440 protein-coding genes, 4 tRNA genes, 3 pseudogenes and 6 riboswitches (2 of these 453 running past the window's edge) are annotated in these 461373 nt (G+C 52.6%); of the genes and pseudogenes, 204 read left to right on the forward strand and 243 right to left on the reverse strand.

From position 1 onward, the window contains the following. Both ACOCF6_RS05200 and ACOCF6_RS05205 read right to left on the reverse strand, forming a co-directional pair. A protein-coding gene (locus tag ACOCF6_RS05200; RefSeq protein ID WP_482459330.1) for a lipopolysaccharide biosynthesis protein crosses the window boundary here: on the reverse strand, positions 1-249 show its 5' end (the start). It extends 1086 nt beyond the left edge of the window; 249 of the gene's 1335 nt are visible here — the first part of the coding sequence; its start codon is at positions 247-249; its stop codon lies off the left edge, out of view. Positions 250-311: 62 nt separating this feature from the next. Further along, positions 312-962, reverse strand: coding sequence for a winged helix-turn-helix transcriptional regulator (locus ACOCF6_RS05205; RefSeq protein ID WP_482459331.1), 651 nt, complete (start codon positions 960-962; stop codon positions 312-314). Positions 963-1178: 216 nt separating this feature from the next. On the opposite strand from ACOCF6_RS05205, the gene ACOCF6_RS05210 reads away from it, so the two are divergent. The 7 genes from ACOCF6_RS05210 to ACOCF6_RS05240 all read left to right on the forward strand — a co-directional run bounded on the left by ACOCF6_RS05210 (position 1179) and on the right by ACOCF6_RS05240 (position 9000). Continuing rightward, positions 1179-2651 (forward strand): GspE/PulE family protein, encoded by a 1473-nt coding sequence (locus tag ACOCF6_RS05210; protein WP_482459332.1) that lies wholly within the window; start codon positions 1179-1181, stop codon positions 2649-2651. Further along, the gene (locus ACOCF6_RS05215; protein WP_482459333.1) at positions 2651-3859 is read left to right on the forward strand and encodes a type II secretion system F family protein; all 1209 of its coding nucleotides are present in this window, start codon (positions 2651-2653) and stop codon (positions 3857-3859) included. The genes ACOCF6_RS05210 and ACOCF6_RS05215 overlap by 1 nt, the downstream gene beginning before the upstream one ends. A 2-nt stretch (positions 3860-3861) precedes the next feature. Then, positions 3862-4728, forward strand: coding sequence for a prepilin-type N-terminal cleavage/methylation domain-containing protein (locus ACOCF6_RS05220; RefSeq protein ID WP_482459334.1), 867 nt, complete (start codon positions 3862-3864; stop codon positions 4726-4728). Between the two features lie 11 nt (positions 4729-4739). Continuing rightward, the gene (locus ACOCF6_RS05225; protein WP_482459335.1) at positions 4740-6218 is read left to right on the forward strand and encodes a hypothetical protein; all 1479 of its coding nucleotides are present in this window, start codon (positions 4740-4742) and stop codon (positions 6216-6218) included. Beyond that, positions 6202-6717: a type 4a pilus biogenesis protein PilO gene (pilO, locus tag ACOCF6_RS05230; RefSeq protein WP_482459336.1), complete on the forward strand. Its 516-nt coding sequence runs from the start codon at positions 6202-6204 to the stop codon at positions 6715-6717. The genes ACOCF6_RS05225 and pilO overlap by 17 nt, the downstream gene beginning before the upstream one ends. 247 nt (positions 6718-6964) lie before the next feature. Then, entirely contained in the window at positions 6965-7141 is a 177-nt protein-coding gene (locus ACOCF6_RS05235; protein WP_482459337.1) for a hypothetical protein, read from the forward strand. Next, positions 7138-9000, forward strand: a complete 1863-nt coding sequence (locus ACOCF6_RS05240; RefSeq protein ID WP_482459338.1) for a type II secretion system protein GspD — start codon at positions 7138-7140, stop codon at positions 8998-9000. The genes ACOCF6_RS05235 and ACOCF6_RS05240 overlap by 4 nt, the downstream gene beginning before the upstream one ends. A gap of 71 nt (positions 9001-9071) precedes the next feature. On the opposite strand, the gene nikR is transcribed toward ACOCF6_RS05240, so the two are convergent. Continuing rightward, complete coding sequence (gene nikR, locus ACOCF6_RS05245; protein WP_482459339.1) at positions 9072-9488, reverse strand: nickel-responsive transcriptional regulator NikR; 417 nt, start codon at positions 9486-9488, stop codon at positions 9072-9074. A gap of 132 nt (positions 9489-9620) precedes the next feature. On the opposite strand from nikR, the gene ACOCF6_RS05250 reads away from it, so the two are divergent. The 5 genes from ACOCF6_RS05250 (at position 9621) to ACOCF6_RS05270 (ending at position 13529) form a co-directional block, all read left to right on the forward strand. After that, positions 9621-10001: an HsmA family protein gene (locus tag ACOCF6_RS05250; protein WP_482459340.1), complete on the forward strand. Its 381-nt coding sequence runs from the start codon at positions 9621-9623 to the stop codon at positions 9999-10001. A gap of 157 nt (positions 10002-10158) precedes the next feature. Then, positions 10159-11214, forward strand: coding sequence for an energy-coupling factor ABC transporter permease (locus ACOCF6_RS05255; protein ID WP_482459341.1), 1056 nt, complete (start codon positions 10159-10161; stop codon positions 11212-11214). 20 nt (positions 11215-11234) lie between these two features. Then, positions 11235-12047 (forward strand): cobalt ECF transporter T component CbiQ, encoded by an 813-nt coding sequence (gene cbiQ / locus ACOCF6_RS05260; RefSeq protein WP_482459342.1) that lies wholly within the window; start codon positions 11235-11237, stop codon positions 12045-12047. Then, complete coding sequence (locus ACOCF6_RS05265; protein WP_482459343.1) at positions 12044-12802, forward strand: energy-coupling factor ABC transporter ATP-binding protein; 759 nt, start codon at positions 12044-12046, stop codon at positions 12800-12802. Before cbiQ ends, ACOCF6_RS05265 begins: the two co-directional genes overlap by 4 nt. A gap of 25 nt (positions 12803-12827) precedes the next feature. Then, positions 12828-13529, forward strand: coding sequence for a cysteine hydrolase family protein (locus tag ACOCF6_RS05270; protein ID WP_482459344.1), 702 nt, complete (start codon positions 12828-12830; stop codon positions 13527-13529). Here ACOCF6_RS05270 and ACOCF6_RS05275 read toward each other — a convergent pair. The 4 genes from ACOCF6_RS05275 to ccsA (ACOCF6_RS05290) form a co-directional block, all read right to left on the reverse strand. Continuing rightward, positions 13520-14524, reverse strand: a complete 1005-nt coding sequence (locus ACOCF6_RS05275) for a serine hydrolase (RefSeq protein WP_482459345.1) — start codon at positions 14522-14524, stop codon at positions 13520-13522. The genes ACOCF6_RS05270 and ACOCF6_RS05275 overlap by 10 nt on opposite strands. A gap of 99 nt (positions 14525-14623) precedes the next feature. Continuing rightward, a complete protein-coding gene (locus ACOCF6_RS05280; RefSeq protein WP_482459346.1) occupies positions 14624-16141 on the reverse strand; it encodes a cobalamin-dependent protein in 1518 nt (505 codons plus the stop codon). A 95-nt stretch (positions 16142-16236) separates the two neighbouring features. Next, entirely contained in the window at positions 16237-16581 is a 345-nt protein-coding gene (locus ACOCF6_RS05285; RefSeq protein ID WP_482459347.1) for a hypothetical protein, read from the reverse strand. A gap of 107 nt (positions 16582-16688) precedes the next feature. Continuing rightward, positions 16689-17516 (reverse strand): cytochrome c biogenesis protein CcsA, encoded by an 828-nt coding sequence (ccsA, locus tag ACOCF6_RS05290; protein WP_482459348.1) that lies wholly within the window; start codon positions 17514-17516, stop codon positions 16689-16691. A gap of 396 nt (positions 17517-17912) precedes the next feature. Between ccsA (ACOCF6_RS05290) and ACOCF6_RS05295 the strand changes: the two genes are divergently transcribed. From ACOCF6_RS05295 to ACOCF6_RS05395, 21 genes are all read left to right on the forward strand, one after another. Then, the gene (locus ACOCF6_RS05295) at positions 17913-19394 is read left to right on the forward strand and encodes a LuxE/PaaK family acyltransferase (RefSeq protein ID WP_482459349.1); all 1482 of its coding nucleotides are present in this window, start codon (positions 17913-17915) and stop codon (positions 19392-19394) included. Between the two features lie 128 nt (positions 19395-19522). Then, on the forward strand, positions 19523-20098 hold the full coding sequence (locus tag ACOCF6_RS05300) for a type II secretion system protein GspG (RefSeq protein WP_482459350.1): 576 nt from the start codon (positions 19523-19525) through the stop codon (positions 20096-20098). A 235-nt stretch (positions 20099-20333) separates the two neighbouring features. Then, positions 20334-21059: a nucleotidyltransferase family protein gene (locus tag ACOCF6_RS05305; RefSeq protein ID WP_482459351.1), complete on the forward strand. Its 726-nt coding sequence runs from the start codon at positions 20334-20336 to the stop codon at positions 21057-21059. A gap of 182 nt (positions 21060-21241) precedes the next feature. Continuing rightward, entirely contained in the window at positions 21242-22060 is an 819-nt protein-coding gene (locus tag ACOCF6_RS05310; protein WP_482459352.1) for a GHMP family kinase ATP-binding protein, read from the forward strand. A gap of 69 nt (positions 22061-22129) precedes the next feature. Continuing rightward, the gene (locus ACOCF6_RS05315; protein WP_482459353.1) at positions 22130-23110 is read left to right on the forward strand and encodes a glycosyltransferase family 2 protein; all 981 of its coding nucleotides are present in this window, start codon (positions 22130-22132) and stop codon (positions 23108-23110) included. Next, positions 23107-24042, forward strand: coding sequence for an NAD-dependent epimerase/dehydratase family protein (locus ACOCF6_RS05320; protein ID WP_482459354.1), 936 nt, complete (start codon positions 23107-23109; stop codon positions 24040-24042). Before ACOCF6_RS05315 ends, ACOCF6_RS05320 begins: the two co-directional genes overlap by 4 nt. Positions 24043-24081: 39 nt before the next feature. Continuing rightward, positions 24082-24903, forward strand: a complete 822-nt coding sequence (locus ACOCF6_RS05325) for a transketolase (protein ID WP_482459355.1) — start codon at positions 24082-24084, stop codon at positions 24901-24903. Next, on the forward strand, positions 24900-25850 hold the full coding sequence (locus tag ACOCF6_RS05330) for a transketolase family protein (RefSeq protein WP_482459356.1): 951 nt from the start codon (positions 24900-24902) through the stop codon (positions 25848-25850). Before ACOCF6_RS05325 ends, ACOCF6_RS05330 begins: the two co-directional genes overlap by 4 nt. Then, the gene (locus tag ACOCF6_RS05335) at positions 25851-27320 is read left to right on the forward strand and encodes a B12-binding domain-containing radical SAM protein (RefSeq protein WP_482459357.1); all 1470 of its coding nucleotides are present in this window, start codon (positions 25851-25853) and stop codon (positions 27318-27320) included. A gap of 4 nt (positions 27321-27324) precedes the next feature. Further along, positions 27325-28533: a DegT/DnrJ/EryC1/StrS family aminotransferase gene (locus ACOCF6_RS05340; RefSeq protein WP_482459358.1), complete on the forward strand. Its 1209-nt coding sequence runs from the start codon at positions 27325-27327 to the stop codon at positions 28531-28533. Positions 28534-28604: 71 nt separating this feature from the next. Further along, a complete protein-coding gene (locus tag ACOCF6_RS05345) occupies positions 28605-30581 on the forward strand; it encodes a hypothetical protein (protein ID WP_482459359.1) in 1977 nt (658 codons plus the stop codon). Between the two features lie 96 nt (positions 30582-30677). Continuing rightward, positions 30678-32162 (forward strand): B12-binding domain-containing radical SAM protein, encoded by a 1485-nt coding sequence (locus ACOCF6_RS05350; RefSeq protein WP_482459360.1) that lies wholly within the window; start codon positions 30678-30680, stop codon positions 32160-32162. Positions 32163-32318: 156 nt separating this feature from the next. Further along, positions 32319-33653 (forward strand): flippase, encoded by a 1335-nt coding sequence (locus ACOCF6_RS05355; RefSeq protein WP_482459361.1) that lies wholly within the window; start codon positions 32319-32321, stop codon positions 33651-33653. A 40-nt stretch (positions 33654-33693) separates the two neighbouring features. Then, complete coding sequence (locus ACOCF6_RS05360; RefSeq protein ID WP_482459362.1) at positions 33694-34581, forward strand: methyltransferase, TIGR04325 family; 888 nt, start codon at positions 33694-33696, stop codon at positions 34579-34581. 58 nt (positions 34582-34639) lie between these two features. Next, complete coding sequence (locus ACOCF6_RS05365) at positions 34640-35482, forward strand: hypothetical protein (RefSeq protein WP_482459363.1); 843 nt, start codon at positions 34640-34642, stop codon at positions 35480-35482. Between the two features lie 175 nt (positions 35483-35657). Next, a complete protein-coding gene (locus tag ACOCF6_RS05370; RefSeq protein WP_482459364.1) occupies positions 35658-37067 on the forward strand; it encodes a B12-binding domain-containing radical SAM protein in 1410 nt (469 codons plus the stop codon). A gap of 44 nt (positions 37068-37111) precedes the next feature. After that, positions 37112-38257 (forward strand): DegT/DnrJ/EryC1/StrS family aminotransferase, encoded by a 1146-nt coding sequence (locus tag ACOCF6_RS05375; RefSeq protein ID WP_482459365.1) that lies wholly within the window; start codon positions 37112-37114, stop codon positions 38255-38257. Between the two features lie 40 nt (positions 38258-38297). Then, positions 38298-39323: a glycosyltransferase family 2 protein gene (locus ACOCF6_RS05380; RefSeq protein ID WP_482459366.1), complete on the forward strand. Its 1026-nt coding sequence runs from the start codon at positions 38298-38300 to the stop codon at positions 39321-39323. Between the two features lie 3 nt (positions 39324-39326). After that, positions 39327-40289: a glycosyltransferase family 2 protein gene (locus ACOCF6_RS05385; RefSeq protein ID WP_482459367.1), complete on the forward strand. Its 963-nt coding sequence runs from the start codon at positions 39327-39329 to the stop codon at positions 40287-40289. Continuing rightward, positions 40283-41215, forward strand: coding sequence for a glycosyltransferase family 2 protein (locus ACOCF6_RS05390; protein WP_482459368.1), 933 nt, complete (start codon positions 40283-40285; stop codon positions 41213-41215). The genes ACOCF6_RS05385 and ACOCF6_RS05390 overlap by 7 nt, the downstream gene beginning before the upstream one ends. A 26-nt stretch (positions 41216-41241) precedes the next feature. After that, positions 41242-42405: a glycosyltransferase family 9 protein gene (locus ACOCF6_RS05395; protein WP_482459369.1), complete on the forward strand. Its 1164-nt coding sequence runs from the start codon at positions 41242-41244 to the stop codon at positions 42403-42405. Positions 42406-42563: 158 nt separating this feature from the next. On the opposite strand, the gene ACOCF6_RS05400 is transcribed toward ACOCF6_RS05395, so the two are convergent. Beyond that, positions 42564-42872, reverse strand: coding sequence for a hypothetical protein (locus ACOCF6_RS05400; RefSeq protein ID WP_482459370.1), 309 nt, complete (start codon positions 42870-42872; stop codon positions 42564-42566). Between the two features lie 22 nt (positions 42873-42894). Here ACOCF6_RS05400 and ACOCF6_RS05405 point away from each other — a divergent pair, with 22 nt between their 5' ends. The 6 genes from ACOCF6_RS05405 to ACOCF6_RS05430 are packed head-to-tail and all read left to right on the forward strand — an operon-like array spanning position 42895 to position 49689. Further along, positions 42895-44361, forward strand: a complete 1467-nt coding sequence (locus tag ACOCF6_RS05405) for an ArnT family glycosyltransferase (protein WP_482459371.1) — start codon at positions 42895-42897, stop codon at positions 44359-44361. Beyond that, positions 44358-45152, forward strand: a complete 795-nt coding sequence (locus tag ACOCF6_RS05410; protein WP_482459372.1) for a glycosyltransferase — start codon at positions 44358-44360, stop codon at positions 45150-45152. The genes ACOCF6_RS05405 and ACOCF6_RS05410 overlap by 4 nt, the downstream gene beginning before the upstream one ends. Before the next feature lie 29 nt (positions 45153-45181). Next, entirely contained in the window at positions 45182-46597 is a 1416-nt protein-coding gene (locus tag ACOCF6_RS05415; protein WP_482459373.1) for a B12-binding domain-containing radical SAM protein, read from the forward strand. Between the two features lie 46 nt (positions 46598-46643). Continuing rightward, positions 46644-47357 (forward strand): glycosyltransferase family 2 protein, encoded by a 714-nt coding sequence (locus ACOCF6_RS05420; protein WP_482459374.1) that lies wholly within the window; start codon positions 46644-46646, stop codon positions 47355-47357. Next, positions 47358-47750, forward strand: a complete 393-nt coding sequence (locus ACOCF6_RS05425; RefSeq protein WP_482459375.1) for a DUF2304 domain-containing protein — start codon at positions 47358-47360, stop codon at positions 47748-47750. 13 nt (positions 47751-47763) lie between these two features. After that, positions 47764-49689, forward strand: a complete 1926-nt coding sequence (locus ACOCF6_RS05430) for a tetratricopeptide repeat protein (RefSeq protein WP_482459376.1) — start codon at positions 47764-47766, stop codon at positions 49687-49689. Between the two features lie 11 nt (positions 49690-49700). On the opposite strand, the gene ACOCF6_RS05435 is transcribed toward ACOCF6_RS05430, so the two are convergent. From ACOCF6_RS05435 to murI, 22 genes are all read right to left on the reverse strand, one after another. Beyond that, positions 49701-51038 carry a B12-binding domain-containing radical SAM protein gene (locus ACOCF6_RS05435; protein WP_482459377.1) on the reverse strand — a complete coding sequence of 446 codons (1338 nt, stop codon included), beginning with the start codon at positions 51036-51038 and terminating at the stop codon, positions 49701-49703. A gap of 29 nt (positions 51039-51067) precedes the next feature. After that, a complete protein-coding gene (locus ACOCF6_RS05440) occupies positions 51068-51565 on the reverse strand; it encodes a hypothetical protein (RefSeq protein WP_482459378.1) in 498 nt (165 codons plus the stop codon). A 134-nt stretch (positions 51566-51699) separates the two neighbouring features. Next, positions 51700-53427, reverse strand: a complete 1728-nt coding sequence (locus ACOCF6_RS05445; RefSeq protein WP_482459379.1) for a B12-binding domain-containing radical SAM protein — start codon at positions 53425-53427, stop codon at positions 51700-51702. A gap of 21 nt (positions 53428-53448) precedes the next feature. Then, the gene (gene ccsA, locus ACOCF6_RS05450; protein ID WP_482459380.1) at positions 53449-54273 is read right to left on the reverse strand and encodes a cytochrome c biogenesis protein CcsA; all 825 of its coding nucleotides are present in this window, start codon (positions 54271-54273) and stop codon (positions 53449-53451) included. A 275-nt stretch (positions 54274-54548) separates the two neighbouring features. Next, complete coding sequence (locus tag ACOCF6_RS05455; RefSeq protein ID WP_482459381.1) at positions 54549-54902, reverse strand: hypothetical protein; 354 nt, start codon at positions 54900-54902, stop codon at positions 54549-54551. Positions 54903-55033: 131 nt separating this feature from the next. After that, positions 55034-56413: a hypothetical protein gene (locus tag ACOCF6_RS05460; protein WP_482459382.1), complete on the reverse strand. Its 1380-nt coding sequence runs from the start codon at positions 56411-56413 to the stop codon at positions 55034-55036. A gap of 192 nt (positions 56414-56605) precedes the next feature. Further along, a complete protein-coding gene (asnB, locus tag ACOCF6_RS05465; protein ID WP_482459383.1) occupies positions 56606-58489 on the reverse strand; it encodes an asparagine synthase (glutamine-hydrolyzing) in 1884 nt (627 codons plus the stop codon). Then, the gene (locus ACOCF6_RS05470) at positions 58490-59455 is read right to left on the reverse strand and encodes a glycosyltransferase family 2 protein (RefSeq protein ID WP_482459384.1); all 966 of its coding nucleotides are present in this window, start codon (positions 59453-59455) and stop codon (positions 58490-58492) included. It lies immediately after the preceding gene. A 90-nt stretch (positions 59456-59545) separates the two neighbouring features. Then, complete coding sequence (locus ACOCF6_RS05475; RefSeq protein ID WP_482459385.1) at positions 59546-60844, reverse strand: hypothetical protein; 1299 nt, start codon at positions 60842-60844, stop codon at positions 59546-59548. Between the two features lie 67 nt (positions 60845-60911). Continuing rightward, complete coding sequence (locus ACOCF6_RS05480; RefSeq protein WP_482459386.1) at positions 60912-62546, reverse strand: NAD(P)/FAD-dependent oxidoreductase; 1635 nt, start codon at positions 62544-62546, stop codon at positions 60912-60914. A 201-nt stretch (positions 62547-62747) separates the two neighbouring features. Next, complete coding sequence (locus tag ACOCF6_RS05485) at positions 62748-63347, reverse strand: hypothetical protein (RefSeq protein WP_482459387.1); 600 nt, start codon at positions 63345-63347, stop codon at positions 62748-62750. After that, entirely contained in the window at positions 63347-64579 is a 1233-nt protein-coding gene (locus ACOCF6_RS05490) for an ArnT family glycosyltransferase (protein WP_482459388.1), read from the reverse strand. Before ACOCF6_RS05490 ends, ACOCF6_RS05485 begins: the two co-directional genes overlap by 1 nt. Before the next feature lie 55 nt (positions 64580-64634). After that, positions 64635-65930, reverse strand: a complete 1296-nt coding sequence (locus tag ACOCF6_RS05495; protein ID WP_482459389.1) for a cytochrome c biogenesis ResB family protein — start codon at positions 65928-65930, stop codon at positions 64635-64637. After that, the gene (locus ACOCF6_RS05500) at positions 65930-67354 is read right to left on the reverse strand and encodes a TolB family protein (protein WP_482459390.1); all 1425 of its coding nucleotides are present in this window, start codon (positions 67352-67354) and stop codon (positions 65930-65932) included. Before ACOCF6_RS05500 ends, ACOCF6_RS05495 begins: the two co-directional genes overlap by 1 nt. 88 nt (positions 67355-67442) lie before the next feature. Beyond that, the gene (locus ACOCF6_RS05505) at positions 67443-70847 is read right to left on the reverse strand and encodes a CxxxxCH/CxxCH domain c-type cytochrome (RefSeq protein ID WP_482459391.1); all 3405 of its coding nucleotides are present in this window, start codon (positions 70845-70847) and stop codon (positions 67443-67445) included. A gap of 334 nt (positions 70848-71181) precedes the next feature. Beyond that, positions 71182-73203: a CxxxxCH/CxxCH domain c-type cytochrome gene (locus ACOCF6_RS05510; RefSeq protein WP_482459392.1), complete on the reverse strand. Its 2022-nt coding sequence runs from the start codon at positions 73201-73203 to the stop codon at positions 71182-71184. A 395-nt stretch (positions 73204-73598) separates the two neighbouring features. Further along, a complete protein-coding gene (locus tag ACOCF6_RS05515; RefSeq protein ID WP_482459393.1) occupies positions 73599-74969 on the reverse strand; it encodes a sigma-54-dependent transcriptional regulator in 1371 nt (456 codons plus the stop codon). Next, positions 74941-76458 (reverse strand): sensor histidine kinase, encoded by a 1518-nt coding sequence (locus ACOCF6_RS05520; protein ID WP_482459394.1) that lies wholly within the window; start codon positions 76456-76458, stop codon positions 74941-74943. The genes ACOCF6_RS05515 and ACOCF6_RS05520 overlap by 29 nt, the downstream gene beginning before the upstream one ends. 59 nt (positions 76459-76517) lie before the next feature. Further along, complete coding sequence (locus ACOCF6_RS05525; protein WP_482459395.1) at positions 76518-77069, reverse strand: hypothetical protein; 552 nt, start codon at positions 77067-77069, stop codon at positions 76518-76520. Between the two features lie 110 nt (positions 77070-77179). Further along, positions 77180-79600, reverse strand: a complete 2421-nt coding sequence (locus ACOCF6_RS05530; protein WP_482459396.1) for a homocysteine S-methyltransferase family protein — start codon at positions 79598-79600, stop codon at positions 77180-77182. Continuing rightward, positions 79597-80223, reverse strand: a complete 627-nt coding sequence (locus ACOCF6_RS05535; protein WP_482459397.1) for a GerMN domain-containing protein — start codon at positions 80221-80223, stop codon at positions 79597-79599. The genes ACOCF6_RS05530 and ACOCF6_RS05535 overlap by 4 nt, the downstream gene beginning before the upstream one ends. Before the next feature lie 4 nt (positions 80224-80227). Then, positions 80228-81046 (reverse strand): glutamate racemase, encoded by an 819-nt coding sequence (gene murI, locus ACOCF6_RS05540; RefSeq protein WP_482459398.1) that lies wholly within the window; start codon positions 81044-81046, stop codon positions 80228-80230. A gap of 249 nt (positions 81047-81295) precedes the next feature. On the opposite strand from murI, the gene hrcA reads away from it, so the two are divergent. From hrcA to ACOCF6_RS05570, 6 genes are all read left to right on the forward strand, one after another. Further along, entirely contained in the window at positions 81296-82327 is a 1032-nt protein-coding gene (hrcA, locus tag ACOCF6_RS05545) for a heat-inducible transcriptional repressor HrcA (RefSeq protein ID WP_482459399.1), read from the forward strand. Positions 82328-82376: 49 nt separating this feature from the next. Next, positions 82377-82943 (forward strand): nucleotide exchange factor GrpE, encoded by a 567-nt coding sequence (gene grpE, locus ACOCF6_RS05550; protein ID WP_482459400.1) that lies wholly within the window; start codon positions 82377-82379, stop codon positions 82941-82943. A 78-nt stretch (positions 82944-83021) separates the two neighbouring features. After that, complete coding sequence (dnaK, locus tag ACOCF6_RS05555; protein ID WP_482459401.1) at positions 83022-84938, forward strand: molecular chaperone DnaK; 1917 nt, start codon at positions 83022-83024, stop codon at positions 84936-84938. 81 nt (positions 84939-85019) lie between these two features. Further along, positions 85020-86144 (forward strand): molecular chaperone DnaJ, encoded by a 1125-nt coding sequence (gene dnaJ / locus ACOCF6_RS05560; protein ID WP_482459402.1) that lies wholly within the window; start codon positions 85020-85022, stop codon positions 86142-86144. Positions 86145-86256: 112 nt separating this feature from the next. Continuing rightward, positions 86257-86592, forward strand: a complete 336-nt coding sequence (locus tag ACOCF6_RS05565; protein WP_482459403.1) for a hypothetical protein — start codon at positions 86257-86259, stop codon at positions 86590-86592. A 57-nt stretch (positions 86593-86649) separates the two neighbouring features. Further along, a complete protein-coding gene (locus tag ACOCF6_RS05570) occupies positions 86650-86931 on the forward strand; it encodes a cytochrome C (protein ID WP_482459404.1) in 282 nt (93 codons plus the stop codon). Between the two features lie 7 nt (positions 86932-86938). Here ACOCF6_RS05570 and ACOCF6_RS05575 read toward each other — a convergent pair whose 3' ends face one another. Next, positions 86939-88105 carry a THUMP domain-containing class I SAM-dependent RNA methyltransferase gene (locus ACOCF6_RS05575; protein ID WP_482459405.1) on the reverse strand — a complete coding sequence of 389 codons (1167 nt, stop codon included), beginning with the start codon at positions 88103-88105 and terminating at the stop codon, positions 86939-86941. Beyond that, positions 88098-88703 (reverse strand): dephospho-CoA kinase, encoded by a 606-nt coding sequence (gene coaE, locus ACOCF6_RS05580; RefSeq protein WP_482463268.1) that lies wholly within the window; start codon positions 88701-88703, stop codon positions 88098-88100. Before coaE ends, ACOCF6_RS05575 begins: the two co-directional genes overlap by 8 nt. A 186-nt stretch (positions 88704-88889) precedes the next feature. Here coaE and ACOCF6_RS05585 point away from each other — a divergent pair. The 5 genes from ACOCF6_RS05585 to ACOCF6_RS05605 all read left to right on the forward strand — a co-directional run bounded on the left by ACOCF6_RS05585 (position 88890) and on the right by ACOCF6_RS05605 (position 92229). Continuing rightward, positions 88890-88966: transfer RNA gene (locus ACOCF6_RS05585), tRNA-Arg, on the forward strand. Positions 88967-89018: 52 nt separating this feature from the next. After that, positions 89019-89894 (forward strand): GGDEF domain-containing protein, encoded by an 876-nt coding sequence (locus ACOCF6_RS05590; protein WP_482459406.1) that lies wholly within the window; start codon positions 89019-89021, stop codon positions 89892-89894. Then, on the forward strand, positions 89887-90333 hold the full coding sequence (locus ACOCF6_RS05595; RefSeq protein WP_482459407.1) for a DoxX family protein: 447 nt from the start codon (positions 89887-89889) through the stop codon (positions 90331-90333). Before ACOCF6_RS05590 ends, ACOCF6_RS05595 begins: the two co-directional genes overlap by 8 nt. A gap of 82 nt (positions 90334-90415) precedes the next feature. Continuing rightward, positions 90416-91999, forward strand: coding sequence for a peptide chain release factor 3 (locus ACOCF6_RS05600; RefSeq protein WP_482459408.1), 1584 nt, complete (start codon positions 90416-90418; stop codon positions 91997-91999). Then, entirely contained in the window at positions 91999-92229 is a 231-nt protein-coding gene (locus ACOCF6_RS05605) for a hypothetical protein (RefSeq protein ID WP_482459409.1), read from the forward strand. Before ACOCF6_RS05600 ends, ACOCF6_RS05605 begins: the two co-directional genes overlap by 1 nt. 60 nt (positions 92230-92289) lie before the next feature. Here ACOCF6_RS05605 and ACOCF6_RS05610 read toward each other — a convergent pair whose 3' ends face one another. The 5 genes from ACOCF6_RS05610 to ACOCF6_RS05630 form a co-directional block, all read right to left on the reverse strand. Then, positions 92290-93390, reverse strand: a complete 1101-nt coding sequence (locus tag ACOCF6_RS05610; RefSeq protein ID WP_482459410.1) for a protein-glutamate methylesterase/protein-glutamine glutaminase — start codon at positions 93388-93390, stop codon at positions 92290-92292. After that, positions 93390-94298 (reverse strand): HDOD domain-containing protein, encoded by a 909-nt coding sequence (locus ACOCF6_RS05615; protein WP_482459411.1) that lies wholly within the window; start codon positions 94296-94298, stop codon positions 93390-93392. The genes ACOCF6_RS05610 and ACOCF6_RS05615 overlap by 1 nt, the downstream gene beginning before the upstream one ends. A 17-nt stretch (positions 94299-94315) precedes the next feature. Further along, positions 94316-95143, reverse strand: a complete 828-nt coding sequence (locus ACOCF6_RS05620; protein WP_482459412.1) for a CheR family methyltransferase — start codon at positions 95141-95143, stop codon at positions 94316-94318. Between the two features lie 64 nt (positions 95144-95207). Next, the gene (locus ACOCF6_RS05625) at positions 95208-97040 is read right to left on the reverse strand and encodes a chemotaxis protein CheA (RefSeq protein ID WP_482459413.1); all 1833 of its coding nucleotides are present in this window, start codon (positions 97038-97040) and stop codon (positions 95208-95210) included. A gap of 144 nt (positions 97041-97184) precedes the next feature. Further along, a complete protein-coding gene (locus ACOCF6_RS05630) occupies positions 97185-97679 on the reverse strand; it encodes a chemotaxis protein CheW (protein WP_482459414.1) in 495 nt (164 codons plus the stop codon). 308 nt (positions 97680-97987) lie between these two features. Between ACOCF6_RS05630 and ACOCF6_RS05635 the strand changes: the two genes are divergently transcribed. From ACOCF6_RS05635 to cobD, 5 genes are all read left to right on the forward strand, one after another. After that, complete coding sequence (locus ACOCF6_RS05635) at positions 97988-99394, forward strand: sigma 54-interacting transcriptional regulator (RefSeq protein WP_482459415.1); 1407 nt, start codon at positions 97988-97990, stop codon at positions 99392-99394. Positions 99395-99401: 7 nt separating this feature from the next. After that, a complete protein-coding gene (locus tag ACOCF6_RS05640) occupies positions 99402-100223 on the forward strand; it encodes a lytic transglycosylase domain-containing protein (RefSeq protein WP_482459416.1) in 822 nt (273 codons plus the stop codon). 146 nt (positions 100224-100369) lie between these two features. Continuing rightward, a complete protein-coding gene (locus ACOCF6_RS05645; RefSeq protein ID WP_482459417.1) occupies positions 100370-102709 on the forward strand; it encodes a cobyric acid synthase in 2340 nt (779 codons plus the stop codon). Further along, on the forward strand, positions 102709-103677 hold the full coding sequence (gene cbiB, locus ACOCF6_RS05650) for an adenosylcobinamide-phosphate synthase CbiB (protein ID WP_482463270.1): 969 nt from the start codon (positions 102709-102711) through the stop codon (positions 103675-103677). The genes ACOCF6_RS05645 and cbiB overlap by 1 nt, the downstream gene beginning before the upstream one ends. Next, on the forward strand, positions 103661-104737 hold the full coding sequence (gene cobD / locus ACOCF6_RS05655; protein WP_482459418.1) for a threonine-phosphate decarboxylase CobD: 1077 nt from the start codon (positions 103661-103663) through the stop codon (positions 104735-104737). Before cbiB ends, cobD begins: the two co-directional genes overlap by 17 nt. 581 nt (positions 104738-105318) lie before the next feature. Here cobD and aroF read toward each other — a convergent pair. The 6 genes from aroF to ACOCF6_RS05685 all read right to left on the reverse strand — a co-directional run bounded on the left by aroF (position 105319) and on the right by ACOCF6_RS05685 (position 113343). Continuing rightward, positions 105319-106332, reverse strand: a complete 1014-nt coding sequence (gene aroF, locus ACOCF6_RS05660; RefSeq protein WP_482459419.1) for a 3-deoxy-7-phosphoheptulonate synthase — start codon at positions 106330-106332, stop codon at positions 105319-105321. 11 nt (positions 106333-106343) lie between these two features. After that, positions 106344-107033 (reverse strand): Crp/Fnr family transcriptional regulator, encoded by a 690-nt coding sequence (locus ACOCF6_RS05665; protein ID WP_482459420.1) that lies wholly within the window; start codon positions 107031-107033, stop codon positions 106344-106346. A 123-nt stretch (positions 107034-107156) separates the two neighbouring features. Then, positions 107157-109160, reverse strand: a complete 2004-nt coding sequence (gene tkt / locus ACOCF6_RS05670; protein ID WP_482459421.1) for a transketolase — start codon at positions 109158-109160, stop codon at positions 107157-107159. A gap of 20 nt (positions 109161-109180) precedes the next feature. Beyond that, positions 109181-110218: a thiamine-phosphate kinase gene (gene thiL / locus ACOCF6_RS05675; RefSeq protein WP_482459422.1), complete on the reverse strand. Its 1038-nt coding sequence runs from the start codon at positions 110216-110218 to the stop codon at positions 109181-109183. 180 nt (positions 110219-110398) lie between these two features. Further along, on the reverse strand, positions 110399-112801 hold the full coding sequence (gene lon, locus ACOCF6_RS05680; RefSeq protein WP_482463272.1) for an endopeptidase La: 2403 nt from the start codon (positions 112799-112801) through the stop codon (positions 110399-110401). Between the two features lie 101 nt (positions 112802-112902). Further along, a complete protein-coding gene (locus tag ACOCF6_RS05685) occupies positions 112903-113343 on the reverse strand; it encodes an Hsp20/alpha crystallin family protein (protein WP_482459423.1) in 441 nt (146 codons plus the stop codon). Positions 113344-113737: 394 nt separating this feature from the next. On the opposite strand from ACOCF6_RS05685, the gene speA reads away from it, so the two are divergent. The 5 genes from speA to ACOCF6_RS05710 all read left to right on the forward strand — a co-directional run bounded on the left by speA (position 113738) and on the right by ACOCF6_RS05710 (position 118829). After that, on the forward strand, positions 113738-115645 hold the full coding sequence (gene speA / locus ACOCF6_RS05690; protein WP_482459424.1) for an arginine decarboxylase: 1908 nt from the start codon (positions 113738-113740) through the stop codon (positions 115643-115645). 105 nt (positions 115646-115750) lie between these two features. After that, a complete protein-coding gene (locus ACOCF6_RS05695) occupies positions 115751-116947 on the forward strand; it encodes a saccharopine dehydrogenase family protein (RefSeq protein WP_482459425.1) in 1197 nt (398 codons plus the stop codon). Positions 116948-116988: 41 nt separating this feature from the next. Then, positions 116989-117441 carry a hypothetical protein gene (locus ACOCF6_RS05700; RefSeq protein ID WP_482459426.1) on the forward strand — a complete coding sequence of 151 codons (453 nt, stop codon included), beginning with the start codon at positions 116989-116991 and terminating at the stop codon, positions 117439-117441. A gap of 10 nt (positions 117442-117451) precedes the next feature. Next, positions 117452-118600 (forward strand): carboxynorspermidine decarboxylase, encoded by a 1149-nt coding sequence (gene nspC, locus ACOCF6_RS05705; RefSeq protein ID WP_482459427.1) that lies wholly within the window; start codon positions 117452-117454, stop codon positions 118598-118600. Positions 118601-118619: 19 nt separating this feature from the next. Continuing rightward, a complete protein-coding gene (locus ACOCF6_RS05710; RefSeq protein ID WP_482459428.1) occupies positions 118620-118829 on the forward strand; it encodes a hypothetical protein in 210 nt (69 codons plus the stop codon). 18 nt (positions 118830-118847) lie between these two features. Here ACOCF6_RS05710 and ACOCF6_RS05715 read toward each other — a convergent pair whose 3' ends face one another. Continuing rightward, positions 118848-120110, reverse strand: coding sequence for a GGDEF domain-containing protein (locus tag ACOCF6_RS05715; RefSeq protein ID WP_482459429.1), 1263 nt, complete (start codon positions 120108-120110; stop codon positions 118848-118850). A 194-nt stretch (positions 120111-120304) separates the two neighbouring features. On the opposite strand from ACOCF6_RS05715, the gene priA reads away from it, so the two are divergent. Beyond that, positions 120305-122539, forward strand: coding sequence for a replication restart helicase PriA (gene priA, locus ACOCF6_RS05720; protein WP_482459430.1), 2235 nt, complete (start codon positions 120305-120307; stop codon positions 122537-122539). Between the two features lie 118 nt (positions 122540-122657). Here the strand turns inward: priA and ACOCF6_RS05725 are convergent, their stop codons facing one another. Then, the gene (locus ACOCF6_RS05725; protein WP_482459431.1) at positions 122658-123806 is read right to left on the reverse strand and encodes a c-type cytochrome; all 1149 of its coding nucleotides are present in this window, start codon (positions 123804-123806) and stop codon (positions 122658-122660) included. Positions 123807-123881: 75 nt separating this feature from the next. Beyond that, positions 123882-123957: riboswitch (cyclic di-GMP riboswitch) on the reverse strand. 124 nt (positions 123958-124081) lie between these two features. Further along, positions 124082-124157: riboswitch (cyclic di-GMP riboswitch) on the reverse strand. A 177-nt stretch (positions 124158-124334) separates the two neighbouring features. Between ACOCF6_RS05725 and ACOCF6_RS05730 the strand changes: the two genes are divergently transcribed. The 8 genes from ACOCF6_RS05730 to ACOCF6_RS05765 all read left to right on the forward strand — a co-directional run bounded on the left by ACOCF6_RS05730 (position 124335) and on the right by ACOCF6_RS05765 (position 133531). After that, positions 124335-126152 (forward strand): ABC transporter ATP-binding protein, encoded by a 1818-nt coding sequence (locus tag ACOCF6_RS05730; RefSeq protein WP_482459432.1) that lies wholly within the window; start codon positions 124335-124337, stop codon positions 126150-126152. 121 nt (positions 126153-126273) lie between these two features. Beyond that, on the forward strand, positions 126274-127059 hold the full coding sequence (gene hypB, locus ACOCF6_RS05735) for a hydrogenase nickel incorporation protein HypB (protein WP_482459433.1): 786 nt from the start codon (positions 126274-126276) through the stop codon (positions 127057-127059). Further along, on the forward strand, positions 127020-129374 hold the full coding sequence (gene hypF / locus ACOCF6_RS05740; RefSeq protein WP_482459434.1) for a carbamoyltransferase HypF: 2355 nt from the start codon (positions 127020-127022) through the stop codon (positions 129372-129374). The genes hypB and hypF overlap by 40 nt, the downstream gene beginning before the upstream one ends. A 1-nt stretch (position 129375) precedes the next feature. After that, positions 129376-129606, forward strand: coding sequence for a HypC/HybG/HupF family hydrogenase formation chaperone (locus ACOCF6_RS05745; RefSeq protein ID WP_482459435.1), 231 nt, complete (start codon positions 129376-129378; stop codon positions 129604-129606). Continuing rightward, entirely contained in the window at positions 129603-130694 is a 1092-nt protein-coding gene (gene hypD, locus ACOCF6_RS05750; RefSeq protein ID WP_482459436.1) for a hydrogenase formation protein HypD, read from the forward strand. The genes ACOCF6_RS05745 and hypD overlap by 4 nt, the downstream gene beginning before the upstream one ends. A gap of 4 nt (positions 130695-130698) precedes the next feature. Beyond that, entirely contained in the window at positions 130699-131598 is a 900-nt protein-coding gene (locus ACOCF6_RS05755; RefSeq protein ID WP_482459437.1) for a protoglobin domain-containing protein, read from the forward strand. A 3-nt stretch (positions 131599-131601) separates the two neighbouring features. Further along, positions 131602-132189 (forward strand): YqeG family HAD IIIA-type phosphatase, encoded by a 588-nt coding sequence (locus tag ACOCF6_RS05760; RefSeq protein WP_482459438.1) that lies wholly within the window; start codon positions 131602-131604, stop codon positions 132187-132189. Between the two features lie 67 nt (positions 132190-132256). After that, complete coding sequence (locus tag ACOCF6_RS05765) at positions 132257-133531, forward strand: hypothetical protein (RefSeq protein WP_482459439.1); 1275 nt, start codon at positions 132257-132259, stop codon at positions 133529-133531. Between the two features lie 66 nt (positions 133532-133597). Here ACOCF6_RS05765 and pap read toward each other — a convergent pair whose 3' ends face one another. Further along, positions 133598-135082, reverse strand: a complete 1485-nt coding sequence (pap, locus tag ACOCF6_RS05770) for a polyphosphate:AMP phosphotransferase (protein ID WP_482459440.1) — start codon at positions 135080-135082, stop codon at positions 133598-133600. A gap of 228 nt (positions 135083-135310) precedes the next feature. Between pap and ACOCF6_RS05775 the strand changes: the two genes are divergently transcribed. Beyond that, positions 135311-135742, forward strand: coding sequence for a hypothetical protein (locus ACOCF6_RS05775; protein WP_482459441.1), 432 nt, complete (start codon positions 135311-135313; stop codon positions 135740-135742). 15 nt (positions 135743-135757) lie between these two features. On the opposite strand, the gene ACOCF6_RS05780 is transcribed toward ACOCF6_RS05775, so the two are convergent. The 3 genes from ACOCF6_RS05780 to cdaA form a co-directional block, all read right to left on the reverse strand. Then, complete coding sequence (locus ACOCF6_RS05780; protein ID WP_482459442.1) at positions 135758-137332, reverse strand: B12-binding domain-containing radical SAM protein; 1575 nt, start codon at positions 137330-137332, stop codon at positions 135758-135760. Between the two features lie 67 nt (positions 137333-137399). Next, complete coding sequence (locus ACOCF6_RS05785; RefSeq protein WP_482459443.1) at positions 137400-138446, reverse strand: C40 family peptidase; 1047 nt, start codon at positions 138444-138446, stop codon at positions 137400-137402. Positions 138447-138574: 128 nt separating this feature from the next. Then, a complete protein-coding gene (cdaA, locus tag ACOCF6_RS05790; protein WP_482459444.1) occupies positions 138575-139993 on the reverse strand; it encodes a diadenylate cyclase CdaA in 1419 nt (472 codons plus the stop codon). Positions 139994-140170: 177 nt separating this feature from the next. Here cdaA and ubiE point away from each other — a divergent pair, with 177 nt between their 5' ends. Continuing rightward, a complete protein-coding gene (gene ubiE / locus ACOCF6_RS05795) occupies positions 140171-140881 on the forward strand; it encodes a bifunctional demethylmenaquinone methyltransferase/2-methoxy-6-polyprenyl-1,4-benzoquinol methylase UbiE (protein ID WP_482459445.1) in 711 nt (236 codons plus the stop codon). Between the two features lie 2 nt (positions 140882-140883). Here the strand turns inward: ubiE and plsY are convergent, their stop codons facing one another. Genes plsY through ACOCF6_RS05810 form a run of 3 tightly spaced genes read right to left on the reverse strand, consistent with a single transcriptional unit; the run spans position 140884 to position 143611 of the window. Beyond that, a complete protein-coding gene (gene plsY, locus ACOCF6_RS05800) occupies positions 140884-141480 on the reverse strand; it encodes a glycerol-3-phosphate 1-O-acyltransferase PlsY (protein ID WP_482459446.1) in 597 nt (198 codons plus the stop codon). Between the two features lie 22 nt (positions 141481-141502). After that, on the reverse strand, positions 141503-142240 hold the full coding sequence (locus tag ACOCF6_RS05805; RefSeq protein WP_482459447.1) for an outer membrane protein assembly factor BamD: 738 nt from the start codon (positions 142238-142240) through the stop codon (positions 141503-141505). Positions 142241-142276: 36 nt separating this feature from the next. Then, positions 142277-143611 (reverse strand): enoyl ACP reductase FabMG family protein, encoded by a 1335-nt coding sequence (locus tag ACOCF6_RS05810; RefSeq protein WP_482459448.1) that lies wholly within the window; start codon positions 143609-143611, stop codon positions 142277-142279. A gap of 241 nt (positions 143612-143852) precedes the next feature. Between ACOCF6_RS05810 and hypE the strand changes: the two genes are divergently transcribed. From hypE to ACOCF6_RS05825, 3 genes are read left to right on the forward strand one after another with little or no spacing between them, the layout of a single operon-like run. After that, positions 143853-144866, forward strand: coding sequence for a hydrogenase expression/formation protein HypE (gene hypE, locus ACOCF6_RS05815; protein WP_482459449.1), 1014 nt, complete (start codon positions 143853-143855; stop codon positions 144864-144866). Continuing rightward, entirely contained in the window at positions 144867-145352 is a 486-nt protein-coding gene (locus ACOCF6_RS05820; RefSeq protein ID WP_482459450.1) for an aminoacyl-tRNA deacylase, read from the forward strand. Positions 145353-145402: 50 nt separating this feature from the next. Beyond that, positions 145403-145852: an N-acetyltransferase gene (locus ACOCF6_RS05825; protein WP_482459451.1), complete on the forward strand. Its 450-nt coding sequence runs from the start codon at positions 145403-145405 to the stop codon at positions 145850-145852. A 50-nt stretch (positions 145853-145902) separates the two neighbouring features. Here ACOCF6_RS05825 and ACOCF6_RS05830 read toward each other — a convergent pair whose 3' ends face one another. Beyond that, positions 145903-146820 (reverse strand): GGDEF domain-containing protein, encoded by a 918-nt coding sequence (locus tag ACOCF6_RS05830; RefSeq protein WP_482459452.1) that lies wholly within the window; start codon positions 146818-146820, stop codon positions 145903-145905. A 139-nt stretch (positions 146821-146959) separates the two neighbouring features. On the opposite strand from ACOCF6_RS05830, the gene ACOCF6_RS05835 reads away from it, so the two are divergent. Genes ACOCF6_RS05835 through ACOCF6_RS05845 form a run of 3 tightly spaced genes read left to right on the forward strand, consistent with a single transcriptional unit; the run spans position 146960 to position 150002 of the window. Beyond that, a complete protein-coding gene (locus ACOCF6_RS05835; protein WP_482459453.1) occupies positions 146960-148825 on the forward strand; it encodes an NAD(P)H-dependent oxidoreductase subunit E in 1866 nt (621 codons plus the stop codon). Beyond that, the gene (gene hoxU / locus ACOCF6_RS05840; protein ID WP_482459454.1) at positions 148822-149526 is read left to right on the forward strand and encodes a bidirectional hydrogenase complex protein HoxU; all 705 of its coding nucleotides are present in this window, start codon (positions 148822-148824) and stop codon (positions 149524-149526) included. Before ACOCF6_RS05835 ends, hoxU begins: the two co-directional genes overlap by 4 nt. After that, positions 149523-150002 carry an NADH-quinone oxidoreductase subunit B family protein gene (locus ACOCF6_RS05845; RefSeq protein WP_482459455.1) on the forward strand — a complete coding sequence of 160 codons (480 nt, stop codon included), beginning with the start codon at positions 149523-149525 and terminating at the stop codon, positions 150000-150002. The genes hoxU and ACOCF6_RS05845 overlap by 4 nt, the downstream gene beginning before the upstream one ends. A 56-nt stretch (positions 150003-150058) precedes the next feature. On the opposite strand, the gene ACOCF6_RS05850 is transcribed toward ACOCF6_RS05845, so the two are convergent. The 8 genes from ACOCF6_RS05850 to groES all read right to left on the reverse strand — a co-directional run bounded on the left by ACOCF6_RS05850 (position 150059) and on the right by groES (position 156417). After that, on the reverse strand, positions 150059-150535 hold the full coding sequence (locus tag ACOCF6_RS05850; RefSeq protein ID WP_482459456.1) for an RrF2 family transcriptional regulator: 477 nt from the start codon (positions 150533-150535) through the stop codon (positions 150059-150061). 131 nt (positions 150536-150666) lie between these two features. Then, entirely contained in the window at positions 150667-151395 is a 729-nt protein-coding gene (locus ACOCF6_RS05855) for a ComF family protein (RefSeq protein ID WP_482459457.1), read from the reverse strand. A gap of 88 nt (positions 151396-151483) precedes the next feature. Then, on the reverse strand, positions 151484-152137 hold the full coding sequence (locus ACOCF6_RS05860; protein ID WP_482459458.1) for a lactate utilization protein: 654 nt from the start codon (positions 152135-152137) through the stop codon (positions 151484-151486). A gap of 8 nt (positions 152138-152145) precedes the next feature. After that, on the reverse strand, positions 152146-152718 hold the full coding sequence (locus tag ACOCF6_RS05865; RefSeq protein ID WP_482459459.1) for a peptidylprolyl isomerase: 573 nt from the start codon (positions 152716-152718) through the stop codon (positions 152146-152148). Positions 152719-152876: 158 nt separating this feature from the next. Then, positions 152877-153830: a ferrochelatase gene (gene hemH, locus ACOCF6_RS05870; protein WP_482459460.1), complete on the reverse strand. Its 954-nt coding sequence runs from the start codon at positions 153828-153830 to the stop codon at positions 152877-152879. A 2-nt stretch (positions 153831-153832) separates the two neighbouring features. Next, complete coding sequence (locus ACOCF6_RS05875; RefSeq protein ID WP_482459461.1) at positions 153833-154150, reverse strand: cupin domain-containing protein; 318 nt, start codon at positions 154148-154150, stop codon at positions 153833-153835. A gap of 256 nt (positions 154151-154406) precedes the next feature. Then, the gene (gene groL / locus ACOCF6_RS05880) at positions 154407-156056 is read right to left on the reverse strand and encodes a chaperonin GroEL (protein WP_482459462.1); all 1650 of its coding nucleotides are present in this window, start codon (positions 156054-156056) and stop codon (positions 154407-154409) included. Between the two features lie 73 nt (positions 156057-156129). Next, the gene (groES, locus tag ACOCF6_RS05885) at positions 156130-156417 is read right to left on the reverse strand and encodes a co-chaperone GroES (protein WP_482459463.1); all 288 of its coding nucleotides are present in this window, start codon (positions 156415-156417) and stop codon (positions 156130-156132) included. A 187-nt stretch (positions 156418-156604) separates the two neighbouring features. After that, positions 156605-156795: riboswitch (cobalamin riboswitch) on the forward strand. Positions 156796-156992: 197 nt separating this feature from the next. Here groES and cobU point away from each other — a divergent pair. The 6 genes from cobU (at position 156993) to ACOCF6_RS05915 (ending at position 164509) form a co-directional block, all read left to right on the forward strand. After that, positions 156993-157526 (forward strand): bifunctional adenosylcobinamide kinase/adenosylcobinamide-phosphate guanylyltransferase, encoded by a 534-nt coding sequence (cobU, locus tag ACOCF6_RS05890; RefSeq protein WP_482459464.1) that lies wholly within the window; start codon positions 156993-156995, stop codon positions 157524-157526. A gap of 11 nt (positions 157527-157537) precedes the next feature. Next, positions 157538-158587: a nicotinate-nucleotide--dimethylbenzimidazole phosphoribosyltransferase gene (gene cobT / locus ACOCF6_RS05895; RefSeq protein WP_482459465.1), complete on the forward strand. Its 1050-nt coding sequence runs from the start codon at positions 157538-157540 to the stop codon at positions 158585-158587. A 150-nt stretch (positions 158588-158737) separates the two neighbouring features. Further along, the gene (gene cobS, locus ACOCF6_RS05900) at positions 158738-159478 is read left to right on the forward strand and encodes an adenosylcobinamide-GDP ribazoletransferase (RefSeq protein ID WP_482459466.1); all 741 of its coding nucleotides are present in this window, start codon (positions 158738-158740) and stop codon (positions 159476-159478) included. Further along, positions 159475-161250: an aminodeoxychorismate synthase component I gene (pabB, locus tag ACOCF6_RS05905; RefSeq protein WP_482459467.1), complete on the forward strand. Its 1776-nt coding sequence runs from the start codon at positions 159475-159477 to the stop codon at positions 161248-161250. Before cobS ends, pabB begins: the two co-directional genes overlap by 4 nt. A gap of 225 nt (positions 161251-161475) precedes the next feature. Then, positions 161476-162786 carry a phosphomethylpyrimidine synthase ThiC gene (gene thiC, locus ACOCF6_RS05910; RefSeq protein ID WP_482459468.1) on the forward strand — a complete coding sequence of 437 codons (1311 nt, stop codon included), beginning with the start codon at positions 161476-161478 and terminating at the stop codon, positions 162784-162786. Positions 162787-162985: 199 nt separating this feature from the next. After that, positions 162986-164509, forward strand: a complete 1524-nt coding sequence (locus ACOCF6_RS05915) for a DUF2284 domain-containing protein (protein WP_482459469.1) — start codon at positions 162986-162988, stop codon at positions 164507-164509. 200 nt (positions 164510-164709) lie between these two features. Here the strand turns inward: ACOCF6_RS05915 and ACOCF6_RS05920 are convergent, their stop codons facing one another. Beyond that, complete coding sequence (locus ACOCF6_RS05920) at positions 164710-165135, reverse strand: hypothetical protein (protein WP_482459470.1); 426 nt, start codon at positions 165133-165135, stop codon at positions 164710-164712. Positions 165136-165907: 772 nt separating this feature from the next. Further along, on the reverse strand, positions 165908-166138 hold the full coding sequence (locus ACOCF6_RS05925) for a hypothetical protein (RefSeq protein WP_482459471.1): 231 nt from the start codon (positions 166136-166138) through the stop codon (positions 165908-165910). Positions 166139-166271: 133 nt separating this feature from the next. On the opposite strand from ACOCF6_RS05925, the gene ACOCF6_RS05930 reads away from it, so the two are divergent. Next, entirely contained in the window at positions 166272-166781 is a 510-nt protein-coding gene (locus ACOCF6_RS05930; protein WP_482459472.1) for a hypothetical protein, read from the forward strand. Positions 166782-166817: 36 nt separating this feature from the next. Here the strand turns inward: ACOCF6_RS05930 and ACOCF6_RS05935 are convergent, their stop codons facing one another. From ACOCF6_RS05935 to ACOCF6_RS05950, 4 genes are all read right to left on the reverse strand, one after another. Beyond that, the gene (locus tag ACOCF6_RS05935; RefSeq protein ID WP_482459473.1) at positions 166818-167078 is read right to left on the reverse strand and encodes a hypothetical protein; all 261 of its coding nucleotides are present in this window, start codon (positions 167076-167078) and stop codon (positions 166818-166820) included. Positions 167079-167145: 67 nt separating this feature from the next. After that, positions 167146-167628 carry a DUF4234 domain-containing protein gene (locus ACOCF6_RS05940; protein WP_482459474.1) on the reverse strand — a complete coding sequence of 161 codons (483 nt, stop codon included), beginning with the start codon at positions 167626-167628 and terminating at the stop codon, positions 167146-167148. Between the two features lie 208 nt (positions 167629-167836). After that, positions 167837-168925 carry an IS5 family transposase gene (locus tag ACOCF6_RS05945; RefSeq protein ID WP_482459040.1) on the reverse strand — a complete coding sequence of 363 codons (1089 nt, stop codon included), beginning with the start codon at positions 168923-168925 and terminating at the stop codon, positions 167837-167839. A 129-nt stretch (positions 168926-169054) separates the two neighbouring features. After that, positions 169055-169408, reverse strand: a complete 354-nt coding sequence (locus tag ACOCF6_RS05950) for a hypothetical protein (RefSeq protein ID WP_482459475.1) — start codon at positions 169406-169408, stop codon at positions 169055-169057. A gap of 362 nt (positions 169409-169770) precedes the next feature. Between ACOCF6_RS05950 and ACOCF6_RS05955 the strand changes: the two genes are divergently transcribed. From ACOCF6_RS05955 to ACOCF6_RS05975, 5 genes and pseudogenes are all read left to right on the forward strand, one after another. Beyond that, positions 169771-171273, forward strand: coding sequence for a B12-binding domain-containing radical SAM protein (locus ACOCF6_RS05955; RefSeq protein WP_482459476.1), 1503 nt, complete (start codon positions 169771-169773; stop codon positions 171271-171273). A gap of 118 nt (positions 171274-171391) precedes the next feature. After that, complete coding sequence (gene cobC, locus ACOCF6_RS05960; RefSeq protein WP_482459477.1) at positions 171392-171994, forward strand: alpha-ribazole phosphatase; 603 nt, start codon at positions 171392-171394, stop codon at positions 171992-171994. A 131-nt stretch (positions 171995-172125) separates the two neighbouring features. Next, complete coding sequence (locus ACOCF6_RS05965) at positions 172126-172914, forward strand: PilZ domain-containing protein (protein ID WP_482459478.1); 789 nt, start codon at positions 172126-172128, stop codon at positions 172912-172914. A 178-nt stretch (positions 172915-173092) separates the two neighbouring features. Then, positions 173093-174019, forward strand: a pseudogene (locus ACOCF6_RS05970) (lysophospholipid acyltransferase family protein); the annotation flags it as partial. A gap of 176 nt (positions 174020-174195) precedes the next feature. Further along, positions 174196-174507, forward strand: a complete 312-nt coding sequence (locus ACOCF6_RS05975; protein WP_482459479.1) for a YajD family HNH nuclease — start codon at positions 174196-174198, stop codon at positions 174505-174507. Between the two features lie 265 nt (positions 174508-174772). Here the strand turns inward: ACOCF6_RS05975 and ACOCF6_RS05980 are convergent, their stop codons facing one another. The 6 genes from ACOCF6_RS05980 to ACOCF6_RS06005 form a co-directional block, all read right to left on the reverse strand. Continuing rightward, complete coding sequence (locus ACOCF6_RS05980; RefSeq protein ID WP_482459480.1) at positions 174773-175471, reverse strand: amino acid ABC transporter permease; 699 nt, start codon at positions 175469-175471, stop codon at positions 174773-174775. Position 175472: 1 nt separating this feature from the next. Next, positions 175473-176180, reverse strand: coding sequence for an amino acid ABC transporter permease (locus ACOCF6_RS05985; RefSeq protein WP_482459481.1), 708 nt, complete (start codon positions 176178-176180; stop codon positions 175473-175475). Between the two features lie 50 nt (positions 176181-176230). After that, positions 176231-177046 (reverse strand): ABC transporter substrate-binding protein, encoded by an 816-nt coding sequence (locus ACOCF6_RS05990; protein ID WP_482459482.1) that lies wholly within the window; start codon positions 177044-177046, stop codon positions 176231-176233. Positions 177047-177166: 120 nt separating this feature from the next. Next, positions 177167-177913 carry an amino acid ABC transporter ATP-binding protein gene (locus ACOCF6_RS05995; protein ID WP_482459483.1) on the reverse strand — a complete coding sequence of 249 codons (747 nt, stop codon included), beginning with the start codon at positions 177911-177913 and terminating at the stop codon, positions 177167-177169. A 94-nt stretch (positions 177914-178007) separates the two neighbouring features. Further along, positions 178008-178802 carry a DUF3108 domain-containing protein gene (locus tag ACOCF6_RS06000; RefSeq protein WP_482459484.1) on the reverse strand — a complete coding sequence of 265 codons (795 nt, stop codon included), beginning with the start codon at positions 178800-178802 and terminating at the stop codon, positions 178008-178010. Positions 178803-178810: 8 nt separating this feature from the next. Further along, a complete protein-coding gene (locus ACOCF6_RS06005; protein WP_482459485.1) occupies positions 178811-179185 on the reverse strand; it encodes a hypothetical protein in 375 nt (124 codons plus the stop codon). 156 nt (positions 179186-179341) lie between these two features. On the opposite strand from ACOCF6_RS06005, the gene ACOCF6_RS06010 reads away from it, so the two are divergent. The 5 genes from ACOCF6_RS06010 to proC all read left to right on the forward strand — a co-directional run bounded on the left by ACOCF6_RS06010 (position 179342) and on the right by proC (position 183432). After that, positions 179342-179770, forward strand: a complete 429-nt coding sequence (locus ACOCF6_RS06010) for a ComEA family DNA-binding protein (RefSeq protein WP_482459486.1) — start codon at positions 179342-179344, stop codon at positions 179768-179770. A 145-nt stretch (positions 179771-179915) separates the two neighbouring features. Next, on the forward strand, positions 179916-181346 hold the full coding sequence (gene hpnJ, locus ACOCF6_RS06015) for a hopanoid biosynthesis associated radical SAM protein HpnJ (protein ID WP_482459487.1): 1431 nt from the start codon (positions 179916-179918) through the stop codon (positions 181344-181346). A gap of 3 nt (positions 181347-181349) precedes the next feature. Continuing rightward, positions 181350-182222 (forward strand): hopanoid biosynthesis-associated protein HpnK, encoded by an 873-nt coding sequence (gene hpnK, locus ACOCF6_RS06020; RefSeq protein ID WP_482459488.1) that lies wholly within the window; start codon positions 181350-181352, stop codon positions 182220-182222. Beyond that, the gene (locus ACOCF6_RS06025; RefSeq protein ID WP_482459489.1) at positions 182216-182596 is read left to right on the forward strand and encodes an EamA family transporter; all 381 of its coding nucleotides are present in this window, start codon (positions 182216-182218) and stop codon (positions 182594-182596) included. The genes hpnK and ACOCF6_RS06025 overlap by 7 nt, the downstream gene beginning before the upstream one ends. 23 nt (positions 182597-182619) lie before the next feature. After that, positions 182620-183432, forward strand: coding sequence for a pyrroline-5-carboxylate reductase (proC, locus tag ACOCF6_RS06030; protein WP_482459490.1), 813 nt, complete (start codon positions 182620-182622; stop codon positions 183430-183432). Positions 183433-183551: 119 nt separating this feature from the next. On the opposite strand, the gene ACOCF6_RS06035 is transcribed toward proC, so the two are convergent. The 3 genes from ACOCF6_RS06035 to ACOCF6_RS06045 form a co-directional block, all read right to left on the reverse strand. Next, complete coding sequence (locus ACOCF6_RS06035; RefSeq protein ID WP_482459491.1) at positions 183552-183878, reverse strand: hypothetical protein; 327 nt, start codon at positions 183876-183878, stop codon at positions 183552-183554. A 404-nt stretch (positions 183879-184282) separates the two neighbouring features. Continuing rightward, positions 184283-185077, reverse strand: coding sequence for a polysaccharide deacetylase family protein (locus tag ACOCF6_RS06040; protein ID WP_482459492.1), 795 nt, complete (start codon positions 185075-185077; stop codon positions 184283-184285). Between the two features lie 57 nt (positions 185078-185134). Continuing rightward, on the reverse strand, positions 185135-185590 hold the full coding sequence (locus ACOCF6_RS06045; RefSeq protein ID WP_482459493.1) for a universal stress protein: 456 nt from the start codon (positions 185588-185590) through the stop codon (positions 185135-185137). Positions 185591-185821: 231 nt separating this feature from the next. On the opposite strand from ACOCF6_RS06045, the gene ACOCF6_RS06050 reads away from it, so the two are divergent. The 9 genes from ACOCF6_RS06050 (at position 185822) to ACOCF6_RS06090 (ending at position 197956) form a co-directional block, all read left to right on the forward strand. Then, positions 185822-186604: an IclR family transcriptional regulator gene (locus tag ACOCF6_RS06050; RefSeq protein WP_482459494.1), complete on the forward strand. Its 783-nt coding sequence runs from the start codon at positions 185822-185824 to the stop codon at positions 186602-186604. Between the two features lie 122 nt (positions 186605-186726). Then, on the forward strand, positions 186727-186915 hold the full coding sequence (locus tag ACOCF6_RS06055) for a DUF4177 domain-containing protein (protein WP_482463274.1): 189 nt from the start codon (positions 186727-186729) through the stop codon (positions 186913-186915). After that, the gene (gene polA, locus ACOCF6_RS06060) at positions 186908-189664 is read left to right on the forward strand and encodes a DNA polymerase I (protein ID WP_482459495.1); all 2757 of its coding nucleotides are present in this window, start codon (positions 186908-186910) and stop codon (positions 189662-189664) included. Before ACOCF6_RS06055 ends, polA begins: the two co-directional genes overlap by 8 nt. A 4-nt stretch (positions 189665-189668) precedes the next feature. Next, on the forward strand, positions 189669-190400 hold the full coding sequence (gene recO / locus ACOCF6_RS06065) for a DNA repair protein RecO (RefSeq protein ID WP_482459496.1): 732 nt from the start codon (positions 189669-189671) through the stop codon (positions 190398-190400). 217 nt (positions 190401-190617) lie between these two features. Beyond that, on the forward strand, positions 190618-190989 hold the full coding sequence (locus ACOCF6_RS06070) for a response regulator transcription factor (protein ID WP_482459497.1): 372 nt from the start codon (positions 190618-190620) through the stop codon (positions 190987-190989). Positions 190990-191042: 53 nt separating this feature from the next. Then, positions 191043-193154 carry a 3'-5' exonuclease gene (locus ACOCF6_RS06075; protein WP_482459498.1) on the forward strand — a complete coding sequence of 704 codons (2112 nt, stop codon included), beginning with the start codon at positions 191043-191045 and terminating at the stop codon, positions 193152-193154. A gap of 76 nt (positions 193155-193230) precedes the next feature. Beyond that, positions 193231-193422 carry a hypothetical protein gene (locus tag ACOCF6_RS06080; protein ID WP_482459499.1) on the forward strand — a complete coding sequence of 64 codons (192 nt, stop codon included), beginning with the start codon at positions 193231-193233 and terminating at the stop codon, positions 193420-193422. Then, a complete protein-coding gene (locus tag ACOCF6_RS06085; RefSeq protein ID WP_482459500.1) occupies positions 193419-196679 on the forward strand; it encodes an ATP-binding protein in 3261 nt (1086 codons plus the stop codon). The genes ACOCF6_RS06080 and ACOCF6_RS06085 overlap by 4 nt, the downstream gene beginning before the upstream one ends. A gap of 203 nt (positions 196680-196882) precedes the next feature. Continuing rightward, on the forward strand, positions 196883-197956 hold the full coding sequence (locus ACOCF6_RS06090) for a DUF294 nucleotidyltransferase-like domain-containing protein (protein WP_482459501.1): 1074 nt from the start codon (positions 196883-196885) through the stop codon (positions 197954-197956). 52 nt (positions 197957-198008) lie between these two features. Here the strand turns inward: ACOCF6_RS06090 and ACOCF6_RS06095 are convergent, their stop codons facing one another. The 9 genes from ACOCF6_RS06095 to trmB form a co-directional block, all read right to left on the reverse strand. Continuing rightward, positions 198009-198296 (reverse strand): cobalt transporter, encoded by a 288-nt coding sequence (locus tag ACOCF6_RS06095; protein ID WP_482459502.1) that lies wholly within the window; start codon positions 198294-198296, stop codon positions 198009-198011. Then, a complete protein-coding gene (locus ACOCF6_RS06100) occupies positions 198293-199042 on the reverse strand; it encodes an energy-coupling factor ABC transporter permease (protein ID WP_482459503.1) in 750 nt (249 codons plus the stop codon). Before ACOCF6_RS06100 ends, ACOCF6_RS06095 begins: the two co-directional genes overlap by 4 nt. 74 nt (positions 199043-199116) lie before the next feature. Then, positions 199117-199282: riboswitch (cobalamin riboswitch) on the reverse strand. After that, positions 199282-200670, reverse strand: a complete 1389-nt coding sequence (locus ACOCF6_RS06105; RefSeq protein WP_482459504.1) for a cobyrinic acid a,c-diamide synthase CobB — start codon at positions 200668-200670, stop codon at positions 199282-199284. Its footprint overlaps the riboswitch before it by 1 nt. Continuing rightward, complete coding sequence (locus ACOCF6_RS06110) at positions 200667-201506, reverse strand: energy transducer TonB (RefSeq protein WP_482459505.1); 840 nt, start codon at positions 201504-201506, stop codon at positions 200667-200669. The genes ACOCF6_RS06105 and ACOCF6_RS06110 overlap by 4 nt, the downstream gene beginning before the upstream one ends. 27 nt (positions 201507-201533) lie before the next feature. Next, positions 201534-202382, reverse strand: a complete 849-nt coding sequence (locus tag ACOCF6_RS06115) for a sugar phosphate isomerase/epimerase family protein (protein WP_482459506.1) — start codon at positions 202380-202382, stop codon at positions 201534-201536. A 6-nt stretch (positions 202383-202388) separates the two neighbouring features. Further along, on the reverse strand, positions 202389-203624 hold the full coding sequence (locus ACOCF6_RS06120; protein WP_482459507.1) for a putative nucleotidyltransferase substrate binding domain-containing protein: 1236 nt from the start codon (positions 203622-203624) through the stop codon (positions 202389-202391). After that, positions 203624-205150, reverse strand: a complete 1527-nt coding sequence (locus ACOCF6_RS06125) for a sodium:solute symporter family transporter (protein ID WP_482459508.1) — start codon at positions 205148-205150, stop codon at positions 203624-203626. The genes ACOCF6_RS06120 and ACOCF6_RS06125 overlap by 1 nt, the downstream gene beginning before the upstream one ends. After that, complete coding sequence (locus ACOCF6_RS06130) at positions 205151-205501, reverse strand: DUF4212 domain-containing protein (RefSeq protein WP_482459509.1); 351 nt, start codon at positions 205499-205501, stop codon at positions 205151-205153. Then, complete coding sequence (gene trmB / locus ACOCF6_RS06135; RefSeq protein WP_482463276.1) at positions 205488-206090, reverse strand: tRNA (guanosine(46)-N7)-methyltransferase TrmB; 603 nt, start codon at positions 206088-206090, stop codon at positions 205488-205490. Before trmB ends, ACOCF6_RS06130 begins: the two co-directional genes overlap by 14 nt. Positions 206091-206474: 384 nt before the next feature. Between trmB and ACOCF6_RS06140 the strand changes: the two genes are divergently transcribed. From ACOCF6_RS06140 to hflX, 3 genes are all read left to right on the forward strand, one after another. Then, positions 206475-206759: a hypothetical protein gene (locus ACOCF6_RS06140; protein ID WP_482459510.1), complete on the forward strand. Its 285-nt coding sequence runs from the start codon at positions 206475-206477 to the stop codon at positions 206757-206759. A 54-nt stretch (positions 206760-206813) separates the two neighbouring features. Beyond that, entirely contained in the window at positions 206814-207581 is a 768-nt protein-coding gene (locus ACOCF6_RS06145; RefSeq protein WP_482459511.1) for an enoyl-ACP reductase FabI, read from the forward strand. A gap of 217 nt (positions 207582-207798) precedes the next feature. Next, on the forward strand, positions 207799-209313 hold the full coding sequence (gene hflX, locus ACOCF6_RS06150; RefSeq protein ID WP_482459512.1) for a GTPase HflX: 1515 nt from the start codon (positions 207799-207801) through the stop codon (positions 209311-209313). On the opposite strand, the gene ACOCF6_RS06155 is transcribed toward hflX, so the two are convergent. The 4 genes from ACOCF6_RS06155 to ovoA are packed head-to-tail and all read right to left on the reverse strand — an operon-like array spanning position 209294 to position 213179. Beyond that, on the reverse strand, positions 209294-209953 hold the full coding sequence (locus ACOCF6_RS06155) for a YceH family protein (protein WP_482459513.1): 660 nt from the start codon (positions 209951-209953) through the stop codon (positions 209294-209296). The two genes, hflX and ACOCF6_RS06155, sit on opposite strands and share 20 nt — an antisense overlap. A 41-nt stretch (positions 209954-209994) precedes the next feature. After that, positions 209995-210198: a SlyX family protein gene (locus ACOCF6_RS06160; RefSeq protein ID WP_482459514.1), complete on the reverse strand. Its 204-nt coding sequence runs from the start codon at positions 210196-210198 to the stop codon at positions 209995-209997. A 48-nt stretch (positions 210199-210246) separates the two neighbouring features. Beyond that, the gene (gene ygiD / locus ACOCF6_RS06165) at positions 210247-211035 is read right to left on the reverse strand and encodes a 4,5-DOPA-extradiol-dioxygenase (protein WP_482459515.1); all 789 of its coding nucleotides are present in this window, start codon (positions 211033-211035) and stop codon (positions 210247-210249) included. Further along, positions 211032-213179 carry a 5-histidylcysteine sulfoxide synthase gene (gene ovoA / locus ACOCF6_RS06170; RefSeq protein ID WP_482459516.1) on the reverse strand — a complete coding sequence of 716 codons (2148 nt, stop codon included), beginning with the start codon at positions 213177-213179 and terminating at the stop codon, positions 211032-211034. The genes ygiD and ovoA overlap by 4 nt, the downstream gene beginning before the upstream one ends. A 138-nt stretch (positions 213180-213317) precedes the next feature. Here ovoA and ACOCF6_RS06175 point away from each other — a divergent pair, with 138 nt between their 5' ends. Both ACOCF6_RS06175 and ACOCF6_RS06180 read left to right on the forward strand, forming a co-directional pair. Beyond that, entirely contained in the window at positions 213318-213830 is a 513-nt protein-coding gene (locus ACOCF6_RS06175; protein WP_482459517.1) for an FKBP-type peptidyl-prolyl cis-trans isomerase, read from the forward strand. A gap of 55 nt (positions 213831-213885) precedes the next feature. Then, the gene (locus ACOCF6_RS06180) at positions 213886-214137 is read left to right on the forward strand and encodes a DUF3820 family protein (RefSeq protein ID WP_482459518.1); all 252 of its coding nucleotides are present in this window, start codon (positions 213886-213888) and stop codon (positions 214135-214137) included. Between the two features lie 313 nt (positions 214138-214450). Here the strand turns inward: ACOCF6_RS06180 and ACOCF6_RS06185 are convergent, their stop codons facing one another. From ACOCF6_RS06185 to ACOCF6_RS06195, 3 genes are all read right to left on the reverse strand, one after another. Beyond that, positions 214451-214828: a c-type cytochrome gene (locus ACOCF6_RS06185; protein ID WP_482459519.1), complete on the reverse strand. Its 378-nt coding sequence runs from the start codon at positions 214826-214828 to the stop codon at positions 214451-214453. A gap of 36 nt (positions 214829-214864) precedes the next feature. Continuing rightward, positions 214865-215737, reverse strand: coding sequence for a bifunctional 5,10-methylenetetrahydrofolate dehydrogenase/5,10-methenyltetrahydrofolate cyclohydrolase (locus ACOCF6_RS06190; protein ID WP_482463278.1), 873 nt, complete (start codon positions 215735-215737; stop codon positions 214865-214867). A gap of 115 nt (positions 215738-215852) precedes the next feature. Continuing rightward, positions 215853-216839, reverse strand: coding sequence for a serine/threonine protein kinase (locus ACOCF6_RS06195; RefSeq protein WP_482459520.1), 987 nt, complete (start codon positions 216837-216839; stop codon positions 215853-215855). A gap of 289 nt (positions 216840-217128) precedes the next feature. Between ACOCF6_RS06195 and ACOCF6_RS06200 the strand changes: the two genes are divergently transcribed. Both ACOCF6_RS06200 and ACOCF6_RS06205 read left to right on the forward strand, forming a co-directional pair. Beyond that, the gene (locus ACOCF6_RS06200; RefSeq protein WP_482459521.1) at positions 217129-217869 is read left to right on the forward strand and encodes a DUF4197 domain-containing protein; all 741 of its coding nucleotides are present in this window, start codon (positions 217129-217131) and stop codon (positions 217867-217869) included. Between the two features lie 70 nt (positions 217870-217939). Next, positions 217940-218422: a YchJ family protein gene (locus tag ACOCF6_RS06205; RefSeq protein ID WP_482459522.1), complete on the forward strand. Its 483-nt coding sequence runs from the start codon at positions 217940-217942 to the stop codon at positions 218420-218422. 93 nt (positions 218423-218515) lie between these two features. Here ACOCF6_RS06205 and ACOCF6_RS06210 read toward each other — a convergent pair whose 3' ends face one another. Beyond that, positions 218516-218980: an FKBP-type peptidyl-prolyl cis-trans isomerase gene (locus tag ACOCF6_RS06210; RefSeq protein ID WP_482459523.1), complete on the reverse strand. Its 465-nt coding sequence runs from the start codon at positions 218978-218980 to the stop codon at positions 218516-218518. A 43-nt stretch (positions 218981-219023) separates the two neighbouring features. Further along, positions 219024-219518, reverse strand: coding sequence for a YehS family protein (locus ACOCF6_RS06215; protein ID WP_482459524.1), 495 nt, complete (start codon positions 219516-219518; stop codon positions 219024-219026). A gap of 186 nt (positions 219519-219704) precedes the next feature. Here ACOCF6_RS06215 and ACOCF6_RS06220 point away from each other — a divergent pair, with 186 nt between their 5' ends. Continuing rightward, positions 219705-219845, forward strand: coding sequence for a hypothetical protein (locus ACOCF6_RS06220; RefSeq protein WP_482459525.1), 141 nt, complete (start codon positions 219705-219707; stop codon positions 219843-219845). Here the strand turns inward: ACOCF6_RS06220 and ACOCF6_RS06225 are convergent, their stop codons facing one another. The 4 genes from ACOCF6_RS06225 to ACOCF6_RS06240 all read right to left on the reverse strand — a co-directional run bounded on the left by ACOCF6_RS06225 (position 219846) and on the right by ACOCF6_RS06240 (position 223227). Further along, positions 219846-220106 (reverse strand): DUF3862 domain-containing protein, encoded by a 261-nt coding sequence (locus tag ACOCF6_RS06225; protein WP_482459526.1) that lies wholly within the window; start codon positions 220104-220106, stop codon positions 219846-219848. A 32-nt stretch (positions 220107-220138) separates the two neighbouring features. Then, positions 220139-220654, reverse strand: a complete 516-nt coding sequence (locus ACOCF6_RS06230; RefSeq protein WP_482459527.1) for a DTW domain-containing protein — start codon at positions 220652-220654, stop codon at positions 220139-220141. Further along, complete coding sequence (gene dbpA / locus ACOCF6_RS06235) at positions 220651-222030, reverse strand: ATP-dependent RNA helicase DbpA (protein ID WP_482459528.1); 1380 nt, start codon at positions 222028-222030, stop codon at positions 220651-220653. The genes ACOCF6_RS06230 and dbpA overlap by 4 nt, the downstream gene beginning before the upstream one ends. A 183-nt stretch (positions 222031-222213) precedes the next feature. Beyond that, entirely contained in the window at positions 222214-223227 is a 1014-nt protein-coding gene (locus tag ACOCF6_RS06240) for a transglutaminase-like domain-containing protein (protein ID WP_482459529.1), read from the reverse strand. A 246-nt stretch (positions 223228-223473) separates the two neighbouring features. Between ACOCF6_RS06240 and ACOCF6_RS06245 the strand changes: the two genes are divergently transcribed. Then, positions 223474-223959, forward strand: a complete 486-nt coding sequence (locus ACOCF6_RS06245) for a PaaI family thioesterase (RefSeq protein WP_482459530.1) — start codon at positions 223474-223476, stop codon at positions 223957-223959. Between the two features lie 115 nt (positions 223960-224074). Here ACOCF6_RS06245 and ACOCF6_RS06250 read toward each other — a convergent pair whose 3' ends face one another. From ACOCF6_RS06250 to ACOCF6_RS06275, 6 genes are all read right to left on the reverse strand, one after another. Then, the gene (locus tag ACOCF6_RS06250) at positions 224075-224707 is read right to left on the reverse strand and encodes a hypothetical protein (RefSeq protein WP_482459531.1); all 633 of its coding nucleotides are present in this window, start codon (positions 224705-224707) and stop codon (positions 224075-224077) included. A gap of 103 nt (positions 224708-224810) precedes the next feature. After that, positions 224811-225419, reverse strand: coding sequence for a carbonic anhydrase (locus ACOCF6_RS06255; protein WP_482459532.1), 609 nt, complete (start codon positions 225417-225419; stop codon positions 224811-224813). 210 nt (positions 225420-225629) lie between these two features. Continuing rightward, a complete protein-coding gene (locus tag ACOCF6_RS06260) occupies positions 225630-227240 on the reverse strand; it encodes a HAMP domain-containing methyl-accepting chemotaxis protein (RefSeq protein WP_482459533.1) in 1611 nt (536 codons plus the stop codon). Between the two features lie 128 nt (positions 227241-227368). Next, positions 227369-229381 (reverse strand): transglycosylase domain-containing protein, encoded by a 2013-nt coding sequence (locus tag ACOCF6_RS06265; protein ID WP_482459534.1) that lies wholly within the window; start codon positions 229379-229381, stop codon positions 227369-227371. 245 nt (positions 229382-229626) lie between these two features. Then, positions 229627-230454 (reverse strand): phosphate ABC transporter substrate-binding protein, encoded by an 828-nt coding sequence (locus tag ACOCF6_RS06270; RefSeq protein ID WP_482459535.1) that lies wholly within the window; start codon positions 230452-230454, stop codon positions 229627-229629. Between the two features lie 303 nt (positions 230455-230757). Continuing rightward, complete coding sequence (locus ACOCF6_RS06275; RefSeq protein ID WP_482459536.1) at positions 230758-231072, reverse strand: cytochrome c3 family protein; 315 nt, start codon at positions 231070-231072, stop codon at positions 230758-230760. 294 nt (positions 231073-231366) lie between these two features. Here ACOCF6_RS06275 and ACOCF6_RS06280 point away from each other — a divergent pair, with 294 nt between their 5' ends. Continuing rightward, entirely contained in the window at positions 231367-231549 is a 183-nt protein-coding gene (locus ACOCF6_RS06280; RefSeq protein ID WP_482459537.1) for a hypothetical protein, read from the forward strand. Between the two features lie 36 nt (positions 231550-231585). Here ACOCF6_RS06280 and ACOCF6_RS06285 read toward each other — a convergent pair whose 3' ends face one another. Both ACOCF6_RS06285 and ACOCF6_RS06290 read right to left on the reverse strand, forming a co-directional pair. Further along, a complete protein-coding gene (locus tag ACOCF6_RS06285; RefSeq protein WP_482459538.1) occupies positions 231586-231801 on the reverse strand; it encodes a hypothetical protein in 216 nt (71 codons plus the stop codon). 212 nt (positions 231802-232013) lie between these two features. After that, positions 232014-232394 (reverse strand): DUF2784 domain-containing protein, encoded by a 381-nt coding sequence (locus ACOCF6_RS06290; protein WP_482459539.1) that lies wholly within the window; start codon positions 232392-232394, stop codon positions 232014-232016. 224 nt (positions 232395-232618) lie between these two features. Between ACOCF6_RS06290 and ACOCF6_RS06295 the strand changes: the two genes are divergently transcribed. After that, complete coding sequence (locus tag ACOCF6_RS06295; RefSeq protein WP_482459540.1) at positions 232619-232780, forward strand: hypothetical protein; 162 nt, start codon at positions 232619-232621, stop codon at positions 232778-232780. 259 nt (positions 232781-233039) lie between these two features. On the opposite strand, the gene ACOCF6_RS06300 is transcribed toward ACOCF6_RS06295, so the two are convergent. Next, the gene (locus ACOCF6_RS06300) at positions 233040-234395 is read right to left on the reverse strand and encodes a DEAD/DEAH box helicase (RefSeq protein WP_482459541.1); all 1356 of its coding nucleotides are present in this window, start codon (positions 234393-234395) and stop codon (positions 233040-233042) included. Between the two features lie 332 nt (positions 234396-234727). On the opposite strand from ACOCF6_RS06300, the gene ACOCF6_RS06305 reads away from it, so the two are divergent. Continuing rightward, positions 234728-234928, forward strand: coding sequence for a cold-shock protein (locus ACOCF6_RS06305; RefSeq protein ID WP_482459542.1), 201 nt, complete (start codon positions 234728-234730; stop codon positions 234926-234928). A 169-nt stretch (positions 234929-235097) separates the two neighbouring features. Here the strand turns inward: ACOCF6_RS06305 and ACOCF6_RS06310 are convergent, their stop codons facing one another. Continuing rightward, positions 235098-235448 (reverse strand): hypothetical protein, encoded by a 351-nt coding sequence (locus ACOCF6_RS06310; protein ID WP_482459543.1) that lies wholly within the window; start codon positions 235446-235448, stop codon positions 235098-235100. A gap of 258 nt (positions 235449-235706) precedes the next feature. On the opposite strand from ACOCF6_RS06310, the gene ACOCF6_RS06315 reads away from it, so the two are divergent. The 3 genes from ACOCF6_RS06315 (at position 235707) to ACOCF6_RS06325 (ending at position 238282) form a co-directional block, all read left to right on the forward strand. Beyond that, complete coding sequence (locus ACOCF6_RS06315) at positions 235707-236666, forward strand: tRNA dihydrouridine synthase (protein ID WP_482459544.1); 960 nt, start codon at positions 235707-235709, stop codon at positions 236664-236666. 266 nt (positions 236667-236932) lie between these two features. After that, positions 236933-237484, forward strand: a complete 552-nt coding sequence (locus ACOCF6_RS06320) for a YcbK family protein (RefSeq protein WP_482459545.1) — start codon at positions 236933-236935, stop codon at positions 237482-237484. A gap of 6 nt (positions 237485-237490) precedes the next feature. Continuing rightward, the gene (locus tag ACOCF6_RS06325) at positions 237491-238282 is read left to right on the forward strand and encodes a L,D-transpeptidase (RefSeq protein WP_482459546.1); all 792 of its coding nucleotides are present in this window, start codon (positions 237491-237493) and stop codon (positions 238280-238282) included. A gap of 44 nt (positions 238283-238326) precedes the next feature. Here ACOCF6_RS06325 and ACOCF6_RS06330 read toward each other — a convergent pair whose 3' ends face one another. Next, positions 238327-239196 carry a D-alanyl-D-alanine carboxypeptidase family protein gene (locus ACOCF6_RS06330; protein WP_482459547.1) on the reverse strand — a complete coding sequence of 290 codons (870 nt, stop codon included), beginning with the start codon at positions 239194-239196 and terminating at the stop codon, positions 238327-238329. Positions 239197-239400: 204 nt separating this feature from the next. Then, positions 239401-239922 carry a GNAT family N-acetyltransferase gene (locus tag ACOCF6_RS06335; protein WP_482459548.1) on the reverse strand — a complete coding sequence of 174 codons (522 nt, stop codon included), beginning with the start codon at positions 239920-239922 and terminating at the stop codon, positions 239401-239403. A gap of 178 nt (positions 239923-240100) precedes the next feature. Here ACOCF6_RS06335 and ACOCF6_RS06340 point away from each other — a divergent pair, with 178 nt between their 5' ends. Continuing rightward, entirely contained in the window at positions 240101-240376 is a 276-nt protein-coding gene (locus ACOCF6_RS06340; protein ID WP_482459549.1) for a peptidylprolyl isomerase, read from the forward strand. Next, positions 240370-240831 (forward strand): SseB family protein, encoded by a 462-nt coding sequence (locus ACOCF6_RS06345; protein ID WP_482459550.1) that lies wholly within the window; start codon positions 240370-240372, stop codon positions 240829-240831. Before ACOCF6_RS06340 ends, ACOCF6_RS06345 begins: the two co-directional genes overlap by 7 nt. Before the next feature lie 201 nt (positions 240832-241032). Here ACOCF6_RS06345 and ACOCF6_RS06350 read toward each other — a convergent pair whose 3' ends face one another. Next, on the reverse strand, positions 241033-242307 hold the full coding sequence (locus tag ACOCF6_RS06350; protein ID WP_482459551.1) for a GGDEF domain-containing protein: 1275 nt from the start codon (positions 242305-242307) through the stop codon (positions 241033-241035). Between the two features lie 517 nt (positions 242308-242824). Between ACOCF6_RS06350 and ACOCF6_RS06355 the strand changes: the two genes are divergently transcribed. Then, complete coding sequence (locus tag ACOCF6_RS06355; protein WP_482459040.1) at positions 242825-243913, forward strand: IS5 family transposase; 1089 nt, start codon at positions 242825-242827, stop codon at positions 243911-243913. Between the two features lie 125 nt (positions 243914-244038). Here ACOCF6_RS06355 and ACOCF6_RS06360 read toward each other — a convergent pair whose 3' ends face one another. The 4 genes and pseudogenes from ACOCF6_RS06360 to ACOCF6_RS06375 all read right to left on the reverse strand — a co-directional run bounded on the left by ACOCF6_RS06360 (position 244039) and on the right by ACOCF6_RS06375 (position 247761). Further along, complete coding sequence (locus tag ACOCF6_RS06360) at positions 244039-244503, reverse strand: YgjP-like metallopeptidase domain-containing protein (protein ID WP_482459552.1); 465 nt, start codon at positions 244501-244503, stop codon at positions 244039-244041. A gap of 616 nt (positions 244504-245119) precedes the next feature. Then, positions 245120-246370, reverse strand: coding sequence for an AAA family ATPase (locus ACOCF6_RS06365; RefSeq protein ID WP_482459553.1), 1251 nt, complete (start codon positions 246368-246370; stop codon positions 245120-245122). A 305-nt stretch (positions 246371-246675) separates the two neighbouring features. Beyond that, positions 246676-246801, reverse strand: a pseudogene (locus ACOCF6_RS06370) (LL-diaminopimelate aminotransferase); the annotation flags it as partial. A gap of 111 nt (positions 246802-246912) precedes the next feature. After that, entirely contained in the window at positions 246913-247761 is an 849-nt protein-coding gene (locus ACOCF6_RS06375) for an SDR family oxidoreductase (RefSeq protein WP_482459554.1), read from the reverse strand. Positions 247762-247915: 154 nt separating this feature from the next. On the opposite strand from ACOCF6_RS06375, the gene ACOCF6_RS06380 reads away from it, so the two are divergent. Further along, the gene (locus tag ACOCF6_RS06380; protein ID WP_482459555.1) at positions 247916-248245 is read left to right on the forward strand and encodes a winged helix-turn-helix transcriptional regulator; all 330 of its coding nucleotides are present in this window, start codon (positions 247916-247918) and stop codon (positions 248243-248245) included. 96 nt (positions 248246-248341) lie between these two features. On the opposite strand, the gene ACOCF6_RS06385 is transcribed toward ACOCF6_RS06380, so the two are convergent. The 4 genes and pseudogenes from ACOCF6_RS06385 to ACOCF6_RS06400 all read right to left on the reverse strand — a co-directional run bounded on the left by ACOCF6_RS06385 (position 248342) and on the right by ACOCF6_RS06400 (position 250583). Then, positions 248342-248761, reverse strand: coding sequence for a PIN domain-containing protein (locus ACOCF6_RS06385; RefSeq protein WP_482459556.1), 420 nt, complete (start codon positions 248759-248761; stop codon positions 248342-248344). Beyond that, entirely contained in the window at positions 248758-249039 is a 282-nt protein-coding gene (locus ACOCF6_RS06390) for a type II toxin-antitoxin system Phd/YefM family antitoxin (RefSeq protein ID WP_482459557.1), read from the reverse strand. The genes ACOCF6_RS06385 and ACOCF6_RS06390 overlap by 4 nt, the downstream gene beginning before the upstream one ends. A gap of 118 nt (positions 249040-249157) precedes the next feature. Next, a pseudogene (locus ACOCF6_RS06395) lies at positions 249158-249313 on the reverse strand (LL-diaminopimelate aminotransferase); the annotation flags it as partial. A 379-nt stretch (positions 249314-249692) separates the two neighbouring features. Then, entirely contained in the window at positions 249693-250583 is an 891-nt protein-coding gene (locus tag ACOCF6_RS06400) for a LysR substrate-binding domain-containing protein (RefSeq protein ID WP_482459558.1), read from the reverse strand. A gap of 118 nt (positions 250584-250701) precedes the next feature. Between ACOCF6_RS06400 and ACOCF6_RS06405 the strand changes: the two genes are divergently transcribed. The 3 genes from ACOCF6_RS06405 to ACOCF6_RS06415 are packed head-to-tail and all read left to right on the forward strand — an operon-like array spanning position 250702 to position 253750. After that, positions 250702-251355 (forward strand): hydrolase, encoded by a 654-nt coding sequence (locus tag ACOCF6_RS06405; protein WP_482459559.1) that lies wholly within the window; start codon positions 250702-250704, stop codon positions 251353-251355. A gap of 2 nt (positions 251356-251357) precedes the next feature. Next, positions 251358-251918: an antibiotic biosynthesis monooxygenase gene (locus ACOCF6_RS06410; RefSeq protein WP_482459560.1), complete on the forward strand. Its 561-nt coding sequence runs from the start codon at positions 251358-251360 to the stop codon at positions 251916-251918. Positions 251919-251923: 5 nt separating this feature from the next. Further along, positions 251924-253750, forward strand: coding sequence for an amidohydrolase (locus ACOCF6_RS06415; protein WP_482459561.1), 1827 nt, complete (start codon positions 251924-251926; stop codon positions 253748-253750). Between the two features lie 122 nt (positions 253751-253872). Here ACOCF6_RS06415 and ACOCF6_RS06420 read toward each other — a convergent pair whose 3' ends face one another. From ACOCF6_RS06420 to ACOCF6_RS06465, 10 genes are all read right to left on the reverse strand, one after another. After that, entirely contained in the window at positions 253873-254265 is a 393-nt protein-coding gene (locus ACOCF6_RS06420) for a PaaI family thioesterase (protein ID WP_482459562.1), read from the reverse strand. Between the two features lie 17 nt (positions 254266-254282). Beyond that, complete coding sequence (locus tag ACOCF6_RS06425) at positions 254283-255665, reverse strand: heterodisulfide reductase-related iron-sulfur binding cluster (protein WP_482459563.1); 1383 nt, start codon at positions 255663-255665, stop codon at positions 254283-254285. Between the two features lie 603 nt (positions 255666-256268). Beyond that, on the reverse strand, positions 256269-257726 hold the full coding sequence (locus ACOCF6_RS06430; protein ID WP_482459564.1) for an aldehyde dehydrogenase family protein: 1458 nt from the start codon (positions 257724-257726) through the stop codon (positions 256269-256271). 66 nt (positions 257727-257792) lie between these two features. Then, on the reverse strand, positions 257793-258056 hold the full coding sequence (locus tag ACOCF6_RS06435; protein ID WP_482459565.1) for a hypothetical protein: 264 nt from the start codon (positions 258054-258056) through the stop codon (positions 257793-257795). A gap of 65 nt (positions 258057-258121) precedes the next feature. Beyond that, entirely contained in the window at positions 258122-259537 is a 1416-nt protein-coding gene (gene adeC / locus ACOCF6_RS06440; RefSeq protein ID WP_482459566.1) for an AdeC/AdeK/OprM family multidrug efflux complex outer membrane factor, read from the reverse strand. Beyond that, complete coding sequence (locus tag ACOCF6_RS06445; protein WP_482459567.1) at positions 259534-262614, reverse strand: efflux RND transporter permease subunit; 3081 nt, start codon at positions 262612-262614, stop codon at positions 259534-259536. Before ACOCF6_RS06445 ends, adeC begins: the two co-directional genes overlap by 4 nt. A gap of 2 nt (positions 262615-262616) precedes the next feature. Then, on the reverse strand, positions 262617-263759 hold the full coding sequence (locus ACOCF6_RS06450; protein ID WP_482459568.1) for an efflux RND transporter periplasmic adaptor subunit: 1143 nt from the start codon (positions 263757-263759) through the stop codon (positions 262617-262619). Between the two features lie 34 nt (positions 263760-263793). Then, on the reverse strand, positions 263794-264579 hold the full coding sequence (locus tag ACOCF6_RS06455; RefSeq protein ID WP_482459569.1) for an SDR family NAD(P)-dependent oxidoreductase: 786 nt from the start codon (positions 264577-264579) through the stop codon (positions 263794-263796). 74 nt (positions 264580-264653) lie between these two features. Then, positions 264654-265250 carry a TetR/AcrR family transcriptional regulator gene (locus ACOCF6_RS06460; RefSeq protein ID WP_482459570.1) on the reverse strand — a complete coding sequence of 199 codons (597 nt, stop codon included), beginning with the start codon at positions 265248-265250 and terminating at the stop codon, positions 264654-264656. A gap of 225 nt (positions 265251-265475) precedes the next feature. After that, positions 265476-266111 carry a flavodoxin family protein gene (locus tag ACOCF6_RS06465; RefSeq protein ID WP_482459571.1) on the reverse strand — a complete coding sequence of 212 codons (636 nt, stop codon included), beginning with the start codon at positions 266109-266111 and terminating at the stop codon, positions 265476-265478. Positions 266112-266252: 141 nt separating this feature from the next. Between ACOCF6_RS06465 and ACOCF6_RS06470 the strand changes: the two genes are divergently transcribed. Then, complete coding sequence (locus ACOCF6_RS06470; protein WP_482459572.1) at positions 266253-266600, forward strand: winged helix-turn-helix transcriptional regulator; 348 nt, start codon at positions 266253-266255, stop codon at positions 266598-266600. Between the two features lie 384 nt (positions 266601-266984). Next, positions 266985-268088: a hypothetical protein gene (locus tag ACOCF6_RS06475; protein ID WP_482459573.1), complete on the forward strand. Its 1104-nt coding sequence runs from the start codon at positions 266985-266987 to the stop codon at positions 268086-268088. A 159-nt stretch (positions 268089-268247) separates the two neighbouring features. On the opposite strand, the gene ACOCF6_RS06480 is transcribed toward ACOCF6_RS06475, so the two are convergent. Both ACOCF6_RS06480 and ACOCF6_RS06485 read right to left on the reverse strand, forming a co-directional pair. Further along, positions 268248-269780 carry a protein kinase domain-containing protein gene (locus ACOCF6_RS06480; protein ID WP_482459574.1) on the reverse strand — a complete coding sequence of 511 codons (1533 nt, stop codon included), beginning with the start codon at positions 269778-269780 and terminating at the stop codon, positions 268248-268250. 20 nt (positions 269781-269800) lie between these two features. Continuing rightward, the gene (locus ACOCF6_RS06485) at positions 269801-271288 is read right to left on the reverse strand and encodes a tetratricopeptide repeat protein (protein ID WP_482459575.1); all 1488 of its coding nucleotides are present in this window, start codon (positions 271286-271288) and stop codon (positions 269801-269803) included. A 390-nt stretch (positions 271289-271678) separates the two neighbouring features. On the opposite strand from ACOCF6_RS06485, the gene ACOCF6_RS06490 reads away from it, so the two are divergent. Both ACOCF6_RS06490 and ACOCF6_RS06495 read left to right on the forward strand, forming a co-directional pair. Next, positions 271679-272485 carry a Stp1/IreP family PP2C-type Ser/Thr phosphatase gene (locus ACOCF6_RS06490; RefSeq protein ID WP_482459576.1) on the forward strand — a complete coding sequence of 269 codons (807 nt, stop codon included), beginning with the start codon at positions 271679-271681 and terminating at the stop codon, positions 272483-272485. After that, positions 272485-273237: an FHA domain-containing protein gene (locus ACOCF6_RS06495; RefSeq protein WP_482459577.1), complete on the forward strand. Its 753-nt coding sequence runs from the start codon at positions 272485-272487 to the stop codon at positions 273235-273237. Before ACOCF6_RS06490 ends, ACOCF6_RS06495 begins: the two co-directional genes overlap by 1 nt. A gap of 11 nt (positions 273238-273248) precedes the next feature. Here the strand turns inward: ACOCF6_RS06495 and ACOCF6_RS06500 are convergent, their stop codons facing one another. The 3 genes from ACOCF6_RS06500 to ACOCF6_RS06510 form a co-directional block, all read right to left on the reverse strand. Next, positions 273249-274274 (reverse strand): FHA domain-containing protein, encoded by a 1026-nt coding sequence (locus ACOCF6_RS06500; protein WP_482459578.1) that lies wholly within the window; start codon positions 274272-274274, stop codon positions 273249-273251. 166 nt (positions 274275-274440) lie between these two features. After that, the gene (locus ACOCF6_RS06505) at positions 274441-276033 is read right to left on the reverse strand and encodes an oleate hydratase (protein ID WP_482459579.1); all 1593 of its coding nucleotides are present in this window, start codon (positions 276031-276033) and stop codon (positions 274441-274443) included. 298 nt (positions 276034-276331) lie between these two features. Then, on the reverse strand, positions 276332-276658 hold the full coding sequence (locus tag ACOCF6_RS06510) for a hypothetical protein (RefSeq protein ID WP_482459580.1): 327 nt from the start codon (positions 276656-276658) through the stop codon (positions 276332-276334). Here ACOCF6_RS06510 and ACOCF6_RS06515 point away from each other — a divergent pair. The 4 genes from ACOCF6_RS06515 to ACOCF6_RS06530 all read left to right on the forward strand — a co-directional run bounded on the left by ACOCF6_RS06515 (position 276622) and on the right by ACOCF6_RS06530 (position 279655). Further along, the gene (locus tag ACOCF6_RS06515) at positions 276622-277452 is read left to right on the forward strand and encodes an acyl-CoA dehydratase activase (RefSeq protein ID WP_482459581.1); all 831 of its coding nucleotides are present in this window, start codon (positions 276622-276624) and stop codon (positions 277450-277452) included. The two genes, ACOCF6_RS06510 and ACOCF6_RS06515, sit on opposite strands and share 37 nt — an antisense overlap. A gap of 11 nt (positions 277453-277463) precedes the next feature. Next, positions 277464-278609, forward strand: a complete 1146-nt coding sequence (locus ACOCF6_RS06520) for a double-cubane-cluster-containing anaerobic reductase (RefSeq protein ID WP_482459582.1) — start codon at positions 277464-277466, stop codon at positions 278607-278609. A gap of 180 nt (positions 278610-278789) precedes the next feature. Then, positions 278790-279119, forward strand: coding sequence for a winged helix-turn-helix domain-containing protein (locus ACOCF6_RS06525; protein WP_482459583.1), 330 nt, complete (start codon positions 278790-278792; stop codon positions 279117-279119). After that, positions 279116-279655 carry a hypothetical protein gene (locus tag ACOCF6_RS06530; protein WP_482459584.1) on the forward strand — a complete coding sequence of 180 codons (540 nt, stop codon included), beginning with the start codon at positions 279116-279118 and terminating at the stop codon, positions 279653-279655. The genes ACOCF6_RS06525 and ACOCF6_RS06530 overlap by 4 nt, the downstream gene beginning before the upstream one ends. 77 nt (positions 279656-279732) lie before the next feature. Here ACOCF6_RS06530 and ACOCF6_RS06535 read toward each other — a convergent pair whose 3' ends face one another. The 17 genes from ACOCF6_RS06535 to ACOCF6_RS06615 form a co-directional block, all read right to left on the reverse strand. Continuing rightward, positions 279733-280065, reverse strand: a complete 333-nt coding sequence (locus tag ACOCF6_RS06535; RefSeq protein ID WP_482459585.1) for a type II toxin-antitoxin system HicB family antitoxin — start codon at positions 280063-280065, stop codon at positions 279733-279735. Beyond that, positions 280062-280259: a type II toxin-antitoxin system HicA family toxin gene (locus tag ACOCF6_RS06540; RefSeq protein ID WP_482459586.1), complete on the reverse strand. Its 198-nt coding sequence runs from the start codon at positions 280257-280259 to the stop codon at positions 280062-280064. Before ACOCF6_RS06540 ends, ACOCF6_RS06535 begins: the two co-directional genes overlap by 4 nt. A gap of 180 nt (positions 280260-280439) precedes the next feature. Continuing rightward, positions 280440-281549, reverse strand: coding sequence for a hypothetical protein (locus ACOCF6_RS06545; protein WP_482459587.1), 1110 nt, complete (start codon positions 281547-281549; stop codon positions 280440-280442). 491 nt (positions 281550-282040) lie between these two features. Beyond that, entirely contained in the window at positions 282041-282778 is a 738-nt protein-coding gene (locus tag ACOCF6_RS06550; protein ID WP_482459588.1) for a hypothetical protein, read from the reverse strand. Between the two features lie 80 nt (positions 282779-282858). Continuing rightward, positions 282859-283278: a PIN domain-containing protein gene (locus tag ACOCF6_RS06555; RefSeq protein ID WP_482459589.1), complete on the reverse strand. Its 420-nt coding sequence runs from the start codon at positions 283276-283278 to the stop codon at positions 282859-282861. Continuing rightward, a complete protein-coding gene (locus tag ACOCF6_RS06560) occupies positions 283275-283556 on the reverse strand; it encodes a type II toxin-antitoxin system Phd/YefM family antitoxin (RefSeq protein WP_482459590.1) in 282 nt (93 codons plus the stop codon). Before ACOCF6_RS06560 ends, ACOCF6_RS06555 begins: the two co-directional genes overlap by 4 nt. Before the next feature lie 117 nt (positions 283557-283673). Continuing rightward, positions 283674-284906 (reverse strand): LL-diaminopimelate aminotransferase, encoded by a 1233-nt coding sequence (locus ACOCF6_RS06565; RefSeq protein ID WP_482459591.1) that lies wholly within the window; start codon positions 284904-284906, stop codon positions 283674-283676. A gap of 29 nt (positions 284907-284935) precedes the next feature. Beyond that, positions 284936-285331, reverse strand: a complete 396-nt coding sequence (locus ACOCF6_RS06570) for a HEPN domain-containing protein (protein ID WP_482459592.1) — start codon at positions 285329-285331, stop codon at positions 284936-284938. Continuing rightward, the gene (locus ACOCF6_RS06575) at positions 285324-285635 is read right to left on the reverse strand and encodes a nucleotidyltransferase domain-containing protein (protein WP_482459593.1); all 312 of its coding nucleotides are present in this window, start codon (positions 285633-285635) and stop codon (positions 285324-285326) included. Before ACOCF6_RS06575 ends, ACOCF6_RS06570 begins: the two co-directional genes overlap by 8 nt. A gap of 20 nt (positions 285636-285655) precedes the next feature. Beyond that, positions 285656-286459, reverse strand: a complete 804-nt coding sequence (dapB, locus tag ACOCF6_RS06580) for a 4-hydroxy-tetrahydrodipicolinate reductase (RefSeq protein ID WP_482459594.1) — start codon at positions 286457-286459, stop codon at positions 285656-285658. Positions 286460-286571: 112 nt separating this feature from the next. Further along, positions 286572-287444: a 4-hydroxy-tetrahydrodipicolinate synthase gene (gene dapA / locus ACOCF6_RS06585; protein WP_482459595.1), complete on the reverse strand. Its 873-nt coding sequence runs from the start codon at positions 287442-287444 to the stop codon at positions 286572-286574. Between the two features lie 68 nt (positions 287445-287512). Then, a complete protein-coding gene (locus ACOCF6_RS06590) occupies positions 287513-288205 on the reverse strand; it encodes a WG repeat-containing protein (protein ID WP_482459596.1) in 693 nt (230 codons plus the stop codon). Between the two features lie 143 nt (positions 288206-288348). Continuing rightward, complete coding sequence (locus ACOCF6_RS06595) at positions 288349-288978, reverse strand: HAD family hydrolase (protein ID WP_482459597.1); 630 nt, start codon at positions 288976-288978, stop codon at positions 288349-288351. A 9-nt stretch (positions 288979-288987) separates the two neighbouring features. Further along, positions 288988-289287, reverse strand: coding sequence for an HNH endonuclease (locus ACOCF6_RS06600; RefSeq protein ID WP_482459598.1), 300 nt, complete (start codon positions 289285-289287; stop codon positions 288988-288990). 212 nt (positions 289288-289499) lie between these two features. Beyond that, entirely contained in the window at positions 289500-291854 is a 2355-nt protein-coding gene (locus ACOCF6_RS06605) for an endonuclease MutS2 (RefSeq protein ID WP_482459599.1), read from the reverse strand. Beyond that, entirely contained in the window at positions 291851-292204 is a 354-nt protein-coding gene (locus ACOCF6_RS06610) for a peptide chain release factor family protein (RefSeq protein WP_482459600.1), read from the reverse strand. Before ACOCF6_RS06610 ends, ACOCF6_RS06605 begins: the two co-directional genes overlap by 4 nt. Beyond that, positions 292197-292739, reverse strand: a complete 543-nt coding sequence (locus ACOCF6_RS06615; protein ID WP_482459601.1) for an NUDIX hydrolase — start codon at positions 292737-292739, stop codon at positions 292197-292199. The genes ACOCF6_RS06610 and ACOCF6_RS06615 overlap by 8 nt, the downstream gene beginning before the upstream one ends. 191 nt (positions 292740-292930) lie before the next feature. Here ACOCF6_RS06615 and ACOCF6_RS06620 point away from each other — a divergent pair, with 191 nt between their 5' ends. Together ACOCF6_RS06620 and rnhA are read left to right on the forward strand one after the other, a co-directional pair. Continuing rightward, positions 292931-293584, forward strand: a complete 654-nt coding sequence (locus ACOCF6_RS06620) for a lysophospholipid acyltransferase family protein (RefSeq protein ID WP_482459602.1) — start codon at positions 292931-292933, stop codon at positions 293582-293584. Next, positions 293568-294020: a ribonuclease HI gene (gene rnhA / locus ACOCF6_RS06625; protein ID WP_482459603.1), complete on the forward strand. Its 453-nt coding sequence runs from the start codon at positions 293568-293570 to the stop codon at positions 294018-294020. Before ACOCF6_RS06620 ends, rnhA begins: the two co-directional genes overlap by 17 nt. A gap of 18 nt (positions 294021-294038) precedes the next feature. Here rnhA and ACOCF6_RS06630 read toward each other — a convergent pair whose 3' ends face one another. The 4 genes from ACOCF6_RS06630 to ACOCF6_RS06645 form a co-directional block, all read right to left on the reverse strand. Continuing rightward, entirely contained in the window at positions 294039-294536 is a 498-nt protein-coding gene (locus tag ACOCF6_RS06630) for a DUF2155 domain-containing protein (protein ID WP_482459604.1), read from the reverse strand. 24 nt (positions 294537-294560) lie between these two features. Beyond that, positions 294561-294652, reverse strand: a tRNA-Ser gene (locus ACOCF6_RS06635). A 169-nt stretch (positions 294653-294821) separates the two neighbouring features. Continuing rightward, entirely contained in the window at positions 294822-295409 is a 588-nt protein-coding gene (locus tag ACOCF6_RS06640) for a GTP-binding protein (RefSeq protein ID WP_482459605.1), read from the reverse strand. Positions 295410-295430: 21 nt separating this feature from the next. Then, positions 295431-295922: a roadblock/LC7 domain-containing protein gene (locus ACOCF6_RS06645; protein WP_482459606.1), complete on the reverse strand. Its 492-nt coding sequence runs from the start codon at positions 295920-295922 to the stop codon at positions 295431-295433. 240 nt (positions 295923-296162) lie between these two features. Between ACOCF6_RS06645 and ACOCF6_RS06650 the strand changes: the two genes are divergently transcribed. After that, positions 296163-297236: a radical SAM protein gene (locus ACOCF6_RS06650; protein WP_482459607.1), complete on the forward strand. Its 1074-nt coding sequence runs from the start codon at positions 296163-296165 to the stop codon at positions 297234-297236. 55 nt (positions 297237-297291) lie between these two features. Continuing rightward, a tRNA-Phe gene (locus ACOCF6_RS06655) sits at positions 297292-297367 on the forward strand. Between the two features lie 112 nt (positions 297368-297479). Here ACOCF6_RS06655 and ACOCF6_RS06660 read toward each other — a convergent pair. Then, positions 297480-297722 (reverse strand): tyrosine-type recombinase/integrase, encoded by a 243-nt coding sequence (locus ACOCF6_RS06660; RefSeq protein WP_482463280.1) that lies wholly within the window; start codon positions 297720-297722, stop codon positions 297480-297482. 141 nt (positions 297723-297863) lie between these two features. Here ACOCF6_RS06660 and ACOCF6_RS06665 point away from each other — a divergent pair, with 141 nt between their 5' ends. Together ACOCF6_RS06665 and ACOCF6_RS06670 are read left to right on the forward strand one after the other, a co-directional pair. Next, on the forward strand, positions 297864-298127 hold the full coding sequence (locus ACOCF6_RS06665) for a helix-turn-helix domain-containing protein (RefSeq protein ID WP_482459608.1): 264 nt from the start codon (positions 297864-297866) through the stop codon (positions 298125-298127). Between the two features lie 4 nt (positions 298128-298131). Beyond that, on the forward strand, positions 298132-299376 hold the full coding sequence (locus ACOCF6_RS06670; RefSeq protein ID WP_482459609.1) for a HipA domain-containing protein: 1245 nt from the start codon (positions 298132-298134) through the stop codon (positions 299374-299376). Positions 299377-299646: 270 nt separating this feature from the next. Here the strand turns inward: ACOCF6_RS06670 and proB are convergent, their stop codons facing one another. The 7 genes from proB to ACOCF6_RS06705 all read right to left on the reverse strand — a co-directional run bounded on the left by proB (position 299647) and on the right by ACOCF6_RS06705 (position 307141). Then, positions 299647-300768 (reverse strand): glutamate 5-kinase, encoded by a 1122-nt coding sequence (gene proB / locus ACOCF6_RS06675; protein WP_482459610.1) that lies wholly within the window; start codon positions 300766-300768, stop codon positions 299647-299649. After that, a complete protein-coding gene (gene obgE, locus ACOCF6_RS06680) occupies positions 300768-301784 on the reverse strand; it encodes a GTPase ObgE (RefSeq protein ID WP_482459611.1) in 1017 nt (338 codons plus the stop codon). Before obgE ends, proB begins: the two co-directional genes overlap by 1 nt. A gap of 22 nt (positions 301785-301806) precedes the next feature. Then, the gene (gene rdgC, locus ACOCF6_RS06685; protein ID WP_482459612.1) at positions 301807-302979 is read right to left on the reverse strand and encodes a recombination-associated protein RdgC; all 1173 of its coding nucleotides are present in this window, start codon (positions 302977-302979) and stop codon (positions 301807-301809) included. 22 nt (positions 302980-303001) lie between these two features. Further along, the gene (locus ACOCF6_RS06690) at positions 303002-303976 is read right to left on the reverse strand and encodes a 4Fe-4S binding protein (protein ID WP_482459613.1); all 975 of its coding nucleotides are present in this window, start codon (positions 303974-303976) and stop codon (positions 303002-303004) included. 56 nt (positions 303977-304032) lie between these two features. Next, positions 304033-305448 (reverse strand): DegQ family serine endoprotease, encoded by a 1416-nt coding sequence (locus ACOCF6_RS06695; RefSeq protein WP_482459614.1) that lies wholly within the window; start codon positions 305446-305448, stop codon positions 304033-304035. Between the two features lie 137 nt (positions 305449-305585). Continuing rightward, positions 305586-306257 carry a response regulator gene (locus tag ACOCF6_RS06700; RefSeq protein WP_482459615.1) on the reverse strand — a complete coding sequence of 224 codons (672 nt, stop codon included), beginning with the start codon at positions 306255-306257 and terminating at the stop codon, positions 305586-305588. A 74-nt stretch (positions 306258-306331) separates the two neighbouring features. Further along, entirely contained in the window at positions 306332-307141 is an 810-nt protein-coding gene (locus tag ACOCF6_RS06705; protein ID WP_482459616.1) for a pyruvate, water dikinase regulatory protein, read from the reverse strand. Positions 307142-307304: 163 nt separating this feature from the next. On the opposite strand from ACOCF6_RS06705, the gene prmA reads away from it, so the two are divergent. From prmA to ACOCF6_RS06745, 8 genes are all read left to right on the forward strand, one after another. Beyond that, the gene (gene prmA, locus ACOCF6_RS06710; RefSeq protein WP_482459617.1) at positions 307305-308234 is read left to right on the forward strand and encodes a 50S ribosomal protein L11 methyltransferase; all 930 of its coding nucleotides are present in this window, start codon (positions 307305-307307) and stop codon (positions 308232-308234) included. Next, positions 308231-308977, forward strand: a complete 747-nt coding sequence (locus ACOCF6_RS06715; protein WP_482459618.1) for a 16S rRNA (uracil(1498)-N(3))-methyltransferase — start codon at positions 308231-308233, stop codon at positions 308975-308977. Before prmA ends, ACOCF6_RS06715 begins: the two co-directional genes overlap by 4 nt. A gap of 15 nt (positions 308978-308992) precedes the next feature. Beyond that, the gene (locus tag ACOCF6_RS06720) at positions 308993-309565 is read left to right on the forward strand and encodes a hypothetical protein (RefSeq protein ID WP_482459619.1); all 573 of its coding nucleotides are present in this window, start codon (positions 308993-308995) and stop codon (positions 309563-309565) included. Positions 309566-309747: 182 nt separating this feature from the next. After that, on the forward strand, positions 309748-311571 hold the full coding sequence (gene mutL, locus ACOCF6_RS06725; RefSeq protein WP_482459620.1) for a DNA mismatch repair endonuclease MutL: 1824 nt from the start codon (positions 309748-309750) through the stop codon (positions 311569-311571). Continuing rightward, complete coding sequence (gene miaA / locus ACOCF6_RS06730; RefSeq protein ID WP_482459621.1) at positions 311568-312497, forward strand: tRNA (adenosine(37)-N6)-dimethylallyltransferase MiaA; 930 nt, start codon at positions 311568-311570, stop codon at positions 312495-312497. Before mutL ends, miaA begins: the two co-directional genes overlap by 4 nt. A 1-nt stretch (position 312498) precedes the next feature. Continuing rightward, positions 312499-312723, forward strand: coding sequence for an RNA chaperone Hfq (gene hfq, locus ACOCF6_RS06735; protein WP_482459622.1), 225 nt, complete (start codon positions 312499-312501; stop codon positions 312721-312723). 63 nt (positions 312724-312786) lie between these two features. Beyond that, positions 312787-313863: an AI-2E family transporter gene (locus tag ACOCF6_RS06740; protein WP_482459623.1), complete on the forward strand. Its 1077-nt coding sequence runs from the start codon at positions 312787-312789 to the stop codon at positions 313861-313863. Next, the gene (locus tag ACOCF6_RS06745) at positions 313860-315176 is read left to right on the forward strand and encodes a DUF512 domain-containing protein (protein WP_482459624.1); all 1317 of its coding nucleotides are present in this window, start codon (positions 313860-313862) and stop codon (positions 315174-315176) included. The genes ACOCF6_RS06740 and ACOCF6_RS06745 overlap by 4 nt, the downstream gene beginning before the upstream one ends. Before the next feature lie 35 nt (positions 315177-315211). Here ACOCF6_RS06745 and ACOCF6_RS06750 read toward each other — a convergent pair whose 3' ends face one another. The 10 genes from ACOCF6_RS06750 to ACOCF6_RS06795 all read right to left on the reverse strand — a co-directional run bounded on the left by ACOCF6_RS06750 (position 315212) and on the right by ACOCF6_RS06795 (position 326580). Continuing rightward, the gene (locus ACOCF6_RS06750) at positions 315212-316648 is read right to left on the reverse strand and encodes a B12-binding domain-containing radical SAM protein (protein WP_482459625.1); all 1437 of its coding nucleotides are present in this window, start codon (positions 316646-316648) and stop codon (positions 315212-315214) included. Further along, entirely contained in the window at positions 316638-318347 is a 1710-nt protein-coding gene (locus ACOCF6_RS06755; protein WP_482459626.1) for a tetratricopeptide repeat protein, read from the reverse strand. Before ACOCF6_RS06755 ends, ACOCF6_RS06750 begins: the two co-directional genes overlap by 11 nt. A 59-nt stretch (positions 318348-318406) precedes the next feature. Continuing rightward, positions 318407-319165 (reverse strand): class I SAM-dependent methyltransferase, encoded by a 759-nt coding sequence (locus ACOCF6_RS06760; RefSeq protein WP_482459627.1) that lies wholly within the window; start codon positions 319163-319165, stop codon positions 318407-318409. 12 nt (positions 319166-319177) lie between these two features. Then, positions 319178-320296, reverse strand: a complete 1119-nt coding sequence (locus ACOCF6_RS06765) for a DegT/DnrJ/EryC1/StrS family aminotransferase (RefSeq protein WP_482459628.1) — start codon at positions 320294-320296, stop codon at positions 319178-319180. Further along, positions 320293-321300, reverse strand: a complete 1008-nt coding sequence (locus ACOCF6_RS06770) for a Gfo/Idh/MocA family protein (RefSeq protein WP_482459629.1) — start codon at positions 321298-321300, stop codon at positions 320293-320295. Before ACOCF6_RS06770 ends, ACOCF6_RS06765 begins: the two co-directional genes overlap by 4 nt. Continuing rightward, positions 321288-322745: an NDP-hexose 2,3-dehydratase family protein gene (locus ACOCF6_RS06775; RefSeq protein ID WP_482459630.1), complete on the reverse strand. Its 1458-nt coding sequence runs from the start codon at positions 322743-322745 to the stop codon at positions 321288-321290. Before ACOCF6_RS06775 ends, ACOCF6_RS06770 begins: the two co-directional genes overlap by 13 nt. Next, on the reverse strand, positions 322711-323679 hold the full coding sequence (locus ACOCF6_RS06780) for a glycosyltransferase family 2 protein (protein ID WP_482459631.1): 969 nt from the start codon (positions 323677-323679) through the stop codon (positions 322711-322713). Before ACOCF6_RS06780 ends, ACOCF6_RS06775 begins: the two co-directional genes overlap by 35 nt. 552 nt (positions 323680-324231) lie before the next feature. Then, entirely contained in the window at positions 324232-325023 is a 792-nt protein-coding gene (locus ACOCF6_RS06785; RefSeq protein ID WP_482459632.1) for a cytochrome c3 family protein, read from the reverse strand. A gap of 17 nt (positions 325024-325040) precedes the next feature. Beyond that, on the reverse strand, positions 325041-326144 hold the full coding sequence (locus tag ACOCF6_RS06790; RefSeq protein WP_482459633.1) for a cytochrome b: 1104 nt from the start codon (positions 326142-326144) through the stop codon (positions 325041-325043). A gap of 16 nt (positions 326145-326160) precedes the next feature. Then, a complete protein-coding gene (locus ACOCF6_RS06795) occupies positions 326161-326580 on the reverse strand; it encodes a QcrA and Rieske domain-containing protein (protein ID WP_482459634.1) in 420 nt (139 codons plus the stop codon). A gap of 366 nt (positions 326581-326946) precedes the next feature. Here ACOCF6_RS06795 and gltB point away from each other — a divergent pair, with 366 nt between their 5' ends. Together gltB and ACOCF6_RS06805 are read left to right on the forward strand one after the other, a co-directional pair. Next, positions 326947-331527 (forward strand): glutamate synthase large subunit, encoded by a 4581-nt coding sequence (gltB, locus tag ACOCF6_RS06800; protein ID WP_482459635.1) that lies wholly within the window; start codon positions 326947-326949, stop codon positions 331525-331527. A gap of 199 nt (positions 331528-331726) precedes the next feature. Next, entirely contained in the window at positions 331727-333208 is a 1482-nt protein-coding gene (locus tag ACOCF6_RS06805) for a glutamate synthase subunit beta (protein ID WP_482459636.1), read from the forward strand. An 89-nt stretch (positions 333209-333297) separates the two neighbouring features. Here the strand turns inward: ACOCF6_RS06805 and ACOCF6_RS06810 are convergent, their stop codons facing one another. The 3 genes from ACOCF6_RS06810 to ACOCF6_RS06820 all read right to left on the reverse strand — a co-directional run bounded on the left by ACOCF6_RS06810 (position 333298) and on the right by ACOCF6_RS06820 (position 335662). After that, a complete protein-coding gene (locus tag ACOCF6_RS06810; protein ID WP_482459637.1) occupies positions 333298-333618 on the reverse strand; it encodes an HU family DNA-binding protein in 321 nt (106 codons plus the stop codon). Between the two features lie 147 nt (positions 333619-333765). Beyond that, entirely contained in the window at positions 333766-334632 is an 867-nt protein-coding gene (locus ACOCF6_RS06815) for a hypothetical protein (RefSeq protein ID WP_482459638.1), read from the reverse strand. Further along, on the reverse strand, positions 334625-335662 hold the full coding sequence (locus ACOCF6_RS06820; RefSeq protein ID WP_482459639.1) for a GPMC system family 4 glycosyltransferase: 1038 nt from the start codon (positions 335660-335662) through the stop codon (positions 334625-334627). The genes ACOCF6_RS06815 and ACOCF6_RS06820 overlap by 8 nt, the downstream gene beginning before the upstream one ends. A gap of 276 nt (positions 335663-335938) precedes the next feature. Between ACOCF6_RS06820 and ACOCF6_RS06825 the strand changes: the two genes are divergently transcribed. Continuing rightward, positions 335939-336014: transfer RNA gene (locus ACOCF6_RS06825), tRNA-Asn, on the forward strand. Here ACOCF6_RS06825 and ACOCF6_RS06830 read toward each other — a convergent pair. Next, on the reverse strand, positions 335973-337586 hold the full coding sequence (locus ACOCF6_RS06830) for a recombinase family protein (protein ID WP_482463282.1): 1614 nt from the start codon (positions 337584-337586) through the stop codon (positions 335973-335975). The two genes, ACOCF6_RS06825 and ACOCF6_RS06830, sit on opposite strands and share 42 nt — an antisense overlap. 321 nt (positions 337587-337907) lie before the next feature. Then, positions 337908-338147: a hypothetical protein gene (locus ACOCF6_RS06835; protein WP_482459640.1), complete on the reverse strand. Its 240-nt coding sequence runs from the start codon at positions 338145-338147 to the stop codon at positions 337908-337910. Between the two features lie 1006 nt (positions 338148-339153). Between ACOCF6_RS06835 and ACOCF6_RS06840 the strand changes: the two genes are divergently transcribed. Then, a complete protein-coding gene (locus ACOCF6_RS06840) occupies positions 339154-340053 on the forward strand; it encodes a hypothetical protein (protein WP_482459641.1) in 900 nt (299 codons plus the stop codon). Between the two features lie 33 nt (positions 340054-340086). Here ACOCF6_RS06840 and istB read toward each other — a convergent pair whose 3' ends face one another. The 3 genes from istB to mobF all read right to left on the reverse strand — a co-directional run bounded on the left by istB (position 340087) and on the right by mobF (position 343178). Next, positions 340087-340824, reverse strand: coding sequence for an IS21-like element helper ATPase IstB (gene istB, locus ACOCF6_RS06845; RefSeq protein ID WP_482458893.1), 738 nt, complete (start codon positions 340822-340824; stop codon positions 340087-340089). Next, positions 340811-342328, reverse strand: a complete 1518-nt coding sequence (istA, locus tag ACOCF6_RS06850) for an IS21 family transposase (protein WP_482458892.1) — start codon at positions 342326-342328, stop codon at positions 340811-340813. Before istA ends, istB begins: the two co-directional genes overlap by 14 nt. Positions 342329-342443: 115 nt before the next feature. Then, on the reverse strand, positions 342444-343178 hold the full coding sequence (gene mobF / locus ACOCF6_RS06855; protein ID WP_482459642.1) for a MobF family relaxase: 735 nt from the start codon (positions 343176-343178) through the stop codon (positions 342444-342446). A gap of 502 nt (positions 343179-343680) precedes the next feature. Between mobF and ACOCF6_RS06860 the strand changes: the two genes are divergently transcribed. The 6 genes from ACOCF6_RS06860 (at position 343681) to ACOCF6_RS06885 (ending at position 347180) form a co-directional block, all read left to right on the forward strand. Next, complete coding sequence (locus tag ACOCF6_RS06860; protein ID WP_482459643.1) at positions 343681-344031, forward strand: hypothetical protein; 351 nt, start codon at positions 343681-343683, stop codon at positions 344029-344031. Between the two features lie 394 nt (positions 344032-344425). Further along, entirely contained in the window at positions 344426-344710 is a 285-nt protein-coding gene (locus ACOCF6_RS06865) for a hypothetical protein (RefSeq protein WP_482459644.1), read from the forward strand. A 30-nt stretch (positions 344711-344740) separates the two neighbouring features. Then, the gene (locus ACOCF6_RS06870) at positions 344741-344932 is read left to right on the forward strand and encodes a Thivi_2564 family membrane protein (RefSeq protein ID WP_482459645.1); all 192 of its coding nucleotides are present in this window, start codon (positions 344741-344743) and stop codon (positions 344930-344932) included. A 237-nt stretch (positions 344933-345169) separates the two neighbouring features. Further along, positions 345170-345988 carry a mechanosensitive ion channel family protein gene (locus tag ACOCF6_RS06875; protein ID WP_482459646.1) on the forward strand — a complete coding sequence of 273 codons (819 nt, stop codon included), beginning with the start codon at positions 345170-345172 and terminating at the stop codon, positions 345986-345988. A gap of 105 nt (positions 345989-346093) precedes the next feature. After that, positions 346094-346456, forward strand: a complete 363-nt coding sequence (locus ACOCF6_RS06880) for a hypothetical protein (RefSeq protein ID WP_482459647.1) — start codon at positions 346094-346096, stop codon at positions 346454-346456. A gap of 409 nt (positions 346457-346865) precedes the next feature. Next, positions 346866-347180: a cytochrome c3 family protein gene (locus ACOCF6_RS06885; RefSeq protein ID WP_482459648.1), complete on the forward strand. Its 315-nt coding sequence runs from the start codon at positions 346866-346868 to the stop codon at positions 347178-347180. Between the two features lie 215 nt (positions 347181-347395). Here ACOCF6_RS06885 and ACOCF6_RS06890 read toward each other — a convergent pair whose 3' ends face one another. From ACOCF6_RS06890 to ACOCF6_RS06900, 3 genes are read right to left on the reverse strand one after another with little or no spacing between them, the layout of a single operon-like run. Beyond that, positions 347396-349378, reverse strand: a complete 1983-nt coding sequence (locus ACOCF6_RS06890) for a solute symporter family protein (RefSeq protein WP_482459649.1) — start codon at positions 349376-349378, stop codon at positions 347396-347398. 16 nt (positions 349379-349394) lie between these two features. Further along, on the reverse strand, positions 349395-349706 hold the full coding sequence (locus tag ACOCF6_RS06895; RefSeq protein ID WP_482459650.1) for a DUF485 domain-containing protein: 312 nt from the start codon (positions 349704-349706) through the stop codon (positions 349395-349397). Positions 349707-349753: 47 nt separating this feature from the next. Further along, complete coding sequence (locus tag ACOCF6_RS06900; RefSeq protein WP_482459651.1) at positions 349754-350545, reverse strand: IclR family transcriptional regulator; 792 nt, start codon at positions 350543-350545, stop codon at positions 349754-349756. Positions 350546-350795: 250 nt separating this feature from the next. On the opposite strand from ACOCF6_RS06900, the gene ACOCF6_RS06905 reads away from it, so the two are divergent. Further along, complete coding sequence (locus tag ACOCF6_RS06905; protein ID WP_482459652.1) at positions 350796-351305, forward strand: MarR family winged helix-turn-helix transcriptional regulator; 510 nt, start codon at positions 350796-350798, stop codon at positions 351303-351305. 310 nt (positions 351306-351615) lie between these two features. Here ACOCF6_RS06905 and ACOCF6_RS06910 read toward each other — a convergent pair whose 3' ends face one another. After that, positions 351616-352434 (reverse strand): transglycosylase domain-containing protein, encoded by an 819-nt coding sequence (locus ACOCF6_RS06910; protein WP_482463284.1) that lies wholly within the window; start codon positions 352432-352434, stop codon positions 351616-351618. Positions 352435-352650: 216 nt separating this feature from the next. On the opposite strand from ACOCF6_RS06910, the gene ACOCF6_RS06915 reads away from it, so the two are divergent. Both ACOCF6_RS06915 and ACOCF6_RS06920 read left to right on the forward strand, forming a co-directional pair. After that, complete coding sequence (locus ACOCF6_RS06915) at positions 352651-352818, forward strand: hypothetical protein (RefSeq protein ID WP_482459653.1); 168 nt, start codon at positions 352651-352653, stop codon at positions 352816-352818. Between the two features lie 168 nt (positions 352819-352986). Then, complete coding sequence (locus ACOCF6_RS06920; RefSeq protein ID WP_482459654.1) at positions 352987-353706, forward strand: hypothetical protein; 720 nt, start codon at positions 352987-352989, stop codon at positions 353704-353706. Positions 353707-353800: 94 nt separating this feature from the next. Here the strand turns inward: ACOCF6_RS06920 and ACOCF6_RS06925 are convergent, their stop codons facing one another. From ACOCF6_RS06925 to ACOCF6_RS06960, 8 genes are all read right to left on the reverse strand, one after another. Continuing rightward, positions 353801-354103 (reverse strand): hypothetical protein, encoded by a 303-nt coding sequence (locus ACOCF6_RS06925; protein ID WP_482459655.1) that lies wholly within the window; start codon positions 354101-354103, stop codon positions 353801-353803. A 74-nt stretch (positions 354104-354177) separates the two neighbouring features. After that, positions 354178-354336 carry a hypothetical protein gene (locus ACOCF6_RS06930; protein WP_482459656.1) on the reverse strand — a complete coding sequence of 53 codons (159 nt, stop codon included), beginning with the start codon at positions 354334-354336 and terminating at the stop codon, positions 354178-354180. 243 nt (positions 354337-354579) lie between these two features. Next, a complete protein-coding gene (locus tag ACOCF6_RS06935) occupies positions 354580-355800 on the reverse strand; it encodes a hypothetical protein (protein WP_482459657.1) in 1221 nt (406 codons plus the stop codon). 154 nt (positions 355801-355954) lie between these two features. After that, positions 355955-356632: a PIN domain-containing protein gene (locus ACOCF6_RS06940; protein WP_482459658.1), complete on the reverse strand. Its 678-nt coding sequence runs from the start codon at positions 356630-356632 to the stop codon at positions 355955-355957. Further along, complete coding sequence (locus ACOCF6_RS06945; RefSeq protein WP_482459659.1) at positions 356629-356871, reverse strand: DUF6364 family protein; 243 nt, start codon at positions 356869-356871, stop codon at positions 356629-356631. Before ACOCF6_RS06945 ends, ACOCF6_RS06940 begins: the two co-directional genes overlap by 4 nt. A 97-nt stretch (positions 356872-356968) precedes the next feature. Then, positions 356969-357460: an SRPBCC family protein gene (locus tag ACOCF6_RS06950; RefSeq protein ID WP_482459660.1), complete on the reverse strand. Its 492-nt coding sequence runs from the start codon at positions 357458-357460 to the stop codon at positions 356969-356971. A gap of 99 nt (positions 357461-357559) precedes the next feature. Continuing rightward, positions 357560-357841, reverse strand: coding sequence for a helix-turn-helix domain-containing protein (locus tag ACOCF6_RS06955; protein WP_482459661.1), 282 nt, complete (start codon positions 357839-357841; stop codon positions 357560-357562). Beyond that, complete coding sequence (locus ACOCF6_RS06960; RefSeq protein ID WP_482459662.1) at positions 357838-358194, reverse strand: type II toxin-antitoxin system RelE/ParE family toxin; 357 nt, start codon at positions 358192-358194, stop codon at positions 357838-357840. Before ACOCF6_RS06960 ends, ACOCF6_RS06955 begins: the two co-directional genes overlap by 4 nt. A gap of 554 nt (positions 358195-358748) precedes the next feature. Here ACOCF6_RS06960 and ACOCF6_RS06965 point away from each other — a divergent pair. The 8 genes from ACOCF6_RS06965 to ACOCF6_RS07000 all read left to right on the forward strand — a co-directional run bounded on the left by ACOCF6_RS06965 (position 358749) and on the right by ACOCF6_RS07000 (position 365229). Further along, positions 358749-359468, forward strand: coding sequence for a hypothetical protein (locus tag ACOCF6_RS06965; protein ID WP_482459663.1), 720 nt, complete (start codon positions 358749-358751; stop codon positions 359466-359468). 51 nt (positions 359469-359519) lie between these two features. Beyond that, positions 359520-359792 carry an integration host factor subunit alpha gene (locus ACOCF6_RS06970; protein ID WP_482459664.1) on the forward strand — a complete coding sequence of 91 codons (273 nt, stop codon included), beginning with the start codon at positions 359520-359522 and terminating at the stop codon, positions 359790-359792. Between the two features lie 23 nt (positions 359793-359815). After that, a complete protein-coding gene (locus tag ACOCF6_RS06975; RefSeq protein WP_482459665.1) occupies positions 359816-359998 on the forward strand; it encodes a hypothetical protein in 183 nt (60 codons plus the stop codon). Positions 359999-360007: 9 nt separating this feature from the next. Further along, the gene (locus ACOCF6_RS06980) at positions 360008-360670 is read left to right on the forward strand and encodes an SOS response-associated peptidase (RefSeq protein ID WP_482459666.1); all 663 of its coding nucleotides are present in this window, start codon (positions 360008-360010) and stop codon (positions 360668-360670) included. A gap of 82 nt (positions 360671-360752) precedes the next feature. After that, positions 360753-361361 carry a transcriptional repressor LexA gene (gene lexA, locus ACOCF6_RS06985; RefSeq protein WP_482459667.1) on the forward strand — a complete coding sequence of 203 codons (609 nt, stop codon included), beginning with the start codon at positions 360753-360755 and terminating at the stop codon, positions 361359-361361. A 3-nt stretch (positions 361362-361364) separates the two neighbouring features. Next, positions 361365-361616 (forward strand): hypothetical protein, encoded by a 252-nt coding sequence (locus ACOCF6_RS06990; protein ID WP_482459668.1) that lies wholly within the window; start codon positions 361365-361367, stop codon positions 361614-361616. After that, positions 361613-362848 carry a DNA polymerase IV gene (dinB, locus tag ACOCF6_RS06995; protein ID WP_482459669.1) on the forward strand — a complete coding sequence of 412 codons (1236 nt, stop codon included), beginning with the start codon at positions 361613-361615 and terminating at the stop codon, positions 362846-362848. Before ACOCF6_RS06990 ends, dinB begins: the two co-directional genes overlap by 4 nt. Then, on the forward strand, positions 362845-365229 hold the full coding sequence (locus tag ACOCF6_RS07000) for an ATP-dependent DNA helicase (protein ID WP_482459670.1): 2385 nt from the start codon (positions 362845-362847) through the stop codon (positions 365227-365229). The genes dinB and ACOCF6_RS07000 overlap by 4 nt, the downstream gene beginning before the upstream one ends. Before the next feature lie 79 nt (positions 365230-365308). On the opposite strand, the gene ACOCF6_RS07005 is transcribed toward ACOCF6_RS07000, so the two are convergent. The 10 genes from ACOCF6_RS07005 to ACOCF6_RS07050 all read right to left on the reverse strand — a co-directional run bounded on the left by ACOCF6_RS07005 (position 365309) and on the right by ACOCF6_RS07050 (position 374783). After that, on the reverse strand, positions 365309-365647 hold the full coding sequence (locus tag ACOCF6_RS07005) for a helix-turn-helix transcriptional regulator (protein WP_482459671.1): 339 nt from the start codon (positions 365645-365647) through the stop codon (positions 365309-365311). A 130-nt stretch (positions 365648-365777) separates the two neighbouring features. Continuing rightward, on the reverse strand, positions 365778-365933 hold the full coding sequence (locus ACOCF6_RS07010; RefSeq protein WP_482459672.1) for a hypothetical protein: 156 nt from the start codon (positions 365931-365933) through the stop codon (positions 365778-365780). Positions 365934-365976: 43 nt separating this feature from the next. Further along, a complete protein-coding gene (locus ACOCF6_RS07015) occupies positions 365977-366861 on the reverse strand; it encodes a metallophosphoesterase (protein ID WP_482459673.1) in 885 nt (294 codons plus the stop codon). After that, entirely contained in the window at positions 366858-368357 is a 1500-nt protein-coding gene (locus tag ACOCF6_RS07020; RefSeq protein ID WP_482459674.1) for a metallophosphoesterase, read from the reverse strand. The genes ACOCF6_RS07015 and ACOCF6_RS07020 overlap by 4 nt, the downstream gene beginning before the upstream one ends. A gap of 533 nt (positions 368358-368890) precedes the next feature. Further along, entirely contained in the window at positions 368891-369463 is a 573-nt protein-coding gene (locus ACOCF6_RS07025) for an HAD family hydrolase (RefSeq protein ID WP_482459675.1), read from the reverse strand. A gap of 869 nt (positions 369464-370332) precedes the next feature. Next, positions 370333-370527, reverse strand: a complete 195-nt coding sequence (locus tag ACOCF6_RS07030; RefSeq protein WP_482459676.1) for a hypothetical protein — start codon at positions 370525-370527, stop codon at positions 370333-370335. Between the two features lie 109 nt (positions 370528-370636). Further along, positions 370637-371047, reverse strand: a complete 411-nt coding sequence (locus ACOCF6_RS07035) for an endonuclease domain-containing protein (RefSeq protein WP_482459677.1) — start codon at positions 371045-371047, stop codon at positions 370637-370639. A gap of 141 nt (positions 371048-371188) precedes the next feature. Then, on the reverse strand, positions 371189-372877 hold the full coding sequence (locus ACOCF6_RS07040) for a hypothetical protein (protein WP_482459678.1): 1689 nt from the start codon (positions 372875-372877) through the stop codon (positions 371189-371191). A 9-nt stretch (positions 372878-372886) separates the two neighbouring features. Beyond that, a complete protein-coding gene (locus tag ACOCF6_RS07045) occupies positions 372887-373012 on the reverse strand; it encodes a hypothetical protein (RefSeq protein ID WP_482459679.1) in 126 nt (41 codons plus the stop codon). 175 nt (positions 373013-373187) lie between these two features. Then, positions 373188-374783 (reverse strand): outer membrane protein assembly factor BamB family protein, encoded by a 1596-nt coding sequence (locus ACOCF6_RS07050; RefSeq protein ID WP_482459680.1) that lies wholly within the window; start codon positions 374781-374783, stop codon positions 373188-373190. Between the two features lie 309 nt (positions 374784-375092). Here ACOCF6_RS07050 and ACOCF6_RS07055 point away from each other — a divergent pair, with 309 nt between their 5' ends. The 4 genes from ACOCF6_RS07055 to ACOCF6_RS07070 all read left to right on the forward strand — a co-directional run bounded on the left by ACOCF6_RS07055 (position 375093) and on the right by ACOCF6_RS07070 (position 381797). Then, positions 375093-376205 (forward strand): efflux RND transporter periplasmic adaptor subunit, encoded by a 1113-nt coding sequence (locus ACOCF6_RS07055; protein WP_482459681.1) that lies wholly within the window; start codon positions 375093-375095, stop codon positions 376203-376205. Positions 376206-376218: 13 nt separating this feature from the next. Further along, a complete protein-coding gene (locus tag ACOCF6_RS07060) occupies positions 376219-379320 on the forward strand; it encodes an efflux RND transporter permease subunit (protein ID WP_482459682.1) in 3102 nt (1033 codons plus the stop codon). A 244-nt stretch (positions 379321-379564) separates the two neighbouring features. After that, entirely contained in the window at positions 379565-380842 is a 1278-nt protein-coding gene (locus ACOCF6_RS07065; RefSeq protein WP_482459683.1) for a nitrite/sulfite reductase, read from the forward strand. A 211-nt stretch (positions 380843-381053) separates the two neighbouring features. Then, positions 381054-381797, forward strand: a complete 744-nt coding sequence (locus tag ACOCF6_RS07070) for a rhodanese-like domain-containing protein (RefSeq protein ID WP_482463286.1) — start codon at positions 381054-381056, stop codon at positions 381795-381797. A gap of 182 nt (positions 381798-381979) precedes the next feature. On the opposite strand, the gene ACOCF6_RS07075 is transcribed toward ACOCF6_RS07070, so the two are convergent. The 5 genes from ACOCF6_RS07075 to dusB are packed head-to-tail and all read right to left on the reverse strand — an operon-like array spanning position 381980 to position 387400. Further along, positions 381980-383227, reverse strand: a complete 1248-nt coding sequence (locus ACOCF6_RS07075) for a glycosyltransferase family 2 protein (RefSeq protein WP_482459684.1) — start codon at positions 383225-383227, stop codon at positions 381980-381982. A 29-nt stretch (positions 383228-383256) separates the two neighbouring features. Next, complete coding sequence (locus ACOCF6_RS07080) at positions 383257-383823, reverse strand: hydrolase (RefSeq protein ID WP_482459685.1); 567 nt, start codon at positions 383821-383823, stop codon at positions 383257-383259. Positions 383824-383851: 28 nt separating this feature from the next. Beyond that, positions 383852-385294, reverse strand: coding sequence for a sigma-54-dependent transcriptional regulator (locus ACOCF6_RS07085; protein WP_482459686.1), 1443 nt, complete (start codon positions 385292-385294; stop codon positions 383852-383854). A gap of 17 nt (positions 385295-385311) precedes the next feature. Continuing rightward, on the reverse strand, positions 385312-386421 hold the full coding sequence (locus tag ACOCF6_RS07090; RefSeq protein WP_482459687.1) for a two-component system sensor histidine kinase NtrB: 1110 nt from the start codon (positions 386419-386421) through the stop codon (positions 385312-385314). Then, positions 386408-387400, reverse strand: coding sequence for a tRNA dihydrouridine synthase DusB (gene dusB / locus ACOCF6_RS07095; RefSeq protein WP_482459688.1), 993 nt, complete (start codon positions 387398-387400; stop codon positions 386408-386410). The genes ACOCF6_RS07090 and dusB overlap by 14 nt, the downstream gene beginning before the upstream one ends. A 186-nt stretch (positions 387401-387586) precedes the next feature. Here dusB and ACOCF6_RS07100 point away from each other — a divergent pair, with 186 nt between their 5' ends. Then, positions 387587-387880: a TatA/E family twin arginine-targeting protein translocase gene (locus tag ACOCF6_RS07100; RefSeq protein WP_482459689.1), complete on the forward strand. Its 294-nt coding sequence runs from the start codon at positions 387587-387589 to the stop codon at positions 387878-387880. Between the two features lie 67 nt (positions 387881-387947). On the opposite strand, the gene ACOCF6_RS07105 is transcribed toward ACOCF6_RS07100, so the two are convergent. From ACOCF6_RS07105 to ligA, 4 genes are all read right to left on the reverse strand, one after another. Then, positions 387948-388400: an Hsp20/alpha crystallin family protein gene (locus ACOCF6_RS07105; RefSeq protein ID WP_482459690.1), complete on the reverse strand. Its 453-nt coding sequence runs from the start codon at positions 388398-388400 to the stop codon at positions 387948-387950. Between the two features lie 94 nt (positions 388401-388494). Continuing rightward, complete coding sequence (locus tag ACOCF6_RS07110) at positions 388495-389220, reverse strand: DUF1847 domain-containing protein (RefSeq protein WP_482459691.1); 726 nt, start codon at positions 389218-389220, stop codon at positions 388495-388497. Positions 389221-389246: 26 nt separating this feature from the next. Then, the gene (locus ACOCF6_RS07115; protein WP_482459692.1) at positions 389247-390149 is read right to left on the reverse strand and encodes an HDOD domain-containing protein; all 903 of its coding nucleotides are present in this window, start codon (positions 390147-390149) and stop codon (positions 389247-389249) included. A gap of 83 nt (positions 390150-390232) precedes the next feature. Then, on the reverse strand, positions 390233-392275 hold the full coding sequence (gene ligA, locus ACOCF6_RS07120; RefSeq protein WP_482459693.1) for an NAD-dependent DNA ligase LigA: 2043 nt from the start codon (positions 392273-392275) through the stop codon (positions 390233-390235). 88 nt (positions 392276-392363) lie between these two features. Here ligA and ACOCF6_RS07125 point away from each other — a divergent pair, with 88 nt between their 5' ends. The 3 genes from ACOCF6_RS07125 (at position 392364) to ACOCF6_RS07135 (ending at position 396119) form a co-directional block, all read left to right on the forward strand. Beyond that, positions 392364-393149, forward strand: a complete 786-nt coding sequence (locus ACOCF6_RS07125) for an HD domain-containing protein (RefSeq protein WP_482459694.1) — start codon at positions 392364-392366, stop codon at positions 393147-393149. 99 nt (positions 393150-393248) lie between these two features. Beyond that, positions 393249-395690: a Lon protease family protein gene (locus ACOCF6_RS07130; RefSeq protein ID WP_482459695.1), complete on the forward strand. Its 2442-nt coding sequence runs from the start codon at positions 393249-393251 to the stop codon at positions 395688-395690. Between the two features lie 21 nt (positions 395691-395711). Next, entirely contained in the window at positions 395712-396119 is a 408-nt protein-coding gene (locus ACOCF6_RS07135) for a bacteriohemerythrin (protein WP_482459696.1), read from the forward strand. Between the two features lie 69 nt (positions 396120-396188). Here the strand turns inward: ACOCF6_RS07135 and ACOCF6_RS07140 are convergent, their stop codons facing one another. From ACOCF6_RS07140 to ACOCF6_RS07150, 3 genes are all read right to left on the reverse strand, one after another. Further along, positions 396189-396368, reverse strand: coding sequence for a Rho termination factor N-terminal domain-containing protein (locus ACOCF6_RS07140; protein WP_482459697.1), 180 nt, complete (start codon positions 396366-396368; stop codon positions 396189-396191). A 150-nt stretch (positions 396369-396518) separates the two neighbouring features. Beyond that, on the reverse strand, positions 396519-397409 hold the full coding sequence (locus tag ACOCF6_RS07145; RefSeq protein ID WP_482459698.1) for a phosphoribosylaminoimidazolesuccinocarboxamide synthase: 891 nt from the start codon (positions 397407-397409) through the stop codon (positions 396519-396521). 10 nt (positions 397410-397419) lie between these two features. Further along, positions 397420-399006, reverse strand: coding sequence for a SurA N-terminal domain-containing protein (locus ACOCF6_RS07150; protein WP_482459699.1), 1587 nt, complete (start codon positions 399004-399006; stop codon positions 397420-397422). A 303-nt stretch (positions 399007-399309) separates the two neighbouring features. On the opposite strand from ACOCF6_RS07150, the gene ACOCF6_RS07155 reads away from it, so the two are divergent. Continuing rightward, positions 399310-400338 (forward strand): LOG family protein, encoded by a 1029-nt coding sequence (locus tag ACOCF6_RS07155; protein WP_482459700.1) that lies wholly within the window; start codon positions 399310-399312, stop codon positions 400336-400338. Between the two features lie 94 nt (positions 400339-400432). Further along, positions 400433-401818 (forward strand): penicillin-binding transpeptidase domain-containing protein, encoded by a 1386-nt coding sequence (locus ACOCF6_RS07160; RefSeq protein ID WP_482459701.1) that lies wholly within the window; start codon positions 400433-400435, stop codon positions 401816-401818. Here the strand turns inward: ACOCF6_RS07160 and ACOCF6_RS07165 are convergent, their stop codons facing one another. After that, a complete protein-coding gene (locus ACOCF6_RS07165) occupies positions 401819-402586 on the reverse strand; it encodes a UDP-2,3-diacylglucosamine diphosphatase (RefSeq protein ID WP_482459702.1) in 768 nt (255 codons plus the stop codon). 58 nt (positions 402587-402644) lie between these two features. On the opposite strand from ACOCF6_RS07165, the gene ACOCF6_RS07170 reads away from it, so the two are divergent. The 4 genes from ACOCF6_RS07170 (at position 402645) to ACOCF6_RS07185 (ending at position 406991) form a co-directional block, all read left to right on the forward strand. Beyond that, the gene (locus ACOCF6_RS07170) at positions 402645-403100 is read left to right on the forward strand and encodes a UPF0158 family protein (protein ID WP_482459703.1); all 456 of its coding nucleotides are present in this window, start codon (positions 402645-402647) and stop codon (positions 403098-403100) included. 7 nt (positions 403101-403107) lie between these two features. Beyond that, positions 403108-404160 (forward strand): AI-2E family transporter, encoded by a 1053-nt coding sequence (locus tag ACOCF6_RS07175; RefSeq protein WP_482459704.1) that lies wholly within the window; start codon positions 403108-403110, stop codon positions 404158-404160. A gap of 75 nt (positions 404161-404235) precedes the next feature. Continuing rightward, positions 404236-406401, forward strand: coding sequence for a heavy metal translocating P-type ATPase (locus ACOCF6_RS07180; RefSeq protein WP_482459705.1), 2166 nt, complete (start codon positions 404236-404238; stop codon positions 406399-406401). Between the two features lie 14 nt (positions 406402-406415). Then, on the forward strand, positions 406416-406991 hold the full coding sequence (locus tag ACOCF6_RS07185) for a flavodoxin family protein (RefSeq protein WP_482459706.1): 576 nt from the start codon (positions 406416-406418) through the stop codon (positions 406989-406991). Between the two features lie 40 nt (positions 406992-407031). Here ACOCF6_RS07185 and tpx read toward each other — a convergent pair whose 3' ends face one another. Together tpx and ACOCF6_RS07195 are read right to left on the reverse strand one after the other, a co-directional pair. Beyond that, positions 407032-407547 (reverse strand): thiol peroxidase, encoded by a 516-nt coding sequence (gene tpx, locus ACOCF6_RS07190; RefSeq protein WP_482459707.1) that lies wholly within the window; start codon positions 407545-407547, stop codon positions 407032-407034. 73 nt (positions 407548-407620) lie between these two features. Beyond that, positions 407621-408298 (reverse strand): NUDIX hydrolase, encoded by a 678-nt coding sequence (locus ACOCF6_RS07195; RefSeq protein WP_482459708.1) that lies wholly within the window; start codon positions 408296-408298, stop codon positions 407621-407623. A 78-nt stretch (positions 408299-408376) separates the two neighbouring features. Here ACOCF6_RS07195 and ACOCF6_RS07200 point away from each other — a divergent pair, with 78 nt between their 5' ends. From ACOCF6_RS07200 to prsR, 10 genes are all read left to right on the forward strand, one after another. Further along, complete coding sequence (locus tag ACOCF6_RS07200) at positions 408377-408655, forward strand: PilZ domain-containing protein (protein ID WP_482459709.1); 279 nt, start codon at positions 408377-408379, stop codon at positions 408653-408655. A 6-nt stretch (positions 408656-408661) separates the two neighbouring features. Further along, positions 408662-409417, forward strand: coding sequence for a TSUP family transporter (locus ACOCF6_RS07205; RefSeq protein WP_482459710.1), 756 nt, complete (start codon positions 408662-408664; stop codon positions 409415-409417). Positions 409418-409529: 112 nt separating this feature from the next. Then, entirely contained in the window at positions 409530-409760 is a 231-nt protein-coding gene (locus ACOCF6_RS07210; protein WP_482459711.1) for a lipoprotein, read from the forward strand. Next, complete coding sequence (locus tag ACOCF6_RS07215) at positions 409760-410770, forward strand: glycosyltransferase (RefSeq protein ID WP_482459712.1); 1011 nt, start codon at positions 409760-409762, stop codon at positions 410768-410770. The genes ACOCF6_RS07210 and ACOCF6_RS07215 overlap by 1 nt, the downstream gene beginning before the upstream one ends. Positions 410771-410803: 33 nt before the next feature. Beyond that, positions 410804-411175 carry a hypothetical protein gene (locus ACOCF6_RS07220; RefSeq protein ID WP_482459713.1) on the forward strand — a complete coding sequence of 124 codons (372 nt, stop codon included), beginning with the start codon at positions 410804-410806 and terminating at the stop codon, positions 411173-411175. Beyond that, on the forward strand, positions 411172-411474 hold the full coding sequence (locus tag ACOCF6_RS07225) for a DUF2288 domain-containing protein (RefSeq protein WP_482459714.1): 303 nt from the start codon (positions 411172-411174) through the stop codon (positions 411472-411474). Before ACOCF6_RS07220 ends, ACOCF6_RS07225 begins: the two co-directional genes overlap by 4 nt. Positions 411475-411676: 202 nt before the next feature. Next, positions 411677-412963, forward strand: a complete 1287-nt coding sequence (locus ACOCF6_RS07230) for a nucleotide sugar dehydrogenase (RefSeq protein WP_482459715.1) — start codon at positions 411677-411679, stop codon at positions 412961-412963. Between the two features lie 28 nt (positions 412964-412991). Continuing rightward, entirely contained in the window at positions 412992-414017 is a 1026-nt protein-coding gene (locus tag ACOCF6_RS07235; RefSeq protein WP_482459716.1) for an NAD-dependent epimerase/dehydratase family protein, read from the forward strand. Between the two features lie 24 nt (positions 414018-414041). Then, the gene (gene prsK / locus ACOCF6_RS07240; protein ID WP_482459717.1) at positions 414042-416096 is read left to right on the forward strand and encodes an XrtA/PEP-CTERM system histidine kinase PrsK; all 2055 of its coding nucleotides are present in this window, start codon (positions 414042-414044) and stop codon (positions 416094-416096) included. Between the two features lie 48 nt (positions 416097-416144). After that, positions 416145-417548: a PEP-CTERM-box response regulator transcription factor gene (gene prsR, locus ACOCF6_RS07245; RefSeq protein WP_482459718.1), complete on the forward strand. Its 1404-nt coding sequence runs from the start codon at positions 416145-416147 to the stop codon at positions 417546-417548. 114 nt (positions 417549-417662) lie between these two features. Here the strand turns inward: prsR and ACOCF6_RS07250 are convergent, their stop codons facing one another. Beyond that, a complete protein-coding gene (locus ACOCF6_RS07250; protein WP_482459719.1) occupies positions 417663-418205 on the reverse strand; it encodes a PEP-CTERM sorting domain-containing protein in 543 nt (180 codons plus the stop codon). A gap of 518 nt (positions 418206-418723) precedes the next feature. On the opposite strand from ACOCF6_RS07250, the gene ACOCF6_RS07255 reads away from it, so the two are divergent. Next, complete coding sequence (locus ACOCF6_RS07255) at positions 418724-419077, forward strand: PilZ domain-containing protein (protein WP_482459720.1); 354 nt, start codon at positions 418724-418726, stop codon at positions 419075-419077. 170 nt (positions 419078-419247) lie between these two features. Here ACOCF6_RS07255 and ACOCF6_RS07260 read toward each other — a convergent pair whose 3' ends face one another. After that, on the reverse strand, positions 419248-419949 hold the full coding sequence (locus ACOCF6_RS07260; protein ID WP_482459721.1) for a CAAX prenyl protease-related protein: 702 nt from the start codon (positions 419947-419949) through the stop codon (positions 419248-419250). A gap of 297 nt (positions 419950-420246) precedes the next feature. Here ACOCF6_RS07260 and ACOCF6_RS07265 point away from each other — a divergent pair, with 297 nt between their 5' ends. Next, positions 420247-420957 carry a Crp/Fnr family transcriptional regulator gene (locus tag ACOCF6_RS07265; RefSeq protein WP_482459722.1) on the forward strand — a complete coding sequence of 237 codons (711 nt, stop codon included), beginning with the start codon at positions 420247-420249 and terminating at the stop codon, positions 420955-420957. 150 nt (positions 420958-421107) lie between these two features. Here the strand turns inward: ACOCF6_RS07265 and ACOCF6_RS07270 are convergent, their stop codons facing one another. Then, on the reverse strand, positions 421108-422673 hold the full coding sequence (locus ACOCF6_RS07270) for an Ig-like domain-containing protein (RefSeq protein WP_482459723.1): 1566 nt from the start codon (positions 422671-422673) through the stop codon (positions 421108-421110). A gap of 109 nt (positions 422674-422782) precedes the next feature. Further along, positions 422783-422858, reverse strand: a riboswitch (cyclic di-GMP riboswitch). 435 nt (positions 422859-423293) lie between these two features. On the opposite strand from ACOCF6_RS07270, the gene asnB (ACOCF6_RS07275) reads away from it, so the two are divergent. The 7 genes from asnB (ACOCF6_RS07275) to ACOCF6_RS07305 all read left to right on the forward strand — a co-directional run bounded on the left by asnB (ACOCF6_RS07275) (position 423294) and on the right by ACOCF6_RS07305 (position 430487). Beyond that, on the forward strand, positions 423294-425264 hold the full coding sequence (gene asnB, locus ACOCF6_RS07275; RefSeq protein ID WP_482459724.1) for an asparagine synthase (glutamine-hydrolyzing): 1971 nt from the start codon (positions 423294-423296) through the stop codon (positions 425262-425264). Between the two features lie 71 nt (positions 425265-425335). Beyond that, a complete protein-coding gene (nadE, locus tag ACOCF6_RS07280; protein WP_482459725.1) occupies positions 425336-426331 on the forward strand; it encodes an NAD(+) synthase in 996 nt (331 codons plus the stop codon). A 123-nt stretch (positions 426332-426454) separates the two neighbouring features. Next, complete coding sequence (locus ACOCF6_RS07285; RefSeq protein ID WP_482459726.1) at positions 426455-426697, forward strand: acyl carrier protein; 243 nt, start codon at positions 426455-426457, stop codon at positions 426695-426697. A gap of 65 nt (positions 426698-426762) precedes the next feature. Next, positions 426763-428331: a class I adenylate-forming enzyme family protein gene (locus ACOCF6_RS07290; protein ID WP_482459727.1), complete on the forward strand. Its 1569-nt coding sequence runs from the start codon at positions 426763-426765 to the stop codon at positions 428329-428331. A 123-nt stretch (positions 428332-428454) separates the two neighbouring features. Then, the gene (locus tag ACOCF6_RS07295; RefSeq protein ID WP_482459728.1) at positions 428455-429303 is read left to right on the forward strand and encodes a hypothetical protein; all 849 of its coding nucleotides are present in this window, start codon (positions 428455-428457) and stop codon (positions 429301-429303) included. Positions 429304-429347: 44 nt separating this feature from the next. Then, positions 429348-429764: a VOC family protein gene (locus ACOCF6_RS07300; RefSeq protein ID WP_482459729.1), complete on the forward strand. Its 417-nt coding sequence runs from the start codon at positions 429348-429350 to the stop codon at positions 429762-429764. Between the two features lie 45 nt (positions 429765-429809). Next, a complete protein-coding gene (locus tag ACOCF6_RS07305; protein ID WP_482459730.1) occupies positions 429810-430487 on the forward strand; it encodes an acyltransferase in 678 nt (225 codons plus the stop codon). Positions 430488-430623: 136 nt separating this feature from the next. Here ACOCF6_RS07305 and ACOCF6_RS07310 read toward each other — a convergent pair whose 3' ends face one another. Next, positions 430624-432513, reverse strand: a complete 1890-nt coding sequence (locus ACOCF6_RS07310; RefSeq protein ID WP_482459731.1) for a DUF4091 domain-containing protein — start codon at positions 432511-432513, stop codon at positions 430624-430626. 93 nt (positions 432514-432606) lie between these two features. Here ACOCF6_RS07310 and ACOCF6_RS07315 point away from each other — a divergent pair, with 93 nt between their 5' ends. The 3 genes from ACOCF6_RS07315 to ACOCF6_RS07325 all read left to right on the forward strand — a co-directional run bounded on the left by ACOCF6_RS07315 (position 432607) and on the right by ACOCF6_RS07325 (position 436762). After that, positions 432607-433725: a glycosyltransferase gene (locus tag ACOCF6_RS07315; protein WP_482459732.1), complete on the forward strand. Its 1119-nt coding sequence runs from the start codon at positions 432607-432609 to the stop codon at positions 433723-433725. A 16-nt stretch (positions 433726-433741) separates the two neighbouring features. Next, positions 433742-434872, forward strand: a complete 1131-nt coding sequence (locus ACOCF6_RS07320; protein WP_482459733.1) for a glycosyltransferase family 2 protein — start codon at positions 433742-433744, stop codon at positions 434870-434872. Positions 434873-435026: 154 nt separating this feature from the next. Then, positions 435027-435103, forward strand: a riboswitch (cyclic di-GMP riboswitch). An 81-nt stretch (positions 435104-435184) separates the two neighbouring features. After that, the gene (locus ACOCF6_RS07325) at positions 435185-436762 is read left to right on the forward strand and encodes an Ig domain-containing protein (protein ID WP_482459734.1); all 1578 of its coding nucleotides are present in this window, start codon (positions 435185-435187) and stop codon (positions 436760-436762) included. Between the two features lie 169 nt (positions 436763-436931). On the opposite strand, the gene ACOCF6_RS07330 is transcribed toward ACOCF6_RS07325, so the two are convergent. The 21 genes from ACOCF6_RS07330 to ACOCF6_RS07430 form a co-directional block, all read right to left on the reverse strand. After that, positions 436932-438020, reverse strand: a complete 1089-nt coding sequence (locus tag ACOCF6_RS07330; RefSeq protein WP_482459040.1) for an IS5 family transposase — start codon at positions 438018-438020, stop codon at positions 436932-436934. Positions 438021-438170: 150 nt separating this feature from the next. Further along, positions 438171-439115, reverse strand: a complete 945-nt coding sequence (locus tag ACOCF6_RS07335; protein WP_482459735.1) for a glycosyltransferase — start codon at positions 439113-439115, stop codon at positions 438171-438173. Positions 439116-439129: 14 nt separating this feature from the next. Then, the gene (asnB, locus tag ACOCF6_RS07340; RefSeq protein ID WP_482459736.1) at positions 439130-440962 is read right to left on the reverse strand and encodes an asparagine synthase (glutamine-hydrolyzing); all 1833 of its coding nucleotides are present in this window, start codon (positions 440960-440962) and stop codon (positions 439130-439132) included. A gap of 75 nt (positions 440963-441037) precedes the next feature. Continuing rightward, positions 441038-442435: an acyl-CoA synthetase family protein gene (locus ACOCF6_RS07345; RefSeq protein ID WP_482459737.1), complete on the reverse strand. Its 1398-nt coding sequence runs from the start codon at positions 442433-442435 to the stop codon at positions 441038-441040. Between the two features lie 113 nt (positions 442436-442548). After that, positions 442549-443574: a polysaccharide deacetylase family protein gene (locus tag ACOCF6_RS07350; RefSeq protein ID WP_482459738.1), complete on the reverse strand. Its 1026-nt coding sequence runs from the start codon at positions 443572-443574 to the stop codon at positions 442549-442551. A gap of 122 nt (positions 443575-443696) precedes the next feature. Next, positions 443697-445055 (reverse strand): glycosyltransferase, encoded by a 1359-nt coding sequence (locus ACOCF6_RS07355; protein ID WP_482459739.1) that lies wholly within the window; start codon positions 445053-445055, stop codon positions 443697-443699. A gap of 16 nt (positions 445056-445071) precedes the next feature. After that, complete coding sequence (locus ACOCF6_RS07360; RefSeq protein ID WP_482459740.1) at positions 445072-446175, reverse strand: glycosyltransferase; 1104 nt, start codon at positions 446173-446175, stop codon at positions 445072-445074. Beyond that, positions 446172-447377, reverse strand: coding sequence for a carboxylate--amine ligase (locus tag ACOCF6_RS07365; protein ID WP_482459741.1), 1206 nt, complete (start codon positions 447375-447377; stop codon positions 446172-446174). Before ACOCF6_RS07365 ends, ACOCF6_RS07360 begins: the two co-directional genes overlap by 4 nt. A gap of 7 nt (positions 447378-447384) precedes the next feature. Then, the gene (locus ACOCF6_RS07370) at positions 447385-447966 is read right to left on the reverse strand and encodes an arsenate reductase/protein-tyrosine-phosphatase family protein (protein ID WP_482459742.1); all 582 of its coding nucleotides are present in this window, start codon (positions 447964-447966) and stop codon (positions 447385-447387) included. A 112-nt stretch (positions 447967-448078) separates the two neighbouring features. Then, positions 448079-448810, reverse strand: a complete 732-nt coding sequence (locus tag ACOCF6_RS07375; RefSeq protein ID WP_482459743.1) for a class I SAM-dependent methyltransferase — start codon at positions 448808-448810, stop codon at positions 448079-448081. Between the two features lie 92 nt (positions 448811-448902). Then, a complete protein-coding gene (locus tag ACOCF6_RS07380) occupies positions 448903-450117 on the reverse strand; it encodes an O-antigen ligase family protein (protein ID WP_482459744.1) in 1215 nt (404 codons plus the stop codon). Between the two features lie 15 nt (positions 450118-450132). Further along, the gene (locus ACOCF6_RS07385) at positions 450133-450780 is read right to left on the reverse strand and encodes an exosortase C-terminal domain/associated protein EpsI (protein WP_482459745.1); all 648 of its coding nucleotides are present in this window, start codon (positions 450778-450780) and stop codon (positions 450133-450135) included. Further along, positions 450770-451726, reverse strand: coding sequence for an exosortase A (gene xrtA / locus ACOCF6_RS07390; RefSeq protein WP_482459746.1), 957 nt, complete (start codon positions 451724-451726; stop codon positions 450770-450772). Before xrtA ends, ACOCF6_RS07385 begins: the two co-directional genes overlap by 11 nt. A gap of 6 nt (positions 451727-451732) precedes the next feature. Then, positions 451733-452938, reverse strand: a complete 1206-nt coding sequence (locus tag ACOCF6_RS07395; RefSeq protein WP_482459747.1) for a DegT/DnrJ/EryC1/StrS family aminotransferase — start codon at positions 452936-452938, stop codon at positions 451733-451735. Between the two features lie 47 nt (positions 452939-452985). Further along, positions 452986-454020, reverse strand: a complete 1035-nt coding sequence (locus ACOCF6_RS07400; protein ID WP_482459748.1) for a FemAB family XrtA/PEP-CTERM system-associated protein — start codon at positions 454018-454020, stop codon at positions 452986-452988. A 72-nt stretch (positions 454021-454092) separates the two neighbouring features. Next, positions 454093-455625 carry a lipopolysaccharide biosynthesis protein gene (locus ACOCF6_RS07405; protein ID WP_482459749.1) on the reverse strand — a complete coding sequence of 511 codons (1533 nt, stop codon included), beginning with the start codon at positions 455623-455625 and terminating at the stop codon, positions 454093-454095. A gap of 285 nt (positions 455626-455910) precedes the next feature. Then, positions 455911-456822 carry an XrtA system polysaccharide deacetylase gene (locus ACOCF6_RS07410; RefSeq protein ID WP_482463288.1) on the reverse strand — a complete coding sequence of 304 codons (912 nt, stop codon included), beginning with the start codon at positions 456820-456822 and terminating at the stop codon, positions 455911-455913. 2 nt (positions 456823-456824) lie between these two features. Then, positions 456825-458012, reverse strand: a complete 1188-nt coding sequence (locus ACOCF6_RS07415; protein ID WP_482459750.1) for a TIGR03016 family PEP-CTERM system-associated outer membrane protein — start codon at positions 458010-458012, stop codon at positions 456825-456827. Between the two features lie 68 nt (positions 458013-458080). Beyond that, positions 458081-459244 carry an XrtA/PEP-CTERM system-associated ATPase gene (locus ACOCF6_RS07420; RefSeq protein WP_482459751.1) on the reverse strand — a complete coding sequence of 388 codons (1164 nt, stop codon included), beginning with the start codon at positions 459242-459244 and terminating at the stop codon, positions 458081-458083. Positions 459245-459270: 26 nt separating this feature from the next. Continuing rightward, entirely contained in the window at positions 459271-460137 is an 867-nt protein-coding gene (locus ACOCF6_RS07425; RefSeq protein WP_482459752.1) for an XrtA-associated tyrosine autokinase, read from the reverse strand. A gap of 86 nt (positions 460138-460223) precedes the next feature. Beyond that, positions 460224-461373, reverse strand: partial view of an XrtA system polysaccharide chain length determinant gene (locus tag ACOCF6_RS07430; protein ID WP_482459753.1) — the 3' portion only. It continues 317 nt past the right edge of the window; the window shows 1150 of its 1467 coding nt (coding positions 318-1467); its start codon lies beyond the right edge, outside the window — the gene reads right to left on this strand; its stop codon occupies positions 460224-460226.

Here is a 461373-nt window from a genome sequence, read left to right on the forward strand (position 1 = left end):
TACGGTGAAAAATCTGGCAACCACATTGGCCAGCGGGCCATACAGGTACATGTTGAACAGACCGGCAACCGTCAATCCCAGGGCCAGTTCACCATATCCGTTTGGACCAAGAACTGTTGTCAGCACCTTGATGCCGATAAAACTCCCGACAAAGGCGATCCCCTGCCCTGCCAGTACCCAGCCCGTTTCGCCGCGAAGATTCCAGATCTTTTGCAGAAGAGGACGATATGCCGAGGCGATAAGGCGCACGGCCTATTTAACTCCACTCTCAGGGTGCCGATAGCAAACCTTACACATCACATATGGAACATTCATGCGGTACAGCCGCCTTCGACGTTCGTTCCGGCATCCGCTTCTGCAGACAGATCCGCACAGCGAATCGTGTCACTTTGGACCCCCAGGCCAAGTAAACGCGATCTGATCTGGCCGGCCCGCTTGAGAGATGTGATCACAATCCACGGCTGGCCAGCCACAGAGGCCTGCGACACCGGCAGGACCTCTCTGCCCATGAATCGGCTGCCGGGACAGGCATCATCCATAACCGCTGCCAGCTCAAGACCGGATTCCTGCAGCGACAACCAGGCTATTTCAGCGACCTCATCCACCCCGCAGAAGGCAACCTGCGTAACTCCTCGTTCGGCAAGCGTACGGAAAAGAGTCAGATAATCCTGACGGGTGACCGTATATAGACTGGTGAAATAGTTCACATGCTGGTAGGCGAGGCGTGCTTTTTCGGCCATGCCGGTGGGTGTTAGAAGATAGGCATAACGGTTCTGAGGATAGTTTTTGATGCGGATGTAACCCTTGGTGACAAAATTTTTCAGATAGGAATTTACAAGCCCCAAGGCCAGCCCCAAGCGTTTTGCCAGTTCACGTTGTGATACAGGCTGCTCGTCGGACACTTCGGAAAGCAGCTGAAAAGCCTTGAGTTCATCAGGTGCACCATTACTAATGTTGTTCATTATTTGAACATAACGCAAGTCCCAATGCAAATCAAGGTAAAAACTGACTCCATTACCCTGATGGGAGCGTGTACAGATACATGCCTCGGCATCGCAATATTCTTGACATGCAGTGACCAACGGGTTAAGAGATATCAATCAGTAAATCAATGTGTTGCATCTTCCATTGTACGTTGCGGTGATGGGATGTAGCATTCCTCGACGGGTCAAGTATTTATGCCTCCAAAAAAACGTGTCGGCGATGTGATGCTTGATCAAGGGCTCATCACGGATGAGCAACTCCAGATCGCCCTGGTAGAACAAAAAAAATCCGGCGAACTCCTTGGATCCGTGCTCTTCAGTCTGGGGTTCGTCAGCCAGAAAGACCTTTTCAAGGTACTGTCACTATCCGAAACGACTTCGGACGAATCAACGCATGGTGAAACCCGCCCAACTACCAGCATGCCTCAGGAAATGGAGTACCTGGTAAAACAGAGCAGTTCCCTCTTTCAACGGGAAGGTACTCTGGGCAAAAAAGAACTGGATTCCGCCTATTCCCCTCTCGTTAATCTCGTAGAAAAGATCCTTATTGACGGAATCCGTCGCAACGCCACGGACATTCACATCAATCCGGATATGAAGGGCATCCGCGTCCGCTACCGGATTGACGGGATACTTCAACACAGCATGTTCCTCCCCTTTGAACTGCTTAACCCGATTGTTTCGCGCTTCAAGATCATGGGGCAGATGAATATAGCAGAGTCCCGCCTGCCTCAGGATGGCTCCGCCGAGTTTTTCTACAAGAAACGCAAACTGGATCTGCGCATCTCAACCTTTCCGGTTGTCGGCGGTGAAAACGTCGTCGTGCGCGTCCTGGATAAAGCCCAGATCAAGGTTGGACTGGAAAACCTGGGATTTTTCGATGATGATATCGAGAAGCTGAACAATTCACTTCAGCTCCCCTTCGGCATGATCCTCGTTACCGGGCCGACCGGTTCCGGCAAAACAACCACACTCTATTCGTGTCTCAGCATGATCAACACCGTCAGCAGGAACATCATCACGCTCGAGGACCCGGTCGAATACCAGCTCCCGCTGGCGCGACAATGTCAGATCAATGTCAAGGCCGGCCTGACCTTTGCCAGTGGTTTACGCTCGATTTTGCGACAGGACCCTGATGTTATTCTGGTCGGTGAGATGCGTGATGCCGAAACCGCCGAACTGGCCATCAGGGCCGCACTTACCGGGCACTTGGTGTTCAGCACGATTCACACCAACGATGCCATATCCAGTATTGCCCGCCTGATGGACATCGGCATCGATCCGTTCCTGATCTCCTCGACCCTCGACTCCATCATTGCGCAACGGCTGATACGGACGCTCTGCGAGGAATGTAAGGAAGAGGTGCCGCCGTTCAGTCCCCAATACAAAAAACTGGGGATTTCACCGGGCGAGCAAAAACTGTACAAGTCAAAAGGCTGTCCGGTCTGCGATGAATCCGGTTTCAAGGGTCGTTCAGTTATCTACGAAATCCTCAAGGTTACACCGACCATCCGTGAAATGATAAACGAAAAGGCCAACCTTGAAGATATCCGCAGACGGGCAACCGAAGAAGGATTCACCCCGATGCGAGAAGTGGCCATCGAAAAGATCCGCTCCGGAATTACAACGTATGATGAAGTCAGCCATGCCACCCGGCTGGAGATTTAATGGGCGCTTACAGTTACCGTGCCATAGATGAGCAATCAAACATTCGCCAGGGTAGGATTTCTGCCGGGAGTGTTGATGATGTTGAACGCATCCTCTCGAGCCGGGGCATGACCCTGATCGAAGCGGAAAACACGTCATTTATCAATTTCGGCAATCTGTTCGGCGTAAAATTGAGTCAAAAGGATCTGCTGGATTTCACCTATATGCTCAAACTGGTCGTCAATTCCGGAATTCCGATCCTGACAGGGATTCATGACCTGATGAAGGGGCATTCCAACAAAAAGATAACCTATACAGCCAATGCAATCTACCAGGGTCTTGACTCAGGTCTTTCACTGTCTCAGGTCATGGATTCACAGCCGCAGATTTTCCCCCCCTACTATGTCCAGATGGTCATGGCAGGAGAGGCCTCCGGCACCCTGGATAACAGCCTCGATTTCCTGATGAAGTATTTGAACTGGCAGATCGAATTCGGAAAAACCGTCCGCAACGCACTGTCCTATCCGATCACCATCCTGACCATCATGGGCGGTTTGATGGTCATTATCTTCACCGTGGTTTTTCCCAAAATGCTTAAACTCCTAACCGGCCTGGGCGCGGACATGCCTCTGCCCACCAAAATCATGGTGGCAACGTCCGGTTTTCTAAGAAGCTACATCCTGGTGATTGCTGTTGGCGTTGCCATACTCATTGCAGCCTACCAGTTTTTCAAACGCACCCCCCACGGGCTCAGGTTTATAGACCACATGACATTGCGCCTTCCGGTAGTCGGAAACCTTGTGCGCAAGATAAACCTTTCACGCTATTTTAAAATCATCGCCACGCTGCATGCCGCTGGTCTGAATGTTGAGCGGACCTTCACCATCGGAGCCGAAGTCGTCGGAAATACGGTGCTGTCTGAAAAACTGCACACCATCCCTGTAGCTCTGGTCACCGGCGACAGTATCTCTGATGCCATGCGACGCACCGGCTATATCCAGGACCTGGTGGTAGACATGGTCGGCATTGCCGAAAAGACCGGCAAACTGGACGATGCGTTAAACCGCGCCAGCGACATCCTTGACAAAGAGGTTCCAGAAACCATCAAAAAGCTGGTCGCTCTGATCGAACCGCTGACCATGGTTCTTCTGGGCGGGCTAGTGCTTTTGCTCCTGCTTTCGGTCTTTCTCCCGATCTACAAAGTGGTCGGCAACCTAAAGGTGCGATAACGATGAAACGCGGCTTTACACTGATTGAGGTTCTTGTTACCATGGCCATCATTTCGATCCTGGCCGGTATGCTGGTGCCTACAGTCTGGAAATTCTGGGAGAACCAGGACGTACAGACGACAAAAGAGCGGCTGAATGCTCTCAAACTGGCTATGGTTGGGGATAAGAATCTGATCCAGAACGGTATCAGGACCAGTTACGGTTTTGTCGGTGATAATGGAGAACTGCCCTTTGCCAACAGCTCTTCATCCTCCAGCCTGGCTTTTCTTGTGAATCGTCCGACAAGCGACTACCCTCACTGGAACGGCCCTTACATGGGCGGAATTGACCAGGCTGTTTACAGAAAGGATGCTTGGGGTAACTCAATAGATTACAGGGCATGCATGAGTGCTGATAATCGTTACTTATCCGGAGCACTGAGAAGCGGCGGTTTGGATGGAATTCTTAACGCAGCATACAATCCTTGCGAACCAAGCAGTTCTGCAAATTTCTGCCTTGGCGATGACATCTGCGTGCCACTTGATCTCAAGGAAGTTGCACCGACCGATAAGGTCAAAGGAAATGTTACAATTACATTCGTTACACCACCGGTGGTAATAACTTCATACAATTTTTTTGTTGAAGATATTGATGGGTTAATAACATTAACTTCGAATTGTATAAATTTAAGTACATCACCCCCTTCCTCGGTTTTCAGTTTATATAGCGCCAAAGGATTTAGGTTGCCAATCGGTAATGCCCGTATTTACGGCAAACGCCATCAAGTTGCTGACTGTGCCGATCCAACTCCAACAGAATCTCCAAAGTATAATTTGTTCATCAGTGATAGCCTTTCTACAATGCCGTACAACTTGAATCTCACTTATTAATTCAGGACACCATGGCTGATCTCTTCCTCGACATACGTGACCGACACATCCGCGCCATCGCAACCGAAAACGAGGTCATACGTTTTCAAAAGGCCTATCTGCTGAAACATGCGGAATCCAGCAGGCACGACAGGCAGGACGATCAATCTGCGGACACGGCAGTTCTGCTTGAAGACGAACTGACAGAAATACTCTCCCTGATTCGCACCGATGCGGGTATCAGCCTGGATCAGGCCCACCTGATCCTGCCTTTTGCTGATATTCAGTTTACCACACATGTTCTTCCGCGGATGCCGCAGCAGGAAGCGCTCAAACTTCTGACCCGCAAGACCGCCACAGGGCCTGACAATGAATCTCCCCAGATTAACCTGGTCCCTATGTCCGTTGATCAGAACAACCAGACATGGCTGGCCGAATACGTAACAATTGACACCCTCAGGGCATACAAAAAAATATTCAGCACTTCACATCTTAAACTGAAAACGGTCACCACCGCGATCGATGCCACACTGCATGCGGCTGCATCCATCCGAGAGTCGATTTTCAATGCCCACGCCATCTTTGAAGTCAACACGCATTCGATAGAAGTATATTACATCTCGGCCTCCAGTCTGCTGTTCCACGAGACCCAGGAAATAAATGAAACCGATTATAATACCGGGCCCGACGCAGAACGGAACCTGAAGCGCCGCATGTTTACCATCCTTGATCTGCTGTACCGCATCAATTCCCAATACCTTAGCGCCAACCCCATGACCCCCCTTCAAAAGGTATGGCTATGCGGAACGGATACGTCTATCCCGGAACTGGCTGCAACCCTGCAGGACGCCATGGATGTCGAAACAGCCCTGTTGTTACCCGCCGGACTGACAGATAGCCAGACTGAAGAATGCCCGTTCACTGCACTTAAAGGGCTGCAGCAGGCCTACTATGGCGATGTGCTCGTCAACTTCATGCATCCCGACCTGTTGCGCCGCTTCCCGCTGCGAAAAAAATCAGGGATGCTGATCTATATTGCCATGTCCCTGCTGGCAGTCGGCATAGTTATCACAACCGAGTTTCGGCATAGCCGGCTTCATAAGCAGGCTGTCACGGCAAAAAAGGCACTTGCCGCTCAGAAGGCATCTCAGGCAACATCATCGATCTTTGCCAAAAATCTTGACCTGCTCAGGAAGCTTTCGGGCAGTCAGATCATGTTCTACCCGATTTTCAGAGAACTGGCCATGAGCCTGCCTGATGGCGTTTACCTTGACTCATTCAACTATGTGAGCAAGAGCAACAAAGATTCGATTGACATAAGTGCCTCGTTCCTCCAATCCAGTGACCTTGGCACACAGAAAACCCTGACAAGGCTTATGGATGTAATGAATCGATCACCATACCTGAACCACTATCGTGAGCCTTCAATTATATCAACCACCAGTGAAAAGAAAAAAGTAATGACCGTCAAATTCACCTGCGAGGTAACACCGCTTGACTCGGCAAAATAAGCTCATCATCCTTGCGACCTATCTTCTGATACTTGCCGTAGCCCTGCCGCTGTACCGGCTCAAGAGAAACGCTGCAGACAAGCGTCTGCGGGCCGAAATCAGCACCAGTCAAGCTGAGATCTCAAGAATTAGGGCGGCGGCCCAGGAGATGGATAAACTTCGCAGATTATTCCCCACAGATGCACACACTGCTTCATTCATCGAGGATCTTTATACAGCGGCCAAGCAATCAAAACTGACATCGCATGAGGCAAGTTCAGCAAATCCGACTTCACGAACGACAACTCGAGGGACAACTCAACCCGAAGAACTGAGCAGTTTTCGATTCTTGATCACAGTCAAAGGAAGTTATCGCTCCATTGCAGAGTATATTCGCAGAGTCCAGAACATTGAGCGATTCAAGAGAGTTACCGATATAAAACTAGTTCCTGACAAACAGGGTGTTTCGGGGAGTCTCTCCCTGGAACTTTTTTCTTTGAAAGGTCAGAATGCGCGCTAATCCTTGCATAGTCGGGTGCATACAACTGCTGGTTCTCAGCGTAGCTGGTACGAATCAGTCTGCTTCAGCTGCCGCACAGTCACCTGCGACAGTTGGTCATGGAAGCTCGATCCAATGGAAATCCATTGCGGAAGATTCAGCTTCCTGGCAACGAGAACCATTCAAGAGTCCTGAGGGCACGAGACAACAGGCATCAGGCCCGTCAGCCGCCAAGCAAGACTCACCAGACCTTGCACTGCAGGGAATAATGAAGGTCAACAAGCACTATTACGCCATCATCAATGGCAGGACAGTTAAACCAGGTGACCACATTGACGGCTGGACCATCGCTGGGATCAGCCGCTATCGAGTGACCATCCGCCGTGAAAAAGAGAAGCAGATCTTCGATATCCACCAGGGCAGAATTGATCGAGGTAACAGATGAATATACGCACATGGACCATACTTGTTCTTTCACTTTCCACGGCTGGCTGCGTCAATCCCGCCGTAAGCACTATCCGTGACACTAAGGTTGCCCCTTCTTATTTTGCAGCTAATCTGCCAGAAAAGGTCGAACCCCAGAGAAAAGAACCGGATGCGTATAAGAAGACTGATCCAGGGCGGACTTATTCGCTCACCCTGAAAAATGCTGATATTAAGGACGTGCTGATGCTGCTCTCCAAAGAGAGCGGGGTACCGATCGTTGCTGAACGCGGGATCAGCGGCCTTGTCAAGATAGAGGTTCAGAACAGGAAACTGGGTGAACTGCTCTATGCGGTTCTCAAGCCGCTCGGTTACACCGCCACGGTAGAGAACGGCATCATCCTGGTTGGCAGACCGCAACTTTCCACACGGATCTTCCGGGTCAACTACATCAAGGATAAACGCAACTCCACCAGCAACACGAACGTCTCCGGTTTTTCTGCCAGCGGCAGTTCAGGTAGCGTTACGGTGTCAACTGAAGGTAAATCCGATTTCTGGGGAGCTTTGGAAGGCTCTCTGGAAATGCTGGTGTTCGGCACAAGTGGCTTGGGCAAACGTGAGGGCGGGGGGTATATCCGCGGTGAAGCCGAGAAAAAGCTCGTAGGTGAACATACGATGAGTAGTTCAGCCCAAACAGCTGGAAGCTCAAGCTCCCAAGGCGGGTATGACCGGCAGTCGTCTGCTGGGTTGACCGCCCGATCCACCACCCAGACAACAGAAGTTGATGACCCAATGCTGCAGAACGCACAAATCAGCCAGAATCAACTCAAACAGCTGGTTGTCAACGAAACAGCCGGCATCATTATGGTCACTGATTTCACAGAAAACCTGGACAAAATAGCAACGTTCCTGACCGATGTCGAAGAAGGCAGCAAGCGGCAGGTATTGATTCAGGCACATATAATGGAGGTCAGCCTTAAAGACTCATTCTCGCTCGGAATTGACTGGAAAAGTGTCATAGACAAGGCGACAAATTCCACACTAACTCAAGTCCTTATACCTGGCAGTTCGACTGTTGCGGCGGCGGCCAGCAGCAGTACATTCAAGTTTTCTGCAACGGGCAGCGACTTTTCTGCGTTTATCGAAGCAATGAAAGAACAGGGCAATATAAACATGCTCTCAAGCCCGAAAATCAGTGCCCTCAACAACCAAAAAGCGGTCATCAAGCTCACCACAAAAGAGGTCTCGTGGGTTTCAACAAAAACAACCCAGAACAACGCCATCGGTGGTCAGGACACGTTCACCACAATTCCACAAGTTGATGAAGTCGGTATTTTCCTTGATGTGACTCCGCAGATCGGCCAGGACGGGTCTATTACCATGCAAATCCATCCCAGTGTTTCGGAGATCAAGGAGGTGTCAACCTCGCCCGACAAGACAAGCACCAAGCCGGTAATCAGCGTTCGAGAAATTGACACCATGGTGGATGCGCGCGCGGGGGAAACCATCGTCATAGCCGGGTTGATATCTGACCGCTTGGCTGAAACCAAGCGCAGCGTTCCACTTCTGGGAGACATTCCCTATCTCGGCATGCTCTTTTCCTACAGCAAGCAGGAACGGGCAAAAAGTGAGTTGGTCATTATGATGACCCCTTATATATTGAATATTAAAACCGTTGATGAAATCAGGACTGAACATGAGAAACGGATGCGTGACATGGGTGGGTCATTTCATCTGATCAATAATCTGGGCAGTCTGGTAACGGAAAAGTCCTCACGCGACTGGATCATGAAAACAAACAAGGCACTTATTCCGATTGGTGCTCAACCCTTTGAGCAACCAGCAGATGAAAACAGTTCGCCGGCACCAACCAAACCGTAAAGAAACAAACAGTTAGATTAAACAGAACTATCGACGTACCCTCAATCGAAAAAGAGGCCTCACAACCCTCTTTATAAATTCTCACCCGTGGTCGTCAAAACCAGTTTGCCATGCTTGACACCTTTGACTCCGATCAACTCATTGGCGATTTTTTTGATGGTTCGAACATTGCCACGAATAATCAGCACCTCCAGACAGTTGTGGGCATCAAGATGAACATGCACAGTAGATATAATCTGTTCATGATGTGAATGCTGGTGCTCAGTCAGCTTGTCGGCCAGATCCCGGACATGATGGTTGTAGACCAACGTTACAGTACCAATCGCCTGCTGCCCCTCGGATCCCAGCCGTTCTTCCACCAATGATGCACGGATAAGATCGCGGATTGCCTCCGATCGGTTCATGTAGCTTTTTTGTTCTATCAGTGTATCAAAATTTTCCAGCAGCTTTTCGTCAAGCGATATGCCGAATCTCACGGTATTTCCCATTGCCTTTGCCCCCAGCATATAAATGTGGTAACACCAATACAGCACTGCTTATAGACGATTCTGCCCTGAATTGAAACTGCTTTGTAATGTTGACTGCACCTCATAAAAATTATATCAACCGGAGTATCTCTGATGCTTGTACGAGCCATCATCTGGATGAATCTTGCACTGCTGTTTTATACCTGGGCCGTTTTCAGCGGAAGGAAGCAGGGACTGCATACCCGTCACCTTGTTATCTTCGGCATCGGATTATTGTGCGATTATCTCGGCACGACTGAGATGAACCACTTTGCTAACACATTCGGCAAAGCGCCCCAGTGGCACAATATCACCGGAATCGCATCCCTGGCAGGAATGGCCTTCCATTTTATATTGGCCCTGGTAGCCTCTCTCTCGGGGAAGGCTGAGGTGGCAAACAGGGTCTTTCACCGTGTAAGCCTGACTATCTATACCTGCTGGTTAATTGCTTTTGCCAGTGGGGCCATCTCCGGCATGCTGCGCTTTCAGCGATAGCTTTACAACCTTCCCGATACCTGCTTATCCAATTGCTATTTACTAATTTAGCTTCAGTGCGAGTAGCATAAATCACGCTTGACACCTAATTACAATTATTAGATAACAATGGTGTTACGATATTTTTTTTCGTGCCTCACACTGAGGAGAATTCCCGATGCATATGGCAGACGCGCTCTTATCTCCTACTGTTGGCGGGACCATGTGGGCAGCCTCAGCAGGTACAATTGCCTACTGCTCCAGCAAGGTACGCAAAGAACTGGATAGCAGCAAGGTCCCGCTGATGGGTGTTCTGGGCGCCTTCATCTTTGCGGCCCAGATGTTCAACTTCTCCATTCCGCTAACCGGTTCAAGCGGGCATTTTGGCGGAAGTCTACTGTTATCGATCCTGCTCGGTCCCTATGCGGCCTTTCTCTGTATTTCCTCAGTATTACTTGTGCAGGCACTGTTTTTTGCCGATGGAGGTTTACTGGCACTGGGATGCAACATCTTCAACCTCGGTTTTTTTCCGGCATTCATCGCTTACCCCTTTATTTACAAATCAATAATCGGCAAGCATGCAAATGCTACAAAGATATCCACTGCCTCTGTGGTCGCCGCCATTGTTGGACTGCAGATGGGTGCCTTTGCTGTTGTGCTGGAAACAGTCTCTTCGGAAATATCATCGCTTCCTTTTTCAACCTTTGTACTCATGATGCAGCCGATCCACTTGGCGATTGGAGTTGTCGAAGGCCTGATTACAGCCACGGTAATTTCATTTGTCTACAAAGCCCGACCGGATATTTTGCAACGTGCCTTGGATGCACGTCCGATAAGTTGCCAACCCGTTCGCAATCTCATACCGGCATTCTTGATGGTGGCCCTGATAGTGTGTGGATTTGCTCCCCGGCTCGCTTCCAATAACCCGGATGGCCTGGAATGGTCGATAGCGAAAGTAACCGGACAAGAGAAACTGAAGGGACCAGAACGGGGACTGCATGGCACGCTCAAAACCCTGCAGGAAAAGACCGCCTTCCTGCCGGATTATTCGATCAAGAAACCGTCTGAAGCAAAGACGGTAGAATCAAAAGCAGCAGCAACTCATGAAAAATATCCTGTTAATCAGAACAATCCTGTAGGAAGCAGCATGGCAGGGCTTTTCGGTGGAATTTTAACATTTGGATTTGCATTTTTGACAGGATTTTTCCTGAAACGCAGGTTCCATTCTGCATAAATAATTGCCAAGGACCTCTCATGGCTTCAATTCACAGTGCGGTACTGGATCTCAAACGTCTGGACCGGCTGGCATGCGGAAATTCGAAAATCCACCATTTGGATGCCCGCGCCAAGGTTCTTGTAACAGTGGTATTCATCTTCTGTGTTGTATCCTACAACCGATACGAGCTTTCCGCCTTGTTCCCCTTCTTCATTTTTCCCGTTGTAATGATCACCCTGGCCGGCATTCCTCCGTTATTCATCCTGAAAAAGGTCACCCTGCTCTGCCCGTTCGTTTTGGCTGTTGGGATATTTAACCCGGTTTTCGACCGGGAGATACTCCTGCAACTCGGGCCATTGAGTATCTCTGGCGGCTGGATATCATGTGCCTCCATCCTGATCAGATCCATGTTGACCATTGGCGCAGCCTTTATCCTGGTGGGTGTAACCGGCTTCACCTCAGCCTGTCACGCCATGGAACGACTCGGCATGCCGCAGGTTTTTGCCGTACAACTTTTGTTTCTCTATCGTTATATCTTTGTACTGGCCGAAGAAGGTAACAGAACATCACGGGCGCGGGAACTGCGCTCCTGCGGCAAAAAAGGACTGGGCATCCGCAGCTTCGGTTCCCTGATCGGTCACCTGCTGCTCCGAACCTGGCAACGGGCAGAGCGGATCCACATGTCAATGCTGAGCCGCGGATTTACAGGGATATTCCATAGTCAGCGTCAGTCTCGCCTCGGAATGGCCGAACTCCGCTTTGTTCTCGGCTGGTCCACTCTCTTGATCTTCCTGCGCCTGCAAAACACCTCTCAGATTTTCGGTCAGCTGATCACAGGCATGATTCCATGAGTCATCACATCGTGGAAGCCAGAAATCTGTGTCATAGCTATCCCGATGGCACCTCGGCACTCGCTGGCATATCGTTCCGCATCACCCATGGTGAGTCAGTGGCTGTCATCGGTGCCAACGGTGCCGGGAAATCAACCCTGCTGCTGCACCTCAACGGCTGCTTGTGCGCAACAAGTGGCGAGGTTCGGATCGGAGACACCCTACTCACCCCCGGGACGTTGCCCGACATTCGCCGCACAGTCGGCATGGTATTTCAGGATCCGGACGACCAGCTCTTCATGCCGACTGTCTTCGAAGATGTCGCCTTTGGCCCCTGTAATCTTGGTCTGTCAGGTTTGGATGTTGAACAGCGTGTCTCGGACGCCCTGGCACAGGTCGGCGCCTGCCATCTGCGGGACAAACCTCCATACAATCTTTCCGGGGGCGAAAAGAAGCGGGTTGCCATCGCAACCGTGCTCTCCATGGCCCCCGACATACTGGTGATGGACGAGCCGACCAGCGGCCTGGATCCTTTTGCCCGCAGACAGCTAATCGGCCTGATCAAAGATTTTCGTCATACCCGTATCATCACCAGCCATGATCTAGATATGGTCTATGAAGTATGTGAACGCACCATCATCCTGAACCGGGGGAAAGTAGCTGCTGACGGGCCAACCAGAGATGTGTTCATGAATGGAGAGTTATTGAAAGAGTGCCGACTGGAAAAACCACTTTCACTGCAGGGTTGTCCTGAATGTTCCAAAATAGGATTCTAGTTCGGCTTTGACAGGACAGATTATCATGAATCTATTATCCATTTTCACAACTGCCTTGTCCGTTTTTTTCGCCCTTATTCTGTTGGGTGGACTGTACGTCCTCAGGAACATGTTCATCCCGACGAGAGGCAAACGGATCAAGAGCTATCCCAAGCCGACCCGAGCCCTGCTCGTGTTGGATATTCAGGAGAGCAGCGGCAACATGCAGAGTGCATCCTGTCCGCTTCCGGTAAACACGCCCTTCGGGAAGATGGTTCAAGCAGTCAACCGTCTGATCGACTCCTTCGACCATTCGGGCCAGGAAGTGGCCTATGTCCGTCAGGTCTTTACCAACTCCCTCGTCACGCGACTTCACGGGGGTCGCATACTCGCCGGCAGGCTGGAGCCGCGCATCTGCCGTTGGGTTAACGTAGTCAACAAAAACGACTTTGCCAAGAACCGGACGGATGCCTTTTCGAACAAAAAGCTGGAGCAGTTTCTGATTGATCGTCAGGTGGACGAGATCTTTCTGGTCGGTCTGGATGCAGCCTTTTGTGTCTACTACACAGCCTTGGGAGCACTGAACCGGGGCTACCAGGTTACCGTTGTTTCAGATGCTGTTATGACGGGGAGGGATATGGGCCGGGTGCTGAAACGTTATCATGACAAGGGGATCTGCATTTTGAACAGTCAGGAGGCAGTTCTGGCGATTAACGGTTCAACATGCAATTCACTGGATCATTTGTGATTCGAGTGCTGACGGTCAATCTCCGCGAACGAAATCCGCGATATTTCAGCAATAATATCATCAAGAAATTCGAAATTGGGACCTTGGGACATGACGCACAGTAAATATGGGTGTTGAGGATAGTAGATTATGCCGCAGTCATGCAATTGAACGGTGCCGTCATTCACATCTGACTTCTCACCAAATTTGTGAGAAACGGAAATATTTGGGGGAACACCGGCTACAAGTCCTGTTCTGAACTCCGATTTAGACAGAATGTCTAATGCCCACTCTGACGATTCCCTGCTCAGATATGAAGAATTGTAGAGTATCCTGAAGAAAGACTCATAGGTCTGGACAGAGAGAAAGTTATCATCTTTGATCACCCGCGGATTTTGTATTCTCAGGTTGGAATATACCTTGTCAAACTGGGCAGGATCAACCACCCTGGTAAGAAAGGTGAAGGCGTTGTTGTCTGAATACACAATCATTCTGTAGATCAAGTCTCTGATGGTGTACTCATTTCCCGGCACCAACGTCTTGGAGGGTTTGATATTCTGATTGATGTTGTAGTCATTTGCCAGATCGAATTTCACGCTTCGGTCAAGCAGGCCTGCCTCTTTTTCCGCCTGTTTCAGAAGTGCAATCATAAGAGGAACTTTACGAAGACTTGCCGGAGTAAACTTTTCCGTATCCCCGATACTGAACCACAGACCGTCATTCAGTTCCCGAAAATAGACACTCACTTTTTTTGACCATCGTTTATCTATTCCGGAATTCAAATACGTTTCGATTTTATTTTTAAATGGGACAAGTTCCGGGGCACGTATCATATCATCTGCAATATCACAAGCCAGCAACGGGTTGATATGGCGTATCTGGCCCTCATGCTTTTCGACATAACCGGCAACGTTACTGTTCCTATTAAACTTGAGCATTACGTCATGTGTCGTAAAACCTATAACTCCCCCCAAGATAAGGATTAAAATGTACGTAGCCAGCTTATTCAATTTCATATAGTCTCTTTCCAGGCGATGTTCCAAATCAAATATTTTGAACAAAAAGCCCCGACCGCGTAAGCAGTCAGGGCTCTTGTGCTTCTGAGGTGCCTAAATCTAAGGTATCGGCGCAATCGTAGGATGACGATCCAGTTCCTGCCCCTTGGCATGCCCCTTTACTGTACGCATCAGTTCTTTTACCTCTTCAGGCATATCCTTGCCTTCCTTCATGGCAGCCTTCATCTGACCTGCCAGATAGGAGTGATTGATAAAGATATCCAGAACCGACAGCATGAACTCCTGTTTCCAGGGAGTCAGTTCATGCAGATGCTGAAATTTATGCATGTAAAATTTCTGCGACGCCTTGCCCAGTTCCTGCCCCAACTGTTCCAAGGTCATGTTTTTCGGCTTTATGACCGGCTCTACCAGATTGTATTTGCTGTAGTCCTTGGTAGCTACATACTCTTCCAGTTGCGGATACAGTTCCGCATAAGGCCAGGGTGCAATAGCAAGAAAGAATGCCATGTCCGGGTTGTAATGCTTTGCCAGCTCAACGGTCTGAGCAATCGATTCCGGGGTATCATCCGGGAGGCCGAGAACAAGAGACGTTTCCGAGACAATATCAGCCGCATTGATCAGATCAATGGCCTGCTTGGACTGGGCTACCTGGGTATCCTTCTTGAACAGGTCCAGCGTTTCCTGGGATCCTGCTTCAACACCGACATAAATATGTTCGATACCGGCCTTTTTATATTTCCACATGATATCTGCATCGCGCAGGATATCGTCAACGCGGGTCTCCATCAGCAATTTTACCGGGACCTGTCGTTCAATCATCAAATCAAGAATCTTGTCCCAGCGCTCACGATCAAACGTTGGCAATTCATCGGAAAGCATGGCGACTTGGACACCGTAGGTTTTTCCCAGCATTTCAATTTCATCCACAACATTTTCCGCAGAACGGGCTCGCCACGACTGGGCCCAGAACAACTGTTGCGAACAGAATGAGCACTGCGATTTGCATCCGCGGGATGTAGATATGATTGCCAGCCGCGCATTCTTCTTGGCCCGGTAGGTATAGATGGGCCATTCAACCAAATCCCAAGCGGTTGGCAAACCGTCCAGATCATGAATATAGGCGGCTTTTGGCGTAACAACGACACCACCATCCCGCCAAAAAGCGAGTCCATTGACTGAAGAGGGGTCACCTCCGGCATTCAGGCAGTTTAAAAGTTCAACCAGCGTCACCTCCCCTTCCCCTCTGACGATATAATCCATTACATCGTGCTCTTCCTTGAGGATCTCATCATAACAGAAGGCAGCGTGAACATTGCCCAGAACAGTAACGACAGAAGGATTTATCTCTTTGGCAAAATTGCAGAGCTTGAGAGCTTCCACTATGGAAGCGGTATAGGCGGTCGTGGCGACAACATCAGGCTTGAACTCTTCGATGCGTTTCTTGATGTCCGGCCACTTGTGCCAGAGCGACATGGCATCATAATAGTCCACCTCATACCCGGCAGCGCGCAATGAACCAGCCATATAGACAAATCCAACATTAAGCCACGTACCAGCGGATTCAACAACACCAGAATGATAGGGCGGGGTAATTAAGGCAACACGTTTTATGGTCATAGAAATCCTCTATATGCTTTGGTGCAGACACGTTCAAACAAGAGTGATTTTATCTTATTATTTCTTTTTTGTCTGCAATTTTCTTACCCATAGTGTTAGTGAAAGACCTTGCCCCACACCCAAAGATAACCAAGCGCATAGGCGGAAAAGAGAACAACATGTTTGACAACCAACGCCTTGCGGCGTTGACGCTCCGCATCCTCGCCATACCAGTTATCTACATATGTAAAGGTGCGCCCGGCACCGGTTGCCATTATGACCACTGCCGCAACAACACTGCCCCAGAAGAAGAGGTGTTCCAGATGATTCAACACGTTAACGACAGTAGGGGTATTCAGGTGGGCATTGTGAAGCACAGCAATAGTGACAATCGTCGCCAGCCAGATTCCGGCGGCAAAGTCGTGAATAAAACCATTTAGTACTATCAGCGTTTTCTTCAACAGCGATCTCCGGAAAAGTCAAATTGCAGCGCCTGGCAGGGACGGCATCTTGCTGAATGCTAGAAAAAAATTATTTGGCCTCGCTATTCGCAGCAGAACAGAACTAATTAATGCTCGACCCTGAAACCGGAATGAAAATTCGATGAAACGAACGGAATCCCCCAATAGCTGAGGATCATCAGTCCCACAGCGACAAGCGAATAGATTGCCAAGCGCCGGTTCCTCCACCCCATGGTAATGCGAAGGTGCAGATAGATGCCATACACCAGCCAGGAGACCAGTGACCAAACCTCGACCGGGTCCCAATTCCAGTAACTCCCCTTGACCTGGTTTGACCAGAGTGCGCCGGAGACCATCATCAGGCTCAGAAACACGAACCCTCCGCTGATAAAACGGTAACTGAGTTCATCAAGTCGCTGAAGACTTGGGAATCTCTCATACACACCACCGGCCTTTTTTTCTTTGAGCAGAAAAAGAAATCCGAGGGCCGCTGCAAACAGAACGCAGCTAAAGCCGGTCGTTGCAGCAAAGATATGCGTCCAGAGCCAGGTACTCTGCAGTGCTGGTGGCAAGGTGCTGCCAATATCCTTCATCAGGGTGCCGGACCAACCAAGTAGAACAAAACAGACCGGCATTACCAGCACACCGGCTGGCTCAAGCTTTCGAGCCGCGCATTGTGACATCAAAAAAACAAAAACAGCGATCAGCACTCCCGATGCAAGGGATTCAGATACCGCAATAAACGGCGGCACGCCACCGGCAAGCCAGCGTACAGCAACAGCGCCGATATTTCCGCAGAAGCCGACCACAACAAAGGAAAGGGCACAATTGAACAAGGCTTCCTTGCGAGCCAACAGGCCGAAAATATAACAGAATGCAGCAATGCCGTAACAGGCAACCGCGGTCCAGAATAACGTCATTTCATACTGTAGCATTGCTTTTCCCTCTTGATTCTTAGTACACAAAGAGCCTATAAAGTAGACTGTATTTCACATACTAACCTGGGAATGTTCTTCGTCCCGCTCTAAAACAGGCTAGTGACTATAAACAGAAAAGTCGCTTTTGTCTATTAGAAGAGCGGTACCAATCCCGTCGTTCAGCTATTTGTAACACGACCATTCAACCGAGCCAAGCCAATGCCCAACAACTAGGCACTCCGCACAATGTTTGTGCACAACCTTTTAAACTATGCATTTGTTCACAACAAACAACCTGTTAATTGTTAGCTTCTTACGTCTTTTGTTGCGACTTCAAATGGTGTGAAAATTGCAATTGCCTGATCATTCACTCCCGATACCAATACCACCAGGACCTCGAACAGGAGCAACCTTATGACCGACTGCGCAGCTACAAGCCACCGTCTGACTGAAGAAATCCTTTCCATAATAGATGCAGGAGTTGACGGAGACCTTAGCGACGATAAATTTAACGACTACTGTATGCAGTTATTTGCCCTTCACTATGAGACCAACAAGATCTTCCGTGAGTTCTGCGACATAAAAAAGGTAAAACCGGGCACTATCAGCCGTTGGCAGGACGTTCCAATGGTCTACAATGATGTCTTCAAGACCCACCTGGTTGCATCGTTTCCTCTGGAACAATCCGTCATGGCCTGCCTGACTGGCGGTACGACCAGCTTGACCCAGCGCGGACGTATCTTCCGTGATGAAGACGGCAAACGCTTGGTCTTTGCGGCCAACAAAAAAATGACGGCTTCATACCTCTTTCCCGATTTTGAAGAGGGCAAGCGCTGCCGGATCCTGATTCTGGCGCCAAGTCCGCAACTGGCCCCCTCCATGGGCATGGCTATAGGCATGGACCAGACCCGCACCCACTTCGGCACCGAAGACAGCATCTTCCTGCTTGGTAAAACAGGCATAGACGTAAAAAATCTGCTCAAGGCCTTGCGCGAGTCTGAACAAAGCGGAGTTCCGGTAGCATTAATCGGCGCAACGGCTGCATACGTTTACTTCTTCCAATCCTGTCGCAAAAAGAAGATGATGTTTAAACTCCCTCCTGGAAGCCGTATCTGTGACGGGGGCGGTTACCGTGGCCGCTTCGGTGTTGTAACCCGGGATGACTATTACGCCATGGTAAAAGAGATTCTGGATATCCCCGAGTCCCACTGTGTAAACGTGCTGGGCGAAGCAGAAACCGCCACCAACCTGTTCGATAACACCTTGCGGCGCTATGTCAAGGGGTTACCGCCCCGGGAGCGCACCCGCCCGGTCCCCCCCTGGTCACGGGTACTGGCTATGAACATCGACGATCTGAGTCCGTTGCCGGACGGCGAAGTCGGCCTGATGGCTCACTGGGATCTGGCCAACGTTCCGACTGTTCTTGCAGTCATCACCGATAACCTGGGTTACACGACCGACAATGGCACCGGATGTGAAATAGTTGGCAGAGCCAAGATTGAGAATGGCAAGGTTTCACCACTACCGGATGAAGACCGCACCATGGGTCCGATGGGAGACTCAACCATTTTCCGGATGCTTGAGGCATATTCTAATTTTTCCATCGACCTCAAGATGCGCTTTGCCAAGGACCCCAAGACGCAAGACCCGAGCATCCGGGAAGAGATCGAGGCACGGCCCGGATCTGTTGCCTCCTGCCCGCAGGTAGTCGACGAAATCCTCGTATCCCAGGCCAGTCAGGAGGCTGCAGACGAACGTGATAAGTCATTGAACACATTCAAGGATCAAACCGACCGTCCACTGGAGTGGTATGTAAAGGAGGCAGAGAAACAGACGCTGGTTGATCATCCTGCGGGATTGAAATCGGAGAAATCCAGTGAAAAAAAGGGGCATTGAACAGCTTTTGTTTTGCACCCTGAATCAGTAACATACTATGGTTTCCCACTTTACAATGAAACCGTTCTATAGTATACACTTTCTATATATGTGATTTCCTAATTAAAATATCAGGAGGGGCTGAGCAGATGATGCGAAGTAATCGTGGTTTTACTCTTATTGAGGTGGTGGTTGTTGCTGGTATTATTGCCATACTGGCTGGTGTTTTAGTACCGATGATTTTCAATCAAATTGACGAGTCGAAAATTACTCGGGCAACGGCTGATGTGAAAACGTTGTCTACTTCGGTGCAGCGTTTTCGTCAGGATATAGGCTTCTGGCCATCATACGATGTGCATAATGCTGTTGCTAGCACTTGGTATGATGTATTGCATACTGATGGCACTATAGTTGACTTAGATTCAAGCTTTTCATCTGCAACGCCTGGTTATTTTTCTGACCATCTTTCATCTGCCGCTCAGCAGACTGCTATATATGGACCTGGAGGTGCTTTTGAAAAAAGGTGGAAAGGCCCTTATTTAACGACATTTACTGCTGATCCTTGGGGTAATGCCTATGTTATGAGCGTCTTTCTTGATGATAAAGCGAAAAATGTTTTTATTCTCTCTGCAGGACCGAATGGCGTTTTTGAAACAAAGGCCACAGATAACAAGCCTCAAGGAGATGACATCGGTATAACACTCGGCGCTGATGCAAATAAATAGAGTCGGCAACTAAATAGTTTATCGAAAGACAACCCAAACACCAATGGGTTGTCTTTTTGTTTTAGAGGCATAATTACTCGTTTTTGATCGACGACGACATACATTAACTCATCCGCCAGGTTGCACCTTTTTCAAAATCACCATCAAACTCTTACTGATCCGCTTTAATCTACGAATTCAATTTTCGAAGAGAATTGTTTCAATAGAACACCACTTAATGCCAGAGGCAGGGCCTATGGAAAGTATAGAAGGGCCAAAAGAAGCAATAATTCTTGCCGGAGGCATGGGTGTTCGACTAAAAAGCTTAAGCGGCGACCGTCCTAAACCGATGATGCCGGTGTGCGGCAGACCATTTCTTGCCTACCTTCTCCAGAAAATGCAGACTGCCGGGATTCAACGAGTCATTCTGGCGGTAGGGTACCAGCATGAGATCATCAGTTCATATTTCGGAAACGATTTTGATGGAATGTCACTCCATTACTGTGTTGAAACGACTCCATTGGGTACCGGCGGAGCCCTGGCAAAAGCCTCCCGCCTCACCAGAGATGAAAACCTGTTGGTTATGAACGGTGATAGCTACTATGACGTTGATATCGGCGACATTTTTAAGTACCATGTCACGATGAGCGGCGATATAACTATTGCATTAAAACACCTAGAAGACTGTAGCAGGTTCGGGACTGTCACAGTGCATAATGAACGGATTGTGGCCTTCAGGGAAAAAGGGCTCTCCGGCAGCGGCTATATCAACAGCGGAGTTTATATCGTCAACCGTCAAATTGCCGAGGATTTGCCGACTGGCAGGCAGTTTTCTTTCGAAACTGATGTGCTGGAAAAAATAGTCGCGACACGCATGGCCCTGCCATACTTCAATGACGGCTATTTCATTGATATCGGCACTCCGGATGACTACCTGAGAGCCCAAAGGGAGTTACCAGGTTTGATTGGAACTGCACGGTGATTATATCGAGAACGCCGCACAGAATATCCTTTTTCGGAGGAGGAACCGATTACCCATCCTATTTCCGTGAGCATGGCGGGACTGTATTAGGAGTTTGTGTCGATAAATACAGCTATATAACCTGTCGGCACCTCCCCCCCTTTTTCGAACACACCCACCGCATTGTCTACTCAAAAATTGAAATGGTGAAAGCTATTGACGAGATCCAACACCCGTCGGTACGTGAAACGTTGCGCTTTCTGAATGTGGCTCGCGGAGTCGAAATTCACCACGATGGCGATATCCCGGCCCGGTCCGGCATGGGTTCGAGTTCCGCATTCACCGTCGGGTTGCTCAACAGCATGATGGCTCTCCAGGGGCAGATGCTCACCAGGAAAGACCTTGCACGGCAGGCCATCCATATAGAACAGAACCTGATAAAAGAAAATGTCGGCTCCCAGGATCAGACTTTTGCCGCCCATGGCGGGTTCAACCGGATAGATTTCCTGCCCAATGGTGAGACCGCCGTAACGCCGGTCATCATGAAACCGGAACGCTTGGCATGCCTTGAAAGTTCCCTGATGCTGGTCTTCGCCGGACTCTCACGTAACGCTTCGGATATAGCAGAAGAACAGATCCGAAACACACCAAAGAACCTGGACAAACTGGCAACAATGAAATCCGTGGTAGACAGAGCCTACAAAGTTCTAACCACTGAGACCTGTGATATCCGTGAATTTGCAGAACTGCTTAATGAAAACTGGCAGCTGAAACGGACTTTATCGACAGCCGTCTCGAACGAGATTATTGATGATATTTACGACCGGGCAATGCACAACGGGGCTTTGGGCGGAAAACTTCTCGGAGCCGGAGGGGGTGGATTTATGCTGTTCTTCGTCCCCGAATCAAAACGGGCCGTTCTGTCCAAGGCACTCGCTGGATACCTGCAGATCCCTTTCAAGTTTGAGTTTGAAGGGTCGAAAATAATTGTGTATGAACCTGATCACCAGTACCACCCGTAGTATTCATCTGCCCCCATGTCGCACTGTCGACCCGGCAATCAATCCAATCAAGTTTCGAAGAGAGCTGTTGTGAAAATATCGGTGGTTTTTTCATTCTTCAATGAAGAGGATGTGCTCGAAGAGCTGGTTTCACGGGTACGACACGTATTTTTGGATGATCTCAAGGAGCGCATCCATGATTTTGAGTTGATCTTCGTGAACGATCGCTCCACCGATGGCTCTCTGGCTCTTTTGCTCCGCCTGGCTCAAGACAGCGACGATATCCGGATCATCAACATGTCCCGCAACTTTGGCATCTCACCTTGTGTTTTTGCCGGGTTTGGATATACCTCAGGTGATGCAGTGATCTACATGGATGCCGACCTGCAGGACCCGCCGGAACTTATTCCGCAGATGGTTAACCTCTGGCTCGACAATCAGGATATCGATGTAATTCACACCAAACGGACGTCCCGTGCGGGTGAATCAAGAATCAAACTTCTGATCACCGCTATAGGCTATTCTATTCTTCATAAAGTCTCGAGTGTCAAGCTACAACCTGAAGTTGGTGACTTCAAGCTGCTTTCCCGCAGGGTGGTGAAGCAGCTGGTGCGCTTTCGGGAGAATAAACCGTTTACCAGGGGTCTGGTCAACTGGGTCGGGTTCAACCAGACAACGATAACGTACCACCGGGAGAAACGTTTCGCAGGGGAGACAAAGTTCCCTGTCTTCAGTTGGGGAGTAATCAGCAATTTTCTTGACTCCGCCCTGATTTCCTTCTCGGATGCCCCTCTGAAGCTATCGCTGCTGCTCGGTTTTCTAGTCTCCTTCGGTGCCTTTGGCTATCTCGTGATCATCTTTTTCATGAAATTCATGCACTGGTCAATACCCGGCTGGTCTGCGATCATGGCGACCATGCTTCTTCTGGGTGGTATCCAGCTGTTCACCCTTGGCATGCTCGGGCTGTACATCAACGCCATCTTCATCGAGGCGAAGAACCGACCTAACCATATCATCGAATCGACCTTCGGTTTTGACACCCACTCACCAACCAAGGAAACTGATCAATGACCCGCATACTGATAACCGGCGGAGCCGGATACCTGGGTTCCATCCTGGCGGAACTCCTGTTGGACCGTTCCTATGCTGTAGTGGTGCTCGACAACCTGATGTATGGGGAACAGAACCTTTTTCACCTGTGTGCCAACCCCAGCTTCGACTTCGTTTATGGTGACGCCCGTGATGAATCTCTGGTCAGAAAGTTGGCGTCGCGGTGCGACATTATTATTCCACTTGCTGCGATCGTCGGTGCTGCGGCCTGCGACCGTGATCCACTTCTGACAACATCGGTCAATCTTGATGCAATCAGAATGATTAACCGCCTGCGCAGCCCCGAACAGTTGCTTATTTATCCCACAACCAATAGCGGCTACGGCACAAAAACGGGCGATACATTCTGTACCGAAGAAACCCCGCTGGAGCCGATCTCCCTTTACGGTCGTACCAAAACCGAAGCTGAAGCGGATGTCCTTTCCTCGACCAATACCATTACCCTCCGGCTGGCAACCGTTTTCGGCATGTCGCCTCGGATGCGCATGGACCTGCTGGTAAACCACTTTGTATATGCGGCGCTGACTGACGGCTACCTTGTTATTTTCGAGAAAGATTTTAAGCGAAATTACGTCCACATACGCGATGTAGCAGACTGCTTCATTCACTGCATTGAAAATTCAGCGAAGATGACCGGGCGTACCTACAATGTGGGACTGGATGGCGCTAACCTCTCCAAGGAAGAACTTGCCCTGAAAATTAAAGAGCGGCTGCCCGGATTTTACATCCATTTTGCCGAAGTCGGGAGCGACCCGGACAAAAGAAACTATATCGTTTCGAACCAACGCCTGCGAGAGGCAGGTTTCGTTGCCCGACGTTCGCTGGATGACGGCATCCGGGAATTGCTCAAGGGATTTGCTCTGTTTGGGCGTAACCAGCGCAAGAATATTTAATTCGAATCACAATCTAATGCAGCACAGGTAAACGTGGCTATGTCTGTTGAAATATCGGAGCTGGTTGCAAAAGCTCACTGGGTTTGGCGTGAGACTCTGCGTATGCACCGGTTAGCGCCCGAGACCCGGGTCGCATCCTCTCTGTCAGCAGTGGATATTTTTACCGCGCTTTATTACGGCAGCTTGCTTGAGCATAAGGGCACTGATCCGCGTTGGGAGGGACGTGACCGGTTGATCGTCAGCAAGGGACATGGCTCGATCTGTCTTTTTCCGATCCTGGCTGATCGCGGATATTTCGACCCGTTAGAGCTGGAGCGGATTTGCCAGACAGGCTCTTTTCTCGGCGGTATCCCGGACACGTTCATTCCCGGTTACGAGACCATTAACGGCTCGTTGGGCCATGGCATCTCTGTAGCCTGCGGCATGGCGCTGGGGCTGAAGATCAAGGGATCGGCCAGCCATATTTTCGTAGTAGCCGGCGATGGTGAACTCTGTGAAGGTTCCATGTGGGAGGGGATCATGTTCGCCGCCCATCACCGCCTGGACAACTTGACCCTGATTATCGACAACAACCAACTCTGCATGCTGGACCGCTGCGAGAACGTCATGACTGTCGAGCCTTTCGAACAGCGTTTTCAGGCCTTCGGCTGGCTGACAGAGCGAACCGACGGACACAACATGGCAGCGCTGCATTCCGCTTTGTCTGTACTGAAACACCGCGGTTCCAATGGGCACCCGGCTGTGTTGATTGCCGATACGGTCAAGGGAAAGGGCATCCCTGAACTGGAAAGCGACCCCTTGTGCCACATCAGAACCCTTTCCCCTGCAGAGATCGATCAAGCCACCGGAAGAATCCCATGAGCACTCATAAAACCATGACCATGCGCGACGCCTTCATCGGTACGCTCTGTGATCGAATGGCAACAGACAGCTCAATCTTTTTCCTTACAGCTGATCTGGGCGCCCCGGCTCTGGACCGGATTCGAGCCGAGTTTCCCGACCGCTTCATTAACGTCGGCATTGCTGAGCAGAATCTGATCAACGTAGCCGCCGGACTGGCACTGGAAGGATTTACTGTCTACACCTATGCAATCGCCTCTTTCATCGCCATGCGGGCCTATGAGCAGGTCAGAGTCAACTTGGCGATTTCTTCGCAGATTCGTCCGGTCAATGTCACAATGCTCGGACTGGGGGGCGGCGTCAGCTATCAGGTATCAGGGCCGACCCATCACTGCCTGGAGGATCTTGCCATAATGAGGCTTCTGCCCAACATAGCGGTCTACTGTCCGGCAGACTGGGTGACAGCGGCGGCTTTGGTCGATCAAACTCTTGCCAGCAACGGTCCCAAATATATTCGCTTCGACGGCAAGGCGCTTCCGGCTCTTTATGCCGATCAGACAGCTGTGGATCTGAAGAAAGGCTTTTCCCCTCTAGTCGCTGGTACAGATATCTGCCTGCTCAGTACCGGTTATATGACCCACTGTGCCCTTAAGGTTGCCAGTAAACGGAGCGGCGTAGCAGTGGTCGACATTTTCACACTCAAACCGTGTGATGAACCGGCCCTGGCGACAGTTCTGGCCTCTTACAAACAGGTCATCAGCATGGAGGAGGCTTTTATCAACAACGGTGGTCTGGACAGCCTGGCTGCCAAGGTGATCCGTGAGCATAACCTGCCGTGCAGATTGCAGCCGGTCGGTGTCAATGATCGTTACGTCTTTGATTTGGGGAACCGCGATCATCTTCACGCTATCAGCAATATGGACGAATCCGCTGTGATCGCTCTGATCGACCGTGTGAGGAGCACATAAATGGCTTCTGTTGATATTGTTCTGATAAACCCCGGTGACCGTAAACAGGTTTACCAGGGGTTGGGGGGGGAACTGGCAGCCATCGAACCACCTTACTGGGTGGCAGTTCTGGCTGCCTATCTGCTTCAGGAGGGGTCGAGTGTGGCGATCATCGACGCTTGCGCCGAAAACATCTCCCCCGACGAGACGGCACTCAGGGCAGCCGCGCTACAGCCGCTGCTTTCCTGCGTTGTAGTCTACGGTTCACACCCCTCGGCCTCAACCCAGAACATGACAGTGGCCGGTGCCATCTGCCGCGCACTGAAAACACAGTGGTCTGGACGAGTAGCCCTGGGAGGCCTGCACCCATCAGCACTCCCCGAGCGGACGATGAGAGAGGAGGCAGTCGATTTTGTCATCGAAGGTGAAGGACCGGATACGCTCAAGGAACTACTCGGAGAGCTGAAGTCCACAACCCCGGTTTTTTCCAGAGTTCGAGGCCTCTGGTACTACGAAGGGGATACGCTGCATTCGACACCACGACCGCCCCTGATCAGCGACCTGAACAGTTACCTTCCGGTGGCAGCCTGGGATCTGCTGCCAATGGAACTCTACCGCGCTCACAACTGGCACTGTTTCGATGACATCGGGCAGCGCTCCCCCTATGGTGCTGTTTATACCAGCCTCGGATGCCCCTTCGACTGTGTCTTTTGCTGCATCAACGCCCCCTTCGGCAAACCGGGAATCCGCTACCGCTCCCCCGAACGGGTGGTGGAAGAGATTGTCCTGCTGGCCTCTACCTATGGAGTCAGAAATTTGAAAATTGTCGATGAGCTGTTCGTTCTCAATGAACAACACTACATGGCAATCGTGGAAGGTATTATTGAGCGCGCCTTAGACCTGAACATCTGGGCTTATGCCAGGGTAGACACCATCAAAACGGCCAATCTGGCACGCATGAAGCAGGCTGGTATCAACTGGCTGGCCCTTGGAATCGAGTCGGCCAATCCTGATGTGCGTCAAGGCGCCGATAAACGAATGCAAACCAGTGACATTAAAGAAGTGGTGCGTTCCATCCAGGAGCACGGTATCAAGATCATCGGAAACTTCATATTCGGACTGCCGGACGACACTCTGGAGACCATGGAGGAGACTCTGCAGCTAGCCATGGAGATCAACTGCGAATTCATTAATTTTTACTGCGCCATGGCCTACCCCGGTTCACGACTTTATGAAATGTCAATTCAAAACGGTTGGAAACTTCCGACAGAGTGGCGCGACTTTTCCCAGCACGGCTACTCCATGCAGCCCCTCCCGACCCGCACCCTTTCCGCCCGGGATGTGGTCCGTTTCAGGGATGATGCCTTCCACCGCTATTTTGCCAATCCGGCCTATCTGGATATGATCGAGCGGACCTTTGGCCGTTCTGTGCGAGAACACCTGTTGAAAATGAGTTCTACACGCTTGCAACGAAAACTCCTAGGAAACTGAGGCCATGACGCAATACAGGATACCATTCGGTACCATAACTATAACCGATACAGCTTGCCGTCTGATCAACGAGTCTCTGGAAAGCAGACGCATCTCTTGCGGAAAACTGGTGCGGGAATTCGAAGATCGATTTGCCGCATTACTCGGCGTCAAGGAGGCGGTTGCTGTCAGTAGCGGCACCGATGCAGATATTCTGGCTCTGGCACTGCTCCACGACTTTGGAGCAGAACGGGGTGACGAAGTGATCGTTCCCGCTCTCTCTTTCGTGGCCACCGGGAATGCCGTCGTCCATGCCGGATTTACGCCAGTCTTCGTTGATATAGAACGGACAACGCTCAATATTGATCCTGCACAGATCGAAGCAGCCGTCACCTCACGAACCAGAGCCATCATGCCGGTACACCTGATGGGAAAACCCGCCGAAATGGACACTATCAATGCCATTGCCAAAAAGCACGGCCTGGTGGTGGTGGAGGATGCTGCCGAGGCACACGGGGCACTCTATAAGGGGAGACCGGCCGGCACTCTGGCCGACCTGGCCGCCTTCAGCACCTATGTGGCCCACATTATCACCACCGGCGAAGGAGGCGTCATTACGACTAACAGCGAAGAGTTCGGTGATATCCTCCGCTCGCTTCGCTCTCACGGGCGGAACTGCACCTGCAAACACTGCACCCTCAATGCCGGTGAAACTTTCTGCGCCAAACGTTTCCGCGGCGACGGCGGCGAGGATATCCGCTTCACCTTTGATCGCATCGGCTACTCCTGCAAGATGAACGAAATGGAAGCTGCCATCGGCATCGGTGCCATGGAAATCTATGGCGAGATTCTCCGGAAACGACACGAGAACCTGACCTATGTACTAGATCGCTTCGGACGTTTTGCGCCATGGCTTTCCACTATCAGGGAGGAAAGTCACGAAAAGATCGGCCCACACGCCATCCCGATTATTATCAGCGAGGGGGCACCATTTACCCGGGCAGCACTGACCAAGCATCTGGAAACCAACGGGATCGAGACCCGCACCCTGTTCGCCTCAATGCCTACCCAATGTCCCGGTTTCGCCCATCTCGGCTATAAATCTGGCCAGTTTCCCAATGCCGAATATATCGGTCTTTACGGCATCCATGTTGGGGTGCATCAGGATGTAGGGATTAGTGAAATGGAGTATCTTCTTGAAACGCTGCACACATTTATCGAGCCATTTCAGTAACAGATTTTTTTATCGAGTAGTATCATACGATTATCATCATAGCAGCTTCCTACACATGAGTGTTCAAGCACATGTCCTACCCTAAACTGAATGGTATTTTTACCAAGAAGGTTCTCTTCACACTTGCCTTAGGGTTGCTGTTCCTGCATCTGATGGCATTTCCGCGCGCTCCGTTCGACACGACACATGACTCATCGAGCGCTGCAACATTTGAATATTATGCAGCAAAAAAAGTTCAATTCGGAACCGAGGTTTTTCAAAACATCGGACCACTCGGGTATGTGCTGTATTCTGATGACTTCATCGGGCTGCTGCATTGGGAAAAAATACTACTTAAAAACCTCAGCCGAATGGGACTCGTAATTCTGGCAGGCTGGCTGATGACCCGCCTAACATCACCGGTGACTAAAATCTGCTGGTTCGCAGGGTTTTTCATTTTTTATTCTTTCGGCGATGCATCAAATAGAGACTATCTGGATTTGCACGATAATCTGGCATACCTGACGATCTATCTTCAGGGGATATGGCTGCTACAAAATCGCGATGACCGGCTGTTCCGGGCTTTGAGCATGGCAGGCTGGTTTTTCCTTGCATTTCTCAGTTTGAATAAAAATACGTTTTTCATATTCGCATGCGGAATTGTCGTGGTAATAACCGCCCAGAATCTGTATCGCCGCAAGCCGTTTCGCGCCATCCAGGGACTAGTTGTTTTCAGTGCATCACTTGCTGTTGTCTGGATCCTTGCAAGTCAGCTTATTAAGAATTTACCGAGCTTTATCTATGGTGTTTTTGCCTTTTCCAGTGGGTATAATGAAGCGCTGGCCCTGAATACGCCACTTCCCCCTCTGGTACTCGGATTGGGCATCTTGTTGCTGTTCAGTGTCAGAATCATCGGCGGTTGGTGGTACACAAAAGCGGAATTCGGCAAAGCGGCAATTGAATCATTATTTCTTTTCATCGTATGGAAACATGGCTTTGTGCGTTCAGATGAACACATGCTTATTTTTTTCTATGCCGCGTTGCTGCTCGTTGTTCCGGTATTTTATTTCAATACTGACCGGATTATTGTTTCGCCAACGAATGATTCTTCGCCGAGAATACGGTTAAAGATCGGCAGTTGTCTGGCTGTCTATGCACTCTGTCTGATTTCGTTTCCTGCCATCATCCACAATTGCCATTACAAGCCAATCCGCCTCTGGAACCATCTGAGCCACAATGTCTCGTGGCTTGTTTCGCCATTGGCGAAAACAAAAGAAATGGAACGTCAGCTAGCTGAAGCACAATCAGCAAACATGCTTCCAGCAACAAGAGACTTAGTTGGACAGTCAACAATTGACTTCTTCGGCTTCGAGCCAGGATACCTGTTGCTTAATAAGCTTAACTACCTGCAGCGCCCCATGCCAATCACCTTTGCTGCTGTAAATACCTATTTACAGGAAGCTAACGAACATTTTTATCTCGACCCAGCTAAAGCGCCCGAGTTTGTTCTTTTGCAGTCAGGCGGTATTGATAACCGTCTTTTCATCCAGGATGACGCGTTGGCAAAGCGTGCTCTGTTAGAGAATTACCGACCAATTCTGCTTGAGAACGGACTCCTGCTTTTCCGGCAGCGGCAAAAGCCCACCAACATGCCAGCGCATTTTAATATCATCGCAGGCAAACAGACACTCAATTTCGGTCAGTCGATACCGCTGGGAGACTTGAACAAACAAGCGCTATGGCTTGAAGTCTCGATAGAGCATACGCTTGTGGGCAAGCTATTGGCATTTTTCTACAAACCTCCGCCTTGTTATATCAACCTGCAATTCGAAGGAGAACAACAGATACATTCCTACAAATTTGTCACAACAATGGGCGACTGCGGATTCATGCTGAACCCGTATCTTGAGAACAATTCTGACATACTGAATTTTTTAGATCTGCGAAAAAGCATTGAGGATATGGTGAGAGTGTCTAGTCTTTCTTTCGAATGCGATAAGCGGGACAGGGTGTTTTTCAAAGACAGAATTCAGGTGACCTTGCGATTGCTAGAGAGACAAACTCAATGACATCAGTTCATTGCGAAGCTTAACTTTTCGACCGGTTCACTTGAATGTATCGAACGACAAAAACTGACATGACAACTTGGTAAGGTCGGAGGCGAGATGAAAAACACTTGCGTATGCTTCATAATACCCCCATCACCATTTTTAAGTGACGAACGAGTCTTTATGAGTTTAGGGGTACTCAAAGTTGCGGCCGCAATTGAAGCAATATATCCGGTTGATGTTCTAGACCTTTCAGGGGTTGCAAATTTTGAAGAGGTTGTTGATGAGTACCTCTGTCTTAAACAAACTTCCGTTATTGGAATTACCGTCACGACCCCACAGCTTCCGGCAACGGTTTCAATTATCAAGAGAATTCGACAACACAGCCAGCCAGTCAGAATAATTCTAGGCGGACCTCACATAACACTCGTACATGCAGCGTTTGCCAAAGAGCAAAAGAAAGGGGTACATGGTCGAGCCACAAGAACCTTGCGGGAATTGGAAGAGTTATCCGATGTTCTTGTTGCTGGAGACGGAGAAAAATCTATTTTTCTGGCTCTTGAGTCAAATCCCCCAAAGCTGATCAATGCGGACAATCCGGACAGTCCCCTTTTTTTACGGAGCAATGAATTGAATGAGATGCCCTGGCCTGCCAGACACCTCATTGATGTTGACAGTTATCACTACTCCATAGATGGAGAACGTGCGTTGAGCATCGTCTCTCAACTGGGCTGCCCGTTCGGATGTGGTTTTTGCGGGGGGCGTTACTCTCCATCTCTTCGCCGCATGCGAAGTCGTACAAAGGAGAGTGTATTGGCTGAAATGGAACATCTTTATGTCACCTATGGGATCAAAGGCTTCATGTTTTATGATGATGAACTCAACGTCAATCACAACCTCTTTACAGGTCTTCTGACAGGAATTTGCGAGCTTCAAACTCGCCTGGGTGTAGAATTCCGCTTGCGTGGATTTGTGAAGTCCCAGCTGTTTAACGATGAACAGGCAAAATTAATGTACCAGGCGGGTTTTCGCTGGCTACTGACTGGATTTGAATCAGCATCGCCAGAGATTCTGGCAAATATGAACAAGAGGACAACAGTGGAAAAAAACACCACGTGTGTCGAAATTGCAAGATCAAACGGACTTAAGGTTAAAGCCCTTATGTCGTTAGGGCATCCGGGCGAAACTCATGCAACAGCACAAATGTCCCGGGATTGGTTGCTTGAAGTTAAACCCGATGATTTTGACATCACGTTGATTACGATCTATCCAGGCACTCCATACTATGATGACGCAGTTCCACATCCACTTTTGGATGATGTGTGGGTGTATTCCTATAATGGGGCCAATTTGTATAGCAAGGACATTGATTATCGACTGGTTTCTGACTACTATAAGGGAAATCCAGATATCGGCTATGAGTCGTTTGTATATACTGATGGCTTGCTGCCGGACGAAATTGTCAAGTTGAGAAATGATATTGACCACGAAATCAGAGAAAAACTGAAAATCCCTTACCCAACCAGCATGCCAGCCACACGCTATGAACATAGCATGGGACAAATCAATCTCCCCGGATCAATTTTAAGATTTACTCATTGATAAAGTTGCCCGACATAACACATTGTCATAGAAAAGGAATGCTACATCTATAAAACAAAATTCAATTACACGATATTATTAAAGATCGAAAAAGAGATTATCAATATTCCTATGAATGGGATTGACAGTGTTCCTTTACTGCAACCATAATACGCTATGAATCAAACGTGGATCAGATTCCTGCCGACTATTATCAGAGAAAGAATTGCAGGTCGTCACTCCTTACAGAACGTCATATGCAACACCGCGTGGCTCTTTGCCGACAACATCCTCAAGATGGTTGTCGGACTGCTGGTCGGCATTTGGGTCACCCGCTACCTCGGACCGGAACGATTCGGACTGCTCAGTTACGCGATCGCGTTAGTTACCCTTTTTTCATCAATCGCCCTGCTTGGGCTGGATGGAATTGTCGTGAGGAATCTGCTACAAAATCCCTCCCGACGGGATGAAATTCTCGGCAGCGCTTTTGTACTGAAGCTTCTTGGTGGTCTGACTTCAGCTGTTCTGGCTTTGGCGGCAATCACTGTTCTTAGGCCAGCTGACAGCCAGACACTGCTGTTGGTGGGCATCACCTCACTTGGTCTGATATTCCAAGCATTCGGAACCATTGATCTCTGGTTCCAATCACAGGTAAAATCAAAGTTTTGCGTGTACGCAAGAATAACATCTTGCCTTCTCATTTCTGCAGTAAAGATACCGCTTGTCATCTTTCATGCGCCATTGACGGCATTTGCCTGGGCCGGAACAGCAGATGTTTTACTAGGGTCGATAGGTCTGATACTAGCTTATCGTTACAGCTCTCTCCACATCAAGGAGTGGCGAACAACTGTTCCAATGGCAACTGAACTGTTTCGGGAAAGCTGGCCTCTCATGCTCACCGATATCGTCATTTTTGCCTATATGCGCATAGACAAAATAATTATCGGTGAAATAGCCGGCGACAGAGAACTCGGTATATATGCCATTGCAGCCATGCTTGCCGAAGCTTTTTATTTTATCCCCATGGCGGTCGCCACATCCATTTTCCCGGCAGTTGTGGAGGCCAGAGAGCTGGGTGATGTTTTTTTTCATGACCGCCTGCAAAAATATTATAATCTTATGGCGCTCCTCGCGTATGCCGTGGCTATACCGGTGACTTTACTTGCAGGGTGGTTGGTCCCGTTCATATATGGCGAACCATTCGCCAAAGCCGGACCAATGTTGATCGGCTTGGTCTGGGCCGGGCTGTTCTATAACCTGACTATTGTCAGAGGGCAATATTTGACCGCGATGAACTGGACCCGACTTCACTTCGTCATGGATTTTCTGGGATGTGCTGCCAACATCTCCCTGAATCTTGTTCTGATTCCACGTTTTGGCGGTATGGGTGCGGTAATTGCATCTGTCGTTTCCTATTGGCTTGCCGCACATGGCCTCTGTTTTCTGTACAGACCTCTTTTCCGGACAGGTATTATGATGACCAGAGCTATTTTCTACCCGAAGATATGGTAATCGAGACAACTGCAATTCAAATCACCGCAAGATTTATTAGATGAATTCTATCGAGCGGGTTCCGGAGCGGACCAAGAAAATCATGCATCTGATCCAAAAATCGATTCTCATGTTATTGGCTTTTGCCAGAAAACATCTACTGCCGGTGTTTTTCCCTCCCCCCACCCCACTTCTGGAATATGCACCCGATGGTTGGGACACTTTTCTTGGCGAGGATGCAGCCCAAGGATGGAACAACTCAGCCGCGGCAACCGAGGAGAGTGATAAATGGGCAGCGTTTTGTGCCGCCGTCCATGGCACCGGGCCCCTTGGTTTTTGCCATGAATATACCGATCTGACGGTCACCCACAATCTTTCATTTCACAATGTCCATATTACCTTTGGATACGTTCTTGCTCTAGCGGCCAATCAGAAGACAACCACATCTGTTCTGGATTATGGCGGCGGACTTGGCCATTACTACCATATAGGCAAAGCACTGCTTCCTGATCTGGATCTCAGCTACCATTGCTGGGAAGTCCCAAGGATGGCAGAAGCAGGTAAACAGCTGACCCCCGAAGTTCATTGGCATACCGACAACACATGTCTGAAAAATGCCTACGACCTTGTCATAATCAGTGGCTCACTCCAGTATGTGGAGCATTGGCAGGAATTCTTGCGTGAGATATCGAGAGCGGTCGCCATTGGCACGTATCTTTATCTGACCAGAGTGCCGGTCATCGAAGAGTCGGAATCGTTTGTCGCTGTGCAAAAGGCTTTCAACACCCGATTGTTGCACATACAATTCAACAAAAACGAATTGCTACAGGTTGTTGAGCAGGCAGGGTTTCAAACTATCCGGGAGTTTGTCATTGGAGACCGTCCTTTCATAAAAAATGCCCCGGAACAGTGTGAATTACGTGGCTGGCTCTTTCGAAAAACAACCTGATTTTTCACGGAATCAAGCTTGCAGAGTATTCAAATCCGGCTTTGGAGCCCCTGTCCACATGAAGAATTGCAAAGTAATAGCCACCTGTTTCATTGGGAGAAAAAGAGTCATAAATAACACCATGATTGTCGGTTATCCACCTCTGATGGCTATCCACTCGCAGAATTTTCCTACAGAGGAAGCAGTTCTTGATTTACTCAAACTTAACATAGAACAGGAACGAAATGTCGATCCGGGGGTCCCATGCGACACAATCATCGTCAATAGCGATACCGGATGGCAAAAAGGTAACGACTACCTCGATTCGATCAACAACACCGCAACACTCACGGGTATCTTCAGGGTACTGCACCGGCCGAACATCGGAGTATCTTTAGGGGCATACAATGATGCATATCAGAAATATAAGGACGAATATGAGTTCTGGATTTTCACAGAGGACGATATTCTGATTAACACCTTCAACTATTTCAGATTGGCAATCGATTATTTTACTTTGAAAAACGATACCGGATTTGTTGCGTTCATTGGATTGTCAATGGAAGGATGCAGCGGAGAAACAGGAGAGCACCTGAGACATGCCCATAATGCAGCCGGAATTACGCATGTCCGAATATTAAACGAGTTGAACATCAAGCACGGAAAGCTGCCATATCCTAGTAAAACTGAGGAACAAACTTATCAGGACGTTATTCTTCAGGGAGAAGTCGCATTTACAAATGAAATCCAAGAACTTGGCTATGCGTTAAGAACAATGGAATCCGATGTTCCTCTTTACTGGTTTGCTTACGATTATATGAGAGGCATCAGAGTCGCGGCGAAACCCTCTTTCCTCAACTTGACAACATGGAGAATAAGGAGACTTTATTCCGCGTTGCGCTCAAAACTGCTCCTCACTTAGACTTATTGCCTTAATTATGTTTAAGTCCAGTCGCAAAATGTAGAGAAGCGAATGGCATTACAGACTTTGGATGCTGCCCCTGTGTAGTTTGTATGACTAACAGCAGGTTATCGTTGCATAACCAGCACTGCGATTTAAATATAATAAAATGGTGCTTTATTGAAAGGTCCTATCTATGCTTGCTGACAAACTTCATACGAGAAATTTTTCTCTCGTTTGTTTTGGAAACGAGGAAAACTACGGCCTCCTTTTTGTTGGTGGCGAGCTTTTACTCTTCGGGCAGGAAATCCGCTTCTTCGATGCTCAGATGGCGGATATCGCTGATGCAATTGTCGCCTGGCAGCCGGACTTCCTGTTTTTTTCCCCTTTGACCAGCTATTTTCCCCTGGCCATAAATCTAACCAGAGAGATAAAAGCACGACTGCCGGATGTTATTGCCGTTTTTGGCGGACACCATGCCAGTTCAGCACCTGATATTGTTGACCTGCCAGAAATTGACGTTGTTGTTGTCGGGCCGGTACGAGGCTCTATTGATAAAATACTGGCCGGTGAAAAAGGGCTGATCAGGACAAAACTTACCACCCCTGATGATTTACCCATGCCGGCACGAAAAGAGTATTACCGCGACATCCCCAGACTGGCATCCCGTTACCGAAAATTCATGCTTTCCATGCTTGGCTGCCCATGGAACTGCTCCTACTGCAGCTCGTCCACCGGGCATCTGCATGACATCTATGGGCGAGAAGCTCATAAGCACTACTATCTTTCCAGGCGCCCGATTCCAGTTCTTATTGAAGAAGCAAAGGAAATTTTAAGGCTTGGCAAGACTGAAGAAATTGAATGGGTGGATGATGATATTTTCTGCGGGACTGACATTGAAACGTGGCTGCCGGAGTTTGTAGATGCGTGGCAAAAGGAAATTGGCGTACCGATGTATGTTTCATCTACGTCCGCCCTGACATTGAAAGCTTCTGATCAGGCCCTGAAAACCCTGAAAAAAGTCGTTAACTGCATCGGCATCGGTGTCCAGGCAATCCGGCCGGAGTCATTGAAAATTCTGAACAGACCCTGGGACAGCGAAGAAAACATGAAGAGGGCTTATGACCGCCTGGTTTCTTTTGGCTATGCGGTAAACCTTCAGGCTATTGTCGGCCTGCCTGTACCCGATCCGGTCGAAGACGCCCTGGAAACGGTTAAGGGGTTGCAACGGATTGGTCCGGGAAGTATCTGTTCCGTCTACCCGCTACAGGTTTATCCGGGAACAAAAATGGAAAAATACTGCACTGACAACAACTGGCATTTGAATGATACTGCGTTAGGTGACACCAACACCGGTATTCCGGCCATAGCATTTCCTCCTGCTGTGACACAAAGACTTAGAAATATCTGTAAGCTTGCAACTTTTTTTGTTAAATATAATATTGACGAACGATGGATGCGGGCATTACTCGATATCGATTTATCTGATAGCACCTCTCAAGCGATCTCCATGGAACGTTATTATGAATGTGTGGTTGACAGACTGGGCGAAACAGGGAAAGAGATATTTAGTGATATTCAACGCGGCATGAAGTTGGTACATTAACCGGCCATACAGCACTCAATATACATTCAAGAAATGAGATCAACGTGAAAAATGATGCCAGAGATATGTCATTAATGGACATGGGTACCGATAATATAGTTCTGTTTCATCCGCACATTTCCGAATCTGCTATCGAGATGGTTCTTCAGACTATGCACACACGCTGGATTGGTCAAGGGCCGAAGGTAGACGAGTTCGAAAACCACTTCGGCGCGCGGTTCGGAAACGGCAGAGCAGCTGTTGCTGTCGGTTCCGGGACTGATGCCTTGCACTTATCCTATATCCTTGCGGGAATCCAGCCCGGTGATGAAGTAATCACACCAGTTTTTACCTGTGCGGCGACCAATATTCCGCTTTTGTATGAAAGAGCCGAGATAAAATTTGCCGATGTCCAGCCGGGGACATTAAACATGGATCCCGGACACGTCAAACAATTAATCACCGACAAAACCAAGGCAATAATCTGTGTGCATTACGGCGGTCTGCCGTGCGATCTGGACGAACTGGCCGGAATTGCTGCTGAAAGAGGTATACCGATTATTGAGGACGCGGCCCACGCCTTAGGTGGGACATATCGCGGCAAAACAATAGGAACAATTTCAGAATTCACCATGTTCTCTTTTCAGGCCATCAAACAGATGACCACTGGAGACGGAGGGATGCTGCTTCTGAGTGATGCCGGCCTGCTGGAGAAGGCGCGCCGTGTTCGATGGTTCGGCATTGACCGTACCGCCAAGCAGATGGGGAACTGGGACAACGACATCACTGAAATCGGCTATAAATACCAGATGACTGATATTGCCGCCGCCATGGGACTTGCAGCATTGGCTGAGTTCGACCAGGTATTGGCGTTACGTCAAAGTCTATTCAAAAGGTATTGTGAAAACCTGCGCGGGGTTTCGGGAATACAGATTGTCGGAGATGGATTCACTGATCGAGAGCATGCTGCCTGGATATTTACCATCCTTGTTGAAAATAGGCGAGAGTTGCAGACAAAACTTCGCTCGAAGGGTATTGAATCAAATCAGGTCCATTACCGCAACGACCGTTACACCGTCTTTGGGGGCAGACGCAATAACCTTCCGAATATGGACTTTGTCGAGGACAAATATCTTGTTTTGCCGCTGCATACAAAAATCAATTTTGATCATGTCGATAAAATATGCGACGTTATCCGATCCGGCTGGTAGGGTCACAGAATTCACTCCAATATAATCCGAAGGATTCCGATTGAGTTCACAGCCATTTTTTACCATCGGTGTACCCACCTACAACCGTCATGGACTGTTGCGGAAAACCCTCGAATCTATCCTCGCCCAGAGTTTCACTGATTTTGAAGTGATTGTCGGCAATGACTATACTTCTGAGGTCCTGACCGGCGAAACGCTCGGAATAACGGACCCGCGCATTTCTTTTATTAACCATCCGGTCAACCTGAGGGAAGTTGGCAACATGAACTCCTTACTGGCGGCCGCACGTGGACGCTATTTCACCTGGCTGTTCGACGATGACCTCCATGAGCCCGACTTTCTGCTTGCAGCTCACACAACGCTTCATGAGACAGACTTTCCTCCTGCCCTCTATACTTCTTACCGGGTTATTGATGATGCCGACGTAACTCTCGATCCAAAGCCGGCCACCGGCAAAGTAACAATCCTGAATGGCGCCGAATTTCTTGATGCCTATTTCACGGGACAACTTAAATTGATCTCCACCTGCGGGATGTTCGATACGGCTGTTCTTACCAGTAGCGTAGGGGGAGTCGAAGAGTTGTGTGACTCTGCCATCGGGCTTTATTGCGAATACCTCTTTCTGGTGAGGTGCGGGGCATTTGATAGAATTGTATATCGGGACATTCCTTTAGTAGTATTCCGGGCACATTCCGATTCCTGGGGAGAAACCAACACGGATCTGGAAAAATACCTTGAGGCCGGGGTAAATCTTCTTCACCGGTGCGGGGATACGTTGCGGCGCATTGCACAATGCAACAACATTGCTGCAATCCTCATCGGACTCTGCAAAATACATCTGGTCTCTTTCGCGGCTAAATTAGTATTGCATGAGATCGGTGCAGGGAATAAGGGGATCAGCGCCAGATATCGCGCCATACAACGAATTAGCAGAGAAGCTGCATCCAGCCGCAAAATTTGTATCATTGAATCAGGGGCCTGGAATTTTCAATGTACCATGGCATTTCTGAAAATCCAGATACACTGCTACCGGTTTATTTTAGGTAAATTCAGAGTACAACCATAAACTATGTCAGACACTATCAACATCCTGCTGGCTACCTACAATGGCGGAAAATACCTGCGTGAGCAGCTGGACTCTATTATCGGGCAGAACTATTGCGACTGGCGTTTGCTCATCAGGGATGATTGTTCCCGTGATGAGACTCCCGCCATCATCAACGAATACCGCTCAAAATTCCCGGACAAAATCACCCTGCTGGACAATAGTGAGCAGAACGTCGGGGTAGTCAGAAACTTTTCACTGTTGCTCGACCATGCCACTGCTGACTACATCATGTTTTGCGACCAGGACGATATCTGGCTGCCGCACAAGATTGCCGTAACTTTTGCTAAAATGCGTGAACGGGAAAAGAGCGGCAGCTGTGAGGTGCCTCTTCTGGTCTTCACGGATCTGGCTGTTGTCGATGAGGACGGCAGCACCATGCGCGCCGACTCGGTCTGGGAATATCAGCAGCTGGACCCCGCTAATGTCAGCAATCTGAACAGACTTCTGCTCCAGAATATCCCTACCGGCTGTACTGTCATGATAAATAGAGCGCTTCGCGAGAAGGCCTCTCCAATTCCGGCAGACGCTGCCATGCACGATTGGTGGCTTAGCCTTGTCGCCGCCGTATTCGGCAAAAACGTGTATCTGCCGGAGACGACGGTACTCTATCGCCAACACGGCTTGAATGTCTGCGGCGTAGAGCGGTGGAGTCTGTATAAGGATTTCATAAACTTCCTCTCGCCGGCATTCAGGAAAGAACTTTTACTCAGTCGTGAAAAAAAATTGACCACCTACAGAAAACAGGCGTGGGTATTTTTGCAGAGGTACTCGGCAGAACTGCCGACGGAGGTGCGTACGATGATTCATACCTTCGCTATGCTGGATAGTTACAGCAAGATACGACAGAAATATTATATCCTGAAATATCGCTTTTTTTACAGTAACGGATTCGTCACTGCCGCAATGGTACTGTTCAGATGGTAATCTCCATCGTCACACCTTCATACAATCAGGGTTCATTTTTGGCGCAGACCATTGAGAGCGTCATCAGTCAAGAAGGTTTGTTCTCCATCGATTATATCATCATGGATGGAAACTCAACAGATGATTCCGTTGCCGTAATTCAGCGTTATCAGAAACTTCTTGAGTCAGACGAGTGGCCGGTAAAATGCCATGGGATCACGCTTCGCTGGTGCAGCCAACAGGACAACGGGCAGGCAGATGCCATCAAGAAAGGTTTTCTGCAGGCGCGGGGATCAGTAATGGCCTGGCTCAACTCGGATGACTGCTATCTTCCGGGAGTGTTGCAGGCCGTAAGCGACTTCTTTCACACTAATCGGCACGTTTCACTGGTCTACGGAGACGCCAGCTACTGTGATGCCAATGGAGAGCATTTAGGTCGATATCCAGCTGATGCCTTCGATTTCAAACGACTGGCCTACTTCAATTTCATTCCCCAGCCATCGACATTTTTTCGCAAAGATGTCTATGATTTTGTCGGCGGACTGGATGATTCACTGCATTTCGCAATGGACTATGACCTGAGCATCAGGATCTGCAAACAGTTTGGCTGCCTATATCTGCCACGTTTACTCTCCTGTTACCGTTTGCATGATGCCACCAAAACCGAGCGGAATGATGGTCTCCAGGACAATCACGAAGAGGGGCTTCGGGTTGCCATGAAGCATTTTTCCTGGGCGCCGTTCAATATGGTGTACGGCTGCTGTCGGCAACAGCTCTCTGCCACTCTGTCACATTCACGCATTCTGCTTATTGCCACTTCATTGTTCTATGCTCTCCTGCGTTCGATCTGGCTGAATCGAGGTATTGACAGCCGGGACTTCCAGCTTTTGAACCGGGATAATTTTCGTAAACTCTTCAAAGAGCGGCGAGAGATTCTGCTTGGTTGAACTGTACTCATCCCAAGGAACGTACGATGAAACTTTTTCATACCTACGATAGCCCATCATTACTGTCACGTCTGGTCATGGCTGCCGGTGATCTACTGTCAAAGATGCTGATTCCACTGCAACCGACACCTCAATTACCACTCCATGCTGAGCTGACTAAAAAAATCATCCTGCTGCGTCTGGATGGAATCGGAGATAATGTATGCTCATGGCCCGCTCTCCAACTGCTGCGGGAGCATTTTCCCGGCTGCTGGATTGCTCTTGCAGCAGGTCCATGGACAACGCCTCTTTACCGTGAATGCCCTTGGATTAACGAAATCATACCATGGGATTCCGGTCTGTTTGGCCTGTTTCGCGGCAAAGGACTTCGGGGATTGAAAACGGATCTTCACTTGACGGGCAACCTACGACAACAAGGCTTTGACATCGGAATAGATTTGCGTGGCGACCTGCTCTCCATTTTTCTGCTCTGGCTCATTGCTCCACCCACCCGCATTGCTCAAGCTTCGCGCGGAGGCTTACGGTTGCTGACTGATCCAATCAATATCTCCCTTGTTCATGAGACGGAACGAACCCTTTCTGTCGCCCAGGCGACTGCGGGTGTGCCTGAAATCAAGTTTTCCAGAGTTAAGGACTGGCCTCGCCCGCTAGCGAGCGTACAAGTCATGAGTCACTTGCGGACCGCCGGCATTGACATGGATCGTCCGATAGCGGCACTTTGCCCGGGAGCGCTCTGGCAATGGAAACAGTGGCCACGCGAGCGTTTTCGGGAACTTGCTCAAAGGGTCCGGCAGGAACTTGGGTTTCAGGTACTCTGGATCATTGAAGATGCAATGCAGGAAGAAAGCAGTGAGGGAATTTTTTCATTTGCAGGCGAACTGGATAACGTAGCTGCTGCTTTAAGTTTCTGCCACCTGGCTGTCTGCAGCGACAGCGGGCTGCTCCATCTGGCAGTTGCCGCCGGCTGCAATACCGTGCAGCTGTTCGGACCAGGTGACGCTAAACGCTTCGCTCACACCGGCGAAGGGCTGATCCTGCACCATGACAGCTCTTGCAGCGACTACCCCTGCGTACAGCGTGGAACCTGCCATAACCGAGTCGCCGGCTGGTGTATGGAGAAAATCACTGTCGATGAGGTTTTTACTTCGTGCCAGAGGCTTTCAAAACAACAGAAGCTTCCAATAGATTGACTGCCGGATGTAGCATAAGCGCTTAACAATGGGAAAAAGAGGACATAATGAAAAATGTTTCTGCTGTAATTGCTGAACGCCGGCTTTCAGCGAAAAATGGACAAAAGTAATTCAATGGCATTCCTATCTCTCATACCCCTTTTAGCGTGGGGGCTTTTCTACGGGTTTCTACGAAAAAAAGGTTCTGACAGACGAGTCAGCTTTCTTATGTCTTCAGTAGCATGGGGTATCTCGGTGACATTTCTCACCGAGTTATTGAGCATTTTCAATGCATTCAACGTTTCCAACTTGGCGTATGGCTGGGCAATACTCACCTGTGTTGCCGGTTTTATGTTTTTCAGTTCATGTTCCATTTCCACAGCAAAACCACTTGCAATCCATACCACTGTCGAAAAATTCATCATAGTCGTCATCTGCATGATATTGGCATGCACCTTTGCCATAGCAGTAGTATCACCGCCCAACAACTACGACTCCCTGACGTATCATATGACACGTATCATGTTCTGGATTCAGCAGGGTTCTGTCGCGCACTTCCAAACGAGCAACCTTGCTCAGATCGAACTGTGTCCTTGGGCAGAGTTTGCAATTGCAAATTTTCAGTTGTTATGTGGAGGAGATCTCCTGGCAAATCTGGTTCAGTGGTTCAGCATGACAGGATGCATAATCGGTATAATGTACCTTGCCGAACTGCTTGGTTCGCCTTTGCGTGGTCAACTGCTTTCCGGAGTCATCACTGCTACCATTCCCATGGCAATCCTTCAATCCACCAGTACCCAGAATGATCTTGTTGTGTCGTTCTGGCTGGTCTGCTTCGTTATTTTCGGGCTTAAATCAACACAGGACAAATCATTTTACTGGTGCACACTCATGTCCTGTAGTCTGGGGTTGGCAATTTTAACCAAACCCTCTGCCAATCTCTATGCATTCCCTTTTGCAATTTGGTTCCTGTACCTGCACATCAGACTTTCATGGCGCGCTGCAGTGCTGAAATCCGTCATGCTGGCAGTAATTGTACTCTCTATAAACATGGGACATTACCAGCGTAATTACGCATTGTTTCATAATCCCATGCAATCAGGTACGGCGCCGTATCACTTGAGTAATTTAAGGCCATCCACAATTGTATCCAACATTTCAAGAAACCTGTTCCTCCATATTTTGACCCCTTCATTCGCTGTTAATGATTTCCTGAAGAGTTCCCTGAAGTCATTCCATACCTTACTTGGAATTGACATGAATGACGCCGGTACCACGTGGCCGGATACAGATATTGAGACACTTAGCCGTCTTGCCCCCTCTGATGACACTTCAGGAAACCCGGTGCACTTATTCATATTCATAGCAACTGCGTTATTACTTTACAAAAGCAAGGGACCGCTCACCCTTTATACGGTACAAATTATAGCCGGTTTTATCCTTTTCTGTATTGTGTTGCGGTGGTCCCCATGGGCTACTCGCCTCCATTTGCCGCTATTCATACTCTTCTCACCAGTTGCCGGCATAATCATCACAAGTCTTACACAAAAGTGGATCTGTAGCACCGTAGTCCTGGTTTTTGCAATTTCATCCCTCCCTCAGGTTTTATTCAATCTATCCCGACCAATGCTCTCTCTCACGTGTATCCCCCAATATCCCCCATCTATTTTTTATCAACCACGTCAGACCCTTTATTTAAACAGAGATCCGCATTTCAGCCGGGAGATGTTTTCGGCAGCAGCCCTGATATCTTTGGCAAAATACAAAAACATAGCTTTGATTTCGAATGGAAATTCGCGGGTCTACCCTTTATGGATGCTGACTCGCGAGGGCGGGCTTAGTGGACCTCGCATCGAGCACATTGATGTACAAAATATTTCAAGGACTATCACGCGCCCAACATTTAATGCAGACATTGTCGTCGTATTTACGGATGACGGGAATGTTACCCTAAAAAAAACCGAGAATAATTTATGATTTTCACACCCACTATATCCATCATCATGCCCTGTTACCAGCAGGCGAGATACCTGGAGGAAGCAGTTCGTTCCGTTCTCGAACAGATCGAAGTCGAGGTTGAATTGATCGTCATGGACCCGGGCTCTACTGATGGCTCACGCGAACTGCTTCTCAGGCTGAAAGATGAATTTGCAGATACACTTGTACTATGTTTCGCTCCTGACAACGGGCAATCTGACGCCATTAACCGTGGCATGTCGATGGCACGTGGAACCGTCCTCGCTTGGCTCAATTCCGATGACCGCTTGCGACCCGGTACACTGAAAGAAGCGGCTGCATATCTCAACTCCTCCAAACCACGATGGATGTATGGGCGCTGTGGCATCATCAATGAACTGGGGATACAAATTTTCAGGCCGATCGTGGCATATAAAAACTGGCGCGGCCGGACCTTCTCCATCTACAAGCTTCTCACCGAGCCATTTATCCCACAGATGGCGGTTTTGTGGAATCGCGCTCTGTGGGACATGGTTGGCGGAGTCGATGTTGATCGGGATATGGATATGGACTACGATCTGTTTCTGCATTTTGCCCGGATAACCGCACCGGAAATTACTAAGACTTATTTTGCAGATTCCCGGGTACACCCTGAAGCAAAAAGCAGTACCCGAACTTTTGATGGCATCAAGGCCGTTGCCGTTACGGCGCAACATCATGCGGCAGATCTGGGGATACGCGGAAAGCTTGCGGTTTTACTGCATAAGGTTTACGGTTTCCGCACGAAACTAATCTACGGTTTATTAAAGTAAGCGGACAAAGATGCGCTTGAGAACCGACCATGCTTAAAGTACTCTTCACTACCCCTCCCCTCACCCGTGAAAGGCGCTATGGCTCACTCGCCGGAGGCGGCAGTTCTTCTCCGTCACTTGGCATCCTCACACTTGCTGCTGTGGCACGTCACCATGGTTTTGACTGCGCTGTCATCGATGCATCGGCACTTGAATTAACTGAGCAGGAACTTCTGCAGCGCATCGCGCTACTCAAACCTGATGTCATCGGTATTTCCTCGACAACATTGGCAATCGGCAACGCCAGCGATATTGCTACTGCGGTTAAACGCCTCTTTCCTGACACACGTATAATTGCCGGCGGGCCGCACATAACCGCCGCCCCCCTGGAAACAATGACCCGCTTTCCGTCACTGGATATCGCTGTCGTCGGGGAGGGTGAAGCAACTATTGCAGAGCTGCTGGCAGTGCTACAGGACGGTGCTGACCTTGCAACGGTTCAAGGCATTATCTATCGTAACAGCAACAACCTCTGTGATACCGGCCGGCGCCCCATGATCGCCAATCTCGACGCCCTCCCCTTTCCAGCCTGGGATCTTCTTGAAGAATTTCCGCAGCGTTATCTGCCAGCGCCATTCAAGGTACGCAACCTACCGGCTGCGACGCTTGTTACATCCCGTGGCTGTCCCAATACCTGCATATTCTGTGACAGATCGGTCTTCGGTTCAAGCTGTCACGCCTACAGTGCCGAATATATCGTAAGAGAAATGACTGAACTGTACCAGCGCTATGGAATTAAGGAGTTCAGCTTCGAAGACGATACATTTATAACATTCAAAAAACGCTTGGTGGAGTTGTGCAGGCGCCTTATTTCATTGAAGCTTGATATTTCCTGGACATGTCTGGGACGGGTTAGCCATGTAACGGCAGATAATTTGAAATTAATGCGCGCTGCCGGCTGCTGGCAGATCAGTTACGGCATTGAAAGCGGATCTCAGGGAATTCTCGATCTGGTCAACAAGGGGATTACACTGAATCAAGTGCGCAACGCCGTTGCCCTCTGCCAGGATGCCGGAATCAAGACAAAAGGTTTTTTCATCATCGGTCATCCGGGAGAAACGAGGGAAACCCTGCGTAGCACGCTGGATTTCGCTCTCAAGCTTCCTTTGAACGACATCAGCGTATCACTTATGACGCCATTTCCCGGTTCAGAGATCTATGATCGGGCCAGTGAATTTGGTACATTCGACGCCAACTGGGAAAATATGAATCTGCTTAACGCCGTCTTTGTGCCGAAGGGACTAACCAGAGAAGATTTGGAACTCGCCCAGAAAGTGCTGTTAAAGCGCTTTTACCTGAGGTTTCGCATAATTGTTGATTACGCCCTGAGACTCATACAAAGACCATCTCTGGCACACGGGTTCTGGAACGGGTTCAAATCTTTATACCGAAACATGACGGCTTAAGCGTGCTCTGGCATTACTTTTTTAGCTGTGCTACTATCGCGCCGCCATGAAGATACTTGTCCTGATACCTGCTTTTAACGAAGCGTCCGGAATTTCAGCAGTTATAGCTGACATCCGCCGTGTCGTTCCTGACTATGATATTCTTGTGGTGGATGATGGCTCGACCGACTCGACTGCGGCGCTGGCAAAAGCTGCCAGTGCAGTGGTAACATCTCATGCCTTTAATATGGGCTATGGGGTTGCCATTCAGACCGGCTACAAATTTGCCTACGCCAACAGCTACGATGCCATTGTCCAAATTGATGGCGATGGTCAGCACGATCCGGCCTGCATTCCAACTCTGCTCCAGCCGGTACTAGCCGGAGAAGCTGATTTCGCGATCGGTTCGCGCTTTCAAGGAGGAGGAAGCTACGAACCGAACTGGGTTCGTAGCCTCGGCATGATTCTATTTAAAAATCTCGTTTCCTGGCGAACCGGGCAACGGATTACCGATTCAACTTCCGGCTACCAGGCGTTCAATCGTGATGTCATCCGCTTCTTTACCAGTGAGGCGTTTCCGAACGACTATCCTGACGCCGACGTGTTGATCACATTGCATCGAGCCGGTTTCACAATTACGGAGGTACCGGTGCGCATGTTCAATAATGCCGCCGGGACATCCATGCATAGCGGTATCAGACCGCTCTATTACGTATTCAAAATGATCCTTTCCATTTCGGTTACCTTGCTGCGGCGCAAACAATCCTACCGGAGGATGTAAATGCCTTTACGCCAACAGATATTTGCCCTTATCATCTGCGTAGTTGTGTTTGCCACCACTATCGACATGGTGCGAAGACGCCTACTCCGGGAAGAGTATTCCGTCCTCTGGCTTGCCACCAGCGTTATCATGTTCGCCCTTGTTATCAAATACGACTGGCTCGAAGCGGTGACCCATTTTATAGGTGCCGGTTTGCCCACAACAACGCTGTTTATGGGCTCCATTATTTTTCTTATGCTACTATCCGTGCAGTTTTCCATAAAAATTTCAAAACTGACTGACCAGATTAAAAATCTTGTACAGGAAAATGCCCTGCTCAAAACCGAAGTTGAAAGATCTCTGAAGGAGCATACAGGCAGCAATACGTCCCTTGATAACATACCGCACATTTAGAGTAATAATACCCATGCCTGAAATCGCCATGAAAAATTCAAGACTGCTGGGAAATCCACTTTTGCATATTATGGTCATTGCAGTCATCGCTCTGGGAATATACTCCAACACCTTTCAAACGCCGTTTCTTTTTGATGATGAAAGTTCTATTCAGCTCAACAACTCTGTTCATGGACTAAGCAATTTTATTAACGGCGGGTACTCCTTTCTGCCTAATCGAGTCATAGGCTACCTAACTTTTGCTATTAACTATCATTTTAGCGGGTTAAATGTTGTCGGTTACCACATTGTTAACATCGTAATACACACCCTCTGCTCTCTTCTTGTCTACAGTCTGGTACGCGTTACGCTCAGGACTCCACAGTTAAAAAACACATCAATTGAACCACATATCAACAAGTTTGCATTCGTAATTGCTTTGCTTTTCGTCAGTCACCCCATTCAGACTCAGGCTGTCACATACATTGTTCAGCGCTTGACTTCACTGGCTGCAATGTTCTACCTAGCAGCCCTTGTTTGCTATGTCCAATGGCGATTGGTCAGAGTAGAAACCGATTCCTTTCTGAAAGGATTCACCTCGCCGTGGTATGCATTGTCATTTATGGTTGCTGTTTTAGCTATGAAAACCAAAGAAATAGCCTTTACTCTGCCGGTAATTATTCTGCTGTATGAATGCTCATTCTTTGGCCGGCCGGGACGCAAACTGCTTGCTCAAATGACCCCGCTGTTTCTAACCATGGCAATCATCCCGTATACCGTATTTGTCACGATCCGCTCAACGGTCACAACCGGCGGTTCAATGCTGTCGGATGTAAATTCCCCGGCGTATGGTGTAGTAGAGATTACTCGCTGGGAATATCTCTTCACCCAGTTCAGTGTAATACTAACGTACCTTCGTCTCCTTATACTCCCCGTCAACCAGAACCTGGATTATGATTATCCAATCAATCATACATTGTTTGAGCCAAGGACATTCCTTTCTCTGCTGGCACTTCTTTCACTCTTCATGCTGGCAATTTATTTATTCGTAAAGGCAAACCATAAAAGTAAGCAACACGAAATTAAGGAAGATGCACCTCGTCATATGGCTTTGCAAACACGCCCTTTATATCTCTTGGCAGCTTTCGGCATTTTTTGGTTCTTTATCACCTTATCGATTGAATCCACCATAATCTCCCTTCGTGACGTGATCTTTGAACATCGCCTCTATCTCCCGTCGTTCGGTTTCTTTATTTCTGCGGTTTCATTCGGCACTTTGGGTGTATTAAAGCTTGAGCAATATTATAATAACATTCGAAAAGTCACCATGCTGCTTGTAGCAGGAATCATTATCACCCTATCCGGTGCGACCTACGCAAGGAATAACGTCTGGCGGAATTGGGTATCAATCTGGAGCGATACTGTTTCCAAAAGTCCCAACAAGGTGCGCGCTCATAATGTGCTTGGAATTGGATATTATTATAGCTTTAAATTTGACGAAGCACTGCGGGAGTATCAGGAGGCTGTAAGGCTGGAACCTGATTTTATTGAGGCGTACTACAACATGGGACTGGTCCTTAGGGAAAAGAAACAATACGCCGAATCACTGAACATGTTTCTCAAAGCTCTCAGCTTAAGCGCATTCAATGCTATTCAGTTTGCATCTATATATAATGAAGTTGGGATAAACTACGCTGAATTGGGGGAACTTGATCAGGCCGTCAATGCGTTTGCATTCTCTGTGGAATATAACCCGGACTCTTCCGAATTCAGGAACAATTATGCATTTGCTCTCATGACAAACGGAAAACTTGAGGACGCCTTAAAGGAATTTCAGAAGGTACTGAGTATGAACCCCGGAAACAATTATGCTGCACAAGCAATAAAAGATATCGAATCACAAAAACAGGCGGGGTGGACAAAGAAGACTACACGCCACCATCCATCCGACAGAAAATAGCCGTTTTTTAATTATCCGATGAGTTGACTTCTTCGTACGCCACTTCTCTCTATTTTCCACTTTTCATAGGCGATCTTCATTCCCTTGCGCACCGGCAACTGGTTCATCAGTGACAGGATATGTGCGTAAGGAAATCCGGAAAGAGGCACTTTGAACATATGGCGTAACACTCTCGGTAGACTCAATATTTCCAGTGAACTTTCATAAAAAGCTTCTTCGCGTGCTTCCGGCGTCATGGCAGGATCAGGATGTTCAAACAGCGCGTAGGCTCCGGAATAATATTCCCAACCAAGATCCTTGTAGAGGTATGGCTCATATTGACGTCGCAGTTCCGTATTGGGATAGGGAACAATCAGGGAAGGGTGCATACTGACCCCCAGGCGATCGGCAAGTTCAACGGAACGTTTAAAGTCGTCCATTGAATCTTCGCGACTGCCGAGCATATAAAAAAGCGACACATCAATTCCATGATCACGCAATGTGCGTACCGCACGCTCGCGGTCAACCCCCACCTTTCCGTTAGCTTTGTACGATGTAAGCGCTTCGTCAGAAATAGCATCCCAACCGACCCAGACCGTCAACATACCACTCTCGCGCGCGGCGTTCAGCATCCGTGATCCGGCGGGAGTCAACACCGGACGGAGGCTACCGAAACCCATCCATTTTTTACCACTCCCTTTGAGAGCCGTGAACATGTCAATAGCGCGCTGTTCAAAGCCCTGCCACCAGATATTTTCATCACCATTGATATACATCTTCTCCGGTATAGCAGCAACATCACGCACCACATGGTCAATTGGTCGAAAACGTATGTCCGCCCCCATAAACGGCTTAACCGAGCAGAAGGTACAATTGTACGGGCAACCCCGCGAGGTATTGACAATACGGAACTGATGGCCATGCTTGAGCATCCCGTAGAGTGGAGTCGGCAGATCATTCAACTGGAGTTGTTCACCATGGTAAAACTGCTTCAGGGCTCCAGCCTTAAAGTCTTTGAGCACATGAGGCCAGGCCGTTTCTGCCTCGCCAATGACAACGGCATCACCATGTTGAATTGATTCTTCTGGTAGTGACGACGCATGAATGCCGCCATACACCACTTTCGTGCCACGCGCCCGCAATTTTTCCGCAATACGATATCCTGGCACAGAGGTCGGCGTCAGCAGGCTGATTGCCGCCAGATCACACTCAAGAGTATCAAACACATCCGGCGTGGCGCTGGCGCTGTACAATTCAATTTCAATTGTGGGGTCTTCCCGACGGGTAAGAGCTGCAAGATATTCGAGGATTGGGGGTGCAACCGGAGTCCAGCCAAACGGCAGTGGCGGGAAGATTATGGCAAGTTTCAAATGCAAATCCTTAATATTATTTAGTCAGTCTAGAATTTTATTTCTACGTTCTTGTATAATTTATTTAAAATGCCTGATATGTCAGGCTGAGGATCGCTGTAAGTTTTGCCATCTGTTTTTGATTCAACCTTTGATACCATCACAACCGCATAACTGCCATCCGGATTTACCAGAAATTTGATCCCGACTCCCCGCAATGAAACATCACTGAAATCTGGAGATTTATTTTTGAGCCAACCGGTAAAATCAACATACACTTTCCCGTTCGTTGAACGGGTCTCTTTCCACTCTCTTTTTGAAAAATAACGGTAACTGTCAGCAGCCTCTCCAAAGGTTTTCGATGGATAATGGGGTAACTTTACACCTTTTATTGCCTTTGCAAGTCCAATATCCCCGGTTGACGGATCAACCGCTTTTCCAGGAATCACGCTGCCATGAAACTGCAAACCTCCCGTCGGCTCTTTTGATAACGCGCACAGGGGGAAACAGACCAGCATAATTACAACTATCAAAACACTATTTTTCACGTATTCCCTCCAACATTAACATCAATTAATACGGTAAGACTGTGTTGAGTCCCGCTCTCCCACTAAATCAAGATAACAAATATACATGATTTGCGTAACCAACAAAATCAATCAAACAAGAAAATCTATTTGTATCAGTCATGGAATAAACAGAGGTGGCCCCAATGCTGGCCGCCAAGGTATAACAGTGCAAAAGTCACCTGTCTTACCAAAAGTGCCCGTCGCGATGCGCCATCCATCGACCAGTTGATAAGAGTATCAACATGGTGGTAATAACGCTTCCGGTTAATCACTAAAAAAGTCAGCACCAGTAGAAATGAACTCGAAAAAAACAGATATTCCAAAGCATCAAATAACCATATTAAAGAGATAAAATAGTATTCTAATACATCCACCATTGTTATACCGGCGATGCACACCACCCAGCAAAAAACCTCTTCCCGTTGAAAAAAAGCCTTGGCAGTGTTTAAGACACTATCGTTCTCAGGACTCTCTGCCTCAGACTGTAAATATATATCATCTTTGTTTATAACAGTAGGGGTATTTGAAGAAGCATGTATGTCAACCTGCCATTCATGGTATGCCTTGCTCAGGGCGTGCTTCATCGGAAGCTGCATCATCATCGAGTAGATATGAGTTGCGGGGAAGCCCTTGGCAGATATTTTGCTGATCCGGTTGGTGATCCGTTCGAATTTGAACAACTCATCAGCAAGGCGATGATATTCTTCTTCCCTGCGTAACGTGGTCATTTCGGGTGAAGGGTGATCAAAAACGGCATTTACTCCGGTGAATGATTCCCACCCCAAGCCGGGAATCAGGTATTCCCGGTATTCATCATACAGCTCAGTACCCGGCAGCGGAGTGAGCAATACCGGATGAATACCGACCTGCAGGCGTTCCGACAGCTCCAATGTCCTCTTGAAACTGTCGATTGAATCCTGCCGGCCACCAAGAACAACAAACAGGGTAACATCGATCCCTGCATCCTGCATCTGCTTTACTGCCGCAACTCTGTCGCCTCCCTGCTTGCCTGAGGCCTTGAAAACACCAAGTTGATTTTCGTCGTTCTCCCATCCGACCCATACCGAGAACAGGCCACTCCTGCTGGCAGCCGCAAGCATTTTTGCCCCTTGCTCACTTTGAATAGACTTGAGATCGCCAAATCCGTACCACTTGCGATTGCTCCCCTGCCCCAAGGCATTAAACAGATCAATGCTGCGCTGCAGGTCGCCGCCCCAGATATTGTCATCGCCATTGAACCAGAGTTTACCGGCACATGCCCCGACTTCCGCCACTACTTCATCAATCGGTCGGTAACGGATAGTGTCACCAAAAAAAGTGCGAACCGAACAGAAGGTGCAGCGGTAAGGGCACCCTCGCATAGTGAAAAACGCCCGGAATTGATAGTTGCCTTTCAACTTGCCATCGATAGGTCTTGGAAGATTAATCAGCGGCAAACGCTCACCATGATACAGCCTTGCCAAAGTGCCTCTCTGAGCATCGCCCAGGACCTGACCCCACACAGATTCAGCTTCGCCGACAATAACCGCATCGGCATGCAGCGCAGCTTCTTCAGGCAAGGCAGACGGGTGAATACCCCCCAGAATGACCTTCTTGCCGATACGTCGGCACTCGTCAGCAAAGCGATAGGCCCACGGGGCTGTTGCCGTCATGACACTGATTGCGACTGTATCGGCGGAAATATCAGGTGGAGAAATTTCAACCTGATTGGCATCAAAAAGCTGGACATCCACCCCTGGCACTTCCCGCAGCGTCAGAGCGGCAAGATACTCCAGAATCGGCGGAACAAGCGGAACGCGGCCGGAAAAAGGGAACTGCGGCGAGAGTATGGCAAGTTTCATTCGAACTCCCCCTGAGTCCTCTTAATGCTCAATCCTGAAACCACTGTGGAATGTCTCCACCGAAAACGGAATGCCCCAGTAGCTGACGATCATAGCAAACAAAGCCAGAAGTGCGTACCAAGCCAACTTCCTTCCGCGCCAACCGAAAGTAATTCTCAGGTGGAGATAAATGCCGTAGGTCAGCCAGGAGACCAATGACCAAACCTCAACCGGATCCCAGTTCCAGTATGTCCCTTTAACCTGATTTGCCCAAAAACAGCCGGAAACCATCATAAAACTGTAAAGTATAAAGCCGCCGGCTACAAAACGATACGACATCATATCCATCGACTGCAGATCGGGCAGTTTGTCATAAAAACCGCCTGATTTTTTCTCCTTAAGCAGATAAAGCAGCCCTAGACCGGCTGCGATTAAAACCGCGGCAAATCCAGTTGAGGCACCGACAATATGCACCCATATCCAACCGCTTTGCAATGCAGGAGGAAGAGTGGCAGCGACCACTTTCATAAGTGTGCCGGCCCACCCCATCAGAACAAATGCAACCGGCATCACCAGCACACCCAATGGACGCACCTTTTTCGTACTGAACTGAAATATCAGAAATATCAGTACCGTCATGAAAACACCAAGAATCAACGATTCCGAGATGGAAATAAAAGGACTAATGCCGGTTGACGACCAGCGCAGCACAATCACTGCCACATGGGGAAGGAAGCCGGCCAGAGCGCTGAATAAACCAATGCTGAACAGCTTGTCCTGCTTGGCAATCATACCAAAGATGTAGCTGAAAGCGCTGATGCCGTATAGGCTGACAGAAACCCAAAATATTGTAAGCTCAGAATTCATGTTTACTCCTTATTCGAATATTGTTCACAATAGTACATCGACCTAATGAAATCAAGCTGATCGTAATTTCAACAAGGCACGTATATTCAAGCTATACCACGATGCGCTTTGACACATATAAAAGCCAGAATATCTCCTGTCGTTCAAGTCAAGCTCGGCATTCCCAAAATATGAAATGGAGCGGTGTAACGTCAATACTGAGGAAAAACCTCTGGTTCGCCGACTCGCCCCAATAAAGTGGCAGAGTGTCGTACGTTACTCTGTCATCAGGGAGCCTACTTTGCCCTTCTTATGAATCCGCCATCCACAGCCTGCAGAAGTATGTTCGATCTGGTATTCAGTGCTCCATATTTGTCAGTTACCATAGTCTGCTCATCAACAAGGCAGTCACCAAAATTATATTCTGAAACATTCACAGACACCGGTTTTCCCTGTTTGTCCCGAACAATACCCTCAACAAAGGCATAGTGGGAACGAGATGCAAAAACAGCAATATCCCCCGCTTTCACATTTTCCGGCGACACGGGCACCCAGGAAACGTCTCCCCCGGACCGATCAACTTGGGATTTTTTCAGTACGTAATCGGTGCAGAATCCCCCTTTTTTCAGCCAACATTTTACATCACCCACCGTACAACCTGCCCGGTACGTCACCTCATTAATCGTTCTGTTGCTGCAAAACGGCAGTTCTTCAGCGCTGGTGGAGCACACTGCACTACAGAAAAAAAATGTCAGGATGTACCAAAACTTTGCTACTCGCCTCATAATGACTCCACCTGCCAGATCAGTCGTGCTCCATCCTTGACCCCATAGGCCACCGTCTTTCCATCCGTGGCAAATTCCACATCAAACACCTGCTCATAAGCGGGATGCTGACGAATAACTTTACCGGTTTTTGTAGCAACCACAACAAAGCGCCTGCCGTCTTTCCGCGCCCGATACACGAGAAATTTGCCGTTCGGACTAAACTTAGGAGAGACTACCCGGTCAAATTCCGGTCCCTCAACTCCATTTACCACGACAAACCAGCCATTGCCCCGGCGCGCCGCATAGGCATAGACATCACCGTTTCTGTCATAGACAAGGTTACTGGCCTCATCATAGACTTTCGTCTCTTTACCGACATCAAAAAAGAACTGCCGGAAAAACACCTGGTTATTAACCGCGATGAGAGAACCTGCCCCCTTCTGATCTGGTCGTACGACAGGCGTTTCAACAGGAATACCAGCCTTGGGAAGTACTTCCTCCCGATTGTTAAAAACCATGACGCGAGTGCCATTCCGTTCTGCGACATAGGTCAGAGTTATTCCATCTTGACCGAAAGCGAGGTTATTTATAACAGAATACTCCGGCCCGCACTGCACATCATTCGGCCGGTCAAACCGGAACGAGACAACATACTGTTTGTCGCCACGTGAACAGATTGCAGCAACTCGAGATCCGTCCGGGTTCAATGTCATCCGGAATGCACTAGTACTGATAACTGTCTGCTGCGCAAAGGACAAATCGCTGAGCACAAGCCGCCCTCTCCTGTTATATGCATCCGCGTTATCAAGATAGGCAATTGTGCGGGAATCTGAACTGAATTGGTGATCCATGAGGCGGGTATGCGTGCCGCCATTCGCTGTGGTGTCCACTACCAGGTACCATTTTTCGCCAGAGAGCGCCTGATAGGCAAGATGGCTGCCGTCGGGGCTGAAGAGGGGTGATTTTACCGCGCTGTACGACATGCCTTCCTTGCCGTCAATGACCATATGCCATGCGCCGTCTGCGAGCGCACCATAGGCGATGCGACGACCATTGGGACTGAGTACTATGTTGCCTACAGCGTCATACAGTTTCCCGGGACGGCCGTTATAAACAACGTATTCCTTACCGTTTTTTTCGGCACTGTATGCCACTCCGCCGCCATTCTTACTGAAAAGTGGTTTAAACGACGGCGCCTGTGGTTCATGAAGCCCCATGCCAAGCGAGGGAAGTACCTGTTGTTGCACCGCATCATCAACGATTGTAGCGAGAAGGGTCGTCTTGACTGCTGCCTGATCAGAGGAATCCGACTGACGAGTCCCGGTTGAATTGCACCCCGTTATCACCAGCATAATGGCCGAAATCGCCCAAACCATAGCAATGCAATATTTCACAAATTTCCCCGTTCCCCTGTGTCCAGCTCAAAACTTAAGCCACATATTATCACAGATTTGAGTATCCCATTGTGCGAGGAGTCATGTCAACAGAGACACCTCCAACTCAAACATCTTGCTGTTGAATATTTTAAATCGAGAATAGCGCCTTTAAAAAAGCAGTGGATTTCTGGCTATAAGCCACTTCTCTTATCAATAAACTGTTCGGCTGTTACGGATAAATAGTGCCAGTACAAGTATTTGCCAGAGCTGCGCTGAGTAATTACAGCGGCCTGCACGATGGTCCTGGAGCATTCCCGAAATTCTATGCCGATCAATACCGAGACTATCACAGGCATCCATCATTATTCTGGTTAGTTCCGCAACCCTCTCGCCCAGAAATAATGTGCCGAGCGGTGGATGAAATCCCTTTTTCGGAGCAAAGGCAACATCCCTGTATGTTTCATTTGAGAGCGACTTGCGCATGATGTATTTAGTCACACCATGACGGATCTTAAACTGAGACGGGAGAGAAAAAGCAAATTCCAGCATCCGTCGTTGCAGGAATGGGGCTCGAATCTCCAGAGAGTAATTCATGGAGGCGCGGTCCATTTTTTCAACTACCCCCGGTAAGAACAGACGAAAATAAGAGTGGCACATCATGGTAACCGGGTCAGGTTGGTCACCGCCGAGTTGAGATGAGACAAATGTCGAAAAAACATCCGATTCTCGCTGACCGAGAAGTGCCGCTACTTCTGTTGGTGAAAATATGCAAAGCCAACGGGCAAAAGCCGTTGAGTCCCTTTGGCCAAATCCGTTTGAGAGGCGCTGCAACTTCATGGCAAGAGAATAAGGTTGTTCCGATCCTGTAAGGAGATGCTGTCCGAGTTCACAAAGCGGTTTAAGGAAAAATGAAAACCTGTTCAAGATTGGCCAGAACTTGAGAATACTGAACGTTGGGTAACCGCCGAAAAGTTCGTCTGCCCCGTCACCTGTAATAGCCACTCTGGTTTTATCGGCAACCGCTCTGCATAACCGCAGGCTTGGGAGGAGACTAGGGTCGCCAAATGGTTCATCCAAAATATCACTGAGTGTTTCAAGTTCTTCCTCAAGTGATTTGCCATCAAAATTCAGTATCTCGTGCTTAAGCCCTGCTGATCGTGCCACAAACGCGGCAGATTTCGACTCATCATAGCCCACTGACTTAAAACCCATGGTGTAAGCGGTCACACCATCTCGTTCTGGAAGACAACCAAGTTCCCGCGCAAGCGTTGTGGAGTCAATACCGGACGATAGGAGAAGAGATACGGGACTATCGGCAATCAGCGTTTCCTGTAGTGTTGATCGCAGTACAGAGCGGTATTCATCAAGCAGTTCACTCTCTGTATGATTGTCTTGGCGTATGGGGACGGCAGATGGGGACCAGAACTCTTTAATAATTAAAGTGCGCCCATCATAGATCATATAACTGCCAGGAGGTAGCTTGAAGGTGTTGCGGTAGATGCAGTGTGGTGCAGGAATAACGCGGAAATTGAGAAAAAGCTCCAATGCTATACGATCAATGTGTCGGTCAAACCATGGCAATGATGCAAGCGCTTTCAATGTAGATGCGAAGGCAAAATAAGTGTTGTCTTTCGTTATATTGTAATAAAGCGGTTTTTGCCCGGCCGGGTCTCTGGCTAGGACAACGAGGCCATTACGTCGGTCAACGATGGCAAAGGCAAACATGCCGTCTATACGCTTGAGTAAACCTTCGATACCCCAGACACGGTATCCTTGAAGCACCACCTCTGTGTCGCTGTGGGTTCGAAAAATAACACCTTTAACTTTCAGCTCATTCCGAAGATTCAGATGGTTGTAAATTTCGCCATTAAAGACCAGTACCGCTTCGTTCTCGACAGACATTGGTTGCGCACCACCTTCACGATCTATGATGGCAAGTCGCGTATGACCAAGAGTACAGCGAAAACCGGGGGTTATTACGTCGAATATACCCAGATCGTCCGGCCCCCTCTTGCGCTGCAAATCATTCATGGACGAGACTAGCGAATGCAGCGCCTCATCACCATGATAGACTATACCGCAGATACCGCACATTTATTTTTTCCGTTTGCCAGATAAGGAGGGTTTGTGAAAAGTACTTGTGATTGTCGTTGCAACAAATCCCAACGCAATGATGATAAGTGCCGTCATCAAAAACAGAAGAGCAATTACCCCAGAGAGCAGGGAAACATCATAGCGATGAAGATGTACAGCTGGGAGGATAATGGCCCCGAACAAACCCGAGCAAACGAGCGGAAAAAGACTTAGCAGAAGAAATATTTTGATCGGATTGAATCTGAGGATGGCATGGGTGATGATCTGAAGTGAGCGCAAAGTATCGCGGTAATAATTGACATTACTTTTGCCGATTCGCGCCTCATATCTGATCGGGGCAAACTTTATGGTGGCGTCAGTAAGCAGCATTGCGAGGGTGATGCTTGTTGTAAAAGAAAATCCTCCACAAAGGTTATCAAAAAAAGTCAATGAAAGTTCCCGGGGGAATACCCTTAAACCAGAATTCACATCAGGTACTTTTGTCCCAGTGGCGAACTCTACAAGAAAAAGCTGCAGACGGCGCCCCACGTACTTGAAGGGGCCGCCATGAAAATGAGTGCCGCTGCGTTGACCGACTACCATGTCAAACTCCGATGCAAACGGCAGGAGCAGTTGTAAATCTTCGGGAAAATAACTTCCATCGGCATCAATTATAGCAATGGTGCCGTATTTGGCACGAGTTATCCCCGTCTTCAACGAATTGCCATATCCTCTGTTGATCGGATGCGTAATAACACTAGCTCCGGCAGCAGCAGCAACGGCAGCGGTATCGTCTGTGGAACAATCAGAGACAACAATCACTTCCCACTGCGTAGAACTATGCTCCAACATTGTGGTCGCCCGTCTGACGATGTCTCCTATTGAAGCTTCTTCATTGTAAGCCGGAATAATCAGGCTTAATTCTGATAGAAGTTCATAGTCTGTCTGAGAGGACGAAGCAGCTTTATTGATAGGAGAGATGAGCACGTATTCTTCCAATATCTGAAGTTTTGAGTATAAGACATTCAAATCCGCAGCATATTATTTTGGATATTTTTAAACAAAGTTTATGTGGTGCTAACAATAACCACGTTCGACAGCGCCACATTTCAAGCCAGAAACCATAATCAGTGCACCTATCCATATCGGTATCCAACTGCACGTTACTAGATAAACATTGTAATGATAATATTTATCAAGATCCAGCCACGATATGATGTCGGATGAAAGCAAGATGGAAGTTAACCCTAGGATTTTGTAAGTCCAGTATGCTGACTTGATTTTCATCATCCATAACGCAGGAAATATTAATATAACATAATAATGCCACCAAACGATGGGAGATAAAGCAAGCGTCGCTGATGCAGCTAGTGTAATACATAAATTTATGTTTTGAAGTAGTTCCATAACAGTATTTTTGATATTCACTCTTATTGCCAATAAAAGACTGACCATTAAGAGTAAACATATTATAGTTTCTGAAGAATTTATACCAATATCCAGTTTGGTAGCAACAAAAGAAGAAATAGAAAAGTTTCCGAGGAACAAGCTCGTACAAAGTTTATTGCTTCCAAGTGCAAGATATTCCAACCAATCGTTCCAAACACTTGAAGACTTAAAATAGAAACATGGAATTAAAAACAAAATCAACATGAAACTCATTGTTACAATTGCAGACATCACAACTGTACGTTTATTGCAATTAACAATTACGCATGCTGCAATAGCTAATGCAACCAGTAAAAAATTAGGTTTCAATAAAACGAATAGCCCCATACCACAAAAAAAAGCCGTACAATTATAAATGTCCAATGGCTTGCTGGATGCTTTTTTTCCAGCAACGAATGAACAAATAACTATCACAAGCAATTGGAAAATATTTACATTTCCAAGCCTAGTATCAGATATAAGCGGTTTAAAAAATGATACTATAAGTATGAAAATAACAAGCGATGGGATATCTAGTCTTTCATACTTGTATAAGGCATAGATTACAGCAATAAATAAAATCAATTTGATCGCCAAAAAACAATTAAAGGCAACCAAATAATCGTCTGGCATTAAAGCATACACAGTATAAATAAGCGGAGTCATGGTCATATCTAACCCATAATTGAATAGACCATGACATATTGAATTAGTTTTTTGCAGTTGCTTTACATTAGATACAATAGCATATTGGTCTAATAAATTGCCGTAAGCATCTATATCTGGGTAAGGACTTGACAAAGTACCATTACTCAATTTCATGGCCTTGCCTATCCCCCAGTAGTTATAAAAATCTATAGCCACCGAAGACTTGTATGCTTCAAAGGCCAAATTTATTCCACACCCCACCAACATAATTGTAAGAACTAAAATTACCAACTTTCTCATATATATTTCCACGGAACCTGTTATTACCAATCTTACATAACCCCTTAATCTTGAATTTCGAAGGTAACTACGCTTGTCCTTGTGTATAATAATTGTTCGCCGCATCATATTCACTTTCAGTATTGACACTCCAAATATTGGATTTATCAATGCATCCAGCAATAATATTTTCCACTGCAATCATGGCTGTTAACATTGAATGGTCTGTGTTGTTGTAGCGATGCATCCCGTTACGGCCAACCAGAAAAAGATTGGTAAACTGGTCAGTATATTTTTGAATGTCTTCAAACCTTTCATAACTGCCAAAATACGCAGGATAGGCTTTTGGCATTCTCAATACCGTTGAATCGAGAACATATTCCTGATCGATAAAGCCAATGCTGACTAGCTCATTTATGGCAAAATCCGTAAAATGAGCATCCTCCATTGACCAGAGGCCGTCCCCTTCGCTACAAAAGTATTCCAGACCAATCCAGACAGTATCTGGATCTTTCACCATATAAGGGCTCCAATTATTGAAAATCTGTATTCTGCCAAGCTTTACTTTACGTTCTTGTATGTAAATCCAGTTATCCGGAATCAGATCGTTGATAGTCTTCAGATTCGTATCGTTAATTATATTAAGTTTTTTTATCAACAAACCGACAGTTATGAAATCTCTGTAAATGAGCCCTTTAGCAACTGCTTTGACAGGCTCAGGAACACTATCACCCATGGCAGAAATAAGAGTTTTCACAGGCATCGAAGAGAACACGTAGTCGGCTTCATACCTGGTCACCTGCCTGCTGATTTCATCATGAACCAATATAGCGGATATCTTGTCAGCGATAGATTCTATTCCGATAACTCTGGAATTAAGGACAATCTTACCGCCGTTATCCTGAATAACATCTGCAACAGCTTCCCACAGTTGCCCCGGCCCCAACTTAGGATAATAAAACAACTCAATCAGACTTGTTTCAATGTTTTTCTGATTTATATCTTTCTGAGACGTGAAAAGTTTTCTAAACGCATTCAGGAGAGTTTTTGCTACCGAGAGACCTCGTATTCTTTGAATCCCCCATTCTGGTTTAATTTTTTCGCAGGGAACTCCCCAAACTTTTTCAGTGTAGTCCTTGAAAAAAGTAAGGTAAAGCTGTCTGCCAAAACGATTTATGAAGAAATCTTCCAAAGATCTTTCCAAACGAGAAGGTAGTAGCAAAACTTTCAGATAACTCAAGCCGATCTGCAACGCCCGAACTAGACCAAGATTTATTAGAGTTTCAATTGAAAGGCTTATAGGATAGTCAAAAAACTTCCGTAAAAAATAGATTCGTGATAATCGGCTTCGCACCAGCATTACACGATCAGTCTCTTCAGGATTCGGGGCGGGAATTGACTTTGTTCGCTTTGATCTAAGAGAACGGTGCCTGCATGAAGTAGCAAGAGGGATGGTTCGGTCAAGCAGCTTGTAATCTTTTGCTGGCTCACCTTGAAGCGGGAAGATGTTGAGCCACCATTCCATTACTCGAATGGATTTAGAAAAGAACCGATGGCCTCCGATATCAATACGATTTCCTTTATAGACAACGGTCTTTGATATCCCGCCAATATCACCGGTCATTTCAAAAACTATCGGGGAAATGTCCGTATTATCTAACAGCTCATATGCAGCGGTTAGACCCGCAGGACCAGCTCCAATTATTATGGCAGTTTTAGACACACATTAGCCCCAGTACATCGATAACAACACCTCATGCTCCAACCCTTCGATGCAGAACAGTACATTGTAACAATTTGTCATGACACGTGGGAGCACTTGTAGAACTCTTTGAATCGGTAAATCAGCATGTACGTTATAAATCTAAGGCTTTTATAAGGCTACAGTAACGTGATCTACATTACAATGCCTGCAATTGAAAAACTATCTTAACTGAAGTGCAGTGCGAAAATTAATAGCATCTTGAGCAGTTCCTCTGATGACTGTGACCAGATCAGCCGAGAGTTTCCCTGACTTCAAACTATCTAATATTTTGACAATTTCTGTTTCAGCTAAAATCTTGGGTTCAACTACGAGTATTGATTTTTCTGATGGTGGGCTGAAGCGCGAAAAGGGCATGATATATACTCTGCCGTATTCAAAAATTCCTAAATAACCTTCAGGAATGGGTCGCATCCCTTTACGGCCGGTCAGATTTTTGCTAACTTCATTCCAGGCGTTGTCCGGCACAATATGGAATACGCGCCGAATAATACCCATTTCCATTGCACGCTCAGTCGCTTTGATTTCCTTCGTTTCCTTGGATTCCGTCGCATTCAGGTAGCGCGAGAAGGTAACAAGCGTCCGCCCCTTAACGCCCGACTTCTGCCATATCTGTTCAAGCTCTGCGGTCGAAACAGCAAATTCAACCCGTGAGGGAGAAACAAAGACCCTGCGACTGGGGCCATAGTACTGGGTAAAGGCAATAACAGCCAAAAATATAAAAGACGTGCAGCTGTAAAGTATTATCTGGCGAGACGGCATCAGAACACTCTTGTGATGGCAGAAGAATCAATGACTGTGCGGTACAGCTCAATGGGAACCTGAAAACCGGCAGAAACCGGAAAAAGATAGCATCCCCAGACCACAATTACGAATAAGAATGCAGCCGATACTTCTAATTCACGATGGTAACGGCTCGCCAAGACGGTGACTGCCTGAGCCACCATCATATAAGCAAACGGCAGAAGCACAAGTGCAGAATAACTGTTAAAGGAACGTTTGCTAACAAAGAATAAACCATAACAGGCAACAAATAAAAGTGGCACCAAGGCGTGGCGCAGGTTGCGCTTTGCAATGGCATACCAGGAGGCAAAGATTGCGGCGGGAAGGACCAGAATCCTGACGAGCGGACTATTAATCTGCAGTGCGAACCTGCCATATTGACCATCCTGTGAAAGCTGGTGGCCAAAGGAGGATGGCTTAATGAACCACTCCCATGGCTTACCGCCTTGCTGCAGGATATCCGCATTTATAAAAGTATAAATATTGTGAATGCGTATTGAATCGGCTTTGAGCAGCAGAAACTCAGCTAACGTGTGACCGCGGGCGAACCAGAGAAAATGTACGATTAAATATAGTGCCAATGGCAGTAGAACTAATGAAACAAAAAATTCAATACAAAGAGACACCGTATTTGACTTAGATTGTCTCACCGCATAATAAAAACCGTAGCCTGCAACCAGCGGAATAGCGAACATAAAGTACGCTTTGGACGCAATTGTTAAACCCAAAGCTACTCCAGGCAATAGTAGTGTACGATGATTATTTTCGCTGTAATCAAGCATTAGATACAGATACAACAGAAAAAAGAATATTACCGGAATCTCCATAGTACCTGCACGACTGAAATGTATATGAAAGGGGTCAAAGGCGAGCATTGATGCAGCCAGCAGAGAAATGGTGTGCCTGCCATATATTTGCTGTGCAATCAGATACACCAGTATGATGGACAATAAACTAAAAACGATGTTATCAATGCGCCACCCGACGGGATTATCACCAAACAATCTTATATCGAGAACATAGATAATACTTTTAAGATAGGGATATCTCCAGTTGCCAACACCGTTTTCAAAGTAGGCCTTAGCTGAAGGAATGTCGATGACTTCGTCACCAATCATTGCATGTTGATCAAACACCCCCCAGAGACGCAACACCGCCGCAAAAACAAATACAACAATAAAGATCTTGGTGCTGACATGCATATCTTTCATCAGATTATGGCCCTGTTAATTTTGTATGAGGCTCTATACACCCTGGCAGAATCTGCTATTTTCTGGAACGCTGAACCCTGCCGTACATTGTAATTATCAATCCAGCCAGACCGATACAGAGGCTGGTCAGCACCACCGGTTTCCCCGGATTGTAGCGAACATTCATGGCAACCCAGTAGCGCACTTCGCGCGCACTCAGCGCATACTCGCCAAAAGGGAGCTTGCTGCCGATAGTGACAGTCCCTTCCGCCAGTCTGGGTAGTTTCTTCTGCATAGCGATAGAGGAAGAGATGTTCTGGAATCCGGATGCCGGAGCGTGTCCGCCACCAGCCGGCATCTCCATTCCCTGCATTCCTGAAAGATGAGCCGCCGCTGCAGATTGTTTGTCTAAACCACCGGACATTCCGTTGTGAGAAGCGGCACCTCCCGCAACCAAAACCGACGCAGGCCAAACCTGGAACCTGACCTTACCCGACCGGTCATTCTTATCGTCAGAGAAGAATTCCGCCTGCAAGCCAAAAAGTGCCTTACCTTGTTCTGACGGAAACTCAATGCGGTCCGGACCGGCATTGGTGCCGGTAGAATAAATATACGAGTTATTTTGCTGTTTAAAACTCTGTAACGGATAATGGGCACCGTAGATTTCCTTACCCTGTGCACTATCCAGAATCAACAGCAGTGAATACCCTTCCCGGTCGCGAAAATACTCGACACCATTGTTGTCAACCTTGTGGTTGATATAGATTTTATCCCTTTTACTCGGCTTCCCGGGTCTATCAAAAGAAAGATCATACGCGATATTTTTTTCTTCTCCATCGACCTTGAATCCCCGATACACCTTCAGCAGGGTAGTAGTACCTTTCAATCGCGGAAAAGAGAAATAAAGTCCATGACGAACACTGTCATATGACTGTTTGACATTATTTGAAATTGTTTCGCCTTCTGTTATTCGTAAAAGTCCGTCAAAATAAAAAAGGCTGTCAAAGACTATCGCCAGGAACATAACTACAAAGCTGAGATGGAACAGAATCATTCCAAAAGTAATAACAGTGATTCGCCTCCGCCAGATTCTGCCAAAAAAACAACAAGCCGTATTGCATGCCAGCAGCACGAGCAAACCATTAAACCAGAGTGAATCATAAATAAAGCGATGAGCCTGTTCAGTGCTGAATAGAATACCACCGCACAGACAACTTATCAGAATCGAAATCAGCAATCCCATCGCCAAACGGGATGAAGCCATAAAGTCATAGACTAGAAGTGCGAGCCTGTTAGCCGGATGATAATAGGGCTCAACCGGAAAGTGCTCACTTTCGCCACTTTTCCCCTGAGTATCGTCATCACATGCCATTATAACCTCTCAATCTTCCAGATCAGACTATTGCCATCCTTTACACCGTAGCCGATGGAATTGCCTTCTGTTTTGATCGTAACAGGAAAAACCATTTCATATCCTTGATGTCGACGATGTTTTTTACCATTCATATCGTAGGTAACAACCATGCGCTTATTACCTTCACGAGCCCGATAGACCAGTTTAGAACCATCTGGAGTAAAGACAGGCTCAAGAGCGGCATCAAAAGCCGGACCATTAACACCATCGACAACAACACAGAACTTTTCATCAATATTGGCTACGAACGCCACACTTCCAGATCGACTGAATGCGGGGTCTTTTACGAAACCGTATTTTTTTTCCTGAGATAGTTTCTGGCCGGTCTGGTGAAAAACATAAAAGCGACTGTACCTGTCGTGTGACTCAAGTAATATTCCGGCACCGCGTCCATCCGGACGGATAATAGGTGGTGCGGATATTCCCAGATCAGCGGGGAGAATCTCTTCTCTACCGTTCACGACAAGAAACTTGCTGGTGCCTTTATCTGCAACAAAAGCTAATGACTCGCCATCTGCCCCAAAAGACAAATCTTGTATCTTTTCATAATTGGATGATTTTACGATTTTATCAGGTGAACCGACAGGAAAGGTCACAGCCCTTTGTGCGGCGCCATCATTCACCACAGCAGCGATACGATCTTTTTTATTATTCATGAGAATGACAGCATCAAGGCACGTTTTCGCAGTCTTTTTCCCGGTCATGATATCATACAGGACTAGATAGCCATCGTTAGCGCCATTGGCTCTTACATGATACACAAGTTGCCCGGAATCGCTGCTGAACAAAAATTCTGACGATACGATTTCCTGAACACCGTCGATCGGCTTTCCGTCGAGGACAACATAGGTCAATCCGTTTTGTTCAACGGCCAGATAGGCAATATGTCGACTATCAGGGCTATATACCGGCGTAAAAACAGTTTTATAGAGTTGATGTGCAACACCGTCAACAACCATCATTCTATATTCGCCCAGTTGTCTTCTGAACGCTACGTGCTGTCCATCCGGAGAAATTACCAGATTTATAATCCCGGTAACCGGATTTCCCCGTTTGCCATTATGTACCACATACTCTTTACCATCGTTTTCGGCAATGTAGGCAACACCTCGGCCGGAAGAGCTGAATGTAATGATATTTTGCTGGATATGATTTTGCCCTTCATCGGTCTGGTTCTTGATATCACTAGCACTTGACAGTGAAACTGCTCCCGCGGCGACTGGAGCATGCTTCTGTAGGCTGTCGCTACGCTGCGATGTGGATACATTATTGTGAGTAACCTGGCGGGAATCTGTATGTTCACGGGAACAACCCGGCAAAACAGTCAGCACATACGCAGTGCATATAAGCAGATAAAAGAAACGTATCCCTGGGTGGCACATCCGGTCATCCTCCATACATGATATGAAAATTAAAAGCCCCACCCTTAAAAGAGTGGGGCTTCAAATGTCAAGAACTGAAAATTACAATTTAATAGGTGCCACCTGGTGTGTAAGGACCTGATGATGTACAACCCGATGTACTTGCACAGGTTCCTGGCCTCCAGTTACCCATGGGACCTCTGGCTCGAATAAATGCATAGGGCCGAGTTCCGAAGGTATTTGTAGCAGCGCCTGTATCACCCATGCCATTAAAACCATGAGCATCAGAAGCACGCGAAGCTAAAAGCGGATTGTTTGCTGAACCATTGGTATTAGAGTGGCAGGCAAAACACGTAGTATAGTAAGTGTCATTTTTGCTGCTACCATTAGCAGCAAACGCACCGCCACCATGGTTTGTCGTTCCGGCATAAGCTGCCGCGTGACAGAGGGTACACAGGTTGTTTGTTGCAGCGTAGTTTGCTGCCCTGAGGGCAAGTGCATTCGTACCTGTAACACCATTTCCATGGGCAACTTCAGTTCCTGTTTGATTACCTGAAGCGCCACTTGCCGAGTGGCAGTCGAAGCAGCTGATCAGGTAGCCGTAGGAGGATGTTGATGCAGCAGAAGTACCACCATTCCACGGTGCGTTCATCCTGGCAGCACGAACAAAGCCGTTGTTCTGGCGGGCGCGGACCGGATGATACGACGCATTTCCGGAAGAAAGCTGCGAGAAGACGTTCATAACGTTACCAGTGGCATTACCGGCAGCAGTTTTTAGTGTTGTCGATATCCATACGAGAGAAGATGAGTTCCCGACAGGATTACCAAATGGCTGCACAGCAGTTCCCGGGAACGACGGGTTTTTCGTCTGGGCATTAGTGCTTGTGGCACCATTGTTATCGTGGCATTTCAGACAAAGATTCATCTGAATTGATGCAATCTTGAGCCATGCCGGATCAGCTTCCAAAGTAACTGAAAGATTTCGCGAGAAACGAGCCGTAGTAAAGTTTGTTAACGTATCGACGTAACGTCCGGCGGCATCGTTGGATCCAAATGCACCGCCACTCCAACGAACCTTACGAACCTGCGTACCGGTATCCGGATCACGGAATTCAATCTCACCGTTACCATGATAAGCAGAATCAGTGGAACCTGTTGAGACGTTTCCTTCCATATGGCAAACGATACAATCCCACTTGCTGGCATCGGATCCAACAGCTGTTGATTTATGGTTACGGGTACCGGAATTTTTTAGATTCAAGGCTACCGCATCACGCGACCCGCCAGTAAGTGGTCCTTTTGTAATTGCAACAGTTGCTGAATGGCAAGAGATACAATCGAGTTTATCAACACCCCACTCAGCCGGACCATGGCATGTGTTAGTGCCGCAAGACCCTTTTCCTGCGGTGACATGATCTTTTTTGGTAAACGTAAAATCACCGAACTGCCGGGTTGCTGATGTCACGTGGACGAATGCAAGCGTTTGGGCAGATGCATTGCGACTATTACTACCATGGCTTGCTGAACCGGTACCATACGTGCTGTGACATACAGTACATGCATAGCCAAGTGCAACAACGTGTTTTCCATGGCTTCCGCTGACATTCGGGAAGACATTGCCTGCAACATTATTGGATGGCCGTCCCGTAGCATCACCATGGCAGGAACTGCAGCCAGAGCCCGGAGTCGCCGCTTTATGGCAGCCACGACAGTCTGGCGGGTTACCTAACACTGTTGCGGGATAGGTGGTATTCGTGCCGTTTGTATGGCAGCCGGATGTTACACAATTAGTAAACGGTGCAGCACCTGCAGCACTGTTATGTGTCGGATAGGGATATGCTGGTGAGTGTCCACCAGCCTGAACGATACCATCGATGTGCAGGCTCGGGTCTTTGAATATTGCAGCAGGAGTCGCCGTTGCCGGTGACAGGTTGAGATTGGAATGACAACCTGTGCAGAGTGTAAAAGCGTTGGTGCCGGTAATTGTTGTCAATCTCGCCGTACTGGCGTGACCGTACAGATGTCGTGGCGGGAGACCATGACATTTATTGCAATCAGCGACCGTCGGTGTTGCCGCAATATAGGTCGTGCTGTTCCAGGTAGGAACCATGTTGGTACCGGAATTCTCCTTACCGGTATGGCAGTGCGTGTTGGAGCAACTGATGACACCACCGGTACGAGTTGCTGCTGGCACAGCGGAATAAGCGATTGAAGGACCTTTAAAATCCAGCCGTGCGGTAGAATACTTGAGATGCGGGATGGCAACATTCGCAAGTGTCGTTTCGGAGACGTTAGCAGGAGGAATATGGCACTCGCTGCAGTGAACTGCACGTGTCGTTACCGTAGAAGGCTTGAGGTGTTCCTGATGCGCTCCGCCTCGTACTGTAATACCAGCTGTACGACTGGTATCGATATTGCCGGTACCGGGGGCGATTGAAGCCCCTGTAACGGTGGTAAATGCCAGAGTTTGCGATCCATGACATTTTTGGCACTGATTGCCACTGGTAGGAGCGAAAGTAGCGCTCCAAGCCGGAGCTGTATTACCGTGACAGGTAACCTTGCTGCAGGTACCGCCTGTCGCAGCAAACGTGTAGTTAAATGCCGGTATCAGCGTGGTATTGGCCGATATGTTATAGAAACCGTTTACGTGTTTGCTGTAGTTGGAAATGGTCGTTCCGTTGTTGGTAACATTGTAGTGACATACATCACAGGTATATACGACACCGGCTTGTGTGTGAGACGGGTGCAGATTTGCCTTAACAGTAGTGGCATATGTCGGTCCTGTGGTTGTCCCACCGGTATGACATGAAGAACAATCAACTGTACTGCCAGCTACCCAGTTTGGTAAAACATTCGGAGCAGAAATCGTTGTACGTCCGTCGGCTTGCTTCGTACCAGCTGTACCAGGACTGTGGCAGTAGAAGGTTGTACAGGTACCGTTACGGTTGGCGGGAGTTGTAGACAGGTACGCCGGGTATACCAGGTTGGTGGCAGCTTTTGAATAACTGGTCGAAGCAAAATCAGTGCCATTCAAAATCAATGAGCGATTACCGGCACTGGTTGCATGTGCAAATCTGTTGGCTTCTACTGTATGGTTGGCATGGCACTTTGCACAGGACAAGGCATCGTAGCCGTAATACAGGCCATGCTTATTTGTCGTATTTGGATGACTGCCGTCCTGAGGTGCGGAGAGCGTCCCGTTACCGTGGCACTGATCGCAGTCATTTACCGAAGAACTGGTATAAGAATATGCTGCAGAACCCCACGTTAACGTTGTTTTTTGGAAATGGCAGTTAACATTGCTACACGTTGCATTTACAGTGTTAAATACTGATGTTTGATTAATGAATGTTCCTTTTCCGTAGGTTCCTCTGATTGTGGCAGTTGAATTAATATGCAGCCGCATATTGATCTTGCCGTCCCGATGGTCCATTTTTGATTGAGCAGTACCATGGCAGGGGGTGCAGGCATTTGGCGATGTGGTTGCGCCCATGTGCCGCTGGTGGTTTCCCACGAACGCACCTGTCGAAATATTTCTATACGACCCATCCAAGGGCCTGTTATCTGCAGGTCCTGGATATGCAACCAAGTTCTGCGGATTTATCGGCGTACCATGACAGTCAGAGCACTGATCGATTAGATTCCCGTTCAACGCGAATGCTGAACCAGAAAAGAATAGCGAGGAAACTAAGCATAGCAACAAGATAACTCGAACTTGTTGATAATATCCCGTGCTTTGACATGTCTTCATACGTAACTCCTCATTCTATGACTAAAGTACGTTATAACTGAAATTACTCTTTAATAGGGGGGGGGCGGTTTCCCGCTCCCCCCTTTTCAACTAAGTATTAATGGCCCTTCGTGTAAGTCTCCGTACTCCAGATTGGTGACTTCTGGAAGTGACAGGCTACGTTTGCACAGGTACCGGACTTCTTACTTGTACCAGATTGAACGGCATTGTAAACAATCGGACGGTTTTTGTCAAACCTGTAATTCGGGTCAACAACAACTTGTACGCTTGCCGTCAAGAAGGTTCCGCCATTCTGGTTATGCGATGTTGAAGGATGGCATGTTATACAACCAGGAGTTGCCGAACCAATTGTGCCCCACTTATCAGAAGGCTTAATGGTAAGCGCCAGGTGACCAGGCACAGAGTGAACACCGCCACCGCCGGAGTAGTTCTGCAACCTGGCGCCAGTGTAGTTATTCAGGTGACCGAAGGTACCCAAGGTCTGAACCGGTGGGTAACCGTGGCAGGAATTACACTTTCCGCCTTCGACGGCACCATTCATATGCTTAGAAAGATCAACGAATGCCGTTGCGCTTGGAGTGGTGGAAACTGTAGTATTTTTGACGTTGTCATGGCAGCTGTAACAAACATCGCCTGTTACACCGACGTGATTGGTTGTAGGAGACGGAGGATAACCGTGACAACCGTTACAGTTTACATTTCCACCCCATGTAATTGCAGGAGCAGTAAATGTAGGTGTGTAACCGGCGGGTGAATTGTGGCAACTAACACTGGAGCAGCCGTTTGCTACGTATGTACCCGCAGCATGCTTGGCAACTGTGGCAGGATAGCCAACATTAGCTACGGTGATGTTGGCATCATTGTGACCTGTGGTCGGTGCAGTTGTAGCGGTAGTTCCAGCAGCATGGCAATCTGTACAGGCGATGGCTGCTCGCGACATATGAAGAACGTGGCCACCGGTTGCGGGACCAGTTGCGGCGATAGCGCCTGTACCGTTGTGACAACCTACGCAGCCTGATGCTGTGTTGGTGCCCCAGTTAGGTGTTGCAACCGAACCTGTTGGTGCATATGGGTTGGCATGACAAGAAGCGGTGGTACAGCTGGCACCAGCTGTGCCTTTGACTTTGCTGAGTGGGTAGCCATCAATAATGTCGATAACACCATTTCTGTGCGATGCTCCGGCAGTTGTCGCCGTTGTTCCAGTGGTGTGACAATCGGTACAGGTGGTATCGTTGTGTTTAGCATGGGAACCGGTAGCAGGACCGGTAGCCAGAATAGCGTTTACGCCGCTATGGCAGCCGACACAGCCTGATGCAGTGTTGGTACCCCAGGCAGGGGTTGTTACAAATGCAGTACTAACGGGGCTTACGTGACAGGAAGCAGTGTTACAGGTAGCACCTGTTGTGCCTTTGGCCTTGTCAATTGTGTAGCCGAGGTCGCCAGGGGTGGTTTTGAAGATGTCGATATTGCCATCGTTGTGCTGCAGACCGGTTGTAGTCGCGGTTGTTCCTGTGCTGTGACAATCGGTACAGGTGGTATCATTGTGCGAAGCATGGGTACCGGTAGCGGGACCGGTTGCTGTAATGGCATTGGCACCCTGATGGCAACCTGTACAGCCGGCTGCAGTGTTGACACCCCAGGTTGGGGTTGTCACAAACCCGGTACCGACCGGATTGGCATGACAGGAAGCGGTGCCGCAGGTACCCAGAACCGGCACAGAGGTCTGGTTGGTGAAGCTAATGGCGCCGGCACCCTTATTATAGGCAACACCAGGAACAAAGGTAATGGTGCCATTACGGTGACTGGTGGTGTACGTTCCGTTGTTGTGGCACGCTGCACAGGCAGCTCCAGCTGCTGACGGAGCAACTGCGGTCTTCATATGCGACTGGTGACTACCCACGAATCCACCGGTGGATATATTCCGGTAGGCAGCATCGACTGGACGCATGTCAGTGCCAGTACGAAGCAGGCCAGTGGCGGGATTGATACCGTCACCGTGACACGAGGCGCAGTCCATTACTGCGAGCGCCGGGCTTGCCATTACCAGCACCGCAACAACCGATAGCAGTGACAGCAGGACTGATTGAAACGTCTTCTTTTGCGGCTTTGCTTCTTTCATACCTTTCTCCTTTTCACTCTTGATTAAGTGCACTCCACTTAGAGTTACAACCTTTGAAACGTGCTGCTAAACCCACCTAAATTACCGCCACCGGTGAAGTGGCGTTACTAAATTTGATCGGACCGTGAAATAGCCGTAAGGAACACTGGGCTCGCTTATATACAAGGGATTTTAACGTACAGCTTTTCATACACATGTCTTTGATATCCTTCAACATACTGTTCACAAGACACTCTTTTTCCCGTTGTTGCCACGTTTCACGATTCAATAAATGCAACACTAATGCCAAAATGGGCGCATAACCTTTACATTGGTCAAGCGCCCATCAATCCTACAGTAAGTTACCGTTGAAATTTAGCATTGTTCGGAAAAGCTGTTCCCCTGATACACGTTTTTTATTTTAAATAACCGAATTTTTTCATCCGATAGCGGAACGCATCTATACCCAGATTAAGTTTTTTGGCGGCCTTCGACTGATTCCAATCGGTATTTTCAAGCGCCTGACGAATCAATTCCTTCTCGACCTCTTCTATATCAATACCTTCCGGCGGGAGCCGGAAGGCCGCCATGGGCGCCCCGCCCTGGGCAGACGCCTTGGCCACGATTTCTAGCGGCAGGTGCTCCATCAGAAGAGACTCATCGTTACCCAGGATAATGGCCCGCTCGATGACATTTTTGAGCTCCCGCACATTGCCCGGCCAGCTGTAATCAAGCATCATACGCTCGGCCATGCCGGCAATGCCCTGCACCTTTTTATTGAAATCCTTGTTGTACATTTCAACAAAGTGTGACGCCAGAGCGATAATATCTTCTTTGCGTTCACGCAGCGGGGTCAGGAAGATCGGGATAACCTGCAACCGGTAATAAAGGTCGTTGCGAAAGCTCTTTTCCTCGATGGATTTCTGCAGGTCCTTGTTGGTGGCCGAGATGATGCGCACATCAACCGTGTACACCCGGCCGCCACCGATGCGCCTGAAGGAACGGTCTTCGAGAAAACGGAGCAGCTTGGCCTGCATGCCCATTTCCATGTCGCCGATCTCATCCAGAAAGACCGTGCCGCCATCGGCCAGCTCAAACAGCCCTTTTTTGGTGGCCTTTGCATCGGTGAACGCACCCTTTTCATGTCCGAACAGCTCGCTTTCCAGAAGCGTTGCCGGAACGGCAGCACAGTTAATGGCAATAAACGGCTTCTCGGCCCGGTTGGAACTATAATGAATCCACTTGGCAACCAACTCCTTGCCGGTGCCTGACTCACCCTGCACCAGGACCGTGGAGGCCTCGCTCCTGGCAACCTTGTCCAGCACTTCCATCAGATACTGTGTCTGTCGGCTTTGTCCGATGATATTGGGGGCCGTTTTTTTGGTCTCGGTGCGCAGCCTGACGACTTCGCGCTTGAGATCGCAGTTTTCCAGTGCTTTTTTGATGATAATGGAAAGCTCATCAAGGTTAAAGGGCTTGCTGACGTAATCGTAGGCCCCCAGACGCATGGCATTGACAGCCGTTTCAAGCCCGCCATGGGCCGTGAGCATGACGACAATTATATCCTCGTCAAATTCCTTGATCTTTTCCAGAACCTCGATGCCGCTGATATCGGGCAACTGGATATCCAGGAGCACCAGATCGGGCTGCTGTTCACGGGCACATCGCAATGCATCTTCACCGGTACCCGCCATAATAACATCATAGCCCTGTTTTTTCAGATTCTGTTCCAGCGACCAGCGAATCAGGTGCTCATCGTCAACAACCAGTATCTTGTTGAGTTTCATCCTCTCTCCTCAGTGCATCGATCTCGTTCGTGTTGCAGGCCGGAAGCTCTATAGTAAAGACGGTTCCATGGCTATCGTCACTGGTGACCCGGATATCACCATGATGCAGATTGATAAGTTTGCAGCAGATCGGCAGTCCCAGTCCGGTCCCCTGGGCCTTGGTGGTAAAGAACGGCGTAAAGATCTTTTCCAGAATCTGCGGCGGGATGCCGGGGCCGGTGTCAGCCACATCGATCCTGACATACTCCTTATCCTGCCGGAAGGCCCTGCTGGTGGTAATGCTGAGCTTCCCGCCACCCACCATGGCCTGAAAGGCATTCAGAATTATATTGAGAAAGACCTGCTGCATCTGCTTTCCGTCAGCGTACACCGGGGGCAGCCCCTGAGCCAGATTGATCTGCTTTTCTATATTCACGACGCTGCGGTGCTGGGAAGCGAACTTGCAGGTCATACTGAGAACCTGATTGATATCGATGCAGGTAAGTTCCGGCAGTGACGGCTTGCCAAAAAACAGCAGGTCATTGACCGTTTTGTCAAGTCGCTGCACCTGCTGGAGCACCTCACCCAGAATCGAGTTGCGCGGGTCGTCAGGGGAAATGTCGTCCTTGATGATCGTGACCGCGGCTGAAATCCCGGCCAGGGGGTTTTTGATCTCATGGGCAATGCCGGCGGCCATCTCACCAATGGAGGCCAACCGGTCCGCCCGTTCCAACTGCTGGAAATGAAACTGTTCCAGTTCAACCTTGGCAACATTAAGCTTATCCACCATCGAGTTGAAGCTGCTGATAAGGCGGCCGATCTCATCTTTGCCGCTGTACTGGATGCGAACACTCAGATCACCTTTTTCAACCCTCGACATATTATCAATGATCCTGTCCAGCGGCTTCTTTACAAATTTGAGCAGGATGATTGATATGGTGATTGCCAGAAAGGCGGTGATTGCGATCGATGAAGCAATGAAAATCCGGGAGGCCGCCAGCATCTGCATCTTGGTGCGATTGAGCGAATAATTGATATTGAGGATACCGATAACCCTGGCTTTCGTGCCGTGGCAGGTGTGACAGATCGGTTCATTATAGATCGGCTTGACCATGCCCAGCACTTCGCCATAGGGGGGCAGATCAAATATGCCGTAATTTTTGGGGCTTTGATAGAGCTTGTAGTCGTTCATACTGACCGCCCGGCCGACCTCGGCGTGGTTGGATGAGCGCAGTACAATCCCGTGGGGATGGAAGATGCGTACGCCGACCAGCTGGTTATGCTGGCCGACCATAGAGAGTATCGAACTGACATCCTGAACATTGCCCAGGTGCATGGTATTATAAATACTGCTCTCAACCGTATGCAGCAGCAGTTCGGTACTCTCGCGGGCGGTATCGATCAACTGAGCCTGCTGGTACCGAACGTTGAAGGTCGCGTATATAAATATACCGCACACCAGCAGGGTGATGGTCGTTGCGATGATGCGGGTTGTCAGGCTATTGAACAAGGAGGTCTCCTGGTGGGTGCAGGAACCGTTCAGGGCGAAAACACCTTGATTTCATGCAGCTATTTTTCATTGGCGCCGAAGAAGTTGAGAATGGCCTCATCGAGACTCACAACGTCTTTCGGAGCAGTTTCGGCGGGTGCCTGTGCAGCAGGAACCGCAGCTGACTTGCTGGCAGGCAGTGCAAAGAGCAAAGAGATATCTGACTTGGAAGAACTGGGCTGGGCCGCAGGAACGGGGGAGAAAAGATCGTTAATCCCTTTGGGCTGCGGCACGGGTTTGGGAATGAGCGTTGCCTGTGATTCCGGCTTGGGAGAGGGTATCTCGTAGTTTTCCAGCAGCGGGGCCTGGATCGAGAAGGCCCGTTCGTCGAACTCGCCCGACTTGAGTCGCCGCATAAGTTCCTTGTGCTGGGCCTTCATGAGCTCTTCCACCACAGACTCAAGATTATCCATCTTGACGATGTCGGCGTAGCTGGTTTTCTTGGAACAGAGAATCACGCCGCCTCGATAGAGCAGAGTAATGATGTGAGGGTTATTGACACCACTGTCCTCAGTCTGGACGTGGAAGACCTCTCCCTTGTAGGTAACATTATGATTAAAGCCGAGAACCATGGGAAATCACCTGTACGCGAAATGACGTAATTACTATTTAACACACATGAACACGTGATTGCAACGTGTTAAGCGAACCTGACATCAAGCGCCCCATGTCACCGTTCAGCCTACTCTTCGACAGCAAGCAGACGCTTTATCTTGGCCACCGCTTCCATGGCGTCCCGGGCATACAGATCGGCACCGATACGGTCGGCATACTCCTGTGTTACGACGGCACCGCCGACCATGGTAAAGGTTTTGACCCCGGCAGCCCGGAGTTTTTTGATGACAATATCCATCTCCGACATGGTGGTAGTCATCAGGGCCGACAGGCCGACGGCCTGAACGGAGAATTCTTTCGCCTTGGCGATAATGGTGGCGGCCGACACGTTCTTGCCAATATCAAAGACCTCGAAACCATGATTTTCGAGCAGGGTGCAGACGATATTCTTGCCGATATCGTGGATGTCTCCTTCCACGGTAGCCATCAGGATCCGTCCGCGGCTTTCGAAACTCTGACCCTTCATCTCCTCCTTCAAGCGGGCGAAGCCGGCCTGCATGGTGTCGGCTGACTGCATTACCTGGGGCAGGAAGTATATATTGTTCTCAAAACGACGCCCGACCTCTTCCAGGCCCGGCAGAAAACCCTCATTGCTGACCTGCATGGGGGTCAACCCCTCGGCGAAGGCCTGCTCCACCAGTGCAACGATGCCGTCGCGGTCGCCATTGATCACAGCTCGGGTCAGTTGTTCGCGGATGGAGAGCGGCGCATCGGAGACGAGTGTCGGTACACTGCCCGCAGCCGGTTCCCCGCGATATGCATTAATATAGACAGACGCCTGATGGTCGAGATTGAGCAGCACCATGGCAGAACGCCAGGCATCCATCATGGCCTTGTCTTTGGGATTGATGATGGCAGCATCCAGACCGGCCGCCATGGCCATGGCAAAAAAGGCCGAAGAGATCAGCGGCCGCTGCGGCAGTCCGAAGGAGATATTGCTGACCCCCAGCACCGTTGCCAGGCCCAGCTTGTCCTTGACCAGCCGGATCGTGCGCAGGGTCTCTGCTGCCCGTTTCTGCTCGGCACTGACCGTCAGGGTCAGGCAATCGATGATGATATCCCTGTCAGGTATGCCCTGCCGCCGGGCAGCATTGCGGATACGCCGGGCAATAACCAGCCGGCCTTCGGCACTGTCGGGGATACCCTTGTTATCAAGCGTCAGGCCGATCACCGCTGCCCCGTATTTCTTTGCCAGCGGCAATACCCGGCGCAGACTCTTGGCCTCACCGGATACGGAATTGATCAGCACCTTCCCGTCAGCCGCCTTCAAGCCCCGCTCCAGAGCGGCCGGATTTGATGAATCCAGCACGATCGGCACACCGGCGGCGGCACTGACACAGAACACGGCCCGTTCCATGGCAACCGCTTCATCAATGCCCGGGGCACCGACATTTATATCCAGCAGGGTCGCGCCCATTTCCACCTGCTCCATGGCCTCGCGGCGAATGTAGGCCACCTTGCCGTCGTACAGTTCCTGGGAATACAGTTTTTTACCGGTGGGATTGATCCGTTCGCCGATGATGGCGGTTTTGTTGCTCCCGCCGACCGCACACCAGCCGGCGCGGCTGGACAAAAACGTGTCACCGGTCGTTTCGGCCTGCGGAGCCCAGGTCGACTGATGATCTGCCAGGGCTGCCTTCATGGCGCGGATATGGGCAGGGGTTGTACCGCAACAGCCGCCGATCACCCGGACACCAAGAGCGATCATGCGCTCGTGGTAGGCGGTCATTTCGGCCGGGGTGCCGGGGAAAATCGTTTTGCCGTCCAATAGCTGCGGCAGACCGGCGTTGGCCTGGGAAATCAGCGGCAGATCCGTCACCGTGCGCATGCGGCAGAGGATATCGAAGATGCCGTCCACGCCCAGGCCGCAGTTGGAACCGACCAGATCGGCGCCGGCTGCGGTCAGGGTAATGGCGGCCGCTTCCGGCGAGGTGCCCAGTACCGAACGGCCGTTGTCGTCAAAGGTCAGCATGGCAATCACCGGTATGCTTGCGGATACTTCACGGATGCCGATCAGTGCCGCTCGACATTCCTTGATATCGAGAAAGGTCTCAAGCGTGATCAGGTCGGCACCGGCATCGACCAAAGCCTGGGCCTGCTCCCGAAAGGCATTTTTCATGTCATCGAAGGTCACCTCTCCCAGCGGCTCCACAAACTGACCGGTCGGACCGATTGATGCCCCCACATAGGCCCTGCCCCCGGCTTCCGTGCGGGCAATCTCTACGGCCCGGGCATTGATCTCGACCAATCGGCCTTCCAGTCCGTAATGGGCCAGCTTGAAGCGGGTACCGCCAAAGGTATTGGTAACGATGATATCGGCACCGGCCTCCAGGTAGTCGCGATGGACCGAGGCCACCACCTGCGGCATGGTCAGATTGAGCTCCTCCGGCGACTGGCCCGGCTTCAGGCCCCGCTCCTGCAGCATGGTACCCATAGCTCCGTCAAGAATAAGCACCTGCTCTCGAATGGCTTTTAGAAACGGCTTCATGGTTTTCCTTTCTGTGTTGCCGGCGCTGGTGCTGGTGGTGTCCGGTTTCCGTCAGCTGGCGTCAGACGCTGCTCCAGCGAAAAATCAGGCTGCAGCGGATCACTCAGGTCCAGGTGCCGCAGCTGCGTCTTTTCATTACCTTCAACGGTAATCTTCACCCTGGCGATCTGCGGGAAATTGACACAGATCGTATCGACAATCGAGTATACCGCCAGCATCTCGGCAGAACTCCCGGCCGCCAGGTCAACAGCAAACGACTGATTCAGATCGACGATGGCCAGATCGCCTTCAATACGCACGCTCTGCACACTTGAACTTTCCGGCAGCGCCTCATCAAAATCCCCGACCGGACCGCTGAAAAGCTCAGCAAGCAGGTCTTCCAAGCATGCCTGTGCTTCTCCACAGGCTTCCAGCTCCCGCGCTTCACGCACCAGGCTGGTGCCGTCGGCCACAAAGAACAGGACCCCTTTGCGGGCCGCTTCCGGTTCCACCACCTGTGGAACAGGTCGCACCTCCCGGCTGTCATGGGTCTTCTTCCAGATCAAAGCGCCAAACACCAGTGCAATAATCGCAAAGGGAATCAGCAGACTGATACTTATTTTTCTGCGCTGTACAGGCGGCATGTATTCAACTCTCCTCCCCGTCTTCTTCCAGGTTCACCTGGTAGACATCCCCCAGACGCTCGCCAAGGAAACGGTTGCCGACACGGATAAAACCGGCAGGAATATCACTGACATAATAATGGTGATTGCCGGTTTCGGTATCCGGACGCATGCAATTTTTTCCGGCAAGAATCTCGGCCACAGTCCGGGCGGTCTCGGCGGCCGAATCCACCAGCGTAACACCTGCACCCATAACATCGGCTATGAGCGGCTTGAGCAGGGGGTAATGGGTGCAGCCCAGTACCAGCGTATCAACCCCCGCATCTTTAAGCTCCTGCAGATAGGTCAGTGCCGTGAGGCGCGCCACCTGATTCTCGGTCCAGCCTTCTTCGGCCAGCGGAACAAACAGCGGGCAGGCCTTGGTCAGTACCTCGGCAGCCGGATTGAGGCGTTTGATGGCACGTGTATAGGCACTGCTCCGGATGGTGCCGGCCGTACCGATGACGCCGATGCGGCCGCTGCGGGACACCTCCACCGCCCGCCTGGCTCCCGGCTCTATCACCCCGACCACCGGAATCGAAAACAGACGTTTAAGGGTGGGAAGCGCGACCGCCGATGCGGTATTGCAGGCCACCACCAGCAGCTTTATATCCCTTCGGATCAGAAACGAGGTAATTTCCCGAGCATAGCGCGTGACAGTCTCGGGTGACTTGGTACCGTAGGGCACACGGGCCGTATCACCAAAATAGATGGTATCTTCCTGGGGCAGGGTTCTGATAATTTCTCGCAGGACGGTAAGCCCGCCAACTCCGGAATCAAATATGCCAACAGCCTGCCATGACACAGCAGATGCTCCTTCCCATGATCAAACGCAGAATAGTACGCTTCCGATCGACTATGAATGCAACTTTGAGTAAATTGGAACTATATACTTTTTTTCACCATGGAAGCAAGCCCTTTGGACGGACATTCACCCCGCTGCCGAAGCCATGAAATGTGCTGAATTATCCTTGACAAACTCTGGAGCGCTGATTACCTTGTTACAAGAATTAGCACTCTTCGGCAATGAGTGCTATTTTTTTGAGGTCTGGCCATGGATGTTGAACTTTCAGCACGAAGCAGACAGATACTCGAGGCCATCGTCGAGGACTACATTGCAACCGCCGAACCGGTCGGCAGCAGTGCAGTGGCGCGCCGTCACGCCCTGACCCTTTCATCGGCAACGGTCAGGAACGTCATGGCCAACCTGGAAGATCTGGGGCTGCTGACCTCTCCCCACACCTCGGCCGGCAGGATTCCTACGGAGAAGGCCTATCGTTTGTATGTCGACTCGCTGGTAGGTCTGCGCCAGGTAACCCGTGAAGAGAAAAAGCAGATCATCCGGCACTGCCGCCAATCCGGAGCCGGGTTGCCGGAGATACTCAAAGAGACCAGCCGTGCCCTGTCATCGCTCTCCAATTATATGGGGATCGTCGTGGCGCCCAGCTTTACCTCCGACATTTTCCGGCACATCGAGTTCATCCGCATTGGCGCCCACAGGGTGCTGGCGATCCTGGTCTCCACCAATGGCCTCGTCCAGAATCGGCTGGTTGAAACGGTTGACGACATACCGGAAAATGACCTTGTCAGGATGGGTAACTACCTGAATGAACTCATGCAGGGGCTGACGATATTCCAGACCCGTGAACGCATCCTGGCAGAGATGAAGAACGAAAAGACCCAGTACGACAGTATGATGTCGCAGGCATTGCGGATCAGCGAACAGGCGGTAACTGTCGGCGGGGACGAGATTTTCGTCGAGGGGCAGGCCCGGATCCTCGACCAGCCTGAATTCAGTGACGTATCCCGCATGAAGGAGATTTTCCAGGCCTTCGAGCAGAAAAGCCAGATGCTCCAGCTGCTGGGTCGCTGCATGACCGCCGACGGGGTTCAGATCTATATCGGATCCGAAACACCCGTCAGCCACTCAGCCGGGATGAGCCTGATCACCTCCCGCTTCACCACCGGCAACAACACCATCGGACTTTTGGGCGTTATCGGGCCAACACGGATGGGCTATTCCAACGTCATCCCCATCGTTGACTACACCGCCCGCCTGGTAAGCAGGCTGCTGAACAACACCTGACAAAGACATACTTAACTGTATAGTCTCTACCGCAAAGGACACACGTTATATGAAAAAACATGACACCCACGAAACCAAACCAGCCCAAACCGGGCCTGACACCGCTGAAGCAGCTGCACCTGTTGAGCCGGCCACCCCTGAAGAGCATATCATCCAGCTGCGTGAGCAGCTTGCAGCCAAAGAGATCGAAGTCCGCGACAACTGGGACCGCTTTGTCCGCGAACGGGCCGACCTGGAGAATTACCGCAAACGGGCCAATCGTGAGAAAGAGGAGTTGCTCAACTATGGCAACAAATCGCTGATAGAGGAAATCCTGCCGATCGTGGACAACCTGGAGCGGGCACTGGCCCATGCCACCGAGGATGGTCAATCGGCAGTTGTGGAGGGCATCCGCATGACCCACGTCATGCTGGTTACGGCCCTGAAAAAGTTCGGCGTTACCCCGCTCGAATCCGTCGGCACCACGTTCGATCCCGCCTTTCACCAGGCCATGGCCCAGGTGCCAACCGATGAACAACCGCCCAACACGGTCGTAGAGGAATTCCAGAAAGGCTACCTCCTGAAAGAGCGGCTGTTGCGCCCGGCCATGGTAACCGTGGCAACTCCGGCAAAATAATTTTCTGTGACACCTTGTTTTTTAAAATAATGATGACTAGTTTGAAGTTAAGAAGATTTGAAAGGGAGGATACGCATCATGAGTAAAGTAATCGGAATCGACCTTGGCACCACCAACTCCTGCGTCTCAATCATGGAAGGCGGTGAACCGGTCGTTATCGCCAACTCCGAAGGCAGCCGCACGACCCCTTCGATGGTGGCCATCTCTGACAGCGGCGAACGTCTGGTAGGACAGCAGGCCAAGCGCCAGGCTGTCACCAACCCTGAGAACACACTGTATGCCATCAAGCGGCTGATCGGCCGCAAGTTCGATACAGAGGCGGTCAAGAAGGACATCGCCATTTCACCCTTCAAGATCGTTAAGGCCGACAACGGCGACGCCTGGGTAGAGGTGCGCGACAAGCGCTATTCAGCCCCTGAAATCTCGGCCATGATTCTGCAGAAAATGAAGAAGACCGCCGAGGACTATCTGGGCGAAACCGTCACCGATGCGGTCATCACGGTGCCGGCCTACTTCGATGACTCCCAGCGCCAGGCAACCAAGGATGCCGGCAAGATCGCCGGGCTGAACGTGCTGCGCATCATCAACGAGCCGACGGCTGCCGCTCTGGCCTACGGCCTGGACAAGAAAAAGGATGAAAAGATCGCCGTATTCGACCTGGGTGGCGGGACATTCGACGTCTCCATTCTGGAACTGGGCGACGGCGTCTTCGAGGTCAAATCCACCAATGGCGATACATTCCTGGGTGGCGAGGACTTCGACCAGCTGGTGATCGACTGGATCGCCGACGAGTTCAAAAAGGACCAGGGCATTGATCTGCGCGGCGACAAGATGGCGCTGCAGCGCCTCAAAGAGGCCGCTGAGAAGGCCAAGTGCGAGCTGTCGACCTCCATGGAGACCGACATCAACCTGCCCTTCATCACTGCAGATTCAACCGGTCCCAAGCACCTGACCATGAAGCTTTCCCGCGCCAAACTGGAATCAATCTGCGCCCCCCTGCTGGCAAAACTGGAAGGGCCATGCCGTACAGCCCTCAAGGACGCCGGTCTGTCGGCCAGTGAGATCGACGAAGTCATCCTGGTCGGCGGCATGACCCGTATGCCGTCAGTACAGAAAAAGGTCGAAGACATCTTCGGCAAGGCAGCCAATAAAGGGGTCAACCCGGATGAGGTCGTCGCGATCGGCGCCGGCATCCAGGGCGGCGTACTCAGGGGCGACGTCAAAGATGTGCTGCTGCTGGATGTCACGCCGCTTTCACTGGGCATCGAAACACTGGGCAGCGTCATGACCAAGCTGATCGAAAAGAACACCACCATCCCCTGCCGCAAGAGCCAGACCTTCTCCACTGCCGCTGACAATCAGCCGGCCGTATCGATCCACGTCCTGCAGGGTGAGCGTGAGATGGCTAACAGCAACAAGACGCTCGGCAATTTCGAACTGGCCGGCATTCCACCGGCACCGCGCGGCGTGCCCCAGATCGAGGTAACCTTCGACATCGATGCCAACGGCATCGTGCATGTTTCCGCCAAGGATCTCGGTACCGGCAAGGAGCAATCCATCCGCATCACCGCTTCATCGGGTCTTTCCAAGGAAGAGATCGACAAGATGGTGCGTGACGCCGAGGCACATGCCGACGAAGACAAGAAAAAGCGTGAGACCATCGAGGCCCGCAACCACGCCGATAGCATGGTCTACAGCACGGAGAAGTCCCTCAAGGAGTTCGGCGACAAGATCGATGCCGTTGAAAAGGGAAACATCGAGAACAAGATCACCGAACTGAAAAAGGTCATGGAAGGTGAGGACGCCGAGGCCATCAAAAAGGCTACCGACGAACTGGCCCAGTCGGCCCACAAACTGGCCGAAGCCATGTACGCCAAGGAGCAGCCGGCTGAGCACGCCGAAGGCGCTGCCGGTGAACAACCCAAGAAGGATGCCCACAAGGATGAAAACGTTGTGGATGCCGACTTTGAAGAGGTCAAGGACGAGAAGAAATAGGCATACCAACCTGACGTAAAAACTCACGGCTGAAGGCGAAGGGTTCCCCCTTTGCCTTTTGCCGTATTCAGAGGAATCACTGTGGCTAACGGCGAAAAACGAGATTATTACGAAATACTGGAAGTTCATCGCAATGCATCCGAGGCGGAGATAAAAAAGGCCTTCCGAAAGCAGGCAGTCCAGCATCACCCGGACAAGAATCCGGGCAACAAGGCCGCTGAGGATACGTTTAAAGAGGTCACCGAGGCCTATGAAGTCCTTTCCGACCCACAGAAACGTGCCCAGTATGACCAGTTCGGCCATGCCGGCCTCTCTGGCGGGGGCGGGTTCTCCAGCGGCGGTTTCGGGGCGGGTACCCCATTTGGCGACATTTTCGGAGATATCTTCGGAGACATCTTCGGTGGCGGCGGGGGGGCACGCGGCCGCAGCCAGGGGCGGCGTGGCGACGACCTGCTCTATAATCTCGAGATAAGCTTCGAAGAGGCCGCCTTTGGTGCAGAAAAGAAAATCGACGTGCCCTTTGCCAAGCGTTGCGGCACCTGTAACGGCTCCGGCTCAAAACCGGGAACAGACCCCAAAGTCTGCCCTACCTGTCGCGGTGCCGGACAGGTACGCTATCAGCAGGGATTTTTCAGTGTCAGCAAAACCTGCGGCCAATGCAACGGCGAAGGGAAGGTGGTGGATGATCCCTGTCCTGATTGCCGCGGAAAAGGGAGCACCAAAGACACCAAAACCCTCTCGGTCAAGGTGCCGGGCGGGGTTGAAACCGGATCGCGCCTGAAGATGACCGGTGAGGGCGGCCAGGGCAAGGGCGGCCCCAACGGCGACCTCTACATCGCCATCAGCGTCCGGGAGCACCCGATATTTCAGCGTGAAGATACCAATGTCATCTGCGAGATTCCGATCAGCTTCATTCAGGCCTCTCTGGGCTGCGAGATGGAGGTGCCGACCCTGGATGGCAAGGTTGCCATGAAGATTCCCGAAGGCACCCAGTCCGGAAAGGTCTACCGACTCAAGGGCAAGGGGATTCCTTCTCTGCAGGGTTATGGCCGCGGAGACCAGATGGTTGTTATCCGCGTGGAAACCCCTTCCAATCTCAACAAAAAGCAGAAAGACCTACTGGAAGAATTCGCCCGGATCAGTGGTGAGAACATCCACCCCATGAAAAAGGGTTTTCTGGATAAGGTTATGGATTTTTTAAGTTAAAGAGCAGACAGGGGCCGACAGAAATGCGCGGCCCCTTCATTTTCCTTGATGATACCACTGATATGATTTATTATTTCCCGCGTTGATTTCGTATCAGGAGTGGAGTCCGTCAATGGATAAACAGCAGCTGATTGAAAAGACTACCGAGACCCTGCGGCCGTTTGAAACATCCAACCTGATGGCAACCATGCAGTCCCTGACGCTTGCCCAGATCTTTACCAACCCGGTCGTGCTGATCATTATTGTCGGGGTCCTGTTTTTCGGTATTCTGAAAAGATCCACCCCGGTCTTGCTGACACTGTTTTTCCTGATCGCCATGATTGTGTTCATGCGCTACGCCATGCCCCCGGCCGGCCAGGAACTGACGCTTTCCTCTATTGGCCCTTTCATCGGCTTCGGAGTTGCCATCGGCGGCGTCATCATCTATTTCTCCATGATAAAATCCTAGCCCTGATAAGCAGAGATAGTGCGTTTACGAAATATAAACGAAAAGAGATGATGAACTATGAAATTTCAAAAGCGTGACTGGTACTTTGTTGCCATTATAGCCGTAGTATTGGGGATTTTTCTTGCCATTTCTGGCAAAGAGAAGACCAAACTGGTGCCGCTGAATGCCGACCACCAGAAATTCCACGACATGATCAAAGAGGGCAAGACCAAAAAGGAGGTCGATCCGCTCTGTGAAACCTGCCACGATGGCGTGAAAATCACCTTCCCCAAAGACCATCCCGCCAAACCGGGGGGGCAGCCCATGCGCTGCCTGTTCTGCCATAAAATCAAGCGCTGACGGCCGATTAATACAATTCATATTTCAGCAAACGGCACTCGATCGCCCCGTTAAAGAGCACAATACGCCGTGAAGCCTTCAGCCCGATATACTTGGCCAGTTCCAGATTACCGGTCAACACGTATCCGGTCCATCCCCGACAGCGTTTTTTCATGACATCGCCGATCTGGCAATACAGTTCCCGCAACTGCTCTTCATCCCCCAAACGCTTGCCATAGGGGGGGTTAATGATCACCACCCCCGTATCACCCTCCGGCTGAAAGGCATCCAGGGCAGCGTGGAAAAAATGAAGCTGCCCTTCGAAACCGGCCTTGGCAGCATTACGGGAGGCACACGCCAGAGCCCGGCTGTCCAGATCGTAGCCGGTTATCAGCCCGACCGGAAGCTTGCGGATGCCTGTGTCTGCATCAGAAAGCAGCTGCTGCCAGAGTTGCCCATCAAAATCCAGCCAGCGCTGAAATCCGAATGAACGCTGCAGCCCCGGCGCCACCCGTCCCGCAACCAGGGCGGCTTCAATCGGTATGGTACCTGAGCCGCACATGGGGTCGGCCAGGGGAATGGATCCATTCCAGCCGGTCAGGGCTACGACTGCTGCAGCCAGGGTTTCACGCAGTGGCGCCTCGTTGCGCTCCAGCCGGTAACCGCGACGATCCAGCGGATCTCCGGAACTGTCCAGACTGACGGTACAGACATTCTTGTGCAGATGAACATTGATACGGACATCGGGTGAGGCGGTATCTACATTCGGGCGACTGCCGCACGCCTCACGGATGCGATCAACGATGGCATCCTTGGTTTTCAGCGCCACAAAACCGGAATGGGTCAGGGCAGAATCCCTCAGACTGCAATCCACCGCCAGGGTCATGGCAGGGGTAATCAACATTGTCCAGTCAATGGCATGCACCCCATTGTACAGATCAGCCGGGCTCGCGCAGGGAAATACCGTCAGCTGGACCAGCACCCGACTGGCGGTTCTCAGCCACAGGTTGGACCGGTACAATCCGGCCCGGTCGGCAACAAACGACACCCCTCCCTTGCCGACCCGTATACGCTGAAGTCCCAATGCCTCAAGTTCAGCGGCGGCAATCTCTTCAGCGCCCCGTGGAACTGCCGCAAAACAGTCCCGGGGAATATCGGACTGGGGAACCTGCCTGCTATCGATACGCTCACTCATGATTTTCCTCAATTTCTCGTGCCCATATTTTGGCCAGCTGGCTGGCGGTTTCTTGCGGCGTTCCACTATTGTCAATCACGATTCTGCCATACTGTTCCTTCTCAGCCAGTGGCATCTGGCTGGCAATCACCCGCATGGCCTCGCTGCGATCAATGCCGTCACGGCGCATCAGACGCTCCAGCTGCACTTCGGGTCGCACCGTCACAACCCAGACCTCGTCCACCCGGTCAGTGACACCGGCTTCGATCAGAAGCGGAGCCATATAAAACACGATCCTCTGGCCACTCTCTGTTGCCTGCGCAATCCGGGTCTCTGCCAGCTGCTTGATTTCCGGGTGTAGAATCCCTTCCAACAGGATGCGTTTGCCCGGGTCTGAAAATACCAGTGTCGCCAGATGCTTACGATCAAGCTGCCCATCGGGAGTCAGGACATCATTGCCGAACAGCTCAACCACACGCTCCAGTCCACGGCTGCCCGGTTCAACGGCACAGCGGGCAAGTTGATCGGCATCGATCACGATTGCTCCCCGATCCTGAAAAAACCGGGCAACACTGCTTTTACCGGTTGCAATGCCTCCCGTCAGGCCAATAATACGGATACCGGCAGGTCTCATGTCAATTTCAACGCCATTTCGCGTTCAAGCAGAAAATCCATGTTCAGCCCTCCTCAGGCAAGCCATCTTAGCAGAGGAACCGGCAAAACAACAGATTTTTGACTTGAGTTGACGGGCCAAGTAGTGTAATCATATTCATTCGCCGCATAGCCATGCGCGGCCGTTCTGTGCGGGCGGTTAGCTCAGTTGGATAGAGTACAGGCCTCCGAAGCCTGGGGTCGCGGGTTCGAATCCCGCATCGCCCGCCATTTTTTACCTGGAATGACCGTTCCTTTTACCGGCCCGCCTCAGGAAACCCCCATGCTTTTACGCATCCACAAGGCGATCATAGATACATTCTCCTCACGGAGCCCGGCTGCGGTCTTCAGCATAAGCCTGATACTGCTTATTCTGCTTGGATGGCTCGACCGTGTGACCGGCGACTATTCGCTGATCATATTTTACGTTATCCCGGTTTCCTTGATGGCCTGGTTCGTCACTCGAACCAGCGGCGTGTTATTCTGCCTTCTGGCATTTATAACACGATTCATTGCCGATAATTCGCCCGGCTCTTTCTCCTACAACAACTCGGAACTCCACTATTGGAATATATTCATCGAGTTCCTGTTTCTGCTGCTCATGAGCCTGCTCTTTTCTGCCCTGCGTAAAAATCTGGATGCCGAAAAAGCCAGGGCAAGTACCGACCCGCTGACCGGGGCGCTCAATCGCCGTTCGTTCTTTGAACTGACCGAGTATGAGATCAACTGGTGGCGGCGTTACAGTCAGCCGTTTACCGTTGCCTATATCGACCTGGATAATTTCAAGGATATCAATGATAACTTGGGTCATCACGTGGGCGATGATTTGTTGATTGAGGTCGTCACAACCGTTGCAGACAACATCAGAAGTACCGACATACTGGCCCGCTTCGGTGGCGATGAATTTGTGCTGCTGCTGCCCGATACAGGCAGTGAGGCAGCCGTGTCATTTCTGACCAAGATCCACCATCATCTTCAACAAGCAATGACGTCCCGAAACTGGCCGGTCACCTTCAGCATCGGTGCCGTTACCTACCTGAAAGCGCCGGCGACCGTGGACGAAGTCATTTGCAGGGCAGACATACTCATGTACGACGTCAAACGCAGCGGCAAAAACAGACTGCTGCATATCGAGGCACCGGAGGAGATCAATGGCTAAAGGGAGTTTTGATGCGACCGACCTGTTTGCCCCGCTGATGCTGCGGATACCGCTGGGGCTTATCTTTATGGCCCATGGCTCGCAAAAACTACTAGGTCTGTTTGGCGGCAGGGGACTGACAGCAACATTCGCCACCTTTGAACGGGATCTTGGCATTCCCGCCATCTTCACCCTGCTGGCGATCATTGCTGAATTCGGTGGTGGATTCGGCGTCCTGACCGGCTTTTTGACACGCCTGTCTGCAGCCGGCATCTCGACGGTCATGCTGGTCGCCATCTATAAGATCCACTGGGCCAACGGTTTTTTTCTGAATATGGGCTGTACCCCGGGGCGGGGCCATGGCTTCGAGTACGATCTTGCACTCCTGGGGATAGCACTCTACCTGATGATCGCCGGTGGCGGCCGCTGGTGCCTGGACCGACTGGTGTTCAGAACATAACCGCCCATCGTCTTCACGTATTTAATATAAATCCAAGGCGGGCTTCAGCCCGCCTTTCGATTGCATAAAAGGAGTTATCATTGTGGACAAGCACAACCAGCAGGAAGTCGAGAAGCGGCGCACCTTTGCCATTATCAGCCACCCTGACGCCGGCAAGACGACCATCACCGAGAAACTACTGCTGTTCGGTGGCGCCATCCAGCAGGCCGGAGAGGTCCGCGCCCGCAAATCGGCACGTCATGCCACCTCTGACTGGATGGAACTGGAGAAGCAGCGCGGCATCTCGGTGACCTCCTCGGTCATGAAATTCAGCTATGAAGAGTGCGAGATAAACCTGCTGGACACACCCGGGCACAATGATTTCTCCGAGGACACCTACCGGGTTCTGACCGCCGTTGACTCGGTTCTGATGGTGATCGATTCCGTTAAAGGGGTTGAGAGCCAGACCCGCAAGCTGCTGGAAGTTTGCCGACTGCGTCATACACCGATCATGACCTTTATGAACAAACTGGACCGCGAAGGCCAGGATCCGTTCGACCTGCTGGATGACATCGAGAAGAACCTCAAGATGCAGACCGCGCCCATGACCTGGCCGGTAGGGATGGGGAAGCGCTTTCGCGGCACCTATCACCTCTACACTAAAGAGCTGATTTTTTTTGACGCCGAGGCGGCTAACGGCACGGGCGACATCATCACCATCACCGGACTGGACGACCCCCGCCTGGATGGCCTGCTGGGCAGTCAGGTCGATGAACTGCGCCATGACGTCGAACTGTTGGAGGGTGCCGCTCATCCTTTCGACAAAGAGGCCTATCTGGCCGGAAAACAGACGCCGGTCTTCTTCGGCAGCGCCATCAACACCTTCGGTGTCCAGCAGCTTCTGGATGCCTTCGTGGAGCATGCTCCGCCGCCACTGCCGCGCGAAACAACGACCAGGGCGGTTTCACCCTATGAGGAGCCGTTCAGCGGTTTCACCTTCAAGATTCAGGCAAACATGGATCCCTCCCACCGCGACCGGATTGCCTTCTTCCGCATCTGTTCCGGCAAATTCACACGCGGCATGAAGGTTCGCCACGTGCGTCTGGGGCGGGAGGTTCAGATCGCCAACGCCACCATCTTCATGGCCCAGGACCGCACTAATGTCGAAGAGGCCTGGCCCGGAGACATCATCGGCATCCACAACCACGGCACCATCAAGATCGGTGATACCTTCACCCAGGGTGAGGAATTGAAATTTACCGGCATCCCCAGCTTTGCGCCTGAGCATTTTCGCAAGGTGCGCCTGCTCAATCCCATGAAATCCAAGGCCCTCGAAAAGGGGCTGGTTCAGCTGGCCGAAGAGGGTGCCACGCAGGTCTTCAAGCCATTGATGGGTGCTGATTGGGTTATCGGCGCCGTGGGCCTGCTGCAGTTCGAAGTGGTCATGCATCGACTTGAGCACGAATACAGCGTCAAGGTGGCCTTCGAACCGGTCAGCTATGTCACCGCCCGCTGGGTTACCGGCGAAAAGAAACAGATCGAGGAGTTTGAGAAGAAGGAGGCCATGCATGTCTATATAGACGGCGAAGGCAAGCTCACCTATATGGCCGGAAGCCAGTGGCGGCTCGACAACACCATGGAACAATGGAAGAGTCTGGAATTCCACGAGACCAGCGAACACAGCTGATGGCAACCACTGCTCACAACAGGAGTGCCGGGAGAAAACCGGAAAAATACTCCCTCACTGCGACCTGGCGGGCGGTCTGCTTCCTGCCGACCAGCCACTTCCCGCTGATCCTGCCCGGTGTCTATCCGTTCGCTTCATTTTTCATCCTGCGAAGGCTTAAGCGCCTGGGGTATTCGAACTGCACGGTAACAACCTCCGACAAGGGTCTGGTTGTACATGCCCACAGATAAAAACAGGGGGTGACCACGTTGGCCACCCCCTGTTTTTTCCCGATGAAATTCAGAACAACCCTACCCCATGAATTTCGATATTTCAAAACCGATCTGCCCCAGCGGCAGAACCTCATCGGCCACCCCGCCTTCCACGCAGGCCTTGGGCATGCCGTAAATAGTCGAGGTTGCTTCATCCTGAACAATCGTTACCCCACCCTTCTGCTTTAACAGCTGCATCCCTTTGAAACCGTCGTTGCCCATGCCGGTCAGTATGACCCCCAGCATTGATCCATTGGTGGCTTCAGCCATACTGGTCAGCATCAAATCAACCGAAGGTATGTAGACATACTGGGGATGGCTGCTGGTCGGCACTGTTTTGACCACCAGCTGCCCGCCCTGACGCACCAGGGTGGTGTGCATGCCGCCCGGGGCTATCAAGGCCAACCCCGGTTTGAGAACATCTCCATCCACAGCCTCACGGATGGCCATGGAACATTTTGCATTGAGACGGTCGGCATACGGACCGGTAAACGCTTTGGGCATATGGATACCGACAATTATGCCATAAGGGAAATTGACCGGGATGCGGGAAAGGACCTCTTGCAGCGCCACCGGACCACCCGTGGAGGCACCGATTCCGACGTAGTTGATCTTTTTGCCGCTAAGCTTGGTCGAGAGCCGCGTCGTTACAACAGCAGGCGCAGCAGGCCGGCTTGGAGCTGCACCTGTTGCAAGGGGGGAAAGGGGAGACACACGACCGAAACGGGATCTGAGCGCATCTTTGACCTTGCGCAGCAACTCTTCCCTGAAGATGTTCTGGGCATCGGAAGAATCGGTGACGTTCTTGGGTATATAATCGATAGCCCCGGCATCAAGGGCTTCAAAGGTCGACTTGGCCCCCTCGTTGGTCAGCGTCGAAACCATGATGACCCTGGTGGGAGCCTTGGCCATTATCTGGCGCAAGGCAGTAATGCCATCCATGCGGGGCATCTCAATGTCCATGGTAATAATATCAGGTTTTAACGCAATGGCCTTTTCGACACCTTCCATGCCGTCAACAGCTGTTCCAACGATATCAATGCCCGGCTCTTTGGAAAGAATACTGCGGATTGCCATGCGCATGAATGATGAATCGTCAACAATCAGCACACGGGTTTTGCCGGTCTGAGACATTAGCATCAGGACTCCGTTGATTCCTTGGAATTGAAGATAGATTCCACCAACGCCTTGACATCCGGAATGGCATCATCCAGTTCATAACAGAAACGTTCTACATCCATTTCCGCAAACTGAGGGGATTGTTTTTTGAGGATCTGCCAGGCTTCTTCCTCGAAGAGATTGAAACTGACCCATTCCCGTCCGCCATAATTGAGTTCCCTGACGCTGCAGAACAGATCCGACAGATTCACGATGGCACACAGTACAGGATCGATGATCGCCTCAGACGGGGTATGATGAAGGGCAATCACTTCACAGTATGCCTCGGGGAAGTTCCACTTTTTGGCCATGCAGAAACCGATCTCACAATGGCTGGTGCCCAGCTGCTCGATTTCGGCATCCACCAGCTTGATCGGCTTATCCTTGATGTGGTCCAGAACGGCCTGAAACTCATCCCGCATGAAATTACTCAGCAGTACCTCTCCCAGGTTGTGGATGATGCCGGCTATATAGGCCTTCTCCAGATCAGGATATCCGACTTTTTTGGCGATGATTTTCGATACCATGCCGACACCGAAGGAATGCTCCCAGAACACCCCGATCTCCATGGCACCCTTGTTCTCATCGAAGGCGCTGATAAAGGATGTTGTCAGGGCAACCTCGCGGATATGCCGCAAGCCAAGGTAGACCAGTGCCCGCTTGAGCGAGGTAATTTCATGTTCTGGTTTGTAGACCGGCGAATTGATCATCTTCATTACCCGCGCGGTCATGACCTGGTCGGAAAGCATCAGATCAGCAACCTCTTCGATCTGAACGTCCGGCTGGTCAAGGAGCTGCAATACCTGCGTCGCAACGACCGGGATGGTAGGCAGGTCATCGATATTCTCAACTATCAGCCGCGCTTTTTCCAACATTGCATTCTTGTCCATGTGGTAAACCTTTCAGATTATTTTTTGTAGGTGAAGCCGCCCGGAAAATGGACGGTTTTAAACTTGTCATTGACCCCGTGCAGGGACTCTGACTGGCCGACAAAAAAATAACCATACGGCTGCAGGTTGTTGTAGAAATGCTGAACAACTTTGGATTTTGAAGCGGTATCAAAATAGATCAGTACGTTTGCGCAAAAAATGATATCAAAGGTCTTCATAAAGATCATTTTGTTGTCATCGTACAGATTGAGCTTGTTAAAGGTAACGAATTTCTTTACATCCGGGGAAAGAATGAATTTCCCGTTATCCTCCTTGATGTACTTCCTCTTGTAAGCCTCAGGGATGTTCCGGACCGAATAGGCATTGTAGACCCCCTCCTTGGCCTGGGCTACAACGGTCTCGTTGATGTCGGTACCGACGATTTCAATGATCCAGTCCTTGAGGATGGTAGCCCGCTTTTCCAGCAGGATCATGGCCATGGTGTAGGCCTCCTCACCCGAGGATGAGGCGGCGCTCCAGATGCGCAGTTTGCGGAAGCCCATCTTGTTCTTGATCTCGACAATTTCAGGCAGGAGCTTGTTTTCCAGCGCATTCAGCTGTGGCACATTCCTGAAGAAATAGGTTTCATTGGTAGTGATCTCATCCATCAGGAATTTCAGTTCCTCGGTACCACGCGGGGATTTGAGAAGCTGGTAGTATTCCTGATGTGTCTTGACACCGGTAGTTTCCATTCTGCGTGCCAAACGGCTCTCGAGGAAATATTTTTTGGTCGTATGGAAATACATCCCACAGATATTGTAGATAAAATCCCTGAGCAGTTCGAAATCTTTATCTGATATGGCCACGATTGGTTCCCTTCGATGTAACTGTGTAGAATTTAATTCTCGATCCTAGCCCTGCATCAGTGCATTAACGACCGCTGCCATCACCACCATCAACCAGTCCGACCGGATCGATGATCAGGGCGACCCGACCATCACCAAGGATGGTGGAACCGGCGATTCCGGGGATATTGGCAAGGTACTTACCCAGTGATTTTATGGCAACCTCCTGCTGTCCAACCAGACGGGATACGACCAGACCCATCCGTTTTTCGGCAGTCCCGACAACGACCACATAGCAGAAATCATTATGTTCGCTTCGCCTTTCAACCCCGAAGATGCTCTCCAGCCGGATAAGCGGCAGAACCATGTCACGCAGCTTGAGAATTTCCCTGTTCCCGATCAGATGAAACTGACGCTGATCGACCCGTAATGACTCAAGCACTGAAGAGAGCGGAATGGAGTAGACCTCGCCCTCAACATCAACCAGCAGCGACTGGATAATGGCAAGTGTCAGCGGCAGGCGCAGAATGAATTCGGAGCCTTTTCCCTTTTCGCTCTTGATCTCGATCAGGCCGTTCAGCTTCTTGATGTTGGTTTTAACCACATCCATGCCGACACCGCGGCCGGACAAGTCGGAAGCCTTGTCCTTGGTGGAAAATCCGGGCAGAAAGATCAGGTCGAACAGTTCGCGCTGACTCATGGCAGCCAATTGTTCTTCCGTGACCAGCCCTTTTTCAACGGCCTTGCGCCCGACCCTGTCGGTATCAATACCATTGCCGTCATCTTTGATACTGATGATAATCTGGTTGCCTTCGTGCACCGCAGCCAGCACGAGTGTTCCAACACGCGACTTCCCGGCAGCGCTGCGCTCATCGGGCGTCTCCAGGCCATGATCCATGGCGTTGCGGATCAGGTGGATCAGCGGGTCGCCGATCTCATCGACGACTGAACGGTCCAGCTCCGTTTCTTCACCAAAAATCTGCAGATCAACTTCTTTGCCCAGGTCACGGGCCATGCTGCGTACAATACGGGGGAATTTTTTGAAGACCTTGTCCACCGGAAGCATCCGCATCTTCAGAACCTGCATCTGCAGTTCCGATGTAACAAAGCTCATCCGCTTGGTAAGCTTGCCGAATTCCTCGTTGAAATCAAGGCGATCCGGTTCACCCTGCTGAAGATCCTGGTTGATCTGGATCATACGGTTACGCTCCAGCACCAACTCACCCACCTGATTCATCAGGTCATCCAGGCGCTTGACATCGACCCGCACGGTCGTGTTGTCGGAAAGATCCTCTCCCTTGCCCTCGACCGGCTTGGGCGGCGTCGGGACCTTCTTGGCCACCATGTCTCCAGCTGTTTTCTGGGGCGTCGCAGGAGCGACCTCCTGTTTCGGAGGTACGGGAGGTGCTGTTTCTTCGACTGGGGGGACAAGCGGAGTAACAACCGGGTCTGTTGGCGGCGTCACGGCAGCGGCCGTTTCAGCAGCTGGGCCTGGTGTTGCCGGCACAGCCTGTGCCGGTGGCGTTTCGGAGAGCAGCGGCAACAACTTGGCAATCGTACCCTCAATCTCACGCTCCTGGATTTCGCCCGCCTTGATGTCGCTCACCAGCAATTTGACGAGATCGGTCGCCTCAAGGATTATATCCATGAACTCGGGCGTAACCTGCAGTTCACCCTTGCGGAGACGATTGAGGACATCCTCGGTTTTGTGGGTCACCTTGACCAGCAGATCAAACCCCAGGAAACTTGATGCACCCTTGACGGTATGGATGGACCTGAATATCCGGTTAAGCAGGTCGGCATCATCCGACGACTTTTCCAGCGCTACAAGGTCATCATCCAGCTTTTCAAGCAGCTCGGTCGTCTCGGCTAGAAAACCTTCCAGCAGTTCCTGGTCTTCGCAATCAATGGGCGGCATGCAACTCTCCTTGTACGTACGTGGATACTACCAATACAGCTCCTGTCTACCCTTGATAAACCGGATTGTTCGTTATTGAAATCATTTCTGCCCGCCCCGATACAACAGGGTAACAATACGTATCACAAAATGATTTCCAACTCATTACAGCGAACCGAATGCGCTTTTCTCATCACGGGAGAACATTTTTTCCAGGTCGAGGAGCACCAGTAAGCGTTCGGCCTGATTGATCACCCCGGCGATACATTCCTGGTCTATGCCGCTGGCCACAACGGCAGGAGACGGCTGTATTTCACTGCTAGAGATCCGAATAACCTCGGATACGGCATCAACTATGAATCCCTTCAACTCGCCATCGACCTCCATGACAATGATGCGGGTCTGTTTATCACTCTCCGTATCCATGAGACCAAATTTTTTGCGCATGGAGATGATCGGTATAACCTTGCCGCGCAGATTGATTACACCCTCTACGTAGTGAGGAGTATTGGGAACGCGGGTCACAACCGGCATGCGGATAATTTCACGAACCTTCAGCACTTCGACGCCATATTCCTCCTTGTCGAGATTGAAACTGACCAACTGAATCAACTCTCCGTGCGATTCATCCGACTTGACAGGAACCAGTGCATTACTCATGAATTATGTCTCCTCTGACAAATACATTAATTAGTCGTACGTTCGCCTGCTTTTGCTGCAGCGTCACAAATCTAATAACGCCATTGAAAATGTTGATAAATTTACCATGCAATACCGCTTTTATCAAGCGGATCATATTTATTTGTTGTAATTAATTTAGCTTTTAATACCATAGCGCGTCAGAAAAACATATCAACACAATACAACATCCCCCAAAAGTCATTTTCTTGACATTAACCAGATCTAGCGCTACTATAGCTGGACAGTATGAACAGAATTCCTATTTCCGTTTGAATTCACGGGCGATCATGTCACCAACCAGCTCAATATGCATAATCGATAACGACCGAAAAACCTGCGATCTCGTATCTGCCTTTTTGACTTACCAGGGCTACGACATCGTCACAGCTGAACACAATGTCTCCTTTTTTGACACTATCCGGGACAATCACGTCGGTATCGTCATCGCAGACCTGCATCTGCTGCAGACAATTTTCCCCGATTTTGTCGTGCATGCCAGAAAAATAAACCCGTTACTGGTACTGATCGGTTATGGCCGGCAAAATGACAAATTATTGCCCATGGCCAGCGAGGAGAGTATTTTTTTCCTGCCGAAACCGCTCAACCTGGATGAACTTGAAAGCCTGGTCATGAGGGCCATGGAATACCAGTCACTGAAGATGCACGACAGCGATGAAGACGCAGCCCGACACCCCCACGGACTCTGCTCCACCATCATCGGCAGGAGCAGGCCGATGCAGTCGCTGTTTGAAATGATTGAGAAGGTGGCAGAATCCACCGCGACCATTCTGGTGCAGGGAGAATCCGGAACCGGCAAGGAACTTGCAGCACGAGCCATACATCAGTTGAGCGGCAGAAACAGCAGAAACTTTGTCCCGGTCAACTGCGCAGCCATACCGGATGATCTCCTGGAAAGCGAGCTTTTCGGCCACGTCAAGGGTTCATTCACCGGCGCCTATGCCAACCGGGCCGGACGCTTCGAAATGGCGGACAAAGGCACTCTGTTTCTGGACGAAATCGGCGACATGAAAGCCAACCTGCAGGTCAAACTGCTGCGGGTACTTCAAAACAGGGAGTTTGAACCGGTCGGTTCGACACGCTCACAGAAGGTGGATGTCCGTATTATTGCAGCCACCAACAAAAACCTGGAGGAACTGGTTGCCAACAAGGATTTCCGTGAAGACCTGTATTACCGGCTTTCCGTTATTCCGATCACGATTCCGCCCCTCAGGGAACGCCGTGATGACATACCGCTTCTGATTCATAATTTTCTGACACGCTTCAACAGTGACAAGCGCCATGCCGTCAAAGGATTTTCGCGGGAGACACTAGGCATCCTCTGCAACTATGAGTGGCCCGGTAACGTTCGGGAGCTTGAAAACCTGGTGGAGCGGCTTGTAATTCTCAAGGACACCGGCTTCATCACCCCGGATGACCTGCCGGAAAAATACCTTTCCGGACATACCCAGGTGCAGGTTCCGGAGTTGCCCATGCCGGAAAGTCTGCCCGAGGAATTGCCCGAAGGCGGTGTCTGCCTCAACTCCATGGTGGATGCGTTTGAAAACCGCCTGATCCTGCAGGCGCTGGCCCGCACCGGCGGAAACAAGAAAGAGGCCGCTATGCTGCTCAACCTGAAACGAACGACGCTCATAGAGAAACTTAAAAAGAAGAACCTGGCCTACGGCGAGGAGTAACCCTGGCATGACCATGAACATCAGAGACAACCTGTCTTTACTCTCGTCACTGCTGGCAAAAGGCGCCAATCCCGCAGCTGCGAAACCTGAGGTAAAACCGCCGGATGGCATTTTTTCAGAACGCCTGGATCGCGCCCTGGGAACAGCAGACCAGACTCCCGTCCCTGCCGTTCTCAAGGCCCAGGCCCTGGCTGAAACCCTCAGCCTCCAGATGCTCCATGCCACCCTGTCGCTGGGCGACAGCTCCGTTGAGCAGACACCACAGCTGTTTGATCGTCAATCGCCCCAATTCCAGACACTTGCCAGGGCGTATGCCTCGAATCAGCCAGCGTCCGATGTACACCCCGCTATCCCGCCGGCAGGGCAAACGCAACTGCACGAACTGGCCGAAGCAGCACCTGTCAGTTCCGGCAAACCGTACACAACAGGCATTCAGACTGGGGGTCCTCAGTGGCTCGAAGACATTATCGCACGGGCATCGAACCGCTACGGGGTTGATGCGGGACTTATCAAGGCGGTCGTCAAGGCCGAAAGCGGATTCAATCCCAACGCAGTCTCCCATGCCGGCGCACAGGGATTGATGCAGCTGATGCCGGGTACCGCACGTTCACTGGGAGTTACTGATTCATTTGATCCGGAACAGAACGTCATGGCCGGCACCAGATTCCTGCGCGACCTCCTCAAGCGCTACAACGGCAACCTGGATTCAGCTCTGGCGGCCTACAACTGGGGCCCTGGCAATGTAGACAAAAAACCTGATCAGCTGCCTCGCGAAACACGGGAGTATCTGGTACGCGTCAAACAGCTCTACAATTCCTACATCGCCTGACACCCGTCCGCCCCCCCTCACACCCCAACCATCCCCGCACAGCAAATATTTACGCCTTGCAACTCCCCGGATGAGCGTGTATTATTTTGCCCCGTCCGGGCACCACCGGGACGGATGTTCCTGAAATCGCACGCACTAGGTGGCACATGGCAAAACTGTACATAGTCGGCACCGGTCCCGGCGGCATCCAGCACCTGACAGAAGCAGCCCGGGAAGCGATCGCCGCTTCATCGACCATCATCGGCTACAACAATTATATCGACCTGATCCAGCCTCTGGTTGCAGGGAAACAGATCGTCTCCACCGGCATGATGCAGGAGATTGATCGCTGTCGGGTCGCCATCCAGCTGGCCACCAGCGGTGAAACCGTGGCCCTGGTATCAGGCGGTGATGCCGGTATCTACGGCATGGCCGGCCTGGTGTTCGAACTGATCGAAATCGATAGTCAGCAGTCCGGAGCAAACGAGACCGCTTCAACCCCGGAGATCTGCGTCATCCCCGGCATCTCTGCCATTCAGGCGGCGGCCTCGACACTGGGCGCACCCCTGATGCACGACTTCTCCGTCATCTCGCTCTCCGATCTGCTGACCCCCTGGAATCTGATCACCTCCCGACTTGAGGCTGCCGCCCGGGCCGACTTCGTCATCGTCATCTTCAACCCCCGCAGCAAAACCCGCGTGACCCAGATTGCAGATGCCCGGACGATCATCCTTTCGTCCCGATCATCGGAGACCCCGGTCGGTATCGTACGTAACGCCTGCCGGGAGGGGGAACAGGTTACCGTTACAACCCTCGGCTCGATGTTGGAACACGAGATCGACATGTCCACCATTGTCATCATCGGCAATGCCAGCACATTTGTGGACCGCCAGGGACGCATGGTCACCCCTCGCGGCTATGCCGGCAAGATCAACAAGAACGGTATCAAGCCGGTCGAAATGCTGGCGCCGTCAGAACCGCTCCCGCAGGCCGGAGCGATCATGTTCTGTGGCACCGCCTCGGATGTCGGCAAATCAGTTATAACGTCGGGCATATGCCGGTTGCTGCACAACAAGGGGATCACGGTGGCCCCCTTCAAATCCCAGAACATGTCGCTCAACTCCTTCGTCACCCCCGAGGGGGGCGAGATCGGCCGGGCACAGGCGGTCCAGGCGCAGGCCTGCGACATCAACCCGCATACCGATATGAACCCGGTCCTGCTCAAGCCGAATTCCGATATCGGCAGCCAGGTAATCGTCCAGGGGCGTCCGGTCGGCAACATGAACGTCTCTGAATACGACGCCTATAAGCCGATAGCACTGGAAAAAGCCTGGGAATGTTTTGAGCGGTTGCGTCAGGCCTATGAGTTTATCGTCATCGAGGGTGCCGGCAGTATCTCCGAGATCAACCTCCGCCACAATGACATTGCCAACCTGAAAATTGCCATCATGGCCCGCTGTCCCGTCATTTTAGTGGCCGATATCGACCGCGGCGGCGTATTCGCCCAGATCGTTGGCACCATTGAGCTGCTGGAGCCACTGGAGCGCAGCTATATCAAGGGGATCATCATCAACAAGTTCCGAGGGGATGCCAGCATCCTTTCGTCAGGGCTCGAATTCATCCAGAAAAAAACCGGCATCCCGCTGCTGGGAGTGCTGCCCTGGCTGCCCGATCTTTCGCTGCCGGCTGAAGACAGCGTGGCGCTTGGCTGCCGTTCCAAGGTCATCAGCCTCCTTTCCGGCCAGAAGCGCATACACATCGGCATCCTCAAGCTGCCGCGCATTTCCAATTTTACCGACTTTGACGCGCTCCAGTCCGAGCCCGACGTGACCCTCAGCTACGTTGAGATGCCTGAACAGCTGGAGGCCCTGGACATTCTGATACTGCCCGGCAGCAAATCCACCATCGCCGATATGTATTTCCTGATGGAACGGGGCATCTACGACGGGATCAAGGGCTTCAAGGGGCATATCATCGGTATCTGCGGCGGTTATCAGATGCTTGGGCAACGCATTTTCGACCCCAGTGGTATTGAATCTGCCATCAAAGAAGCAACCGGCCTGGAATTGCTCCCGGTGGAAACGGAAATACTGCTGGAAAAGGAAACACACCAGGCGCTGGCATACCTGGAGGAGGCCGGCCAGGCAATTGCCCCGGAGTGCAACGGCGTCATGTCAGGCTATGAAATCCACATGGGTAAAACGACGCTTCTGGGTTTAGCGCGGCCGTTCGCCCGCATCTTCCGGCGCGGCGAGACCTCGGTCACCATTGAGGACGGCACCGTGTCGAACGACGGCAGAGTCTTCGGAACCTACCTGCATGGCATCTTCGACAATCCGCGGTTCAAGGAAATCTATCTCAATCGTATCCGCCATGAAAAAGGGATGCCGCAACGTCACGGCAGCCGCAAAATGCCGGAACAGGATCCTTTTGACCAGTTGGCAGAACATCTCGAACAACACCTCGACATCCCCCGACTCCTCCAAATCTGCGGATTGGGACAGTGATCCCTGCCGATCCGGCCGTTCTTGCCCTGGCGATAACACTTGATCTGGCGCTGGGTGACCCGCGCTGGCTGCCTCATCCGGTGGTACTCATCGGTCGTCTGATATCCAAGCTTGAGGTGCTGCTTCGAGAATGGTTCCGCAATGAACGGGGTGCCGGGGTGTTATTACTGCTGCTGACCGCTGGCTGCTCTGCTCTGGCCGCCTGGCTGCTGATCCGGATCAGTTCCTCACTGCATCCCCTGGCAGGTTTCCTGGCCGCTGCTGTTATCTCCTACACCTGCCTGGCTGCCCGTTCGCTGCACAGCGAGTCCGCCCTGGTGGCAGATGCGCTGGCTGCCGGCAATCTGGAAGAGGCGCGGCGCACGCTCTCATATATTGTCGGGCGGGATACCGCTAATCTTGAAGAAGGCGAAATCTGGCGGGCACTGGTGGAAACCGTGGCAGAGAACACCTCCGACGGCATTATCGCACCGCTTTTCTGGCTGGCGCTGGGCGGTCCCGTGGCCGGCATGGCCTACAAGGCCGTCAGCACCCTGGACTCCATGGTCGGCTACAAAAATGAGCGTTACCTGCAGCTTGGCTGGGCATCGGCACGCATGGACGACCTGCTCAACTTCATCCCGGCCCGACTGACCGCCCTGTTGATGATTCTGGCTGCAGCCCCATTCGGTCTTTCCACCCAAGGGGCTCTCAGGATAACCCTTCGTGACCGGTTGAATCATCCCTCCCCCAACAGCGGCCACCCCGAGGCGGCTGCCGCCGGAGCACTGGGCGTGCAACTGGGCGGCAGGGCATTTTACGGTGGCAGGGAGTCGTGGAAGCAAACTATCGGCGACCCGCAGGCCCCCCTTGACGAACGTGCTTACCGCAGTATGCTGAAACTCATGTACATCTCAACCCTGCTCATGGCAGCCGTCTGTATCGCCGGCGCCATTGCCCTGAAAGGTTTCCATGTCCCACACCTATGATCATGGCGGCAATGTTTTCGATGTAGCGCGACGACTTGGTGTCCCGCCAGGTGATATCGCCGATTTTTCAGCCAGTATCAATCCATTGGGGCTGTCGGCGATGGTCAGAAAAGCCATCATCTGCTCCATGGACAGCCTGGTTCACTATCCGGACAGCAGCCATAAGGAATTGAAGCAGGCCCTGGCCGATTACCATGGCGTATCACCCGCAAATATTGTCGTGGCCAACGGCTCAACCGAACTCATCTACCACCTGCCGGCCATGCTTCCAGGCAGGCGGGCCCTGATTGTATCGCCATCCTTCAGTGAGTATGTCCGCGCCCTCGGGCAGCAGCACTGGGAAGCGAAGCATTTTATCCTCAAGCATGAATACAACTTTGCGCTTGACCTGGAGGCGCTTGAGCAGACACTGGCCGAGGGATATGATGCCCTCTACCTCTGCAATCCGGCAAATCCGGGCGGCACGCTCTATCCGCTCAGGGTCATTGAACAGGTCTACAGCCTGTGCATCGCATCCGGCACCTTTCTGGTGCTGGACGAAGCCTTTATGGACTTTTGTGAGGAGAGTTCCGCCAAGCGCTTCATGGTCAAAGGCGATAACGGTATCGTACTGCGCTCCATGACCAAGTTTTTCGGCATACCCGGTTTGCGGCTGGGTTACGCCATTGCCAGCAGCACCCTGGCAGAACGGCTTGATGACATGGGCGGCCCCTGGAGTGTCAACACGCTGGCACTGGCAGCTGGTGTAGCGGCCCTGCAGGATACCGATCACAATCACCAGACGCTGGAATACATCCGCCGGGAACGCCGCAGCCTCTTTGAACGGTTGTCGGAATTCAAGCAACTCAAGGTATTCCCTTCCAGCGTTAACTATCTGTTGCTGCAGATGGTTGACGGAACGCCATCGTGGGAAATCAGGGACAAACTGATGCTGCAGCGGATCCTGGTTCGGGACTGCGCGTCCTTTATGGGGCTTTCCAGTCAGTTTATCCGCATCGCCGTGCGCACGACTGAAGAAAATGAACGACTGGTGAGGGGTTTGAAGGGTGTGTTGAGATAGATGGATGGTTCGACCCGGATCAATTTCCAATTCCAGATCAAGGATGATATCAAGGCGGCGAGGATTGAGGCTGCGAGGCGTACATGGCAGTACGTTGAGCAGCCGAAGACGAGCCAACGAAGATAGGGCCTTGCTATGGAATTGGTATAACGACAAAAAAGAGGAGGCCCGATAACGAGCCTCCTCTTTTTTCATTCTCTCCACCCTGCCGTAGGCATAAAGGGCCTCCGGCGAGTTCCTTAACTGTGGAAGTCAGTTTGCTGCTTCAGGCAATTCCCGCGTAATGGGGCAGCACACCGCAACAGGGAGCGACTTCCGTTTTGTATAGCATTCCGCCCGGGCGTTGCAGCCAGCGAGCAGGGTAGAGAGAACAGCGTGTTGGATAATTATTACGCTTCGCTCGGAAGAAGATCAAGTGTTTTGTATACACTTTTCTGGTGGGCCCCAAATGAGGTATGTCACCCTGTTTTTTGAAATGGCGCCACAGAGACACCTGCGCCGGGCTGTCATTGGAACAGTCCGGCGCAGGTGATGTACGGGAATAATTGTTGGCAGGTCAGGTGACGGGTGTATAGCGGATATCAGTTGAACCCGAGATAGGTATTCAAGCGCTTGACCTCACCCATCAGCTGCTCAAAACCCGGGAAGGTCAGCGACTGGGGACCATCGGAAAGTGCCTTCTCCGGATTCGGGTGTACCTCCACCAGTACGCCGTGGGTGCCGGCCACCATGGCGGCCAGGGTCATGGGGGGGACCAGGCTGCGCTTGCCGGTGGCGTGGGACGGATCGACCATGATCGGCAGGTGCGACAGCTCCTTGATCAGCGGCACAACCGCCAGATCCAGGGTGTTGCGGGTAGCGGTCTCATAGGTGCGGATACCCCGTTCGCAGAGGATCACGTTCTCATTGCCTTCGGCCAGGATATATTCTGCCGCAGCCAGAAACTCTTCAATCGTGGCGCTCATGCCCCGCTTGAGCAGCACCGGTTTGCGGATCCGGCCGACCTCGCGCAGCAGGTCAAAGTTCTGCATGTTGCGCGCCCCGATCTGCAGCAGATCGGCATATTCGGCCACCAGCCCGACATTATCCGGACTCATGACCTCGGTCACAACCGGCAGTCCGCTCTCCCTGCCGGCCTTTGCCAGCAACTTCAGACCCTCTTCCCGCATGCCCTGAAAGGTATGCGGGCCGGTGCGCGGCTTGAAGGCCCCGCCCCGCAGCATGTCGGCACCACACTTCTTGACAAAGAGCGCGGTCTGGATAATCTGCTCCTCGCTCTCTACAGCACAGGGACCACCCACAACCACCGGGCGACACCCCTGGCCGACCTTGACTCCGGCCACATCCACGATCGTTGCGTCGGGATGGAAATCGCGAGAAACCAGCTTGTAGGGTTTGGAGACATGGATTACCCTCTGGACACCGGACATCTCCAGGATCTTGCTGTCGTCCACGTAGCCATGATTGCCCAGCACGCCGATGGCGGTGCGCTCACTCCCCGGGATCGGTTCGGCTCGAAAGCCCATCTCCTTCACAACTTCTGAAATTGCATCCACATCGGCCTGGGTGGCATTGTGGTTCATTACGATCAGCAAGGTACAACCTCCTATTCGTGCCGTTCACACAGCTTCTGAAGTTTTTCCATCTGGTGTATCACCACCCGGCTCCCCTGCACCTCGATAATGCCCTCATCCTTGAGCTTCTTGAAGGTGCGGGAAACGGTTTCACTGGCCGTGCCGAGGCGGGATGCCAGTTCACCCTTCTTGATACCCAGATCCACATAGGTAATACCGCCATAGCTGGTCGATTTTTCATCGGCACGCCTGAGCAGAAACGAGGCCATCCGCGAGGTCACATCGGCAAAGGAGAGCTCTTCGATCTGACGGGCAAAGCGCCGCAGCATGAGCGACAGGGATACCACCAGGTTAAGTGCGAAACCGGGGTTCCTCCCCATCAACTCCAGAAATCCCTGCTTGGGCAGATACAGCACCTCTCCCGATTCCATGCCCCGGGCTTCGGCCGGATACTTGCCGTCACCAAAGAAGGCCGCCTCGGCAAAGGTTTCGCGCGGCTGGACAAAATGCAGCACCTTTTCGCGGCCGTCGTGGGCAATCCGGCACAGCTTGATTGAACCGGACACCAGCAGGTAAAAACCGGTCGCCTCATCACCTTCACCGAACAGGGATTCGCCTTTTTTGAACGTGCGACGCACGGTGATCTGGGCAAGTTCGGCCAGGTCGGCATCGTTCATGCCGGAAAACAGCAGGGATTTTTTAAGCAGTTCGATCAGTTCCATTGGGACAAACCTTTATTGGCCACAGAGGGCACAGAGAACACAGAGTAACGCATTAATATCGGTAGCCTTCTGTTTTCGAACTGTTTACTTATCGAACCCCTCTGTGACCTCTGTGGAAAAGTCTTATTTTTTCAAAAACGCCTTGATCGTTTCAGCCACCTGTGGAGCAGTGAAGCCGAATTTCTCCGCCAGCACCTTGTCCGGGGCCGAGGCGCCGAAGTGCTCGATACCGATGAATAGTCCGTCACAGCCGATCAGACGCCCCCAGGATTCACCGCGGCCGGCCTCAAAGGCTACGCGCGGCACGCCGGCAGGGAGACAATGGCTGCGATACTCCTGCGACTGGGCCATGAAGTTTTCCAGGCAGGGCACCGATACGATCCGGCAGGCAACACCTTCTGAACCAAGCTTTTCTGCGGCTTCAACCGCCACATGTACCTCGGAGCCGCTGGCCATTATGACAACATCCGCTTTCCCGGCGGGCGTGGAAACGACATAGCCGCCTTTGCGGATATCGTCATTGCTGGCAGCGCCACGGGCAATAATCGGCAGTTTCTGGCGGGTCAGGATCAGCGCGGTCGGGCCATCCTTTTTCTCCAGAGCGGACTGCCAGGCCAAAGCGGTCTCCAGGCCATCGGCCGGGCGGATGACCTGCAGATCCGGAATCATGCGCAGGGAGGCCACATGTTCGATCGGCTGATGGGTGGGACCGTCTTCACCGACAAAAAACGAATCATGGGTGAAGATATAGATGGACTGCAGTTTCATCAGGGCCGACAGACGAATCGCCGGACGGCAGTAGTCGGAAAAGACCAGGAAGGTGGCGCCGTAGGGGATAAAGCAGCCGTACAAGGCCATGCCGTTGACAAGCGCTCCCATGGCATGTTCGCGGATACCGTAATGGAGATTGCGGCCGCCAAAGGCATCCGCCTGAACTGCAGGCGATCCCTTGATGTCGCTGTTGTTGGACGGCGCCAGGTCGGCGGAACCGCCGATCAGTGAAGGCACCAGGGCCGCAACCTTCTGCAATACTGCGCCGGAAAGCGCACGGGTGGCGCCATCTTTGCCTTCCACTGAAGCTATCAACTGGGCTGCAAGATCCGACGGCAGACGCTTATGCCACATCGCGTCCCACAGTTGGGCTTTCTCAGGGTTAGCAGCATGCCAGGCTGCAAATTTGCGCTGCCAGGCAGCATATTGAAGTTTTTTTGCCTCGACCTGGGTCTTGCAGATCTCGCGAACCGCCTGCGGAATTTCGAACGCTTCGTATTTCCATCCCAGGTTGGCTCGGGTGGCGGCAAGCTCCTCAGCCCCAAGCGGCGAACCGTGAGCACCGGATGATCCCTGGCATTTGGGACTGCCGAACGCAATGTGGGTCGTGGCAATAATCAGGGACGGCTTGCTGGTTTCGGCCTTGGCTGCGGCAATGGCAGCCGAAATCTGGGTATGGTCGTGGCCGTCCACCTTCTGAACATGCCAGCCGGCGGCCACAAAGCGCCCTTCCACATCCTCCGACCAGGCCAGGTCTGTTTTTCCTTCGATGGTGATACTGTTGCTGTCGTAGATATAGACCAGATTTCCCAGCTGGAGGTGCCCAGCCAGCGCGGCAGCCTCGTAGCTGATCCCCTCCTGCAGACAGCCATCCCCCATCAGGGCATAGATCGTGTGGTCAATCGGCTTGAAATCAGCGGTATTGAAACGCTCGGCCGCCATCTTGGCAGCGATCCCCATCCCGACACCATTGGCAAACCCTTGTCCCAGCGGCCCGGTGGTCACCTCAACGCCGACGGTATGACCAAACTCGGGATGACCGGGCGTTTTGCTGCCCCATTGACGGAAATTCTTCAATTCGTCCATTGGCAGATCATAGCCGAACAGATGCAGCAGCGAGTACAGCAGCATGGAGCCATGTCCGGCCGAGAGAACAAAGCGGTCGCGATTCGCCCAGGCCGGGTCTTCGGGGTTGAAGGAAAGGTAATTGGCCCACAGAGCAACGGCACAGTCGGCGGCCCCCATGGGTAGGCCGGGGTGGCCGGAATTTGCCCGGTCAACGGCATCGGCGGAAAGGAAACGGATAGCATCGGCACATTGACGCGCCTTATCTGCTGGGATCAGGGTCTGGTTCATGGGGATGGTCCTTTCAGGCTTTATGAGAAATGATTGAATCCACAGTTGGCTGCATCATAACGACTGCCATCGGCAGTGACGACGATGACCTCTTTCGAACTTGTCACTATACCAACAGGGACGACATGAACGCCACAATTTTTCATGAGACAGGTGATTTTTTCACGATGGGCAACTGGGGCGGTAAAGCAGAGTTCATAATCCTCGCCGCCAGACAAAGCCAGATGGTAGGGCAGCGGTGTAGAGGATCGGGCGGCAGCCACGAAGGCATCGGAAAGCGGGAGACGGTCAAGCTGGATTGTTCCGCCGACCCCGGACTGCTCGGCGATGTGACCGAAATCGGACAGCAGACCGTCGCTGACATCGATCATGGCAGTCACCAGTCCTGATGTGGCCAGAGCCAGGCCGGCGGAGGTACGGGGTGTGGGGTCGAGCAGGCGGGCGAGGAGGAAATCGTTCCCTTCGACTCCGCTCAGGGAACATTCCGGTGGCTGAGCGGAGTCGAAGCCAGCTTCCAGCAGCTTCAACCCCAGTGCTGCATCACCCAGGGTACCGGTCACCCAGATATCATCTCCGGGCAGTGCCCCGGTGCGGCGCAGGATGTGCTCAGGGTACTGTTCACCCAGGATCGTCACGGAGATGACCAGTCCGGAGCGGGACGAGCAGGTATCGCCGCCGATCAGGCTGACACCCTGTTCCGCAGCCAGGGCAAGGAACCCGGCGCTGAACTGGTCGAGGAATTCAAGCGGCAGATCAACGGGAATGGCAAGGGAAAGGAGCGCCCAGCAGGGAATGCCGCCCATCGAGGCGATATCGGAGACATTGACCGCAAGCGATTTGCGCCCCAGGCGGAAAGGGTCGTGCCAGGCCCGGCGGAAGTGTACATCCTCCAGCAGCATGTCGGTGGAGCTAAGCAGCCGCATGCCGGGTGTCAGTGCAGTTACGGCGGCGTCATCACCGATGCCGGTGATCACCCCGGCGCCCTGTTTCGCGCCAGCGGTGATGCGGGAGATCAGGCCGAATTCACCCACATCCTTTAATTTCACGTGTTCCGACATGGCAATCCCGGTTTTCCAGAAATCAGTGCAGCGCTATTTACTATTTACTGATCAGTCAAGCGGCTGCGGGCGTGGAACAGAAAAAGGGGACATGTTGCCTGCGCAAGCAGCAACATGTCCCCGAAATCGTTTATGCTGACAAGGTGATATTCAGACCGTTCCCGGCAACACGCCCGGTTCTCACGCGCGGGCACCAGCCGAAGGTTTCCTGGCGGGGCCGGCTTTCTTTACCCCGGCCTGCGTTTTCTGCGACGGCTCCTTGCTTTCCTTGGGCGCAGGTGGCGGGTACTTCTCCAGCGCCAGCCTGAGTGCCTCACCGATCTCGGAAACCGGAACGATCCGGACCTTCTTGAGAATATCAGCCGGAATATCCTCCAGATCCTTTTTGTTCTGCAACGGTATGATGACCGTCTTCATCTCGGAACGGACCGCTGCCAGGATCTTCTCCTTGAGCCCGCCGATCGGGAGCACCTTGCCCCGCAGGGTGATCTCACCGGTCATGGCAACATCCTTGCGAACCGGGATGCGGGTGATGATCGAAACCAGGGCAACAGTCATGGCTACCCCGGCCGAGGGGCCGTCCTTGGGGATCGCGCCGGCCGGGACATGGACGTGAATCTCATGTTCCTGGAAAAACTCCGGCTTGACATACAGTTCATCGGCATGGGCCCGGATATAGGAGTGGGCCGCCTGGACCGACTCCTTCATGACGTCGCCCAGTTGGCCGGTCAGGGTCAGGCCGGGCTTGCCCTGCATAACAGTGGCTTCGATGTGCAGGATCTCGCCCCCCACCGGTGTCCAGGCCAGGCCGTTCACCACGCCGATCTCGTTATGATCCAGGTCATCCTCACGCAGGTATTTCGGCGCTCCCAGGAAGGGATGCAGTCCCTTGACCGTGACCTTGACGACCTTCTTAGAGCCCTCGGCCACCTTGCGGGCCACCTTGCGGCAAACCGTTCCGATCTGGCGTTCCAGGTTACGCAGGCCGGCCTCACGGGTGTACTTGGCAATAATCTCGCGGATGACATCATCATCGAAACTGATCTGCTTCGCCTTCAGGCCGTTTTCCTTGATCTGGCGCGGCACCAGGTAGCGCTTGGCAATCTCCAGCTTCTCCTCTTCGGTGTAGCCGGCCAGGTTGATAACCTCCATGCGGTCGCGCAGGGCCGACGGCACCGGGTCGATCTGGTTGGCCGTGGCAATGAACATGACGTTGGAGAGGTTGTAGGGCTGGTTGATGTAATGGTCGGAGAAGGAATGGTTCTGCTCCGGGTCCAGCACCTCCAGCAGGGCCGAGGAGGGGTCGCCCTTGTAGTCGTAACCGAGCTTGTCGATCTCGTCCAGCATGATCACCGGGTTGGTGGTGCCGGCCTGCTTCATCCCCTGAATGATGCGCCCCGGCATGGCGCCGATATAGGTGCGGCGGTGACCGCGAATCTCGGCCTCGTCGCGCACCCCGCCCAGGGACATGCGCACGAACTTGCGCCCCATGGCGCGGGCAATGGATTTGCCCAGGGAGGTTTTGCCCACGCCGGGAGGTCCGACGAAACAGAGTATCGGCCCCTTCATCTTCTTCTTCAGCTTGCGCACCGCCAGGAATTCCAGGATGCGCTCCTTGATCTTGTCCAGATAGAAGTGATCGTCATTGAGGATCTTTTCCGCCCGGCCTATATCCAGGCTGTCGCGGGAGGCCTTGTTCCAGGGGATTTCCACCAGCCAGTCCAGGTAGGTACGAATGATGCCGGCCTCACCCGCATCCGGATGCATGTTCTCCAGTCGGCTCAGCTGTTTGAGGGCCTCCTTCATGACTGTCTCCGGCATCTTGGCTGATTCAATGGCCTTGCGGACCTCGACCAGCTCCTCTTTTTCCCCGCCGTCGCCCAGTTCCTGCTGAATGGCACGCATCTGCTCCCGCAGGTAATATTCGCGCTGGTTCTTACCCATCTCCTCGCGGGCGGCGCTCTGGATCTTGGCCTGTACACTCAGGAGTTCGACTTCACGGTTAAGGAACTCGTTGACCTTGGTCAGCCGCACAATCGGATCATTGATCTCCAGCAGCGATTGGGCATCCGCGACCTTCAGACCCAGGTTGCTGGCGATCAGGTCGCCCATGCTGCCGGGGTCCTGGATATTCTCCAGGATAACCAGGACCTCGGGTGAAACCTGTTTACCCAGCTCCACCACCTTGGCCAGTTGCTCACGAACCGTACGGATCAGCGCCTCGGTTTCCAGGGTGACATCCAGCATAAGATTGTCGATCTGGCGCTCGGTGCGGACCGTGTAGAAGGGTTTGTCGCTGACATACTCGGTAATGCGGGCCTTGGCCAGCCCCTGCACAAGAATCTTGACCCGCCCGTCCGGCAGTTTGAGCATGCGCATGATCATGGCAACGGTGCCGACTTCATAGATCTTGTCGGGGGTTGGATCCTCGTCCCCGATATCGTGCTGGGTAGCCAGCAGGATCATACGATCACCAGCCAGGGCGTTATCCACGGCCTTGACCGACATTTCACGCCCGACAAAGAGCGGAATGATCATGAAGGGATAGACCACCACATCCCGCACCGGCAGCAGGGGGAGCATCTCGGGAATCTTCAGCTCCTCAGAATCCTGCTTTACCTCTTCCGGTTCCTGATTTACCTCTTTCGGAGGATTCTGCTTCTTAGTATCCTTATCGACTTTGCTCAATCGAGTATCTCCTTTATAGGTACATTTCGGTCATTGGTCTTTGGACAGGTCACCCGCAATACACCGCGGTGATATTCGGCCGAAATCGCGTCCGGATTGAAGCTGCACGGCAAATGCACGGCATGGTGAAAATGGCCGCAACTCCGCTCAAGACAGACAAAACGGGCTTCTTCCTCGGCCTGCTCCCGGGGACGCTCTGCATCCAGCACAAGAGTCATGCCGCGCACGACCAGCCTGATATCTGCCAGCAGGAAACCGGGCAGGTCAAATTCCAGAACAATCTCGGAGCTGTTTTCATACATGTCCATGAGCGGACGATTTTCACTTTCATCCTCGGCGTCGCGCAATTCGAGTGCATGCAGCAGATTACGTATTTCACCGACGTGACGACTGAAAATTTCCTGATGAAACGGCTTTTTTCCTGAAAATCGCGACATATGGCCACCTGCCTGCTATACGTGGATGGGAGCAGATTCCGTTCTGAAAGATGTAACCATTCCTGACACCGTTGTCAAGGTTGACCTCCAGATATGATCTGTTGTTCCCAACCCGAATATAGCAGGATATGTGCGTTAACGAACTTATTTTCTGCATAAAAACCGCAGAAAACAATTTCTAACTTACTAGCCCTGCTGCGCAGGATAAGTGCGTTAACGAAACTGTTTTCTGCATAAAAACCGCAGAAAACAATTTCTAACTTACTAAAAATGAATTGACTTTAGACCCTGTTTGCAGGATATTTTTTCATTTTTTGACTACTCGCTTGTATGTTGAGCTGGTTTGGTAGCATGGGCACTCCGCTCACGCATAGAGAAAGTCGAGGGACAAACAATGGAACGCTGGTCAATTAATGATTCCGCTAAGATATACAACTTGGACAACTGGGGCGCTGACCTGTTTTCAATCAACAAAAAGGGGAATATGTGCGTCCACCCCTCGTCCAACTCCAAGCAGTCCATTGACCTGCGAGCCCTGACAGACGACCTGATCAAACGCAAGATCAAGCCTCCGATCCTTTTGCGCTTCATGGATGTACTTCAGGGTCGTATCGCCAGCATCAACCGGGTCTTCAGGAGTGCTATCCAGGAAAACGACTACCCGGCAAAATACCAGACCTTTTACCCGATCAAGGTCAACCAGCAGCGCCAGGTGGTGGAAGCCATTGCCGGCTATGGGAAGCGTTACAATATCGGACTGGAGGTTGGTTCAAAACCGGAACTGGTGGCAGGCATATCGATCTCCACCGGCAACGGCCTGCCGATCATCTGCAACGGCTACAAGGATAGCGAGTACATCGAGACGGTACTGTACGCCACCAAGATCGGCTACGACATTACTCTGGTAGTAGAGAAACTCTTTGAACTTGAAAAGATCATTCAACTGTCCAAAAAGACCGGGATCATGCCCAAACTGGGGATTCGCGTAAAGCTGTCCTCCAAAGGCACCGGTAAATGGGCCACCTCCGGCGGCGAAGACGCCAAGTTCGGCTTGCGCATGTCCGAGATCATCGCCGCTATCCGCATGCTGGATGAGCAGGGCATGCTGGAGTGTGTCAAACTGCTGCACTCACATATCGGCAGCCAGATCACCAAGATCGACAAAATCAAGACCGCCCTGATTGAGGCAGCCCGCGTCTATGCCGAGATGCGGAAACTGGGTGTCGGCATCGAATATCTGGATATCGGCGGCGGCCTGGGTGTGGATTACGACGGCTCAAAGTCCAGCTACTTCTCCAGCGTCAATTACACCATCGAGGAATACGCCAACGACGTCATCTACCAGATAAAAAACATTTGCGATGAAGCCGGAGTGGAATGCCCCAACATCATCTCCGAATCCGGTCGGGCGACCGTTGCCCACTACTCGGTGCTGGTGACCAATGTTCTCGACACCAACACCCAGAACCTGATGCCCGATTTCGAAGAGATGCTGGCCCAGTCGGAAAAAATCGCCCCAACTGTCAGGAAGCTGCAGGACATATACAAGAGCATCGACCGCTACTCCCTGCGCGAGGACTACCACGACACGCTGCAGCTGATCAGTGAAGCGGTCAGCCTGTTCAACCTGGGCTACCTGACCCTCAACGACCGGGCCATCGCCGAATGGCTCTACTCCAAGATCATCAGGAAGATCAATGGCATCGTTGAGAAAACCAAGCCGATTCCGGAGGAGCTGCAGAACTTCCAGCTGCATCTGCGCCAGACCTATTTCGCCAATTTCTCGCTGTTCCAGTCGATTCCCGACTCCTGGGCCATCGACCAGCTCTTCCCGATCATGCCGATCCAGCGCCTCAACCACAAACCGGATGTGATGGCTTCCATCGCAGATATCACCTGCGACTCGGACGGCGAAATCACCAGTTTTGTGGGCGAGCACGGCCGCGCCAAATCCCTGCCGCTGCACAAGATCAAAAAGGACGAGGATTATTACATCGGCTTCTTCCTGATCGGCGCCTATCAGGAGATCCTGGGGGACCTGCACAACCTGTTCGGCGACACCAACGCCGTGCATATCACCTTCAACAAGAAGACCGGCTACATGATCGACACCGTCATCAATGGTGACGCCACCTGGGAAACCCTGAAATATGTCCAGTACAAGGGGCCGGAGATTTTGAAGCACGTCCGCGACAACCTTGAAAAGAGTGTGGCCTCCCGCAAGATCTCCATCGAGGAAAGCAGCCACTTTATCGAACTGCTGGACCGGACCCTGCTGGGATATACCTATCTGGGCGAATAGTAACAGATAGTTTGTAAATGTTATGTTACGGGCATTGCGCTATCCGGCGAATGCCCGTATTATCTTTCCCGTCAATCTTTCAATGAATCAAGGAAGGAACGAACTATGAGCAAAGTCCTTATCATCGGTGCCGGCGGCGTCGGCCAGGTTGTCACCCACAAGTGCGCCCAGCGCCGCGACATCTTCACGGAAATAACCCTGGCCTCCCGCACCAAGTCAAAGTGTGATGCCATCGCCGCCCAGCTGGGCAACGCGATCAACACCGCCCAGGTGGACGCGGACAACGTTCCCGAACTGGTGGCCCTGATCAGGCAGCTGCAGCCCAAGCTGGTGATCAACGTGGCCCTGCCCTACCAGGATCTGCACATCATGGATGCCTGCCTGGAGACCGGCGTGGACTACCTGGACACCGCCAACTATGAGCCTTTGGACACCGCCCATTTCGAGTACTCCTGGCAGTGGGCCTATCAGGAACGCTTCAAGGAAAAAGGTCTGATGGCGCTGCTCGGCTCGGGCTTCGATCCGGGTGTGACCAACGTCTACACCGCCCTGGCCGCCAAGAAGTATCTGGATGTGGTGGAGGAGATCGACATCATCGATGCCAACGCCGGCTCCCACGGCCAGCCCTTTGCCACCAACTTCAACCCGGAGATAAATATCCGCGAAGTAACTGCCGTCTGCCGCCACTGGGAGAACGGACAGTTTGTCGAATCACCGCCACTCTCTACCAAACGGGTCTTCGACTTCCCCGAGGGGATCGGACCGATGAACTGCTACCGCCTTTACCATGAAGAGATGGAATCCATCGTCAAACATATCCCGACCATCAAGAAGGCCCAGTTCTGGATGACCTTCTCCGACAACTACCTCAAGCACCTGGAGGTGCTGCAGAATGTCGGCATGACCCGTATCGACGAGGTCGAGTACAACGGCCAGAAGATCGTGCCGATCCAGTTCCTGAAAGCGCTCCTCCCCGACCCGGGCTCACTGGGACCACTGACCAAGGGCAAAACCTGCATCGGCGTCATCGCCCGCGGCACCAAGGGTGGAAAACCGAAACAGGTTTACATCTACAACATCTGTGACCATGAGGCCTGCTACAAGGAAGTCCAGTCCCAGGCCATCAGCTACACTACCGGCGTACCGGCCGTAGTCGGGGCGATCATGATGCTGACGAGCAAATGGCATGCGCCGGGTGTCTGGAACATGGAGCAGTTCGATCCGGAGCTGTTCCTGGATGTGCTGGGTCCGATGGGATTGCCGACAGTGGTCGTGGATGGCGGCGAATGGCCGAGACTGTAACGGAGGGCAGCCTGGCTGCCTATACAAATGGAGGTGCCATCATGAAACGTTTTATTCTTTTCAGCCTGCTCCTTTCCCTGCTGTTGCCACTGGCAGCCTTTGCCGGAGGCCTTGAGGATTTTCTGGCCAACATCAATGTCCAGGCCCGGGTGGACCTGCCGGGGTTTTCGGCAAAAATCAGCACGCAGTTCGGGGTGCCGCTGCCCCAGGTTCAGACGGTTATCCAGACGGTTCGCGAACCGTCCGATGCGTTCATGGTCTTCCAGTTGGGCCAGTTCGCCAGGGTTTCCCCTGAGCGGGTGATTGAGGTTTACAAGCCGATCCAGAAAAAGGGCTGGGGTGCCATTGCCAAAGAGCTGGGCATCAAACCGGGTTCAGCCGAGTTCCACGCCCTGAAGAGCGGCAACCTTTCATTTACCGGCAACCCTTCCGGTTCTGACGATTCTCCCGGCAAAGGTAAGGGCAAGGGTCGCGGCAAGGGACACAACAAGTAAGTTACCACTTATGACCGGTATCGATATCGACAAAATCCTCCATCTCTCACCTTCCCCCGCTTACGTGGTGGACCTGGGCAGGCTGCGCCACAACCTGGCCATCCTGGACCACGTCCAGCAGAAAAGCGGCGCCAAGATCCTGCTGGCGATGAAGGCCTTCTCCATGTGGAGCGTCTTTCCGCTCATCAGCCAGACCCTGCAGGGGGTCTGCGCCAGTTCACCCTGGGAGGCACGTCTGGGGCGTGAGGAGTTCGGTCGTGAGGTACACAGCTTTGCCGCCGCCTTCAAGGAAAGCGACATTGTTGAGCTGCTGAGCATCTCCAACCACTTGGTGTTCAATTCCTTCGGCCAGCTGGAGCGATTTCGCCCGCTGTGGGAGCAGAGCGGTGTTTCCATCGGCCTGCGGGTCAACCCGGAACATTCCGAGGGGCACACCGAGATCTACGACCCCTGCGCACCCAATTCTCGCCTCGGTATCACCCGCGCCGAATTCGAAGGGCGGTCCCTGAGCGGAGTCGAAGGGCTGCATTTTCATACCCTCTGCGAACAGCTCTTCGAACCGCTGGAGCGCACTGCCCGGGCCTTCGAGGAAAAGTTCGGCGAGTTCCTGCCGGGAATGAAATGGCTCAATCTGGGGGGCGGCCACCACATCACCCGCGATGGCTACGACATTGACGGGCTGGTGGAACTGGTGAAGTATTTCAGGGAGAAGTACGACCTGGAAGTCTACCTTGAGCCGGGCGAGGCGGTCGCCATCGGCACCGGCATCCTGGTAGGCGAGGTGCTTGACATCGTCAACAACGGTATGGACATCGCCATCCTGGACGTTTCGGCCACCTGCCATATGCCGGACATCCTGGAGATGCCTTATCGCCCCGGAATCAAGGGTGGATTCGATCCCGGCGAAAAACCATATACCTATCGCCTGGGCGGGCCCTCCTGCCTGGCGGGGGACATCATCGGCGACTGGTCCTTCGAACTGCCTCTCTCGATTGGCGACCGGCTGGCTTTCCTGGACATGTCCCACTACACCATGGTCAAGACCACCACCTTCAATGGTATCCAGCACCCTCACATCTGCACCTTCGAGCCGAACACGGACGAACTGAGGGTGATCCGCAGTTTCAGGTATGAAGATTTTAAGGGACGACTTTCGTAATTATTTCAGAGGAGCGTGCATGGCAATTAATACAAGAATCTGGATGACCGGTTCTCTGGACTGGTTCGGCTACATTGGTGACGAGGAGATGTTTCTGGGACACCGTTCCTTTCCCAATCCTCCGGAAGAAGGTGATGCTTGGACCACCGAGGCCGGGGATATGTTCAAGATTATCGACGGAGAGATCAGGCATTTGGGCAAGACGGAACCGCCCAAGAAATACTGGTAGGTTGCAGCGATATGGGTATCAGCTATGCAGCTCTGAATCAAACGGGTGGTAGACCCAGGAGACCCGATCCCTGCCAGCAGCCTTTGCCATGTAAAGCCCCTCATCGGCCCGTTTCAGCAGGTCGTTAAGCCCCTGATCATTCTCATTGGAACAGGATACCCCCAGGCTGGCCGTCACCTGAATCTGAGATCCTTCAAATTCAAACTCCCCTTTGCTCACGGCACTCCTGATGCGTTCCGCCACCACCAGACTCTGTTCCAGATTGGTGTCGGGCAGCAGCACAGCAAACTCCTCTCCTCCAAATCTGCCGATTATATCATAGGGGCGCACACTCTCCTTCAAACGCTGTGCAACACCTTTCAGTACATAATCCCCCGCCAGGTGCCCCTTGGAATCATTGATCCGTTTGAAATGATCCAGATCCAGCATAATACAGCCAAGCGATATGACCGGCTGGTTTTTCATGCCATAACGCCTGAGGCGTTCGAATTCCTCCTGACCCCGGACCATCAGGTGGCCTCGATTGGCGATATCGGTCAGGGCATCGGTTTTGGCCATTGACTCCAACTTTTCATGAGCCAGATTGAGCTGGCCGGCCCCGCGCCGGATAAGCAGATACGAGAAACCGAACACACCTGACAGGACCAGTACCAACAGCACGGTCATCACAATAACGCCGTAGCGGACCTGTTCACGGTAATGGGTTACATTGACATACACCTCGAAGCACCCCAGTACCGCACCTGTCTCACTGGTGATCGGCACATAGGTTTCCACCACGTTAACGTTAAGCAGCTGTTCTTCCGCCAGATCCTGGATTTTATCCTTGGTAACCAACTGGGCATCGATCTTTCCGGCCAGGGCCTTCTTGAGACGCTGGTTGTTTCCATCCACCTTGCCGATCAGCGTGTGATCGGTGCTGTAAATTATCCGTTTGGACCGGTCATAGATCTTGATTTTGATAATGCCGAACGGTCGCAAAAAGTGACGCAGATTGCGGTCAAGCGGAAGTATATCCTCTTTGTGGATAAGAAGATCGATTGAATGACTTGATGAGGCGTCAAACAGGAGGGGTTTCTGCTGGTCAATCATGACACGGCTGAGTCGCACAGAATCATTTTCAGCGCTGGTGATAACAAATCCGGAAAATATCCGGTAAAATCCGTAGGCACTCAGAAGAACAATGACGACTATCGACACCATAGCTGTCATGACAAGCAGACGGAGCAGGCGGTCGGAATTATTGGCTGGTTGCGAAGAAGGGTTGTCTATTCGAACCATTTTTTGTTTTCTTATGTTGCTGCCGGCTCGACCCATATTGCTGCCTTTTGAGTGATGCGAAGGAATGATGCCATTATATTCAGAGAGTTATAGCGTATTTACCGTTTACTAGTATACAAAAAAAACATGTCTATGGTATCCAGAAGTAAGTTTTTTTAGCGCCTTATCCACATCTGATACATCGAGAACCATCTATGTCCGAAACTGCTGTTATTGAAGTTGCCATACCTGTACCACTGGACAGGACTTTCCACTACCGGGTTCCGCCCGGACTGGTTGATCAAGCCGTGGCAGGCCACCGGGTATTTGTCCCTTTTGGTCATCGCAGATTAACCGGCTATATCCTGGGAGATGTATCAGATGCCCCCGAAAAAGGACTCAAGGATATCATCGAAGTCCTCGACGCGGACCCGCTCTGGACAGCCAATGAACTGGATTTCTTTCGCTGGATCGCTTCCTACTATCTGTACCCGTTGGGTGAGGTATTGAAAACTGCACTGCCGGCCGGCATCAACCTGCAATCTCGTATCAATGGAGACGACGGGGTGAATAAGGTTGTCGGAGGCAGGAAAGTCAAGAGCGAGAGGTTCTACAGTCCCGGCACTCTTCCTGAACCTCAGCGGCAGCCGGGCAGCAAGGCGGTCGAGATACTGGATGTGATCAGAGAAGCGGGCGATATCCCCGCAGCGGACCTGCGTCGCCGCTTCGGGCAGTGCCAGGCACAGCTTAAACGCCTGCTGGAACTCGGCCTGATACAGATGGAAGAACGCGAGGTTTACCGCGACCCGTTTGGTGAGGAGATCGTGGAACGTGATTGCCCCAAGGCACTTAATAACCACCAGGCCAACGCCCTGGACAACATAACCGCCACCCTCGACTCACGCTCGTTTGCTCCCTTTCTGCTGCATGGCGTAACCGGCAGCGGCAAGACCGAAGTCTACCTGCAGGCCATCGCCCATGCCTTGGAACAAGGGACAAACGCCCTGGTGCTCGTGCCGGAAATTTCGTTGACGCCGCAACTGGTGCGTCGTTTCCGGGCCCGCTTCGGAAGCGGTATCGCCATTCTGCACAGCGCCCTGTCGGATGGCGAACGCTACGACGAATGGCGTCGCATCCGCCGCGGCCTGGCCCGCATCGTAATCGGTGCCCGCTCGGCGGTCTTTGCCCCGCTGGAGAAAATCGGCATTATTGTTGTGGATGAGGAGCACGAAGCGTCATTCAAGCAGGCCGAAGGGCTGCGTTACAATGCCCGTGACCTGTCGCTGGTGCGGGGAAGGATGGAGAATGCGGTTGTTGTGCTCGGTTCCGCCACTCCGCTGGTGACCAGCCTGCATGCTGTAGAACAGGGCAAACTTACTCTGCTGCCATTGCCGGAACGGGTGGAGGGGCGGCCCATGCCTACGGTGACAGTTGTCCAGATGCAGGGCATCAAGGAAACCATCTCGCTGCCCCTGACTCAGGCGCTGGAGTCTACCCTGGCAGCCGGTGAGCAGTCACTGGTCTTTCTCAACCGTCGCGGTTTTGCTACCTTTCTGGTCTGCGGCGACTGTGCAGCTCCCCTGACCTGCCCCAACTGCTCGGTGACGCTTACCTTTCACCGCCAACGCCGTCAAAGCGTCTGCCACTACTGCGACTACGCCGTCCCCGCCCCCGGAATCTGCCCGGCCTGCGGGTCAATGGAGATGAAGGAACTGGGTGCCGGCACCGAGCGGGTCGAAAGCGACTTGCGCGAGCTGCTGCCGACAGCGGGAATCGTGCGCATGGACAGCGACACCACCTCCGGCAAGGGGAGCCACAACCGGCTGCTTGGACGTATGGCCGACGGCTCCGCTGACATCCTGATCGGCACCCAGATGATCGCCAAAGGGCACGATTTCCCGGGTGTGACCCTGGTGGGCGTGGTCAATGCCGAGGCCAGCCTGAATATGCCCGACTTCCGCAGTGCCGAGCGCACCTTCCAGCTGCTGTCCCAGGTCATCGGACGTGCCGGCCGCGGCGAACTGCCCGGTCGGGTGATCGTCCAAGCACTGACCCCTTCGCACTATGCCATCCATTGTGCCATACAACACGACGGCGAGAGTTTCTACCGTCAGGAGCTGGAATTCCGCCGCGAAGCCGGTTACCCCCCTTTCGCCTTCCTGGCAGCACTTTCAATCTCCGGCACGGCCGAAGGATCTGTTGAAGACCAGGCAGAATCGTCTGCGCGGCTGTTTGGTCACATAAAGCGCGATCTCAAGCTGCGTATTGAAATTCTCGGACCGGCCCAGGCCCCGCTCTACCGTCTGCGCGGCCGTTTCCGCCGCCAGATCCTGCTCAAGGCCCCCACCCGCAACGACCTGCGGAGAGTGATCGCCGCCTGGCTTACCAGCCGCATACCAACTCCGAACGTGCGGGAAATTATCGATATCGATCCGGTGGATATGATGTAGCTTCAAGGTCGAATCTCTGGTGTTCTCGGCAACGCATCCCCCAAAAAAACAGGCCGCCTCCATAAAGGGGCGGCCTGTGTCCATGCAGCGAAGTTACTTCACCATACGTGTTTCAAAGCTACCACGACTGTTTGCCGTGACAGGAGTTCGCACATGAGCGGCTCGTCGCATTCCAGCCAATGGTGGTGGTCAGGTTCTTGACGCCGTTGGCGTGTGTGGCTGCGTTCACCGATGTGCTGCTGTAGCCGGAACCGTGGCAGGTGGCGCAGACAATCCTCTGGCTGGTGTGGAAAGCGTGCTGCCCGGTTGCGGGAGGAATGGCATGACAGCTGCCACATACAGGCGGTGGCGGTGGGGTCGTAACGAAAAGCACATCCGCTATGGCCTGGACTTCAGCCGGGGTCAGGGTGCGTGAGGCGAAGGGCGAAGCTGCCATTCTGGTCTGAATCTGGGCGGCAGTGGCCCCTTTTTTGGCGGAAGATGCCAGGGCACCATGACAGCTGGCACAGTTGGCGGCGTAGAGCGCGGCGCCATCAACCGTCGCTGGCGGAGTTGCGACAGCCAGGGCAGCCGCTATGGCCTGGACCTCAGCCGGGGTCAGGGTCCTTGAGGCGAACGGAGAAGCGGCCATTCGGGTCTGAATCTGGGCAGCGGTGGCGCCTTTCTTGGCAGAGGTTGCCAGGGCACCATGACAGCTGGCACAGTTGGCGGCGTAGAGCGCTGGACCGTCAACCGTCGAAGGCGGAGTTGCGACAGCCAGGGCAGTTGCTATGGCCTGTACTTCAGCCGGGGTCAGGGTGCGTGAGGCGAACGGTGAAGCGGCCATCCGGGTCTGAATCTGGGCAGCGGTGGCGCCTTTCTTGGCAGAGGATGCCAGGGCACCGTGACAGCTGGCACAGTTGGCGGCGTAAAGCGCTGCGCCATCAACGGTCGCTGGCGGAGTCGCAACAGCCAGGGCATCCGCTATGGCCTGGACTTCTGCGGGGGTCAAGGTGCTTGAGGCATACGGTGAAGCGGCCATCCTGATCTGAATCTGGGCAGCTGTGGCTCCCAGCTTTTCCGAAGTTGCCAGGGCACCATGGCAGCTGGCACAATTGGCTTCATACAGTATTGCACCGGCACTGTCAGCGGGAACACCTGTCGGAGGGGCGACCGAGGTTGATGCTGCTGGCGCAGAAGATCCGCCACCTCCGCCGCCGCATCCTGATACGAGCCCGACTGCAACTACTACAACCACAACCATCACTGCCTTCATTCTCAGCTTCATAATCTCTCCTTTGTCCGTTGTCGTCCCGGTTTCGGACAATAGAAAACCGGGGACGTAGTATCGAGTGATCGATATTTCGGCGACCCGGCTGTCTCGGTGAGACCCGTAGGCTTTCCGTCCCATCCTCGCGGATGGTTTAGTATTGTCGTGTATCCAGTGATGCAGACATCAGTCTGCTCCTTAGAACAGCATACGCATTTCAACGCTCCTTTCGTCAGTCGTATCAGCCAGCGGGCACAAAAAAACCGGGCCACCTTATATCGAAGTATCGACATTTCGGCGACCCGGCTGTCTTCGTGAGACCCTTAGGCTTTCCGTCCTACCCTTGCGGATAGTTTAGTATTATCGTGTATCTGCCACTTTTATTTATTAACTGAATGACTCAACATTACAGGTATCACAATTATAAATCAAGTAAATTCTATAGATAGTTGTTCAGCAGGCACGTTTCCGGCCGACAGGAGACAGCATTTCACAAATCCGTTAATTTCTGGTATCGTCAGGAAACCTGTTCAAATTGGAGTTGCAATGCACCACGGTGGCATATACGAAGAAGAGATCGTCGGCAAGGCTTACGACACGCGCATCCTGATGCGTTTTGCCCGGTATGTGCGCCCCTACCGCACGTCAATCATATTCGTCCTGTTGATTCTGCCGCTGGTGGCCGCCTGCCGCCTGGCACAGCCCTGGATCATCAAACTGGCTATCGACGGCCACATCATCACCGGCAGATTGAATGGCCTAGAAACCATCGCTCTGGCCTTTATGGGAATTCTGCTGATCGAGTCACTGCTCTCCTTCCTGGAGGTTTTTCTGCTGCAGTCCGTCGGGCAGCAGGTCATGGCCGATATGCGTGCGGAACTGTTTCGGCATGTCATGAACCTGCCGGTGTCCTGGTTCGACCACGTACCGACCGGCAGTGCGGTAACCCGCCTGACCAGCGATGTGGAGGTCCTGGGTGAGATGTTCGCCTCGGGCATTATCACCATTATCGGTGACATCCTGCTGCTGGCCGGGATCGTCTCCGTCATGCTCTGGATGAATCCGAAACTGTCGCTGGTAACCTTCTCCGTGCTGCCGCTCTTGAGCTATGTTGCCTACACCTTCCGGCGGCGCATGCGCCAGTCATTCCGGGAGGTCAGGGCCCGTCTGGCCCGGCTCAACTCCTTCCTGGCCGAGAGTATCGGCGGCATGTCCATCATCCAGGTATTTAACCGTCAAAGGGACGAAGAAAAGCGTTTCAACGAGCTGAACAGCTCATACCGGGACGCCAACATGCCGGTCATCTTCTGGGACGCCTCACTCTACGCCATCGTTGAGGCGCTCTCGTCGATCGCAATAGCACTGATCATCTGGTACGGCGGAGGCGAAATCGCCAAAGGTGCTCTGAGCTTCGGTGTTCTGGTGGCCTTCATTCAATATATCGAGAAATTCTTCACACCTATCCGCGATCTTTCGGCCAAATATTCGGTCATGCAGGGCGCAATGGCATCTCTGGAGAGAATCTTTGCGCTGCTGGACACGGGAGCAGACCCCGCTGGGCAAGTGCCCAGGGAGCAGGAACAAAAAGAGGCCACAGAGAAACCCCGTGCATCTGGACCGTTGAACCCGGACCCGGCTTCTCCACCCCTGATCGAGTTCCGCAATGTATCCTTCGCCTACAGCAACAGTGACAACGCCCTGGAGAAACTCAATCTTACCATCCGGCGCGGTGAACGGATCGCCCTGGTCGGAGAAAGCGGCGGCGGCAAGACAACCATTACTCGGCTTCTAACCCGGCTGTATGAGATCGATGACGGCAACATCCTGATCGATGGTGCGGATGTCCGCACAATCCCGTTGCCTGACCTGCGCCGTCGCATCGGCATTGTACTGCAGGATCCCTGCCTGTTTGCCGGCAGCATTGAATTCAACATCTGCCTGGGCGACGCTGCGGCGCGCGAAAGAGTCCGACTGGCTGCGGCCACCGTCGGTGCCGACCGTTTTATCGAGCAGCTGCCTCACGGCTACGCTGAAGAGGTCAGGGAACGCGGCAACAACTTTTCCACCGGTGAAAAACAGCTGATTTCCTTTGCCCGTGCCGTGGCGTTCAACCCCGAGATTCTCGTCCTGGACGAAGCCACAGCCAGCGTTGATTCAGCCTCGGAACAGATGATCCAGCAGGGCATCATGGCGCTCATGGAGGGGCGCACCTCACTGGTAGTCGCCCACCGGCTGTCCACAATCCAGGACGCCGACCGCATCGTGGTCATTCACCGCTCCCGAAAAATGGAGGAAGGCACCCATCAGGAACTCATGCAGCTGCAGGGATTCTATTTCCGCCTCCATCAACTCCAGTTTTCATGACGGTGCCATTGACATATCCGGACAGAAACTGTTAGTACGTTACAATACGTTTCGTGAATGTACACAGCACTGCTCACCAGAACTGATTTCTGCCCGTTATCCCAATCCCGGAGAAACCATTATGTGCACAACCTGCGGCTGCGGCCCCAATGATCCGCTCAATCACAACCATGACCATGACCATGACAGCAGACACAAACACGGACACAGTCATGATCATGGCCACCACACGCACAAACATCACGAAGGTAAACGCACCGTCATTGCAATTGAAGAGGATATCCTGGCCAAGAACAACAAACTGGCCTCCTTTAATCGCGCACTATTCAAGGACAAAGGCATCTTTGTGCTCAATCTGGTCAGCTCGCCCGGTTCCGGCAAGACGACTATTCTGGAACGCACCCTGACCGCTATGACCGGCAATCTTAGATTTGCGGTGATCGAAGGGGATCAGCAGACCGATAACGACGCGCAACGCATTGCCGCCACCGGTGTACCGGTCCGCCAGATCAATACCGGTGCAGGCTGTCATCTGGATGCCCACCAGGTTATGCACGGAACCGAAGGCTTTGACCTGGACAGCCTGGACGTACTGATGATTGAAAATGTCGGCAACCTGGTTTGCCCGGCCTCCTTTGACCTGGGCGAGCATCACAAGGTAGCGGTTCTCTCGGTCACCGAAGGAGAGGACAAACCGCTCAAATACCCCCAGATGTTTCGCAACTCGACCGTGATGCTGCTCAACAAGTCCGATCTGCTGCCGCATCTGGATTTTGATGTGGAGAGATGTAAAGCCTATGCCCGCAGGGTAAGCCCTGCCATTACCATCTTCGAGGTTTCCGCCCGCAGCGGAGAAGGCATGGAGGCATGGTACCAGTGGCTGCTGTCCAGTGCAGGAAAACCATAATTCGCCGCCGCTTCCAGGTCAGCGGCATCGTTCAGGGGGTCGGCTTCCGCCCGTTTGTGTACCGTCTGGCACATGAACTGGGCCTGTTCGGATGGGTGCGCAATACCCCTGGCGGGGTAGAGATCGAGATACAGGGCCAGACCAGGGCATTGGCTGCCTTCGAGCAGGCCCTGTCCAACGACGCCCCCCCTCTGGCGGTAATCAATTCCATCTCCCTGAAGGAGGCCCCCGTCTGTGACGAACGGGGTTTCAGCATACTCCCCAGTACGGGCGGTGAGCCGGATATCCGCATAGCACCCGACTCCGCCCTCTGCGACGACTGCCTGCGTGAGCTGTTCGATCCCGCCAACCGACGCTACCTCTACCCCTTTATCACCTGCACCAACTGCGGCCCCCGCTACAGCATCATCACCGGCACTCCCTACGACCGGCCCAAAACCACCATGGCAGGTTTCCCGCTCTGTCCCGAGTGTCGGCAGGAATACCACGACCCCACCGACCGGCGCTTTCACGCCCAGCCGCTGGCATGCTCTACCTGCGGACCCCGACTGCGTCTGCTGGATGATGTCTGGCGAGAATATACATCGGCACAAGCCTGTCCTCCCGGCGATACCGGCGATACCGGCGCTGTCATAGGCAGCGCCATAGACCTTCTCAAGTCAGGTGCCATACTGGCCGTCAAGGGAATCGGCGGCTATCACCTGGCGGTGGACGCCTGCAACAATGACGCGGTGAAGCGTCTGCGGGAACGCAAAAAACGCGATGAAAAACCGTTTGCCGTTATGGTGGCAGACCTGGCCGCTGCCCGCACCATCACCCAGCTAAATCAGATCGAAGAACGACTGCTCGCGGCAATAGAGAGTCCGATCGTTATTGTCCGCAAATCCGGAAATTGCCCGGTCTCACCGCTGATAGCCCCCGATAACGGCTGGCTTGGCCTGATGCTGCCCTACACACCAATCCACCACCTGCTCTTGCGGGGGGGTACCTTCACGGCACTGGTCATGACGAGTGCCAACCGCTCCGATGAACCGATTGTCTTTGAAGACAGCAATGCCCAGCAGCGACTGTCAGGAATAGCCGATTATTTCCTGGCACATGACCGCCCGATACATATCCGCTGCGATGACTCGGTCATACGCGTCTTTCAGGACAGACCGCTCTTTTACCGCCGTGCCCGCGGTTATGTGCCTCGATCCATTCCGCTGCCTTTTGAAGTCCGGCCGATCCTGGCCGTCGGAGCGGAGATGAAGAGCGCCATCTGCCTTGCGAAGGACGGACAGGCATTCCTCAGCCAGCATATCGGCGACCTGCACAATGACAAAGCTTGCGACTCATTCCGTCACTGCATACATCACCTGACCGGGATACTGCAGGTCTCACCCGAGATCATTGCCTGCGACCTTCACCCTGACTACCATTCTTCGATCTATGCCGCCGAATCCGGTCTGCAGCTGATCCCGGTACAGCACCACCATGCCCACCTGGCGGCATGCATGGCAGAAAACGGCCTGACTGGAGAGGCGATCGGCCTCGTTTTCGACGGCACCGGCTATGGCACAGATGGCACCATCTGGGGTGGTGAGCTGCTGATTGGAGGATACGGTGCTTTCCACCGAGCCGGCCATTTCCGCACGGTGCGGCTGCCAGGCGGAGATACGGCGGTACGCGAACCGTGGCGCATGGCACTGGCCTACCTGTATCAGGCCTACGGCTCTGCGGCAAACAGCATCGATCACCCGGTAGTACGATATCTGACAGAATCTGAGCATGCTGTTTTTGCGGCCATGCTTGCAAAGGGCATCAACGCTCCCTTTACTTCCAGTTGCGGCCGACTGTTTGATGCAGTGGCTGCACTGTTGAATATACGACATCATGTGTCATATGATGGACAGGCCGCCATCGAGCTGGAGGCGCTGGCGGAGACTTCCGACGCTGATGAAGGTAGTTTGCCGTTCGAAATCACGCTCACCGCAAACGGTCCTCTGCAGATCGATTTCACACCCCTGTTTCCTGCCATTCTTTCCGCCCTGCAGACAGGCAATTCTCCTGCCGCAATAGCCCGCCGCTTCCACACCACGGTCGCCCAGGCGGCCCTTGAGGCCTGCGCACACATCGCCGGAGAATCCGGACTTGACCGGGTTGTTCTGTCCGGAGGCGTTTTCCAGAATCGCCTTCTGACGGAGATGGTGTATACTGGCTTGACAAAATCGGGGCTGCAGGTGTTCACTCACAGGCTGGCACCACCCAATGACGGCTGCATCGCCCTCGGTCAAGCGGCCATTGCAGGCTGGCAGACAAGGAGAAACAACTGATATGTGTCTCGGCGTTCCAATGAAGATTATAAGCAGGGATGGCGACAGCATCATTGCCGAGGTGGACGGGGTCCAGAAGGAGGCCAACATCATGCTGCTGGGCGAGGAGGTTAAGGTCGGCGACTATGTCATTGTACATGCCGGCTTTGCCATATCGCGACTGGACGAAGAGTATGCCCAGGAGACAATCCGCATGATGAAAGAGATCTACTCACCTGAGGACATGGCATGAAATTCCAGGATGAATTCCGCGACCGCAAGCTGGTTTCGATCATGGCCGATAATATCCGCCGCATGTCCCGGCAACTGAAGCATCCGGTCAATTTCATGGAGGTGTGCGGTACGCACACCATGTCCATCTATCAGTACGGTATCCGCTCACTGCTGCCGGATACCGTTCGCCTGGTATCCGGCCCGGGCTGCCCGGTCTGCGTGACACCGGTAGGATACGTGGATGCTGCCCTGGCCTGCGCCGCTGATCGCAGTAACATTGTCGCCACCTTTGGCGACATGCTGCGCGTTCCGGGCAGTACCTCCTCCTTGATGGAACAACGCGCCCTCGGAGCGGATGTGCGCATTGTATATTCACCGCTGGATGCGGTGGCCCTGGCCAGGAGCCATCCCGAACGGCGGGTAATCTTCCTGGGGGTGGGCTTCGAGACCACCGCTCCGGCGGTTGCCGCCAGCATCCTGGAATCCGCTCGACTGGGCCTGTCCAATTACTGCGTCCTGACATCCCACAAAACAATGCCGGTGCCGATGGAGATACTGTCTGGCGATCCGGAACTGGCTCTTTCCGGCTATCTCTGCCCGGCCCATGTCAGCACGATCATTGGCGGCAAGGCCTACAGGCCTCTGGCAGATAAGTTTCACATTCCCTGTGTCGTTACCGGCTTCGAACCGGCCGATGTCATGCAGGGCATCGAGATGCTGCTGGCACAGGTTTTGTCCGGGGAAAGCCGGGTTGAAATCCAGTATCAGCGGGCGGTCACCTGGGAAGGAAATCCCAAGGCGCAGGCCATTCTGGAGCGTGTTTTCACCCCTTGTGATGCCGCCTGGCGGGGTCTTGGAATTCTGCCGGGCAGCGGACTGCGTATCCGGCCTGAGCTTTCCGTCTTCGATGCCGAGAAGGTCCTCAATCTTTCCGTTGTCGATGGATTGGAAAATCCGGCCTGCCGCTGTGGTGATGTGCTGAAAGGGAAGCTGTCACCCTTCGACTGTCCGCTTTTCGCCGGAATCTGCACGCCGGAAGCACCGGTTGGGGCCTGCATGGTATCCAGTGAAGGCACCTGCGCCGCTGCCTACAAATACGGGAGATAGCCCAATGTTCACAATGCAGGACTTACGCGACCATTATCGCTTCACCGATCAGGATGCCGAATTGCTTCAGTCGCTGCAGCCTCTGGCGGAGCAGAATCAGGAACGCTTTTCGACCGAATTCTACGACTATCTTTACAGTCTTCCGGAAACTGCTGCGATATTAAATAGCAGCAACCGGTTGCGACTGCGGGAAATGCACAGCAACTGGTTCATATCGCTCTTCTCCGGCAGCTATGACAATCACTACATGAACCACCTGTCGCGCATCGGTCACGCCCACGTCAAGGCCGGCCTTAGCGTCCATTTTGTCAATGCGGCCATGAACCAGATCCGGCACTTTCTGCTCGACCTGATAGATATCAACTACTCTGATCGGGAACTGCGTCGCGGTTTGCGGGAAGCGGTAGAAAAAATCCTGGATATGAATCTCGATGTGATGAGCACTTCATACCGTGAAGAAGAGATGAAAAAGGTCTTTGTATCGCGCAAAGTCGAGTCGCTGCTGATCAAGGCCACCGAGCGTTTCACCTACGGTCTTAATCTGGCGCTGGTACTGGCTTTGGCCGGGGTATCCGTCTCGGTCGTATTCCTCTTCGGCTGGGATATTATGCATATCTTCAAGGGGGATGTGGAGAAGGGCATCCTCTCTGCACTGGGTGAACTGCTGATCCTCTGGATGATGATCGAACTGATGGACAACGAGATCAAGAACCTCAAAGGCGGCAAGTTCAACATCCTGGTCTTCATCGGCGTCATCATAGTCGCCATGATCCGCGAGATACTGATCTCGACCCTCCGCAAAGACGACCTCACCACCCAGGCCTTTCTGGCCGGCACCCTCCTGATCTTGGGGATCGTCTACTACCTGGTTTCACGCGCCCAGCAAGATCTGCAGAAAAGCTGACCTATGGGCGCCTGCTCCCACATTCTGGCCGGTTTTCCGCTCGGATTACAGTATCGACGTCAACTGCGGTGCATCCTGAATGAGACTCCGGCCGACTCCCGTATCCTGACCATCAATCCCGATACATTGAAGTCTTCGGGAATCACGGCCCTGGCACTGGACTTTGACGGCGTCCTGGCCCACCACGGCGCCCCGGCACCGCGCCCCGAAGCAATCGAATGGATGAAACGCTGCGAGTCCATCTTTGGCGGCAAACAGATCTTCATCCTCTCCAACAAACCGACCGAAGGTCGCAGACAATGGTTTGCCGAGCACTTCCCTGCCATGCGTTTCATTTCAGGTGTCCGGAAAAAACCGTTTCCCGATGGTCTCAACAAAACTGGTGAACTCGCCGGAGTCCCCCTGTCCCAAATCCTGATGGTGGATGACCGCCTGCTGACCGGCTGTCTGGCAGCGTTGGTCTCCGGTGCCCGTCCCTGCTACATCCGACGCCCGTACGTCTCGTTCGATCATCGCCCGCTGGCCGAGTTGTTTTTCTGCCTGCTGCGTGCCGCTGAGCGCCTGTTCGTCAGATGTATCTCCCCAAATTGACCTTCATCTATAGAATGGTCTTCAAATCTAATGAAGTAGAACGATATGACTGAAGCGGAGCCCGACCATGCCGATTGCCGTATTTGATGCCATCAGGGGAAATATCAGCTCTTTTTTGGGCGGTGCGACCGTAGACCTGCTCCCAGGCGATTGCGAAATTCAGGGTAACGAGCATACCATCCGCGAGATCGTCTCCATTGAAGAACGCACTTACTGCTTCAAGGCCCGGCGGGAGACACTCCCCTTCACCCGCAGCGAGACGGCCTTCTGCCGGGAGTTGCTAACAGCCTTCTCAGGCCTGTACAGCGGGTTCCGGCAGGAAGGGTACGCGGCCCAGTTCCGCACGGCACTCCTGGCCTCAATCATGGACATCACTGTTGCCCGCTCGCTGCGGGGCGACCACCGCAAGGGGTTCTGGCCGATCCAGCAGCTGATCCAGTTGCTGAAGAATCTTTCCTACCAGCGCTATGAGGGGAAACCGGCCACAACCGGCTTCATCGTGCACCGCACAACGCTCCCTCTGCTGAGCAAAATGGTGCGGGAGCGACGCCACACCCTGATCCCCCTGCAGCCCCACGAGGACATTTCCCCCACCTTTTTCCATAACCCCCTGCCCTACCGCTTCGTCGACGGCACCAACCTCTTCTTTGTCGCCAACATCCAGATGCAGGTAACCGGGGTTCTGCGCACCTCGCCGACCGTTTTGCACACCGACATTGAGCGGCTGACCCAGCGGGAGATCTTTTCCGTGGTCCGGCGCGCCGGCCGTGGCGCTTTTGCAGTGACAGTCAATGATGCCTCCGAGATCGAGGTCCTGATCAGCCCAGCCAAGCTGCTGGTGCGGCGCAAGGGTGCCTGGGCCATCTTTGACCCGGACATCTTCCGGGCGTTTCTGACCGGCAGCATTGACGCCGAAGCCATCGACGAACTGATCTGGACGGTTTATGCCCTCTCCAAGGAGCGGCACGGCACGGTAATCCTGATTTACAACCAGGGGGCACGTAAACTGGCTCTATTGAAGAAGGGGTCGGTGGGAGGTGACGATCCGGTCAGCCGTCTTCTGATCGGTCGAGTCAGAAGACGAACCATCAGCGAACTGAAGAAAGCCGGGATTCTGCTGCGCATCCTCTCGGCCGACGGTATGACGGTCTTCAACAAGGGGGGCAGGCTGATGGAGACAGGCTTCATCTTCGATACCTCTCACGCCCGGGAGGTGGTCACCGGCGGGGGACGGACAACGGCTGCCAGTGCCGCATCGTTCTTCGGCAAGGTGATCAAGGTTTCCCAGGACGGCCCCATCGAACTGTATCAGGACGGCAGTCTGGTCTACCGCTTCGGGTAGTGCGGACACAGAAAACGCCCCCCGGTTTCCCGGAGGGCGTCAGTATCTTCAATATCCAGCGGCACACTACTTCCCCAGCGCCTTCTCGATCCGCTCGCACAATGTTTTCATGATCTTGATGCGGGCATAATACTTGTCATTGGCCTCCACCAGGGTCCAGGGGGCTATCTCTGTACTGGTGCGATCGATCATGTCACACACCGCCAGCTCGTACTCATTCCATTTTTCTCGATTGCGCCAATCATCATCGGTGATCTTGAAGCGCTTGAAACTGATTTTCTCACGCTCCTTGAAACGCCGCAGCTGTTCATCCTGGCTGATGGAAAGCCAGAACTTGATTACCAGGGTCTTTTTGCGATGCAGCTGCTCTTCGAAGTCATTGATCTCGCCATAAGCACGCATCCAGTCGGCATGGGCACAGTAACCCTCCACCCGCTCGACCAGTACCCGTCCATACCAGGAGCGATCAAAGATGGCAAAACGCCCCTTGCGGGGTATCTGACGCCAGAATCGCCACAGATAGGGCTGCGCCCGCTCCTCATCCGTGGGGGCCGCTACCGGGATGACCCGGTACTGACGGGCATCCAGGGCCTGGGTGATGCGCCGGATGCTGCCGCCCTTACCGGCGGCATCATTTCCTTCAAAGACCACTACTACCGATAGTTTTTTAAAGTCATCATGCCGCGTCAGCAGGTTGAGCTTACCCTGATACTTTTCCAGCTCATCTGCGTAGTCAGCCTTTGTAATGGTTTTCGACAGATCCAGGGTTCTCAATATCAGCAGATCGTCAATTGTCGGCATGATCGGTGGTATCGGCTCCTCGTGTTTCGGAGGCTCCGGAGCATCAAGGCGCTGGCGCAGTGCGGTGAGGACCGCCTTGCCGATAGTAAGATAGCGATAGCGCGGATCAGTACCCTCGACGATTGTCCAGGGAGATTCGGGTGTGCTGGTCTGACGCAGCATGCGCTCGGAAACCTGGCGGAACTTGTCGTACATTTTGTAGTGCTGCCAATCGGTCGGGGTAACGCGCCAGCGGGTTTTGGAGTCCTTTTCAAGGCTCTTGAGTCGTTTTTTCTGTTCTGCCTGGGAGAGGTGCAACCAGAATTTGAGAATCAAGGCCCCTTCATTGCAGAGCATTTTTTCAAAACGAACAATCCGCTCAAGCTGCTGATCGAGCTCAGCATTCTTGATCTCGCCGTACACGTTATCAATCAGAGGGGTGGAGTACCACGTGCCGATAAAGATACCGATCTTGCCCTTAGGCGGAAGGACCCGCCAATAACGGTACATACGGGGCCGCTCAAGCTCCTCGTCGGTCAGGTCACGCAGGGCATGGGTCTCGATATGTCGCGGATCCATCCATTCATTGAGTATGTTGACCGTCTCCCCCTTTCCGGCACAGTCCACGCCTGCCACCAGTATAATCACCGGTATTTTTTTTGACTGCAGCAGATCGAGCTGGGCGTCCAGCAGCCCTTCACGAAGCCCGGGGATTTCCTTTTTCCAGTCTGCCTTGCTGATCCTGTGTCCGATCTCTGCAGATTCAAACATATTGCCCCCTATTCAGCTTGTTGAAACACTTATATAGCAACTAATTCCGCACGACTGTCTTTTAAACGTCTGTTGCGTGTAACGAAGTACGCTATTTACACTTTACCCCCGGATTATTCAAATACAAATTTAAGGATAGCTACCAGCTTTTCTCTAATCTTTTTTCTTGGAACATATCATGCAAATATGCTAAAAGTAGAAAGCTAATAAAAAATCAGGAGGTCGCAGGTGAAAAAAACAGCATTAGTACTTCTTTCCATCGCCGCACTCGCCGTTGCCGGGTGTAAAGACAAGCCAAAAACCGAAGCTCCACAACAGGCTGCTCCAGCTGGAATGCCGGCCGCTGCACCCGGTGCCGCACCTGGTGGCGCTGCTCCCGGAGGAGATCCACACGCAGGCATGAAAGCTCAGGATATCCCTGCAGGCGTCGGCAAAAAAGCAAAAGTAACACAGACCATGAATTCCGGTGGTTACACCTATGTGGAAGCTGCTGACGAGAAAGGCGTAAAAACCTGGCTGGCACTGCCCGAGATCAAGGTAAAAGTCGGAGATAGCATTGAATACCCCGAGACTCCGCCTCTCGCCAATTTCCAGAGCAAGACCCTCAACAAGACTTTTGAAAAAATCTGTTTCATTCCTGGCATCAGGATCGTTAAGTAGAGATTCCCATCTGCATCAGCCTGGAGCGGGGCCATTATGGTCCCGCTTTTTTTTTGCCTTCAAAGCCCGCAGAGACGGTTCATGCCCCGGTACGATTCGACAGACAGCCTGATAACACTCTTTCGCTAAAGCCGCTTTACCAATTTCAGCATACAATTCCCCCAACAGGTACCAACCCCAGGGATTGTCCGGCTCCTGATCAACAATCTTCCTAAATTCCCGTTGTGCAGCACCACGATCTCCGTTCTGCCGGTAAAACTCACCTGCCAGCACATTTGTTGCGAAACAGTACCCCAGCAAGCGTTTTTGCTCCTGGAAACGCAACTCATCTTCCGGTGTACCACTGCCGAGGCATTTCAACAGACGGCGGGCGTTCTTCCCGCGTTTATCCAGCGCAAAGACGGCCGCCTCATGGCTGTCCACAAAAACGGATCTCTCAATCCCCCCGCTCGCAACCGCCTCCTCAAACAATCGTGTTCCAGGGAAATACGCCAGGGGTGATACATACCCGTCGTCCGGTCGAACGCGCTTGATCAGCTCTATGGTCTGCCTGATGTCATCCTCCGTCTCACCAGGTACATCAGTTATCAGGTAGATTGAAAGATTGATACCAACCTTCCTGATCAATCCGGCAGCCTGTACAACCTGGGCCGGAGTTATTGACTTGCCGAGCTGGGTCAGAATCCGTGGAGAGCCCGATTCAACGCCGAGCTGGATACACTCGCAACCGGCCCGTTTCATCCAGACCAGCAGCTCCTCATCAAGCGTAGTGACCCGGGATTGGCAGTTCCACAGCACGTGGAGACGGCGATCAATCAGCAGTCTGCAAAATTCAATCGTCCTGGCCCGATCAACCGTAAAGGTATCATCTCGTATCGAGAAATATATCAGGCCGTATCTGGCCCGGATGTACGCAATTTCATCGACTATATTTTCGGGTGAGCGGAATCGAACCTTACGTTCCCAGAATTTCGGGGAGCTGCAGAAATGACAGGCAGAAGGACATCCCCGGGTCGTAATGATAAATTCCGATTGCAGCTGAATGTCAACCCCAACGGAATGTTCCAGAAAGCTGGAGGCGGCGGGAAGCCGGTTAAGGTCATGCAGGGGAGAATGCCGGGGGGTGACCATAACATTTCCATCGCGGAGGCAAGCCATACCGCGTATATCCCGCCATTCCGCACCATCCTGAACATGGCGAACGAGCTCAAGAAGCGTTTTCTCTCCTTCTCCCAGCACGACACAATCAACGGGTGATCCCGCATGTAGAGAGTCCGAGTAGCTGAATGTGGCGTGGGCCCCTCCCAGGATGATGATACAGGCAGGGGCATGTCTTCTGACGAGCCGCGCCAGCTCCAGAGAGGCATGTCGATTGTGTGTCCATTGGGATATGCCAACGACGTCAGGCTTGAGCTTTGAAAGCTGCAGGACGATATCAGCAGTTGACCAGCCGGAGAAATTTGCCAGGAGCGAGTTGAAACCTGCTTCCCGTAGACAGGCATGAAGAGAGCAGACGCCCGTTGGCAGCAAACTGATGTATGGGTCATGCCGGTCCGGCACCCCGGATATGTAGGCAAGCAGAATATTCATGGATTCAATACTAAAAAATCCGGGCTTGAACGGCCCGGATTTTTTTAGTGCAACATATGTGACAGTCTCAATTGTTCTGGCTTAAGGAAATTCCCAAGGTATCATTACCAAGAACATCACCCTCACGCTCTTCCTCAACTCCCTGGAGCAGATCCTCAAAATTGATGGATTCAGGCAAATCCTTGCCAACCCGCCGGGCGCCCAGAAAACGGGAGGTGTAGTAGGGGGTGTCCATGGATGATATTACCACGCGACGGTCGCGGGATGAAGCGTGGATCATTTTTCGGTTTCCAAGGTAAATGCCGACGTGTGATGGAAAGCGGGCATAGGTCTGAAAAAAGACCAGATCACCCTTCTGCAAATCGCCACGCATCACCTCGTTACCGACATAAAACTGTTCGCGGGCGGTACGTGGAAGAGTGACCTTCTGCTCACGGAATACCTGCTGAGTAAAGCTTGAGCAGTCAAGTGCGGTGCGGCTGTTGCCGCCGAAACGGTAGCGTGCGCCCAAAAAGCTATAGGCGGATTTCTTGATTTTATTGACTCCGCTGCTGCTTGCTTCCAGCGATTTCGCCAAATCAACCGGACGGTCGCTGTCAATATCCGTCAATTCAGCCAGGGTGTCGGAAAACTCCTGTTCATTAAGCAGATCACGATTAACCAGCTGCAAACGGTTATCAGCCGGTGCCGTGCGAGGAGTTTCAACATTGACAGTTGCAGCATCAGTCAGTGCCAGTAACTGCCCCGACTTGATCCTGTTCCCCTTAAGTCCGTTAAACCGGCGTATATCTGACATCTTGATGCCGGTTTTCTTAGCAATACCGGGTAGCGTATCACCCTTGGAAACTTTGTAATTTTTTGGTTTTTCAGCACTCTTCTGTTTATTGGTCTGCGCATCCGGATGGGACGGGATAATCACTTTGGCACCCTTTTGAATATGGGTTCCGCTCAGATTATTTACAGACTTCAATTCTTCTACAGAGACATGATATTTGCGGGCTATGGAATGGAGCGACTCGCTTTTGCGCACAACATGGGTCTTGGATGCCAATACCAGTTGCGGGACAGCGAGAAGAGTGAGGCAGAGCAGGAGTATTGATCTTTTTTTCGCCATCTTCCCTCCTTTGTTTTAGTTGTTAACCAAGTCACGGTGATTTATATAACGTCTTCATGGAAAAGTCAACCTTTACCTGCCAAAACCAAGCATACACCCAAGCAACAATCGGGCCAAGCAGTCATAATTTAACGTTTTTTACCATAAGGAATAACCTTTATAATCACCGGCTCTTCATACAGCAACGTCACCTTCTTTGACGGCAGAAAGAGATTTTTCCGGTACTCCTTACCCTTTTCCAGTCGCCGGGCATCGATCTCCTCAGTTGCAACCGACTCAATCTTTACAACCTGACTGGCGGGACCTTCCACCTCAACGCTATCCGGGTCAGAGAGCACACTGTAACCACGCATACCTGACGGCAGAACCCCTTTCAACAGGACCTTAACCGGTACGTTTTTGCGCGCCTTCTTTTCTGTCACGACTTTAATCGTGGACGGGGTGACGGATGAGACCACCATCCCTGATGGCAGTGAAAAATCTGAATTTTTCACCCTGATTGAAGTTTGCCCCTCACGTATCCCGGTCAAGTCGATATTTGCAGAAATATCAAGCTTGGCGGGGGCAGGAGTCAGACTGGAGAACGATTTCAGCTGGACCTCGACCTCCTCGGGATAACTTCGCACCAGAGCCAGCTCATCCGAGACACCTTGCAGCCTGACAGGGGCCGTAACCGTAGTGATCTGGCCCTGACGGGTGGTGATCAATGCCCAGAATGCAATAACAATGAGCAGCAGTGCCGTTTTTGGCAACAGGTTGGCGAATAGTTTCTGACGCAATGTCAACCTGGTTTTTTCACGGACCGGAGTGACACGCTGTTCCAGTGCAGTGATCAACTCACCGGGACTGCCCAGCTTCAGGAACTCTCCGGCATCTGCCAGCAAAACCTCTCCGCGTTCCTCTGACACAACAACAACTATGGCATCGGACCGCTCGGACAATCCCAGGGCAGCACGATGACGCGTTCCATAATGCTGCGGGATATCGGAATTCAACGACAGTGGCAGGTGGCACGACGCCAATGCGATACGTCCATCCTTGACAAGGGCGGCGCCGTCGTGAAGCGGGGTATTGACGGCAAAGATCGTCTCAAGAATCTGTGGGGTGATTTCACAGTCCAGCCGCACACCATTCAGCATCAGATCCGTCAGGGATTCGCTGCGTTTGAAAACCAGGAGTGCTCCGATCCGTTTTTCCGCAAACCGGAAGAGTGTTTCTGCGATTTGCTGGAAGTGGCTGTGCTGAGACTTCTCCTGGGGGTCAAAGAAATTGCGCAGCAGACTGAAGCGATAGAGCGCCTGCCGGATTTCCGCCTGAAACACGACTATGATCAGAATAATCAGTACGGTACCCAGTTCCTGCAGAATCCAGCTGGTCATGTACAGGTCAAGGAAGCGGGTGGCAAAATAGATCAGAGTCACCACTCCCAGACCGACCAGCACCTGCATGGCACGCGTTTTACGGAACCAGGAGTAGAGCTGGTACAGCAGGAATGTCATGATCAGGATGTCAGCCAGATCCTGAATACGGATAAATGACGGCAGCACAGTGGCTCCTTGTTATTTCTTGACCGGCACGCTGATTGACGGACTGGGCTGCCTGAATCTAACCCAGATGATTATCAGGGCTCGATTTTTGCTGGTCTAAGCCCCGTATTTATGCTACACAGAGCATCGAAAAGTTTTGTTATATAACACTAAATTGGCATAAAGGGTAGCATAATCATGTTCAGACTTTCTGAAAAGGGTGAGAAGATCCAGCAGATGTTCGGCACCATCGCACCGCGTTACGACTTCCTCAACCGGATGCTCAGCTTTGGAATCGACAAGCGCTGGCGCAAAAAAGCGGTCAGGCTATTGAAATACCGTGAGGGGGCCAGAATACTCGATGTTGCCACCGGCACCGGAGATGTTGCACTGGAAATCGCCCGTTCAACCCCCGCGTCAGTCAAGATTATCGGAGCAGACTTCTGCAAGGAAATGGTCGAGCTTGGTCAGATAAAAGTCGCCCAATCGCCTTATGCCGGCAGGATCGAGTTTCGGGTGGCCCCATGCGAAGACCTGCCCTTTCCGGAAAACACCTTTGATTCGATCACTATCGCCTTCGGCATCAGAAACGTCGTTGACAGAAAACTGGGGTTGGCAGAAATGTGGCGGGTACTGCGACCGGGCGGCAGGATGATTATCCTGGAGTTCTCCACCCCCCGATCACAGCTGTTCAGACAGATCTACTACTTTTATTTTCGCCGTCTGCTGCCGATGATCGGCGGGCTCTTTTCAACATACAATGCCTACAAGTACCTGCCCGACTCGGTGCTGGAATTCCCCTCCCACGAGGAATTCGCCGCCATGATCGAGGACGCCGGTTTTCGCAGCGTACATATCAAGGAACTCACCTTCGGCATTGCCAGCATATACGTGGGAGACAAGGAATAGGATCAGGCCTTGAACCGGCTTTCCGTTCCGGCCAGCAGGCGCCCGATGTTCTCGTGGTGCTTGGCGATCACGACGACAGCAATAATCACTGTCACAGACTTCAGCACAGCATCACCGGGGAGCAGCATCACAACCAGCGGCATGGTCGCCGCCGCCGCGATGGAGCCGAGAGATACATAGCGCCATATCAGCATCAGCGCCACAAATACCGCCAGGGCGATACCAACTGCCAGCGGGGCAAGCGCCAGGAACACCCCCAGGGCGGTTGCAACACCTTTCCCCCCCTTGAAGCGCAGGAACACCGAGAACACATGGCCGCAGAATGCGGCCAGCCCCACCCAGGCAGCGGAATCGGCCGGCAGGGAAGAAAACTGAACCACCAGAACCGGTATCAACCCCTTCAGGCAATCCCCGATCAGAGTCAGCACACCCACCTTGCGGCCCACGGTACGATAGAGGTTGGTGGCGCCGATATTGCCGCTGCCCTCTTTGCGCACGTCTATGCCGTAGGCTTTTCCCAACAGCAGTCCGGTTGGCACCGAACCGATCAGATACGCCGTCACAATCAGGATAGTCAATTGTGTGTACTCAGATGCCATTGCCACTCGCAGATCAAACGAATTATTTACCAATCGCTTTAGCAGCATCACCTGCAAATTGACTGGCAGGGAATTCCTTTACCAACTGCCCGAAGGCCTCGGTCGCTTTGGGTTGCTGGCCAACCTTCTGATAAGCACGCCCCAGATAGTACAGGACCTCGTCGCGTCGCGCCAGCCCCGGAAAGGACTTGAGCGCCTCTTCGAAGCGTCCGATAGCGGCCGGGTATTTACCCGTTTTCAGGTAAAACCTTCCCACGTAGATTTCATACTGCAGCTGTTTGTCGCGGCACGTTCCGATCTTTTCGGTCGTTTCGGACAGATATTCACCGGCGGGATATAATTTCAGGTACGACTCGAACGTGATCAGGGCGTTTTTTACCGGTGTCTGATCGGTATCGATACCGCGAATCTGGTTGAAATGGCTCATCGCCTGACGGTACAGGGCATAGCCGGCACGCCCGTGGCCTGGATGGAGTTTGCGAAAATCCTCATAAGCAGCGGCGGCTTCGATGAAATCCTTGTTCAGGAAATAGGCATCGGCAATATTGATCTCGGCTTGCGTCGAGAGTTCCGGAGACAGATAGCTATCCTTAACCTTCTTCCACTGGGCAATAGCATCCTCATAGTTTCCCTTTTGAAAGGAGCGTTCGCCCTCCTTGAACAGTACATCCGGTGGTCCATCGAGTTTCGTCGTAGCGCACCCATCCAGGAGGAGTGCACTTGCGAAAAGAAGTAATGCGGCTTTGACGAGAATTTTCATGGGGTTCCTCAAAACTGTCCGGCTTGGTTAAGTTGATCAGGCATCCAGTATGTCGCTGCCGCGCTCTCCGGCTACCAGGCTGGAAATTATATCGTGATTCAGCCACAGGGCCGGAGCAGGCGGATTCCATGAGGCATGCAGCATCAGGCGACCGGTGGAAAGGAACACAATCCTCGACAACTCGGCGCAGATGAGCTGTTTCTGGTCTGTGTGCATACCCATCAGTTCAGCCGAGGCGGCCAGCATCAGCTCGGCCTGTTCAAGCGTATTGTGCTGCGGCCAACTGGCGTAGTCAACAATCGCGGACAGGATCGGCGATGACAGGTACGTATTGGCCCGCTCCAGCAGTTTTTCGACACTCTCACCCTCCCGGAGCATCGCCTGACATCGCTCAAAAAGCGGTGCAGATGCCGCAGCGCCCACCTCGCGCCGGATTGCCGTCAACAGGGGGTACAAGGAGATCTCCACCCCGAGAAACAGGGCGCTGGAATTGGTCTGAATCTCGGGACAGTTGAAGACTGTCGCCACGACACCCTGAGCAGTTGCTTCGGCAGCGATATCTTCAAGCCGCATCTTGGCCAAACCTTGGACATAGGGTGTATAGGACTGCCAGCGAAATTCGCCGTTCACCAGGACTTCAGTGCCGTGATAGCCGTAGGCAGTATAGCGTACCCGGCCACCTGCGGCAGAAATACGCTCCCGCAGGACCGCCGTTTCTTCCAGCAGATAGCGGAGCGTGTCAGCCGTAACCTCATTGAAGCTGACATCACACAACTGGCCAAGATCGCTGTTCCAGAATGCGCCTGAAGACAGGTATTTATCCCCGGTGCCCTTGAACACACGGTTGAGGAGCGGCATAAACACCCGCACCCGGGGTATCCCGCCAGCCATGGTATGGGCGAAGAGGACATTGGCACCGGCAGGGATCAGCCCTTCCAGCTCGCTTGCCACCCGTGACAGGGCTGCACGAAAACGAGTTGTTCCAGCGGCACAGGCCTGTTCGATGAAGCCTTCGGCAAACGTGATGGTATTCCAGTCATCCGGACGGGCCTTCTTGAGCTGTTCTGTAACAGAGGCATGTCCGGCAACCGCCTCCATATCAAATCCCGCTTCCAGCGGCACGTTAATGATTTTTCCTCCGAGCAGGGCCTCACTTTCGGCCAGCTCATCACCGGTCAAGGGGCGCAGAGTGCCATCCGGGTCGCGCCGTCCGACGGTGGTGCCTATCACCGTCATGCCGAGTCGCTTGGCCTCATCCACCAAACCATTCGCATAACCACGTCCAAACAACTCTCCTGCCAGCACCAGCACATCACCGGCCTTATATCCTGCTGTCTCCGGCAACTGCCGCATCGGCCTGTATTCCGTCATATGTTCCTCCACGCATGTTCTATCAGTCTTCTATGCAAACAAGTTGTGAGTAATACCATGAAGCGCTCCGCAAAGTGAACAAAAAAAGCAGCCGCGCAGGGCGTGACATGGATAGCGATTCGTGCTATTGTGGCGGCCAGATCAAGCTCGAAAAACGGGATAAGTGCGCTAACGAAATCATTGTCTGCCAAAGAACGCAGAAAATGATTTCTACCTTACTAAACAGGAGACACTGCGCAACATGGATAACGACCTCATTCTTCTCGGTCACGGCAGCGGCGGGCGACTTTCCCATCAACTGCTGGATGACCTGATCATACCCACGTTGAGCGGAACCGCTCCGGCCGCCCAGAACGACGCCGCCCTGCTTGACCCGGTTGCCGGCCGCCTGGCCTACACCACCGATTCCTTTGTGGTCGACCCGATCTTCTTTCCCGGCGGAACCATCGGCAGCCTGGCGGTACACGGCACCGTCAACGACCTGGCCATGATGGGGGCACGACCGCTCTGGCTCAGCGTAGGGCTCATCTTGGAAGAAGGATTTAGCAAGGTCGATCTGAAGAACATCCTGGAAGATATGCGTCAGGCCGCCGACAAGGCCGGAGTCCGGATTGTCACCGGTGACACCAAGGTCGTTCCCCGCGGCAAGGCCGATAAAATATTCATCACCACCTCAGGGATCGGCACAATCGATCACAACATCTCCATCCACGGCGCCAATGCACAGGCGGGGGATGCGATCATCATTAACGGCACTATCGGCGACCACGGCGTCGCCGTCATGGCAGGTCGTGAAGGGCTCAACGTCAGCACCGATATCCGCAGCGATTCTGCAGCCCTCAACGGACTCGTCGCCGAGATTATGTCCGTGGCCGGAGACAGCCTGCATGTGCTGCGCGACCCGACCCGGGGTGGCGTCGCCACGACCATCAAGGAGATCGCCCAGCAATCATCCGTATCCATCACCCTGATCGAGGAGGCACTGCCGATCGCCCCGGCCGTACGTGGCGTCTGTTCGATCCTGGGACTGGACCCGCTCTTTGTGGCCAACGAAGGCAAACTGCTGGCCTTTGTGGCAGCGGAGGCAGCCGAACGTGTGCTGGCACGCATCAGGTTGCAGCCGCTGGGTGAAAAAGCTGCTATAATCGGGTATGTATCTGCAGGCGAAGCCGGCCGGGTACGCATGGAAACCGCCGTCGGCGGCACACGGGCGGTGGAGATGCTGGCTGGAGAACAGCTGCCGAGGATCTGTTAAATGGCAAAGGAAAAAACTCCCGTTACCCCGGCGGTTCGTCAACTGCGCGCAGAGAGGGTCGACTTCAGGGATCACCCCTACAGTTACGAAGAGAAGGGGGGCACCGCCGTATCCGCCCGCGAACTGGGAGTAGACGAGCACTGCGTGATCAAAACCCTGATTATGGAGGATGAGCACAAAGAGCCGCTGATTGTCCTGATGCATGGAGACCTGCAGGTTTCCACCAAGGAGCTGGCGCGGTTCATCGGAGTCAAGCAGGTCACCCCCTGTTCTCCGGATTCGGCACAAAAACATAGCGGTTATATGGTAGGAGGGACTTCACCGTTCGGCACCCGACGCCGCATGACAGTTTATATGGAAGCAGGCATCTCCGCATTGGAGCGGATCTACATAAATGGCGGCAAGCGTGGTTTCCTGGTGAGCATGTCGCCCGCAGAGCTTATCAGGGTGCTGCAGCCGGTTCCGGTTACAGTCGGGATACGATAAGGCCCAAAGCCTTTTTTTTCACTAATTGATGGAAAGGAACTGAACTGAACATGATCCGCAAGGCACAGATCAATGATGTCAAGGAAATCCAGAAACTTCTGATTACCTTTGCCAGCCGGGGCGACATGCTTTCGCGCTCGTTATCGGAAATATATGAATCCCTGCGTGATTTCTACGTATTCGAAGAAGGTGGAACCATCTTGGGAACAGCGGCGCTGCATATCGTCTGGGATGATCTGGCCGAGGTCCGCTCCGTAGCAGTGACCGAGGAGTCCGGACGCAAAGGCATCGGCAGCCAGCTCGTCCAGGCCTGTATTGCCGAAGCACGCGAAATCGGCCTGAAACGTATCTTCTGCCTGACCTACAAACCGGATTTCTTCGGCAAACACGGCTTCCATCTGGTAGACAAATCTGAATTGCCCCACAAAGTCTGGGGTGACTGCATCAAGTGCGTCAAGTTTCCCGACTGCGACGAGAACGCCATGATTCTGGACCTGTAACGGATAAGGCCGGCTATGCCGGCCTTATCCGTTCGTATACTGCCGCTCTCCTAGCCTTCCTGCAGCTCAATCGAAACCTGATTCCGGCCCCGCCGCTTGCTCTCAAACATCAGCTTGTCGGCCCGCTCGACCAGCGCCTCTATCGTATCCCCGACCCTGGCTACGGTGGCACCGATCGAGACAGTAACCCCGAGCACCTTTCCATTCTCGATAGTCAACTGCGATTTCTCCACCAGCCGGCGCAATCGGTCAGACAGGGCAAACAGATCCTCCGGCCGGATATTTACCAGCAGTGTAACAAACTCTTCTCCTCCCCAGCGGCCGATCACGTCAAAAGAACGCAGACTGTGGGCCAGGGTGGCGCTGATCATCTTGAGGATGCGATCACCGACCGTGTGGCCGTAGGTGTCGTTGATCGGCTTGAAATTATCAACATCCGTAAACAGCAGTGCAAACGGGAATCCGTAGCGCCGGAGCTCTTCAAGCCGGGCCGCCAGACTTATCTCGACAAAGCGGCGGTTGGCAATACCGGTCAAGGGATCATGCATGGCCATTTCCTGCAGCTCTTCCAGGCGTTGACGCATGGCATAGCGGGGGGAATTGCTGCTGTGAATCTCTACCGCTACCACAAAATGCTGATCAACCTCCCGAACCGGCGCGACTCTGATGGAAATCGGCAGCAGGTGTCCTTCCTTATGGCACACATACGCTTCAACCTCGCTCACCGCACATGATTCAAGCACCATGCGGATCGGGCCGGTGCTGCTTTCGCAGAGGTTTTTTCCATGTTTGTCCAGCGGTTTGAAGATGTCGCAGTAATTTCTGCCGACAACATCTGCCGCACTGTAGCCGGTCAGATTGGCCGAGCCCCTGTTCCAGAAGGTAATACGACCATCCGTATCTACAAAGAAAATCCCATCGTACAGGTTGTCAAGAATTTCACGATAAAAATCGACTGTTTCCAGCATTTACAACCCTCCACGGTGAGTATTATATCCAGTATGTGTGCCGAATGAACGATTGCAACGAGGAAGTCAGCGGTACGTTATGCACAGTATGAGTCCGAAGGCTCCTTGTCACTATCCCGTCCGGTGGTATGCTTATGGCATGAACAGCAAGATAACACGGCATAGTGCGTCCTTTGACGCAGACAATGGCCTGGAAATTCCTGCTCCGGACCCAGACAGGGAAGCGTTGCAGATGAAGTGGGGGCACGAACCGGATGCGCTGATCGAGATCCTTCATACTGCACAACAGCGCTACGGCTGGCTGGACCGGCCTCTGCTGGGCCGGATAGCCGAAGATCTGAAGCTGCCCCCCAGTCTTGTGTACGGCGTGGCCAGCTTTTATCACAGTTTTCGGCTGAAACCCACCGGACATAAAATATGCACGATCTGTACCGGTACATCCTGTCACCTGCAGGGTGGTTCCCGGCTGCTGCATGAACTGGAAAAGCACTTCAGTGTTGGGTGCGGCGCCACAACTGCCGATGGAGAACTGACTCTGGAGCAGGTCCGCTGTCTGGGGGCCTGCGGCATGGCCCCCCTGGTCAGGATCGAGCAAAAAGGCGACTCATCCAGCTCTCATGCCCATATGAACCGTGATCGGACCATCAGGCTGCTTCAGAATGATGTGACCGCAGAACCTGACCCGGGAAAAGCGCCCTCCCCGGTAGATATCTACGGCGACCCTCTCGTTCGCATCGTTCTCAAAAACAGTTCCGACAGAGAACCTGAAGACATCAGCACGGCACGGGCAGCAGGGGCATACGCCGCACTGGCCCGGGCCCTGCAGACACTGACACCGGAGGAGGTCTGCAGGCAGATCACAGCCAGCGGCCTGCGGGGACGCGGTGGAGCGGGCTATCCGACCGGCAGGAAATGGGACATGGTCAGGACCGCCCGCGGGAAACGAAAGTTTGTTGTGGCCAACGGTGATGAGGGAGATCCGGGGGCCTTCATGGACCGGACTCTCATGGAATGCGATCCCCATCGTGTGCTGGAAGGCATGGCAATCGCCGGTTATGCCGTCGGTGCCGCGGCCGGATTTGTGTATGTCCGCGGCGAATACCCGCTGGCCGCCCGCCGCCTGCGCGAGGCCATCGAACAGGCCGAAAGAGCCGGCGTGCTGGGACGCCATCTGTTCGGAACAGGTTTTACCTTCAGCGTCAGGGTGAGAATCGGGGCCGGCGCCTTCGTCTGCGGAGAGGAGACCGCCCTGATGGCCTCCATCATGGGCCGGCGCGGCCAACCGGTCATCCGCCCCCCCTACCCCGCCCAAAAAGGGCTGTGGGGGCACGCCACCCTGATCAACAACGTGGAGACCTTCGGCAGCATCGCCGCGATCATCGGGGATGGCGTCGAGCCGTTCCGGGCACACGGTACTCCCGGCAACCGCGGCACCAAGGTATTCTCCATCTCCGGGGACGTCGCCAGGGTCGGAGTGGTCGAGGTGCCGCTGGGAACAACAGTGCGTGATCTGCTGACACTGGCGGGCGGTGTCACGGGGGGGGGATTCAAGGCCGCCCAAACCGGTGGCGCCAGCGGCGGCTGTATCCCTGCCAGTCATATCGATCTACCGATAGACTACGAGTCGCTCAGGGATATCGGGACCATCATGGGTTCCGGAGGAGTTGTCATACTCAACGATACACGCTGCATGGTGGATGTGGCCCGTTTTTTCATGCAGTTCTGTTGTGATGAAAGCTGCGGAAAATGCACCCCCTGCCGGGCCGGAACACTTCAGGCGCTTCGCATTCTGGACAGGATCGGTAGCGGGCATGGAGATGAGGGCGATCTTCAGCAACTGGAAGAACTGTGCTATCTGATGCAGGACACCAGCCTCTGCGGGCTCGGCATGGCGGCGCCCACGCCGGTCCTGAGCACCTTGCACTGGTACCGCGACGAATACCTGGACCACATCCGGGAAGGCCGCTGTCCGGCAGGCGTCTGCAGCCAGGGGGCTGAATCATGAAACGGATCAGCCTGACCATCAACAACAGTCCCGTCTCGGGACACAGCGGGCAGACCCTGCTGCAGGTGGCGCAGCAGCATGCGATCGCCATACCGACCCTCTGCAATTTTCCGGCGCTTGCGCCGATCGGGGCCTGTAGGGTCTGCATTGTCGAGGTCCAGGGATATCCCCGTCCGCTGCCGGCCTGTGCCACCCTCGCAGAGCAGGGGATGGTGGTCACAACTGAATCGGAGCATATCCTGAAAACACGCCGGAAGATTGTCGAACTGCTCCTGGCGGAACGCAACCATACCTGCCCGGTCTGTGTGATGGACGGTAATTGCGAACTCCAATCCCTGGCAAAACTCCTGGGGATAGATCATGTGCGCTATGATTTTATCGCGCCGCAGACGACAGTTGACATCACGCAGACGCGCTTCGGCATCGATCACAACCGCTGTATCCTCTGCCGCCGCTGTATACGGGTGTGCGACGAGATTGAGGGGGCCCACACCTGGGATGTGAGCGGTCGGGGGGCAGACAGCAGAATCATCAGCGACCTGGCGGAACCCTGGGGAAACAGCGCAACCTGCACTGATTGCGGCAAATGTGTCCAGGCCTGCCCGACCGGCGCCCTGTTCGAAAAGGGTGCTGAAAAAACCCGCAAAGGCACACACTGCCTGGAAAGGCTTGTGGCATGGCGCGGCAGGAGGACCGGATGAACGCTACCAGACTGGCTACCGTCTGGCTCTCGGGCTGTTCCGGCTGCCACATGAGCCTGCTCAACATGCATCAGGGACTGCTGGAGGTTCTGGCCCTGTGTGAGCTGGTGTACTCGCCGCTGATGGACATCAAGGAATATCCCGACGGGGTTGATATTGTTCTGGTCGAGGGGGCTGTGGCCAATGAGGACAATCGGGAGATGGCCCAGATCATTCGACAGCGGTCGGGGGTTGTGATCAGTCTGGGGGATTGCGCCGTCAACGGAAATGTGAGCGCCCTGCGCAATCCGTCCGGACTCGCAGCGACCCTGGAGAGATCATATGAAACAGATGATCGGAAACCGGGATTGCCCCGGCTTGAAGAACGCGCCCTGCCGTTGCACCAGGTCATCCGGGTGGACGCCTTTGTACCCGGATGCCCGCCGGACCCGGCACTGATCAGACAAGCGATCGTTTTGCGCCTGAAACCCGCCTGACGAAAAAACGCCCCGAAGGGCGCTCTATTCTGTACTAGATACGTAAAATGGTGGTCTCAGATATAGTACATGATCCGGGGGTCCATCTCTTTCTTGATCCCCATATCCTGACCGCGCTGACAGAGGGTCTGCAGGGTCATGTTCCCAAACAGTTCATTCAGCATCGTACTGGCCTCTTCCCAGACGGTCTGGGTGACACAATTCCCTTCAAACGGACACTCGATCTTGCGTTTGCGTTTCTTGGTGGTTGCACCGGCACATTCAACCAGCAGTACATCCTGTTCGGTGGCGTTAAGGATCTCCAGAACAGTGATCTCGTCAGGCTTCTTTGCCAGGCAGTAGCCCCCCTGCGGACCACGCTTGCTCTTGAGAATGCCGGCACGCTTGAGATTCTGGAATATCTGCTCAAGGTAACGTGGTGAAATCTGCTGACGACGTGAAATATCCTGAATCTGGGACGGCTTGTCCCCGCAATTATAGGCAATATCAAACAAGGCACGAAGTCCGTACCGGCTTTTTGTTGAAAGGCGCATGGTTCCTCCCGATACATCTATTAGGTATGCAAATGATTACTGTAACACACCGGCGCTGTCAACAAAAAACACGCCAAAATCAACCATTTCTACACACATATTGTAACGTTATTACGTATTTTCTGACCGCATTACACAAGTGCCCTGGCAACAGTGATAACCGCCACCTCGGCGGCACCGCTGTTCTTTAGCATTCGTGCACATTCCTCGACCGTGCTGCCGGTTGTCAGCACATCATCCACCAGCAGCACCCGACGACCCTGTACCCGGTCCGAATTCTGAATGAAAAAAGCGCCTTTCACATTGGCCCGTCGGTCACATGCCGAAAGGTTAACCTGAGGTTCGGTCCAGCGGATTCGGCGCAGATTGTGGCGATCAAGCGGTATCTGCCAGTGGGATGAAAAAAGCTCGGCGAGCAGAAGCGCCTGATTAAAACCGCGGCTGCGCACCCTTCTGCGATGCAGCGGAACCGGCAAAATCAGTTCAGGTGCCCGCAAACGGACAAACCCTGAAAGCACCTCGATTGTCAGAAGCGCCAGCGGCCTGCGCAGATGGGTCTTGTTGCGGTATTTGAAGGAATGGATCAGATCACGGCCAACGCCGTCGTAGACAAGGGCTGCCCGAGCCGCGTCCACATAGTGGCGCGACGTGATACAACTGCCGCAGGCATGATCTTCGCCGGCACCGGTGAACGGGATCCCGCACATTACGCACAGAGGTGAGACAATCGACGGCATCCGTTCGCGACAGGCTGAGCAGATATGCAGTGGACCTGCATCGGGAATAAACGTACGGCAGACGTGGCAAAGCGGCGGGAAGAGGAAATCAAGGGCGGCATGCAGGAACGGCTTAAATTCCATGCTCTCTCACGGAAACGCAGTTGTTAAAAGAAAAGAGCATACAACCTGAGTCATATACTCTTTTTTGAACAGATATTTCTGGCAGCTCTCAGAATCCAAGATCGGCATTAACCACTATTACCTTCACATCTGTGAATCTCGGCTTCCGGTCTATGATAGTCGTAACACGACAAAGCCGGTCAGGTGAATTGCAGTCGCTGCAGAACCCTGTGCTGGCGCAGGGGGTTTTGAAGTTGAGGCGCCTGGCATTGGGCGGTGTGGCCCAGTTTTTGACTCGATTGATGGCATCCTGGGCCGTTCCGTCCACCAGTTTGTTGCGACCGGCCACCACAATTACCTTGCGCGGGCCGAAGAACATGGCTGCCACCCGGTTGCCGGTAGCATCGATATTGACCAGTTCACCGGAAAGCGTCAGTGCATTCGTACCAGTTAGAAACAGATCGCAGGTCAACTGACGACGCATGATAGCCATCTTTTCATCGCGGGAAAGGGCCGGGTTCCCATGATTCAGAATCTCCTTGCCCATTTCACGCAAGCGGTCCTCTACCTGTAACCCGCTGACAGACATGGAACCGCCAAACCCCACACTGCCGGCATCATCGGCCTCAGTGATGATCCTGTCGAAGCCCTCCTGCGGCGTAGCACAATACATGGCGTCAAAACCGTTTTTGACCAGAGAAGCCACCGCCTTAAGACACTTCTGCTCATGTGCCCAGAAGACCAGATCATTTGCCTGAGTCATGACTCCCCCTATTTCAAGAGCTTGACGGACTTTATAAACACCGGCTGAACCGGCATATTTTGAAAGACCATATTCACATTCTGGGTCTTTACATTGACAATCTTGTCAACGACATCCATTCCCTCGGTGACCTTGCCAAAGACAGCATATCCGGCGCCGTCGGGATTCGGTCGATTCAGCATCGCGTTATCCACGACATTGATGAAAAACTGGGCGGTTGCGCTGTCCGGGGCCGATGTACGGGCCATGGAGAGCGTTCCGCGATCATTCTTCAGTCCGTTGGCAGCTTCGTTCTTAATAGCTGCTTTGGTGGGTTTCTGCTTGCGGTCAGCGGTAAAACCGCCGCCCTGAATCATGAAGCCCGGAATAACGCGATGAAATATGGTGTCAGAGAAAAAGCCGCTATTGGCATAATCAAGAAAGTTTTTGACACTGATGGGGGCCTCTTTTTCGAACAGCTCAATCTTGATCTTTCCCAGAGTTGTCTCCATCTCCACGACAGGATTCTTTTTGCCTTCAGCGCAGGCGATTCCGGCGGACAGACATACTGCAGCGATAACAACCATGATTCTTTTGAACATACAGTCTCCTTCGATCTGGATGAGTGAATTCTCCTGGTACTCTGCGAGCACCGGGAGATCAGAAATATATACGCCATCACGGCAGCGAAATCAACCTTTGCGGAACAGCAGCCTATCGACTGGGCGCGCTGAATTTGAGATAACTTGCGAACCTGGCATCATTTTTCTACGGATCGAACCAGGTCAGCCAAACAGGTGATAAAAGTCGGTGAGCTGTTAAGGGATTCCATCCGCCTGAAATCCGTTATACCCAGCTTGTGCGCTTCTTCGCGATACTCAATATCGATTTCATGCAGCGTTTCGATATGGTCGGAAACAAACGAAAGCGGCACCATCAAAATCTCCCTGTGCCCCTGGGCGGCAAGCTCCTTCAACTTGTCCTGAGTAGAAGGTTCCAACCATTTTACCGGGCCGGCCCGTGACTGGAAGGCCAGGTGGTGGGCAACCCCCTCGAAGTGCTCCATGACCAGCCTGACTGTGGCCTGAATGTGATCTAGATAGGGATCACCATCCTTGATAAACGATTGGGGCAGGGAATGGGCCGAAAAAAAGAGCTGCACCCTGGAACGGTCCGGAAATCCTGACAGTCCCTGTTCGATCTTTTCTGTTAGAGCCTGAATATAGAGTGGGTGGTCATAGAACTGGCGGATGCAGGAGACCTCTGGGCGGATCTTTAACGTGGCCAGGCATTTTTCCAGCGCATTGAAACTGGAACCTGATGTGGCCCGGGAGAAGTGGGGATACAACGAAAGTGCTATAACACGACTGATCCCCGACTGACGGATAGCAGACAGGGCCTCTTCGGTGAAGGGATGCCAGTAGCGCATGGCCACAAAACAGCGGTACTCATCTCCCAGCATTTTCTCAAGCTCAACCGCCTGCTGCTCGGTCAACGCACGCAAGGGTGATTTCCCGCCGATATCCCGGTAATTGGCGGCGCTCTTTGGGGCGCGGCGCTTAACGATCATCCGGGCGATGAAGGGCTGCAGAAATGCCGGTCCGATTTTGATGATGTCCCGGTCCGAAAACAGGTTATACAGGAACGGCTCCACGGCTTCCAGGGAATCCGGACCACCCATCTGAAACAGCAGCACAGCGGTTTTATCTGACATAATCAGGCCCGGATCATGACAAGCAGCATCTTAAAGGGCTTCACTGCCTTCAGTTCATGGGGGATATTGGCCGGCATGATAATCATCTGCCCGGCGGCAACAGTATGCGGTTCGCCATTGATCGTAACTTCTGCTTCGCCGTCCACAATCTGCACAAAGGCGTCATAGGGCACCGTGTGTTCGCTCAGACCCTGCCCGGCGCCAAAGGAAAATATCGTCACGGTACCGATCTTCTTGTCGATCAAGGTCTTGCTGACCACCGAGCCTTCATTGTAGGCCACCAGGTCACTCAAGGTAAGTGCATTTCCGATCAATTCCATACCATCCTCCTCTGTAGCATCTTTCGTACATCTCCATAGTAGGGGTACAACGCATGACTGGCAACTGTTTTTGCACAAAAAGGCCGGAAGCATATCGCCTCCGGCCTTTTGTCATGAAAATGAGCTGCTGCTGAAAACGATCTATTTTTCTTCCTGGGCAGGAAGTCGAGAAGTTGCGCGGAGGCGTACCCTTCGGTACGCCGCACAAGCAAATTCGAAGAATTCCGCAGCCAGGGAGGAAAAGAGACGTTTTCGACTACATCATGCCGCCCATTCCGCCCATGCCGCCCATACCACCAGGCATTCCGCCGCCCATACCGCCGCCGTCTTCCTTCGGCTTCTCGGCGATCAGTGCTTCAGTGGTCAGCATCAGGCCTGCGATGGAGGATGCATTCTGCAGCGCATAACGTGAAACCTTGGTCGGATCGATGATGCCGGCCTTCAGCATGTCGACGTAGGTGTCGTCGGCGGCATTGTAGCCGAAGGCATCCTTGCCGTTCTTGACCTTGTCCACAACGATGGAGGCGTCGATGCCGGCGTTCTCGGCGATCTGACGGATAGGTGCCTCTAGGGAGGCCCTGACCACGTTGACGCCGAACTGCTGCTCAGCTACCAGTTTCAGACCGTCCAGAGCTGTCAGAGCGCGGATGTAAGCTACACCGCCGCCAGGGACGATGCCCTCGTCAACAGCTGCACGGGTTGCATGCAGAGCATCTTCCACGCGGGCCTTTTTCTCTTTCATCTCAACTTCGGTAGCTGCACCGACCTTGATAACGGCCACGCCGCCAACCAGCTTGGCAAGACGTTCCTGGAGTTTTTCCTTGTCGTAATCGCTGGAGGTTTCTTCAACCTGGGCGCGGATCATCTTGACGCGACCGGAGATTGCATCTTCCTTGCCGCCGCCATCGATGATGGTGGTGTTGTCCTTGTCAATGGTGATGCGCTTGGCTGTGCCGAGCATGTCCGTAGTAGTCTGGTCGAGTTTGAAGCCGACCTCCTCGGAGATCACCTGTCCACCGGTCAGTACTGCGATATCTTCCAGCATGGCCTTGCGGCGATCGCCGAAGCCAGGAGCCTTGACAGCAGCAACGTTCAGCACGCCGCGCAGCTTGTTGACTACCAGGGTAGCCAGGGCTTCGCCGTCGATGTCTTCAGCGATGATCAACAGCGGGCGGCCGGACTTGGCGCTCTGCTCCAGAACCGGGAGCAGGTCCTTCATATTGGAGATCTTCTTGTCGTGGATCAGGATCAGTGCATTTTCAAGGGTAGCTTCCATGCGCTCAGGATCAGTCACGAAGTAAGGGGAGAGGTAGCCGCGGTCAAACTGCATACCTTCTACGGTTTCGAGGCTGGTTTCCATGGACTTGGCTTCTTCCACGGTGATGACGCCTTCCTTGCCGACCTTCTCCATGGCCTCAGCGATGATGTCGCCGATGGTCTTGTCGTTGTTGGCAGAGATGGTGCCGACCTGGGCGATTTCTTTGTGGTCCTTGATCGGTTTGGAGATTTTCTTGAGTTCAGCAACGATGGCTTCTACAGCCTGGTCGATACCGCGCTTGATCTCCATCGGGTTGTGGCCTGCAGCCACCAGTTTGGAACCCTGCTTGTAAATGGCCTGGGCCAGAACAGTAGCAGTCGTGGTGCCGTCACCGGCAACGTCGGAGGTCTTGGAAGCAACTTCCTTGACCAGTTGTGCGCCCATGTTTTCGAACTTGTCTTCCAGTTCGATCTCTTTGGCAACGGTTACGCCGTCTTTTGTGATCAGCGGTGCGCCGTAGGATTTGTCGATAACAACATTGCGGCCTTTGGGACCGAGGGTAACTTTAACGGTATCGGCGAGGATATTTACGCCCTTCAGGATGGCATTGCGCCCTTCCTGGTCAAACTTGATGATCTTTGCACCCATTCTGGTATTCCTCCATTATATAATTGGTTTGATATGTATATGGTTCAACTTAAGAAATGAGAAAAACCGTTTCCTATTCAACGACCGCTAAAATGTCGTCTTCGCGCATCATCAGGTAATCGTCGCCGTCTACCTTGATCTCTGTACCGGCATATTTGCCGAACAGCACAGTATCGCCAACTTTAACATCCAGGGGGAGGACCTTGCCGTCTTCGGTCTTTTTACCATTGCCAACGGCCACGATCTCGCCGCGTTGCGGTTTCTCTTTTGCGGTTTCGGGGATAAAAAGTCCCCCGGCGGTTTTGCTCTCTTCTTCGACTCTCTTGACGATGATACGATCCTGCAGTGGTCTCAAATTCATGTTGTCCTACTCCTTTCGTATGGTGACTTCTTTTGTAAAGTCGAGATGAATTTAGCACTCGAATCCACTGAGTGCTAACGTGATGGGAATATAAACAGCGGTCATTCAAAAATCAAGGGGTATCTGAAAAAAAACCGCGATGGTTTTCATTTTGACTTTTGGATGGATGGCTGTTACAAGACAACAAATCTGTTATTACCGGTCTGGTGCCGCGCTCATATCCGGAGCGCGGTTAAAAGGGAAGAGGGTGTAACTCCCTCGCTGTCCCGCAACTGTAAGGGAGTACCGACTTCGCTCAATGCCACTGGGGATACCTGGGAAGGCGCGAAGAAGGGCTGATCCCCGAGCCAGGAAACCTGCCATACCGATGCTGTTTTGGGACCTCCGTGGAACGAGGGGCCGGAACCGGAGTGCATCTACCACCCACGATTTCGAGCCCCTTCCGACCAGGACAGGGGCTTTTTTAGTGAGTTAGAAATCATTTTCTGCTGTCTTTAAGCAGATAATGATTTCGTTAGCGCACTTATCCTGCGCAGCAGGGTTAGTGCAATAGATTCAGAAGAAGGAGACACTCTATGTCCCGGACAATTTTCATTACCGGCGGTACCCGCAGCGGCAAAAGCAAGGTTGCAGAAGAAATGGCGATCAGTTACGGTGCGCCGCTCTGCTATCTGGCTACGGCCCAGTCACTGGATGACGAGATGGGCCAGCGCATCCGAAAGCACCAGCAGCGCCGTGGCGATACCTGGCATACAATTGAAGAACCGTTGCACCTGGCTCAGGCCCTGGCTGCAAATGATGGCATGTTCAACGCTATCCTGGTGGATTGCCTGACGCTCTGGCTCTCCAACCTGCTGTTGCTCTACGAAGACCTGGGCGAAGAAACGGAATCACGGATCATGGATGATGTGCAACGACTCGCTACAACCCTGCGCGGCATGACCACCCCGACCATCATTGTCTCCAACGAGGTCGGCATGGGCATCGTACCGGATCATCGCCTGGGTCGCATCTTCCGTGATATCGCCGGGCAGGCCAACCAGATCGTGGCGACTGCCGCCAACGAGGCCTGGCTGGTGGCCAGCGGAATTCCGCTGAAATTGAAATAAAGGAATCTGACATGGATATCGTACAAACCACCCTTGCCCGCATCAAACCGGTCAACCCGGAACTGCTGACCCAGGCCCAGGCCCGGCTGGACAACAAAACCAAACCGCCCGGATCCCTGGGCCGGCTGGAAGAATTCGCCCGCCGCGTCGTTGCCATCAGTGGATCGTGCGAACCGGACACATCCAGGAAGGTCGTTTTCACCTTTGCCGGCGACCATGGCATCGTTGAGGAAGGTGTTTCGCTCTATCCCAGGGAAGTCACAACCCAGATGGTCTTCAACTTCCTGGCCGGAGGTGCCGGGGTCAATGTACTGGCCCTACATGTCGGGGCTGAGGTGCGCGTCGTGGATGTGGGTGTTGACCATGATTTTGAAAATGCTCCCGGCATGATCCACCGCAAGGTTGCCCGCGGCACCCGCAACTTCGCCAAGGGGCCGGCCATGACCAAAACAGAGTGCCTGGCCGCCCTGCAGGTCGGCATCGATCTGGCCGACGGCTGCAAAGCCGAAGGCGTGGGCCTGGTCGGCACCGGCGAAATGGGCATTGGTAACACATCCCCCTCCTCGGCCATCATCGCCGCCATCTCGGGTTTGACCGTACGGGAACTGACCCACCGCGGCACCGGCATCAACGACGCGGCCCTGGAGCACAAAATCGGCGTCATCGAGCAGGGACTGGCACTGAACAAACCGGACGGGAAGGACCCGCTGGACGTATTGACAAAAGTGGGAGGATTGGAGATTGCCGCTATTGCCGGACTGGTGTTGGGCTGTGCCGCCAACTCGATCCCGGTGGTCATCGACGGCTTCATCTCCACCGCCGGTGCCCTGATCGCCTCCGAACTGCATCCCCATGTGCGCGACTACATCTTTGCCGCCCACCAGTCGGTGGAGATCGGCCACCGCTTCATGCTGGAGCGCATGAGTGCCCGTCCGATCCTGGACCTTGACTTCCGCTTGGGAGAAGGCACCGGCGCGGCCCTGGCCATGGGGCTGATCGATGCGGGCGTGAAGGTATTGAAGGAGATGGCAACCTTTGACGAGGCCGGGGTAACGCACTGATGGTCATTATTTTGTCCACGAACTACACGAAAAAACACGAAATCAGTCAAAGACAAAAATTTATTCAATGGGTGTCGATCGACAACCTGATCAAAATGTTGCCTTTTGTTCGTGAACGTTCGTGTCTTTCGTGGACCGGGTTCTGACTCTATGCGCCTCTATCTCATCGCCCTACAGTTCCTGACCATCATCCCGCTCCCCTTTGACACCCGCTGCCAGAAGGAGGACCTGGGCCGGGCCACGGCCTGTTTTCCGCTGCTCGGCCTGACGATAGGCGGCCTGCTGGTCGGCCTAAACTGGCTGCTTGCCCCCTGGCTGAACCGCTCGCTGACGGCAGCCCTGCTGGTCACGGCCCTGGCAGCGATCACCGGCGCGCTGCATCTGGACGGACTGGCCGATGTCTGCGACGGCCTGGCGGCCCGGGGGAATCGGGAGCGCTTTCTGGCGATCATGAAGGACTCCCATGTGGGAGCGGTCGGAGCAGTTGCATTGGTGCTGGGCCTGTTGCTGAAATGGCAGGCGTTGCTGGCGGTCCCGGCCGGGATCACCTGGCAGGCGCTGCTGCTCTTTCCAATCCTGGGACGCTGCGCCCAGGTGCTGGCGTTAGGCGGGGCGAAACACGCCCGTCAGGAGGGTCTCGGCGCGGTCATCATCCAGGGCATGGCGACCCGGCACCTATTCATGGGGCTGGGCATCACCATTGCGGCCTGCCTGTTACTGCTGCCGCTCAAGGGGATGATCGCACTGACCGCCGTCTTTGCCGTCACACTGATTATCAAGGGCTACTTCCAGTGTCGCCTGGGCGGCCTGACCGGCGACATCATCGGCTGTATCAGCGAAATCGCTGAAATAGTCGCCCTGATCGTATTTTCTGCCGGGTATCAGCAGTGAGCAGGTCGTATCACACATGTCCGGATCAGGCGGACGTGCTGCTGGAGTCCTTCGCCGTCGGTGCACACTCCCGGTCGTACCGTTTCAGCAGCCGGGAGACCGTCATCCGGGCAGACCATCCTGATCAGGTTGCCGATGCACTGGCCGAGGTTGAACGGGCTGTGGCCCGTGGCAGACATGCCGCCGGCTTCGTTTCCTACGAAGCCGCTTCCGGGCTGAACCCTGATCTGCCGGTCAGCGGGAAGTCCGAACTGCCGCTGGTCTGGTTCGGAATCTTTGGCGAGCGCAGCGACTGCAGCGCTGACACGAACGAGCCTGCGGCCAGCGCATGCACTGTTTCGCCAGCCGAACTTACCATCAGCGAAACCGACTACCTGAACGCGGTGGGCAGCATCCGCGCTGCCATCGCCCGCGGCGAAACCTATCAGGTGAACTTTACGACCCGGCAGCACTTCTGCATCAGCGGCGATCCCTTTGCACTCTACCGCCGGATGTGCCGGAACCAGCAGGCGCCATACTGTGCCTGGCTCGACATCGGTTCACACCGGATCCTCTCGGCCTCACCGGAGCTGTTTTTCTCTCTGAAGAATAAGCAGGTAACGATGAAGCCGATGAAAGGCACCGCCCCGCGCAGACCGCGAACAGACGCGGATCTGCGGCAACGCGGGTGGCTGGCGGCCAGCGCCAAGGACCGGGCCGAAAACCTGATGATCGTAGACCTGGTGCGCAATGATCTGGGCCGGATCGCCGAAATCGGCAGCGTCCTGACAGAATCACTTTTTGATGTGGAGACCTACCCGACCGTGCACCAGATGACCTCCACCGTCACCGCCAGGGTCAGAGCGGAGATCGGACTGACCGATATCTTCCGGGCGCTGTTCCCCTGCGGTTCGGTCACCGGTGCCCCCAAGCGCCGCAGCATGGAGATCATCAGGGAACTGGAAGGGCAGCCGCGCGGTGTGTACTGCGGTGCCATCGGCTATGTCTCGCCCGGACGGGAAGCGGTCTTCAGCGTGGCCATCCGGACAGCGGTGATCGAAACCACTACCGGCTGCGGGGAACTGGGCATCGGCAGCGGCATTACCTGGGATTCGGACGGAGCCGACGAACTCAAGGAGTGTCTCGATAAAGCCGCATTTCTGACCAGAGACAGCGACACATTCAGCCTGATCGAGTCGCTGCGTTTCGACTCGCAGGGCTACCTGCTGCTGGAGCGACACCTGCAGCGCCTGGCCGGATCAGCCGCCTATTTCGGCTGCAGCCTTGACATCGATACCCTGCGCAGACAGCTTCAGGACCTGGGGCAAGAACTGAGCGGCTGCCACAAGGTACGTGTCCTGCTCGACTCCAACGGAAGCGCGTCCGTGGAATCCCAGCCGTTGACTGCAGCTGGGCAGGCCCAGCCACCGGCAGTGATCGCGGTATCGGAAAGACGGGTGGCATCGGCCGATCCGTTCCTGTACCACAAGACGACCCGCCGTGAGTTATATGACAACCAGCTCCGGGCACACCCTGGGTGTTACGATGTCATTTTTCTCAACGAGCGCGACGAGATCACCGAAGGGAGCTACAACACCATCGTCTGCGCCCTGGGCGGAGAGCTGCTGACACCGGCACTGGAGTGCGGACTACTACCGGGGGTGCTGCGTGCGGAACTGCTGGAGGTCGGCGCGGTCCGCGAGGCGGTGCTGACCCTGGATGATCTGCAGGCAGCCGCTACGATCTGGCTGGTCAACTCGGTGCGCGGCTGGCGGAAATGCGTTATTGCATAGTTTGCAACCTGACTTAACAAGCTGGAACAACAAAAACATGTTTCACGCAACGACGCAACGACGCAACGACGCGACGACGCGACGAAAACCGTGAACTGAGAATCAGGAACCAAGAATCAAAGAATAAAAGAATTAATATTTTTGATTAAAAGCCTCTCGTTGCGTCGTCGCGTGAGCAATGCCTGGATTTCCGTTTTTACAAAATAATCACTCAAGGAGAATTACATGCTGACCCAGATCGAATCCGCCCGCCAGGGCATCATCACCCCCCAGATGCAGACCGTTGCCGCTAACGAGCAACTGGAGGTTGAGTACATCCGTCGCATGGTCGCCGAAGGGAAGATCGTCATCCCCTGGAACCACGTTCGCAAACCGTCCCGCATCGCCGGCATCGGCAAGGGACTCTCCACCAAGGTCAACGCCTCCATCGGCACCTCATCCGACATCGTTGACTACGGGGCCGAGGTCCGCAAGGCGCTGGCAGCCCAGGAAGCGGGGGCCGACACCCTGATGGAGCTTTCCGTGGGGGGCGACCTGGACCGGGTACGGCGCGAAGTCATCGCCGCCGTGGATCTGCCGGTAGGCAACGTGCCGCTCTACCAGGCCTTCTGCGAGGCGGCCCGCAAGTACGGCGACCCCAACAAGCTGGACGAGGAGCTGCTCTTCGACCTGATCGAGCAGCAGTGCGCCGACGGCATGGCCTTCATGGCGGTGCACTGCGGCATCAACCTCTGTACCGTCGAACGCCTGCGCAAGCAGGGCTACCGCTATGGCGGCCTGGTGAGCAAAGGCGGCGTCTCCATGGTGGCCTGGATGATCGCCAACAACAAGGAAAACCCGCTGTACGAGAAGTTCGACCGGGTGGTCTCGATCCTCAAGAAATACGACACCGTGCTCTCCCTGGGCAACGGCCTCAGGGCCGGGGCAATCCACGACTCCTCGGACCGGGCCCAGATCCAGGAGCTGCTCTTCAACTGCGAGCTGGCCGAGATCGGCCGCGACATGGGCTGTCAGATGCTGGTGGAAGGTCCGGGACATGTGCCCCTGGACGAGATCGAGGGCAATATCCAGCTGCAGAAGCGCATGAGCGGCGGGGCGCCTTACTACATGCTGGGACCGATCACCACCGACGTGGCCCCCGGCTTCGACCACATCACCGCCGCCATCGGTGCAGCACAGTCCAGCCGCTTCGGGGCTGACCTGATCTGCTACATCACCCCGGCCGAGCACCTGGCCCTGCCCAACGAGGAGGATGTGCGCATGGGGGTCAAGGCAGCCAAGATCGCCGCCTACATCGGCGACATGAACAAGTACCCGGAAAAGGGACGTGAGCGCGACAAGGAGATGTCCAAAGCCCGCCGCGACCTGAACTGGGAGAAGCAGTTCCAGTTGGCACTCTACCCGGAGGACGCCCGCGCCATCCGCGCCAGCCGTACCCCGGAGGACGAGGACACCTGCACCATGTGCGGCGATTTCTGCGCCTCGCGCGGGGCAGGCAAACTGTTCAGCTGTGATCTGAAGGGCGACAAGATTTAACGTCAACAAAACAGTTATTTACCACGAAGACACGAAGAGCACAAAGGATTCATGAAGATATTCAGCAGACTGTATTCATCAATATGGTGAGATCTGAAAACTGGGAATTAAACTCACCCATCTGTAAATATTCTTTGTTTTACTTCTTGAACTTTGTGTCTTCGTGGTAAGACGCTTTTAAAGAACTGACAGGACAACCATGAAGATCCTCCCCTCTGACAACTCCTACCGTACCTTCTGCGACTTGACGGGTGGCTACCGCATGTTCTTTGTCCTGAGCGAGGCGCTCCGATCAGGCGTCATCGACCTGCTGGAGGATGGGGAGCGAACTGTCGAGGAATTGCTGGCTGCCGCAGCGCTGCAACCCGCGGAGGGACGACGCTTCATCGACCTGCTGGTGAGTGTCGGGCTGTTGGAGCACTATGACGGACGGCTCTACCTGTCACGCTTCAGCAGGAGCTATCTGAGCCGCTCAAGTGCCACGTGTCAGCGTCATGTGTTGGAGTTCGAGCCGATCCTGATGGAGAACTGGCGCCAACTGGGCACCGTACTGGGAGAGGGACAGGGAGCGTTGATCCGCGAGCAGGCCCCCGATGAATACCGGGAGCGGCTGCAGCTTTATCAGCAGGCCATGAGCGAGGCGGCGATCGTCCGCTCCCGCGAGTTGTGGGAAGCCGTCACCGGGTTGCCGGAGCACGGCACGATCATCGACATCGGCGCCGGTGACGGCACCTATCTGCGCGAGTTTATGGCACGTCATCCCCAGTGGCACGGGGTGGCCTGCGACCTGCCGGACGTCTGCAACAGGCTGGCGGCCGGGCCTGTTCCGGATAACCTGCGCCTGTATCCCTGCAACATCCTGGACGAACAAGAGCTGTCCGGGCTGGTGTCCGCTTATCAGGCTCATGCCGATCTGGTGCTGCTGTCCAACATCTGCCACTGCTACGGCCCGGACGAAAACCGGGCCCTCTTGCTCCAGGCCGGGGAACTGCTGACGGCGGACGGCCTGCTGATTGTTCACGATTTTTTCCGCGACGCCAACAGTGTCGGTGACCTGTACGACCTCCACATGCTGGTCAACACCTGGAACGGGCGCAGCTATACCACCGCCGAAACCACCACCCTGCTGCAGGATTCCGGTTTCGCCCATACCACGCTCATTGAACTCCCCTCCTCCTCCCTGGCCCTGGTCGCCAGCCGCAGCAGCCCCTATCCGGGCGCCTCATCACTCGTTGGCCTGAAAAGCCACGCCCGCTCCCACGGTTTCTTTGCCGCTGTCGAGCTTGACCCGGCCATCATTCGCTCCGAGGCCTGGGTCAGGGCCAAATGCGCCTACGGCTGCTCCCGCTTCGGCAAACGCTGGAGCTGTCCGCCCCACTCTCTGGACCAGGCCGGTTTCGAGGAGCTGCTGGGGTGCTATTCACGGGCCCTGCTGGTGGCAGGACAACCGCCGCTCAGGGATTTTCAGGAGCATCTGCTGGCATTGGAGAAGGAGGCTTTTCTGGGAGGATTCAAAAAGGCGCTGGTTTTCAGTGGAGGTCCCTGCTGCTGGTGTGAGGAGTGCCCACCGGATCAATGCAGCCATCCGGAGAAACGCCGGCCGTCGCTGGAGTCCTGCGGCTGCGACGTCTTTGCCCTAGCGGAACGCTGCGGCATCCCGGTCGCCCCGTTGCGCAGCAGTGATGATTTTGTTCAGTATATCGGGCTGCTGTTGGTGGATTGATCCCATCAATACGAAACGTTTGCCGGGATTGCTACAACAGATGAAGATGAGTCCTCGAACAGCTCAATTTCAATCGGGCATTCTTCTGCCAGAAGCGTATCTAAGGGAGGCAGGTTTCGCACAACCAGGATTTTTAATATAGCAACTTTGAGAAATATCTTTGATGCTCACCGCAATTCCTAGGCTTAATACTAGGAAAACTATGGACTCTCACCAGTTTTTTCCCGCTCAATAAGTGCCCCCAGGTTTTTGTCCATCTTACTGGATGCATATAACCTACAAAGACCGCTTACTTGCTTTTTCAGTTTTAGTATGCAGTATAGTTCATAAGTAGATAACGCAATTAACATGAGTAAAATCACTGTACTTATCGGGTCAGAACCTTGACGAAACATGTTTATAAGTAATAAAGCTATATACATGAGTGTCTGCGCGAATACACCCGTGTTACATATTTGTAGCGGGTTATCAATGGACTTGATCATGGCCGAGTCATGAAACTTAGCAAACAATTCATTAAATGCCGTTCCACCTGTATTGGTAGTCGTCTTATACCCTCTGGTATTCATTAGTATTTCTGCTATCGATCCTTTAATTGTAAAATAGCGGCCATCGGTCGTTATCACAACAATCTTTTCCAGAAAATTTACGAGGAAGGTCGTTTTATAGCAAGCCAGCACCTCGTTCCAAGTATATTTTGAATTATCGAATTCAAATTATAGATCTGTAGCTGTCAATCTGATCTGTATCAGCGAGTAATACACGCGCCAACCGAAGTATTTTACAGTAGTGTCCGGACTCTCTTCAGGAAGAGCAGCAGTTCTGTATCTATTCGAATTTGATGTCATGTCATTGTCCTATCGTTATAAAGCACAAAGCTTGACCAACCAGGTTCTGGGCAGATCGTGGTGTTAGTCATGAATTTGCTTTTTACTCAATATGTGACATTTTGTTCCTGATGAGCACGAGACGACGTTCCTTCACACATTCCTTGCCAGTTTTCCCAACGGTTCGGAAAATCACCTGACGGTCTTTAGGTCAGGTGCATTTTTCTTGTTGGAATCTCTCCATTTTCCTTGTTATCACCGTTTTGATATTCCATTAACATCTGCATTTATTCCAAAAGATAGTGACCTTCCTGTTATTAAGTCTCGCCCATTCTTGTAACCGTTCAAAAATGAGTTTCCTTCGGTCAACCGGAACATGAAAATCATTTTCCCACACCAATAATCCTTCATTGGCGTTAGGTGAATCCTCAACAATTGCTGAAACAGCACCCTCAGCATCGGAGTACATTAATTCTTGGTTATACATATGAAGTCGAGTGAGTTTGAAGTCGTAGTCCATTTATGCCTCTAATTCCAACGTGGTTGGACGTCGCTTTTTGTTGTTTGTAATTCACGCCCAATTGAAAACGATATCCTTGATAAGCCTCGAATGTTCTTCCCTGTACATTGCTATGTCGGAAATCTGCTTGAGTTCATGCAGTAATCCTTTTGCTGGGGGATCTTTAGGCCGTTCAGTGCGGTACTTTGAAATCTCTGATAAAAAAATAGATTGGTCTTGGCCTATTGGAACGACTTCTTGTGCCAGTTTTTCTAATGCATCATAGACATCTGCTGCGTCCATTTGAGTTCTCACTTAATTTCGTAATATTGTGCTGCTTCTGTGACGGAAAGCAGTCTTATGGATCTTTCCATTTCTGGCAGCTCGATAAGGTTCCCGCACTTTCTACACTTGTACAAAGCTGCCTGCCTTTTGATTGAAATTCCGATTTCTTCAAATCTTGTGGTCGGCGCTGGAAATCTATTGCAGCATTCATTTAGTTTCATTTTGTCGTCCAACGGTGTGGTGGCGCACCAGCGGCGCAGGTTTATCGCGCCGACTGTGTGCCGCCGCCTTGTTGGCTGTTCAATTTACTCTGCTTTTTCCACGAAAGATGATCTCCGATTCAGAGCAGAAAGAGACAATCGCAAAGCTTGCGCCGATTAACACTGAAACCAGAACTGAAACCTCAGGTTTCGCAATAGCCCACCACGTTCCTCCTCCGGCGCATCCTCCGATTATTGTGGCAATAACAAAGTGTGACTTTTTAAGTATATTTGTAAATCTGCTTATAATACCCACTGTTACAGCGAATGCCACTCCAGCTCCTATGCTAGCGACAAATGAATCAATTGACGGAATAAACAGCCAAATGCAGCAAACTCCAATTATGATTCCCACCAATATTGAAAAACCGAATAACCTCAAAAATGATGGTTTGTCATGATGAATTATCATCAGTTTCCTCTGTATTCTCAGCCAACTAGCTGTCAGACTTTCGTTTATACATTTTGTAGACTTCATATGCGATAAACGGGATACCTGCGAACATTGCTACCACTCCAGTGACAATTGATTCATTCCCTGTCATTGGCCCAGATTTACCTGTCGAGGGAATTATAGCTCCGGTTTTTTGCGCAGAGATTCCTTGAACAATCATCACAATTCCCATGACCACAAAACCAACTCCGAGGACAAAGAATTCCCACGATAGTTTATATTTTGATTTTTCCTGTTTGATCATCTTCTTCCTGGCCAACGTCGTGGGCGGTGAGCGGGCTTCACCGCTCCACCGGCCTTGTTGGGCATTTTCAGTCAGCCTTTTGAGCTAAATCGATATTTTTGCCTGGCTCAATACTCAGGCCTTCTTCCTTCTTGATGCTGTTCAGCTTGTATTGGAGGTAAATAGCACCAAATATGAGAGTCCAACAAGCGCTGTACCATGATGATGTCTTCCATTGGCCTCCAAGAATTAAGTTCATTCTGCTTCTGATTTTAAAGTTCCAAATGATTTCCAAGACCCAACTGACGTTTCCTAAATGTTGAAGGACCATTTTTACAGCAGGATGTGGAACAAATATTTTAGTTACGGCAACTGCAACAATAGCGATTTTTAGCCAAAGGCATGTGGTATACCACTTTTCACTTATCTGGTTTTCAGGCAGAAGTTGATTGATTACTCTTCCGTGGTTACGTCGCCAAAAAAGCAAGTAGATGCCCAACGTAATAATTGCTCCGCTGGCGACCTCAAAAGTGGCTTCTGATGGGAATTTTTGTAGTTTTTCTTTTCTCATTTTATTGGTGCCCAACTCGTACATCATGGGTTTCCGTATATCAGGTCTTTGAAAAACTCACCGATTCAAGTGATATATCCTGAACTTGAGTTTTCTCGGAGAGAATCAGCTTCATTTTTTCATTTATTCAACTATGTTATTGCTCTTTGAAGCCATTTTGGCCACTTAATCGGCCCGGATTTCGCCTTTTGGGCGGTTTCCTCCCGCTTTATGTGGCACAGATCCCCAAGTTTCGCATTCGGACCAGGTTGTAAGCCGTTACTGCCAGGGTAAAGTGCCAATCGATCTTCTTGATACCTCGATAGCGAGTCTTGCGGAACAGGCCAACAGTCTTCAGCCAGCCGAAGACCTCCTCAATGCGTTTGCGAAACTTCTGGCTCGCTGCATAGCTGATGTGGCGGGTGGTGCGGCCATCAATTGATGAACGACGTCCCTTCTTAGTGGTGTTTTGCGTAACATGAGGCGTTACGTTCAACTCTCGCATGGCTGCGACGAATCCACGAGTGTCGTAGTTCCTGTCGGCCGCTATGCTGATTCGTCGCTTTCGTGGAGCTACCTTGGCAACCATGGCCTTGGCGGTTTCACGCTCGGCAAAGCCATCAGCGATGGTAACAGCACTCGTCATGACCAGCCCATTCTGGTTCTCAGTCAAAAGATGGGCGGCAAACGACAACCTGGGTTCATGGTTGACACCTTTGCGGTAGAGCCTTGCTTCCGGGTCTGTGCTGGATGCGTGAGTATCGTTGGTCAGTTTCTCACCCTGGTAATCACGAGTCGGGTTCTTGCCGCTTGGGGGCTCATGCTCGTCGTTCTTTGGCTTGAAACTTTTGAGAGAAGCCCATGACTGGATCAGGGTGCCATCAACACTGAAATGATCCTTGGATAGCAGCTTGCCGCGCCTGGCCTGCTCAAGCACTTCCGCAAGGAACTTGGCGGCAATATCGGTCTGAATAAGACGATCCTGGTTCGTAGTGAAGCTGGAATTATCCCAGACCGGCTCATCGAGCCCCATCCCGAGGAACCAGCGGAACAGAAGACTGAAGTGGATCTGCTCAACAAGTTTGACGTTGCTGGGAATTGAGTACAAAACCTGAAGCAGCATGGCTTTAAGCAACCGCTCCGGCGGAATCGAAGGCCGACCGGTATGGGAATACATCTGGCAGAACACCGGTGAAAGATTCTCAAGTGCAGCATCTACCATCTGTCGGATAGGACGAAGTGGATGATCCTTGGGGACAAAGGACTCCGGTGAGAGATAAACGAACAATGCATCAGATGGTAGATCGAAACCGCGCATACTTATTCTCCTGAAATATCAGCAAGATATGCGCGAAATCTTAGCATAAATTGGTGCCAAAATCACCGTAAATACAACGAGTTTTTCAAAGACCTGATATAAGCAACACAAGACCTAAATCGTCGTCATTTACTCTTTCATGATTCTCTCAACCAGTTCGGTGTCATCCCGGATGGCGCCAAACCGCACCCGCCAGATCTTTTCATCCGGGTCCCATCGTCCCCCAGCTGCTTTCAACCTGTCACGTAGGGTTACCATTGCGAACGGAACCATTACCGCAACCATATCCTTGTCACGATGCTGCAGGTTTGGATTTAGCGGCCTTTCATCAACAATGATCTCGACCGTCTTCATCCTGACCTGCCGTATCTCATCGTAGCGATACCGGACACAAAGAAGCTTGTCCCCGAACTGCTCTACCAGCCGTCTGGTTCCCTTCTGCCCAGGCTTTAGATGGGTATGTGCTTTCATATCTTTCAGCATGGAATAACCCCTCGGAAAAATTTCAGCGCCGGCAACAGTCGAAAAAGACACTAATATTCTCTAACCCATAGAACATCATCTATCAAGCGTAATTTCAGCAAGTTAGCATTGTGCGATGTGAACGATTCTTTACACCTTCCTGATTTAATCAGAGTTATCAGTATGTTAGACAAGTGCAAAAGTATTTTACACTCACCTAACTATCTAATTTCATTGTTTGTTTTTATTCAGGCGCTTTGTTAATAATTTACGATGGAGGGAAGACAAAGCCCCCGGTTGGGTCACAGGTAGAGACATTATTGCAGCTTTCAGCACTGAGACGGTTATTGACAATCTGCCCCGCATTTCGGATAACCATTCCCATGAAGATCGTTATCGTCGAAAATCCCCGCCCCCTGACCATGGAGCATTACAACGACGTGGCCAATGCACCCTTATCGGCCAGCCTGCATAGCGGCTATGCCCTGGCAGTCGCACGCCGGGCCGGATGGGACAGCGCCTACCTGGACCTCAGCGCTGACCACGGGGACGCGGCAGGCAGGGCAGCCCGTATCCTGGCGGAAGATGCCGACCTGATCCTGTTCCACTGGGTCTATTCCTGGGGACATGAAGAGAGCGTCCGCGAGATCATGAAGCTGCTGCGCCGGGATACCCCAGCTCCCCTGGGGGCCTTCGGACTGTTCCCCACCCTTGCCCTCCAGCGCCTGCTGCAGTACGCAGCGCAACTGGACTTCATCCTGGCCGGCGAGTTTGAAGACACACTGGCCGATCTGCTGGGGGACTTCGGTGAAAAAGGCACGCTGAGCGCGCTACCCGGCATCGCCCTGCAGAACGAAGCGTTCGCGCCGCGCGAGCTGATCTCCGATCTCAGCCGCTTGCCGATCCCGGATGATGTCGGCGCCAACTGCGGCTACAGCAGCCTGAACATCGCCGCCAGCCGCGGCTGTTATGGTGAATGCAGCTTCTGCTTTATCCACCGCTTCTACGGCTGCAGCCGGCGGCGGACACGCCCGCTCGCCTCACTGGAACGGGAGCTGGAGACCCGCCTGGCCCGGCGCTCCATTGACAGCCTGTATTTCATCGACCCGTCCTTCATCGGACAGGGGCAGAGCGAACAACAGCAGGCTGTGGAGATCAGCCGCCTGGCACAGGGGCTGGGTCTCCCCTTCGGCTTCGAGACCCGGGTGGACAGCATCAGCGAAGGGCTGTTGACGACCTTGGCCAATTACGGCGCCAGTTCGGTCTTTCTCGGCATCGAATCCGGTTGCGATGCGGTCCTCCGGCGCATCAACAAGCGCATCACCAAACAGCAGGTTATACGGGCGGTACAGACTGTTCAGGGCAGCGGGATTCAGCTCACGATCGGCTTTATCATGTTCGAGCCCGATTCGACCCTGGCTGAACTGCAAGAAAACTACAGCTTTCTTGATGAGCTGGGGCTGCTGACTGACCACGACCTGACCGCCAACCTGCTCTATCACAACCAGATCGTCCTCTACGGCGCGAAGGCCTGGGAACGCTTCGCACGGGAGGAACGTCTGCTGGTTGACGCGCATCTGCCTTTCGAGGCCCGCTATAGTTTTCGAGACGAACGGGTCGGCTTGGTCTGTTCGGCCATGGGGCGTCTGGCAGCGGAATACTTTGCAGGCATGGACGCCATCCGGCGGGTCGGGCCTGCTGCAGGTACGGCCTGCCGCGACGTCGTGACTCCGGATGCCCCGGCGCGTTGCAACCGTGATGATCTCAACCTCCTCCTGAAAGATTCCTTCCGGGCCTTCTGTTCTGCCGCCGACACCATGCCCCCCCGACAGTTCAGCAGCATGGAGGAGCGATTTACTCTCCAGCTGCGCAGCATCCTCAGGTAACAACCTGCTGCGACCCGGGAAAACACTATAAAAGAGCCAGCCGGCTATTTTAATTTTCGGAAAAATCTGCTAGGTTATGATCCCATTTCAATTCAGCTTATCGGGAGAACCTGAAGACATGACCCCCCATACCCGCATCCATCTCATCCGCCACGGCCAGGTGGTCGGACACGATCAGAAACGCTACAACGGCCAGATCGACGTGGCCCTGACCGATCTGGGCGTTGAACAGTATCACCACCTGAAAGAGAGGCTGGCCGACACCCCCATCTCGGCCTGCTACACGAGCGACCTGACCCGCTGCGTAACCGGTGCCAACATAATCTGCGAACAGTTCGGCATCGAACCGGTCAGACGCAGAGAGCTGCGCGAACTGAACATCGGCGCCTGGGAAGGCATGGTGTGGCAAGAGATCAAGAAAAACTGGCCGGATGAATGGCAGGCACGCCTGGCTGACCTGGTGCACTACCGGGTACCGCAGGGGGAAAACCTGCTGGAGGTTGAGGCCCGCGTCATGCCGGTTATCCGTGAGATCATCGAGCGGCATAACGGCCAGGAGCTGCTGGTTGTGGGACATGGCGGGGTCAACCGGATCGTGCTGCTGAATGCCATCGGAGCACCGCTGGAACGAATGTTCAACATCGAGCAGAACTATGGCTGTTACAACATCATCGATTATTACGCCGATGACAAGGTGACCGTGAAGCTGCTGAACGGGTGACGGCAGGTCCGAAAGCTTTAATGATAAACTGGTTTATTCTCAGATGTACGCTACACTATCCTGTATCGCAATCCTGATAGACTTCAGCTATCGTCACTTCCACAGCACTGCCGGTGACACGGACCGCCAAAATGCCCCAAAATAGCTCCACCAACGATTACAGCCGCTACTTCAGCCCGAGACAAAGGGTCTATCTGGTCAACATGTCGGCTGAGCGTAACAGCGAGATCTATGAGTCGCTGAGCGGCATCGTTACCACCTGTGGCCTGGAGACACTTGAACTCATGATTTCCCACGACGGACACGCGCCGCATGACGAGGAGGCCGGGAAAACAACCTACAAGCTGACCAGCGAGGCCCTGGGAAGCGGCATCCAGATCCTGGCCGATCTGACCGGCATCGTCAGCGGCAATATTTTTCAGCTCCGCATGCACGGCGCACTGGAGATGTTCCAGCGCCGCATGGCTCCGCGTGTTGATATCACCGCACGCATCTTCCATCTGCATGGAAACTTCCCGCTTGGAATTTTCAAAAAAAAGTGGAAGCAGGTCAGGGATCAACTCTCCAAGGATCACGTGCTGCCGGGGCTTGTTCTGCGGGAGACGGCGATAAACCTGAGCGTCGGCGGAGTCGGGTACACGGCTGATGCGACCATCCGACCAACGCCGTTTTCCATGTTTTTTATTGCACTTGATGATTCCAGGCCGGTCTGTGCCCTTACAGAAACTGTCTGGGATCGGCATGAAGGCAAAGGGTTGCGCTGCGGATTTCGTTTTATACATATCCTCAAGTCCGACCAGGAACGCATCAGCAGCCATCTCAGCCAGTTGATCCGGGAAAGCGGCGGCACCTACCAGGACTACAAACGCAACTGGGTACTGGTGGACAAAATGGGAACGGATGTCCTGAAACCGGTGTAACTGCGAAGCTGTTGATCATGAAGCTGTCCCGCCATGTTGTCTACTCTCTGCTGTCCTGTTTCTGATACCACCCTTTTTCACTTTGCAAGAACGCCCTCCGTGGCCCGGATGACGTTCTTGACATTCGATTCGATTTTTGAAAATATGACAGTCTAATCAATCTCAGGAGTTCAAACTTCAGGTTATGAAGACGATCATCTGGCCCATTCAAGCAGCTGTCTTTTACCTCTTTACCCTTGCATTTGCACTCCTGCCCGAGCGCCTTGCCGGACCGGCCGGCCGTCTGATCGGCAGGATGAGCGCCTTCCTGATCCGCAAGCGGCGTACCACAGCCATTGAAAACATCCATCTGGCACTCCCGGCCATGACAAAAAAACCGGATTGGAATTTCCCGTGCCAGACGCCGGAGGAAATCGCTTCGGAGATGTTCAGTCATCTGGGCATGTCACTGGTTGAAACCTGTCGTTTGTACCATGGTCGCGGTATCGAGGTCCTCGAACGGATCGAGGTCCGCGGGCGGGAGCATCTGGAAGCGGCCAAAGCCCGCGGTAAAGGGGTGGTGATTCTGACCGGCCACTGCGGCAACTGGGAACTGGCGGCTCTGGCATTGGCCCGGCACTTCAACACACCCATGTCAGTCGTTGCCAGACGGCAGAACAACCCCTGGCTCAACCGCATGGTCGAAAAGATGCGCCTGCGCTACGACAACCTGATCATTTACAAGGACAACGCTTTCAGGAACATGCTGTCCGTGATCCGCAAGAATGGTTTCATCGGGCTTCTGGTGGATCAGGCGGTATTCCCCGAGGAAGGTGCTTTGATCGATTTTCTCGGTCGCAAGGCCTGGGCATCCAAGGCTCCGGTCCTGCTGGCCCGCAAATCGGGAACCGCAATTGTGCCAGCCTTTATCCATCGCGAAGCTGACCGGCACATCATCGACATCTATCCGGAGCTCACCTTCTCCGGTGATAAATCCGAAGAAGCGGTTGCCGCCGATGTTCAGAAATATTCGAGCGTCATTGAAGATTTCATCACCCGCCACCCGGTCGACTGGTACTGGGTTCACCGGCGCTGGAAACGGGCTGGCGAGGCGCTGGCAGAGTAATCTGCGGACAGGGAGAACGACTATCGATACACAGCACAGGCGGCCATCCGGTCGCCTGTGCTGTTATGGGAAGACGGATCAGTGGCATGCATCCGGGCAAATGGCTTTACACCTTGCGGACAGGCGTCATACCCGTGTAACATGAAGATAAACGAGCAAGAAAAGGGGAATACTGCATGAGATCACGAGGCCCCCGTACCGTCACCCTCCCCAGCGCCGATGAGGCGGCAGCCATCCTCAAACGGATGCGCGGCGAAACGGACAGCAACTCCAACTACCGTTCGAAGTCATTGAAGATTCACGGTCCGGTCTGCGCCAAATGCGGACGCGAATTTGATGCCGCCAACATCCAGCTACTGACCGTCCACCACCGGGACGGCAATCATCACAACAATCCGCCCGATGGTTCAAACTGGGAGAACCTGTGCAACCATTGTCACGATGACGAACACAGCCGGGGGGTGCTGGGTGAATATCTGAGTTCGTAACATGAGAAGCACCAATTAAATTGCCATTGCATGCAAAACGGCCCTATTTCAGGGCCGTTTTGCATGCAGGGACTACATTCTGTATCCGTGCCCCCGGAACGACGTAGTGCGCGGAATGCCGGAGTTGACCGTCGCCGGCACAGGAACATGCCTGGTGAGCCGGGTGCCCTCCGCCGGACTGTCAATCTTACCTGAAAAGCACAAACGTTAGGCGTTCCGGGCAAGCGAAGGCGTGGAGGCGTCACGGATTCAGGTACATATCAGGTCAGATCGCCTTGCTCCAGGACAGGCGCTGTTCCAGCCAGCGGGACAGAGAGGTGAAAGCATAGCAGAGAACAAAGTAGACCAGGGCGATGAACATGAAGATCTCGGTCGGGAAGGCCATGGTGCGGTTGTTGATCTGGGTGGCGACGTGGGTCAGTTCGGACACGCCGACGATGAAGGCCAGCGAGGTGTCCTTGATCAGCGATACGAACTGGTTGACAAACGAGGGGATCATGTTGCGCAAACCCTGGGGCAGCACGATGTAGAGCATGACCTGCCAGGATGTCAGGCCGGTGGAGAGGGCCGCCTCGGTCTGCCCCCTGGGTATACCTTCGATGCCGGCCACGACGATGCGGGACATATAGGCCGAGGTAAAGAGGGTCAGGGCCATGATGACCGTATTGTTTTCAGCGATCTTGCCGAAGAGGGCCGGCATGAGAAAATACATCCAGAAGATCACCATCAGCAGCGGCATGCCGCGCACCAGGTTGATGAAGGCCAGGGCCGGGTAACGGACGAGAGGGAAACGGGAGATGCTGAGAAGCCCCAGAATCAGGCCGCCGAAAAAGGAAAGAATGCAGGAAACAACTGCCAGATACAGTGTCAGTCCGACCCCTCCCAGCGGGCCGTGGGGAAAGCGGCCGATCATGAAGTAGGTGAAATTGTCACCGATGACTGAAAAATCGAGGAACGGTTCCATATCAGGCTGCCTTATGGATGTTGAGAACTTTTTCGTTGTACAGGTTGACCAGGGAGGTGATGACAATCGAGAGGACCAGATACACCACCGTTGCCGCCGTAAAGGCTTCAAATCCCTTGAAGGTGTAGCTTTCCACCTGCCGGGCCTGATAGGTCATCTCCATGACGCCGATCGTCATGGCCAGGGAGGAGTTCTTGGCCAGATTGAGAAACTGGTTGACCAGCGGTGGAATCGTGATGCGTATCGCCTGCGGCAGGATGATGTACTGCATCGAGCGCAGGTAGGAAAAACCTGCGCTGCGGGCGGCTTCCATCTGCTCCTTCGGGATCGAGAGCACCCCGGAGCGGATGTCTTCGGCAATAAAGGCCGAGGTATAGATGGTCAGGGCAATGGCGGCAGCGGCGAATTCAAAGCCGGTCTTGTTCAGCCAGTCATTGATGACCGTCGGCAGGATTTTATAGGATCCGAAATACCAGAAGAAGATCTGCACCAGCAGCGGGGTGTTACGAAAAAACTCCAGATAGGCGTGGGCAATCCAGCGCACCGGGCGGCTGTGAGACATGCGCATGACCGCGATCAGCAGTCCCAGCAGAAAGGCCAGCACAATGGAGATGGCCGACAGCTTGAGAGTTGTCAGCAGGCCGGCTAATAGCCAGTCAAAATATTTGCCGGAGGTTATGATCGACCAGTCGAATGTATAGTTTAGCATGGGAACGGTGTCCAAACGGGGCACCCGGAGCGGGTGCCCCAGCGGATTGTTTACTTGCCCGCGGTAATCGTGAAATTGCGATTCAGGTGAAACTGTGTGTTCGGTCCGAACCATTTTTCAAAGATTTTTTTCGCTTCGCCGCTCTTTTCCATTTCAAGAATGGTCTTGTTGACAAAGTTGACGAAATTCGTGTCCCCTTTGCGCATGCCGAGTCCGTAAGGCTCATCGGAAATCTGGATATTCGGGATTTCAAACTGTGCCTTGTTGGGGGCCTTGGCCAGGATGCCGGCCAGGATGGCCTCATCGGTTGTCACAGCCGCCACCTTGCCCTGCTGCAGGGCCAGGAACGCCTGGGGATAGTCGTCAAATGACAGTACGGTTGCGGAAGGGATAGCCTTCTTGACGTTCTGCTCGGATGTGGAGCCCTTGGCGGTTCCGATGCGCTTCCCTTCCAGATCCTTCAGGCTCTTGACGCTTCCTTTTTTGGTGATGAACTTCTGGCCGGTGAAGAAATAGGTATGGCTGAAGTCGATGACCTTGGCCCGTTCCGGGTTCTTGGTCATGGTGGCGGCAATGATGTCGATATGCCCTTCCTGCAGCTGCGGCATGCGACTGGCGGAGGTGACCGGTTTCAGTTCGACTTTGACACCCATCCGCTTGGCGATGGCGTTGACGAAATCGATGTCATAGCCGACGATCTGGCGGGTTTTTTCATCAATGTAACCGAAGGGAGGCAGGGAGTCCTTGCAGCCAACCACCAGCACACCCTTTTTCTTCACATCGGCCAGGGTATCTGCGGCGAGAGCAGCTTTGACGGTAATGGTCGCCAGGGCCATGATCATGAACAGCATTGCCAGTTTTTTCATTGTGCATCCTCCTTGTGTGGTGGTGTGGTAGTCCTGATAAACAGGATAAGTGCGTTAACGAAGTTATTTTCTGCAAAAACAAGTGCAGAAAACAACTTACTATCTTACTAAACAACGGAATCAGGGGAGTTCTGCCTGCATCGGCGTCAACAACTGGCGCAGGAACTGCTGGGCGCGTTCATGCTGCGGACGGTAGAAAAAATCTTCGGGCGTCGCCACTTCCAGGACAACCCCGTCAGCCATGAAGGCCACCCGGTGAGCCACCTCACGGGCAAAACCCATCTCGTGCGTGACGACCACCATGGTCATGCCGGAGAGCGCCAGATCCTTCATAACCGCCAGGACCTCGCCGATCATCTCCGGGTCGAGGGCCGACGTTGGTTCGTCGAACAGCATGATGCGGGGCTTCATCGCCAGGGCACGCGCAATTGCTACCCGCTGCTGCTGGCCACCGGAAAGCTGGGAAGGATAAGCATTGCGCTTTTCCGCAAGCCCGACGCGGGTCAGCAGAACCATCGCCTGCTCTTCAGCCTCTTTTTTCGGGACATTACGGATTTTTGTCGGTGCCAGGGTGATATTGCCGATAACGGAGAGGTGCGGATACAGATTGAACTGCTGAAAGACGAAACCGACCTCGGCCCGCAGTTTATTGATATCGGTCGTTTTGTCCGAGAGGTCCATGCCGTCAACAATCAGGGAGCCTTCGTTGATCGGCTCCAGCTGATTGATGGTGCGAATCAGGGTGGACTTGCCGGAACCGGAAGGACCGCAGACAACCAGCACCTCGCCCGGGGTGACATGCAGGTTGATGTCGTTGAGGACGTGCAGGTTCTTGAACCATTTGTGCACGCCTTTGAAGGTGATCATCACGCGCTCCTGCCGGAAAAGTTTCCAGTAATGGGGTATCGTTATACTATTATTCTCAGCTCGGAAATCTTGATACGGGCAAGAGACGGCCCGGTCACTTTCCCTGTGTCCCATTCCCGCCCGGCCAGTAACTGCCACCCACCAGCGTGACGACAATACTGCCGATCCTGACCTTGGACTTCATCAGCACCGGCATCCGCCGCTCGTCATCGGTCAGCCAGATGTGCATATCGCCCGTACGGGCAAAAATCCCGGCCGATTTCAGCAGCGGCTTGATCACGATGGTATTAAAGGTTCCCAGCGGGGTCTTGATCCGCTCCCGCCGCAACACCTGCACCTCGGTATTCCAGAGCTTCTTGCAGTCAAAGATATCGATGAACGACGAGGTACCGACCTGCAGCGCTACCGTGCGGAAGTAGTAAAAACTGGACAGGGTGTCGAAGGTCCGCCTGGTAATGCTATGGCTGGTCTCGGTCTTATTGAGAAAGTCCTTGGTATTGACATTCAGCAGTTCACAGTCAAAGACCGCATCCTTTTCAAACCGCGTCCACCCTTCGCGGATTCTCTCCCGATACAGCCTCGGTACCCCGATGTAGTTCGGCGGGGCCCCCTTGATCAGCACCGATTCGATGCGATCGTCAACGGGAAAGAACAGTTTCAGCCAATCAGCCGATTTGGCAGTGGAAACGATATGTATCTCGTTTCCCTCCAGGGTGACTTCCTGGACCGCCCTTCCGGCTGTGATTCCGCCATAGGATATCTCGAATTCCAGACGCTCCGGTATCGGGAAGGCACACGCCGATTGTGACGTAAACAGCACCCCTGTCAGGGCCAGAACAACCACGATACAGGCATAACGACTGTACGCTGCCGTACCGTTTCTCACCATGGGTCCTCCTAGGCCTGCCCGGCCGCGGGGGCACTTTCAAAAGCGGAACGGGCCTTGCTCAACTCCTCAACCTCGCGCAGCTTGTCTCCCATCCAGGCGTGAAACACGCGGGCGTTCTCGTAGCTCATGACAACACCGGTATCGATGTAACGCACCATGCTCTGTGCCAGGTCCTTGGGTTCAACAGAGGTTTCATTGCCGATCGCGCCTTCCGGGGTAATTTCGTGGCTGATTGATTCGGGCAGCGGCTGACGTTCGAGATAAAAATTGATCACCATTTCACCGCGTGGCGAGAAACCGCCCTGAGCCCCGTTGACGTAGCTGGGATTATAGCCGTAGTTAAACACGTACTTGAACGTAATTTCAGGTTTCTTCTGGTTCATTGTTGCTCTCCTGTCATGTGTAATATTTCCCCTTTCATTTATCACATTCCGCCGCAATGATGGAACAAAAATGCGCTGGGCATGACACTGCTGTTATTGACAAGCGTGCCGGCAGCTGTTAAAAATCCCGAGAAATCCATCTCAGGAGGTAATCCCATGAAAAACAGCCTGTCCAGAATTGCCCTGACCGCCGCAACACTTCTGCTTGCAGCAACCATGTCCTTTGCCATCGAGGTCAAGGTGCCGGATGTCAAGGGTGCCGCCAAGGCCAACGTTGACAGTGCCAAGGCAACCGCCGACAAAGGCAAGAGCGACGCCAAAGCTGGCGCCGACAAGTCCAAGGCCGATGCCAAAGGTGCTGCAGACAAAACCAAGGCACAGGCAAAAGCCAAGGTTATTGACATTAACAGCGCCAGTGAAGCTGAGTTGAAAGCCATCCCCGGAATCGGTGACGCCTATGCGGCCAAGATCGTAGCCGGCCGCCCCTATGCCAACAAGGCCCAGCTGAAATCACGAAACATCCTGCCAACCCCGGTTTACGAAAAAACCAAGGACCTGATCATCGCGACCCAGCCGAAAAAATAGTTATTCAACACGAGCCACCTCCACGGAGGCTTCCACAGCCGGAAGCCTCCGCATCTATCCCACCACAGCCTCCGCGCGCAAACCTTGACTTTACAGCCATATATCTATAAATTAACTCTTTTGCGTACAGCACTAAGGAGTTACAATGAAACCGCTTTTTCTGAATCCCCCCACCTTTGAAGACTTCGACGGCGGCGCCGGCGCCCGTTACCAGGCATCACGCGAAGTCACCTCTTTCTGGTATCCGACCTGGCTCTGCTTTCCTGCCGCCATGATCGAAGGCAGCCGCGTGGTGGATGCCACGGTGCAGAAATTCGATCTTGAGAAATGCCTGGAAATTGCCAAGGACTTCGATATGGTGGTGATGTACACCTCCACCCCGACCCTGATGATCGATATCGAAACGGCCCGCCGGATAAAGGAGGTCAAACCGGCCATTGTAACCGTGCTGACCGGACCGCACGTTACAATCCTGCCGGAGGAATCACTGCGCGCCGGCAAAGGTGCCATCGACATCATCTGCCGCGGCGAATTCGACTATTCCACCAAGGAACTCTGCGAAGGTCGCGCCTGGGGTACGGTTGACGGCCTCACCTTCATGCAGGACAACAAGGTTGTCCACACCCCCGATCGCCCCATGATCGAGGACCTGGACGCCCTGCCCTTCGTGGCGCCGATCTACAAGCGCGACCTGCCGATCAGCGAATATATCATCCCCCATTTCAAGAACCCTTACGTCTCGATCTATTCCAGTCGCGGCTGCCCGTCAAAATGCATCTACTGCCTGTGGCCCCAGACCTTTTCCGGCCAGCGCATGCGTACCCGCAGTCCCCAGAATGTCTTTGAGGAGATCAAGTGGATCACCGAGAATATCCCCGAGATGCGCGAACTCTCCTTTGACGATGACACCTTCAGCGCCAACCGCCAGCATGCCCAGGAAATTGCCCGTTTGATCAAGCCGCTGGGCATCTCCTGGACGATCAACGCCCGGGCCAATACAGACTACGAGACCCTCAGGGTCATGCGCGAAGCGGGGCTGCGCCACGTAGTGGTCGGCTTTGAGAGCGGCAATGCCCAGATCCTCAAGAACATCAAGAAGGGTGTCACCAAGGAGCAGGCCCTCAAGTTTACCAAGGACTGCAAAAAGCTGGGACTTTCCATCCACGGCGCCTTTATCATGGGGCTGCCGGGTGAAACCAAGGAAACCATCCAGGAAACGATCCAGTTTGCCAAGGATATGGATCTCAACTCGATCCAGGCCTCGCTGGCCTCCCCCTACCCCGGCACCGAATTCTACACCATGTGCAAGGAGCAGGGCTGGATCAGCTCGGACAGTTTCCTGGATGAGGGCGGTCACCAGAAATGCGTGATCAACTACCCGCACCTCTCAAATGCCGAGATCTTCAATTCGGTAGAGGAATTCTACGACAAGTTCTACTTCCGCCCCAAGTATATCCTACGCAGCATCGGCCGAATGATCGTGGACAGCGCCGAGCGCAAGAAGCTGCTCAAGGAAGGCAAGCAGTATCTGGCCTATATGCGCAAACGCAAAGAATCCTGCTCCGACTGCAAATAAACAATGTCGATACAGACACGACAACTCATCATTACCTCTGACGACTTCGGCCTTTCCCGCGGCGTCAATATTGCGGTCGAACAGGCCTGGTGCGACGGCATCCTGACCTGCGCCTCGATTATGCCGGGGGGCACTGCTTTCAACGAAGCGGTCAAGATTGCCAAACGCAATCCAGGCCTGCAGGTCGGCCTGCACCTGACCCTGCTGCAGGGCCAGTCGGTTCTGCCGCATTCACAGATACCGGGCCTGGTGAACAAAGCCGGGGCGTTCAGCGATAACCCGGTTGCGACCGGCATGCGCTATTTTTTCGACAAGGGCCTTTATAAGCAGCTCAAACAGGAGATCGAGGCCCAGATCCAGCGGGTGGTCGACAGCGGCATTGCACTTTCCCATATCGACGGCCATCTCAACATCCACCTGCACCCGACGGTGCTTGCCTTCCTGACCGAACTGATGCCGCGTTACGGCATTACCAGCTTCCGCCTGTCGCGCGAACGATTGTGCCACAATCTGCGTTTCGACCGGCAGCGACAGATGGGAAAGACGGTTGAACGTATTATCTTCGGTGCATTGGCCAATCATGCCCGCCCCTATCTGAAAAGGCTCGGCATCCGTTACGCCGCTGAGGTCAAGGGTGTTCTCAATTCGGGCCGCATGACCGAAGAGTACCTGCTGCAGATTCTCGACGGTCTGAAGGAAGGGCTGACTGAAATCTATTTTCACCCCGGGGTCCTGCCGGATAGCGAAATTTCTCGACGCATGCCGGATTATAAACACCCGGAGGAACTGGCCGCCATCCTCAGTCCCAGGGTGCGTGAGAAACTCTCAGTATTGGGAATACGCGTACAAAATTACCGTGGAGACATAAAATGTTGAAGACTCTGGTTGTCATGCTGCTGGCGATTACATCCGGCGCAATTGGCGACATCTTTCTGACCCAGGGAATGAAAAGCTTCGGCGATCTCTCCGCCATGAACCTGCGGCAGATATTCGAGACCGTGCTGAAGGCCCTGACCAACTGGCGCCTGATTCTTGGGACCTCCATGCAGGCGGTTTATTTCGGCCTCTGGCTGGCTGTCCTCTCCTGGGAGGACCTATCGGTCGCGCTCCCCATGCAGGCTCTCAGCTATATCGTCGTTGCCTTCCTGGCGCAATGGTTTCTGGGTGAAAATGTCAGCCCCATGCGCTGGGCGGGTATCAGCCTGGTCTGCGTCGGTGTTGTATTGATAACAAAAAGTAGCGGCAGCTAATTCATTTCGGGAGGAATCATAGGATGGCTGACATAAAACGCATCACCTTTCTGGGGGGCGGCAATATGGCTGAAGCGATCATCAAGGGGCTGCTCCGCGAAAACTCCGGTGTGCCATTGATGATCGCGGAGATATCCGCGGAACGGCGCAGTTACCTGACCGCAGCCTACCCCGGCATTCGGATCGTGGAAAACAGCGCCGAGGCGGCGGCCTGGGGCGAAGTCATAATCCTGGCCATCAAGCCGCAGCAGTCCACCAGTGTCCTGACAACCCTTGAAAGGACCTTGGGCCCCGATAAACTGATCGTATCGATCATGGCCGGCATACGCACCGGGTCCATCGAAGAGGCCCTGGAAAACGGTACGCGGGTCGTTCGCGTCATGCCGAATACCCCGGCCCTGGTGGGCAAGGGGGCAACCGCCATTTGCCCGGGCCGGAAAGCCACTGCCCTTGATCTCGATCGGGTTGAAACCATCTTTGCCCAGACAGGTCTGGTGGTGCGGGTCGATGAAAAACAGATGGACGCCGTAACCGGTCTTTCCGGCAGTGGTCCGGCCTATGTCTTCACCTTCGTCGAAGCACTTTCCGATGCCGGCGTAAAAAACGGCCTGCCCCGGGAGATTGCAACCCGCCTGGCAGTCCAGACCGTTCTCGGTGCGGCGACCATGCTGGACGAAAACGGAGAGCACCCGGCCCTGCTGCGCGAGAAGGTCACCTCTCCCGGCGGAACCACCATTGCTGGCCTGCATGTCATGGAAAACGGCCGGTTCCGGGGGGTGATCATGGATGCCGTGGACGCAGCCACTCAGAAATCAAGGGAACTGGCGGGTAAATAACGCTTTCGTGTCAAGCTGGAACAAAAACAGGGCAACCGCTACGGCTGCCCTGTTTTCGTTTGCTCGATATGCATCACAACCATATTTCAGCTGCGTCCAATCACGTACACAACCAGGTGTTAACAGCTGGCTGTTTTAGTCTTGAACATTCTGCTATGATTTGCTCCATCAATCCGATGATACTTGCAGCCGATTTCATCGCCTTCAACAATCAGTTTCTCGATAAATTTTTCGAGGGTCAGTTCATCAGAAACGATGACCGTCACACTTTCTCCGGACATGGAATCTTTCAATATGGTTTTGGCGGAAGTGCCATCCGCCCCCATCTCTATTTTCAAAATGCTGCCAACCATCCTCACCTCCTCCGCTCTGACGGATTGAGCGAATACGCCTGTAGAAACGACCATCACCGCAGCCACCACCACGAGAGATATCATCTTTTTCATAACCTGCTCCTGACTGAAGCGTTATTTCGTTAGATCACCTTAAGCTATTTTGCCAGACATTGTTCAATGTGCAAGTCACAAAGATCAATAATCCTGCCAAATCGCAATTCGGGTCATCCGGCGAACGCTTCCGAGCAGAGCTGCTGCTGGTTTCAACTACATCATTCACCCAGTTTATTTCATACAGACAGCGGACAATGGATAAAATGATCAGCCTTTGGGATCATCAGGTGCTGCGGGTGGCGGGTTCAGTGAGTCATAGAGCCGGATCTGCTCGGACAGTGACAGTTTTTTTCTTCGACAGCAGCCCGTTTCGTTCAGGCAGAGCCGGCAACGATCATCTGAGCACCACTGGCAGAAGGTGCAGTCAGGACAGGGATGTTTTTTTGCTGCGCCATCGGCCATCAGTAGGCTACATTCCGCTTGACGGCGTTACCTTCCAGCAGCTGCACAAAGGCCCTGCCATTATCGGCATTCACCAGCAGATAGCGGGGCAGCTTCATAAGCGGGTCGCCGGATGTGGCATGGCGGCGGTCAATAGTAAACGTGGCCACATAGCCGGCTTCACCAGCCTTTCCAATAAGATAATCGTCATAAATCCCGAACGGCCAGGCCAGCATATCAACATTTCCGCCCAACTCTGTCTGCAAACGGGCCTTCGATTTGCGCAACTGCGTCATGACCAGCTGATCCAGGACCGGCGCGGATAATTTTTTTCGTTCTTTCTTGAAATTGGGGTGCCAGTAGGTATGCGACTGGATGTCAAACAGTCCGGTTTTTTTCAGCTCGCGCAGCTGATCCCACGTCATGGCATATTTCGCGTTGGATATGGCGGACGGGTAGGCAAAAATCGTAACCGGGTAGCCGTATTTGCGAATCACCGGCAGCATCTCGCTGTAAACGGACTTATGGGCATCATCCTCGACAATCACAACCGATTTCGGCTTGGGCGCAGGCGCCTTGCCACGGTAATGATCAACCAGTTGACGCAGAGGAATCACCGTGTAACCATTATCATGAAGATACTTCATGTGGGATGCGAACACCGTGGTGGTTATTGTCATGCCGTCGGCCACGGTCGGGCCGAAGCGATGATACAGGAGGATCGGAACTCGGAAGGACTCTGCGCAACTGGCTGAAATCACAAAGACATGAATAAATACTGCGACGAGGACAAAGCGGGAAACAAGTGAAAACATGTACCAATACCTTTCAAAATGTGTCTAATTAGAATTGCAATGCAACAACTATGTACATTAACCACGTACGATGTAGACGGAACAACCTGCGGCCGAAGCGACACGATGAGAGACACTGCCCCTGATCCTGCGCTGGATAAAGCCCTTCCCTGAACTTCCGATAACGATAACATCCACCTGCTCGCGCTTGGCAAACTCGAGCAGTTTGTCTGCAGGCTCACCATACTCGACAATCATCTCCAGAGGGACATTATTCTCAGAGGCGCATTTTTCAACAACATAAAATATACGCCGCCTGAGTTCATCCCATTTCTCCGTTTCCGTAACCGGAGCTGCCGGCACAAAATCCGTATACGTCGAGGTAGGGGCATTGGGCAACACCAGCATGGCATAGACACAGCTTTTAAATTGGCTGCGATTGCCATACGCCATCCTGACCGCTTCCTCAGCAGCCTTGTCCGACTGGGGTGACCCGTCGATCGCAACAAGTATTTTTTTCCTTAAATTAAGCACAGTTACCGCCTTTAAGCATGATCACCCACACACGTCAGCCCCCGTGACAATTGCACGTATGTGAAAATAGTAAAGCATTTTTTCATACTTGACAATTATAAAACAATATTCTAAGATTACACACATTTTGTGAATTTTTGAGCATATTTCGGCTTTTTTTTAATTACTCATATATTCAGATATGTTAGCAGTTCTTTTTTATTCATTACAATAAACTCACAGGGAACCATTATGGCAAAGAAAGAAAAATCGGACTATCTCATCCAGGCGGTGTCACATGCGCTTGACCTTCTGGAACAGTTTTATGGCGAAGTAGATGAACTTGGCGTCACCGAACTCAGCAAACGCCTGAAGCTTCACAAGAATAACGTGTTCAGGTTGCTGGCAACACTGGAGTCGCGCGGCTATATCGAGCAGAACAAGGTGACGGAAAACTATCGCCTTGGACTTAAGACCCTCGAACTGGGCCAGACCTTCATCCGTCAGATGGGGCTGCTGCGACAGTCTAAACCGGTGCTGGAAGCCCTCGTCAAGGAATGCAACGAAACTACCTACGTCGCCATACTCAAGGATTTCAACATCATCTACCTTGACGCGGTAGAAACCGATATGACGGTACGGGTGGTTCCACGTGTCGGTGCACGCCTGCCGGCCTACTGCACCGCTGCCGGCAAGATACAGATCGCCTACATGAGTGACGAGGAACTGGAAAACTACCTCCCCACCAAGGAGCTCAAGCGTTATACCAATAACACCATCACTGACCGCGATCTTCTCAAAAAACAGCTCAAGACGATTGCTGAGCAGGGTTATGCCATTGACAATGAAGAACTGGATATCGGCGTCAAATGCGTCAGCGCTCCGATTCGGGACTATACCCGCAGAATCATCGGCGCAGTCAGCATCTCCGGTCCCTCCATGCGTTTTCCCGATGAACGGGTGGAAAAAGACCTGATCCCCCTCGTAATCAAAGCATCCGAAGAGATCTCTGCGAAACTCGGATTCCAGAAATAGGCTATAATCATCCTGATTCAGAAGGAAGGGCGGCTTTGAGCCGCCCTTTTTCGTTTATGCTTGATGACCGGCTGGTCATTGGCTGCTATCTCCAGCCCGAGATATTCCACAAGGAGCGGAACATGCTGACCTATAAAGTGATCGAACTTGCAACCGTTACGGAGGAAACCATCGAAGAGACGCTCAACGAATGGACCACCAAAGGCTGGACCTTGAACGGCATTCAGTTCGCCATGCGCGAGTCCAGCCGACGTCCCGCGATGGCCTTTGTCCTCTTCACGCGGGAAGATGGAGGCTGCCTCCATGAGTGACGACACCACTCTCTACCTGGTTGACGGTTCTTCCTATATCTACCGGGCCTACTACGCTATCCGCCACCTCTCATCACCCAGCGGTCAGCCGACCAATGCCATCTACGGTTTTATCCAGATGCTGCTCAAGCTGTTGAAAGATCAGCAGCCCCGTCACGTGGCAGTAGTATTCGACGCAGGCCGGGTCACATTCCGCAACGACATCTATCCCGACTACAAGGCCAACCGTGCCGCCATGCCCGACGACCTGCGGGCCCAGGTGGGTCCGATCCGCGAAGTCGTGCGCGCCTTCAACATTCCGGCCCTGGAGCTGGCCGGATACGAGGCCGATGACATCATCGGTGCCCTGGCCGCCCGCCACACTGCTGCCGGTGGGCGGGTGGTGGTGGTAACCGGCGACAAGGACCTGATGCAGATCGTGAACGACCGGGTAACGCTGCTGGACACCATGAAGGGCAAGGCATCCGGGATAGCCGAGGTTATCGAGCGCTTTGGCGTGCCGCCAGTGCTGGTGCCCGACATCCTCGGGCTGGCCGGCGACAGTTCCGACAATATCCCGGGCGTACCGGGCATCGGTGAAAAAACGGCTGCCAAGCTGATCCAGGAGTTCGGCTCGCTGGACCAACTGCTGGAGCGTGCTGCAGAGGTCAAGGGAAAAAATGGTGAAAAGCTGCGTGAGTTCCGCGATCAGGCCCTGCTTTCCCGCCGACTTGCCACCATCGAACTCAATGTTCCTCTGGAAGTATCAGCAAATGATTTGCTCGCCAGCGACCCGGACACCCCGGTCCTGAACGCCTTTTTCAAGAAGTACGGCTTTAACACGCTGATCAAGGAACTGACCGCCAAGGCCACTCTGGCTACAGACAACTATCGTACCGTTTCGACCATGGAACAGCTGGAAACGCTGGCATCCGAGCTGGAGCGGGCCGGAGAATTCGCCTTCGACCTGGAGACCACCAGCCTTGACCCGCGACTGGCAACAATCGTCGGGCTGTCATTCTCGTTCCGGGAGCATGAGGCCTTTTATGTGCCGGTGGGGCATGTGACAACCGCCTGCACGACAGAAGCATCACGAGAGCAGGGACCGCTCTTTTCCTCGTTTGAATCTGTACCGGGTTGTAATGACAGCTGCCTGCAGCCCGACCAGCTTCCCTGCGGCAGAGTATTGGAGCGCCTGCGCCCATTGTTGGAAAATCCGGCCCTGCGCAAGGTCGGCCAGAACATCAAGTTTGACATGCAGGTGCTGGACTCGAGCGGCATCCGGCTGGCCGGCGTTTGGTTCGACACCATGCTGGCCTCCTACTGCATCAATCCCGCCCGTTCGGGTCATGGACTGGACACCCTGGCCCTGGACCTGCTCGGCCATAAGATGATCAGCTACAGCGAGGTGACCGGCAGCGGCAAGGAGCAGAAAAACTTTGCCCAGGTAGCGATAGAGGAAGCCGCCTGCTATGCCAGCGAAGATGCCGATGCCACCTGGCTGCTGCGGCAACGGTTCGAGCCGGTTCTGCAAGAGATGGGGGTGGATAGCCTCTTTCGCACCATCGAGATGCCCCTGGTTTCCATTCTGGCGGACATGGAGCAGCACGGCGTGCTGCTGGATGCCGGTCTGCTGGCCGGACTTTCGGCAGATTTCTCCGCACGGATGGCGGAGCTGGAAGGACGCATTTTTGACCTGGCGGGTGGCCCCTTCAACCTGAACTCTCCCAAGCAGATGGGTGAGGTGCTGTTCGAACGCATGGGCCTGCAGAGCGGCAAAAAGACCAAGGGGCGCACCTCCCTGTCAACGGACAACGAGGTGCTGACAACCCTGGCCGAGGAATATGAAATAGCACGGCTGATCCTGGATTACCGCGGGGTCTCCAAGCTCAAATCCACCTACAGCGACGCCCTGCCCCGCCTGGTCAATCCCCGCACCGGCCGGGTACACACCTCATACAACCAGACCGTCACCAACACCGGCCGGCTGTCATCATCCGACCCCAATCTGCAGAACATCCCTATCCGCAGCGACGAGGGGCGCCTGATCCGCCACGCCTTCATCGCGCCGCCCGGGCACGTCATCCTTTCGGCCGACTATTCCCAGATCGAACTGCGCGTACTGGCACACTTGTCAGGCGACCAGGTATTCTGTCATGCCTTTGCCCATGACGAGGACATCCATACCCGTACCGCCGCCGAGGTCTTCGGCCTGTTCCCCGAAATGGTCACACCCGAGATGCGCCGCCAGGCCAAGACCATCAACTTCGGCATCATCTACGGCCAGGGGGCCTTCAGCCTGGCCAAGCAGCTGGGGACCTCCCGCAAGACCGCCGAGGAGTTCATCAGCGCCTACAAGGAGCGCCACAGCGGCGCGGTCGTCTTCCTTGACAGCTGTATCAGCCGGGCCGAGGCGCAGGGGTATGTCACCACCATCCTCGGCCGGCGGCTGCCGATCCCGGACATCCACAGCAGCAACGGCAATGTTCTGGCCTTTGCCCGGCGCAACGCCATCAACTACCCGATCCAGGGTTCGGCGGCCGACATCATCAAGAGCGCCATGATCCGCGTCGACAAACGGATTCAGGAGGAAGGCTGCAGGAGCCGCCTGATCATGCAGGTCCACGATGAACTGGTCTTCGAAGTCCCGGAAGAGGAACTGGTGCGGATGGAGCTGCTGGTGGAAGAGGAGATGTCGCGGGCTGCGGAGATGCAGGTGCCGCTCAAGGTGGATATCAGCTACGGCGCCAACTGGAGCGAGGCGCACTGACATCATGCGCTCAGAAAAGCTACAGGCCTTTGTCCTCTCCGCCATCGATTACGGTGACAGCGACCGGATCGTATCGCTGTTCTCCCTGGAGCATGGCCGGATCAAGGCCTTTGCCCGGGGGGCGCGCAAGAGCCGCAAGCGCTTCGGGCCGGCGCTGGAACCTTTCGCCCGCATCCATGTCCAGGCGCACATCAAACAGGGCCTGTCCAGCCTGCAGCAGGCCGACATCATCAGCATCTACCCCGGCATCCGGGCCGATCTTGCGCGCATTGCCCATGCCCTGTATGCCTGCGAACTGGTGGATGCCATCACACCCGAAGGGCAGCCGCTGCCGCGACTCTACCGACTGCTGGCGGCCTATCTGGAGCGGCTGGAAACAGAAACAGCGGTACAGGCCGACCGCCGTTTTTTTGAAATCAATCTGCTGAACATCCTTGGATACCGTCCCTCGCTGGAAACCTGCAGCCGCTGCGATGCCCCCTTCGGGAATGCCGATGCCCTGCTGCAGGATGACGGCGAACTGACCTGCCGGTTTTGTGCTGCCGGCGGCAGACCCATGTCAGGGATCACCCTCAGAATGTTGCAGTCCTGTCTGGGAACCGGAACATTCGGTCTGATCACCTTTTCGATCGAGACCTTGAACCAGGCCGCGGCACTGTTGGATGACGCCGTATCCGCCCACACGGGCAGACGCCTGAAAAGCCTGGATTTTCTCAGGCAGATCGAATGTGAATAACGTGTACCCGTCACCACGTACTGATGGGACAATCCATTCTTTAGTAATATAGTGTTTTGAAATCGATTTTCATTAGTCTCCATTCCGCGAAACAGCGCGGATTTTATGCATGGCAAATGTACTGTAACAACTCAAAATAGTTCCTTTAACCTTGGTAATGAGATATTATTTTATTGTCGCGCACGTTGATCCGGTACATCCGGGAGGTGACCAGCACATGAGTAAGAAAAAGATTCTTGCCGTAGATGATGAGCCCAATATCCTTTTGTCCATAGAATTCATCCTGGATATGGAGGGGTATGAAGTGCACACGGCACATGACGGCGATGAGGCCCTGGAAGTGGCCGGGCGCATACGTCCGGACGTAATCCTGCTGGACATCAACATGCCGCGCAAAGACGGCTACGAGGTGTGCCGGATTCTGCGGGAACAGGCGGATATGTCCGGAACAAAAGTGATCATGCTTACGGCCAAGGGTCAGACCCTGGAGAGGAAGAAGGGGCTTGAGGTGGGAGCGGACGAATACGTGACCAAACCGTTTAGTGCCGAGGATCTGCTCCAGAAGATCCGGGCCTGTATCGAACCATGACAGCGGCTCCCGGAATAGTGCCGGTTCACAGAAAAAGAAGCCTGCGCCGCCGCATGGCGGCATCACTTCTGTGTCTGGCACTGGTACCTCTGTTCGCCGCAATGGTCGGCCTGTTCTTTGTCGTCAGCGACTATGTGGCCGAAATCCATCGGCTTCAGCCATCGTCGCAGGTGTACGAGCAATTCACCGCAACCAGCATCCAGATTGCCTTTTTTCTGGCCGTATTCGCCATCCTGATCGCCGTCATGGCGTGGCGGATGACCGACCAGTTCCTGCGTCCCATCCTGGAGATTCGGCGGGGCGCAGAAATCGTCTCCCGTATCAACCTGAACCATCGGATCAGGATAGAAACCGGCGACGAACTGCAGGAACTGGCCCTGGATTTCAACCACATGGCCGAAAACCTGGGCACGGCCTACCACGAACTTGAAGGGCGTGTACAGGAAGCGACCCTGGCGCTGCAGGAGGAACGCAACCGCCTGTCGACCGTGCTTCGCACCATGGCCGATGGTGTGGTAGTGGCCAGCGCGGACGGCGAGATCATCCTGATGAATCCCCAGGCGCGGATCATCCTGGAGATGGGCTATACATCCGGCATCGGAACCATGCTGGGGCGCATATTCCCCGGCGAGCGTCTCAGTTTTTACCTGAAAAGGGTCCGCCAGAGATGGGACCAGGGGCGTGGGGGCGTGGAAGAGGTGGTCTTCCCGCTCAGGGGGGGAAAACTCCTCAAGGGCTCGCTTTCGGTCACCCCCGGATCAGGAGAAGAACAACCGGGATTCCTGCTCGTGTTTCGCGACCTGAGCACCCCCAGTGAAGAGGTCAAACCTTTTGAGGAAACCCTGAAGGAAATGCCCCGGCTCCTGAGAGAGCCGCTGGGCAGTTCCCGTTCCCTGTCAGAGGCTCTCCTGCGTCATCGTGAGATGCCCGAGGAAAAGCAGCTGACGTTTCTTTCCGCATTGGCTGAGGAATTGAATCGTCTGAGTGACCGGGTACTGGCCATAGAAGAGGCCGCCAGTGCTGCTCATACCGCTCGCTGGCCAGCCATCCCTTCGAACCCCCGTGAGCTGGTGGAGGAAGCGCTGCTGCTGGTCCCCGGGATGCGCGTTGTGACCGAGGCCAACGACGAATGCATCCCGCTCGTACTGGTGGAACCGTTCTCCTGGGTGGCCTCGCTGCGTTGTATCCTCCAATGGATCATGCGGATGAACCCCGGACAGCCAATCGAAGCGTGCCTGCGGGTGGAGGACGGCACTGTCGTTACAACCTTTCGGGTTACGGGACCCTTTACGGGCAGCCCGGCCGAACTGGAATCACTTGAGGTATGCCCGGACGGCGAAGAGTCCCTCACCCTGGGAGAGGCGGTGCATCGCAACCGGGGAGAACTGTGGACCCGCTCTTGCGGCGACTCCCACGAGGTGCGGCTGGCCCAGCTGCTGACAAGCGCGGTAACGGCCGGGCGCGATGCGAATGGAACGATTGATGGTGAACCGGAATTTTACGACTTCGACCTGTTCCTGCCGCGGCCGGTTGTAGAACGGGCTGATCAGCTCCAGTCGAACCTGGCGGATCTCGACTATGTGGTGTTCGATACCGAGACCACCGGCATGCAGCTCTCCCAGGGGGATAAGGCCATCAGCATCAGTGGGATTCGCATTCGACGGGGACGAATCCAGAATGCAGACTATTTTCATTCACTGATCAACCCCGGACGGTCAATCCCTGTCGAATCCATACAATTTCATCACATCGAGGACCACATGGTGGCGGATGCCCCCACCATACACCAGGTCTACCCACAGTTTGTCGAATTCGTCGGAGACTCTGTTCTGGTCGCCCACAACGCTGCCTTCGACAAAAAATGCCTTGAACTGGCAGCTGCCGAGACAGGACTCCCCCTGATAAACAACCCGATCCTTGACACCCTGCTGCTTTCTTACGGCATTCACGAAGGCGCCAAAGGGCACAGCCTGGACGTTATCGCTGAACGGATGGGCATCATTATCGAGGGGCGGCACACATCCCTGGGAGACGCCCGCGCCACCGCCCATGCCTTCCTCGGTTTTCTTGCACTGCTGCCGGGGCGGGGAGTGAGAACCCTGGCCGAAGCCAAAGGTTTCTGCGACCGTCAATTGTTCCTGCGCTGGCAGTCATCCCGGTTTTAGTACGATTTGTCCGGTTTGTTTTTTTGCAGTTAGCTCCCCCTCCCGCAAGGGGAGGGGGAATTTTGAGGGTAAAATAATGGAAAGAACCTCGCACAGACTTGCCGCCCTTTTTGTCGTGGGCATTGCAGCCCTGTTCCCACCTCTGCTGGGGGCGTTTAACCGTCCGGGCAGCTTTCTGGGAATTCCGATTCTGCCACTGTACCTGTTCGCGGCCTGGTGCGTGCTGGTGCTGCTCGGCTGGCTGCTGACACGGGGAGACGAGCCGTGAACCAAACATTCTGGGTAGCAATCCTCGGGCTCGGGTATCTGGGCGGTCTGTTTGCCATAGCCTATGCCACGGACAAGGCCAGGGAACGGGGCCGCAGCCCGGTCGACAATCCGTGGGTATACAGCTTTTCCCTGGCCGTGTATTGCACTTCCTGGACGTTTTACGGCAGTGTCGGGCAGGCCTCATCTACCGGCCTGGGGTTTCTGCCGATCTACCTGGGCCCCACCCTGATCTTCCTCCTGGCCCCTTCCCTGCTCAAACGCCTGGTCTCCTTCTGCCGGGCAGAAGGGGTTACAAGCCTGCCGGACCTGCTCGAGGTCCGCTACGGCAAAGGCTGGTCCCTGGGCGCCCTGGCTACAACCCTGATGGTGGTTGGCATCACACCCTATATCGGGCTCCAGCTCAAGGCGGTCGGCCATACCTTCGACCTCCTCACGGGAAGGGCCACAAGCTCGGGGATCCTGGACGATGCGTCCTTCTGGGCAGCCCTCGGGCTTTCGATCTTCGCCGGGCTCTTCGGGGCCAGGAGCCTGGTCGCCACGGAGCGGCACGAGGGGATGGTCGCGGCGGTGGCCTTCGAAAGTGCGGTAAAGCTCGGGGCCTTTCTGGTGATCGGTCTCTATATTACCTTCGGCATTGGCGGCGGTCTGACGCAGGTATTCGAGCGGTCCATGGCAGATCCGAATCTTTCGCGTCTGTTCCTGCTCGGGGATGGTTCAGGCACCACCTTATCCGCCTGGGTCACACTGAGCATACTGTCGGCGTCAGCCGTCATCCTTTTGCCCCGCCAGTTTCACATGCTGGCCGTCGAAAATGTGCAGGAACGCCATCTGCGGACGGCAACCTGGGCATTTCCGGCCTACCTGCTCCTGATCAACCTGCTCGTGCTCCCCGTAGCCCTGGTCGGGCGTCTTTACGGGGGGGGGCTGAACCCGGATTTCTTCATGATTTCCCTGCCGCTATCGCGCGGTTATACGGAACTGGCGTTTCTTGCCTATCTGGGGGGCTTCTCCGCCGCAACAAGCATGGTGATCGTCGAAGCGGTCGCCCTGTCCACCATGATCCTCCACCATTCCGGTGTTGCGGTCCTGGGCAGTGTGATACCCGCCTTCCGCGGCAAGGGAGTCGATCTTTCCCGGCCCCTGTTGTACACAAAGCGGGCCGTCATCTTCGGCGTGGTGCTGCTCGGCTACGCCTTCAAACGCTCGATCGGGGAATCCCAGACCCTGGTTGCCACCGGGTTGTTGTCCTTCTCAGCCGTGATCCAGTTTGTGCCGGCAGTCCTTTTCGGCCTGTACTGGAAAGGGGGGACCAGAACCGGGGCCCTCAGCGGTCTGGCCGCCGGTTTTTGCGTGTGGACCTATACCCTGCTGATTCCCAGTTTCGTCGACTCGGGGTGGGTAAACGTTTCACTCCTGACACATGGTCCCTGGGGGATTGAGCTGCTCAGGCCGCGCGCCCTGTTCGGGCTGCAGGGATTTGACACCTGGACCCATGCCTTGATCTGGAGCCTGGTGTTCAACATGGGAACCTATTTCATCCTCAGCTTCCTGACGGTGCAGCCCGGGGCGGATGCTCCTCGTCCCGAGCTGCAGTCCGCATGGGCCACACGGGCCGATCTGGAAGTGCTCCTGGCACGGTTTGTGGGCGCAAAGACAGCCCATGATGTCCTGGGAATCCTTCCCGAGCGTTCCTCTCCCCAGACACTCCTCGAAGCCACGGAACGCTGCCTGGCCAGCGCCCTCGGAACCCCGTCAGCGCGCATGATTATCGACAGCGCCCTGGCCTGGCCCCGCGAGCGGGCTGTTGAAATCCTGGACGTTTTCGGCAGTGTTTCCCAGACCCTGGCAGACAGCCGGGATACCCTGGAGCGACGCCTGCGGGAGCTGATGGTCCTCCACGAAGCATCCCATGCCCTCTCGCGGAGCCTGGACATCGACACGCTCCTGCAGGAGGTACTCCTGCTGATCAAGCGTGAGTTCGGGTTCGAACATCTGGCCGTCAGGCTTCTGGACGAGGATGGAATACTGAAGATCCGCAGCCACGTGGGCCTGATTTCAATGTACGTGACGGAATCCGCCATGGTCCCTTCCCGCGAGACCTACTTCGGCAACTGTTTTCTGGACGCCCGGCCGGTGGTGGTTGGCGACACCCGAGAGATCGACAAAACCCCGCTCTTCTCCAAATTGATCAAGGACGTTCCGGTAAGTGCCTTCATCCATGCACCCATGATCTACGAGGGGCGGGTGATCGGGGTCCTCACGGCCTATGCTACCCGCGGGCCCATGCATTTCACCGACGAGTTCGTCGAATTGTTCGCGGCCTTGGCCAACCAACTCGCCATGGCGGCGGTCAATGCCCAACTGTACGGCGAGATTCAGGCGTACAGCCACGCCATGGAGGAAAAGGTCGCCCAGCGTACGGCCGAACTTGAAAAGGCCAACGCACGTCTGCTGGAACTGGATCGCCTCAAAAGCGATTTCCTCTCTACGGTGAGCCACGAGTTGCGCACCCCGCTGACCTCGATCCGCTCCTTTTCAGAAATCCTGTTACGCTACGATGTGGACGATGTGGAAAAGCGCAAGAAATTCGTCGGGATCATCAATGACGAGGCGGAGCGCCTCACCCGCATGATCAACGACCTGCTGGATCTCTCGAAAATCGAAGCCGGCAGACTGGATTTGTCGCCCGAGCCGCAGGGACTGGAACCGGTTTTTTCCCGGACCATCGGCACCACCCATCCGCTCCTGGCCGAAAATGGAATCCGGATGATCAGTGAAATCGAGCCCGGGCTGCCGCCGGTTTATGCCGATGCGGACTGGCTCCACCAAGTGCTGACAAACCTGATTTTCAATGCAGTGAAATTTTCGCCGGAAGGAGGGGCAATCCGGCTCAGCGCAAAAAGAAATCAGGGCTTTGCCCAGATCAGTGTGGCGGACGAAGGCCCCGGCATTCCGCCGGACCGTTTGGAACAGATTTTCGAGCGTTTTCATCAGGTGCGCGATCCCCAGAAAGCCCAACCTCTCGGTACCGGGCTGGGGCTGACAATATCGCGTGAGATCGTGGAGAGAATGGGAGGACGGATCTGGGCCGAAAGTGTGTTGGGAGCCGGTGCGGTGTTTACGTTCACCGTTCCCCTATCCGGGGATTTGCATAGTAGCGGGAATCAACATAGTGAACCGAGTGAACAACTATCAAATAAAGCTTTTAACGCAGAGTACGCAGAGGAGCGCAGAGGAAAAGCAAAGAGTTCGTGAAAAACAAGATCTTACCATCAGGTTTTGCAGCTTATTGGTATAACCACTATTTGTGGGTTTCCCCTGTGTGCTCGCTTAGAAGCACCTACTTCTGGCTGCGGTTAAACTGCCGTATAGAGAATTATCTTGTCCCGGTTTGCAGGAAAGAAACCAACTGATCAACTTGAGAACTGAATTTGTTCTCGCGAATTCGCGAGGGTGCTATGGAGAGCCGGGAAATCTGCACGCATAACCCCTTTGATTTCTACCAGGAGATTGTCGTTGCCCGTTCCATCGATGCACTGGCATCGATCAGCGCCCGATTGCTTGACACAGCTGATATCGCACTCCGCTCGGATATCGGCACAAAAAAGGTTGTGCAGCTCATCTCCCGCTTCAATGACGCCGTCACCATGCGCATCATTTCCCTGCTGGAGAGTACGGAGGGTATCTACCTTCCCGAAGGGGCCACCTACATTGCGCTCGGCAGCGAAGGACGAGGCGAGCAGACCCTGCGAACCGATCAGGACAGCGCAATCGTCTACCCGGACGGTTTTCCGCCGGAGAAGCTTCTGGTCGTCGAACGCTTCGCTGCCCGGCTTGTCGATGCCCTCGATGAAATCGGCGTCCTGCGCTGTCCCGGCAACATCATGGCCAGCAATCCCCAATGGCGCCACAGCCTTTCGGAATGGAAGCGGCTGCTCAACCAGTGGATCAGCGTACCAACCCCTGAGCACATGCTCAACTTCGGCATATTCCAGGACCTGCGCTCCCTGCACGGCAACCCTGTCCTGGTCACGGAATTGCGCGACCATATCCGCACCACAGCCCTGAATACCGCCTTCTTCTTTCCCAATATGGCCTGCCATGCCGTACGTTTCCCGTCGCCGCTCACCCTGTTCGGGCGCATCCGGGTTGAACGTCGTGGAGACCACAGGGGGGAAATAGACATAAAAAAGGCCGGAATCTTCGCCATCACCGTAGGCGCAAGTCTCCTGGCCCTGGAAAACGGGATTATCGGCGGTACCACCTGGGACAAACTCGATTATATCGGGGAACGGAGAATTATCAGAGAACGCGACCTGAAGACCATCGAAGAAGCATTCACCTATCTGGTCCAACTTCGTCTGCAGTGGCAGCTGCGGAAAATGACGGCACGAGGCAAGCCCTCAAATCATGTCGACCCGCGGGTTATGAGCGACATCGAACGGGAGCAATTCCGCCAGGCCCTCAAGGGGGTCAATACCTTTCTGCAATTTTTCCGTACCCACTACAAACTTGACTTCATCTCCCGGTGAGCATGCGGATAAACGTTCACATCCAAATTATTATCCAACGTATTGCAGTTGCTTAACAACCCCCGTCTCCCTGCTTCTTTTTCCCCTCCAGCAGCCCCCGCCAGCAGTAGCCGGCCACAAAGCCGCCCACCGCGCCGGCCGTCAGGAACATGAACAGCTGCAGATCACCCTCGCCGGTGTTGATCAGCGGATCCCGCGCCTCACGCCCATGTTCCCGGGCGATCTTGTTAACCACGGCCTCATCGACCCCCGGCCACTTTTCCCCGGCATACAGCAGTCCGCCCCCCATTGCGCCGAACAGCAGGACAGTTATGGCACAAGAGCGTAATCGCTTCCTCATTCCCGTTCCCTCTCAATCCCCGACAGAGCCGTCCGGGCCAGCAGATCCGGGCGTTTTTTGCGCAGCAGCGACACCATGCCGGCGGTGATGGCGCCTTCAATAATCCCCAGCGGCAGCTGGGTAGGAACAAAGGCCAGGGTAATTTTTCCCGCCAGCGGCCAGAACGGGCTGGCGCCTCTGATGCCGGCCGCCATGATCATTGCCGTGCTGGCGTAGGTGGCCCAGTCGGCCACCAGACCCGCGGCAAAGGCTGCTGCAACCACGCCGAGCCCCGCCAGACGCAAACCACGAAAAACCGCATAGCCGGCAAAGGAGCCGATCACCCCCATGCTGAACAGGTTGGCACCCCAGGTGGAAAGCCCGCCGTGAGACAGAAACAGGGCCTGTATCAGCAGGGCCACGGCCGCTGCCACCACTCCCAGGGTCGGGCCGAGCAGCACTGCCGCCAGGCCGGTGCCACAGGGGTGCGAACAGGTGCCGGCCATGGGCACCGGCACCGGCATGCAGGAAATGACGAACACCACTGCGGCCACCATACCGACCAGCGGCTTGCTGGCAATATCGGACTCTGATCGGCGTGTCAGAGTGCGCAGACCCAGCGCCAGAAATGGCGCTGAGGCGACAAACCAGAACAGGGCCCAGGAAAACGGCAGGATTCCCTCGGATATGTGCATGGCAAATGATGAGGATGGCAGAAGAATGACCGGCAGGCAAGCTGACAGCAGGATGATGCACAGATGTTTCATGGTACGCTCCCGTCCCCACGGTTGGAGTGATCTGCTGTACCAATTTCAAATCAACGATGATAGCGCCTTGATTTGGAATTGGAATCTTCCAGCCAGGTTTCCTGGCTCGGGGATCAACCCTTATCCGCGCCTTCCCACCCGACCGGGCAGTGGCTGTGTGCGGATTTGGTCCTCCCTTACAGTTGCGGGGCAGCGCCGGATTTCAACCGGCTTCCCTACAGCTGGAAGCGTTAAATTGCTCAGGTTTGTAACATAGCTCGATATGCTTTGCAAGCAGCGACCAAGGCCGGCGCTATGGCCGGGTTGCTGCCGAAATGCAGGTGGATATAGGATGCCAGGCAGTTCAGGCAGCAATAACCTTCGACCGCAAGCTCGACCCCCTGACGTGTTACCCGGTAGGTACGGCCGATGTTGTCCGGCAGCGTGCCGAGCTCGGAATAGTGAAATTCGTGCCCCCTGGCAACGGTTCCCGCAGCACCGATGATGCTGTCTGCACAGGTCTCCACCTGGCGATAGCCGAGCGCCTTGCGCTTCGGCAGCATCCGGGCCCTGGACGGAAAGGCACCGACAAAGTCGCCGGCATCTTCCAGGCCCTCCGAGAGGTAGATCAGACCGCCGCATTCGGCATACACCGGCATATTGGCACGGATCGAGGAAAGGATTGCCTTCTTCATGCCGGTATTCGTCGAAAGACACTCTGCGTGCAGTTCCGGATAGCCTCCCGGCAGGTAGATGCCTGTGATATCCACAGGCAATTCGCTGTCAGCAAGCGGCGAAAAGAAGACAATCTCCGCACCGGCTTCCCGCAGCAGCCGCAGGTTATCGGGGTAGCAGAAGCAGAAAGCGGCATCGCGGGCCACGGCAATGCGGACCGCCATTTCCCCCTCTCCCTCTGGGAGAAGGCTGGGGTGAGGGAGGTGTGAGATTTTCATACCCTTCTCGAAGCCCAGCCCAACCAACCCGTCCAGATCGAGACATTGTTCGGCCATCTGCGCCAGACGGTCAACAAAATCGGCCGACAACGGGTTATCCTCGGCCGTCACCAAACCCAGATGACGCGAAGAGATCGCCAGCGACTCATCGCGGGGAATACAGCCATACACCTTCACAGCAGGTAAGGCAGCGGCCAGCGACTGCCGCAGGAGTTCGCCGTGGGTCTGGCTGCCCACATTGTTGAAGATCACACCGGCCAACCTGACCCGCGGGTCGAAATCAACAAAACCCTTGACCAGTGCCGCCGCACTGGCCGCCATGCCGCGCGCATTGACCACCAGCACAACCCGCACGCCGGTAAGGGCAGCGATCTGGGCACTGCTCCCCTCGCCGGAGGAAGCGCCGATGCCATCGAACAGCCCCATCACCCCTTCGACCACCGCAATGTCGGCCCCGGAAGAATGGTGTTGGAAGGTATCCTGCACGAAATCAGCCGGACACATCCAGCCGTCCAGGCTGATGGATTCGCGGCCCGTCACCAGCCGGTGGTACCCGGGGTCGATAAAATCCGGACCGCACTTGAAGGGGGCTACCACCAGGCCGCGACGTACAAAGGCCGCCATGATCGCCAGACTGACCGTGGTCTTGCCGCTGCCGCTCTGCGGGGCGGCTATCAGGAAACCATTGTTTTTCATCTGAGCGACCTGCGTGCGCCACCATACTGAAAAAATGCTATCAAATGGAACTCATCCTTGTCATATCCCTTGGGAAAACCACCCACCGGCCCGATCAGTTTGAGGGTTCGGAACACCTCTTCGTCGAGCACCCTGGCACCTGAACTTTCCAGCAGTTGCGTCGCAACAATCTCGCCGCGGCGGTTAAAGGTGATCCGTACCGGGGTGATGCCTTCGATGCCCTTCATGGCCGCTTCCTGTGGATAGCGCCAGACTCCGTAGACCGAATTCTCAAAACGCCGCAGAAACGAACCGAACAGGATATCATCGCTGTTCAGAAAACGGGTTTCACCCTCGGCAATTTCATTCTCGAATTTACGCCGGTAACTGTCTTCAAGCTTGGCCATTCGGCCGGCTCCCGGATACAGCTGCGCCTGCGGCGTAGACGGGGTCGATGGAAGCCGGGGCTTCAGCAGACTGGAAACCGATGAGCCCGGAACAACAGGGGCCTCGCGTGGGACTTCCTTGCGCTGTCGGGTCTGCTGTGTGGGTTTGGGTCGCAACATGTCGGGAAGCGGCGGTTTCGGTACAGTGGTAGTGAGAGCATCAACTCCGCGGGGAGCGGTTTCGCGCGGTACACGCACCCTGTGTTCGGCCTGGCGCTGCGTTTCCTGCTGGCGGGGCTGTTCCGGAGTTTTCAGGTCAGGCACCTGTTGCAGATCGATAAATACAGGCTCCTTGGGCGGCGGAGGTGTCTTCGCCGGCAGGTAATACAACAGGGTCCCCACCCCGATATGCAGCAGAAGCGAAAGGATCAGCAGTAACAAAAACGTTTTTTCGATATACCGGTCAGACATGACTGACTACGATTCGAAGTTCTTCCATCAAGCACCCATGACCGAAACAGATTGATAGCGCTGATCGAAAGCACGGACCTGACCGCTGTCCTTGCCGGTCTCCGTACGGAGAAAGGCCAGGATTTCCTTGAGACTGTCAAGAATAAGTGCTTCGGACTTTGGAAACTCGGCCGGGTCAAGCTCCAGGGTCACGGTGTCCTGATAATCAGTGCTGCGCAGGTGATTGAGAAAACGGGTCAAAGGCAGGATGCCGTGTCCGGGCAGCAGGTGCTCACGACCATGCCCGTAATCGGAAAAATGAATATTTCTAATCCTGCCGGACTCGTAACACTGGAAAAAGTCATTGATAAAGTTGGCCTTGCCCGACCCCATATGGGTGCAGTCAAAGGTCATATAGAGGTTGTGTTCGTGAACAAATTCAATCATACGCTGGGTATTTGACAGGATATTGGGGTTGATCTTGAATTTACCGACCCAGGGCATATTCTCAATGGTGACTATAACCTGACCGTCTCGACCGATTTCCTTCTGGAAATCGTGCACACTGTAGAGCCAGCGCCAGAACCCGACCTCGAACCCCATCCATGAAGGTGGATGGAAATTGACCAGCGGGATGGAACGCTCCGCTGCCAACTCGATACTGATGCGGAGAGAATCGGCCGGACCGCCCCAACCGGCCAGTGGCATAAAGGGGGCATGAATGGAATGGATCGTGGTGATCTCCTGCAGGGATGCCACCAGTTTGGCGGAGTTGATCCCTTCAAAAACCTGGTTAATGATCAGCTCGATACCATCGAAACCGGCCTGTACAGAAAGCTCGCAGATTTTATGCAGCGGCAGGTGAAACAGCGAACCGGTTGAGAGTGAAATGAGCATAAAACGTCACTCCTCCATGCCGCTGAAGGTTTGTCCTACATGCCGCTGAATAGCCCCGACCGTTTCAAGCGATTCACGCAGGGCATCCTGTTCACTATCCGTCATCTCCTCAATATTAAGGTAAAGAGGTGCCTTATTTGACCAGTCGGGCTGCAGATCACGCTCGCGGGACAGACGCACTTCGTGCAGAGTGTGCCAGGCCAGCAGCAGACGTTCGGCCATATCCACATTCAACTCACGTCGCCACAGGATTTCCCGGATGCGTTGGGGAGTGGTCGGGGTTTCAAGTTGCTTCAGCAGCGCCAGAACGCAAACCGCGGCAGAAAGCGGTTGCAGGGCATTTTCGTACAACGCAAACAGGCCACGATAGGGGCCCTTTTTCACAAAGCGCATGCCCCCCATGATGCCGATACCATGGGAGAGATTAAGTACGCGGGTAACCTGGAAGGCCATGGTAGCGCGACGTTCCTTCAGTGCCGCCCTGCAGAGCACATTGAAATCCGGGTTAAAACCGTCGTCGCACTGTAAAGCAGACTGGTCGGCCAGCCTGAAAAGATCGATTAAATCATTCGTGCCGCCCTGATCCAGGCGCTGCTTCAGGCGCTGCTGCCACTCCGACATGCTGCCGCGCCAATCCTGATTGCGTGGTGTCACGGTCCCATCGACCTGGAATCCACAGGCCTCGAAGCCTTCATGCATCAGGCGACCAAACTGGGAAAGAGCCTTCTGCTCAACTGCTCCGGCATCACCATGTACCAGCACAAGCTGGAGCGGACAAAACGGTGAAAACTCCTGACGTCCGGCCGCCCCCAGGGCAGCCAGCAGCACAGGCGGCATCCGCCGGTCAGCCAGGCCGAGTACTGCCTGGGCTTGGCGAGTGATCGACCGGGACAAGGCCTGCAGAAAGATGGTGCTGAGCTGGTAGAATGCCGGTGCGGAGTGGTGCATGCCGATATGCGCGTAGAGACCCGCAAAGAAGTCGGAGGTAAGTTCCCTGAGTCGGGGCAGTTCAGCGCAGGCAAAAACCTCTTCAATTAGACCCGTGCTGCGGTTACAAAAGGCGTCATTGGCTGCAACCAGGTCATCAAGGACCTGCCCGGTTCCCTTGAGCAGCGCTTCGGCCTCATTCGACCTGCAGAACTCCAGGCGGGCGAGCAGTGACTGGCGGAAAGCGGCGGAATAGTCGCCGCAGGCGCGCCAGGCGAGGACATCACTACCTTTAGCTGAGACCAGAAGCGCCATTACTCCTCCGTACAATCATGCACGTCATGGGCAAGAAAACGCCGGATGCTCTCGGAGGGGGGCGGCGTCAGCAGGGAAACTGCTACCATGATGATGGCCACCAGCGGGGCACCGATAAAAGCCGACGAGGTCACCGGCAGCAGATATGAAACAACCGGCAGGGCATCACCGAGGGCAAACGGCAGAAAGGTGATCAGCAGTCCGGCCAGCATGCCGGAAATAACACCGGTCGCGTTGGCTCTGCCCCACCAGATTCCCAACAGGAATGCGGGAAAAATTGTGTTGCCGGCCAGGGCAAACGCCAGGGCGGCGATTTCAGCAATCATGCCCCACGGTCGCAAGGTCAGCACCATGACAACCAGCGCCAGTATCAGAAAAAACCCCTTGGCGACATACACCTTATCACTTTCCGAGGCATCAGGCCGGATCAGGCGCGGGTATATATCATGAGAAAACGAGGCCGATCCGGTCAGCATCAGTCCGGCTACCGTAGAAAATGCGGCACTCATCCCGCCTGCCGCCAGCAGACCGACCACCCAGAGCGGCAGTCCTCCGTTACTGACGGCGGAGAGCACAACCATGTCGGCACCGGCCGGATCCGGTGTAAAGGGAATCCCTCCCCGCGCCTCGAACAGACGTCCCAGCACGCCATAGGCCGGCGCTGACCAGTAGATCAATGCAATAAAAAACAGACCCCAGACTACTCCCCAGCGGGCATCGCGGATGCCGGGCACCATGTAGAAGCGGGACAGCACGTGCGGCAGCCCGGCGGTGCCAAACATGAGCGTGAAACAGAGCGCCAGCCAGTGAAACAGGGATACCGTGGAAAACGGCTCAGACCAGGCAAAACCGAATTGCTGCTGCAGGTCGGTTATGGCGGCACCATAGCCGAATTGGGGCAGCAGCCAGAAATAGCCCAGTTTGCGGGTCAGCAGCATCAGCGGCAGGATAAACGCGACAATCAGGACAAAGTACTGCAGCTTCTGGTTACGGGCGACCCCCAGCGTGCCGGAGATTACTACGAATATTACCACCAGTGAAGCGCCGATCACCACTGCAGGGACATAGGCAATGCCGAACAGCCATGAGACCAGCAGGGCGATGCCGCGAAACTGGGCCACACTGTAGATGACGGCAATCAGGATGGAAATGCAGGCCACCAGTGTCCGGGCGGCAGCGGACTCGTAACGGAAACCGACAAAGTCCGGGGCGCTGTACTTTCCGAAGCGCCTGATCTGGCTGGCCATTAATACCAGCAGCAGCACATAGCCGCCGGTCCAGCCCACCACAAAGGCCATGGCATAATAGCCTTTCAAATAGAACATGCCCGCCAGTCCCATGAAGCTGGCCGCGCTCATCCAGTTACTGGCGATAGCCGCACCGATCCCGATCCGTCCGGTATAGCCTCCGCTAAAACCGTAATTGGTTGCCTGCCGTGAACGTGTCCGCAAGCCTGACAGGATCAGCAGGGCAAACATACCGGCTACTATCGCCAGAGGCAGGAACTGTACCGTGGAAGCAGCCATCTACTCCTCCCCTTCCGGTCCGTTGCCGCGCACCTTAAAGCGCAGGGATCCGTCCAGGCTGCGGACCGCGTGCCGATCCATCCAAACGTTAAACACAACACACAGGATGATAAACCAGAGCGGCAAAAACTGGCCGGTCAGCCAGAAGTGAACCGGCAGATTAAAAAAAGTCAACTCATTCAGGAGTATTTCCGAATAATTTACCTCCAGAAGATACACAAAGACCTGGAAGCAAATGATTGCAGCCAGCCATCCGGCCAGCACCAGCCTGATGACGCGCACCTCACCGCGCATGGACTTGCCGCACGGTCTGAAGAAACTTACGTCACCGCACTCATCACGTTCCGCCATGACTACCTCCTGCCAGCTCTAACGTACGGTAATGGATGTAATAGATCTGTTTGCCCTCGGCCATGAATTTCAGCATATACTTGGACAGGGGATATCCTTCCAGGACATGCCGATATGGATCCGGGGCAATGGCATTTTCGAATCCCTCGATATCGGGCATCAGCGCGGCCACATCCAGTCCATAATCAACAAAGTCGGTAGCGAAATAAAGATCCGCTCCCGGCAGCATGAATTCTTTAAGATAGCCCACAAATTCAGCATTTACCAGGCGCCGCTTGCGATGGCGAATCTTCGGCCATGGATCGGGGCAGTTGATAATCACCGCCCGCAAAGATTGGCGGGGGATGCAGCGTTCCATGAATGACCTGGCTTCGTCTCTCACTACCCGCAGATTATCCAGGCCGGCCTTGTCAGCCCGTTTGCAGGTTTTTATACAGCCCTTGTTGTAGTAATCAAGCGCAAGGTAGTTCCACTGTGGATGGAGGGCCGCCATCTGGGCCGCGAAATCGCCGACCCCGCAGCCGATTTCAAAGACCATGGGTTTGTCACTGGCAAATATCTGCTGCCAATCCGGCATGACGGTCAGCATCTCCGGGGCAAGAAAACGGGGAGAAGTTATAGGGATAAGTTTCACACAACCACCTGAGTTCGATTTAAAATCGTTACAATCTAGCATAGGTCGGGTTCACTTTTCACCGCTTTTCGCATTTAGTAAGTTAGAAATCAATTTCTGTGGTTTTTAGTACGTTAGGAATCATTTCTGCAGATTTTGCAGAAATGATTTCGTGAACGTACTTATCCCGTTTATCGGGGTAAAGCAGAAATGATTTCGTTAACGCACTTAACCTGCATGGCAGGGCCGGAGCAAAATCGCGACAGGTTGCCGGATGTGTACCAGTCCCATACTTTTCATCTTAGACATTTTGCACGTGCTATGCTATAGACGTACGGTGTTTTCACACGAGGAGAAGGTATGGAAATTTTTGGCGGATTTATGGCAATGATGAGCATTATCGGCCTGTTCCTGGCGGTTGTGTGGCTGATCATGCCGTTTGTTGTGTTCGCCATAAAGGGCAAGCAGGACCGTTCACTGGAACTGCTTGAGACCATCGAGAAGCGCCTGACGGCCATCGATGAAAAACTCACCCGGCTCCAGCCAGAGCAGCCGCCACAGCCGACTCCGGCGGAATCGCCGGCAGATGAAGTTCTGCCTGCATCGAACCACGACCTTCAGCCTCCGGTTTTACCCCTTGCCTGAAACGTCAGTTCTGCTAACATGTCAACGCACAAAAGTTATGGAGGAATAAGCACTATGTTGCTGCAGGGCAAAAAAGCGTTAATTTTTGGCATCGCAAACGAAAAAAGCATCGCCTGGGCTATTGCCCGGGCATTTCATGAGCAGGGAGCCGAACTGGCCGTCACCTACGCCGGAGAATCCCTTGAAAAACGGGTCAGGCCCCTGGCGGAATCGGTAAATGCGGCAGCCATACTGCCGTGCAATGTCACCAGTGATGATGATATCCGGGATGTGTTCACGGAACTGTCCAAGGTCTGGGATGGCATCGACATTATTATCCATTCCGTGGCCTTCGCCAACAAAGAGGAACTGAAAGGCACGATCGTCGGCACAACCCGCGAAGGATTTGCCACGGCCATGGATATCAGCGTTTATTCGTTTCTCGGCATCATGAAAGAGGCGCTTCCGATGATGCAGGGACGTGCCGCCACCGCGCTGACCCTCAGTTATTACGGCGCCATAAAGGTGTTCCCGAACTACAACGTCATGGGCGTGGCCAAGGCCGCCCTGGAGGCTTCGGTGCGCTACCTGGCAGAGGCGGTGGGTCCGGAAGGGATCCGCATCAACGCCATCTCGGCCGGCCCGATCAAAACACTGGCCGCATCCGGCGTCAATGGTTTCTCCCAGATCCTGCACAGCGTCGAAGAACGTGCTCCGCTGCGCCGCACCATTACCCAGGAGGACGTGGCCCGTTCGGCGGTCTACCTGTGCAGTGACCTGGCCAGTGGGGTCACCGGAGAAATCCATTACGTGGACGGCGGTTACAACGTAATCGGTTTATAATTCTGATCGAATCCAGCTATATCCCCGGAGTTCACCCATCAAAGAACCGTACGGAAATCTCGCAGGTCTGAAATCAAGCCAGATCCAGGCGCTGGAGCGTCTCTATCGCAGGCGCATCCCGCCGGCTGAATTCTGTTCACAGGAACTGGCTACCCGCCTGGTTGAACTCTCCGCTGACATCCGGCGTCAAATCGGCATTCTCATCAACCGGACCGGCATGGTGGAATACGTTCTTGTCGGTGACGAAAAGGGGCTGGTCATTCCCGATCTGAGCGACTATCCGCTGGGAAAGCGCCCCTTGCGAGGCCTGCGACTGGTTCACACCCACCTCAAGAATGAACCGGTCACCGAAGACGACATCACCGACCTTTCACTGCTGCGGTTGGATCTGCTGGCCACCCTGCTCTTCGTCCCCGGAAAACAACAGATCTACACTCAACTGGCCTGGCTTTCGGTCAGTCAAAGCGGATCACCGGCGACTACCGACCTTGTCACCCCGCTGGAACGGATCGACCTTGACTGCATCCATTTCATCCCTGAACTGGAAGCGGATCTGGAGCGGATGACCCGCGGCTCGAGCAGGTCCGACGACTCCGTGGAACGGGCCATACTGATTTCGGTCACTACGGGTGGAACCCGCCAGGACGCCGAGGATTCCATGGCCGAACTGCGGGAACTGGCCCGCACCTCCCGCGTGGAGGCATTGGATGAGTTCATCCAGCGCCCGCACAGCCTCAATCCCCGCTATGTCATGGGCGAAGGCAAGATGCGTGACGTCGTCATCCGGGCCCTGCAGCGCGGCGCCACCATGCTGATCTTTGACCAGGAGCTGACCCCGGCCCAGATCCGCTCCATTTCTGCCCTGACCGAACTGAAGGTCATCGACCGCAGCCAGCTGATCCTGGATATCTTCGCCCGCCGGGCAAAAAGCCTGGACGGCAAGGTTCAGGTGGAGCTGGCCCAGCTCAAGTACCTGCTGCCGCGCCTGACCGGGCGTGGCGTTCAGATGTCGCGCCTGATGGGAGGCATCGGCGGACGGGGACCGGGAGAGACCAAGCTGGAGACCGACCGCCGCCGCATCCGTGACCGCATTGCCAGCCTGGAACGGGTTCTGGAAGATCTCTCCCGCGGCCGCTCACAGCGCAGACAGCAGCGGATCAAGGCCGGCGTACCGATCATCTCCATTGTCGGCTACACCAATGCCGGCAAATCGACCCTGCTGAACGCCCTGACAAAAAGTGACGTTTTCACCGAAGACCTGCTCTTCGCCACTCTGGATACCTCTACCCGCCGTCTGCGCTTTCCCCGTGAGCGGGAGGTCATCATCACCGATACGGTCGGTTTCATCCGCTCACTGCCGAAATCGCTGATGGGGGCCTTTAAGGCCACGCTGGAGGAGCTGCAGGACGCAAACCTGCTGCTGCACGTCGTGGATTCGGCCAATCCCCGCTTTGAGGACCAGATCACCCAGGTGCGCACTATTATTGCGGAGTTGGGATTGGGAGATAAGGACGAGTTGCTGGTCTTCAACAAGGCGGATCTGCTGGAAGGTCTGAGGAAGAATGATACGGTTGCATTTTTGCGTGCGCGCCAGTCGGCCCGGACCCAGAGTGGTTTACTCGTATCGGCCCGTGATCGAAAAAGCCTGGCACCGCTGATGGCAGAGCTGCAGCGGCGCTTCTGGCCGGAAGAAGTGGAATACTGCGAATCAGCTACTCAAACTGACGGGTAAACGTTTCAACCAGCTGCCGCAACCCCGCCACATCCGACCTGAGGGCAGCTACTTCTTCCTCAAGCTTTACTATTCTTTCGTTTTCAGCCATAACCCTGACCCGCGCCGGTTCAGGAGTCGATTCATGTTCCTCAGCCGTCATATCCGGCATACCGGAAAATAGATGAGCGTTACGGGCCTCCTTGCGTCCCGGCTGACGGGGCAGACGCACAATCAGAGGATTTTCTCGTTCCATCAATTCATTGAGAACCTCTTCCATTGCCGCCAGATCAGGAAAGGAGTGCATTCGTTCGCAACGGGTACGCAATTCGCCTAAGGTCTGGGGACCACGCACCAGCAGTTCACAGATGACAGCCAGTTCGGCCGGAATCAGCCCCATGTTCTCGGCCAGCAGATGGCGATACTTGGCCACGCGGCTGCTTTCTCCCGATACAACCGTCAACTGGTTGAAGCGCATACGATTAAGGGCCCGGACCACATCCTCCTCAGTCAGAGCCATGACCGGGTCGCGGTTCGATTTCTGGTTACAGGCATTGGTCAGGGCGTTCAGCGAGAGCGGATAATATTCCGGGGTCGTCATCTCTTTTTCGATCAGACAGCCGAGGACTCTGACCTCTACCTCATTCAGAACTACATCCATGCTATTCTCCTTGCTTCAAGATAATTAATTTACCCAACAGGTCAATAATGGGGCGGCGGCTCTTCTTCCTCGGCAGTTCGATTGATGGAAGGCGACAATGACGAGAACTGTTCCCGCATCCGGCCAAGCTCCCGTTCCAGCCGTGCAATCGCCGCTTCCTGGCGGCAGACGATTTCATTCAGTTCGTTGATGGTCATTTCCTGGTGCATGAACCGCAGTTCAAGCTCGGTGAGACGTTCTTCCATGATGCTTCCCCTTATTTTCTTCCTTACATGCCGTTTGCTTACGTTATATCAGCCGATCCTGAGCGAGCGCATGGAGATGGAGCCCAGCGGCAGCCCCTCGGCAAAGAAGGTGACCGGTTCGCCCGGCTGCTGCAGGGCCAGGATGTACAGCAGCGGCAGGTAGTGCTCATTGGTGGGGATGGCAAGTCGGGCGGCCTCGCCCAGTGCCGGATAGGCCACCAGACGGTCATGACCACCGGACAGGATCAGCTCCGCCGCCACCCTGTCGAACTCCGCTGCCCAGGGGAAAGGCACCCGGGCGTCCCATTGCAGCAGGCGCAGGTTATGGACGATATTGCCGCTTCCTACAATCAGCACCCCTTCCTGTCGTAATGCAAACAACTCACGCCCCAGATCGTAGTGAAAGCGGGGATGCTGGCTGCGGTCGAGGCTGAGCTGCACGACCGGGATATCGGCCAGCGGGTACATGCGCCTGAGTACCGACCAGGCACCGTGGTCCAGCCCCCAGGAATAACCGTCATCCAGTCGCACTGCACACGCAGTGACCAGCGATCGCACCCGCTCCGCCAGTTCAGGCGAACCGGGGGCCGGATACTGCACCTGATAGAGCTCGTCAGGGAATCCGTAGAAGTCATGGATGGTCCTGGGATGCTCCATGGCGGTGACAAAGGTCCCCTCCGTTTCCCAGTGGGCCGAGATGCAGAGGATCGCTGTGGGTCGCGGGATCGCTTCGGCCGCTTCACGCCAGGCCGCGGAAAAAACGTTCTCCTCGATGGCGTTCATCGGGCTGCCGTGGCCGATGAAGAGGGCCGGCATGGTGCTGGTTTCATTGCTCACGCCTTCAACTCCCAGACCGTCAGATCGGCCACCGTATGCTGGAACTTGCGGCGCGTCTCACGGATCACAAAGGGTACATCCCTCGGTTCGCCCAGCATGTGGAAGTGCGGTGCCAGCGCCTCCTTGAGGCCGTCCAGGGTCCAGACCGGTTCGCCGGCATCACGGTAGCCCCCCAGCCATTCCTCTTTTTTGGTATACTCCTCCAGCCAGGTGTAGGGAGAGGTGATCACCAGCAGGCCGCCCGGGTTCATGCGTTCATGGATAGTCGTCAGGAACCGGCGCGGCGAATAGAGCCGGTCGATCAGGTTGGCCGCCAGCACCAGGTCATAACCGCGGAATTTCTCCGGCAGGTTGCAGGCATCGGCCTGGTAGAAGCGCACCCGCTCACGGACTGCCTCCAGCCTCAGCTCCTGCAGACCGATCTCATGAAAGGAGACGATCTCCCCCTCCTCGGGGAAGGCGTAGCGCAGGTAGCCCTCGTCGCGCATGCGGGTCGCCAGGCGGAAGAAACGGGTGGAAAAGTCCAGTCCGGTCACCTGCTCGAAGCCCCCCTTGGCCAGCTCGAAGGCCGCCCGCCCCACGGCGCAGCCCAGATCGAGGGCATGCCCCATGCTGCGGCCCTGCATGGCCGCCAGAGAGATTTCGGCGCAGGTTACGGCAAAATTGGGAACAGCGAAGTGCGGCGGGCCGTAATGGGCATCGCAGTACTGGGCCGCCAGGGCGTCGCTCTCGTACCGGTCGTCGTGCACCGTCACCGCTGCGGTACTCTCTACATAGCGGAAACCGGCATGCTGGAAGAAATGACGCCGGAAGGCGTAGCGTGAATCCCGCGTCGCCTCATTACCGGTGGAGATCCAGGAACCGCCCTTGATCAGGTTGTGCCTGGTATCAAAGGTCGGGGTGGAGAAGTCATCGTACCAGGGATGAATTTCGAAACCGTGAAAGGGGTAGATGGGGGTTTCGGTCCACTGCCAGACATTGCCGAGCAGATCGAAGAAGTCGCCGGTCCGGAACCTGTCGATCGGACAGGACGAGCTCCAATGCTCCAGATTGAGATTGCCCGGCGCCTTTGCCCAATAGGGCTGGTCGGGGATCTCGCAGACGTCCCGCAGCCGGTTCCACTCGTCCTCGGTCGGCAGGCGGATCGGTTTACCGGTCCGGGCAGCCTTCCAGTTACAAAAGGCCTTGGCCTCCAGCTGATTGACTTCCACCGGCCAGTTCCAGGGCAAGTCGATTTCCGAAGCCATGGTGCGCAAGCGCCAGCCATCGCCGTCCTTGACCCAGAACAGGGGATGTTCGGCCTGCTTGAATTCGCGCCAGTTCCACCCCTCCTCGTCCCACCATTGTTGGTCGGAGTAGCAACCGGCCTGGACAAACTCAAGAAACTCCCGGTTGGAGACCAGGTATCGGGTGGCCTTGAATGCGGCTACCTCGGCCTCATGCAGACCGTATTCATTGTCCCAGCCGTAGAGGGCATGGTCCTTTGCTTTACCAAGCTTAACCATGCCGCCGGTAACAGTCAGCAGTTCATTGGCCGGCGGCTCACCCGCCTCTTTGCAGATTTCCCAGAAGGGGAGCTGCTGTACCTGGTCGATGGGGAGCTGGCGAATCAGCACCGAGGAGGTCTCCAGGTGGATGCGTTCGTGTTCGATGCCCATCATGATGCCCCAGAAGGGTAATTCCCAGGTGATTGGCAGCGTCAGCGGCAGCTTTCTGATCAAACCGTCCACCAGCTCTCGGACCTGGTCGCGGTACTCCGCCACCTGCTGGCGGGTCGGCCAGTCGTAGTGGCGTTCGTCAAGATCATCCCAGGACATCTCGTCCACCCCCACGGCGAACATGGATTCATACCGGGGATTGATGCGCTTGTCGATAACCCGGGCGATGGTCAGCTTGTTGATGAAGAAGGTGGCTGTATGTCCGAAATAAAAGATCAGCGGGTGGCGCAGCCGGTCAGCGCGGAGGTAGTAAGTCTCGTCAAATTTGAGGTTCTCATACAGCTTTTCGTCAATATCATAGGTGGCGTGGAAGTATGCAAGAATTTCCTTGCGCTTCTCTTCCGGATCGCCACTGTTCAGGATGATGGTACGGGTGTTATTTAGAGGATTGGCATTCAATTTCTCATGTATCGTGGTGAGGTTCATTGCAGACTCCTTGGGCAGTCCCGGACAAAACTGCCGACAGTAAATTCAGAATTGCAATTTTTTTGTGGACGACAGACACACTCTCTCGTATTGTACCAAAACTTTATCACAGCACAGAATACAGAGAAAGGTATTACCATGGCACAGGCAAAAAAAGGCGACAAGGTAACAATTGATTACACCGGCAAGCTCGAAGACGGCACTGTTTTTGACTCCACCCTCGAAGAGGAATGCGATGCGGACGATTGCGGCGATGACTGTGGAGACGACTGCGGTGACGAAGATTGCGGCTGCGGAGGACACGAAAGCGGCCCGATGGAACTGACGGTCGGCGAGGGCGAACTGTTTCCCCAGGTTGACGAAGCATTGATCGGCATGGCGCCCGGCGACAAAAAGACCGTTATCATACCGGCTGCAGACGCCTTTGGCGAATATGACAAAGACAAGGTTTTTACTGTTCCACGCAGTGACATGCCCGAAGATCTCAAACCTGAGGTTGGTGACGAACTCGTATTGACCAACGAAGATGATGAAGACCTGGGTGTACAGGTGGTAGAGGTAACAGAAGAGAACATAACTTTCGACTCCAACCACCCGCTGGCCGGAGAAGACCTGACCTTCGAAATAACCCTGTTGGAAATCCTTTCATAACATCCTCATCTGACAACTAAAGGCGGCCAAGTGGCCGCCTTTATCGTGAAAACCCATGCCGCCAGAACATTACGAAACGATCTCAATCCCCGCATCATTCGATCCGAATGAGTTGCTTGAACTGGCCCGGATGCGCATGCCCTTCGGCAAGCATGCTGGGCAGTTGCTAATCGACCTGCCGGAACCCTATGTGATCTGGTTCGCTCAAGAAGGCTTTCCCGCAGGCAAACTGGGACAAATGCTGCAGACAGTCTACGAAATCAAGGTCAATGGGCTGGAGTTTCTCTTCGATCCCCTGCGGCAATGAAAAAAGGCCGCGGTACCTGCCGTGACCTTTATGTAACGGTTGAGTATATACGTATAAAAAATAAAAAAACAGACTGTTTTTTTCGACTGTCGGAGGTATAGTTGAATCAGGTAGTACTACCGAGTAGAAGCAACAGACTGTCTCTATAAGGAGGGCAACATTACAGAGGAAGCAAGTCCCCAAAATAGAATTAGGCAGCATATTTCCGGTAGTACCATCTAACCGGAACAGCCCTTGAAAAGGGAACATTGAGATAAAATCAGGCCCGCCGATCAACATGGCGGGCCTTTCATTTTTTGTGCATGAACCTGTGTTATTTGAAGGTTGCCAGGATATATTCAGCGATCAACCGGGCATCCTGATCAGACAGCGTTGACGCATCAAACCTGATCATTCGCGATAGGGGCTTGCGCACTATTCTTACAATATCCTCCGGCGTGGTTATGTGGTTGCGTCTCAACGCCGAGCCATAGAGGGGTCGGCCCGGATCACTGACATTACCGCCATCAGGGTGGCAGCTGGAGCAGTACTGTTTGAACAACGCCTCTCCCGAGGGTGATCTGCCCGCTTTTCCCGACGCAGCTGCAGGTTGACCGGGTCCAGCCTTCTTTGGCGCCTCTTGCGAACAGCCGACCAGTAGACCAGCAGCGAATATCACGATGACAGATACAATTGATACTATCCTGAGCATGAAAACCTCCTGTACCCTGTCAAAGCAGGTGGCATATCAGACCAGGTCAAAATTGTTCTGATACGCCATCAAGGTGTTAATCATCAAGGCCGCGACAGTCATGCGCCCCACCCCGCCCGGCACCGGCGTAATCCAGGAGCACTTTTTCGCAACATTCTCAAAATCTACATCTCCGACCAGTTTGCCGTTTTCCAGACGGTTGATCCCCACGTCGATCAGCACCACCCCCGGCTTGACCATATCCTCGGTGACGAATCCCGGGATACCCACCGCAACGATTACGATGTCGGCCCGGCGGGTTTCATCCAGCAGCAGTTCCCGGGGAGTCTCGATGTGCGTCAGGGTAACCGTAGCGTTGCCGATGTCGAAATCATTGGAGAGCATGATCGAGATCGGCTTGCCGACAATGTTGGAGCGCCCGATCACCACGCAGTGCTTGCCCTTGATCGGGATGTCGTAGAACTGCAGCAGCTTGCAGATACCGTAGGCTGTGGCCGGGCGGAAGGCCTTCTGCCCCAGAGTCATACGGCCGAAATTGGTGGGATGAAAACCGTCAATATCCTTTTCAGGCGCAATGGCGTTGATGATGTTCTGCTGATCGATATGCTTCGGCACCGGCAACTGAACAATCAGGCCGTCGGTGCTGTTATCGTTGTTGATCTCGTGAATCCGCGCCAGAATTTCGGCTTCAGTGATGTCTTCCGGCAGGCGGATCAGATTGCCGTCGAATCCAGCCTTTTCGCAGGAAATTATCTTTGACTTCACATACGATTCACTGGGGGCATGATTACCCACCAGAATAATGGTCATGTGCGGTTTGCGCAGGCCGGATTCCACATAGCCGGCCACTTTCCTGGATATGTCGACAACCAGATGTTCTGCGCATTTCTTGCCGTCCAGCAGTTTCATCTGCATTTTAAATTCTCCGCGTCTAAGTATGGATGCAATTCTGCTTTCGTCACACGGACGAACATTTTTTTGTACCACAAATCGGCTGACGCCGCAATAAGTCCGCCCCGACCCATCACTCCAGCTCCAGCGGCGGCTCCGCCAACACCGCCAGTTGCTCCCGCAGAGCTAGAATCTGCTCACCCCAGTAGTTTACGGTGTTGAACCAGGGAAATGCAGCCGGAAAAGCGGGGTCATCCCAGCGGCTCCCGATCCAGGCGCTGTAGTGCAGCATGCGCAGGGCGCGCAGCGGTTCAATCAGGCGCAGTTCGCGGGGATCGAACGAGCAGAATTCACGGTAACCCTCCATCAGCGACTCCAGTTGGGCGGTCTGCCGCTGGCGGTCACCGGAGAGCATCATCCACAGATCCTGCACCGCCGGCGCCATGCGGGCATCGTCAAAATCCACGAAGTGCGGGGCATTGTCCCGCCAGAGGATATTGCCGGCGTGGCAATCACCATGGGAGCGGATGTAACGGACAGAACCGACTCCGTCCATGATTCCGTCGATGACTTCCAGCAACTGCCTGGTGACGGCCTCGTAACTGACGCGGTAATCCTCCGGGATAAAACGATCACAGATCAGGGCAACACTGGCATGGCCGAAGCTTTCGCTGTCCAGAACCGGCCGGTGGCTGAACGGCTGCACGGCACCGATGCAATGGATACGTCCGAGCATGCGGCCGAGGATCAGCAGGTTGTCCAGGTTATCGAACTCCGGGGCATGGCCTCCCTGACGCGGATAGAGTGCAAAACTGAATCCCTTGTACCCAAAGATGCTCTCGCCGGCAGCATTCTTCCAGGGGGCCACAACCGGGAGTTCATGTTCTGCCAGTTCAAAGCAGAAACAATGCTCTTCCTGGATCTGCTCGGCACTCCAGCGGCCGGGGCGATAGAATTTGGCAATCAGCGGCAACTGTTCGTCGATACCTACCTGGTAGACGCGGTTTTCGTAGCTGTTCAGTGCAAAGGTGCGACAGTCGCAACGGAAGCCCTGGCTCTCGACGGCATCCATGATGAAATCCGGGGTAAGTACATGAAATGGATGATGGGTGGTTGTCATGGGGTCACCATACCACCAAACACGTCCTGATTCCAATTTCAAATCAACGATGAAATCAAGGCGGCGAGGATTGAGGCGACGAGGCGTACAGATCAGTACGTTGAGGAGCCTGCCCTGACAAGTCAGAATAGTTCGTTCACGAATGTTTCACATTCTAACTCACTAAGACGAGCCAACGAAGATAGCGCTTTGAGTTGGAATTGGTATGACTGGAGAAGAAAAACAGCTGACAGGACGCCTTGTTCAAATTTGTGGTATGCTTGTAAAAATTTATCAAGGAGGCGCCACCATGAAACCTGTGCATCGAACGATCATCGCTGCGACCCTGCTGCTGACATCCATTTCCGCCCCTGCCTATGCCGGTTTTTTCGACGACCTGAACTCCGTGATGGGCGGAGCGGCAGGAGGGAGTGCGGGAAGCACGCTCGATGACTCAACCATCGCCCGGGGGCTCAAGGAGGCGCTGGCCACCGGCACGTCCCGGGCGGTCAAAACCGTATCGCAGCGCGACGGCTATTTCAATAACGAGATGATCAAGATTCTGCTGCCCGAGAAGATCCGCACAACGGCCGATCTGCTCGGCAGGTTCGGCTTCCAGCAACAGGTAGACGATTTCGTGCTCAGCATGAACCGGGCCGCGGAAAAAGCGGCCCCCAAGGCGACCGAGCATTTCGTGACAGCTCTCAAGGCGATGACCTTTGACGATGCCCGCGCGATTCTGCAGGGTGATACGGGCTCGGCCACGGAGTACTTCCGGCAGAAGACCGGCGACAATATCTATTCCGCCTTCAAACCGATAGTGGCGGCCAACATGAAGGATGAGGGTGTAGCGCGCTATTACTCACAAATGGTGGATACATTCGAGGCCATCCCGTTTGCAGGGGCGGTCGGCACATTTGATCTGGAGCATTACGTCACCGGCAAGGCCGTTGATGGCCTGTTCAGCATGCTCGCTGAGGAAGAAAAAAAGATCCGGACCGACCCGGCCGCCCGCGGGACCGAGTTATTGAAAAAGGTCTTCGGGAAATAGATAGTGTTTGACAAGACGCCCTATTCTATGGCACCGCAGTACTCCAACAATTCATGAAGGAGAATCAGAAATGAGCAACTGTTATTGCGGAAGCAGCGTACCCTATGCCGAATGCTGCGAACCGATCATCGACGGGAAGCACGCTGCCGAGACTGCGGAGCAACTTATGCGGGCACGCTATTCGGCCTATGTCGGCGCCAAGATGGATTTCGTCTTTGAAACCACCCATCCCGACCATCGTCAGAACTACGATCACGCCGGCACCAGGGAGTGGGCCGAGAGTTCCGAGTGGCTGGGGCTTGAGATCGTCGGGACCCGGAAAGGCGGGACAGCGGATGAGCAGGGAGAAGTCGAATTCATCGCCCGTTTCAACGAAAAAGGGGTTCCGCGGGAACACCACGAGAATGCCCAGTTCAAGAAGGATAACGGACAATGGTTTTTTACCGATGGCGCCATGGTGAAGCAGAAACCGATCACTGTCAGCAAGATCGGTCGCAACGACCCCTGCACCTGCGGCAGTGGACTCAAATACAAGAAGTGCTGCGGAAAATAACACATCAGCTGCATTCAACAACGAACAAGGCGGCCCATCGGCCGCCTTGTTTTTTCCCCAACCCGGTTATCACAACTACATGCCCGTCATTTTTTACTGCACCTGGCCGGCCTTGATCTCTGCAGGGCTTGCGGGACGCACTGCGGTTATCGTACCGGTAAATACCAGCGCCATCCCTGCCAGGGGGTGATTGCCGTCCAGAACGGCCTTGCCCTCGGCAATGTCGGTTACCCGGTAAAAAATGGCTTCATCCGGCTCTCCTTCGGGCTCACCCTCAATCTGCATCCCGACTTTGAGCGGCTGGGGCAGGACATCGACCGATTCGATCAGCACAAGATCGGCATCATACTCGCCATAGGCCTGGGCCGGCTGCAGCTTGACCAACACGGTATCGCCGACAGACTTTCCCTCCAGCGCATGTTCAATAGCCTCAAACACGTCACCATAGCCGCCATGAAGGTAGACCAGGGGTTCTTCGCCTGCGTCGAACACGGTGCCATCCGTGTCGGTAACCTCATAACTGAGGGTAACAATCGTATCTTTGCCGATTTGTTTCATGTACTCTCCCCGCCGCCAGGGGTAGCATTCACCCGGCGGTCGTTCATGTGTTCAGATTTTTTATAGCCGCGGCCTGCCTGGTTCCGAGCGTCAGACCCCTCACAAAATTGCGCAGCAGCTGATCACCGCATTCCTTGAAATTCCTCTGCCCGATCCCGCGAAACAGGGCCGACAACTCCGCTTTCGAGATAGCGACCCCGGCCTGGTCGAAGATTTCCAGCATATCCGCATCAGTCAACTCCAGGGCGATGCGCAGCTTCCTGAGAATGAGGTTGTTATTCAGCAGACCATCCGGCGGTAGGACCGCCCCCAACTGTGCCTCGCGAGGCCCGCGCCTGCTGATGATCAAACCGTCCAGAAAGGCGGCCAGAACCGTATCGTCGCAGACCGCAAAGCCATGTTCGTCCTCCTTCTTAAGCAGCTTCAGCACATCGGTCGGCTTGATATCATGCCCTCCCAAGGCACACATTTCCGCGATGCTGATGCCGTTCAGGTTCAAGGCGTAGCGCAGACGGCGCAGGAGATCGTTACTGGTCATATAAGATCCTTTTGAAGGGGCTTGGAGGAGGCCCTGAACTTAAAAAGGCCGCCGGATGGCCGCCTTTTCTTGTCACACAATATCACTGCTGAAGTTCCTGCGTCAAGCTTGACCTGAATCAAGGTATTCAGGAGAATTCCGTGCAATCGTAGGAACGACCATTCCGATTCAAACGAGGAGCCGAAGATGATTACCACCAGCGAACTGACTGTCACCATCACCATCTGGGTTTTGACGGCTGCCGGGGCCTTTTTTGGCAGCCGCGCAGTCTGGCACCGCAGAAAGCATAAGCATTCCGAGGAGATAGAGCCGGTTTCCCGCAACTGACTATCTGATATTCCTGCTGGTAGAAAGTATGGCTTTGTCAGCCACAAAGTTGACGGTAATATTCTTCTGCTCATTTCCCCAGACGCAGTTCTTCACAAACAGCGCCTCCGAGCTGCTGTCAGGCTTGCCGAGGATCTTGACCACCTCGCTGTACGCCATCCCGGTCGTTATCTTAGCATAGTTATCAGCTGTCAGCTTGCTGCAGCCAAGCAGCATGCATACAAGAAGCAGCAGAATGATCGTCCGTATCTTCACCGTCATGTCCTTTCTGGTTGTTTTCCGCCTCAAGCTCTTCACGTATCTGGAGAGTCACGGGAAATGGATGGTTTGGCGCCGGATTGATTCATAAACGCAAGAAAGCAGGCATGCAGGTGTTCTGCCTGATCGACCCGCCCGGTACTGCGCAGGATTTCAACGACACATTCGACCGTACACAAACCGGCATTTTTCTGGTTTTTGCGGAGACTGTATTCTGATTTCTGCCCGGTTTTGAGACTGATGCGCCGAACCTTCTGCAGATACGGGCTGCGCTGGTGTATCTTACGCGCCTCCTGCCAGGTGCTGTCGATGAGGATGAAATGATGAATTCCCGCCAGGTCGCCACCCAGTTCGTCTTCGGTGCCGGGATAGATCAGCGCCACCCCGCCCGCCTTTATCTCCTCCAAAAGCACTGACGGAGGGTTCATCCGGTCCCAACGCACCTGTTCAGCGGCACTGCCAAGGACATCCACCACCAGTCGGCCGGTATTGGAGCGTTTTTCCAATTCCTTGAAATGGGTCAACAGGGTAAATTTCAGGCCGGTCGTCATACCCTGCGCACCTTGTAAAAGCGCCCCTTGACCTTGTTGCGCCCCAGGCAGGCCAGGGCCTGATCAACACTCGAGCGCACAATCGCCACATAGGCGTGGGATTCAAGCACATCAATCTTGCCGACCTCACTCCCAGCGATGCCTCCCTCGCCGGTCAGGGCCCCCAGGATATCGCCGGGGCGCAGCTTGTTTTTGCGCCCGCCGTCGATGCAGAGCGTCACCATAGGTGCTGCCGGGGGCCTGCCTGCTACCATCGAGAGCGCATCAAGATCCCCCCGGGGAATCGTGCGGCCCTGGGCACCCTCAATCGCCTGGACACGCCGCATTTCCTGGACCGTCGCCAGGCTGAGCGCCAGCCCCTGTTCCCCGGCACGGCCGGTCCGTCCGATGCGGTGGATATGGATCTCCGGGTCGCGGGACAGCTCATAATTGATCACCGCCCCCAGATCCTTGATGTCCAGTCCGCGGGCTGCCACATCGGTGCCCACCAGTACGGAAACACTCCTGTTGGCAAAACGGACCAGCACCTGGTCGCGCTCGCGCTGTTCCAGATCGCCATGAATTGGCAGCGCCGAGAAACCGCGCCTGACCAGGTCATCAGCCACCTCCTGGCAATCTATGCGGGTGTTGCAGAATACCAGGGTCGATTCCGGGCGATAATGGCCGAGAAGCCTGGCCAGGGCAGCTGTCCGCTGTTCTTTGTCCACTTCAAAGAGCAGCTGTTCGATAACCCCGGCCTCATGGACCTCATCGACACTGATCTCCACCGCTTCGTGCTGGATTTCAGCACTCATGGCAGCAATCGCCTCCGGGTAGGTAGCGGAGAAGAGCAGGGTCTGCCTTTGGCTCGGGACGGCGGCGATCAGAGCAGTGATCTCATCCTGGAAACCCATATCGAGCATGCGGTCGGCTTCATCCAAGACCAGTGTACGCAGTCCGCTCAAGTCAAGACTCCCCCGGCGCAGATGATCGAGCAGGCGGCCGGGTGTGCCGACCACAACATGGGCGCCATGTTCCAGTGACCCCAGCTGGGGTCCGAAAGGAACACCGCCGCAGAGTGTCAGTATCTTGATATTGTCGGTCAGGCGCGCCAGGCGGCGCAGCTCCTTGCCGACCTGGTCGGCCAGTTCGCGGGTGGGGCAGAGCACCAGTGCCTGCACGCGCGCCGAGGCGACTTCCATATGCGTCAGCAGGCCGATACCGAAGGCGGCGGTCTTGCCGCTGCCGGTCTTGGCCTTGGCGATAACATCCTTGCCGGCCAGGATGTGTGGCAGGCTGTGGGCCTGAATCGGCGTCATCGCGGCATAACCGAGGGAGGCCAGGTTCTTGAGCATGGCAGGTTTCAGGTGCAGTGCAGAAAATTCTTTGGGGGGCATGAAGCGCTCTCTTTCTTTAATGTCACCCTACCCCAGACGAGTGTTTTCGTCCAGTATTCTATGGAGCGGGGAGTCCGGCGACTGCCACCTGAAACCGGTGTGATTTCCGCAGCCGGGACATAAAAAAGGCGACCGTTTGGCCGCCTTTTTCAGGTCTGCAGATGATCAAGCGCGGAGTATCTGTTACTTTTCCGAAAAACTGTAACGGTAGCTGAAACCTTTGGGATCATAGAAATCAAGCGGTTTACCGCCGACCTCCGCATAGGGATAGCCAAAAGTGTTCAATGGCGCTCCGGCCTGTGGCGGGTTGAGCCGCAGGTCACGCCCTCTGGCCAGCACCACCCGGTACGCATCGATGCCGCCCCAGAAGTACGCCCGGTACTCTTTGGTCTTCGGGTTATCCAGCTCCAGCTTTTCCACCAGCATCGCCTTGCGCACATCCGCCGGATCGGCGCTTACCCAGCCATAGCCCGGCACAAAGAACTCTGCCCAGCAATGCTGATAGCCGGTAATATCCTCTACCGGTTTCTTGCCGAGCCGGATACTGAACACCTCGCGGGCCGGAACCCCGGCGGCGCGGCAGAGTGCAATAAAGACCGAGGAGATATCCGTACATTTCCCCCCCGGCTTCTTCAGCAGCAGGCAGACATCACCCAGACCGCACCCTTTGGTAGCGGGATCACGGTACATGTTCTCCACGGTCCAGTCGTAGATGGCGCGGGCCTTCTCCAGGTTTGTCAGCTTTGACGTGGTGATCCTGTCGGCCAGGACCTTTACATCGCCGGCAAGGGGACCAAGGCTGGTCGGCAGCAGGTATTCGGCATAATCGCCCGGATTCCAGCGCGGCTCCCTGGCCGGAAGATCGCGCTGAGCAATCTCCTGGCGCACTGCCCGGAAAGAGAAGCTCAGTTTCCTGCTCACGGCAGTTGCGGGCCACTCGGCATACAGCATCGGCGTACCATAGGTCAGGTCGGTATAGACCCCTGACGACGCAAAGTCGCCGGAAACCCTGATATCGCTTATTACCTGGATGCGATCGCTGACCGGATAGGGTATCCACAATTTGGCATCTTTACCCGGGGGCTGCGCAGACAGGTCCACCTCCAGGGTGACGATACCGGCCCGCTGGCCTGCCCCCCACGCACTCCCCGCAACGAGTCCGCATAATACAATAATTGCTACAATGATCCTTCTCATGCCGCTCTCCTGTTTCCGGATTTTATGCACAGCACCTCATTTCGGGTTCTGTGCAGCAGGAGCATAGCCCGATTCACCCACTGAGACAAACGGGTAGATTCGATACATTCAGGAGTTACAATCGTTATCACCGATGTACATACCTTGCCACGGGACAGCGTCTTAGGCTTTCTTCCTCCGGCAAAGTTTGCTATAGTGCCATTTCAATTCCATGTACGTAAACGACATTTTCTTAGGAGAAAATCTGTGACAACAACCGTTGAGAAAATTTGCGCGGCAGCCTGTCCGCCCGTCGACCTGAGCGGTGACGACGGCTGGACGCCCTTCGATGCAGCCTCGCTGGTAGGTGAGTCGTTGCGATTCGTTTCCGGCGATCCGACTGGCAATCGTTTCCGGGTGCGCTACTATAAGGATTCGGAGCAGCATCTCAAAGCCCGCATCTGGTTCGGGCCCGAGACCGAAGGGCCCCCGGGGCATGCCCATGGCGGCTCGATGGCCGCCGTTCTCGACGAGGTCCTGGGACTGTCCGCCTGGGCAGCCGGCTATTCGATCGTGGTCGGCAACCTGAATGTCAATTTCCGCAATCTGCTGCCGCTGCAAAAGGTAGTTACGGTTGAAAGCAAGATCATCTCTGCCGAGGGGCGCAAGGTAATGGTACATGGCCGCATTTTCTGCGGCAAGTCAACCTATGCCGCCGGGGAGTGCCTCTGCATCACCATTCCGGGCAAATAGACGGGCTATGAGATTCAGGTCACACCTTGACACAGGCAGTACAACCTGAAACAGCTCAGGCGGCCATTGGCCGCCTGAGCTGTTTCTTCATCCACATCGGCACCAACGCCGGTTGTCAGAAATAGTTCACCGTCAGCTGCGGGGCACGTGCAGTAATGGAATCTTCAATTTCAATCAGTCCAGGTGTAACGAAGCCAAAATCCTCCAAAATACGAACCTGAAAGGCGGGCAAGGCTAATCGTTGTGCTTCCCTCATCAAAGCAGTCACATTAACCGGAACAATAAACCCGATGTCTGTTCTGGAAACAGGGGGGCTGATCGTGGTAAATGCGAGTGGTGGTAAAATAATACGATCGAAATCATTTGGCAGAAGAGGTGCCCCAAAGGATACCAGCTCAATACGGATGGGAATGGAGCCACTAAGTGGCCGAACATCATTAATAAAGATCTTGAGGGTCGCGGAATCGATTATCGCATTACCAGGCACCCCACCAACTCCTCCCAAAGGGAAACCGATAAAGGCGCGATATTCAGCCCCGGTAACGGGGTCTATGCCGGCAAACAAACTTGCAGAGTTCTGAACCGATGTCAACACCAATGTGACTGGATCTTCTACAACATAGCCGTCCAATGACAGGGAACTGGTAATTTTAGTTTGAATCGGCGGACTGACAACTACTTCTCCACTGCCGCATCCCGCCAGTGCAATACCCATAAACAACAGGGCTGCAAGTAATCTGCTTTTCATAACAGGCCTCCAGTTTTGCTTGATTTGTACTTGGATTATAGCACCATCTGTTGCAACAAACCGTTTTTATCCACTCCAGCGACAACTGCTGCCGTTCAACGCACTACTCCCGGCACACAAGGTTGTTGCGCTGCACAACCTTGATCCCCCCGTTGGACATGTCATAAACCCAGCCATGCAGAGACAGGGCCTTGTCCTGCATTGCGTTACGGACAAAGGGGTATTCCTGCAGATGTTCCAGTTGCAGGCGTACATTTTCTTCCACAATCAGGTTCATGCGCTGCTCCTCCGTAATCTGGAAGTGCAGTCCCAGAAGCTTGTCGTCAACCCGCTCCCGCGCCTTGTAGGCATTGTTGAGCCAGATCGGGATATAGCGGTCGTCCGCATTTTTTTCATCCAGTGCCGCGATCCCCCCGCAGCCGTAATGACCGCACACAACGATATCGGGGATCATCAGGTGGTTGATGGAGAACTCCAGTACGGCCGACAGGTTCCAGTCATTGGTGGCAACGATGTTCGCCACGTTGCGGTGGACGAAGATCTCGCCCGGCCGGGTCTGGGTAATAGTATTGACCGGTACGCGGGAGTCCGAGCAGCCGATCCAGAGGACGGTCGGACGCTGCTGTTTGGCGAGCTCCTCAAAGTAATCCCGCTCCCGGTCAAAGACATCCGAAACGAAACGCTTGTTGCCGTCCAGTAGTGTTGTGATCATATCCCCCCCGCTTCATCCGACAACCACTTCGTGCCTCTCGTATGTACAACAGTATGGTTTATTTCATATCACGTCAAGGAGTTACAGGTTTTGCCTGGTACAACCCCGGTAAGTTTTTTGTACCTGGCGCGTAGCTGCAGTGTACAAACAAAAACGCCCTTCCGGGCTCTACCCGGAAAGGCGTTTCATACTATCCAGCAGATGGTGAGGCTACAGCTTGAACTGACGCACCAGTCGCTGCAGCTCCTCTGCGACGGTGTTCAGTTGGCTGGCTGCGGCGGCTGACTCGTGGGCACCTCGGGCGGTCTGCTGGACAACCTCAGTAATCTGCATGATATTGCTGCTGATTTCCGAAGTCGTAGCGGTCTGTTCCTCGGCTGCCGTGGCGATCTGATTGACCTGGGTCTGCAGGGAGCCGATCTGATTAATGATATCGGAGATCGCCTCACCTGACTTACCCGCCTCGACGGTTCCATTCTCGACCTCCCTGACCCCCTGTTCCATGGCAGCAACTGCGCCCTTTGTTTCCGTCTGGATCGCCTTGATCATCTCGCTTATTTCGCGTGTGGCCCGGGTCGTACGCTCTGCCAGGGCACGGACCTCATCGGCGACAACCGCAAAGCCGCGTCCCTGCTCTCCGGCCCTGGCCGCCTCTATGGCCGCATTAAGAGCCAGAAGATTGGTCTGGTCGGCAATATCCTCGATGGTGCCAACGATCTGGCCGATCTGATCCGAACGTGTACCGAGACTTTCAACCGTTTTTGAGGTTGCGTTTACCTGTTCGGCGATTTTGTACATACATTTAACCGTATCCTGCACCACATGCACACCGGATGCCGCCGATTCATTGGCCCGATTGGCAGACTCTGCCGCCTTCTGGCAATTCTGTGCAATATCTCCGGAGGTGGCTGACATCTCCTCGCCGGCTGTAGCAACAGTTGCAGCCTGGGACGCCACCTCCTCTGCACCGGTTGCCATCTGCTCGGAGGTGTTGTAAACCTCGCCGGATGTGGAGGTTACCCGGCTGGAAGCTTCCTCTATTTTGCCGATCATGGAGCGGAGGTTGTCGATCATGGCGGCAAAGGCTCCGGTCATCTGCCCGATCTCATCGCTGCCGCCCTGCACCAGCTGAACCCTCAAATCTCCTGCTGCAACCTTGTTGGCCTCTTCAGCCAGTCTGCGGATCGGAGCCGAGATGGCACCGGCAATAAACAACCCGAACAGGAGTGCAGCAGCCACACAAGTCACTATGGCCGCGATAATCAGGTACTTGGCCGAAGCATAGATACTGTCAGCCTGCTTGGAATCCTCGGCCGTCTCCTTTTTGTTATGTTCAACCAGTTCATTCGCATTTTTCTGGGCAGCATCGTAACTCTTCTTGCTGACCGTACGCATATATTTCGTTGTTTCTTCCAAGTTGCCGGTCCTGGAAAGCTCGAAGGTCTTGGCAGAATCCTTGTAATAGGCGGCAACAAGGCCTTTCAAGCCGTCCAGCAGTTTCTTTTCTTCCATCGTCAACGGAAGTTTTTCCATTGCAGCTATCGCTTGGCCGACTTTTTCCGCAGTCTCGGTCTGTCGCTTGGTATAACGGTCAAGTTCTTCGGGGGTCGTGTTTGTGCAGGCCTGGATTTCGCCTCGACGATTGAGATTCATCTGGCTGTCGACAATGCCCAGGTTTACAACTGCCGGAAGCAGATTTTTCGACATGTCATCAGATTTTTCTTTAACCTTGCCGATCTGTATCAGCGAGAATATTCCCAGAATCGTTGTCAGCAAAGTAATGATGATAAATGCCGATAAAATCTTGCTTCGGATCTTCATACCAGAAAACATTCTCTCCCCCAAATATACTATATATATAACTTATATCATATTTTAATGTATACAAAAGGCAGGGGGCAAAGTCAATTAATTAAAAACAAGTCCGCAGCAATGAATTGAGACCAACATTATTGCGATGTATTGTTGTCTATGCTCTCCGCATCCGCATCAGGTTGCTGACCATCCGGGTTCAAGGGAATCGGCGGCACGCCTTCAGCTCCGATGGATTTGGTACAGAATTCACCCGGTTCGGTCCCGGAGATATAGTATTCGTCCCGTTTCTTTTGTGTGCCCTCCGCCGCCGGGCAACCGGTTGCAGGGTCGATGGAGACGGAAACAACCGTATCAGGTTTCAGGAAATCCACAACCGGCTTTCCGGCCAGCGCCTTTCGCATGAACCGCTCCCAGATGGGGGCTGCAACAGCCCCTCCGGTAAAGCCTTTCCCGCCGGGCCGCGGTTTGTCGTATCCCACCCAGACACCGGTTATCAGCTGGGGGGTATAGCCCACAAACCAGGCATCCCGATAATCATCGGTCGTGCCGGTCTTCCCGGCGGACGGATGTGCCTGGCTGAATTTCTTGAGCCCCTTGGCAGTACCATAGGACATGACGTCTTTCAGCATCTGGGTGGTGACAAAGGCTGTAGCCGGGGAAAGGACCGGGGCAACAACCTGGGGATTTTCCAACCATGTGCGACGCTTGCTGTCATAGACACGAATTATCGTTCTCGCTGCGGGCCGCCCTCCCCCGGAGGCCAGAGGGGTGTAGGCCAGTACCAGGTCGCTCAAAGAGACGTCATCGGTTCCCAGGGCCAGCGATAGTCCATTTTCCGGGCGCAGGGACAGTCCCATCTTTCCTGCAAAATCGACGAAATACGGTACCCCGATGTTCTCCAGCAGCTTCACCGCGATGACATTATTGGAATAGGCCAGGGCCTGCCTGAGAGAAAGATCGCCGTACTGCTCTCTCCCATAGTTCATCGGTTTCCAGACTTCATTCCTGCCCTTATTGTAGGCGACCGGCGTATCATTCCAGAGGCTGCCGGCTGTAATACCCTTTTCCAGGGCCGCAGCATAGATCAGCGGCTTGACGGCAGAACCGGGCTGACGCCGGGCAGCAAAGGCCCGATCATAGCCGCTCTGGGTAACGTCGACACCACCCACGGCCGCCAGCACATCACCTGTAGCCGGGTCCAGACAGACCAAGGCACCCTGCAGTCCGGGCGACAGTCGCTTTACTCCCTCCCGCACTATCTGCTCAGCCTGTTTTTGCAGGTTCAGATCCAGGGCCGCGGTCACTTCCAGCCCTCCCTGTTCGATGACATCCGCTCCGTAGCGTTCAATCAGCTTACTGCGGAGATGCGCCAGATACTGGGGGGCCTGTCCCGGTTTGACTACCGATGGCGGATGGGCTCGCAACGCTTTTGATTGACTGGGAGAAATCATGTTCAGATCGACCATGCGCTTCAGCACAATATCCCGCCGCCCCGTAACATGGACCGATTTTCCCAGGGGATTATAGCGGGACGGATTTTTCTGTACTCCGGCTAAAAGTGCGCACTCGGCCTCATTGAGCTCTTCCGGGCTCTTATCGAAGTAGAGTCGGGCCGCCTGGGCAATGCCCCAGGCCCCGTTGCCGTAATAGATCTCGTTGAAATACATCTCCAGAATCTGCTTCTTGCTGTATTTCTCTTCAAAATCGATGGCCATGCGGGCTTCATCAATTTTTCGCTCAATGGTTTTTACGCCGGACAGATACCTGTTCTTGATCAACTGCTGGGTGATGGTCGAGCCCCCTTCAGCCAAGCGCCCCTTGACCACATCCTTTACCAGGGCCCGGGCGATCCCGCGCACATCGATGCCGCCATGTTCATAAAAACGGGCATCTTCAACTGCCACCACCGCCTTTTGCAGGAACAGGGGGATACGATCAATGGAGACCCAGTATCTCTGTGCCGGCTGGATTCGGCCGACATAACGCTTATGGTTGTCAAACACCTTGATGGAGCTGTAACCGGACGGCAGGGGGGGATAGGTGGCGAACGTGTCCAGAGCATGTGCCGGTGAGATCAGACATAAAGCCAGGAAACTGCCGGCTGCAACGGAAAGAATCTTTCTCTGTGATGTGAATAAGGAGACCAAGGGGTTGTTTCTCCTGAAAAGGTTCCGGTTCGGGATTCAACTGCGGAACAAATCTTGTCACATCTCATGTTCACTGGCAAGCTAATCCCTTTGGCGCCAACCGGTGTCGAGCACATATATTCATCACCACAACAAAAAAAACCAGCGTCAGTGCCATTCAAGAAAAACAGATAAGGCGACCAATTGGCCGCCTTATAAACTCTAAATTCTTCAGAAAAATCAACGCCCAATTTTCAGCGGCGAATCTATTCGGGCTTTACATAATTGTGCGCCCGTATGGATGCAGCTGAGGCCTTTGACTGGCAAAAGGAGATGAACGCCTGCGCCAGCGGGCTGGGTTCACCCTTGGTAATCAGGCTCAGGGGACGGGTCAGGGGATAGCTGTTCTGAGCAATTGTTTTCAGGGTTGCCTTTTTCCCTGACAACGCCAGGATATTGATCGGCATACCGCTCAACTTGTCATGAAAGGCCTCCCCGCTGGAAACAAACGCAATTGCCTTTTGATCCGTTGAAACGAGTCTCATGGCAACCTCGGCATCATTGACCACCTTCCCCCGCAGGTCTGAATCCCTTACCCCGAGGAATTCTGCGACGACCTTGTTGGAAGAACTGGCACGGTCACGAATCACGGTGGTAATCGGCAGATTGGGACCACCGACATCTTTCCAGTTGGCGATTCTCCCCATATAAATACCTTCAAGCTGCGAAGGTGTCAGGCTTTGAACCGGATTGTTTCTCGCAGTAACAAAGCAGATGCCGTCGTAGGCAATTGTGAAGGCGCGCAGATCAACCGACTCCTGAGCAGTGAGAGCACGAGACACCATGCCGATGGATGCGCCGCCACTGCGTGTATCGTTTATCCCCTTGCCTGAGCCTCCACCCCGCACGACTATTTTCACCCCTTTGTTGCTATGCATGAAGTTCTTGGCCATATCAACGATTACCAACTCTGCCGTGTCCGAACCGCTGATCACCAGCTGGCCGCTCAGGTCAGAAGCCATAACCCCACCGGGCAACGCTGCCAGGCACAACCCCGCTACCATCCTCAAGAAAAAACCTGCAACCCTGTTCATACAGCGCCTCCCAATTTAAAATGCAGCAAAGAATATCCTGAAAAGTTTCAATATACCTTATGAATTGAGATAGTTATGTTACAATTTTGTGACAATTGCAGATCGTTCCTTACGCTTATAACATAGTTTTCCGCGAACTTTGAACAGGTACCAGCAACGAAGGCCGCGGGATACCTCCCGCGGCCTTCGTGTTGCTGACATATCCGACGCCCAATTGGCCGCCGGATGAATCAAGGATATTTTTTCTGGAATTAAAAGAATGCGACAGAATAGTTCAACACATCATAATACCCCTCAGCCATCCTAATTGATCGAAGAAACCCTCGTATGATGACAATCGTTGCACTTGACCGGGCCTTCTCCAAATAAATCATGGCAATCCGTGCAGTTTTTATGCGCCCAGGCCTTGCCGAAGCCGCTGATCTTGCCCGGGTCAGCTATGGAGACCTTTGTCTCATCCTTGGAGACAGACACATTATCATGGCATACGGAACACTTGCCGACTCGTTCCACCTGATGACCTTTGTGATTGAAGGACATGCCGTTTTTGAATTCAATGGTGTCGGCAGCAAACGCACCTGACGCAACCAACAGTATTACCAGAGTCAATTTCAACACAAGAACCTCCCCTGTCATCTATAACCTTCTGCTGTGTATAGGTACTTTAATCAGTATACAGAGGCGCAATGTTCTGATCAAGATAAAAAGACTTATATTATCGTCTTTGTTTTATTAAAGAAGAAACAGCCGGAAATACCTGCCCTTCCAAGCCCTCTGGCTGTCGTCAGCACGACGATCTCTTGACCCGTCCGGCGGTTAGTTCTACCATGATATCAGGGAGTGAATGTCAGCGTATTTACAGGGATAAGGAGGAACGTTACACAGCGCAGGAGCGCAGAAAGGGGGTTCACCATGTCGGCCATCGAACTGAACGAAAAGGAAGCAACCGCATTGGTCAATGCACTTGAGTCGTATCTCCCGGACCTGGCAACGGAGCGGGTCGGGACAGACAACCGGGAGTGGCATGCGGAACTGAAGGAAAGGGAGGCCATCCTCGCTGAAATTCTTACGCGCCTCAGAGGCGTGAAGAATTAACAGGGGAGCGGGCGCTGAGCAAGGGCTGTTCCGGGGCTAGCGGCGCGGAGTATCCAGCAGCGGCTTGATAAACCGTTCAAAGGTGAGCATCTGTTTCGCGGACAGCAGATCAAGGTCCCCTTCGTTATCGATCAAAAAGGTGCACACACCGATGACCGTCCGTGTCAGATAACCGGTCCCGGCAACGCTCTTGTCAATCTCAGCGACCCGTTTGTGAATGAGGGTGTTCAATTTGTTCAGGTCTACGTTCATATCCTTTACTCCTGCACGTGTAAGTTCGCTGCGCGCAATGGTCGCAATGCTGTCATGGTGACGCCATTTTATACACCATCACGCTCAGAACTTCCACCCCAATGAGTCGGTGCAGGGTTGGTCAGCCCGTATCAGCTTCGTAATTCTTCAGTAATGTTTTCCTGATGACAGCGTATACATGCGGTCAGGAGGGGAATAAATCAGGAGGAGGGTTATGATGTTAAACCGGATTTTCGCGAGACCCGCCACCATAGCCGGACATAGAGTGCCGCATTGAACCCCAGAACCCCCAGCCCCATGATCACCTGGAAGCGCGAGGTCAGTCCCAACGGGTAGAGGAGCGGTTCCAGATAATGCTCGATGAAGGATCCGCCGTAGCCTGCGGCACCGCCCATCTGCCGAAAATGGTTTTCCAGATAGGTCAGAGGGCAAATCCATCCCTTGATCTCAATGATGCCCCCCCACAGGGCGGCCGGCACCTGCAGCCATGCCAGCCGCGGCCAGCGCAGCACCGCCAGTCCGCCGCAGATCACGAAAAGCACAAACAGTACATGAACCAGCACCGCCAGATCGGCCAGCACAGAGAAGATCATACATTGCTCCCTGGGTAGATGATGCATGCCACCACTCCTGCCATTATTCTCGACCTCCCCCCCGGATGGTGCCAATCCGAAATATCGATATCGGTTCCGGAAATGCCAGTTTCCCCCTTACGTAACGACACCTTTTAGTGGCGCCGGCGGTTTGAAGAGGGCGTATAATATGAGGTAGATCAAGGCAGCTACACGCGCCTGACAGATAAAAGGAGGTGCCAGCCATGAAAACCATGACACCGGGAACAACCATGCCGCGCCGCCAGATGAATGCAGCCATGAAAATCCTGATGGAGAAGAAACATCGCATGATGACGAACCACAATGTTCACGTCATCACCCCTCACGGAAAGGTTGTAGCCGGGCGCAAAGGGCGCAAGGTCTGAACTGCTCATCTGCCCCTGCCGGGTTCCCTCCCGGCAGGGCATCGGCTGCCCGGTCGCGGATAGTGCTTGCGTTCATGGCATCCTCCTCTGTTCGTACTGATAACACTTGTTGTGAATTTAATTTTAGGCCGCTTTCGTGATTAAGGGAAGAGGTATGGCTTGGGAAGGAAACCCTGAACAGAAGTCGCTGTTAAAAAAAGCAAAGGCAGCCTTTGGCTGCCTTTGCAATTACATAGTGTTCCGCCGGAATGTCACACGCCTACGACCTGCTACCGCGACGACCGGCCTTGGGGGCCGGGCGCTCAGGTACGACCTTTTTCCGCCGGGGAGCGGTTTTCTTCGGGTCCTGGGCGGCCTTGTCCTGTTTCTTCCTGGCCTTGATCTGTACGTCCGCCAGCTTGAGTGCCTGCACCCGTGAACTCCGCCGGGCCGCTGTGACCGGGAACTCTTCCAGGGTCTGGTGCGGAATTTTATAGGTCAGCAGCTTCTCGATCGCCTGCAGCAGCGGCTTTTCCTCCGGGGAGACCAGCGACAGGGCGATCCCATTCTCTCCGGCCCGGCCGGTGCGCCCGATGCGGTGCACATAATCCTCGGGCACCTGGGGCAGGTCGTAATTCACCACGTGCGGCAAGCGCTCGATGTCCAGCCCGCGCGCCGCCACATCGGTCGCCACCAGCACGCGGAAATCGCCGCGCTTGAACTCCGCCAGGGTTCGGGTGCGGATCGACTGGCTCTTGTTGCTGTGGATGGCGGCGGCCTTGATCCCGTCCAGTAGCAGCTCTTCGGTCAGCTTGTCGGCGCCGTAGCGGGTGCGGGCAAAGACCAGCACCTGGTTCCAGCCCCCCTGGCGGATCAGGAACGAGATCATTTCCCGCTTGCGGCTCCGCTCCACCTCGTAGATAGCCTGGGTGACCGCGTCGGCGGCGATGTTGCTGCGCGCCACCTCGATCCGCTGCGGGTGATCCAGCAGCTGGTCGGCCAGCTGTTTGATCTCTTTGGAATAGGTGGCCGAAAAGAGCAGGGTCTGGCGTTTGGCCGGCAGATACTCCGCCACCTTCCTGATGTCATCGATGAATCCCAGGTCCAGCATGCGGTCGGCCTCGTCCAGCACCAGGAACTGGATGCGGGAAAGATCGATCGTGCGCCGCTCGGCATGGTCCAGCAGTCGACCCGGCGTCGCCACCACGATATCCACGCCGCGGTGCAGCCTCTCGATCTGGGCCTGGATGGTCACACCGCCGTAGATCATGGTCGAGCGCAGCGACAGGCGCCGGGCATAGTTGTTCGTATGTTCACTGACCTGGGCCGCCAGCTCACGGGTCGGCACCAGCACCAGCGCACGCGGCTTGCGCCGCTTTTCGCGGGGGATCTTCTCGCTCAGCCGCTGCACGATCGGCAGGGCAAAGGCGGCTGTCTTGCCGGTGCCGGTCTGGGCGCCGGCCAGCAGGTCGCGCCCCTCGAAGACCAGCGGGATCGCCCCGGCCTGGATCGGGGTCGGGGCGCTGTAGCCCTGGGCGGCAATCGCGCTCAGCAGTTCGGCGCACAGGCCGAGTGATTCAAATGACGTGGCAGTGACGGCTTTCACTTCGGGCGCTGCAGTTGTTTCTGGGTTCATGGGGTATCTCTCTCATTGTGTGCTCACAAAAAAAACCACAGGGGAATGTCCCTGTGGTTCAGACGTACCGTACTATAGCATGTTACGGCTGGCGGGGCAATTTATTAGCCGGAGGTATACACAGCGGAACAGAGCGGCCGGAAATAGCCGGTTAAAATCAGCATCCCCCATTTCTACACCGGCTCTTTTTGTTCCACCCGCCGTCTCTGACGCAAACTATTATCACCCGTTATCATTTGCTGGTTGACTTCTCACTCATAAAAGCCCTTAGTGATAGAACGTCTGAAATACATCAGACAAAATCACAAGTGCAGGATCAGGAGAAAGTACACATGGTAAACGGAACAGTTAAATGGTTTAACGACAGCAAAGGTTTTGGTTTTCTTGAGCAGGAAAATGGCGACGATGTATTTTGCCATTTCTCAGCTATCGCAGGCGACGGCTTCAAATCGCTTGTTGAAGGTGATAGTGTAACGTTTGAAGTAACCAAGGGTCCGAAAGGGCTTCAGGCCGCGAACGTAGTGAGAGCCTAAACAACTACTCCAACAAACACCAAAAGCCCCGGGGAAACCCGGGGCTTTTTTTTGTGGAAAACGCGCAGGAAATGTTGTGGCAGCTCACAGAAACAGGCATTTTTTTAAACCTGACCAGCCCCCCGGATTCACAACCTGTTGAGCGCCTCACGGGCGCCTGGTGTCATGATCACGTGTCGGCGGGTTTGTTGATTTCGTATCCAAATGCGCTGAATGCTTTTTTCAGTGCAGAAAGCTGCTCGTTGGTGAGCTCTTCAAGTATATCCTGCATGTCATTCTTGGCCTTGTCCGTCGAGCAGATTGCTTCCTTTATCCGCAACTGCATGGGGCCGGGCAGGCCCGAACCGGCAACGACACCGTCAATGTCGCCTGAATCACAGAGCAGCCGATGCCTCTCGGCGCAGTCCTTGGTGATGAAGAAATTGTTGCCGTCCTTGTACACCATGAAAGTACGAGTACCGCATCCGCTTACCATGAGCGCTAGGGCCATAATGACCGCAGTTCTAGGAAACCAAGGCATGGCATCTCTCCTCTCCGGGCTTTATGCTCCGTCAATTACAACTGTACTGCCTATGGGCCGGGTGTCAATACGTGCGGGGGCGATTCCTGAGACAGGTTATTAATTCCAGAAAGCGCCCAATCGGCCTCCTTTGCTATTTCCCTGCTTGTAATTTCCCTCCCGGCTGGGCAACAATACGCACATGCACATCCTTTCTTCCCATAACGACACGACCATCAGCTGCGCCGTTCGGAACACGCCGGAAACGGTGACCACGTCATGACGGTGCTCCCGTGGCAACCCGGAACCACACCGCTGATGCTGGCGCCGATGCAGGGGCTGACCAACCGGGCCCTGCGCGCCTATTTCATTCAGCATGTCCGGCCCGACGTCATCTTTACCGAATTCATGCGCGTCAATACGGCACCGGCGGGAGCGGGACTCACCGCTGTCGACCTGCGGGATGTCGCCACTGAGCAGGGGGGTGTGCCGCTGGTGGTGCAGCTGGTGGGGCATGAGCGGGGTGCGCTGGTCCTGGCGGCCCGGGTCGCGCAGGAGGCCGGTGCCGCACATATCAACCTCAACATGGGGTGCCCCTATGGCCGGATGGGGGGCGGCCTGACCGGCGGGGGGATGCTCCGCTGCCCGGACAAACTGGCGGAGATCATCCCGGCCCTGCGGGAGGCCATCGCCGGATCCTTCTCCATCAAGATCCGGGCCGGGTACGACGATCCGGAGCAGATCCTGTCGCTGCTGCCGCTCTTCGAGTCAAGCGGGGTGGATTTCCTGGTGCTGCATCCCCGGACCGTGGTCCAGAAGTACAACGGGGTTGCCGACCATGAGGTGACCGCCCGGGTGGTGGGGGCTACCCGGCTGCCGGTGATCGCCAACGGGGATATCCGCAGCGCTGCCGTTGGCATACGGGTGCTGGGCGAGACCGGCGCTGCCGGGCTGATGCTGGGGCGGGGTGCGATTGCCGATCCGGCGCTGTTCCGGCGCCTGCGGGGAGTGGAGAGTTGCGAGCCCGACCGGGATGAGCGGCGAACAGAGGTTGGCCGCTATCTGCGGGAGATGCTGATCCGCTATGGCCAACTGTTCTGCGGCGATACGCAGGTGCTGAGCAAGGTCAAGGAGATCATCACCTACCTGGATGATCCGGAACTGGCAAAACCGCTCAAGGAACTGCGGCGGGCCAAAACCGTGCGGGCGTTCGAAGCAGCCCTGCACGGGCTGTGCTGAGCTGCGAATTCCAGGGGACACCAGCGGGACCTGAACATCACACCCGGCCAGAATCATACATGTCACGTATACCGCCTTTACCCCGGAAAACGCAGCACGGATCTTCATCTCGTCCTATGACAAACACCGCAGCACGTAATGAGTGCAACACGATGACATATCCTGCGGATCAGTGTACAATGTAGATAAGGAAATACTCATGTTGACCGCGAACAAACTGTTGTTGTGCAATGCGAAAGGGGGATACGAGAGACGGGGCCTTCTGTATGTTTACGAGAAAGATCACCAGACGGACATTTCTTCACATGGCAGTGGCGGGTGCAGCAACCCTGAGCAGAGGCCGGGCAGCCTACGCAAAATCCATTCTTACCGAAAGCGGGGCACTTTCGCTTTTCAACGCCCACACAAATGACCGGCTCAGCGTTACCTTCCGCAGAACGGATGGATCATATGACCTTAATGCCCTGCATGCCGTCAACTGGATCATGCGCTGCCACTACACCAACCAGATAACCATCATGGATATCAATGCCATTGAGTACCTCAACCTGGTCGACAAGAAGCTGGGGGGAGGACACGAGATTCACATCATCTCCGGTTTCCGCTCTCCGACCTATAACTCGCTGCTGCTGCAAAGCGGCCGACATGTTGCCAAAAACAGCCTCCACCGCGTCGGCAAGGCCATTGACATCGTCATCCCCGGCATCCCCCTCGACAAGGTCAGGCATACGGCCGTCGCCCTGCAGTTGGGAGGGGTCGGTTACTATCCGGGTGCCGGTTTTGTCCACATCGATTCGGGAAAGATCAGAACCTGGTGAAATAACATGACGCTCTTCCGCATGCTCCTGCTGTTCCTGATCCTCACGACCCTGTCCCCGGAAATGGCCGGGGGCGCATCGCGCAAGATTTCCAATCTGTGCAGCGTCGTCCATCCGCGCGATGCGGCCATTGCCTGGGATTGCCTCAGAATCCGGAAGGGGGACACGCCGGAGCTGCTCTTTGGCGAGCGCTGGCTGGACGTGCTCCGCTTCAACCGCATCGACCGCCGCCATCTGAGCGCCGGGGTATCCATCAAGGTTCCCCGGGACCTGGATGACATCGAAGAGTATTCCCCGCTGCCCGACACCTACCCCCCAGCCGACCGGGAAGAGAAATTCATCCTGGTGGACCTGTTCGATCAGTTCCTCGGTGCCTACGAGTATGGCGAGCGGGTCTTCTCCTTTCCGATCGCCTCGGGCAACCGCAAGAACCGCACCCCCAGCGGCGATTTCCGGATCAACGCCTTCAACCGCCGGCACCAGTCATCGCTCTACAAGATCGAAAAGACCACCACCCCCTACCCGATGCACTATGCACTGCGCTTTTTCACCAACAACCAGGGCGTCGATTTCTGGCTCCATGGCCGCGACCTGCCCGGCTTCCCCGCATCGCACGGCTGCATCGGCCTCTACGACGAGGAGATGCAGCAGAAATACTACCGCTTCGCCCGGCAGATCCAGCTCCAGGATGCCCGCACCCTCTACGAATGGGCTATCGGTGACAGTGAGGATAGCGGCAGGTTCTCCCGGCTGAAAAACGGCCCCCGGGTGCGGATCATCGGCGAGTCGCTCCTCTGAAGTACGTCAGCGGTGCCGCACCCTGGTATCATGCAAGTTGCCTTTCAATCTCCCTCGCCGCCACTGCCGATCCCCCGTAATTCAACTGTGCTGCTGTTCGCGAAAGGCAGCGGCACCTTTCTGGGACGCAGAAAGGCCCGGTCCAGCATGACTGCGGCATCGTGCCAGCGGTTGCGGGTATGCAGCAGCACCAGCAATACGCGCGTCCCCTCCCGCTCTGCCAGGACAATCAGGCAGCCCCCGGCATTCGGGGTAAATCCGGTCTTGCCCCCAACCGCTCCCGGGTAGCGGCCGAGCAGCTGGTTCCTGTTGCGGAGTGTGAAGCGCCGCTTGCCGTCGCTGGTCTTGATCTGCAGCCGGTCACGGGAGACCAGCTGCCGCAAGGTCTCGTTTGCGAGCGCCGCCTCGGCCAGGATGGCCAGGTCATGGGCGCTGGAATAGTGGCGCGGCTGGTCATGGCCGCAGGGGTTGCTGAAGCGGGTATCCTGCAGCCCCAGTTGTTCGGCCCGGGCGTTCATCAGGGTGGTAAAGCGCCCCCGGTCGCCCCCCACGTGATCGGCCAGGGCGCGGCAGGCATCGTTGGCCGAGTAGATCAGCGTGGCGGCCAGCAGGTTGCCGACCGTCATCCTGTCCCCCCGGCGCAGCCCGATGCGCGTGCCGCTCTCCGCGGCAGCGGCGCTGCTCACGGTCACCACCCGGTCCAGAGGCTCCCGTTCCAGCACCAGCAGCGCGGTCATGATCTTGGTCAGGCTGGCCGGTGCCAGCCGTTTCTCCGGGCGATGCGCCCAGACGGTTTCACCGTCGATCCTGAGGATGTAGGCTGAGGCCACCGCAGGGAAAGGATCGTCATGCGCGGCGACGGCGGGAGTGATCGCAGCCAGCAGGAAGAAAAGAACAAGTATCACGCGCCACATGATCTGCGCTCCTTTGAGACAGGTAACCTGAATAGTGTTACGACAGACAACCAGGTTGGTCATTTCAATTGTAGTACCAGTCAGTCAGGGGAAGCAAGCGGTCCGCCTTTTTGACCAATCGTTCACTCTCTGAAACAGCAAAGGCGGCCGATGTGGCCGCCTTTGACAGTAAAGACAGATTATCCGACATCACGTGCACGTTGCTCACCGTTTGTGACGTTTCTTGCCCGGCAGGTTTGGTGGTATGGCAGCGATGTGAAACTCGGGTTCATAGCCGACAATGAAGCTCTCGGTGACACTGTTGCGCATACTCAGGAAATGCGCGTTATCGGTGTCAAAGGGGCAGACCGGCTGGCTGCAGGGCTCAAAACCAAAGCGTTGATAATAACCCGGTGCGCCCAGGACAAACAGGGGCTGGCTTTTGATCTCAGCCTGCCGCAGGGCAAACTGGAGCAGTTCCGTGCCCACCCCCTGCTTCTGGAAATCGGGTGCCACGGCCATGGGCGCCAGGTGCAGACCGCAGATCTCCCTGCCATGGTAGGCAGGGGAAAAGGCGATATAGGCAATGGCCTTGTTGACATGAAGGCAGACCCATTCATGCATGACCCTGCCGTTCTCGTGGAGATTCTGCACCAGTTTGGCCTCAAAGTCACTGCCGGGAAAGGCGCGCTGCAGCAGCCCGTAAACCTTGGGGCGGTTCTCGATCGATAGTTTTTGTATTTTCATAACCCTTCCGGTGAATATTATTTTGTGTGAGATGCTGCTCTCGACAGCATACCCGTATGGATGATTTCTGCAACCATACAACACCGAGTGCCCACAATTTTCACTTTTTGCCGGTTGCCCTGCCCTGTTGTTTCAGCTACTATGCTGGAAATTTTTCCACGCATCCCAAGGAGCCCCCATGCCTGCCAGCGCCCGTCACATCCTCGTAGAGACAGAAACCCAATGCCTGCAGCTCAAGTGCGAGATTGAGGCCGGTGCCGATTTCGCCGAAGTGGCCAAGCACAAATCCACCTGTCCTTCGCGCCTGCAAGGGGGTGATCTCGGTGCCTTCCGTCCCGGGCAGATGGTGCAGGAATTCGATGACGTCGTCTTCTCCGGCGAACTGAACAAGGTCCTAGGCCCGGTCAAAACCCGGTTCGGCTATCACCTGATCGAGGTGACCAACCGATGGTAGCGCCAACAGAAGCTCCCCGGGAGATGACCGCACTCGACCAGGCACTGCTGACATTGCGCGAGGCCAGTGACGATGCCAGGCGCCAGTCAAAGTATTACGATATCTTTCTCAATACGACCTTTTGCGTCCCTACCCTTGATCAGCCGGAGACTGGCGGAGCAGCGGCCGTTGAGGAGGAGCAGGTTCTGCCGCTTGTCATCGAATCGGACGGGAATGATTACCTGATGCTGTTCGACACCGAAGAGCGCTTGAAGAGCTGGGCAGCAGACGATGCCACATGGGTGGGGGTTCCGGGATACATACTCGCCGCCACGACCATGCCGCCGCTCCGCTGGGCGCTGAATGTCGGCACACCGTACTCGAAACAGTTTCTGCCCGATGAGATCGCCTGGCTGCGCGAGGTTGTGGAGCGCTGCAACGAGGCTGCAGCAGTGCAGGAGGAATCGAAAGCATAAGTGTCATTAAGAAATTGCCGGCATGGTTCCTGGCAGGCATGGTGACACGGCATTCGATAGAAAGATACTGGTGAAATAGCAAAAGGCGGCCGATCGGCCGCCTTTTGGATTACGCATGCTGTCCCCGGAAATTGCAGCCTGCCCCCCTTTTATTCGTGACACCGGAGGAGCGCCCGTCCCCGCTTCACCCCAGACAGAAAGTCAGGCCTGATCAGGGAGATGGTTCGATTCATCCGTCACAGGGGTGTCATAACATATCCGGTCCCGCCCTTCATTCTTTGCCTGATAGAGAGCACGATCAGCTCTTATAATAACCGCTTCGTGACTTTCATCAGGTACATCTAATTTTGCAACCCCCAGACTTATCGTTATGTCTATGTTCATGTCACCATAACGGATTGGAGTCGAGCGTGCGATACTCCACAACCTTTCTGACACTGCTGTAATGAATTCATCATCAGATTGGCAGATGACGACCAGGAACTCTTCACCTCCGTAACGTCCCACGATGTCATATGGCCTGGTCACCTGCTTGAGGCGGTTCGCCAATTCCCGAATCACTTCATCTCCTGCAGCGTGGCCATAGGTATCGTTGACATGCTTGAAGTGATCAATGTCAATCATTACACATGCCAAAGATGACATAGGTGTTCCGCTTACCTTCATCCGTTTACATCTTGATATTTCTTCTTCGCACCGGAACAGAAGCTGGCGGCGGTTATATATACCGGTCAGGAAGTCTGTACACGCTTGGCTTTCCAGTATCTTCTGGGCGCCCTTCAGTTGTTGTGCCGTCTTCCTCAGCAGCACATGCGACACCAGAAACCCTGTTGAAAGAATGAATACCATAATCCCGCCTGAGACCACTACAAACGGGATAATTTCGCGGTAATACCGGGTAATGTCCTGATATAGTTCGAAGCATCCGACTACACGTCCCGTGTTGTCTCGTACCGGGACATACGTCTCGACCACATCAACAGCAAAACGCTCCTGACCATTGAAATCGGATATTTTATCCTTTTTTACAGCCAGAGAATCATTGTTCCCAGCCAATGCGTTGGCAAGTCGAAGGTTGTTTTTGTCAAACTGACCAACCATTCGATTATCAGAACTGTAAATCAATTGTGTCTTATTATCGAACAGCTTCACCTTTAACACATTGAAATGCTCAATATCATCACGCATATTTGACTGGAATTGAGTAAGCGTCTCAGGCGTCACATTAAGTTCAATCGTATGCACCGAATTATGTTGCAACAATCTGTCAATTGCGTGATGCGTTAGAGAGTTAGCCAAAGAGACGGCACTGTCCTCGGCATTTTCAATTACAAATGAAAAAGAGACCCGATAAATTCCGTAACAACTGAACAACAGAACTACGATAATTGAGACGATACTGACAAAAACATACTTTCGAATGAAAATATCGGGGTTAATAGTTGTCATAGTAACAGTATTGTTTTTCTGTTCCATACCGTCCCCCGGTTCTTACAAAATGAAGGGAGTGGAGCCAAATGCTGTCAGATGGATATTGCGCCAGTTCCAACAGATAGGCATCGAAATCAATAAAGACCGGATGCCCGGCATGGCTTCACGGGATAAAGTTTTACTCTTTGCTGGAATAATGTATGCAGGGTTTGCGTGACATACGGGAAGGGTAGCAGTGAACAGATGAAAGTCAAGAAGGACCCCGGAGCTGCAAATCCCGGCTGTATTTAGAATTAGACAACTGCCCTGCATTTCCCCTGACCATCAAGCTTTTGAATGCAATACAGCGGCAACCTCCCGCCAGCCGCCTCAAAATCAGGTCAGGTACGGTGACCCGGCCATCTCCACCTGGGTCAGGAACAGCCGGGTATCAAATTCCAGCTGGTGATAGGCCGGTTCCATATATCAGGTCTTTGAAAAACTCGTTGTATTTACGGTGATTTTGGCACCAATTTATGCTAAGATTTCGCGCATATCTTGCTGATATTTCAGGAGAATAAGTATGCGCGGTTTCGATCTACCATCTGATGCATTGTTCGTTTATCTCTCACCGGAGTCCTTTGTCCCCAAGGATCATCCACTTCGTCCTATCCGACAGATGGTAGATGCTGCACTTGAGAATCTTTCACCGGTGTTCTGCCAGATGTATTCCCATACCGGTCGGCCTTCGATTCCGCCGGAGCGGTTGCTTAAAGCCATGCTGCTTCAGGTTTTGTACTCAATTCCCAGCAACGTCAAACTTGTTGAGCAGATCCACTTCAGTCTTCTGTTCCGCTGGTTCCTCGGGATGGGGCTCGATGAGCCGGTCTGGGATAATTCCAGCTTCACTACGAACCAGGATCGTCTTATTCAGACCGATATTGCCGCCAAGTTCCTTGCGGAAGTGCTTGAGCAGGCCAGGCGCGGCAAGCTGCTATCCAAGGATCATTTCAGTGTTGATGGCACCCTGATCCAGTCATGGGCTTCTCTCAAAAGTTTCAAGCCAAAGAACGACGAGCATGAGCCCCCAAGCGGCAAGAACCCGACTCGTGATTACCAGGGTGAGAAACTGACCAACGATACTCACGCATCCAGCACAGACCCGGAAGCAAGGCTCTACCGCAAAGGTGTCAACCATGAACCCAGGTTGTCGTTTGCCGCCCATCTTTTGACTGAGAACCAGAATGGGCTGGTCATGACGAGTGCTGTTACCATCGCTGATGGCTTTGCCGAGCGTGAAACCGCCAAGGCCATGGTTGCCAAGGTAGCTCCACGAAAGCGACGAATCAGCATAGCGGCCGACAGGAACTACGACACTCGTGGATTCGTCGCAGCCATGCGAGAGTTGAACGTAACGCCTCATGTTACGCAAAACACCACTAAGAAGGGACGTCGTTCATCAATTGATGGCCGCACCACCCGCCACATCAGCTATGCAGCGAGCCAGAAGTTTCGCAAACGCATTGAGGAGGTCTTCGGCTGGCTGAAGACTGTTGGCCTGTTCCGCAAGACTCGCTATCGAGGTATCAAGAAGATCGATTGGCACTTTACCCTGGCAGTAACGGCTTACAACCTGGTCCGAATGCGAAACTTGGGGATCTGTGCCACATAAAGCGGGAGGAAACCGCCCAAAAGGCGAAATCCGGGCCGATTAAGTGGCCAAAATGGCTTCAAAGAGCAATAACATAGTTGAATAAATGAAAAAATGAAGCTGATTCTCTCCGAGAAAACTCAAGTTCAGGATATATCACTTGAATCGGTGAGTTTTTCAAAGACCTGATATGTGCACAGTTGGTAGAAAGCCTTGTTGTGCTCCTTCTCCTTCAGGTGCGCCAGTTCATGCACGACAATCATTTTCAGAAATTCTCCGGGGCCGTCCCGAAAGACCGATGCTATGCGGATTTCGTGTTTTGCCTTCAGTTTGCCCCCCTGTACACGGGATACAAAGGTGTGGGTCCCCAGGGCGTTGTGGATCACATGGATCTTCCCGTCGTAGACAACCCTGCTGAGCGGCTGAGCGGTGCGCATGTACTCGTTCTTGATATCGACGGTATAATCGTAGAGCGCCTTATCTGTTCTGACATCGTGCGCTTTGGGGTATCGCCGCACAATGACGCTGCCCAACCGGTTTTCTGCAACCAGTTCCGCCACCTGGGCCGTAATCTGCGGTGAATAGCCGGCTAAATATTTCAATGAATGCATCTGTGTCCGTTCCCTTCCATGCGTTTCCGCATCATACCGAATGTTACCCCACAGGTCAAATGCATGAACGGGAATGTTCGCAAGGAAAGTACGAGGAGTATTCCCTGGCCTTTGCCATGTCGCAGATGTTTTCACCGAAGCAGAAGGAGTTGTTTAAAATAAGGTTGAAAGGGTTGCCCCTAACAAAGACGGAGCAGGAATATTATTCCCGTTCGATAAAGAGAAAAGTAGTCGCGTTGGCAAACGTGGTCAGCATTGGTCTTGAGTGGAAGTTATTGGAGAAATGAGTGTTGTAGTTTGGTGGTAAACAGGAAAAGCGACCGATTGGCCGCCTTTCGAATTATGTATGCTGTCCCCGGAACTCCGTCCCATCGGTGGAGTTCGGAAGGTTATGGGAAATCTCCGTTTCCCCCTTGATAAAATTTATCATGAATGTCCCCGGAATTCATCGGGGCAACTCAAGACGAGAATTGCCACAGCGCTTGAAATGAACTGATAGCAGAAGCAGCAAAGGCGGCCAATTGGCCGCCTTTGCTAGTGAAGAAATGAGTCAGTCACGCATTTCGCTTATTAGATGAAAATATGGGGAGTGGCCCTAATTTCACCCTATTACCCCTTATATCCTGAATCCTAATTTAATCACTTTTTCATTTCTTGATTTATCAAGCATCAATCTTAAAGTCATTATATACCTAGAATCAGTAAACTCATATCGCGTACCGTTTGTACATTTCTTTATTATAGAATTATCTTTAGCACATAAATCTGATAATATTTTACTCACCCCCAATTTAATTCCATTACAAGTGTTCGGAAACTCCTTCTTAACGATGTCACCAATATGTTTCGGTGTGAAATAATGAATCTGCACTTTACCTAATGCATATAATACTTGGTTTCTTCTCCCAATTTCTGTATCACGCTCATTCATAAGTGAATCTATTTTTGCATATGATTCTCTCAACCCTTGGGTTAACCATGCACTATCTGCTAATTTCAATACACCACTTTTAGGGTCCCATTTACTGTCCATTAACTTATATGCAAGGCATTCGCAATATTCATGTAGTCTTTGAGGATTTCCTAAAGTTACATTGTATATATGTGTTTTCCATTCAGTAAGCATTGAATTTTGGATTTTAATATCTAACAAATTAACGAAACTTGTTTCGACAAATGCATTAACTTGAGATTCTAAAAAATTAGATACTTCATTAATTTCTTGTATCCTATTTGCGACTGTTGGTAAGTTTTTAACTTTAGAAAAATATTCTAGCACACCGGAGGGCACACCTACTAACAGAAGTTTTACGTTGTATTTCGCATATCTAGCATCGTCACATAATATTATTATATTTGCCAATTCATCCATTAATTTTTCATTATTTATTATAGTTTCCAAATTATCTAAAACCAGTACTGCAACTGAAGCACCAGCTTCTTTCCTTAAATAATGAAAGGATGACAACAATGGATCTTCAGTTAAAATATTATATTTACGTTTGCTTTTCCCACCACCTTTAGCAAACAATGCCGATACTTCAGCTCCAATTTCCTCTTCCAAACTTTCTAGTTCCCTGCTTCCCTTTGGCAAAACAGAATTAACAATTTCTTCTGTAATTGAATCATACCGTGCAGCATTTGCACAATTTGCTACGCGGGAAAACATCTTGTTTTCCATTATTACTCTTTTATATAGCCATGATTTACCTGCACCACTATTCCCATAAATCAAGGTATGCAATGAACCATCTAAAGAACGTTTTAACTCTTTTTCTAGATTAGTTCTTGGAATATAAATTTTTGAATTAACATTAGCACTTCTTGGTGTAAATACTTCATTTATGTTTGGTCTGGTTCTGAACATGCTCCCCCCAAGATTAACTTGATAAAAAAAAATTGTAGCGTCTATTCTTTCTAAACAACTATAACGAAACTCACCATACAGCTTTTAGTTAAACCTGTTATGTCACCCGCCGCAGAATCGCTTTGAATCCAGCTTGGTACCTTTCCACAAGGCTTTTGAAACATTAAGACCATAACCGTACAACTACTTTAAAGGCCAGATGTATTTTTGAGATAGTTAACTTAATTCAAATATCGAGTATTGTATACGGGTAAAACATCCAAAACGCAAGAAGGGCGCCGCAATTGGCGCCCTTTTCAGTCAACCTACTTCAAATTCTTCTTTATCTTCTCCACCGCCTCAATCACATTCTCACGATGACCGAAGGCCGACAATCTGAAGTACCCTTCCCCGCTCGGCCCGAAACCGATACCGGAGGTGCCGAGAATCGAAAGGTGACCGGCTACGTTATAAAAGTTCGCCTGCCCCCTTTTCCTGACCGTAGTTACTGACGCGGGAACTTTGATGCGACTGATCATAAGTGGCTGTAGATGAGTCCAACTCTACAACATCGCCGCAATTGCCGTTGCCAACGGCGTTGTGGCCCGGCCGATGAGTGTACTGAGCTGACGGCGGTCATCAAACAACGCGCCTTTGGAAGCTCCCGTGTCTGAATTGGCGAGTAATTTTGCGATAACTTCCGGCAGCCCCGCCTTGACAAGAACGCCTTTGTACTCGGCCTCGGGCAGGTTCACATACCCTATATTCTGGCCGGATTGGCGTGAGATCTCCGCAGCCAGCTCCGTCAGTGAGTAGCTGGTGTCGCCAGCCAGTTCATACACGCGGCCCGCCTGGTTGTCCGAGGTCAACACCGCAGCCGCTGCTTCTGCATAATCGGCACGCGCAGCCGACGAGATGCGGCCATCGCCGGCACAGCCATACACGCCACCATTAGCCAGTGCGGCTGGCACCCCGGCAGTATAATTCTCGGTGTACCAGCCATTGCGCAACAGCACAAAAGGAACTCCGGAAGCACTGAGTAATGCTTCGGTTTCTCTATGCTCGGCGGCAAGTCCGAGTGGCGATGTCACGGCATGCAGTACGCTGGTGTACGCCAGCAGTTTCACGCCGCAGCGTTGAGCCGCGTCGATGACGCTGCGATGCTGGTTCACCCGCTGCCCGATCTCGCTGGAAGAAATCAGCAGCAGCTTGTCAGCTCCTTTGAGCGCTTCATCCCACGAAGCAGGCTGGCTGTAGTCTGCGTAACGCACCTGTATACCAGACTCTGCAAGGTCTTTAGCTTTCTCCACATTGCGCACGGCTGCAACGATTTCTACGGCGGGTACTTTTTTCAGCAGCGCTGCGATGACCAAACGACCCAATTGTCCTGTAGCTCCGGTAACGACGATCATGATAAATTCCTTTCAAACCTGATTGACATCTTGTGTAAAATAACCATATCAACTACAATTACAAAAAGTAAGTACGCACTAAAAGGTAAGTATGAAAAAAAATATCGAACCAGTGAAATTATCGGAGCAATTCCAGCGTGGGCTGGTGTTTGCAGTGGAATGCCCATCACGTGAGATACTCAATCATGTCACCAGCCGTTGGGGAGTGCTCGTATTGGTGGCCCTGATGGCAGGGACACACCGTTTCTGCGATTTACGCCGCAAGATAGGCGGAGTCAGCGAGAAGATGCTTGCCCAGACGCTGCAATGCCTGGAAAAAGACGGCTTCATCAACCGCGTGTCGCTGCCGGTTGTGCCGCCGCATGTGGAATACACCCTGACGCCGCTGGGCGAGGAGATCGGCCATAAAGTCGAATCGCTGGCCGACTGGATCGAAGAGAACTTGCTGAGGATCATGAAGGTGCGACAGGAAGTACAGCGGTGAAGAGTGATAAGGTATGAATGCTAATACGGTGATTACCGAACAATTGTGACAACCAGCTTAATCTGGCGCGGGAATTACGGGGACAGTTTACTTAATTCACCCCCACGGATTACAAACCCGCACCCCACATCTCTCAATATCCCTGACATTCCGCGTAACCACAACCAACCCATGCGCCGCAGCTATGGCGGCAATCAGCGAATCCATTACCGGCAGTTTCTCGCCCGCCCGCTCTGCCTCTCCCTGGAGTCTTCCCCAACAGAGCGCCGTTTCCAGATCTAATTCAAGAATCCGGCCGGTAAAACGTTCAACCAGATCAAGCGCCACCCACGACTGCAGCTCTTCCTTTTTTGTGCCATCCGGGAGCTTGCTGATCCCCTTCTGCAACTCGCCCAGATTCAGGACACACAGAAACAGTTTCTGCTCATCCTGCTCGTCCAGCCAAGCCACTACTGCCGGATTTGGCTCCCTCTTTACCAATTCGGAAATCAGACAGGTATCGAGCAGATACTTCACAACTCCACCTCACGGGATAGATCGGTGCTGCGGCTGAGGTCGAGTTCAACCTCACGCAAAGGAGATTGCTTGAAGAACTGCGATAATCCGGTACGCGGCAGGGTCAGTTTGCGGTATTCATCAAAAGACACCACCACCGCAGCAGGCTTGCCCCGCAATGTGATTGTCTGGGGACCATCATGCAAAGCCGAATCAACCACCTGACTCAAACGGTTCTTTGCTTCCTGAAGTTGCCATTCCCGATCATGAGCTGACCGAACAATTTTATTGGTCTTCATACAAGCCTCCTTTGTCTAGCTAGACAGTCTAGCTACCAAAGAATATCACAGCACTGATGTAAATCAAATACAAATTATAGCACCAAAACAAAGGGCGCCTCGCTGGGCGCCCTCGTCATTACTTCAAGTTTTTCTTGATCCGTTCGACAGTCTCAATCACATTCTCGCGATGGCCGAAGGCCAACAACCGGAAGTACCCTTCCACGCTCGGACCGCAACCGGAACCGGGTGTGCCGACCGCCTTGCATTCATTGATGGATTTGTCGAAGAAAGAAAAGATCACGTTAGCGCCCGCCGCAACAGTCTTAACAAACACCCAAAAAGTCAACTAACCATTCCCCACACGCCGCCTTACAACCGAACTTCAAAGCGACCCAAGCAGAAAAACCTGTGTCACGCAAAGACGCTACGACGCAACGAAAGGCTTATAAACGGATCTTATTCTTTGGTTTTACGTCGCGTCGTCGCTTAATAGCGCCTACTTTTGGTGCGTGAGAAATGATTTTCAGCAGTTTTGCTCACGCAATGATAATTCCGTGGAGAATCGAAAGGTGACCGGCTACGTTATAAAAATTCGCCTGTCCCCTTTTGCTGACCGTAGTTACTGACGCGGGAAATTTTTCAGTTGGCAGCATCCACACATTCAGACAACTTTAATCGCTCTTATGTGCATTTTTTAGATAGGTGAGCAATTCAGCGACAACGGCCCGGTCGTCATCACGTCTCCACGCAGCGGTAAAACGTATTGGCTCCAGATTTTCCCTGATCGGTATAAAGACCGTGCCAGGATGGGGCAGGCTGATCACGTCGGCTGGCATCAGGCAGACGCCGGTGCCGGCGCCAATCAACGTCAGCACCTCCACCAGGCTGTCGGCCTGATATTTCAGGGCGGGCTTAAAGCCTGCCACCCGGCAGGCATTGATAATCGTCTGGTTCCTCCCCGGAAAACTCTCTTCGCTGTACCCGATGAAATCATCCTTCTCCAACTCCTTCAGGTTCACCCGCTTCCGTTTCGCCAGCCGATGGCCGGCCGGCAGCACCGCCTTCAATCCAATTTCGAACAGGATGCCGGTCTCGAATTCATCAAGGATCGAGGCGCAGGGGTTGCCGATCAGGGCGATGTCGATCTGGCCCTTGTTCAGCGCCTTGGCCTGGTCGGCCGGAGAGAGTTCGTGGATCTTGACCATGAGCTCGGGGTGCGCATCCCGAATGGACTTCAGGGCGGCGCTGAAGAATGACCCCAGCGAAGAGGTGATGAAGCCGATGGTAATTGTCGGGGGCTGCGCCGGCTGGTTGCGGAGCACCCGGGTCGCTTCGTTGCTCAGATCGAGGATCTGGTGGGCATAGCTCAGAAAGGTCTCACCCGACGGCGTCAGGGCGATCCCGAAGCGCTCCCGCTGGAAGAGCGGAGTACCCAGCTCGTTCTCCAGGTCGCGGATCAGGCGGCTCATGGCCGGCTGGGAGACATTCAGTCGGCGCGAAGCCTTGCTGATGTTAAGTTCCTCGGCCGCGGCCAGGAAGTATCGGTAATGGCGCAGTTCCATGTCTTCACGCTATAACAAAATAACATACCTGACAACGAAAAAGAGTATGAGGTATTTCCTGGCGAAGAAGTTTATGGTTGAAACATAGAAGACAATAATTGTCCTTTGGAGGTTTGCAATGAAAACAGAACTTTTGAACCCGCAGAACAGCGCTCTCATATTGATCGACTTCCAGCCGCAGATGACCTTTGGGGTTGCCAATATCGACCGTCAGACACTGTTCAATAATGTGATGCTGCTGGCCAAGGCAGCAAAAATTTTCAATGTCCCCACAGTTCTGACAACCGTAGAAACCAAAAGCTTCTCCGGCAATTTCTGGCCACAGGTCCTGGATATATTTCCGGACCAGGAGCCGGTTGAACGGAGCTCCATGAACTCCTGGGAGGATGCCAAGCTGGTTGAGGCGGTCGTTGCCACTGGCCGCAAGAAACTGATCATGGCGGCACTCTGGACCGAGGTCTGCCTGACCTTCCCGGCCCTTGAGGCGATCAAGGCCGGCTACGAGGTCTATGCCGTGGAGGATGCCTCCGGCGGCACCAGTGTCGCGGCCCACAATGCCGCCATGCGGCGGATCGAGCAGGCCGGTGCGGTGCCGGTCACCGCACTGCAGGTGCTGCTTGAGTACCAGCGCGACTGGGCCCACAAGGATACCTACAACGATGTCATGGCTGTGGTTAAAGAGCTCTGCGGTGCTTACGGTCAAGGTGTCGAATATGCCTACACCATGGTGCATGGAGCTCCTGCCAGCCGCGCCGGAGCAGCAGGGCACTGACCATGAAAGTAACCAGGATCGAAAGCGGCCAGGTGACGGTGGTGGTCACCTGGCATGTCCGGCCAGGACACGAGCAGGAATTCGATGCCTGGTTCCGGGAGGTTTCCGCGGCAGCGCTCAAGTTTCCCGGACATCTCGGTCTCAACGTGGTTCATCCCGGTGACAACGGGTCGGAGTACATGATCGTCTTCAGGTTCGACACCGACGAACATCTGACGGCCTGGATGGAATCGGACGTTCGGCGGGATTTCCTGGCAAAGGCCGAGCAGTTCCGGGAAGAGCAGCCGACCTACCACGTGGAACGGGGATTGGAGTACTGGTTCGAAACGGATGGCTCACAGGCTCCCCCGCGCTGGAAGATGGCAATCATCACGGTTCTGGGTGTCTGGCCGGTCAGTATCCTCGTGTCTAACGCGTTGGCGCCCCTGATTGGCCGCCTGCCGCCGATTTTGCAGGCGCTTGTCGTGTCGATCGGCATCGTCTGTCTGCTGACCTGGTTAGTCATGCCCTTGCTGGTGAAGCTGTTCAGCCCGTTGCTGAAACAGCGCACCGTTGGGAGGTAATTCAAATGAAAACAGCAGAACTTATTTTACATAACGGAAGAATCGCGACACTCGACCCGCTGCTTCCGGAGGTATCCGCAGTTGCCATCGGTGAAGGCCGAATCCTGGAGACGGGCGAAGAGCGTGACGTCATGAAACTGGCCGGCACGACGACACCGATGATCGACCTGAAGGGGCACACCGTGATCCCCGGGCTGAACGATTCCCATATCCATGTCATCCGCGGCGGGCTCAACTACAACATGGAGCTGCGCTGGGACGACGTGCCGTCACTGGCCATCGCCCTGCGGATGCTCAAGGAGCAGGCGCTGCGCACACCGGCCCCCCAATGGGTGCGGGTGGTGGGTGGTTGGACCGAATTCCAGTTCGCGGAAAAACGCATGCCGTCTCTGGACGAGATCAATGCCGCTTCACCGGATACCCCGGTTTTTGTGCTGCATCTCTACGACCGGGCTTTGGTCAACCGGGCCGGCCTGCATGCCATGGGATATACGCGGGAGACGCCCGACCCTCCCGGCAGCCTGATACAGCGCGACCGGCACGGCAACCCCACCGGGCTGCTGATCGCCAAGCCCAACGCCCTGATCCTCTACTCCAGCCTGGCCAAGGGGCCGAAGCTCAGCTTCGACGATCAGGTCAATTCGACCCGCCACTTCATGCGGGAGCTGAACCGGCTGGGGATCACCAGCGCTATCGATGCCGGCGGCGGTTTTCAGAACTATCCGGACGACTACCGGGTGGTCGAACACCTGGTTGAGCAGAATCAGCTGACCCTGCGCATTGCCTACAATCTCTTTACCCAGCGGCTGAAGGAGGAATACGACGACTTTGCCGGCTGGGCCAAGATCGTCTCCCCCGGACAGGGGAATGAACTTTACAAGATGAACGGTGCCGGTGAGATGCTGGTCTTTTCGGCTGCCGATTTCGAGGACTTTCTGGAACCCCGGCCCGACCTGCAGCCGGTGCTGGAGGCCGAGTTGAAGAAGGTGATCGGGCTGCTGGTCGCCAACCGCTGGCCGTTTAGGCTGCACGCCACCTACGACGAGTCGATCAGCCGCTTCCTGAACGTGTTCGAGGAGGTTGACCTGGAGATCCCTTTCAGCGGGCTACGCTGGTTCTTCGACCATGCCGAGACCATCTCGGAGCAGAGCTTGGAGCGGGTTCGCGCCCTGGGGGGCGGCATCGCCATCCAGGACCGCATGGCCTTCCAGGGGGAATACTTCGTGAGCCGGTACGGCGCCGCAGCAGCTCAGCGGACACCGCCGATCACCCGCATGCTGAACCTGGGGATCCCGGTCGGTGCCGGTACCGACGCAACGCGGGTCTCGAGCTACAACCCCTGGGTGTCGCTCTACTGGCTGGTGAGTGGCAGGACCGTGGGCGGACTGGCGCTCTACGATGAGAAGAACCGCCTCAGCCGCACCAAGGCGTTGCGGCTCTACACCGAGGGGAGCGCCTGGTTCTCCGGGGACGACGGCAGCAAGGGGCGGATTGCCACCGGGCAGTTGGCTGACCTGGCGGTGCTCTCGGCCGATTACTTCACGGTGCCGGAAGAGGAAATCAAGGGGATCGAATCGTTGCTGACGGTCATGGACGGGCGGATCGTGCATGGCAGCGGCGGGTTTGCCGGCCTGGCGCCGCCTCTGCCGCCGGTGTCGCCCAAATGGGCACCGACCGGAGCCTATGGCGGCGCCTACCGCCATGCCCATGCTGTCGCAGGTGGAGTGACAAGCCAAAGCAGTTCATGCGGCAATCCCCTGCATCAGCATACCCATACGGTCGTTGGGGAGCATGGCAACTGGGGGATCGGCTGCACCTGCTTTGCGTTTTAATGATAGTCCAGGCCGAACTCGAACTCGTGCACTCGAACTTTTTTTGAAGATCCGCCCTACGGTTTTATCGATCAGTTGAGGCGGTACTCACTACTAACACGGAGTGCCTAGAGAACCATGTGCTATTCAGACGTTGCTGCCACATGGTTCGTGGTTACATCGGCAATCAAGCGGTCGCTCTTGCCGTAGACGATCGTCCGTACGACATTGACCCGTTTCCCCTTCTTTACGAAGGTAGCGACCGCCCTTAATGTTCCGTCCTTCTGGTTGCTGATAAAGTTCGCATTCAGGGTTATACAAAGGGGGAAACCCGCCATGCCTTCTGAGGGGAGTGTTGATGGTCCCAGTACCAAAATGGTGGCGGTGATATCCGCAAACCACAGGATTGCACCCGCATTGACCGAGCCATAGGGATTCAATATGCCGGGCAGTACCGGCATTTCTGCAACAACCCGCTCCGACGTTTGCTCTACGACATCAAATTCTATCTTTCCTTCAATTCGTATGTGGCCCATTTCTTTCCTCCGATAATTCAATTATCAGAATACGCCATAGCCAGCATTTCTATGGGATGGTAAATCGTGTACGGCAGGGTGTGGCCAAACTGCAACCGGCAACTCAAGCAGTCAGTGACAATCGCATCAGGGTTCCGGCTCCGGATCTTCTCCATCAGGGGACGTCCGATGGCAAGGGATTTTTCGTGGAAATCAGCCTTGAAGCCAAAATTACCGCCCATGCCGCAACAGTCCATGCCGCTCCCCACCGGTTCAATGGCCAGTCCGGGAATCAACCTCAACAGATCCAGGTACGGGGTGCCGATCTTCTGCTCCCGCTGATGGCAGGGGGCATAGTAGACCACGTGCTTGGGCAGGGCACTGAAACTTGTATCAAGCTGTCCCGCATCATGCAGGCGCGACAGATATTCTCCGACATCAGAAAGATGCTCGACCAGGTTGATGCGGTTTAGAGGATCGAGGGACGCAAAATAGCCGTCATCACGATAGATGTTTTTGGGATCGTAACTTTTAAGCGCCTTGAGTTTGTTTATACCCTGCACAGTTGGCGCACGTGCAGACGCAGCCACTTTGGCTTCCTCGATTTTCTTATAGGCTTCGGAATAATGGGCTCTCTCTTTTAACAGCACCTTCATATAGTAGCCGCAGGTGGGACAGGACGTGATGAGTTCGTCACCGGCCTGAACCGCGGCCAGCAGCTCATCCAGGTTGGCTTGAGCGAGCTCCAGGGTGCTGTCTCGGTCACCTTCTGCCAGATGCGGCATGCCGCAGCACTGCTGCGGTGGGACATGGACCACCACTCTGTTGCGCTCCAGCACCTCGACAACCGAGCGGCCTACCTGGGGAAAGAGATAGCCCGCCGTGCATCCAGCAAAATAGGTGACGTTTCGACTCCCCTCCTTGCGCACGGTGAGCCCTTTGTGCTCGGCCCAATGAAAGAAATTCTCTGCCGGAATGACGGGGAGCTTGCGCTCGGGATGAAGCTTGAGCGCTTTTCGCAGCAGGGGGGCAGTGACCGTGCTCGACTGAATTACCCTGGACAGCCGGGGAAACCTGCCGGCCAGCTTTGCCATTCGCGGGACATCAGCGAGAAGCCTGGTCGCCAGGGTGCGCCCCTCGGTGTCGACGAAAAGGCTCTTGGCCTCCATCACCTGGATGGGAATTCTGGGACAGGGACACATTCCGCACAGGGTACAGAGTTCTGCCAGGTTGCGAAGTTGTGCGTCGGTGATGGGAACCTTGTGTTCTTTCTCCTGGTCCCAGAGGCGATAGAGCTCAGGGAAAAATGCGCAATCCCCCTCCATCAGGGTGCGGCAGACGTCGCAGCCGGCGCACAATTTCATGACGCCGCGCAGGATCTCTTGTGGGTTGTTTTTCTCTTTAGAATCAGGATGTGCCATCCCGTCACCTTCCTCTTGGCAGCTTATCTTTGGGGCAAATTGCTCAACCTTTTCCATTATCCTATTAAAAAGCAGTTAACCGCAGATGGACACAGCCAAAAGTAGGCGCTTCTAAGCGATAAACACAGATAAATCAAAAGCATACAGAAAAATAAGGTTAAACCAAAAGGGTTAAGGGATGTACTCAAGATTTGTTTGGTCTATCTGCGTTTATCCTATTTATCTGCAGTAGTGTCCGGTTAGGTTATTGCAGTGGCCTTAAAAGTCCCCCCGCCCCTTGCGGGAGGGGGTTAGGGGGTGGGGGAAATTGCCACGAAGTTACTCCGTTGCAGCTTCACCCACCCCTCAATCCCTTTAGGCCGCAAAGGGTCCTCCCGTCACCAGAAGTAGGTGCCTCTAGGCAAGGGAGGGGAGGCTTAATGCAAATACCAAACCGGCAACACTGATTTATCTGCGGTTAAATGCCCTTTTAAGAATTATATTTACATCATCTGTCTTTAGGTGATGCAAGAATTCGCTGATTATCCAAGAAAAACATCCATCTCGTGCTTCCCGTAGCGGGCGTCCGCTGAAGGCATTTCCGGTTGGTCAACTTCGAAGCGGTCAGACTGAAGTGGAAGCCGGCTCGTAGCCAATGAGCGCCTTCGTCTCGAGAAACGCTTCAAAACCGGCTTCACCCCATTCGCGACCATTCCCGGACCGCTTGTAGCCGCCGAAGGGCGCCGTAAGATCGATGTCGAGCGCGCTCGCGTTCAAGGTAACCTGACCGGCACGGATGCGTCCCCCTACCTCCCGTACCCTTTCCATATCCCCCCCCTGAACAAAGGCCGAAAGACCGTAGCTGGTGTCGTTGGCGATCCTGATCGCATCCTCCACGTCGGCATACCCCAGTATCGCCAGGACCGGGCCAAAGATTTCCTCACGGGCGATGGTCATATCGTTGGTAACATCGGCAAAGACCGTAGGTTTCACGTAGTAGCCCTGTTCAAGTCCTGTCGGCTTGCCGGTTCCACCGGTTACCAGCGTTGCCCCCTCCTCTATCCCCTTTCCGATCAGTTCCTGGACCCTGGTCCACTGCCGCTGGTTGACCACCGGTCCCATGAATGCGTTGTCGGCGGGTTTCCCGGGGTTGAAATTCGCCACAACCTGCCTGACGATGCCTGTTACCTCCGCCATGCGCGATCCGGGCACCAGCATGCGGGTTGGGGCCAGACAGGTCTGGCCCGAGTTGAACATCACCCCCTGCACCCCTGCGGTGACGGCTTTTTCAAAATCAGCGTCATCCAGGATGATATTGGGGCTCTTCCCTCCCAGTTCCTGGTGGACTCGTTTTACCGTCGGTGCGGCCTTAGCCGCTACATCAATCCCGGCGCGCGTCGAGCCGGTAAAGGAAATCATGTCGATGTCGGGATGGGAGGAGAGCGCAGCGCCAACCGTCTCGCCATCGCCATTCACCATATTGAAGACGCCGGGAGGAACCTCGGCCTTATCCAGAATCTCCGCAAGTATTTGAGCCGAAAACGGTGAATATTCCGACGGTTTCAGGACCATGGTGCACCCGGTGGCAATGGCCGGCGCAACTTTTGCCATCATCAGTATGACCGGAAAGTTCCAGGGAGAGATGAGACCGCAGACCCCGATCGGCTCGTGACGGATCATGGTGCTTCCCCGCATTTCGTCGAACGTGTAGTTCTTCAGCACTTCAATGGCAATGGAGAGCTGGCCCATTGGCGCAGCCGCCTGAACCTTTTCCGCCGCCCACAGAGGCGCACCCATCTCTTCGGAAATTGCCGCGCACATGTCGTTGAAGCGTGTCTGGTACACCTCGATGATCCGCCCCAGAAGCGCCAACCGCTCCTCCCGCGTGGTGCGCGACCAGCTTGGGAACGCCCGTCGCGCCGCAGCCACGGCCCGGTTCACATCCGCCAATTCGCCCATGGCAATCCGTCCGGCAACCGCTTCGGTGGCCGGGTTGATCACGTCCCACGTGCGGCTCCCCGTCGGCTCCTCCCACTTTCCGTTCAGATAGAATTTCAGATACTCTCGCATGCCTGTTTTCATAACTGTTCCTCCCTTTCCCGTGAATTAATTTCGCACTGACTTTTCAACTTATGTTATTGAGTTTGCCTACTTGTCTTCAACCTTTTTCAGCTGATTCATGGCCTCCTGCAGTTTATTCTCCAGCTTTTTCACTTCATCCGGTGAGCCATTGCCACTCTTCCGGATTTCACTCTTGATCTCCGTGATCCTCTTCTCAAGAATTTTAGCCTCATCGAAGCAATTACCGGCTGTCCACGCACAGGCTAATCGTTCCTGGTGCGACATGGCAAAAACCGGACCCGCTGCAGACATCAGTAACGCCGACAGTACTGCCAATGCTGTTGTTTTCATGACGTTCTCCTTTTATGGTGTTTGATTGTTCAGGGAGATGCTTCCCTGATTCGTAGCTACGTATCTCACTCACTCCCCCCGCCCAGAACCTTGTAGAGCGTGACCAGATTGGCCAGTCGTGCCAGCCGGACCCCGATCAGGTTCTGTTGGGCTCCGTAGAGTGAGCGTTGGGAATCCAGCACCTGCAGATAGCTGTCCACACCTTGTTCATAGCGGGCCTGAGAGAGCCGGTAGCTCTCGGATGTGGCACCCGTGAGCGACTGCTGTGCGGTCAGTTGATCGTCAATTGTTCCCCGCTGGGCCAGGGCATCGGCCACCTCCCGAAAGGCGGTCTGGATGGCTTTCTCATACTGGGCCACAGCGATAGCACGATCCGCTTCAGCCACGCTTAGATTGGCCCTGTTACTGCCAGCGTCGAAGATCGGCAGGGTTATCTGGGGTGCAATCTTCCAGGCAAGCGATCCGGGCTTGAACAACGCCGCAAGGTCATCCGCGCCGAAGCCGAGTGACGTCACCAGGGTAATACGTGGGAAAAATGCTGCCCGTGCCGCTCCGATATTGGCATTGGCCCCCTTGAGCAGTCCCTCTGCCTGGAGAATATCCGGACGGCTGAGCAGGACATCGGAGGGGAGACCGGGAGAGAGGTCCTTGAGGCTGGTCAGTTTTTCGGACAGCGACGAGGGCAGCAGTTCAGACGGCACGGCAGAGCCGACCACAAGCGCCAGGGCATTTTCGTCCTGAGCGACCAGGGTGGTGTAACGGGCAATGTCTACCCGGGCTCCATCGATAGTGGTCTGGGCCTGATTCAAGGCAAGTGCCGAAGCAACCCCGGCCTCGAAACGACTTCTGGTCAGATTGTAGGATTCCTGCTGATTGGCCAGAGTTTCCTGTGCCAGCTGCAGCCGCTCACGATCAGCGGCAAGGGCCAGCCAGGTGGCGGCAACCTGGGAAACCAGGCTGATCTGAACAGTGCGCCCGGCCTGCTCGGTGGCAAGATACTGTTCCAGTGCCTGGTCCTTGAGGCTGCGAACCCGGCCGAACAGGTCAACTTCGTACGAACTGATGCCCAGGCCGACACTGTATTGCTCCACGGTCATGGCCTTGCCCGTGGCGGAGAGGGTTTCGGGAATCCTCTGGTAACCCGCGGCTGCGCCGGCATCAACCTTGGGGAACAGGTTGGAGCGTTGGATCTGGAATTGCGCCCGTGAGCGTTCGATGTTGAGGGTTGCTACCTTCAGGTCACGATTGTTTGTAAGCGCCAGTTCGATCAGCGCGCCCAACTGCTTGTCGACAAAAAACTCGCGCCAGGGTATGTCGGCCACCCGCTTCTGCGCTTGATCTGCAGATTGCGCCTGGTAGGCCGGGCCGGTGGGCCAGGCGGCGGACACCGGCGCTTCGGGCCGGCTGTAGCTGGGCGCCAGGGTCGTACAGCCTGCGAGACAGGCGCTTGCTATGCTCAGTAGTGCTATTGAGCGGATCATGTCAGTGCTCCTTCTTCTGTGGCAGCAGCGGTATGTTTCACCTTGAACCAGATTGCGTAGAGGGCCGGCAGGAAGAGCAGCGTCAGAATCGTTCCGACCCCGACTCCGCCGATCAGCACATAGGCCATCGATCCCCAGAAGCTGGAAAATGTCAGCGGGATAAAGGCCAGCATGGCCGCCACGGCGGTCAGGACGACCGGGCGCGCACGGCGTACGGTCGATTCCACGATGGCATCGTAATCGGTCAGCCCCGCCGCCTGGTCGTGGCGAATCTGGTCGACCAGAATCAGCGTATTGCGCATGATGATCCCGGCCAACCCGATCAAGCCGAGAATGGCGTTAAAGCCAAATGGCTGATGGCAGATGAGCATGGTGGGTACAGCCCCGACCAGGCCCAGCGGGGCGGTGGCAAACACCATGAACATGGTGGCGAATGACCGGACCTGGAGCATGATGAAAATCAGCATCAGCAGGATCATCGGCGGGAACAGCAGCCCCAGGGCATCATCGGCCTTCTTGCTCTCCTCCACGGAACCACCCGTTTCTATGCGGTAGCCAACGGGAAGCGCCGCCTTCAGCTTATCCAGTTTGGGGAGAATCTGGGCTGTTACATCCGGAGGCTGGACCCCGTCGATCACATCCCCCTGAACTGAGATGTACGGTTCGCGGTTGTAGCGTTTCAGCAGGGGATCTTCCATCCGGGCTTCGAAATGCGCCATCTGCGACAGCGGGATCGAGCGCCCGTCCCTGGTGGTCAGGGAGACATTGGCAAGGTTTTCCAGGCTGTGGCGTTCGGTACCGGGAGCGCGCACCATCACGTCGACCGAACGGATGCCGTCACGCATCTGGGTGGTGGGAGCACCATTCAGAATTGCCTGTAATTGCAGCCCGGCATCCTGCGGCGTGAGGCCAAGCAGGCGCAGACGATCCTGATCAAGGACCAGGCGCTGGCTCGGGGTCCGTTCCCCCCAATCCAGGTGCAGATCACGTACGTTCGAATTTTCAGCCATGATGGCCTGGACATCGCGTGCAATCCTGCGCAGTTCATCCACATCCGGTCCCATGACCCGGAAGAGCACCGGGTACGGTACGGGGGGGCCGAATACGAATTGCTTCACCCGCACACGCGCTTCAGGGAATGCGCCCTGTGCAATAACCTGGCGCAGTTTTTTTTTGAGCGCATCGCGTGCCGCGTGCCCTTCGGTCAGGACGACAATTTGGGCAAAGGCCGGGTTGGGTAATTCGGGATTGAGCGGCAGTATGAAGCGCGGCATGCCGTGTCCGATATAGCTGGTGACGTCTTTCGCCTGCGGTTCGGCCAGAATCGTCTTTTCGATGTTTTTGACCGCGCTATCGGTCGCGGCAAAGGACGTCCCAGGAGGTAGGTTGACGTCAACGATCAATTCGGGGCGATCCGAGTTGGGAAAAAACTGCTTCTCCACAGATCCCATGCCGACCACGGCCAGGATAAAGAGCACGATGGTAATTCCGGCAGCTTGCCATTTGTGATCGACGACCCGCCGCACGACACTGCGAAAGCGCTGATAATTAGGGGTGGCATAAATGGCATCATGCCCTCCCGGAACCGGTTTGATGTCGGGCAGGAGCTTGACGCCCAGATAGGGGGTGAAGAGCACGGCGACAAACCACGAGGTGATCAATGCGAAGGCCACGACCCAGAAGATGTTGCCCGCGTATTCACCGGCCGTCGATTTGGCAAAACCAACCGGCAGGAAGCCGGCGATGGTAACCAGCGTACCGAAAAGCATGGGGCTGGCCGTGGATGTCCAGGCAAAGGTAGCGGCCTGGATCCGGTCCATGCCCTCCTCCATTTTGACCACCATCATCTCGATGGCGATGATCGCATCATCCACCAGGAGCCCCAGGGAAATAATCAGCGCCCCCAGGGTGATGCGGTCGAAATCCCTTCCGGTAAGCAGCATGATGACGAACACGGTGGCAAGGGTCAGCGGCACCGCGGCAGCCACGACGATCCCGACGCGGAACCCCAGCGTTACCAGGCTGACCACGATGACAACGGCAAGCGCTGCCATGAATTTGATCATGAATTCGTTAATGGCCTCGGAAATGACCTTTGACTGATCCGACACCTTGGACAGCACAAGACCAACGGGTAATTCCTTGTGAATCGCCGTCTCTTCTGCTTTCAGCAGCTTGCCCAATGTCAGTCCGTTGAAGCCTTTTTTCATGACCAGTGCCAGGATGAGCGTAGGTTCTCCCTGGTGACGTATCTGCTTCGTTGCCGGATCTTCATAGCCGCGGGTGACCTCGGCCACATCACCGATTTTCAACAGTTTCCCTCCGCTTGCCACGGGAATCGCCTTGACCGCTTCGACGCCGTTAATCGCGCCGTCAAGTCGCAGATAGACCCGCGGTCCGGCCGTATCCACAAAACCTGAAGGGGTCATATCGTTTTGGGTTGCCAGTGCATGAAACAGGTCGGTCGCTTTTACCCCAAGAGTCGCCAGTCGCTTATAGGAAATCTCCACATAGATCTTGGGGTCCTGCTCGCCGAGAATGGTGACCTTCTCTACGCCGTTTACCCGGGAAAGGCGCTGACGCTGCGCTTCCGCCTCCAGCACGAGCTGTCGGTGGGGAAGGCCCTTTGCTTCCAGTGCATACATGGCGAAATACACATCGGAAAATTCGTCATTCAGAATCGGACCGATCACACCGTGGGGCAGATAATTTTTTTCATCTCCCAGCTTTTTTCGTGTCTGGTAGAATTCTTCCGGCACATCTTTGGGATGTGTGGAGTCTTTCAGCTGGAGCTTCATCAGGATCATTCCGGGGTATGCGGAGGTTTCTACCCGGTCATAAAATTCCAGTTCCTGCAGACGTTTTTCCAGCCGGTCGCCCACCTGTTCCTGCATTTCCTTCGCGGTGGCTCCCGGCCAGATGGCTGTTACCGTCATGGTCTTAACGGTGAATTTAGGGTCCTCTGCCCGTCCCAGTTTAAAGAAGGCAAATCCCCCGGCTACCATAATCACAATAATCATGAACAGGGTGATGGCGCGTTCGCGGACCGCAAAAGCGGATAGATTGAAGCGGGTCATGATTATTTCTCCTTCGCCGGGCCGGAGAGGATCTGGACTTTTTCCCCTTCCTTGACGAGGTGAGCGCCCAGCGCGAGAATTCGTTCACCCGGCTTGAGGCCCTTGCTCACCAGCGCTGTCTCGCTACCGAGCTTCGCAACCGCGACCGGTCGCCGCGATACGGTGAAGGAATTCGGATGTATGACCCAGACACTTGTGCCGGTGCCGCCGTCGTACAGCGCGCCGACAGGGATTTCGTACTGCTGCATCGCTACATTAGTGGTCTCGCCAATCAGATGGACCGTCACCGTTGCGCCAAGCGGGGCGTTCTTGCCGACACCATCCAAGCTGAAGCGTGCCTGGTAGGTGCGTGTGAGCGGATCAGCCATGGCGGACAATTCACGCAGTTTTGCCGGAAAAGAGTGGCCTGAATCGGCATAGAGGCTGGCAACAGCCTTGGAATTTGCAATCTTTGTAGTCCCTTCAGGCAGGTTGACGACCGCTTCGCGGGCACCATCATGGGCGAGACGAACCACGACGTTTCCCGCACCTACCACCTGTCCGACGTCCGCAGGTATTTCCATGACGACACCGTCCGCTTCAGCCCTGAGAACGGCATACCCCTCCTGATTTTCCAGCTGCCTGGAATAGGCAACGGCGGAATTCAGCTGTGCGGTTGTTGCGTCTGCCGCTGATTTGGCCTGTTCGTATTCCTGTACGGATACGGCCTTTATGGCAACCAGCCCACGCTGGCGCAGTTCATCGGCGAGGGCGCGTTTGTTCTGGGCCCGGGCCACTTCGACCGCCTCCCTGGCCGCATTGGCGGCCAGCCGCAGGTCTGTGGGATCAAGCCGCATCAGGGCCTGTCCGCGTTTGACATGGTCTCCGGCCTTGACAAGTTTCGCAATGATTTTGCCCGGCACGCGAAAACCGAGATCGCTCTCCGTGCGCGCATGGATCACCCCGGTATATTCCATCGAGTCACTCCCGGCGGTACCTACCGTATAGGCGCGTACCATGCGGGGCGGGGTCGCATCAGCAGGCAACGGCTTCCTGTCTTTTCCAAATACAACGCCGATGGCAATGACAACTACTGCTCCCATGATGAGCGCTATGCGATACCTGCGCGACACGCTGCCGAATTTCTTTAAAACGGTTGTTTTCATATTCATTCCTCACCAGTCTGGTTAATCGTTCTGCTCATCCATTTATGATGTGTGCGATGACCGCCTGGTGCAGCCAGCGCGGCGTTACCCGGATAAAGATTACGGTGGCCTTGTTGGCCCAGCCCGGCACGATGCTGATGCGTCCGGCCTGCAAGGCGCGGATACCGGCGCGCACCACGGGGGCCGGCTGCATCATCAACTGCTTCAACATGGGCGTGAGCTTCTGGTGCGCCGCTGTGGCGAATCCGGTGTCTGACATGCCCGGGCAGAGCGTCGTCACCGTTATGCCGTCGGGCTTGAGTTCGCGATGCAGCGCATCACCCAGACGCAGAACGTAGGCCTTTGCCGCCGCGTAGACAGCGTACTTTTGTACGCCCAGGTAGGCCAGCATGCTGGCTACCAGCAGGATTTTCCCTTGTCCGCGTGTGCGCATGTCCTGCGCAAAAACGTGAGTAACGGCGGTCAGGCTCGCCACATCCAACTGCACCATCGCCAGGGTCGCCTCCAACTTGGCATCCAGGAACGTGCCATGCAGCCCGTGGCCGGCGTTGTTGATCAGGATGTCGATCGCAATGCCTCGCTCACGGAGCCGCTGGTGCAACTGTATGACTTCCTCGACAGATGAAAGATCGACCTGCTCCACGATGACATCAATGCGGTGCTGCTGGCGCAGTTCCTCAGCGAGCCTTTGCAGCCGGTCCAGCCGGCGCGCTACCAGGACCAGAGGATGCCCTTCCCCGGCATATTGGCGGGCAAACTCCTCGCCGAAACCACTCGATGCACCCGTGATGAGCACCCATGAATTATCTCTTGTCGTCATTTTATTCACCTCTGTCTCGTCGAATGTAATGCCTAGACCGGTCTACGTAATAAATTGCAAAAAAATATTTGGACTTAGGTCTCTTCTCTTTTTGTAAGAAAAACATCAAAATACAAATGGATAAAATTATTCAATGGTTCCGGTGACTTTTTGACTTTGGAGTAAAGCAGTGCTCCCTGGAATGATGCGATCAGGTTTTCCGCCAGCATGTCTGCGTTCATGTCTGCGGGGATTGCATGTTCCTTCTGCGCCTGAAGAAGCAACCAGGACACCCCCTTGGTCCACTCTTGCAGAGACTTCTCAAGGCGATGCCGGACGTTATCGAATTGATCAGCCATTTCCTGGCCCAGGTTGCCGATCAAGCACCCTTTGGAGCATTCAGCACCTTCAAATGCATCAATCAATGTTTCGAAGCTTTTTTTGACGCGCTCCAGAGGTGGTATAGATTGATCGCTGAAAATGGGGGAGAACACCTCAACCCTGTCTGCGACAAACTTATCGATTATTGCAAGGGCAAATTCTTCTTTGCTGGAGAAGAAGTTGTAAAACGACCCCTTTGGAATGTTCGCCTGCTTCAGAATTGCTTCAACACCGGTAGCATTGAAACCTCTGCTTAACACGAGGTCGAGGCCAACCTGAACAATATCGTCTTTGTTGTGTGTCCGTTTCATGATTATAACTTAGACCAGTCAGTCTAATGCGTCAAGCTTTTTTTCACATACAATGAACTGGATGGGGCGCTTTCGGGACAGCATATTGAATATCCGACAGTTTTATCTACTCCCCGGAACGTTCGAAGAGGGACGTCATGGCTGCCTGAATCCCCAAACTGCAAAGGCGGCCGGTTGGCCGCCTTTCGGTTGAACGCAGGTACCCGAATCCGGGAACTGGCTGCATTAGTGGATAAAGTTCATGTAGATCTTGTTCTCCCGCTCCGGCGGGGTGACCGTCCCTTTGCCATGCTCGACCAGTTTCATCAGCCAGGCCATGTTCTTCCCCAGCACCCGCATGATCTGCATCCCTTCCGTGTCCTGCGTGACCTCCCCCGGGCTTCTGCCGTGGATCACGTTCCAGTAGTTGGAGGTGGGCATCAGCATCTCCGCATAGTTGATGAAGTTGTTCAGCTGCTCGAAGGTCGGCACACCGCCGGAACGCCGTACCGCCACCACCGCGGCACCCACCTTGTGGCGCAGCATGCCGTCATTGACGCCGGTCACATAGAAGGCACGATCCAGGAAGGATTTCATGGTGCCCGCGATGGCGGCATAATGTACCGGTGAGCTGAGGATGATGCCGTCCGCCGCTTTCATCTTCTGGATCCACTCGTTGACCTCGTCACCCGGCAGGACACACTTTTCATTCCTGTTCTTGAAGCACTGACCGCAGGCGGCACAGCCGCGAATGACCTTATTGCCCACATGCACGATCTCGGTTTCGATCCCCGCCTGTTCCAGCTCTGTTGTCACCATCTTCAGTGCATGCCAGGTATTGCCTTCCCTGTTGGGACTGCCGTTGAACGCCACTACTTTCATATCAATTCCCTCCCCGTTAAATCCGGACTTTATTTTTTGCATCGAGTGGGTTATCATCGCCCATAGGTTCGATATCGTCAATAACGTACTTAATTGGTACGTAGTACCCATTAAGGAACCTATCAATTTCGGAGAGCAGACATGCAACCGCTATCAGCAGCAGACCTCATGATCTATCGGGACAAAGAGTACAAATGCGGCATCGACGTTACCCTGGCGGTGGTCGGGGGTAAATGGAAAGCCTCGATCCTCTGGCACCTGGCACAGCAGACCATGCGTTTTTCCGAACTGCAGCGGCAGTTTGCCGACACCACCCGCAAAATGCTGACCCAGCAGCTGCGCGAGCTGGAGGCCGACGGGCTGGTGCACCGCGAGGTCTACCCCCAGGTGCCGCCCAAGGTGGAATACTCCCTCACCGAGAAGGGCAGAAGCATCTATCCGATCCTGGATATGATGTGCAACTGGGCGCGGCAGTATCTGCGGGATTGATCGATGGAACTGCAGGGACTGTATCCTGAGACAGCACAGGCCAGCCGGCTGTATAAAACATAACTGTTACATATGCATGGCATGAACGGCATAAGGAGCCGTAACGAAACAACTTGAAATGTAATTGTTATTTCGTAACGGCCCTAATTGGATTGACTTGTTTGTGTGACTTCGCGTAAATATAACCCATACAATTTGAAGACGCAGTGTCGGATGAAGTCAATACCTGCCAATACGTGAATCATGCAGGGTTTCCAGAACACAGCCGGATTGCCGGGTTACAGCGTAACCGGTACCGGTTTTTTTGTGTCCTCTGTGTCCCCTGCACGCGCGCAGTCATGTCGTGACAGTCTTGTTTTCAGACACCCTGCTGAAGGAGTTTATGTGAAGTATCCGCACGCAATCGTTCAATCATGCCGACAGGCCTTCGGGCTGTTCGCCATACTCAGCATGCTGACAGCCTGCAACGAACAAAAAACGGCCGCTCCGACCACTCCGACGGCCAAGACCGCTACCGCCGGCAATTACTCCAGCCAGGCCCCGACCGCCTTTTCTGCCACCAGCAGCGCCGTTCGCAAGGCGGCCGCCTTGGCCAACACCTCGTCTGCACGCACCGCCCCCAAAATCAAATACAACTCCGGGGAAAGCCCCGAATTCGCGAAAAAATGCGGTTGGCCGGTCAACTGTCCGGCGCCCTTGCCGGGCTCGATCCTGCCGAACAAACGCATCGTGGCCTACTATGGCAATCCGCTTTCAAAGAAGATGGGAGCACTGGGGGAATTTCCCAAAGAGGAAATGCTGCAGCGGTTAAAGGGGGAGGTGGCCCGATGGCAGGCAGCAGACCCGGCGACCCCGGTACAGCCGGCCCTGCACCTGATCGCGGTGGTGGCACAGGGTGCGCCCGGCAAGGATGGCAAATACCGCATGGTCATCCCTGACAAGATCGTCAATCAGGTGCATGAATGGGCCAAAGAGGCGGGGGCCATCATGTTTATCGACATCCAGACCGGCCATGACGATATCCGGGCCGTGCTGCCGCGCTTCGAATGGATCCTCAAGAATCCGGATGTACACCTGGGCATCGACCCGGAATTCAACCTGATCAAGAGCGGCAAGAAACCGGGCAAAAAAATCGGCACCTACGATGCGGCCGACATCAATTACGCCTCCGGTTATCTAAAGGACCTGGTCAAAAAATACAATCTCCCACCCAAGGTGTTCACCGTGCATCGCTTCACCAGGGGGGGGGTCACCAACTCGAAAGAGATCAAGCTGCGCCCTGAGGTGCAGATTGTCATGCATATGGACGGCTGGGGTGCGCCCTGGCTGAAGCGAGATTCGTACAAGGATTATGTGGTGGCCGAACCGGTTCAATATACCGGCTTCAAGCTGTTCTACCACAACGACACCAAAAAGGGCGACCCGCTTTTGACGCCCAAGGATGTCCTCAAACTGAACCCGAAGCCGCTCTATATCCAGTACCAGTAGGACTGCAAAGCAGCATCACACCTGTTGCAGCCACAACAAAGGGCGCCCTTACCAGAGGCGCCCTTTGCATTACCTGCTTCACATTCTTCCCGGCACCTTCCACCGACTGAATCACATACTCGTGATGGTCAAAGGCCGGCAATCGTGAATACCCTAAACTCAAAAAGAGAATTTGCTGGTCTCGTTTTCGATTACTACGATTTCCTGCTCTCTCCCGGCTACCTTCAGGGTGTGTTTTCCGACGACAACCTTTTGGGTTAGCGGTGTTTTGCCGATATCCTTGCCATCCAAATAAACCGGAATACCGGGGGGCAGAGAAGAGACGACAATGCTCCCCCCGTCAGGAATCGGTTCGGAAACTGACTCAACAGCCCCCTTCTTGACAGTGATTTCCCGCTCCCGGGATTTGTAAAAACCGGGTTGTTCCACATACAACCTATGTTTTCCAACCGGCACGTTAGTGAAGACAAACGGGGCGGTACCGATCAATTTACCATCCAGGTACACATCGGCCGCTTCATTGGTGACCAGTTCCAGTGAGCCGTTTCCGCGAGAGAGCTGCATGACCAGAAACGTGATAACACAAATCACCGCCATGGCAACAGCACAGACAGCCAGGAGAGAGCGCCGGTTTATGCCGGAGAGTTCAACATCGGCAACCTTCATAAGTTGTATGGCTTCAGGATGTTCGGGATGTTCTGTCAACGCCATCTGGGAAAGCTTCACACAATTGGCCAGAAGCCGCTTCTTTTCCGTGGTGGACGCCTTACGCGACTTTTCCAGTTCGGCCCTGGCCTCTTGCAGATAGCCGAGGCCACGACCGGGTGACAGGAGTACATCAATCGCCTGCTTGAACTCGGCGGCCGTTCGATAGCGTTCGTCGGGCAGACGGGCCATGGCCTTCAGCACAACCCCTTCCAACTCCGGTGAAATCATCGGATTCAGGGTTGAGGGCGGCGTCGGTTCACGGGTTAGCCTTATGGCAGCGGTGCCGGCGCTGTCCATGCCTACAAAGGGGAGTTTACCGGTCAGCAGCAGGTAGAGCGTCACCCCGACGGCGTATATGTCGGCACGACCATCGACAGGCGCGCCGGTGAGTTGCTCGGGAGATATGTACGACGGTGTACCGGCCCAGGAATTCTCCTGGAAATCATTGGCCTTGACTTCTGAACCGAGAATGGACGCAATCCCGAAATCACCGAGCTTGACCTGGAGATCATCAGTCAGGAAAATATTCCCCGGTTTCACATCCCGGTGGATAATATTGCGCTCATGGGCATAGGAAAGGCCGTCCAGAACCGCCGAAACAATCCGCATGGCTTCTTCAAGAGGAAGCCGGTTCCGCTCTACCAGCACCTCATCCAGGGGCTTCCCTTCGATATACTCCATGAAAAGCGTCAGCTTCTCACTGCTGTAGTCGATTACCTGGACTATGTTGGGGTGATTGAGCCGCCCGAGAAACATAGCCTCTTCTTCAAAGCGGGTGCGCACTTCCGGGTCGTTCGCCAGGTGCGGCTTGAGACGCTTGGCCGCAATGCGACGTTTCACGGAAGGTTGCCACGCCTCATAGACATCAGCCATCCCCCCCTTGTCAGAGATCAGACGAATGATTTCTATGCCGTTATACCTAAGTTCTGCCTCAATCTCCGCAGTACTCAAGATCTGAGTTGTTTCGCGTTTGTTCCCGTTCATCTCGTGCCTACTCAGAATGTTTATTTAAGATGTTTCAATGCTTCAGCGAATTGATTCTTGAATCTAGCATAACTGGCCGGAAGTGAGACGTCCCGGTCAAAGCGCAGCGCATTCTGAAAACTGGCAATCCCCTTCAGCCGGAGCTTTTTGGCTTCTCTGACGTTGGCGGGATTAATGCGGGCGAGAGTTGTAACACCCAGATAGACATACGCCGTCGCAATATGCTTGTTTCCGTGCATTCTGGTCAGTTTATCAAAGATGCCGGCTGCATCGTCAAACCGCCCGCTATCAAGCAGAGCCTGTCCCTTTTTCATCAGAGCGTCCGGAGTGTCCACCGGCTCCTTGCGCTTCTCTTCCCTGACCTCATCACGTTTTTTTACCAACGCTTCTTTTGCTTCTTTTGCTTCTTTTTCAGCATGCCGTACAGCAGCATCGACACGACGCCAGTACAGGGCTAACAGGTCCCGAAGCTGCTGCTCTTTGAATTCGACAGACATGATCTGTCCAAGCCTGTTGCGAAACGTGTCATGGTCTCCGTTCGACAGTGCCTGTTCAGCCTTAAGAACCGCTGGATTCAGCTGGTTTGCAGCGAGTTCCGCTACTCTGGGTTCCAGTTGGGACAACCCGGCATCGGACGGAAACTGTTCCTTCAAGCGCCGCACCGCAGTCAAGACCGCGACAGGCTCCCTGCTTTCGGCGGAGGAGATATACTTCATCTGGAGCTGATAATAGGCGTGGCCCGTTTCATCCGGCTGCGACTCTGCATATGCCAGCACGGGCGATGCACCGGCAAAGCCCTGTTTGTTCAGTTCGGCCAGATGCCGCAGGGATGAACGATCACCCCGGGCAGCTCCGACACCGTACCAATGAAGAGCGGCAGAGACATCTTTCGGAACGCCGTCGCCGGCCAAGAAGATATCACCCAGCATACGCGCAGCTGGAGCAAAGCCCTTCTCAGCAGCCTTGGTGAGCCAGTTCCGGGCATGCGCAATGGAGCAGGGAACGCCCGCCCCCTCACGGCTCATCCAGCCGAGATTATACATGGCCCGCAGTTCCCCTTTAGCGGCTTCACGGCGGTTATGGTTAAGCTGGGTGACGAACTCGTTTTTCGATTTCCCCGCCACGTACAGCCCCCCCAACAGAACCTGGGCGCGGCCTTCCCCCTTTTCCGCGGCAGCAAATAACAACCGCACCGCCACACTCTCGTTTTCAGGCACAGCCGTCCCGGCAAGAAGCATCCCGGCCAGGCCATAGGCCGCCTTCGGATTCCCGAGAGCACTGCTTTTTGAATACCACAACGCTGCAGCCTTGTTGTCCCGTGCCACTCCCGCCCCTTCCTCCAGGAGATGAGCCAGATACAACTGGGCCTGGGCATCGCCCTTTTCGGCCTGAACGGTAAGTGTTGCCAGCGGGTCGGAGAAAAATTGTCCAACAGGGTGGGCACAGGCAGCGAGCAGCATCGTAATCAGCAGCAACAGAACATGTCGTAAAACCGTCAACAGATTCAAACCGTCACCTATCAACCAAGGAGATTTGATTGCTTCTTACGAAATATTCATCAGTGCAGATATACACCAAAAAACAATTGAAATACAGCGATATTCAAGCCTGATAAAAGCACTTTTGGCCCCGGAGAGCACAGAGTCCTCGGAGGAAAATCAAACCGAGAGTCGTAGTATCCGTCACACCTGACAGGTGATCATGAATACATGATTTTTTTGTATTTATTTCTCTGTGTTCTCTGTGACTTCCAGCTGTTTCAGGTTCAAGGTGTCTTTCCTGCAAAAGGTTGCGTGGCACAGCCATTATGCCATCACAGTCTCTTATGAAGATCAATAAAAATTGACGCCCTCAATATCAAGATGTTATCGTCCTTCACCGCACTGAAGGGGCAATGCATGCAGACTGATTCTTCCGGATATTCCGATAAAGGCATGATCAGGGAGGGTAACGAGGACAGCTTTGTCGTCGCGCCCGAGGTGGGGTTCTTTGCCGTGGCGGACGGGATGGGCGGACATAATGCCGGAGAGGTTGCCAGCCGGATGGCGATAAATGCTCTGCGTGCGTACCTTGGACGTACAGCCATCGGCAGCAGCACGCCGGGCGAAGGCAGCAATTCCGATTATTCCGCAGCAGCCAACCTCCTTGCATCAGGAATACGGCATGCAAACCGGGTCATTTACGAGTCAACCCGAAACAATCCGGTCTGGCAGGATATGGGGACCACCATCGTTGCGGCTCTTCTGCACGAAAATCGCCTGAGCATTGCCCACGTGGGAGACAGTCGTGCATACCTTCTGCGAGGAGGCGGTCTCATTGCTCTTACTGAAGACCACTCCCTGGTTGCTGAACAGGTCAGACTGGGTCAAATCTCGCCCGAGACCGGCGAGGCATCCAGCCAGCGCAACATTATCACCAGGGCACTGGGCTCTAAAGCTGAACCCGAGGTCGATCTGTGTGATCTTCTCCTTGCGCCAGAGGACCGGATTCTGCTCTGTAGTGACGGTCTTACGACCATGGTGACTGAAGCAACCATCCGCTCAATCGTTCTCGGAAGCAACAATCCGGACGAAATCTGCCGGCTTCTGGTGGAAGAAGCGAACAACAATGGCGGCAGGGACAATATTACCGTGGCGGTCATCCTCGTCCGCGGCGGGGCATTTTCAGGATTGTCACGTATCTATAACTGGGCAAGGAGCAAGTAATGGCAACCCTGTATCTGAAATTCAAGGAGTCCGTACTCGAAGAGATTCCCCTTAGGTGCGGCAGCACTACTATCGGCCGGGCTGAAAACAACGACATCCAGATCGACAACCTGGCTGTTTCCGGGAACCATGCGCGGATCATCGCGGATGCCAATACAGTCACCATCGAGGATCTGGGCAGTACCAACGGAACATATATTGACGGCAAACGGATTACACGCCAAAAACTGGTTCATAACACGATCATTACCATCGGCAAGCATTCCCTGGTTTTTGTTGATGCCGATGCAGCACTTGAGGAGAACGAGGACGACGACAGGACCGTGATCATGAAGCGGCCTGTCGGCAGCGGGACCGCAACGGCCACGCCTCCACCAAAGCAGGATCCATCCATGGACCGGACAATCGTCAGGGGGGCGTTGCTGCAGCAGCCGCTCGATGCCCCGGCCGAGAAAATCGGAATTCTGACTGTACTGGATGGCTCAGCGAAGGATACGGTGCATCTTCTGGACAAGCGCCTGGTAACCATCGGGAAATCAGCAGAGGCGGAGATACGTCTGACCGGATTTTTTGCTCCGAAGGTGGCAGCATTGATCAACAAAACGCGTGAGGGATACTTCATTACGTCGGCCACAAGATGGAGAAAACTGCTGGTGAACGGCACCCAGGTTTCCGAAGGTCACCCGCTCAAACCATCCGATGTTGTGGAAATAGCCTCTCTCCGGGCAAGGTTTTCGTTCTGGGAAGGGTAGCGGATAAGAGTTCAGGGGTGGTAGATTTTCAGGCTGGTTTCACCAATAGTGATCAGGTCGTTCGGTGCAAGCTGCCTGCAGGTTATCGGCTCGCCGTTCACTTGGGTGCCGTTCGTGCTCATCAGGTCCTCGATCACCAGATGCTGCCCGACAATTTTGAGCTCCGCATGCCGACGTGAGACCCGGACATCGTTCAGAACCAGGTCACAATTCTTTCGTCCGATCACGCAGGGAAGCACTACGGAATGGGTTTCTCCCTGCAGCGGCCCGGCCTCGACACACAGCGTATAGTTCATCTGATCGGGCTGGTGCCCACGCGCCGTGATCGTATCGGTAACGAAATCTGGCGCGATTTCGGCATCAGCCGGAATCGCTTTAGCTCCTGATAAAAGTGTCAGGAGTTGCTCCCGGTCAAACAGCCGTGCATCATCCGCCTCAGCAGTAACCATATCGCGAAAAACCCGCACCTCCACCCCGGATCCGGTTTGGTATGCATATGCACGCAACTCTTCTTCCAGGGTCAACCTTTCAGGCCGTTCAAAACCCCTATCGGCATAATGTGCCAGAGCCGCTTTGCCATCCCTGAAATAGAAAAAATTACAGGCAGTATCCCGGCAGAGCGCGATCATCGCATTGACCTTCCCTTCACCGAATTGTTGAACAATGGCATCCAGATCGGTTGAAGCCTTGACAAGCGGCTTTTTATGCAGCAACAGCAGCATGTTTTTCAAGAGAACCGGATCGGCTTCGCTGAATGTAACCGTCAGGGAGTCAGCAGCCGCTGATCGAAGATGCGTGCCAAGCTCGCCAATAGAGTAGCCGGCCGGCGTGCCTGCCACATAAGCGCCGGCAGCATAGGGCGCGCCGTTAAAGAAGAACAGGAAAAATTGGGAAGCTGCGGAATCGGCGATCCTCAGGTACCCGGTGAGCGGGCAGGACGTTGCGAAGACCTTTTCCAGTAAGCCGCTCAGCAGCTTACGGGAAAATGGCTGGTTGCTGCAGAGTAGATTCTGTTCGGGGAACTGGCAAATATGCATGAGTTTGTATATCAGCCCGATACCTTGTTGTCAAATCAATGAACGGACAGGGCGATTGAGCCGGATAGAGAAACAGCACAGGCGGCCAAGCGGCCGCCTTTTGAATTGAGAATGGTACCCCTAAATTCACATCAGGAAGAACGAATATGATACCTTTCACGTTACATCATCTGTTAATAGCCTTGAGTGCTCCAAGCAAATACTTTGGATTGTGAGCCGAATCGTACATAGGATGTACCTTCTTACCGGTATCAAATAAACCATACACTGCCATTTGAGCTGTACGAACAGAATATTCAACCGTAAATACACAATCTTTTGGAGCTTCAGCAAATTGACCTAAAAAGGCAAAGTTCGTTGCTCCGTCTGGTATAACATTTGGCCTGTCACCAAGTTCTCGCGGCATAAAAAGACTGTCAATAAACGGCATGGCAACAGGGATGCAATTTACCTTCCCGGCTTCTGTAAGCGGTTTCATTATATCCTGAATTTTCAGATGATAGTAAAGCTCTTCCAGCATTTCAGCACCGGTACACTCTGCCATTGTTTTGCCGATGTAATTCCCTTTCCTATCAGGATAGAGTCCATAACCCCAAAAGATTTTAACATCATCAGGCTGGCTTGGAAAGTGAGGCTGTCGTGCTATTACAAATGACATGAGCCAGTTGGAGTCTGTCAAAGTGACAAGTCCGCCGGTTCCATCCACATTGCCCGAAAAGTTTTCCATATAATCGAGAAAGGTGCTGTCTTTCATTGTTGCCGTAAATGAATACCATTTTTGCAGATCAATATTGTCACAGAATGTATCCGGATTACCGAAAGCCTTATCTTTTTTTGCTATGTTTTTCCACAGCTTCCAAGAGCCGGACTCTTCCAGACCTTTCAGTTTTGCAGGAGTATCCCAGGTGCCATTATCACTGCTTTCCGTAATCGAGCCATTTGTAACAAACACAAAATCATTATTTCCAAGCACTATCTCAGTATTATCTTTAAGGTGGAGAACCGTCGCACTCTTTTTGTCAGCGGACAGATTGAAATCAATATCAACAACTTCTTTGCCCATTTCAAATTTCACGCCTTTTTCTTCAAGGTATTTTTTCATAGGTCTTACTACAGAGTCGTATTGATTGTATTTGGTACGCATTACACCGCCCAATCTCGGCAAACCATCAATAAGATGGATAAACCTTTTCATATATCTTCTCATTTCGGCAAGACTGCTCCATTTTTGGAATGCAAACATGGAAGTCCATATAAACCAGAAATTTGTGTCAAAAAACGCTTGATCAAACCAATCTTCTATTCGCTTATTACCAAGTGAATGCTCTGAAACATAGGTTAATTTAAGAAAATCTGATTTTTGTTCAAACGATAAACCATATGAAGAGACATCCAATTTTTTTCCGTCTTTCAACAGACGGGCCTGTCCGTTTGAAACAAACCGTTCATTGAAATCATAAGATTCATCTCTTACCGAAACAGTTGGATCTTCCAGTGAAGGAATGTGGGAAAGCAGTTCCCAATAACATTCGTAGTGCATTTCGTGCATTCTTCCACCACGTACAACAAATCCCTTCTCTGCATCGCCGGCTCCATCTGTGGCTCCACCAGGAATTGAATCTTTTTCTAAAATGTGAATATTCCCACCAGGAACACCAGCATCTTTTTCTAAATATACAGCACTTGCCAGTCCGGCAATTCCGCTCCCAATAAGGTACACTTTTGAATCTTTCATGTTTTTGTTTCGTTCTGTTTTCATGAAATTCTCCTTTAAATGCTGCAGATTTGTGAATTAAATCTGCAGAAGGCACGACTATGCCCGTTATCTGCCAGCACGATACTTCGCAATGAACGTACCAGAAAACAACTGCAGAGCGGAAAAGCTCAAGGACCTGATTTTAATGGGTAAATAGAGTAAGAGAGTATGGAATGGATGGGAACCCGTCATCTGAAGCCGTCATGTTCGACGCCGCCGTCATATTTAACGGTCTCCGTTGGAATAATTTTTAGGGAATTATGGGGACAGAAAAGGGGACCGGCAACTTTATCAAAACCGCCTATCCCCAAGCATATTCAGGCCGCGCGGTGCAGTTCCGCGGCCGGTTGACCGCGAGCAGCCCACGGTTCAGGGCATCGTTCATCTCAATGAACAGCCGGCTCACATCACGGCTCATCCCCATGTCGAGCAGCGCCTGACCGAACACGTCATAGGTGAACTGACGATAGGCACGGTCGAGGATGCCTGCCTTTGGATGTAACAATAGCCCCCGTGAATGGCATAAATCGGCAATTACGATTGTACTGGCCGATGCCGCCGGAATTACCAATTTGACCTTGCGGTTGTGACATGGCAATACTTCAAGCTTTAAAACAAACCACACCATTCCTGATTCCAGGGACAAGGGGAGATGCTATCAAACTGGCCGGCATAGATATAGGTTCACGCAGCATAGAATTCGTGCTGCTCGACCGTGAAACCCGGCAGGTCGTCGAGCGCTTCCAGGCCGAGACCTCCATAAACCTCTCCGCTCAACTGAGCCTGATCAAGGAGCAGTACAGCTGGGATGGCCTCATCTCGACCGGCTACGGCCGACAGCTGGCGCAGAAGGTACTGGGCGGCGATATGATCACCGAGATCAAGGCCTACACGACCGCGGCCCATCACCTCCACCCCACTATCGACACGGTTATCGATCTGGGCGGTCAGGACACCAAGGCACTCTCCATAAACCGCACGAACGGCCAGCTGCACAAATTCGAGATGAACGACAAATGTTCGGCCGGGACCGGCAAGTTCTTCGAAATGATGGCCGGCTCATTGGGGCTCAGCCTTTACCAGTTGGTAAAGGAGGCGCTGAGGGGGAACAGGTCGGTGGAGATCAACAGCACCTGTACCGTGTTTGCCGAATCGGAGGTCATATCGCTTTTGACCTCGGGCGTCGCCCTGGCGGATATCGCCCGGGCCATCCATGAAGCGCTGCTGACCAAGCTGGTCTCTCTGTTGTCAAGAGTCATGCGCTCCGACACGGTTGAGATCCTCTTTGTCGGCGGCGGCGCAAAGAACCGTGCCATGGTGCAGCTTCTGGCCGAAGCACTGAACAGACAGGTAACCGTCCCGGAACATCCGGACTTCTATGGCGCCTACGGTGCCGCCATTCACGCCATACAATCAACCTGACAGGAGAACACATGACCCCGTTATTCAATGATGATTTTCAGGATTTCCCCCTTAAACGCGCCCTGGCGCAGGTTGTAGCCAAACGGGAAGCCGGTGCCAAGGTGGTCGGGGCCTACTGTTCCTATGCACCGGTCGAGGTCGTCTGGGCCATGGGCGGCGTGCCGGCAGTCCTGTGCGCCTTCTCCAATGCACCGATTGCCAAGGCGGAAGAGACCCTGCCGGTCAACCTCTGCCCGCTGATCAAGTCCAGCTTCGGCTTTATCGAACTGAAGACCTGCCCGTTCTTCGAGCTGACCGATGCCGTGGTCGGCGAAACCACCTGCGACGGCAAGAAGAAGATGTTCGAACTGATCCAGGAACACCGGCCGCTGTATGTCATGGATCTCCCCCAGTGCCCGACCAACGAGGGGGCGGTTGCCTACTGGCGGCACTCCGTCAACGGCTTCAAGCGGTTCCTTGAGGGTACCTTTGCCACCACCATCAGCGATACCGCCCTGGAAGGTAGTATCAGGGAGTGCAACCGCAAAAACCGCCTGGTGGAGCGGATCTTCGCCTTCGGTGCCTGCAAGCCTGCGGTCATCACCTGGCAGGAACTGTACGCTGTCGCCACCTATGCCATGTCAGCCCATGGCCCGGAGGCGATCGCGCAACTGGAGGGGATCATCGCCACCCTGACAGCGCGCCGGGAGCAGAAGCAGTACACGTCAAAAGAGTGTGCCAAAAGGGTGCTGATCACCGGCTGCCCGGTCGGCGGCGATGTGCTCAAGGTCCTCAAGCTGGTCGATGAAGAGGGGGCGGCAATAGTCGGCCTGGATTCCTGCACCGGTCTCAAGCCGTATGCCAATGCTACCGAGGAGGGGAGCGGTGATCCGCTGCTAGCTATTGCCAAAAGGTATCTGCAGATCCCCTGCGCCTGTATGACACCCAACACGGGGCGTTTTGATGTGCTGAAGCAGCAGGTTGAATCACTCAAACCGGATCTGGTCATTGATATCGTGCTACAGTCCTGCCACACCTACAACGTTGAGGCCGTCAAGGTCGAATCCTATGTGCGGGAGGATCTTGGCACCAACTATCTGAAGGTTGTCACCGACTTTTCCCAGCAGGATCTGGGGCAGCTCAAGACGAGAATTGCCGCAGCGCTTGAAATGAACTGAATACAGAAGCAGCAAAGGCGGCCGATCGGCCGCCTCTTGAATTAAGTATACTATCCCCGGAATTCTCAGCGACACACAGGGGACAGCGTGAAACTACTTGCTATGAAAATAGATTTAAGATATTTTGATCTCATAAAAAGATCATGTGATCTCTATTTAAGATCTATAACGGAGTAGGCCATGCTCGAACCTTTACTGGCATCGACCAATTGCGAACGGGTGTTGATATTCCTGACGGCCCGCGAAGAAGGGTATTTACGGGAAATTTCCGACTTTTTCCAATCTGCTCCAGCCCCGGTCCTGAAACAGCTGGAGAAGTTGGAAAACGGCGGCGTTCTCTTCAGCCGTCTCGCCGGCCGTACCCGTCTCTACGGTTTCAATCCCCGCTATCCATTCCTGAAGGAGTTGAAGGCCCTGCTCAACAAGGCCCTGACCTTTTACCCCGAGGATATTCGGGCCAGACTCCTGGAAAGCAGACAAAGACCGCGGCGAAAAGGCAAACCGTTATGAAAGCCCTCAGTGAAATGTCTGTCGGTGAAGTCGCCGCCTATGTGGCCGGGCATTTGCGACAGAGCGATATTAACGTCGTGCTGACTGGCGGCAGTTGTGTCTCGATCTACACCGACAACCGCTACCTCTCCTACGATCTGGATTTTATCGAAGAGGGTAGATCAACACGGAAGAAGATTGCCGCCTGTCTGCAGGAGATCGGCTTTCAGGAAAAGGACCGCTATTTCACCCATACCGACACCCGTTTTTTCGTGGAATTTCCGTCCGGACCGCTGGCCATCGGCGACGAACCGGTCAGCAGCATAGCACGGCTGGAATTTGCCACCGGCACGCTACGCCTGCTCTCCGCAACTGATTGCGTCAAGGACCGGCTGGCCAACTATTATCACTGGAAGGACCGGCAGTGTTTGGATCAGGCAATTATGGTGGCAGCGGATGCCAAGGTTGATATGGAGGAGGTTGAAAGGTGGTCACGCCACGAAGGCATGGCGGAGGAATTCGAACGAATCGAGGCATTGTTGAAGCGAACGGCTTGAAACTCTTGGAAACAATAAAGGCGGCCGATTGGCCGCCATAGAATTATGTATGCTGTCACCGGAATTCCAGGAAAAAATCAAGCCGCTTTTTTCAGAATCTTCTGGCAATAGCTGTTCAGGCTTTCCCCCGCGTTCAGGGCGCGAACGGCCAGTGCCTGGTGCAGTTCCCTGTCCACGCGCAGAACGAAGCGGCCCGAATAGTTCTTATTGGCCGTTGCCGGCGGAAGCGGTTTCCTGTCCGACTGATACAGTTCAATCGCCTCTTCGACCACCCCGCACAATTCCCGATAAACGGATGCTTCATCATCACCATGCACACCGCCGCGGATCAGTCCGGGGCAGGTGCCCACATAGCAGTTGTCTTCCTCGGACCATTGCACAATCTTGAGATAGCTGTCGCCCGGTTTCATTTCTCGTTCTCCTTGATTGCTTCCCGTACTGCCCGCTCCTGATAGGGTTTGGCGTCATCGCCCGGCTTGCCGGAGATCGTGATTGGCACGGAACATTTCGGGTGAATGAAGTTGCGGTGGCTTCCTTTTCCACCCCTGTCAACAAATCCCGCCGCCTTCAGTTCGGCAATCAGTTCTCGGATCTTTCTGGGCATGAGCAATGATACTATTATGATATCATCAAGTCAATATCTTGGTTGCAAGTTGAAACAGCAAAGGCGTCCAAATCGGCCGCCTTTCGAATTAAATATATGTCCCCGGAATTTCGGAATTTACTGCTGAATTAAGTAACCTGACTCCAGACTTTCTCCCATGACAATCCGCATAACCTGGGATTAATAGCGGGTCGGGTAGTACGTGGCGACCATGGGGCGGCTTTGAAAGAGAATCTGATTATTGGCGCTAGACACGCAACCATTCACATAGTAGGTGTAGTTGCCTGAACTAGCCACATAGTACACATTCTCGAAAACAAACGGGGTGAACTGACCCACGCCGCATCCTCTGGACGCACTACTATAGTCATAAGCGTAGTTTCCATTGTCCCAAGACAGGCTAGCGCCACCGGGAGCATCATCCAGCATCAACATTGAATAGACGCCCCCGGTGTAGGTGCAAAAATTCCCGCTGGCAGAGACATGGATGTAGCCGCTTCTTGGGGCGGAAACCGAGACTGAGACCAACGACGTGGTCGTGTTGCAGGTGCTCAGGGTGGTGGTCACATTAGCAGTACCACTAAAATTAATTCCAGGTTCGTCAGCGATATGAGCAGCGCTGACCGAATCATTAGCAATAGCCGCTGACCCAACGGCGCCTGCGGCAATGTGGCCGGCAGTTATGCCACCGGTGGGAATACTCAAGGTAACATCACCGTTAGCGCCGCCGCCGGCCAGGCCCGATCCGGCTATAACCGAGGTGATGTCCCCGCCACTGTTGGTATCGGGCTGGCAGACCACTGAGCCGTCGTCATTGATCACTCGAATCGAGTAGCCACTAGCGCAACTCCCTGAAACCCTGGCCTGTAACGATGACGCCGCCACGCCACCCACGCTCTCCGCATCCGCTGACTTAAAGGCAAAACCTACGCTTGTGAGTTTTTGCCTTGGAGACATCTCGGAAGCGGTGCCGATGGTGACGCCCAGATACACATCCGCGCTGTTGAACACCGACGCTGTCACCGGTGTGACCGAGCCGAGGGAGACGCTATACACGCCGTTGCTGATCATCACAGTCGGTTGAGTCTCTGACCAGAGCGGTGTCCCGCCGGTTGCCACGCTGTAAAGGCTGAAGACAATGCTTTTCGGCGCATTCACCGGCGTCCCGCCCAATTCCGTCAGATACCCCTGATAATTGATTGTCTGCGGAACAGCGGCTGACACGGATAGCGGCAGAAGAATTGCCATCAGTAATACACAGACACTTGTCATAACCCTCTTTGTACTCATTGTAAGCCTCCTCAATTGTCAATGTGCTGTCGATGGGCCGATCACCTCTGCCGCCACAAATAGGGATCATCTTCAGGAGCCTCTCCCCCGGAATAACTGCCGAAGAGGCCGAAACGCTGTGCCATTTCATCCTTGTGTGTTTGCAGGAACGTGGGAATATCGTTTTTGCTATTGACTATTTTTCGCTCCTTCACACTTCAAAACAGGAGTATACGATTGCAGTTTCCATAAATCAAGAAGGGCGGCCAGTCGGCCGCCTAATGATTTAAATGTACGGTCCCCGGAATCCCCTACTGCTATGTGCGGGAGAATCTTGGCACCAAATATCTGAAGGTTGTCACCGACTTTTCCCAGCAGGATCTGGGGCAGCTCAAGACGAGAATTGCCGCAGCGCTTGAAATGAATTGAATTCAGGGAACGATAAGTGGACAGGAAAGCGTTGATAGCTATATTTCCCCGACTTAGCTGATGGCTGCATGGCCGGCGGGTTTTTACTTTGCTGTGGTTTCAGTCGATTCGGGACACTTTCTTTGCATGAAATGGATCGGAGGATTCCCGCTGGAAAAACAACCCCACCCTTGGTCGCGCTTGACAAAAGTCAGGCTTGCCCCCGCTCGCACTTTGTAAAATTCCTTCAGTTCGATTTTTATCGAGGTAGTATCAACATCGAAAATAACTGAGCTGACACTGCTGGTATGCTTGTTTGTAAATCCGGTTTCTGCAATAGTTTTAGGTAGCTGGCCATTATGCGATTCAATGAAATTATCAACACATAATTTGGCTTCATCAGCAACTGAAAACACATTGATTATATTGGATCGTGTCATCTTTTCACGAAAAAAAGAGAACGAAGTCGAAACGGCAACTATCAGGACCAGTGCAAAAAAAGTATTTATTGCTTTTACACGGTTCGATGTCGTGATTATGTGTGCCGGTACTGGGCTCTGAATATTTCGGTTTTTGAGGTAATGTTTTAACGGTTTCTGAACCCAGCAGATAAAACTTGGAATAAACGCCAAGGCAAAAAAACCTGCGATCAGGAGCAGGATAGCCAGATCTTTGAATAGCATCAATCTGTTGCCATTAATAATTGCAGAAGGAAATGAGGTGATACTGCCTGAATACACAGAAAAAAATATCACCGATGCCAGCAATCCCCCTGTTATCAATAGGTGGCAAATTCTGTAACACCAGATAACGCCGAACTTACATTTGTTAATTAATCCCATAGATGTTATTCAATCCTCAAAATGATTATTCGGGGAAGCAATAAAAAATGGGTCAGAATTCCGGCGACAGTTTACTTAATTCACCCCCAAGGATTACAAACCCGCACCCCACATCTCTCAATATCCCTGACATTCCGCGTAACCACAACCAATCCATGCGCTGCAGCGGTGGCGGCAATAAGCGAATCCATTACCGGCAGTTTCTCGCCCGCCCGCTCTGCCTCTCCCTGGAGTCTTCCCCAACTGAGCGCCGTTTCCAGATCTAATTCAAGAATCCGGCCGGTAAAACGTTCAACCAGATCAAGCGCCACCCACGCCTGCAACTCTTCCTTTTTTGTGCCATCCGGGAACTTGCTGATCCCCTTCTGCAACTCGCCCAGATTCAGGACACTCAGAAACAGTTTCTGCTCATCCTGCTCGTCCAGCCAAGCCACCACTGCCGGATTTGGCTCCATCTTTACCAATTCGGAAATCAGACAGGTATCGAGCAGATACTTCACAACTCCACCTCGCGGGAGAGATCGGCACTGCGGCTGATGTCAAGTTCAACATCATGCAGGGGAGATTGCTTGAAGAACTGCGATAATCCGGTACGCGGCAGGGTCAGTTTGCGGTATTCATCAAAAGACACCACCACCGCAGCAGGCTTGCCCCGCAATGTGATTGTCTGGGGACCATCATGCAGGGCCGAATCAACCACCTGACTCAAACGGTTCTTTGCTTCCTGAAGTTGCCATTCCCGATCATGAGCTGACCGAACAATTTTATTGGTCTTCATACAAACCTCCTTTGACAGCTAGACAGTCTAGCTACCAAAGGATAGCACAGCACTGATATAAATCAAATACAAATTATGGCACCAAAACAAAGGGCGCCTCGCTGGGCGCCCTCGTCATTACTTCAGGTTTTTCTTGATCCGTTCGACGGCTTCAATCACATTCTCGCGATGGCCGAAGGCCGATAACCGGAAGTACCCTTCCCCGCTCGGGCCGAAGCCGCTGCCGGGGGTGCCGACCACGTTGCATTCGGTCAGCAGCTTGTCGAAGAAGTCCCAACTGGTCATCCCGCCCGGGGTCTTGAGCCAGATGTAGGGGGCATCCACGCCGCCGAAGCAGGTCACACCGACCTCCCTCAACCCTTCACGGATGATGCGGGCGTTCTCCATGTAATAATCGATGATCTCCCTGGTCTGCTTCCACCCCTCGTCGGAGTAGACCGCGGCGGCGGCGCGCTGGACCGGGTAGGAAGCGCCGTTGAACTTGGTGGTGGTGCGGCGCAGCCAGAGCTTGTTGAAGCTGTAGCGCTCACCAGTCGCGGTGGTGCCCATGACCTCTTCCGGCACGACCACCAGGCCGCAGCGGACGCCGGTGAAGCCGGCGGTCTTGGAGAAGGAGCGGAACTCGATGGCGCACTTCTTGGCCCCTTCGATCTCGTAGATGGAGTGAGGGATCTCCGGATTAGTGATGAAGGCCTCGTAGGCGGCGTCGAAGAAGATCACGCAGTCATTGGCGTTGGCATAGTCGACCCACCGCTTCAGCTCGGCCTTGCTGGCCACGGTGCCGGTCGGGTTGTTGGGGAAACAGAGATAGATGATGTCCACCTTGCCGGTCGGCAGGGCCGGGATGAAGCCGTTGGCCTCGTTGCAGGGCATGTAGACGATGTTCTGGTAGTAGCCCTTTGCGTCGGCCTCGCCGGTGCGGCCGATCATGACGTTGGTGTCGTTGTAGACCGGGTAGACCGGGTCGCCGATGGCCACCACGTTGTCTAGGGCGAAGATGTCGAGGATGTTGGCGCAGTCGCACTTGGAGCCGTCGGAGATGAACATCTCCTCGGTCTTCAGGCTGACGCCCAGCGGCTGGTAGGATTTCTCGATGATGGCGTTGATCAGCCAGTCGTAGCCCTGCTCCGGGCCGTAGCCGGCGAACTGGTCGGTGGTGGCCAGGTCATCCACGGCGGCGTGGAAGGCCTTCAACACGGCCGGTGCCAGCGGGCGGGTGACGTCGCCGATCCCCAGGCGGATGACCTTGGCGGTCGGGTGGGCCTCGGCGAAGGCGCGCACGCGGCGGCCAATCTCGGGGAACAGGTAGCCGGCTTTCAGTTTCAGGTAGTTGTCGTTGATCTTTGCCATTACAGGTTAATCTCCTTATTTTGTTATATTCAAAATCGTATCTTGTTCAAAATTATCTTCTCAATGTCCAGCGCCACTTCATAAGCATGGCGGCCCTCATCAAGCGTTGGTTCGAAGAAATCATCCGGATAACGTACTCCAACCCCGTATTCTGAAATATCCTCCAACTGTTCTTCATACGGCAACAATTCGGGGAGAATATCAGCTACATCTGTCAGCAGTTTTACCAAGTCGTGAGTCTTGGAGATGTTCCTCGAATTGGCGACGAGCACGCCTTTCAACAGCTTCTCAATCGCCTGCTGAGCGTGAAAACAAACCGTATCGGTGGGAATAATCTCGGCGGCCAGATTGTTGCGGATATTCTGCAGATCGTGCTCCGCCTTTTGGAACCACTGCCTCACTACTTCAGAAGTTACCTCATCCATGCAGCAGCCTGCCGTGGTGGGTGGCATTATACACAATAGTCCCGGGAATATCCCGGTAACGCGCAAATTCCTGTGGAGTGTAGACGAATGCATCCAAAGAAAACGAGCGCCGGGGAAATAACCTTTTCACGGCAACATTGCGCTTATGGGGGGTCAGGAGAGAATCCATCACCACGAGCAGGTCGATATCACTCTCATCGGTGGCATTACCTTCCGCATAGGAGCCGAACAGGTAAATCTTTTCCGGCTGCATGGCCTGCGTGATCTTGTCCCGTAGCTGATCTATGTCCTGAGTGGAAAGCATGATCATACCCCTTAGAAATGCTACTTCAGTCCCAGCACATCCTGCATGTCGTACAGGCCGGGAGTCTTCCCAACTACCCACTTGGCCGCCCTAACGGAACCGCGGGAGAACATGTCTCTCGTCATGGCGCGGTGGGAGATCTCGATGCGCTCGCCTTGGCCGATGAAGTAGACGGTGTGCTCGCCGACGATGTCGCCGCCGCGGACGGTCTGCATGCCGATTTCTTCTTTCGTCCGCTCGCCACAGATCCCCTCGCGGTGGTAGTTGGCCACCTTGTTGTAGTCGCGTCCCAGCGCCTCTGCCACCACCTCGCCCATGCGCACGGCCGTGCCGGAGGGGGCATCCTTCTTTTTGTTGTGGTGCAGCTCGACGATCTCCACATCGAAGTCGTCCCCCAGGGTCTTGGCCACATCCTTGAGCACCTTAAAGCAGACGTTGACCCCCACCGACATGTTGGGTGCCAGCACGGCCGGGATGGTCTTGGCCAGTTCAACAGCCAGGGCGCGTTCCTCGGGTGTGAAACCGGTCGAACCGATCACGATCGACTTGCCCTTGAGGGAGCAGACCTCCAGGTTCTTGAGCGAGACCTTGGGGGAGGTGAAGTCGATCAGCACGTCACAACCGGCCACCACGGCGTTCAGGTCGTCGGAGATAAGGATCTCCAGTGCGCCGCAGCCGGCCACCAGGCCCACATCCTGCCCAGCTTGGGGATGACCCGGTCGTTCCAGTGCGCCGCAGAGCTGTACGCCCTCTGCCTCGATCACGGAGTTGATGATGCGCTGTCCCATCCGTCCGGCAGCGCCGCAAACGGCGATTTTTATCATTGTTTACCCCTTGGAGCACCACGAAGACACGAAGGACACGAAGTAAACCATTCAGGAAGTGTCCATAGACCTTCCCTTCGTGAACTTCGTGCCTTCGTGGTGAATAAAGAATTTAAATCAGCTTGTACTCTTTCATGATATCAGCCAGCTTGGCCTTGTTGGCCGCGCTCATCTCGCACAGCGGCAGCCGGACCTCGTCCGAGCATTTGCCCATCAACCCCAGGGCGGTCTTGACCGGCACCGGGTTGCTCTCCATGAACATGGCGTTGCCGATTTTGAGGGTCTTGAGGTGCAGCTGGCGGGCCTTTTCCAGGTCGCCGGCGAAGAAGGCATCGGTCAGGTCACCGACCTCTTTGGGCATGATGTTGGCCAGTACCGAGATGATCCCTACAGCGCCGCAGGCCATCATCGGGAAGGTGATGAAGTCGTCGCCGGAAAAGACATCGATCTGGCTGCCGCACAGGGCGATGATCTCGGAGGCCTGCTGCAGGGAGCCGGTGGCCTCTTTGATAGCGACGATGTTCTTGTGGGGCGCCAGTCGTGCCACCGTCTCGGGCAGCAGGTTGACGCCGGTGCGGCCCGGTACGTTGTACAGGATCTGGGGGATTTCAACCGCATCGGCGATGGCGGTGTAGTGGCGATAGAGCCCTTCCTGGGTCGGCTTGTTGTAATAGGGGGTTACCAGCAGTACGCCGGCCACGCCCAGCTCTTTGGCTTTCTGGGACAGCTCGATGGCCTCGACGGTCGAATTGGAGCCGGTGCCGGCGATGACCGGAACGCGCCCCCCCGCCTGTTCGAAGACGATCCGGATCACGTCCATATGCTCTTCATAATCCAGGGTGGAGGATTCGCCGGTGGTGCCGCAAGCCACGATGGCATCGGTGCCGTTCACGATCTGGAAATCAACCAGTTCACGCAGTTTTTTCTCGTCCACCGCTCCGTTGATGAATGGGGTCACGATTGCGACTATGCTTCCTTTAAACATGTTCTGCCTCCTCTATGTCAGTTTGAATCAGTCAGTTAATAGATTGTGTGATGCGTTTTCCGACTTGCTTATTTTTCCTGCCAGACAGTCGTCCCTTTTTTGTTCACATAGCCGAGCTTGCGATCAAGCTTGACCCGGGCCAGGCCGTTTTTGAAACTGTCGGCATCGGAGAAACGCGGTTCAATCGCCAGCTTGCCGCCCCGGTCGATAAAGCCCCATTTGCCTTCCATCTTCACGCGGGCCAGACCTTCGGAAAAGCTGTCAACATCCTTGTACCTGGGCTCCACAACCAGTTTTCCGCTCTTGTCGATAAAACCCCAGCGGTCATCCAGTCGTACCTTGGCCAGGCCTTCACGAAAATTACCAGCATCTTCAAAACGGGGGGCGATGACCTCCCTGCCGGCATGATCGATGAAGGCCCACATCTTATTGACCTTTACCCGGGCCAGGCCTTCTGAAAAGTCATCCGCGTCGTCATAACGGGGGGCAATGATCCGGCCGGAGAGTTCCATAAAGCCCCAGCGGCCGTCCTGCTCGACCCGCACGAAGCCCTCGTTGAAACCGCCCCGGGCATTTTTGAACTGGGGCGCGACCAGCACCTTGCCGGAGGCATCGATGAAACCGATCCTGCCGTCCTGCTCGATCTCGAACAGCGTCCGGACGGATTTCTTCTCGGCGCTCTTCTTTTCGGCACTATGACCGATCAGCGGCACTATCAGAACAGTGGCCAGTACGACAGCAATGCGGACTTGTTGTTTCATGTCACACTCCGGGCTTCAAAAAGGCGTCTATATCACCAAAAAAAGTGGATATTTATAACACAGCGGATCCGGAAAAGTCAAAAGATATAGCCGGTTTGACTTCATTTCGCAGGGGCGCCAGGGTGGGCGACCCTGCCGACTACTCAGAGATGCTGGAAGATATCCGTGTGCCGTTGCAGACGAGCCAGCGCCGGAAGGTGCGATTTGTAGGAGATGAACGGCACGCCCGCATCCCGGGCCGAGAGCATGTCCACTTCGCCGTCCCCCACAAAGAGCGCTTCTCCGGCTTCAATACCGAAATGGTCCAGCACCTTCAGCAGCGGTTCCGGGTGCGGTTTGGGGTTCGTGACCTGGGAAGCGGTCATGACGCAGGAAAAATAGCCGCCCAGACCAAAATCTTTTATGATCATCTCCATGGAGGTGGCCCGGTTGGTGCAGACCGCCAGCGCAACACCCGTCTTCAAACGGTCCAGGGTCTCGATCAGCCCCTCTTCCATCTTCATAAAAGGCGCCAGGTCCTGGTAGTGGATGGTCTTGGCAAAGGCCAGGGCCTCATCATGACGGTCATCCCCGGCGAAAAAATACTCCATGACATTTTGAAACGAATAGGTGTGCAGGACATTGCGGGCAATCAGATTGGAGCGGTCCAGCGGCGGCCGCCCCAGGTATTCCATCACACTGTCGTAGAAGATATAGTTCGATTCGAGCGTATCCAGCATGACACCGTCGCAGTCGTATATCACCAGTTTGTAGCGGCTATTGAGTGGATTCATGTGCGGTGGCTACTCCGTTTTTCCCTGGTTATTCAGATAGTCGTCCCATTCCATTGGCAGCAGGTATTTCTTGCGGGTGTTGCATTCCTTGCAGGCCGGCACGACGTTGTTGCGGGAGGCCTTGCCGCCCCGCGCCAGGGGGATGACATGGTCCATGGTCAACTCCTCCGGCGGAAACTGGCCGCCGCACCAGTGGCAATGCCCCAGGGCCAGACGGTTCTGCCACCAGCGGCTGCGCCGCAGTTCGCGGGACTTGTCCCGCTCGCGCTTGACCTCCTGCTCACTGACATCGACGATGAAATGTTCCATATATTTTAATCCTTATAACTACAAATCTAGAAACGAGGATTTTTTTGACTCGACCTAGCGGTCGCTCCCTTTCGGGACGCCTTCGCGGTCCAACTCGCTTTGCTCGTTGCGTCAGGGCAAGGCTGTCGAGGAATCGGGAGGAGGCGTAGCAGCGCTACGTTGACGACCGATTCCGAAGACTTACGCAGCCCTGGCGGAAAAAGACCGTTTCCTTAACTTCTCAAAGTCACAACCGTGGCCCCGTCCCTGCCCTCATGCGGCTCCCCCGCCCGGTACTCCTCCACCAGCGGATTGCGCGCCAGAAATTCCCGGACAGCATCCCGCAGCCGGCCGGTGCCGAGGCCGTGGATGACCCGCACCTCGCGCAGGCCGCCCAGCGCGGCATGGTTGAGGAACGGCTCCAGCAGGTCCAATGCTTCATCCACCCGCAGACCGATCAGTTTCAACTCGCGCTCTTCGCTCTCAACGACATCCCCCTGCCAGGCCTTCCGCGCAGCGCGCGGGACTTTGTCAGCGCTCTTTTTGAGCGGGGCGACCAGGTCCGCCAGGGCAACATCCAACTCGATGCTGCCGGCCCTGACCCGGGCCTTGTCCTGCTTCTGGGCGACCTGGGTCACCACGCCGTTATGCCCCAGGGAGCGGATGTGCACGCTGTCTCCGACCTTGACGTTCTGCAGGGCCGGACGAACGTCACCTTCGGAAACGGCCGGCTTGAGCAGCTCGGTGATCTCCTGTTCGCTGGCACGCAAGCGGTCGATGATATCGCTATGTTTTTCACGCTTGTACTCGTCCAGCAGTTCGTTCATCCTGCGGCGGCTGACAGAGATCAGCTCACGGGCTTCTTCCCAGGCCTTTTCCCTGACCTCCCTGCGGGCCTGCACCATGGCGGTGGCCCGGGCATCCAGTTCACGCTGGGTTGCGTGCAGCTGCTCCTGCTGGCGCGTTACTTCGCGGGTGGCCTCTTCCAGCTCCTCACGCCTGCGGTGCAGCTCGGCCAGGAGCGAGGTGAATTCGGCGCCGGCCGTGCCCAGCATTTCCCGGGCAAAGCCCAGCACCCGTTCCGGCATGCCGAAGCGCTGGGCGATCTCGATGGCGTGGGAATAACCCGGCTCTCCGCTGATCATCCGGTACAGCGGCGTGTAGGTTTCGGCATCATACTCCATGCCCGCATTGATCATGCCGTCCGAGCGGTGCACAAAGCCGATGATCTCCGACAGGTGGGTGGTGGCGATCACGGCCGCGCCCCGTTCGTACAGATCGCGCAGCACGCCGCAGGCGATGGCTGCGCCCTGCTGCGGCTCCGTCCCGGCCCCCAGCTCGTCCAGCAGCACCAGCGTACGGGAGCCTGCCTGCTGCAGGATGGCGGCAATCCGGGCAATATGGGCGGAAAAGGTGGAGAGGCTCTGCTCGATCGACTGTTCGTCGCCGATATCCACCAGCAGGGTATCCAGCAAAGGAAAAGTCGAACGGGCACCGTTGGCCGGCACCGGTATCCCGCACAGCACCATCAGGGTCAGCACCCCGGCGGTCTTGAGGGCAATGGTTTTGCCGCCGGCATTGGGGCCGGTAATCACCATTACCCGTCCCCCCTCCCCCATCTGCAGCTCAAGCGGCTCCACGCGGGACAGCAGCATCAGCAGGAGCGGGTGGCGGGCTGCCACCAGCCGCAATTGGCCGCAATCATTCATGACGGCCGTTTCCATGCCGTAGCGGTCGGCAAAACGGGCGAAGCCGTTGAGTGCATCCAGCGTCACCAGGGTCTCGAAGCAGGCGGCGATTTCAACGGCATCTTCGCGCAGCCAGGCCGAGAGCTGGCGCAGAATGCGGATCTCTTCGGCCTTTTCCTCGGCGCTCAGGTTCTCCAACTCATTGACGAAGGGGATAATCTCCAGAGGTTCCATGAAGGCGGTCTCGCCCGATGAGGAGACGTCATGCACCACCCCCTTGACCATGCCTTTGGAGTCCATGCGCACCGGGATGACCCAGCGCCCGGAACGCTGGGTGATGAATTCGTCCTGCAGGAATATTTCGATATTACTGTCGCGGACGATCTCCTCGATCTTTTTGCGAATCCGTGCCGCCAGCGAACGTTTGCCCCGGCGCATTTCCTTGAGCTGCGGCGAGGCACTGTCCATGATGCTGCCGTCATGGTCGATAGAAGCGACCAGCGGTTCCAGAATATCAGCGAAGGATTTCAGGCGCGGTTCCAGCGACAGCAGCAGCGGGATATCATCGCGCGGTGCGAACTGGCGGAAGATATCGCTGTAGATCCGCAGGACCGGTATAAAGGACAGCAGTTGCTGTGGGGTCAGGAAGGCGCCGGTTGGCCTGATAATCTCCAGCAGCGGCCGGATATCCTCGAATTCCGCCAGGCGCAGCTCAATGCCAAGACCGGCCAGCCGGCGGATCTCCGCCACCCGCCCCGAGATCAGGCGGATCTGTTCCGCTGCAGTCTGCGGCATGGTCGCCAGCAGGCGCTGACGGGTAACCGGGCTGTGGACGCGGGTGGCGATTTCGGCCAGGATCTTGTCGAATTCAAGTCTTTTCAGTGTTTCACTGCTAATCATGGTTCCTTCTTTACCGTCCGCCTGCGGCGGCGGTCCTTCTGTTTGCGGAGCCGTTCGACCCGCTTCATCTCCGGCGTCAGTACTCCGCTTTGGGCCTCGATGCGTTCCAGCAGTTCCCGCCGGGCCAGAAAGCGGTTGATTGACTGGCTCCGTTCCCGCGAGGCACTGACGCAGATCCCTGTTGGGATATGTCGCAACTGGACACAGCTGGAGGTCTTGTTGACATGCTGGCCGCCGTTGCCGGAAGAGCGCACGAAATGCTCTTCCAGGTCTTCCTCCCGCACCTGCAGCTCGGCCATCTTGCGCTGCAACCAACGGTTCTTCTCTTCGCTTACGGCGAAATCAGGCACGTGAGATATTCCCGGAACGGCTCAACAGCTCCCAGCGCAGAAGGGCTGCCAGGGTTTTTGCGTCACTGATGCGGCCGTCGCCGGCCATCTTCAAGGCCTCGGCCAGCGGCAGGCGCAGCACTTCGATCTCCTCGTCCGCCTCCGGCTGCGCTACTCCCTGGGTGATCCCGGTGGCAGCGAACAAGTGGATGACCTCATCGAAAACCCCCGGTGACGAATAGATCCTCCCCAGCGGAATCAGGTGTGCCGCCGTGATGCCGGTCTCCTCATACAGTTCCCGGGCGGCACAGTCAGAGGGAGATTCGCCAGGACTCAAACGACCGGCCGGAATCTCCCGGATAACAGCATCAACAGCCGGGCGCAGCTGGCGGATCAGGGAGACGGTGCCGTCGTCATGTACCGGCAGGACCCCGGCCCCACCGGGATGGCGGATAACCTGGTAGGTGTGGCGCCCTTTCTGGCCGATCTCCACCTCCATCTGCTCGATGTTGATTACCAGACCGGAATAAACAATCTTGTGATTTCGTGATTTCATAGCCGCGGTCTCTTGGATTTATGACATGCCTTGCAAACGTTCACAACGTTGAACGTGATCTGTTACTATAGCAATACCGGCATGCTTTTCCAACGACTATTAAACAGGTCTTCCCGGTTGCCGTAGCGGGTCTGAAGTGATATAAGCAACAGCGGAGAATACAGAAAAATGAACAAATGGATGGAGAAACTGTGCGCGTGTCTTTTCTGCAACGCTTCTGGGTGACCTTTTCCTGTTATGTGGTCGGCTTCTACGCATCCACCCTCAATCGATTCGTTATCAAGGGTGCGGAGAACATTCCGGCCACGGGCGGTGTCCTGCTGGCTTCCAACCACATCTCGGCCTTTGAAACGATCTTTCTGCCATGGGCCGTCATCAGGCAGCACCCCTTCCAGATGCTCTGGGCCCCCGCCAAAGAGGAACTTTTTGAAAAAGGCTTCCAGCGTCTGCTGTATTCGTCGTGGGGCGCCTTTCCGGTCAGACGCAAACGGGATGTCAAGGCCAACAAGACCATCAATACCCTGCTGCTGGATCAAAAGGTGATGCTCTTCCCGGAAGGGACCCGCCATAAGGACGGCAAACTGGGAACCGGAAATCGCGGGGTCGGCAAGATTATCTACGACACACGCCCGACGGTGATTCCTACGGCACTGATCGGCTTTAACAACTGGAAATTCCCCGGATTCGGGCAGCCCGCCACGGTGGTATTCGGATGCGCGCTGGATTTCAGCGACCTCTATCTGCTGGAAGACAACAAGGAAACACATAACTTGATCGTAGGACGTGTCATGCAGGCCATTGCTGGCCTGCTGAAGGAAGAAGGGGCGTATGTCGGGCAAGCATGAGAACACTGCGGTTGAGATTTTTTGTGATGGAGCCTGCAGCGGCAATCCCGGACCAGGCGGCTACGGGGCCATCCTGCGCTATGGCGGGAGTGAAAAAGAGATCAGTGGAGCAGCAGCTGACACGACCAACAACCGCATGGAAATGACCGCTGTCATCGAGGCCCTGCGGCTGCTCAAACGACCCTGTCGCGTCAATATTACAACCGACTCTCAGTATGTGGTGAAAGGGATGACGGAATGGATTGACGGCTGGAAGCGCAAAGGGTGGATAAACAGCAAAAAGGAGCCGGTGCTCAATCGCGATCTGTGGGAGATGCTGCTTGAACAGTCACAGCGGCACACCATCCACTGGAACTGGGTTCGCGGCCATGCCGGGCACGCTGAAAATGAGCGCTGCGACCAATTGGCCCGTGAGGCATTGACCAAAACATCATAGCGGACTGGATGGGTTAGATTACTTGTTCTTCCCCGGTACAACGTCTATGAGGGTAAAACCATACTTGGGATGCATGAAGGCGTGGGTTTTGGGAAACTTCGAAAAAAGCCACCCTTTGAAGATCACGGACCCGTTTTCGGTAATCCGCACCTTTGCTCCCGGGTTTTTGAGCTCATTCGAGGATGAAGTCATAATCGAACCTTCCATGGTGAAAGCGGGCAAAAATGTTTCCACCTCGATGACCAGGGTCGAAGCTGGAACGGCAAGCCTGCCACCGATGGGGATTGTATACTGCTTCTCTGAAACGTTCGATTTGTCGATGACAGCGATCCTGACCGCTTTCCATCTTTCGGCAACTCCGGGTGGAATAACGATTGTCGTCTCTTGATTGATTGTGTGAGAAAGTGCGGCGTCTACTTTGGGGGGGGGCTGTTGTTCCTTTTGACAACCCATCATCATACTCACAATGGATAGCAGAACAAACAACACTGTCTGTGGGGGGGCGATTCTCTTCAATAATATATCCGCTATGATGTTAAGTGGCGGAGAGACAGGGATTCGAACCCTGGATACCGGTTTCCCAGTATACTCGCTTAGCAGGCGAGCGCCTTCGGCCACTCGGCCATCTCTCCGTATCTTAATACCCCCTCAAAATGCAGGGCTCTTTACTTAACACGCAACCCGTAAAAAATCAATACTAAAACTGCTGAGAGGGACGTAAATAAGGTCAGCAAGGAACTTTCTTTTCCAATACGCTGCATTTCCAACAAGTAACGACTAGGAAGGATTACGTCGTAGAGATTATTTCCCTTTTTTCAGATCAATCAGAATCAGCTTGGCAATTGCCTTGAGGGTTTCAAACACCCCTTCGCCGGTTGTGGCACAGGCTTCGAACTCAAGAACGTTTGTCGGGTTCAGGTCGTTGCGCAACTCCTCAATTGTCATGGCACCGGGAAGATCACGTTTGTTATACTGAATAACGTATGGCAGTTTATCCAGATCGTATCCCTGCTCCTTGAGATTATATCTCAGGTTATCAAGTGATTCGATATTGGCATCTATACGTTCCTCCTGGGAATCTGCCACAAAAACAACCCCATCGACCCCTTTCAGAATCAGTTTACGGGAGGCATCGTAAAAGACCTGACCGGGAACAGTGTACAGATGAAAGCGGGTCTTGAATCCCCTGATCTCACCCAGAGCAAGCGGAAGAAAATCAAAGAAGAGTGTCCGCTCGGTCTCGGTCGCCAGACTGATCATCTTGCCTTTGGCATCCGGAGCGGTTTTCTGGTAGACATACTGGAGATTGGTGGTTTTTCCACACAAACCCGGGCCATAGTACACAATCTTGCAGTTTATTTCGCGAGAAGCGTAGTTGATAAATGACATCGTTGGCTTACCCCGTGGTCGCTAGCTAAACAGATTATCGATATCGTCGTCAGTAATCTCGGCGAAGGGGAAATCAGAAACACCCCGCTTCTCCTTGTCCTCAGCCTTTTTAGCCAACTTACTGAATATAGCCGAGAGTTCATCTGACGATTTCTTCACTCTCAAGCGGACAAGTCCGAGAGACGAGCGACTATCAAAGAGGACAACCAGGATAACTCTGCCGCCTACTATCGAAATATGCAGGTTATCCTTTTCACCCTCGTGAAAAAGAATTGAGAACTCTTTCTCTCCGATAAGCTTGGCGAGTCCACCGGTAGCAGCGATATTGCCGGCTGTCAGCGATGCAAGCGAAGTTGTGTCAAAGCGCTCGGTATCCCCAACGCCAGATATAAGCTGACCATTTTTGTCAACCAGGAATATGACCTTTGCATTTGCTTCCTGAAGAAGCCGCTCGATCACAACATTAATTTCCTGGAATTCTTCTTCGTACATGACCATCTGCGGATTGGACATGTTACTCTCCTAGCCCTAACGATTTAAAAACCGCCGATAAATTAAGGGGAATCATTGTATCGGCTTTATATATCAGAATTGATCTACTGTTTCAAGCTTATTAAATCACTAATTTATGCTCCTTTCAGAGCAGATAAACCTGATCCCGGAAATATTCTTGAGTTTATCTGGTCTTTCGGGTAGGCTTTCCAATGGTGTAAATACACAAATACAGTCCTTATCGTTCGTAATTGGAGCCACATGCAAACTGAATTCATTCCCAAATGGATTGCTTGGGAAACGACTCAAAAATGCAATCTGCACTGCGTACACTGTCGATGTTCGTCAGAAATGAATTCATCAGAAGGCGATTTTACTACTGAAGAAGGCAAAAAACTGCTCAAAGAGATATCCGAATTTTCCAAGCCGGTTATCGTCCTTTCTGGCGGAGAGCCTCTGTTGCGACAGGACATATTTGAATTGGCCGGTTACGGCACATCACTTGGATTGCGCATGTGCATGGCCACAAATGGAGCCCTGGTTACTGATGATGTCTGCAAGAAAATGAAGCAGGCTGACATCAAAATGGTTTCGCTCTCTTTGGACGGATCAACGGCAGAAGTACACGACAACTTCCGTCAGTGTCCCGGCTCATTTGATGGCGTCGTTAGAGCGGCCGAGCTTTTCAGGCAAAATGGCCAGAAGTTTCTGATCAACTCCTCATTTACAAAACGCAACCAGCACGATATCGCCAACACCTTTAAAACAGCAAAAGGTCTTGGAGCAACAGCCTGGTACATGTTTATGATTGTTCCTACCGGTCGTGGCGAGGACATCATGAGCGAATTGATTTCCAAAGAAGACTACGAGGACATCCTGGATTGGCACTACCAGCAGGAAAAAATGGAGGACGACATCCTTATGCGTCCGACCTGCGCCCCCCATTACTACCGGATTGTACCGCAGAAAGCCAAGGCCGAAGGGGTCAAGTTCGAGCGCCGCTCCCTGACCTTCTCTACCGGCGGCGGCAAAGGCTGCATTGCTGCCCAAACCATCTGCCTGATCGACTGCTTCGGCAATGTCAAACCCTGCTCGTATTTTCACCGCACGGCCGGCAACGTCAAACAGACCCCTTTCCGCGAAATATGGGAGAACTCAGAAATCTTCCGCAACCTGCGCGACTTCAAGTCCTATAAGGGAAAATGCGGTCAGTGCGAATACATCAACGTCTGCGGCGGATGCCGGGCCAGGGCCGATGCGGTGCATGGTGATTACATGGAAGAAGAGCCTTTTTGCAATTACGTACCGATTCGCGCACAGAAAAAACAGGAGTAATTGTTTTTATCCTTGACAGAACGGCGAAAACAGGGGTATAAGAAAAATCCTTTTCGCCCAGGTAGCTCAGTCGGTAGAGCAGAGGATTGAAAATCCTCGTGTCGGCGGTTCGATTCCGTCCCTGGGCACCACTTAACTACTTAGAAGTACTATCATGATTTAAGGCCCCTGATGCCGATCGGGGGCCTTTCTTTTTCCGTTGTGTAATTCCTGTGTAATCGTGTCCATTATTCCCACCTTGCATCATGCAATCTTCATTCGTTTTTCTAGTTTATCCATTGCAGTCTGGATGTGTGCCCCGTTCTGGTGGGCATAACGCTCAACCATTATTAGCGTCTTGTGACCTGAAATCCGTTTAACAGTAGGAAGATCAACACCCGACTGCACAAGATGAGTTATTGCAGTATGTCTCAAGGTATGTCTGACAACTTCATCAGGGTTGAGTCCGGCAGATTCCACTGTGTGGAAATATTTATTGACAAACAGCCTGCAAACAGTAAATTATGTCCGTACGGAAATTTTTGATACATGCAACGTTTGATTTACTGTTTTTTGTCCGTACGGAAATATTGCTATGCATTCAACGCATGATTGGTTAATGTATGTTCGTACGGACATGAGGTGTGTATGAAAAACACAAACGACTCCAAAAATTCATACGGCAAAGTAACAACAGCCGAAGACGTTGGGCGCATCATACGCGCGAAGCGGAAGGAAACCGGCGTCCGCCAGGACATGGCCGCCGGCATGTCTGAAGTCGGCACAAAATTCCTTTCGCAGCTCGAGAACGGCAAGGAGACAGCTGAACTGGGCAAGACCCTCCGCGTGCTCCGGAAGCTGGGGCTGAATGTCTATATCTACCCGCGCTCGGCAGACCCGATAAAAGGCTGAAACGATGACGAATCAACTCATTGTGTATCTCAACTCCACCAAGGCGGGCGTACTTGAGCGTGACGGACGGTTGCTGACGTTCTCATACAGTGCCGACTATCTCGCATTGCCCGGCGCTTCGCCGATATCCCGGCTCCTGCCCCTGGCCCCAACAGCATACGGGGATGACGCAACCAGGGCTTTTTTCTCAAATCTCCTGCCTGAAGGTGCCGTGCTGACCCAGGTTGCCCGACAGGTCGGCATATCGAAGGAGAACGTATTCGGGCTGCTGGGAGCTATCGGCGGGGACTGTGCCGGCGCCATCTTGGTCAGTGCCTCCGATAGCCTGCACGAGTTAACCGGTGGCTATCGGCCTATCTCCGAACTCGAGCTCTCTGATGAGCTTGACAGATTGCCGAGTCATCCCTTTCTGGCTGGCGAGGAAGGCGTCAGGCTTTCTCTTGCCGGGGCCCAGAACAAACTGCCACTCTTTTTCGATGGTAGCAACTACTACATCCCAGAAGGGGCCAGCCCCTCCTCTCACATACTGAAAACCGCCATAGCGCAGCTTGACAATACCGTCATCAACGAAACATTTTGCATGACGCTTGCAACTCGGGTCGGCCTGCCGGTCCCTGCTGCACAAGTAGTCACCATTGGCGGCAAGCACGTCTTCATGGTCGAACGTTACGACCGCAAGCGTTCTGAACCAGGCGAAACTCTTCGTCTGCATCAGGAGGATTTTTGCCAGGCGCTCGGCATCCCGCCGGAGTTGAAATACGAAAAAGAAGGTGGGCCGGGGTTCAGCAATTGCTTCGAATTGGTTGAGGAATGGAGTTCAGAGCCGTTACTCGACGCCAGCAACCTTCTCAACTGGGCTATCTACAATTTCATCATCGGCAACGCCGACGCCCATGGCAAGAACGTCTCGTTCCTTTACAATGAAGGGCTCGTCAGGGTAGCGCCGTTTTACGACCTCATCAGCACCGCGGTCTACAGGCGTCTGGATAACAAGTTCGCCATGATGATGGGAGGCCAGCGTGACGCACGCTATCTCCCGCAAGATACCTTTGGCAAATTTGCGGCTGAAATCCGGATAGACATACGTATTGTGAAGTCAGCATTTGTAAAGATGATGGATAGCATTGAGGCCATATCGCCACAGCTGCTCAATGAGTATCGTGACAGGTTCGGGGCTCTGGTAATCCTTGACGAAATCGCCAGGGTCATCAGTTATCGCATTGCCAAAGGCAGGGAATTGGTCCAGTGATTTGCAGACAGCCTTCAACCGGGGCAGTACCAGCGGAAGCGGGGGAAACAGTGAAAGGAATGCGTTGCAGGGAAAACCATTGACTACAGTAGTCAATAAACAATAGCCTAACTCTTTAATTTACATAGGCAATCACAATCGATAAGAATATTGAAAATCCTCGTGTCGGCGGTTCGATTCCGTCCCTGGGCACCACTTACAATAACAAACAGGCACCTGCGATATCATTCGCAGGTGCCTGTTTTATTTTCAGCCGAAGTATGTGCTACCCTACATCAGCACCATATTATCACGATGTATGATAACATCCGCATATCGGTACCCCAGTATACTTTCTATCTCGCTGCTGTTGTGTCCCGCCAACCGGACTATCTCGACACTGGAATAGTCCGACAACCCCCGGGCAAACTCCTTGCCATCCGGGCTGCAAACCCGCACACAGGCCCCGCGTTCAAAGCGGCCTTCCACCCGGTCGATCCCGGATGGCAGCAGACTCTTCCCCTTCTTCAGCAGTACATCCTTGGCACCCTCATCGACAAATACGCGACCGACCGGCTTGAGGGTATAGGCGATCCAGTGTTTTCGCCGGTTAAGACCTTCTCCGCTCGGCAGAAACAGGGTACCGACCTCATCGCCGCGCATGGCGGCAGTGATAATCCCGGCCCGCTTGCCGGATATCAAGATAGTCGGGACACCGTTTTTAGCGGCCTTCTTGGCTGCGGCCACTTTCGTAGCCATACCTCCGGTACCGACACTGGATCCGGAGCCTCCGGCGGCACGTTCCAGTTCCCGTGTTATACTCTGCACCAACGGTATCAGCTTCGCGTCCGGATTCGCACTGGGATCGGCGCTGTACAGTCCCTCCACATCAGTCAGGATCAGCAGCAGGTCCGACTCGGCCACATTGGTGACCAGAGCCGAAAGATTGTCGTTATCACCGAACTTGATCTCATCCACCACAACGGTGTCGTTTTCGTTGATAATCGGGATAACGCCGAAGCCGAGCAGGGTGTCGATGGTGGCACGGGCATTAAGAAAGCGCTGGCGGCTGTTGAGATCTTCGCTCGTCAGCAGCAGTTGAGCGGCCTTGAGGCCGTGGGGAGCCAGAGACTGCTCGTAAGCCCGCATCAGACGTGTCTGACCAATGGCTGCCGCAGCCTGTTTCTGGGGGATTGTTTTCGGCTTCTCCGTCAGTCCCAGCTCGCTGCGCCCAGCGGCAATGGCGCCCGAAGACACCACCACCACCTGCCGGCCGCCTTCACGCAGCAGGGCAACATCCGCACAGATCCTTCCGATGACACCCATGTCAAGCGCACCATCGTCATCGGTCAGCACCCGGCTGCCGATCTTTATCACGACCCTCTTGACCGGTTTCAGTAACGCACGACGCATCACCATTCCTCCTCGGCTCTACCCCACAGACGCCGGGCAATCTCATCCAACAGTTCCGGAATGCCGTCGCCGGTGGCTGACGAAATCGGGAAGACCTTGATGTTACGGGCAACAAACCAGGCAGTTATCTCGTCCAGTTTTTCCCGTGTCTGGGGCAGATCGGTTTTGGTTATGACCACTACCTGCTCCTTGGCTGCCAGCTCGGCACTGAACAGGGCCAGTTCACGGCTGACCGCTTCGTACTCGGCCAGCGGGTCGCGATCCGGCATCCAGGAGATATCAACCAGGTGCAGCAGGATTCCGGAGCGCTCCAGATGTTTGAGAAAGCGGTGCCCCAGGCCGGCACCGTCATGGGCGCCCTCGATGATCCCGGGGATATCGGCCATGACAAAGGAGCGGTAATTTTTGTACGCTACGACCCCCAGACTGGGCACCATGGTGGTAAAGGGGTAATCGGCGATCTTGGGTCGCGCCGCCGAGACCTTGCTGATAAGGGACGATTTGCCGGCATTGGGCAGTCCCAGCAGCCCCACGTCGGCCATGAGTTTCAGCTCAAGCCGCAGCTTCTTTTCCTGTTCCTCTTCGCCGTCCTGGGCAAATTTGGGGGCCTTGTTGGTAGCCGACGCGAAACGGGCATTACCCTGCCCGCCCCGGCCCCCTTTCAGCAGGACGATCCGCATGCCGTCCTGGTTCATATCGGCCAACTGCTCGTCGGTTTCCGCATCGATGATAACCGTCCCTACCGGAACCGTAATAACCAGATCCTCTCCGCCGGCGCCATGCCGGTTCTTGCCCTGGCCGTTGTGTCCCTTTTCGGCCTTCTGGTGCGGCCGGTGACGCAGCTCCAGCAGGGTGGACAGGCCACTGCTGGCCACAAAGACAACATCGCCTCCCTTACCACCGTCGCCACCGCTGGGCCCCCCGAATTCAATAAACTTCTCGTGCCGGAAAGCGACACAGCCGGCTCCGCCATGGCCAGACGTGGCATACATGGTTACTTCATCGATAAACCTCACACTGCACCTCGTTCAATCACTGTTAATTCTTGCCATCCAGCCATTCCTGGATCGTAATCACACGTCCGGCCCAACTGCCGGACAAACGCTCCTGCAGAAAGGACTTGAACAGACTGTCAAAGAGCTGCACCCCCTGCTCCAGCAGGTACATCCGCTCGTAGAAGGCCGCTTCCCGTTCGCTCATCTCGTCAACCGTGGCATCCTTTTCGATGCGTATCTGCGGGCACTTGAAGGATGCAAAACCAAAGGTCTCACCCTTCAGGGTCAGCTTCCAGAGGTTCTCGTCCTTTTCCATGCAGACCGTGGCGCTGGTGATGCGCTTGCCACCCTTGAGGGCCGAAATGGCCTCCAGGTAACTATCCTGGGAACCGGACACTGACACCTTCTGAATGCCCCCCTCCTCACCGCCGCCCTCCATCTGGATGCGGTCATCGATCCAGGCCGAGAAGCGCTCATTTGAATTGAAATGGCCGGGACATGAGACACTGAACTCCCCTTCGCCGTTGATGCCGCGCTGCAACAGCCAGAGCATGAACTCCCACCCCAGCCACTGGTTGTCGCGAATTAGAGCAGTGACGGCATCGGAATTGGCCTGGTTGGCCTTCTGGAGAGCTTCCAGCATCTGACCATCCAGCAGCATGGTTGCCCGGGCAAAGGGGTGAATCATGACAAGGCCGAAACCCTCAAAGGTCTTGCGGAAAAAATCCTCAAAACGCTCGATGACCTTTGCGCCAAGACTGAACAGCGTCAGGATACCGCTCTTCTGGTCCCAGACAACATCCACGCTTGATGGTACCGGCAGACACTTGGTCAATAGACGGGTCTGCACCAGCTCCTTGATTTCCTGACGCTTGTTTTTCGGAGTACGGCGCAGGTTGGGGTGCTGGGCAAGAAAGGCCCCTTCTTCGCGGCCTGCATGGGACTTGAGTACCGCCGATGGAATCTTGCGCTGATCGCGGCGCAGTGAGAAGACCAGGTAGTTGTCGCGCCAGAAATCCCCCGGCGCCTCAAAGGCGGCATCATCGGGACGATCCACCAGCGTCCACCCCTCCGAAGTCTCTTCGGCCGAGTTTTCGATGGACTGAAACCCTTTATGGGACAGTTTTTCTGAAAACCACTGGAACAGGTCATCCTTGGGCAGATCTCCGCTGATGGTGAACTGCGTTATGCTGACGGTATTGGCATACACACCCATAATTGTAGTTGTTTCCTTTCTGTTATTTACTGATTAAACTCTGGTAGTCCACTGTGGTCAGCGCTGTATGCCAGTGACCGCTCCAGGCGCCTATGGCGCTGCCGCCCCAGAAGAACAGCACTACCAGCAGGGCAAAAAGCGCCCCGGGTATCATCACCCGCCCGGCCAGACGCATGGAAAGCGCCCCCTGGGCCCGGCAGTGGCTGATGCAGCGCCAGCAGCCGATGCACTCGGGCGATATGACACTGGATTTGTGCATGACATCGATGTAGGTAGGGCAGACCTGGCTACAGACCCCGCAGGATACACAACGTTCCCTATCCCGGGTAACCCGCAGTGGCGACAGGGTGGCAACCAACCCCAGCAGAGCACCGTAGGGACACAGGTAGCGGCAGACCGGGTTGCGCAGGACAACCGATGCTGCAGTCAGCAACGCGAGTATACCCAGCGCCCGCGGTGAAATACGCAGAAAGAAATCCAGCAGGCGCACATCAGCAATCTTGTGATAGTCGGAGTGAATAAATGTGTACAGGGCATCGCCCGACATCATAAATACAATTGAGTACACGAAGAAAGCCAGCAGCAGGTATTTTACACCCCGCAGACAGATATCCAGCCACCCGGGCAACCGCGGATTCCGCTTGAACTGGGAAAACCCTGCCTTCCAGGAGCACTCCGAGAGCGTCGCTACCGGGCAGATCCACGAACAGAACGAGCGGCGTAACAGCAGCGAGACCACCAGCACCGTGACAAACACCACCACTGCCGCCGGATGGACCGTATTGATGCCCAGCCCCCGGAACCAGGCCGAGAGCCCCAGCAGGCCGGAGATCGGCAGGAAGCCCTCGATACCGTCCGGACGCGGCACGAAAGGGGAGTCAGCGCCACTGCGCACATAGGTTACAAACTGGTAAAATCGGATGCCCAACCAGAGCATGAAGCCGAGAAAACAGGACTGGATCAGGATACGGAGCGGCTGGACATAACGTGCGGACATGAGGACTCCGGGAGGAAATGAGCCGGGGCGGACTGAGCCCACCCCGGCAGGAGCAGTTAATCCGCTTTCATTGCCACATAATGTACGCTGCCGTCGGGACGTTTGAGCAGCAAACGCACCACGGCACCTTTTGTCAGTTTTGATGCGACGGAAGCAAACGCCTCAACCGTTTCGGGACGCTGTCCATTGATCTCTATAACAATGCTGCCTGGCGCGATACCGGCTTCCTCGGCTGACGAGCCCGGCTTCACCTCGGAGATCACGATGCCCCCCTTGCTGTCCTTGAGGCCGAGGCGGGCAGCCAGCTCCTTGGTCAGCTCCTGGACCGTGATGCCGAGCTTTTCACTTTCGCTGCCTCCACCGGCAGTAATGGCGCTTTCACCATCCTTCAGCTTGGCCACCACGACAAAGACATCCTGTTTTTTCCCGTCGCGATAGATCACCAGCCTGACTTTTTTGTCAATCGGCGTCACGGCAACCAGACGGGGAAGTTCATTACTGTCGTTGATGGGTTTGCCGTCATATTCCAGGATAATGTCACCCGCCTTCAATCCGGCCTTCTCGGCAGGGGTGTCCTTTTCAACAGTTGCTATCAGGGCGCCCTTCTCGGATTCAAGCCCAAAGGATTTGGCCAGATCGGTCGTCATCGGCTGAAAACGCACCCCCAGATAACCGCGGGTTACCTTACCGGATTCACGTAACTGGGCAACGATGCCTTTGGCCATGTTGATCGGAATGGCAAAACCGATACCCTGCCCTCCGGCAATAATCGCGGTATTAATACCAATCACCTTTCCACCGGCGCTGAAGAGTGGCCCGCCCGAATTACCCGGGTTAATGGAGGCATCGGTCTGAATAAAATCATCGTAGGGGCCGCTGCCGATAACCCGGCCCTTGGCGCTGACAATGCCGGCCGTGACGGTCTGGGCCAGACCAAAGGGATTGCCGATCGCCATCACCCATTCCCCCACCTCCAGGGCATCACTGTCACCCAGCTCGGTCGAGGGAAAGGTGCCCTTGTCGCTGATCTTGATCAGTGCCAGGTCCAATTTTTCGTCCAGACCCTTGATTTCCCCCTTCAACTCGCGACCATCAGAGAGCTTGACCAGGACCTCATCGGCGCCGTTGACCACATGATTATTGGTGAGAATGTAACCGTCCGGGCTGATGATAAATCCTGTGCCCAGGCTCTGTTCGCGGCGAGGACGCTGCTGCGGCATCTGATCCATCTGCCCGAAAAAATCTTCAAAAAAGTTGTCAAACGGAGACTGCTGCGTGCGCGGTCGTTGCACTCGCTGTTTCGGCTTGATGACCTTGGCGGTGCGGATGTTGACGACAGCAGGGGTGAGTTTCTTGGCCAGATCGACAAAGTCGGGGCTGACTGACTTTGCATGTGATAACGACGGAATGGACAGCGTGAATACGAGACCTGCGACCAGAATACGACCTGTTGAAACAATTTTTTTTACCATGCTCTGACCTCCCTGTATCCATTATGTTTATAGGGTGAATGGAGAGAGGCGGGCCGCACATCCTGCACGACGCCGCCCCTGTCCGTTTACTGGGAAGAAAGATACGTAGTATGCCGGAAAAAGTCAACCCCCGGCGCCTAGCCCTCACGCATGACGTAGCCCTGACCACGCACTGTGTGGATCAGTTTGGTAGGGAAATCCTTGTCAACCTTCTTACGCAGGTAATTGACGTAGACATCGATGATATTGGTAAAACTGTCAAAGGCATAATCCCAGACATGGTCCGCAATCATGGCCCGAGAAAGCACGGTATTGGGGTTTCTCATCAGGTATTCCAGCAGACCGTATTCCTTGGCAGTCAACTCGATCTCTGTCTTGCCGCGCCACACCTTGTGACGTACCGGATCAAGCCGCAAATCTGCAAACTGGATCTCGGCCCCGCGATCCTGTCCCTCGCGGCGCAGCAGGGCGCGCACCCTGGCCGTTAATTCGGCAAAGGCAAACGGTTTGGTGAGGTAATCGTCGGAACCCGCATCCAGACCGGACACAATATCCTCCGTGGTGGTTTTGGCTGTCAGCATCAAAACCGGAGTACGCTTACCGGCCTCCCGCAACTCCTTGACAACCGCTACGCCATCTTTCTTGGGCAGCATCACATCCAGGATTATCAGGCTGAAATCCCCTTCCAGCGCCAGCTTAAGGCCTTCGGCACCGTCATGCGTAACGGTAACTTCGTACTGGTCTTCCTCAAGCCCGCGCTTGATAAATCCGGCGACTTTTTTCTCGTCTTCAACCACTAGAATCTTCATGTCTGTTTCTCCTTTTGTACATATAGTTTGATTCAAGTTTCGCATCACGTCTGTATATGCTGATCCGTTTCTTATCAGATTGCCTGGCTATCCATGCGTCGCATAATATCGGACGCAGCTTCTTCAACAGACTTATTTGTGACGTTAATTACCATCCATTCCGGATGGCGTCGGTATAACTGCTTGCAGTACGCCAACTCGTCCTCAACCTGCTGGTAGTCGGCATAGTTTCCCCGCGGACTCTGACGCATCGTTATCAAACGCGAGGTCCGGATTTCGACCAAACGCTTCGGGTCAATAATCAGGGCGACAATCTTGCTCTGATCGATCTGGAACAGCTCCTCCGGTGGTGCAATCCCCTTGACCAGGGGAACGTTGGCCACCTTGTACCCTTTGTGTGCCAGATACATGGAGAGCGGCGTCTTTGACGATCGCGACACCCCTACCAGTACAAGATCGGCCTTATGAAGATAGCGGGTTTCCTGTCCGTCATCATGCTTGACCGTGAAATTTACCGCCTCCACACGTTTGTGATAATCCGTATCGATGCGATGCAGCAACCCAGGCTTTTCCAGAGAGGCCACCCCCAGGTAACGGGACAGGCTGTATATCAGGCCGCTCAGCAGATCAACCGCGAACAGGCCATGTTCCTCTGCCACCCGTTCAACCGTCTCCGCCAGCTGCGGATCGACCAGGGTGTAGGCAACCATGCCCGGTTCATTCACCGCTACCGAAAGCGCCTGTTGCACATCAGCCTGATTGCGGATCTGGCATAAGCGGTGTATCCTTACGTCCTCGTCATAAAATTGTGAGAGGGCAGCACGGATGACCCGCTCGGCCGTTTCTCCTGTAGAATCGGATACGACGTAAATGACCTTGTTCACAACCTGCTACCGCCTGAGAGCCAAGACTTAAATCAAAGCTAAATTGTTTTTTCTAATGAGGATTAGATTCCAGCTACGTCTTTTTGTCAAGATTTTTTGTTGCCTGTGCCGCACAGTTCTGCTAACGTGTTGAACTTCTGAAATAATAATTTATGGTGACCTTATGAATGAAGCGTGGGTTGAAATATCCTGTACCGTTCCAGCGGAACTTGCCGACATAGTAGCCGAGTACCTGACAACACTCTCCGGCAACGGAGTCTGTGTTGAAAACCTTGCTGTTGACGCCTTTTCCCACAGCGAAATCCCCGAATCCGCCACCGTACAGATCAAATCCTATTTTTCGACCTCTGAAGACAGATCCGCCCGGCTGAATGAGATTGAAATCTTTCTGACGGAACTGGCTCAGCGCCAACCGGGACTCGTCCTGCCACGCCCTGCATTGTCCTCGGTCACAAGCGAGGATTGGAGCACCAGCTGGAAGGTCAATTTCAAACCGTTGCGGATCGGCAGGCGGCTGCTGATCGTACCGTCATGGGAAGAACCGCAGCCGCAACCATACGACATTGTGCTGCGGCTGGATCCGGGCATGGCCTTTGGTACGGGCGGGCACGAAACCACCCGGCTCTGCCTGGAATTACTGGAACAGATCATGGACAACATGCCGACCATGCTGTCACCGGCGGTTCTGGATCTGGGAACAGGCTCCGGCATCCTGGCCATGGCCGCCGTCCAACTGGGAGCCGGCCGTGTCTGCGCCGTTGACATCGATCCCTTGGCAATAGAGGTCGCACGGGAAAATCTGGAGATCAACGGACTGCTGGAGCAGGTCGAATGCAGCACAACTCCATTGGAATCATTGCAGGGAGAGTTCGATGTCATCCTGGCCAATATCCTGGCCGAGGAACTGGTTCGACTGGCACCCGCCCTCAGCGAACGGCTGTCCTCCGGAGGCAGCCTCGTCCTCTCCGGCATCCTGGCAGAAAAAGAAGGGCTGGTACGCAGCGGTTTTTCCGCCCAGCCGCTGGAGTACCTGACAACACTCCGCGAAGGCGAATGGGTGGCGCTTCACTACAGGAAAAAACCGACCGCATGAGCAGCCGACGCTTCATGATTAGTTCCCGCAGCATCAGAAACGGCTATGCCTCTTTCGATGGAGAGCTGTTTAATCATATCGTGCGTGTGTTACGGCTCTCTCCGGGGGACAGCGTAATTCTGGTAGATGAAAAAGGGAGCGAGCATTCCGGGGTGATCGATCAGGTTGCCAAGGAATGGGTGGCGGTCAAAATCGCACAATCAAACTTCGGACCAAGCCAGGAAAGCAATGGCCCCCGGATCACGATCTGCCAGGCGCTTCCCAAAGGCGAGAAGATCGACCTGATTCTGCAGAAAGGCACCGAACTTGGTGCCCACGACTTCTGGCTCTTCGGCGGACGACGCTCGGTTGCACGGGTGCGCGATGACCAGCTTGAAAACAAATTGAACCGCTGGAACCGGATTACGGCCGAAGCTGCCCGTCAATGCGGTCGTCGCACGGTTCCGGCTGTGCAGTGGTATCCCACGGCTGTAGAGGCTTCCGATTCAGTCTCTCACGATCTCCGCCTGATGCTCTGGGAGAGTGAGCGCGACACCCGCCTCAAAGATGTACTCAGCCGCATCTCGAATCCGTCCTCCATTATTGTGGCGATCGGCCCCGAAGGCGGCTTCGACCCGCTGGAGGCACGCCACTTTGCGAAGCACGGTTTTCAATCCGTTTCGCTCGGTTCAAGAATATTGCGAACCGAAACTGCCGCTATTGCCATTATGGCAATTTTACAGTATACCTGTGACGATATCTGAATAAAGGAGCTGCTGATGAAATGCCCAAAGTGCGGATACAACAGTTTTGAATTTCATGATTCCTGTAAAAAATGCGCCAATGACCTGACAGGTTACAAGGATACCTATGGGATCAAACCCATTGTGTTTCCGCATGAAGCCCGCGTGAGCATGGCCGAGGCATTGATGGCCGAGGCGGCCTTGAGCGATCACACTCCGGTTGAAGCCGATACCACGGGTGACATGTTCTCGTTCGATCTCCCCGAGGCGAACACCACGCATTCCAGTTCGGATGATCCCTTCAATTTTGACGATGAGCCTGTTTCCCAGGCGCAGGCCGGCGGTGAGTTTTCCTTTGACGAGGGCCAGCAATCCGCGCAGGCTAAAGCCGACGAGGCCGCTTTTGCCGATCTGCTCGAATCAACATCACAGGGAGACAAAGGCCCCGATGCAACTGCTTCGGCGACCATTTCAGACAGCACGGCCGAATCTGATCTGAATAATTTCTCGTGGGATGATACGCCGGCGGATGCAACCAGCAGCACCAAACCGGCTGAAGATGATTTCAACTCTCTTTTTGGAAGTACGGATGACTCTGTAAAGAAATAAAACACCGCGAGTATGCACCTGCCCCAGACCAGCAGGAAAGTGCAGTTACTTACCCTAAAATCAGGATAAGTGCGTTAACGAAATCTTTTTCTGCGAAAATGATTTCTAACTTACTAAAAGCCCGTTCTCCTTGAAGCAGTTCAGGGTAACGGGCTTTGGCATATATTCCACGGAGACCTGACGTGTCGCAGCGCATTGCCATCCTACCCGAAATACTCACCAACAAGATCGCCGCCGGTGAGGTCGTCGAGCGACCGGCCTCCGTCATCAAGGAACTGGTTGAAAACGCCCTCGATGCCGGGGCAAGCGATATCTCGGTGGAAATCACCTCCGGCGGCAGACGACGCATCCTGATTGCTGACAACGGCCACGGCATGTCACGCGAAGATGCCCTGCTCTCGCTGGAACGCCACGCTACCAGCAAGATCAAAACGGACAACGATCTGGAAGCAATCATGACGCTCGGGTTCCGCGGCGAAGCGCTGCCGTCTATTGCATCGGTTTCCCGACTCCGCCTGACTACCCGTGAAGCAGACAATTCGGAAGGAACCGAACTGATTGTTGAGGGTGGCAAGATCAAGGAGGTCAAAGCCTGCGGCATGGCACCCGGCACGGTCATCAGCGTGGAGCATATCTTCTTTAATACCCCGGCTCGACTCAAATTCATGAAAAGTGCCGAAACCGAAGTCGGCCATGTGGGTGATGTCGTTGCCCGTATGGCGGTCTCCCGTCCGGACGTGGCGTTTTCCTGCACCAGTGACGGCCGTGAACTTCTCAGGGTGCAGCGCAGTGACCTGCAGCGCCGCCTGTCACACGTCGTCGGCAAGGACACGTCCGCCCATCTGCATCCGGTTGACTACACCGGCGAGCAGGTCTCGATCCGTGGATTTGTATCCGGACCGGCACTTGCCCGCTCCGGCATGCAGGCCATGTTCACCTACATCAACGGCCGCTTTGTTCGCGACAAGGTGGTTCAGCATGCCATCATGCAGGCCTACCGCGGCGTAATCGATCGCGGGCGTTATCCGGTTGTGGCACTCTTCATCCAGCTCCCGGCCAACGAGGTTGATGTCAACGTCCATCCCACCAAACATGAAGTCCGTTTCCGTCATCAATCCGCGGTGCACGATGCCCTGCAATCTGCCGTGGAGCAGGTATTGCGCAGTTCACCCTGGCTGGCCGGGAAACCGGCTCAGACGCCACCCGCAGCCGCTTCAACCGGACAGGCTTACCGGGAACGAATTGCCGCGGCAGCGCAGGCATCCCTCAGCATGCCTGCCAAACCATACAGCGCGCCGGCTTCCTCGCCATACCCGCTGGCCGGAGACAAAAGTACCCTTGCGGCTCCCGCTGCTACTGTTCCTGCTGCTATCCACGAACCATCAGAACCGTTCCAGGCTGCTGCAGAGCCGACCAATCGCGGCTACTTCTCGTCACTGGCAATCATCGGCCAGTTCCACGGTGAATACATCCTCTGCCAATCCGGTCCGCAGCTGGTGATCATCGACCAGCATGCCGCCAGCGAACGTGTCGCGTACCAGCGTCTGAAACAGCAGCATCTGTCCGGCGGAGTTGAATCCCAGCGCCTGCTCTTTCCCGAGACCCTTGAGCTTTCTTTCAGCGAGGTTGCCGTTGCAGAACGGTTCCGCTCGGAGCTAACCGGAATCGGTTTCGAACTTGAGCCCTTCGGCGGCAACACCCTGATGATCGCCGCGGTTCCGCGAATGGCCGCTGAAAAGGACGCCATCCGACTGGTGCGCGACATCCTGGCAGACCTGTGCCAGATCGGTGCCAGCGCAGCCTTTCAGGACCGGCTTGATGACCTGCTTTCCCGTGTCGCCTGCCATTCGGTCATGCGCGGCTTCCACCAGCTGGATGCGCGCCAGATGACTGAACTGCTGCGCAGCATGGACGAAACCGACTTTGCCGCCAGTTGCCCCCATGGCCGTCCGGTCTCACATGACATCACATTGGCTGAACTGGAAAAAATCTTCAAACGCACATGACGCCCAAACTCCTTGTCATCTGCGGCCCGACCGCCTCGGGCAAGAGCGACCTGGCCCTGCGCCTGGCTGAGCAACTGGACGGGGAGATCATCAACGCTGATTCCATGCAGGTCTATCGCGGCATGGATATCGGCACCGCCAAACCGTCGACCGAAGAACGTGCCCGCGTACCCCACCATCTCATCGACATAATCCAACCGGACCAGCCCTTTTCAGCCGCCGATTTTGCTGAGGCGGCCGATGCGGCAATCCGCGACATCAACGCACGCGGAAAACGGCCGATTGTGGTCGGAGGCACCGGACTGTACATCCGTTCCCTGCTGAAAGGACTGGTGGAGTCTCCCGCAGGCACGGATGAGGTCCGGCAGGATCTGATGGCAGAGGTCCGGGAGCGGGGTAACCTGGCCATGCTGGAAGAGCTGCGCCGGGTCGACCCGGAACTGGCCGGGCGGATCCATCCCAACAATCTGGTGCGGGTCATCCGTGCCCTGGAGGTCTTTCGCACGACCGGCATCCCCCTTTCCCGCTATCAGCAGGCACATGCCTTTTCCGGCCAGCGTTACCGCAGTCTGCAGATCGGGATTCAGGTCGAACGTCCGCTCCTCTACAGCCGCATCGATGAGCGGGTGAACCGGATGATCGAGCAGGGATTGCTACAGGAGGTTCAGCAGCTTTTGATCGCCGGATTTGGTTCGGAGTTAAAGGCCATGCGGGCCATCGGCTACAAGGAGATGACCGCTCATCTGGCCGGGGAATACACGCTGGACGAGGCCGTCCGGCTGATCAAACGTGATACGCGGCATTATGCCAAGCGGCAGTTGACCTGGTTCAATGCTGATCAAGACATATTATGGCTTGAATATCCCTCAAAGTTTGATACTATTTCCAGGCATGCAATTGAATTTTTTGAACACGGGGAGACATGACATGGCAAAAGCACCTTTCAACATTCAAGACCAATATCTCAACCAGTCCCGCAAAGAACGCATCAAGGTAGTCATACACATGATGTCCGGCGACAAGATGGAAGGGCATATCAAGTCATTCGACAATTTTTCCGTACTGCTGGACTCCAATGGCGACATCCTGATCTACAAACACGCTATTTCCACGATCACCTCTGTTGACGGTAACTTCCGCCTGCACCAGTAGACCGACATCAGCGAACCTCCCGGGTGTGATAACCCCGGAGGTTCGCCACCCCACCAGGCCCACATGCCCAAAAGCACAAAAATCCTGCTGACCACAGCCCTGCTGCTTGTTACCCTGACAGCTGTCATCCTCTATAACTCAGCCACGGTATTCCTGCAGCTGTTTATCGCATTGGCCCTGGCCTACATACTGAACCCGGCCGTGCTGTTTCTGGAACGCAGGCGGGTCAACCGCATCCTCAGCATCCTGATCGTGTTTTGCTCGGCACTGATCGCCTGTGCCGGATTCACGATTTTCCTGGCCATATCCATCAGCGGCGAGCTGTCAAACATGCAGCTCAACCTGCCCGGTTACGCCCGGCATATCTACGAGATAACACCCGCCACGATCAAGTCGTACCTGAAGATAGAGACTCCCGACAAGCTGGCCTTGCGGCTGAACGAATTGCTGCAGCAGGTCCGCGGCATGTCGCCCGACCTGCTCAAACCGTTGCTGGCGTTTCTCCAGCGGGCCTTTTCCTCCACCATCGGGCTGCTCCTGGCGGTCCTGGGTTATTTCATTATCCCGGTCTACCTGTTCTACCTGCTGGCCGACTGGCAGCAATTGAAACAATTCGTGGAATCCTACATCCCCGAGCGTTACCGCAGCATGTATGCCGATAAACTGGGTGAAGTGGACACCGTGCTGTCAGGCTTCATCCGCGGCCAGCTTTCCGTCTGCGCCATCCTGGCGGTACTCTACAGCATCGGCCTGTATGTCATCGGTATCGACCTGGCTATCGCCATCGGCACCCTGGCCGGCATCACCTTCATTATCCCCTACGTCGGCACGGTCATCGGCATCGTATTGTCGATGGTTATGGCCTTCCTCAAGTTCCACGATATCCTGCACCCCCTGCTCTGCCTGGGGTGGTTCGGCCTGGTCCAGGGACTGGAAGGGATGGTCATCACCCCCAGGGTAGTCGGCAGTACGGTCGGACTGCACCCGCTGGTGGCCATCGTGGCCCTGCTGATCGGCGGGCAGATGTTCGGCATCATGGGGATGCTGCTGGCCGTACCGGTCACCGCTGTGCTGCAGGTGTTTCTGCGTTCACTGGCGATCTGGTACCGGGATTCCGAGTTCTACCGCGGAGCCCCATGAAAGGGCTTCTGATCGAAGGAGTTGCACCGGGTTCGATTGCCGGGGAATTTGATCTGGAAGCGGGCGACCGGCTGCTGGCGGTCAACGGCCACCGGTTGCGCGACCTGATCGACTACAGCTATTACAGTTCCTCAGAGGATCAACTGCTGCTGGAAATCGCCCGCAGGGATGGTGAAATCTGGGAACTTGAGATCGAGCGGGAGGCGGGGGAACCGCTGGGGCTGACCTTCGCCCCAACCGTACCGGCCGGTTGCCGCAACAACTGCGTCTTCTGCTTCGTTCACCAGCTTCCCAAGGGCCTGCGCAAACCGCTGTATGTCAAGGACGAAGACTACCGGCTTTCCTTCCTCAACGGCAACTACGTTACCCTGGCGAACATCTCCACAACAGAACTCAACCGCATCATCGCGCAGCGCCTCTCGCCCCTGTACATCTCGGTCCACGCCACCAATCCCGAACTGCGCCAACAATTACTAGGCAAAAAGGGCATACCGCCGATCCTGGAGCAGCTGCAACTCCTGGCCGCTGCCCGCATCAGCCTGCATACCCAGGTAGTCCTCTGCCCGGGGCTCAATGACGGAGTTGAACTGGAACGCACCGTCAGCGATCTGGCCGCTCTCTTTCCGGCGGTACAATCCCTGGCAATTGTACCGCTGGGCCTGACCCGCCATCGCCAGAACCTGCCGCAGCTGCAGCCGGTCGACAGCAGCTACGCCCGCGAGTTCATATCTCAGTGGGGTCCGCGCTCCAGGGCGCTCAAGAAGAGTCTCGGTGAACCGTTCCTGTTTCTGGCCGATGAGTTCTACCTCAAGGCCGAGCTCCCCTTCCCGCCCCTGCGGGCATACGGCGACCTGCCCCAGATCGAAAACGGCGTCGGCCTGGTGCCGCTTTTCCGGCGCGAAGCTGCCCGGACATTACGGGGAGCCCGTCACATTGGAGAGTTCCGGGCTACGCTGGTGACCGGGGTTTCGGCCATGGGCTTTGTGGGTGAGTTCCTGCAGGGACTGAGCGAGAAAACCGGTCTTGATCTCGTACCGCTGGCAGTTGAAAATCGCCTGTTCGGTCAGAGCGTGACCGTCAGCGGACTGGTGACCGGAAATGATATTATTGCCGCGCTGCAGGGAGCAGAGATCGGCAGGACGCTGCTGGTGCCGGATGTGATGCTGAAAGAGGGTGAAGGGATCTTTCTGGATGATCTGACACTGGAAGAGCTGGCACAAAGGCTGGGATGCGAGGTGATGACCTTCGACTCCACCCCGCAGGGGGTGTACCGAATGCTCAGGCAACTGGCAAGCAGTCGCAGTTCCGCATAAATGAGGATTTTGTTTGTTGTGGAGAAGCGGAGGTCTCAACTTCTGCCCGTTAGATACCACTTCAGGTACGAAGCACCCGCTGTAACCCAGTACTGCAGCTCCGTCCGGGAACGGATCGAGGCCAGCCTTGACAGTATGTAGGAGGGCCTCAGGTAGAATGAACGGGTGAGCGTGCGCTGATGCTGCAGCAACTGGTCGGCGCTGAAATGTTCCGTCCTCCAACCCGGCTGTTTTCCGAAAATGACATAATCCTCCCATCCCGTTTCATTGTCGATCAGGCCGGCAGCCAGCATCCGTTCGCGCAACGGCGTGCCGGGATAGGGAACAATAATGGCTACAGAGACAAAGGTCCATGGCAGCGAACTAATCAGGCTGCAGGTCATGTCAAGTTCTTCCCTGGTCTCCGACGGGTCGCTTCCGATGATGAAATTCCCCTCGATATGCCGGATACCGGCCTGTTTAGCCCAGCGAACGGCATCGCGCACCTGATCGACACGGATACCCTTGTTCATCAAATCCAGCATGCGCTGACTGCCTGATTCCACCCCGAAGGCGACCTTGTCGCATCCGCAGCGTTTCATAAGCTGCAGCAATTCAAGCGAAACCGTATTCACCCGAGTATCACAATTCCAGGATTCGATATTACTCCGCCCCAGAATTTCACTGATTGCCGCCGCGCGGTCCGGCTGCAGCGTGAACGTATCGTCGGCGATGACGATATGATTGAAATGGTGCTCCCGCACCATGCGGCTGACTTCGTCCTCAATGAAAGAAGGGTCCCGGAAGCGGACAGTTCTGCCGAAGGTTGCCTGAATGGCGCAAAACGAGCACCCCACCGGGCACCCCCGCGACGTGAACAGCTCTGTCGAACGCAGCCGATTGGAAAACCCCCGACTGGAATGCCCGGCCTGCTCAGTGTAGTCAATCAAATCCCGCGCCGGAAAGGGGATACTGTCCAAATCCTGTATCAACCGGCGTGGTTCAGTCACAACGACCGCCTCGTCTTCCCGGAAGGCAATGCCTCCGATGGCATGATCACTCCCGCCATCCCTCAACCGCACGCAGAGTTCAAGCAGCGTTTGCTCCCCTTCTCCGATAACGGCATAATCGAAGGCAGAAAATTCTCGCAGAGTCTGGGCAGGCAGGGCACTGACGTGCGGTCCGCCGGCAACTGTTGCTATATACGGCGCGTGCAATTTGATTGCTGCTGCAAGCTGGGCAGCTGATTTTACCGTTGGAGTAGTACAGGTTATGCCCGCTACTGCCGGGCGCATATGTTCCAGGGCATGCTGCAGATGCTGTTCATTGAATGTGGCCGTCTCATAATCGATAATAGCTACATCGAAGCCCCCCCTGCGGAGCATGGCCGCCAGATAGGCGAGGTTCATGGGACGCGTATGACTCAACAGCGCTGAATCCTGCAACGGGTCAGAGGGGCGAAACAACAGAATCTGATTGGAATTAGTGGGCATAATTCAGCTGCTTGGCACTATTGAACGCTTCAGATGCCTGTTCGTGTCGCCCCGCATAAAAATATGCCAGAGCCAAACTTTCATATGCCTTTTTCATATCAGGTTTCATAATTATTGACTGCAAAAGCGCAGCAATTGCCAATTCATACTCTTTCGACATCATATAAACTTTTCCAAGCTCGTAGTACAGTAATGGCTCGCCTGGTATTTCCCGGATTGCAGACCTGTAAACCTGTATCGATTCCGACAGCGCACCTTTGTTTATGTAATAATCCGCAAGATTGGCGTACGGCCTGGCAAGCTTCGGGTACATGCTGATAGTGCGCTTCCAAAACCCGTCAGGCTTTCTCCATACTTCATTTCTCATGATTGTCAGATACATCAGCATGCATATCACCGGTATCCACAGCAGGTAGTCCAATCTCAACATTTTCGGGTTCACGAACAGCTTATCAATACATTTATTCATTGAACAAACAGCAAAGAGAAAGATTCCGAATGACGGCAAATAAGTTCTGTATTCAACAGCCATAATATCTAATGGAATAATGCTCGATTCAACGAGGAGTGCGAGATAGAACCAGATGATGCCAAATCCGGCCAACACATCGACCTGGCTGTATTTGCTGCTCACACGCGCGCCCCAAAGCAGATAGACGCCATAACCCATAACGGCCAGATGCAGTGCCAATGACAGCAGGACATCGGCATCGAACAGGTTGTGTGAAACCCGGAAATCATGCTCAAGGCTCAACCCGAATGGGACCAGCAGCGCTTTAAGATAAAATGCAACGGCCCTGAACTGTGTCAGCAGGTATTCCCATGACGAGACATGCGTAAAATTTACTACATTCAACGAGGAGGATATCAGCCCCCCGGTCTTGGCTGTTTCCGCATTCTGGAGACCGACTACATTAAAAGGGATGATAACCATGGTCAGAAAATACGGGGCCAGTCTTTTCATGCGCTGCTTGCATAATCCCTGGCAAAACAGCACATCATACAGCACAAGCATCAGCGGGATTGTAAACGCACTCTCTTTTGTCAGCATTGCGGCACAACAGAAAACAACAGAAAGACAATAGGCTGCAGTTTTTTTAGACTCACTGCGGCAGATACGGCAGTACGCATACAAAAGCGTGCTTGCCAGATAGAACAGCGCTACCAGTGATGTCATTCGTTGGGTTATGTACGTAACCGCATTTGTCATAAGAGGATGTGCGGCAAAAAGTGCCGCGGTAATAAATGCTATGGTACGTGCATCATGTGAGGACTGTATTTCATGCGAATCCGCCCAGCTCTTTTCAGCATTTAGTTTGCTCGTTACCCGAACCAGCAGATAGACCGCAATCACGTTGAGTATATGGATAATAAGATTAACAGAATGGTACCCTGTTACGGTTGGCCCATGCAGAGCATAATTGAAGGAGAATGTAAGGTATGACACCGGGCGGGTCAGAAAACTGTTCAGTGTATCTTTAAGAACGTACGGGTTGGCGGCATATGTCTCATACGCCTTCTGCCGGTTGAAGTAATTCCCGATATCACGAATAAGCGGGTTATCTTTAATGCAGGCAATATCATCAAATATGAATGAAACATCAAATGTCCTGCAATATGCCAGCAGGCAGAGAGCAATCAGAATAACTATCAATCTAATGTCTATCGACAGGTTCGTGCATCGCAGTTTCGCTGCCATTTTTCCGCACCTCTCATCGCTGCACATCTGTTTAAAGCGATTATTTACAAAACATATACTTACCGTTTACGAGCCACCACAAACACGGAACTGCCAAAAGGCATCGCTGTTACTCTGAGAAAGAAATTTTCCAATTCAATGACCTTCAACAGCAGGACGTTAATCCACCGCTGTGGCAGGAATACATCCGAAGCCACCTCATCCGGATCAGCTTCACGACAAGCCTTATACCGTGCCAACAGACGGTAACAGGCTATCAGGGGGAACACTATGCTGACGCGATAGGTCGAAAATGCTATTTCGAAGCCGGCGGCATGCAGGCGTTCACATAGAATGTGTTGTGAATAGCGTTCTCTGGTGCAAACCGCGATATCATGGCTACTGCGCAAAAATTCATGGGCGACCAGGTTCAAAATCAGCATGCCGCCCGGCTTGAGGCCGCCCCGTAGTCGTCGCATGACCGCAACATCGTTGATGACACCGGTATGGTACAGGACATCGATGGAGGTGATGAGATCATAGCTCCCCGGCTCAAGCACAATGGTGTTCAAATCAGCCTTGATCATTGAGTCAATGCCGCGCTTTCGGCACAGCCGCAGCGCCTCATCCGCTGCATCGCATCCTGCGATCCTGTGTCCCTGTGCAGACAGAAGCTGAGCGAGCCTGCCCGTACCGCAGCCCGCATCAAAGATATGAAGCGGACCTCCCAGACGCCGTGACTCTCCCCGAATAGTTGCCAAGACCAGTTTATGCAGCCCCACATACCACCAATGGCTGTCTTCGGCTTCAAACATGCGGCTATACTCGATCAGATTCATACGGTGTCCCGTTCAGGGAAAGAAGCGCCGGATGGCGGCGACCACTTCGTCTGCATGCCCTTCCGGCAATTCCGGGTACATGGGCAACGAAAGTATGGTGCCTGACAGGCGCTCAGTGACCGGGAGGCTGCCGGGCCGGTATCCCAGGAAACGGTAACCACGCATCAGGTGGACCGGATCAGGGTAGTTGACCTTCGTTTCTATGCCGTGATCAGAAAGACAGGCCATCAGACCGTCGCGATAATCCGTCCGGATGGTATAAAGGTAATACTGGTGGCTGCGCCCCGGTCTGACCACCGGAAGCCGGATATCCCCTACTCCGGCCAGGCCCCTGTCATAGATGTCCGCAATTTGCCGCCGGCGAGCTACCGCTTCGTCAAGCCGGTCGAGTTTACAGTCGAGCAGTGCCGCCTGCACTTCGTCCAGCCTCGAATTATACCCCTCTTCTTCCGCATAATATCCGGACTGCATGCCGTAAAAACGCAGTCTGCGCACGCGTTCATGCAGATCCTGGCGGGAGGTGCTGACCAACCCGCCGTCGCCGAAGGCGCCCAGTACCTTGGTCGGGTAGAAGGAGAACGCCCCGGCATCACCCAGACTGCCGGCCGGTTGTCCCTGACAGGTGGCGCCGCAAGCCTGGGCGCAGTCCTCCACTACGGACAGGCCGTGGTGCCGGGCGAACTCCAGCAGCGGCGGCATGTCAGCCATCTGTCCGAAGAGATGCACCGGCAGGATGCAGCGTGTACAGCGGGTGATCACCGTTTCCAGGAGCGTCACATCCATCAGAAAGGTATCCGCCTCCACATCCACAAACAGCGGTGTGGCGCCCGTTGCCCGAATGGCAGCCACCGTCGGAACCGCCGTATTTGCCACGGTGATGACATCGTCGCCCGTTCCGATTCCCAGCGCTTTCAGGGCCAGAAAGATGGCATCCGTACCGGAGGCGACGCCCACTCCATAAGCTGCGCGGCAGAAGTCGGCAAATTTGCTCTCAAAGGCCGCCAGACGCCCCCCCAGCACCAGTCGCCCCGATGAAAACACCTCGTCGCAGATGCGGAGGTATTCTTCCCGGTGGCTGGCGTATTCCTGCAGGTAGTCCCAGTAACGGACCGATCGTTTTGATTGAGTCATGACTGCCCCTTGTGTGAGTGTGCGTGCTGCAGGAATCGCTCGGCGAGATCCGCCAGGGAACGTGCGCGTTCATGTTCGCCAGAGAAGTCGTCGCCTTTGGCGATGAGCGCAGCAACGTGATCGATGGTCTGCAGGAAATGGTCGTGAGCAGGCAGGTGGATGATCTCGCTGCCGCCGCTGTCGCTGATCTCCAGAAGGCAGGGGTGGTCGGCAGACGGAGTGAAGGCGCGGTCAAGACGGAGGGTGCCCTGTGTACCGCTGATTTCGTAAAAGGAACAGTACGGCTGGCCGAAGGCGATGGAAAAGGCGAATCGTTCGTCCGCCGCAGTGCTCGCTTCCGCCTCCATGGAGGTGATCATCCCGTTCTGCCAGGTGACATGGCAGCGATCAACGGTACTGATCTCGCCCCCCAGAAAATAGCGGGCGGCGGAGAAAGGATAGCGGTTCAGGTCGTGAAACGCGCCGCCCCCCTGGAGCGAGTCCAGTCGAAAGTTGCCCGCTGCCGGACACGGAATGGTGAATACGCACCTCAGGCCGTTCATCCTGCCGATCCTGCCTGCGGCCAGCAGCTCTTTGACCTGTCGGTGCTGAGGGTGCTGCAGGTACATGATGTTTTCATAGAGCAGTACCCCGTTGCGGCCGGCGGCCTCCAGCATGCGATCAACCGAGTCCGGCGAAAGAGCCAGCGGCTTCTCGCAGAGCACATGCTTTCCGTGGTTGAGTGCCTTGACAACCCACTCTTCGTGCAGATGGTTGGGTAGCGGGATGTATACCAGGTCAACGGATGGTGACGAGATCAACTCCTCGTATCCCATGGCCGTTGCACCCATATCGGAAACGAATGCAGTTGCAACATCCGCGTTTCTGCTTGCCACTGCCGCCAGACGGGCACGAACACTTTTGAGCAGTGCCGGCACGAATCTGCGAGCGGCAATATCCGAGCACCCCAACACACCGATGTTGACCGGACGCGCGGCGGACAAGGATTCGGCTACAGCAGGCATGTCAGGATACTCCTGGCGCATGAGTTGACCTGTTCTCCGAGGTGTACCAGAAACAGCACATGTGAAAGCGGAAGCCAGCGGTAATCGTCCGGAAGTTGCAGATCAGCACTGTCCGGAAGCATCAGAATACGGTGAACATGGCACTCCCGGTAAAAACGCGCACCTTCTTCAGCCTGGCGGCTCTCGTGAATCACCCTGAATGCGCCCGTTGACAGAAACTCTTCGTACAGGAACGGTTTTTTCAGCTTGGTGCTGTCGGCATAATTGCCCTGCGCAAACTGGACCGTCGGACCAAGCTGCACCGTCGTCCGATTACCCACCTCGGCCTTGGTCTGCATGAGAATCTCAATACCCTGCGGCGTATTTCTGACAAGCAGGCCGATCACGCCGGGGGCCGTATTTTCGATAATCGGCTGGCTCCATGAGCCGACCTCCCTGGCGGCAGAAATGATCCGCATGCCAACGATCCTGAAAAAGCGTTTTTCACGGTGCGAGAAAAACCCCTTGTCGTCCAGACCCCATTCCTGCAGCTCGTTCAGCCCGATGCGATGCGCCAGCATGTGGTTGCCGGCTCTGCGATCATCAAGCCATTGAAGCGTTTCCCAGATGCCTGCCGGACATGTGGCCGCTGGCCTGGAGTCACATTCCTCCAGCGCCTGTCCAGCATGCGGTCCATCGACACAGGTAAAGATCATCCCTGAAAGGATGCTGCGCGTGCAGGCATTGATGAGATTGTCCCGCAGCAGCAGGCCGGCAATCTGCCGCAGTGTCAACCAGATAAAGCCCTTGGGCAGTTCCAGCGGAAAATCATCGCCGACTTCGACGATCATGTTGCGGTTGGATTTATAAAGAAAGCGTCCGCCATCCTCCGTCTGCAGGCGGGCAAAGATGATCCGCTCCGGCTCAGGGGCCATGAAATGTTCCAGGAACAACGGAGCAGCCCCGCCGTGGGCACCGGTATAGTTGCTGTAGGTCGCCTGGACCGTCGGGGAAAGCTGGACACCACCAATATTGCCGGGTTCCTCCTTGGCTTGCAGACAGAAATGCATGACACCGTCAATAGATTTTGCCAGGATACCGAGGACTCCGGTCTCCGGCTGCTCAATAATCGGCTGATCCCATTCCAGTTCAAAACGGCCGACCCGGTGACGGCAACGGATGCCCATTACGCTGAAAAAACGGCCGGTGGCGTGACAAAGATTACCGGTCTGCATCTCCAGCCGCCACCCGTCCAATCCCTTCAGGGGCACGAGCATGGCATCCAGGCCGGCATTATCGCGCTGTTTCATGACCCAGTTGTCCACGCAGGAATCGTCGTAAATCGGTGTCCCGTGACCACGTGAGGCATAAATAGCCGGGACTATCTTCGGATGGATACCCAGTTCAGCCGGCAAGCCTTGCGCGTAGACCTTATCCTTCATGACCGCTCCCCACCGCTTTTTCATGGATCGCCTGATCGTCCAACAGCTCCCTGATGATGTATTGCGGTTCCTGATTGAGTTTCAGATAGATACGTCCGACGTATTCCCCGACTACACCGGTCGCAAAGAGCTGGAACCCTCTGAAAAACATGGTGACAGATGTAAACTCCTCCAGGTCAGTCGGGTCGCTCAGAAAGGGGTACAGGTTTCTGATGAGCATGTCGGCCACGGAATAGATCCCCAGAATCGTTAGAATGAAACCGATCACAGCCAATATTCGGAGCGGAATCAGGGAGTAGCTGACAACCATATCCCCCCAGAGCGCCGCCAGTTTTTTCAGGGTATATCCGGACCTGCCCGCCTGGCGCCGGTCATGGCGAACCGTCACTGTTCCGATATTGCGGGTTATACGCAGGATAATGGCGTCCAGATAGGGATTAGGAGATTTATTGGCGATAAGCTCGTTCACCAGAAAACGATTCATGGCCTTGAAACTTGACAGATACAGATTGGCCGGCTTGTTCAGGATAACCCGCGCCATACTCCCGTTCATATAACTGACCAGGTTGCGGAAAAAACTGTCGCTCTTGGCCGGGTACTGGCTGTACACCACATCGAAACCCTTCAGTATCTCGGCCATCAGCCGGGACACCTCTTCGGGAGGGTTTTGGAAATCATCGTCCATGATGACCACATATTCACCCCGCGCCTGGTTCAGGCCGGCCATTACAGCATTATGTTCACCGAAATTGCGGGACAGGCGGGCATAGGTTATCGTCTCCGGAAATTCGGACTGAAGCTGACGGCAGATTACATCGCTCCGGTCACTGCTGCAGTCGTTTATCAAAACAACCTGAAGTAGATACATGCTGCCATGCAGTGATATGAGCGCACGGCAGAGATCACAGATGGTTTTTTCCCCATTATAGACGGGTATAACAATCGAAAGAGACGGCATAGTTTTCCTCGTGCGTAAATGAGGGCATACGGAAGGCCTGACAGGTCGTGTCACCGCGTGTGCAAGCAATCACCAGCACTGAATCAGCAGTATCAGGCAGGTTGTAATGTATTAAACGAGAGTGGAGAAATCAGCAGCGGGGCGGTGAACGACCCTTCGGAAGGCGCAAGTGAGAAGATTCAGCAGGGTCTGCAAATGGAGACAGGCAGCCGGCGCTTACAGTGAAGCGGGGGTTTAGATATGCGTGAGACTCATTCAGGGTGAATGATACCGGGGCGAAGTCTGATTTTGCGGAACATGACGTGCTGGATGTGGATTTTGCGAACAGATTGAGTACGGCCCGCGGACGGGGTTTCGGCTTGGGAGACTTGTCGAGCAAAGTAATCCGCATTCCCAGAAAAACCAGGAAAAAGACAGCTATCACCGCTGAAACGGTTATTACGTTTTTATTTTTGATCATTTGCGTGACGATGTACTATGTTTTACCATTCTTGCGGCATCTAACCACAAACAAGGCATTTTAACAAGGTTTATTGACCTGTTACATGAAAATCAGTCGAACGTTTTCCTCAACAGATGGACCAGCAATGCAGCCAGCAACGCTGCGGACACAGCCGCAGCACCGACCAGCTTACGTCTGCGACCCTGGTCATCTAAGTCGTTGAGCGCTGTTTCCACTTTTTTCAGATCAGCCTTGATCAAGGTCGCCTCTGCAGTAACCTTCTGTACATCCACATTATGAAACAGGGAGTGAAAACGGTTGCGGGTGGCGAACAGCTCTTTTTCCAGACGCTCCGTGTCGGTACCCACCTGTTTGTACCCGGCAATACGGGCATCCAGGGCAACGATCATTCCCTCGGTCTCCTGCATGGCCCCCCGGATCAGTTTCGCCCGATCATAGCTGTGGCAGCGGCTGCATGATTTTTCGTTAATCAACTCCAGCGATGCCTTGATAATCCGGTGGTTGCCGTGACAGACCACGCAGTTCGGCCCACCCGTTGCCAATGCCCGCCCATGGCCGCTGGCCAGATAATCCTTCAGCACTCCCACGTGGCAGCGCCCGCAGAACGCCGGCACATCATTGTATTTTGGAACACCCAGAAAACCGCGCTCCTTCTTCATGGCATTGGCGGCGTCCTTGGGGTCACCGCCATGGCAGGCGTTGCAGGCAATGCCGTTCTCGGCATGGATACTCCCCTGCCAGAGCTTGACCGGCTCGCCGTATTTTCCCGGCATGGCGCCGTGACAGGTTATGCAGACCATATCTTCCGCACGCACCGTCCCGCTGCTCAGGGCCATTGCCACCAGAATAGTCAGTACCAGCACTACGCTCCGCTTCATCATGACCATCTCCCGGTATCTCATGAGTAATGCCCCCACACGCTGAGCCCTATCCAGAGCAGCAGTCCGCCGATCGCGCAGGCCAGGAACAGCGGCCGTTTCAGCGGATGTCGTTCCCGGCCGCGGTCGATAAAGGGGAGCAACGCCAGAAAGGTCATGGCAGCCCCCTGTACCGTCAGACCGATCAACTCGTTCGGGAAGATTTTCAGGGTCTGGTAATTGGCCAGGAAATACCACTCCGGCTTGATGTGGGCCGGAGTCGCCAGCGGATTGGCCGGCAGAAAGGCGTCCTTGGGGAAAAACAGGTAGGGATCGAAAAAGACCACTGCCAGAAAGAGGGCCAGGTAGATGAATATGGAGCGGGCGTCTTCCAGGGCATAATTGGGGAAAAAGGGAATGCCCCCCGGATGGTCCTCGTAGCGGTAAAGATCCCCTTTCCATTGGTTGGTCGTAATCGCCTGACCAAACGGCGGTGTTGAGACACCGGTACGCTTCAGGAAGAACAGATGGGCGCCGATCAGGGCGGCCATGCCGATTGGGATCAGTGCCACATGCAGGGCAAAGAAACGCCCCAGTGTAGCCGGACCGACCATCGTGCTGCCCCGCAGGAATTCCACCAGATACGGCCCGGCCACCGGAATGGCGTTGGCGCTGTTGGTGGCCACGGTCGTGGCCCAGAAGGAAAGCTGGCTCCAGGGGAGCAGATAGCCGGTCAGCGAGATGCCCTGCACCATGGTAAACAGGATAAAGCCGGTCAGCCAGTTAAACTCGCGCGGACTCTTGTAGCTTCCCATGAACAGCACCGAGAGCATGTGGAGCAGCAGTACCAGCACCATCATGTTCGAGCCCACTGCATGGCACATCCGGATCAGCCAGCCGAACGGGACATCGTTCATGATATAGCTGACACTCTTGAAGGCCTTGTCCGCATCCGGCACATAGTAGATCAGCAGCAGTATGCCGGAAAGCACCTGGATGCCGAAGATCACCAGCAGCACGCTCCCCATGGAATACCAGGTATTGATATTTCGGGGCAGCAGATAGCCGGTCAGTTCCTTTTCCGCCACCTCACGGACACCTATCCGCACGTCAATCCAATCAATAAGCCATTTAAGCGGTGTCATACAGCCTCCTGGTTACTCAACCTACGGTTATGGCGCCGTTGGCCACGACAAAGGGGAGCTTGGGCAGCGGTTTGGGGGGCGGACCGGCGGTCACCACGCCATCGGGGGTGTAGTGGCCGGCATGACATGGGCAGAGAAAGTCCTGCTTGTCCTTTTCCCACTGCACGATGCAGCCCAGATGGGTGCAGACGGCCGAAAGGGCCACCAGTTCGCCCCCCTTTTTCCTGACCAGCACCGCCGATGATCCGGCATATTCGAAGAATTTGGCCTCGCCTTCCGGCACATCCTTTTCAGGTATGACGACCTTGACGGTCGCCCCGGTATTGAAACGGGGAGCCAGATAGCGATACACCGGGTAGAGCACCGCGGCCGCCATGCCGGCGACAAAACCTCCCAGGCACACACCAAGGAACTTCCTTCTGCCGTTAGTATCCATAATCCCCCCTTGGGAATAGTTTCTGTTTCTGGGACTATAGCACGTACAGCTGCGATTACAAGATGTTCACACGATCAGACACACCCTCTGTCAACAACCTGATGCCTTGAAACTAACCGGATGTCCTGACCCAATAATACACACATGGTACTCACAAGTGTTGCCAATTAACACAATTCTTTCGGACGCCCGACAGCAACAACTCCGGGATATGACAGCTACGCGATCATAAGCGCCTGATATCTAGATTCAATACATTTGTCATTGCTGTATACACAATCTATGGCACACTCTCTGCTATACATCTTTACACCCGCTCCTGAAGCGGATGATCCTGATCTGAAAACTACTCTCGAAGGTTGTCACATGAAAAACATCGGACCACCCAAAAAACAGGGACTCTACGATCCGCAATTCGAACATGATGCCTGTGGTGTCGGGTTCGTCGTAAACATGAAGGGGAAAAAATCCCACGAGATCATCAGCCAGGCGCTGACGGTCCTCCTTAACCTCGACCATCGCGGTGCCTGCGGCTGTGAGCCCAATACGGGAGACGGCGCCGGCATCCTCATACAGATGCCGGATACCTTTCTGCACAAGGCCTGTACCCTGCTGGGCATGAAACTGCCCGAACCGACCCACTACGGCGTCGGCATGATCTTCACATCCCCGGATGCACCCCAGCGCAACAGTGCCCGCCACATCCTGGAAAAGATCCTGCGCGAAGAACAGGTCGAAATCATCGGCTGGCGCGATGTGCCGACCGACAACTCTTCCCTGGGCAACACCGCCAAGTCCGGTGAGCCAAAGGTACGCCAGCTGTTTCTCAAGCGTCCCGACGACTGCCTTGACGAGCAGACTTTCAACCGCAAGCTGTACGTCATCAACCAGCGGGCAACCAACGAGATCCGGCGGGCCGGCGTTGACGAACACTGGTACGTGTCCAGCATGTCGACCCGGACGATCATCTACAAGGGCATGCTCATGCCGGTGCAGGTAGACCAGTACTATCCGGACCTGCGTGATCCGGACATGCAAAGCGCCATTGCCCTGGTGCACTCGCGCTTCTCCACCAACACCTTCCCGAGCTGGGACCGCGCCCACCCCTACCACCTTGTGGCCCATAACGGCGAGATCAATACCCTGCGCGGCAATGTCAACTGGATGCATGCCCGTCAGTCACTGTTCGAGAGCGAACTGTTCGGCGACGACATCAAGAAGGCCCTGCCGATCATCAACACCAACGGCTCCGACTCGGCCATGTTCGACAACTGCCTGGAACTGCTGGTCATGGCCGGCCGCTCACTGCCCCATGCCGTCATGATGATGGTGCCCGAACCATGGGAAAGCCATGAGACCATGAGCGCCGACAAAAAGGCCTTCTACGAATACCATTCCTGCCTGATGGAGCCATGGGACGGACCGGCGGCGATCGCCTTTACCGACGGCCGCAGCATCGGCGCTGTCCTGGACCGTAACGGCCTGCGCCCTTCGCGCTACTACGTCACCACCGATGACCTGGTCATCATGGCCTCCGAGGCCGGAGTACTCCCGATCGAGCCGGAGCGTATCCTGCACAAGGGACGCCTGCAGCCGGGCCGCATGTTCCTGGTGGATACGGAACAGGGGCGCATCGTACCGGACGAGGAGATCAAAAGGGACCTGGCCGCTGCCCATCCTTACGGCCAGTGGCTGGCAGACAATCACATCCTGCTGGAAGAGCTGCCCGATGCACCCCATGCCCAGGAACCGGATCACTCCAGCGTACTTGAGCGCCAGCAGGCCTTCGGTTATACCTTTGAGGATCAGCGGGTGGTCCTCGGCCCCATGGCCCGCGACGGCGTCCAGCCGCTCGGTTCCATGGGCACCGACACACCGCTGGCTGCGCTGTCCAGCCAGTCCCAGCTGCTCTACAACTACTTCCAGCAGCTCTTTGCCCAGGTTACCAACCCGCCTATCGACCCGATCCGCGAGGAGCTGATCACCTCGACCACGACCCTGCTCGGTTCCGAGGCCAACCTGCTGCAGCCGGATGCCGCCAGTGCCCGCTTGATCAAGCTGGATCACCCGCTGCTCTCCAACGAGCAGTTTGACAAGCTGCGCCTGATCAACCTGCCGGGCTTCAAGGCCGCCAGCCTGTCGCTGCTCTTCCCGGCAGCGAGCGGCACCGACGGTCTTGAGAAGGCCATGGACGCTCTTTGTGCGGCCGCTGATAAAGCGGTTCAAGACGGCAATACCCTCCTGATCCTCTCCGACCGGGGCGTAGACCGGACCCACGCCGCCATCCCGGCCCTACTGGCCGTATCGGGCCTGCACCACCATCTGATCCGCAGCGAAACCCGCACCCGGGTCTCACTGGTATTGGAATCGGGCGAACCGCGCGAGGTGCATCACTTTGCCGTGCTGCTGGGCTATGGCGCCAATGCCATCAATCCCTACCTGGCCTTCGAATCCATGGATGACATGATCCAGCTGGGTATGCTGCCGGATGTGGACCACAAGACTGCGGTCAAGAACTTCATCAAGGCCTCCATCAAGGGTGTTGTCAAGACCATGGCCAAGATGGGCATCTCCACCGTGCAAAGCTATCGCGGCGCCCAGATCTTTGAGGCGGTCGGCCTGCACCACTCGGTAATCGAAAAGTATTTCACCTGGACACCGTCGCGCATCGAAGGCACCGACCTGAAAGGGATCGCCAGCGAACTGCTGGAACGCCACAAACGGGCCTACCCCGAGCGGGTGCCGGCAGAACCGGCCCTGGAGGCCGGCGGAGTCTACCAGTGGCGCAAGGATGGTGAAGAACACCAGTACAACCCCCTGACCATTACATCGCTGCAGAAGGCGGTGCGCACGGACGATTACAGCGAGTTCAAGGTCTTTTCCTCCCTGATCGACGAGCAGAGCACCCGCCATTACACCCTGCGCGGTCTGCTGGAATTCAGAAAGACTGTCGTTTCGGTACCGATCGAGGAGGTCGAACCGATCGAAGAGATCATGAAGCGCTTCAAGACCGGCGCCATGTCCTACGGGTCCATCAGCCAGGAGGCCCATGAGGCGCTGGCGATCGCCATGAACCGCATCGGCGGCCGTTCCAACACCGGCGAAGGGGGCGAAGATCCCGAACGTTTTACCTGGACCAACGCGCAGGGCGATTCCAAGAACAGCGCCATCAAGCAGGTGGCATCCGGCCGTTTCGGTGTCACCAGCGATTACCTGACCAATGCAGGTGAGCTCCAGATCAAGATGGCACAGGGCGCCAAACCGGGTGAAGGTGGCGAGCTGCCCGGAACCAAGGTCTTTCCCTGGATCGCCAAGACCCGCCACACCACACCGGGCGTCGGGCTGGTATCGCCGCCCCCCCACCACGACATCTATTCCATCGAGGATCTGGCCGAATTGATCCACGATCTGAAAAACGCCAACCGGCGTGCCCGCGTCAGCGTCAAGCTGGTCTCGGAAGTCGGTGTCGGAACCATCGCAGCCGGCGTGGCCAAGGCTCATGCCGATGTGGTCCTGATCAGCGGCTATGACGGCGGCACCGGCGCCTCGCCGATCTCCAGCATCAAGCACGCCGGACTCCCCTGGGAGCTCGGCCTGGCAGAAACGCACCAGACCCTGGTGCTGAACAACCTGCGCAGCCGTATTACCGTTGAGGCCGACGGGCAGTTGAAAACCGGGCGTGATGTGGCCATCGCCGCCCTGCTGGGGGCCGAGGAATTTGGCTTTGCCACGGCCCCGCTGGTTACCCTGGGATGCGTCATGATGCGCGTCTGCCACAGCAATACCTGCCCAACCGGTGTTGCCACCCAGGATCCGATCCTGCGTAAGAATTTCTCCGGAAAGCCGGAGTATGTCGTCAACTTCATGCGCTATGTAGCCCAGGAACTGCGCGAGATCATGGCCCAGCTCGGCTTCCGCACCCTGAACGAGATGGTTGGTCGTGTCGATTTGCTGGAGCCCAAAAAGGCCATCGAACACTGGAAGGCACAGGGACTGGATCTCTCCAGCATGCTTCATCAGCCGCAGGTCGGTTTGGAAGTTGGCCGTTACTGCAGCGAAGCCCAGGATCATGGACTGGATAAATCCATCGACATAACCAGATTGCTTGACCTTTGCCAGCCAGCCATACAGCGGGGTGAAAAGGTCAGCGCCGAACTATCCATTACCAACGTCGACCGCGTCGTCGGTACGATCCTGGGCAACGAGATCACCCGCAGCCATGGCGCAACGGGCCTGCCGGACGGCACTGTCAATCTGCTCTTCAACGGTTCTGCCGGCCAGAGCTTTGGCGCCTTTGTACCACGGGGTATCACCCTGCGGCTGTCAGGCGACGCCAACGATTATCTGGGCAAGGGTCTGAGCGGGGGGATGATTGCCGTCTTTCCTCCGGCAGGGTCAACCTTCAAGGCTGAAGAAAACATCATCGCCGGCAACGTAGCCTTCTACGGAGCCACTAGCGGTGATGCCTACATCCGCGGCATGGCCGGCGAACGCTTCTGTGTCCGCAACTCGGGTGTCAATGCGGTTGTCGAGGGAGTCGGCGATCATGGCTGCGAATACATGACCGGCGGAACAGTAGTTGTGCTCGGCCTGACCGGACGCAACTTCGCTGCCGGCATGAGCGGTGGAGTTGCTTACATCCTGGATGAAGCGGGTGATTTTGCCAGCCGCTGCAACACGGAGATGGTGGGCCTGGAGCAGCTGAATCGCGAAGATGAAGCCGTCGTCACGACAATGATCAGGAAGCACGCCGAATGCACCGGCAGCTCGCGCGCCACAATGGTACTCGACAACTGGAACGCCTATGTGAACAAGTTTGTAAAAGTCATGCCGATGGACTACAAACGGGTTCTTCAGGCCTTGGAACGGGCCAAGGCAGCTGGTTTCAGCGGCGATGAAGCCCTAGCGGCCGCTTTTGAAGAAAATTCACACATGCCTGCCCATTAGTAAGTTAGAAATCCTTTTCTGTGTTTTTTAGTGAGGTAGAAATTATTTCAGGGTAGTTCTGAAATAATTTCGTGAACACACTTATCTCGAGCATCGGGGTGCAGAAAAGGATTTCGAAAACGCACTATCCCTTCAGGGATTGTACATTAAACTTTGTATCAGAAATTTGAATCATCATAACAAGGCATAGGAAACGAACATGGGAAAAACAACCGGATTCATGGAATACCAGCGCGAAATCCCGTCAGACCGTGAGCCATTGGAGCGGATCAAGGATTGGGACGAGTTCCACCTGCACATGCCGGAGGAAGCATTGTGCACTCAGGGCGCCCGCTGCATGGACTGCGGCATACCCTTTTGCCATACGGGGAAGCTGATCAGCGGCATGGCCAGCGGCTGTCCGGTCAACAACCTGATACCGGAGTGGAACGACCTGGTGTACCGCAAGCTGTGGCGACAGGCGCTGGATCGACTGCACAAGACCAATAACTTCCCGGAGTTCACCGGACGCGTCTGCCCGGCCCCCTGTGAAGGCTCCTGCACCCTGGGGATCATCGATCCGCCGGTGACTATCAAGAACATCGAAGTCAGCATCGTCGAGCGCGGTTTTGAGGAGGGTTGGGTCGCTCCAGTCCTGCCGAACGAACGCACCGGCAAGCGGGTGGCCGTGGTCGGCTCTGGCCCTGCCGGCCTGTCTGCCGCCGCCCAGCTCAACAAAGCCGGCCACAGCGTGACCGTTTTTGAACGGGCCGACCTGCCAGGTGGACTTTTGATGTACGGTATCCCCAATATGAAACTCGACAAACGTCAGGTTGTCCTGCGCCGCATTGACCTGATGAAAGCCGAAGGCATTAGCTTTGCCTGCAACACCGAAATTGGCGGTAAAGAATACCCGACGGAAAAGCTGCAAAAGGAATTCGATGCAATTGTACTGACCACCGGTGCCACGGTCCCGCGTGACCTGCCGATTGAAGGCCGCGGTCTGAAAGGGATCCACTTTGCCATGGATTTTCTGACAGCCAACACCAAAGCGGTCCTTGACCAGAATAATGAATTTATCTCCGCCCAAGGCAAGGACGTGGTCATCATCGGCGGCGGCGATACCGGTACCGACTGTGTCGGCACCTCGCTGCGTCACGGTTGCACATCGGTCAGCCAGTTGGAGATCATGCCCCGTTCGCCGGATGAGCGTGCCGCGGACAATCCCTGGCCGGAATGGCCCAAGACCCACAAAATTGACTACGGCCAGGAAGAGGCTGCCGCCCGGTTCGGGGCTGATCCGCGCACATACCTGACAACGGCTACCAGGTTTGAAGGTGATGCCGATGGAAATGTGAAGGCTGTCCATACCGTACAGGTTAACTGGGCGAAAAATGACAAAGGGCAGTTCATTCCTCAGCCGGTGCCCGGCACTGAAAAGGTTTTGCCGGCTCAGCTGGTGCTGCTGGCCATGGGTTTCCTTGGACCTGAACAACCGCTGATCGAATCACTGGGACTTGAACGTGATCCCCGCAGCAACATCAAGGCTGACTATGAAAAATACGCCACCAGCCAGCCGGGTGTATTTGCGGCCGGAGACTGTCGACGCGGTCAAAGCCTGGTTGTGTGGGCCTTCAATGAAGGGCGCGGCGCGGCACGGGAGTGCGACCGCTATCTGATGGGAACGACCGAATTACCGTAAAGTTAGTGGAGCAGATACAGTAAAAAAGGCCCGCTTCCAGTTTTGGAAGCGGGCCTTTTTTCGCTTGATTGAAACCAGCGAAGTACTGACTATTTCTTTTTTGCAGGTGCCTTGGCTTTTGGTGCGGCTTTTACCGGTTTGGCGGTCAGATCCTTCAGCGCCTTGCCTGGTGTAAACTTGCCGTTGGTTTTGGCGGCAATCTTGATGGCCTTGCCGGTCTGGGGGTTTCTGCCGGTACGGGCAGCACGGGTTACTGCGCTGAATGTACCAAAGCCCACGAGGGTAACCTTGTCTCCGGCCTTGACTGCTGCTGTTGTTGCCGAGATGAAGCCGTTAAGCGCCTTCTCTGCCTGAGCCTTTGTCAGTCCTGCATCCTCTGCAATCTTTGCTACGAGCTCTACTTTGGTCATAAGCCCTCCTAAAATGAGATTTATCTATATATAGCTCAATTTAGCCACTGTCTACAATAAAGTGACGTATACACTGCCCGGAGATGCGTTTTTTTCATTTAACCCTGGATTCAGTATCGACGCGCTTTTGTGAAGGATCAACCAATTCTATTCTACAATTCCCGGATCAGAGAAGCCTTCAAGTGGTTTTTCCTTGTTCTCGCGCACGATTTTAATCGTATCAACTGAGGATTCCAGCTGCCATCCGGGCAGCACAGACGTGGGTTTTGCCGCTATGACAAATTCCTGGCTACGCCCCTCGTTACCGGATTCGTCGACCGCAACAATGGCGTAGCGCAATGAACCGCTTGCTGTTGCCAGACCCGGCAGAACAGCCGAAAATGTAAAGTGGGTTCCAGGTGACGGCACCATTGGTACAAGGGCATACGACCCGTTCTCTGAGGAACGGAAACGGCACCAAACCGTCCGGATGCCGGCATGCGCACTGCTGATGACCGCCTGGATTACCGTGCGCTTGCCCGTACGTATGTAGCTGTAAGGATCATGGTGAATGGTGACCGGAGATGTAGAGGTTTGAGGTGCCGCTGCCTTATTGGGAGAGACGCTGCCTGTCTGCCCCGCGGCCAGCTGTTGTGCGGATTCAGCCGTAACAGCCTTGTTCGTTTCAACCGGGGCCGATACTTGTGCCAGATCAGCTTTTTCAGCAGTTACAGCTGAGACTGCTGCACCAGCCGACGGCTGCTGTGCCGCGCTCTCTTCCTTTTTTTTCCTGCGCTCTTTCCGCTCTTTTCTTGCCGGACGCTCTTTCTTGACCTTGTTGAGTTCACCGATAGAAATTTCGTAATTCGAAACATCAGAAGCAGATACCGGCATTGCTGACCAGACCGGGGCAATCAGCGCCATGCATATGAGTAACGCCGCAGTTGCCGGTATAGTTCTGCCGGGAACATACGCCTGCCGAAAATTGCGTACATTGTCGCTCAGTCGACGGATCTGGTTGTGCACGTTATACATGGACACCTCGCGGCTGCGATTTGGACCGCAGCATAGTATAGAGTTCTAAATAGCGCTCAGCTTCGATGTGTGGCGAAAAGTTTGATTGTACATACTCCCGGGCACCCCTCCCGACGTCTGCACACAGGGCGGCGTCATTCATGAGCTGTGTCACCTGTGCCCTGAAGTCGTCCTCATCCCTGTACAGCCAGCCGGTCACGTTGTCATGTACCAGTGAGAGGTTACCCGGTATGTCAGCTGCCAGCACCGGACGTGCCAATGCCATTGCCTCCAGAAGAGTGTTGGGCATGCCTTCAAAGTGTGAGCAGTTAAGCACCACATCGGCGCGCGCGTAGAGAGCTCCCATCTGCTCATAAGGAACTTCGCCGAGCCAGGTAGCAAAGGAAGCTGCGGCAATCATCTCCTGAACTCTGTCAGCATACCCTTTATCGATGATGCCGCCCGCAATCACCAGAGCCAGTTTATCGTTTTCCCTGGCCAGAGGGATCAGTGCCCGCAGCGGGAATTCGATATTTTTTACCGGCCTGAAAGCTGCCGGAAGCAACAGTACAAAGGCTTCTTCTGGAATGCAATAACCGGTATCCACCGTCACCGGCAAGGGAGCAACTCCCTGGGGAATTATGGAAATTCGCTCGCGTATGCGGGGAAAGTACCTGCCCACCCGGGCGGCCTCTAGTTCATCAAAGCAAACTATGGCAGCGGCCATATCCATAGCTCGACGAGTGCCTGAATGTTCCCGGAATTGCGGTTCATTAATATCACTGCCAGTGATGGTAATTGCATAGGGTATACCTGACTTGTTTGCCAGTTGGCAAGCCAGCTCTCCACAAATGCCGGCATGAAACGCATGGATCAAATCCGGAGCAAATGACTGGAGGCTATGTTCCATTTCCGCAGCAGACATGACATCCGCAGAAAGAACAGCCGTCTCCACCCCCTTGTCACCAAGGGCACGTGAGATGCGCCTGACAGTGGTGATGTTACCCCTGATTGGGCCGTGGGAATAAGGCGATACAATAGCAATTCGCATGTACACTTTCTTCTGGACCAAGACTGATGCTCTCATCGCACAGCAACTGTGCAGTTTAACGTATACCGCCAGATTTAAAACGGGCTCAATCCTGGAAGAGATCCCCAATATTGAGGCAGCCAAATATATAGCATATTTGTTTTGTTTTGGGAGACTTTCAACCGCTGACGGCAAATATTTACCGGGCCTCAGCATGCTCTCTCAACGTTAACAAAAAAATATTGCATTTTAGGCTTGACTCCACCCGTCTTATTTGCTAAATAAATTGCTTCCTATTCCCCTTTAGCTCAGTTGGTAGAGCAGGTGACTGTTAATCACCTTGTCCGTGGTTCGAGTCCGCGAAGGGGAGCCAAACTTGATGAAACCGAGTACTTGCTGATAAGTGCTCGGTTTCTTTTTTTCTGGCAAACTTTACCGCCCCCAGTAGCGCCCCGTAATTGCCACGTATGACAACCTCCTCTTTCCTTACCTCAACTTCCTTTACCAGCAATTTCACATAGTCCTTGCTGAAACCCGAGGAAACGTCAAACAATCTCTTTTTCATTAGGTTACAAAACTGCCTTACGTCTCCTGAATCGACGCCACTAATCATCGCCGTCGATGATTGTTGAGAATGCCGGATTTTTGCCGATACCTGTTCCTTTTCGCGTTTAAGATTATCGACGCGACCTTTCAGGGATTCATCGAGAGTAATAAACCCGTTTTCAATTGCCTCATAAAGACGGTTCATCCTGGCTTGGATTGCCTGAAGCTGCTCTGACAAACGCAGAATGTCATCGGTACTCCCGCTCTTGTTCATCCTCTTCTTCAGTTCGGCAAGCATCAGGCTCACACGCTCGGGGGTGAAGACCTTGTTTGCCAGCGCCTCAAGAATGAGATTGTCCATCTTATCCATCGGCAGTGCCTTGTTGCTGCAACGGTCTCTGTGCTGATTTATCCTAGTCGTGCATTTGTAGTAATGGTACCGGTTATGCTTTCCTGTTGCGGTCGTCATCGTGCCACCACACTCTCCGCACCGAAGAATGCCGGTAAGAAGGCGCGGGGAGGATACAAGGCGCGGGTGGGTTATCTGGGGGCTGCGCTCATGCCTCCGGGCCTTGGCGAGGGTAAATGTTTCTTCTGTTAAGATAGGCTCAATGGGGATTCTTATCCATTCTTCAAGTGGTTTCTGTTTGCCGGTTTTTGTACAGCTGCAATTGAAGTAATACTCCCCGACGTAGATACGGTTAGTCAGCAACTCGCTAACGGTGCTTGTACTCCAGGGTTTCCCCCTGCGAAGGATTTCTTGTTCGTTAAGAGCGCTGGCGACTCCCTTCAATCCTAAGTTTCTGACTATATACAAATCAAATGCTTTGCGGACGATTTCGGCTTCGTCTGCCTCGATTGCCAGACGTTTCTTTTTCCCTTTATTTCCGCGCTCGGACAGTTCCACAAGGCAATAGCCGTAAGGAATCCTTGCTCCATTGAAGTTTCCCTGACGGGCGTTTTCCATCATAGCCCGCAATGTGTGCTTAGCATTCTCCTTGCTCGAATACTCGTCAAACATGCTAATCAAGTACCGCATCATATCGCCAGTAGGGTCATCAGAGGTCTGTTGTGTTATGGAGATGAGTTGCGAGTCATGCTCCTTCAACTTACGCTGAATCAAAGCCATTTCTATGAGGTTCCGGAAAAAACGCGAAAAGCTGTGTACGATTACCGCATCATATGGCGTGGGTGAAACACATGCATCCGCCATCAATTGCTGGAAGACCTTGCGACGCTGGGCGCTGGTTCCAGACTTTCCAGGCTCAACATATTTCTGAACCACTTCATACCCGTTACGTTTGCACCACTCCTCCATCTGATAAAACTGGTCAGGGATGGACAAGTCTTTTTCAGCCTGCTTTCCGGTGCTAACGCGTGCGTAAAGCGCCACTCTCATTAGTCTGCCCCCTTCGAGAAAAATTCCATCAATTCTTGTAAAAGGTATGATGTCAGTAAATCTATTTCGGCAAGATAAACTTCATAGTTCTTAATTGTCTCATTTTCAAATACTACAGTCAATGTCTCATGTATTTTATCATTCTTCCTGTGTTTCATAGAAGCCTCGCAAATTGTATTGCTGGCTTCTATTAATTTGGAGTGTGTGTAATGACTCCATGACTAGATTTAGTTTGTTTTGTTATACAATTAGCGAGGATGCATATTAATTATTAATAGTATTTTTACTGTTATTTGACCTAATTAGTATTAGTTGTAAATATTACTTATTTACTTTGGTCACTTTAACTTTCTTTATTTTAATTTCGTAACCATCTACTACAATAAACAGGTCAACATCTTCAAACCAGTATTGCCCGCCTGGGCCGCCTTTTACCCAATATGCATCCCATTGTGGAACTATCTGAACAGGGAAAGGAAATTTTCCTTCATTCTTGGCCAACTCATTCTGATGGTAGTACTTCGAGCTTGGTTTAATTTTTGCGTAAAGCTGGTGTGACATGTGCTCCTCCTTTCTCCTCCCAGAGCGGGAGTGTCGATACTAACTTTGTGGACGCTTGTGATTGTGCTGATGCAGTAAAGCATGATGAAATCAGGCCAGAACTAGAAATGAGTGTATTGAATGCAACGGGATTATGTTTCCGAAAGACGCTGCTCTTAAATGGAGGGGATATATTGGAGTGAATGGGATAACCATTCAGATGATAATAAAATGCCCGAACCAAAAAGCGGTCGGGCACTAGATACACTTATAGTGTTGTGAGGCCTGCAACAAAGAAGCCAGCGGGAAGAGGTCGCAGGAGTTTAAAGCTCTCTCGGGTTCCTGACGCCCGAAGTGGGCGCAATAATCCATTGAGAGGATAAATGGTTGCAGGGAATGAAATCGCCTGCTCAAAAAGTGGAAAAAAGAATTATGCAAAACATATGTACCACAGCCAAAACAATATGTCGAGCTTTTTTTTGCACAAAGCTGAATTAATTTAACAACTTAGAGTCACAGAGACACTAAATACAAGCAATTGTAATTAATTACTAATTAACAAAATTACCAGTCAAAAAAAACTACACATCTGTAACTAGTTTTTATCCAATTAATATTATTTTTGTTTAATTTTTATAAAACTTGTCCTTGAAAATATAATTCATGGTCAAAGCTTCCGTTTCTAAGGAGGGGTGTCACCGCCCCAGTTGTTGATATACAGCAGCTTTAAGTTTTTCTGTTTTCCAGTCTTGTTTCTGTATGATGCGATGTTGACGACTTACAGTGCCGAATAGGCACGGTTAGTCATAAATGTAAGAATTCGCTTGATACCGAAGAGTAATCGAAGGTTTGAAGCGCATCCGGAAAAAATATGATTTAATGGGATTTCATTCGGGTGGAATTTACTGATGATTTCTGTTATGTATACAACCATTCAAAATTATAGATATTTTGTTGATAGACTTTCCTGCTAAGACAATAACGCCATCCATATTTTAGCAAACTTTTCCCTTTTGAAGGAACCCATATGTCCCTGACACAACAAGCAGAAACAAGATTTATTGAACTTATGACGGAATTGTTCCAGCTTGATGCGGCCGAAAGCCTGGATTTTGGAATCTATCGCGTGATTAAGCGCCACAACCGAGAGGTTCGTGATTTCCTCGGGGAGATTATCGTTGAAAAGGAGCAAAAATCTCTTAAGGGAGGTCATCTCTCCACAATCCTTGAGGAAACATTTTCAGTTGCTGATGCTGAAACAACTGCCGATGACAAATATAGAATTGTTGACCTAGAAAAACAACTGAGCATCAAACCGGGTATGAATCCTACCGAACGCGAATCTCAATTGTCTACCCTGGAAAAAATTCAAGCGACTTCTCAACTGGTAGCGGAATATCGTAGCAGATTAGAGCAGCAGGCATCGAGCTCAACATCAATTAAAGACCGGTCTGAAGTATTGAATCGACTTTATCAATTCTTTTCGCGGCATTACCAGGATGGAGATTTTATTGTTGAACGACGATTTGGTCGAGACGGTAGCCGCTATATCCGTTCAACAGGCGAAGACACAGAATTTCACTGGGCTACAGAGGATATGTACTACATCAAATCCGGCGATATTTTCACCGACTTTCCAGTAAAGCTTTCTAAAGGACAAAAGCTAAACTTTTCCGTAGAGCCTGAATCTCTGAAAAAAACCCGCACCGAGTTGAAATCACAGGACAAAGCTCATTACGAACTATTAAATATTGAAAAAAACGTTGACGGGAGTTTACAGGTCATCCTGAAGTATTTAAAAAACGTCCAGACTGACAAACAGAAGGAAGAAATTGTTGCAGCTGTTCAAAATGCGTGCGGGGGTGACGGTTCAGAAATTAAACGGTGGCTTAACTGTCAATCGGCATTGAATTTTGACCCGCTATAGGCGTTCAATTTTGACCCACCCCAGCAGTAGTTTTTAGTTGTTTATCCTCGTTCTGATTCTCCAGCTTTCATTTCCGGTTTCCACTATCTCGCAGTGATGAGTGATCCTGTCCAGCAGGGCTGTCGTCATCTTTCCATCCCCGAATACCTGTGGCCATTCGCCGAACGTCAGGTTGGTTGTTATGATCAGCGATGTTCTCTCGTAAAGCTTCGAGATCAGGTGGAACAGGAGTTGGCCGCCGTTCTTGGAGAATGGCAGGTAACCCAGTTCGTCAAGGACAACCAGGTCATGCCTTGCCAGGTGTTCCGCCAGCTTGCCACCCCGGTTGTCGAGTTTCTCCTGCTCCAACTGGTTCACCAGATCCAGTACGTTGAAGAACCTGGCTTTCCTGCCATTTCTGATACTCTGCCGAGCTATGGAGATGGCAAGGTGCGTCTTGCCGGTTCCGGTACCGCCGACCATGATGATGTTGCTGTGATCGGACAGGAAGCTGCCATCATAGAGGGTTCTGACTTGCATCTCATTGACTGGTGTGGCTGCGAACTCGAACCGGTCGAGATCCTTGTCTACCGGGAACCTGGCCAGACTCATGCGGTAACGGATGCTTCTTAACTTCCTCTCCGCCATCTCCGCTTCCAGGAGGTCGCACAGTATCTTGTCCGGAGTGGCCCGACTCTTTATCCCTGCCGCCAGCACCTCATCAAGGATGGACTTCATTCCGTACAGTCCGAGCGTCCCGATGGCTTCCATCAGTCGGTCACGCAGTACCATAGGCACCTCCCGAGAGGAGGCGGTCATAGCGGTAACAGTCCACCACCGGGACCAACCTGAGCAGCGGCAACTGTGCTGACGGCTGCAGCGGTTCCGGTTGCGGCTCATCGTGTGTGCGTGACAGAATGGTGAGTATGACATCGCTGCTGACCGTCTTGTCGGCTATCGATTTGGCGCACGCTTCTGCCACGGCTTCCAAGCCATAACGACGGACGACGCTCAATATCCCCACGAACTGGCGATCTCCGTCGCTGCGTTCCGCCAGTATCTTTCTGACCTCACCCATCGATTCCGGCAGATCCCATTCCTTGAAGGGGGCACCGTTTCGCAAGGCTCCCGGTTTCTGCTCCAGTACGGCGATATAATGCCAGGGGTCGTAGATGACCTTGTCACGACTGAGGTTACGGTCGTGGACTCCAACCGTTGTGCCGTTCATTACGATGATCACCCGGCTTGCGTATGCACGTACTGAGACTGTTTTACCGACAGCCATCGCATTGACGCTGTAACGGTTGCGGTCGAAGCTGATCAGGAGCTGCGGCGACACACGCGCAACGCTTTCCTGATAACCATCAAACGGAGACGGCATACTCAGCAGACGGTTGCGCTCTTCGGCAAACACCTCGTCAATGGTTCTGGTCCTGAGCTCGGGATGCTTGAAAGTGGCGGCGTGATTGCGGCACTGGTCCAGTAGCCATTCGTTCAACTCAGCCACGTCCTTGAACCGCCTACGCTGGGCAAAGAAACGTTTCCTGACTACGCCGACCTGGTTCTCGACCTGTCCCTTCTCCCAACCTGCGGCTGGCGTACAGGCTACCGGTTCAAACAGGTAGTGGGAGGCCAGGTTCTGGAAGCGACGGTTGAACACCCGGTCTTTGCCCATCAGCACCTTGGTAACTACCGTCTTCAGGTTGTCGTAGATGCCTCGCCTGCAGACACCGCCAAAGAACTCGAAGGCCCGGACATGGGCATCCATGACCATCTCAAGAGTTTCACGGGTATAGGCGACACAGAACGGTTTGCGGCTGTGACACAGGCGGAAGTGGGCGATCTTTATCTCTACGGGGACACCACCGAGTTCGACCTTCTCGTAACTCCAGTCGAACTGGAAAGCGTCACCAGGGTCATAGGCAAGGGGTATGAAGGCCTTTACAGCAGCCGTGCCGTCTGCTTTCTTCCAGTTGCTCACATAGCGGCGGACGCTGTCATAGCCTCCTTCGTATCCTGCACGCTGTAGCTGCTCAAACAGGATCTGAGAGCTTCTGCGATGGCGAACAGGCTTGCTGTTGTCCTCAGCCAGCCATTCAGAAAGGCTGGCTTCAAAGGAGCCGAGCTTCGGACGTGGCTGTTCAGTCCTTACGTACTTCTGGTCGGTCATGCCGGTGCGGAGGATGGTTCTGACGGTGTTCCTGGCAAGGTTGAATTCGCGGGTTATCTCCCGGATGCCTTTGCCATCTCGGTAGTGGGCGTGACGGACTTTGCGGATGGTTTCCACGTTCAGCATCTCCTTTCGGTACTCCTCTCTCTGGTTGGTTCCAGAGAGTATGGAGGAAGGTGCTGAGGTGGGTCAATTTTGGACGCCGATTATCCCCCTAAGTGGGTCAATATTGCATGCCGATTCACAAATGTTCAATAACCTCAGATGGCACACCGGCTATCTCACAATTTCCTTTGTCATCCCGGCTTATGGAGAAACCGAGTTCACGAACATTCGCTGCAAGTTCATTTTTGAAAATCTCATCTAACAGCCGCCCGTTTTGAAAGATTGCTCTGTTTTCGAGTGCTACGAATTTCCCGTCGCTTTCGCGTCGGGAAATGTTCATAACGATGCTATGTGTATGCCATTGCATATCACCTGGGAGTAGGTCGCCTTCCTCTGACCGTGTTGGGCGTGCGGTCACATCTTCAAACAGTGCAACAGCTAAATTGCCACTATCGAAGCGTATTGCTTCACCGTTAATCTTTTGCCGAACTTGCGCAAATTCTTTTTCTGCATAACTTAGAGACGTTTTCACTGCGTCCGTGAATGCCCCCCAAAGTTCTTTCTTCAATTCATCTCCGCCGAGTTCTCCCAAGACAGATATGGATTTTGGCGGCGAAAATGTTAAATCAAAACCGGCTTTATGGGCTTCAACGCCGTCTCTGGTATATCCGCTCGTTATGTATTGCTCAGCAGAATTCGGGTCTAGCCCTGCCAATAAAGCAACAAATTGATACTCATGGACAGGGCTTCCCTGAGCTAGACCAAGCATTTCCGCTGTCTTACCAAACCAGCCAGAATTGCCTAGCCTGTTATCATTAAGATAGTGGTAATGGTGAACCTGTGCAGCAGATATGACTTTTTTCGACATCATGGACTAAACCAGAGTGCAGAAAATAGAAATAGTCATTCCGACACAAAACATCAGAACACTTCCGCCGAAACGAATGACCCTTTGTCGTGATGCGGACTCTTCCTGTATGTCGATACCTACCTGTTCCGTAATCCCGCCGATAAGACTAACTAACTCTGCAAATATACTTTTCATTGTCCACCCCCAAAATTTTTGTTAAGATAACGGCACGTTAAGACCAACTTCCCAGTACTCAATTTCACCATCTTCAGGGAGCCAACAATAACATGGGCTTACAGAGATGATCTGTGAGCCCTTTTTCTTTACACTTCTTGCTGTTGCCGCTTGAACCTCTCCACCTTTACTTTTCCCATAGTAGCCCCCAGCCCAACAGGTGCGAGCAATATTTCAAGAACCAAGTTAACACCAACCGATCAGCACATTTAATTAAAAACAATTACGTTATTTGTTGCAGTATCTCGTTGTTGCGCCCAAGGTAAAAAATCAATACTGGAGGCGGGAGATGAAAACGCTTATTGCAATACCGGTTTTGCTCATGCTGATTGGATGCGGTGCTGATTCGACAACCTCGCCAGCGGCGGCGGAACCCGTAACAATTGCGCCTACTCAGGCGGTTTACGTTGTGCCACTACACTCTTCAATTCCTTCACCCACATATTGCACGTCAGAGATGAACGCGACTTGGTTAATGTATGGCACGCCTGATCCTTCTGAAATTTCATCACGTCCTGACCCGTTGCATCATCGGGCAGCGTGGAATTATGCCAAGTTAGGCCTGGTAGTCTCGTTTGAGTGGGATATGTTTAACGGAGTCGATAACAGCATGGAATGTATTGTTACAATTACACAGTAGAAAATAACCCCGCTTAAAACTGATTGTATGCGGATTCCTGTGTGTGCTTGGTATTTGATTTCTTGACTGGAACATTTCCAAAGAAGGAATCAGTGGTACGGGGTCCAATATTTTATGGTGTACCGCCCTTTATCCCCTTGTCCGGCGCGAGTGGACCATCCATCTATTATACTCATCAGGATTGTCAACTCCCTCAATCAAGCATTCCGTCATATATTGCAGTTATGCCGAACATGACGGGCCACTTTGGCGGTTTTCTATTTTTTCCATACCACTCAATTCAATTTACCCCATAAAAATAAGCCTCTTCCCCCGCAAGTCTGCTCTGGCATGCTAGTTGCTCCCTACCTCCTTACAAAATATGTTCTTGAACGTAATAAAACCGGAGGTAGAGATGAGGAAATCAATTTTATCAGTGATCGTAGGAGCATTGTTGTTGTCTTCTGTAAGTGCGGTCTACGCTGAAGAGCCCGCGCAGAATGTAAACCCGAGGCGTCACCCTGATATCGCAGCAGCGCAGAAATTAAGTCGTCAGGCTTACGATAAAATCTCCAGGGCACAGAAAGCCAACAGATATGATATGGAGGGGCATGCCCAGAATGCAAAAGTGCTGCTTGACCAGGTTAACGATGAACTGAAGCTCGCTGCTCAGGCTGCCAACAGGAACGGACGCAGGTAGTTTGCGCAGTAACGTACAAGGAGACAGTCTATGCCGCTGATTCAATTAGTAATTGTGCTGGTCGTCATCGGGATGATCCTCTGGGTGATTAACAGCTACATTCCGATGCAGTCCACCATAAAGAGGATTTTGAATGTGGTCGTGGTTATCGGTGTGATTTTATGGCTTTTAAGCGTCTTCGGACTCATCGGCAACATCTTATCGATTCGTGTCGGGAAGTAACCTGACTGGCTGTAAATGAGATGCGCTTGTATACGTAATTTTTGCATACGTGAATAGGGTCATGTAAGCAGGTATGGAATCAGGTGGGAATCGTGCTGACGGACGTGTGCGCTGTTGCCGCTCCCGCCTCATTCTGACCATTCGGATCAACCTGTCTGGATCGTATCATTGCGATCACCCCCATCCCATGGTATCCTGTTTGTCATGATAGAGAATAATCCTGTAAAAAAAGCAGCAATGGCTACTTCACCGGAATTGACCGAAAAGGTTGTTTTCTATATCGTCGATCACGGGATTCAAATCCTCACCGCTATTGTCCTGATGGGCATTGGTGTCGTCATCGCCCGCTGGGTCGGCAATCTCATACACCGCTGGCTGAAATCCAGGGCCTATGACGAACCGGTCAGCAACCTCATCGTCAAGATCGTCAAGCTGCTGATCATTGGATTCATCGGGATCATGGCGCTCGGGCAGATGGGGGTACAGATCACGCCGCTCATAGCCGGGATCGGCGTGGCGGGAGTCGGTTTAAGCCTGGCTATGCAGGGGATCCTCGGCAACCTTGTCGCCGGGCTGACGATCATTTTTTCAAAACCATTCACGATCGGCGAATACATTGAACTTCTCGGGGTACATGGCCAGGTAACGGATATCGCCCTGTTTTCCACCACGCTGCAACAGACGGACAATTCCCATGTAATTGTTCCCAACAGAAAGATTGTGGGCGAGATACTCCACAACTACGGCAATGTCCGCCAGCTCGACCTGACGGCAGTCATTGGGTACGGTGCGGACATCTCCATGGCACTCTCAACAGTGAATACAATCCTGCAGCAAAACCCCATGGTTTTGTCGTCGCCAGCTGCTGTTGTCGGCATTGCGGCACTGAACGAAACTTCCATCACCCTGGCAATCAAGCCCTGGGTGAAGGTTGTTGATTTTGTTCCTGCTCAGGCTGCAATCTACCAGGCTGTAATCGAAGGTTTCCGGGACAAGCAGATCGATATCCCGATTCCCCGTTATGACATTCACCTTCTGGATCCCCTGCCCAGATAACGCAGTGTCCGCACCGTTTTCCATTCCACCCTTGCTGCTGACCCAGCAGCGGCAAGTTTTAGTACCAATCAATCGCCTGAAAGGCACACAAGGAAGGAACCGTCAATGAACGCAACCATTATCAGCAAATCGAACGTCAACAACAGTGCACTTGACATGCTGGCCAAGGAATTGCCGGCCATCATCGCCAGGGTGCTGGAGGTGCCGGGAGGAAACGTGGCACTGCTCAAACCGGAACAGATTTCGCTCGAGTTTTCCGCTGCCAGTCTCCGAGATGTCGGTTCGGATATAAGAATCATGGTCTACGCCAAGAGTAACACTACCCGGACTTCAACAGAAAATGACCGGGCAAAGACGATCCTTGAAAAAGTGGTTGCATTGATTTCCCAGTCAGGTGAAGAATACTCGGTCGACATCCGCCTGTACCTCATGGCGATCGGGGCGGCGGAACATGCACTGAAGATCTAGGAGAGCGGCGCTATCGGAAGGGGCATGCTGTTTACTCCATCTGTTCGGGCAACAACAGTACAAATACAACCTGCCCGACAATCCAACATCGGAAAGCTCACACTTGAGTCAACAACACGGGCCTGACCTTGACCGGACAAGCCCGCGTTGTTGGCATACTCTCTGGCATTTCCTTCAATGACCTAGCGTAGATTCTTATTCATCATCCCGGAAGTAACAACCCGTTCCCCTGTTACAACTAAACTACAAAGTATCTACTATGCGGATTGCCCCCTCACCAAACCATACAAATAGGATTTATTTTGTCGTTTTTTTAATTTGCGCATAAAAATTGCTGGCTGTATACTTTAATGAGAAGTGAAACTTGATAAAATGGCTGGGCGTATGCACAATAAACCGGAGAAGATTAATGAAAGAAAAAGCGATATTGAATAAACTGGCACTGGTATTTCTCTTTATCGCATCCAGCGCATTTGCCGCTGACGTCGTAGAATTAAAAAACGGCATGACCTTCAATCATAAACTGCATCAAACCGAGCGGGTCGGCAAATGCTTTGTATGCCATGAAAATGTGTCGGTTTCCCCGGACGGGAAAGTAGTCACTACGACAAATCCCGGCAAAATCAAAGGCTTTGGTAAAGAGTGGGCGCATAAATACTGCAAGGATTGCCACGATCTATTCGGCGAAGGTCCGGTGGAGTGCACAGGCTGCCATCATAAGTAAGCTGCACAGGCTATCGAATACCGGTAATTTCCCCGCACCGCATCCAGGCTGGATTAATCCCTCTCAGTGAGAAAGGATTCCAGTCGCTACTCTACCACCCGCAGCATTCAGGATACTACCCGCTCGAAACCCATCCGCATCAGCCCGAAAAAAAAGCGGAGAAGGAATCAAACCCTTCTCCGCAATCAGTCACAACATGTCAAACAGTTCTGCTATCAGTGATCAATTGCCTTGGCCATGCCAAGACCGGTGTTCTGGCGGACATAGACCTCGTCAAACATATCTTCAGCACGCTTGTTGGGGAACATCAGTGCGCCCAGGATAGCAGCGATAAAGCCCAGCGGGATGGAGATGAGACCAGGGTTTTTCAGCGTCAGGATCGGCTCGCTGAGACCCATGATGGACTTGCCGTCTTTGCCCAGTACATCCTTCTGAGCTTTGGCAAGGGCTTTGGTGTCTTTTTCTGTCAGTGCTGCGCCGGAAGCCTGCTTCTTTTCCATGGCAACGATGACTTTCTCGGCACCCTTGGCGACCAGTTTCGGATAGGTCATGTTAGGGGAAACCATAACCAGGCCGATGGAAGCAACTGTTCCGACTACCAGGCCGGAGATAACACCGGCAGTGTTGAACTTGCGCCAGAACAGCGACAGAACAACAACCGGCAGGTTGCCGGAGGAAGCAACGGCGAAGGCCAGTGCCACCAGGTGGGCAACGTTGGCCTTTTCGGCCAGCAGGCCGATCATGATACCAACAGCGCCAACTACCAGCGAGGTGATACGGGCTGCCATAACCTGCTCATGCTGGTCGGCATGGCCGTCCTTGATGACGTTAACATAGATGTCGTGGGCGATGGCGGCCGAAGCAGCCAGAACCAGGCCGGACACAACCGCCAGGATCGTGGCGAAGGCAACCGAACAGAGGAATGCCAGGAAGATGTCGCCCAGGATCGGATGGATATCGGCACCCAACTGCTGAGCCAGCATCAGGGTGGCCATGTTGCCGCCCGGGTCAACCGAAATGATGCCCTGTGGTGTCAGGTTGATGGCAGCGCCGAAACCGAGCAGGGTGGTCAGGACGTAGAAGCCGCCGATGATGAACATGGCGATGATAACGGACTTGCGGGCAGCCTGTGCGGTCGGTACGGTAAAGAAGCGCATCAGGATGTGCGGCATTCCGGCGGTACCCAGAACCAGGGCCATACCGAGGGAGATCTGATCCAGCGGTGATTTCATGAACAGACCGGGCTCAAGGAAACGCTGGCCGGCATCAACGCCGTTCAGGGTAATACCGTCCTTCAGCACCAGCTTGGACACATGATCCTGGATGTCCGGGCTGTTGACGATTGTGTCAAAGAAGTAGAGCGGGTTGAATCCGGCCTTGGCCAGAACCAGCACCGACAGCAGGGCGGCGCCTGACATGAGCAGACCGGCCTTGATGATCTGGACCCAGGTGGTGGCGGTCATGCCGCCGAAGACGACGTAGCCGACCATCAGGATACCAACACCGATGATGGCGGTTTTGTAAGGTACGCCGACCAACAGCGCCATCAACTTGCCGGCACCGACCATCTGGGCGGTCAGGTAGAAGGTCGATACTGCTACGGTCGAAATGGCGGCCACGGCGCGAACCGGCTTGGGATCGGTACGGAAGGAGAGGATATCCCCCAGGGTGTACTTGCCGGCGTTGCGGCAGGGCTCGGCCACGATCAGGAGAACCGTAATGTAAGCCACCAGCCAGCCAACCGAGTACATGAACCCGTCATACCCGTACAGTGAGATCAGGCCGGAAATACCGAGGAAAGAAGCGGCCGACATGTAGTCGCCGGCAATCGCCCAACCGTTCTGTGTTCCGGTGATACCACCACCGGCTGCGTAGAAGTCGGCAGCGGTCTTGGTCTGGCGGGCAGCCCAGACAACAACGCCCAGGGTGATGCCGATGATGACGGCGAACATGGAGAGGGTGATGGCCTTATTGGCCTTCAGTTCCCTTTTTTTCGTCAGCGGCGGAGCAACTGCAGGCGTCTGGGCAGCGGCGCCCGGTGCGGTTACGGCAGCTGCGCCGGGTGCGGCAGCAGGGGCCGCTGCGGTGGCAGCAGGTGTTGCACCGGCAGCGGGAGCGTTCTTCGGCTCTTCAGCAAAGGCGGCTGCGGCAAGTGTGAGGGCCAAACTGGCGGCGATGATGATATTCTTAAAAGTCATGTCGTATCCTCCTTTTCTAAAGATGAAGTTCGTCGATAAGTTCTCTGGTCAAACGGTCAAAATCCTTGTTGGCAACGTGGGCATAGTACAATGCCAGCGCCCAGGATACAAAGAACTGGGAAAGGGCAAAAACATACCCGAAATTGATGACGCCGATCATCTTGATCTTGAAAAGACCGGGTGCATAGGCTGCTCCAATGGGGAGCAGGAAGTAATACACACTGGAGAAAATCCACCAGCCAAAAAGGAATGCTTGTTTTTTGTGATGCAACTCTACGAATTTAGGGTTTTTTGCGATTGCTGCCCAGTCATACTGTTTCTCTGCCATGAGTTACTCCTTTCTTTGAGTGTGAGGTTTTTTCTACTAATCTCCTTTCATAAAGTATGTTCCTGTACCGGCATATATCCGAACTTCTGTGATGCAAGTGCAGCACCCTCAATCAGCGAGGGGATCATTTCATTCTCTATACGCTCTTTCAGAAATCTGAAAGAAGGGCCAAGCATGGTAATTGCGCCGATGACATGACCGGCATAATCTTTCACCGCTACGGCGACACTGATGACACCTTCTCCCAGACCGCCTGATTCAATGGCAACCCCGCCGTTGGACCGGATCTCCAGCAATTCGGAAACCAGACCTTCCGGATTGGTTATATGCTTTGATTTATGCCGTTTTTTGTTCACGAGCCACTCAATTGCTTCTGTCGATTCAAGCGCCTTCATGACCTTTCCGGCAGCATTGGTGAAAAATGGAAACGTTTTCCCGATGAGCGGTACGGCCTTGATTTGCTGGTCGCAATCGGCCATGTCAATGAACAGAACATCGTCTCCCTTGACAACAACCATATAAACCGCCTCATCATGCTTTTTCGCCAGGTATTCGATGACCGGATGTGCGAGACTTATCACATTGGAATTCCTGACCATTTTTTGTGCCAGAGAAAACGCATTAATACCCAGTCGATACGATCCGGACTGCTTGTCATGTTCAAGCAGACCGTTTTCACACAGTGTTGCCAGCAAACGGAAAGCCTTGTTGCGGGTCATATCCACTATTGACGCTATTGTTTGCAGCGAGGTGTCATTCGGGTTTTCGGACAGATACTCCAAAACCTCGAATGCCTTATTGACTGACAAAACTGTGTACACACCTTTTTCCAGCGCCATAGCCAGCCTCTTTATTTGTCAGAAAACAGATTATTTGTTAGTTAAAAAATTTGTGTTTTAAATATTTTGCATATACAAACTATTTGTGTTTATAACAACTTTATGTTTTAACAGCAACACATATTTGTAGACAACTCGTTTATTTACAAGTATTACTGCCTTTACGGCAGGTTACAAATTTCAACCCGTCGTTATTTCGTTGCATCTGATGTTGATTGTTGATTTGTAAATCTGTTTTATGGGGGCTATTTTGATAAAATCCAAGTCAATAATTGTGGCTGGAATCATCGATAATATCCGGCGTATTTTTTATGTATTGGCCGAACAATCACGAAAGGCAGAACAAAAGACCGGGCTGACCGGTTCTCAGCTCTGGGTGATCAAGATACTTGAAGAGGTATCACCCATGAAGGTAACCGATCTGGCCCGCCGCATGTATCTGCATCCGGCGACCATGGTAGGTCTGCTGGATCGGCTTGAAGCAAAGGGATTGGTGCAGCGATCCAGGTCAGAAAAAGACCGGCGGGTGGTACATATTATTATTACGGATCAAGGGCGGGAACTGGTTCAAAATTCACCAATGGTAGCGAAAAGTCTTATTGTGGAAGGTCTGGAGCCGCTTTCAGATAAAAAATTGCAGGTAGCTTCGGATGGGTTGGAACAGATCGTGAAAATACTGGGGGTTCAGGAAGAACCACCCAACCTCATTCAATCACTGGATGTCAATATGCCGAAAAGGAGAAAAAAACCAGCGGCGTAGCTACTATAAACCTTTAAACGGCAGTTTCACCGCAGAGGACGCAGCCAAAAGTAGGCGCTTCTAAGCGAGGTTCGCAGAGGAAACAATACGTAATAGAAAAAGATTCTTTCACCATTATGGTGAAATGTACTTGAGCCTTAACCACCTTATTTTACTCTGCATCCTCTGCGGTAAGTGCTTTTTCAGGATAAATCAATATTAAAAAAGCAGTATCCACGACCGAAAGTAGGCGCCTCTAGGCGAAGTCACGAAAAACACGAACAGAAACTGCTCAATATAACCGGATCGCCCCCTGCCCTCTTTCCCCGGCTCAGCGGAACCCTCCGAACAGTCCTTTGAAAAAGCTCTGCACCTTGCCCGAAAAGCTGGTGTCCACCTTGCGCTGCATGCCGCTGATATTGGGCATCTCCGCCAGGGCCTGGCGGTATTCCCCTTCGCTCAGCACCCCATTTTGCCGCAGAAGCCGCAGTATCATATCGGAACGTTTCAGCACCCGGTCCAGGTGCCGGTACGGGTTGTAGACCTTCTGCGGACCGGGGAGCATGGCGGCCAGGAAGGCGCATTCCCGGGGAGTCAGGGCGCTGGCCGGCTTGTCGAAGTAGTAGCGGGAGCCGTGGCCGATCCCGTAGACCATCGGTCCCAGTTCAACGATATTGAGGTACAGCTCCAGGATCCGTCCCTTGGTCAGGGCCTGTTCCATGCGTTTGGCGAGGTAGAGCTCCTTTATCTTGCGGGTGATGCTCTTTTCCCGGGACAGGAAGAGGTTCTTGGCGGTCTGCTGGGTGATGGTCGAGGCACCGCGGGCGAAGCGCTTCTTCTCCAGGTCATACTTGATGGCATCCTTGATGGCCTTTACGTCGATCCCCTCATGCCGGTAGAAATTGCCGTCTTCCGCCACGACTACCGACCACTCCATCTCGGACGGGATGCTGTCCGAGCGGGTCCACCAGGGATTGCGCGGCCCGACAACCAGGGGGTGGAGCTTGCCCTTCCAATCCCTGACCTGAATGGTCAGACTGGCCGTACGGTCGGCCAGTGCAGACACCGATGGCAGGCGGCAGAGCGTGATGACGATATAGAGCGCATAAAGGATAACGCCGCCGAGGACGCATGCTGCCAGCCATCTCAGGACCTTCAAAGCTACCTCGCAGGGGATGGATCGATTTTCCGTACGATAGCAGAAAAGCGGGGGTGATTGTGAAATTAAGGGGTGCGGCTTTGATGAGGCACTTCAACGCCGATGGCAGGATAGAATCGGGAACTGATTCACACACATACTTCTGTGCGTGATTCTGCTATACTCACACCAGAGAAACAAATTTTCCAATAAAACACGGAGGACGTCATGCCTTGCAATATAGAACAACATAAAATGCATATGTGTGCCCTCAAGGCTGAAAACAACGAAGAGTGCATCAAAGGCCTCAGCGACAAGCCGACCGTTGAATGCGGCAGCTGCGGAGCCAAGGCCAATAGTCCCGACCATCTCTGCTCACCGCAGGCGCTTCCCTGACGGATTTCAGGACCAGTGATCTGCGGCTGTAAGGATCTCCGGGGACGCACTGCACTAATATTTTGAGCATTATTCTCCTGTTTGGATGCAGTATGTTCCCGTAAAGTTTTTGAACCCGGACTTTCCCGCTACAATGGATTATTCTCAGGCTACAGAAGGGGGTCACTGATGATGCTTCAGCGAAACATCTGGCTGGTGGGGCGTATCCTGTTCTATACCGTGCTGTTCCTGCTTTTGGGCATAGTCATCTATGCGCTTTCCCATGATAAGTTCCTGCCAGCCCTGGTCTTCGGGGTCATGTTTATCATCACCCTCTATTTCGGGCTGATCCGTCTCAGGATTCCGGCCTATTCAGTGGTACTGCGCAATGGCAGGGTGGTCTTCTTCATCCCCGAGGCAACTATCCGCAACCGTTTTGACTTTGTATCGCGGGGCCAGATCATTGTCGAATTGCCGCATTACGGCTTGCTGGACCGGCCGTACAAGCTGGATATATTTTCCCCGGACAGCCAGGGGGGGGTATCTTGCTGCCGCCTGACGCTTCATCTCGACTATCTCATGGAGCAGGCCGGGTGGCAGCGGGCCTATGACAACTTTGTCATTCACCAGGAGAAGCTGTCACTGGAAGTCAGGAGGCTGCTCTACAAAAGCGCTGACAGCCTGGTATGCCGGCCAATGCCCCTGCAAGGCGAAGAAGCCATGCAGGAGTATCTGAAGCCGATTGTTGCGGAACTCAATCATGGATTGGAGAGTGTCGGGGTGGTCATTGAGGAAGCGTCCTGTTCATTCACCGCAGGTTCGTCACTGGCCCGTTTTGTGGCAGCCGAGCAGGAGATCGTGGAAAAAAGAGCTGCGAATACAACTCAAGCAGGAGTTGTAAGGGGATAGGCTCTTTTTCAAACCCCCTTTTCGTATTTGTGTCCGTTATGCAACATCCTTGAGGGGGACATACCCATCATAGTCTTATGATCAGGTATCCGTCCTACTTGCCCTTATATGCGACTATTTTCCCGGCCTCCGTACGGACTGAGGGTCCCAGGACCGAACTCAGGTGCTTCTTTACCCAGATTCTTGAATTTTCGTTTGCATCGATCGCTTCTGAAAGCGTCTCAAATACGGTAATGGACATCATCGCGCCATTTCCCAGATCGATCCACAGATATTCGACGAATCCCGGCAGCGCGGATATGAGCGGCACAAAGACTTCATCTACCTTTTTTGCAGCGGCTTCCGGGTCAGTCACCCCTTCATAGCGTCTCGCAGAAGCAAACATATTACGTTTCATACTGCCCCCCTTAAACTTTTGTCCTGAATTTTTATCTTGTGAATGGCTACTTATTCAATCTACAGCCTTTCCCATTATGCACTTTGTTGCTGCCGAGGCTTCAGATCAAGAAACTCCCTCCCCTTCCTGCTGAGGCGCGGGTGCCCTTTGACGATAACCACCAGATCCAGTTTCACCAGTGCCCGGACACTGTCCGCGACAGTGACCTTGGTAAATGCGCGCCTGCGTGACATCACCCCTGAGGAATCCCGTGCAAGGGGAGATCAGGTGGGGTTATGGTTTGCTAGAAAAAGGAAAAGACACGTTGTTGATTAGTTTGGTTCGAATCATAATCGACAAATCAACAATATCCCCCTCTCACCCTATAAATCCTACCTAACTATATATCAAATTTACTTTTAAATTATATTTTGGGTCTGCCTGACGTGCCTTTTTGCCTGATGCAAGGGCGTAGAATGCCCATACTGCCTCGCCCCCTACTCATACCGCTCTACAAGACGGCCCTCCCTGTGCTGACGGCGAATGGCACGAGCCGTCTCGATGGCCGCGGCGAATTCTTTGGCAAGAAAATCCGGATAGGAGGCGACCCGTTCCCCCTCTGCGTTCAAATCCCCTCTCAACCGTCGTTGAAAATAGAGATGCACTTCGTTTTTGTTTTTCCAACGTGTTTTGACCTCGTCAGGCACAGGCAAAGCCCCCGGATGTTCCTTCAGTTCCGGGTGGAACAGGTCCAGATCGTTCCAGATATCCCTGCCGGGCCGCGAGTCCCAATACCACGCAGCCAAGGCAACCGGTTTGGCCTGTGACGGCACAAAACGGATTTTTGGCCGTTCCCTCTGGGTGAACCTGGTTGCGGCCGGAAAGTCAACGGTCCCGATCGACACAGAAAGCTTTATATCGTTGATATGGCCATTTTGAAAATCAACTGAAACGTACGATCCATCAGGGGCGAGAGCCCAATTCCCCTTCTCAAGGGAGAGGCCAAGGGGTTTGATTCCCGTCGCGATTGCATCGAACTCGCGTTGCAGCAGGGCACGATCTTTTTCCAGTTTATCGGAGATGGTTGTTAATGCGGCCGCAACCTTGTCAGACTCGACCTTGAACGACCGGATTGCGGCCAGAATCAGCTCACGGGCCTGTTCCTTCGAATACAGGCCATGCGAACAATACAAATCGAGTCGTACCTTTTTTGACCGGTCGATGGCGGTGAAGCCGAAGACCGGTTTGGCCTTCGCCCCGCCGTCGTGCCAATGATTGCCAGGCGGCTCGTTTGGCTCAAAGAGTGAGATAGAACCTTCATCCAGAAGCTTTTTTGCTGACGCTTCAAGCGTCCCGCGGTCGCCTCCGAACTCCCGGGCTGCAGATCCGCACCTTCCCATTCCCCACAGCTCGGTCGAAAAACAATGTCGAAAGGCAGTGAGATCGGATTCGGCTACGGTGGGACTAAAAATAGTGACGTCCAGAATCACGGGATAGACCGTACTCGATCCCGATAGAATATTATAGTCGTGTATCCCGCCACGCACCAGGCGGTAGCCACGGTAGACCAGTGGAGCAACCATCGCTTTGCCGTTAGCAATTTCCACTCTTGGAGTGCCATAGCCGTGGGAATGTTGTGTAAAGCTCTGTTTGAGATTAACCGTAGCCATGCCTTCAAATGATTCCGTGTGATTTCCAAACAAGAAACCGAGTGCCATAGTCGTCCCCACGATTCCTGACCACATTCCACCCAAAACCATTTCTCAGCGCTCCTCTCTGGCCGACCTATCACTTTTCCTGACGCAGGTCACTCGGCTATCGCATTGGCAGTCGCTATCTCTGCGGACATCTGAGATGTCACACCCTCTCACCTCACGCCTGACCACCCTTTTTCCCGGAAATGTCTTGTATCATTGTGCAAATGATCGCCTGCATTTTGGCAGGGTCCGTCTCGTCGTCCATCATTTTGTACATTCTCGCGCGCTCGCCAAAACCAAATCCCTGATAGATCGCTTTCTCTTCCGCGGGCAATTGCTCCAGAATGGCATGGATCATATTGAGGTGTTCCGCCTGCTGCTGTTGATTTCTGGGCGCGGGTTCGGCTGCAACCGGCGCGACCGGCGTGACAGTCGCGGGTTTTAAAACCAGTATTTTTGCAAGTTCTTCCGAGGAGTATATGGATATCCTGGATTTCTTGAAATCCTTCTGATTGCGGGTAACAATGGCTTCAGCTCCCACATGGCAAGCCGCTTCATGGATCACCGCATCTTCGAAATCGCTAAAACCGGCACCAAGTGCTGATTCGAGAACATGCCTGTTAACAGGCGCCACCTCAAAAAGACTCAACAGTTTCTTTATCTCTTCCTGTGCTCGTGCTTCACCAACCGCTTTTGCGGCCAGATAATATACAGTCGTTATTGTCGTGCCGCACAAGTATCCGGTGATGGTCCCGTCTTCCACCTTTGAAAACAGTTCCGCTGCAGGATCCGCGAAGGGCATCCGGTCCATCAGCACATCCAGGACAATGTTTGTATCCAGAAGTATTTTCAAAGGTGTTTTCCCTCCAAATAGTGTTTGTAATCCTGTTCATCAAGCTTTGATTCCCGCAGCAATCCCCGAAGCGATTGGGTTATGGGAGTTGATGGCGATATCGTCTTTGCACTATCGGATGTCAGCATTTTGAAGTAATCCGCCACAACCTGCGACAGTGATTTTCCCGCTTGAGCTGCGTACGCTTTTGCTTGTTCGATTAATTGATCCTCTAGACGAAGAGTAAGTTTGGTTTGCATGGTTACCTCCAGAGCTCAGTTGACGTACATATATGAAGCCAATATACGTCACAAGACGTATTCATGTCAAATCGATATGTAAACCAAATACGGCATGTCAGAAAATTGCAGCCATCTTGTCGAGGCACTGTTCCATCCCCATTCGTGACATCTCCAGGAGCGGTCCGGCCGGCCAGTCAAATTCGGTAACAGTCAGTTCGGTTTGCCCCTGGTCGAGTGCACGAACAATCACCTCGTGGCGGACTCCCTGCGGCATACCCGGCGGCAACCCCAGCGACTCGGGGGATATGGTCGTGCCTTCCTTGTTGGTGAAGTACAGGGTATAGACGATCCGCTGCAGCGGTTCAATCGCCTCGTACGACCAGGTATTGTAGTAATCCTGGCCGCCGAAGGCCTGGGGAGCGCGCATGCAAACCAGGGAGGTACCACCTTCGCGGAAATCCATCCGCGCCTCCGGGCAGGTAAAACCGAGCGGTCCCCACCAGCGCATCACCAGCTCGGAATCGCTCCAGGCCGCCCAGACCTGCTCGGGCGAGGCATTGAAAACGCGCGTGACGACGAGGTTGGTGCTGCTTGTTGTCTCTGACATGTACTGTCTCCTTGAGGGTAATGGGTAAGTCCCCGGGTACCAGCGGTAGCGAGGCGTAGCGGCATTATCGCGCCGACCGTTTGCCGCCGAGTGGATATACTATGCCAGCTCAACTTTCAGGTTTTTACCGAGGGCAAGGGCCGCTCTTTCGAGGGTTTGAAGGGTAACGGAAACATTGGCTGGATCAAGGAGTCTGTCCAATGCAGTGCGACTGGTGTGCATCTTTTCTGCCATGGCGGTTTTTGAAATGTTCGCTTGTTTCATTTCCTGTTCTATCTGGAATGCAATAACTCTTTTTATTGCTGCCGCTTCTGCCTCTGCACGCAAACCTTCTTCTTCAAGAAAATCGTCGAAGTTTGTTCCCAAATGTTCATTTTTCATTTTGTGCCTCTTTTGTAGATACCAAGGCGGCTCAACGCCGTTTTGAGTTCGTTTTGTGGAGTCTTCTGAGATTTTTTGATAAATCCGTGAAGCAAAATCATGTACTCACCGTCAACGGAAAAGAAAACCCGTGCAATGCCGTCTGCCAATCTCGTTCGTACTTCCCATAAGTCCTTGTCGATTTTTTTGATGAGTGGCATTCCCAACGGCCAGCCAAACTGGGCGGTCTTGATATCTTCGCCTATTTGCCGCTTGTAATCACGATGCAAATCCTTCAACCACTCCCGGACCGGCTCATTGCCGGCTTCGGATCTATAAAATACGACGTTAAGGACAAAAGAAACTTCGGTCATATGCGGTCCATTGTACCAATATTGGTACGCATGTCAATTTTTGTTTTCAGGACATGAAAAGAGCGAATTGACTGGGGTCAGGTCTTGAATTATCAGTTTTTTATATTTCAAGACCTGACCCAAAGGTTCCCTTTACTTCTATTCAGTTTCGATTCAAGAATCGCCATTTTTTCTTGTTGCAGGTTTAGCTTTGCGCTTACCCGATTTCTTTGTTTCAGACAGATTGTTTCTTGATACCGACTGGTTTTGTGAAAGCACCCTGCATTCGGCAGTGCCCTCGCTGCAAAACTCCAACGGGAAGGAAACCATGTCAAAGCCTGCCTCTTTTGAAGGTACTGTCAGAGTTGTCGCGGTGAGTATGGCTCAGATTCTTATGAGTTTGTTAAAGGCAAACCGCTGACTTTGATCAATGGTTCACAATTGCTTTCTATGCTGCAAAAACACGGTCACAAGGCCCGCATCAATCTACATGAAGCCAAAATGGAATATAAAGAGACCCAGGAAAATAAAAGGACAACATCATGGTTATGATCGTTGAAATCAACCTGTAATCCATGCATACAATTGATCAGATATTTCTGGATGCTACCAATCGTGGACTGAAGCCGAAGCCATGGGGCAACTATATTCTCAAAACCTACAATGGCTTCACCCATGAACAGCGGGTGCGAAAGTGGCAGGCCCTTAACCTGGCTATCCAGATGGGGTTGGAACAGCCGGCGCATTTATCACCTTGCTCTGTCTGCGGCAAAACTGGTGCCTCGGAGGTTATTGCCTACCATTCCGAAGATTATGGTTCCATGACTGGCCATCACCCCGTCTGCAAAGGATGCCACACCAGGGTCCACAATCGCTTTACCAGTCCCCAACGCTGGCAGGAGTTTATTGCACCTTTTTGTACCGGCAGCACATGGTTCGAGAACCTGTCCACCACTGAACAAAACCAACCGCTATGCCCAACCGATTCGCTACCGCCATCAGCCAAGCCCGCCTATTCATCTGTTTCCGACGTATCTTCAAATATCAGTGATGAAATGCATCAGATCAGGGTTGCTTTCACCACGGCCCTCGGCCTTGATTGGTCGGAGAATCCAAACCCGAACAGCGGTTACAAGTTTGAACATAACCTCAACCTCCGTCAGCAATACCTGGATGAGGCGCTGCGCCTCCGTGATCTTTACGCCGAAATGGTAAACAAGACTGGTCGCCGTAAAGACATCCTGGAAAAGATGAATAGCAATCTTGAAAATCGTGACAGAAAGTTTGTCTGGTGAATTAAGGGGAGTCCCGAACTTATATTCAATAAAAATAAAGGAAGAGCGCATATGACTAAGGCAGATTTAGCGGAACGGATTCAACAGAAAATTGGATGCACCAAAAGAGAATCAGCTGATCTGTTGGAGTCAGTATTCAGCATTATGAAGACCACACTAGAGTCTGGAGAGAAGCTGAAAATTGCCGGGTTCGGTAACTTTGAAATTAAGAATAAAGCGGATCGCCGCGGACGCAACCCACAGACTGGCGATACGATTACCATCGAGGCCCGGAGAGTTTTGACCTTTAAACCAAGCCAGGTGCTCCGGCAGGCAGTCAATTAAGTAATCAAAAGGAAAATTACATCATGGCAATGACCGTTGAAATAAAAGGCAACAAACTCTGCATAGAAATTGACCTGGAGAAACCAACCCCATCAGCTTCCGGTAAGACTCTTATGGTTGCAAGCTCTCGGGGGAATGCTGTTACAACTGCATTGGTGGATGGCAAGCCAGTCACCATCGGGCTGAATGCCTATATCAAGCCGTAGGCAATAAGTATGTGCGGTAGATTCGTCGCCAACATACCAGCAGATGAACTCAAGAAGATCTTTGCCCTGATTGAGACCCCTCAGCTTTCGCCGCGTTACAATGTAGCTCCTACCCAGCAGGTTGCTGTTGTTCGCAACCAAGGTGACCGCAACCGACTCGATCTGCTAAAGTGGGGCCTGGTGCCATCTTGGTCCAAGGACCTGAGCTTCGGCAGTCATTTGATAAATGCCCGTTCAGAGACTGTGGCTGAGAAACCGACCTTTCGCCACGCCATCAAGTACCGCCGCTGCATCGTCCCGACGTCCGGCTTTTTTGAATGGGATCACAGCGGCGGCAAGAAACAACCCTACTACATTCAATTGGCGGACCAATCTCCCATGTGCCTGGCTGGTGTGTGGGAGTCGTGGAAATCTCCGGCCGGCAGCGAGCTGGAGACCTTCGCCATTCTGACCACATCTGCAAACAAGCTTGTCGAATCGATCCACGACCGCATGCCGGTCATCCTGTCTCCCGATACCTTCAATCTCTGGCTGAGCCACAACATGCACGACCCGGAACAACTGCAACCATTCTACCAACCATACCCCGCGGAAGAGATGCAAGCAATCAAAGTACCTGATCTGGTGAACAATCCCCGTTTCGACTCTCCCGCCTGCATTGAGCACGTTTGACCAGATAATTATTCCCTCTTGACACAATCCAGTATCGACAGCTATCATCTGACATACATATCAATTGGAAGGTAATAATGTCATGCAGTTACTTACTAACCGCCAGAAGCAGGTTTTTGAGTTCATCAAAAAGTACCTTGAGACTAACGGATCTCCTCCCACCTTGCGGGAGATTTCCGCCCATATCGGTACCGCCGGAACCGTCACTGCCATAGGCCACGTCAATGCCCTGGAGAAGAAGGGCTACCTCCGCCGCCGTGAGGGCAGCTCCCGCGGTATTATTCTGACCCAGTCGCCATCGACAGTTGTCTCGCTACCGATTGTCGGCAACATACGGGCCGGCATGCTGCAACCCGCTATTGAAGACATCACCGGCTACTTGAGTGTGGATAACAGCTTGGTCAAGGGAGATGGCTGTTACTTTCTCAAGGTTGAGGGGGACTCGATGATCAACAAGGGCATTCTCCCCGGCGATAATGTCCTGATTCGGCCTCAGCAGGTGGCCAACAATGGCGAAATTGTGGCGGTCATGGTGGATGGTGACGCCACCCTCAAACAGTTCTTCCGGGAGCGAGACAGGATCTTGCTTCAGCCGGCCAACCCGAACTACGAGCCGATTGTCATCCTGCCTGGTCAGGGAGAAGTGACTATCGTCGGCAAGATGGTGGGCCTGTTCCGCAGCGTGGAGTAGGTCATGCCTTCGACCAGAATCCCCCTGCGGGTAGCCGCTATATTCTCCCCCGGTGGCAAGGTCACCCCCAAGTGGTTTGAACTGAACCGACGCAAGCATGAGGTCAAGGAAACGACCTATTTCTGGCAGGACCGGGTCGGCGAGGTTCCTCGTATGCATTACGCCGTATCGGATGGCGAGGCGCTCTATGAGCTTGTCTACAATACCTGCGACCAAACCTGGACACTGGATGGACTCAAATCGGAACGGCCGTGAACCATAGAACCATTCTCCATATCGACATGAACGCCTTCTTTGCCTCGGTCGAGCAATCTGCCAACCCGGAACTGCGGGGCAAACCGATCGCCGTGGTCGGTGGTCACGGACGGACGGTAATCACCACCAGCTCCTATGAAGCCAGGGCCAAAGGGGTCAAAACCGGCATGGCAATCTGGGAAGGGAAACGGACCTGCCCGGAGCTGATCATCGTGGTCGGCGATAATCGCAAGTACACCCACACCTCCACCAAGATCAACGAAATCTTCCGCGACTTCACGCCTGAGGTCGAGGCCTTCAGCATCGATGAATCCTGGTTGGACGTCACCCATTCCCTTTCCATCTTCGGCAGCGCAGTTAACATTGCCTATCAAATCAAGGCCCGTATCAGACACAGCTTCGGTATCACTTGCTCAATCGGCATCGCCCCCAACAAACTCCTGGCCAAGCTGGCCAGCGACATGCAGAAACCGGACGGCCTGACGATAATCACCCCGGAAAATGTATCCCGCATCCTTGAGCGCATGCCGATCAATGAACTCTGTGGCATCGGCAAGAAGATGCAGCGGCACATCAACATGATGTCGATCTATACCTGCGGAGAATTAGGTCGCTGTGACGAAGCACGGCTGACACGTAAGTTCGGCATTATCGGCAGGCGCTTGAAGCAGATGGGACAGGGCATAGATAACTCGCCGGTAGTCCAGTTCGCCGAAGAAGGTGATGTCAAGAGCGTGGGGCACTCCAGCACTCTGGAACGGGATATTGATGATCCGGTGGAGATCCGGCGGTTTCTGCTCCAGCTCAGCGAAATGGTAGGAAGCCGTGCGAGACGCTACAACGTCAGCGGTAAGACAATCCATCTCTATGTACGGTATGCCGACTTCTTCTCTTCCTGGGGCAAGCAGACCACCCTGAAGAACTACATTAATCTTAGTGACGAGATTCATCGCGCGGCTCTCAGCATTCTCGATACGGTCGAACTGGAACAGCCGGTCAGACTCCTTGGAATCAGCCTGAGTAACCTCAAACACCAGGCCGAACAACTGCCCCTCTTCGAGGATGAGCGCAAGAAGCTCTTTGCCACCCAGGCTATGGACAGTATCAATGACCGTTTCGGCAGGATGTCCGTGACATACGGATCCCTGTTACCAGGAAAAGAGACTGCAGGTTCACATGTGATCCCACCCAGTTGGCGGCCGGATGGAATCAAAAATGTGGATGTGGAATGAACAAGCTGATAACCATACCGCTCCGTGATTTTGCATTGCCTGCCCCACGGACCGGAAGCATAGAGGCACATTCAGGCTACGGCCGCTCAGCAGCTGACGGCCAGGAAATACACGCACGGGTTCAGAAGAAGCGGTCAAAGACAGACCCCTCCTATCAATCGGAAGTGATCGTCAGCAGCCTGTTTGAGAGAGGGGGCTACTCATTTAAGATTGATGGCCGGATGGACGGGATCTTTCGGCACGATCCGCCAAAGATCGAGGAGATCAAGAGTACGTTCAACATCCGGGAATTGTCACATCGTCTGGCTGGCAACCCGATGGACCATCCTTACTGTCTGCAGCTGCTGACCTATGGCTACTTCTACTGGCGTGAACACCAGATACTCCCCGGGCTTTCCTTTCATCTGGTCTCCTCCCGAAACAGCGACAATGAAGACGTGGGTCTTGTGCTTGATCTTCCCCGGTATGAAGAGTGGCTTGACCTCCGCCTCGACGAACTGGTGGTTGAAGCCGGGCTGGCCGAAAAACGTGCCGCCAGGCGCCGCAAAGTTGCCGCCAATTTCACCTTTCCATTTGCAACACCGCGTCCCGGCCAGATCGAACTCATGCAGACAATCGAAGAGTTCATGGCAGAAAAGCATCCGATGCTCATTCAGGCCCCAACCGGCCTCGGGAAAACGGTTGGAGTACTCTATCCCGTACTGAAGGAAGCCCTGCGCCGGGGGCAGAGAGTCGTGTACGTCACGCCGAAGAACAGCCAGCACTCCGTTGCCGAGGACGCCGTCACTCGCTTTCAGGAGACTAGTGCAAAACTCAAATCCCTCTCGATTACTGCTAAGGGCAAGATCTGCTTCAAAAACGAACCGCTGTGCAACCCCGACTATTGTGAGTACGCCCGCAACTATTACGGGAAGGTGTATGAACATGGGATTCTCGATCTGCTGGCAAAGAAAAGGAAGTTGAAGGCCCGCACGTTTCGCGACCTGGGTGAACAGTACCAGGTCTGCCCGTTTGAGCTGCAGCTGGACTCCGCCCGTGCGGTGGACCTGGTGATCTGTGATTACAACTATGTCTTTGCCCCTCGCTCGGCGTTAGGCCGCATGACGGATCTCGGCGTTGATCAGACCGGCAAGCCCAACCTGGTGATCGATGAGGCCCATAATCTTCCAGCCAGGGCCATGGACTACTATTCACCGGCGCTCTCATCCGTCATTCTGGAAAACATGCGTGACGAGATCCGGAATGCGCATGCCCGGTTTCGCTATGAGGCGGAGGAGCTTCTGGACGGTTGTCTGCAGGCGGTTTTAGCCTGCCGGAAGGGAGATAACGCACAGCCGCAGCGGATCGAGCCGCCGATGGCGCTATTCCGTGACCAGCATGCACGGCTCAGCGCCTTCCTGTCGCGCTATCTCGACTCAGGAGTGGAGATACCCAACCAGGATGTGATTCTGCGCCTCTGCTATTACTGGGCGGAATTCACTGAGACCCTGGAGTTCGTCGGTGATCCTGACAGGCAGGAGTTCTTCACGACCTTTTACCCCCATGCAACCGGCGGCACCGTGAAAATAACCTGCTGCGATGCCTCGGCAATGCTGAAGGAGTGCTATAAGGAGTACGATAAGGTAGTCGGCTTCTCGGCCACACTGAAGCCCTTCGACTATTACGTGCGCCTTTCCGGTCTGGATAGCGTGAACGTCAGGACGGCAGAATTTGAAAGTCCCTTTCCGTGCGACCGGCGCAAGCTTCTGATCATCCCCCAGATTTCCACCCGCTACAGCCACCGTGAACGCAACTACCATAAGATTGCCGATGCCGTTCAGCGGATCACAGCGTTGCGAAAAGGGAATTATTTCGTCTTCCTGCCGAGTTTTGAATTTCTTGAGCGGGTAGCCGCACTCTTTCAGCCTCCGAAAGGTTTTATCGTGTTACGACAGGAGCGGGGCATGAAAGCCGCCGGTGTTGAAGCGATTGTCGAGAGCCTTCGCTCCCAAAGCGTGCCAACGATTGTCTTTGCAGTGCAGGGAGGTTCCTTTTCGGAGGGAATGGACTATGCGGGGGAAACGGTGATTGGAGCCTTCGTGGTTGGTCCACCGCTGCCTACCTTCGATCTCGAACGGGAGCAGATGAGGAAGTACTACCAGCAAAAGTACGGTACCGGTTTTGATTATGCCTACACGATACCCGCCATGGCCAAGGCGGTTCAGGCTGCAGGGAGGGTCATCCGCTCGGAAACGGACAAAGGACTCATCATTCTGATGGACAGAAGGTTTCTGGAGCCAGGTTATAGTCAATCGATGCCGGCGGACTGGTTTACATCAGAAGTGACCGAGATCGTATCGGAGAGTATTTTGAGTGATGTTGCTGCTTTTTGGGCAACATAAAATTCCGGCCATGTAGGCTGGAGGGAGTAAGTACCCACCGAATAAGGGAAATCACGGAGCTACTCTTCAGAATATTAGCTTACACCTTCACTGTTCGTTTAGAATTCAGCCAAGCCTCAACTTCAGTACGGCGCCAACCGACCCGTTTTTCAGTTAGAAAAATTCTGGCAGGAAATTGACCGCTTCCTTCCAACCGCCAAAGAGTGGTACTCGACAGTCCGGTCATCCGAACAACTTCGTTACGGCGGACTATTTCGGCCTTCACTGATTGATTTGCTACAATCGGCGGGGCAACTTGCGGCAACTGTAAAGCGGTTCGCCGGGAAGTATCACGTATCTCGGTCAGTATTGGCATTAGAGTGTGTATCACTTTATCGGCTATTGCCTGGATATCTGCTGCATCAAGAGCAATTTGCATACACCACCTCCAAAATAGATGACTGTAAAGTGGTCCACTAAACCCACAGCGGGCCAATACTGAAGAAGCCGATGAATATTTATCATTCATCCATCCAAGATGAGGATATGGAAAGTTTCTACCCCCGATTTTAAGTTGCTATCTTAACTGGCCGAAAAAATTTGCCGACCTCAAAGCCTCTAAAGTCTGTTATCTCAGGAATGTCTGCAAAGTTTATATCCTCTTCTGGCATAGCTTCCAGCTTTTCTAATTCTGCCATCTGTTTATTAGTGAGTTCCTTCTTCATAGCCTCTCCATGCCTCTGTTTTATGTCAATTACGACATTAAACTCATCTATTATCTGACTCGGATAAAATTTCTTTCCCGACCGGGGCACCGGTTTGAACTTCAGCGTGTATATTTTCATCCGTAACGAGATCGAGAAGATCCCCCAAAGATTTCCGGGCCAATGGTAGTTGCTGTACCTTGTCAAAATGACAATAGAACTTGTCCGACTGCTCGTTTAAATGAAAATGCCCGAAGTGCCAGAAGTCGAAGTCGAGACCTTTATCTATTAGCCTCTGCAGCATGACCTCCGTCGGATCCGATTTTCCTTTAAATGTTCCAGTATGAAAATGTGCCGCCTGGCTGAGCGGGCACGTGTGAGAAATGACATGGTCAACTCGCCACCCGACCCTGTCCAAATTCCGACATGCGTTCTCAAAGTCGTCTTCAGACGGAACTTCTTCTGGCCACCAATCAACGCCCTCGGTGCGGCCTTTATTCCATTCCCTGTCACCAAAACCGGACCAAGCAAGAGCTGGCGTTAACCAGCCCGGTTCTTTATCATGACTTCTGGCGCCACCAAAGGCCAAAAAGGTTTCACCCTCGATGGTGAAGATCTCTCCTCGCTTGAGATAGAATATATTCTTCCGGACCTGATATGCCAGCCCGCCATAGATTTCAACCAGCGGAAATTCACCACTAAACAGACGGGCGAAGTTTTCATGATTGCCATCAACGGCAAGCCAGGTCGCTCGTTGGCGTAGTTTTGACTCCAAAAAGTAGTCCTCATCTCGACGATGCTTTTCATTGGTGTGATAGTCGGGCCACCAAACCCCACCAAAATCACCACAGCAGAGAACTATGTCGCCGCGTTTGGCTGGCTTGAACATCTGAGAAGAGACGTGATATGCCGTCATGCCGCCATGAAGATCTCCGGTTACATGAATCATATCTCGATAATCTCCGCGATACAGGGCTTCCGGTATTCTGCTCCAGACGAGATCACTCTCAGATTCGGCAGGATTTGGGCATAACCAGGGCTGTGGGTATGACCGCAGTAGACAGTCATACTGACATCAGGATGTGCCAACATAGTAGCCTTTAACACTTCGCCGGTTGCTTGACAGCCGAAATGCGGCAAAAAATCAGCATCAGTGTTCTTGCCCTCATGCCATGTTGCAGCTGCAAACGGGGGTACGTGGAGGCCCACAATGATGTGCTTGTACTTTCCAACCGCCTTGGTGATCTGGGCCTGCAAATGTTCAGCAGCCAAGTTGCCGAGATGATTCTGAACTTCCAAACGTTGTGCTTTTGTCAGATTAGACAGTTCTTTGATGTGGAAGTAATCGTTAAGCTGGACAGTTGATCCGAGCGGATCGCCCAGGCGGCCATCGGCGAGGCCTTCGTGTCCAATCAGACATGTATCGTCAGTTAGGCTTACCGGTTTGTGTTGATTTGATAGCCAAGTCAGATACAAATGCCCGTCGACCAACTTGGCCACCTCATCATTGACCTCTTTGATGGCAGATCCGTAGTAGTCGTGATTTCCCAACGTGAAATAAATCGGCATCCGGAGAACGTCAGCTATGTATTCCAAATATTGTAAAAGTTGTTTGGACGATGCAATGTCGCCGGTAATTAAGACTCTATCAGCCCCAGATGATCTAATAGACTCACAAAGAGCGTCTACTTCGGCCCTCCCGACCATATTTAGATGTAAATCCGTCAGCCAAGCTATTTGAATATTACTGCCCCCACCATCTTCCAATTTCACATTTCCATCCTTCGGTTCCAAAGGCAACTGCACCAGCTCGTTCAGAGTTGTATCGTAGATCCAGCAGGAGCTGCCGTGGTTGGTCGTATCCAGGGCAATATAATTAGGTTCAACAATTGGTCGTATATGCTCCATGTGACCGAAGATTTGTTTAATATTTTCCGGCAACAAATTGCCCTCGACAAAAATACAGTGATTAAAAATAAAGATAGACTGATAAAGATACTGATCTTCGTGGCCCATCTTCCGCTGTTTCAAATATAATTCCCAACCACTATTGAGTGTATCGGCCAACACCGTTACGTCGCTTACTTGTTCGGTGAAGCAGCTGTTCAACCCGGCGTGAGTAAGCAGCCAACCGTCAATAGCATAGGCCACCTGAAAGCGGCAAAGATTGGCCTCAAGGACACGCCGAAACTTATGAGCATTAGCTGCTTGGTACCCAGGAAACTTGAACAGAGGATCTGATAAATAATGGACTTCGTGATTGCCAAGCAAAAGTATGGCCTTTGAATTCATCAACATTTCAAGGCATTCAAGCTGTTTTTTATAAGGTTCTACAAAACTATCCACGTAATCGCCCAAGGCAATATGCAGTTCTTCCGGTTTGTAATCCAAAAAGGCTTGTGCCTTCTCGATATCTCCGTGTATGTCTCCTACGATAATTGCCATTTTGGTCACGGTCTCAGTAGTACAAATTGCTCTATCTCCGTATCATAGATCCACCAGCCATCCTCAATATGAATGTTGATATGGTTGCCTTTTCGCATCGGGCCCTCAACGGAGGTATGTCCGAAAATCTGCTTCACTCGCTGGTCCGGTGGGTAGCTCGGCTCCCAACGCGGATCGTACCAAAAGATCCCTCCGAATGGATCGTCCCCACCCCTGACCACTCCAGCAAAGAATAGCGAGGTTTTGCTGTTTTTTTGATTAGCAAGATCCCGTGAAAACTCGGCGTTAATCCACTTCGCGATTGCCTCAGTATCACCAGAATCCCAAGGGCATACAGGTAAGGCGGCAGTGAGGGCAGTCGATATGCCGGCGTGGGTACAAAGCCACCCATCAACTGAATATGCAGCTACAAAGCGGCCAATGCCAGCAGACTCATAGCGTTCGCGTAAGGCGCGATATATGGCCGGGTATCTCTTAGAGACGCAGCAGGACCTCATCCTCACGAAGACAGTTAAGTGCCATTGTGTTTCCCCTTACGTTCCCTCGAATCTGGCCAGCATCCGTGCCCTAACTTTCCCTATATTCGTCCCATTATATCGCACAACATTTGGATGAGAAAAACCTGCATTGTAATCGTGTGCCGGCATAACAACCAGTCCTTGGGGACAATGTTCAAGCCACTGTAAAATGTAATCCGGCCAATCATCGACGAGCAAAGAACCGTACACAAACCGCTTATTGTTTGTGATAGTAACCCCATAGATAGTGTCATTCAGATATTTATTGCACCACTCAATCTTTTCCGAGCAGACTGAGTACTTCAAAGATGGTCCTTTCGTGAGAACAAATATTTCGTAGCCGATTTCTTTTGCTACTTCAAGCACATCCCAACCGAGTTGAAACTTTTTGAGTTGGAGCCACCAACCAAATTGAGAAGTAATGACACGGCGTCTGGCTACCAAATAAGGAATCTCAGAATAAACCGAGTAATGAACCGGGCGCAACTCATACTCGGAGGTGAGACTTTGGAGGTCTTTGAGAAGTTGGTCATTGTAATCAGCCAGGGTATCGGCCAAGTCAAATAATGCAATTTTGTGGCGTTTCATTTTTTATTTGTTGATGTCCAAACAGTCACCTTCTCAACTGCCGACAAATTTTTGTTCTCTTTTCCCATGGCCAGAATATCTATGGCGTGCAACTTCCCATCAGCACATTCCGCGATATGTGTCTGCTCTGCAGGATCAGTAGATTTGTATATTGCAACAACTCGGTATAATCCTGGATCACCTTTATCGAGCCACGCGGGCGTCTGGAGAGAGAGGGTAGAACCGGGATATTCATGCAGGATAGCCGACCATCAAATAGAACTAAGCGAGCTAGCTCTGGTTCAACTGTTCAATGGCGTCCGTCAGAAAGCAAATGAGGCGATTCCGTCGGCTTTCCTGCCGTTCCCTCTCACGTCGACGTTCAAGGGCGCTCTGAACCATGCTAAAAAATTTCACTTTATCCTGAAGCTGGCAAAGCCAGGCATTAAACTCGGCCAGTCTCAAACGATCTACGCAAATACCTTCGGGTACAAACAATGGGAGAGTATGGCGATCGCACTAAGAGAATTCGAGGCGAAGCGGGCTACCGCATGGGAGTCAAAGTCCTAATCCGTGGATACTTTTGAACTGATTTAATCTCTGTAGGTGATATTCCCCGCCCCTTGGGGCGATTCAATATCAAATAAGGTTACAGATACCCCGCCAGTCGTCCCGCTTCATATTATTTATTACACAAGGCCCTGCAACTCTCAAAATCCATTTTTCTCTCGTCGTTTTCTGTATGCGACTTCAGAAACCTCCATTATGTTAAATTCTGCATCACGAACAGTTTCCAGAACATGGCTGAAAAAATGGACAAAACATCATGTTCATAGTCCATTTTCATTTAACATCAATGGACACGATGGTTTTAGTTATGTTGCTGATTTTCAACAAGTCCATCTGTCCATTTCATGGGTAACTTTCACGTATTTCGAGCCGAACCAGCGGCGCTCGATCAGGGCGATCTCGTTGCCGCCCACGATCACGACCGAGTTCCAGAGCAGAACACAGATAATTGCCAGGCCAAAAACGTACTGATAGTGACTTGCGATCCAGCTGAACAGGGCTACGGGGTCGTTCATGGGGTGCCTCCTGAGGTGGATTTCAATTGCGATGTATGTTTGCTACCTTGCTAAAACTTCCCTCATCCGGCCTTTGGCCACCTTCTCCCAGAGGGAGAAGGAAAAATAACTAACCCTCGCCCTCTGGGAGAGGGTGGCGCGGAGCGCCGGGTGAGGGTAAAGCCGTCAATGCCTCAAATATTGCCATCAATACAGACTCCGTCTCCGTCAGCAGCTGATTGTTCCAGAACCGCAGCACCTTGATTCCAGCACCTTCAAGTTCCTTTGTTCGTTCAGCATCGTATGCTGACTGATCTTCTGCGCTGTGTCCACCGCCATCCAACTCAATCGAAAGCTGTCTTTCGTGACAGTAGAAATCGAGTATGTAGCGACCGACCGGATGCTGACGACGAAACTTATAGCCTAAAAAACTGCGATTTCTCAGCAGGTGCCACAACAGTTGTTCCGCATCGGTCATGCTGGCGCGCAATTCACGGGCGTTGTGCAGGATATGGGGTGGTAACGTCTTGCTTTGTTTCATATGCTCAAAAACCTTTCCCTCATCCGGCCTTCGGCCACCTTCTCCCAGGGGGAGAAGGGATAAAAGAAAACCCTCGCCCTCTGGGAGAGAGTGGCGCGAGCGCCGGGTGAGGGGCAGGCCGGGGAAAGATCGCCAACCTCTTCAAAACTCCGTCACCCTGCTGCTTATCAGATACATCAAGGCGTTCCGTGTTTCCGGTGAAGACCCGGTAATATGCTGCCGCACCTGGTCCAGGCGTTGGCGGTCATTTTCGAGAATCTGGTGAACCGTCGTGAGTGGATACCACCCTGGCGGATCTAATGGGTGTGCAATGCTGTACTCATCGGCGGCCAGCTGATCCTGCCAGCGTAAGTTACTAACCATTGCCAGATCATACATCAGCAGTGCTAATGATCTATACGGCTCCGCCAGGCGTTCAAATGCTGGGGCGATGGAGAGGGTGATGGGTGTGGCAAGCTGATTGGCAAGTCCCGGGATCGTGGTGTAGCGGAAACCCGGTTCACGGTAGATGTACGACCAGGCCGCCAGTTCATAGGGGTTTAACGTCGGCACACTTGCAGCCGATAGAGCAGTCTGCTGCGCAATCAAAAGAGGTGGCGGAGATGTCGGTCTGCCAAGAATTTCCAGCAGCAGTTCCGGCGTCATGCCTGCCATAACACCGCCCAAGCCCGCCATGCGGCCGGTTATTTCCAGCATCAAATCGCCGTATTCGGGACTGGTTATAGTGGCGTTAAAAGACTCCATGCCCATCTTCATCAGCAGCACATCCTGCGTTGCCAGCGCATTGAATTCCAGCAACCGTAGCAATTGAATGTCATTTTGCGATGCAGCAGCAATCAACCCGCTGTCACCAGCCATCTGACGGCTTTTCGTGGTGTTCCATACGAGATCGATTACATTATAAATCCTCGCAAATCTGGGCGACGATATGCCGACATAGCCGAGGCTTGTGATTAGCTCACGGAGCATCCGGTAATTGCTGAGGTTCAGAATGCCGTTCATGTAACCCAGCCTCATTTCCGCCCTGGTAAACGGATCGATTCCCGGGGAGGCTTCAAGCGTGGTTTCTGCCGCTCCAGCGGCCGCGGCAAAGGCGGTCGAGATGGTTTCGAGGTTGATACCGGCTTCCGTACCGGCCGCTATCAGCCCCTGCAGCAAAACGGCAAAGGCCTCACCCCGGCGATAGGCCTCGACATTTTGATCGAAGGCGACGGAATCATCGACCGACGAGCGGTACAAGGCGGCAGCATCGGTCAATGCCCGGGAGAGCGCACTCATAAACGTGGAGATCTGCTTTTCGGTCAGGCTGTCCGATGCAAGCACCTGAGCGATCGCATCCGCTCCGGCAGCGATCGCCGCGCCAGCGGATTCGGCATTGGCGGTGCTTATGGCCGGCGTACGCAGAAGGGCCTGAGCGACCAGCAGGTGAAGTGGTGTAAGTTTTCCTGAAATAGCGGCGGCCTTGAGGATCGATCGGGCCTGCAGGTCGGTTGTCTCGCTGACCCCGACATCAACCGTACCTCCTGGCAGGGGTGCCGGCACGATGGTCTGGCGCAGGACCGCGCTCCCGTCCATGATCTGAAGGTGCAGGAACGGGGTAACCGCTGCCGAAGGGACCGTTGGGAAGGTGAAGGCAATTTTGCCGAGGGCATCGGTTTTTGCAATGACACTGGCGACCTCCTGCAACTGACCTTGCGCACTCAGGGCAGATAATCTGACCGTCAGCTCTTTGCTGAGTGGCAGGTTCATGGACCAGCTGCGAGCGGGAGCCACCAGCAGCAGCGCCGCGAGGAAAACAATTTTCACGTAGCAAATAAGCGATGTTTTCATAATCTCTCCCTACTTGCCGCTGCCTGTCAGACTGCCTGATTTGTCAGCGCTGTTGTCCGAACCGCTGCACCCGGCCATAACGGCCAGCAGCAGCATAACGAGAATAACTCCGATAATTTTTCTGACGGTATTCATGTTACCTCCCTTTTCTCCATCAACCCTGCCCGCCTTCATAAATCCGCCAGGGTCCGCTCCCCGAAGTCCGGTCTGGCGGGAGAAAAAGGGGACAGGCTGGTTTTTAATGTTGCATCCCAATAAAGTAGCTTGTCCCCTTATTAATCCCTGTGGTGTGTTTTGCAATGAATCCTTTCTACTTCAACCTCACTGCTACCAATTTGCCATCGCTTTCCAGTGCTCCGGTGGCGATGTAGAGCGTCCGATCAGCAGATATAGCCAGCATGCCGGGTTTTGGATAACTCCATACCGGCATCCTTGTCGCCAGGTCCAGGGCGTAAACAGCTTTGTCTGTGCTCACAAACAGAATATTGCGAGTCACCACAATATTCCGATGGAAGGAGGTGTCTGCAGTGCCGGTCGGCACCCAGCTCCACAAGATCCGCCCCGTTACTTCATCGATGGCATCGAGTGACATGGGGCTGTTACGCGCCGCATAGATCACACCATTTGCGACCGCTGGGGCTGTGAGGTACGCGTATGATGTCGACCATTCATATGATTTGGTGATGATGTTAAAACTCGAAAAGACGCGCTGTGCGTACTGTTCTACATTGCTGCTCGCACGACCGCTGAGGGCACCGCCAGCAAAAGTGAACACGTTGTTGCGCCCGCCAAGCATTGGAGCGCCGTGATAGTCGTAATCAATGTTTGAGCCAAAAGGATCGGCGATAGTGGCGGATGTTATCCCTGTCGTCCGGTCGATCAGAAAAAGAGCGTTACCGTTATAGTGGTAGGCATAGACGTTATCCACCGCCGGGGTGTACATGTCCCATACTCCACCCGCGGAATGGTTCCAGATGCGGGAACCATCTGCCGTTGAGAACGAATACGTTTCCCCTCCATAGTAACCTCCACCGCTATACACCTGATTGCCGTACACAGTGGGCGCCAGAACGTGGGGCCATTGACCTTCAAATGCCGACTTGTACAGGTAGGCGCCGGTATCCGCGTTAAAAGCCCAGAGGTACGTATCCTGATGACCGGTCACAGCTGCATATACCCGACCATTGCTCACTGCAGGCGGATTGAGCGCCGGCACCTGGCCGAATGAAACCCTCCAGGCCTCACTGCCGCTGCTTTCATTTAGCGCATGAAGAATACCCTGACCGAAATAAACATCCTTGGTGACATAAACCTTCCCTTTACTGGTAACAACCGCATTGATGCCGCCAATAGGCTCAGTGTCAGGCTCCCTGCTCCATTCCCATGCCTTGGCAAAGCGCGATGGTATTAACCAGATCGGGACGTAGCCCCGGTGAGCTGAATCGCGCTGGTGGGTTTCCCAGTCGGCAACGCCCGCCACATTCAAGGTATACCCGACAGTTTTGCTGGCTCCCGAATATGTTTCCAGGCAGTTTGAATCTTTGCAGGCACGAACTTCAACGGCACCGGTGTAGGTACCAGTCGTGAGAGTGGGCGGTGTGAACAGGTTAAAAGTAAAAGAAGCACCCGAAGTACCGCTCTTGCTTGCCGGAGTAACAAGTCTGCCGCTAACATCGCGCACTTGAAGGAACACCTCACTTGGCGGCACGGTTACCGCTGACCACGAGCCATCCAGGGTGAACTGGACCTCGTCGCCCGCAGCCAGGTTAATGTTTATGTCCTGAGACGTCAGGGCGACTTGAACTGCTGACCCTGAGGATGCACTATCTCCTCCGCCACAGCCCGCAAGGACTGCACTGAAAAGCAGCCAAAGAAACCTTATTTTCAAGTTTGCTGTATTATCCATATCATCTCTCCTGACGTAGTAAATCTGAGTTTATGACAAAGTTTCTTGTGTTGTCAGCCGGCATAATCCTTTAACTCAATTTCGCACTAATTTGTACGTGTATAGCACGTAAAATTATTAAAATAAATTTTATCAGTCTGATTACCAATATATTTACACATGTTATCAAAACCCTAACAATTGCAACTAAGTAAATGGTATTGCTTAGCTGTACCAGTATGCTATAACCGCAGCATAAATCCGAGCCGCCACCTGTGAAGTCAGTCAAAGACCATGCGTAGGCCATGAGCCAGCGGAGTTCTTACAGCTATGAAAAAACGAATCATCATCGCCATTCTCGGCCTGCTACTCATCATCGCCGCCCTGGCCGGCATCAAGGCCCTGCAGATCCGCAGGATGATCGATCAGGGCAAGAAATTTGTCCCGCCGGCGGAAACCGTCACCACCGCAATTGTTTCCAGCGATGCCTGGGAAAGCGCCCTGACGGCGGTCGGTACACTCAACGCCGTACAGGGGGTGGTCGTGTCCGCCGAACTGGCGGGCAAGGTGGCCCGGATCTCCTTTGAAGCCGGTAGCGCTGTCAAAAAGGGGGATATCCTGCTGCGCCAGGATACCACCTCGGAAGAGGCCCAACTGCCCGGCGCCCTGTCCCAGGTCAACCTCAACCGCGCCAACCAGAAACGCGCCGACAAGCTCTTTGCGGACGGGATCATCTCCCAGTCCGACCATGACAGCGCCGTATCCAATACGGAGCAGTCCCAGGCCCAGGTTGACAACATCCGCGCCACCATCGCCAAAAAGACCATCCGAGCCCCCTTCAGCGGCCGCCTCGGCATCCGCCAGGCCAACCTGGGCCAGCACCTGCGTGAGGGAGATCCGATCGTGACCCTGCAAGCCCTGGACCCGATCTTTGCCGACTTCAGCCTGCCCCAGCAGCAGCTGGCCCAGGTGCGTATCGGCCAGACCGTGCGGGTAACAAGCGATGCCCTGCCGGGCGAGACGGTCCAGGGCAGGATCAACGCCATCAGCCCCCAGGTGGATGCCGACACCCGCAACATCAAGGTCGAAGCAACACTCTCCAACCGCGGCGAAAAACTGCGGCCGGGCATGTTCGTCACTGTTGCCGTCGGCCTCCCGCTCCGGCAGAAGGTGCTGGCGATTCCGGCCACCGCTGTCCTTTACGCACCCTACCGGGACTCAGTCTTTGTAGTCGAAACGGGCAAGTCCGGCCAGGTCCTGCGCCAGCAGTTCGTGCGCCTGGGCACAAAACGGGGCGATTTCGTGGCGGTTACCGAAGGTCTCAAGGTAGGGGATATCGTTGTCAGCACCGGCGTATTCAAGCTGCGCAACGGCCAGTCGGTCGTGATCGACAACAAGCTGGCGCCCGCCTTCAAACAGGCACCGACACCGGAAAACAACTGATCGTGGGCCATCTATGAAACACATCACCGATCTCTTCATACGCCGCCCGGTGCTGGCCCTGGTGATCAACCTGATCATCGTCATTGCCGGCCTGCAGGCCATCCGCACCCTCAACGTGCGCCAGTATCCGCGCAGCGAGAATTCGGCCGTGACCGTCACCACCGTGTATGTAGGCGCCAGCGCCGACCTGGTGCGCGGCTTCGTCACTACGCCCCTGGAACGCGCCATCGCAGCATCTGACGGCATCGAGTACATGGAGTCCCAGAGCACCCTGGGGGTCTCGACCATCAAGGTGCGTCTCAAGATCAACTACGATGCCACCCGGGCCCTGGCCGAGATCAGTTCCAAGGTCGATCAGGTACGGCGGGATCTGCCCCCCGAGGCCGAGGTGCCGGTCATCAATATCGAAACGGCCGACAGCCAGTTCGCCTCGGCCTATCTGAGCTTCACCTCCGATCTGCTCAAGCAGAACGAGATCACCGAGTACCTGGTGCGGATCGTCCAGCCGCGCCTGTCGGCCATCGAAGGGGTGCAGCGGGCCGATGTCCTGGGCGCCCGCACCTTTGCCATGCGCATCTGGCTCAAGCCGGAACGGATGGCGGCCCTCAACATCTCCCCGGCCCAGGTGCGTCAGGCCCTGGCGGCCAACAACTTCCTGGCGGCCCTCGGCCGCAGCAAGGGGTCGTTCATCCAGGTCAACCTGACCGCCAACACCAACCTGAACACGACCGAAGAGTTCCGGCAGCTGGCGTTGCGCGATCAGAACGGGGCCATCGTGCGGCTGGGGGACATTGCCGACGTGACCCTGGGAGCAGAGGACTACGATGCCGAGGTGCACTTCTCCGGGCAGACCGCGGTCTTCATGGGGATCTGGCCGCTGCCCAACGCCAACTCCCTGGACGTCATCAAGCGGGTGCAGGCCGAGATGAAAGCCATCCAGCGCGACCTGCCCACCGGCCTGCAGGCCCGCGTGGCCTACGACGGCACCAAATACATCACCAACGCAATTCATGAGGTGCTCAAAACCCTGGGTGACACCCTGCTGATCGTGATCGTGGTCATCTTCCTCTTCCTGGGCTCCTTCCGTTCGGTGTTGATCCCGGTGGTGGCGATTCCGGTATCCCTGATCGGCGCCGTATTCCTGATGCAGGCCTCCGGCTTTACCGTCAACCTGCTGACCCTGCTGGCGATTGTGCTCTCGGTCGGTCTGGTGGTGGATGACGCTATCGTGGTGGTGGAAAACGTGGAACGCCACATGGGCGAGGGCAAGACACCCCTGGAAGCGGCCCTGATGGGCGCCCGCGAACTGCTGGGCCCGATCGTCGCCATGACAATCACCCTGGCGGCGGTCTACCTCCCCATCGGCCTGCAGGGGGGCCTGACCGGCTCCCTGTTCCGCGAATTCGCCTTTACCCTGGCCGGTGCGGTCACCATTTCCGGGATCGTCGCCCTGACCCTGTCGCCGCTCATGTCAGCCAAACTGCTCAAGCCCGGCATGGAGGAACACGGCCTGGCCGGCCGCATCTCCCGCGACTTCACGCGTTTGAGGCAATTCTACGGCCGCCTGCTGGATGTCACCCTGAGCGCCCGGCCGGCAGTCTACACGGTCTGGTTCGTAATCACCGGGCTGACGATCCCCATGTTCAGCATGTCCGCCAGGGAACTGGCTCCGACCGAGGACCAGGGGGTCATCTTCGGCATCCTGGACGCGGCCGCCAACTCGACCCTCGACCAGAACAGCCGTTTCGCCGCTGCCGTCAACCAGGTCTTCATGAGCGTTCCCGAGACCGACTTCACCTTCCAGATCACCTTTCCCAGCTCCGGATTCAGCGGCCTGGTCGCCAAGCCCTGGGATGAGCGCAAACGCAACATCTTCCAGATCATGCCCGAGGTGCAGCGTAAACTGCAGGCCATCCCCGGGGTCCAGGTCTTTCCGGTGACACCTCCTGCACTGCCGGGCGGCGGCCAGTTCCCGGTGGAGTTCATCCTGGCCTCTACGGCCGAGACCTCCCAGATCCTGGAGTTTGCCCAGCAATTACAACTCAAGGCCATGGGCAGCGGCATGTTCGCCTTTCCACCGATCATTGATACCAAGATCGACCAGCCCCAGACCGAATTCGTCATCGATCGCGACAAGGTCGCCTCGCTCGGGCTGAGCCTGGAGCAGATCGGCTCGGACCTGGGCGGAATGATCGGAGGCAATTTCGTCAACCGCTTCGACATCTCCGGCCGCAGCTACAAGGTCATACCGCAGATCCAGCGGGTCGGCCGCCTCAACCCGGAGCAGCTGAAGGATGTCTATGTCACCGGTCCCAACAACAAACTGATTCCGCTCTCCACCGTGGCCACCCTGAAGGAGTCGGTCGTACCCCGCTCACTCAACCGTTTCCAGCAGCTCAACGCCGTCAAGATCAGCGGTGTTGCCATCCGGCCGCTGGACGAGGCCCTGCGTTTTCTGGAAGACGAGGCCGGCAAGATCCTGCCCAGGGGCTATGTGCTCGACTACACCGGCGAGTCACGCCAGCTCCGTACCGAGGGAAACAAGTTCCTGCCCGCCTTTGCATTGGCCATTATCCTGATCTTCCTGGTGCTGGCGGCCCAGTTCAACAGCTTCCGCGACCCGTTCGTCATCCTGGCCGGTTCGGTGCCGCTGGCCATTTTCGGCTCGCTGATCTTCACCTTCCTGAAGATGCCGGATCCGAACGTCGCCTTCTGGACCCGCGGCTGGACCACCACCATGAACATCTATTCCCAAGTCGGCCTGGTGACCCTGGTCGGCCTGATCGCCAAGAACGGTATCCTGGTCGTCGAGTTCGCCAACCAGCTCCAGCTGCAGGGACATCCCAAGCTGGAGGCAGTGCGCCAGGCGGCCATGATCCGGCTGCGGCCGATCCTGATGACCAGTGCCGCCACCATTGCCGGCCATTTCCCCCTGACCCTGGTCACCGGCGCCGGGGCGGCTGCCCGTAACTCCATCGGCCTGGTGCTGGTGGGCGGCATGTTCGTCGGCACCCTCTTCACCCTGTTCGTCGTCCCTTCCATCTACATGCTGATCGCCCGCGACCACAGCCGGGACCGGGAGCGGGAGGCGGAGGTAGACGCAGCAGAAGTTTAGTCGCATCCAGTGTTGTCCACTCAGGTTTTTGCATTTGTCTTATCAGTCCCCCCTCCCCTTGCGGGAGGGGGTTAGGGGGTGGGGGAACTCGTTATATTTGACTCCGTTGGCAACGTCACCCACCCCTCAATCCCCTCCCGTCAAGGGAGGGGAGGCTAACTACTAAAACCAAACCGGACCTTACTGAGTTACATGTGGATGTATAACGCTTCAATTAATTATGCTCAAAGGGATTAAGGTTCATATGACAACTCCAGATTACCGTCTCGACGGCATATACAAACAGCGCCAGGACGGTTTTTTCATGCAGCGGGTCAAACTGGCGGCCGGGGTAATCTCTGCTGCTCAGGCACGCACGGTGGCGGTGCTCTCGGCGCGCTTCGGACAGGGGACGATCCACCTCACCAGCCGCGGCAGCATGGAGATCCATTGGCTGCAGGAAACAGATCTGGCCGCAGTAAAACAGGTGCTGGCAGCGGTCGGGCTGACTTCGCGCGGTGCCTGCGGCGGGGCTGTGCGCGGTGTGACCTGTGCCAGCCAGGGGGCAATCGGCTTTCCGGCAGTCGAGGCGCTGGCGCGCCGGATCCATCGCCACTTCACCGCCAATCCCCGCTTCGAGCGGCTGCCGAAGAAATTCAAGATCGGGGTCGAGGCCGATGCCAGCGGGAAACGGCACCTGATTCAGGATGTGGGACTGGTGCTGTCCGGCAGTACCGCCGCGGAATCCCGATACGACCTGTATGTCGCCGGCGGACTGGGTCGCGAACCGCAGGCCGGTGTTCTCTTTGAATCATCCGTCAGCGAAAACCGGGTCATCCCCCTGATCGAGGCGATTGCCCGGGTCTACGCTGCCCATACCCCGGCCGGCAAACGGCTCAAACACCTGCTGCGCCAGATCGGTGAGACGGAGTTCCGCAGGCTGGTGGCAGGGGAACCGTCCGCTACTGAAGAACTCCCGCACGTAACAGGATTGCCGGAATTCCCGGCGCAGCCCTCCGGCAGCCGCCCCTTGCTGGCCCGGGTGCAGGCCGGCCAGCTGACGAGCGAACAGCTGGTCACCCTGGCGGACTTTGCCGACCAGTGGGCCGACGGCATCCTGCTGGCAACTGCGGATCAGGACATCAGTTTTCATATCAACCCACTCTTCGAACTGACGGACGCTGCGCAGGCCCTGGCCAGTTGCGGCTTCGACAGTCACCAGGTCACCTTCCGCATCTGCCCCGGCAGCCATCTCTGCCGGGTAGGGCTGTCGCCGACCCGTGACATCGCCCGCACCATAACCGACTCCATGGGACCGGCCGCACAATCGCTTACCTGGGCCATTTCCGGCTGCCCAAACTCCTGCACCCAACCGCAGCTGGCCGATGTCGGCATCGTCAGTTCCAACCTGGTAAAGGATGACACCGGCGAACGCACGCCCCGCTTTGACCTTTACCACGGAAATTGTGAGGGATTGGGAACTATCGTGGAACGCTCACTGACGCTCAGTGAGCTGTGCTGCAAGGCACAGGACATGCGGTAATTCACCCCGCGAACATATCCGAACGCCTCACCACCCTCGAACCATTCCGCTCGTGCTTCATGCACGCCTGACCACGTTCCATCGTCTCCATCAATCCAACGCGACCCTTCAATCGCTACAACCAATTGGCCTCGCAGGTGATTTGCATGTATAAAACAAACATGCTTATCTACATTTCACCTGTCAGGAGTCAATGATGCGCCACACACGAATGTTACTGATCACAATACTATGCCTTAGCTGCTTGCTGGCCTCAGCCTCCCTTCTTTTCGCAGCCGACCCGCAGCCTGCACCGTTCCGGACTATCTCAACCGAGGAATTGAAACAGATGCTCGATAGCGGCAAGCAGGCGCCTCTGGTTGTGGATGCCCGCAACCCGGAAGAATATGATGAGGTCCATATCAAAAATGCCGTCAATATCCCGGTGTCAAAACTGGAAAAGGATCCGACCCTGCTGCCGGCCAACAAAAAGCAGGGCATCGTGTTTTACTGCAACGGGATCAAGTGCGGCAAGAGCAAGAAGGCCGCCCAGATCGCAGCCGCGCAGGGCTATGTCAACCTGATGGTGTATGGCGAGGGGATGCCGGTCTGGGAGGAAAAAGGGATGTCGATCTATGCCGGTCCGAACTACGAGAAGAAGGTGGAGACCAGCAGGCTGAAGCCGGGGGAATTGAAGTCGCTCATGGAAAAGCAGCCGGCAACGCTGACGATTGTCGATGTGCGCGACAAGGCAGAATACGACCAAGGGCACATTCCGGGTGCCATCAATATCCCGGCAGCCACATTTGCACTGCAGTCCGGTGTGCTGGAGAAAGACAAGCGCATCATCGTCTACTGCAACTCCGGCGGGCGCAGTTACAACGCCTACCGCAAGCTGCAGAAACTGGCATATCCGAACATCAACCAGGTCATCTACGCCGACTGGGAGTTCGATGGCCTGCCGGTGGTGAAGTAAACTTTACAAAACGTTTGCCACAGAGGACACAGAGTTCTCAGAGGGAAATCGAACAAATTTCGATTTCCCTCTGAGACTCTGAAGAGTATTTTTTTCGTTTTCTCTGTGATCTCTGTGGCAACCGCCTTTATCGGTTCCAACAATTTAAAGCGGGCCCGGAAAACATTCCGGGCCCGCTGTTTTTACGTTATCTCATGCTCACCGGCACCTGTACCGATCTGGTGGTGACGTAACACCTCCAGCAGGTTGGCAATTCCGTTGACAGTTTTCAACCCACCCCACGCAAAAAGATCCTCCAGGGCGACCTCCGGCTCGCAGCGCGGAAAGGGTCCGTCCGAGAGCAGATGAATCAGCTTCATGGTCTTCAGTCCGTCGAACCAGCCATGGAAGGCCTTGAGCAGCGCCTCCTGACCGGGATTGTTCCGTCGCAGCTTGCCCCAGATCTCCTCAAAGCGGTTGAGTTCGAGAAACGCTTCCAGATCAGGGGAAATTCCCCTCGCCTGCAAGCGGAGAAAGTCTCCGTCAGCATCAATATGGTCTGCTATCAGGGTCAGCCAGGCAGCCAGCACGCGAAAACAGGCCGGGTGATAGAACAGCTGCTCCCCTTCCCCGCCGGTCTGCATCCGTGTTACGCTGCGGCCGGTTCCGAACGGCACCCGGTGGGAAGCGCGCGGAGAGGGGTGGACGACCGTACCGCTCAGCTGTTCGACGCCGACGGTCCGGGCCAGCTGCTGCAGGAAATAGAAATCCTCCCCGGCAGCCCGGCTGTTCATCCCGCCTATTTTCAGGTAAGCGGAGGCACGGCAGGCCATGGCACTGCCGACCGAATGAAAGGCATAGGGGGAGCCGGCCAGGGCCAGGCCAAATACATAGCCACGCAGGAAGAGCTCATAACGGGTGATGATCCGGTCTGCTTCAGGAGAAGGCCCCTGTTGATGGATAAAGGGGATAACCGCAGCGCCGCAGCGGCTGACGGCAAAGTGATTGACCAGCGCGTGCAGATAATCGGGACGGACAAGCGTATCCGCATCCAGGCAGACCAGGATCGGTTCAGCGCTGAGAGGGGCAATGCGCGTCAGGGCCAGATCCAGGCCAATGCGGCGGGCCAGCCCGACACCGCCCCCCTTGAGCGGCATTTCCAGCCCGTCAGAAGCGGCATTTATCCAGCCCAGCTTCAGTCGTGACAGACGCGGGTCGCCGGCCGCCAGCAGCTTCAATGTCGCCAGGTTGTCGGCCTTGTCCGGGTCCGGTGCATCCGTGCGCTGATTGACCACCACCAGGACCAGAAAAAGTGCGCAGAGCTCCGGCGGATTTGCGGCCAATGAACAAAGGGTTGCAAACAGGGTGGCAGATTCCGCCAGGGCCGGTATCACGACCGCCCCGCTGAAGCCACCATCTGTGCAACCCTCAATCCGCCACGGACCGTTCACGGCCCGGGTTTTCAGATAGGTAGTGAAACTCAACGCACCAGCTTCGACAGTTTTTTGAATTCTTCGCTGCCGGCCACTTTCAACAGCTGGAATACGACCGACTCGGTACTGGTAGGCACTGCGCCGGCCAGAGTCATGGACTCAACCGCGGTCAGCCAGTTCTGCTTGCTGCGGCTCATGACGGCATCCTTGACCAGATGCACCTCAAAACCGGCCTCACACAGATCGATCACGGTCTGCAGCACACAAACGTGGGACTCCATGCCGGTGACGATCACCTGGGTCCGCCCGCTGGCCTTGAGTTTTTCGACAAACTCGGGGCTGCCGCAGCAGCTGAAGGCCATCTTCTCATAGCAGGGTACAGCGCCGGCCTTTTCCTTCAGCTCCGCCAGGGTCGCCCCCAGCCCCTTGACATACTGCTCCGTGACCAGTACCGGCACGCCCAGTTCCGCGGCGCTCTCCAGCAGGATGCCGATATTTTTCGTCAGCTTGTGCAGGACCTTGTGATCCATGGCAACGCAGAGCTTCTCCTGCACATCAATCACCACCAGCACGGCCTTGTCACGATCCAGAAAGAATCTATCCTTTACCGACATAGCGCCTCCCGTTCTAAAGTTTGATCTATCAATCCCTCTTCAGTTCTATCCCCAGCTCATTGATCTTTTTGCGCAGGGTATTGCGGTTGATACCCAGAATATCGGCCGCCTTGACCTGATTCCAGCGGGTCTTTTCCAGGATGAAGCGGATCAGCGGGCGTTCGACCTGCTCCAGCACCATGGTGTAGATCTCCCCTTTTTCCAGCTGTTCAATCCCATTGAGACAGGAACGCAGCTTCATATCTACCAGTTCCTCCAGTGAGGCATCCTGGTTGCCGGAGGACTGCACACCGGACACGGATTCCAGCCCGGCAAAGTCAGCGGTCGACAGGAGCGGGTCATTGGACAGGATCACCGCCCGCTTGATAGCGTTTTCCAGTTCGCGCACGTTACCAGGCCAGGAGTAACCGGTGAGGATGGCCATGGCCTCGTCGCTACACTGCTTGGTCGGAACGTCCATCTCTGCACAGACCCGGCTCAGGAAGTACTGTACCAGCAGGGGGATGTCCTCGCGGCGCTCGCGAAGGGCAACCAGGTTGATCGGTACCACGTTCAGGCGATAGTACAGGTCTTCGCGGAACTCCTTCTGGCGGACCTTTTCGATCAGCTCCTGATTGGTTGCCGCTACAATGCGGACATCAACGGGAATGCTCTGATTGCCGCCGGTACGGGTAACCTCGCGCTCCTGCAGAACCCGCAGGATCTTGGCCTGCAGATCCAGCGGCATGTCGCCGATCTCATCCAGAAAGAGCGTGCCGTGATTGGCCTGCTCGAACTTGCCCAGTTTACGCTCCACTGAACCGGTGAAGGCCCCCTTTTCACTGCCGAACAGTTCACTTTCCAGCAGTTCCCGGGGAATTGCCGCACAGTTGATGGCCACAAAGGGTTTGCCAAGCCGGCCCGAGTTGAAATGAACGGCCCGGGCCACCAGCTCCTTGCCGGTGCCCGACTCCCCCTGGACCAGAACCGTGACATCGCTGCCGGCCACCTTGCCGATGGTTTTGTAGACCTCGCGCATGACCGGTGAATTGCCGATGATGTTCTTTTCAACCTGGTAACGGTCCTTGAGTTCCTGCTTGAGCATCGTGACCTGGCCAGCCACCTCCCGCGCCCGGCTGACCTTCTCGATGATGGCATCGATCACATCCAGGTCAAAGGGTTTGGTGATGTAATCGTAGGCCCCGCGTTTCATGGCTTCCACGGCATTTTTCATGCTGGCTTCGGCGGTCATGATCACGACCAACAGATCCTTTTTCTGTTCGCGGATCTTGTCCAGCAGGTCGAGGCCGTTAATGCCCGGCATCTTGATGTCAAGGATTGCCAGATCATAGCTGTTGTCCTGGATCATTGAAAGCGCCTGACGGCCGTCAATGGCCAGATCCACACTAAAGCCCTTGCGTTTGAGGGCCTTGGAGAGGACCCAGCGCATGCTTTCTTCATCGTCTGCAACCAGAATTCGTGTTATCGGCATAGCAACCTCAGTTCGTATTATTGTACCAGCGGCAGCAGCACCGTAAACTTCGTGCCATGCCCCTGGTCGGATTCCACCTTGATCATGCCGCGATGCTCGGCGACGATCTTGTGACAAATGGTCAGGCCCAGACCGGTGCCGCTGGATTTGGTACTGAAAAACGGGGTCCAGATGTTCTCCAGATCCTCCGGGGGGATGCCGGGGCCATCGTCCGAGATCTCGATCGCGACCATGCGGGAATTGCGTTCATTCTGGGTCATGCGGTAGTCTGACAGCACCCGGCTGACAACGGTCAAACGTCCGGATTCACCCATGGCATCGATGGCGTTGCGGATCAGATTCAGGAGCAGCCGGGTCACCATCTCCTCGTCAGCCATGATATCGGGAATACTGGGATCAAACTGCTTGGTGAAGCTGATCTCCCGGCTGCCGACCGCATGTTTCTGCAGCAGGAGTATATCTCCCAGCACCCGGTGCAGATTGACCGGACTCAGCTTCAGGCCTCGCGGAGAAGCCAGATCCAGCAGCTCGCGGATGATGCGGTCAATACGCTCGGTCTCACGGATCATGACAGCGGTATATTCACGCATGTCGCTGCTGTCCGGCAGTTCACGCTCCAGAAGCTGCGCCGCCCCCTTGATGCCGCCCAGGGGATTCTTGACCTCGTGGGCCAGACCGGCAGCCAGGGTGCCCAGCGTGGAGAGCCGGTCCGCCTGGCGCACGGCCGCCTCCAGTTCACGAATGTAGGTAATATCCTTGAGCGTCAGAATGGCCCCGATGTTCTCTCCACTGGCCAGCATGAGCGGATAACAGGTGACCGCAACCGGGGTGATCTTCCCGGTGCTGCGCACGACCACGTTTTCATGGTCCGAGATGGTGATGCCGGTGCGGATGGTCTTGGCAACCATCTCCAGGAGCGGTGCCTCGACGGAAAAGAGTTTATCGAAAGCGGTACCCATGGCCTGACGCCGGGAGAATCCGGTGATTTCCTCGGCGGCCGGATTATAAAGGGTGATCAGGCCGTCCGTTCCGACGACAATCACACCGTCGCCGACACTGTCGATAACGGTGGCGAAATAATCGCCCGGGGCGCCGGACAGTCCGCTGGAGATGTCAGCTGTGCGCATGGTGTTCATCCTCAGGCATTGCAGCTATCCTTTCCATCAGGGTGAGCAGGTCTTCAAGGCATCTGGTGCCGTTGGCGGCACGGCGAATGTCGGCGGCACCCGGAAAACCACGGGCATACCAGCCGACATGTTTTTTCATCTCCCTGACAGCAATCGCCTCAGAGGTCTCGCGACAGAACAACTCCAAGTGCTGTCGCATGACCTCAACCCGCAGCAGGTTGGTCACTGCCGTAACCTTACCCGTGGCAGCCAGCTCCGCGACCTGCCTGAAAATCCAGGGGGCCCCCAGCACACCGCGGGCAATCATCACGCCGTCACAGCCGGTCTCCCGCAACATGTTCAGGCAATCGGCCGCACTGAACAGGTCGCCGCTGCCCAGGACCGGGATGGCCACGGCCTGCTTCAGCCTGGCGATCTGGCTCCAGTCGGCATGCCCGGAAAACATCTGCGCGCGACTGCGGGGGTGCAGGGTAATGGCATCACACCCCTCGGCCTCGGCGATCCGGGCGATTTCAAGGTAGCTGTCATCACCACAGTGCCAGCCGGAGCGGATCTTGACCGTCAGCGGCAGGCTGCTCGCCGCCCGGACCGCGCGGACGATCTCGGCGATCTTGTCCGGCTCCCGCAGCAGGGCGCTCCCGGCACCGGTACCAACGACCTTGCGCACCGGGCAGCCCATATTGATATCCAACAGGTCTCCGTAACCGTCAACCATGCGGGCAGCCTCGGCCAGGCTCTGGGCGGTATCGCCGAAGAGCTGAATGCCGAGCGGCCGATCCTCCGGGGTACTTTTCAAGAGAGCCAGCGTATTGGCCCCTTCACGGACAAGGCCATTCACGCTGACCATCTCGGTGTAGGCCAGAGATGCGCCTTCACGGCGACAGAGAATACGGAACGGGAGATTGGTGATTCCAGCAAGGGGGGCCAGCACGACATTGTGCGCCAGGACAAGATCACCTATTTTCAATGGTTTCAGCATGATAGACAGTTGTGGTAATAAAGGATGGACAGGAGAACAACACCAAGTTGCCTAATTTTTGAGCATATTAGCACAGCAGGTATAAATGGCAAGCGGAAAATATGAAATTTTTATTGCCAAGCGTGGGTTTTACGGTTTTAATGGCTACAATGGAATGATCGGAATGTACAGATAAGGAGAAGCATCATGTTTGGAATCGGCATGCCGGAACTCATCATTATCCTCGTTATTGCCCTGCTGGTGATCGGACCGCATAAACTGCCCGAGCTTGCCAAATCGCTGGGCAAGGGTCTGGCGGAATTCAAAAAGGCATCGGAAGACTTCCAGCGCAACATCCAGGAAGAGGCCCGCAAAACCGAGGAGAAGTCAACTCCACCGGCAGAGCAGGTTGCTGCAGCGGCACACACAGAGCACGTCGATACCTCAACCCAGAGTACCCAACAACCTGTTGAGAAGAAAGACCCGCCGCACCCATCGTAATCCTACATCAGCGAACTACTAGATATGCGTTTCATACAAGAAGAGCCGGGTCACCCCGGCTCTTCTCTTATACCTGCTTAACCGTAATACTAATCTGTTTGGGCTTGGTTTCTTCCTTCTTGGGCAGGGTAATGGTCAAAACCCCTTTTTCGCAGATGGCGGCCACATTCTCCTGATCGACCGTAGCCGGCAGACTGAAACTGCGCTGGAATGTACCGAAGTAGCGTTCAATTCGGTGATAATTCTCCTTCTTGACCTCCCCCTCATGTCTGCGTTCACCCCTGAGAGTAAGGGTATTTTCCTCGATCCGCACATCTATATCCTTCTGGTCGACATCCGGCAGCTCTGCCTTGATGATGATTGAATCAGCCGTTTCGTAGATATCGACCGCCGGCTGCCAGATCCCTTCCTTCAAATCCTCACCCGAAATATCATGATTCCAGGATACGTTGAGCAGCCGGTTCATCTGTTCCTGCATGGTGCGGAGTTCCCGCAGCGGGTTGTACTTGACTAGTGCCATGACCGTGTCCTCCCTGATTCATAAATTGACGAACTACTGCAACCCTTATGAATTAATAATAGTATCTATATACAGGATGTCAAGGTACACGCAGCTACTCCGAATCCGGTAACACCGGCTGTTTCTGCAGGCGCTTGTAATAAAAGTTCTGGCCATACAGCACGGCGATGGGGTTGTGTCCGGTAACACGGTCCTTGACGATCAGGGTTGTCACCGGGGCCTTGGAATGCTTGTTGAACAGCATGTCGTGACCGACGCACAGACCGACAATAATATTCATATCGGTTCCCAGCCGGTTACAGATCTCGGCCTGGGCGATCGGGTTGCAGGCCGGTTCAAACGTTCCCGGCCGGACCTTGTCGGTCTCGCTCAATCCAAGCTCCAGCTTGTCGATGCTGCCGGCCTTGCAGCAGACCGATTGCGGGTCAAACCCCTGCGCCCGCAGGATGGTCGCCAAGCGTTCGGATTCATCCAGCAGGCCGATGCAGGTGGCCATGCCGATCTTCTTGTAGCCCATCAGTTTTGCAAAGGCGATCGTATCCTCCACACGCGTCCAGCGGGCATTCACGACATCGCTGCCCGGAACGGGCTGATAGCAGAGACCCTCCACCCGGGCGGCTACGAAAGCGATGCGGGCGTCTTCACTGTCGCTGTGATACTCCGCGAAGCTGCTCTTGACGACATCTGCGTAGCTTCCTGACGGACAGTTGCCCGGTTTGGGCGGGGCAGTCTCCGGATCACCGCTCCAGCAATTGGTTGTTCCGCAGTTCTGCCAGACAGCAGCGCATTTTGCACATGAAACCGGTGTTTCGTCAGACATGTTGGGCCTCCGTAAAAAGTTAGTAATTACCCCGTCGCCATGCTGTGGTACAAAATATCTACATCACGGGACGTTTTCTCCAGATCCCTGCCGAGTTCGAGCAGGAAACCATCCAGGTCCGCAGCAATCTGTTTGCTGCTCAACTGTTTGAGCACATTCCAGGCATTCTCTTCCGAACGCCCCGGTGCGGTGGCCTGGGCAACGCCGCTGGCCGGTGTGGATGCCAGGCTGTAGAAATCGGCCAGACTGACAATTGCCGTCAGAAGCGGGTCTTCAGTGGCCAGTTCGGAGGTGTGATGGTAGGAGATGATATCACAGTACGCCGGAGGAAAGTTCCAGCGCTGGGCAAGACACAGTCCGACTTCACTATGGCTTGTGCCGAAGACTTCCACCTCGGCCTCGTAGGTTGTATAGGGCTTGCCGCTGATCATGGCCAGCATCTCACCGTACTCATCCTTGAAATAGTGTCCAAGAAAAACCTTGCCGATATCGTGGATTATGCCGACCAGATTGGCTTTTTCGGTATCGCGGTATCCGACCATGCCCGCAATACATCGGGAGATGGCCCCGACATTAAAGGAATGCATCCAGAACATCTTGATATCGAAGGGTTCTTCCCGGTCTTTAAAGGAGCCGACAAAGTAACTGGTCAGGATCATCTCGCGTACGCTCTTGAAGCCGAGAAAGAGCAGGGCCCTTTTGACCGAGGTTATCTCGGAATTCGGCCGGTACAGGGGCGAATTGACAACCCGGATCACCCGGGCAGCCAGCACCTGATCCGACAGCATCAGATCGGCAATGGCATCAGAATCGGCATCAACATCATCCAGCATGCCGACCACCTTCGATACAACCGCCGGAATTGCCGGGAGGTCATCCACATCCTTGACCAGTCTCCTGGCCTTTATCATCATTGATACCTTGTCCACGAACAATCCTTTCACATGGCGAACATTTTGTTGTTATAACGGGAACAGCCGGCAACAGACTGCAAGCCGTTACACTGACTTTATCAAACCGGCGGCTCCATCAATGTACAGAATTCATCCTCTGACAATACCGTTACACCCAGCTCCCTGGCCTTGACCAACTTGCTGCCCGCATCCTCACCTGCTATGACGTAACTTGTCTTCTTTGAGACTGATCCCACAGCAGTCCCGCCTTCGGTCTCGACCAGGCGCTGCGCCTCCTCGCGGGTAAATCGGGAAAGCGCTCCGGTGAAAACAAATGTTTTGCCCGTAAAGCGCCCGCCAACCTTTTTATGTTCTACAGCCGGTTTTACACCTGCTTCCAGCATCCGGCGGATGACGCCGATATTGTCCTGATTATCGAAGAAGGTGCGGATACTCTGGGCCACTGTCACGCCAATATCGCGGATGCTGACAAGCTCATCCAGTGTGGCTCGTTCGATCTGTTCCAGGCTACCGAAGGACTGGGCCAGTGACCTGGCGGTTCGTTCGCCCACATGGCGGATGCCGAGGGCGAAGATGAAACGCCCCAAATCCTGCAGCTTGCTCTTCTCGATGGCCGCCAGCAGATTCCCGGCCAGCTTGTCACCCATGCGCTCAAAGCGCATAAAATCGTCCTTTGTCAGACAATAGAGATCGGCGACGCTCTGAACCAATCCCAGCGCCAGAAGCTGCTCAACGAATTTATCTCCCAGGCCATCGATATCCATGGCATTGCGCGACGCAAAGTGAAGTATCGAGCGGTGAATTTGCGGGGGGCAAGCCAATCCCATGCAGCGAACCGCCACTTCATCGGCAATTCGCACAACCGGGGCACCGCATGCAGGACACTGTTCGGGCAGGGGCAGCGGTCTCTCGACCCCGCTGCGATGCTCCACCAGCACTTTGACAACGGCCGGAATAACATCACCCGCGCGCTCCACCAGCACGGTATCACCGATGCGGATATCCTTGAGGGCAATCTCATCCCAGTTATGCAGGGTGGCACGGGCTACGGTCACACCGGAAATCTCCACCGGACGGAGCTGCGCCACCGGGGTGATGACACCGGTCCGCCCGACAGACAGCAAAATGTCCTCCAGCAGCGTGACAGCCTGGCGCGGCGCAAATTTACAGGCCACAGCCCAGCGCGGGGAACGGCTCTTTTCGCCAAGTTCGCGCTGAAGATCAAAGGCATCGACCTTGATGACCGCTCCATCAATCTCGTAGGGCAGTGACTCGCGCTGCATCTGCAGCTTGTTGAAATAGTCAATTGCCCCGTCAATGCCTGCTTCACGGCGTACCAGCGGGTTGACCGGCAGCCCCCAATGTCTGATGGCAGTGAGAAACTCCTGTTGCGAGCCAAATTCCGCACCTTCGACAATGCCGGGGGCGTAGCAGAAAACAGAGAGCGGCCGCCGGGCGGTTACGCGCGGGTCCAGTTGCCGCAGGGAACCGGCGGCCGCGTTACGCGGGTTGGCAAAGGGAGGGTCACCGTTTTCCTCTTTTTCGCGATTGATCTGTTGAAAAGCGGCCAACGACAGGAATACCTCTCCGCGCACCTCCAGCAGTCGTGGGATGTTCCCCCCTGACAGTCGCAGCGGCAGAGAACGGATCGTACGGACATTTCCCGTCACATCTTCTCCGGTAATTCCATCTCCACGGGTGGACGCCGTCACAAGCATACCATCTTCGTAGACCAGTTCAACCGCCAGACCGTCTATTTTAGGCTCGCAGAGGTAGGTGATGCTCTGTTCCGGAGACAGGCCGAGAGTTTTTTTGACCCGCTGGTCAAAATCCCTGATATCGGTTTCAGAGGTGGCATTTTCGAGGGACAGCATGGGCAGGCGGTGCGGAACAGCAGAAAATGTTGTCAGAGGAAAGCCGCCGACACGCTGGGTGGGTGACTCGGACGTCACCAGCTCGGGAAACTGTCCTTCCAGAGCTTGCAACTCCCGGAAGAGGACGTCGTATTCGGCATCGGATATGGCCGGCGCATCCAGCACATAGTACAGATTGTTGTAGTGCTCCAGCAGGCGCCGCAGCTCGTCTATCCGTTTTATGGAAACTTCACGGGGATCGGTTGTTTCAAGAAGCGACAGTTGCATCGGTGGCCTTTTTCGATCTGGTTGACATCGGCACAGGGTACAGTATTATGCTCATAATTTCAACGAATCCCGACAACCTGGAACCAACATGAATCAGCTCCAGCTCGACTCCATCCGGCAATGGTTTGACACCTATGTCCGGACCTATGACGATATCGATGCAGACGGTATAAAAAATATTCTCCTCAAAGTCGAACACACCCGCAAGGTCTGCCAGGTCATGGAGATTCTGACCTCAGGTGAGGGGCTCTCTCCCGAGGACGCCCGCATTGCCGCCGCAACAGCGCAATTGCACGACGTGGGGCGCTTCCCCCAGTACCGCCGCTGGCGGACCTTTCGCGACAGCGACTCGGATAACCACGCCCGACTTTCCGTGGAGGTGATGCGGCAGGAGGGTGTCCTGGACGGCCTGCCTCCTGACGAGAGCACACTGATCGAAGAGGCGGTACGCTTTCATAACCTGCTGGAGGTACCGACACGATTAAAATCACCGACTGCGCTCTTCCTCAAGCTGATTCGCGATGCGGACAAGCTTGATATCTGGCGGGTATTCCTCGACTATTTCCAACAAGCGCCGGAACAGCGTGCTTCGGCAGTCAGCCTCGGCTTCCCGGATCTGCCCGAGGTTTCAGCGGCGTGCGTCACCACCCTTCTTTCCGCCCAGGTCGTTCATCTGGACACGGTCCGCACGCTCAATGATTTTAAGCTGCTGCAGATATCCTGGGTCTATGACCTGAATTTCCCCACATCCTACCGGTTGCTCAAAGAGCGTGGTTATGTCGAATCCCTGGCGGCCTCCCTGCCGCCGTCTGCAGATATCGACAGGGCAATACAGCGGGCCGTGGACCTGGTTGAATGCCGCGCACAGAGGTAGCAGCACGGCCTGCGGATCAGCCATAATCGCCTTGACAGCCTGCCACTTCAGTTACATTATTAATGCCTGTTCAAATAAACTCAGGAAGCAGGAGCATCCATGACACGCAGCGACTACAGGGTACCGCTTGAACAACTCCGTTGGACGTGCGATCCGGCCCTGTTTGACTTCAAAACAACAGAGGAACTGCCCGACCTCGATTACGCCATCGGTCAAAAACGGGCGCTGCGATCCATTGAATTCGGACTGGGTATGGAGGCAACCGGCTTCAACCTCTACATCGCAGGCGAGACCGGCACCAGCAGAACCTCTACCATTCGCAGTATCCTTAATAAACGTGCCCGCACAGAACCGAAGCCGAACGACCTGGTCTACGTCAATAATTTCAAGGATAACGATTCTGCCGTCTCCCTTTCGCTTCCGGCCGGCAGAGGCAGCGAACTGGCTGCAGACATGAAGGAACTGGTGGAGGCCTTTAAAAAAGACATCCCCAAGGCTCTGGAAAGTCCGGAGTATGAGGCCCGGCGCGCAGAGATACTCGATCAATATCAGAAAAGCAACAATGAGCTCTTCCAGATACTCGAGAAGGAGACGGGTGCACACGGTTTCGCCTTGCAGCGGACGGTATCCGGGCTGGTCGTTGTTCCGCTTAAAGGCGGCCGGAACTATACCCAGGAAGAATACGAGGCCCTGAGCACCAAAAAACGGGATAAACTCGACGAAACCGGGAAAAAACTGACCGAGAAACTGAACGAAGTGCTGCGGCGTGTACGCGACAATGAAAAAGCCACCAAAGACGCCCTGTTACAGGCTGATCGTGAATTGGGCATGTCCTGCCTGGGACACCGCCTTGATCCGCTCAGAGACAAATACACCGGGCTTGAGAAGGTTTTCAGCTATCTGGATGCGGTGCAGGAAGATATCATCAACAACCTGGACGATTTCAAGCCGCAGTCAGCCCAGCCACAGATCCCCGGGATAAAGATTCCACGCCAGGAGCCGACCTTTGAACGCTATGAGATCAACCTGCTGGTTGACAACAAGGAGTCCGAGGGGGCGCCGGTGGTCTTTGAGTCAAATCCCACCTACAACAACCTGTTCGGCCGCATTGAGCACGTCATGCAGTATGGCGGCGCGGCGGTAACGGATTTCACCATGATCCGCTCCGGGGCACTGCATCGTGCCAACGGGGGCTATCTGGTGATCGATGCCCGCGAGGTGTTGATTAATCCGTTTGTCTGGGATGCACTCAAACGCTGCATCCGCACCGGAGAAATCCGCATCGAGGACGTGCTGGAGCAGTACCGCTTCATGACCATGGTCACGCTCAAACCCGAAGCGGTACCGCTGCAGACAAAAATCATCATGATCGGCACCCCCTGGATCTACTACCTGTTATTTTACATGGACCCGGATTATCGCAAGTTTTTCAAGGTCAAGGCCGAGTTTGACAGCCGCGTTGCCCGCACCCCCGAGATCATGCGCGACTATGCCCTGTTCGTGGCTACCCACTGTCGCTGCGAGAACCTGCTGCACTTTGACCGCAACGGGATCGCCCGGCTGCTGGAGTACACCGCCCGCATGGTCGAGGACCAAAACAAATTATCTTCCCAATTCATGGAAATTGCCGATTTTATCCGCGAAGCCAGTTTCTGGGCCCGCAAAGACGGCCACGAAGTCGTAGGCGGTGCCGATGTACTGCGGGCAGCCGAGGAAAAACTCTATAGGGTCAACCGGATAGAGGAACGCATGCATGAACTGTATGAAGACGGCACGATCATGGTGGATACGGACAACGCGGTTGTAGGCCAGATCAACGGCCTGTCGGTGATCGGCCTGGGCGACCACACCTTCGGCCGCCCGACCCGCATCACGGCCAGGGTCTACACCGGCCAGGCCGGCATGGTCAATATCGAGCGCGAGGTCAAACTTTCGGGTCCGCTCCACGATAAAGGGGTCCTGATCCTGACCGGCTATCTGGGCGGAACCTTTGCAGCAGATCAGCCTCTGTCGCTTTCCGCATCGATCTGTTTCGAGCAATCCTATGACGGCATCGAAGGAGACAGCGCCTCTTCAACCGAACTGTACGCACTGTTATCGGCCCTGTCCGGCATTCCGATCAAACAGGGCATCGCCGTAACCGGCAGCGTCAACCAGCGTGGTATGGTCCAGCCGATCGGCGGCGTGAACTTCAAGATCGAGGGTTTTTTCGCCGTCTGCAAATCCCAGGGATTAACAGGACTGCAGGGGGTCATGATTCCTAAAGCCAATGAACGCCACCTGATGCTGGATGACGAGGTACTGGAGGCGGTTGCAGCAGGCAGGTTCCATATCTGGAGCGTGGAGACCATCGAACAGGGCATCGAAATCCTGACCGGCATGAAAGCCGGCGAACGCAGCAAACATGGGCTCTTTCCAAAGAATACGATTTTCCACCTTGTCAACAAACGACTGGCCGAAATGGCTGAGACAATGAACGAGCAAGAGCGGAAGAAAACGCAGAAAACACGTAAAACTGTCGCCAAGGTTATAAACAAATAGGATCGCAAGGGAGAGCTGCATATGGGAATTGCCTGGAGAGATTCACTTTCAATCGGGATTGAAGAGATCGACAACCAGCACAAGCAGTTGCTGTCGCATTTTGATCAGCTGCTGAAGGCCTGCGAAGCCGGTAAAGGGCTGGAGGAGCTGTCACGGCTGCTGAATTTTCTGGACGAGTATGTGGTCAAGCATTTCAACAACGAGGAAAGCATTCAGCGGCTGCGCAACTATCCCGGCTACGAAAACCACAAAAAGGAGCATGAATCGTTTGTCGCACGGTTGAAACTTCTCAAGCAGGAGATCAGCAGTGAAGGGGTTGCCCTTCATCACCTTATGGAAACCAACAACCTGCTGCTGAAATGGCTGATCCACCACATATCGACCGTTGATGTGCAATTGGGGATGTTTTTGAAGACGCTGGCAGTATAGGCGTACAAAAAGGCGTACAAAAAGGGTTTCGGTACTGAATGCGCCGTCACCCTTTTTGTTTTGTAGGTATCAGACACAATCCTCACGCCAGAGGCAGTCAGCCTGACCGCAACTGTTCGACTGACCGGTCTCAAAACAGACTGCGTTGTTTTCTGCCTGCTGGATAGCCCTCACAAGGTCTGCTTTCTTCATCTTGCCCGCCTTGATGTTGTGCTGTTTTGCTATCTCCCTGATTTCATCCAACTTCATATTGTCCTCCATTTCACCGTAAAATCTATTATTGAACCGGAATAATTTTATCGCTGTTTTCCCGCATTTCAAGTATTCGTTTAAAAAAATCGAAAAAAAAGGCAGGCGCGTTATGGCCTGCCTTCCGGATACAGATGATTGCGGTGGAAACTACACGCTGATCCCGGCAATGCGCTGAAGCGCTTCGCGGTACTTGGCAGCTGTTTTTTCGACGATTTCAGCCGGCAATGGCGGGGCCGGGGCGGTCTTGCCCCAGTCAAGTGTTTCCAGGTAATCGCGCAGGAACTGCTTGTCAAAACTTGGCTGAGGTCCGCCTGGCTTGTACTGGTCCTGGGGCCAGAATCGGCTGGAATCCGGAGTCATGCACTCGTCGATAATGATCAGCTTCCCTTCAAACACGCCAAACTCAAACTTTGTATCGGCAATGATGATGCCCTTGGCAGCGGCGATGTCGCGGGCCCGGGAATAGATCTTCAGGGTATAGTCACGGGCCTGTTCTGCCAATTCGCGTCCACACTCGACGGCCATCTGCTCAAAGGAGATGTTTTCATCGTGAGTACCCAATTCGGCCTTGGTAGAAGGGGCAAATATGGGTTCAGGCAGACGGTCGGATTCTTTCAGCCCTTCCGGCAGGCGGATACCACAGATGGAACCGGTGGCTTTGTAATCCTTCCAGCCGGAGCCGGAAATATAGCCGCGAACGATACACTCGGCAGCCAGCGGCTTAGCCTTCTTAACCCACATAGAGCGGCCCTTCAGCACGTCGGCATACGGCTGACAAACGGCAGGGTAATCAGCCACATCCATCGAGATGATATGATTGGGGACGATATCCTCCATCTGGCGAAACCAGAATGCGGAGAACTGGGTCAGTACAAAACCCTTGTCCGGTATTGGCTCGTTCATGATGACATCAAACGCCGAAATACGATCCGAGGTTACCAACAAGAGTGTATCGCCCAGATCGTAAATATCCCGCACCTTGCCGCGGGTGATCAGGTTCAGGCCGGGAAAATCAGTCTGCATTACGAGTTGTGACATAATCGTTCTCCTATTTATCAGCGGTCAGTGCCGGGTTGATTTCGATCTTGGCCTGGGTCCTGCGTTCCTTGATCCATGCTGCCAGAGCATCTTCCTGCTTTTTGGGCAGAATTCTCTTTTTCAACTCTTCCTTTGACTTTTCAAAATCAGCCCTGGGAGCTTCCACGCGCTGTTTGAGACGCACCGCATACCAGCGGATGCCGACCTTGAAGGGGGTACCGATTGCCGGGGCAGCGGAGGTCAGCTTGAAGGCAGCATCCATCAACTCGGGAGAGGTTCCGATGGATGGCACATCACCCTTTGCCGAATACCCGAAACTGCCGCTGGTCTGGGTCTTGAGCGCTGCCTTGGCAACAAGCTGTTTGGCCGCATCTTCCGCTTTCTTTTTTGCCAGATCCAAAGACTTGGCAGCCTTGGCCTTCTGCTCGACAGCGGCTTTAATTTCTGCCATTGGCGGTACGACCGACTCCTTACGTTCGCTCACTTTAATGATATAGATGCCCTTGGCGGTCTCTACCGGGCCACCCAGCTCACCCTGTTTCAACTCAAAGGCTTTTTTGATGACAACAGCCTCTCCGGCCAATGCTGCAGCTGGAGCACTGGCTGCGAACAGCGAGGTATCCTGAATTTTAAGGCCCAGCTGACCAGCAACCAGTTTCAGGTCACCGGACTTGATATTTTTGTAGAGTGTGTCCGCGGCCAGCTCGAAAGAGTGCTTGGCAGCCTTCTGACGAAGGGCGGCAGCCCTGGCCTGATTCTTGACATCCTTGAGCGGCTGGATGCCGTCTTTTCCCTGGAATTTATCGATGTTTTTCTGATAGTAGGTCTGGATTTCATCCTCTGTCACCGTCATCTTGGCAGCCTGAGCAGCGGGATCCAGAAGGATATATGAGATGGCAATCTTCTCCGGCGTTTTGAATTCGGCCTGGTTTTTCTGCACATACTCAGTCAGCTCTGCCTCAGTCAGCTTGACCTCACCAATCACATCGGAAGGTGCATAGGAAACATACTCCAGGTCGATCTTGTCATTTTCCTTTTTGAATTGAGCCAGGGCGTCTTCCTCACTCACCACAACCTTGTCCTTGATCGCCTGGCGGGTCTTTTTAAGGATCAATTCGTTTTTCTGGCCTTCTTCGAAATCCTTGGGCGTCATGCGATTGCTTTTCAGGAGCTGTTGATACAGATCAAAACTGAAAGCACCGTCTTTCTGGAATGTTGGCATGGCAGCTATGGCATTTGTGACATCTTCCTTGGAAACCTTGATGCCCATGCCCTTGGCTTCCTTCATGATCAGCAGATTGTCGATCAGACCGTCCAGGGCCACCTGCTTCAACCCGAGCGTCTTCTCTATCTCTGCTGGCAGCGACTGTCCGTAAATCTGCTGATACACGTTTCGTATGCGCTGGTAGGCATTCTGGTACTCATCCAGAGATATCTTGCGACCATCCACTTTGGCGGCATACCCGCTGCTTCCACCCATGCCGCTTCTGCCTTCCCCCCATACCAGGAACATGGTGCCGATAAACGAGAGTACAATGATAACAAAGACTATCTTGATGATAATCGAGTTCTTTTTCTTGCGCATAAGATCCAGCATAGCCGAGTAGCTCCTTGATCGCTTGGTTTTCTTGTAAAGCGCCGCTACATGCGGCACGAAAGGCGAATACTACTATACGTTCCGGTTGATTGCAAGCGCTTGTTTAAAGCCCTGCACCGCAGGCACACCCAGCAACAGCGCAACGACTCCATATTTACAAAGCACCATTACCTGTGCTACCGTCCGCCGCACGACCATTCCTTAACATCGAACCCTGATACACAGGATAAGTGCGTTAACGAAGTTAGTTTCTGTGACAGAACGCAGAGAAAAACTTCTAACTTACTAACAGAGGTTATCGCAATGGAACTCAGCTTTTCACGCACAAACCCCCAGGTTGACCAGCTCATCAACCAACTCATCGAGACTGCCGGCGGCATCCATCAACCTCAGATTATTCGCGAAATGATTATATCGTCGCTTAAAATCGGCCAGGAAACCGACTACCAGGCTGATCTGAAACTGATCAATCGCACCCTGCGGGAGATGCGCTATACCGCCCAGGTGTTCGGCCCCTACCGCAATCGTAAAAAGGTCACAATCTTCGGGTCTGCCCGTACGGAACCACAGGATGAAATGTACCTGAAATGCGTCCGCTTCAGCCGCCAGCTGGCAGACAAGGGCTACATGATCATCACCGGCGGAGGCCCCGGCATCATGCAGGCGGGCAACGAAGGCGCCGGAAGCGAAAACTCGTTTGCAGTCAATATTCGCCTCCCTTTTGAACAGAAACCCAATCCGATCATGTACCGCAACCCAAGACTGGTTACCTATAAATATTTTTTCAACCGCAAGGTCGCCTTCGTCAAAGAAGCCGATGCAGTTGCAGTCTTTCCAGGCGGTTTCGGCACACTGGACGAGGCCATGGAGGTCTTTACCCTGATCCAGACCGGCAAAACATCACCCAAGCCCCTGATACTGGTGGATGACAATGAGGGCTATTGGGAACGTTTTTTCAAATTCGTCAAAGAAAGCCTACTGGTAAAGGGCTTCATCTCCGGTGAAGATTTTTCTCTTTTCACCGTTACCAAGGATGAACAAGAAGCGATCGAGGTAATCGATACATTTTATCGCGTCTATCACTCCTTACGCTTTATTGAAAACTGCCTTGTTATACGTCTCAACAAATCATTATCTCCCGAAAATATTGCAACACTGGAAGATGAGTTCTCCGAACTTATCGGAGCAGGTGATCAGATTCGCTGTTGCGGACAGTTCCCCGAAGAACATGACGAACCGGACCTAGCGGCACTGCCGCGCATCTCATTACTATTCGACCACCACCACTATGGACTGCTGGTCGCTTTCATTAACCGCATCAACACCTTCTGATCAATGATTTCCAACGGACGGACACCCCCTTCATTCATTGACAAGGGGCCGGCCATGCCTTATAGTTCGACCATCTCATTTTACCTGGAATGCCATGCAGGACCTTAAACACCTATCCCGAAAAAAACGCACTCCCGGCTTCGGTTTTTTGGACTTCGGCCGCAGCAACAGAAAGATCATGCGCTCCGAAGAACGCCCTTCTCCGCACCTTTCACATCCCACCGGTAAACGTCGCGAACAGCTGAAGCATTTTCTGATTTTTACGGCAATCGCACTGGCACTGACACCGGTTTCCGTATTGATTTTCAAGAAGGCAGCCTCCGTGTCCACAACATCGATGTCCTGGCTGCGCTTACAAATGACTCCGTCGCCCAAGGTCGCCGAGGCAGCCAAGCAACCGCCTGTCAGCACGTTCGTTCTAGCCAGTTCCCTGCTCGAAGAGGCCGCCGGTCCGGACGACCAGCTGACAGCCAGGACTGCAGAGGGACATATACTTCATTACACCGTCCGCGGTGACCTGCAAAAACGTGTTCACGATTTCATGGCCCAGTATCAGGTCCCATACGGGGTGTTTGTTGCAATAGAACCTGCCAGCGGACGCATCCTCGCCATGACATCCTATTCCTCCGTCGACCCGGCCTGGTCGAAAAGCGCGTACTTTGACCTGTATCCGATGGCCTCGTTATTCAAGATAATTACAGCTTCTGCTGCCCTGGAGAGCAGAAAAATCACTCCCGAGACCGTCATAGAATTCCGCGGCAACTCGTATTCGGAGAATCCGCGCTACTGGGATATCAGCCCCAGAGGGAAAAACAACCGTTTGGATGTGACCTATGCCATGGGAAAATCGATCAATCCCGTCTACGGGCGACTGGCCTGTGACATCGCCGGCAAGGCATCGATCATGGAGTGTGCCAACAGGTTCGGTTTCAACCAGTCATTGCTGCCCGGCACCTCTGTCAAGGAAAGCAAGGCAACCGAACCGCAGAGCAACCATGAACTCATGCTGATGGGTGCGGGTCTTGACCATGAAGTCAAGATTTCTCCCCTCCACGCTGCTGTCATGATGGCAGCGATCGCCAATGGTGGAAAAATGATGGTCCCCGGATTGACCGACAGCATCTCCGACGGGAAAGGCAGCGATAAAGAACGATTTGTACCACAGGAGCTGCGAAGTCTGGTATCTTCCGAAACAGCAACGGCCCTGACGCGTATGCTTTCCAGCACCGTTACGAGCGGTACGTCCCGGCGGGCCTTTCATGACAGACGGGGTCGACCGCTGCTGAACGTTCCAATCGCCGCAAAAACAGGATCCATAGACGGCAGTGACCCACGCGGACATTATTCATGGTTTGCCGCCTTTGCACCGGCACAAAATCCGCGCATCGCACTGGTGGCGCTGGTAATCAATCAGGATAAATGGAGAATTAAATCGGCACAGGTAGGAGAACAGGCGCTGGAAGAGTTTTTCAACCAGTGATCAGGCGGGATCGGCAACGGGTTGCTTGCTGATATACAACCCCTCTTGAATCTGGTAAGTTTTCAGGCTCAATTTCCCCGCCGCCATCTCACCATAGGTGAACTGCTCCATCCAGTCTCCCAGGGAAAGAACCATAAACCGGGGGGTGTCGAGCTCTTCATACAGGGACAGATGAAAGTGTCCGGTGACCAGGCCCTCACAACCCTGTTTACGGACGGTACGGGCAAAGGTGCGGATAATATCCCGGTAGTCCCAACGCCGGAGATTGGCCTGATAACCGGCACGGCTGGCGCGCTGCAGGCTTTCCCTGATCCGCAGCGCAAACGCTGGCGGTACATAGTTGAGGGCCAAGGCCGCCAGACGGTTGTGCAGGAGCAGGCGCAACAGGCGATAGGCCCGGTCGCGACGGTTGATCTGGTCTCCATGGCAGAGAAACAGCCGACGACCCTGCACAGTCATGACAGCTGGTCCGATGTGGACATCAGCTCCGAGCTGCTGCTGGAAAACAGGCCCCATGTGAAAATCATGATTGCCCTCGAAATACACCAGTCGACAGCCGCTGTTCACCAATGCTTGAAGCGCATCCAGCACTTCATCATACTGCCTGAACGGGTTGGAGGGAAAGCCCAGCCAGAAATCGAACAGGTCACCCATAATGTACAGGGTTTCCGTGTTGCCTTCCAGCTCATGAAGAAACTGCAGCAGAAGACGGTAATTGGGCTCATCAGGAGCAGTCAGATGGGCATCGGCAAGAAAGATCGTACGCATGGCGGGGATTGTGCTGTCACTCCCCGCAGATGTCAATAGAGAAGAAAGGGTAGCAGATATGGCTTTTGTACATAATGTGGAAATTGCCTGGGACGAACTGATGGACGCCTTTGCGAGCGGAACCGGCGATCGCATATATTTTCTTGATCGTTTCACCGGCGAGGTTTTTTTTATCTCCGCAGCCTTAGAAGATGAGGATTTCTGGCGTCAGATCGAAACCAACAAAGACCGTTTTCTGGAAATCCCCCGTTTTGACTACAGCACCGAACGACAGATCATGACCGGCTTCATTGGATCGATCGAAAACAATGACCTGAAGAACCTCCTGTGCGGTTCATTGGGCGGCAGGAAAACCTTCGGCAACAGCACTGACATCCTGGCCTTCTTTCCCGATGAGCATGAAAAACTACTTGAAATGAAGGACCAATTCGTCACAAGCAGGGTAAAATACTGGCTCGAGGAGAACAACCTGTTTACCGTCGAGGCGGGCAGCATGTCTTCACTGCGGATCTGAGGTTCTCATGCACCACACGCATCACCCCCGCAACGACTACGGCAAACTGATCGCCACCATCCTGCTGCTCTGTCTGCTGGCTGCAGCCGGGTACGCCCTGCAGCACACCATCTCCTGTTTCCTGCTTTCCTGGATCATCGCCTATCTGCTGGATCCGCTGGTGGTAAAAGCGGAAGAGCGCGGCATGAAACGCATGTTGGCACTGACTCTGCTCTACGTTGTGCTCGGCGTTCTGACCGTTTTTTTCCTGACTTTCCTGGTACCCAAATTTACCATGAGCTGGGACGCCTTTCTCCGCGACCTGCCGCAGTATCTCCAGAAGATCAAGCAGATCACCATGGAATGGAAATCCCGCATTCCCGACCGCTACGGCTCGGAGGAGATCCAGTGGCTGCTTGACAAGGTATCGGCCAATGTCGACACCACGGCCGAAAAGGCCGGCACGTGGGCATACGGTTTTGCCGGGCGGATTTTCTTCAACCTTTTCAACATTGTCCTCTCGCCTATTCTGGTGTTCTTCATGCTGTACTACAAGCAGACCGTCATCGAGACCCTGGCTTCATGGATTCCGGAACAGAGCCGCGACATCATCCTGGGAATCGGTCAGGAGGTCAACAGCAGCATCGGCGGCTATATGCGCGGCCAGGTAATTGTATCCATAATCGTTGCCCTGCTGGTATCATTGGCGCTCTTTGTCATTAACATCCCCCATCCGATTTTTTGCGGTATATTTGCCGGTGCTGCATCGATCCTGCCGTTTATCGGCGTGATCATCGCCATCCTGCCGGCGCTGTTTTTCGCCTGGTTTCAATATCAAAGTGCAGCGGTGCTGATTAAAACCGCCATTGCATTCAGTGTGATTTACTTTCTGGAAGGGTACATCGTCAAGCCGCTGGTATTTAAAAGATCAATGGATCTCAATCCCCTGGTGACCATTATCATGGTCATGGCACTGGGAGAATTGCTCGGTTTCTGGGGCATTCTGCTGGCGCTACCCATCGCCGCGGCCATCAAAATCACCTGGAGGCATGCCATCAAGGGTGATTTCAGCCACCAGTAACCGAGTGTCAAATGAGAGGTCAGAAAACCATTGGATACTGAAAGTACATATGTTTCCCCGGAACCTGCAGGAGAGTTGACGTTCGGTGTCCGCGGCCTGCACTGTGCATCCTGCGTAGGCACACTGGAAAAGAAACTGCTGGAAAATCCGGCCATTTCAACCGCCATCGTCAACCTCGCCGCCGAGAGCGGTTATGTCCGTTTCGACACCGCACGACTTACCCCCTCCAACATCTTTGCTCTCGTCCACGCAGCCGGTTATACACCGGTAGAAATGCGTGACTCGGCAACGGCCGCTCACGATGACCTGCAAACCCAGCGCAACTGGCTGATCTTCGCTCTGGCAGCCGCCCTGCCGATCATGCTCACCATGGGCATGCACAGCAACCGTGCCGTCATGCAGCTGAATCTGCTTCTGGCCACGTCCGTGCAGTTTTCAGCCGGTCTGACCTTTTATCGCGGCGCCTGGTCCGCCCTGAAAAACCGCAGCGCCAACATGGATGTACTGATTGCTCTGGGAACCTCGGCAGCCTATTTTTATTCATTGCTGGCCTATTTCGGCCTGCTCGGGCCCCATCGCGAGGTGTTCTTCGAAACATCGGCCATGCTGATTGCCTTCATTCGCCTGGGCAAGTATCTGGAAGCACGTGCACGCGGCAAAGCCGGCGACGCATTGAAGAAGCTTCTGCATCTGCAGGCCGATAAGGCCCGGCTGGTTACGGACAAGGGGGAAGAGGATGTTCCGGCATCCATTATCAGGGTGGGTGATGTGGTACTGGTACGGCCCGGCGAGACAATTCCGGTTGACGGCGAAGTCATCGACGGCAGCGGTACGGTTGATGAGGCCATGGTCACCGGCGAATCCATGCCGATCCGGAAAAATCAGGGGGACAACGTCACCGGAGCTACCATCAACAGGAGCGGTGTCCTGCGGGTACGGGCCACCCGCGTGGGCGAAGCAACCCTGCTGGCCCAGATCGTCAGGATGGTGCGCGACGCCCAGGGGGACAAGGCCCCCATCCAGCGTTTTGCTGACGCTGTATCAGCCTGGTTTGTACCACTTGTCATCATTCTTGCGCTGGCAACCTTTTTCATCTGGTTTTCAGCCCTTCATGCCGGATTTCTACCCGCATTCCGATATGCTATTGCCGTAATCGTGATCGCCTGCCCCTGTGCCATGGGACTGGCCACTCCGACCGCCATCATGGTTGGAAGCGGAATCGCCCTGGGCTGTGGCATTCTGGTAAAAAAAGGATCGGTACTTGAGACCATCTCAAACATGCAGGTGCTTCTCCTGGATAAAACCGGCACCCTGACCACCGGCACCCCGATCATGACCGATCTGTTTCCGGTGTCACGCAGCATCGACCCGGCGAAACTCCTGGAATGCCTGGCAACAGCTGAAGCCCATTCCAGCCATCCTCTGGCCCAGGCATCGGTCGCAGCCGCCACAGAGGCAGGGATTCAACCCGGAGAGGCCCATGACTTCGAGGAGCGCGGCGGTTACGGGATCACCTGCAGCTATGAAGGTTTTCGTCTGGCGGTCGGCAATGAACGATTGATGGAAGAAGCCGGCATCGACTGCAGCGCGCTGGCTGAAAAGGCCGAGCAGCTGACAGCAGATGGCAAATCACTGATTTTCGTCGCCGTCGGCACAAAGCTGGTGGGTATGGCAGCCTTTGGCGACACCCTCAAAGCCAATTCGGCTATGGCAGTCAAAGAGTTCAGGCGCATGGGGATCCGTACCTGCATGATCACCGGCGACCACGCCGATGTTGCCAAAATTGTGGCACAACAGGCCGGTGTGGACAGCTTCGAAGCCGAGGTGCTGCCGGCCCGCAAACAGGAAGTCGTCAAGGAATTTCAACAGCGCGGCATGATCACCGGGATGGTCGGCGATGGCATCAATGATGCTCCGGCCCTGGCCCAGGCCGAAATCGGTATCGCCATCGGCGGCGGCACGGATGTGGCCAAGGAAACCGGCGATATCGTGCTGATGCGTGACGACCTGATGGACGTCGTCCGGGCCATCACCATCGGCCGGGCAACATTGAGCAAGGTCAAACAGAACCTGTTCTGGGCACTGGTGTACAATATCCTTGGCATCCCGATAGCAGCCGGACTGCTCTCTCGCTATGGAATCACACTCAAACCCGAATACGCCGGCCTGGCCATGGCATTTTCATCGGTTTCGGTGGTTCTGAATTCGATGATGTTAAAACGCATCAAACACGAACTCTAACCAGGAGATACCACATGAAAGTCACCGCATTCAACGGAAGTCCCCGCGCAGCAGGCAACACCTCGATCCTGATCAATCACGTGTTCACGGCATTGCAGAATGAAGGCATCGAAACCGAGATGGTCCAGGTCGGCGGACAGCTGATGCATGGCTGCATTGCCTGCTACCAGTGTTTTGAACGCAAGGACAAGCGCTGTGCACTGAACGACGATTGCACCAACAGTTGTATTGAAAAGATGCTGGGATCCGACGGGATCATTATAGGTTCACCGACCTATTTTGCGGCCCTGACTCCCGAGACCAAGGCTTTGATCGACCGCTGCGGCATGGTTTCCCGCGCCAATGGGGACATGTTCAGGCGCAAGGCCGGAGCAGCTGTCGTGGCTGAACGACGCGCCGGTGCCATCAATGTATTCGATACCATCAATTATTTTTTCACCATCGGCCAGATGATCATTCCTGGCTCCAACTACTGGAACGTCGGGGTCGGACGCAACATAGGTGATGTGGAACAGGATGAAGAGGGTGTCAATACCATGAAGGTGCTGGGAGAGAATATGGCCTGGCTGCTGAAGAAAATCGCGGGCTAGGATATCGGGGTGAGGCAGCCCCCACCCCGACGGCAATCGCTTACAATAGTTCCTGCACCGCCTTGACGACCGCAGCGTAATCCGGTTCGCTGGTCACTTCCGGAACAATCTGAATGTATCGAATCGTGTCATTGGCATCTACCACAAAGATGGCCCGGGTCAGCAGCAACAGCTCTTTGATAAGTACGCCGTAATTCTGACCGAAGGAACGTTCCCGGTAATCTGACAACGTGATGACCTTATCGATGCCGGCAGCTCCGCACCAGCGTTTCTGGGCAAAGGGCAGGTCCAGACTGACGGTCAGAACAAGCACGTCACCCGGCAGTCCGGCGGCTTCCTGGTTGAAACGGCGGGTTTCGGTGTCGCAGACCGGCGTATCCAGCGATGGCACGGCGCTGATGATCCTGATCTTGCCGGCTGAACTTGCCAGCGTAACCGGAGCCAGACCGTTGTCAACCAGGGCGAAGTCAGGGGCCTTGTCACCGACCTTTAATGCGGGGCCGAGCAGGGTAAATGGGTTGCCTTTGAATGTGATAATACCGGAGCGTTCGCTCATACTGTATACCTCCTCTGAAGTTATGCCTTTGTTGCGGTAGTGTACGACTTCCTCGGGAAAATGCAACCAGTGGCTATGTACGGATGCGGATTATTTCCAGAAACTGCATGACAAGCCGATAGGTAAGCCCCCACAGGACCGGTTTATCGGACTGCGGCAGCACAATTGCCGGCACGTTCAGTGTTGTGCCTGAAAAACCGACTGTTGCGGTCTGGTTAAGTTCCGGCCTGAGAATATCCGACAGCCTGACCCAGAAGACATCCCGCACCTCCGGGTTCATGATCGGCTGAAGCGCAGGCGTCACGACCCCATAGGCAAAACACGACACCCGGACAGGAAGATTGGCCCCGATGATATCGGACATCCGGCCGAGGTAGCGCTCCGTTCCCAGGTCAAGACCGATCTCTTCCCGGGTCTCCCGTTCAGCGGCCTGACGGGCCTGCTCACCCGGTTCAACCTTTCCGCCAGGGAATGCCAGGTGCCCGGACCAGGGATCTCTCGCATCGGTTGCACGCTCGATAAACAAGATTTCCAGATCGCCGGGCAATTCGCGCAGAATCATCGCCACTGCGGCACGGGTGCGCCCTTCAGCATACTGTTTTTTCAGCCTGTGGCGGCTGAAATGTTCTGCGACCTCCAGCAGTGAATGCTGGTTATGCGGCTGTCCGGGAATCATGGCCTTGTCCTCAGATGTTTTGAGCACATCCTTTACGAAATGCGGTTCGAACGTCAAGCAAAAACATACTGCCATCCGGCTTCATCAAGTTTCGAAAGAGATTCCGTCACGTTTTTTTTCAAGGTCACAATCTAGAGTGAAAGGCACCGTATCATGCCCGAGAATAGAAAACATGAACGTTTTGAGGTTCCGCTTGAAATTCGTGTCACCTGGCCGGGCCAGGCGCAACGGGTAGGTGTCACCAAGGATTTTAGCGATGGTGGTGCATTCCTGATGGTTGTTTTTGAAGCTGCGCCACCACCTGACACAATCATGGAGCTCCAGCTGACATCCCAGGTAATGGGACAGGACGCGCCCATCCTCAGGGGACGCGTTATCAGGACGGCTGCAGACGGGATTGCCTTTGAATTCATCCCTTCACCGGAAGAGTAGTATCCCATGCCCCAGGCACTGCTTTTATTTGTTCTGTTCATAACAGGTCTGACAGCAGGACTGGTGGATTCAATCGCCGGCGGAGGCGGATTGATAACCATTCCGGTACTGCTCGGGATCGGTCTGCCGCCCCAGGTTGCACTGGGCACCAACAAGCTGCAGGCCAGTTTCGGATCAGGCAGCGCCATGCTGACCTTTATTCGCTCCAATACCGTCAGGCTGGGCGACTGCGGTGAGGGTATCGCCTTCACTGCCCTGGGGTCATGCCTTGGCACCTGTACCATTCAACTGCTTGATCCCGCATTTCTTCGTCTCATGATACCATGGCTGCTGGTAGCAATTGCGGTCTATACCCTGCTCACACCGCGCCTGGGTCAGGTGGATGTCCACCCCCGCATGCAGTTCGGGGCGTTCTTTTTCCTGGCCGGACTGACGCTGGGGTTTTACGACGGTTTCTTTGGTCCTGGCACCGGTTCCTTCTGGGTAATGGCGCTCATGCTCGGTCTTGGCTTCAACATGACCAAGGCCACCGGTTATACCAAGGTCATGAATTTTACCAGCAATTTTGCCTCGCTGGTTCTGTTTCTGGCAGGCGGTTATGTGCTCTGGCGTGAAGGACTGGTGATGGGCGTTGGCCAGTTCATCGGCGCCAGAATCGGCTCCCGTCTGGTCATACGCAGGGGAACCCGGTTCATTCGGCCGGTATTTATCACCATGGTGCTGCTTATCACCGCCAAGCTGCTTTGGCAGAATTACCACTAAGCCGTCGGAATAAAATAGCTGTTACATATACATGGTGATAACGGCATAAGGAGCCGTAACGAAATCACAAAAATGTAACTGTTATTTCGTAACGGCTCCTAAGGAGATTTATATGAAAATGAGAATACTGATGGTTTTCCTGGCAGCAGCCATGCTGGCAGGCTGCTCTTCCGGTGATAAGAAGGCGGCCGAGCTTCTTGACACTGCCGCTTTTGAAGAAAAGCAGAACAACTTCGAGCATGCAACCAAGCTGTATGACGAGATCATCAGGAAGCACCCCGGTTCACAGGCGGCAAAAGATGCCGCAGCGCGTCTGGATGCCCTGAAAAACCGGAAACCCTGATGTCCCGTGTGCCCCGCGTTTCCATCCTTATGCCGGTACGCAATGAAGAACGCTATCTGACTGCGGCGCTAGATTCGCTCTTTCGGCAAACTTTTTCAGAGTGGGAACTGGTCGCCGTGGATGATGGGTCCGGTGATGCTACACCCGCCATGCTGGAAACAGCCTGCCGACGCGACTCCAGGATACGCGTCATACGCCTGAAAGGCGACGGTCTTGTTGCGGCCCTTAACGCCGGTTTGACCTTCTGCCGGGCACCATTGGTGGCTCGTATGGATGGTGACGACATCTGTCACCCCCGCCGGCTTGAATGCCAGACTGCATTCCTCGATAGGCACCCGGATATCGGCTTGGCTGCCTGCAACTTCCGGCACTTTCCGCGCACGCATCTCAAACAGGGCATGCTGGCGTACGAGTCCTGGCAGAATGGTCTGGACTGTCATGATCTGATTCTTCGTGACCGTTTTGTGGAATCGCCATTTGTCCATCCCAGTATTGTCACACGGCGCACGTTGATCACTTCTGTTGGTGGCTTCCGTGACATGGGGTGGCCCGAAGATTATGACCTTTGGTTGCGAATGGCTGATGCGGGGGTGCGCTTTGCACGCCTTCCGGAAGAGCTTTTTTTCTGGCGCGATCACCCTGAGCGGGCAACGCGGGTCATGGATGAATATGCCGTCGCCGCGTTTCGCGCCTGTAAACTCCACCACCTGCTGCAGGGCTACCTTAAAGACACCCGCGATGTGGTCATTGCCGGCGCCGGCCTGGAAGGACGCGCATGGCAGCGCCTGCTGGCGGAAGCTGGAATCAGCGTCTCGAAGTGGATCGACGTAGACCAGCGAAAGATCGGCAGGGTGCTGCATGGCGCTGAGGTTGCCGGAACCAGCCAGCTTCGGGAAGCAAACTGCAAGATACTGGTTGCAATCGGGGTACGGGGTGCCCGTGAACAGCTTAGGACACTGGTTCACCCTCTGGGACTCACGGAAGGACTCGATTATATCTGCGTTGCCTGATACAAGCAGACAATATCTTACTGGAGGTACATCATGATACATCGTTTACTTTGCGCTGCCATCTGCGCTTCTTTTGCAGCATCACCGGTGTATGCAAAGGACGATCTGCTGGAAAAGATCAAACTTCTCGAACAACAGATTCAGGAGCTTAAATCGCTGAAGGAGCAGCAGAGCATCAGTGTGCAGAAAACTGATCAGTGCCTGAAAGCCACTGCACGTGAAAAGTTCTGCACGTGCATCGGCAGCAACCTTCCGCGAGAGGTCAGCTTCGAACAGTATGTGCATACCCTGGTCACACCCAAAGAAGCACTTGGCTACACCGGCATGACCCGGGAGCAGAAAATTTCCATCGATGCCACCCTGGAAGTGCGTGACAAATGCATCGAGAAGGGGTTTTTCAAATGACTCCGAATCGCGAAGAACTGGCATTATCCGTTGTGGAAGCTGATTGGAGCTGTCTGCGGGCCCACCTGGAACGGGGCGGGCTTATCGTCGTGGCCCCTGACCTGGATCTGTTGAGCGTAGCCATGTGCGTTGCCGGAGATGATGCCTTGAGCATTCAACACTGGATCAGCGCTGGCAAGCTGGCGAAACCGTCTGAGACTCAGATTCGGGCGTGGAATGCGGATACGTCCAAATTATTTTCCATGCTGATTACCAGCCCATATGTCCTGATTCAGGAACTGCCGACAATCTTTCAATAGGGCCGGCTTTGCACGCAAACAAGAGTATCGGTAGTTGTACAAATTTAAAAAAATATATATTATCCGGCTGTAATTTTGTGATTATTGAGAACATAAGCAGTTTAAATCCGTATAGATTTATTGCTTTGTTGTTGGATCATCACGTTGGATTTTTACATGGCAACATAACTCCATAATTAATATGTACTTTCGAGGGGCTTAAATGAATACTGAGCGAATAATTTCCGTCATCGGACTCGGCTATGTCGGTTTGCCGGTCGCAGTTGCCTTCGGCAAGGTTCGCCGGACAGTCGGCTTCGACATCAACCCGGTGAGGATCAAAGAACTGCAGACTGGTTACGACCGGACCGGCGAGGTAACGGCTGAAGATTTACAGACAGCGGATATCCTCTTCACTGAAAAACTGGAAGAGCTTGCTCAGGCAAATTTCCATATTGTCGCGGTGCCGACGCCGGTGGATGAAGCGCATCAACCGGATCTCGCCCTGATGTACCGGGCATCCGAAACGGTCGGCAAGGCGTTGAAAAAAGGGGATATTGTTGTGTATGAGTCAACCGTCTACCCGGGAGTGACGGAGGACGAATGTGTGCCGGTGCTGGAACGGGTTTCCGGCCTGGTCTGCGGAAGTGATTTTACGGTAGGCTACAGCCCGGAGAGGATCAATCCGGGGGATAAAGAGCATACCTTTACCAGGATCAAAAAAGTAGTATCCGGGCAGAATGCCGAGACACTGGAAACGGTTGCCCGGGTATATGAATCGGTGGTAACAGCCGGAGTACATCGGGCTGCATCCATCAAGGTTGCAGAGGCGGCCAAGGTCATTGAAAATACGCAGCGCGACCTGAACATTGCCTTGATGAACGAACTGGCCCTGATCTTCGACCGCATGGGCATCGATACCAACGATGTGCTGGAAGCGGCCGGCACCAAGTGGAATTTTCTCAAATTCAAGCCTGGCCTGGTCGGCGGACATTGTATCGGAGTTGACCCTTATTACCTTACGCACAAAGCGGAAAAAATCGGTTATATCCCTCAGGTGATTCTGGCCGGTCGTCGCATCAACGACGGCATGGGCACATTTGTCGCTCAACGGGCTATCAGGGAGATGATTCACGCCGGTCATAATATCCTGGGGAGTACGGTGACCGTTTTGGGGTTAACCTTCAAAGAGGATTGCCCTGATCTGCGCAATTCCAAGGTGATCGATATCATCAACGAGCTCCGGGATTACGGAATCCACGTCCAGGTGTGCGACCCGCTGGCCGACCCTAGCGAAGCAACCCATGAATACGGAATTCAGCTGGTCCCGATAACGGAGCTGAAGCCTGCTGCGGCCGTGATCGCAGCGGTTGCCCACCGGCAGTTCCTGACCTGGCTGCCTGCAGACCTCAGTAGCCGCATGATCAAGAATCCGGTACTGATCGATGTCAAGGGCATGTATGATCAGCAGGCGATGAAAGCGGCCGGGATTCGGGTATGGAGACTGTGATTATCAGGACTCAAAGGGCGGGGATATTATGAATTCCTATGAAAACGTAGTACGGCAGTTGCAATCAGAACCCAAAACTTGGCTGATCACCGGTGTGGCCGGATTCATCGGATCCAATCTATTAGAACACCTGCTGCGACTGGATCAGAAGATCGTGGGCCTTGATAATTTTTCTACCGGCAAGCCCGGAAATCTGGATGAGGTCAAGGGAGCTGTCACAGAAAATCAATGGCGAAGATTCAATTTTATTGAAGGTGATATCTGCGAATTAACGACCTGCCATGCAGCTTGCACGGGAGTGGATTACATACTGCATGAGGCGGCGCTTGGATCGGTGCCCCGCTCGATCGCAGACCCGATTGCCAGCAATGCCAGCAATGTCAGCGGTTTCCTGAATATGCTCGTAGCTGCTCGGGATGCAGGTGTAGGAAGGTTCGTTTATGCAGCCAGCAGTTCCACGTATGGAGACCATCCGGGACTTCCCAAGGTTGAAGATACAATTGGCAGGCCGCTTTCTCCCTATGCAGTTACAAAATACGTTAACGAGCTGTATGCTGACGTCTTCGCCAGAACGTACGGACTCGAGTCTGTCGGACTGCGCTATTTCAACGTATTTGGCCCCCGCCAGGATCCGGCGGGGGCCTATGCGGCCGTTATCCCCTGCTGGATCAGGGCGCTGATCAAGGGAGAAACGGTTAACATCAACGGCAATGGCGAAACCAGCAGGGATTTCTGTTTCGTGGAAAATGTGATCCAGATGAACATGCTTGCGGCAACATGCAGGGAGCCGGCTGCGGTGAACCAGGTCTATAATACTGCCGTGAATGCGCGTACTTCGCTCATTGAGCTCTTCAACATGCTCCATGATCGACTGTTGCCGCATTATCCCCATCTCCAGGGCTGTGCACCGGTCTACCGTGATTTTCGACAGGGAGACGTGCTTCATTCCCAAGCCGATATCAGCAAGGCCGCCGGTCTCCTGGGATATAAACCTAGCCACACGATTGATGCCGGCCTCGATGCGGCCCTGACATGGTATATGAGGAACCTGTGAGTCTCACACCATATGAGTAGTCCAATGATCTCCATAACTGCAATAATCGTGCTGCTGACCGGCGCAGGCTACGCTCTCTATCAGGAGCGTAGCCGTGCCGGTCTGTTTCTTTTTGCTGCTCTGGCCGCCACCGCCCTGCTTGAATTGTTTGACCTGTTGTCTCTTTTTGCGCCGGCAGATGCTTTTTCATGGAAAGCCTGTTCCTTGACTGTCGAATCCATCCTTCCCCCGCTATGGATCCTCTGCAGTCTGACGTTTGCCCGTCAAGCCGGACCGTGGAAGATCGGTCCTGTATTCAAGATAGCAATTGCGTCTACGTCGCTGTTTTCAGTCCTGCCGCTCGTACTTCCTCAGAACGCTTTCTTTTATGCCCCCGATTTTCCCGATGAACGGCTTCTCTTTCTCGGCACGGCCGGTTTTTATTTTTATATCGCCATCATGGCCAGCCTGGTGGTTGCTTTGGTAAATTTTGAAATAACACTTGCCAATGCGTCACCCGATTCCCGCTGGAAAATCAAATTTGAACTTATCGGACTCGGAACCATACTGACCGTGCTAGTTTTCTACTACAGCCAGGCGTTGTTATACCGGACGCTGAATATGAATTACCTGCAGTTGCGCTCCTTCATTTATCTGGTAGCGTCTCTGCTGATGGCATACCCACTCATGTTCCGTCGCGGGAAGGTTCGTATCCAGGTATCCCGGCAGGTTGCTTTTAAATCGGTGGTTCTGTTTGCAGTTGGAATATATCTGGTCATGATCGGTCTTTTGGGCGAAGGGATGCAGTATTTCGGCACCTTTTTCCCTCGCACCGTGACAATCTCCCTGGCTTTTCTAAGTGGAATTGCCCTTTTGATTCTTATGCTCTCCGAACGAATCAGACGGGAAGTCAAGGTGGCACTGCACAAGAATTTTTATCAGCATAAACACGACTACCGTACACAATGGCTCCGCTTTACCGAACAATTATCCACTTCCCGCTCCGGGGACGAGCTTCTCCAGCGCATACTTTCTGCTTACTGCGGTATTTTTGGAATTAAAGGATCTGCCCTGTTTCTTATCGAGGAAAACCGCGGCGGATACTGCCTGGTGGCTGAGCATGATTTAGAACTGCAAAAGGATGTAATTGCAACGGATAATTCGCTGGTCAGCTTCATGACAAAACGCGCCTGGGTCGTCAGCATTATTGAAGACAATCCAGAGATAACGGAAAAAGATGCACGCTTCTTCAAAGAAAACGGCCTTTCTTTCGTCGTTCCGCTTTTCGATGGTGTGCAACTGGAAGGGTTTATCGTTCTGGGCCAACCATTAAACAGTAAAGAAGTCTATATCTATGAAGACTACGACCTGATGAAAACCATTGCCCGGCAGGCCTCCCTTGCAATTATGCACCAGCGGCTCTCCGAGCAGATCACCCATAATCGTGAAATTGAGGCCATCGGAAATGTTGCCACCTTTGTTGCCCACGACCTAAAAAATCTGGTTTCAAATCTGTCGCTGATTGTTGAAAATGCAGCCAAGTATATACATAATCCGGATTTTCAAACCGATATGCTTACATCGTTGGGAAATACGGTCGATAAGATGCGGAAGCTGATCAACAGGCTCAAAAACCTTGGCGAACAGGACCATATCAACCAGCAGCAGGTAAATCTGCTGGAATTGGCTGAACGAACGGCTCATCTGGTTGTGGGAAATAAGATTAGCGTTTCCGGAACAGCCGAGATTGTGCGTGTGGATGAAGGTGAAATCCAGAAAGTCATCCTGAATCTCCTCATGAACGGCATTGAAGCCTCGGCACCGGATGATCCCATTGCGGTCGAAGTCGGGTTTTCCAATTTACCTTTTATCAGAGTGATCGATAAAGGCTGCGGAATGTCGGCCCGCTTTTTGCGGTCAGAACTGTTTAAACCATTCAGAACAACCAAAAAACAGGGGCTGGGTATCGGGTTGTACCAGTGCCGCCAGATTATTGCTGCGCACGGCGGTAGAATTGAAGTAAGCAGCGCAGAAGGAGATGGTTCTGTCTTTACCGTTTGGTTTGACAACGCTGAGAGATCATCCGACAAAGCCGACTGAATTGCTTGGTCAGCGCACGGATTCTGTTTATCAATATGAGGAGTAACCATGGATAAAATATTGATTGTTGATGATAATCTGGATATTCGTCAGCAGCTGAAATGGGGGTTGAGCGAAGAGTATGCGGTGTTGTTGGCCGGCGATGTTAATGAGGGTATTGGACTTTTCAAGAAGAACCAACCACGAGTCGTTATTCTTGATTTAGGGCTCCCGCCCTATGAAGACACCTCTGTAGAAGGATTTCGGGGTCTAGCTGAATTGCTTGAACTGGATCCGTACGTCAAGGTAATCATGCTGACCGGCAACAGTGAACGTGAAAATGCGTTGAAGGCTATGCAGATGGGTGCCTGTGATTTTTTTTCAAAGCCTCCTGTTCTCAGTGAGCTAAAAGTTGTCATCAGCAGGGCGTTTCACCTGGCAAATCTGGAGGAGCAGAACCGGTCTCTCCAGCGCGCTATTGAACAAAAGTCCAGGGAGTCGGGGTGCATGATTGGCCAATGCCCGGAGATGTTGACTATTTTCTCAACTATCAAGAAAGTGGCTCCTTCAGATGTGTCGATATTTATTACAGGTGAAAATGGTACTGGAAAAGAACTTGTAGCACAGGCGATTCATGAAGCCAGTTTGCGCGCGAAAGGCCCTTTCATCCCGATCAATTGCAGCGCCATTCCAGAAAACCTTCTGGAATCTGAATTATTTGGACATGAGAAGGGAGCTTTTACCGGAGCCCATTCCATGGTACAAGGAAAACTCCAATATGCCAACAAAGGTACGCTGTTACTTGATGAAATCGGGGAGCTGCCGGTCAACCTTCAGGTTAAATTACTCCGTTTTCTTCAGGAAGGGGTCATACAACGGGTCGGCGGCAGACTGGATATCCCCATTGATACTCGGACGGTTTGCGCCACTAACGTGGATATTGCCAAGGCAATCAAAGAAGGTAAATTTCGTGAGGATCTGTTTTACCGGGTCAGTGTTATTTCGATAAGCCTTCCACCGCTGCGTGAACGTGGAGACGACATCCTGCTGCTGGCAAACTATTTTCTGCGGATGTTTAACGATGAGTACCGCAAAAAAATTCGACGTTTCAGCCCAGCTGCGATGAATTATCTCAAAAGCTATGAGTGGCCGGGCAATGTGCGTGAGTTGCGGAACCGGGTGCAGCGTGCAATCATTATGAGTGATGCAACCGCTCTGGAACCGTCGCATCTCGGATGCGAAAGGGCCTCACAAGAACTGACTGACGACATCCAGCCGGTCATCAGCCTGAGGGAGGCCCGCAACAAGGTTGAACGGGACATGATTGCTGCAGCGATCGACCAGCAGAACGGCAATATTGTCAAGGCGGCCGAGGCGTTAGGGGTGAGCCGACCAACACTATATGACCTGATGAAACGGCATAGTATGACGCCACAGACTTCAACTGAAAAAGCACCGGAACAGTTGCCATGATGAGCTGAAGAAAATTGTAACATGAGGTAAAATCTGTAAAAAATTCCGACAGACGAGAAAAGGCGCTGCATAATGCAGCGCCTTTTCTCGTTAGCATGTTATTACAGTTTCTTTTTAGGGTTCTTTATTCATACGACGCTTGCCATAGATCGCAAGTCCAACCAGACCGAATCCGAGAAGTACCATGGTGCCTGGCTCAGGCACTGGTGCAGCATCATTTCCCATTGCAGTAAGCTGGGAAGAGTCGAGAAAGAAATCTCCAAAAACAGAAGTTACTGATACATCGAGTAAACCTGTTTGATTGAGACTCATAAGGCCAGCTATTGACCAACCGAAAACTTTACTTGTATAATTAAACGTATAAAAACCATCACCAGACAGTCCAGGTTGGTTAATAAAAGCCAGTTCGCAAAAATCTCGTCTACCACCGTCATCATAAAGAGCAATCTTAAGGCTATAACTAGAAATGGTGTCTTGTCCTGGGGTAAAGGCAAACGGGCTGTTATCGGTTATGTCATGCGTGAAACGTGTGGACTTAAAGGGACCTATATACTTGTCCGGTGAGAAATCAATAGTATCAACCCAAGTATATGGAATTGCGAAGGCATTAATTGCAGTGTAAAGGATAGCACAAATTGTGAAGATAGTTTTTTTCATAACGTTTCCTTTCTTAATATCTATAAATTAGGCACAAAGTGTATTTGTTTGTAGATTTGATGTTTTAACAGCAAAAGGAGTGCCAATATTTATCTGGCTGTAAAAACAGGCTTTTTATCAATTTACCCATTAAATATAATTATATGTAAACTATATCGACAGTCATTTAATGTTAATGAGACGATTTTGTTTCAAAGCACAGCAACCAGTGGTGGCTTGGTGTAACATTTTACCACCTCAAATAATACCTCATGCAGCAACCTAAATCCAAAAACTATGCACGGATGATAGATTAGCCTTTCTACCGCAAACTTCACCTATACTGTCAGATAAATTTACACATTCAATTTTGATATTTCGCGGCCCGATAATATCATTTAGATTAAAAGATCAGAAGCATTTGGCGCAATTACTGCATGCACTAAAAAGTGTATACAATTAGCCACATCCGTTACCATGGAATCAGTGACATCTAGGCATATAAAAGTATCTAGCAAGAGAAACCCGGAGGCTAGAGAATGAATACGAGAAATTTTACGAGGGTACATTATACCGTTGGGGCTTCAATACGGTATGGCAACGAAGTGGTTATATGTAATACCGACAATTTGAGCCTACGCGGAATGTCTCTCACAACTGAACACGAAATACCACTTAACATCCCGGTCCATGTGACTGTTTACCACTCAAACGAATCGTCACTCAAAATCAATGCAAAGGTGGTCTGGAGAGAGGGGAATGGTGTTGGATTGTATATAAGCAATTTGAACGTAAATTCATTCGTTCAACTGCGTAACATTGTGTCTGAAAACAGCACAGACAAGGGGGCAGTAATGCAGGAAACTTTTAAAATGCTCAAATGCATCTTCTAACATTACAGAATATAGCAAATAAGTAAAATGGCATACACAACCCCTTTATGGGTCAAAAAGGTTTTTAGTAGCAATCAGAGGCATTCAGTAATTTTTCATTTGTTTTTTCACCTCACCCGTCATTCAAATACTTTGGCGATCTATTGAAACGCTCAACCAGTTAAATATACTCACCAAAACTGCCACGCACCTTTGGAAACAACGTAAATTGATAGTACGAGATTAGACACGGCATGTGCCAGCACACATTGCGCTATGCTGCGACTCCTGTAGAGCAGGAGATTGTAAAAGCATCCTGCCATGAGGCCAGCATAGAAGTAGTTGTGCTCAAGACCGAACAATACGACAGTGAAGATGAAAGATGTCCAAGTAAATGTGCCTATGCGGATATTGCAGAAATTATTATCAATGATATATCTGATCAGAAAAGAGCGCCAGAACAGCTCTTCCATAAGAGGAACCACCACCACTGCGCCAACAATCCGAATAGATGTTAATAGTATCGGGGCCGTTCGCCCCGGCAGAAGTGTCGGGTTAAACCCCAACGACACTCCGGTGGAGTCAAACGTCCAATCCATATTTATCCAGAGAACAAAAACCAGCAGGCCAATACCGCAAGCTCCCAAACTGGACGGGAGATTGGTAAGATCTTTGAAAACGAGCTCACAGTAACGCTCCCTAAATGCATACAACATGAAGCCGACTGTCAATGTTTTGATCGGGTAGAGATAATACAGTGTAGTTGCCCCAAGCGTGAAAAATCCGTGACCAGCAAGAAAGCGGATTAACTCCTCAATGCCGATAAACGCCATGAAAACAGCAAAAGGATAATAGCGAAAACCTGCTGAACTGGTAGCATGGTGGCCGGTCATTGAGTTCCCTGTGAAATACGTTTATGTTTTATCTGGCAAGGCAATACGGCTACACATTTGAATCATACTTTTTCAAGAGCAGAAGGCAGAATGTACTTTCATCAACGACTCAGTGACAAGACCCAATATTCAATCCGTATGCCTTACAAATAAACACTACCACATCGAGTTTTTTAACCCGAATCGCGAGCAGTATGGCACAATAAATCCAGATTTTTTAAAATTTCGACCTAATGCATAGCTTACTGCAATTATTAATTATATATTACTCATGATATCTGCAGGGAGGTTTTCTCAATGATCTGGAAAACTGCCAACCAGAAAAAATCCGGCAATATCATCAAAAACATCCCCCTGTTTTCCGAACTTTCAGATGAGGAAACCGAACGAATAGAAGGTATCATTACCAAAAAGAATTTCACTAGGGACCAGATTGTTCTGTTCGAGGAAGACACCGCCAACTACATGTATATTGTCTATGCTGGAAAAGTAAGGATCGTCAAACAAAACAAAGAAGGGCGCGAACAGATCATTACTATTCACAAGAAAAACGATTTTTTTGGTGAGATGTCTCTGCTTGACGGCAAGACCGCTCCAGCAACGGTCATCGCCCAAGAAGATGCCGTTATCGGGCTTCTCTCGAAGAGTGATTTTGAGCAGCATCTTCTTAGCAATGAAAAGATTCGCGGAAAAATTATAGATCTTCTTTGTACCCAATTGCGTGACTCATGGGCAATGCTAAAGATCCTCAGCTTTAACAATGCCGAACAACGGATTATGGCAGTTCTTGAACGCATGCATGAATTGTACGGTGTGGTGGATGACCGGGGCGGGATAATCAACGTCAAGTTGACGCACCTGCAGATTGCCAATTATGCATCAGTAACGCGCGAGACAGCGACAAGGGTTCTCAACAGACTTGAAAAGGAAGCGGTGATTCAGGTATTAGAGGACAGGAACATCTTACTTACAAAATCATTTTACGAGCGATCAAAAACGTTTGAGTAGAACCCCGACAGGTGCACTTCCTCTCGTTTTGCACAAACATGCAAGACGATGTTATGTTAGATGACGTTGCCTTACGTGTTTGTTTCTCAAGTGGCGGATTTAAGTGATTTCAATTTTAGCACCAGCTTCATATTTCTACCGTGTCTTTCATCAGAACACGCAATTGGGAATAGTTACCCTTACTTTGCTGCTCTGCCCAACATTTCCTGCCGCGTCATATGCCTTCACCATTAGTGAGTACGAATTTTGCGCGACGGCGGTCGTATCCCAGACGAAAGTATAAGGTGCGGATGAAACGGTCGAAACTATTACATCATTGGCATAAAGCCTAACTTCACTAATCCCAATATTATCAATCGCGTTAGCGGTGATGAAGACTGAACCATTTGGAATACTACCAGCCTTTACAAGCATATTGACCGTAGGAGCCTCCGTGTCCAGGACGGAATAAGTTACAACAAGCTTTGGACGCATGTTTGCGTCTACAGATTCATTGGAAGCGAACTGCCTAGTGCTGTCAGAAGTAGCTTTGCTTGATGAATTAAGTAAAAGTCCATAGTTGCTGTCAGGAGTAGCAAACCAGCCCTTTACAATACTGGTCACATTCCAACTCTTGTATCCGTTAGTTTTATCCACAAGAGGGGCATCAACCACGGGGCCAATATCAGATTGAGCTAGAGGAATTCCACCGTAGGGGACACTACTGGGAGTCCACACATTTGTGCCGTCATAAGTGTATCCGGTGCTATTAGCAATTTCAGTCGGTTTGTTGATTATCTGAGAAACCGGTATTTCATACAATTCGTCAACTCCGCCACTGTTCTGCAGACCAAGGTAAAGAATTGCACTTTGAACCATGGCATTGGCAGGAAGAGCTGAAATGTCCAGTTTCATCAGGATAGCATTGGCAGGAGTATTAGCAGGCCAGGTATAAGTGTTAAGTACAGTTTTTGCTGCGTTTACTTCGTTATTGAGGTTGATGAATGTATCTTGAATCGTATTGGGGAAATCGGCTCCCGTTACATTACCAAAAATAACAGAGTAGCTTTCCGGTGCTGGAGAATTTATGACCGTTACTGCAACTTCAATCGACTGTCCCACGTTCCCGGCGACATCATAGGCCTTGGTCGATAAAAGGTATTCACCGTTGGCAAGAGATGTTGTGTCCAAGTTAAAAGTGTAGATAGGAGCTGTCTTTTCAACGATTAAATTACCATTGATATAGAATTCGACCTTACTAACCCCAATATTGTCACTGGCGCTGGCACTTACAGCAACAGTTCCACTGACTGTGGCATTAGAAATTGGTGAAATAATTGAAGTTACGGGGGATACCAACTCAGGAACATAGACAACATTTGAATAGCTACTTTCCATGCCAGCACTATCATATGAGGTTACTGCAAAATAATAGGGGTGGGCAGGGTCAAGACCGCTGATGGTTACGGTTGTTAGAGTTTTATCAACAGGGACTGGAGAAGCACCCTGAACGGCCCCTGTCCCGGTGAAGGGCTGCACAGAAGCATCTGCCTGATAATATACTCTGTAGCCTGCGAGCGCGGCATCTGTGTTGGCATCCCACTGTAGAATCACGGTGCTTGCAAAACAGGTAGCTTGACCAATCAGGATGAATATACATGCACACAACATAACCAGAAATGATCTGGATTTTATTGTCTGGCCTGAGACTGTTTCCTTTGTAAGATCTGTTTCCATTGAGTCTCTCCTGTTTTCCAGCAAACCAAAAGCCGAATTGCGTTCTCTCCACAAACCGGCTTTAAACATTTACTGAAAATAAACCGGGACCGCTATACCTTGCTGGCATTTCGGCGACCCGGCTGTCTCGGTGAGACCCTTGGGCTTTCCGTCCCATTCTCACGAATGGTTTAGTATTATCGTTTACCACTCATCTATGTAGTTCTCTTATCGCAGAAAACTGAACTTGGGGTTGTGATTAAAATCACAACCAAATGATATTCAAGCAAATTTATGATTTCATTCAATCATAACGATATAAAGGACTAAAAACAGGAGTTGAGATACCCATGCAAGCATTTCAGCAACCCTCTTAATTCAAACTTTACAAAGCCTTATCGTTGGCTAAATGTTAGCAAATGAAGCTTTATCGGTTTTTATTACAGTCATAGCAGCTTGTCAAGTTAATAACAAATGGAGCTAATGAAAGAAACTATCCAGATGGCTGATATCATTCATTTGATTAGAATATGTCAAAACAACAATTTGTATTGACTAATGATGTGTAGAATTAATATTATGCGTTTCTTCAAATATGCGTATCGGTATTTCTGTTTCACTACACAAGGATAAAAACCAACATGTGTGGAATCGCTGGATTATACAATTTTGGTCTGAATGCAGAGGACTTGGTCTGCCGCATGATTACTGCCCTTCGCCATCGCGGCCCTGATGAAAGCGGCATCTATGTTGACCAAGATGTTGCTTTAGGGCATGCCAGACTCAGCATTGTTGGCTTGGGAAGTGGCACACAACCCATTTGTAACGAAGACGGTACCATCTGGGTAGTCTATAATGGAGAAATATTCAATTATCCAGAATTGCGGCTGACTCTAGAAAATCAAGGGCATATATTTAAAACCGAAACTGACACAGAAATACTTGTGCATCTCTATGAAGAACATGGCTCCGATGGCCTTAATCTGCTTAACGGACAATTTGCCTTCGCCATGTGGGATTCACGAAAAAAGGAACTCTTTCTCGCCAGGGACCGGGTAGGAATACGGCCACTGTACTTTTACTATTCAGATAATAAATTTCTCTTCTCCTCTGAAATAAAAGCTCTTTTTCTCGATACATCAGTACCAAGGGAACTGGACCTGCAGGCTCTCAGCCAAGTATTCAGGTGTTGGACTACCATATCCCCAAGAACAATGTTCAAGAATATTGCCGAACTCCAGCCTGGACACTGCCTGTTAATCAAGCATGGCTCAATCGTTTATCAGAAGCCTTTCTGGACCATTCCCTATTATCAGCCGGAAGAGCTCTGGCAAGGCTCATTTACTGATGCAACCGATGAACTTAAAGCATTGCTGCTGGACGCCATACGGATCAGACTGCGGGCTGACGTGCCGGTTGGGGCCTACCTGAGCGGGGGACTTGATTCATCAATTATCACCTCCCTGATATCAAAAAACTTCAATAACAACCTGCGCACCTTTTCCCTCAGTTTTGCCGATGAGGCCTTTGACGAAACTCAGCACCAGCAGGAAATGGTTCGTCACCTTAATACGGATCACAGTCAGGTCATGATTAGCAATGCTCAGATCTGTGAACATTTCCCGAAAGTCATTTGGCACTGCGAAAAACCACTTCTGCGGACGGGACCTGTTCCAATGTTTCTGCTTTCGCATCTGGTCCGTGATAATAATTTCAAGGTTGTTCTGACCGGTGAAGGCGCCGATGAAGTCTTCGGCGGGTACAACATCTTTAAAGAAGCCAAAATCAGGGAATTCTGGAGCAAAAATCCTGAATCGCAAATCCGGCCTCTTCTGCTGGAGAAGCTTTATCCTTATATATTCAAGAACCCGTCACGGGGGCGAGCCTATCTCCATAATTTTTTTGCCGTTACTGCCGACGGCCCGAATGACCCACTATTTTCTCATCGCATCCGCTGGGATAATACCGGTAAGAATTCTATATTTTTTTCCCGAGAGGTTATGGAGGAACTTGACGGGTATAGTCCCGAAAATGACATATTGGCAAACCTTCCCCCAGGTTTTGGAGAGCGCGATATACTTTCAAAAACGCAGTTCTTGGAAATAGATATTTTCATGTCCAACTATCTGCTATCATCCCAAGGAGACCGTGTTGCAATGGCCAACTCCCTGGAACTGAGAGTACCGTTTCTTGATTACCGTGTGATTGACTTTGCCATGAAGCTTCCAGCAAAGTGGAAATTAAAAGTTCTGAAGGAAAAACATATCCTCAAAGAAGCATTTAAGAACCTCCTGCCTGAATCAATAACATCGCGCCCCAAACAACCTTATCGTGCTCCGATCCGTGATGTGTTCTTCGGGGACAACAAAGGATATGCTTATGAATTCCTATCTGAGGCATATTTGCAGAAGACTGGATATTTTGACGCGGCCAAAACGGGCCATCTGGTCAGAAGATTTGTAAAAGGTGATCATGCCATCGAGAGTGAAACACAGAATATGGCGTTAACCGGTATTCTGTCCACGCAAATACTGCACTATCAATTTATTGAAAACTTTGGTTCACAGAATGTACTTCCGCATATTGTAGATAAAAGGGTAGTAAAAATATAGACTTTTCAATTTAAAGATATTTGACGACATTCCATTATGACGAACATATTAAACTTCAGGAAGGAATATACATGACAAACAAGCAAGGATTCTCACCCGAAATTTTGGATATAGACCTTGAAAAAGAGGCCGTTAGAATTTCTTCTGTCATCCGGGACAGCCTTAAAAACAAACTCAAGCGACGCGGTATAGTGATCGGCCTGTCAGGTGGGATCGACAGCAGTGTTACCGCCGGTCTTGCGGTCAAGGCCCTCGGCAAGGAAAAGGTCTTTGGTCTGGAAATGCCGGAGCGACATTCTGCCGCTGAGACCACCAGCCTCAGCAGGTCTGTAATAGATCATCTCGGTATAGAGTCTGTCCGGATTGATATCTCATCCATCATCGAGTCAGTTGGTTTCTATAAACTCTATGATGACGCTGTAAGGAGGGTAATTCCTGAGTATTCTACCGGGTGGAAATCAAAAATTGTGACTTCAAACATATTTGAACATCAGGGTTTCAGCATGATGTCAGTTGTAGCTCAAGCCCCTGATGGCACAACGATTAAAGCCCGTTTGCCGCTCAAACCGTACCTTGAAATTGTGGCCGCCACCAATTTCAAGCAGCGAACCCGAAAAATGCTCGAGTATTACCATGCCGACCGTCTTAACTTCGCCGTGGCCGGAACACCAAACCGCCTCGAGTACGATCAGGGATTTTTTGTGAAACTAGGGGATGGAGCCGCGGATATTAAACCGATTGCTCATCTTTATAAGACCCAAGTCTACCGGATGGCTGGATACCTCGGGATCCCCCAAGACATCTGTAGACGCCCCCCCACAACTGATACTTATTCACTTTCCCAGGGACAGGATGAATTTTACTTCTCACTACCATTCAAGGAAATGGACCTTTGCCTGTACGGAAAGAATCATGGGATTGAACCGTCAGTCGTTGCTGGCGCCATAGGATTGCAGCCAGAACAGGTGCAAAAGGTATATGACGATATAGAGACTAAACGGGATACAACAAGATATCTACATATGAAACCACTTCTGATGGAAGATATTCCAGAGATCATCTACTAACAGCAGAATACAAAATATCGGCACATATAGTGATACCGCGGCAATTATATATAATTTATTGTTCCAAGTGAACACAGTGCACCTTTAATCCATAATAAAATGAAAGGACGAATAATGAACAACATGCGTGATCAGATCAGGAGCTACATTGTAGATAATTTCCTTTTTGGAGATGACAGCGGACTGGATGATTCTGTATCTTTTCTGGATTCGGGGATGATCGATTCCACCGGAATTCTGGAAGTGATCAGCTTTTTAGAGGAAACATTTTCCATCAAGATCAAGGACGATGAACTGATTCCTGAAAATCTGGATTCAATTCAAAACCTCTTAGGTTTTCTGGGAAGAAAAATGGGAACAGCTTAGAGTTTATTCGCTACAAGAGCCTGCGTTCAGCAGCTACTTGTTGCCTAAATAGCATTTATTAATCCATGAAAACATTAAATTGCGACAACACCCTGATTCACCACAATCTGGAAATGCATGCACGCATGTCGCCTGACAAGTGTGCCGTTATCCATGGAGACGAGAGAATCGACTACGATTATCTAAACCAGGGGGCCAATCGTCTTGCCAGCTGGCTTATTGACGGTGGCATTGTTCCCGGTGATCGTGTCGTTCTGCTGTTAGAGAACTGCCGAGAATACCTAGTAGGGTATTATGGCTGCCTTAAAACCGGCGGGGTGGCGGTACCAATCAACCCTGAGCTAAAACCGGACGGCCTGATAGAACTTCTCACGACCATTCAGCCACGGGTAATCATTTGCTCCTCAAAAAGCGAAAGAACCCTCAAGATGCTGGACATGTCCAGCATACCCGATTGCCGTTTGTTGATAACCCGGCCGAGATTGAAATGGGCAGATTTCTCACGACAGGTTCACACTTTCGAAGAAATCATAACACGAGGAAACTCCGCCAACCTGGGCATAGCTCTTGAGCATTCATGTCTGGCTTCTGTTATCTTCACCTCCGGTTCCACTGGTAAGCCCAAAGGTGTCATGCTTTCCCACCAAAATATTGTATCTAACACCCGTTCCATTGTTAAATACCTGGAACTTACATCAGCGGATATCCAGATGGTGGTCCTGCCATTCTTTTACGTCATGGGAAAATCTCTCTTAAATACGCATATTGCCGTTGGCGGCACAATAGTAATCAATAACTCCTTCGCCTACCCTGCCAGCGTTATCAAGCAAATGATCGACGAAAAAGTAACCGGCTTCTCCGGGGTACCATCCACCTACGCCTACCTGCTGCACCGATCGCCGCTTCGTTCAGTCCGGGACCAGCTTACCTCGCTCCGCTACTGTTCGCAGGCAGGTGGACACATGGCCCGCCACATCAAAGAGGAACTGTTACAGATTCTACCAGAAAAGACAAAGTTGTACGTCATGTACGGAGCGACCGAGGCAGCTGCCCGACTGGCGTACGTTGAGCCCCATCGTCTCCACGATAAAATCGACTCCATTGGTACCCCCATACCGGATGTCGTCCTGAAGGTCATGGACAAAAACGGTATTGAGCTTCCGGATGGTGAATCCGGAGAGTTGGTAGCTAATGGGCCGAATATTATGCTTGGTTATTGGAAGGATCCCGAAACAACCTGCAAAGTTCTGAGCTGCAACGGTTACCATACCGGAGATATGGGCTATCGGGATGAGGATGGCTATTTCTACGTAATTGGCCGAAAAGACAGCCAGTTGAAAATTGCCGGGCACAGGGTAAATCCTCAGGAAATAGAGGATGTTCTCATAGCCACAGGGCTCGTAATCGAGTGCGCAGTACTCGGTCTGGAAGACCCCCTTGCCGGTCATCGGCTTGTTGTGGTTGCTGTACCAACGGGAGAAGCTGTCGCAGCACAGGATATTCTATTAAAAAGCTCCCGGATGCTTCCCAGGCACAAGCTGCCCAGTGAAATTCGTCTTGTCAGAATGCTTCCCAAGAACAGTAGCGGGAAGATTGATCGCGGGGCATGCACTGAGATATTTATCTCAGAATAAATCCTATAAGGAGGCAAAATAACTATGATATTCAATCGGTTTATTGCTGTTACTGCTATTTTCTGCGCCGTTATTTTTGCAGGATGTAATAGGCAGAATAATTCCGTAATGAAGGAGGTTAAAGTGAAGGGAATTGATCTGTCAGGGTACAAAGACACCAAACCCGACCGAAAGATGAAACTGCTTTTTATTCACCACTCCGTAGGGGGGCAGTGGCTGGCGAACAAAGGCGAATACACATATATAGTTCCAGGCACATGCCTGTACTCCAGCCACCCCAACGGCGGCGGGTTGAGGGACAAGCTACAGGAAAGTAATTATGAGGTGCACGAAGCATCTTACCTATCCGGCATTGGTGAAAAGACGGACGTCTGTGACTGGAATAGCAAATTCAAGTACATGATGAACGAAATAATACGGTGTGACCGTCAAGATACGATGTACTCGGAACAGTCTGTCAAGAACGACATCGTATTATTCAAATCGTGCTTTCCTGCAAGTGGGATTGAATCAGAAGGCAGTGAACAAGGCCATCCGGATTCACAAGAAAAGACCATCGCTAACTACAAGGCTGCATACAGGAATATTCTCGGTTACTTCAAGAACCACCCAGAAACCATGTTCGTATGCATAACGGCTCCCCCTTTGGCTGAACCGATGAACCTGAAGCAATACATTAAAAAAATAATCGGCAAGAAGAACAAAAGTCTGGAACAGGGGGAAAGAATACGAAAATTCAACAACTGGCTGAAAGACACCGAAAACGGCTGGCTGGCCGGGTATGGCGGAAAAAATGTTGTCGTGTTCGATTACTACGATGTGCTTACCAAGCGTGGTGAATCAAACCATGCGCTCTACCCGACAAATAATGGTAAGGACAGCCATCCAAGTACCGAAGGCAACGTGATCGCCACGAAAGAATTCGTTCCTTTCCTCAATAAGGCGGTAAGTAGGTTTCAGGGTTCACTTTAGTCCTGGAAGTTAACACAGAACCGACATACTAGAAGGAGCAACATGTGAATATTGATCATATTGGTATCGCAGTTAAATCGATTGAAGCCGGTATCGAACACTGGCAAAATGTTTTTGGATACCGGCAAATGACGGAAATCATTACCAATACCCGCCAAAAAGTCAGGGTAGTGTTTCTATCAAAAAAAGATTCCATCTCCATAAAACTGATAGAACCAATTGACCAAAGTTCCCTGGTAAACACCTTTGCGCAACGTGGTGGCGGCTTACACCACCTCTGTTTCAAATGCGATCAACTTGCGGAAGAGATTGACAGGCTTCAGGAAATGGGTTTGAGAATTTTAGCAGAGCCACAACCTGGTGAAGCATTTGATAACGAAAATATTGCCTTTATATATGCAAAACAGGGCTTAAATATTGAACTTATTGACACCGATAAGAAAACGGGAATTTTATCATAAGTGATAAGTGCTATTTTTTTATAAATAATATGTCAGGAAAATACTATGTTACTTTTTAATTTACGTTACCACACTAAAGGCATGATTCTTGTTTTGTTTTCTTCTCTACTAAAACTATTTCCAGATACTTATTTTATCAAGTTTCGTAGAACTATCTATTTAAAACAAATCAAGAGAGTTGATAGCCCTATATGGGGTCCAGAAATTGCGCGTGACAGCGGCGTTAAAGTAGGAACAGATTGTAGATTTTACGGCGCAAATTTTGGACCTGAACCGTATCTAATCGAAATTGGTGATAATGTCTTGATTTCAGCTAACGTTCAATTTATCACACACGATGGTGGTGTAAATATTTTCAGAAAAGAGATAACGAATATTGTCGGTAGTTTCGGAAAAATAATTATCGGCAATAATTGTTTTATTGGGTTTGGAGCAATTATTTTACCAAATGTTGAAATTGGTAGCAATTGTATCATATGTGCTGGAGCTGTTGTAGTTGACAGTTTTCCTGACGATTCAGTTATTATGGGGAACCCTGCAAAAGTAATATTTAAGACAAGTTTGTATAAAAAAATGAAAATTGGGAGTAAACTTACCGTATTCAATAATGAATGTTCCTACCCAAAATCAGATTACATGCCCTTGGAAGAAAGAAGAAAACTTATCTTGGACAAGCTAAATGTTATTCCCATTAGGAAACCAAGGATAAGCCGAAATGTGTAACTGGTTGAATTGACGTTATCCACGACATGCGAGCGAGTGACAACTCGTACTTGAGGTACTCATTGAAGTCGAGCCGTTATACACTATTTAAGTTCATGATAAAACCACCGTTGGCATGACGGATATTCCTTTTTATTCAGCGTTTTTCAAGTAAAAACGCTATCCGCCTGCGCAAGTCGAGCAATTTCAGAGGGTCTCGGTCATATAATGTTACTCCTGTAATTAAACTCTCTTTTGCTTCTTTCAGCAGGATAGCAGCCTGAGTATCGGTTTTCGACCGCTCCAAAAGCAGGTAAAGGTATTCGTAGTCTTCGATACCATCTCGTAAGGCCTCCAGTCGCAGACTGGAAAGAGGTCTGCCCCCCGGCCCGGGGTACATCATCAAACCGTCACCGTGGGGTTTAGCCATTTTCCAATTGGTACGGGTACTGTTTTTCCACCAATCAGTATTGCCTTTGTTTTGCTCCCACGTAGCAATCATATCCCAATATTCAAAGCCTTTTGCACCTACTCGGAAGGCAATCCACGGCATTACCCGGGCATCCAGCAACGGATACTCAATAAAAAGATTCGGAGACTCGCTGGGCCAAATGCATACGGAAAGCATGGCTTGATCGCCAGCATTGAGACGCTCGGGACCACCGGCTTTTTCAAACTGCCCATAGTACAGATCCCATATATCGGCGTACCCGGCAAGAGCGAGGACACCTTTCCACTCGTTAAGGCATTGAACCACCGGCAGATCCGGTGCGACCCGTTTAGAGATGCGATAAATCTCCTTGCATTCCTCCCACTCTCTGAATTTCGGGTCGTTCGAGGCCTCGTCAATGTTATACAGCACTGCCGCTTCGTAAAGACCTTTTGTCTTGAGATGAGCGGCATACGTCTTGACGAAGGCGCCAAATTCCCGTTTGAACTCGTCCGTGTAGTCACCGCCACCAAATTTTCGAAAGCGCGGTACGATTGCCATAGGAAATCGTGTGACTCCGCCTGCCTTGAAAACTTCAAGCCAACGATCAAGGCCTGAGAAGTCATGGTTGCCGTCTTTTTTCAAAGCTGCTTTAGGCGATTTCCAGCCCCACCCGTTCAGCAGTTCGACCGGCGGCATGCGGTGCAATAAAGCCTCTTTTACAAAGCGCTCCATGATGTTTCCGCCCGGGTCGCTGCCATAAAAATCAGCCACCATATCCGGACGGCATCCGAGCGCAAACGTGGCAAAGTGGCCTTTTATCGGCAGAGTGAAATCCGAAACGGTCACTGCAATTGGCACGGAAGCATTATCAACGCCATTTACGCTGACAATCAGTTTTCCGGAATACCGACCGGAAACGCTTTTTTCTGTGGCAGCAACCGTAATCAACAGCGGCTGCGCCTCATCGGCTTTAACCGTGAACGGAATATTCGGAAGAAGTGGGTCGGGCCACCAGCCAAGTTTAGGCGACTGATACGGCCTGTCGCCTTTGGATGTATCCACGTATCCGATAAGATTTATTCTGACATCACTTTCAGGAATAATGCCTGCACTGCCGGTTGTGTTCGAGAGTTTACCCTCGAGTCGAACGGATATATTCCGTATTTCCTTACCAGCGGAAAGCACCACCAGTTGCACCCCCTCGGACTCGTTCCGAGCGAGGCTCACTTCCAATGTTCCTGAAACATCACCATGGAAAGGTTCATCAATGAATACCTTTTCCAGAGCATGTGTTGTACCAAGCGCAAATGATCCGTCACCTCCACGCAGCATGCTAATCATTGAGATTACTTCGCGTCTCAGAGAGGACACTGATGCAGGTTTTGATTCATTCAAGGCAATTTCAATCCGGCGTTCCAAGTCACGCAGCAGTGGCTGAGAAGTTGCAGAAACTGCACTTTTGGTCTGTGCGCCAAGCCACGCTCGTATTGTCTTTAGTTCTTTGCGTGATTCTGCATTCTGCACCTTAATGCCGCCCAGGCGGTCGCAGCCGGAAATAACCAAACTGGCAACTGTAACAAGCTGAATAATTTTTCTGCCGTATTGAAATCGCATATTTTCCACCGGACATGTTTTTTCTGTTGTCGCGTGGTGTAGTATAGTAAATTGTTGTAAAATTCCATAACAGAATGATTACTACCCCTGGATATGAAAACGAACGTTAAACACCGACTAAAAATTCTCCACCTGATCTCCGGTGATCTCTGGGCTGGCGCAGAAACCATGTCCTTCAATCTGCTCCAGCACCTTCGTGGCTATGATGATCTGGAGATTTCTGTCATCCTCCTCAATCATGGGAGGCTTGCTGATGAAGTGCGTGCAATGGGCATTGATGTTCAAATTATTGATGAAGCTCTGCACAGTTTTCCGCAGCTCCTGAAAAATATCAGTCGGAAAGTCACGAGCATAAATCCGGATATTATTCATTCGCACCGCTACAAGGAAAATCTCCTCGCGTTTCTGGCATCCCGCTTCTGTTGCAATACCAAACTAATATCCACCCTGCACGGCCTCCCTGAAACGTATGCACAAAAGCCCGGTATTCTTCAGAGATTGATTTCAAGAACAAATTTCTTTGGGCTTGCCAGATTTTTCTCTACGGTAGCAGTGTCGGAAGATATTCGCAAATCCCTTATTAACAGTTTCGGCTTCAACAGGACCGGCGTTGAAGTAATTCATAACGGCATTCAATTGCCTGAATTCGTATCAGACCGACAACGCGAAGGCCCCTTTATTATCGCTTCGTCAGGACGGCTCTTTCCGGTTAAGGATTATCCTCTCATGATAGAGATCGCGAAGACAGTCTCCACCGTTGATTCTGGCGGCATTTGCTTTGAACTTGCAGGAAACGGCCCTGGTATGGCAAATCTTGAGAAGCTGGTCGATGACTATGGTTTAAGGAATCACTTTATCTTTAATGGGCATGTTGATGACATGACGTCCTTTTATCGCAAGCTGGATGTCTATCTTAATACCTCAGTTCACGAAGGGATTCCCATGACCATTCTGGAGGCGCTGAGTCACGGGCTCCCGGTCATCGCCCCGGCAGTCGGTGGAATTGTCGAGATTATTGATGATGGCATAGACGGCTTCCTGATCCAGAGTCGCAATCCCCAGGATTTTGCTGACAAGTGTCTGTTATTGAAAGAGAGCAGGGAACTGCGGGAGAGTATGGCCAAAGCTGCCAGAAAGAAGGCGGAAAGCTTATTTTCGGCGCAGGGAATGGCAGAGGGGTATTACCAACTATATTTGAGACAGGCAGGCTGATCTCAAGGAGCTTCTTATGGAATATTTTTTTTGGATATCATTATTTCTGATCTTCCACGCGTACTTCGGTTACCCGCTTTCACTCCGCCTGCTTAGCAACTTCAGGAACAACGCGGTTAAAAAGGCCCCAATCGAGCCGCCGGTTACCCTGATCATCACTGCCTGCAATGAAGAACGGCGAATCCGCGAAAAACTGGAAAACACTATTAATCTCGATTATCCCCGGAATAAGCTGCAAGTCCTGATAGCATCCGATGGTTCTACCGACAAAACCAATACAATTGTAGCGGAATATGCCGAAAGGGGTATTGATCTACTCGCTTTTTCGGAGCGTCGCGGCAAAGAAAATGCTCAGAAAGATGCCGTGTCGCATGCAACGGGCGAGATCATCGTTTTTTCAGACGTGGCAACACGTCTTGATACCAACGGCCTCAGGTCAATTGTCGCCAACTTTGCCGATCTTGCAGTAGGGTGCGTCAGCAGCTTAGACAAAGTCATAGACCGGGACGGTAAACCGTGTGGTGAAGGTTTTTATGTCACATATGAAATGTGGCTGCGGGGTCTGGAGTCACAAGTATATTCTCTGGTCGGCCTCAGTGGTTCATTCTTTGCCGCCCGCAGTGAAGTGTGCCAGGATTTTTCCGGTGAAATGCAAAGCGACTTCAGGACTGTATTGAACAGCATGAGACTGGGGATGAGGGGCATAAGCGATCCGGAAGCAATTGGATACTATCAGGACATCTCTGACAGCAAGAAAGAGTTTGATCGCAAGGTGCGAACGGTTCTCAGGGGGTTGACGGTGTTTTGCCGTAACCTGGAGTTTCTCAACGTATTTCGGTATGGTCTGTTTTCATATCAATATTTCTGCCATAAGCTGTTGAGATGGCTGGTCCCGGTATTCCTGTTTACCACATTAGCAACCAATTCAATCCTGTTTCTGAATTCCATTCCATACTCCGCGCTGCTTCTCCTCCAGTTTGTCTTTTACGGTATAGCTCTTGGAGGATGGCTGACAAAAACGCCTCCTTCGCACGCCGCTTTAAAGATTCCACTCTATTTTGTAACTGTCAATGTTGCAATTGTGGTTGCCTGGTGGCGCTATATGGCCGGGAAGCGGATGGTTATGTGGGCTCCGTCGGAGAGATAACAAATAGCAAATCTTTGACAATGCATGCTTTCTGAACTATATTTTACCGCAATCAGGATCGCTTTACTTATTTTCATCTTTTATTTCAGTTCGTTAGTGATATTAATCACACACAATTTTTGATAGTTGTCGATAATAAGAACAAATACGCGGTACACGATAATACTAAACCATCCGTGAGGATGGGGCGGAAAGCCTAATGGGTCTCAAAGAGACAGCCGGGTTGCCGAAATGCCAAGTGGTGTACGGTCCCGGCTTTTTTTATTTAATTACATCATTCACAAATGCTAATCTAAAAGAAGGAGTAATATTATGAACAGTTTAATAAAAAATAACCTTTTATATCTCTCATTAATCACATTAATGTCATCTTCAATTCCTTCAAGCAGTTGTGGAGCAAACTTTCCACTTGAGATTATCCAACCGCGTTCAGGACTGACCACTACGAATAGATTTTATAAAGCCTATCCCGGTCTGGAATACAACGTCCGAGCGGCTGTAATCGGTGGAGCATACCCGTACACCTATTCCCTCACTACCGCTCCATCAGGGATGATCATTAACAAAAACACAGGTACAATTTCATGGCCTAATCCTCCTACCGGTGGGCCTTATAACATAACTCTCATAGTTAAAGACACTGAAAATACGACTCAAACGGTATCGTGGACAATCACCGTTACAACTACCGGTTTTTTATTTATTGATCCTGTAAATGGAAAACATTCAGCGTGTAATGTTGATGCAACAGGCACAGCGACAGGAACAATCAATGACCCGTTTCTTGGATTTGGCGATGTTTATTGTTCTAACTCGCAGACGGCAAGTGGCACTCCGGCTTATAATACAAAATCGAATAGAATATACGCCGGTCAATTTGTATACTTCCGAGGTGGCACGCATCAAGTTGAAGGGTATAGAAGTTCATCACAATTTGTTTTTATCAACCAATACAAACCCACTGTCTGGCTGGCCTACCCAGGTGAATCTCCTGTTATAGACATGGGATTTATAGGAGTTGGATATGCTGCTAAACTTTATGTTATAGATGGACCTACTGCAAATTCGGTGTATTTTGATGGTCTTGAGTTTAAAAACATTGTATGGCAGGGATTACAAGTGTCAAGTAATGTGACAGGGGCGGTTTTTAGAAGATTAAAAATGCATCTATTACGACCTGACGCTCTTGCTTCCAATAACTATTCTTTAGTAGAGGTCGCCAGAAATGGGGTTGGTAGTTATTTAGTATTTCAAGATGGAGAATACTATGATGTGTATGGTCGGGCGGCTGGAATTAAAATGTATCAGACATATAAAACACTCATAGAAGACAATTATTTCCACGACATTACTACACCAGAAGTTGGCGGTAACACCGCAGCGGTTGCTCTTAAAGAGTCTATTGAACGTGCTACTATTAGACATAATAGATTCTATGGTAACAACGATCAAAACATCGGTGGAGATATGAACGCCGATTTAGGCGTAACGATGGGGAATAATGAGCTTTGTTTCAATCTCATCCAAAATTGTCTAAATGGTGGATCAAGTTTTTTTCTAAATAATTTCGGGAATAATGCAATAAACACTTATATTTATAGAAATACTGCCACATGCAGAGCACAGGTTTCCAATCCGTCCCCTGGGCCATTTGTTTTTACGAATAATGTTTTTCAGACTGCATCACCATATACATTCCCTTCAGACACCAGTCATATCACTTTGACAAATAATTTGTCGTCGTCGAGTGGATTGATTGACATAAAAGGTAATTTGACTTCAAGTTACTCTCAATATGTGGGGACTAGAGGGTGGCAAATAAACGGTCTAACTATCATTGGTGGCACAATGTGTGATAATAATGGCATTTGTAGACCTTTGGTTCCATAAATCAGGTCTTTGAAAAACTCACCGATTCAAGTGATATATCCTGAACTTGAGTTTTCTCGGAGAGAATCAGCTTCATTTTTTCATTTATTCAACTATGTTATTGCTCTTTGAAGCCATTTTGGCCACTTAATCGGCCCGGATTTCGCCTTTTGGGCGGTTTCCTCCCGCTTTATGTGGCACAGATCCCCAAGTTTCGCATTCGGACCAGGTTGTAAGCCGTTACTGCCAGGGTAAAGTGCCAATCGATCTTCTTGATACCTCGATAGCGAGTCTTGCGGAACAGGCCAACAGTCTTCAGCCAGCCGAAGACCTCCTCAATGCGTTTGCGAAACTTCTGGCTCGCTGCATAGCTGATGTGGCGGGTGGTGCGGCCATCAATTGATGAACGACGTCCCTTCTTAGTGGTGTTTTGCGTAACATGAGGCGTTACGTTCAACTCTCGCATGGCTGCGACGAATCCACGAGTGTCGTAGTTCCTGTCGGCCGCTATGCTGATTCGTCGCTTTCGTGGAGCTACCTTGGCAACCATGGCCTTGGCGGTTTCACGCTCGGCAAAGCCATCAGCGATGGTAACAGCACTCGTCATGACCAGCCCATTCTGGTTCTCAGTCAAAAGATGGGCGGCAAACGACAACCTGGGTTCATGGTTGACACCTTTGCGGTAGAGCCTTGCTTCCGGGTCTGTGCTGGATGCGTGAGTATCGTTGGTCAGTTTCTCACCCTGGTAATCACGAGTCGGGTTCTTGCCGCTTGGGGGCTCATGCTCGTCGTTCTTTGGCTTGAAACTTTTGAGAGAAGCCCATGACTGGATCAGGGTGCCATCAACACTGAAATGATCCTTGGATAGCAGCTTGCCGCGCCTGGCCTGCTCAAGCACTTCCGCAAGGAACTTGGCGGCAATATCGGTCTGAATAAGACGATCCTGGTTCGTAGTGAAGCTGGAATTATCCCAGACCGGCTCATCGAGCCCCATCCCGAGGAACCAGCGGAACAGAAGACTGAAGTGGATCTGCTCAACAAGTTTGACGTTGCTGGGAATTGAGTACAAAACCTGAAGCAGCATGGCTTTAAGCAACCGCTCCGGCGGAATCGAAGGCCGACCGGTATGGGAATACATCTGGCAGAACACCGGTGAAAGATTCTCAAGTGCAGCATCTACCATCTGTCGGATAGGACGAAGTGGATGATCCTTGGGGACAAAGGACTCCGGTGAGAGATAAACGAACAATGCATCAGATGGTAGATCGAAACCGCGCATACTTATTCTCCTGAAATATCAGCAAGATATGCGCGAAATCTTAGCATAAATTGGTGCCAAAATCACCGTAAATACAACGAGTTTTTCAAAGACCTGAAATAATCAGGTTTTGAAAATAAGACTAAATAGATAAATATTGTATAATGTTAATCACAATAAACTATATATATTTTCAATTCTGTTTTTTTGAAGTTTTCCAATTATAATTTTCCATTTTTTTATTTCATTTATGAGGTTATTGCTATTAATGTAGGCAGTTTTAATCGCACTAACGATATCTTTTTCATTGTGTTTTGTATATAAAGTTCCTTTGTTAAAGTATTTTCTTAGACACCTAGTATCCGATGTCACAAGTGGCTTCTCTGCCGCCATTGCCTCATATGCACCACAAAGCAAGATGTTTTCGCATTCCGTAAGGTCCAATACGACACTTGACTGAAACAAATATGTGTAATAATCCCTTTCTGAAACATACCCTATAAAATTAACAGAAGGGTAATTTTTTGGATTCAGCTTGGCTTTATTGTAATTACCAGATACAATAAACATATAGTCGTCTTCAACTAATAATTCAGCCGCTTTAAATGCTATTTCGTACGGCTCGTCAACATCGTACGAGCATATGTAGAATATAATTTTATCAGATTTTTCTTTACTATCATATCTTGCTATATCAGGAAGTGGATCTTCACAAATAGCTGCTTTCCCACCTATATTATTAATGTGTTTAACATGTTCTTCATTTGTAACAATTACCAAATCAACAAAACGGTTACATATGTCCAGTGCTTTTTGAAAAACAATACTTCCATTAAATGCTATTACACCAGCAAAGTGTGCATCACTTACCAGCTTGTATCTGCAGAATAAACGAGCGACTAAAAGAAAATACACTAGAATTATTGATGGATTCTGGGCAAAGACGACTCTAGGTCTCTCCTTGATAAGGACTTCCAGCGTTTTCAGAAGACATACAAAATATCTATTAAAACGATTGCCTCCATATACAATTGTGAATAATTTGGCTCCCAACATAGAAGCCATAGATCTATTTCTGATTTGATTTTCCCAAGTTATCCAAATAACTTTATCCATACAGTATCCTTGACCTAATTGATAAATTTATCTTTCCATATCACATAATTTATCAATGGCCATAGAATATCGCCGTGATTGATGTTGTTAAATCTATGTTCTTCTATTATTTTTTCAAGTTTGGTTTTGCTTAATATATTTAAACTCCCCGACATGTCCATTAGCATATCCAGGTATCTTCCAAGTTCTTTTCTGTCACGCAACCAATCATCTACGGGGACACTAAAACCAACCTTTTTCTTATAAACAATTTTTGCAGAGATGTGTCGAGCAGCCACTTTTTTGAATATGTGCTTTGGAGTGAAATGTCGTATTTTAAGTCGGAAAGGAATACTGTTGGCCAATTCTAACATATCATTATCAAGTAGCGGCACTCTTGATTCAATTGATGCCGCCATACTCATTTTGTCCTGCCTTGTGAGAATCGGCTGCAAGTATGATTTTTGTTCATACTGAAGCAGATTATCAAAAAGACTTATATTATTGTCCCACACATTATCCAACAGTTTAATCCGTGACGTAAGATCAATATCTGCATTATCCATCAACCAGGATACCTTTTCCCTGCTAGCAAACACAGAGTTCCAGAGAACCAAATCTCTATGATTCAGACCGAGGTTTTGAAAAAGTTTTTTTATTTTTCTAACTGGGAGCATTCCCAATATTGATTTACCAGATTCAGCAAATCCTCCATTAAGCCTACTGTAAATTTCACCAATTCTGCATATTAAGTAACGGGGATAACCGGCGAACAGTTCGTCCGCTCCTTCTCCTGTCAGCATTACTTTTATGTGATCTTTAGCGTATTTGCACAGTAGGTACATCTGGACAGAGTTAGCATGGCAAAGCGGTTCATCGTGATACCAGATAACCTTTGGAAGTGCGTTGGTGAATTGCCGAGCGTCGACTTTGACTTCATGATATTCAAGATCTGCGTGGTCAGCGAGTAATTTAGCGTATTTTGTTTCATCAAATTCCGCCTCATGAAATCCTACCGTGAAGGTTTTCAGTCCCGGTTTAAATTTTCCAGCAAGAGCACTTACAAGGCTTGAGTCGACTCCACCACTTAACTGTGTCCCGAGTGGTACATCCGTCATTAATTGACGCTCAACGGATTGGATAAGCGAAGAATCCAATTTATCAAGTATTTCATTTTCATTATCATAATTTGTATATGATGCTGAATTATAATATCTGACAAATTTACACCCAAACGAGGAAAGTTCAATGTAGCTTCCTGGGTCAAGTGCTTTTATACCTGAAAAAAAAGTCTTTCCATGTGCGAGGTAGCGAAAACATAAATATTCTCCCAAGACGTCATCTTCTTCCTGTGTTCTGACTTCTTTAGCCGCCAGAATCCCCTTTATTTCAGAACCAAATACCATTAACTGTGAATCATGGTAAAAATACATCGGTTTAATGCCAACTCTATCACGTGCAATTAACAGCAACTGTTTTTTCTGATCGTAAAGACTAAAGGCAAACATGCCATTAAGTTTTTCGATGAAACCAGCACCATATTCTTCATACAGATGTATAATAACTTCGCAATCACTTTTGGTCTTGAATGAATGTCCTTTTGCCTGAAGATGGCTCGTTAGTTCTTTGTAGTTATATATTTCACCATTTGCCAGCAAAATTATGTCGCTATTTTCGTTGTAAAGTGGTTGGTGCCCTGAAGCGGTGTCAATTATGCTTAATCGCTGGAATCCCAATGATACTCTTCCATCATGAAAAGTACCGGATGAGTCAGGACCTCGATGAAATATTGCCTTCATCATCTTCGCTATATCGCTATTATCAAAAAATGAATTTTCAAAATAATACTTTCCTACAATTCCACACATATTTATGTCCTTAGCAATTTCCCACTATTAATGGTGGTGAGTCATAAGCATAAAAGCATTCCAAAAGAAAGAATATTAGAAAGATTTTGGTACTTTTGATATTACCCATCTAAATTTACCTGATTTTTCACGTGGAATGCTTTCAACAAATTGTAACTTGATTTCAATAGCACTTCCCAACCTTTCCCCAAGACTTGACAAAAGAGCATATTTATCGCTTTCATTAAATGATTCGTTTACTACTATTTTTATAATAATTAATTCGCATCGCTCTTGAATAATTTGTGATTCGATAATGTTTTTTTGTGGCTTAAAAGGGTGAGTAAGAACTGACGGAGATATCCACTTCCCATCAGGAGTTACTACAATATCCTCATGCTTTGTGGTTATCGACTCAATCAATGGATGACTTCTGCCACAGCCACACTTATTTAGTTTCAAACATGTCACATCATTTGTTTGATATCTGATCAAAGGCATTCCAAAATTGTGCAGGCTTGTGCCAACCATTTTTCCAGGGGAACCAATCTCGGTTGGATTTCCATTCAAATCAAGTATTTCAGAAATTCCGTACTCAAGGTTCAGATGTTTTCCATTGTGAACACTGCATTCAGTAGCAAAAACCACCCTCTCGGCCATCCCGTAATAGTCATATATTTTACAATCAAATGCTTTTTCAATTGTTTCTCTTTGATGCTGAAAAAGCGTTTCGGCAGATGTAAAAACGGCTTTCAAAGGGAGCACCCGATTGTTTTTCAATATAAACGAGGCAAGAATAAATATCGTCGACGGATATCCTTCGATAAATTTAGGGTTAAATTTCAGAAGTTTATTTACGTAAAGGTCGAGATTTGTTTCTGACATATGAAAAGCAGACAGCCACAGTTGGTTTTGAATAAAATTCATCCTCCAAAAGGGGGGTTTATTTTCTTGAATTGGGACAACAACTCTTCCAAGTATTACAGCATGCGGATCACCCGGAGAAAATCCGGCCCATTTTTTTTGCCGCCAATCAAAAGCATTATTCATAAGAACCATATCACTGTCCCAATATACATCGAGAGGTGAACCGGTAGTACCACTGGTATGACCATGAATAATATTTTTAGTATTGAATTTTTTAGAAATAAACATCTGAATATTTTGTTTTAAATCAGTTTTTGAAATTACAGGCAACTTACGCAAATCATTTATTGTCATAATATCTTCAGGAACGAGCTTTAGGGACTTCATTGTTTCATAATAGTAAGGAACTGAGTTGTAAGCATGCGATATTAACAGCCTCAATTTCTCTTCTTGATACAATATTAGCTCATTATATGACCATTTATCAGCTTCATCGAGCCAGTTAAGTATATGCTCAAGCTGCTTACCAAATCTCTTTTTATGCAGCTGATATGCATACATATTAAGCAATAACGTTTGAATATACCACGGAGATCTATTATATATATTTTGAGCGACATTACCCATGATATTTCCTTGGTAGTATATTTATTACTGACTTAATATAATAAATATATAGTGGAGTAGAACAATATAACTATTTATCATAAAGAAATATATTTACTTACTTTATTAAATAACTATATATTTCGTGCTATTAAAAACAAGAAACTTGCTAATGTTGAAGATGATCCCTCATGTACATTTATTCGTTTCAATGCATAGGGATTTGTATCTAGCCTATTTAAGCCGCATACTAGTGATGTCGCTCCTAAATAATTACAGTCTATTAGTGTTGATATTATTGAGCCATTGTACTGGCCATCAGGATAACAGAATATTTTATCTATAATAACACCATTTTCGTTGAATTTATTGTAAGGAATATCAATTTCGTTTAAAAGAATATTTTGTTCTACCTTCGTCAGCATATAATGATTTTTACTATGATAGCCATAGCTAATGCCACTTTGTTGCATCTCTCTCATTTCGCCCCATGATAAATACTCATATCTTTTATATAATCCTTCACTTTCAAGTTTCTGCAAAAAGTTATCTTTCAATTTACCGTATACATAATTAAACTCAGTAAGTTTTAGCTCACGCAATTTGTTATTGATGAATCTTGCTTTTTCTACTTTATTTAATTTATTAGATTTAAAGTAGCTTGCTATCTCTGACAAGTTAGATATATCACTTGGGAATTTATCGTAGTTTACAATAGTTTCATAGCATAGATTGAAGCAGTCTATATAAGCAGACTCTAAACTATTGCCTACTAAAAATATCGTTGCAGGTATAGATTTCTTTTTGAGGATTGGATAACCAAACTGATAAACATCTTTCCAACCATCATCAAACGTAATTGCACATAATGGTGAATCTGTTTGATTATCTCCTTTAACATACGATATTATTTCTTTTAAATTGACAATTTTGAAGTTTTTATATAACCAGTTTATCTGCGTTTCGAACGACTTATTTGAAATATACATCCCTTGCATTGGTTTTTTACTGTTTATATATTCATTTGTGTTTACTCTATGGTATGCTAATATTAATGCAGATTTGTTACTCTTGTATTTTATATAACTTTCCAAAATACCTGTATTATATAGTATTTGCTCAACGATACATTTAAATTTATTTTTAAAATGTTTATACATATACTTTCAACTTTTCAGTATAGTTAACAATAATAATTTATGATTCATAAAGATGGTTATATAGTGAACGTTTTGAGTGTCTGTACAATGTAAATTATTATTTTACAATATTACAACTACTATCATCTTAAATATGCTTTAAGATTTAAATAGTGCGGTTCATATTTATTCCAGTTATTAGAATCATAGTAATCAAGATTTGGATTATTTACTTTTACTTCTAATGTTTTATTGATCTGTATTCCATATTCATTTTCAATTTGCCCTAAGAGCATTACTATTTTTTCAGTAGATCGTATGCAAGATATATTTTCTATAACCCACTCTCTCGGGGAATAGCGATTTATTTCTAGTACTTGATTTATTTTACCAAGGAAATCTGTTAGTGAATTGCCTTCGACGAATCCTCCAGTATGCACATTTATATAAGGATATTTGTAACCAAAATTATGTCCATTAAGCAAAAATGCCGGTATATTGGAGAACATTGCTTCAACAACAGATTTATTAAAACCCTCTTTCTTTGACAATAATATTGTTAATTTAGATTCATTTTGCAATATATTTATTTTCGCCTGAGTAATATTTTCAAAAAAATCTAAACATTTATCTACTTTGTAATACTTAGCAATATTTTTAATTTCACCAATAGACATTGGCCATGGGACGCCTACTAAAGCAATTTTTGGTCTATTTTCATTCTTAATTTTTGATAAACTCCAAAACAAGTGGTAATGCCTTTTAACTTCCCCCCACAGCGCAACCATAATTACATCGTAAATTTTATCAACTCCATCAATTGGTCGAAACACTCTATGGTCAACCCAATTATTTGCACCAACATCTATTGGTATTAAATTTGATTTTAATTTTGCAAGAAATTCTCTATCAACGATCTCAGGTGTTTGGACAATAATAGGTATGTCTTGATCTAACATGCATAAAATATCCTCGTCAAAATAGCCACATGAACTTGGCTCAACAATCAGAATATAATCTTTTTTAATTTTATCCATATCGAACAACTTGATAAAATATTTACAATAATTTGTATATTTGATTAATATAACGCCTTTTTTATTATTAATTGGTGGTGACAAAATTATGAGACGACTATCAAATGGTTTAGAGGAATTGAAAAACGAATTATATAATCTTTTGGCTTCTTCATTATCTATATTACATATGTTATAAAATATTTTCCCAACATTATTAATCCCATTTTCTAAAATTATATTTAATAATCTTTTTATAACGTAATTTCTAATTACAGCGTTGTTTATATGCCTATATGTATCACCTAAAATTTTATAATGACGTTTATTATTCCTCATTCTAATTACATTATACTTAATAACGTATAATATAAGTAATAAATAATAGCTATTTTTATCATGTCTAATATATTCTTTAAAAACGAGTATTCGCAATTTTATGAATATTTTAAGACGCTCTAACAGACTTAATTCGCTATTTATCATCTCTGATATCCTTATTTTAATTCAATAATTGAATATATATGTTTTCATATTCACATATCTGCTTCGCTAAAGTAAATTTTTTATTCACAGTTGCTTTAGCATTTACACTCATACTTTCAGAGATATCATTTTCAAGAAGTCTCATGATTGCATAGGCTATTGCTTTTGGGTTTTCAATTTCCACTAAAATTCCATCGAAATCATTAGTTATAATTTCTTCTGGACCACCACTACGTGTAGCAACAACAGGAAGACCACAGGACATTGCTTCAATCGATGAAATTGAAAATCCTTCCGTGGTCGATGTTGAAACATATATATCTAAATTATTCAGAATATTCGGTATGTTTGATTGAAAACCAATAAAATGGAAAACACCTTCTAAACATAATATTTCCTTAATTTTCAACAAATCCCTGTATAATTCCCCGTTACCTTCGCCAGCTAATAAAAAACGGCACTTTGGGTACTGATCGATTACAAGTCGTGCCGCTTCTAAGAAGTATTTATATCCTTTGAACGGACGTATATTTCCAATCGCACCGATTAAGATTTCATCATCATTTATATGTAATACGCTTCTTATACACTTGTCTCTTTTCTGTTTGAATATCGACGTGTTTACACCGTTGTATATAGTTACAGATTTAGCATCTGTTATTTGTTTATTTTCTACAAAATATCTTTTAAGTCTTTCAGATACAAATACTATCTTATTTGATCCGAAGCTGATAATTTTACTCTTGATCGATGAAAAACGCTCCTTGATATTGACATCAACAAAACCATGAAAAGTCGAAACAACTGGGATTCCGCATATGATACCTGCAAGGCTGCAGTAAAGGTTTGATCCATAAAGATGAGATTGGACTATATCTATTTCATTTTCTCTTATTATTTTAATCAATTCCCAAAGGTATTTAATATTAAATGCTCCACTGCAGTGTATGAATATTGGTGTAAATCCGCTGGATATTAGTTCATCACATACCCAACCGGGTCCCCTGATGGCTACTATCGGTTCAAATTTATTTCGATCTAACCCTCTGACCAGATGTACAAATACTGTCTCTGCACCACCCGGACCGGTTGTATCAATTGTGTGCAGGATCCGTATCATGTTATTTTTCTAATCCCATTTACAAAGTACTCCTTAGTCTCTAAAATAAATGGTCTAATGTCGTTTGAATCATATACATCAGACGATGTTTTTGATTTTCCGATTGTCAAGAGTTCAGATACCACCTGTAAAAGTGTCAATGAATCAGGTGGTAGGTTAACCGATTTTCCACCATTTTTTATTCTTATTATTAGATGGTCCAATATACCGTAAAACCATTTCAACCTGTGCCCCACAATATAATTGGAAGTAATAATATCAGGTTTTCTCCTAAGATAATAATCCAAGCACATAAGTGGAAAATCAATTCCGGAAGAGACTGCTAGTTGAAGGGATCCCCAGAACCTGCCGTTAATCTCCATCAACTTGGCACTACCATCTCTTGTATCCCTCTTGAATTCGACCATTGCTATTCCCTCCCACCCAATTGCAGTTAGAAGTTTTCTGGCAGATTCAACCATGCACACATCAAGTGGCACACTCTTCGATAAAACACTCACACCTCCAGAGGGCGGTTTTTCCAGAATTCGGCGATGTGAAAACAGAGCAAGATGGCGGTCTATATCGAAAAGGGTGAACAGACCAGTCCCATCACCCACAATCATTTCCTGGATCATTGACGGATATTGTAACACGGGTTCAGTATCGTAAAGCAGGGACAACTCCTTTTGATTTGATGCGTACATCACTCTGCCAGAGATATTTTTAACCCCATCATTAATTGTGGAAAAAGCAGGTTTCACAACAACCGGATAATTTATTATCTGGCAACTTTTTGCCAAGAAATCAATATGATCTGTTACATACATGGTTTCAGGGATCGCAACACCAAGTTCCTCTGCCAATTTAAACAGTTTGTACTTATTTGACGCAGCCTCCATCTTTTCCGGCTCGGCACATGCCAAAATTACACCCTTCCCAAATTGCGACCTTGACATATTGAGGCAGGAGATTGATTGTTCTGTCATGGGAAATATAACGTTAATGTTTTCTTTTATTACGATTTCTACTATTTCACTCAAAAAGTCCCCATCATTGGATAAGGGTTCTGAAGTGGTGAATGCTTTCCGGCAATACCTGGAAGCAGCTGATAAATTCCCATGTGCTTTGCCGGCAACAAAAACATTATGGCCCAATCTCCCAAGAGACCTGGTAACAGCCAAAGACGATCTGTTTTCCCCATCTGTAATTAAAACATTCATTGCCTGCCTATTGGATACTCAAAATTTTAATTTTTGTAAGAGACCTTTTGATCTGATGGAAGCACTTTTCAAACTCACGTTCGCTTCGTCCAAAAGGGTCATTAATATTGCAGAAAATATTTTCGGGAAAAGGTGCAAATTCACGGAGAAGCTTTATGTTATCTTTCTTCTGCGGAAAGTATTCCACCAGCTTCTTGTATTGCCAATATTCCATTGCTAATATCAAATCAGCATTTTCAAGGTCACAATTTTTCCACCCCTTTGATAGATGGCTTTCCATATCAACCATGAATTTTTTTGCTGTATTTACTGCTTCCTGAGGAGGAGGCGTACTCGCTTCGACTTTTAAACCACAAGAATCTATAGACAACAAATTTCTTTTTGTATCAGATTTCAGAAGATAATCTGCGAAAGCGCTTCTGCAGATATTACCACTGCACACGAAAATAATTTTGATATTGTTACTCGGAATTTTTCTACTCCGCATAAAATAATACAAAAATGAGTCAATTATATTTTTTCCTGTTAAAACGATAAACCTGTTAAAAGTGCTAGATGTTTTGGAATACCTGAAGTTTAGTAAATACATTTTGATGACCTTATACTGTTTATATTTTGCACTGAACGGTAATAGATAAACATTCAACTATATCGAAGAGTTCATCACTACATAAATAATTTGTACAACTTTAAATATTTAATTATATTTTTGAACATACTGCATAATACACAAATTCTGACAAACCAAGATACGCTTTCATTCTTCTTTTTAACGATTTTGAATTCATATCTTGGGAACGCGCTTCACCGTAATCTGTAAATGACTCAGACTTTATAAAGAACCCCTGATTTTTAATAAATTTTCTTATACTAGTCAAAGTAAACGTATAAGGGTGACCTTTATCGATTCTTGTCTTAGATAAGATTTTATGAAGTATTCCACCCCAAGTTGTATGTATGTTTACAGCCAGATAAAATTTGCCATCATCACAAATAACACGATGTACCTCTTGTAAAACTCGATTCGCCGCATGCACATGGTCAATAACATTGTCAAGAATAGCAAGTCCAAACTGAGCATTTTCAAATGGGAGATTTTCACCAGTTCCCCTGAGATAAACTACTTCAGTATCTCTCAGTTTTGTTAGTACTTCATTAGATGCATAGAAATGCTCTAAGGGGTCGACAGCATAACGCTTCCCCCATTTCAAATAACTGATTATACCAATCGGGCCACAACCAAGCTCAAGCACCTGAATGTTCCGTTTCCAAGCTTCATCAATATAACCATCCAAACGTTTTTCCATCTCTTCAGCTTTCCAGGAATACCAATTCAACTGATCGACACTATTGGCTGAAATTCGCTCGGCCGCCTGCTGCCAATACTTTTGTTCATATTCCTGAGCTTTCTGCCATCTTCCTTTCATAATCATCACCAGCTCCTTTTTAACGACTAAATATATTATAAGAAGGCAAACTAACCTATTGGATTTGAGACAAATCTATAAATTTACACCAATCATCCTCATTCAACAGGATTTATATCAATTTTCACAGCAATATCATGCAATGAGGAACTAAAAATAAGAAGCATCCAAAAAAAAGGATAATATAGAACCGTAATAAACATCCCATTTACTGCAAATCCAAACAGGCAAAGATCTATGCCATGAGACAACCCCCAAAGGAAAGTATCATTGTTTTTTTTCTCAGATAGTCTGGTTCTAGTTTGTTGCTGATTTCGAAACGCATGGATCATCATTGCCAGAAAGAGCAACAACCCTGGGTATCCTAATTCTGAAGCAGCCTGTATGTATACGTTATGCTGGACTTCAGTGTATTCGCTCGAATAATGTACTGTATTGACATACACAAAGTTATTTGGTCCCACTCCTGTCACAGGATTTTCATTCGCCATTCGTATTCCAGCTTTCCACAATGCCAAGCGCGATTTGCTCGATCCATCCTCTTCCGATCCCATTTTCTGAAATCTGGCCCAATTATCTGCCGGAATAAAGGATATGTATGTAATTGCCATCACCCCAAGCAAAAGCAACAGCTTAATTTTGTGACTGCTTTTGAACCATGCGCCCACCATAACACTTCCAAGACCCAGTGCAGCTCCTCTTGAACTGGATGCAAGTATCGCAAGAACAGTAGAAATAAAACATGCAATATGCAGCCATCTCATTTTGAGCCAATCTCTAATCTTGGTAATATCTGAAAGCATCATGTAGTAGCTGATTCCTATTACAGAAACCATTGCAATTCCGAAGTCATTAGGGTTCTGGAAAAAACCTGAGCCTATGCCTGCGCCATTATTTATGCCGCGGGCCTCAGTGTAAAATCCATTTCCGATCCATATTCGTGAGGCAAACTGGCTGTATTTAAAATTTAAGAGCAAAAATATTATCACAAAGATATAAAGTTTCTGCCTGGTGTTGATGGTGTTGATCAGCAGAAAGTAGATAACAACCCATTTGGAAAAATCAATTAATAGCTGCCATGAATAATCCGGTTTAAATGCACATATTGAAGACACAAAAAACCAGATAAGATATGCCACCAAAAGTGAATTTATAATATTTGAATTATATTGTTTACGACCCTCAAGAATAAAACTAATGATGAATGCAACCATGACAACCATGGCAAGTGGGAGCTTGTCAAGGCTATGGTACATGGACTGAGGTCGCATGTATTCGACAACAATATATAAAATGGCAAGATAAAATGACATGTATACTAAACCTTATTATTTCTCTTCAGGCCAATAAGTTGGAAGAATCTGGAGTAATTTCCCTGCAAAATTCCGCACGGCGTCTTTAGCTTCAGCTACTTTAGTAGTTGGCACTTGGGCTGTTATCTGCACAAATGCACCATCGTTACGGTTGTGGAAAACTCTGCCAACAAACCGCTCAATATTTTGGTTCAATCCAGAAGTTACTACAGTATTGCCAGCCGTCTGATACCAGTGCAGCATGACAGTGTTCATCTCGTTTTTTCTTGCAAGGATATAGTTGACTGATACCGTTTTAGATGTTGCCAGACTTAGAAATACATTACCTGTATCGACAATTGCCGCCCCACCTCCTGGTAAACAAGCATAGGGATTATGTCCTGTCCTACCACCTTTTGCCGTTCCGTAATACCCAATATACAGATCAATCTGGTCACCGCTTGGTGATCGATAATGCCGATAGACATGTTTATCGGCATTCAATTCCTGGTACACCGACTCAGAGAAAGTATCTTCGGTTGCAGTATACCCCGCTATCATCATTGGTAATCGTTCAAGATTCGTCTGTACTACAACCGGTATCGGCCGGAAAAAAAGTACCGTTATGGCAGAAAGAGCTAAAAGCATTATCACAAGGGAAGGCATGAATGATTTATTTGACATCTTTGGACTTTCCCCTGTTTAGTATCGAAAAGAGCCCCAGTAGAACAGCAAAACCGAATACAAATATGGCAATCCCTGAAAATTCGTGGAGGAATCCTCGTGCGACCTTATCACCATAAAAATGAGCCAATACTCCGGTGCCTGAAATACGCAGAATATTGGCTATCATGGCAATGGGAACTGCTGCTACAATCATGATTGCTTTTTTTTGCCACCCATCTCGCACCATGCTTGCAAATATGACTGCCAACATGGTTAGCGACATAATTGATCTAATACCACTGCATGCCTCGGCGACTTCAAGCTGGGTATTCATGAAATAGAGCATGTTCCCCTCTCGGTATACCGGGATCGAACATGCACTGATTACATAGGCGGAAATCCTGGTAGCCATGAGCTGCAAGGGCACTGAAAAAAAATTCATCATTGAATACGGAACCGGAATCATAAACAGCAAAAACAACACCGGAAAAACGAGAAGTTTTGATATTTCTTTTCCGAAGTTACTCCATATCAACCCCATCAGTGACAAAACCAGCGCAACTCTGGATGGAAAAGCCAGTCCGCCGGCATAACTCAGTACATACATTGCCAGTGACAGGAAAAGAAGTACGCATCCCCACCCTGAGCTGTCTTTCATTGCTGAGCGTAAATCCTCTTTCTTTTGCCAGACAATATATCCCGCAATTATTGGTACGAGAAAGCCGTGAGAGTTATCAGAATGGCTCAGCCATTCGCGAACAAGTTCCGGATAGACCGGCACAAAGATCATGGCCCATAATATGAAAAGTATCGCTATTTTTATTTTGTCGATTTTCGACATTTTTTTCACTTTATCAACAATATAGAACTCCAAAATTTTAACGGGAAATGAATCTAATCTGGTAAATCCGGAATTAAAGACAAAATACTTTCGATATTTCTTTTCCATATTATCAGTGGCCATCAACGTTTATCCACGCACCGTACTTATTTTCAGCAACTGCACTATCTTTTGAATGTCTCTATCTCTTACAAAATTATGAATGGGCAGACAGACAATTCTTTCCGCTATATCCTTGGCATTTTGGTGACTTTTCCCATCGGACAGGTCCCCAAGTTCAACAATCCCGTCAATTGTATCCGGATACCCATCTGATACTCCCAAACCCATCCTCTCGCTTTCCTGAAGAATCTTTTGCTTTGATTCCGCATTTGGCATAAGAATAGGAAATCTGATCATGTCGGGGAGAAGACCTCCATGGACTGCAAGAGGGGTTATTCCGTAATCAATAAAGTGTTGAGCGTTGCGCCGCCTGATTTTCTTTAGACCCTCGATTCTTGTCCCCCATCCCATTGCTATTCCTGCCTGGAATGATGAGAGCCTCCGGATCGGAAAGGACATGTCGAAATGTGTTTCACCAAGCTTCAGGAACGGCAGTAATTTGGGTATCCAAAATATTCTTGGATGAATTAAAACGAATAGAGCCAGTGAAAATATAATCAGCTTGATACAATCAATAATCCCATACCTTGGAGTGGCAACCACACCCTTCCCTATTGCCTGTCCGATGGTTTCATTATCCGTAAGGATTATGCCTCCCTCCACCGTCGAGAAGGCCTTACCCCGTCCCAGGCTGAACAGCCCCACATCTCCCTGGCTTCCCATCTTCCGGCCGTTCCATTCACCACCCATGGCTTGGGCAGCATCCTCAACAACCCATACTCCTTGTCGATTAGCCATCTCTTTGACCCGCACCATATCTGCCGGCATACCAAACAGGTGGGTGGGAATCACACACAATAGGCGAGGATTATCCAGGTGCTTCCCAAGAAGGCTAAAGTTAAAACCAAGTTCGCCGTATTCAAGATCACACAGCCTGACCTTTAGTCCAGCCCTTACAATAGCAGAAGGAACGGAATAGCAGGTATAGGCCGGTATCAGGACCTCATTCCGTTCTGGACAGAGGTCATGCAAAGCCTGCAGGATCAGGACCAGAGCCGCCTTTCCTGATGAAACAGTGAAACAGTGCCTGACATCAAAATAGTCTTCAAGACTCTCCTCGAACCTGCTTCTTGCTTTCTCTCCTTCACACAGTCCTGCGATCCCATACACGATGTCCCGGAGACGTAGTGGAGCCGCTGCCGGTGGGAGTGTTCTTCCTATATGAGATGACATCGTAAAAAACCTTTTTTGTCTGTGAGTGTATAGCCTAGCTTGTTGTATTAGGGAATGTTCTTTACGATTCCCGGCCCGAGAAAATTCGTCACTGCCAACGGCAACTTCTGCCAAATTTTGATCGCCATATCGTATTTTGGATTCTTTGTATTCAATTCCGGCAGCCGTTCCCCTTCCTTGAGCAGGTATTGCCAGTAGAGTTGAACCGGTTCGGCCCCCCACTGTTTTTTGAAACGGAAGGTTCCCTCACCTGGTGTAGAGCGTCCAAAGTCAAATTTCTTCGAACCAATACCGATGGCAAACCGTATCGCCTCCCAATAGAGAAGGTTGTTCGGACACTTTTCCCGATAATCGCTGACTGACGATGCCCATGGGACTTCCAGAGTGTCCCTGTACCAGGTGAGGATGCCGGAAGCTATCGTCTTATCTCCCAGCATCACTGATATGATCCGGGTGGATTCAGGGAATGCATCCAGTATATTTTCGAAGAAATTTCTACCATATACCGGCGTACCCAAGTCCCTCATGTTACGGCAGAACACCTCGTAGAACCCGTCCAAAAGTTCAATATGTCCGGAAACAATCTCCAGGCCGCTCTTCTCCGCTTTGCGCACCTGATTTCGTACTTTGGCATCAAGGGCCTTCCACTGGGCTTCCTCATCGCCATGAAGCGGAAGGATCATGGTGACTTTGTGTTCTTTTGTTGCAAGACCCTGACTGCGAATGTTTCTGTGGCGCAGTTCAACATGGTCTGCGTTAACATTACTGCGTATTCGGCAGGCTTCATCAAGCAGGGCTGAGGCAGTTTCATCATCATTACAGAGCAGGCCGCCATAATTGAAAAAGGGCAGCGAAACCAGGAAGCTCCCGAACAGCCTGCTATTTATATGAGTCAGCGGCAATACACCATGCAGTTCGTTATTACTGTCTCTGGCAGAGAGGTAGTACGTTGTGTGGCCGAAGCTTTTTTCAATTACGCTACGCCAGCCATACCTGTGGTAATTGTTGCTGTCATCATGGGAAGCAACAAAGGCGTCCCAGGTTTCACCGTAGTGGTTATAATGGTCGATTATCATTTTCATAGCAGAATCATTCAGTTTCAGATTTTATCATAGTGTGAATCCAACCGATCTCTCTTTGCTGGATTGGTGCCGTCATCGCCCGAATGCAGCTGGTGTATATCCAGTGATTGTTTTTTTACAGAGCTGTCGTTCTTCCTTAGTGATTGAAAGAAACCAGATCCCCACAATGTAGACAGGAAGCAGAAGCACTATCTCAGCAAAAAAGGCAAAAAGCGAATGGGGGGTGAAAACATTACGGACCAAAAAACATGCTAGGGTAAAAGGAATTACGGAGACAATGGGCCCGCAGTATGCGGATCTGAAGTATTCTGAAAGCCTAATATTTACTACCCTTGAAATAATAACCGGTAACACAATAATAACCATGATCAGATGGGGAATTGCGACCCCAAGGGCTGCGCCCATTAAACCCATATATTTTACCAACAAGATGCTCAAGACAACATTGAAAATGCCTTCAATGATTCTGCAATAGGCCATGAGGCGGTGCTTGTTGAGCCCCAGCAGAATACCGCTGATGGTGTAATGGGGTAGAGAGAAAAGGGTCATAACCGTTAATACGACGAGGATGTTTCCGGTGATATCCGAATATTCAGGCCCCATCCATAATCCGACGAACTGTTTTCCCAGAACTATATATGACACCCCCACTGGAAGACCTATAATTATTGAATACTTGGATCCCTTGATCAGAAGTGCGGTAATTTTGGAAGGATCATTTTTAGCGTCGAGTTGGCTGGTCAAGGGGCTGAAGGCCTGAGTTCCGGCCCATATGAGTTTTTTCATATAGTCGACGAGACTGGAGGCAATGGCAAAATAGGTAACTGAGGCGATGGGAAGGAAGATTGCGATAATGAAGTTGGAACTATAGAAAAATGCCTGTAAAGCAATACAGTTAAGAAAAACAAAAAAACTGTAATTCATGAGCATTCTATAAACTTCTTTCCCCCGGCCATACTTTCTAAAATCTAATTTGAAGAACAGCAGCCTTCTTGATACAAAATATACCGTGATATTCATGCAGCTATTGGTAAATAACTGGATCAGACAGATTGCAACTACTCCATACCCCTCGCTCAGAAAAAAAACAGTCAAGAGAGCCCGAACGATAGAAAGCACAATTGATATTTTGCTAAAAACATCATATCGTTGCAGCCCCATCAATATCCCGACAAAAACGTTGAAAACAAAAGTCAGGGCAATATCGAGACCTGTGATGAGAACGAGAATCTGGGCCGTGGAGGCTGTTTCTCTCGCACCATGGAACATCACCGGGAAAAGATATGCAATAAGGAAGGTAACCGCTATACATCCTATGAATACGGTGGAGTAAAGTTTCAGAGAAGCATTGATGATATCATTCAACACCCCTTCATCTTTTTTTTCATGGTATTCAGCTACATATTTAATAACGGAATCCCGCACTCCAAAATCCAGCAACCAGAGATACCCGGTAACTTGAGAGACGACTGCCCACACACCGTAATACGTATTTCCGATTTTATGGAGTATAAATGGCGCCAGAAAAAAAGAAATGGCCATGGCTATAGCCATGTTGGCCCAGTTAGAGAAGGCATTTTTTAGAACAAGCTTAACGTAACCCATAATGCCTTTCCATGTAGTTTTCTCATCCGGGTAATCATTGCCTGGGTCATGCAGTATCCATCGCTTATGCGCTCAAATGCGGGTTGATGGAGTCAAATGACAGAGGCCAAACTGTATCCATCATGCAGTTTCGTAAAAACTCATCACACAGGTGAACAAGGAATCGAGTCCTCTTATTATTCGAATTGTGTCCATGTCTTCGTGAATCGCGTTACAATCCGTGTCGTCTCATATAAGAATAGCAGGTAGACAGATCGGCCAATTCCGAATTAATCTTAACATTACTTAAATATTTGATACTACCCTCACCGGCGCAAATTGAAAATCTGTCAACAGTCTCCGTAAACGTCCCTCGGTCTTGTGGAGGTTCAGGTAGTGACGAAAACGGCTCTTGAAACCGGCATTTTTCATGCGTGGCTGCGTATGGTCTATCTCCCACGGATGAAGATAGAAAACAAAAGGGCGTTCCTCCAGGTTATTTATCCGTCTAAGCCCCCAACGGGTAAAAGCGTAGGGGAAGAGACGGAAATATCCGCCACCTGCTATGGGGATACTCTTCTCTCTGACTGAGAGTGTGGTTATAGGAATTTCAAGTAGTTGAATACTTTCATTTTCGCCCGGGAATGAACAGAGGCCATGCGTCAACTGGGATGAGAGTGAATCAACTGGTCCCCATTCGTTGTTCAGTTTTTTCGTTAACAAAAAGGGGTGTCTCGGCCAATCCGGAATCCCGTACAAATCGTGGCGAATAGGGAATACACTGGAGTCATAGCGGTATCCTGCATCATGAAGCTCGTCAAAGGCCCATAGCGTGTCCATGGAAATGGAGTAGCTCGGCGCCCGGTAGCCATGGACGGGTCCACCACAGAGATCCTCCAACAAGCTCTTGCTGCGCCGGATATCGTCTCGGAATTCCTGTCGTGACTGGGTGCAGACCCTCTGATGGCCGTAACCGTGGCTTGCCACTTCGTGCCCACGTCGTGCTATCTCCCGCACAAGCGACGGCGTCCTCTCGGCAATCCAGCCGAGAACAAAGAAGGTAGCTTTGATGTCATACTCGTCCAGTATGTCGAGAATGCGAGAGGTATTTGACTCTACACGAAGAGGAAAGCTGTCCCAATGGCTCCTGGACACACACCCTTCAAAGGCGGAAACCTGAAAGTAGTCTTCCACATCTATGCTTAGAGCGTTGATCATCGTCAAAATATTTTTCTCATTTCAACGACCACGCGGTTGGTATCAATGGCGCCTGCAGTTGAAGAGATATCATTGCGCTGGGTATCATAGGTGTAATTCAGGCTGAAGGTAAGATCCCGATTCAAGGCATAACTCAGACCGCTGGTGGCGTTTAAATGGTAGCGAAACCCATTGAACGAATTCAAATAGAAGCGTTCTGCGGTCGCAGCCAGACTGGCGGTAATGCTTTGAAAAACCTCATATCGCCCGGTTCCGCCGAACGTGAGTCTTCGCCGGTTTCCACCTCCGGCCTCTGTATCTTCAAAATCGGAGTAGGACGTAGACAAACCAACCATCCCTCGCTCAAGGATCTTTTCGAACCGTCCGCTGTAGCTGGTTACTTTGGTCGATACCGCCAATGGGTCTGCAGCGGTTTGAACCCTGGATTCAAGCGTTGCAACTGCAAAACTGAAGTCATGAGAGACACCTGCATTCCAGAATATGTAACTGGAATTGCCTCCGTGAATGAACTGCTGCCAGCTGTTTCCAAATTGGCCAAAGACAAACGACCTTTCAGCATATTCAAACCTGAAACCGGCTGAGAGGTCGTGTTTGGTATACCTGGTAGGATCTGAATCGAGATAGGTGAATCCATACCCCGCAGAAATACTGAGTTGGGAAGATATCTCATGGTTAAAATCGGCAAAGGCACCCTGCTCACGTCTTTCAATTCCATCTCCCCAGTAACGGACATCGGTATACCGATAGCCGGTCCTGAGAGAGTTGTCACCCCTCAAGCGCCACAGCAGATAAGGAGAAATAGTGGCAGTGTTCTGATCGGTCTGATTAAGAAAAAGGCTGCTGGAGGTGGCTGCGTCACGAGATACATCGAGTGTCACCCGGTGGTAGACGTCGTTGACATCAATGAACAGGAAATTATCCAGCAACGAAAGATTACCCCTCAATACCCCGTTGTGGGTATATTCATCCCCCCTGCTGTTGCGTTCATACCTGCGGTAATCGAAGTTATACCCAAGATCCCAATTCCAGAGTGGTGCTTGATAACGGGAGGTGAAGCCGGGCTGAATGCGGGTAATTAATTCTGTACGCTTGTTGTTTGTAACTTCATAGACGTTATCAGTCACCTCTTCACTGACCGCAAGGGAAGGTCTGAACGAGATGTCTGCAGCCGATACGGAGGGTGGCGACAAGAGCAGAGGAACTCCGGCCAGAAACCCGCTTACGCAAATACATGTTAACCCGTTTTTCATAAGATTTTTCACTTTCGGCGGGGAGAAATATCGACACCACCAAAGGCCCGCCAGTCGAAATCAGCTTTGGGCAACTCGTGCGTAACACCCTTTTCGGAGCTGGTTGCTCTGTTCCTAATTACTTCCATTTTTCTGCTCAATTCCAGAATAAGGGTATTGCTCTTGGCAACATGCGATGCCACAGTTGTCTGTAATGATTCAATACGGTCATTCTGGGCATTGAGAGCGCTGTACAGGGGAGCGGATATATTATGTTCCATCAACTCTATACGTCTTGAAATCTCAGCAATCATGCCCTGCAACTCTGTGGCTGATGAGAAAACGTTGTCCAGTAGCGGGTTCGACGTATTTACCATCCAGTAATGGTTTTCAAAGTCAAGGTCGCCGATAACATCCTGAACCATTTCTACAGATAGCGAGGTTGTTTCTTCTGCAAAAGCCAGAAACAGAAGAAAGTCACAGATTATATTGATAAGACGAGGAATCCCGCGACTATACCGGTAAATGGCATCAAGTGATTCCGGCTCGAAATGCACCGCAGATGAGTTGCCGGCGATCTCGAGACGGTGGCTGATATACTGTTCGACTTCTTCACGGTTAAGCGCCTGCAGATGGCAGTTGATATTTATGCGCTGACGCAATTGGCGGAGTTCAGAGGCTGCAAGTATTGTCCGCAACTCAGGTTGACCGACGAGTATAATCTGCAGCAGCTTGCTGTTGGATGCCTCCAGGTTGGAGAGCATGCGTACCTCTTCCAGCAGTTCAGATGAAAGATTTTGGGCCTCGTCAATAATCAGGATCGGCTGGTTGCCGGCCGCATACTGATCAATCAGAAATACGTTCAAATCCCTGATCAGGGTCACCTTGTCCTTTCCCTGAACAGCAAGTCCAAAATCTTCGTTAATCATTGCCAGCAACTGTTCCGACGTTACCCGGGTATTGAATATCATGGAAAGAACGACATGCTCGTAATGTTTATCCAGCAGGTTACGAATCAGGGTTGTTTTCCCAGAGCCTACTTCTCCGGTGAGCAGGATAAAGCCCGAACGTTCTCTGATGCCATAGTCCAGATAAACCAATGCCTTTTTGTGAGACTTGCTCAGGTAAATGAACTGTGGGTCCGGAAGCAGGTCAAATGGCTTGATCCGCAGATTAAAAAATGCTTTATACATATTTGCTCCGTACGTTCAGAGTACAATCAGGCATTAGTTTGCTGCCCACTGTCCCCATAGCCATAAGAGTAGTAGTGAGAATGGTTGTTATGGCTCACCTGTGATGCATCGTTATACACAACACCAATCAACTTGGAGGCATCCAGTGTATGCAGTGCCTCGCTTATGTTTTCCTGGGTCACTGCGCCCTCTCTGATAACGAACAGCACACCATCCGCCAGAGCAGTCAATGAACGTAATTCAGCAAACGGCAATACCGGTGGAGTGTCGATGATTATAAAACGATCAGGGTAACGGTTCTTTATTTCCGAGATAAACTCTTTCATCATCTGGGATGAAAAAAGTTCTACCGGATTTCTGAGCGGAGCTCCGGCAGGGAGAAGATTCAGTCTCCCGATGCCGGTTCTTATCAGCAAGTCGCTGAAATGAGCTTCTCCGGCAAGATAGTCCGACAATCCTTTTTCCGGCTTCAACCCGAGATATTCATGGATCGATGGTTTTCTCAGATCCGCATCTACCAGAAGCACGGTAAGGTCGTATTCCTGAGCAAGAGATATGGCAAGGTTCAAGGAAACAATACTTTTCCCTTCACAGCTGACTGAACTGGTCACCATGATGACATTCCTGAAGACATCCTGCTGGGCAAATGCAATAACTGCCGACTTTAGCTTGCGATACTCCTCGCTTACCGGGGAATGAGGATTGCACAAGGTGGCGAGAAGTGGATTTTGAATCGAAGGTTTGTTCTCGCTTCTGTCCATTGGCGGCAGAGGAGAATTCATTTGAATCGGCTTAAGAGAGACTCCTCCATCCTTCTCTTTAACCGCTTCGCTGCTGCCGCGAAAGCTCCTGAGCTGGGCAGCCTTTTCCATCGCTTTCTCGATTCTGCTCATTCCAATCCTTTCTCTGATAACTGCCAGCGATTTTTGTGGCTGCAAATCAACTCTTACCTATGTACAACTCACTTGCCCCTGGCCCTTTAGAGGGTAACCATCCTGATTATCATTTCAACTGGAGAGCGCCCGATAAATTCAAGCGTCAAAACAGCTAAAATCATGGTAAAGTACACTCCTGAAATGAGGTAGAGCCGCAGGTCTTTGCGTCGCTCATTCTCAAGTTCCAATTGGTCGCGGATTTTTGGAATAACCGCAAGCACCTGTATACCCAACGTTTTCAGTGTATCAACACTTTTAACCGACGTATCAAAGTAGTCGATGCCTATGAGCAGACCCAATCCTCCAGCCAGCCCCGCAGCGATTCCCAAAAGGATTATCCTCACCCGGTTTGGGCTGATCGGATGAATCGGCATTATGGCAGGCTCTACAATCCTGAAGGTCGTTGTTTTGTCCTGCACTTCCATCTGCTTGGATACTTCCGCCTGGCCCTGCTTCGCCAGCATCTGATCATACATAGTCCTGTAGCTGTTTCTTTCCCGTTCCAGTCGTTCCAGTTCGGATCGGGCAGCTGGATTTGTCCGCAATAGCACCTGACTGTTGGATAAATTAGACCGCTGGTTTTCTTCACTAATCCGGACCGCCCTCAGTTCGGCTTCAACTCTTTCAAGCTCCAGTGAATCGCGAACCGGCGCACCGGCCCCTGCCGGCCTTCTAGCTATTTCCTTTTGAGCCGCCTCTATATCAGCCTTGACCTTCATAACTTCCGGGTAACTGTCAGTATACTCCACCCGCAATTCTTCCAGTCTTTTTTGAAGTGCAACAATTTTGTCCCGCGAAGGATCATTTCGTTTTAACTGGTTGCGAGTGGCTTCAAGTTGGGAACGTCGCAGAATAAGTTCATCAAGTCTCTGTTGTCCGGCATTTATTTCTGTCTGGATTGCAGCCGGTTCGGCTGACAGGGCGGATCCGCTTCTCGAACGGACACTGGCAATATCTGCTTCGACCTTATCCAGCTTCTCTTTAATGGCCGCAGCCTGGTCGGAGAGAAAACTTGTAGCTCCATACGACTCCTCCCGTTTAATTGACAAGTTTTCTTCCAAGAAACGCCGCACTAACGCATTGACATAATCCCTCGTAATCAGAGGATTTTTATCAGTAAACGAGATGGTAATGAGACCCTCTTTTTCGTTCAACTGTAAATTGGTTCTTTTTCGTAAGCTTTCAATCGTTGAT

The organism is Geobacter psychrophilus, assembly GCF_056821595.1.

Bases quoted from the DNA above. Each gene is read 5' to 3' on its own strand.
- ACOCF6_RS06785 (WP_482459632.1), bottom strand. From the start codon at position 325,023: ATGATGAAGCGGAGCGTAGTGCTGGTACTGACTATTCTGGTGGCAATG.
- ACOCF6_RS07345 (WP_482459737.1), bottom strand. From the start codon at position 442,435: ATGGGTAATGTCGCTCAAAATATATATAATAGATCTCCGTGGTATATT.
- ACOCF6_RS07010 (WP_482459672.1), bottom strand. From the start codon at position 365,933: ATGAAGAAGGAACTCACTAATAAACAGATGGCAGAATTAGAAAAGCTG.
- ACOCF6_RS05515 (WP_482459393.1), bottom strand. From the start codon at position 74,969: ATGAAACTCAACAAGATACTGGTTGTTGACGATGAGCACCTGATTCGC.
- ACOCF6_RS07220 (WP_482459713.1), top strand. From the start codon at position 410,804: ATGATACATCGTTTACTTTGCGCTGCCATCTGCGCTTCTTTTGCAGCA.
- ACOCF6_RS05340 (WP_482459358.1), top strand. From the start codon at position 27,325: ATGACGCAATACAGGATACCATTCGGTACCATAACTATAACCGATACA.
- ACOCF6_RS06890 (WP_482459649.1), bottom strand. From the start codon at position 349,378: ATGACTTTTAAGAATATCATCATCGCCGCCAGTTTGGCCCTCACACTT.
- ACOCF6_RS05280 (WP_482459346.1), bottom strand. From the start codon at position 16,141: ATGACCATAAAACGTGTTGCCTTAATTACCCCGCCCTATCATTCTGGT.
- ACOCF6_RS06205 (WP_482459522.1), top strand. From the start codon at position 217,940: ATGAGCAACTGTTATTGCGGAAGCAGCGTACCCTATGCCGAATGCTGC.
- ACOCF6_RS05940 (WP_482459474.1), bottom strand. From the start codon at position 167,628: ATGAGAAAAGAAAAACTACAAAAATTCCCATCAGAAGCCACTTTTGAG.
- ACOCF6_RS06925 (WP_482459655.1), bottom strand. From the start codon at position 354,103: ATGAAACGTAATATGTTTGCTTCTGCGAGACGCTATGAAGGGGTGACT.
- ACOCF6_RS06480 (WP_482459574.1), bottom strand. From the start codon at position 269,780: ATGAACGGGAACAAACGCGAAACAACTCAGATCTTGAGTACTGCGGAG.
- ACOCF6_RS06505 (WP_482459579.1), bottom strand. From the start codon at position 276,033: ATGAAAACAGAACGAAACAAAAACATGAAAGATTCAAAAGTGTACCTT.
- ACOCF6_RS06190 (WP_482463278.1), bottom strand. From the start codon at position 215,737: ATGAAACTGCTGGACGGCAAGAAATGCGCAGAACATCTGGTTGTCGAC.
- ACOCF6_RS05700 (WP_482459426.1), top strand. From the start codon at position 116,989: ATGAAACGTTTTATTCTTTTCAGCCTGCTCCTTTCCCTGCTGTTGCCA.
- ACOCF6_RS05370 (WP_482459364.1), top strand. From the start codon at position 35,658: ATGCTTGCTGACAAACTTCATACGAGAAATTTTTCTCTCGTTTGTTTT.
- ACOCF6_RS06990 (WP_482459668.1), top strand. From the start codon at position 361,365: ATGCCTTCGACCAGAATCCCCCTGCGGGTAGCCGCTATATTCTCCCCC.
- ACOCF6_RS05855 (WP_482459457.1), bottom strand. From the start codon at position 151,395: ATGGAATTTAAGCCGTTCCTGCATGCCGCCCTTGATTTCCTCTTCCCG.
- ACOCF6_RS05495 (WP_482459389.1), bottom strand. From the start codon at position 65,930: ATGGCATGTGATGACGATACTCAGGGGAAAAGTGGCGAAAGTGAGCAC.
- ACOCF6_RS07080 (WP_482459685.1), bottom strand. From the start codon at position 383,823: ATGTCGGTAAAGGATAGATTCTTTCTGGATCGTGACAAGGCCGTGCTG.
- ACOCF6_RS06515 (WP_482459581.1), top strand. From the start codon at position 276,622: ATGGCAATACTTCAAGCTTTAAAACAAACCACACCATTCCTGATTCCA.
- ACOCF6_RS07285 (WP_482459726.1), top strand. From the start codon at position 426,455: ATGCGTGATCAGATCAGGAGCTACATTGTAGATAATTTCCTTTTTGGA.
- ACOCF6_RS07410 (WP_482463288.1), bottom strand. From the start codon at position 456,822: ATGATCAACGCTCTAAGCATAGATGTGGAAGACTACTTTCAGGTTTCC.
- ACOCF6_RS05475 (WP_482459385.1), bottom strand. From the start codon at position 60,844: ATGAGAAAGTTGGTAATTTTAGTTCTTACAATTATGTTGGTGGGGTGT.
- ACOCF6_RS07090 (WP_482459687.1), bottom strand. From the start codon at position 386,421: ATGCGCACAGCTGACATCTCCAGCGGACTGTCCGGCGCCCCGGGCGAT.
- ACOCF6_RS06220 (WP_482459525.1), top strand. From the start codon at position 219,705: ATGATTACCACCAGCGAACTGACTGTCACCATCACCATCTGGGTTTTG.
- ACOCF6_RS06980 (WP_482459666.1), top strand. From the start codon at position 360,008: ATGTGCGGTAGATTCGTCGCCAACATACCAGCAGATGAACTCAAGAAG.
- ACOCF6_RS06780 (WP_482459631.1), bottom strand. From the start codon at position 323,679: ATGCCGTCTCTTTCGATTGTTATACCCGTCTATAATGGGGAAAAAACC.
- ACOCF6_RS06350 (WP_482459551.1), bottom strand. From the start codon at position 242,307: ATGGAACAGAAAAACAATACTGTTACTATGACAACTATTAACCCCGAT.
- nadE (WP_482459725.1), top strand. From the start codon at position 425,336: ATGACAAACAAGCAAGGATTCTCACCCGAAATTTTGGATATAGACCTT.
- recO (WP_482459496.1), top strand. From the start codon at position 189,669: ATGCGCTCAGAAAAGCTACAGGCCTTTGTCCTCTCCGCCATCGATTAC.
- ACOCF6_RS05615 (WP_482459411.1), bottom strand. From the start codon at position 94,298: ATGGACAAGAATGCAATGTTGGAAAAAGCGCGGCTGATAGTTGAGAAT.
- ccsA (WP_482459380.1), bottom strand. From the start codon at position 54,273: ATGAATTCTGAGCTTACAATATTTTGGGTTTCTGTCAGCCTATACGGC.
- ACOCF6_RS06210 (WP_482459523.1), bottom strand. From the start codon at position 218,980: ATGAAACAAATCGGCAAAGATACGATTGTTACCCTCAGTTATGAGGTT.
- ACOCF6_RS06545 (WP_482459587.1), bottom strand. From the start codon at position 281,549: ATGAGTACAAAGAGGGTTATGACAAGTGTCTGTGTATTACTGATGGCA.
- miaA (WP_482459621.1), top strand. From the start codon at position 311,568: ATGACGCCCAAACTCCTTGTCATCTGCGGCCCGACCGCCTCGGGCAAG.
- groL (WP_482459462.1), bottom strand. From the start codon at position 156,056: ATGGGTGCAAAGATCATCAAGTTTGACCAGGAAGGGCGCAATGCCATC.
- ACOCF6_RS05250 (WP_482459340.1), top strand. From the start codon at position 9,621: ATGCTTGTACGAGCCATCATCTGGATGAATCTTGCACTGCTGTTTTAT.
- ACOCF6_RS05985 (WP_482459481.1), bottom strand. From the start codon at position 176,180: ATGCTAAACTATACATTCGACTGGTCGATCATAACCTCCGGCAAATAT.
- rnhA (WP_482459603.1), top strand. From the start codon at position 293,568: ATGTCGGGCAAGCATGAGAACACTGCGGTTGAGATTTTTTGTGATGGA.
- tpx (WP_482459707.1), bottom strand. From the start codon at position 407,547: ATGAGCGAACGCTCCGGTATTATCACATTCAAAGGCAACCCATTTACC.
- ACOCF6_RS07370 (WP_482459742.1), bottom strand. From the start codon at position 447,966: ATGTATTTACTAAACTTCAGGTATTCCAAAACATCTAGCACTTTTAAC.
- hoxU (WP_482459454.1), top strand. From the start codon at position 148,822: ATGAAACGGATCAGCCTGACCATCAACAACAGTCCCGTCTCGGGACAC.
- cobU (WP_482459464.1), top strand. From the start codon at position 156,993: ATGTCCCGGACAATTTTCATTACCGGCGGTACCCGCAGCGGCAAAAGC.
- thiL (WP_482459422.1), bottom strand. From the start codon at position 110,218: ATGTCGGAACACGTGAAATTAAAGGATGTGGGTGAATTCGGCCTGATC.
- ACOCF6_RS06155 (WP_482459513.1), bottom strand. From the start codon at position 209,953: ATGGATGTAGTTCTGAATGAGGTAGAGGTCAGAGTCCTCGGCTGTCTG.
- ACOCF6_RS05820 (WP_482459450.1), top strand. From the start codon at position 144,867: ATGGCAAAGGAAAAAACTCCCGTTACCCCGGCGGTTCGTCAACTGCGC.
- ACOCF6_RS05845 (WP_482459455.1), top strand. From the start codon at position 149,523: ATGAACGCTACCAGACTGGCTACCGTCTGGCTCTCGGGCTGTTCCGGC.
- ACOCF6_RS05485 (WP_482459387.1), bottom strand. From the start codon at position 63,347: ATGCCGTCTCGCCAGATAATACTTTACAGCTGCACGTCTTTTATATTT.
- ACOCF6_RS06125 (WP_482459508.1), bottom strand. From the start codon at position 205,150: ATGGCTGCTTCCACGGTACAGTTCCTGCCTCTGGCGATAGTAGCCGGT.
- ACOCF6_RS07260 (WP_482459721.1), bottom strand. From the start codon at position 419,949: ATGACCGGCCACCATGCTACCAGTTCAGCAGGTTTTCGCTATTATCCT.
- ACOCF6_RS06750 (WP_482459625.1), bottom strand. From the start codon at position 316,648: ATGCCCACTAATTCCAATCAGATTCTGTTGTTTCGCCCCTCTGACCCG.
- nikR (WP_482459339.1), bottom strand. From the start codon at position 9,488: ATGGGAAATACCGTGAGATTCGGCATATCGCTTGACGAAAAGCTGCTG.
- ACOCF6_RS05860 (WP_482459458.1), bottom strand. From the start codon at position 152,137: ATGACTCAGGCAAATGATCTGGTCTTCTGGGCACATGAGCAGAAGTGT.
- ACOCF6_RS06420 (WP_482459562.1), bottom strand. From the start codon at position 254,265: ATGGGCCACATACGAATTGAAGGAAAGATAGAATTTGATGTCGTAGAG.
- ACOCF6_RS05320 (WP_482459354.1), top strand. From the start codon at position 23,107: ATGACCCGCATACTGATAACCGGCGGAGCCGGATACCTGGGTTCCATC.
- ccsA (WP_482459348.1), bottom strand. From the start codon at position 17,516: ATGCTACAGTATGAAATGACGTTATTCTGGACCGCGGTTGCCTGTTAC.
- asnB (WP_482459736.1), bottom strand. From the start codon at position 440,962: ATGTGTGGAATTGTAGGAAAGTATTATTTTGAAAATTCATTTTTTGAT.
- cobC (WP_482459477.1), top strand. From the start codon at position 171,392: ATGACCCCCCATACCCGCATCCATCTCATCCGCCACGGCCAGGTGGTC.
- trmB (WP_482463276.1), bottom strand. From the start codon at position 206,090: ATGCTGACCGTCATGCCGGATTGGCAGCAGATATTTGCCAGTGACAAA.
- ACOCF6_RS05595 (WP_482459407.1), top strand. From the start codon at position 89,887: ATGGCTAAAGGGAGTTTTGATGCGACCGACCTGTTTGCCCCGCTGATG.
- ACOCF6_RS05510 (WP_482459392.1), bottom strand. From the start codon at position 73,203: ATGAAAGAAGCAAAGCCGCAAAAGAAGACGTTTCAATCAGTCCTGCTG.
- ACOCF6_RS06560 (WP_482459590.1), bottom strand. From the start codon at position 283,556: ATGAAGACCAATAAAATTGTTCGGTCAGCTCATGATCGGGAATGGCAA.
- asnB (WP_482459724.1), top strand. From the start codon at position 423,294: ATGTGTGGAATCGCTGGATTATACAATTTTGGTCTGAATGCAGAGGAC.
- prsR (WP_482459718.1), top strand. From the start codon at position 416,145: ATGGATAAAATATTGATTGTTGATGATAATCTGGATATTCGTCAGCAG.
- hypB (WP_482459433.1), top strand. From the start codon at position 126,274: ATGTGCACAACCTGCGGCTGCGGCCCCAATGATCCGCTCAATCACAAC.
- ACOCF6_RS07065 (WP_482459683.1), top strand. From the start codon at position 379,565: ATGACAACTCCAGATTACCGTCTCGACGGCATATACAAACAGCGCCAG.
- ACOCF6_RS06830 (WP_482463282.1), bottom strand. From the start codon at position 337,586: ATGAGAGTGGCGCTTTACGCACGCGTTAGCACCGGAAAGCAGGCTGAA.
- ACOCF6_RS05685 (WP_482459423.1), bottom strand. From the start codon at position 113,343: ATGTCGCGATTTTCAGGAAAAAAGCCGTTTCATCAGGAAATTTTCAGT.
- ACOCF6_RS06700 (WP_482459615.1), bottom strand. From the start codon at position 306,257: ATGAAGATTCTAGTGGTTGAAGACGAGAAAAAAGTCGCCGGATTTATC.
- ACOCF6_RS07255 (WP_482459720.1), top strand. From the start codon at position 418,724: ATGAATACGAGAAATTTTACGAGGGTACATTATACCGTTGGGGCTTCA.
- ACOCF6_RS05430 (WP_482459376.1), top strand. From the start codon at position 47,764: ATGCCTGAAATCGCCATGAAAAATTCAAGACTGCTGGGAAATCCACTT.
- cobD (WP_482459418.1), top strand. From the start codon at position 103,661: ATGTCCCACACCTATGATCATGGCGGCAATGTTTTCGATGTAGCGCGA.
- hflX (WP_482459512.1), top strand. From the start codon at position 207,799: ATGGTGGAATACGTTCTTGTCGGTGACGAAAAGGGGCTGGTCATTCCC.
- hpnJ (WP_482459487.1), top strand. From the start codon at position 179,916: ATGAAACCGCTTTTTCTGAATCCCCCCACCTTTGAAGACTTCGACGGC.
- ACOCF6_RS06450 (WP_482459568.1), bottom strand. From the start codon at position 263,759: ATGAAAACAACCGTTTTAAAGAAATTCGGCAGCGTGTCGCGCAGGTAT.
- ACOCF6_RS07270 (WP_482459723.1), bottom strand. From the start codon at position 422,673: ATGGAAACAGATCTTACAAAGGAAACAGTCTCAGGCCAGACAATAAAA.
- ACOCF6_RS05530 (WP_482459396.1), bottom strand. From the start codon at position 79,600: ATGAAGCCGTTTCTAAAAGCCATTCGAGAGCAGGTGCTTATTCTTGAC.
- ACOCF6_RS06330 (WP_482459547.1), bottom strand. From the start codon at position 239,196: ATGTGGCGCGTGATACTTGTTCTTTTCTTCCTGCTGGCTGCGATCACT.
- ACOCF6_RS06805 (WP_482459636.1), top strand. From the start codon at position 331,727: ATGGGAAAAACAACCGGATTCATGGAATACCAGCGCGAAATCCCGTCA.
- ACOCF6_RS06035 (WP_482459491.1), bottom strand. From the start codon at position 183,878: ATGAAAAAGATGATATCTCTCGTGGTGGTGGCTGCGGTGATGGTCGTT.
- ACOCF6_RS06525 (WP_482459583.1), top strand. From the start codon at position 278,790: ATGCTCGAACCTTTACTGGCATCGACCAATTGCGAACGGGTGTTGATA.
- ACOCF6_RS06405 (WP_482459559.1), top strand. From the start codon at position 250,702: ATGAAAACAGAACTTTTGAACCCGCAGAACAGCGCTCTCATATTGATC.
- ACOCF6_RS05575 (WP_482459405.1), bottom strand. From the start codon at position 88,105: ATGAGTGAGCGTATCGATAGCAGGCAGGTTCCCCAGTCCGATATTCCC.
- ACOCF6_RS07055 (WP_482459681.1), top strand. From the start codon at position 375,093: ATGAAAAAACGAATCATCATCGCCATTCTCGGCCTGCTACTCATCATC.
- ACOCF6_RS05850 (WP_482459456.1), bottom strand. From the start codon at position 150,535: ATGCGCCTTTCAACAAAAAGCCGGTACGGACTTCGTGCCTTGTTTGAT.
- ACOCF6_RS06590 (WP_482459596.1), bottom strand. From the start codon at position 288,205: ATGAAACAACAAGTCCGCATTGCTGTCGTACTGGCCACTGTTCTGATA.
- ACOCF6_RS06285 (WP_482459538.1), bottom strand. From the start codon at position 231,801: ATGAACGTAGACCTGAACAAATTGAACACCCTCATTCACAAACGGGTC.
- ACOCF6_RS05525 (WP_482459395.1), bottom strand. From the start codon at position 77,069: ATGGTTCTCGGCTTTAATCATAATGTTACCTACAAGGGAGAGGTCTTC.
- ACOCF6_RS06520 (WP_482459582.1), top strand. From the start codon at position 277,464: ATGACCCCGTTATTCAATGATGATTTTCAGGATTTCCCCCTTAAACGC.
- gltB (WP_482459635.1), top strand. From the start codon at position 326,947: ATGAAAAACATCGGACCACCCAAAAAACAGGGACTCTACGATCCGCAA.
- ACOCF6_RS07230 (WP_482459715.1), top strand. From the start codon at position 411,677: ATGAATACTGAGCGAATAATTTCCGTCATCGGACTCGGCTATGTCGGT.
- ACOCF6_RS06820 (WP_482459639.1), bottom strand. From the start codon at position 335,662: ATGCGAATTGCTATTGTATCGCCTTATTCCCACGGCCCAATCAGGGGT.
- ACOCF6_RS06540 (WP_482459586.1), bottom strand. From the start codon at position 280,259: ATGCCCAGAAAGATCCGAGAACTGATTGCCGAACTGAAGGCGGCGGGA.
- ACOCF6_RS07105 (WP_482459690.1), bottom strand. From the start codon at position 388,400: ATGGCACTAGTCAAGTACAACCCGCTGCGGGAACTCCGCACCATGCAG.
- ACOCF6_RS06975 (WP_482459665.1), top strand. From the start codon at position 359,816: ATGGCAATGACCGTTGAAATAAAAGGCAACAAACTCTGCATAGAAATT.
- ACOCF6_RS05330 (WP_482459356.1), top strand. From the start codon at position 24,900: ATGAGCACTCATAAAACCATGACCATGCGCGACGCCTTCATCGGTACG.
- ACOCF6_RS06965 (WP_482459663.1), top strand. From the start codon at position 358,749: ATGCATACAATTGATCAGATATTTCTGGATGCTACCAATCGTGGACTG.
- cobT (WP_482459465.1), top strand. From the start codon at position 157,538: ATGGATATCGTACAAACCACCCTTGCCCGCATCAAACCGGTCAACCCG.
- ACOCF6_RS07350 (WP_482459738.1), bottom strand. From the start codon at position 443,574: ATGTATAAACATTTTAAAAATAAATTTAAATGTATCGTTGAGCAAATA.
- ACOCF6_RS06795 (WP_482459634.1), bottom strand. From the start codon at position 326,580: ATGGATACTAACGGCAGAAGGAAGTTCCTTGGTGTGTGCCTGGGAGGT.
- ACOCF6_RS06005 (WP_482459485.1), bottom strand. From the start codon at position 179,185: ATGAACCAGAAGAAACCTGAAATTACGTTCAAGTACGTGTTTAACTAC.
- ACOCF6_RS05445 (WP_482459379.1), bottom strand. From the start codon at position 53,427: ATGAAACTTGCCATACTCTCGCCGCAGTTCCCTTTTTCCGGCCGCGTT.
- ACOCF6_RS05715 (WP_482459429.1), bottom strand. From the start codon at position 120,110: ATGGTTCGAATAGACAACCCTTCTTCGCAACCAGCCAATAATTCCGAC.
- ACOCF6_RS05725 (WP_482459431.1), bottom strand. From the start codon at position 123,806: ATGAAGCTGAGAATGAAGGCAGTGATGGTTGTGGTTGTAGTAGTTGCA.
- ACOCF6_RS06010 (WP_482459486.1), top strand. From the start codon at position 179,342: ATGAAAAACAGCCTGTCCAGAATTGCCCTGACCGCCGCAACACTTCTG.
- ACOCF6_RS05785 (WP_482459443.1), bottom strand. From the start codon at position 138,446: ATGGCGAAAAAAAGATCAATACTCCTGCTCTGCCTCACTCTTCTCGCT.
- hypF (WP_482459434.1), top strand. From the start codon at position 127,020: ATGGTACCAGTGGCTGCTGTCCAGTGCAGGAAAACCATAATTCGCCGC.
- ACOCF6_RS06100 (WP_482459503.1), bottom strand. From the start codon at position 199,042: ATGAAACATCTGTGCATCATCCTGCTGTCAGCTTGCCTGCCGGTCATT.
- ACOCF6_RS06570 (WP_482459592.1), bottom strand. From the start codon at position 285,331: ATGGATGAGGTAACTTCTGAAGTAGTGAGGCAGTGGTTCCAAAAGGCG.
- ACOCF6_RS07170 (WP_482459703.1), top strand. From the start codon at position 402,645: ATGGCTTTTGTACATAATGTGGAAATTGCCTGGGACGAACTGATGGAC.
- ACOCF6_RS06895 (WP_482459650.1), bottom strand. From the start codon at position 349,706: ATGGCAGAGAAACAGTATGACTGGGCAGCAATCGCAAAAAACCCTAAA.
- ACOCF6_RS07195 (WP_482459708.1), bottom strand. From the start codon at position 408,298: ATGGCAGTATGTTTTTGCTTGACGTTCGAACCGCATTTCGTAAAGGAT.
- pap (WP_482459440.1), bottom strand. From the start codon at position 135,082: ATGTTTGAATCTGCAGAGATCGGACACAGGATCAGCAAGGCAGACTGG.
- ACOCF6_RS05235 (WP_482459337.1), top strand. From the start codon at position 6,965: ATGAAGGTCAACAAGCACTATTACGCCATCATCAATGGCAGGACAGTT.
- ACOCF6_RS07045 (WP_482459679.1), bottom strand. From the start codon at position 373,012: ATGAATACCGTCAGAAAAATTATCGGAGTTATTCTCGTTATGCTGCTG.
- ACOCF6_RS06615 (WP_482459601.1), bottom strand. From the start codon at position 292,739: ATGAAATCACGAAATCACAAGATTGTTTATTCCGGTCTGGTAATCAAC.
- ovoA (WP_482459516.1), bottom strand. From the start codon at position 213,179: ATGAACCTCACCACGATACATGAGAAATTGAATGCCAATCCTCTAAAT.
- ACOCF6_RS06425 (WP_482459563.1), bottom strand. From the start codon at position 255,665: ATGGCACATCCTGATTCTAAAGAGAAAAACAACCCACAAGAGATCCTG.
- ACOCF6_RS06640 (WP_482459605.1), bottom strand. From the start codon at position 295,409: ATGTCATTTATCAACTACGCTTCTCGCGAAATAAACTGCAAGATTGTG.
- ubiE (WP_482459445.1), top strand. From the start codon at position 140,171: ATGTTCAGACTTTCTGAAAAGGGTGAGAAGATCCAGCAGATGTTCGGC.
- lexA (WP_482459667.1), top strand. From the start codon at position 360,753: ATGCAGTTACTTACTAACCGCCAGAAGCAGGTTTTTGAGTTCATCAAA.
- ACOCF6_RS05635 (WP_482459415.1), top strand. From the start codon at position 97,988: ATGTCACCAACCAGCTCAATATGCATAATCGATAACGACCGAAAAACC.
- ACOCF6_RS05225 (WP_482459335.1), top strand. From the start codon at position 4,740: ATGGCTGATCTCTTCCTCGACATACGTGACCGACACATCCGCGCCATC.
- ACOCF6_RS07165 (WP_482459702.1), bottom strand. From the start codon at position 402,586: ATGCGTACGATCTTTCTTGCCGATGCCCATCTGACTGCTCCTGATGAG.
- ACOCF6_RS07040 (WP_482459678.1), bottom strand. From the start codon at position 372,877: ATGAAAACATCGCTTATTTGCTACGTGAAAATTGTTTTCCTCGCGGCG.
- ACOCF6_RS06605 (WP_482459599.1), bottom strand. From the start codon at position 291,854: ATGATTAGCAGTGAAACACTGAAAAGACTTGAATTCGACAAGATCCTG.
- ACOCF6_RS06770 (WP_482459629.1), bottom strand. From the start codon at position 321,300: ATGCCTGCTGTAGCCGAATCCTTGTCCGCCGCGCGTCCGGTCAACATC.
- ACOCF6_RS06280 (WP_482459537.1), top strand. From the start codon at position 231,367: ATGTCGGCCATCGAACTGAACGAAAAGGAAGCAACCGCATTGGTCAAT.
- ACOCF6_RS06260 (WP_482459533.1), bottom strand. From the start codon at position 227,240: ATGAAGATCCGAAGCAAGATTTTATCGGCATTTATCATCATTACTTTG.
- ACOCF6_RS06970 (WP_482459664.1), top strand. From the start codon at position 359,520: ATGACTAAGGCAGATTTAGCGGAACGGATTCAACAGAAAATTGGATGC.
- ACOCF6_RS06325 (WP_482459546.1), top strand. From the start codon at position 237,491: ATGACGCTCTTCCGCATGCTCCTGCTGTTCCTGATCCTCACGACCCTG.
- ACOCF6_RS06145 (WP_482459511.1), top strand. From the start codon at position 206,814: ATGTTGCTGCAGGGCAAAAAAGCGTTAATTTTTGGCATCGCAAACGAA.
- ACOCF6_RS06175 (WP_482459517.1), top strand. From the start codon at position 213,318: ATGGCACAGGCAAAAAAAGGCGACAAGGTAACAATTGATTACACCGGC.
- adeC (WP_482459566.1), bottom strand. From the start codon at position 259,537: ATGATCCGCTCAATAGCACTACTGAGCATAGCAAGCGCCTGTCTCGCA.
- ACOCF6_RS05565 (WP_482459403.1), top strand. From the start codon at position 86,257: ATGGATAAACAGCAGCTGATTGAAAAGACTACCGAGACCCTGCGGCCG.
- ACOCF6_RS05950 (WP_482459475.1), bottom strand. From the start codon at position 169,408: ATGCTGAAAGATATGAAAGCACATACCCATCTAAAGCCTGGGCAGAAG.
- cbiQ (WP_482459342.1), top strand. From the start codon at position 11,235: ATGGCTTCAATTCACAGTGCGGTACTGGATCTCAAACGTCTGGACCGG.
- ACOCF6_RS06740 (WP_482459623.1), top strand. From the start codon at position 312,787: ATGCCCAAAAGCACAAAAATCCTGCTGACCACAGCCCTGCTGCTTGTT.
- ACOCF6_RS07200 (WP_482459709.1), top strand. From the start codon at position 408,377: ATGCCCGAGAATAGAAAACATGAACGTTTTGAGGTTCCGCTTGAAATT.
- ACOCF6_RS07160 (WP_482459701.1), top strand. From the start codon at position 400,433: ATGCAGGACCTTAAACACCTATCCCGAAAAAAACGCACTCCCGGCTTC.
- ACOCF6_RS07155 (WP_482459700.1), top strand. From the start codon at position 399,310: ATGGAACTCAGCTTTTCACGCACAAACCCCCAGGTTGACCAGCTCATC.
- ACOCF6_RS05875 (WP_482459461.1), bottom strand. From the start codon at position 154,150: ATGGAATTGATCGGAAATGCACTTACCTTGAGTGACCTGGTGGCCTAC.
- ACOCF6_RS06185 (WP_482459519.1), bottom strand. From the start codon at position 214,828: ATGCTCAGGATAGTATCAATTGTATCTGTCATCGTGATATTCGCTGCT.
- ACOCF6_RS06860 (WP_482459643.1), top strand. From the start codon at position 343,681: ATGAAAACGCTTATTGCAATACCGGTTTTGCTCATGCTGATTGGATGC.
- ACOCF6_RS07135 (WP_482459696.1), top strand. From the start codon at position 395,712: ATGGGAATTGCCTGGAGAGATTCACTTTCAATCGGGATTGAAGAGATC.
- dnaK (WP_482459401.1), top strand. From the start codon at position 83,022: ATGAGTAAAGTAATCGGAATCGACCTTGGCACCACCAACTCCTGCGTC.
- ACOCF6_RS05265 (WP_482459343.1), top strand. From the start codon at position 12,044: ATGAGTCATCACATCGTGGAAGCCAGAAATCTGTGTCATAGCTATCCC.
- ACOCF6_RS05590 (WP_482459406.1), top strand. From the start codon at position 89,019: ATGCTTTTACGCATCCACAAGGCGATCATAGATACATTCTCCTCACGG.
- ACOCF6_RS05500 (WP_482459390.1), bottom strand. From the start codon at position 67,354: ATGTGCCACCCAGGGATACGTTTCTTTTATCTGCTTATATGCACTGCG.
- ACOCF6_RS07305 (WP_482459730.1), top strand. From the start codon at position 429,810: ATGTTACTTTTTAATTTACGTTACCACACTAAAGGCATGATTCTTGTT.
- plsY (WP_482459446.1), bottom strand. From the start codon at position 141,480: ATGGCATCTGAGTACACACAATTGACTATCCTGATTGTGACGGCGTAT.
- ACOCF6_RS07335 (WP_482459735.1), bottom strand. From the start codon at position 439,115: ATGGATAAAGTTATTTGGATAACTTGGGAAAATCAAATCAGAAATAGA.
- ACOCF6_RS05965 (WP_482459478.1), top strand. From the start codon at position 172,126: ATGCCCCAAAATAGCTCCACCAACGATTACAGCCGCTACTTCAGCCCG.
- ACOCF6_RS07225 (WP_482459714.1), top strand. From the start codon at position 411,172: ATGACTCCGAATCGCGAAGAACTGGCATTATCCGTTGTGGAAGCTGAT.
- ACOCF6_RS06115 (WP_482459506.1), bottom strand. From the start codon at position 202,382: ATGCTCATTTCACTCTCAACCGGTTCGCTGTTTCACCTGCCGCTGCAT.
- ACOCF6_RS05935 (WP_482459473.1), bottom strand. From the start codon at position 167,078: ATGATCAAACAGGAAAAATCAAAATATAAACTATCGTGGGAATTCTTT.
- ACOCF6_RS05310 (WP_482459352.1), top strand. From the start codon at position 21,242: ATGGTGAAAGCTATTGACGAGATCCAACACCCGTCGGTACGTGAAACG.
- ACOCF6_RS06250 (WP_482459531.1), bottom strand. From the start codon at position 224,707: ATGAAAAGCAGATTACTTGCAGCCCTGTTGTTTATGGGTATTGCACTG.
- cobS (WP_482459466.1), top strand. From the start codon at position 158,738: ATGCGCCTCTATCTCATCGCCCTACAGTTCCTGACCATCATCCCGCTC.
- ACOCF6_RS07425 (WP_482459752.1), bottom strand. From the start codon at position 460,137: ATGAGCAGAATCGAGAAAGCGATGGAAAAGGCTGCCCAGCTCAGGAGC.
- hemH (WP_482459460.1), bottom strand. From the start codon at position 153,830: ATGTCAGATAAAACCGCTGTGCTGCTGTTTCAGATGGGTGGTCCGGAT.
- ligA (WP_482459693.1), bottom strand. From the start codon at position 392,275: ATGCAACTGTCGCTTCTTGAAACAACCGATCCCCGTGAAGTTTCCATA.
- ACOCF6_RS06105 (WP_482459504.1), bottom strand. From the start codon at position 200,670: ATGAAAAACAATGGTTTCCTGATAGCCGCCCCGCAGAGCGGCAGCGGC.
- ACOCF6_RS06040 (WP_482459492.1), bottom strand. From the start codon at position 185,077: ATGTTTTCACTTGTTTCCCGCTTTGTCCTCGTCGCAGTATTTATTCAT.
- ACOCF6_RS07325 (WP_482459734.1), top strand. From the start codon at position 435,185: ATGAACAGTTTAATAAAAAATAACCTTTTATATCTCTCATTAATCACA.
- ACOCF6_RS05605 (WP_482459409.1), top strand. From the start codon at position 91,999: ATGGCAACCACTGCTCACAACAGGAGTGCCGGGAGAAAACCGGAAAAA.
- ACOCF6_RS07035 (WP_482459677.1), bottom strand. From the start codon at position 371,047: ATGAAACAAAGCAAGACGTTACCACCCCATATCCTGCACAACGCCCGT.
- ACOCF6_RS05405 (WP_482459371.1), top strand. From the start codon at position 42,895: ATGACACGTATCATGTTCTGGATTCAGCAGGGTTCTGTCGCGCACTTC.
- grpE (WP_482459400.1), top strand. From the start codon at position 82,377: ATGAAAAAACATGACACCCACGAAACCAAACCAGCCCAAACCGGGCCT.
- ACOCF6_RS07210 (WP_482459711.1), top strand. From the start codon at position 409,530: ATGAAAATGAGAATACTGATGGTTTTCCTGGCAGCAGCCATGCTGGCA.
- ACOCF6_RS05385 (WP_482459367.1), top strand. From the start codon at position 39,327: ATGTCAGACACTATCAACATCCTGCTGGCTACCTACAATGGCGGAAAA.
- ACOCF6_RS06720 (WP_482459619.1), top strand. From the start codon at position 308,993: ATGAAATGCCCAAAGTGCGGATACAACAGTTTTGAATTTCATGATTCC.
- ACOCF6_RS05805 (WP_482459447.1), bottom strand. From the start codon at position 142,240: ATGAAAATTCTCGTCAAAGCCGCATTACTTCTTTTCGCAAGTGCACTC.
- ACOCF6_RS07060 (WP_482459682.1), top strand. From the start codon at position 376,219: ATGAAACACATCACCGATCTCTTCATACGCCGCCCGGTGCTGGCCCTG.
- ACOCF6_RS05275 (WP_482459345.1), bottom strand. From the start codon at position 14,524: ATGAAATTGAATAAGCTGGCTACGTACATTTTAATCCTTATCTTGGGG.
- ACOCF6_RS07250 (WP_482459719.1), bottom strand. From the start codon at position 418,205: ATGAAAAAAACTATCTTCACAATTTGTGCTATCCTTTACACTGCAATT.
- ACOCF6_RS06335 (WP_482459548.1), bottom strand. From the start codon at position 239,922: ATGAAAATACAAAAACTATCGATCGAGAACCGCCCCAAGGTTTACGGG.
- rdgC (WP_482459612.1), bottom strand. From the start codon at position 302,979: ATGGGTGTGTATGCCAATACCGTCAGCATAACGCAGTTCACCATCAGC.
- ACOCF6_RS06575 (WP_482459593.1), bottom strand. From the start codon at position 285,635: ATGCTTTCCACTCAGGACATAGATCAGCTACGGGACAAGATCACGCAG.
- ACOCF6_RS06375 (WP_482459554.1), bottom strand. From the start codon at position 247,761: ATGATCGTCGTTACCGGAGCTACAGGACAATTGGGTCGTTTGGTCATC.
- ACOCF6_RS07380 (WP_482459744.1), bottom strand. From the start codon at position 450,117: ATGTCATTTTATCTTGCCATTTTATATATTGTTGTCGAATACATGCGA.
- ACOCF6_RS06870 (WP_482459645.1), top strand. From the start codon at position 344,741: ATGCCGCTGATTCAATTAGTAATTGTGCTGGTCGTCATCGGGATGATC.
- ACOCF6_RS07375 (WP_482459743.1), bottom strand. From the start codon at position 448,810: ATGATTATGAAAGGAAGATGGCAGAAAGCTCAGGAATATGAACAAAAG.
- ACOCF6_RS06435 (WP_482459565.1), bottom strand. From the start codon at position 258,056: ATGAAAACAACAGCATTGGCAGTACTGTCGGCGTTACTGATGTCTGCA.
- proC (WP_482459490.1), top strand. From the start codon at position 182,620: ATGGCTGACATAAAACGCATCACCTTTCTGGGGGGCGGCAATATGGCT.
- thiC (WP_482459468.1), top strand. From the start codon at position 161,476: ATGCTGACCCAGATCGAATCCGCCCGCCAGGGCATCATCACCCCCCAG.
- ACOCF6_RS05570 (WP_482459404.1), top strand. From the start codon at position 86,650: ATGAAATTTCAAAAGCGTGACTGGTACTTTGTTGCCATTATAGCCGTA.
- ACOCF6_RS06070 (WP_482459497.1), top strand. From the start codon at position 190,618: ATGAGTAAGAAAAAGATTCTTGCCGTAGATGATGAGCCCAATATCCTT.
- ACOCF6_RS06915 (WP_482459653.1), top strand. From the start codon at position 352,651: ATGCCTTGCAATATAGAACAACATAAAATGCATATGTGTGCCCTCAAG.
- xrtA (WP_482459746.1), bottom strand. From the start codon at position 451,726: ATGGCCACTGATAATATGGAAAAGAAATATCGAAAGTATTTTGTCTTT.
- ACOCF6_RS06110 (WP_482459505.1), bottom strand. From the start codon at position 201,506: ATGTCTGACCGGTATATCGAAAAAACGTTTTTGTTACTGCTGATCCTT.
- ACOCF6_RS05810 (WP_482459448.1), bottom strand. From the start codon at position 143,611: ATGACGGAATACAGGCCGATGCGGCAGTTGCCGGAGACAGCAGGATAT.
- ACOCF6_RS07205 (WP_482459710.1), top strand. From the start codon at position 408,662: ATGCCCCAGGCACTGCTTTTATTTGTTCTGTTCATAACAGGTCTGACA.
- ACOCF6_RS07235 (WP_482459716.1), top strand. From the start codon at position 412,992: ATGAATTCCTATGAAAACGTAGTACGGCAGTTGCAATCAGAACCCAAA.
- ACOCF6_RS05270 (WP_482459344.1), top strand. From the start codon at position 12,828: ATGAATCTATTATCCATTTTCACAACTGCCTTGTCCGTTTTTTTCGCC.
- ACOCF6_RS06645 (WP_482459606.1), bottom strand. From the start codon at position 295,922: ATGTCCAATCCGCAGATGGTCATGTACGAAGAAGAATTCCAGGAAATT.
- ACOCF6_RS06445 (WP_482459567.1), bottom strand. From the start codon at position 262,614: ATGACCCGCTTCAATCTATCCGCTTTTGCGGTCCGCGAACGCGCCATC.
- ACOCF6_RS06715 (WP_482459618.1), top strand. From the start codon at position 308,231: ATGAGCAGCCGACGCTTCATGATTAGTTCCCGCAGCATCAGAAACGGC.
- ACOCF6_RS06690 (WP_482459613.1), bottom strand. From the start codon at position 303,976: ATGTCCGCACGTTATGTCCAGCCGCTCCGTATCCTGATCCAGTCCTGT.
- ACOCF6_RS06000 (WP_482459484.1), bottom strand. From the start codon at position 178,802: ATGGTGAGAAACGGTACGGCAGCGTACAGTCGTTATGCCTGTATCGTG.
- ACOCF6_RS06935 (WP_482459657.1), bottom strand. From the start codon at position 355,800: ATGGCACTCGGTTTCTTGTTTGGAAATCACACGGAATCATTTGAAGGC.
- ACOCF6_RS07365 (WP_482459741.1), bottom strand. From the start codon at position 447,377: ATGAATGTTTTAATTACAGATGGGGAAAACAGATCGTCTTTGGCTGTT.
- ACOCF6_RS06495 (WP_482459577.1), top strand. From the start codon at position 272,485: ATGGCAACCCTGTATCTGAAATTCAAGGAGTCCGTACTCGAAGAGATT.
- ACOCF6_RS05975 (WP_482459479.1), top strand. From the start codon at position 174,196: ATGAGATCACGAGGCCCCCGTACCGTCACCCTCCCCAGCGCCGATGAG.
- ACOCF6_RS07215 (WP_482459712.1), top strand. From the start codon at position 409,760: ATGTCCCGTGTGCCCCGCGTTTCCATCCTTATGCCGGTACGCAATGAA.
- ACOCF6_RS06460 (WP_482459570.1), bottom strand. From the start codon at position 265,250: ATGAAACGGACACACAACAAAGACGATATTGTTCAGGTTGGCCTCGAC.
- ACOCF6_RS06930 (WP_482459656.1), bottom strand. From the start codon at position 354,336: ATGTCACGCAGGCGCGCATTTACCAAGGTCACTGTCGCGGACAGTGTC.
- ACOCF6_RS06535 (WP_482459585.1), bottom strand. From the start codon at position 280,065: ATGAAACCGGGCGACAGCTATCTCAAGATTGTGCAATGGTCCGAGGAA.
- ACOCF6_RS05925 (WP_482459471.1), bottom strand. From the start codon at position 166,138: ATGGACGCAGCAGATGTCTATGATGCATTAGAAAAACTGGCACAAGAA.
- ACOCF6_RS05305 (WP_482459351.1), top strand. From the start codon at position 20,334: ATGGAAAGTATAGAAGGGCCAAAAGAAGCAATAATTCTTGCCGGAGGC.
- ACOCF6_RS07395 (WP_482459747.1), bottom strand. From the start codon at position 452,938: ATGTCATCTCATATAGGAAGAACACTCCCACCGGCAGCGGCTCCACTA.
- ACOCF6_RS06415 (WP_482459561.1), top strand. From the start codon at position 251,924: ATGAAAACAGCAGAACTTATTTTACATAACGGAAGAATCGCGACACTC.
- ACOCF6_RS07030 (WP_482459676.1), bottom strand. From the start codon at position 370,527: ATGAACGACCCCGTAGCCCTGTTCAGCTGGATCGCAAGTCACTATCAG.
- ACOCF6_RS07150 (WP_482459699.1), bottom strand. From the start codon at position 399,006: ATGCTGGATCTTATGCGCAAGAAAAAGAACTCGATTATCATCAAGATA.
- ACOCF6_RS06075 (WP_482459498.1), top strand. From the start codon at position 191,043: ATGGCGGCATCACTTCTGTGTCTGGCACTGGTACCTCTGTTCGCCGCA.
- ACOCF6_RS06745 (WP_482459624.1), top strand. From the start codon at position 313,860: ATGAAAGGGCTTCTGATCGAAGGAGTTGCACCGGGTTCGATTGCCGGG.
- ACOCF6_RS07005 (WP_482459671.1), bottom strand. From the start codon at position 365,647: ATGCAAATTGCTCTTGATGCAGCAGATATCCAGGCAATAGCCGATAAA.
- istA (WP_482458892.1), bottom strand. From the start codon at position 342,328: ATGCTGAACGTGGAAACCATCCGCAAAGTCCGTCACGCCCACTACCGA.
- ACOCF6_RS06225 (WP_482459526.1), bottom strand. From the start codon at position 220,106: ATGACGGTGAAGATACGGACGATCATTCTGCTGCTTCTTGTATGCATG.
- ACOCF6_RS07310 (WP_482459731.1), bottom strand. From the start codon at position 432,513: ATGCGATTTCAATACGGCAGAAAAATTATTCAGCTTGTTACAGTTGCC.
- ACOCF6_RS06120 (WP_482459507.1), bottom strand. From the start codon at position 203,624: ATGGCGCTTCTGGTCTCAGCTAAAGGTAGTGATGTCCTCGCCTGGCGC.
- ACOCF6_RS06695 (WP_482459614.1), bottom strand. From the start codon at position 305,448: ATGGTAAAAAAAATTGTTTCAACAGGTCGTATTCTGGTCGCAGGTCTC.
- ACOCF6_RS05395 (WP_482459369.1), top strand. From the start codon at position 41,242: ATGAAACTTTTTCATACCTACGATAGCCCATCATTACTGTCACGTCTG.
- ACOCF6_RS06885 (WP_482459648.1), top strand. From the start codon at position 346,866: ATGAAAGAAAAAGCGATATTGAATAAACTGGCACTGGTATTTCTCTTT.
- ACOCF6_RS05610 (WP_482459410.1), bottom strand. From the start codon at position 93,390: ATGCTAATGTCTCAGACCGGCAAAACCCGTGTGCTGATTGTTGACGAT.
- ACOCF6_RS06055 (WP_482463274.1), top strand. From the start codon at position 186,727: ATGCTGACCTATAAAGTGATCGAACTTGCAACCGTTACGGAGGAAACC.
- ACOCF6_RS05730 (WP_482459432.1), top strand. From the start codon at position 124,335: ATGCACCACGGTGGCATATACGAAGAAGAGATCGTCGGCAAGGCTTAC.
- ACOCF6_RS06595 (WP_482459597.1), bottom strand. From the start codon at position 288,978: ATGAATCCACTCAATAGCCGCTACAAACTGGTGATATACGACTGCGAC.
- ACOCF6_RS06455 (WP_482459569.1), bottom strand. From the start codon at position 264,579: ATGACGACAAGAGATAATTCATGGGTGCTCATCACGGGTGCATCGAGT.
- ACOCF6_RS05295 (WP_482459349.1), top strand. From the start codon at position 17,913: ATGACCGACTGCGCAGCTACAAGCCACCGTCTGACTGAAGAAATCCTT.
- ACOCF6_RS07020 (WP_482459674.1), bottom strand. From the start codon at position 368,357: ATGGCAATTATCGTAGGAGACATACACGGAGATATCGAGAAGGCACAA.
- dapB (WP_482459594.1), bottom strand. From the start codon at position 286,459: ATGATAAAAATCGCCGTTTGCGGCGCTGCCGGACGGATGGGACAGCGC.
- ACOCF6_RS05220 (WP_482459334.1), top strand. From the start codon at position 3,862: ATGAAACGCGGCTTTACACTGATTGAGGTTCTTGTTACCATGGCCATC.
- ACOCF6_RS05865 (WP_482459459.1), bottom strand. From the start codon at position 152,718: ATGTTCAAAAGAATCATGGTTGTTATCGCTGCAGTATGTCTGTCCGCC.
- ACOCF6_RS06955 (WP_482459661.1), bottom strand. From the start codon at position 357,841: ATGAAAAATGAACATTTGGGAACAAACTTCGACGATTTTCTTGAAGAA.
- ACOCF6_RS06270 (WP_482459535.1), bottom strand. From the start codon at position 230,454: ATGAACAGGGTTGCAGGTTTTTTCTTGAGGATGGTAGCGGGGTTGTGC.
- ACOCF6_RS06900 (WP_482459651.1), bottom strand. From the start codon at position 350,545: ATGGCGCTGGAAAAAGGTGTGTACACAGTTTTGTCAGTCAATAAGGCA.
- ACOCF6_RS07050 (WP_482459680.1), bottom strand. From the start codon at position 374,783: ATGGATAATACAGCAAACTTGAAAATAAGGTTTCTTTGGCTGCTTTTC.
- tkt (WP_482459421.1), bottom strand. From the start codon at position 109,160: ATGAACCAGACCCTGATCCCAGCAGATAAGGCGCGTCAATGTGCCGAT.
- ACOCF6_RS05755 (WP_482459437.1), top strand. From the start codon at position 130,699: ATGTTCACAATGCAGGACTTACGCGACCATTATCGCTTCACCGATCAG.
- ACOCF6_RS06240 (WP_482459529.1), bottom strand. From the start codon at position 223,227: ATGAGAAGGATCATTGTAGCAATTATTGTATTATGCGGACTCGTTGCG.
- ACOCF6_RS05360 (WP_482459362.1), top strand. From the start codon at position 33,694: ATGAATTCTATCGAGCGGGTTCCGGAGCGGACCAAGAAAATCATGCAT.
- ACOCF6_RS06080 (WP_482459499.1), top strand. From the start codon at position 193,231: ATGGAAAGAACCTCGCACAGACTTGCCGCCCTTTTTGTCGTGGGCATT.
- ACOCF6_RS06960 (WP_482459662.1), bottom strand. From the start codon at position 358,194: ATGACCGAAGTTTCTTTTGTCCTTAACGTCGTATTTTATAGATCCGAA.
- ACOCF6_RS07130 (WP_482459695.1), top strand. From the start codon at position 393,249: ATGACACGCAGCGACTACAGGGTACCGCTTGAACAACTCCGTTGGACG.
- ACOCF6_RS06130 (WP_482459509.1), bottom strand. From the start codon at position 205,501: ATGGCGGAACGTGATGAGTGCGGTGACGTAAGTTTCTTCAGACCGTGC.
- ACOCF6_RS06360 (WP_482459552.1), bottom strand. From the start codon at position 244,503: ATGCATTCATTGAAATATTTAGCCGGCTATTCACCGCAGATTACGGCC.
- ACOCF6_RS06315 (WP_482459544.1), top strand. From the start codon at position 235,707: ATGACGGTGCTCCCGTGGCAACCCGGAACCACACCGCTGATGCTGGCG.
- ACOCF6_RS06790 (WP_482459633.1), bottom strand. From the start codon at position 326,144: ATGACACCGCTTAAATGGCTTATTGATTGGATTGACGTGCGGATAGGT.
- ACOCF6_RS07405 (WP_482459749.1), bottom strand. From the start codon at position 455,625: ATGGGTTACGTTAAGCTTGTTCTAAAAAATGCCTTCTCTAACTGGGCC.
- ACOCF6_RS06760 (WP_482459627.1), bottom strand. From the start codon at position 319,165: ATGAATCTGATCGAGTATAGCCGCATGTTTGAAGCCGAAGACAGCCAT.
- hypD (WP_482459436.1), top strand. From the start codon at position 129,603: ATGAAATTCCAGGATGAATTCCGCGACCGCAAGCTGGTTTCGATCATG.
- ACOCF6_RS06090 (WP_482459501.1), top strand. From the start codon at position 196,883: ATGGAGAGCCGGGAAATCTGCACGCATAACCCCTTTGATTTCTACCAG.
- ACOCF6_RS05645 (WP_482459417.1), top strand. From the start codon at position 100,370: ATGGCAAAACTGTACATAGTCGGCACCGGTCCCGGCGGCATCCAGCAC.
- ACOCF6_RS05410 (WP_482459372.1), top strand. From the start codon at position 44,358: ATGATTTTCACACCCACTATATCCATCATCATGCCCTGTTACCAGCAG.
- ACOCF6_RS06255 (WP_482459532.1), bottom strand. From the start codon at position 225,419: ATGATCACAACACTACTGGACGGCAACAAGCGTTTCGTTTCGGATGTC.
- prmA (WP_482459617.1), top strand. From the start codon at position 307,305: ATGAATGAAGCGTGGGTTGAAATATCCTGTACCGTTCCAGCGGAACTT.
- ACOCF6_RS06430 (WP_482459564.1), bottom strand. From the start codon at position 257,726: ATGAAAACAGGCATGCGAGAGTATCTGAAATTCTATCTGAACGGAAAG.
- ACOCF6_RS06095 (WP_482459502.1), bottom strand. From the start codon at position 198,296: ATGAGGAAGCGATTACGCTCTTGTGCCATAACTGTCCTGCTGTTCGGC.
- ACOCF6_RS05255 (WP_482459341.1), top strand. From the start codon at position 10,159: ATGCATATGGCAGACGCGCTCTTATCTCCTACTGTTGGCGGGACCATG.
- asnB (WP_482459383.1), bottom strand. From the start codon at position 58,489: ATGTGCGGTATCTGCGGTATAGTCTATCATGGTGATGAGGCGCTGCAT.
- ACOCF6_RS05695 (WP_482459425.1), top strand. From the start codon at position 115,751: ATGAGCAAAGTCCTTATCATCGGTGCCGGCGGCGTCGGCCAGGTTGTC.
- ACOCF6_RS06200 (WP_482459521.1), top strand. From the start codon at position 217,129: ATGAAACCTGTGCATCGAACGATCATCGCTGCGACCCTGCTGCTGACA.
- ACOCF6_RS07315 (WP_482459732.1), top strand. From the start codon at position 432,607: ATGAAAACGAACGTTAAACACCGACTAAAAATTCTCCACCTGATCTCC.
- ACOCF6_RS07125 (WP_482459694.1), top strand. From the start codon at position 392,364: ATGAATCAGCTCCAGCTCGACTCCATCCGGCAATGGTTTGACACCTAT.
- ACOCF6_RS07175 (WP_482459704.1), top strand. From the start codon at position 403,108: ATGCACCACACGCATCACCCCCGCAACGACTACGGCAAACTGATCGCC.
- ACOCF6_RS06945 (WP_482459659.1), bottom strand. From the start codon at position 356,871: ATGCAAACCAAACTTACTCTTCGTCTAGAGGATCAATTAATCGAACAA.
- ACOCF6_RS06305 (WP_482459542.1), top strand. From the start codon at position 234,728: ATGGTAAACGGAACAGTTAAATGGTTTAACGACAGCAAAGGTTTTGGT.
- ACOCF6_RS05825 (WP_482459451.1), top strand. From the start codon at position 145,403: ATGATCCGCAAGGCACAGATCAATGATGTCAAGGAAATCCAGAAACTT.
- ACOCF6_RS05995 (WP_482459483.1), bottom strand. From the start codon at position 177,913: ATGATCACCTTCAAAGGCGTGCACAAATGGTTCAAGAACCTGCACGTC.
- ACOCF6_RS06195 (WP_482459520.1), bottom strand. From the start codon at position 216,839: ATGACAACCACCCATCATCCATTTCATGTACTTACCCCGGATTTCATC.
- ACOCF6_RS05760 (WP_482459438.1), top strand. From the start codon at position 131,602: ATGGGCGCCTGCTCCCACATTCTGGCCGGTTTTCCGCTCGGATTACAG.
- groES (WP_482459463.1), bottom strand. From the start codon at position 156,417: ATGAATTTGAGACCACTGCAGGATCGTATCATCGTCAAGAGAGTCGAA.
- ACOCF6_RS06510 (WP_482459580.1), bottom strand. From the start codon at position 276,658: ATGGTGTGGTTTGTTTTAAAGCTTGAAGTATTGCCATGTCACAACCGC.
- ACOCF6_RS06755 (WP_482459626.1), bottom strand. From the start codon at position 318,347: ATGGCAGCGAAACTGCGATGCACGAACCTGTCGATAGACATTAGATTG.
- ACOCF6_RS06875 (WP_482459646.1), top strand. From the start codon at position 345,170: ATGGCTACTTCACCGGAATTGACCGAAAAGGTTGTTTTCTATATCGTC.
- ACOCF6_RS06230 (WP_482459527.1), bottom strand. From the start codon at position 220,654: ATGACGACCGGCCTGAAATTTACCCTGTTGACCCATTTCAAGGAATTG.
- ACOCF6_RS06050 (WP_482459494.1), top strand. From the start codon at position 185,822: ATGGCAAAGAAAGAAAAATCGGACTATCTCATCCAGGCGGTGTCACAT.
- ACOCF6_RS05490 (WP_482459388.1), bottom strand. From the start codon at position 64,579: ATGAAAGATATGCATGTCAGCACCAAGATCTTTATTGTTGTATTTGTT.
- ACOCF6_RS05390 (WP_482459368.1), top strand. From the start codon at position 40,283: ATGGTAATCTCCATCGTCACACCTTCATACAATCAGGGTTCATTTTTG.
- ACOCF6_RS06310 (WP_482459543.1), bottom strand. From the start codon at position 235,448: ATGCCTTGGTTTCCTAGAACTGCGGTCATTATGGCCCTAGCGCTCATG.
- ACOCF6_RS06810 (WP_482459637.1), bottom strand. From the start codon at position 333,618: ATGACCAAAGTAGAGCTCGTAGCAAAGATTGCAGAGGATGCAGGACTG.
- ACOCF6_RS07070 (WP_482463286.1), top strand. From the start codon at position 381,054: ATGTTACTGATCACAATACTATGCCTTAGCTGCTTGCTGGCCTCAGCC.
- ACOCF6_RS06490 (WP_482459576.1), top strand. From the start codon at position 271,679: ATGCAGACTGATTCTTCCGGATATTCCGATAAAGGCATGATCAGGGAG.
- ACOCF6_RS07420 (WP_482459751.1), bottom strand. From the start codon at position 459,244: ATGTATAAAGCATTTTTTAATCTGCGGATCAAGCCATTTGACCTGCTT.
- ACOCF6_RS07025 (WP_482459675.1), bottom strand. From the start codon at position 369,463: ATGAAACGCCACAAAATTGCATTATTTGACTTGGCCGATACCCTGGCT.
- ACOCF6_RS06530 (WP_482459584.1), top strand. From the start codon at position 279,116: ATGAAAGCCCTCAGTGAAATGTCTGTCGGTGAAGTCGCCGCCTATGTG.
- ACOCF6_RS06650 (WP_482459607.1), top strand. From the start codon at position 296,163: ATGCAAACTGAATTCATTCCCAAATGGATTGCTTGGGAAACGACTCAA.
- ACOCF6_RS06340 (WP_482459549.1), top strand. From the start codon at position 240,101: ATGCCTGCCAGCGCCCGTCACATCCTCGTAGAGACAGAAACCCAATGC.
- ACOCF6_RS06865 (WP_482459644.1), top strand. From the start codon at position 344,426: ATGAGGAAATCAATTTTATCAGTGATCGTAGGAGCATTGTTGTTGTCT.
- ACOCF6_RS06320 (WP_482459545.1), top strand. From the start codon at position 236,933: ATGTTTACGAGAAAGATCACCAGACGGACATTTCTTCACATGGCAGTG.
- ACOCF6_RS06025 (WP_482459489.1), top strand. From the start codon at position 182,216: ATGTTGAAGACTCTGGTTGTCATGCTGCTGGCGATTACATCCGGCGCA.
- ACOCF6_RS05535 (WP_482459397.1), bottom strand. From the start codon at position 80,223: ATGCCGCCTGTACAGCGCAGAAAAATAAGTATCAGTCTGCTGATTCCC.
- ACOCF6_RS07145 (WP_482459698.1), bottom strand. From the start codon at position 397,409: ATGTCACAACTCGTAATGCAGACTGATTTTCCCGGCCTGAACCTGATC.
- ACOCF6_RS07085 (WP_482459686.1), bottom strand. From the start codon at position 385,294: ATGCCGATAACACGAATTCTGGTTGCAGACGATGAAGAAAGCATGCGC.
- ACOCF6_RS05210 (WP_482459332.1), top strand. From the start codon at position 1,179: ATGCCTCCAAAAAAACGTGTCGGCGATGTGATGCTTGATCAAGGGCTC.
- hfq (WP_482459622.1), top strand. From the start codon at position 312,499: ATGGCAAAAGCACCTTTCAACATTCAAGACCAATATCTCAACCAGTCC.
- ACOCF6_RS05365 (WP_482459363.1), top strand. From the start codon at position 34,640: ATGAAGAATTGCAAAGTAATAGCCACCTGTTTCATTGGGAGAAAAAGA.
- ACOCF6_RS06290 (WP_482459539.1), bottom strand. From the start codon at position 232,394: ATGATCTTCTCTGTGCTGGCCGATCTGGCGGTGCTGGTTCATGTACTG.
- ACOCF6_RS07015 (WP_482459673.1), bottom strand. From the start codon at position 366,861: ATGATTCATGTAACCGGAGATCTTCATGGCGGCATGACGGCATATCAC.
- ACOCF6_RS06365 (WP_482459553.1), bottom strand. From the start codon at position 246,370: ATGTTCAGAACCAGACCAAACATAAATGAAGTATTTACACCAAGAAGT.
- ACOCF6_RS05830 (WP_482459452.1), bottom strand. From the start codon at position 146,820: ATGCTGGAAACAGTCGATTTTTATCGTGAAATTCTTGACAACCTGTAC.
- ACOCF6_RS05710 (WP_482459428.1), top strand. From the start codon at position 118,620: ATGGCAATTAATACAAGAATCTGGATGACCGGTTCTCTGGACTGGTTC.
- ACOCF6_RS07320 (WP_482459733.1), top strand. From the start codon at position 433,742: ATGGAATATTTTTTTTGGATATCATTATTTCTGATCTTCCACGCGTAC.
- ACOCF6_RS05355 (WP_482459361.1), top strand. From the start codon at position 32,319: ATGAATCAAACGTGGATCAGATTCCTGCCGACTATTATCAGAGAAAGA.
- dbpA (WP_482459528.1), bottom strand. From the start codon at position 222,030: ATGCCCCCCAAAGAATTTTCTGCACTGCACCTGAAACCTGCCATGCTC.
- ACOCF6_RS05240 (WP_482459338.1), top strand. From the start codon at position 7,138: ATGAATATACGCACATGGACCATACTTGTTCTTTCACTTTCCACGGCT.
- ACOCF6_RS06840 (WP_482459641.1), top strand. From the start codon at position 339,154: ATGTCCCTGACACAACAAGCAGAAACAAGATTTATTGAACTTATGACG.
- ACOCF6_RS07355 (WP_482459739.1), bottom strand. From the start codon at position 445,055: ATGATAAATAGCGAATTAAGTCTGTTAGAGCGTCTTAAAATATTCATA.
- ACOCF6_RS05425 (WP_482459375.1), top strand. From the start codon at position 47,358: ATGCCTTTACGCCAACAGATATTTGCCCTTATCATCTGCGTAGTTGTG.
- ACOCF6_RS05420 (WP_482459374.1), top strand. From the start codon at position 46,644: ATGAAGATACTTGTCCTGATACCTGCTTTTAACGAAGCGTCCGGAATT.
- ACOCF6_RS05745 (WP_482459435.1), top strand. From the start codon at position 129,376: ATGTGTCTCGGCGTTCCAATGAAGATTATAAGCAGGGATGGCGACAGC.
- dusB (WP_482459688.1), bottom strand. From the start codon at position 387,400: ATGCTGAAACCATTGAAAATAGGTGATCTTGTCCTGGCGCACAATGTC.
- ACOCF6_RS06390 (WP_482459557.1), bottom strand. From the start codon at position 249,039: ATGAAGACCAATAAAATTGTTCGGTCAGCTCATGATCGGGAATGGCAA.
- ACOCF6_RS06500 (WP_482459578.1), bottom strand. From the start codon at position 274,274: ATGCATATTTGCCAGTTCCCCGAACAGAATCTACTCTGCAGCAACCAG.
- ACOCF6_RS06920 (WP_482459654.1), top strand. From the start codon at position 352,987: ATGATGCTTCAGCGAAACATCTGGCTGGTGGGGCGTATCCTGTTCTAT.
- ACOCF6_RS06775 (WP_482459630.1), bottom strand. From the start codon at position 322,745: ATGAAAAAGCGGTGGGGAGCGGTCATGAAGGATAAGGTCTACGCGCAA.
- ACOCF6_RS06400 (WP_482459558.1), bottom strand. From the start codon at position 250,583: ATGGAACTGCGCCATTACCGATACTTCCTGGCCGCGGCCGAGGAACTT.
- ACOCF6_RS05300 (WP_482459350.1), top strand. From the start codon at position 19,523: ATGATGCGAAGTAATCGTGGTTTTACTCTTATTGAGGTGGTGGTTGTT.
- ACOCF6_RS05835 (WP_482459453.1), top strand. From the start codon at position 146,960: ATGAACAGCAAGATAACACGGCATAGTGCGTCCTTTGACGCAGACAAT.
- istB (WP_482458893.1), bottom strand. From the start codon at position 340,824: ATGGTACTGCGTGACCGACTGATGGAAGCCATCGGGACGCTCGGACTG.
- ACOCF6_RS05915 (WP_482459469.1), top strand. From the start codon at position 162,986: ATGAAGATCCTCCCCTCTGACAACTCCTACCGTACCTTCTGCGACTTG.
- nspC (WP_482459427.1), top strand. From the start codon at position 117,452: ATGACCGGTATCGATATCGACAAAATCCTCCATCTCTCACCTTCCCCC.
- ACOCF6_RS05780 (WP_482459442.1), bottom strand. From the start codon at position 137,332: ATGAATATTCTGCTTGCCTACATATCCGGGGTGCCGGACCGGCATGAC.
- ACOCF6_RS06410 (WP_482459560.1), top strand. From the start codon at position 251,358: ATGAAAGTAACCAGGATCGAAAGCGGCCAGGTGACGGTGGTGGTCACC.
- ACOCF6_RS06815 (WP_482459638.1), bottom strand. From the start codon at position 334,632: ATGTATAACGTGCACAACCAGATCCGTCGACTGAGCGACAATGTACGC.
- ACOCF6_RS07140 (WP_482459697.1), bottom strand. From the start codon at position 396,368: ATGAAGTTGGATGAAATCAGGGAGATAGCAAAACAGCACAACATCAAG.
- ACOCF6_RS06880 (WP_482459647.1), top strand. From the start codon at position 346,094: ATGAACGCAACCATTATCAGCAAATCGAACGTCAACAACAGTGCACTT.
- mobF (WP_482459642.1), bottom strand. From the start codon at position 343,178: ATGATGTCGAAAAAAGTCATATCTGCTGCACAGGTTCACCATTACCAC.
- ACOCF6_RS05415 (WP_482459373.1), top strand. From the start codon at position 45,182: ATGCTTAAAGTACTCTTCACTACCCCTCCCCTCACCCGTGAAAGGCGC.
- ACOCF6_RS06670 (WP_482459609.1), top strand. From the start codon at position 298,132: ATGACGAATCAACTCATTGTGTATCTCAACTCCACCAAGGCGGGCGTA.
- ACOCF6_RS07185 (WP_482459706.1), top strand. From the start codon at position 406,416: ATGAAAGTCACCGCATTCAACGGAAGTCCCCGCGCAGCAGGCAACACC.
- hpnK (WP_482459488.1), top strand. From the start codon at position 181,350: ATGTCGATACAGACACGACAACTCATCATTACCTCTGACGACTTCGGC.
- ACOCF6_RS07265 (WP_482459722.1), top strand. From the start codon at position 420,247: ATGATCTGGAAAACTGCCAACCAGAAAAAATCCGGCAATATCATCAAA.
- ACOCF6_RS05215 (WP_482459333.1), top strand. From the start codon at position 2,651: ATGGGCGCTTACAGTTACCGTGCCATAGATGAGCAATCAAACATTCGC.
- ACOCF6_RS07290 (WP_482459727.1), top strand. From the start codon at position 426,763: ATGAAAACATTAAATTGCGACAACACCCTGATTCACCACAATCTGGAA.
- ACOCF6_RS06140 (WP_482459510.1), top strand. From the start codon at position 206,475: ATGGAAATTTTTGGCGGATTTATGGCAATGATGAGCATTATCGGCCTG.
- hrcA (WP_482459399.1), top strand. From the start codon at position 81,296: ATGGATGTTGAACTTTCAGCACGAAGCAGACAGATACTCGAGGCCATC.
- ACOCF6_RS06180 (WP_482459518.1), top strand. From the start codon at position 213,886: ATGCCGCCAGAACATTACGAAACGATCTCAATCCCCGCATCATTCGAT.
- ACOCF6_RS05665 (WP_482459420.1), bottom strand. From the start codon at position 107,033: ATGGAACTGATCGAACTGCTTAAAAAATCCCTGCTGTTTTCCGGCATG.
- ACOCF6_RS05630 (WP_482459414.1), bottom strand. From the start codon at position 97,679: ATGAGTAATGCACTGGTTCCTGTCAAGTCGGATGAATCGCACGGAGAG.
- ACOCF6_RS07385 (WP_482459745.1), bottom strand. From the start codon at position 450,780: ATGTCAAATAAATCATTCATGCCTTCCCTTGTGATAATGCTTTTAGCT.
- ACOCF6_RS07330 (WP_482459040.1), bottom strand. From the start codon at position 438,020: ATGCGCGGTTTCGATCTACCATCTGATGCATTGTTCGTTTATCTCTCA.
- ACOCF6_RS05955 (WP_482459476.1), top strand. From the start codon at position 169,771: ATGAAGATCGTTATCGTCGAAAATCCCCGCCCCCTGACCATGGAGCAT.
- ACOCF6_RS05325 (WP_482459355.1), top strand. From the start codon at position 24,082: ATGTCTGTTGAAATATCGGAGCTGGTTGCAAAAGCTCACTGGGTTTGG.
- ACOCF6_RS06600 (WP_482459598.1), bottom strand. From the start codon at position 289,287: ATGGAACATTTCATCGTCGATGTCAGTGAGCAGGAGGTCAAGCGCGAG.
- ACOCF6_RS05345 (WP_482459359.1), top strand. From the start codon at position 28,605: ATGTCCTACCCTAAACTGAATGGTATTTTTACCAAGAAGGTTCTCTTC.
- ACOCF6_RS05625 (WP_482459413.1), bottom strand. From the start codon at position 97,040: ATGCCGCCCATTGATTGCGAAGACCAGGAACTGCTGGAAGGTTTTCTA.
- ACOCF6_RS06215 (WP_482459524.1), bottom strand. From the start codon at position 219,518: ATGACCAGTAACGATCTCCTGCGCCGTCTGCGCTACGCCTTGAACCTG.
- ACOCF6_RS06355 (WP_482459040.1), top strand. From the start codon at position 242,825: ATGCGCGGTTTCGATCTACCATCTGATGCATTGTTCGTTTATCTCTCA.
- ACOCF6_RS06295 (WP_482459540.1), top strand. From the start codon at position 232,619: ATGAAAACCATGACACCGGGAACAACCATGCCGCGCCGCCAGATGAAT.
- ACOCF6_RS07400 (WP_482459748.1), bottom strand. From the start codon at position 454,020: ATGAAAATGATAATCGACCATTATAACCACTACGGTGAAACCTGGGAC.
- ACOCF6_RS05945 (WP_482459040.1), bottom strand. From the start codon at position 168,925: ATGCGCGGTTTCGATCTACCATCTGATGCATTGTTCGTTTATCTCTCA.
- ACOCF6_RS06835 (WP_482459640.1), bottom strand. From the start codon at position 338,147: ATGTCACACCAGCTTTACGCAAAAATTAAACCAAGCTCGAAGTACTAC.
- proB (WP_482459610.1), bottom strand. From the start codon at position 300,768: ATGCGTCGTGCGTTACTGAAACCGGTCAAGAGGGTCGTGATAAAGATC.
- ACOCF6_RS06950 (WP_482459660.1), bottom strand. From the start codon at position 357,460: ATGTCAGAGACAACAAGCAGCACCAACCTCGTCGTCACGCGCGTTTTC.
- ACOCF6_RS06765 (WP_482459628.1), bottom strand. From the start codon at position 320,296: ATGACTCAATCAAAACGATCGGTCCGTTACTGGGACTACCTGCAGGAA.
- polA (WP_482459495.1), top strand. From the start codon at position 186,908: ATGAGTGACGACACCACTCTCTACCTGGTTGACGGTTCTTCCTATATC.
- ACOCF6_RS05640 (WP_482459416.1), top strand. From the start codon at position 99,402: ATGACCATGAACATCAGAGACAACCTGTCTTTACTCTCGTCACTGCTG.
- ACOCF6_RS07000 (WP_482459670.1), top strand. From the start codon at position 362,845: ATGAACAAGCTGATAACCATACCGCTCCGTGATTTTGCATTGCCTGCC.
- ACOCF6_RS06665 (WP_482459608.1), top strand. From the start codon at position 297,864: ATGAAAAACACAAACGACTCCAAAAATTCATACGGCAAAGTAACAACA.
- prsK (WP_482459717.1), top strand. From the start codon at position 414,042: ATGATCTCCATAACTGCAATAATCGTGCTGCTGACCGGCGCAGGCTAC.
- ACOCF6_RS05205 (WP_482459331.1), bottom strand. From the start codon at position 962: ATGAACAACATTAGTAATGGTGCACCTGATGAACTCAAGGCTTTTCAG.
- ACOCF6_RS05765 (WP_482459439.1), top strand. From the start codon at position 132,257: ATGCCGATTGCCGTATTTGATGCCATCAGGGGAAATATCAGCTCTTTT.
- ACOCF6_RS06160 (WP_482459514.1), bottom strand. From the start codon at position 210,198: ATGGAAGAACGTCTCACCGAGCTTGAACTGCGGTTCATGCACCAGGAA.
- ACOCF6_RS06565 (WP_482459591.1), bottom strand. From the start codon at position 284,906: ATGGCAAAGATCAACGACAACTACCTGAAACTGAAAGCCGGCTACCTG.
- ACOCF6_RS05980 (WP_482459480.1), bottom strand. From the start codon at position 175,471: ATGGAACCGTTCCTCGATTTTTCAGTCATCGGTGACAATTTCACCTAC.
- ACOCF6_RS05990 (WP_482459482.1), bottom strand. From the start codon at position 177,046: ATGAAAAAACTGGCAATGCTGTTCATGATCATGGCCCTGGCGACCATT.
- ACOCF6_RS06345 (WP_482459550.1), top strand. From the start codon at position 240,370: ATGGTAGCGCCAACAGAAGCTCCCCGGGAGATGACCGCACTCGACCAG.
- dapA (WP_482459595.1), bottom strand. From the start codon at position 287,444: ATGTTTAAAGGAAGCATAGTCGCAATCGTGACCCCATTCATCAACGGA.
- ACOCF6_RS07100 (WP_482459689.1), top strand. From the start codon at position 387,587: ATGTTTGGAATCGGCATGCCGGAACTCATCATTATCCTCGTTATTGCC.
- ACOCF6_RS06465 (WP_482459571.1), bottom strand. From the start codon at position 266,111: ATGAAAGTAGTGGCGTTCAACGGCAGTCCCAACAGGGAAGGCAATACC.
- ACOCF6_RS06300 (WP_482459541.1), bottom strand. From the start codon at position 234,395: ATGAACCCAGAAACAACTGCAGCGCCCGAAGTGAAAGCCGTCACTGCC.
- ACOCF6_RS06550 (WP_482459588.1), bottom strand. From the start codon at position 282,778: ATGGGATTAATTAACAAATGTAAGTTCGGCGTTATCTGGTGTTACAGA.
- speA (WP_482459424.1), top strand. From the start codon at position 113,738: ATGGAACGCTGGTCAATTAATGATTCCGCTAAGATATACAACTTGGAC.
- hypE (WP_482459449.1), top strand. From the start codon at position 143,853: ATGGATAACGACCTCATTCTTCTCGGTCACGGCAGCGGCGGGCGACTT.
- ACOCF6_RS07110 (WP_482459691.1), bottom strand. From the start codon at position 389,220: ATGTCTGACGAAACACCGGTTTCATGTGCAAAATGCGCTGCTGTCTGG.
- lon (WP_482463272.1), bottom strand. From the start codon at position 112,801: ATGCTCCCCCTGCTGCCGGTGCGGGATGTGGTGGTCTATCCCTTCATG.
- priA (WP_482459430.1), top strand. From the start codon at position 120,305: ATGTCCGAAACTGCTGTTATTGAAGTTGCCATACCTGTACCACTGGAC.
- ACOCF6_RS07360 (WP_482459740.1), bottom strand. From the start codon at position 446,175: ATGATACGGATCCTGCACACAATTGATACAACCGGTCCGGGTGGTGCA.
- ACOCF6_RS05335 (WP_482459357.1), top strand. From the start codon at position 25,851: ATGGCTTCTGTTGATATTGTTCTGATAAACCCCGGTGACCGTAAACAG.
- ACOCF6_RS06470 (WP_482459572.1), top strand. From the start codon at position 266,253: ATGCAACCGCTATCAGCAGCAGACCTCATGATCTATCGGGACAAAGAG.
- ACOCF6_RS05350 (WP_482459360.1), top strand. From the start codon at position 30,678: ATGAAAAACACTTGCGTATGCTTCATAATACCCCCATCACCATTTTTA.